Source organism: Flagellimonas chongwuensis (assembly GCF_013376415.1).
Taxonomy (GTDB): Bacteria; Bacteroidota; Bacteroidia; order Flavobacteriales; family Flavobacteriaceae; genus Flagellimonas; species Flagellimonas chongwuensis.
This window is the reverse complement of record NZ_WYET01000004.1, coordinates 230,686-692,058: the sequence shown is the minus strand read 5'-3', so window position 1 is coordinate 692,058 and position 461,373 is coordinate 230,686. Positions and strand designations below refer to the sequence as shown.

Here is a 461,373-nt window from a genome sequence, read left to right as displayed (position 1 = left end):
GATGGAGTTAAAAAACAAGTTCCTAACTTGGGCAATCTGGGGTATCCTATTGCAGAAATAAACAACGATGGTTTGTTCCATATTACCAAATTAAAGGATTCGGGTGGTATGGTGACACCTGCAACCTGTAAAGAACAATTGTTGTACGAGGTGCATGATCCTTCCGCATATTTGACGCCTGATGTGGTTGCGGATTTTTCCAATATAATATTAAAGGAGATAGAAAAGGACAAAGTTGAAGTTTACGGTGCTTCAGGAAAGGAACTGACCGGAAAGCTGAAAGTTTCGGTGGGGTATCACGATGGTTACATGGCTGATGCGCAAATAAGTTATGGCGGGAGCTATGCATTGGAAAGGGCCCAATTGGCCATTGAAATTGTCAAGGAGCGACTTAGAGCCAAGAATCTCGAAGTAGAAGATATTCTTTTTGATCTTATCGGAACCAATAGTCTTTTTAAAGAATATGTTTCGGACATCAACCCTCAAGAAGTACGGTTGCGTATAGCGGCCAAAACCAAAACCAAGGAAGCAGCCGTAAAACTGGTCAATGAAGTGGAAACCCTATATACCAACGGTCCGGCAGCCGGTGGCGGTATTTCCAAATTAGTTACGGAGGTTATAGCCATTCAATCCATTTTGATGGACAAAAAAAAGGTGGTGCCACAGGTTGAATATTATGAAACTTAAAGAGATAGCACATTCACGAACAGGAGATAAAGGAGATATGGTAAATATCTCTGTGATTGCCTTTGATGAGAAGGATTATCCCATAATTCAAAAAAAAGTGACCGTCGAAAAAGTCAAGCTGTTTTTAGGTGAAACGATTCAAGGCGAAATAATACGGTATGAGGTTACAACATTGGGCGCAATCAATTTTGTAATGCACAAAGCTCTTAGGGGAGGGGTAACCCGTTCGTTGCGATTGGACAAACATGGCAAGACATTATCCTCTATTCTGTTGGAAATGCCCATAAATACTAACGATTAAAAGCAAATTGATGAAAAAGTTTTTACACTTCACATTGTTGATTTTCGCCTTTCAGATAATACATGCGCAATCTGAAACGGGGAGTATTGTCATAGATTCCATTTATTCGAAGCATTTGGTGAATGATTTTGGAGAGAACCCTACTCGGAAAGTCGGGGTATATCTTCCACCTAACTATGGAACCGAAACCAAAAAATATCCGGTTATCTATTTTTTGCACGGATTTTATGGCGACCATACCCTATTGGAATCTATGAAGGAAATTTTGGACTTTGCCATAGCCACTAAACGTATTCGACCCTTTATTCTGGTGATACCCGACCAAAAAACAACTTATGAAGGTAGTTTCTATTCCAATTCAGGAATTTTTGGAAACTGGGAAGATTTCACGGTAGAGGATTTGGTTGCCTATATGGACAAGAATTATCGTACCATACCCAAAAAGGAAAGTCGTGGGATAACCGGGCATAGTATGGGCGGTTATGGAGCCTTGAATATTGCCATGAAACATCCTGATGTGTTCAATACAGTATACGCCATCAGTCCAGGAGCTCTGGCCATAGTTAGGGAATATGGCCCTAACAGCGACACCTTTAAAGAACTATCTGAAATCTCCACCTATGAAGGATTGGAAAAAACCTACTTTGGAAAAGTAATGGTAGCATTTGCACGCTCATGGTCTCCGAATTCCAACAATCCGCCTTTTTATTGCGATTTTCCATTTGGATACGAAGATGGGGAATTGGTCATACACCAAGAAATACTCAAAAAATGGCACGATAATATGCCGTTTTACAATCTTGAGAATTATATAGACAACTTGAAAAGTTTAAGGGCCATTAAAATGGATTGGGGGCGTAATGCAGGAGAACGCTTTACGCAACAATGTAAAATGTTCAGTATTAAATTGGAGAATCTGGGCATTGACCATTTTGCAGAAGAATACATTGGAACCCATGTGAACAATATATACACGAAAGATGGGCGTATTCCACAACAGGTGTTGCCCTTTTTTGAATATTATCTGGAATTTAGATAACGACAATAAGGCTGTAGGTCAAACTGGGATATCAATATTCTTTACACTTGAATGATTGAGTAATTCATCAAACGGATTTTTCCATAAAGTTATTTATCATCCATTTCTAAAATTATCTACGAAAACCATTTCGAAACGCAGATGAATAATTGGTTTTATTATAAATTATTGTAATACAGTAAGTTAATTGGTTTCTTTTGAACAGTTCAATTCGAACCTAAACAATCTTGCTTTGGATTGTTTTAACTTAAAGAACACTTTTGAACTGGGCATTTTTTATATTTAACCATATAGTTCAACAATTAACTTTCATGTATTATATAGGTATTGATTTGGGCAGTTCTTCAATAAAGATTGCACTGGTCGAAGCGTCCACAGGTAAAAAAGTAACGGTCGTACAGGAGCCGGAAGAAGAAATGTCCATGATGGCCACAAAACCAGGTTGGGCGGAACAAAGCCCTGAACTTTGGTGGGAATTGGTATGCAAGGGGATTAAAAGAATTTTAAAAGATCATAAGATATCGCCGGCCAATATTTCAGGGTTGGGAATTGCGTATCAAATGCATGGACTTGTTATTGTTGATACCGCCGGCATACCACTAAGAAATTCCATTATTTGGTGTGATAGTCGTGCCGTGGAAATTGGTAACCGCGCCTACAAGGAGATGGGCGAGGAAAAGTGTGATACCAGATTATTGAACGCCCCTGGAAATTTTACAGCATCCAAATTAGCCTGGGTCCGCGAAAATGAGCCCGAAGTGTTTGATAAAGTCTATAAGTTTATGCTGCCCGGCGATTATATAGGGTACAGACTGACCGGTAAAATAGCTTCAACCATATCAGGTTTATCAGAAGGTGTTTTTTGGGATTTTGTGGAGAACCGGGTTTCCAATGAAGTTCTTGAACATTATGGAATTCCAGAATCCATGGTTCCGGATACAGTGGATACTTTTGGGAACCAAGGAGAGGTGTCCAAAGAAGGTGCGCAACAAAGCGGTCTATTGGAAGGTACGCCTATTTTATATCGCTCAGGGGACCAGCCCAACAATGCACTGTCCCTTAACATTTTTGAACCGGGTGAAGTGGCTGCTACAGGCGGCACTTCGGGAGTAGTATATGCCATTACGGACAACCTTTCGGTTAAGGAAAGCTCTCGGGTCAATAATTTTGCTCATGTCAACTATCGTCCGGACACTCATACTAGAATAGGAAAGCTGCTATGTATCAATGGGTCCGGTATACAATATAGATGGCTTCTGAACAACCTGGATGTAGCCTCCTATGAAGAAATGAACGATTTGGCATCGAAAATAGAGATTGGTTCGGACGGACTCAGTATAATTCCCTTTGGTAACGGAGCTGAGCGTATGTTGAACAACCAAGATATCGGTACCCGCATTGTGAACCTTGACCTTAATAGACACTCAAAGGCACATCTCTGTAGGGCCGCATTGGAGGGAATTGCATTTTCATTTGTATACGGTATGGAAATTATGAGTTCAGACGGTGCTAGGGCAAAGGTGATACGGGCAGGCAACGATAATCTATTTAGGTCTGCCATATTTGCCGGTACCATTTCTACCCTAATTCAAGAAGAAATAGAAATATACAATACAACGGGCGCCATAGGTGCGGCCAGAGCATGTGCCATATATGAACATGGCCAAGAAAAGTTTACATCTTATATGAACAACGACCATGTGATGACTTATAGGCCGCTTGACAATAAGGAGCTCTATCAAAAGGCATATGAGAATTGGAAAAATGAACTACAACTAATATTAAAAACAAAAAAATAATGGCACATTTAGGCAACAAAGAATATTTCACCGGAATAGGTGATATTAAATTTGAAGGAAGGGAATCCGATAACCCTTTGGCATTTAAATTCTATAATCCGGACCAAGTGGTGGCGGGCAAAACCATGAGGGAACATTTTAAGTTTGCCATGGCTTATTGGCATACGCTATGTGGAACGGGGGGAGACCCTTTTGGCCCCGGTACCAAAAATTTTCCATGGTCTGTGGATAAAGACCCAATTAAGGCAGCAAAGGATAAGGCTGATGCCGCTTTCGAATTTGTGACGAAAATGGGATTCGATTATTATTGCTTCCATGATTTTGACCTAGTGGATGAGGCAGATTCTTTGGCCGAATCCGAAAAACGACTGTCTACCATAGTGGATTATTTGAAGGAAAAGCAATCTGCCTCTGGGGTAAAATTGCTCTGGGGCACCGCAAATTGCTTTTCAAACCCTCGTTACATGAACGGTGCAGCTTCCAATCCCAATTTTGATGTACTGGCCTACGCCGGTGCACAAGTAAAAATGGCTCTGGACGCTACTATTGCACTTGGCGGTGAAAATTATGTGTTTTGGGGAGGGCGTGAAGGATACATGTCTCTATTGAACACGGATATGAAACGGGAGCAGGACAATATAGGCCGATTTTTGGGCATGGCTCGGGATTATGCACGCAAGCAAGGTTTCAAAGGAACTTTCTTTATTGAGCCAAAACCGATGGAACCCACAAAACACCAATATGACTTTGATGCTGCTACCTCTATCAACTCTATACGGGAATACGGACTGGAGGATGATTTTAAGCTCAATATTGAAGTGAACCACGCCACCTTGGCACAACACACCTTTCAACACGAACTACAAGTCGCAGCCAATGCGGGGATGCTTGGAAGTATCGATGCCAACCGGGGCGACTATCAAAATGGTTGGGACACCGATCAGTTCCCCAATAATGTGCTAGAGGTAACTGAAGCCATGTTGGTCTTCCTCAAATCGGGTGGATTGCAAGGCGGAGGTGTCAATTTTGACGCCAAAACACGAAGAAACAGTACCGATTTGGAGGATATTTTCCATGCCCACATAGGAGGCGCGGACACCTTTGCCAGGGCACTTTTGGCCGCTAATGCAATCATTGAGGAATCTTCATACGAAGAACTTTTAAGTCAAAGGTATGCATCCTTTCAAGAGGGCAAAGGAGCTGAGTTCAGCTCAGGAAAATTGGAATTTTCCGATCTTTTTAAGCATGCTCTGGAAACAGGTGAGCCAAAACAGATCAGTGGCAAACAAGAGTTGTTCGAGAACATTGTTGGGAGATTTGTTTAGTACTCCAATAATTAACATTCACGTTTATACTGACCGCCCATTGGATTTTTGAAATTCTGAATGGGCGGTTTGCCATTAATTAAATTTCTTCTGGAATGCTCCTGCTCTAAAGATGGTTTCGATGATATTAAATTGCTATCTTTTAGAGCTATATTTACGGTATCCATGAACAAATTGACCCTAAAGACCATTGCTGCCCATTTTAATGTATCGGTATCCACGGTTTCTAAAGCTATAAACGATAGCCATGAAATTAGTGAGGAGCTTAAGGTCAAGATTAGGAAATTTGCCAAACAGAACCACTATAAGCCCAATCGTGTAGCCCTCAACCTTTTAAATAGGAATACCAAGACAATTGGTGTGGTAATCCCTAATATTTTGAACTATTTTTTTGTTCAAGTCCTATTTGGTATAGAACAGGTTGCCGATGAAAGGGGATATAGTATTATTACCTGCAGTACCAATGAATCTTTGGGAAAAGAGGTTAAGATCCTGGATTTCTTATGCTCAGGATCAGTGGACGGGGTTATTATTTCCACTGTTGCTGGAGAGGCTCAATTGTCCGAACACATTGCACATTTTGAGGAATTGTTACAAAAGCAGATTCCATTGGTCATGTTTGATAGGGTAACCGAAATGATCGAGTGTGACAAAGTGGTCGTGGACGATATTGAGGCCGGTTACAAGGCCACAAAACATTTTTTGGAAACAGGGTGTCGCTCTTTGGCCATCATAAACCCAATCCCCAATTCTTCAATAGGCCGGTTAAGGATTGAAGGTTTTAAAAGAGCATTGAAGGAACAAGGCATTCCTTTTGATTCAGATATGGTAGTATCGCTCGGAGTGGAGGATGATCTAGAACTTACTATTTCACTTTCTTTAAACTTGAAAGAACTAAATGGAATTTTGGTCTTTGATGAGATTACTACCGTTAAGGTAATGGACCTTTTGCGCTCCAAAGGTTTTTTAATACCAAAGGATATCTCTGTAATCGGGTTTACCAACGGAGAACTATCAAGATACGCCAGTCCACCAGTAACAATGATCAGTCAACATGGCCGTTTTATCGGAGAGACCTCTGCCAATAAATTGATTGATAGGATAGAGGGAAAGGACGATAAAGCGAAGTTTGAAACTAAGACTATAAAAACAAGTCTTGTGGTAAGGCAATCCACGCTTAGTATGGAACAACAAGATTTTTGAAGTATTAGCGAAGAATATTGGGGTGATGGAATTTGCAACGAGCCTGTTTAATCGGACAGATCAATTACCTTTTTGCTTTTGCCCATCTTACGGAACCCGGTAATGGATTTTATCGTGGAGCCTTGAATATGAATAATCTTGTTGGGGAATAATTGATTGCTCTTACTGTCATACAAAAGGCCGGCCTTGATGAAAACATCACTTTGTTGCCCAATTGATTTGGTGTGAGGGTATAAGAAAATCAGGAGGAAAATAACGAGTACTCTGGTCATGTCCAGCTCAATTTAAGAAATTTTTTACGGCCATGTTGAGTTTTTCCATATCACAGCCAAATGTATAATGTCCACATTTGGAATTTAAATCCAAAGATTGGGCATTTAATCCCTTTATAACCTCCAAATTGGCTGAGGGAGCTACCAAATGGTCCGTTCTTGAATATATGATAAACGCCTCGCCTTTGAACAGCTCGGATAGGGATTTAACCTTATGTTTGCTCAAATCTTGATCCAAACTATAATTGGAAATGGCCAGCATTTGACTGTGTAGGTCCCGAACATCATAATTTTTGGCCTCATCTCTGATTTTTCGCAAAACTTCATCAATGGATTCAGTACTGCCTTCATAGTATTGAGGCGTAAGTCCCAACGCGTACTCCAACATCAAAAAAGTTTCTTCCTTTGTGCCATGCTGTATCTCTTTGTTCAATATCTTCTTGAAGATTTCATAGTTCAGTTGGTCATAAACGGATAGTTTGGGCGAGCCCACAATTGGAATTGCCTTATCAAAAAAATCAGGGTAACTGGCCATCCATTGGTACGTTTGCATACCTCCCATGGAAATGCCGGTTATAGCATATAAATGGTCCAGGCCCAAAACCTCTTTGATCAGTTTATGCTCCAGGTCCACCATATCCCCAATTCCAAATTCCGGAAATTTGTCCCCGTCCTTTATATCTGTATTGGAAGGGGAGGAAGAAATCCCATTGCCCAACGCTTCCACAACCACAACATAGTACTTTGTAGTATCTATCATAGCTTCTTTGCCAATGTATGGGGTAAGACTTTTACCCGTTCCAGCATACCATGTAGGGAACAATATGGCATTTTTCTTATCAAGATTGAGGGAGCCATAGGTGCTGTAGCCTATACGTGCATTTTCCAATACTTCACCGTTTCTAAGAGTATGGTTGCCAAACTCTGCAAACTTTACCTGAGCGATTATATTGGAGAATTGTAATACCAGTAATAAAAGTATTAAGGTTGATTTTTTCATTTTTATATTATTTTTTTAGTTTTCATCAATCACATTTCCGCTTCCCAAGATATTTTTGGTTACGTGTGGATTTCCTTTGTAGAATACTTTGGCACTGCCATCGATTTTCACGTCAAGTTCGTCCGTACAGCTGATTTCTACATCTCCGGAACCCATGATGTCTATTGCAGACTTATCGGCTAAAAATGAAAATCCGGAAATTCTGCCACTTCCTTCGTTTTCTATACGTAATGTGTTTGATGTTCCCGAGAGGCTGATGTCGCCAGAACCCAAATTATCCAAATAAAACTCTGGACTTTCCACGTTGACAACTTTCAATGTGCCAGAACCTTTATTGGCAACACCGTTCAATGCTTTTGCCATAATTTCGAGGCTTACATCAATATTTTTATAGTTATGTCCCGAAGTCAGGTAAATTTCCAAGATACCGTCTTTGATTTCTGTTTTAACAAGGCCGATGATGTTGTCATCGGCCGTTATTTTCACACTTTGGGCATTACCTTGAACAATGTTCACATTTGTTATCCCATCTACTGAAACAGCAATGAATGCATTGAGTTCCCTGTTTTTCGTAGTGAGTACACCTGAGCCGGAGATATCATCCGATGTACATGATACAAGGGACATCACCACTAATACTATTCCAACAATACTATTCTTCATTTTCTATTTTGATTGATTTTCCTTGCTTATATCCTTGAAAAAAAGCATTTCCTTAATTCTTTTTGAAGCTCCATCATAGAATCCAGTTTCATGTGAATAACCCTTGGGGTTGTTGAAAGTACCAAAGATGATATCGAAAATGGGCAGGTCGGAATAATTGTACGCATGTATACCCTTGGCATGGTGTACGGTGTGACTTTCAGGTCGTTGGATGAGATATCCCAACCATTGCGGGGTAACAATATTACTGTGCTGAAAAATGCCCAAAAACACGGTTGTCAACAAGATAATGGTTGATGCTCCAGGAGTAAAGCCAGTAATTCCAACTAGGCAAAGACTTCCTAAAAGTGTAAAACCTGCCATGTCCATTGGGCTAAAGTAAAAGGCACCGTACGTATCTATACGTTCTGCACTATGGTGCATTTGATGGAAAACTTTCCATAGAAAATCGCTTTTATGAAGGCTGTAATGCCAAAGAAACAGACCAAATTCATAAATAAGTACACCTACTACCGCACCTCCTAGATCTCCCAAGAAGGACAAATCAAAAAGTTGGTATTTGGATATATAACCGTCCCAAATTAGAGGTAAATAACTGGACAGGTAAAAAAATACTGTGAAGGTGAGCAGTCCTCTCGTTTTCCAATTCTTGACCTTTGGTAGTTCCCTGGCAGGAAACAACGCCTCCCAAATCATTAAGCTCGCATAAATCCCCAGGACAACCAAGGAGATAGGATCCAATAAAATTTCTAACGGTGTGGGTAAATTTTGTAGTGTCTCCATGATTGTTAAATTTTAGATTTAAACTTAGCGTTGAACTCCATTTTCCTTCTCTTCTTAATGGCCCATAATCCTTCGTTGGATTGATAGGCCTCAATAAATAATTGTCGTTTCATTTTTAATTGATTTTTGAAATGATGAATAAACACGGGTGTATCCCGCTGATTTTGAGAGCGCAAACCTAGCGTGACAATTTTAAATCAAAAAAAAGAGGGAGGTATATGGAGTGTACAGCGTAAGAATAAGAAGTAGACTTGATCGCCTATCAGGTAGACATTAGGTAGACAAAATGTATTCCTAATATTGTAAAGTGTTGAAAACCAAAAAATTATTTTTTATTTAAAATTCAACAAAAAATCAAAAAGATCCTTTTCCGGAGGCAGGTTCAACTTCTTTCTGAGTCTGTAGCGAGCTGTTTTTGTACTCTCCGGGGAGATCCCGAGGATATTGGAAGCCTCTTTAATGGATAAATTGAGCCTGGTCAGTGCGGCAACTTTTAAGTCATTCGCACTTAAACCAGGGAATTGTTGCTTTAAATTGGTGAAAAATTCAGGATGTACATTTTCAAAATGTTGTTTAAAGTCTTCCCAATCCTTTTCCTTGCCTTGGTTTATTTTTATGGTTCTTTCCATATCGGTCATAATTTTGCTGACCTGATTTAATGTAGTTGCTTTTTTTGCCTCTTGTATTTTGTTCTGGAACTCATCCAATAACTGATTTTTTTGAACAAAGTTCATGGCATATGAAGTGAGTTCTCGGTTTTTGGCATTCAATTCACCCTCAAGGTCCATACCTTTGAGCTGTTGGTTTTCCAGTTCTTTTTGGGCAATAATGTTTTGTTGTTTCAGCAAATGCTTTTGGTTTTTTGAACGTTGCCTCATGCTTTTGATAAGGAAGAAAGATAATAGGGCAATAATCCAAATACCGCCGATCAGTATCCATTGTATGGTTTTGCTCAATTGCTGCCTTTTGGAAAGCTGTTCCAGTTCGTTTGTTTTTTGCTCTAGTTCGTTCCTGAATTCTAAACCGGCAATTTGATGGGATTTTTTAATAGTAAAGAGAGAATCCTTTAAATCTACATATCGGGAAAAATAGTAAAGGGCCGAGTCGTTTTGTTGGATCTGTCTTTTAAGATCGGCTAAATTTTTTAAAATTGACAATTGATAATTTTTCAGGTTCATTTCATTGGCCCTGCTCAGTGCTAGCTTAAAATGCATGTCGGCCAACTCATATTCTTTTTCCATGGTAAACATTCTGCCAAATTGAAGCAGGTTGCTCACCATACCATCTTTATCGTCTATTCTTCGCCCAAGAGTCAACGATTGCCTAAGATGGTAATTGGCCTGTTCGAGGTCGCCCTGTTCCAAATATACACGGCCCAACCGATTGTGAGCCTCTGCCATACCATATTGAAAATTGTTTTTGGTATGAATATTAAGTGCATTGCTGATATTGGTATGGGCTTTGTCCAACCGTCCGGTTTCCATTTGTAGAGTCCCCAGCTTGGTATACGCAGTGGCAACCCTGTTTTCCAAATTTAGCTGACTAAATCCATTGATGGCTTCGCGGTAATTTTTAAGGGCTAACGAATCTTCATCGATATCGGCATAAACCATGCCTATATTTAATTTTATGTTGGAGGCCCCCTCAAGGTCTTTTAAAGCTTCATACAGTTCCAGTCCTTCATACAGGTCAAAGAGAGCATTTTTTGACTCACCGAGGGTCCAATGTCCTACTCCTGACACCCTTTTGGCGAAAGCGGCACCCTTGGAATACTTTATTTCATCAGCCAATGCATAGGCTTGCTGGCCCAACTTCACTGACTCCGCGGGGTCTCTTATCCATAAATCATACCCCTGTTGGGCTATGCTATCGATTATTTTTGTCTCGGGACTTGTTTGTTGCTGGTTTGGTTTGTCTTGGGAAAAGATACTGAAGCTAAAAACAAGCCAAAACAACAATGTCCAGAAACAGTTTGTAATGCGAGGTTCCATTACTAGCTGATTTAGATAATATGGATTAAAAATTCTAAAATTAAAGAATTGTATTGAATTGAAAATCCTATTGTTATCAAATGGCAATAGTTTTTGTTATATCCTTTCTATTAAAACTAAGACTGTAAAAAAAAACGCTTGATAGATAATGTGGACATTCCGCTGCTCCCTAATTTGAAGCTACGCCTCCGACAAATAGCAGAATAAAGGCAATGACTCCCAATATGATCAAAACTGAAATAATCATTACCCAAGGAAACCTGTTTCTTTGGCTGTTTGTAGTTCTGTTTCTAAAATTGGCACCTTTTCTGCCTTTGGTTGGCATAGGGGCACTATCCTTTGCTTTCCAGTTTGTTTTTTCACCTTTTTTTTCCATGCTTCTCTTTTTTTAAATGAATATGCTGTCAGTGTTACTTTTTGATTTATAGTGTTTTAAATCGGTGACAACCCTTATGGTTTCTTAAAAATTAGGAGTGATCAATAGAAAACTTTGCTCTAATTGAAACGAAAATTGTCCCAATCACATCAAATCGGATTGGCTTTAAAAGGTTCACTGCAAAAGGAATGAGGCTAGGATGGTAATAGCTTAACGATTAAGATAATCGCAAATAGGAACAACACCAGATAAATTATCCAAAAATGTTGGAGTCTTGTTGGGTTTTTACCAAATAGTAATTTAGTGATCGTTAGCAGGGCAGAACGGTGATTTGAAACGAATCGATAAAAAAAATCACTGAAATCCCTAATCAAGAAGTTGTTTTTGTACCACGAAATAAGAAAGCTCCATGTTGAGGTTTTTTCCAAGATTTTATATGCCGCACCCGCACCGCTATAAATTTTACCATTTGTATCTATGAGACGTACAGCCTTTTTGAACGCATTTTTTGGAATCTCTTCGATGGCTTGATGAATTTGTTGGTAAGGGGTATACAGGACCGATTTTCCTGTTAATTGCTTAAGCCAAATCACCCAATATTTACAAAAACCACATTGTCCATCCCATATCAACAAAGGTGCAGTTGGCCTGTATCTGGTATGAGAGGGAAGTTGCATATCAAAGTGTTCTCTATTCTTTACAAAAGTGGGTTTGAATAAAAGGTATCGAAAAAATAGGGTATACTGGAAGATATTTTCGATAGGGTCAATATTTTAGTGGTTATGAGCAAGATTCAACCGCTGCCCTGATGGAGTTTCATAACTACTTCAATTGACTCTACTGTATTTGTTCAAGTATTCCAGAGGAGTGACCCTAGTATGTTTCTTAAAAACATCCCTAAAGGCCTTTGGGTCATTGTATCCCACATCATACATAACTTCATTGACGGTTTTTCTTCCTTTTTCCAGCTCCTTTTTTGCGGCCTCTACCTTAACCCGTTGCAAGTATTCGATGACCGTGTTCGAAGTTGCTTTTTTAAAACGTCTCTCAAAAGTGCGTCGACTCACGGCAACTTTTTCGGAAAGTTCATCCACGGTAATCTTATCCAAGTAATTTTTTTCTATAAACTCTTGGGCTTTCAAAACTTCTTTATCGTTGTGGGATTTTTGACCTTTAAAAATAATAAAGGGCGATTGGCTGGCACGGCTGATATCAATCTCAAAAATTTTTGATGATAAGACGGCCATTTCTCGGCCAGCAAATTTTTCGACCAAATAAAGATTCAGGTTTAAAGATGAATAGGCTCCTCCACTGGTATACAATCCATTTGAGTCGGTAATGATTTTGTCATCGATCAGGTTAACTTCTGGATACATGGCCCTAAATTCACTTGCAGCCAGCCAATGGGTAGCACAATCCCGTCCATCCAGCAAACCGGTGCCGGCCAATATAAACGCACCAATGCACAAACTGGCGACCTCGGCACCATTACCATACTGTTGTTTGATCCAAGGTATAAATGCCCCGTTTTTGGCAACCACCTCCTTGTAATCGCCATGTATGGCAGGGATTATGATCAAATCCGTTTTGTCTACCTCATCAATTGTGGTATTGGGTATAATGCTGAACATTCCATTACTCAACCTTGCTTTGTTATGGGTGCCCACAAGATGTGTAGAGAACAATGGAGCTTTACCAGCTTTTTTCAAGGCATCATTGGTCATATTGAACATTTTAAAGGTGGCCTCTAAATTGCTCAGGCTGGAATCGCCTTCGGGAACAAGTATCGAAATATGTTTCATATTACAAAATCAATGGATTGTGGTTGACTCAAAGGTAGATCAACATCTTGTCGTAATCAACCCGTGATATTGACGTAAATGTACCTCTAAAGTACGGATTGGTACCTGTATCTTTGGTAACCTGTTGAATATTAGATAAAAAATAAAGCGATGAGGCAAGTTGTATTATCAATGTTAATGTCCCTTGATGGTTATATTGAAGGTGTGAACAACAATATTGATTGGCACTTTTGGAACGATGAGATGCAGGCCTATATGATGGAGTTTTTAAAAACTGTGGATACTTTTATTTATGGTAGAAAATCGTATGAATTAATGCTTGATTATTGGCCCGGGCAAGAAGGTGAATTTGCCGATATTATGAATCAAACCCCTAAAATAGTTTGCTCCACTACATTGCAAGAGGCTAAGATGAATGCAAGAATATTGAAGAATAATCTCGTGGAAGAAATTACAAAGGAAAAAAATAAACAGGGAAAGAATATGGTACTATTTGCAGGAGCCGATTTGGCTTCATCGTTTATGGAGCATAACCTGATAGATGAGTATAGACTTATTGTAAATCCAGTAGCACTTGGTGAAGGAACTCCATTGTTCCAAACCAAGAAAGGTTATACACTCACTTTGGTTGAAACCAAACCTTTTGCATGTGGCAATATACTACTAACCTATAAACCTTAATAAAATGGATGACAGAGTAGTTTTAAAAGAATATGATACAACAACATCAAAACTTGTAGGATTGCTTTCCTCATTGACCAATGAGCAACTCAATTCAAGACCTGCAAATGGAAGCTGGACAGCGGGACAGATCGGTGATCATTTGGATAAATCTTATAATGTATCCAATATTTTGATGGGAACTACCGAGGAGACCAAGCGTGCCCCTGATCAAAAAATGAAAGAAATACGCGAACTGTTTTTAAACTTTGATATAAAAATGGACTCACCCAAAGCCGTGGAACCAACCGATGGACAAATTGACAAGAAAGACCTCCTGACCAGTTTGAAGAAGAAAATTGAATGGGTGAACCAAAACTGCAAGGATATGGACCTCTCAAAAACATGTTTGGATTTTGAAATCCCTGAATACGGTCCGTTCACCCGCCTGGAATGGATAGGTTTCAATACCGTACATACACAGCGCCATATCCATCAACTGGAACAAATCATTAAATACATTACAGCATGATACCTAAAAAAATCTGGGCAAACCTTGGCGTAGAAAATGTGGAACGGACACAGGAATTTTATCTGGCATTGGGAATTAAGCAAAATGGAATGCCTACAAATGATTTGGTAAGTTTTCTGTTTGGCGAGGATGATTTTGTGATTCACTTTTTTGAGAAGGAAAAATTGAAGACAAGTCTCGAGGGAGAAATGGCCGATCTGAGCCAGGGCAACGAAATTATGTTTACCCTTTCCGCAGAGGGGAAGGAAGAGATTCACGATTGGTTGGATACCGTAAAAAAGTTAGGAGGGAGCATTAGATATGATCCTAGAAAGGACAGCAAAAAGTTTTATGACGAAAATGGTTATTACGTTGGAGTTTTTGCCGATTTGGATGGGCATTTGTTCAATTTGTTTTGTAATTTGAATGGTTAACCCATTAAAATTCAATTAAATAATGATACTTCAGAAATTTAAAATAACAATTAAGGCTACACCCAAAAAAGTATGGCAAATACTTTGGAACGATAGCACCTATCGAAAATGGACAACTGTTTTTGCAGAAGGATCTTTCGCCGAAACCGATTGACAGGAAGGAAGCAAGGTTCTTTTTCTCGGCCCCGAAGGGAGAGGCATGGTAAGTCGAATCAAACGGAACATACCCAATGAACGAATGACCATAGAACATTTGGGAGTTGTTGAGGGAGGTATTGAAAACTTTGAAAGTAAGGAGGCCAATCAATGGGCAGGAGCAACAGAAGATTATACGCTAGAGTCGGTCGATGAAGGAACTCTATTACGGATAGAAATGGAGACAATCGAAGAGTACAAGAACTTTTTCGAGGAAACTTGGCCAAAAGCGCTGGAGAAAGTAAAGGAACTCGCAGAAAAGTCATTATAAACACATATATCACATTAATTTAAAAACCTTACACAATGAAACTAAGTCCTTATTTAAATTTTAACGGAAATGCCGAAGAAGCCTTTAATTTTTACAAGTCAGTATTTGGTGGAGATTTTACAGCAGTCATGAAAATGAGCGATGCCCCGGACAGCGATAAAATGCCAGAGGAGGAAAAGGACCGTATCATGCATATCTCGCTACCCATTTCCAAGGACATCACATTAATGGCGTCGGATATTTTACCTTCCATGGGCCATTCCCTGAACAATGGTAACAACGTTTACCTATCGTTACATCCCAACAGTAAAGAAGAAGCTGATCGTTTGTTCAATGGACTTTCTCAAAATGGTGATATAGAAATGCCCATGGCCGATCAATTTTGGGGAGATTACTTCGGAAGTTTCGTAGATCAGTTTGGTGTTCATTGGATGATCAACTACAACCCTGAATTTTAATAATCTTTCAAAAATTTACAGAAAAACGCTATGCACAGTAGTTTTATCGAGCAATCTACAAAAACAGTGGAGGTGTTTTCCACCTCTGTATCATCCATTGAACAAGCTGAATTCCTTTTGGATAAACTCCAAGAGGAATTCCCTTGCTATGAGATCAATTTTGATTTGGAGGATTGTGATAATATTCTCCGTGTAGAGAGTGTTGGTTCCGACGTAGATTCCAAAATGGTTATTTTGATTATGGAAAAGCATGGGACAGAAATCCAAATATTATAATTACTTAATGGGTACAATGGGTTGACCATATAAAGAAGATGTACACAGAGATAAAAGGAAAATAATATTGCATACATTTACACCTAAATAAGTTCTTTACTTAATTTCTTTATCAAAACGATAGGGGTTCCCGACAAGTCATTGTCGGGATTAAAAGGGAATCGTGTGTAAATCACGAGCTGACGCGCAACTGTAAGTCCGATTCCATTTTTGGGATAGCATGTTTTTGCCAATTAAGCCATTGTCCACCATATATAGTGGATGAGAAGGCGGCAGAAATCGAACAAGCCAGGATACCTGCCTATATCGTTCCTACTTTGTAGGATTTTGACGGTGCCTTCGCGTAAAGGGCAGGTCGAACGTTTGAAATTTACCCAGAACCTTGGGCCAATTCCATCTGCGTTCTTCTTGTTCAAGGCATTGCGAAGTTGAGCTAAGGAGCTTTTATCTAATTATTCAATTTTATAAAAGCTTTAGCAATGAAAACAAGCAATTTGGGCTACCCTAGAATTGGGGCCCACCGTGAGCTGAAAAGAGCTTGCGAAAAGTATTGGTCGAACAAAATCTCTTTGGAAGACCTTGTAGAAGTCGGTAAAAGTATACGTGCGGAAAACTGGAAGCTGCAAAAAGAGAGGGGAATCGACCTTGTTCCATCCAACGATTTCTCCTTTTACGATCAAGTTTTGGACACTACGTTAATGGTCGGAGCCATTCCTGATCGTTACAAAAACGCCAAAAAGTCAAGCAAAAATATTTTGGACCTTTATTTTGCAATGGCCAGGGGCTTACAAAAGGATGGAGTGGATGTTATCGCCATGGAAATGACCAAATGGTTCGATACCAATTACCATTACATTGTTCCAGAATTTACAAAAGACCAAGAATTTGAACTGGTTTCCCAAAAAATTGTAAAAGAGTTTCAGGAGGCCAAACATCTCGGGATACATACAAAACCTGTGCTTTTGGGTCCAGTGACTTATTTATTGTTGGGCAAGGAAAAGGAGGAAGACTTTCATCGTCTTGATCTTTTACCAAAACTGATTCCTGTCTATCATTCCATTTTGAAAATGCTGGCAGATGCCGGAGCAACGTGGATTCAATTTGATGAGCCCATGCTCTCTACAGATCTTTCAGAAAAAGAAAAAGAAGCAATCGGTAAAGTCTATAATGGAATTACAGAAGCATTTTCGAACCTAAAAATCCTATTGGCCGGTTATTTTGGTGATTATGGCAATAACCTTGATACTGTCCTAAACCTACCTGTTTGTGCCCTGCATTTGGATTTGAAGCGAGGACAAGGTCAGTTGGATCAAGTTTTGGAATCGGGAAAGCTAAAAGAAAACACGTCTTTGTCATTAGGTGTCATTGATGGGCGCAATGTTTGGAAAAATGATTTTGAATCCTCGTTGCGGCTTATTCAGAAAGCCAAAGAAAAATTAGGGGAAGAACGTATCATTATTTCACCGTCCTGTTCGTTGCTTCATGTTCCCAATGATTTAAATCTAGAGCAAAATGAAGGGCTTCTATCAACCGAAGTAAAGGACTGGATGGCGTTTGCCAAACAGAAATTGGAAGAGCTCCAAAGCTTGAAAATACTGGCGAGCAATCTTGACTACAAGTCCCAACAGCTATTTTTGGACAATGCAGCTTCCATGGAAAAAAGACGTAGTTCCAAATTGATCCATAAACCCAAGGTAAAACAACGTATGGAACAGTTGGAAGAAAGAGATTACTCTAGGGATTCTTCATTCGATCAACGAAAGGTTCTTCAGGAAGAGCATTTAAAATTACCACTGTTTCCTACCACAACCATTGGTTCTTTTCCGCAGACCCAAGAGGTAAGGCGAAATAGGTCCATGTTCAAAAAAGGAGCGCTTGAAGAGCAAGCCTACGTGAATTTTTTGATGGAAAAAACAACCGATGCCATTGGTTTACAGGAAGAAATCGGTCTAGATGTTCCCGTTCATGGAGAATTTGAACGCAACGATATGGTAGAGTACTTTGGAGAACAGTTGGAAGGTTTTACCTTTACCCAAAACGGTTGGGTGCAGAGTTACGGTTCGCGCTGTGTAAAGCCACCTATTGTTTACGGAGATGTTTCAAGGCCTGTTCCCATGACGGTTTTCTGGACATCCTTTGCACAATCATTGACCGACAAGCCGGTAAAGGGAATGCTCACTGGGCCGGTAACCATTTTGCAATGGTCCTTTGTCCGTGATGACCAGGCACGTTCCGTGACCTGCGAACAAATTGCATTGGCCATTTTGGACGAAGTACTTGATTTGGAAAAGGAGGGCATCAATATAATCCAAGTAGACGAACCAGCGATTCGCGAAGGTCTGCCCTTGCGTAAAAAGGACTGGGAAAAGTATTTGAACTGGGCGATAGGAGCCTTTAAACTGTCCACCAGCGGTGTGAAGGATTCCACCCAAATCCACACCCATATGTGTTATTCCGAGTTCAACGACATTATCCAGAGCATTGCGGATATGGATGCCGATGTGATAACCATAGAATGCTCCCGTTCCCAAATGGAACTGTTGGATGCCTTTTCAGAGTTTGATTATCCCAACGATATTGGTCCCGGGGTGTATGACATCCATTCCCCAAGGGTTCCGTCCAAGGAGGAAATCATCAAATTATTGCAAAAAGCAGAACATGTACTTCCAGCATCCAAATTGTGGGTGAATCCCGATTGCGGGCTAAAAACCAGAGGTTGGGAGGAAACCATCAGTGCCCTTAAAATAATGGTCTCTGCAGCGCAGCAGATGAGGGAAACTGTCGGCCAACCATCAAATTAAAATTAAAACTAATGGGGCCGATATGCGTATTGGCCCCTTAATCTATGAACCATGATAGACGACAGTAACATCCGTATTTCACCCCTGCTCAGTTTCGATTTTTATTTGGAAAGCTATCACAAGTTGATGCTGCAACTCAAAAAAGAAGTTGATTTGAAGCAGATCAAATCACTCTTGAGAAACGATATTGACCACAACATCCAACAGATCATAAAGGTAGAGGATTATGATGCCTTGGTGATTACCGATTTAAACCAAGCAATAGTCTGGGTAAACGAGGGTTTTTCAGAAATGACAGGCTACCATAAAAAATATGCATTGGGAAAAAAACCTAGTTTTCTGCAAGGAGCCGAAACATCAAAAATGATCAAAAGGCAGATTAAAGAGCAGCTTTTGTCCCATCATCGCTATAAAGGGGCCATAATAAATTATAGAAAGAATGGGGAAGCCTATCGTTGCCAAATTGACATCTTTCCAATCTATGGTTCCAAGGGAGCCCCGACCCATTTTATTGCATTGGAAAAGGAATTGTTGGCCGCTTAAAAAAGAAAATTAATTTGCATGATCTTCTTAAGATTGCAACTATCCTGTTTTATCTTTGCAATACCAAATAATCGTTTTCGTTGACGAACCGCAGTCTTCCCATAGTATTCACACTTTTATATATAATGGCCATGTTACGGCCTGTTATGCCCGTGTTCGAATATGTGGTGAACCAAGATTACATTGCGGAATACCTTTGTGTAAACAAGGACAAGCCCATGTTGAATTGTAACGGAAAGTGTTATTTGGCCAAAATGTTACAAGAGGAACAGGACGAGAAAAAGCAAAATTTGCCATCTATCAATCTAGAAGAATACCCCATTGGCTTTGTGGATATTCTTTTCTGTGATTTTGCTAAACATATTTTAAAAAGGAATGAGTTGCCTGAATTCAGCCCAAGAGACCCTCGGCAGTTCGCTCAATCTGTTTTTCACCCTCCCAACTGTTAATTCAAATTTTATTGGTTACACGGTTATTCCCCTAAGGGAATCATAGCCTTGTGCGCAATGGTTCTTGGTGATGCATATGTTGTACATCATCAGTTCCATGCATTTAATTTTTAGCAGGAAATCCAACTACCATAATGGATTTCCCAAAACCTTAATATTTGAATTTAAAATGAAATCATTATATAAATTATCCACCTTACTGTTCCTATTTGTTTCTGTAACCTCTTGTAGTGATGACGATTCGCCCGGAGATAATCTAACCGGAGAGGGAAGGGTTATAATTGAATTTGACAATAGTGTTGCAGGAGACGACCTTATTTTGGGTTCTTCGTACACCAACTCCCAAGCTGAGACCTTGACCATAAACCGCCTTAATTACATAGTGAGCAATTTTAGGCTTACCGATACCCAAGGTAATGTGTTTACTTACCCTAAAGAATATGGCTATTTCATAACAAGCGAAGAGACTGGAAATACCGAAGTGGTTTTGATGAACATTCCTGCCGGTAGGTATACCGCTATGACCTTTGGTATTGGAGTGGACCAAGAAAAATACCTTTTGGGGGCCGAAGGCCAGGGTGATTTATTGACTGAAGCTGAAAGTACTGACATGATGTGGTCTTGGCAAGCAGGATATAAGTTCCTAAATTTTGAAGGTACGTTCACCTCATCAACAGTACCAGAAAACACGTATTTTCAAATTCATATGGGAAGCCACGGCTCCAGCTTGGATAACTATAAGGAGACAACCTTGAGTTTGGGCACCGAAGCTTTGGTCAGCGATGAAATGACCCCAATTATTCATCTAGTGGTCAATGCAGGTAATATTCTGGACGGGGACAACAAAATATCACTGGCAGAACAGGCTGTGATCATGGTGAGCGAGGAAAAATCACCAAAGATTGCTGAAAATACCGCGAATATGTTCAGTGTGGACCATGTCCATAACGGAGATGGAAGCTCACATTAAAAGATACTTTGGGCTGTCCTTTTACGGACAGCCCTTAAATCAAAAACATGAAAACAAGGTATCTTTTTTTGGCGACCCTACTGATATTGTTGGGAGCCTGTGATGATAATGATGGAGAATATATCAACATAGAGGATAATGAACGTTTGTCCGTTACCATGCCCACCAATTTTCCACCCATGGTTTACAATGTGGAAGAAAATCCCCCGACCAAATACGGTTTTGAATTGGGCAAAAAGTTGTTCTACGATGGAAGACTATCTGCTAATGGGTTTATTTCATGTGGATTTTGTCATGAGCAGCGATTCTCTTTTACGCACCATGGCCATCAGTTTAGCCATGGAATAGACGACAAGCAAGGAACCCGTAACACCCCTTCTTTGGCCAATATGGCCTTTTTTCGAGAATTTGCTTGGGACGGGGCAACCAGTCATTTGGACCTATTCCCCATAATTCCTATAACAAACGAAGTTGAAATGGGTGAGACCATGACGAGTGTGTTGGAAAAATTAAAGGCCGATAGTCAGTACCAAAAAGAATTCGAGGCTGCCTTTGAAGAAGGGGGAGTCAACCACGAAAATTTTTTGAAGGCGATTGCCCAATTTATGGTGATGATGGTTTCCTATAATTCAAAATATGACAAATATGTGCGAAAAGAAGACGGTGTGGCCTTAACCAAGCAAGAACTCCAAGGGATGCATGTTTTTCAGGAAAAATGTGCAAGCTGCCATACTACGGACCTTTTTTCCGATGGAAGTTTTAGGAATAATGGACTTCCACCAAATCCAAATATAAATGATATTGGACGTGCCGAAGTGAGCGGGAGTGCCAACGATAACTATAAATTCAAGGTGCCCAGTCTAAGAAATGTGTCGCTCACCGCACCCTATATGCACGATGGCAGGTTCGGCAGTTTGGAATCCGTATTGAATTTTTATCAAAGCGGTGTAGAGGATTCACCTACTCTAGATCCCTTGCTCAAAACTGAAGAAGGTCTTGGAATCTCCCTTGACGATACCGAAAAACTGGCCTTGATCGCATTTTTGGGAACACTCACCGACGACGAATTTATTAATGTCGAACGTTTCGCCGAATACTAATTTTATGAAAACATATATAATAACAGCTTTACTGATTATAATGGGCATTTATGTAATGCAAGCAAGTGAAATGCCCGCAAGACCTTGTTACCGGACCATTTCGTCCTCTTTGATGGAATTTGACGATTTCTGTGATGTTTGCGGTTGTAGCGGCAATGGCGGAAGTATGGGGTTTGGCACCGGACTGAACAATAACTTTATAGGACTTCGGTACATTGGACAGCGCTATAGGTCACGGGATGGCATTTTCTCCAATTCTCCGTGGATCGATGAGAATTTCAATACCATCCAATTATGGACACAGATTCCGGTTGGAAGAAGGTTGATCATCAATGCGGTGATGCCGTATCAATTCCATTCCAGGGAGTTTGCCGATGATACGAAGCAGCATATCAACGGGCTGGGTGATGCCACGGTTCTCGGGTTTTATCAAATCCTAAAACAAACACCGGACAGTATCATTTCCATTAAGCCACAGCACACTTTACAATTGGGGGGCGGTGTAAAAATGCCCACAGGTAGGTTTGAGGAGGAAAACCTTGAAGGAAGTGTCAACCCAAGTTTTCAGCTGGGCACTGGTAGTTGGGACTATGTTTTGGGAGCCAATTACGGCGTTACCCATCGAAATTGGGGTCTTTCTGCCATGGTCAACTACACCATCAAAACCAAAAATGATAAAGAATATCGTTTCGGAAACCAGTTCAACTATGCCTTAAATGTCTATAAAACATATTATTTGGGAACCAATTTCGCGTTAACGCCCCAAGCTGGAATCGGCGGGGAACATTTTGAGAAAAATAAGGAATTTGGGTTCGAAGTACATGATACAGGCGGAAATGCCCTGTTCAGTAGGTTGGGGGTTGAGGTAAATTACAGGCAATATGCACTCGGCCTGTCCTCTATGTTGCCCGTTGCCCAAGATCTAAACAATGGCAAGGTTGAGGTGAAAAGCAGATTTTCGGTCTATCTGAATATCAATATTTAACACATGAAGAGTGCCGAGAAGCATTTTGTTTCTTGGTACTCTTTTAAAAGTATGGGTAATTAACATCCTTGGAAGTTTATGTGAATCTGCCTTGGAACATCCATTACTTTAAAGTATAATTTTTACCTTCGCCGAAGATGGGGGTGCCCTAAATGGGCTGAGATTATACCCGGAAGTCGAGTACTTCGCACCTGATCCAGATAATGCTGGCGTAGGGATTTAGGCAAATATTGCCCGTATTCCAATTTGGGTACCCCATGATTTTTTGAACGTTGGTTACTCAAAACAATGGAATATAGTACACAACTTGTAGTTCTACAATGGATCGGAACCCTTTTTGGAGTGGTTCAGGTTCTTTTGGCCAGACAGAACAATATCCACAACTATCTTTTCGGCATTATTGCCATTCTAATCAGTATTTGGGTGCTCTATCAATCCCAATTATATGCGGATATCTTGCTCAATATGTATTATTTGGTGATGAGCATTTACGGCTGGTTTTATTGGAAGATGGGAAAACAAAAACAGGAAGCGCCCATTTCGTATTCAACAGGAAAAGAGCACGGTATCGCCATCGGTATAGTAGTGGGGTGTTTTATTTTGATGGCCTATTGGCTCGGACAGCATACAGACTCCGACGTGCCGTATTGGGATGCCGTGGTCTGCGCCTTTGCATGGGCCGGTATGTGGTTGATGGCCAAACGAAAGATCGAAAATTGGGTCTATCTGAATATTAGCAACATCATGTCCATTCCGTTATTGATATATAAAGAGCTCTATATCTATGCTGGGTTGACCGCTTTTTTGTTCACCGTTGCAATTTCGGGATACATCAAATGGAAAAAAATCATTGATAAGAAAAACAACGAGACCTATGCAGGAGCTTGACACGTTGGATTTTAAAAAACCGATTTTTAGCGAAGAAGTGTTGGAGTGGATAGCCAACGAAAACCTTTGGAACCTATGGGTGCCCAAGTGTTATGGGGGTCTGGAAATGTCCTTGTCCGATGGTTTAAAAAAACTACGGTTGCTGGCCAAAGTGGATGGGAGCCTGGGCTGGACCGTTACCTTGTGCAGCGGGGCCAACTTTTTTGTAGGTAATTTACCGAAGGAAGTAGCCGAAGATGTTTTTATCGATTTTGAAAGACCCATATGTTTTGGAGGAAGTGGAGGGGTCTTTGGAACCGCTGAGAAAGATGGAGAAGGATATGTTATTTCAGGAACTTGGAAATATGCAACTGGGGCACCTTACCTTACCCACTTTACCTTGAATGCCAAGATTCAAGAAAATGGAGAAGATGTTATCCAAAAGGATGGCACTCCCATGATTCGTTCCTTTTTGCTCCATAGAAACCAAGTAGAAATCATAGAGGATTGGCAAACCATGGGCCTTAAGGCAACAGCCACCCATTCATTTAGGGTCGAAGAGCAATGGGTCCATGAAAAGTATAGTTTTGTGTACAATGAGGTACATCAGCCCCACCCAATTTTCAAGGTGCATTTTTCCTTGTTTGCTGACCTTACATTATGGGGCAATTATGTGGGGATGGCAGAACATTTTATGGAAGAGGCTACAATCCTAGGTGGCTCAACAGAAGATATCGATCAACTGAAAGTTTACATTGGAAAGTGTGATGCTCTTCTTTCTGATTTTGCAACTGAAATCGAAAGAAGCATAAAGCAGGGCCACACGTTTTCAGAAAAATACATCAATACTGTTCACCATGAAGCTTCCAAATCCGTACAATTTCTTTCACAGGGTATTTTGAACTTGTACCCAAGTCTGGGTATTTTGGCCAGTACTGAATGTCATGTGCTGAATCAGATTTTTAGGGACTATTTTACTGCGACCCAGCACCATATTTTTAGAAAGGGAACAACCGAATCAAGAATCTTCAAAGACTTGGAATAGAATATTGGATGACGCAACTTATTGAAATATTTACATCTTCTTCATAAAACGCATGTATGGAAAAGTTAATCTCGAGTTTGCTCGTCCTTGTATTGTTGAGCCAATTTTCGGCATGCAACAATGATGATACTGATACTCCAAACCCAACGAATACTTCCATTTTAGGGAAATGGAAATTGACTGCGGCATACATTAGCTCCGGTGGGCCACAATATTGGGTAGATATCGAAGATGGGGAAGAGATAGAATTCCTATCGGATGGAAGTTTCACTTCGACCAATTACCCAGAATGTAATGAAGACGGGTATACCCTTGATGGAGAAAACTTGGTACTGGATTATGATTGTGGAGATACGGAGCTGGTAGCCGAAAACGAAGAAGGCTTGATTACGTTCCATATCGAATTTGAAAATGACCATTTTCTTTTATCCCCAACCAGTGTTATTTGCATCGAAGGATGCAGCTACAAATATGAAAGGATGGATTAATGAGGGGCAAGAGTTATAAAATTCGCAAATAACCTCGTTGTCAATCATAAAGCCGTAATTCCTTTACCATACATTTAGATTTTCTAGGTATTTAGTAGATTTGGCAATAAACCAACTTCTAACTAACTCATGACCTTAAAACATCGTTCTTTTTATTTCCTATTTACATTTTTGTTGAGTTGTGCCACTTTTGCACAAGATTTTGAAGCCTTGGAATACCGTACCATAGGTCCTGCTAGGGGAGGTAGGGTAACCACCGTTACCGGAACAGCCATGTTGCCGGGTACTTTTTATTTTGGCGCTACTGGTGCCGGTGTCTGGAAAACCGAAGATTACGGAACCTCTTGGAACAATATTTCCGACGGATTTTTTAAAACGCCCTCAATCGGTGCCATTGAAGTTGCAGCTAACGACCCCAATATTCTTTATGTAGGTACGGGGTCCGATGGTATCCGTAGCAACATCATCGAAGGCAAGGGCATGTACAAATCCATTGATGCCGGAAAAACATGGGAACACATTGGTCTGGAAAATGCAGGTCAGATAGGTGCCGTGGAAATAGACCCTACCAACAGCAATATTGTTTGGGTAGCCGCCATCGGAAATGCATTTAAGTCCAATAAGGAAAGAGGAATATATAAAACCACTGATGGAGGTGCAACTTGGGAAAAAGTTTTGTTTGTTTCAGAAGAGACAGGTTTTGCCGATTTGGAATTGCTTCCCGGAAACCCAAATGTCATCTATGCCGCTGCATGGAAAGCAAGACGTACCCCTTGGACCATTGATTCAGGTGGGGAGAACAGTGAAGGTGGAATTTATAAATCCGTGAACGGTGGAAAAGATTGGGAGAAATTGGAGGACGGGCTTCCAACGGGACTTATCGGTAAGATTGATTTGGCCGTTTCTCCATCTGACTCCAGAATACTTTATGCAGTAATCGAGGCGCCCGGAGAGGATAGGGGATTGTACAAATCCGTAGACCAAGGTAAATCCTTTGAGCATGTTTCAGATGATGAAAGACTGGTCAACCGACCTTTTTATTACACCAATATTGAGTTGGACCCTACCAATCCAGATATTGTGTATTCCAATGCCAATCCTTTGATAAAATCCATCGATGGTGGTAAATCTTGGAGACGTATGAGTGTTCCCCATGGAGACAACCACGATATTTGGCTAAATCCGGATAATCCAGACCTGTTGATTCAATGTAATGATGGTGGGGCCAATATATCCCACAACGGAGGAAAAACATGGTCTACCCAATACAACCAGCCAACAGCAGAGATTTATCAAGTTGCTGTGGATGATCAATATCCTTACTGGGTCTATGGAGCACAGCAGGATAATACAACGATAGCCATTCCAAGTATGGCGCCTACGGCAACTTCTCCCGCCAATGGGAGTATAATGATGGATGTTGGAGGATGTGAAACTGGGCCTGTAATCCCGATGCCGGGCAATCATTATATCGTTTACAACAACTGTAAGGGACGCTTTAGCGTGTACAGTAAAAAAACAGGACAGAGCCGTGAATATTCCATCGGGGCATCCAACATTTATGGGCATAATCCTAAAGATTTAAAGTATAGGTTCCAACGTGTGGCACCTATCCATGTTTCCCCATTCGACCCTGAAGTGGTGTACATGGGCTCCCAATTTCTACATAAAACAAATGATGGAGGTAAAAACTGGGAAATCATATCTCCAGACCTAACAGAGAACGACCCTGATAAACAAGTGATTTCTGGTAACCCCATTACCAGGGATATTACCGGCGAAGAATATTACAGTACGCTTTATTCCATCAGGGAATCGAAAATTAGCAAAGGTGTGATATGGACAGGGTCCAACGATGGCGTTATTTCGGTCACGAAAGATGGCGGCGCCACTTGGAAGAAGGTTACACCTAAAAAGTTGCCAAAAGGCGGTAGAGTAGAGTCCGTGGAACCATCACAGTTTGACCCTGCAAAGGCTTACATCGCAGTAGACCGACATTTGTTGGGAGATACCACGCCTTATTTTTATAAAACTGATAATTACGGCGAAAGCTGGGAGCTGGTCAGTACTGAATCCAATGGTATACCATCGGACCATACGGCGAGGGTGTTGCGCGAGGACCCCGTACGTAAGGGACTTTTGTATGCCGGTACCGAGTACGGAATGTTTATTTCTTTTGATGATGGAGGAACATGGAAAAGCTTTCAACAAAATCTACCTGTGACACCGATTACCGATATCATTTTGTTCCGAGGAGACTTGATTTTAAGTACCATGGGTCGTGGTTTCTGGATTTTGGACAAGATTACTACCTTAAATGACGAAAACATCACGCAATTGGGAGAGACTCCAGTTCTGTTTAAACCTGATGACACCTATAGATACCAAACTCCATGGGGCGGTGCAGATTTCCCGCAATATCCATCAACCAGCGTAATTATTGATTACTACCTACCATCGGATATAGAGGAAGGGATTAGCCTACAGATTTTGGATGCCCAAGGAAAAGAGGTTTCGACCATTGTGAGCGATTCCACAAAATTGAAGGCGGCTACGGAGATGGTCGAGGACATGAGCCTCAGTATGACTTTTGTGTACATGAACGAGAAATTGGAAGCTAAAAAAGGACTCAATCGTTTTGAGTGGAACATGCAGCAGAAAGGAGCTTGGGACCAAAACAAAAGAAGAAGATTTGGAAATGGACCTACGGTATTGCCCGGCACGTATACTGCGAAACTCACCGTAGGTGAGCAATCACTCGAGAAAAGTTTTGAAGTGCTCATGGACCCGAAGCTTGAAGAAGACGGAATTTCTTTGGCTAAGATGAAAGAGCAACAAGAACTTCAGTTTAAGGTAATTGATTTATTATCGGAAGCACGACAATTTCAGGATAAGGTAGAAAAGAAGATTAAGGAGTTGGAAAAGTCAAATGCGAGTGAAGCCCAACTTCAGCCCTATAAAGATGTTTTAAAGGAGCTAAAAAACGATGAAGGAGCCTATCCTGAAGTGGTTATGGTAGCTCAAATTTCGTATTTGTACTACATTTTGAGCAGCGCGGACAAAGAACCAGGACAAGAGGAAAAAGACCGCTACCAAGAATTGTTGGTCCAATTCAACGAACTTAAGGGAAAAGTTAATCTATAATTTAAAAGCCCCTTTTAAAAGGGGCTTTTTGTTTACTGCTCAGTGCAATTCTTCACAATGAAAACCATTGTTTTGTAAGAGCGCGGAAATTATTGGGGCCTTCAGATTTTTGGTTTCGACTCTCAGGATATTGTCACAATCTTCGAGGTCAAAATTCCAGCAGCCATTGGTATCGACCAGCCTGTTCAGCCACGGACGAAGCTGTTTCACTTCTCCTTTTCGTTTTACGGATGTCTTAAAAACATGGACGGTCATCATAATTTAGCTTCGGTCATAAAAAAAAGGAGGTTCAATATCAAGGGCACGTAAATAAACATAACCTTGCGCACGGTGGTGAATCTCGTTATCCACGAAATACTGTATGCTGGATAACACGGTACCTTCATACTGCCCAAAAAGTTTTATCTCCTCTTGGAATCTCTCGATGCTTATTTGACTCCAAAGCTTATTGATTTCTTCGGTGTCCTGGTCCCATTTTTTTAAAAAATCGGCTTTGGTGCTACCGTAGTCACGATGTTCGTCAAATTCAACGGTTTTTCCTGATACGATTTCAGTAAGTCCAGGAACGGCAATGGCAAAAAGTTCTTTGGTCATTTCAGCAAAAGGACGCATCCCTCCAATACTGTAATTAAAAAACTCTTTTTCAGGAAAGGCCTCGATAACCCTTCGGGTAAGTCTTCTGTGTCCTTGGTATTGTTCCAAAAACTGTTCAGGTGTCATTACTTGTCTCGTTGTCTGTTCATTAATGGTGTTTTCCATGTAATTGTGATTTAAAGGTTTATTGTTTCTGAAAACAAAATTAGAAGGGGGGTGTGACAGCCCCGTGTCAGTAGTAAAAATTGAATTCAAAAAAAATACTGTTGACAAACTGCTGTCATATGTTCCAAATAATTTTGATGGAGACAATGCATATAAATGATATAATATGAGCAGGAAAACATCTTCCATCCACGGATTGAAATCCTATCTTTGGGAGATAGCTCACGCAATTATGGGAATGGATACCGTTAAACGTTTTGATAGGATAGTTGCTATTTTAATACAGTTGCAGACCAAGCGGATTGTAAAAGCGCAGGAACTTGCGGATCGCTTTGAGGTGAGCTTGCGCACCATTTATAGGGATGTCAGGACCCTTGAGGCCTCCGGGGTTCCCATTGTTAGTGAGGCCGGGGTAGGATATTCCATCATGGAGGGATATCGATTGCCTCCGGTAATGTTTACCCGCGAGGAGGCGGGAAGTTTTGTAGCGGCCGAAAAATTGATGCAGCAATTCACGGATAAGTCTCTTGGCGCTTATTACGAGTCTGCGATGTTTAAACTAAAATCGGTTCTGCGGGGCAAGGAAAAGGACTGGGTGGAAGCATTGGAATCCCAAGTGTCCATAGTGCCCGGGCAGGTTCTGTTCAACGATAAAGTGCCCAATGCCCTTGAGATTCTGTTCGAGAGCATTGCAGAACGGAAACAAGTATTTTTGAGATATGAATCATTACGGGAAGAAACACCATTGGAACGACACATTGAGCCCGTAGGGCTGTTTAATGAAAACGGATTTTGGTACATTTTGGGTTATTGCCATCTGCGTACCGATTATCGCCATTTTAGAACCGATAGAATCCATAAAATAGCAAGAACCTCGCTTGATTTTTTACTGGAGCATGGCACTATTGACGAGCACAGGAGCAAAAAAGAGGAGGTTTCAAAAACCAAAGTAAAAATATTGGTAGAGAAATCCGTGGCCAAGTATATTCAAGGACAGACCAAACATTATGGATTAGTTTCCATCGAGATAAAGGGAGAAGAAGTTGAAATGACGTTCATGACCACGGATTGGAAAAACGGATTTTCCCGTTGGTACCTCATGTTTGGTGACTATGCCAAAATAATCGAACCAGAGGCGCTAAGGGAGCGGGTGGTGGAGATATTGGCCAAAAGTCAAGAAAGGCTTTCCCATTAAGAAGGCCCAAATATAAAAGATGGATTTATTCACGAATCAGATAGACCCCAATCAAAATATATTGCCCAACGACGGAACCGTCAATTATTTTGGTCCTATTGTGGAGTTGGAAAAGGCCGATTTTTACTTTGAACGACTATTGAATACGATTTCTTGGGAGCACGATGAGATACATATGTTCGGCAAGCACATCACGACCAAACGAAAAGTAGGTTGGTATGGGGAGGAACCTTTTGAGTATACCTATTCCAATACTACTAAAAAGGCATTGTTCTGGACTCCCGAGCTAATGGAACTTAAAAACCTGACCGAAAGCCGAACAAATGAGACTTATAATTCCTGTTTGCTCAATTTATATCATTCAGGAGAAGAGGGGATGGGATGGCACACTGATGATGAAAGGGAACTTAAACCCAACGGTGCTATTGCTTCTTTAAGCTTTGGAGCAGAACGTAAATTCGCATTTAAACACAAAACAACCAAAGAAAAGGTAGAGTTATGGTTGGATCATGGAAGTTTGCTGGTAATGAAGGGTGAAACGCAAACACATTGGCTTCACCGTTTGCCGCCAACAAAAAAGATAGGCGCTCCAAGAATCAATTTAACATTTAGGACGATAAAATTGTAATATAGAGGTATTGTTTAGGTAAGCTATATTTCAAAGGGCAGTTTTGTAAATTCATTGTTTAGAAGGAACTTTACCAGATAAATTAACGAGAATGCCGATTATATTCAGGGTTACATCAATTGTGTTTCTATTGGTCTGTCTATCAGTCAGTGGACAACAGTTGTTGCCACCTATCCAAAATTATCAGTTACTGGATTATAAGGGAGGCACAAAAAATTGGGATGTTTCCATCAATGAAAATGGGGAGTTGTTCGTGGCGAACAACAAAGGGCTACTTCATTATAACGGTGAACAATGGACGTTGAACAAACTGCCCAACAATACCATAATCAGGTCGGTTAAAAGTATTGGGGACCGGGTGTACACGGGGTCTTACGAAGAATTTGGCTATTGGACCAAAAATGAGTTTGGTGAACTGGGTTATACTTCATTGACGCACCTTATTAAGGACCATACCTTTACAAGTGAAGAATTTTGGGAAATTTTCCCTTCTTCGGATGGCAGGGTAATGTTCCGTTCTTTTTCTGCAATTTATTCTTATTCACGAGATAAGATAACAGTTGTTGATCCTCCCTTTGTGGTTTCCGACCTTATCGAATTTAATGGAAAATTGATTGTGGCCGGTGGTTCCGTAGGACTTTTTGAAGTAAAAGGGGATTCGTATGAGCCATTGTCCGATCAAGATTTATTGGTGGGGAAAACCATTAACGACATAGCTATTTTTGAAGGTAACTTGCTGGTGGGCACCAAACTAAGCGGCTGTTTTTTGTATGATGGAACCACCTTGACTCCTTGGCAAACAGCTATAAATGAAGAGCTCAAGGATCACCAACTGAACAAAATAACCCTTTTGGGAGAAAACCTGCTAGGCTTTGGGACCATTAAAAACGGCATGTATCTCTACAGTTCCGAAACGGGCAAGTACAGTATTTTAAATCGTGAATCCGGTCTTCAGAACAACACGGTGCTTTCTTCATTATTGTACAAAGATTTACTCTGGTTGGGGTTGGACAATGGATTAGCTCGGGTGAGGCTTACCAATCCTATAACGTACTTTACAGATTATACAGGATTGTTAGGCATGGTCTACGATATCGCTTGGTACAATGGTAAATTATTTCTGGGAAGCAATACAGGGGTCTTTTATTTTGAGGGTAGTGAACTAAAGTTTGTTAATGGCTCCCAAGGACATGTGTGGGACCTAGATGTAATCGAGGGCGATTTGCTGTGTGGACATACAAGGGGAACATTCAAGGTGTCCGAGAACAGTTTTGAACTGATTAGCGAAGTTGCCGGTGGTTATCAGATGATAAAAGTACCGGATAGAAAATCTACCTATGTCCAAGGAACCTATAATGGTGTGGCCATGTTTACAAAACATGATGATGAAACTTGGGAAGTAGTTAAGATAGAAGGGATGGATGAACCAGTGAAGCAATTATGCTTTGAAACACCAAGCATACTTTGGACGGCGCATCCGTATAAAGGATTCTCTAGAATTCATTTTAATGAAGCCCAATACAATAAGGTAGATAGAATCCAGAAGTTCAACCAAGAAGAGGCCCCAAGCGAGTACAATGTAAAGCTCTATAATATAAAGAACCATATTGTACTTAATAGTGAAGGGAATTGGTATGCCTACAACCCGATTGGCGACAAAATTGAAAAATTTGAGGAATTCAAAGATTATAAAAACAAGGAACTGCTGTTTTTTGATCAAGAATATTTTTGGTTTGTGGACGATGATGAACAGAAAGCCATTATTTATACAGATTTGAAGGGAGACAGTCTAATGCTTACAGATTTGCCGCTGCGAGAGCGATTGGCACCTGATTCCCAAAATTTGGTAAAGGTGAATGACAGTACATCCTACATTACCCTTATAGACGGATTTGCCAAAATTAATGCACCAGGGTTAAAGGGAATATCCGGGCAAGAAGAGCTTCCGGTTCCGAGTTTTATAGTTTTAAAAGATCAAGAGAGCAAGCATTCGGTACAGGGGAACAGCATAGACATTCCTTTTAGAAATTCCCAATCCATAACCATCGAGGTAGCATCACCAGAATACATATATCCCCATTATTATTATAGGTTGGAAGGGCCAAAGGAATATTCGCAATACGTGGAGAGTGGGGCCATCAATTTTCAAAACCTGCCTTATGGTGAGTATACTTTCAAAATTGCCACTTCGGGTATGGATAATAGCATTTCTGAATACAAGCAATTGAATTTCACTATATCCCCACCTTGGTTTTTTTCGTGGTGGAGTCTTTTTCTTTATTTGGCATTGGCTGTTCTTGCAATTTATTTGGTGAGAAGATACAATAGGAGAAAATTGGAAAGAAAGCATAGGGAGTTGGAAGAACGTTTACATCACGAGCAGCAGGAGAGGATGGCCAAGATGGAAAAAGAAGAACTGGCCAAAGAAGTGAAGCAAAAGCAGAATGAATTGGCTAGCACCACATTGAACATTGCACGAAAAAATGAAATGATACTGGAATTGAAGAATATGCTTATTATGAACAAGGATAAGTTTTCCAATTCACAGCGATACCGAACATTTATCAAAAAACTGAACAGTTCCATAGAGGATACCGAAGATTGGAGACGGTTCGAGGTCAATTTTAAGGAATTGCACCAAGATTTTTTTGAGCGATTATTGAAGTCTTACCCCTCCTTGACCCCAAAAGACCTAAAGTTGTGTGCTTACCTAAAAATGAATCTTTCTACAAAGGAAATTGCACCGTTGATGGGCATAACGGTTAGAGGGGTAGAAATACATCGATACCGTCTCAGGAAAAAGCTAGATATGGATAGCTCGGACAACCTTTCCAACTTTCTTATCACTTTTTAAGAGTTTAAAAACGCTCCAAGAAGTTTATTAAAAGTTCTAAAGCAGATTACATCATTACTACATCACTATGTTAATATTTTTTACATCAAAACATGTGTTGGATACTGCAAACACTGTGAAACAAGGGTTTCAAAGCATTTTAAAAATGATGTATTTATTATGTATTCCAATCAGCCTGCTATCGGCACACTCTTTATTAATTTAGTAAAAATCTAACTCTATTTTTGCACAATTATGAAAATTAAAAGCAAACTTTTGCTAATGTCATTTTTATTGTTTCAGGCCGTCGTTTTGGCCCAAAACAATATAACGATTTCGGGAACGGTAACCGATGATCAAGGGCAACCATTGCCTGGGGCAAGTATAGTGCTTGAGGGTACTACAACAGGAATACAAACGGACTTTGATGGAAACTATACCTTGGACAACGTTCCGGGAGATGGTTCGTTGGTGTTTAGTTATGTAGGTTTTACTTCTCAAACCATACCTATTAATAATAGAACAACTATCGACTTGACGATGCAGGAAGACACACAAAGTCTAGATGAAGTTGTTGTGGTCGGCTATGGTACCCAGAAGAAGGCAGATTTAACAGGTTCCATTGCCACAGTGGATGCCGAGCAAATTGAAAAAACACCTTCCGCCAACCCCGTACAATCTTTACAGGGCAAGGTTGCAGGTGTACAAATTGTAACGCCAGGTTCCCCAGGAGCATCACCTACGGTTAGGATTCGAGGTCTGGGTACATATTCCGATGCTACCAGTCTTTTATATGTTGTTGATGGTATGTTCTACAACAATATAGACTTTTTGAACCCGAACGATATCAAGTCGATGAACGTTTTGAAAGATGCCTCTTCTTCTGCTATTTATGGGGTAAGGGCAGCGAACGGTGTAATCATCATCGAAACAAAATCTGGAGGAAAAAACAGGAAGCCTACTATAGAGTATAACGGTTATACAGGTATACAACGTGCGCAAAATGTGTTGCAAATGGCCAACGCCGAGCAATTTGTGACCATGGCCGTGGAATCTGGTTCATCAGCTGATGTTCAGTTTATCTTAAATGCAATGCAGCGTTATGGTAGAAGTAGGGTCAATCCAAACGTACCCAATGTAAATACAGATTGGTACGATGAGATTATCCGCGATGGACTTATTCAGAACCACAGTTTAAGTGTAACTGGTGGTACAGAAAATGTTTCCTATTCCTTGGGTACAAACTACTTTTCACAACAAGGTTTGTTGGATATGAACAACGAGTACGAGCGATTCAATATCCGTTCCAAGCTCGATGTGGATGTTACCGATAATTTAAAAGTAGGGGTGAATACTGTGTTCAGTAACGCAACACAGCAAAACGCTGAGGATGCTGCATGGTTCAAAGCTTATTTTGCCGTACCTATTTTACCAGTGTTTGATGATTTAAATACAGAAGCAACGCCTACGCGTTACGCAAATGCACAAGCATTCGGATATAGGAGCACACAGAATCCATTTCCCGATATGGTCTACAATGACGATAGGTTGAAAATACGTAAGTTGTTGGCTAACATATACTTGCAAACCGACCTTATAAAGGACAAGCTTACGTTTAAGACCACCTACAATGTGGATTTCTCCGCTTTGGAAGAAAGATATGTGAACCTACCTTATAATATGGGTTATGGTGACCAACGAATTTCTGATATAAACAGAAAGCAGAACAACTACTACAATCAAATTTGGGATAACGTGCTTACCTATACGGATACCTACGCAGAAGACCATAACGTAACGGTAATGGCGGGTACTTCCTTTAGGGACGAAGCATCAAACAGATTTGAAGCTACTGGTCGCGACATTGCGGGAATCAATTATGAAACATCATGGTTTCTGGATTTTGCCGATCCTTTATCCTTCAATAATAATGTAGAAGAAGACAACGGTAGAATCTATGGACAATCCTATTTTGGTAGAGTGTCGTACAACTTTAAGAACCGATATCTGCTTTATGGAACTTTCAGAGCGGACAGGTCATCTAAATTTACGCAAGAACAATGGGGTTATTTCCCTTCTGTAGGTGCTGGTTGGGTAGTGTCCCAGGAGCCATTTATGGAGAATGTAGGCTTCTTTGATTTCTTAAAGTTGAGGGCCGCATGGGGTAGATTGGGTAACGATAACGTTCCTGCAAGTGCCGGTGCCAATACTATTTCGAACGAAACTGTGGATTTGGGAGATACCCCAAATACCGGTATTACGGCAACAAGTACTTACACCGATCTAACATGGGAGGTAGTGGAAGAATTGGACTTTGGTTTCAATATGAATGTTTTAAATAATCGCTTGTCGTTAGAGGCGGACTATTACATCAGGGATACCGAAGATGCCATTATGCCCGTCTACATTCCAATAGCAGACAAGACAATCTCAAGAAACTCAGGTGTCATACGAAACTCTGGAGTAGAGGTGGCATTAAATTGGAGCGATGAAATTACATCCGATTTCACCTATACCGTAGGGGCCAACTTTACCACAGTAAAGAACGAGGCCATTCAAATTGAGGACGAAAAAGGGTATATCGATTCAGGTTCTGCTGAGTTCCGTCAAAGAACGTTGGTGGGCGAACCGCTTTATGCGTTCTACGGATACGAAACTACCGGTGTATACCAGAACCAGGCGCAGATTGATGCAGACCCTGTCGCACAAAATGCAATTGCCAACGGACAGGATATTCAGCCAGGTTACCTCATTTATAACGATGCAAACGGTGATGGAACCATTACCGATGAAGATAGAATGGTTCTAGGCTCCTTTTTGCCAAAATTCACTTACGGGGGTAACATAGGGCTTAATTATAAGGACTTTGGATTTACCATGAATTTCTACGGACAGAGCGGCAACAAGATCTTGAACAGAAAAAGAGGAGAGATTTTGTTTACCAATGATACCAATATGGATGCCGATTTGGCCAAGAATCGTTGGCATGGTGAGGGAACCAGTAATACTTATCCATCATCAGCAGGTTTAAGGGATGGCTGGAACCAGAGATTGAGCAATTTTTGGGTAGAGGATGGAGATTTCTTCAGAATCCAGAATATTCAATTGGCTTACACCTTAAGAGGCGATAAGCTAAAGGGCAACGCACCTGATATTAAATTCACATTAACCGCCGAGAGACCGTTGACATTGTTCAGCTACAACGGATTCAATCCAGAAGTATCGGATGGAGTGGATCGCCAAACATATCCAGTTCCAGCAATCTACACCTTTGGTGTTAATGTTAAACTATAAAAGAAATTGCAATGAAGAATTATAAAAACATAATATTAAAAGTAACATTTGTTTTGATTGCGATACTCTTTGTCCAATCATGCTCAGATAAATTTGAAGACAGGGAAGGTCAGCTCAATGCGGATGACCTGGACTACACCGATACCGAAGATATGATTCAGGCATTGGTAGGGTCATATCACGTAATGGCTACCCGTGGTTGGGAAGAGCCTATCCTATTATCTGTAAGGGGGGATGATGTTAATGCAGGTGGAGTAGGTGATGCACAAGATGGTTTAACCGATGCAGACCTTTTTATATATAACCAAGGTTATTGGATGTTCAATCAACTTTGGAATGCCCATTACGGGGACGTGGTATCACTTAATACTCAAATTGAATTGATTCAGAGCTTCAAGGAATTTGCAAGTGAAGAAAATCAAGTAACTGCTGATCAATATATCGCCGAGATAAAGGTGATGAGAGCTTGGTTGCACTTTAACCTGGCAAGGGTTTGGGAAAATGTTTTCATTATTGAGTCTACCCAGCCTGACGCAGAGATTATGGACGGTCCGGCATCCAAGAACGAAATGATGCAGTACATCGCCGATCAAATGGACGAGGCCATACCAATGCTGCCAAATTTGAGACCGAACGAGCGTACCGATGTTCCAGGAGGGGTAACACGCTATACAGCTTACGCCATTAAGGCCATGGCAATGATGGAGTTGGAAGATTATCAAGGAATGGCAGATGCATCTGCGGCCATTATCAACTCCAATAGATTTTCATTGTATCCAGATTTCTACAGTTTGTTCAAAAAACCAGGGGAGTTGAGCGATGAAAGCCTAATGGAATTTCAGTTTTCAGATTATGGTTCCAGTACCAGTGATGAGTTTTACCACTTATATGCACCATTCGGACCATCTGGTTGGACACCAGCTAGGGAAAATGCTTCCCCAGGTTGGGGCTTTTACGAGCCCAGCATCAAGTTCATCAAGTTTATGCTAGATCGCGAGGATTTTGAACGTTTGGAAACCAGCGTATTGTTCTCTCCAAGAGGCGTACAGGAAGTTGCTGAAGACCCGGCCTATACCAATTTGCCAGCTTTTATGGATATCCAAATAAGCGATGACCGTTCCTATATTACCACACGGGATGGTGATCAGATAAACGATTATTCACGGGCACGTTTTGCAAGTGGTAAACATTACCTTCCTTCCGTTCAATTAACGGATCAAAGAAATGATTATGGGGGAGGTAAAAACATGATCGTAATCCGTTATGCCGAAATCCTATTGATGTACGCGGAAGCATTGACCCGAGGTGCCAGTGGTTCTGGAATGACAGCTGATCAGGCCGTCAACATGGTACGTTCTAGAGCAGGATTGTCTTCATTGTCAGGCGTTACCTCTGATCAGGTTATGGACGAAAAGTTTGCCGAATTGGGAATGGAATGGGGAATTCGCTACTATGATATGGTCCGTTTGGAAAACTACTCCGAACTAAGCTATGACGGTAGAACATTTACAGCTGACAGAGCTTATTTGCCCTACCCACAAGAACAGGTGGATGCACTTCCAACACTTACAGGTAGTAACGGCAACGATTAAACAAACTAAATAAACAACACAAGATGAAACATATAGTTAAATCCATAATAATGTTACTGGCACTGCTCGTAGTGTCCTGTAATGAAGGAATTGACCCCATTACCGCTGTGGATGCCGGTGTAGATGAAACCGCACCGCAGGTAACCATAAGTGCTCCGGTGGCAGGAAGCGTAATTCAGGTGCCGGCCGAAACTACGGATGTGCCGATTTCCTTTCAGGTCACGGACGATATAGAAGTAGGCTCCATCAGCGTACAAATGAATGGAAGTACTATTGCTACCTATAATGGCGGGTTCGTGGATTATCGTAGGGTACTTGTAAACAATTTGGTATTTGAAGGTTTGGTTGATGGAGAGCATGAGCTGACCGTAACCGCAACGGATTTGGATGGAAAGTCTACTTCCGCTACGGTAAACTTTTCCAAGGAACCCCCATATTTGCCCAAATACGAGGGAGAGATACTGTATATGCCCTTCAATGGAGATTGGATAGATCTAATTTCTTTCCAAACCCCGACCGTAGTTGGTGACCCATCATTTGCAAGTGAAGAAGAAAGCCTAAATGGTTCTGGAGCTTATGCCGGAGCAGAAGGTGCTTATTTAACATTGCCAACAGATGGGTTGACAAACCCTGAGTTCAGTGCCATTTTCTGGGTGAAAATTAATGCCATACCGGATAGGGCTGGTATTTTGACCATGAGCCCACCAATGACCGATGGAACTACCAATGACCGTAATAAAGGTTTTGCTTTCTTCAGGGAAAACGCTGGTGGTGAGCAAAGATTCAAACTTACCGCAGGCTATGGTGAAGGAGCAGAATGGTTTGATGGTGGAGAAATGGCGGATGTAGATCCTTCTACCGGTGAGTGGGTCAATCTGGCATTCACTATTTCAGGTTCGGAAGCTGTTGTCTACATCAATGGACAAGTAGTGAGCCAAAACGCATTTCCAGGCATCGATTGGACTGATTGCAATGTACTGTCCATAATGTCCGGGGCACCCAACTTTACAGAGTGGAACCACCTATCCGACCAAAGTTTGATGGATGAGCTTAGAATCTTTAATCGGGCAATCACCCAAGAAGAAATTCAAACTATTATGGCCGATGATTCAGGAGAATTTGTTTCATCATACCCTCCAACTTTTGACGGTGAATTCTTCTATATGCCTTTTGATGGAGACTACATGGAAATGTTCAGGGAAACTGAGGCCACCGAAGTTGGAAACCCAGGGTTTGCGGGAGAAAGTGTAGAAGGCACAGATGCCTACGCCGGAGCTGTAGATTCGTATTTGACATTCCCTACACAGGGATTGACATCGGACAACTTCAGTGCCACCATGTGGTATAAAATGAATGTGACCGAAAATAACGCAGGTATTTTGATAACAGGACCCGAGGATACCGAAAATGCAGGCTATCCAGAAGTTCAGAACCTTAGAACCAGCGGGTTCCGTTTCTTTAGGGAGAATGTAGGCGGAATGCAACGCTTCAAGCTAAATGTAGGTGATGGCACGGCAGATGCATGGGTAGATGGTGGAGAAAACGCCGACGTTGACCCATTGGTTGCTACAGATTGGATACACTTGGCCATTACAATTTCCGGTTCAAATGCTGTGGTTTATATAGATGGTGAACCAGTGGGGCAAAATACCATATCAGGTATCGATTGGTCCGATTGTGATTTCTTCAGTATAGGTTCCGGAGCACCAACATTTACGGAGTGGGGCCATTTATCGGACGAAAGTCAGATAGATGAACTACGGTTCTATAATAAATCCCTTACCCAAGAAGAGGTACAGGAAGTCATGAACAATTAATGGGTTACTATATGTAGCGCATCAAAATATTTGATTAGTTAGTTTAGTTATTTTTATGAGGTTAATTGTATTACCATTGGCCATTGCCGCCCTTTTAGTAGGGTGCAATGGCCAAAAAACTAAGGAAAAAAGCAAAGAATCAACCCCTGAAAGCACCATCGATAGCCTTGCCTATACCGATGGAGCATTGCTGGACTCTGTGCAGTACCAGACCTTCAACTACTTTTGGGATGGAGCAGAACCGGTTTCTGGATTGGCCAGGGAACGTATCCACATGGATGACGTTTATCCAAACCATGATAAGAATATTATAACAACAGGTGGTTCAGGTTTTGGACTGATGGCCATTTTGGTGGGTGTAGAAAGAGATTTCATCTCTAGGGAACAGGCCTTGGAACGCTATGAAAAAATCGTTGACTTTTTGGAGAAGGCAGATCGTTTTCACGGAGCATGGCCACACTGGTTGTTGCCGTCTGGAAAAGTGACTCCCTTCAGCAAAAAGGATAACGGTGGTGACCTTGTAGAGACCGCTTTTTTGGTCCAAGGGTTGCTGACCGTTAAAGCCTATTTTAAGGATGGCAATGAACGTGAACAGCAATTGGCCCAAAAAATCCAAGAGCTATGGGAAGAAGTAGAGTGGGACTGGTACACCAAGAACGGTGAAGATGTGCTATATTGGCATTGGAGCCCCGAATACCAATGGGAAATGAACTTTCCCGTAGGCGGTTACAACGAAGCCTTGATCATGTATGTGTTGGCGGCAGCCTCTCCGACACACCCAATAAAAAAATCGGTTTATGAAAAAGGTTGGGGAGTAGATGGAGCTATTACCAAAGATACTACCTATTATGGTCTGGAAACGGAAATGAACCATTACGAACATAGTGATGCCCCCGTAGGACCCTTATTTTGGGCACATTATTCCTATTTGGGCCTAAATCCGAAAGGACTCAAAGACCAGTTTGGTGATTATTGGAAACTCAATAAAAACCACGCATTGATCCACTACAAATATTGCGTGGACAATCCGAAGAATTATGAAGGGTATGGAGAAGACTGTTGGGGCCTCACTTCCAGCTATTCCATTAATGGATATGCCGGCCATCGCCCGGGAGAAGACCTAGGAGTGATTTCCCCTACGGCAGCGCTGTCTTCAATGCCCTACACACCAGATGAAAGCCAAAGGTTTCTGAGATATATGTATAATGAGCAGGACAGTCTCATTGGAAAATACGGACCCTATGATGCTTTTAGCATGCAAGACGATTGGTACTTGCCAAGATACTTGGCCATAGATCAAGGTCCAATTCCTGTAATGATAGAAAACTATAGGAGCGGATTGTTCTGGAAGCTGTTCATGGCCAATGAAGATGTCCAGAAAGGATTGAAAAATTTGGGTTTTGAAAGTCCTGAGATTACAAATACAGATGATTAAGAAAACAATATACCTCTTGCTATTTTCCAGCCTGATGATTTCCTGTGGGGGAGGGGATGACTATACGTATATCCCAACAGAGCCGGAATTGCCAGGAAGTGGTTCCGAAGAGGAGGAGGAGCCTACCATCACCGATGAGGAATTACTTGATTTGACCCAAGAGGAAACTTTTAAATATTTCTGGGATTATGCCGACGCCAACTCCGGTGGGGCAAGGGAAAGATATCATCCCAACGACCCCGCAAATAGTGAGGGAGTGGTAACGGCAGGCGGCACTGGGTTTGGACTTATGGCTATCTTGGTGGGCATTGAAAGAGGATTTGTTTCTCGGGCTGAAGCCGTTGACCGTTTGAATACTTTATTAGATTTTCTTGAAAATGCAGACCGCTTTCATGGGGCTTGGCCACACTGGATGAACGGTGCTACAGGGTCCGTTATCCCATTTAGTGACTTGGATGATGGAGGTGATTTGGTAGAGACCGCCTTCTTAGCGCAGGGTCTGGTTTGTATAAAGGAATATTTCAAAAATGGGACGGACATAGAACAAGCACTGGCCCAACAGGCAGATGATTTGTGGAAAGGAGTCGAGTGGGATTGGTATACACAAAATCAAAATGTGTTGTATTGGCACTGGAGCCCGAATCATAACTTCGCTATCAATATGCCTCTAACAGGGTACAACGAGGTATTGATTACCTATATAATGGCCGCTGCTTCTGCGGATTTTACCATTGATAAAGAAGTATATACTAACGGTTGGGCATCAAACGGTGGAATCCAATCGGGAAACACACAGTACGGTTATCCACTTTTGGTGAGACATAATGGAGCGGAGCAGTTCGGCGGACCCTTATTTTGGGCGCACTACTCATATTTGGGATTAGATCCACGCAACCTCTCCGATGAGTATGTCAATTATTGGGATGTAAACGTAAATCACACCATGATCAATTATGAATATTGTGTGGCAAATCCCGGATTTCATCAAGATTACGGAGAAGATTGTTGGGGACTTACAGCGAGTTACTCAAGAAACAATGATGGAAGCATAGGATACAATGCCCATAGTCCCAATAACGATACAGGTGTTATCTCACCAACGGCAGCCATAAGCTCAATTCCTTACGCCCCGGACGAATCTCTTGCCGCAATGCATTATTTTTATAGAAATAGAGCAGATTTGTTTGGACCTGCCGGTTTTTACGATGCCTTTAGCCCAGAATATGATTGGGTGGCTGAAGCGTATTTGGCCATAGACCAAGGTCCGCAAATCATTATGATTGAAAACTATCGAACCGGATTGCTTTGGGATTTGTTCATGGGTAACGAAGACGTTCAAAATGGTTTGACCAAACTTGGATTTTGATATGACAAAACAATTATCATTTTTTCTGATGTTCCTTGCTTGTACTTTGGTTTCTGCACAATGGCAGTCCAAATATGAAGCGAAAATGTTGATTGATGGGAATGATACTTTAAGGTATCGCATTATGTATCCAAAGAATTTTAAAGAAGACGGGAATTATCCTGTTGTCCTTTTTCTTCATGGGGCCGGAGAGCGAGGTAACGATAATGAAAAGCAATTGTGGAACGGAGGCAAACTCTTCGCGACGGATTATTTACAGGAAAAATATCCAGCTGTGGTAATTTTTCCACAGTGCCCAACAGATAGTTATTGGGCAAGTGTAGATGTGGACAGAAGTTCATATCCCATCAACTTGGATTTTAAATATGGCGAAGGCCCTACTAAACCATTGGAAATGGTAATGGAGTTACTGGAAACAACGATTGCCGAACCATACACCAACGATAATCAAGTTTATTTGATGGGGCTGTCCATGGGAGGTATGGGAACCTTTGAATTATTGAGTAGAAAACCTCACACGTTCGCGGCGGCTATTCCTATTTGTGGCGGAGGTGAACCGGAATCCGTGTCCAATTATGCCCAAAATACCCCATTGTGGGTCTTTCACGGAGCTCAGGACAATGTGGTACATCCATTACAATCCCTGGAAATGGTCTCCGCACTTTTAAAAGCAGGGGTATATCCAAAATTCACCATGTACGATTTTGCCAATCATAATAGCTGGGACCCAGCATTTGCAGAACCTGATTTGTTGCCATGGTTGTTCTCACATCAGAAAAAGCATTAGCTAAAATGAATAAGATCTTGTCCATATGTCTGGGAGCCTTAACTGTACTGGGTTCAATACAGATGATATCGGCACAGCAAAAAACCTATTGCAACCCTATCAATATTGATTATGGGTATACGCCCATACCCAATTTTGCAACACAAGGTAAACATAGGGCAACGGCGGACCCCGTCATTGTAAACTTTAAAGAGAAATATTTTCTTTTTTCGACCAATCAATGGGGATATTGGTGGAGCGATGATATGTACGACTGGAAATTTATCCCGCGTAAATTCTTGAGGGAACGCAACAAGGTTTATGATGAATTATGTGCCCCTGCGGCTTTTGTGATGAAGGATGAACTTTATTTGATAGGCTCTACCCATGGTCCGGCATTCTCTCTTTGGAAAAGTAAGGACCCCACGAAGGATAACTGGGAAATTGCAGTCGATTCCCTAAAAGTTGGGGCATGGGACCCCGCATTTTTGTATGAGGAAGAAACCGACGATTTATACCTCTATTGGGGGTCCAGTAACCTTTATCCGCTTTTGGGAACCGAGATCAATACCAAAACCATGCAATCCGAAGGTTACGTAAAACCACTGATGCAATTGGCTCCCGAAGATCATGGCTGGGAGCGCTTTGGCGAACATAACGACAATACTTTTCTACAACCTTTTATGGAAGGTGCAAGGGTAACCAAACACAACGATAAATATTATTTGCAATATGGTGCTCCAGGAACCGAGTTTAGTGGTTACGCAGATGGAGTATATGTCAGTGACAACCCATTGGAGGGGTATGCCTATCAAAAACACAATCCGTTTTCCTATAAACCTGGTGGGTTCGCAAGGGGCGCTGGCCATGGAGCAACCTATCAGGACAATTTTGGCAATTGGTGGCATGTATCTACCATTATCTTGAACAATAAGAACAGTTTTGAGCGAAGACTGGGGATTTGGCCCGCCGGCTTTGATCAAGACGATGTGATGTACTGCAATACTGCCTACGGGGATTACCCCACTTATTTGCCAAAGAATGATGCCGACCATATAGAAGGACTATTTACGGGTTGGATGTTGCTGAATTATAATAAGCCCGTAACTGTTTCATCCACATTGGGCGGTTACAAGCCCAATAATGCAGTAGATGAAAATATGAGATCTTACTGGAGTGCTGAAACTGCTGATAAAGGAGAATATTTTCAAACAGATTTGGGTGAGATATCTACTATTAACGCCATACAAATCAATTATGCGGACCAAGATGCAGAGTTTTTGGAGAAATCAGAAGGCGTATACCATCAATACAAGATTTACGGCTCCAATGATGGCAAAAAATGGTCCGTTTTGGTCGATAAGAGCAATAACAAGACCGATGTGCCCCATGATTATATCGAATTTGAAAAACCGGCCAAGGCTCGATACCTGAAACTGGAAAATATTAAAATGCCAACCGGAAAATTTGCCTTGAGCGGTTTCCGAGTTTTTGGAAAAGGAAGTGGGGCAAAACCAGAACCTGTGGAACAATTTGTGGTCTTACGGGCACAACAGGAAAAGTTTGGTGAGCGTAGGAACTCATGGCTAAAATGGAAACGAAATGATTTAGCGGATGGTTACGTCATTTATTTTGGCAAAGATGAGGACAAGCTGTACGGAAGCATCATGATATATGGTACAAACGAGTATTATTTTTCAGGAATGGACCGTACCGATACCTATTATTTTCAAATCGAAGCATTCAACAACAATGGCATTTCCGAAAGGACTCCCATTGTAAAATCAGAATAAACAAAATCTCAAAACAACCTGATCATGTACTATAAAAATCTCCTATTCGCCCTAATCGGGCTTTCTTTTCTTGGCACCAGGGCACAAGAAAGAATCCCTAAAGTGGAAGAACTATTGGGCAAAATGACCATTGAAGAAAAAATAGGTCAGTTGAATCTATTAACGCCTGGGGGCGGTGTGGCCACTGGGGAAGTGGTCAGTAAAGATGTAGGTTCAAAAATAAAGTCCGGGCAAGTAGGAGGCCTTTTTGGTGTAGCAGGCCCGGATAGGGTTAGGAAAGCGCAGGAAATTGCGGTAAACGATAGCCGATTGGGCATACCACTGCTTATTGGGTCGGATGTTATCCATGGGTATAAGACCACATACCCAATTCCGTTGGGACTTTCTGCCAGTTGGGATATGGATTTGGTAAAACAAGCCGCTCAAATGGCTGCACGCGAGGCAACCGCAGATGGGATCAACTGGAATTTTTCCCCAATGGTCGACATTGCCCGTGATCCCCGCTGGGGGCGAATCTCCGAAGGGGCGGGAGAGGACCCATATCTTGGTTCAAAAATAGCTGTGGCCATGGTAACCGGATATCAAGGGGACGACCTTGCAGCGGCCCATACCATGTTGGCCTGTGTAAAGCACTTTGCGCTATACGGAGCTGTTGAGGCCGGAAGGGACTATCATTCAGTGGACATGAGCAAAATCAAAATGTTCAACCAATATATGCAGCCTTACAAGGCTGCCATCGATGCAGGGGCTGCCAGCGTGATGAGTTCTTTCAATGATGTGGACGGCGTACCCGCTACAGGGAACAAATGGCTATTGACCGATTTATTGCGGGACCAATGGGGATTTGAAGGGTTTGTAGTATCAGACTATACCTCTCTCAATGAAATGATTCCCCACGGATTGGGTGATTTGCAAGCAGTTTCCGCCTTAGCGTTAAAAGCAGGATTGGATATGGATATGGTAGGTGAAGGTTTTTTGACCACTTTGAAGAAATCCCTGGATGAAGGGAAAGTTACTGAACTAGATATTACCAATTCCTGTCGCAGGGTTTTGGAGGCCAAATACATTTCAGGATTGTTTGATGACCCCTACAAATATTTGGATGCCAAACGCCCTAAAAAGGATATATTGACAGAGGATAACCGGGCCTTGGCGCGTAAATTGGCTACCCGTTCCTTCGTATTGCTAAAAAATCACAACAATATTCTTCCCCTAAACAAACAAGGCAAGATCGCGTTGGTGGGACCTTTGGCCGATAGTAGGGAAAATATGCTCGGGACATGGGCTCCGACTGGGGATTTTAATCTGGCGGTGACCATTTTGGAAGGATTTAAGAACGTGGCATCAAACGCTATAATTGAGTATGCCAAGGGCGCCAATATTTCCGATGATGTGGATTTTGCCAAGAATGTGAATTCACTCGGGGAAAGAATCGTAATCGATACGCGTTCCCCTGAAGAAATGCTTCAAGAAGCTGTGGAATTGGCAAAAACTTCGGATGTGGTAGTTGCGGTCGTTGGTGAAGCCACAGAAATGAGCGGAGAATCATCCAGTCGGACCGATATTGCCATTCCAGATAGTCAAAAGAAATTGATAAATGCATTGGTGGACACAGGAAAGCCCGTAGCACTTGTCTTAATGAGCGGTAGACCGTTGACAATTCCCGAAGAATTGGATTTACCGGTTTCTATATTGCAGGTTTGGCACCCGGGTGTGGAAGCAGGAAACGCCATTGCCGATGTGGTTTTTGGGGATTACAATCCATCTGGAAAGTTGACCGCTACGTGGCCTGTAAATGTTGGACAGATTCCTGTGTATCATAGCGTAAAAGCTACCGGAAGACCTGCACCGGAAAGTGGCGAATTTCAAAAATTCCGCTCCAATTATCTGGATGCGCCCAATGCACCACTTTTACCTTTTGGGTATGGTTTGAGCTATACTACATTTGAGTACGGGAACCTCAAATTGAACAAAAAAGAAATAGCTCAGGGTGAATCAATCTCAGCTACGGTAACTGTAAAAAATACAGGAGATTTCGATGGGGAAGAAGTGGTTCAATTGTATTTGCGGGATGTGGTAAGAAGTATTACACCGCCAAAACGCCAGTTGAAGGGTTTTGAGAAAGTGATGCTTAAAAAAGGAGAGAGCAAGGAGGTATCCATTACACTTTCGGCAGACGATTTAAAATTCTACAACGCCCAGCTTGAATTTGTATCTGAGCCAGGTGAATTCGAAGTGTTTGTTGGAACCGATTCCGATGCTGATCTTTCGGAAACATTCACACTAAAATAAAATATCACAACATGCGTATTGGATTAACACTTCTTGGACTATTATTTGTTGTTTCTTGTAAGCAAAAAGACAAACCTGAAGAAGAAGTTGCTCAGGATCCACCGAACATCATTTTTATAATGTCGGATGATCATGCCTATCAGGCCATCAGTGCCTATAACCATGAATTGGGAAAATTGGCACCGACCCCGAATATTGACAGAATCGCCAAGAATGGGGCTATTTTTCAGAATAATTTTTGTACCAATTCCATTTGCGGGCCGAGTAGAGCGGTTATATTGACAGGAAAACATAGTCATATCAACGGGTTTCGAATGAACGGTGAACGGTTTGATAACAGTCAACCCACCTTACCAAAACATTTGAAAAAGCTAGGGTATGAGACCGCCATTGTTGGTAAATGGCACTTGCACGGAAAACCAACTGGGTTTGATTATTGGGATATTCTCAACGATCAAGGGAACTATTATAATCCTGAATTTATCCAAGGGGAAGACACTACCGTGGTCGAAGGCTATGCCACGGATTTGATTACTGATAAAAGTTTGGAGTGGCTCCAACAAAGAAAAGATGATAAAAAGCCGTTCTATTTGATGGTGCATCACAAAGCCCCTCACCGGAATTGGATGCCAGCCCTGCGCCATCTGAATGTTTACGATTCCATCACATTTCCCTTGCCCGACACCTATTTTCCTGAATTTGAAAACCAAAGGGCCGCTGCCGAGCAACAACAGACCATTTATAAGGATATGTATGAAGGGCATGACCTAAAAATGAGCGATGGTCCAGGAAGTACCAATTTGGCCCATAATCCATGGACAACCGATTTTGAGCGGATGACCCCAGAACAACGAAAAATTTGGGACGAAGCCTATCTACCGAAAAACAATGCCTTTTATGAAGCCGACCTTCATGGAAAGGAATTGGCGGAATGGAAGGGGCAACGGTACCTACATGAATATTTAGCCACCGTAAAATCGGTTGATGAGGGTATAGGACGGATTTTGGACTACTTGGAGGAAACCGGCTTGGACGAGAACACCTTGGTGGTATATACTTCTGATCAAGGGTTTTATTTGGGCGAACACGGTTGGTTCGATAAGCGGTTTATGTACGAAGAATCGATGAAAATGCCGTTGTTGATGCAGTTGCCTGGGGTTATCGAACCTGGGACTAATATCGAAGCATTGGTACAGAACTTAGATTTTGCCCCGACGTTTTTGGATTTGGCGGGCGGACAGGAATATGCCGTCAACATGCAGGGAGAATCATTTAGGGAACTATTGGATGGAACTCAAGATGATTTTAAGGATGCTGTTTATTATCATTATTACGATTTCCCTGCCTTTCATATGGTCAAAAGACAATATGGGGTTAGAACAGACAGGTACAAGCTTATCCATTTTTATGATGATATTGATGACTGGGAGTTCTACGATCTGGAGAAGGACCCTAAAGAATTACATAATGCCATCAATGACGAAGAATATAAAGAGGTGATTGTTGCCATGCATGATAAACTGGATAGTTTACAAGCATACTACAAGGTGACGGACAAAGAGTTTGAGACTACTCCAAAAGAAAAAGTGGACAAGACTTATGAAGCCTTTAAAAAATTAAGAGGAACACCGATAGAGTAAAATCAGATAGGAAAAGCCCGATTTATTGCAACCGGGCTTTTTTATATACCATGGTTAGTGTTTAGTATATCCTATTTTTTAAACTACTCGTCTGCACCATCTGCTTTTGCCCTGTCGATAGTGTACTGGGCTACTTCACGACCTTGGTCCGTTCCAACTGTGGCATCAAAACTCCAATGTATGCCGCCATACACACGTGAGATGGCCGCTTCTTCTGCCCAAGCTCTTACTGTGGCCGCTTCGTTGGGGAACACATAGGACAAAACCTCAGAGGCAGCAGCGGAAAATACGCTGTGGCCTGATGTGTAACTAGGGAAGTTGGGAGTTCCGGCGATAGTTTCAAAACCTTCGATCAATTGAATGGGTCTTGGGTAGTGGTAATAGTATTTTGCATCCCAACAGCTGATACCGGCGTCCATTATAGCCATATTCATATAGGCAAGTGTTCTAGTGGTTTGCAAGGGGTTGAGTTTGTATTCTACCATAAACTCGTTGGCAATACGGTTCCAATGCCCTGGAGGAGTGTAGGTGCCCAATCCATCTTGCCAAAAGTTGGCAATCCTTCTTTTTTCATCTGTCATGTTTTTGGCATGGTCCTTTAAAAGTTCCACATCGTCCAAAAATTCTTGTGAATCTAATTGTGGAGGTGGAATGGGGCGCACACTTTCCACATCATCAATGCTCCACATGGTTACTTGGCTAAACAAGGGGGTAAGCCCTACGGGTCGTACAGGTATTTCCAGATTGTCCCAGGCCCAACCAAACCGGTCATAGGCAGCTTGTTTAATGGAATCGGATACGGCCTTCGGTGTTTGTGCGTTTTTCATTCCATCGTTGGATGCCCTTGTCAACGCCGTTTCGGACACAGCATCACCTATTTCCAGCCCTGCCGTAATATCGCTCATAACATTGCCACCGGATAGCAATAGACTTTCAAGATGTTCCTCTTCCATTTTTTGAAGGTATTCCACTTCCAAAGGAAACATAGCAGAAAGAATATTTCTGGAAGCCCTTGCAACTACAGCTCCGTCGGAAGGGTAGGATGGAAGATTATTTTCTTCATAGGCATAATCAATGGTCTCATCCAGTTGAAATGGAGCTGGCCGATTGTATTCGTATTTGTAATGCCATGCAGATATAAGTCCATCAAACTGTGCAACGGACATATAGGCCAAGGCTCTACTGGCATATGGCGGATGGGCAAATGGAAAGGCAGGCGGACCTTCTGGATTGGATGGGTTTGGCAATGTGTAGGTGCCATCAGCATTGGGTCCGGGAATCAAATTGTATTTGGCAATGAGTTCCAGTGCTATTTCATTCCAACGAATCGCAGGGTTGTTTGTCCAATATTTTATAGCTTTTCTTTGATTGGAAGTCATGGTTGACATGGCCTCTTTCAATTCTTGAATTTCATTCAAATATTCCTGCGAATTAGTTGCCATGGGGGCTGCAATGTCTATCGCATCGCCGGAAGATTGGAGCACGGGAACCCAATCCCCGCCATTTGTATTAAGTTCGGCATAGGTGTATCCTTCATAGGGTAGGTATTGCGGGGTATCCTTTTCACAGGATGTTAAGCTGATGACCAATGCGGCCAAAAGCAGTATAGTTATATTATTGCGTATTTTCTTCATCAGTTTGTTTTTTGATTACGTTGAATTGATAGGTCAGTCCAAAGCCGGTATTGCTCATTTTTGGTGCGTTTCGTCCATCAATTACTCGATTGTGGTAGGCTACGACGCCCAATCCTTTAATGGACTTAAAATAGTATTGAGCCGAGAACCCCAATCTGTCAACTTCAACTTTGTTGGTAGGTTGTGCCGCGTTATAGGCTCTAATGTCGTCGCCACTGGTAGAGGTGAGGCTGGAGTAACTCAATTCCAGCTTCAAGGAGGTGTCGAACAACCACTTTCCCAGAATGGTTTCATAGGTCCATGCGTTGGGGACATCCATCCAAGCCGTGTAATAGCTCCCATCATTATAATAATAATCGCGCTCTGCCTCGGTATACCCTCTCCACAGGTGTGCTGCAGAAGCACGGAAATAAAGTTGATTTTTAAGTTCATATTGAGCTATTGCCCTCAGGGAAAACTCCGGCGCTCCTGCACCAATGCTATAGGGCCTGTAATCGGAAAGATAGTTGGTAAACGGAGTGCTGAACCCTGCAGTTCCCAAAAAGGAAATCTGCCCAGGCCCCCATTCCGTTCGAATTGGCCTGTATTTCAAGGCGAAACCAATGTCCTGAAACCCTCTGGCCCCGGTAAAAAAGCCTCCGTTAGGTTCTGAAGATTCGGTGCTGATAAAAGGTAGGCTGACATAAAAATTTAAGTTGTCCAAAATACCTATGGCAGCCATGGGAAGCACCATATTTCGGTCAACAGTAGCTATGGTCTCATTGGACCGTAGATAGGAACCTTCCCAATATCTATCAAAAGTGCCCATGTCATAAGAGAGAAGAACACAGATATTTTTGGAAGGCATCATAAGCCCATCGGAGGGAGTTTGTGCATGTAGGGCTTCGGATGTAATGATTGTTATCACTATCCCCAATAGCCGCATTGTCCTTCCTAATTTTTTATCCCAATCGGGAATTAAGGAATTTAATTGTTGGTGTAATATCATAATTTGAATTGGATGGATTGCCCGTTAGGCAATACTGGTTGTGATTGATAATGGTTTGTTTGTAAAAGATTTGCAGGCTAAAATAGACCTCTGGCCAGCTATCGAAGACTAAGGGATTACCAAAAGATATTATGAAAAAGGTAAGATGGTTGTTGAACGATTAATTTAGATTAAGGAAACATAAATTCCACTTTATTTTTCTGATAGTTATCATGTTATGGAGTGGAACAGACCTACGAAGCGTTAAAATAAAGATATGATAACATCTATACTACAGAAATTAGATAGCTTGCATATTATTTAATATAATTTGATGACCTTATACCAATGCAAAAATTAGTACTCTTTTTAGTTGCAATACTTTCTATTTCAATTGCTAAAAGTCAAACCATTGACATTATCTCCTACAATATCCGATACGATAATCCAGATGATGCTCCCAATAATTGGGACAACCGAAAAGACTTTCTCATTTCGCAACTCAATTTTTACAATCCTGATGTATTTGGTATACAAGAGGGATTGATTCATCAGGTTAAAGAAATTGATCAAGGATTGAAGCATTACGCTTATTTTGGTGTGGGACGCGACCACGGCGATGAAAGGGGGGAGCATACAGCTATTTTCTATAATATAGAAAGAGTCAAATTACTTGAAGAATCCACATTTTGGTTATCCTTAACTCCCGAAGAACCATCCAAAGGCTGGGATGCAGCCTTGCCAAGAACATGTACTTATGGGATTTTCCAGAATAAGGGAGATGGGACAAAGTTTATGGTATTCAACACCCATTTTGATCATGTGGGAGTAAAGGCGCGTGAAGAAAGTTCCAAGCTCATTCTTGCAAAAATAAAAGAATTGAACACGGAGCATTATCCGGTAGTGGTCACAGGAGATTTTAATCTGGAAAGTGACAGCCCAGGTGTTCAGGTTATCCTTACTGAAATGAAAGATACCCATTTGGCAGCAGGCGAAAATGCATTCGGGCCAGATGGAACCTTTAATGGTTTTGAATTTAACAAACCGGTTAAAAATAGAATTGACTACATCTTTGTCTCCGATGAATTTGAGGTTTTAAAAAGTGCCATTTTGAGTGATTCCAAGGATACACGATACCCATCCGACCATTTACCTGTTTTTGCCCGGTTGAAGTATTGAAATCAAGACTTTTAAATCATCTATCATTATCCGATTATTTGACTCTTGGAACCAATAATGCCGTCCAGTTATTTATATCCATTTTAAGTAAGCTCAAAAAACCCAAAAACAATGTTAATTTTTAGGGATGTTTTAAGGGAGCTTTCAAAAATGTTCGCAGAAATATTTAACTTCAAAGGAATTAATCAACTTTATGGCAACTTATACACTTAACATCAACGGAACAAAACAAGAGGTTGATGTGGATCCATCCACTCCAATGCTCTGGGTTTTACGAGATCACTTAAATTTAGTTGGGACAAAATACGGATGCGGAATCGCACAATGCGGTGCTTGTACAATTCATTTGAACGGCACGGCAACTCGAGCCTGTATGTTGACCGTCTCATCTGTAGGAGACCAAGAAATTACTACAATCGAGGGCTTATCGGAAGAGGGAGACCATCCTGTACAAAAAGCTTGGTTGGAAGTAGACGTGCCTCAATGCGGGTATTGTCAAGCAGGTCAAATTATGACAGCTTCTGCCTTCCTTGAAAAAAATCCAAATCCAACTGACGAAGAAATTGAAATGGCCATGAACGGTAATATCTGCCGCTGTGGAACTTACACAAGAATCAAAAAAGCCGTAAAACTAGCGGCTAAATCATAATCCATAAAACTAGTACAATGACACTTGTAAAGACTAAAATAGGACGACGTGCCTTTATTCGGAATACAGGATTAGCTAGTGGTGGGCTTGTGATAGGCTTCAGCTGGTTGGCTTCTTGTAAAATGACTCCCGAACAGGTAAATAATTTACCCAAAGAATGGTTCGACCTGAACGGTTTTCTAAAAGTAGGTGATAACGGTATGGTGACCATAATGTCGCCAAACCCTGAAATCGGCCAAAACGTTAAAACATCCATGCCTATGATTGTTGCCGAAGAGCTCGACATAGCTTGGAAAGATGTAATAGTAGAACAAGCGCCGCTCAATACGGACATCTTCACTCGCCAATTGGCGGGAGGAAGCCAATCTATCCGACAAGGGTGGGAAAGCCTGCGTATGGCCGGTGCCACCGCAAAGCAAATGTTGAAAGAGGCCGCCGCTCAAGCATGGAACGTTTCAGCAGATGAGATTACAACCAAAGATGGTGTCCTGACCCACGAAGCCAGTGGAAAATCTGCTGGTTACGGAGAAATGGCGTCAGCCGCTACAAGCATAGAAGTGCCTGAGGAAGTCCAATTGAAAGACAATGGAACGTTTTCCATAATTGGCACCGATAAGAAAAATGTGGATGGACCCAAAATAGTAACGGGGAAACCATTATTCGGTCTCGATGTTTACAAAGAAGGCATGTTAACGGCTATGATCGTGCACCCGCCAGCATTTGGTATGAAATATAAAGGAATGAATGCCGATGAGGTTAAGTCCATGCCCGGAATTAAGGATGTTTTCCATTTTGAAGTATATCCCGAAGGCATTGAAAAGCAATGGTCCGATCAAGGGGGTATTGCCGAATTGGTTGCCATTGTTGGGAACAGTACTTGGGAATGCATGCAGGCAAAAAAGGCTTTAGAAGTAGATTGGGAGCAAGATTCAACTGCCGAAAGTACTGCGTACCATGAAGAGGAATTGGCGGCATTGTTAGAAAAACCAACGGAAACACCCGCAAGAAAGGATGGCGATGTGGATGCAGCTTTTGCCACTGCCGCGAAAATTGTGGAGAGTACATATTCAGCACCTTATTTGGCACACAATACCATGGAGCCGATGAACTTCTTTGCGCATGTCACACCAGAGAAGGCCGAATTGCTGGGACCTATACAAACACCAGAGTTTACCGAGAAAACAGTAGCTGCACGTTTGGGAATGCCGGTAGAAAAAATAGATATTATGATGACCCGTATGGGAGGTGGTTTTGGTCGCCGACTCTATGGACCATTTGTGATAGAAGCATCCGTGATTTCCCAAAAAGTGAATGCTCCTGTTAAATTGGTGTATTCAAGGGAGGATGATATGACGCAAGGTACTTATAGGCCATCATACAAGGTTAAGTTCAAAGCAGGGCTCGATGATAAGGGCAATTTGATTGCCTGGCATGTCAGGGGAGCCGGTACCAACGATGATTTGATTTTTGAAAACCGATTCCCGGCAGGTGCAGTGGACAATTATCTGGCCGAAAAACATAGTTTACAGACCAATGTTACCACAGGTGCTTGGAGAGCGCCCCGTTCCAATTTTATTGCGGGGGCAGAACAAGCTTTTATTGATGAGGTGGCCGAAGCTGCGGGCAAAGACCCATTGGATTTCAGATTGGAACTATTTGATAGGGCCATAAACAATCCAGTTGGTGACCCGGAAAGCAACGATTACGACCCTGCACGATATGCTGGAGTACTTAAATTGGTCAAAGAAAAAGCCAATTGGGGAACCGATACTGGAAAAGCCAGAGGTGTGGCGGCTTACTATTGCCATAACTCTTATGTGGCTCAAGTAATAGAATTGGAAGATGGCGGAGATATACCTAGGGTAGATAATATTTGGTGTGCGGTGGATTGTGGAATCGTAATCAACCCATTGGCGGCCAAAAACCAGATAGAAGGTGGTATGATCGATGGAATAGGACACTCTACATACAGTGCCATGACATTTAAGGATGGTAAGCCAGAGCAGTCCAATTTTGATACCTATCGACTTATCCGTAATTCCGAAGCTCCAAAAAATATCGAGGTTCATTTTGTAGACAATGGAATTGACCCAACAGGTCTGGGAGAGCCATCCTTGCCGCCTGCAATTGCAGCGTTGTCCAATGCTTTGTATAAGGCTACAGGAAGGCGTTATTACAAGCAGCCGTTTATTAATGACAAACCACCATTAGTGGGTTGATATAGACAAGCATAAAATAATCTGTTTAAGATGGCCGGTAATTTCCAAATTACTGGCCATTTTTATTTTGAAATGATGTAAAATAAATTTTAAACACATATAAAACTCATGTAATCAAATAGTTATCGTAATTAAAAAAATATGCAAAAAAAGTTGCAGTATTGGATTTTTATTTATGTTTGCCCCCATAAAATGAATCCGAAGAATTAGGGTTCATTGCCTATAAGCTTTGAAGAATTTTTTCATGTTCGGGCTTTTGGGGATAAGAAAGTCTACCCAAAAAGCCGTCTTAAGATCAAGACACCGAATACACGGGCTGACTTTCGAAGAACTACATCATTATAACCGTGATTTTTCACGGAATCCCTATTTTGTACCATATACCGTATTTGAATTTCGTATCTGAGAAATTTTGATTTTTAGACTTCTATTTTTCTCATTATCTTTTAATACAATTACGAAATTTAAATGAAAACAAAATATATCGATCTTATCGAGCAGACCTACGATTTTCCACAAGAGGAATTTCAATTGGAGGACAACAAATTACAATTTCATGGTATAGACCTGTACGGACTTGCCCAAAAATACGGGACTCCCTTAAAGTTTACCTATCTACCCAAAATATCGGATAATATCCAAAGGGCGAAGGGATGGTTCAATTCGGCTATAAAAAAGCATAAATATGCTGGTAAATATCATTATTGCTATTGTACCAAGAGTTCGCACTTTGAGCATGTTTTGAATGAAGCGCTCAAAAATGATATCCATATCGAAACCTCTTCAGCTTTTGATATAAATATTGTGGAACATCTAAAAAAGACTGGAAAAATCACCAAGGACAATTATGTGATTTGCAATGGATTCAAAAGAGATCAGTACATTCAGAACATAGCTCGTCTAATTAACAATGGACACAAAAAATGTATTCCGATAATCGATAATTATGAGGAAATCAATCTCTTGAGCGAAGAAATCGATGGCAAGTTTCAAATTGGTGTCCGTATCGCCTCGGAAGAAGAACCAAAATTTGAGTTCTATACCTCAAGATTGGGGATAGGGTACAAGAACATAGTTCCATTCTTTAACCAATCTATAAAACCAAATGAGCAGGTGGAGCTGAAGATGCTCCATTTCTTTATCAATACCGGAATCCGTGATACTGCGTATTACTGGAACGAATTGATGAAATGCTTAAAGGTGTATATAAGCCTTAAAAAGGTCTGCCCAACATTGGATAGTCTTAATATTGGCGGTGGTTTCCCCATAAAAAATTCTTTGGCCTTTGAGTATGATTATGAGTATATGGTGGATGAGATCATTCACCAAATTGGTCAGGCCTGTGATGAGGCAGAAGTGGAAGTCCCCAATATTTTTACCGAGTTCGGAAGCTTTACCGTAGGTGAGAGTGGAGGAAATATTTATGAAGTGCTCTATCAAAAACAACAGAACGATAGGGAGAAATGGAATATGATCAATTCGTCCTTCATTACCACCATGCCCGATTCTTGGGCAATTAGTAAGCGTTTCATCATGTTGTCAATTAATAGGTGGAACGATGAATATGAGCGTATCCTATTAGGTGGCCTAACCTGCGACAGCGATGATTATTACAATTCGGAGCAGCACATGAACGCCATTTATTTGCCAAAATATAGAAAGGATAAACCACTGTACATAGGTTTTTTCAATACAGGGGCTTACCAAGAGACTATTGGAGGTTTTGGAGGCCTACAGCATTGCTTAATTCCACACCCTAAACATATTTTGATCAATAAGGATGAGGATGGCAACATAACTACATCGGTATTCGCCAAACAACAAACGGCAGGCGAGTTTTTGTCCATATTGGGCTATGAAAGCAAAAAAGATTCTGATGTATTGGTAGCGGCAGAAAACCTTCAGGAGCCAAGCAAAAATTGAAAAAGGAATTAAAAATAAAAATGAAAACAGAAAAAACTTATGCCGGAATTCCAAAGGAATACGGTTCGGCCGAAAAGGCTAAAGTGGTATTGTTGCCCGTTCCTTACGATGGTACCAGTACTTGGGGCAAAGGTTCGGACAAAGGTCCAGAAGCTTTCTTGGAAGCCTCCGAAAACATGGAGACTTATGATATCGAGACCGATAGCGAAGTGTACAAACAAGGAATTTATCTTGCAGATGCGATAACCGAGTTGGATTCCCCTGAAGAAATGGTAGAGGCTGTTCATACAACGGTCAAAGATTACATTAAACGCAATAAATTGGTTACCATGATAGGTGGTGAACATTCCATTTCCATAGGAGCTATAAGGGCGTTCAGTGAATGTTTCGAGGACTTAACTGTGCTTCAGCTAGATGCCCATACCGATCTTAGAAAGGAATATTTGGGATCCAAGTACAATCATGCCTGCGCAATGTACGAGGCCAAGGAAACCACAAATCTGGTTCAAGTTGGGATTCGTAGTATGGATTATACCGAAACCTTGGTAATGGACAGGGACAATGTCTTCTTTGCTCACGAAATGATTTCCGATGATTTTTGGATGGACTCTGCATTGGACCTAATGACAGATGATGTATATATAACATTTGACCTCGATGCACTAGATCCATCAATAATGCCATCAACGGGAACTCCGGAGCCAGGTGGACTTTTCTGGTACGAGACCCTTGACTTTTTAAAAAGAGTCTTTAAAGAAAAAAACGTGGTCGGTTTTGATATTGTGGAGTTATGCCCCAACAAAAATGATAAATCATCCGACTTTTTAGCAGCGAAACTGTATTACAAGATGTTGAGCTACAAATTTTCAAACAATAATGAATTCATGGATGAAAACTTTGAGGACGATGACGACTTCAAAAAATCCAAAAATAATTTAGAAGATTACGATGAGTAACAAAGGAGAAATATCACAATTTATACAAAAATACTTTCTGCACTTTAACTCGGCAGCCCTAGTGGATGCCGCCAAAGGGTATGAAGACCAATTGAACAAGGGTTCCAAAATGTTGGTGTCCCTTGCCGGAGCGATGAGTACCGCGGAACTAGGGAAGATATTTGCCGAAATGATCCGTACTGACAAGGTTCACATTATTTCGTGTACCGGGGCTAACCTTGAGGAGGATTTAATGAACCTTGTGGCACATTCCCATTACAAAAGAGTTCCAAACTATAGGGACCTTACACCACAGGAAGAGTGGGATTTGTTGGAAAACGGCCTTAACCGCGTAACCGATACCTGTATTCCGGAAGAAGAAGCTTTTAGAAGATTGCAGAAACATATTTATGATATATGGAAAGACGCCGAAGAAAAGGGTGAGCGCTATTTTCCACATGAATATATGTACAAGCTCTTGCTATCTGGTGTCTTGGAGCAGTATTATGAAATCGATATCAAGGATTCTTGGATGTATGCAGCTGCCGAAAAAAACTTGCCGATCGTAGTGCCAGGATGGGAAGACAGTACCATGGGCAACATCTTCGCCAGTTATGTGATCAAAGGCGAGTTGAAGGCAAGCACGATGAAATCAGGTATCGAGTATATGACCTTTTTGGCCGATTGGTACATGAACAATTCAGAAAAGGGCATTGGCTTCTTCCAAATAGGTGGGGGTATTGCCGGAGACTTTCCGATCTGTGTTGTGCCTATGCTATATCAGGATTTGGAACAGACTGAAACTCCGTTTTGGAGTTACTTTTGCCAAATCAGTGATTCCACCACAAGTTATGGATCATACTCAGGTGCGGTTCCCAACGAAAAAATCACTTGGGGCAAATTGGACATAGACACACCCAAATTTATTGTAGAATCAGATGCGACCATTGTGGCGCCTTTGATTTTTGCTTACTTATTAGACATGTAACCATGAGAAAAGGACAAACCCCCGTTTTAAAACGTGTAATCGTTGATTATAAAAAGTTGGATAATAACATACTCAACCTTCTTGTTGAGAAATTTCCCGATGGTTATGACGACGATGATATAGTAACATACAGAAACGCCAGCAACGAAGTAGTGGAATGTGTTGAAGTGAGAACAGAGGACACTGCTTATCTTATAAAAGTGAGCAAGCGTCTGGTAATGGCCATGGAGGATTTTGATGATTCGGACAATGACGACAGCGAAGATTCCGATTTGGATACCGATGAACTGGAAAGTTCCGAAGAAGAATAACCTTGTTGGTTAGACTAACTTATTAAAGATGGAATCAAAAGCAATGGCGCTTCACCTCGCTGCGAGCATCAACATACCTGCTTGCAGGAACGCCTTGAGCAAAGAACTGGTTTATGGAGATCGTGATGAACTTTTTTATTCCGATGCATCACGTTACCTTTATATTTTCAGATATGGTGTAGTTTCCTTTTTCGGATACGCTGAGAACGAAATATCAGAGATTTTGATGGAAATCAAGCCATTTTGTGAAGAATGGCGTCAATCGGATATTACGGAGACCATGGATATGGAACTCGTTTCTGATCGAGAAAAGGCAACAATAGATAATGATAAGGTTATACTGCCAAAATCTAATGTAGAAGGTATACGTTTGGCTTTGTTGCATCTATCCCAGTCAGTTGCCTTGGATTATTTTGCCGGCCTTTCGGAACAAGCCATGAAAGAGACTCGGCAGCACACCACCTATCTGGAACAAAATGGCAAATTGGACTTGGGAGGAAAGAAGTTGAAGCGCCACATTGCAAAAGTGTTGAACATCAACAACCAAATTTCCGAGAACCTCTATATTTTTGATTCACACGAAGTAGTGTGGGAAGATTTGGAACTGGACCGACTGGACAAGGGCCTAAAACAAATCTTTGACCTCAAGGAAAGGTACCGAAATATAAAGGAGCAAGGTATTGTAATCAAAGAGAACCTTAGTCTGTTCATGAATATTATGGATCATAGGGAAAGCAGTAGACTGGAATGGATCATTATTATTTTGATCTTGGTCGAGGTGGTTGACCTGTTTATAATGAGATTAATCAGTTAAATAAATAGTTGTTTTGGACGATTTAAAAATATTGGGTAGCGAAGAATGGTGTCGTTTTGATGATTTAGGGATTCCGGCCATAAAGGCAAGAGTGGATTCCGGCGCAAAAACATCATCGATTCAAGCCAGTAAAATAAAGGTTTTTAACAAAGGATTGGAAGAATGGGTCCGGTTCGAGGTGAATCCCGTTCAAGATAATAGAAGCATATCCATATTATGTCAGGCTAAATTGGTTGATGTCCGTAATGTAAAAAGTTCTCAGGGCATCGCGGAGGAGCGTCCCGTAATAAGAACGTCGGTCAACATTGCAGGAAAGAGTTATGAAATAGACCTGACCTTGGCCAATAGGGACACTATGGAGTACCGTATGTTGCTGGGACGTGAGGCTATGAACGATAGGTTTTTGGTGAATCCTTCCGAAAGCTTTATTCAGGGCGATATTACTGAGGAACAACTGGAACAAAAATACAAGCCCTATACCACCGAAAAAAAGGGGTTAAGAATCGGACTTTTGGCCAGTAATCCAAACCTTTACAGTAACAAAAGAATCATTGAGGCAGGCGAGATGCGCGGGCATAAAGTGGTTTTTTTGAACGTGGAGCATGTATATATGAAATTGGATGCATCCACACCCGAAATCAGATATCGTGGAGGAAATATTTTAGACAAGTTCGATGCTGTTATTCCAAGGATAAAACCTGCGGTTACCTTTTACGGCTGTGCTCTGTTACGTCAATTCGATACCCTCGGGGTTTATTGTTTAAACTCAGCGGATTCCATAGGTAGGTCGAGGGACAAGCTTTTTGCATCCCAATTGTTTTCCAAAAACGATATTCACATACCCACAACTGGTTTTGCCAAATCACCGATGGATACCAAAGACCTTATTCGCATGGTCAGTGGTGCCCCTTTGATTATTAAATTGTTGGAGAGTACTCAGGGCAAGGGCGTTGTGTTGGCCGAAACCAATAAGGCTGCCGAGAGTGTGATTAATGCCTTTAAAAGCGTACAGACCAATATCTTGGTTCAAGAATTTATTAAAGAAGCCAACGGACATGACATCCGTTGTTTTGTTGTTAATGGTAAGGTTGTGGCCTCCATGCAACGCACGGCGCAAAAAGGAGAGTTTAGGGCGAATATTCACCAAGGGGGAGCGGCATCTAAGGTCAAAATAACCCCCGAAGAGCGCAAACTGGCCATAAAATCTGCAAAAGTATTCAATTTGGACGTTGCCGGTGTGGACTTGATTAGATCCAATAAAGGACCTCTACTTTTGGAGGTGAACTCATCACCAGGATTGGAAGGTATCGAAAATACCACAGGAAAAGACATTGCCAATGTAATGATCGAAACCATCGAAAGAAAGTTAAAATATAAGCACTAAATAGCTTAATCAATTCAATTTGTTGAAAATCAACAGATTGTTGTTTTTGTAAATAACTTCCTACGCAGACCTCGAAAATCACGAATATAAATTGAAAAGGGGCATTCGTTAAACCAAATGCCCCATTCGTAAATTGTACCCATAAAAAATCACATAGCCGTTGTATGTTTGTCCCAGTTAACGCTAAGCTTTTAAGCTTTCGTTATAAACCTTAAATAGGATGGGGTGATTATGGGGTACTTTGTGTTCTTAACCTTAATATCTTATTTGCAAAAAGGTTTACGTTGCTCCAAGGGGTTTTTGAGGTTGAGCCCCTTGGTTGTAACGGTTTTCTAAGATCAAATATATGTTCCCATAAATTTGACCTACTTTTTCGGAAAAGAGCCGTTTTTACGGCTCTTTTTTATTTGGATGAGCTCAAAATGATAAACGCCTAACTTCTCATTCACAATTGTTCACATCTTTTTAGGAAGCGTAGAAAACCAAGGGTGTAAGTTTTTGTACAAAAAACCTACTTTTGTAATGTAACATTTCAGGAAGAAGATATATGTCAGAACAAGTGGAAAGAATCAAAACATTGATTATTGGATCGGGACCGGCAGGGTATACTGCAGCCATTTATGCCTCAAGGGCAGATTTAAAACCAGTAATGTATACAGGGCTGGAGCCCGGTGGGCAATTGACCACAACAACAGAAGTGGATAACTTTCCCGGATACCCAGAAGGGATTGATGGGCCTACCATGATGATGCAATTGCAGCAGCAGGCCGAACGTTTCGGTACCGAAGTAAGAATAGGAATGGTAACGGCAGTTGAATTAAGTGATGAAGTAGGGGGAATCCATAAAATTACGGTGGACGATTCTACGGAACTCGAAGCAGAAACGGTAATTATATCAACAGGGGCATCAGCAAAATATTTGAATTTGCCCAGCGAGCAACGCTTGCGAGGTGGAGGTGTATCTGCATGTGCCGTTTGTGATGGCTTTTTCTATAAAGGTCAAGAAGTGGCCATAGTCGGAGCAGGGGATACTGCTGCAGAGGAAGCGTCATACTTGGCGAATATATGCTCCAAAGTCACCATGTTGGTGCGTAAGGATCATATGAGAGCATCCAAAGCAATGCAACATAGGGTAAACAGTATCGATAATATTGAAATCCGTTACAACACGGAAGTAGATGAAGTTCTTGGAGACCAAGTTGTGGAAGGACTAAGAATTGTAAACAATGAAACGGGAGAGAAAGAAGAGATTTCTATCACAGGATTGTTTATAGCCATAGGGCATAAACCCAATACCGACGTGTTTAAAGGACAGTTGGACATGGATGAAACTGGCTATATTATTACCCAACCTAAATCTACTAAAACAAATAAGCCAGGTGTTTTTGCAAGTGGTGATGCACAGGACAAAATATACAGGCAAGCAGTAACAGCCGCTGGAACAGGCTGTATGGCCGCTTTGGATGCAGAGCGCTACTTGGCAGCTGTAGAGAGCAAGGAAGTGTTGGCCTCATAGCAAGTTGATTATATTAATGCTGGATATAAAAAAAGGCACTGAAATTTCAGTGCCTTTTTTCATGATTGTAATTGTGTTTAATCAATCCGCTTGTAATTTTCTGAAAATGTTCTGTTTCCGTCAGAATCAACTGTGATTTGGCTGAAGGTGTCTTCTTTGAGAATAAGTTCGAAGGTAAAGTTTCGCATGGTATCCAATGCTTTCATCATATCATCGTCACCATATTCGATTACTTCTATCAAAGAATTGTCCGTAACTCTATAAGATCCATAGCCAAACCTTCCATTAGGATCGTCCGGAACGTATCGGGTCCACATAATTTTTTCCTTGGAGTACATTTTAACCTGTCTGTATCCATCCGATTTTTCTATGGTATCTATAACGTTTTCCCCGTCATAGTTGTAAAAACTTTGAAGCTCCCATGTTCCTTCAATAGTTGGGTCCTTTGGTTCGTGCTCCGTGAAACTTCCTGCTATCACGAAAACGAAAACAAGAGTGAAAAGTAAAACTAATTTTTTCATAATGCCCTACTTTTAAGGTTTAATAAGTCTCTAAAAGATAGGAATAATTTTTGATAAAATTAAGTTTTTGGGCGCTTAACTTTAACATTTTCACAATATTCAAAAGACATCTCGTACAATGCAGAAACTAAAGAACAAGGTGTGTTATGATATATTTTCAGAAAATAGGGTTACTATTTGAAGATACTTGATTCAATGGTCTGAAATTATCAATAATCAAACATTTCTTTGTTAAAATGTTTGATTTGTAAAAAAAAATAACCACTTTTCGCCCTTATTCACTTAAACCTAACCTAATGAAAAGCATGTTTTTAACGTTTGCTGCAATGCTCTTATGCATTGTCGCATATGGTCAAACCATTACGGGTACCGTGTCCGATGTATCAGGGACACCATTACCAGGTGTGACCATAGTGGTGGGTGGTACAAATATTGGAACCACTACTGATTTTGATGGAAATTATTCCATAAATGCCTCTAGCGGGCAAGTATTACGATTTTCCTATATAGGGATGAAGGCAAAAGATGTTACCGTAGGTCCCGAAACCACAGTCAATGTTGTTTTGGAAGAAGATTCCACACAGTTGGATGAAGTTGTAGTAACCGCCTTGGGCATTTCAAGGGATAAAAAGTCGCTGGGTTATGCCACACAAGAGGTCGATGGAGATAATTTTAATTTGACCAATGAGCAAAATGTTTTGGGCTCCCTTTCCGGACGAGTTGCCGGTGTGCAGGTAACTGGAGCTTCCGGGGCTAGTATGGGAGGTACCCAGAAAATCAAAATTAGAGGTGTAAACTCCATTAGTGGAGGAGACCAACCGTTAATTGTTATTGATGGAACCCCAATTTCCAACGCTAATTTCTCTGGGAGTGATCAAGCGGATTATGGAAACCTTGCGCAGGACATCAACCCGGCAGATATTGAATCTGTCAATGTGCTGAAAGGACCGGCTGCATCCGCATTATATGGAATCAGGGGGCAGTTTGGAGTTATAATGATTACTACCAAAAAAGGCAAGAAGGGAGTCAAGGACGTTAATGTACAGATTTCATCTTCAGTTTCACTGGAATCCACTTATAATTTTATTCCCTTGCAAAATATGTACGGGGGCGGTTCCAGTCAGACTTTTAGAGAGCTGGATAATGGTCAACCTTATGTAGATATGAGTGTTGATGAAAGCTGGGGCCCTCTAATGGATGGTACTCCCGTTCGCCATGTCTTCAGTTTCTATCCGCAAGATCCTGAATATGGACAGCTTAGGCCTTTCGTACCGCAACCAAACAATGTCAAAGATTATTATAGGACAGGTGCCACCTACAACAATAGTGTGTCCGTTACCGGAGGTAATGAGAATACCTCTTTCCGCCTAAGCGCAAATGACACGCGTATTGAGGGAGTTGTTCCAAATACATACCTTAATAGAAATAACATTGGTTTGAGCGCAAGTTTAAACCTGAATGAAAAAGTTACTGTTTCCAGTAATATGAACTATGCCAGGAATGAAGGGCAGCGTCCGGGGCAAGGTTCGGAATATGGTGCAAGTTACATGGTACAATGGTTCCAGCGTAATTTGGATATGAACAGGTTGAGGGATTATCAATATGATGATGGCACATTTTTACATTGGAACCTGAGCCGCCCGGATTCAGAATCTGGCCAGATTTCTGATTTTGACCCGCTCTATTGGAACAATCCATATTTTGAGGTGTATGAAAACAACAGTAACGATAGACGGGATCGATTCTTTGGAGATATAGGAATTTCTTACAAAATTTTACCAGAATTGGAAGTGAGTGGATTTATCCGTTCGGATATGTATACCCAAAATATAGAAAATAGATCTGCCTTTGGAGGTAGAAGGGTACCTTCCTATTCCGTGGGGAAATATCAGAATAGGGAGTTCAACTACGAATTTTTGGCACAATACAAAAATTCTTGGGGAGATTTTTCCTTTGATGGTAGTATAGGTGGAAACATTTATGATAGGCGTTATTCCTATCTTTCAATGGGTACTGTCGGCGGACTTTCTACACCGGGCTTCTACAATATCGATGCATCCATAGATAGGCCGAATACCACATCCTACCTATTGGAAAAACAAATACGAAGCTTGTATAGTTTGGTATCGTTCGGATACGATGGAACCTACTTTATAGATGCATCCATACGAAATGATAATTCGTCGGCATTACCAGAGGATAATAATTCATATTGGTATCCTTCTTTATCGGGAAGTATTGTTTTTAGTGAATTGTTGAATTGGGAACCGTTGTCGTTCGGTAAGATCAGGGCCAGTTATGCGCAGGCAGGATCAGATTTGAACCCGTATCAGACCAGCACCGTTTATGGTGTGGGAACGGTTTATGATGGCATAAATACATTGTTTGTGCCGGATAATTTGAACAACCCCAACATTAAACCATCATTCTCTAATTCTTTTGAAGCTGGAATCGAATTGAATTTCTTCAAAAATCGATTGGGCTTTGACTTTACTTATTATGAGCAAAAGAACAAGGATCAGATTATCAGTTTGGATGTTTCTGGAACCAGTGGGTATAATTCCAGTATCATCAATGCAGGTTTGATCGAGAACAATGGTTTTGAGCTATCAGTGAATGCCAATCCCATTAGATCCAACTTCTTTTCATGGGACTTTACCTTTAACATCAATAAAAATGAAAGTGAAGTTGTGGAACTCGCACCGGGCATAGATGTTTATACCTACGATTCCACTACCTACTCGAGCGTTACAAGTTATTTGAACTCCTACGAAGGAAAGCCGTTTGGTAGTTTGGTGGGGCAAGCGTATGAAAGGGATGAGGCAACAGGAATGATGTTACTTGGTGATGATAACATGCCATTGTATACCGATGCCACCCATGATTTTGGTTCGGTATTGCCAGATTTTAACGGAGGAATTCAAAATAATTTCAGGATTGGCCAATTCAATATTGCAGCAATGATTGATTTCCAAGCTGGAGGACAGTTTTTCAGTAGATCAAAAATGTTGTCCGTAAGAACAGGACAAGATGCCTTGACAGTTGCCACAAATGATAACGGTATGAACGTAAGAGACGCCGTTGAAGATGGAGGCGGTGTTAAGGTCACCGGTATTTCTGAATCGACAGGTGAAGAGGTAACCGCATATGTGGACGCCCGTTCCTATTACAGAAATGTGGTCGGAAGAAGAATTTATGAAGAATGGTTGTATGATGCATCCTTTATAAAATTGAGGGAAGTAAGGGTTCAATATAACCTAGGTGATAAGATTATGAATAAATTACCTTTTAAAACAATGAGTCTTTCATTTATAGCGAGAAACCCCTATATGATTTGGCAAAAAGCTCCAAGGGGCATAAACCCATCAGAGATTTCAACAGGGGCCCAGTCCATAAGTTGGTACGAGTCAGGCCAATTACCTTCGGTAAGATCATATGGCCTTAACCTAAACCTAACATTTTAAAAGGATATAAGATGAAGAAGATATATATAATAGTTTTGTCAGCTTTTTTAGGGGTAAGTTGCAGCGATTTTGACGAAGATATCAACCAGAATCCCAACCTACCTAATCAAGCATCGGGAACGCAGCTTATTGCTCAGGCGCAACTTTCTTTGCCAGGTTTGAGCTCATCCCCACAAGGAGAATTTATGGCCCAATACTTAGCGGAGACCCAGTATGTGGGTGCATCGCTCTATCCTGAACAGAGTACCAGTTTTTATGGATGGTATTATGGTCCGTTGGCAGATTTGGAAGCGGTTTTGAATTCCGAGGAACTCAATGGAAACGATGGGCCCATAAACAATCAAATTGCGGTAGCCAAGATTCTAAAAGCTTATTATTTTTGGAATATAACCGACCGATGGGGAGATGTTCCCTACAACGAAGCATTACAGGGAGTCGATAATTTCACCCCAGTGTATGACTCACAGGAATCCATTTATGAAGATTTGTTTGCAGAACTAAAGGAAGCTGTGGATCTAATTGAAAGCGGTAACATAGCCAACGACATTATTTATAATGGAGACATGGGAAAATGGAGAAAACTGGCTAACTCCATTAGAATGCTTATGGCTCTCCGTCTTTCGGAAGTTGCACCCGCCGTTGCTGAAGCGGAGTTCAATGATGCTATGGAAGATGGCGTGTTGGAATCAAATGACGATAATCTTGTGTTCCAGCATTTGGCAGAAGCCAACAACCAAAATTATTGGTTCGGACAAATTGTAAACCAAAATAGGGAATGGTGGGCCCTCACGGAAAATCTGGTTGCAGAAATGCAGCCCGTTGACGATCCCAGACTTCCTGTTTATGGAAATCTGACGAGAAGCTCCGGGGAATATATTGGACTACTGTTCGGCGAAGAAGAGAATATTGGAACAGAAGAATATTCGTTGTTGGGAGATGCTATTTATGCGCAGGACGCTCCTGTTCAATTACTTACCTATGCCCAAATCCTTTTTGCACTGGCCGAAGCCGCTACTCCTGAAAGAAGTTGGATAGCAGGTGATGCCGCTTCCTACTATGAGATGGCAGTGGAACAATCCATATTGCAATGGACAGGAAGTACGGATGGTGCAGCCGAATTTTTGGCACAACCAGGGGTTACTTATGATGCTTCGATGGCCATAGAACAGATTTCCACTCAACGTTGGGTACATTTGTTTATGTTCGGGTATGAAGCTTGGTCCGAATGGAGAAGAACAGGCTATCCCGATATAATGGTTTCCCCAAATGGTGTTGAAGTACCTTTAAGACTAAGTTATCCGGATAACGAAGGCTTTAATAATGAAACCAATTATAATGATGCGGTCCAACGCCAATTTGGAGGGGACGATAGTATTCACGAATCACTTTGGTGGGATCAATAAATTAACACATTTATCGTGAAAATTAAAGGCCATCCGATCGGATGGTCTTTATATTTATAGGTTGACACTGTGTTAAAAAACATCCTCTTTGGTCAGGTACAATAGCCCTTCACCTGTTTCATTTAAAATCCGCTTGGTGCGCAGGTAACGATTATAATTGTACTCATCAAAATTATCAGAATCTTGGTCCATAGTGCTTATATGAACATTTCCTGCCGAGTGGATAAACTTATTGTCCCCAATCCACATTCCCACATGGATTACGCGTTCCGAAGTGGAATCAGTGGCTTTGCGTCCAAAGAACAAAAGGTCTCCGGCAATCAGTTTGTCAAAATCTTTTGAATCGTCAACCAAAGTTCCTTCATGAATCTGTTGTGAAGCATCTCGGGGGATGATCATTCCGTTCATTAAATAAACAGTTTTGGTAAAACCACTACAATCCACACCTTTGGTGGAAGTACCTCCCCATAAATAGGGTACACCGAGCATTGTTTTGGAGGTCTCGACCAAACTTTCCTTCGTAAATGCCAAGCCGGATTTCCATTCGTTAAAAGTGTTAGCTTCCTCTTTTGGCAGATATGCTTCCCGTCCATCCGGATATTTTATTTGATAAAAATTGCCGCTGTCGGTAATCAAACTGAAAATATTGCCAGCCACTACATCGGAAACGACTTCAGAACCAACATCAGCTGAGGTGTAAGACTTCCCATAAGTATTCGTATAAATTGCCTTGTCAGTTGCTTGCCAGGCATCAAAGTCCTCCTTGTTCATCAATTCAATACCGCCACCATCTACCCATCCAAGATAGTTGTCTGGAGTTTGTATAAGGTACCAGCTTCTCTCTTTTTGATATACGTTAAGGGGCATTCCCAAGGTACCCTGTGTGACCAATTCGGCAGAATGGGCAGGTTTTGACCTCAGGTTGGCAACGGAATTATTGATTACCCCGTAAATCATTCCCTCTAACTTTTGTGAGGGCAATACCTCAATACTGTCCGTGTATGCTATTTTTTGGGAATCCAACTCTTTTTTAAAAGCACTCAAGGCTTCTGGAAGGTTGGTTTTGCCCTTTATAACATAACCAGAAGAATTCTTCTCAGATTGAATATCAAAAAGAGCTACGCGCTTGTCTGGTGCATAGGTTTCTTTCACCGAGTTTATAATTGAATCAACTTTATTTGCTTCTTCGGCTTTCTCTTGTTGACATGATATACAAAGAAGGCTTGTCAATGCTAGGTGTAGCATTCCAGTTTTTAGGGAGTGGGTAAATTTCATTCTGTGAGTTAGTATTTAAAATGTGTTGGTATTCGCAAATTAATCAATAAAAGAGAAATGCTTCTCAACTAACATGCTCATTAACACTTCTAATCAATTTTTCAATGTCGTTTTTGTTATGATAGGCGCTAAGCACAATACGACTTACCAAAGGCCCATTTTCATCAGGATAATTGAAGTTGGTAAAAACAAACCCATCTTTGTTCAAGGCTGTTGCCATTCCGATATTCTGAAACTCAAAAGTAGGATGTCCCTCCATATGCGAGAAAAAAGAAGGGTTTTTCAGTAAACTTATAAAATACCTGTGGTTTTCCTCAAGTATTTGCAAGCGTTCGGAATATATTTGTTCGGCCCCCAACAGCGTTGCCATAAATGCTGGTGATGCAGGACTTGCCCCTCCATAAAAAGGAGTGTTTATGAGGTTTTCAATCGCGACTTTATCACCAAACACTGCTCCTGCCTGTATGCCAAGCGCTTTTCCTAAGGAACAGCATACAAAAAGATTCGCCGGCTTCAATTTCTTTAGGGTTTGATAACAACCATTCCCATGATTTCCAATAATGCCAATACCATGTGAATCATCGCCCACTAGAATTACCTTTTCCAAAGGCAGTTTTTGCAAATCCTGAAAATTAGGAAATTGTTTACCGGAAAAATCTATGGTGTCAAAAAGAACTACAGGCAATTTCTCGGAATCTGTTGCCGTTGACACAGCGTTTAAAAGCTGTTCAAAGTCCCTGGCTTGTTCCACACCATTTATTAATAGTGCGGTGTGGGCATTGGGAGCCGCAAATACGGGATGGCCCTGGCCCAATAGCTTGTGTACGACCAATTGCGCTCCCAAATAGCCGCTGGACATGGTCAAACAACGTTCACTGCCAACCCAGTTCGCTAAGTGATTTTCAGCTTCTTCGTAAATGTCCAATTGTACATTCGATTTTCTGGAAGCCCCATAATGCAGTCCGTATTTGGATACATTTTTTAAATACAATGTTTTGAACGGTTCATAGTTTTGCAAACCTAAATAGGAGGTACCCCCAAAATATAAATGGAGTTTTCCGTTCACTAGGATTTGTCTATCAGGTATGCTTTGAATGGGATAGGCCATTAGAGCAATTCTATGCCGCTACCGGGTAACTTGGGGAACACCACTTTTCCACCTTCTAAAATTTCAACACCTTTGGCGATATCACCTTTTAGGAGCATGGCACCATCCATATCCACATAATCCAACTGTGGCAATAGTTGTGCAATGGCAGAAATGCCTACTGTAGACTCTGTCATGCAGCCCACCATAAGTTGTAACCCAAGCTCTCGCCCTTTTTTGATCATGCGAAGGGCAGGGGTGAGCCCCCCGCATTTGGTCAATTTAATGTTAATACCGTGAAAATAACCTCCGCATTGTTCCACATCGCTCTCTATAATACAACTTTCGTCGGCGATGACCGGAAGAACGGATTGCTCCTTCACCAAGGACATTCCTTCCCAATCATTGGCCTTGAGTGGCTGTTCCAAAAACTCTACGCCAAGTTCCTTCAATAACGGCGCATTCTTAATGGTTTCCTCTGCGCTCCATGCGGTGTTGGCATCTATCCTGAAAATGCTATCGGTGTGTTTGCGCAATTCGCGAACTATGGCAACATCATCCGAAGTTCCCAACTTAATTTTATACAACGGCCATGGTTTCTCTTGGAGTTTGGCCACCATTTTATCGATGGTGTCTATTCCGATGGTATAGTTGGTCATTGGATACTTCTCGTTGGAAGTTCCCCAGATTTCGTAGAGCGGTTTGCCCTTTAGCTTGCCATAAAGATCGTTCGCGGCCAAATCCAAGGCACAAAGCGTAAATTTATGAAGGTCGAGTGACTCCAAAAACTCGTAAAAGTTTTCGGGAGAGTCAAATTCATAATTTTCAATTTGATCTTGGACCGCTTCTATTTCGGCCATCATCCCTTCAATGGTAATTTTATAATACGGATTGGAAGTGGCTTCCCCAAAACCCGTTTTTCCATCTAGAGAAAGACAAACGATCAAGGTGTCTTGCTCGTCCCGGGACTCTCTGGAAATGGTAAAGGTATGTGCTAGTTGAAGGATATATTTTTTGAGCTTTATCTGCATAGTTTTTTGGTATTGTAATCATGCTAAGATAGGGTTTCACACAAACATTATAAAAACAAAGGCCCACTGAAAAATCAATGGGCCTTTGCATATGTAAAGGGAATTGGATTAATATTTCCTTACACTGCCCGAAACGGATTTTTTGGTCTGAACGCTGGCATCACCAGTGTACTTGATATCCGCTCCACTGCTGGCATCGGCCACTAAGGATTCCGAAACATTCACGGAAATATCGGCTCCGCTACTGGCATCAGCGTTACATCTTTTTACAATTAGATCTTGCGCTTTAATATCAGAACCGCTACTTGCATCCGCAAAAAGGGCATCTGCCTGACCTGATACTCTAATATCGGCACCGCTACTGGCATCGGCGGAAACTTCGCCGGCCATAATCTCAACATGTAAATCGGCACCGCTGCTGGCATCCAGCTCAATGTTTTGGGCCTTGATTACGTTCTGAGCGATAAGGTCGGCGCCACTGGAGCTTTCCAAAGCAGTAATTTCCGGTAGGGTCACATATACATTTTTGGTCGCACGTCCGATATTTTCAATAGCATGGATTTTTAATCTACCATCTTTAATGTCGGTACCTATTAGGTCGATGATGTTCTCGTCGGCTTCGACGGTAATGTGAAAGTCAGAGCCTTGGGTCACGAATACATCGATTCCTTCTGATGCGGATACGATGTCGAAATCCTCTTTTACATCGCGGCTCTCTTCTACGACTTCGCCGTTACCTGTTTTTCCGTTGCCGAAGTTCATATCCATCATGCATGAGGATGCAAAGAGGGATAGGAGTGCGGCGATCGCTAATCTTGCTAGTGTTGTCATGATTGTTGTTTTAGTATTGATTGATTTTGAAAATGATTAATGTCTTCTGAAATAATTTCAGTGTAAATGTCCGTTTTTATGTATGCGTTTTAAATAATGATCTACTGAATTGACGAATTAAGTGACTCAATTGTTACTTTTTTCTTTGGCTTTAACATTTACCCCGTTTTCATCGATTTTTAACTGAACGGAATCTTCGGCATCCTCAATGTTGATATCAATACCATTTTCATTGATGATGATTTTGCCATTTCCATCAGAGTTATCATCGTTATCTTCAGGGCAATCCAAACACTGCAATTCCCCATCGCCATCCATCAACCAGTGCTGACCTGCCATGCCACTTCTGTAAAAACCTTGGTCATTATCAATTCCCCGGCCAATGTATCTGCTTGTGGAATCATCAAAATATACCGTCTTGTCCTCTGGTACATAAATTGTTACAGTTACCTCTTGATTCCTGGCCTTGTTCGATGTTTCCGTGGTCAAATATTTGTCCAACACAATTTCATTGCCGTCAACCGTGTAAGCGTACTCGATGTTTCTGGCACGGTCTCTGGCGGCCGGTGTTGAGTTTCCATCCGCATCTTTCCTGATATTTACCCTAATGGAATCGGTATCTGATTTTCTTATTTTGATTTCAACTTCGTCAGATATTAAGATACGGTTGTCGTTTTCGTCATAACCAAAGGTCATTCTACCAAAATGAATATCATCTCGGTTGTAATCCATATGACCATCTTTCATTGTGATGACCAAGGTATCGGAAGGAATTTCCAATGCGAGTTCTGTCCTGTCGTTTACGCTTCCCGTATACGAGAATTCAGCGGCCTGCCGTATGCCAAAGACAATCAACAGTCCTACGGAGATCAACCAAAGGCCCAACAAGGAGAATTTGGCAATGTTCCCGATCGATTTTAAGTTGTTCACCAATATCTTCAATCCTAAATAGAGTAGGAAGAAGAACGGAATTCCAATGGCAAAGAACAACAAGATGGATACTACCCATACAGGAGCTCCCGAAGTGTTCACGATTTCATAAAAATCTATGCCGGGTACATGTACGGCATCGAACATGCCTACGGTAAACAGTCCGAAAAACAACCCTACCAGGGTAGATGCCCCGATAATGATCAACAAAATGCCTATGAACTTACCGAATACCTTGAACAGGAACAAGATAATGTCCCCAATGGTATCAAAAAAGGTCTTGGAGCCGCTTTTGACCTTGTTGCCCACTTTTTCGTAGTCAACACTTTTTACTTTGTCGGCAACATCATCAAACCCCTCTTTAACTTTGCGTTCTATATTGCTGATGTTGACGGGCTCCCCCCGCATATCCAATTTTTGGGAGGTTGTGGCGGCCTCGGGCACCAAGATCCAAAGTAGGATGTAGGCAATGAGTCCAAAACCACTGGTAAATACGGCCAATAGGATAAATATGAGCCTTACCCAAAGGGCATCGATGCCCAAATAATGTTCCAAACCTGCGCACACACCGCCAATATATTTGTGGTCGATGTCCCTGTACAGTTTTTTTGCCCTGCCCGCAGAGGGTTCCGTGTGGCTCTTTTTGGGTTCATCCTCAAAAATATCCTCGTCCACCATGTAATCTTCGGGTTGTCCCATTACATCGATTACTTGATCTACCTCCTTGTGGGTGATCACTTGGCGTTCGTTCTCCATTTTTTCGAGAAAGAGCTCTGCGATACGGGCCTCGATATCGGCAATGATCTCGTCGCTTCCCTTGGTACCCGAAAAGGAGCGTTTTATGGATTCCAGGTACCGTCTCAGCTTGTTATACGCATCGTCGTCTATATGGAAGAGCGTATTTGCTAGATTTATATTTACTGTCTTGTTCATTTTTTGATTCTATTTTGTGTTGGTTACCAGATTGACTGCATTTCTTAGTTCGTCCCAGGTGCCGTTGAGTTCGTTAAGGAACAATTGGCCTGTTTCGGTGAGCGCGTAATATTTGCGGGGAGGTCCCGATGTGGATTCTTCCCAACGGTAATTGAGCAATCCCGCGTTCTTAAGCCTTGTGAGCAAAGGATATATGGTACCTTCCACTACTAACATCTTTGCGTCTTTCAAGGCTTCCAGAATTTCTGAAGCATACTTGTCGTCATCCCTAAGAATGGACAAAATGCAGTACTCCAGAACCCCCTTGCGCATTTGTGCTTTTGTGTTTTCTATGTTCATAATTTCATGGTTCTAAATTTATGCTGAACTGGGTTCGGCATCTGATTAACAGTTCGTTTTTTGTTCTCCCAAACTTTGTTTGGTTACGTTTCCACTCCAGTCCCCTGAATTGGACAGGGGAGTGGAAACGGTTCTTTGATTGATGATTGTTTTTTCGTTTTTTGATTGATGTTTAAACTCCTTTTCTTTGATTGATGATGAATATGTCGGAGGTGATTAGGCTCCTAATTTATGATTGATGATAATTTTTATTCTCGTTGTGCTTCGTCCACAACGGCATTGTTCTCTATAATCTGCATTTTTTCAATGTTTCCATTACCGGATGCTATAAATTTAAATTCAACCGCTCTCTCCTTCATAAAGAAGGTATTTTCTGTTTTTGGATAAAGCGTTGCCTGCATCTTTTCCGTTATCAACAGTAACTTTCCGTTGTCCTTTTTAATTTGAACTTCACCTGCTTGCAACGATTTATAGTTGCCTTCGTACTTGTCCAATATATTGTCCGATACAGGAATTTCCTGTGCTGAAGCTTCATTTTCCATTAAATGATGATTGTAGCTCAATTCCCTTTTTATTTTCCATGATCCATCGATCAGCATCCAAACATGGGTGAATTTTGCAACATCCCCTTTTTGGTATTCGTTCTTGTCATTTAAAAATTCGAACCTGTGCACACCATGTTGAACGGCCCCATAGATTTCCCCATCTTTTTTGAGCGGATACACTTCCAAACTACCATCGATCAATATTCTTTTGGAATACTGTGGTGCCGAAGTGTCTCTTTTTTCACAGTTTTCTCTGGTCGGTTTCAAAAAAGCTTCCCTTCCCTCTGTAAAACCACCTTTGTCATGATAGAACTCAAAATCCTCTGTGAACAACGACTCCATGGTATCCACATCACATTTATTAAAAGCCGCATCGAATAACAAACTGTCCTTGGATTTCAATAATAGGTAGAGTTCCGATGTTTCTGGTTCCTGCGCTTGTGCTGAGCCCACCATGCATAAGGTCAAAATTCCAAATATGTATTTAAAGCTCTTCATTACTTGATGAATTTAATGGTGAACGGATATTTGAAATATTCTCCCTCGTTGGTTCTAATGGTGGCCAAAATGGAGAAAACAATGTTTACCACTGCCAATGCCACTTGCAGAAATCCAGAGATACCTACTGGCCAGAGCAATCTTCCAAACCTAAAATCGTCGCTATCAATATGAATGTTCAAATTGTTAAGGTCGCTCAACCCATGGAACCCCAAAAAGTTCCAATCGAACAAGTCTGGCCAAAATCCAATAAAGAATGGGATAGTGACCAAACCTGCCACGATGGAATAAAGCAACATACTAATTTGAAAATTAAGAGCCTGTTTGCCGTTGTAATCTACAAATGCATGCTCTTTTTTGTTTGCGGTCCATAAGATCAACGGAAGTATAAAATTGCCGAAAGGAATAAAGTACTTCGAGAACATGGAGGCGTGGATGATCGCGGATAAATTTCGTTCGTGCTTGGTGATTGTAGTTGCCATTTTTTTGATTGATGTTTTTTGATTGTAAAATGGTAAACCTATTAGCTTACGATGCAAATATATATCCAAAAGATGGTACTATGCAAAACAAAGTACTATGATTTAACAAAAAATTAACAATAATTAATGTCATCTTTTTACCTATTTTTAAGCAGACTTAAATGAAAAATATGGCACTCACACCCAGTAAAATCAATATGTTCACTTTTATGAAACTCCCTTCTGCATGGTGGTGCGGGGTACGGCTCAAATATATTGATGAGAAAAAAGCGATAACCACGGTAAAACATAAATGGATGAATCAGAATCCATTTAAATCGATGTTTTGGGCCGTTCAGGGGATGGCCGCCGAGTTGAGTACAGGAGCTTTAGTGATGAACGAAATCCAAAAAAGTGGCAAAAAAGTGTCCATGTTAGTAGCGAACAATAAAGCCACCTTTACCAAAAAAGCTACGGGACGCATCAATTTCACCTGCGAGGATGGGGAACTGATTGCCGATGCGATAAAAAATACCGTGGAAACAGGAGAAGGGCAAACCTGTTGGATGAAAGCCGTAGGGGTCAACCAAGATGGGGTAGAAGTGTCCACTTTTCATTTCGAATGGACGGTTAAGGTGAAGAGATAATTGCAAGATAAATGGATTGGAAAACTCGTAGAATTATTTATAAGATTAGGTTTAATCAATTTTTTCGCAATCTTAAACTCAAAATAAAGTTTAAAATCAAGGGTTTGCCTAAATGTCAACGTGCAAATGTGGTTGAGTATCCTGATTGTTTTCTAGTTAGCACCATTTATACTTTAAAGAATGGTCCTGGAGTTCATACTGATATTATAAGTAAAGTTGAAAAGGAGAATTATAAGCAAAATGAACTAGCAAGAATTACTTCAGAGCATTTAGCAAAATCTAGATGGGGAGTAGATAACTATGAAAATTCAGAGGTATTTGATGTCATTACCAAACTTACTGGAAGAAAGTCAATTAAAAAGCAGATGCAAGATTCAAAAATGATTTCAATCTCTAGAAGTAAAAACCATATTGAAATTAGTCCCACAAAAAATGGAGGTTCAACAGGACCTAATCGGGGATATAATTTTGATTATGAATCAATTTTACTAGAATTACCTATTAATGAAGAAAATTTAGAAAAGGAGATTAAAAGGGCATTGGAAATGTGTAATTAAAAATTGTAACAAAACTCCCGATTCCCCAACATATAGATAGAAATCAAAAAACATCAATACAGAATGAACGCACACGAAATAGATTATCAGATTTACGGCGAGGAAATGCAATATGTGGAAATAGAACTTGACCCACAAGAAGCTGTTGTTGCTGAAGCAGGCAGTTTTATGATGATGGACTCCGATATTAAAATGGACACCATCTTTGGTGATGGTTCCAACCAAGATACTGGGGTTTTGGGCAAGTTGTTTTCCGCGGGCAAGCGTTTGTTAACCGGAGAGAGCCTTTTCATGACCGCTTTCCTGAATATTGGTCAAGGTAAAAAACAGGTAAGCTTTGCTTCACCGTATCCCGGTAAAATAGTTCCCATCGACCTATCTGAAAAAGGAGGAAAGTTCATCTGCCAGAAAGATGCATTCCTGTGCGCTGCCAAAGGTGTTTCCGTTGGTATTGAATTCTCCAAACGCTTGGGACGTGGTTTTTTTGGTGGCGAAGGTTTTATCATGCAAAAGTTGGAAGGCGATGGAATGGCCTTCGTACATGCCGGAGGCACCATGGCCAAAAAGGTATTGGCTCCTGGCGAGGTATTAAAAGTGGATACCGGTTGTATTGTCGGTTTTTCCCAGACCGTGGATTATAATATTGAGTTCATCGGGGGCATCCGAAACTCGGTGTTCGGTGGAGAAGGACTTTTCTTTGCTACGCTTCGCGGACCAGGAACCGTTTATATCCAATCCTTGCCATTTAGTAGGTTGGCTAGCCGTGTGTGGGCCGCTGCTCCTCGTGGTGGTGGAAAGGACAAGGGCGAAGGCAGCATCTTAGGTGGTCTTGGTGATTTGCTCGACGGCGATAACAGGTTTTAATTTTAGGAGTTAGGAATACGGTGTCTGAATTCCGATATCTGATTTCTGAAAAAATCACTTCTTTTGTGTCTATGAATTTCAACGACCTTTTCCATTTTCTGGAAGAATTGCAACAAAACAATACTAAGGAATGGATGGATGCGAACCGAAAATGGTACAAATCCCTCCGCAACGATTTCATCACTTGGTTGGATGATTTGGACATCACCATGGCCCAGCTCCATGATGATTATTACCCAACTCCCGGTAAAAAGGGCATCAATCGTATCAACAATAATTTGATGTTCCACCCGAACAAACCCATTTATAAAGATCATTTTGGGGCAGGATTGGACAAGGCACCCAGTTCCGCCGATTTTTATATAGAGATAGGTTTGAAAAATTGCTTGTTGGCCGGAGGTCGCTGGCGACCCGACTCCAAAACCCTTGGCAGTATCCGGGATGCCATTGATTATAATGGAGAGGAACTGCAAAAGATACTGGACAAACCTTCTTTCAAAAAGATGTTCGGTGGTCTGTATGAAGACGAAAAACTGGTGTCATCCCCTAAAGGATTTTCCAATGACCATCCACACATAGAATTATTGCGTAATAAAACCTTTGCCGTGGAATATAAATTGACCAAAAAGGATGTGCTCCGAGATGATTTCAAGGAAAAAATCATTGAGGTTTACAAGGAAATGCTATCCTTTCGTCAATATTTGAACCAAGCAGTTACTGTTTAGTCCAGCTTGTCCGAAGCTTCTATCAAACGGGCCGATAGGTCTGGGCGTTCCATATCCTTATCATAAGGGAACATAGGCCGAATGATTCTTTTGTGCCCCAAACGCTCTAAGTCTTGATCTACACCGCCGGGGGTCAACATCATGATCCAGTCGCCACGCATGTTGTAAAGTTCGGGAACCAAATAACCGATTTTCACCACGATGATATCTGTTTCACTTGGTGTAAGTCCCAAATTGATGAAATCTGATTTTCTGTGGTACGGTTTCCTCTTTTTTGTCACAATCACATGGGCATTGCCCACTTTTACCACGACCTCGGTCTCGGCATGAACATCACCCTGTTTTATGGCGGTTACTTCACCAATCAATTGTAATGGTGGGGCATACCTGTCGTCTATTTCAGCACCAACTGGGGCACTCACTTCTCCACCAACACCAACTTTTATGGCTTCCTCGACCAATTTAGGCCCAGGAATGGAGGCATAGATTAATGATTTGCCATCGGTTTTATGAAACTCTTCTCGTTTTAATAGTTCCGTCAAGGTCCAAGTAACATCCCCGGCACCACCTGCGGTGGGGTTATCGCCCATATCGCTTAACATAAAAGGTTTTTTGTCACTGGCAAGGGCAGTTTCCAAAGCTTCTTCATATGATTTTGTTGGAGCCACGAATTCAAACTCCTCTCGGACATCCCAAAAACTATTGGCCAATTTTTCCGCACCTTTGGTTACCTGTTCCTTATCATCGCCCGTTACCATGACCACAGCGTGGTTTCTTGGCTCATCGGCCCAAGCGTAGCCAATCCAAATGGCCGCATCGATAACACCTTCTTTTTGCTCTACTTCCGGTACTTTGTCGTACAGACTTTTCCCGGGCTCCACTCGAGTACTCGTTTTTTCTCCAGGTAACAAGATGGGAACGGGAACCCACGCTTTGTATTTTGGTTTGCCTTTGCCGTTCTCCAATCGAGATACCAAGTTTTCCACAGCTCTTTTACGCGATTCTGTGGCATCCTCATGAGGAGCCATGCGGTAACAGGTAATCAAATCAGAGTGTTGCGCCAGTCGTTTGGACACATTGCCGTGCAAGTCCATAGAAGTCGATATAAGAACGTCAGTGCCCACAACTTCACGGATTCTTTTAATGAGGTCGCCTTCAGGGTCGTCCAACCCTACAACACTCATCGCACCATGAATATCAAAGAAAAGACCATCATACGGCAAGTTTTCTTCTAACATGGAAAGAGTTTTCTCAACCAACGATTCGTAAGCTTCTCGGGTAACGGTACCTCCCGGCAACGATTTTCCCACTAAAGTGGGAACCCATTCGGCGCGTTGTCGTAATGAAGAATCAGCTTCCATAAATGGGTAGCGGTTAAATATGGAGTCCCCGATTTTAGGATGAAACGCTTCTTCGTGCGTTAGGGCAGGAGAAAACGTACTGGATTCAATCCCCAGGCCTGCAATGGCTATTCGGGGCAGTTTTTTCTCGGTGTTTTTCTCACAGCCAATCAAAATGGCAAAAAGGAATAGAAACAATAATGGGTTGCGCATGGTATTGAGTTTGGTCGGTTTTACTAAAGTATAAATATCGACATTATTGTGATGGTGTCAAAAGGAGAAGTGATTCATCTATATAAATGGATTAGCACTATATTTAGAAAAAACTTATTCATTTTGAAGAACGATAGAATCAGAAACATGCAGCGAGAGTTGCTTTCGGACAATTGGTATACCCTTGAGAAAATCACTTTTGAATATTTACGGGACGATGGCATTTGGGAAAAACAATCACGAGAAGCTTACGACCGCGGGAACGGTGCTGCGATTCTACTCTATAATGTTGAAAAGGGAAAAGTAGTGCTAACCAAGCAGTTTCGTATGCCCACTTTCGTCAACGGAAACGAGGATGGAATGATGATTGAGGCCTGCGCGGGACTTTTGGAAAAGGGAAATGCCGAACAGACCATAAAAATGGAGGTAGAGGAGGAGACCGGTTATAAAATTGATAAGGTGAAGAAAGTATTTGAAGCGTATATGTCTCCAGGCTCCGTTACCGAAATCCTTTATTTTTTTATTGGTGCTTATGAAGATGGTATGAAAATCAGTGAAGGCGGCGGTGCCGAGGACGAAACAGAGAATATCGAGGTTTTGGAAATTGATTTTAAAAAAGCTATTGGTATGATGGAGTCCGGAGAAATCAAGGATGCCAAAACAATCATGCTGCTACAATATGCTCAAATCCAAGGTATTTTTGATCAGTAGTTTTCATATAGACTTTTTAAAGTTTCGTACATGGTTTTCCTGATTTCTTTGGAGGGTAACCTAAAATGATTGTTCATAAAACTGAAAATGAGCAATTTGCCCGATTTCGTCTTTACATAACCGCTCAAATTATAATTGTTCCCCACCGAACCGGATTTAGCAAATAGAAAAGGTTCCGTGGTTGGGTCTTCCCAGTGCTCCACCGTATTATTTGGTCCCCACATGGGAAATAGCGCAAAGAGGCGCTCTTCCGGAATTTGGTTGTATAGTTTTTGAAGTATCTGAACAAACGACCTTGGTGTAAATAAATTATAGCGTGATAGTCCGGAACCATCCACCCAGCGTGGGCGATGCTCCAAATCTTTCAGTTGATTATCCAGTATATAATCTATGGCCCTTTTGGTGCTCAAGGTATCGGAAATCATCCCCGAAGCAGTAAGTAACAATTGCTCCGCCAAAAAGTTATCGCTCTTCAATAGCATCCGTTTGTATATGGAATCCGTCTCCATGCCATACAACATTTGTTTTTCTCCCTTGGGGAAATGTTGGGTCAAGAAAACCTCTTTTTCTGTGGCTATTTCCAATAATTGCTTCGTTAAACTATCACTGGTCATATAAGGGACTTCCAAAGTGTCCTGCTCCATTGGGGCAATAAAGAATTGGTTTTTGAACTCGATTCTTTTTATGGTTGTGTCCTTCACTACAGTTTGATTTTCAAAATAGTCAGGGGAAACCTCCAAATCACCGTTGTTTGAAATCGTAGTAACATTACCATAAAGGGGCATCGCGGATTTTTCGGGCGAAAAATAGGTGTCATAATCTTCCCAGGCCCAACCAGGCCCGTACCGTTGCTCATCATGGTTTTTGGTGTAAAGAGCAATAGTTCTTTGGTTTTTCAGCCAATTAATAGCCGTACTGTCCATAAAATAGGGGTGAAGCAAAGATGGGTCGCCGGTTCCTTCTACAAATACAGTGTCATTGGCAACCAAATATTTTAGGGCCGGGATATGTTTGGGAAGCAAATTAAGACCCGTGTAAAAAGTCACAATCTTAGTATTACTGGCCGGGGTAAAGTATTTATCGCCATTCAAATTATAGATTTCTTTACTACTATTTGCATCGATGACAACCAAGCCATGGAAGGAATTTTGAAGTTTGTCGTTCCCTATTTTTGAATTAAGTGTTTTTTTGACTGAACTGCAACTGGTCAATAAGGTGGCAATGATGAAATATCTGAAAATCAGTAGTTTGAATTGGTTTTTATATGTTTCGAGCATATGATTTTTAGGTGGAATTTAACAACAAGATATTCAATTTTTAACTGCAAGTTAGCTTTTTAAACCTCCTTTTTTAGTAATTTAGAACACAACCTTTTTACCCAATTTAATCAAATTGATATGCCTAGAGCTATGTTAGATTACACCAAAACAATCCTTCAAAAGGTGAGTTTTGATGCTAAACTCTTCACTAGGGAGCTTCAGAAAGCTATTTCTAGATTGTTGCCCAGTGAAGTAGAGGAATTGAAAATCTGGTTGCAATTTTATATTGTGGACAAACCAGAATTACATTCAACAATGTTATTATTAAAAACTTAAACACTACCAAGGGCCGCTGAAAAGCGGCTCTTTTAATTTTTGGACAACGGACTGATGATCTTCACGTCCTGAAAAGCAATTGCTCCGCGAACAATACTGGAGATAACTTCTCTTAATGCGTCCGTTATCTGTATTTTTAGTTCGCTTTTATGGTATATCATGCTTATTTCCCGGGCAGGGGAAGGAGTTTGGAAAGATTTAAGGTTTGCAGCTTTGTCTTTATCAAGGTGTAGAGTGTTCAAGTAGGGCAATAAGGTCATTCCCATACCTTCGTCCGCTAAGCTAACCAAAGTTTCAAAGCTTCCGCTCTCTATTTTAAAATGTTCCCCACGCAGGTTTTTGGAGGCTTTGCATAGGTTGATGACCCCTTCACGGAAACAATGCCCATCTTGTAATAAAAGTACGTCGTTTACATCCAAATCACTCGTGGTCAGTTCATTTTGGGGTGCCAAACGATGATTTTTCGGAACGTATCCCACAAAGGGCTCATAATATAAAGGGCGCTCTTTTATAAATTCAATTTCCAACGGTGTTGCAGCGATTCCGGCATCCAAATGTCCGTCCATAATATTTTTGATCATGGTTTGGGTGGATTGTTCCTTTATAATGAGGTTTACTTTTGGATATTTCCTAATGAACGAATTCAAAAACATTGGGAGTAATGTTGGCATTACCGTGGGTATAATTCCCAAGGTATAGTCCCCACCAATATAACCCTTATCTTGATCTACAATGTCTTTGATGCGCTCTGCCTCAGCAACAATGTTTTTAGCTTGGGCAACTATTTTTTTACCAACTTCTGTGATGGTTATAGGTTTTTTGCTTCTATCAAAAATGAGAACATCGAGTTCGTCCTCCAATTTTTGAACCTGCATACTCAATGTAGGTTGGGTTACAAAACTCTTTTCCGCGGCCAGGGTAAAGTTCTTGTGTTCAGCAACGGCCAGCACATATTGAAGTTGGGTAATGGTCATTCAATTATAAGTTTAGAGGATAAAAGTATGAAAAACCATCAGGTTAATCTATAGAAAAAGCGTAATCCTGTACCATTACTATACGCAAATAAAAAGCCTGCGCAATGGCAGGCTTTCTTTTGATTGATGATGTTTTTAGAGTTAGAATCGAATGGTAAACGCCATATCTTCCTCGCCAACGGTAAACTTGGCACTATTGAAGCTAGGTGGTCCCATGGTCATATCATTACCGGACATGCCATAGCTTTCTTTGGGCATTCCATTGGATTGATAATCCATTCGGTTGTTGTCATTGGCATCGTGTAGGGCCAAAATGGCGTAGTTGCCCGGTGCTACGTTGGCAAATGTTAGAATGACTTTCCCCTCTTTAATCTCACTTTGTAAATTTTGTACTCCGGGTCCTTTCATAAAAGTGTCTTCGGTGTGTAGCCCCGCGAGTACCTTGCCTTCGTTGTTAGTGATATTATCGATAGTGATGGTAATGTCCACGCCGGTTTTTTCTTGTGCCAGGCCAACGATGCTTACTAAAAATAGACTTAATGCTAGTGTTACAGTTTTCATAATGGTTGTTTTTGATGTTTTGTATACTCCAAAGTTTCAAAAGAAGTGACTCTTAAAAAATTTCAACCTACCGAAATGTCGATTTTTTGGAGTGAACTGCAATCGATAATCAGGAAATCAATTCGGAGGTAAAAATCTACAATTGAGCACTTCCTTTTGGTTTAAGAACCTGAGTGAAATCAATTCGGAGGTAAAAATCTACAATTGAGCACTTCCTTTTGGTTTAAGAACCTGAGTGAAAGCAATTTTGTGGCATCAATCTAAACAATCAGTCATGAAAACCTTTATCAAACTTGTTATTTTATTATTTTGTGCTGGAGCTGTTTTTGGCCAGCAGACCATTTCAGGAAAAATTACCGATACCAAAAACAACCCCATAGAAGGGGCCAACATTTATCTGGAGGGCACCTATGATGGAGCTTCCTCGGACAAGGACGGGAATTTTAGTTTTGAGACCACGGAGGAGGGTACTCAAATACTCATTGTTTCCATGTTATCTTATGAACCTCATTATGAGGCCGGTGATGTGTCCTATTTTCAAAATCTGCACATAAAATTGATGGAATCCGTTAACTCATTAACGGGAGTTACCTTGACCGCCGGTACATTTGAAGCCGGTAACAATTCCAAGGCATCCGTATTGAAACCACTCGATATTGTGACCACTGCGGGCGCTACTGGTGATTTTGTGGCCGCGTTACAGACCCTCCCGGGAACTACCACGGTTAATGAAGATGGTAGATTGTTTGTAAGGGGAGGCACAGCGGGCGAAACACAGGTCTTTATAGATGGACTTCGGGTTTTTCAACCATTCAATGCCACAGCGAACAATATGCCAACACGAGGTAGATTCTCCCCTTTCTTGTTCAAAGGTATTTCTTTCAGTACCGGAGGATATTCTGCTGAGTACGGTCAGGCCCTTTCTAGTGTATTATTGCTAAATACTACGGACGTTCCCTTGCAAGAGCAAACGGAAATCTCCATAATGAGCGTTGGTGGTGGCCTCGGGCATACCAAGATTTGGGGCGACCAATCGTTGAGCATCAACACCTCCTATATGAACCTTGCACCTTATGAAGCCTTGATTCCGTCTACTCAGGGCGTCCGTTGGAAAAGTCCGTATGAATCTATTTCCGGTGAAGCCGTTTTTAGGAGCAAAGGAGAAAAGAGCATGTTCAAATTATACACGGGTTTCAACCATTCCAATTTAGATATTGAACAGGAGGACATCAATTTTGATGACTTTGTGCGCTTTGGCCTGAAAAATAACAACCTATACTTTAATTCATCCTATAAGTACTATTTTGAGAATGACTGGAGCCTAACATCAGGCGCTTCCATTGCATGGGACACCAATAAAATTGGGATAGAAGACGACAAGGTGGACAATAAGGAAACCTCTTCGCACCTTAAGGTAAAGGCCCGTAAAAACTTTAGCAACCGATACGATTTGAGTTTTGGAACGGAATATTTCCATACCAATTATGATGAAACTTACACCGATGTAAATATTGATGAATTTGACAATAATTATACTGACGGACTTTGGGCCGGTTTTGCTGAATCCGATATCTATTTGAGCAATAAGTTTGCCATGAAACTGGGTGTTAGAGGCGCACACAGTAGCTTATTGGATGAGTTTAAACTGTCCCCAAGACTATCGCTGGCATACAAACCGGGAGAGAGCGGCCAGTTTTCTTTAGCCTACGGTGATTTTTACCAAAGACCGCTTTCAGATGTTCTCAAGTTTGATGAAAGCCTGTCCATGGAGAAAGCTTCTCACTACATCTTAAATTATCAATACATAAACAATGGAAAAACATTTAGAACAGAGGTCTACCATAAGGCGTATGGCCAATTGGTAAAATATGATTCTGAGATGCCACAGTTTGATTCCGCATATAGCAATTCAGGGGACGGATATGCCCAAGGTGTTGATGTATTTTGGAGAGATAGCAAGAGCATTGAAAACCTGGACTACTGGTTTTCCTATTCTTATTTGGATACCGAGCGAGACTACCAAAATTTTCCTGAACGGGCCACTCCCAACTTTGCACCAAAGCACAATGCTTCGCTCGTAACCAAATATTGGGTGGACAAGTTGCGCTCGCAAGTGGGGTTGTCATATTCTTACGGTTCGGGAAGGCCTTATCACAATCCCAACAACCCTGGTTTTATGCAAGAGAAAACCAAATCGTACAATAACTTGAGCTTTAACTGGGCCTATCTTATCGACCAACAAAAAATCCTATACTTCTCCGTAAGCAATCTGTTGAGCCTAAATAACGTGAGCAATTATCAGTATGCCAATACTCCAGATGTGGGAGGGGTTTATAATAGAAGGGCCATAACCCCTCCAGCGGACAGCTTTTTCTTCGTAGGTTTCTTCTGGACGATAAGTACCGATGGTAAAAGTAATCAGCTGGATAATCTATAGGCTACTGCTGCATTTTGAGGTAATAGTCGACAGAATGTCGACCTGAGCCATATACAATAAAGAATAAGGAAGTTATCAAAACAATAATGGCCAACATTAGATAGTTAGTGTTCATTACCCCTATAAAGTTGGTGAGGATAGCACCGAACAAAATCGGCAACTGTGCAATGGCGGCCCATCTGGTGAGTAAACCAACGGTAATCAAGATACCGCCAACAAAATGTGCGGGAATTAGATAATGAAGAAAAATCATTCCTCCGGGAACATCTTGGAACGGTTTTGCCAACCGCTCCATTTCCTCATAATTGGACATAAACTCGATTCCTTTGACAAAAAAAACGACACCGAGTAAAACTCTGATTAAATCGAGTAAAAGATAGGTATGGGCATTGGCCCACTTGTTGAGCTTTTTTATGAGACCCATGTGGTTGAAGTTTGTGGATTGCTTACATAAGGTACTCATTTTAAGTGGTATATTTAATTTTTTCACATAAATATTGATAATGATATTTGAATTTTAAGTGAAATCAATTAAAAATATCAACCATGTCATTAAACGAACTTATATCTGAAAGCAGTCACTCAAAGAACTACTTACTCCAAAATCAATTCCATCTGAATATCGCTGCGGGCATATGGAGATGCGACCTTGGCCATTTCCACGAAGCCGAGTTTTTTGTACAGTGCAAGGGCTGGAACCAATTTTCTATTGCTTTCCAAAAATAATTTTTTGGCGCCCAATTGTTTTGCTTTCTCAATAATATGCTGGCCCAATAGTTTGCCTATTCCTTTGCCTTGTGCAGTAGGAGAGACACCCATCTTGGAAAGTTCAAAATCGTACCCGTCATAAATACAAGGTATCAAGGAACAAACCCCTACCGGTTGCTCATTCAATAAGGCAACTGCAATATATCCGCCTTTGTCCAAAATGTAGCTTTTCGGATTGTGTAGAGCAAGACGGTCCATTTCCTCAATTTGAAAATATTTGACAATCCATTCCTCATTCAGGTCTCTGAATGCATCTTTATAAGCTTCGGAATAGGGGACAATGGTAAAAGAGGCATCCATTATGAGGTTATTTTTCGTTTTTGCCATTAAAAATAATTTGAATTTCAATTACATCCGTAAACTCAAAAGCACTTTTTATCGACAGAAACTGCTTATCTATCAATTCACTATGCTGTTCAACGAAAAAATTACCAGTTGGACGATAAAATATTTAGTTTTACATTAGATTAGTCATAAAATTCTTACAAGGTCCCAAATCTTGCGAATTACAAACTTAAAAACATATTGGCCTGTCCCAATCAGGCAACTTAACCTACAAATTCCAATCGGCTATGGAGATAAAACTACCCAAGTTTCCCCAAACTACATTCCCGTATCCATGTGAGCGTTATCTATTTGCGTTTCTGGTCATTATTTTTCTTGGTCTTCCATTGCAGGCCCAAGAGCAAAATGGTCCCAATGTAAGTTACGATGTACCGTTTCAAAATTTGTTGAAATTCAATCGATTTTTGATCAATCCCACTTTTTCATCCATTCGGGAGGATAAATCGTATATCAATTTTTTTCATCGAAGTCAAAGTGCAGATTTTACCAACAACCGTCAGAACTACTTTTTGAGTTATAGCGGCCGGCTGAACGATAGAATTGGCTTGGGCCTAAGCCTTTACAATCAGCGAGTTGGCATAATCTCCAATTTGGGCATAATGGCCAATTACTCCCATGGAATTCAGTTGGGGGAAGAGAGCAGCCTAACTTTTGGCGTGAATATTCCCTATTATGTGAGCAGTTATGACCCGAGTAGGGTGGTTGCCTTGGAAGAAGACCCTTTTTTGAACGAAGCTAGCGAAAGTTCCATTATCTCTTTTCAACCCGGGTTGAACCTTAGTTTGGGCAAGTTTGATTTTGGCGTTTTTGCCCAAAACTTGGTGGACTTTAATTTAAAATCCAGTGAATCGCTGACCCAGTTCAAACAAAAAACATTCTCTGGCCACATTCAGTATGTGCACCAATTGGAATATGGTAAGGGTATTTTTGAGGATGCGCGATTAATGCCCTTGGCAAGAGCTCGTTTTGAAGGCAGTGAAGATCCTGTTTTCGGCGGAGGGATTATTTTTGACCTTCCAAAACTGGGTTGGGTACAAGCTGGATATGATCAATTTTATGGTGCATCCGCAGGAACGGGGTTCAATTTAAACCAGCGGTTGTCCTTCGGCTATAATTTTGAGAAGAGCTTAGTGAATAGTATAGCCAATCTTGGTGTGACCCACGAAATTTCCATTGCATACTCTTTTGTGCCCAATCTTTCCAAAAATACATTCGTCTCCAATGATGAAGAAGATATAGAGAAAAAGAAAATTGAGAATACAGCTGTAGCGGCTGCAGGAGAGGAAACCAAAAAGACGGAACAAAGCAGTAAACTGGATGTTGAAACCACTTTGCGCCCCACCAATAAGGAAGAAAGAGCCTATTGGGAGGAAAGAGTAGCCGAATTACAAGAAAAGCAAGAAGACAGTTATGCCGTAATAGACGACTTACTTTATAAAGTGGATTCCATGAAACAGAGTCGGGAACAAGACATGGAAAAGCGTTTTGAGATGGTCATGCGCTTGGTAAAACGGCACAATGGTGACGAGATTCCGGATATCCAAGAAAAGGCACAAAAACTTTATATGGCAAATAGCAAGGACCTAGATTCCCTGTACAATGCTTTTGATGCTTCCACTGAAACGGCTTTGGCCATGAATTCCAAACCGCCACCAAAACAAGTTGAAAAGAAAAGCGAAGGGACCTTTAACGGCGGAGCGTTCAAGCCGATTGAAAAATATATCAATCTAGAAGGTGTAGGGCAAGGACATTACATTGTGGCAAATGTATTTAAAAATGAGACCTATCTGAAAAACTTCATGGAAGAATTGAAGAGCAAAGGGATACAGGCACAATACTTTAAGAACCCGGATAATGGTCTCAACTACGTCTATTTGGCAAAGTACGACCAAAATGAATTGGCTTACCAAGCGTACAACTCAAAAATGAAGGGTAAGTACCAAGACGAGATTTGGATCATGCACGTGGAAAATTCAAGGTATTCCAACTGGGCCGACGCTATTTTTCAGGATATCGAATAATCAATCAATAATTTTTAGTCCTCCATTAATCCTGCAATGCCCTGGCTCCCCGAGTCGGGGCGTTCTTTTAGTTCAGATATTATTTTTTGATGATCATCGGAACGGGTCTGCGACAATTTATATGTTGCCTGAATATCCGAAACCTTTATCTGAAATCCTACCACACCTTTTATCTGTCGAAGGGTTTTCGAGGACATGTTTTTAAGCGAAATCGGTTTTTTAGAATCTTTCTCATATTTGTCGACCAATCGGTGCATCGATGCCATGGTTTCCTCTTCAGAAAGAATGTTTAAGGTTCCGTATACGTGAACTGCAATGTAGTTCCACGTAGGTACTTCTTCCTCCTTGTACCACGATGATGATACATACGCATGAGGTCCATTGAAAATGCAAAGTACTTCGGATTCATCTTTAAAATGCTTCCATTGTGGATTGGCTTTGGCTATATGCCCCACCAAAACATCGTTTCCTTTCCCATCGGTTTCCAGTTCCAAAGGAATATGCGTGCCCCAAGGCTTATTATCAACTATGTTGATTAAAATCCCAAAACTGTTTTGCTTCAAAAAAGTTTTGATTTCCTCAATGTCATTATTGCTGTAATGGGGAGGGGTGTACATGGGCGTGCTTAAATTTTAAATGGAAAGCTAAAATATAAATTAAGTTGCGATGGACTACGGTTCATCCCCGAATGTTCACAGTTGGGTAAACCTTCTTTTAAAAAAAGTTCTGTTCAGAACATCTTTGTGGCATCAATAATCAAAAACAACAGTCATGAAAAAAATTATTTTAGTAATCATACTTATAGGGTCAACATTTGTGAACGCACAGGATCGCTATTCCAGCGGAATGGAAAAGGCCTTTGAATTATGGCAGAGCCAAAAAACAACAGAGGCATCCAACCTTTTTGAGCGTATTGCCACTGCAGAACCAGATAAATGGTTGCCTTATTACTACGTATCACAGATTAATACAGTAATTTCTTTTGGGGAGAAGGATGAGGAAAAATTGAGCAAACAATTGGAAAAAGCCAAAGAGTTTTTGGATGTGGCCAAGGCTATTTCTCCGGACAATCCAGAAATTTTGATTCAGGAAGCCCTGATCAATACGGCATGGATCGCTTTTGATGGTGCCACGTATGGAATGACACTTTCTCCTAAAAACGTACAATTGTATCAAAAAGCATTGGAAATAGCGCCCGACAATCCAAGGGTAGTACTTTCCAAAGCGGAATGGGACATGGGGTCGGCCCGTTATTTTGGAAAGGACATTACTCCCTATTGCAAAGATGTGGAAAGGGCCTTGGAACTTTTTGCTACCTTTAAATCCGAAACTCCGTTTTACCCTGCCTGGGGGAAGGAAAGGGCGGAAGAGGTGTTGAAAAGTTGCGGTAAATAGAAAAACATGAAACTCTTTATAAAAGAACTTGTAAAAGCATTTTTAGTGGGGATAGCTATTTTTATAGTTTTCCTCATTATTTTCTTTATCAAGGGATGGGAACTTACGTATCAGCAACTGTGGGAGGAGTTTTGGGAGAATATGATTTTTTCCGTTATAATCTACATGTTCAATGCGGCCTCCTTTATCTTTTTAATGCGCAAGTACGATAAGGAGCTCTTTACCAAAAAGTATGTTGGTTATGGCATTCTAGGGAATATTATAGCTTCCATACTTGGAATCATTGTTTCCAGATTTGTATTAATGGTTCTGGTATATGATAAATCCATAAACCAGTTTTTTGCTGAGGAACGTTCTGAATTCTATGTAAGCTCCTTTATCATTTCTATGGCGGTGGCATTGATGTTCTATGCTGCCTACTACTACAAATACTACAAGGAAAAACAGGTAAAGGAGCAAAAGATAATTGCCGGGTCGGCATCGGCGCGTTTCGATGCATTGAAAAATCAGTTGGATCCCCACTTTCTGTTCAATAGCCTTAATGTGTTGACCAGTTTGATAGATGAAGACCCACACCAGGCACAAAACTTCACCACATCGCTTTCCAAAGTATATCGATATGTACTGGAACAGAAAAACAAGGACTTGGTTACGGTTGATGATGAGTTGAAGTTTGCCCGAACCTATGTTAGACTTCTTAAGATGCGTTTTGAAGACAGTATTATTTTCGATATCCCGGATAATTCCTCCAAGCCTGAAGCAAAAATAGTGCCCCTGTCATTACAGCTTTTGTTGGAAAACGCAGTAAAGCACAATGTGGTTACCTCTTCCCGGCCATTGCATATCAAAGTATTTGAACAGAATGGCATGTTGGTGGTAAGCAACAACCTCCAAGAAAAACAGGTGGTTAAAAAGAGCAGCGGGGTAGGGCTCCAAAACATAAAACAACGGTACAATATCCTCACGGAACGTGAAGTAATCATTGAGAAAACGGAAAGTGATTTCATGGTTTTTATACCCATGCTCACCCAAAAATATACGGTTCTAGAGACACAGGAGAGCTATATTGAAGAGAAACGCTATGCCAACGCCAAGGAGCGGGTCAAGAATATTAAGGACTTCTACGGCAATCTTATGGCCTATTGTATCGTGATTCCCTTTTTATGGTGGCTCAATTTTCGTACTACTGAATTTTTATGGGCCTTTTTCCCTACGTTGGGTTGGGGATTTGGACTTACGGCTCACGGTATGGCGGCTTTTGGCTATAATCCATTATGGGGGAAACGTTGGGAGGAGCGCAAGATCAAGGAGTTAATGGAGAAGGACGATTTCTAGGAATTCATATTTCAGTTGTCAGATTTCAGAACTCTAATTTCCGTCTTCGAATTGTGTGGGTCAAATGAACTCAGCATATGGGTTGCAATCACGAAAATTTCACGAACTTCCCTCAACCCTCAACCCTCAACCCTCACGTAACCCCGTAACCTATAACCTGTAACCCCTGCAACTACAACTCATCCCATTAAAATTACAGTTCGGGAACTCACTTTTCTTTTTGCCCCAGGCTATTCTGATATTTGACCTGTAATCAATTAGTAAAACCGAACAGTCATGAAAAATGTAAACGAACATCGCTACACCAGAGCAAAAGAAAGGGTAGAGAACCTAAAATCTTTTTATCAAAGCTTAATTGCTTATTGCGTGGTAATTCCGGTTTTGATCTACATCAATCATAGGACCACAGATATTCCTTGGGCCATTTTTCCCGCCGTTGGATGGGGATTTGGTTTGTTCAGTCTTTGGATGACCGCTTATGGACACAATCCCATTTTTGGTAAAGATTGGGAAGAACGTAAGATTCAGGAATTTATGAACGATAAAGAATTTTAAGAATGAGTATTTTTAGCTACAACATCACATCAAACAACAATACCATGGAAACTATAGATAAAGAAAACAAATATGTAAGGGCACGTGAGCGTGTTCAGGAGCTCAAAAAGTTTTATGGGAATGTAACTTCCTATGTGTTTGTAATAGCCGGATTGGCAATTCTAAATTACTATACTACGGGCTTTGGCTATATGTGGTTCTTGTGGGCCGCTTTTGGTTGGGGAATCGGAATTGTTTTTCATGCGATTAAAACATTTGACCTTAATCCCTTTTTTGGTAAGCAATGGGAAAAACGCAAGTTAGAAGAGTTTATGCGTGAAGATGAACAGAACAATAAATGGAAATAGTCATGGAAAACATCAACAAAGAAAAGTACAACAGAGCCAAAAAGCGAGTGGATGAACTCAAGGGCTTTTATATCCATTTGGCCATTTATATGGTAATAAATGCCTTTATTTTGGTGAACCTGTACATAAGGAGCGACGACTTTTGGAGATGGGAGCATTTCTTTACTTTGATTGCCTGGGGAGTGGGAGTTCTCTTCCATGCATCAAAAACCTTTGGTTTCAACCCATTGTTGGGTAAAGACTGGGAAGAGCGCCAAATCCAAAAGTACATGGACGAGGACAAAGAAGAAATGAACAAATATAAATAGGGATGATGGTTGACAAGCATACAGTTAGGGAGAACGCCGAAAAGCGGGTCAAGGAGCTCAAAGGATACTATAGACACATTTTCATCTTTATTGTTGTTAACGGTTTCTTATACCTACTTAAGACCGGAGTATTAAACTCGTTGTTGCCAGAAACGTTTCCTAAAGAATCTTATTACTACGATTGGATCAATGCAAACATCTTGATTTGGGCCGTGATCTTGGTCGTACATACCTTGATTCTGCAAAGGCATAAATTAACGTTCTTTAAAAAATGGGAAGAACGGCAGATTCAAAAATACATGGATGAGGATAGGGGTAAGGTGGATAAATATAAATAACAATCTTGATGAGGAGTTTTGGAAATAGCGAGATTGAATATTTTAGTAGTTCCCATTGGATGCTATCCCATAGATTTTTTTAATGAGAAAAGAAGACAAAGGGTAGGATAAACCAAAAATGATAAAATAAAACGAACCATTACCAAACCACAAACCAAACCTATATGAATGTCCTGATTATTGAAGACGAAAAACCTGCAGCAAGAAGATTGTCCAGATTGCTCTCAGAATTGGAAATGGAGGTCTCAACCATGTTGCATTCCGTTGAAGAATCCATAGCATGGTTTCAGGAAAATCAACACCCCGATTTAATCTTTTTGGACATCCAACTATCCGATGGACTTTCCTTTGAAATCTTTGATGAAGTCGAGGTGAAAAGTGCTATCATTTTTACCACCGCTTATGATGAATATGCACTCCAAGCATTCAAGTTAAATAGCATTGATTATTTACTAAAACCCATAGACGAAGAAGAGCTGGAAAGTGCCGTTAAAAAGTACCGGAATTTTAAGCCGGAAAACCAAAAAATACCAATCGATTTTAACGACATAAAAAAGCTTTTGGTGAACCCCCTGGAACGCGAATTCAAGAAACGGTTTACAGCTAGGGTAGGGCAACATTTAAAAATTATTAACGCCGATGAAGTGGAGTGTTTTTATAGTGAGAACAAAGGTACTTATGCCGCTACTTCGGATGGGAGAAATTATTTATTGGACACTACCTTGGAACAGTTGGAAGAGGAGTTGGAACCACAGACATTTTTTAGGGTCAGTCGAAAATTTTACGTGAACATCAATCATATAGGTGACATCATTTCGTACACAAATTCAAGGCTCCAAATCAAATTAAAGCGCTTTGATGAGCATGAAATAATCGTGAGCAGGGAGCGAGTGAGAGACTTTAAGTTGTGGTTGGAATGAATCGGTTTAAAAAACTGATTATTAAATTTTTAATAAAATAAAAAACTTATCATAAGTTTTTCTTATAGTAAGTTTTTTAGGCTAAAAACCTACTTTTCTTCCACTCGGTTGTCGTCAAAGGCGGATGGGAGAAGTTTAGGAATCAATTTAATAAAAATAGGTAGAAGAATCGCTCCTCCAGGCAACATAAAAATGGCCAAGGAAGGAATGCTTTTAAAAATATCGAGCAATTGATTTTGTACTTTTTTCTTCTCTTCGTCACTCAAATCCTTAACCGTCGACTTGGACAAGAGCCCGACCAATTCCCTACTTTCGGTCAACTCTTTTTTTAATCTTTTGCTGTTTCTTAGAATTAATTTGCTCACGTTTTTGGACATTCCATCATAGAATTGAACGGCCAGATTTTTGTTGTCCAAGTAGGCAATTTTATCCTTGTTTTCCTCAAAGAAATTTTTGACAAATTCCAGCTCAAATTCCACCTCTTTTTTCGACTTTCCAAGGTCCTTTCCAAGACCGAAAATATAGTCTGTTTCGGAGTAGTCCAACAGCTTGTCTTCCCATATAGTCAAGCAGGCCATATCCAAGAAATAATCCTTCTCGTTTTTGGTGAATTTTTGGTTCAATAAATCGGCATATTCACCATCAAATTTTGCATTGTCCAGATCAACATAGGTCAAAGAGGATCCCAACAATTGAATTAATTTGGCATCCGATTCATGTGTTTCTTTGGAGTTGAGTGCATGGTACACAATATTAATGGTGACATACTCCAAAAGTTGTGCATGGCTCATCATGTCTTTATCGCTTCGGAGATAAATTATGAAGATGAGAATATCTACATAGAGTAACGAATTGGTCAAACTATTTCCGAGTGCCCTGCTAAAAGTATTGTCGCTTAAATAGATTCGAGAATCAATCAACTTTTCCAGTTGGGAAATTGTTTTTGAACCGCTCAATATCTTGCTCAAAAACGAAATCTTGCTCACATTCAAAGATTGATAATATTCGAATACTTTGTTTACGAAGGCCTCGAAATCGGTCTTTCCAACCTCAAATGTATAGGTGTAGTATAAAGCGGTCAGCAGATTGATCTTGGCAATCTCGTCCTCGCTCAGGGTGTGTTCCACTTCTATAAATGATGGAATGCTTAAATGGACGCCGTAAATGAAACCATTTGTTTTGAGTTCTCTGTACAAACTGTCAAAGTCTTCAAAACGGGAAGACTCTTGAGCTACTAGGTGACCAAACTTGTTGATCCAGCCAGAGGCGGAAGGGTTCATGGATATATTTTAACGCTTCAAAGTAAAACAATTTCTCTGACTTTGCTTTGGTACAGGCCGGTGTCTTCGATGAAATTTTAACATTTTAAAACCAAACCGCGTATTACGCAGTTCCGTAGGTAGGGTAGATACAAGCCCTAAAACAACAATCAAAATGAAGACAATAATACAATGTATTTGTTTGCTTCTAGCCTTAACGGTTCTGATTTCTTGCGTTCAAGAACCGGAAGTGTTCAAAACAAACAAATCGGACTATGATCACTTTTTGGTATCGGGTCCGTTAAAGACTATACCCGCTAATTTACAGTTTGAAGTAGAAGCCAATAGTGATAGCATGCAATTGCCAGATTTGTGGAACTTGACGGATGATAATATGCAAATTTTTAAGGAAACCGGTGATGTCAAATTCTTAAAAAATTCAGCGAAGACCTTAAAAAAGGCGATTGAGATGGCTACTATTGAAAAACCTGGATTTATAAGGGCTTTGTCCAATAATTACATGTTGCAGCACAGGTTCAAGGAGGCTTTGCTGTTGGCAGAAGAGGCAAGAGCTCTAGGTACCGATGTGGAGGCGACCCAGAGTTTGCTGTTTGATCTTCATATGGAATTGGGCAACTATGGGCTTGCAAACAAATACTTGGATAGCATCAAGGATGTATCAAGCTATGAGTATTTGGTCAGGTTGGCTAGGTGGAACGATTTCAAGGGTCATTCTGATTCCGCCATTAAGCTCATGGAAAAAGCGACAGAGAAGGCAGAGATTTCCCAAAATGAAGATTTGTTATTGTGTTCCTACGTCCATTTAGCGGATTATTATGGAGCTACGGGACATATAGAAAAAGCTTATAAACTATATCTCAAGGCGCTTCAAATATCGCCACAAGATGCAAATGCAAAAAAAGGAATCGCTTGGATCGTGTATTCCTACGAAAGAAATGGTATAGAGGCACTTCGGATTTTGGACTCCATTACACAAAAGAACAAATCTCCCGAATATTATTTGTTGAAAGCAGAGATCGCAGCTTTTATAGATGATGATATGTTAAGGGTTCAAGCATTGGATGATTATTATAAAATGGCAGGTAAAAACACGGATTATGGCGATATGTACAATGCACATAACGTGGATTTTTTGCTGAGTATGGATGTGGAACATCGAGCTTATGAACTGGCACAGGAAGAGGTGAGTATTAGACCTACACCCGAATCTTATGGGTGGTTGGCCTACAGTTTACTTCATTTGGGAGAAAAGGAAAAATCAATGAAGGTTATCGAAGAACACGTAATTGGTGTGACCCATGAGCCTGCTATTTTGCAACGCGCTGCCGAGATTTACAAAGCAAACGGAAAACAAGACAAGGTTAAAGCGCTAAAAGAAGAATTATTGGGGGCAACCTACGAGCTTGGCCCCATAAAGGAAGCAGAGGTTGCCAGTTTGTGAATTTCCCCCGCTAAAAGCAAGGTTGAAGACCGATAGGGTCTCGGCTTGGTTGTTGTTTTTAGGTACGCCATGGTATTTTTGCCATGGCGTTTTTTTAATCATCGGCAATAGCGTTTTGGGTCTCGCTTTCTTGCTCTTTCAAGATTTCAATACCTTTTTGTATGACCAGATTGGTAGGGATGGTAATTCGTTTGCCATCATCCGTGCGCATAAATAGATAAAATCCGCTGATGTCCTCAACTTTTCCGGTCCAGTCAAAATCCTTGTCCATCACCCTAATTCTGTCACCCAAACGTAAAGGATGGTTAAAAAAGAGGATAACACTTGCCGTAAGGTTGGAAAGGATGGACCATTGCGCTACGAAACCAACTCCCAATATGGCCAAAATAGAGGAAATAAATACTGAAAAATCTTCAAAATTAACACCCCATATCAAGGAAATGCCGATAAAGGCCAGCAGGTAGAACATCAAATTGCTCAAGTAAAAAATGATTTTTCTACTGTTCATATCAATGGAACTTGTTCTACCGAACCGCCGAATAGCCCTTTTGCTGAAAGAGTTGAGCGTAATGATAATGGTCAAAAGAATGATGGTGAACAAAATCTCGGATTTGAAGGACATAGTGTCAATCATGATGCTTCTTAGTAAATTTGATTTATATTGATAAGTCTAAACTACGAATAAACCCTTTCATATTTTTAAGCCATGAAAACAGATTTTGAAGAAAATTCGTGGGTAATCAACTACTCTCCCGAAAATTACTCTAATCACAAATTCTCATTGGAGAACGATTTATTGCTTTCAAAAGGCGACAAATCCATTACTTGGGTAAACACCTATGGTTTGGATTACATGGAAGAGTTTAGGCAAATGGTGAACGGCAATGACCTTGATGACTTTTTACTGCGTTTGCTCTTGAACCAAAAGATGGGAAACAAGGTAATAGTCCTGGAAGACCAGTTGTTCATTGCAGCCAGAATCCTTAAAACAGAACACGATACTATGGAGTCCGAGCAAATGTATTTTGTGGTCTCAAAGGATTTTAATTGGTGTATCCAAGAAAAGTGGGGGGATCATTTTGATTGGATTCGTCAGCGAATATTCGAAAACAAGGGTATCATCAGAAAAAAGCGAGCGGACTACTTATTGTTTTTTATTCTAGAGACCTTGATTACCAATTACAAAGATAAGTACGAGGAAACGGTAGTCATGGAAAATGCCTTGGATGCCATCGTAAAACGTGAACCAACCCCTGAGTTTATGTTCGAGGTAGAACAGAAAAAAGCGGTGATACAAGATTTTAAGAAAGCAGCACAAGGTCTTAGGGACATCATCATAAAGTTGGAACGAGTTCAGGTCAAAGGCTTTCAGACCAAATACTTTAGTGAACTTCGTGAACAGATAAATGGCCTTATTGCCGATATCGACTCTGATATTATGGAGCTCGAAAGCCAAATAAACCTCTTTTTCAGTGTCCAGGGCCACCGTTTGAACGAGGTAATGAAGACCCTGACCATCTTCTCAGTGGTTTTTATTCCCCTAACATTTCTGGCCGGCATTTATGGGATGAACTTCGAAAACATGCCCGAACTAAGGTCTCCCTACGGATATTTTATCCTCTTGGGCGTAATGCTTATTGTCACCATAATATCCATAGTCATTTTTAAACGGAAAAAATGGTTTTGATGAATCGGTATTTTTGATTTAGATGGCTTAGTGATTCCTCTTTTGCATCCAATGATAAACATCATATTCTTGAAAAACACAGCTCGGTAGATTTGTCTCATCATTTTAAATAATACACGATGAGAAAAAGAATACTTGTAGCGGTTATCGCTGTAATGGGACTGACAAACTTGGCAATGGCACAGGATGCCCCAGCGGACAATAGTGGAAAATGGCAATTTAGATTAAGGGGAATCGTGGTTGCCCCGGATGAAAGCGCGGATATTGAAGCTATTGGCGGGAATGTTGATATTTCCACCTCAATTGTCCCTGAATTTGACATTACCTACTTCTTTGATGATAATTGGTCCATGGAATTGATTCTAGGAACTACGAAACATGATGTAAAGGCAGTAGAGACCGCCGTGGGAGAAATCGATTTGGGACATGTTTGGTTGTTGCCCCCAACACTTACTGGTCAATACCATTTTACTGGCGGTAATTTGGTTCCCTATGTTGGGGCAGGGGTGAACCTTACTTTATTCTACGGTGTTGATGAAGGACCAACGGTTGATGATATCGACTATGATACGGCTGTTGGCTTTGCTCTTCAAGGTGGGTTTGATTATATGTTGAACGATAAATGGTTCCTGAACTTTGACGTAAAAAAAATGTTCTTGAATACCACCGCGACCGTGGATGCTACCACTGCTTTAGGAGCAACAGTAGGCGCAGACGTAGATATAAACCCATGGATTTTTGGATTCGGAGTGGGTATTAAACTTTAATATTTGATTGTTTTTTTAGGTAATCTAAGTTTTGAAGGTGGTTGGTTTGGCCGGCCACCTTCTTTTTCTTAGGAGCCTACGGCACCAAGGGTATACAATTGCTCCAATGTTGGTGTTTCGCTACCGCCTTCGGGTTCCAAAGTAATACCAAACGCTTCCGATTCATTCGCGTTTTCCAATGTAAATAGCTTCGTGTCCACCGATGCAAAATCATCCAACAATCCAATGCTGGTGGGGGTCAATGGGTCCAATTTTAGGGACCATACCTGATAAGTGAAGCCTTCCGGAGGTTCGGGAAGTCCCTTGGCATCAATAATCACTTTGCTTTCTTCTTTGTTCCAATAGGCTTTTGCATAAGAAGAAGGTGAGACCGTTTGTCCACCAAGTGCAATCACTGTAACGTTTTGGTCTCTTATATCTTCAAGGAGCGACTCTTTATAAGTAATTTCCTCTTGGGTATCCGATAGTATATCCTCCAAACTTTGTTTCTCTTTGTTGGTAAGCTCTATTTCGGATTGTAGCTTGGAATTCTCCGTATACATCCAGAACAATCCGACTGCCAATAGCACCGATGCTGCCCATCCCAAATAACTGCCCCAAGAGGTTCCTTTGCTGGAGGTACCTTCAGGTGTAAATGGAATAACATCATCTATCCGCGCTTTTATCTTGGTAAAACCATCCGAAGGCATCTTCGGTGACGCTGCTTCGGTAACTGCAAGAATAGCTTGCTCTATAGCCTCTATCTCATTCCTTATTTCAGGATATTGAATAGCATAATGTTGCACCTCCAAGTTTTCCTCTGTGGACAATGCTCCTGCAACATATAGTTCCAATTTTCCAGACGCTATGTATTCTTTCACATCCATGCTCATGCCATATTTTTTCTAATATTCGAAATACAGCTTCTTATTCTCGTTTTGATGGTGCCGACCGGTGTATCCAGTTCTTTGGCAGCTTCTTTTTGTGTATAGCCTTTAAAATAAAGCATATCAATTAGCAAAATGCACTTTTCCTTTAATCCTTTTAATAAAGACTGAAGCCCAATAGTGTCCATTCTACCATTAAGATCTTCGCCGTTTTCATAGATACCTACGAGAGAATCTACGGGGAGGTTCTTTTTTTGATTTTTATGGGTTTTTGAGCGCACTTCGTCGATTGCGGCGTTACGGGCTATGTTCAAAATCCATGTAAAAAAACGGCCTTTGGAAGTGTCGTACTGGTCCGATTTTTCCCAGATTTTCACGAATACATCTTGACAGATTTCTTGGGAACGCTCCGTATCCTTCACAATTACATTGATTACCCCACATATATTTTCAGCGTACATATTGTACAGGGTTTCAAAGGCAGCACTGTCCTTTTTCTGAAATTTTTCTATGAGGTTGTCCAATTGCATAACCGGTTGGTTAAAGATATAAAAAGTTGGCTGTGTTTTTACTATTCAATATTGATTCCCTTAAGCACCAATGTTTTCCATTCGGGATGTTCTTTCAGATATTTGGCAACAAAGGGACACAACGGTATGAGTGTCCAATCTTCCTTTTTGATATGTTCCAGACTTTGTTTGATAAGTTCAGAGCCTATGCCTTGGCCTTCGTGACCTGGGGGGACTTCGGTATGGGTAAGGTATATTTTTTCTTTGGCTTTGATATATTCAATTTTTGCTATATCGCCATTATCCAGTTCAAACTGGAACCTTTTGGCGGATTCGTTATCTACAAGTTGATATTGCTTTTCCACAAAATTTTAGTGATTGGTTATCGGTAGCTTAATGCGCCCGATGGACATTTTGAGATTTGTTCTTTCAATTGCTCGGCGGTCGCGTTTTCAGCTTTTATCCAAGGTTTTTCTTTGGGGTTATAGACCTTTGGTAACATTTTCACGCAAATTCCGGCATGTTGGCAAAGTTCGGGTTTCCATATCACGGCTATTTCCCCGTTAGAATATTCTTTCATAGCACAACAAATTGAAATAAAAAAAGAGCTGCCCGAAAGCAGCTCTGAATTGTTTTTACTGAATGATACCTGTACAAGCGATTCTTGCACCGGCAGCTCCGGATGGTTGGGAGGTGTAATCATCCACTCCTTGGTGAACGATTACTGCTTTGCCCAAAATGTTTTTCTTTTCGTCATCGCAACCAATGCACCATTCGTCCGTAGAAAAATCTACTGTAGCATTTCCATCTGCATCAGCGGTAAAGTTACCGATGTCACCTTTGTGATAACCATCTTCAGCTCCCCATTTACCATGTTTTTCAAAAGTTGGGTTCCAGTGTCCTCCTGTTGATTTTCCATCTGCGGAAGAACAATCTGCTTTTTCGTGAAGGTGGATGGCATGTTCGCCTTCATCAAGCCCTGTAAAGGTAGCTTTCATAACAACATTGCCATTGTCTTGGGTAAAAACAACCTCACCGTTCACATTACTGTCGCTTTTAGGTTCCATGCTAAATGTAATGGATTCGGGTTCAGTAGTTTCAGCCATTTGGTCCACGGTTTCTTCAACTTCCTCAGTTGCTTCTTCTGTCTCTTTTTTAGCTTGTTTGCAGCTAAAAGCCATTATAAATACTAGCGCTAAGGCTATTGCTTGTATACTTTTCATTAAAATGAGTTTTTAGATTAACCACTAAGTTAGGTATTATTTATGCCGCTGTCAACCATTCCCGTGCTCTATTGATCAGTTTTTTTGCCCTTAAACAATCCTCTTAAATCTGGATTGTAAAAAACGGCCAACTGTAACCTGTCATAAACAGCATTGGCAAACTGATTTCTCAAGTAACCTAACTGTACACTGGTGTTTTCGGTAACATTCACACCAACAGCACCATACAGCCTGTTTTGACCAAATAGGTCATCCTGTAGATTGATGAACAGTTCATCATAAAAATTGAGAAAAAAGGTGTTGGTAAGCGGTAAAGTCATTTGAATACGATAGCGCGCCCGATGTTGTGTATCGGTTGTTTCTCCGAAATCCAAAAACCGTTGTTCTAAACGGTAGCGATGTTCGAACAGAAACTCCCAAACCTTGTTTTTTAGAATAAATTGTTCAAAAATCCGATGCTCCTTGGAATTGACCTCGCCTTCAAACTCATAAAAATTATTATCGGTATCAATAAACGCATAACCTCCTGTTGCAATAGCATTTGAATCGATATGGTAATTAAGTCCCGTTCTCAACAACATTTGATTGAAGTTGCTAGCGGTCTCGTAAAACCTGAACTGAGCCTCCGTATGAATGCTGAATCGTTCCGAAATTTTGTTGCTACCGAAGTACATGTACCAAGCTCCCATTTCATCTTCGCCCGGTTGTTGTGCATGTATGGTTAATATTCCAAGTAGTGTAAATAGGCCTGTTAGTCTTTTGATCATTTATCTTCTTCTTTTATCGGCGTGCTTTTATCTTCTTTTAAGTACTCGTCCAAAAATTCCAAAATTTTACTGTATGCCGTAATTTGATTTTCTTTTTTCACGAATCCGTGACCTTCATCCTCAAACAGGACATACTCTACGGGCACACCATTTTTGCGGACTCCGGCAACAATTTCGTCCGACTCTGCCTGAAGCACCCTTGGGTCTTGCGAGCCTTGAAGGACAATCAAAGGTTTGGTGACTTTGTCGGTATGGAACAGTGGGGAAATCTCCTTTAGGCGAACGGAATCTGCGCTGTAAGGATCGCCCAACTCCTTGTAAAGAGCATCTTTAAAGGATTCCCACCATGGCGGGATGCTTTTAAGGGTTCTCATCCAATTGGTTACTCCAAAGAGATTGACCCCTACATCAAATTCTTCAGGGGTGTAGGTCAAAGCGGCCATGGTCATGTATCCGCCGTAGGATCCTCCAATAATTCCTATTTTCTCCCCATCTATCTCAGGTTGTTGGGCCAGCCAGTTTTTACCTTCTACGCAATCTTTAAGATCTTTATCGCCATGGTTCAAATCGTCCATTTGGTAAAAAGTTTTACCATAGCCGCTACTTCCTCGGTTGTTCACCGCCAAAACCGCATAACCATGGTTTACCAAATATTGAATAAAGGAGCTAAAGTTTTGACGTGATTGCCCGCCCGGACCACCGTGTACCCATACCAAAGCAGGAACGGGGTTTTCCTTGGTCGCTTGATGTGGCGTATAGTAAATGGCCGGGATTTCCACGCCATCAAAGGATTTATACCGGATAACTTCAGCCTTTACCAAGTCTTGGCCTTGGATTTCAGGATTTAGAACGTCCGTCAACTTTTTTTGTTCTTTGGTCTCAAGGTTATAAACGAAAAGATTAGATGGTGTGTGGGAGCCACCGGCATAAAAACGCATCATGCTTTCGTCATCAGAAAAACTTACGTTGGTGATTTCCATGTTTTCGATAGTGGGCAAATCAATGTTTTCGCCTGTTGCAACTTCCATAACCTCTATAGTGTTTTTGGCGTCTTCATTGATATATGTGACTTGATAGGTGCCATTATCCGTGAAATAGCTGCCCAAAATATCCCAGTCCCGTTCCAACGTCTTCTTGTAGGACGCGTCTGCCAATGTGTATTTCATCAAATATGAAAACTCGCTGCCATCATCGGTGGTGTAATAGAATGCAGAACCATCGGGTGAGAAATCCTGAGAAGAGTTTCCGCTTTGGTTTTTGTTGATTTTGATAAGTTCCTTCGACTCTAAATTATGAAGGAACAGGTCGCTATCGTTCGTATTGATGGATTTGCTCAAAGCAACATATTTTTCATCGGGCGAAACCACACCAACATCATAACCGTCATCATTTTGATAAACCAGTTCTGAAGTTAAACTTTCCAAATCCATTTTGTACAGGTCCATAAAACGTTTATCCCGTTTATTGGAGCCATAAAAGAATGCGCTTTTATCCTCGGACCATTGGTAGAAAAGGGAGCGTGCCCCTTCTTCTGGAGTAAGGTCCTTGTGGCTTCCATCTGTATCTCGTACAAAAATGTGATAGATCTCATCCCCATTGTTATCCATTCGGAACAACATCCGCTCATCTTTGGGGAAATAGGAAATAGAAAATACGGAGGAGCTATCCGACTGGGTAATCGGCGTCATTTCACCGCCCGCAGTGGGAATGGTGTACATATTGTAAATACCCGAACGATTGCTGGATACCAACAGTTTGGATTTGTCAGGTGAAAAACTTCCTCCCGCAACAGACTCATTATCCATCATTTGACCAATGGTGTAGGTCTTCATGGTTTCAGCTATGGTAGGCTCTTTTTTTTCTTCTTTACATGCCCAGATGCTGGTAACCAAGGCAATGGCCAATATTTTTTTCATTGTTCACTATTTAAGTTCAAAACTTTCGGTCTCCTTAAATGGAGATAGGTCCAATGATTCAATGGAGGTTCTGTACGATTTCCATTTATCATTAAAGAACGCATTGGTACTGTCCAACGCAGTCTTTAGTTCTTCTTCTGCAAAACGAATCATTCTTCGCTCGGTTTCGGTGATTCCAGATTTTCTTGTATTTACATAGTAAGATGCATTGCCCAATCTGGACATTACGTTAGGCTCCGGGTCATCGGTGATGCCTTGGCGTTTGTCATCTTTACCTAAATAAAGAGCAATAACAGAATCGATTTGCTTTGCTATTTCTTCGGAAGCCTTTATCTGCTCCTTAAACTTGACTTTGTCAAGGTCTTTAAGTTCCTTTTTGAACTTATTTGCCAAATCTTTGCTCTCTACCAATTGCTTTACTGCATCGGCGGCAGTCTGCGTGTAGGCTTCCAGTTTTTTACTGGTTTCGTACACTTCATTGATGGAAGCTAGATCAACGTTCAACCTTGGGTCTGTCTTGACCGTAACGGAAGTTGAATCGGATGCTTCACCATAAACTACTTTTACTTTGTAAGTTCCCGGTTTTACTTCAACGCCACCTCGCTCTCTATTGTTTTTGCTGATGGTTCTTGAAGGTCTATCTGGGCCTTTTTCATCCAAGTTCCAATAAACTCTATGGAAACCGGCCTTTTCAGGAGTTTTGTATTTCAATGTACGGATAAGTCTGTCACCATCGTAGAATTCAAAAAAGATGGAATCCTTTGTTTTTTCCTTGGGTTTTTCATCCTCAGTCTTATCATCTTCTCCGCTTTCTTCTTTTTTATCTTCCTTGGATTTATCTGCGCTTTCCTTTAAGTAGTAAGTGATCATTGCTCCAGATTCCCTATTCTCACCACTATAAATCGCATCTCCCCCAAATCTTCCACCTGTGGGCTGTTGGTAGGCGGCCAAGTAGGCATCAGGACTATCAAAAAGACTGATTTCCTTCTCCAAAACAGAAGTGTTGCCAGCCAGCTTCCTCAACGGACGAATGTCATCCACAACCCATGCTGCTCTACCAAAGGTTCCGATGACCAAATCCTGCTCCCTTGGGTGAATCGCCAAGTCCTTTGTGGAAACTGTTGGGAAATCTTTGTTCCATTTTTTCCAATTGTTACCCGCGTCCAAAGAAAGGTAGAGTCCGTCGTCCGTACCTAAAAACATCAAATTTGGGTTTTTCGGGTCTTCTATTATAGATAGTGTATAGCTTTCCACATCGTTTTCATCTACAATACGAGTCCACGTTTTACCATAATCTTTGGTGCGGTAAGCATAGGGCGCATAGTTAAATCGTCTGTAATCGTTAGCAATCAAGAGAGCTTCTCCCTTATTGTTCTGTGATGCTTTTATCTGTGGAATCCAACTTCCTGTGGGTAATCCTTTAATGTTTTTGGTAACATCGACCCAGGTCTCACCTGCATTTTGGGTGTAGTGTACGCGACCGTCATCGGTGCCTACCCACAGCATATTTTCTTCAACAGGTGATGGTTCTATCACAATAATGGTACAATGGTTTTCTGCTCCTGTTGCATCCATTGTCAGCCCACCGCTTTCGCTTTGCTTTTGCTTTTCCTTGTCGTTTGTTGTCAGGTCGGGGGAAATTACTTCCCAAGTCAAACCTTTGTCCGTTGATTTGTGCACGAACTGACTTCCAAAATACACCGTGCTATTATCGAATGGGTCTTGACCAATGGCAGCGTTCCAGTTAAATCGAAGTTGGGTCTCAGCATCCGGAGGAGTAGGGCGGACGATATAGCCATCGCCTGTCTTCCAATCGTATCGGCTCACATATCCTTGCTGGCTCATCGCATAACCATATTGACTATCATCCCTATCTGGAACTACGTCGAAACCGTCACCAAAGGCGATTTCCTGCCAATAGCTATTTCGGATACCCTGTGCCTTCCAAATATAGGCTGGCCCTCTCCATGAGCCGTTGTCCTGCATACCTCCATATACATTGTACGGGTACTCGTTGTCCGTACTGATGTGATAGAACTGTGCCACGGGCAAATTACCTATAAAACGCCATGTTTTACCTCCATTTTTAGTGATATTGAGGCCTCCGTCGTTTCCATCTAACATAAATTCACCGTTTTCAGGATGAATCCACCAGGCATGGTGGTCCGGATGCACCCCATTGTCGACCCCATAGGATGGCATTAACTGAGTAAAGTTTTTTCCTCCATCTTCGGAAACATTGATGTATGTGAAAACTGAATATACTCGATTTTCGTTTTGCGGATCTACGTAAATTTCGGAGTAGTAAAATGGACGGTTTCCGATATCGCTCTTATCATTGATTTTCTCCCATTTATAACCACCATCGGTAGATTTGTACAGTGCATTTTTCTTGGCCTCTACCAGTGCATAGATGATATTTGGTTTGTTGCGGGCTATGGCCACTCCAATTCTCCCTAAATCGCCTTTTGGAAGACCGTCTTCCGCGGTGATTTTTTTCCAGGTTTTACCACCATCATGAGTGATGTGCAACCCACTGCCTTCACCCCCAGAGTTAAAGAACCAAGGTTCTCTTTTGTGTTCCCACATGGCGGCAATTAATTTGTTAGGGTTTTTTGGGTCCATCACCAAATCGGCAATTCCTGTTTTATTGTTCACGAACAATACCTTTTCCCATGTTTCTCCACCGTCGGTAGTTTTAAAAACACCTCGTTCGGGATGTTCCCCCCACGGTGAACCTATGGCACCTACATACACTACATCTGGGTCGGTTGGGTCGATGATTACCCTATGGATGTGCCTTGTTTTTTCCAATCCCATGGATTTCCATGTTTTTCCGCCATCCAAAGATTTGTAAACACCGTAACCTCCATTTAAACTGTTCCTAGGGTTGCCTTCACCTGTTCCGACCCATATTACGGATGGATTGGATTGTTGAATGGCCACAGCTCCAATAGAGGCGGTGACCTCATTGTCGAAAACAGGTTCCCATTTGATGCCTCCGGAAGTAGATTTCCATAAACCACCTGAAGCGGTTCCCACAAACATTACGTCGGGGTTTGAGTGCACAACGTCAATTGATGTAACACGTCCGCTCATGCCGGCCGGACCGATGTTCCGGGGTTTTAGGTCTTGGAGTAGTTCTACGTTGAAATCTTGGGCTGTAATGCTGGCTGTAATCAACAATACGAAGTAGAGGATTAATTTTTTCATTAGTTGGATTATTGTTTTGAGTTTAGTTTAGACCTTTAAAAATCGTACCTAGGCGAGGTATTTTTAAGGTTGTTTAAATATACCAAAAACCTTCACCTCCTTTCTTAAAGGAATGTTAATGAGTCATTGTGGGGTGGAGAAGATTTAATGGTCCTTATACACAGTGCCATCCTTCATTACATAAGTTACATTCTTCATTAGGGAGATGTCCTCGATAGGATTTCCCTCAACAGCAATTATGTCCGCTAAGTATCCTTTTCGAATCATTCCCAATTTATCAAAATGAAGAATTTTTGCATTTACAGCTGTTGCAGCTTGTAAAGCTTTAATGGGCTCCATGCCATAGGCGACCATCAGTTCCAGCTCGCGATAGTTTTCTCCATGCGGAAACACACCCACATCGCCTCCAAAAACAATTTCGACCCCCGATTCCAAAGCTAGTTGAAAGGATTTTTTCTTTTTTGCCACTCGTTCTGGGTCTGGCTCGACCCTTTTTTTCCATCCTTGGTACTGGGATATGGCATCTCCTGCAGCGAGGGTAGGGCACAGGGCAACGCCTTTTTCCTTCATTAATGCAAAAATCTCTGCTGTGCCCCCATCACCATGTTCGATGGTTTCGACCCCGCCCAGGATGGCTCGCCGCATTCCTTCGGGAGTACTTGCATGAGCTACGACATATCTTCCGGCTGTAGTGGCTGTCTCAACCATAGCATTGATTTCTTCCTGTAAAAAAGTGGGTTGTGAGGGCTCGTCTTTGCCCCAGCGGTAGTCAGCATAAATTTTTATAAGATTGGCTCCTTGACCTAGTTGCGTCCTGACCTCCGAGATAACATTGTCCCTTCCACTTACAGGAACCGCGCCCAAAGGGACTTTGACCCCGTCGTGAAAACCCTTTGGTCCATAGGCCCCAGTGGCTACGATGGCTGGACCTGCCATTAGGGTACGAGGACCTGGAATTATACCCTTATCAATGGTTCTTTTAAGGTAGATATCCGTGTAACCGGCTCCTTCCGAACCTAGGTCACGCATGGAGGTAACGCCTGCCATCAACGATTTTTTTGCATGAACAACTCCTCGGACAGCCCGTTCTGTTGGAGATTCCACCAAAACTTGGTCGTTCCATTCCGTTTCGTTGTAGGGGTGCAACAATAAATGGGAATGCCCTTCAATGATACCGGGCATAAGCGTCATGCCCTTTAGTTCTTTTTTTGTGTAGTTATTTACTCTTTTCAAACCGCTCAAAGGACCGGCGTAGGTGATACGATTTTCGTCTACCGCAACTACCCAATCACTATGAAGCTGAACACCATCAAAAACCTGGCTGGGAACCAGAAGGGTCTGTGATTTTAGATTGTTCAGGAATAAAATCAGAATTACCGTAAATAACTGTTTTGATTGCATCCGGGTTTGTTTTGATATTAATCGATTATGGAATTCTTCAATAATTCTTGTAAATCTCTTTTAGAAAACACTTGGCTCCCCTTGATTACAGTGTAAATCTTCCGTGTATTTTCAATGTTTTCCAGAGGATTGGCGTCTAAAATCACTAAATCCGAAACTTTTCCTTTGGAAATACTTCCGTAATCTTCCGTTTGGTCCAGAAATATGGACCCATTCACGGTGGAGGTTCGTAGCGCATCGAGTGGAGAGATACCTTTTGCCACCATGGCCTGTAATTCCTTGTGTAACGAAATTCCCGGATACGCGTAGGAGTTGAACGCTCCACTGTCCGAACCGGCCAAAAGTTGAACCCCCGCAGAATCGAGGTCTTTTACCAACTCACCAAAAAAAGTATCCAATTCTTTTCTGTTTTTTCTCGCTTCTTCGGATGAATTTAAGAATGATTGTATTCTACCTTGGTAGGTTTGAATAATCCCATCTCCCATGTATTGAAGGTATTCATCGTTGGTGTGGTCAACTTCGTCCAAGTAGCTTAGCGTATTGCCAATATGCAGAGTGGGAACCACAAACACATCATTTTCTTTTAGCTTATTGAACGTTGCTTGTGCCGTGCTATCCGAATAACCTTCCATAAGAGCGGGCATTGCTCCCCAGAATCCGATAATACCATTTTGTAATTTTTCGGTGACTTCAATTTCGTTGCTGGCGCAGCCCTTCATAATATAGTAGAGGTGTTCGATACCATCCATCCCTGCATCGATGGTCTCATCCAGCGTAACGGTGAACGGCATGTGCCCAGAAACCGTAAAACCTCTCTTTTTTGCCTCTTCTATTGATTTTAGATAATTATCATGTGAAATTCTACTATCATAGATTTTTACAAAATCTACGTTTAAGGATTCCAGAGAATCCAATGCGTGGACAACATCTTCTTCGGTTTCTACTTCCAACGAACCGGCCCAACTACCATTAGGCCCATCTATTTTTGGCCCAGAGGTAAAAATGGTTGGCCCCACTAGTTTTTCAGAGGTAATTTGGCTTTTCCAGTCCATTACGGAATGGGTAAGGTCGCCCCCGGCATCCCGCACCGAGGTAATACCATTGGCAATAAATAACTTCAGGAAGTTTTTGTTGTTTTTAATCAACGAATCACCACCGCGCAGGTGTATATGGTTATCCCAAAACCCGGGCAAAATATATTTTCCAGAAGCATCAATAGTGGAGTCGGCCTTAAAATTGCTTGTACCTTCGGTTTCAATGGCCTCGATTTTACCATTGGACACCAAAATATGTTGAGTTTCAATTTTTCCAGTTTCCAGATGGATGACCTGTGCATTGGTAATTGCGAGATCGTAATGGTTGATAGTTTCCTTCTTACAACTAACGATGACGAGAAGGAGGGAGAACAAAAGTGGTCTGATCATTTTGGGTTGGTTTATTATGATCCTTAAAGATACCGGATTTTTTATTTCCCATCCCTTTGGCTTTTTCCAATTTTTTTGGTGATTTTTAACCAAATACAAGTTTTGAAGGAAACAAAACCAAGCTGGCTCTATTTATTATTATTGATTCTTTCGGGTGAAGCCATCTTTATCCTTCCTTTTGTGCTGCCACGTGTTTTTAGGCCTACAGTTCTGGATGTTTTGGAGTTGGACAATGTGGAATTGGGACTTTGCTTTTCGGTTTACGGCCTAGTTGCAATGGTTTCTTACATTTTGGGCGGTCCATTGGCCGACAAGTATCAGCCTAGAAAATTGATAGCCATTGCTTTGTGGATGACCGCATTGGGCGGTTTTTTGTTTGCTCAATATCCTGATTTGTGGATGCTTCAGGTTTTATACGGTTGGTGGGGATTTACCACTATTTTTCTTTTTTGGGCACCGATGATCAAGGCAACAAGAATTTGGGGCGGTGCCGATTCGCAAGGAAAGGCTTTTGGGTTTTTGGATGGTGGCCGTGGACTAACGGGGGCACTGTTTAGCTTACTGGGTGTGGTCGTATTTTCGTTTTTTTTGTCCGAGTCTTTGGATATGGCGAGTCTGGATAGCCGTAAAGAAGCATTTACCTATGTTCTTTATTTATCATCCCTGATCATTATTCTGGTAGGTATTTTGGTCTGGTTTTTTATGAAAACGGACAAAAGAGGTGAGAAAGTGACCTTGGAGCGTATTTCTTGGAATGAAATCAAGCAGGTCTTACAATTGCCATCGGTCTGGCTTTTGATGGTAATCATCCTTTGTGGCTATGTAGGGTACAAAATCACGGACATTATTTCCCAATATGCCGAAGAGGTGATGCTTTATAACCAAGTGGATTCTGCCAAAGTGGGCACTTTACTGCAATTCCTTCGTCCGGCCACTGGTATTTTGGTTGGTTTAATAGCCGATAAACTGAAGATTACCTGGCTTCTGTTCATGAGTTTTGTATTAACCTTGATTGGAGGTGTATTGTTTGCCAGCGGAGTAATTGCACCTACTACAACGCTTTTGTTCTTTATGTCGGTTGTTGTGATAGCGGCAGGTGTATACGCTATAAGAGCTTTATACTTTGGTGTAATGCAGGTAGGAAAAATTCCGATGACGTTAACGGGAACTGCGGTGGGTCTTATTTCATTGATTGGATACACTCCTGATGTGTTCGCTGGACCAGCTTATGGTATGCTATTGGATGCGCATCCCGGAGAAGAACTGGGTCACCAACATGTTTTTTGGATGTTGAGTGCCTTTGCTTTTGTTGGCGGTTTGGCCGCATGGGTCTATCAGGGAAAATATGGTAGATGATTTTCTAATTCCTGTATTTGATGTTTTTTTCTGAAAAGTAGATGATTTCCTTTATTCTTTTATTTCGTGTTTCTTCTCGCTTGGCCTGATTGAGCCACATGAGGTAGCCTTTTCGTTGCCCTACGGTGAAATTCTGAAAGTTAGTGTGGGCATTGGGCTTCTTTTTAAATGCCTTTTGTAAATCCTCGGGAACCACACCATTTTCAACATCATCTAATTCGGTCCATGAACCATTTTCCTTGGCAATTTCTATCGCTGCAAGACCACTTTGGTGCATCAACCCGCTGGATTTTAACTCCTTAATGTAATCTTTGTTCACCTTGCTCCAAGTACTTTTTGGTTTTCTCGGACAGAAGTATTGTTTACGCTTACCATCTCCAAGACTTCGAACGGTACTATCTATCCAACCATAGCATAGGGCGACCTTAACGGCCTCCTCCCAACGCATACTTTGTTTATGGTGCTCCACCTTGTAAAAGATAAGATGGACACCAGTGTAGGAGCTATGGTTTTGATGAAGCCAATCGCGCCACTCACCATCATTTTTAAAATAATGCTCCGGGTGCTTCTCCAAATCAGATTTTTTTGGTCTCTATGTAAAAGTTTTTATCAAAAACCACTTGGGTTCCATCCAATTTTTCGGTTTTCCATTCACTATTGGGGAACAACCACTTTTCGGAACCATCAATAAATACCCGAACAGGCATGTCAAAGTCTTGCACTACATCTGTGTATCGGAATTTAATTGTGTCTCCTTCCAACGTATACTCCAAAGTGGGAATCATTGTTGTTCGGAGGTATTGATTAAAGAATGCGGATAAATCTTTACCCGTATGTTTGCTGAGGTAGTCCTCGATTTCTTTAGTGGTCACTGTTTTGTGATAGAAATCTTTGTTCAATCCTCTTAAGATTTGACGCCATTTATCATCATCCTCAACCAATTGGCGAAGTGTATGTAACATGTTCGCGCCTTTGTAGTACATATCGCCCGAACCGGATTTGTTGACCCCGTAGGGCCCGATAATTGGGCTATCGTTCTGAATATTGCTTCGTGTTCCTACAACATAAGCTTCGGATGCCTTTGTGCCAAAATGATAGTCCAGATACAGGTTTTCCGAGTATGCGGTAAATCCTTCATGAATCCACATATCGGCAATGTCCTTATAGGTGATGTTGTTGGCAAACCATTCGTGCCCCGCTTCGTGGATTATAATAAAATCGAATTGTAAACCCCAGCCAGTTCCGGACAGGTCCCTTCCCAAATATCCGTTTTCGAACTTGTTTCCGTAGGTAACGGAACTTTGGTGTTCCATGCCCAAATAGGGAACTTCCACGAGTTTAAAACCATCCTCATAAAAGGGGTAGGGGCCAAACCAATGCTCAAAGGCCTGGAGCATCATCGGAGTCTGCACGAACTGCTTTTTGGCCTTCTCTAAATTTTCGGGAAGCACATAATAATCCAATTTTAATGGACCTTTTTCACCTTCGAAAACTTCATCAAAATGGACATAGTTTCCAACATTTACATTTACACCGTAATTGTTGATGGGGTTTTTTACTACCCAATTGTAGGTTTTGAGCTCACCTATTTCCTCAACGCTTTCCAGTTGTCCGTTGGAAACATCCATTAGGTCTTTGGGAACGGTAACGCTTATGCGCATACTGTCCACTTCGTCGTACATATGGTCTTTGTTGGGCCACCAAACACTTGCTCCCAAACCTTGGCAGGATGTAGCTACAAAAGGATTGCCATTTTTATCCTGTTTCCAAGAAAAGCCACCGTCCCAAGGTGCACGTACGGCCTCCCGTGGTTGCCCCGAATATGTGATTTTAACTTCGTTGAATTCTCCCGGAACTTGTTTTTTCTTGAGTTTGATGAAATGTGCATTGCCCTCAGAAGTGAACTTCAATTTTTTTCCATCTTGCTCAATGGACTCAATCTTCATGGGTTTTTGAAGATCAATTTGAAGTGTTTTGGCTTCTTCCAAAACTTTATACCTTACCACGTTATAGCCCGAAATAAACTTCTTTGAAGGCTCGACTTTAACGTTGAGGTTGTAGTGATTCAAGTCCCACCATGCCCTTTCAGGTGTAATGCTGCCCCTCAGGGTATCTTGCCTTGTAAGTTCTTGGGCGTCAATGGAGCATACCCCGAGTATGAGGACTAAAAGAATTAAACCTTGTTTCATGGGTTGTTTTGTTATCTGAATACTTTATTTGGAAAAACTACCGGACTTTCGTGACCATCTTTACCTATGGCCGCAACGCCAAAAAAGAAATTATCTATTACAACACCATCTAAAGTGTGTTCGGTTACATTGCCCACATATTTGTAATTGTCCCATGTAGGGGAGGTGGTATCCCTCCAGTAGATTTTATAGCCAATGGCGCCTTCTACCTCGCTCCAGCGCAGTTTGGCACTAGGCTCTACAATACCTCCGATTTCTACGGTTTCCGGTGCAGGGGGAGCCCAAGCAATGGAAGCTAGGTTAATAGCATTTACCGCAGTAAGTTTTTTGGCGTACCCAAAGTTTACGTGCTCCAAGACATCGCCGTAGTCAATACCGTTTTCCTCTCGTATATCTTGATGTTGCTGTGTGTAGTTCTCATGAGCTTCCATAATTCGGATTCCCGCGTATCCAGCGTCGTTGAACGGTCTATGGTGACCGCCTCTCCCGAACCTATCCAGCCGATAGATCATCATGGGGTTCATTTCTGGCATATAGGTTTTAGTGGTTTTGTAAACATAGCGTGCCAGCTGACGTGAAATACCATCAACCTCTCCACCATAAAAACGTCTGGCCTTTCTTTGTTCTTCTGTTTCGGTTGGGGGCACAGGTTCGGAGAATATTCTAAAATCCCGGTTGCTCACAACACCATCGACGCCTGTAATATTGCCGATCATATCGTTATTTAGTATACCTACAATATTCCATTCTTTTTCCTTGGCATACTCGGCGAGGCCTTTTCCTCCGTAAAGTCCTTGTTCCTCACCGGAGAGGCCTACGAAAATGATGCTGCTCTCGAACTTATATTTTGATAATACTCTGGCGGCCTCAATAGTCCCGGCCATTCCACTGGCATTATCGTTGGCTCCGGGGGAATCCGATGTGTAATTGGTAGGGTCACTTACACGGGAATCAATATCGCCGCTCATGATTATAAAGCGATTGGGAAACTTGGTTCCGCGTTGGATAGCCACCACGTTCACAATCTCAACATCTTTTACGATTCGGGCATTGTCTCCTTTTTCGATTAGATTTTTTTGATAAAAGACCTCCAAACAATCTCCACAATTGGAAGAAATTTTATCAAACTCGGACTTGATCCATCTTCTTGCAGCACCAATCCCTCTAGTTTGGGAAACCGTATCGCTCAAGGTATGTCTGGTTCCAAAATTGACAAGGGTGGTAACATCAGATTCGATGCGTTCCGACGAAACCGCGTTGATAATGTCATAAATTCTGGTATCGGTCTGCGCATAAATTGTTGTAGTGAAAACCACAAATAGCAAGGGGAATATTTTTCTCATATTAAAAAGCGTTGGTTTTTTTCTGAAAGTATGAAGCGTGAAAATAACAAAAAGGGCCCAAAAGTACATACACAATACCCGGGAGACCGTAATATAATCCCAATTGGAGCTTTGCAATTACGATGGAAACTAGGGCAACAAGTACAAATAACCCAAAATGTCGAGCATAAAAAAGATGTGTCATGTTGCTGTTGTTGGCTTTTTTGTAGACTCTTAAATACATAAGTGCATAGCAGGCGAAAATGAGAAGGAATCCAAGACTGTACAGTTGGAACAACGAAGAAAATTCATCTGCAGTGATCTGTAGTGCTCCAGTCCATGAATTTATCAAAGATTTTATAGGAAAGATGTAGTAGAGTATTAAAAACAGAAGAATTGCATTGAGTGCGATAATCCAATTATCCATGTAACTGGTCCTTCTGAAAAAGTTATAGTGCACCGACCATAATCCTACCAAGGCAAAAAAACTGACACCAAAACTCAAGAATACCATCCAGTCCACTTGAAGTACGGAACTTTCGGCCTGAGTACCCACCGAAACCACCAGCAATGTAGCGGCAAAAGCAAAAACCCCATCGCTAAAGGCTTCAATTCTGCTTCTATTGTGGGGTAGCTTCATTGGATTATTGAATAAAGGTGACCTTGGTAATTTCTCCGTCAACTACTTCGTAAATGGCTATGGCTTTAAAAACACTTCCATTTACGGTTACGGACTCGTGGTCAATAACTTTGTTGCCAATCACAATTCTGTTAACTATCTCGCCTTTTAAGTCCGGTGTGTTCTCGAAGAAAGTTCCATACTGCTGTTTCAGCTTTGCAATGCCCTTCACATTGAGCTTTTTTGGAAATTGATATAGTTCTACATCTTGGGTATAGGTTCCGGCAAAGGCGTCGATATCTCTTTCGTTGTAGGCGCCCAATTGTTCTTGAACCACACTTTCAGCATCTGTTAATGGGCCATCTGGAAAAATAAAGGTCATTGATGTGACCAGTCCATTTTCTACTGTGTATATGGCGACTTGGCGACCCTCTCTTCCGTCTACTTTGGCAACCTCTTCATCTATAACTGTATTGCCCAGAACGATTCGGTTAACGACTTCTACGCTCGAGGATTTGACATTCTCAAAAAAACGTTCATAGTTTTCCCTCATTTTGCTTCTCCCTTGATACATTCTCTCGTTTGGAAAACGTTGTACCACGACACCTTCCGCAAAACAGGAGACAAAGGCATCGAGGTTTTGATTGTTAAAAGACTCCACTTGTTTTTGAATGATCTTTGATGGTGAATCCTCGGCGACAAATGCCAATCGTTTGCCGTTCGGGCTAATTGCAATTCGACTAATGTTATTGATTTCTTCCTGTGGGAACGCTATAACGGTCTCCCACGTGGCATTTTCCGAATCAATGTTCAAGGTTAAAAGCTGTTTACCTGCACCAGTTATAATGGTATTTTTATTCAACCAACAAATGTCTTCTTCTTTGTTGTAGGTGTTCGTTATTTTTTTTGATTCCCCAGAGATTGGGTCAAGGGATAAAATTTCCCAGGCATTATTGTTTCTTTTTCCAATAAAGCTCACCAAATCTGAACCGGGAATTTTGTGTAAAGACCTCCCTACGTTTTGATAAACCGTTTTTTGGGTGTTGTCTTCCAGATTGATAATCTTTAGGTCCATTCGGTTTTCAACCAGTACTGTAGCAACCAAAATATGCTTGTTGTACCAAACGTGATAACCAATTTTTAAATCGGTTATAGGGATAGACTCACGTGATTTAAAGTCGTATTGGTATAACCGTTGTAGCCCATCGACATCCAGGCGAATAGCAGAAATTGCGTTTTCTCCGGGAATACGCAGAGGTGAATATTCGCTCCCTGCGGTGGTGTAGGTAAGCCAAGAGGATGTACTTCCTTCGTCAACATTAAATCGAAGAATGTCTGTTTGGTCCTTTCTGGTTGAAGCGAACAAAACACTACCGTTGTCCCAAAAAGAAGGCTGATTGTCGTAACCTGGGTTATTGGAAATATTTTTAGGATTGGTCAATATAGGCTTTCCGTTATTCATAGAAAGGTCAAAAAGATAAACCTCTGTTTCGGTTTGTGACCATCCATGGGCGCATACCAGTAAAAAACAAATAGCGAAAAGCGTTCGTGTCATGGTTTTGTAAAACGTTTTAAAAGCTGCCTTACCTTTGCGGTGTTTTCCACATGGTATTTGGCTTGGGTTTTTTTAAGTCCGACCTTAACGGTAATTGCCGAATCGGGTAGTTCCTGGAACATAAATTCATCTGTCCAATCGTCACCAATGGCAAAAACAAAGTCGTAATCATCTTCACTTAACATACGAGTGGCAGCTCTACCTTTGTTCACGTTGCTGCTTTTTATTTCCATTACCTTGTTTCCGTTCAGCACACTAATATCGTCATTGCCAATTAAACTACGCAACACAGTATTTAATTCTGTTGCCCTTTTTTCACCAAAATCGGGGTCGGTATTTCTGTAATGCCAAGCCAGGGAGTAGTTTTTTTCTTCGATAAATGAACCGGGCGTCCTGTCCACAAAGGATTCAAGAACTGGCCGTATTTTATTCATCCATTCTCCTTTTACTTGCTCCAATAACTTAAAATCTTCCCCGTACCTGGAAATCCATACGCCGTGTTCCACAATCATATTGTATTTTTTTGGCAAGAACCAGCGCGTAAAGGTTTGTTTATCCCGTCCGCTGATCAAAAATACGGTTGTGTTCTCCTGTTGGTTCAACTGGTCCAATAGTCCATACAGTTCTTCATCGGGAGAGGCTTGCTGTGGATCTTTATGAAAACCGGCCAAGGTACCGTCATAATCCAAGAAGAGCAGTCTTTTTTTAGATTTAGTGTACTCTTTTTCAATGGACAAAAGGATTTCTGGTGACATTTTTTCAGAAATAAATGCCTTGCCCAGTTCCCTTTTTTCCTTTAATGACCTCATAAACTCATTGGCCCAGACTTCCACATTGTAACGTTCCAATCTTTTTTGTAAAAAGGTGTTTCTGGACACTTGCTCGTCCAGCGGCATATTAAATGCTCTTTTTAACGTGTCCGCTTGTTGCTCAAAATTGTTGGGATTAATTAGTAGCGCTTCGTTCATTTCATAAGCGGAGCCCGCCATTTCACTCAAGATGAGTACTCCGGACTTGTCGGTGCGTGTGGCGATATATTCTTTGGCCACCAAATTCATTCCATCTCTAAGTGGTGTAAGCCATGCAATATCACTAGAAGTGTAGAGATCAATCAAGCTTTCGAAAGGCAGGGAACGATAGAAATACCAAATTGGCGTCCAGTTTACCGTGGACAACTCTCCGTTGATGCGTCCGACCAGTTCATCAACCTCTCTTTTTAGCAATTGATATTGTGGTACATTGGAGCGGGAGGGGACTGCAAGAATAATCAATCGAACCTTTTCCTTGTATTCGGGATATTTCTGAAGGAAATACTCAAAGGCATTGATGCGCTTTGCAATTCCTTTACTATAATCCAAACGGTCTATGGACAGTATGAGTTTACTGCCAGGAGAGGAGGCTTTATGGTTATCCAAGCGAATCTGCAGGTCGCTACGCTCTTCAGTATTTTTTGAATCGTGCTTTAAAGCTGCGTCCCTAAATTTCTTATAATCGATCCCCATAGGGAAAGAATCCACTTTGATGACCCTGTTGTCCAAATAAATCTCATTGAAGCTCACATCCAATCCAATAAGTCTACGAACGGAACTTAAAAAATGTCTTTCGTAGTCGTAGGTGTGAAAGCCAATAAGGTCCGAACCCAGTAATCCTTCCAAGATTTCTTCACGCCAAGGCAAGGTTCGGAAAATTTCGAAAGATGGGAAGGGGATGTGCAAAAAGAAACCAATGGTGGTATTTGGACGTTTTTCCCGCACCATCTGAGGTACGAGCATCAATTGGTAGTCATGCACCCAAATGGTATCATCTTCATCGGAATTCTCGATGATGGCATCTGCAAATTTTTGGTTTACGGCCTTGTAGGTGTCCCAATAATTCAATTCAAACTCGGAATACTTCAAAAAATAATGAAACAAAGGCCAAATGGTTCGGTTGCTGAAACCGTAATAAAAACCGTCAATTTCTTCAGAATTAAGCTTTACTTTGGCACAGCCATGCTCCTTTAGGGCCTTGTCAATATCATCCTCTAAATCTTCGGGGGTATCTTCATCTGTTAATCCGGACCAACCTATCCATAAACTTTCACCTCCACTATGCACGGATTTCATCCCCGTGGCCAAACCTCCAACGCTTGGTATTGCATTGAGTGTTCCATTGCTAATTTGTAACTGAACAGGTAATCGATTTGAGATTATGATAGTTTTGCCCATAAAAGGATAAGTTTTGACGTGTTTTAATTTTTTGTTTCTTTAAAAATCGGGAAATTCGAGCGTAAAACCAATTCATTCTAACCCTTTTGAGAATTTTTGAGCTATGGATAATTTGAATTACGGAATTATAGGAAATTGTAGGAGTGCAGCATTGATTTCCAAAGAAGGTTCTATTGACTGGTGCTGTCTGCCACAATTTGACTCTACATCGATATTTGCCAAACTTTTGGATGAGCAAAAAGGGGGTAGTTTTGAGATACACCCTACTGGGGATTATACTATTGAACAGGAATATTATCCCAATACCGCTATCCTGATTACGCGATTTACGGAAGGAAACAATGTTTTTGAACTTCATGACTTTATGCCCCGTCACCATAAAATGAACGGAAAATATAAGGCACAGCCCGAGATTATCCGTTATATAAAATATATCTCCGGAACACCAAAATTTGCCGTGAAATATGACCCTAAATTGGAGTATGGACTTGGGGAGACCAAGCACTTTGCAAAGGAGGATTTTATAGCTAGCCTTACGCATAAATTAAAATATGATACGCTTTTTCTGTACACTTCTTTTGACAAGGAGGGAGTTCTTAAAGGTGAAGAAATTACTCTTAAAGAAGATGGCTATTTCTTGATAAGGTACAATGAAAAAATATTGAAACCCACGACCGAAAAGATGGGATTGGAACTGGAACGTACCAAGGTATATTGGTTGGATTGGTCTGCAAAGACCCCTGATTATCAAAAATTCAAAGATGAGATAATCCGGAGCGCCATTACTCTTAAAATGTTGACTTACGATAAAACCGGAGCTGTACTTGCAGCTGCGACCACATCACTTCCCGAAACTATTGGAGAGGTCAGGAACTGGGATTATCGCTTTTGCTGGATTAGAGATGCGTCCATGGTGATTAAGGTAGTCTCCGAGCTTGGACACAAGAATTCGGCCAAACGTTACCTCCAATTTATTATTGACTTAATGCCCGACAAGGATGAAAAACTCCAAATTATGTACGGCATCAACAAGGAAAAAACATTAACGGAAAAGACTTTGGATCACTTTGATGGTTATAAGGGGTCTAAGCCTGTCCGTGTAGGCAATGCGGCCTATAAACAACGTCAGAATGATATTTACGGTATCTTGATGGATGTCATTTATGAACAGTTGAAAAACTTCAGCAACGATATTGAAAATGTAGAAGAGCTTTGGAGCATTACAAAAGGTATTGTGTGGATTGTAGGGAAACACTGGGAAGAACCTGACAAAGGTATTTGGGAGTTCCGGGGTGAGGACAAGCATTTCACATTCTCCAAAGTATTGTGCTGGGTAGCTTTGGACCGAGCCATTAAAGTGGCCAACATGTTCGGTAAAACAAGGAAACTGGAGCGTTGGACTGCGCTTGAACAAAAAATCAAAGAAGATATCCACGAGAATGCATGGAACAGTGACATTAATGCATTTGTGCAGAGTTATGGCTCGCGTCATTTGGATGCATCAGTTTTATTAATGGAACCCTACGGATTTATTCATCCGCGAGATCCTAAGTATGTGAGCACAGTAAAGGCAATAGAAGAAGGTTTGAGCAACGATGGTCTTTTGTACCGTTATAAAAATGAGGATGATTTTGGTTTGCCATCGTCATCGTTCACCATTTGTACGTTTTGGTTTATCAATGCATTGTTTAAAATAGGTGAAGAAGAGAAGGCGTTGGAACAGTTTGAAAAATTATTGGGGTATAGTAATCATTTGGGTCTTTTCAGTGAAGACATCGATTTTAAAACCAAAAGATTGCTCGGGAACTTTCCACAAGCATATTCACATTTGGCACTCATTGAGTGCGCCATCAATTTTTCTACCAAGCAAAAGGACGAGCGGATTTTGGAATCCATCAAGTAAACTGGTTAAAAAATAATTGTCACCTCGAGCGCAGTCGAGAGGTCTTAAGGAAAACGCAAGTTTGGTTTTGGTCTCGCCGCGCTCGACCTGACATAGGTACAATAAATAAAAAAACGCCCCGATCGGGGCGTTTTCAAATCCAAGTGGGTTTTCATCCCAACACTTATTTGAATTAGTCAAAGGTATACCCGTTATCTGCGGCAACTTTGTCTGCAATTTGCGTTCTAAGTGCCACAACATTGGGTTGGTTCGTATACTTGGTAAAGCGTTTTAGTCCCATCAACATCATGCGTTGTTCATCGCCCTCGGCAAATGAAACAATGCCTTCCTTGGCTTTTTGTTGAATAATGTCCACCGCTCTGTACAAATACAATTTGGACATCGCAATCTGGGTTGCTTGTGCTTCTTCACCAAAGCGTTTCGCATTCTTTTCTGTTCTTAGGATGGCAGATTCGGCCATATAAATTTGAATCAAAATGTCAGAAGCGGCCATCAATAGCATCTGGTGCTTCTCCAAATCCGGTCCAAATTTTTGAACTGCGCTACCGGCCACCATCAAGAATACTTTTTTCAATCTTGCCAGCAAATCTTTTTCTTCAGCAAGCAACTCCGAAAAATCAGGAGTGTCGAAAGATGGTATTCCCATCAATTCCTCGCCCACAGCTGTTGCAGGGCCTAAAAGGTCAACATGGCCTTTCATGGCTTTCTTCACCAACATGCCTACGGAGAGCATGCGGTTTATTTCGTTCGTTCCCTCGTAAATTCTGGAAATACGAGCGTCTCTCCACGCAGATTCCATTGGGGTATCGGCGCTAAAGCCCATTCCTCCGAACACTTGAATACCCTCATCGGTGGTGTGCTGAACGTGTTCCGATACGGCCACCTTTAAAATAGAACATTCAATGGCATATTCCTCAACACCTTTCAATTCTGCTTCTTGGTGGGAATTGCCGCTTGCTTCACGAATGGCAATTCTGTCCTCGATATTTTTAGCGGCACGATAACACGCTGCTTCATCCACATAAGCATTGGTGGCCATGTCTGCGATTTTAGCTTTAATGGCTCCAAAATTCATGATTGGAGTCTTAAATTGAATACGCTCGTTGGCGTATTTCGTCGCTTCGTTGATTACACGGCGCTGTGCTTCCAAACAAGCGGCTGCCAATTTGATTCTACCCACATTTAGAGCATTCATAGCGATTTTGAACCCGTTTCCTCTTTCAGAAAGCATATTTTCAACAGGAACTTTAGTGTCGTTGAAGAACACCTGACGGGTAGAGGAGGAGTGGATGCCCAATTTCTTTTCTTCATCACCGAAACTGATACCGTTTTCTGGGTCATTTTCAACGATAAAGCCTGTGATGTTCTTATCGTCTTCTATTCGAGCAAAGACAATGAACATATTGCAGAATCCAGCGTTCGAAATCCACATCTTTTGCCCTGTGATGCTGTAATATTTACCATCATCGGAAAGTACAGCTTTTGTTTTGCCGGAATTGGCATCGGAACCTGCTCCTGGCTCAGTTAAGCAATATGCGCCAAACCATTCCCCTGTGGCTAGTTTAGGGACATATTTTTGCTTTTGCTCTTCGGTCCCGTACAAAGTAATGGGCATTGTGCCGATTCCCGTGTGTGCACCGAATGCCGTGCTAAATGAACCAGTGGCTCCGGAAATATAGTCGCACACCAACATGGTGGACACAAATCCCATTCCCATACCTCCATACGCTTCTGGTACTGCTACGCTCAATAAGCCAAGTTCGCCGGCCTTTCGCATACATTCCTCGGTGTACGCATAGTCTTTTTTCTCGAAACGTTCCCAATGCGCCCAAAGTTCCCGGTCTACGAATTCCTTGGTACTTTCGCGCATCATTTTTTGTTCTTCGTTGAGGTCCTCAAGGGTGAATACGTCCTCACATTTGGTCTCCTTGACCAAGAATTGACCTCCTCTCAGTATGTCTTTTTCTGTTGTTTCCATTTTTGATAATGATTAAAGAAGATAGAAAATAGACGAAAGACTTATTTTAATCCGTTTTGAAAACCCATGGTCATCTTTTGCCATTCTTCTATTTTATCCTCAAGCTTGTTTAAATTTTCAGTGTTGATATAGTTTCTATGTTTAGCTATTAAAAGTTGTGTGCCGAGTTCAAAGGAAGACCCTAAAGCAACATCAATAAAATATTTGAAGGATTTATCTGTTCTCGAAGAACCTTCGGCAATATTGCTCGGCATTGAAACCGAACATCTGCTTATTTGAGAACTTAAATCGTATCGCTCATGATTGGGAAAGTTGAGCAGCAAATCAGAAATTTCATTTGCTATTTCCAATCCGAGTGACCAAATCTTCAAATTTTTATAATTATGCCTTTTCATCAGTAGGTTTCTCTTTTCTCAAATCTCTTTTCGAATATTAAGAAAGAAACTCAAATATACCTGCAGCACCTTGCCCAGTACCCACACACATGGTAACCATACCGTACTTGCCGGTCATGTCGCGCTTTCTCATTTCATCAAAAAGTTGGACGGACAATTTGGTCCCAGTACATCCCAATGGGTGGCCGAGTGCTATGGCTCCTCCATTCACGTTAACGATATCCTGATTCAATCCCAATTCCCGGATAACGGCCAAGGATTGCGATGCAAAGGCTTCGTTCAATTCAATAAGATCTATTTGGTCCTGTTTCATTCCAGCTTGCTTTAGGGCTTTTGGAATCGCTTTTACAGGTCCAATTCCCATAATTCTTGGTTCCACACCTACGGCGGCATAGTTTACCAGACGTGCAATGGGCTCCAGATTGAGTTCTTTCACCATATCCTCGCTCATTATCATGACAAACGCAGCGCCATCGCTCATTTGTGAAGAGTTACCTGCCGTTACGCTTCCACCTTCGGCAAAAACGGGTCTCAATTTGTTCAAAGTCGGGATGTTAGTTCCTTTTCTTGGACCTTCATCCTTGTTGACAGTATATGTTTTGGTCTCTTTTTTTCCAGCTTCGTTCACAAAAGTGTGTTCGACTTCAATGGGCACGATTTGATCTTGAAAACGACCTTCTTCCTGAGCTTTCAAAGCTTTCATGTGTGAATTGAAAGCAAATTCATCTTGATCCTCACGAGACACTTTGAATTGCTTGGCCACTGCTTCTGCCGTAAGTCCCATTCCCCAATAGTAATCTTCGTGACCTTCTTTGGCCGTAGCGTAATCAGGTGTCGGTTTGTAACCTCCCATTGGGATATAGCTCATGCTTTCGGCACCGCCTGCAATAATACAATCCGCCATTCCTGATTGTATTTTTGCTGTGGCAATTCCAATGGTTTCCAATCCTGAGGCGCAATACCGGTTCACCGTAACACCAGGAACGTCCTCGATGTTAAGACCCATTAAAGAGATGAGTCGTCCCATGTTAAGGCCTTGTTCGGCTTCTGGCATCGCATTACCCACAATAACGTCGTCGATACGTTTTTTGTCCAGTTGGGGAAGCTCTTTCATTAGATATTCTATGGTTTCTGCAGCCAGTTCGTCCGGACGCTTAAACCTGAACAGACCTTTGGGGGCTTTCCCTACGGCTGTTCTATATGCTTTTACTATATATGCTGTTTTCATTTAATAAGTATTGAGAATTGAGATGCTAGTATTGAGGTTAAAGCTTTTGTGCTAATGAATAAATCATTTTTTGTATTTCAATACAGTCATCTATAAGTGTTTGTACTTTCTGGTTTTCAGTCAAGTTTAATTCAATAATTAAAATCAATTGCGTTTGTAATTCGTATAGAGAACCGTTCGCAATGCCTAAAAAGTGCTTGAACTCTTTGTTTGAATTTCTTCCTGCCCCTTCGGCAATATTAGAAGGACCGAAACCGCACTTCTTTTAATTTGATTTATCAAACCAAATTTTTCGTCTTTTGGTAACTCAGGCATCAGTAGGTAAATGGACTTAGAAAGTTGAATCGACCTCTTCCAAATTTTTAAATCCTCTACCTTGTGCATATCTGATTACTCAATTCTAGTATCTCACTACTATCGCAACTAGTTACGAAGTGGTTTCCCTGTTTTCAACATGTGCTGTATGCGCTCCAATGTCTTTTTCTCCGTACAGAGCGACAAGAAGGCCTCTCTTTCCAGGTCTAATAGATATTGCTCACTGACAAGCGTTGCTTCAGAAAGGTCGCCACCTGCCATTACATAGGCCAATTTATCGGCAATCTTTTTGTCGTGTTCCGAAATGTAATGTCCAGCTTCCATAGAGTCCGTTCCTACCAAGAACATACCCAAGGCTTGTTTTCCGAGCACCTTCACATCTTTGCGTTTCACAGGTTTGGTATAGCCAGCATCAGCCATTAGTTTGGCGTGGGCTTTCGCTGTTGCTATTTGACGGTCTTTGTTGACTACGACCACATCTTTTCCTTTTTGAAGGATGCCCAAATCAAAGGCCTCATAAGCCGAAGTCGATACTTTTGCCATTCCGATGGTGAGGAAGTACTCTTGAAGCACGTTGAGCTCCACATCGTTTTTTCTAAAAGTATCGGAGGCTCGAAGTGCCATTTCCTTGGAACCACCTCCACCAGGAATTACACCTACGCCGAATTCCACCAAACCGATGTAGGTTTCAGCCGCAGCCACCACTTTATCAGCATGTAGCGAAAGTTCACATCCACCGCCCAGACACATGCCATGTGGGGCTGAGACAGTAGGAATTGACGAGTATCGCATCCGCATCATGGTGTCTTGGAACATTTTGATGGCCATGTTGAGCTCATCATATTCTTGTTCCACAGCCATCATAAAAATCATACCGATGTTGGCACCTACTGAGAAATTGGCCGCTTGGTTACCAACAACCAATCCGGCAAAATCCTTTTCGGCAAGGTCAACGGCCTTGTTCAAACCGGCCAATACATCGCCGCCAATGGTGTTCATTTTGGATTGAAACTCACAGTTAAGGATTCCATCACCCAAATCTTCGATAACAACTCCGCTGTTTTTAAAGACTTCCTTGGTTTTTCTAATATTGTCCAAAATGATGAACGCATCCTGACCCGGAACTTTCTCCATGGCCTTTTTTGGAATGTCGTAGAAGTAGGTGTTCCCTTCTTTTACCGTGTAGAAGGAATTGATTCCGGATTCTTTCATTTCAGACACCCATGGGGCGGCCTCCAGACCTTCAGCTTTTATGAATTCAAGACCTTTGTCGAGTCCTATTGCATCCCAAATTTGAAATGGTCCATGTTCCCAACCGAAGCCTGCCTTCATGGCATCATCAATTTTGTATAGTTCATCCGTGATTTCTGGAATACGGTGGGTTACGTAGGCGAAAAGTGCTCCAAAGCTCTTTCGGTAGAATTCACCTGCTTTGTCTTTTCCGTTTACCAAAACAGGGAAACGGTCAATGACCTTATCAATGGTCTTGGTAAGCTCCAAAGTGGCAAATTTCGCACTCTTTTTGGAACGATAATCCATAGTGTCCAAATCCAAGGTTAGGATTTCGCTCTTGCCATCGTCCCCTTTCACTTTTTTATAGAAACCTTGTCCGGTTTTGCTCCCCAACCATTTATTGTCCATCATGGTTTTGATAAAATCCGGCAGTTGGAAAAGTTCGTGACGTTCATCGTCCTTACAGTTTTCACTGATGCCATTGGCAACGTGAACCAAAGTGTCGAGTCCTACGACATCCACGGTTCGGAAAGTGGCGGATTTCGGTCTTCCGATAACTGGGCCGGTCAATTTATCCACTTCTTCCACGGTCATGCCCATTTCCTTAACGGCATGAAACAGGCTTTGAATACTGAATATTCCGATTCTGTTCCCGATAAATGCGGGAGTGTCCTTGGCGACCACAGAGGTCTTGCCCAAGTATTGTTCCCCATATCCATTAAGAAACTCAAGAACCTCAGGAGAGGTTTTTGGTCCGGGTATGATTTCGAATAGCTTTAAATAGCGCGCTGGGTTAAAAAAGTGCGTGCCACAAAAATGTTTTTGGAAATCGTCACTTCTACCTTCGCTCATAAATCGGATTGGAATTCCGGAAGTGTTAGAAGTAATGAGGGTGCCCGGTGTACGGTGTTTGTCCAGATTTTCGAATACCTGTTTTTTGATATCCAAACGTTCCACGACCACCTCGATGATCCAGTCTACATTGGCCACTTTGGAAATATCGTCCTCAAGATTGCCCGTTGTAATGCGATCAGCGAATTTTTTGTGGTAAATAGGAGAGGGTTTGGATTTAAGTGCAGCAGCCAGCGAATCGTTCACAATGCGGTTTCGAACCACTTTGTCCTGTAAGGTCAGCCCAGAAGCTTTTTCCTTATCGTTCAGTTCACGGGGAACTATATCCAATAATAGAACCTCAACTCCGATATTTGCAAAATGGCAGGCAATGCCACTTCCCATAATTCCGGAACCGATTACGGCAACTTTGTTTATATGCCTTTTCATGTGCGGGTTTGTAATTTAATTATTAGTTGTTTTTGTATAGATTTTTTTATCAGTAATAAGCTTATTGATGATGTCGATTATCTTAAAGAAACCCACCAAATCGTCTTGAGTGGTGTTCTCTTTGACTACTTCATTGAAACGCAGTACCACTGCTTTGGATTCTTCCCTTTTTTCCAGACCAAGTGGGGTCAAAAAGATTAGCACGCCTCTGCCATCCTTGGGGTTGCGCTTACGCTCTATGTATCCTCTTTCTTCAATATTCTTTAATATTCTGGACAAACTTGTTGCTTCCATTCCCATTTTAGGTCCCAAAGTGGTACTTGGTGTACCTCCTTTTGGGGCAATGCTCAATAAGGTAAATCCAATGGCCATTGTAAGCCCGTAGTTTTTTGCTTCCTCATTGTACATTTTGCTAACAGCTTGCCAGGTTGCCCTCAGGGCGTGATCAATGGTCAAATCTTTCATAGAACTTGTTTGGTATTCTCAAATATATAAAAATTTATTATGCATGCATAATAAATTTAGATTAATTAATTGCAAAAAAAAACCTGCAAGTAGCAGGCTTTTTAAAATTTACAATCTGTTGATTAATGCTCATAAATATCATTGTACAAATCAATGTACATTTCCTTAACGGGTTTGCGTTTTAGTTTCATGGTAGGGGTAAGGTGGCCTTCTTCTACACCCCACACATCTGGTGTTAACCTAAATTGTTTTACTTTTTCCCACTTGGCAAATTCTTGGTTGGCCCAATCCACTTCTTCCTGCATACGTGCGATTACCTTCTCGTTTTTGACCAATTCTTCATTGGAACCCAATTCAATATTATGTCGCTTGGCCCATTCCTTAACAAATTCGAAGTTGGGCTGGATAAGTGCAGCAGGCATTTTTTCACCTTCACCTATAACCATAATTTGTTCAATGAACCTTGATTGTTTAAAACGGTTTTCCAATAATTGCGGAGCCACATATTTTCCGCCGGAGGTCTTGAACATTTCTTTTTTACGATCGGTAATGCGCAAAAAGCCCTCTGCATCAATCTCACCAATATCTCCCGTATGGAAATAGGCGCCCGTCATCACTTCTGCAGTTTTCTCTGGGTTTTTGTAGTAGCCCATCATCACATTTGGACCTTTACAAAGAATCTCACCGTCTTCTGCAATTTTCACTTCGACATCATCAATCATTTTGCCTACAGTGCCGATTTTCCAACCTTTATTGCGTTGGTCGTTCACTGCGATCACGGGTGATGTCTCCGTAAGTCCGTACCCTTCCATCACAGGCATTTCAGCAGCGGCAAAAACTCTGGCAAGTCTGGGTTGCAAGGCTGCACTACCGGATACCATTACGGACAGGTTTCCGCCCAATCCTTCTCTCCATTTACTGAAAATCAATTTTCTGGCTATGCCAAGTTTGGTCTCGTACCACCAGCCGTTGGCCCCGTAAGGTTCAAATTTGAGTCCTACTTCCACGGCCCAGAAAAACAATTTCTTTTTAATACCGGAAAGCAATGCTCCTTTGGCAATAATGGCATCGTATACCTTTTCTAACAGTCGTGGAACCACGGTCATTACCGTAGGTTTCACTTCTTTCACGTTGTCGCTTATCTTGTCCAACCCTTCCGCAAAATGGATTTGAACGCCGCAATATTGGTACAAATACAATATCATGCGTTCAAAAATATGGCAGACGGGCAAAAAGCTCAATGCTACTCCATCTGTATCAAAGGGAACCCTTACTTTACTGGATACCACGTTGGAAACAATGTTGTTATGGGAGAGCATAACTCCTTTGGGACGACCAGTAGTACCCGAAGTGTAAATCAAGGTAGCTAGGTCATCCGGTTTTACACTTTTTTTAATTTCTTCGACCTGATCTTGGTTGGACGCATCAGCACCCAATTCTAATATTTCCGACCAGTTTTTACAGTTGTTGAGCTGGTCAAAAGAGTAGACATCTTTCAGGTTTTCCACTTTTGATTGTATTGCCTGGACTTTCTCCAGAACTTCATCACAGGAAACAAAACATAGTTTTGCCTCGGAGTGGTTCAGAATATATTCATAGTCTTCTTCCGCAATGGTCGGATAAATGGGTACATTCTGGGCTCCGACCTGTAGAATTCCTATATCAACTACGTTCCATTCGGTGCGATTCGTCATAGAGATTACCGCAATTTTGTCATTTGGCTTCACACCCATCCGAAGCAATGCTCTACTTATAGCATTGGCTTTGTCAATATACTCTTGGGTAGATGTGGCAATCCAAGTACCGTCACTTTTGGTGACCAATGATTTTTCTAAGGGGTATTTTTCAAGTTGATAGTATGGGAAATCAAATAATCGGGTAACAGTTTGCATAGTAAGTTATGTGTATAGCGAATGCAAATTAGGGAAAGAGAACCGTATTTTAAAACGAGTTATTCAAAAAAAAGCATAATTCTTTGGTAATTTTATTGAATATGCAATTTCATACCCTCGTGTGAATCTTGAAAACCTAGTGCTTTGTAAAACTTGAGGGCATCAGGTCTTTTTTTGTCGGTGGTCAATTGTACCACATGCGCACCTTTTTCTTTTGAACGTTCTATGGCCCACAGGAACAACTCTTTTCCAATGCCTTCGCCCCGATAATCTTCATGAACCCGTACAGCTTCAATTTGAGCGCGAATACCGCCTTGATAGGTGAGATATTGAATAAAACTAAGTTGAAGTGTTCCGATTACAAGTCCGGTATCCTCCATAACCACCAGTTCTTGATTTGGGTCCCCTTCAATATTATCAAATGCATCGTAGTATTTTTCCGGAAGCGGATTTTGAAAATCTTCCCGAAGTTTGCCCAATTCATCATTGGCAAGCATTTCCACGATAAGAGGTACATCTTCTATTTTAGCTTGCCTTATGATCATATTATTTGTTTTCCAACCAAACTCTTGCGTTCACAAAGGCTTGCAACCAAGGTGATACCGCATCTGTTCTATCCTTTGGATAGTGTGCCCAGTTCCAAGGGAATGTAGAGCGCTCAATGTGCGGCATGGTCACCAAATGCCTTCCCGTTTTGTCGCAGAGCATAGCTGTATTGTAATCACTTCCGTTTGGATTTGCAGGATAGCCTTCGTAGCCGTATTTGGCCACGATGTCGTATTGATTCTCAGCGTGAGGCAAACTGAACTTTCCTTCACCATGACTGATCCAAACACCCAATGTGCTGCCTGCTAGATTAGAAAGCATTACCGAGTTGTTTTCTTGAACTTTAACCGAGGTAAAATTACTTTCGTGTTTATGCGAGTCGTTATAGGTCATTCTGCCATGTGTTCCGTGTTCCGGGTTAATAAGGTCCAATTCCATGAACAACTGGCAACCGTTACAAATACCTACGGATAACGTATCAGGTCTGGCAAAGAAATCTTTTAGGGCCTTATTGGCCTTTTCGTTGTATTTAAAGGCGCCGGCCCAACCTTTGGCACTTCCCAAAACATCGGAGTTGGAGAATCCACCAACGGCACCGATAAATTGGATATCTTCCAAGGTTTCTCTTCCTGAGATGAGGTCTGTCATGTGAACGTCCTTCACATCAAAGCCGGCTAGGTACATAGCATTTGCCATTTCACGTTCCGAGTTGCTTCCTTTCTCCCGTAGGATGGCCGCTTTGGGTCTGTTTACTTTTGGGGTTTCTGGCAGAGCACCACTGAATTCTGATGGAAAACTGTATTCTAACGGCTGCTCTTTATAATTATCGTAACGGTCCTTGGCCAAACCATTGGCGGTCTGTTTGTTGTCCAACAAATAAGACGTTTTGAACCAAGTGTCTCGCAATGTGGCAATATTCAAGCCTATTTCAATGCCTTTATTTTTGATTTTCAATGTGCTTTCTGATGATGGAATACCGATTTTAGCAAATTCAACACCCGCAGATTTCAATTCATTTTCCACTGAATCATCTTTGGCTTGGAAAACAACACCTATATTTTCAGAGAACAATAGTTTGATGATATCCTGTTCGCCGATGTCGGACAAATCCAAATTGGCACCCAAATCATTATCAGCAAAGCAAAGCTCCAAGAGTGTAGTAATCAAACCTCCTGAAGCTACATCGTGACCAGCTAAAATTTGACCATCCTTGATTAAATTCTGTAAAGTATTGAAAGCAGTCTTTAAATAACCTGCATCCAATACAGAAGGAGCTTCATCACCAATACCGTTTAATATCTGTGCAAAGGAAGAGCCTCCCAATTTGTGATTGTCTTTAGATAAGTTGATGTAATAGATATCCCCACCACCTTTCTGTAAAACAGGCTCAACTACTTGGTTGATGTCGCTACAATTACCCGCGGCAGAAATAATCACCGTGCCGGGAGATAATACATCACCGTCCTTATATTTTTGTTTCATGGAAAGTGAATCCTTTCCGGTAGGCACATTAATGCCCAAATCAATTACAAACTCCGATAAAGACTCAACTGCCGAGTACAAACGGGCATCTTCCCCTTCGTTTCTACAGGGCCACATCCAGTTCGCTGATAGGGAAACAGACTTTAATCCGTCTTTCAAAGGTGCCCAAACAATATTGGTCAAAGATTCTGCAACACTATTTCGGCTTCCTGCGACAGGGTCAATCAAAGCTGAGACAGGGGAGTGCCCTATACTGGTGGCTAGACCTTCCTTGCCTTTAAAGTCGAGGGCCATCACACCACAGTTGTTTAAAGGTAACTGCAGTGGTCCTGCACATTGTTGCTTGGCTACGCGCCCTCCCACACAACGGTCCACTTTGTTGGTCAACCAATCTTTGCTGGCTACGGCCTCTAACTGAAGTACTTGCTCCAAATAATCGTGGAAGTGTTCCAAAGAATAGGAGAGTGCCGGATATTTTTGCTGTGCCGTTTTATCGGCCATTATGGTTTTTGGGGAGCTTCCGAACATATCGGAAAGTTCCAAGTTCATCGGAGTTTCACCGGTTTTACCTGAAGTGAATTTAAAAGTATGGTCACCGGTCACCTCGCCCACATTGTACATAGGCGCACGCTCACGGGCCGAGATTCGGTCCAATAGGTTCAAATCTTTTTCACCGATTACCAGTCCCATTCGTTCCTGGGATTCGTTCCCAATCAATTCTTTTTTTGACAGTGTTGGGTCACCAACGGGCAATTTATCTGTATCGATGGTTCCTCCTGTTTCTTCTACCAATTCCGACAGACAGTTCAAGTGTCCACCAGCACCGTGATCGTGAATGGAAACAATAGGGTTATCATGACTTTCAAACAATCCACGAACGGCATTTGAAGCTCTTTTTTGCATTTCGGGGTTGGAACGTTGCACCGCATTCAACTCAATGGCAGAGCTAAACTCCCCAGTATCCGCACTGGATACAGCAGCTCCTCCCATACCAATACGGTAGTTATCACCACCAAGAACAACTATTCTGTCCCCCTTGCTCGGCGTATCCTTTAGTGCCTGGTCAGTTTTACCATACCCGATACCCCCGGCCATCATGATTACTTTATCGAATCCTAATTTACGTGCTTCTTCTTGATGCTCAAACGTCAAAACAGAACCAGCGATCAAGGGTTGTCCGAATTTGTTCCCGAAGTCGGATGCGCCATTGGATGCTTTAATGAGAATGTCCATTGGGGTTTGGTACAACCAATCCCTTTCTTTCATTCCCTTTTCCCATGGACGATTTTCCTCCAAACGGGAGTAGGAAGTCATGTAAACCGCAGTTCCTGCCAAAGGCAGGGACCCTTTTCCTCCTGCTAAACGATCACGAATCTCTCCTCCTGAACCAGTGGCAGCTCCATTGAAAGGTTCCACAGTTGTTGGGAAGTTATGGGTTTCCGCTTTTAAGGATAGCACAGAATCAAATTCTTTTTCTTCGTAGAAATCAGGTTTGTCCGCACTTTTGGGTGCAAACTGTATTGCTTTTGGACCTTTGATGAAGGCCACATTATCTTTATAAGCCGAAACAATATCGTTTGGATGCGCTTCGGAGGTTTTTTTGATCAATTTGAATAGGGAAGAGGGCTTTTCTTCTCCATCAATCACAAAAGTTCCATTGAAAATTTTGTGCCTGCAGTGCTCAGAATTTACCTGACTGAACCCGAAGACTTCGGAATCCGTCAACTTGCGCCCCAATTTGGTGGCAAGTCCTTCGAGATAAGCAACCTCTTCTTTACTCAATGCCAATCCTTCTTTTTCATTATAAGAACCAATATCATCGATTTCTTTAATGGATTCTGGAACAATGTCAATGGTGAAAATATCCTGTCCGAGTGATGTATATTTCTGGGAAAGCATGGGGTCAAAGTCGGTATAATCTTTTTCAACCGCATGAAACTCTTCAATCCGAACAATTCCTTCAACCCCCATATTCTGGGTAATTTCAGTGGCGTTCGTACTCCAAGGAGTAACCATTGCAGCCCGTGGCCCAACAAAAAAGGCGTCTAGGGACGCCGCTTCAATCTTAGGCTGGTTGCCAAACAACCAAGTCAGTTTATTAGTGTCTTCCTGAGTGATTTCCTGAGCGGTTTGGACGGCAAAAACCTTGGTAGCCTTGTCCCCAAAAAAATGGATCATACAATCTTTGAGTTGAACGGTTTAAGAAAGTGCAAAAATACGATTTTGTGCCGTAATTCATCCTACTGCAGAGCTGTTTTGTTAACTAACCTATGTTGATAGCTTATTTGGTTGAAAAAATCGGAAGTATATTTTTATCAAATCCCCAAAAGTGTGACTATAGCGTCTTTTACACTAAACTCATTGAGGTAGTTTTCCTTATATTAGAAGAATAATAGCTAACTCAAAACCAACCTTATGAAAACAATCAAAATCCTGTTCTTCGGGATGATGCTGTTCGCGGGTGTATTCACATCATCAGCACAGAAAAAGTACTCCAAAAGTCAAATCAAAAAATTTAAGGCAGAAGTTGAAGCCCTAGTGGAAGCCAATAAAAAGCAAACGCAGGTAATGGTGGATAAAATCTTTAGTTTTGCCGAACTGGGATTTCAAGAAGAGGAAAGCTCAAAATACCTCACTGGAATTCTGGAAGAAAATGGTTTTACCATCGAACATTCCATTTCCAATATTCCCACAGCTTGGTTTGCCACGTGGAGCAATGGGGATGGTCCTGTTATAGCTTTGGGCAGTGATGTGGACTGTATACCGAAAGCATCGCAAACCCCTGGGGTAGCCTACCATAAACCCTTGGTTGAGGGCGCACCTGGACATGGCGAGGGACATAATGCAGGTATTCCCTTAAACATTACCTCGGCATTGGCCGTAAAAGAGGTGATGGAGAAAGAGGGAATCGGAGGCACTTTGATTTTATGGCCTGGCATTGCCGAAGAATTGGTAGCCGCGAAAGCATGGTATGTACGCGACGGACTTTTTGACAAAATAGATATGTGCATTTTTACCCACGTGAGCAGTAATTTGAGTGTATCCTGGGGACCCACCCGAGGGACTGGACTGATTTCCGTAGAATATATGTTCGAAGGTGAAGCCGCACATTCCGCAGGAGCTCCTTGGCGAGGTCGTAGCGCATTGGATGCTGCAGAGCTTATGAATGTGGGATGGAACTATAAAAGGGAGCATTTACATCCGTTGAAGCGTTCGCATTCTATCTTCACGGACGCTGGAGACCAGCCCAATGTAGTCCCTTCCAAAGCTGGAATCTGGTATTATTTTAGAGATGTTTCCTACGAAGGGATTATGGAGATGTATGCCGAGGCGAACGATATTGCCAAAGGCGCGGCCATGATGACGGGTACTACGATGACATCAAGAGTATTGGGTACGGCATGGCCAAGGCACTATAACAAAGTTATAGCCGAGACCATGTACGAAAATATCAAAAGCGTAGGGTTGCCTACTTGGACCGAAGCTGACCAAGAACTTGCGAAAGCCGTACAAACCGAAGTGAAATCACGTGAAATAGAAGGACTGCCCACGGAGCTTTCTGAAATTGGGTTACCTGTTACAGAACCTGTTAGCGGTGGGTCCGACGATATCGGTGATATTTCTTGGAAAGTACCTACGGTAACCATGCGCTTCCCGTCCAACATCCCTGGACTGCCTGGACATCACTGGGCCAATGCCATTGCCATGGCAACGCCGATTGCTCATAAAGGGGCAACTGCAGGAGCCAAAGCAGAGGCTATGACCATTATGGATTTCTTGCTGAAGCCAGAGCTGTTGACCCAAGCATGGGATTATTTCAACAATGAGCAGACCAAGGAAACCAAATATGAGCCTATGATTTCTGCGGATGATATGCCCCCGACCTTCTTAAACAAGGACAAGCAAGATATGTTCCGACCCGCTTTGGAGGAGTTCTACTACGATGAAACGAAATACGATAGCTATTTGGAGCAGTTGGGGGTAGAATATCCTATGGTGAAAGAATAATTAATTCTTTGTTAGTTCGAGCGGAGTCGAGAACCTAAAAACATCTCGACTGCGCTCGATGTGACAAATCCGGCAAATGGGACAAAATACAATCTTCAGTCTTTGCACTTCTTTATAATGACAGTTTAGAGCCATTAATTGATGTCATTCCTGCGAAAGGAGTTCAATACAAATTGTACAAATTTCTCGAACAGCATCCATTTTGGGGCAATTAATTGAACGAAGCCCTGAAAGCCATTGGGGATAGGTTGGTCTTTGTCTTGAAAAGTTTGCTGAAGGATTGTGAATGCTCAAATCCTAAAGTATAGGCTATCTCACCTATAGAAAGTTGTGTGGTAGATAATTTCTCTTTAGCTATCTCAATAAGTTTTTCGTGTATGTGTTGTTGGGTACTCAGGCCTGTTAGCACTTTTAGTAAGCTACTTAGGTAACTTGAAGAAACATGTAGGCTGTCGGCTATAAATTGGACGGACGGAATTCCTTTGTTGATGGCTTCTTCTCCGTTGAAATAGCTGTCGAGAAGATGCTCCAACCGAACCAAAATCTCGTGGTTATTGATTTTTCTGGTAAGAAATTGTCTTTGATAGTATCGTTCGGCATAATTGAGCAATAGTTCTATTTGTGCTATGATGATATTTTGACTGAACTTGTCGATATTGGACCTATACTCATGTTGAATATTTAGTAAAATGTCGGTTATGGTACGTTCTTCTTTGTCCGAAAGAAATAAGGCTTCGTTTATGGCATATCCAAAAAACTCATAGTTCTTAATGGTCTTGGCCAAGGGGGTGTTCCACAAAAAATCGGGATGAACCAACAATAGCCAACCTGAAGGCTTTTTCTCCGTCGGTAACATTTCAAACTGAAGAACCTGCCTTGGAGCTATAAAGGATAGCAGTCCCTCATCAAAATCAAACTCCTGCTGGCCGTATCTCACTTTGGCCTGTATATCACGTTTTAAACCAATGCTGTAAAAGCTTTGCATCCATGTAATTTGACTTTCTATGGTTTGATAATTAACCTGCCCATAGTCTATTAGGCTAATCAGAGGATGTTCTGGATTTGGAAGTGCACAAAACTTATGGAACTCGCTCAAGGTTTGAAATGTATTCATCTTCAATGCTAATTTAAGGGCAAGGCAGGACCTTGCCCGTTTTAAATTACAAACTAGTTTTTAAAATCGGTAGAATAGCTCAACTCTTTATTGGCTTCCAGTGCGTCTGCCAAGGTTTTCAACTTTTCATTTGCCATGCCATAAGCATCGCTCCCCAAAAACAAGTGTAAAGCTGGTTCTTCACTTTCTGCCATGGTTATTAGTGCTTCAGCAGCCTTTTCAGGATCTCCCAACTGGTTTCCGGCAATCTCTTCTTTGTGCATACGCTCAGATTCACGAGCTTGGGCATAAACGTCCATACGGTTACGTGCCAGTTTTAATGAATCGTCAGAAAGAAATTCAGTTCTAAAATAACCGGGATACACCAAAGTTGTTTTGATTCCGAACGGGCTTGCCTCCACCGATAAAGCCTCCGTAAGACCTACAACTGCAAATTTGGTCGCGCAATAGATACCAAAACCGGGAAAACTTCCTACGATTCCTGCGACGGATGCAATATTGAAAATATGCCCCGATCCTTGCGACCTAAGTTGTGGCATGGATTTACGGATAACATTTAAAAGACCAAACACATTCACATCGAAATTCTGTCGTGCTTCCTCGTCTGAAATTTCTTCCAGTGTACCATTCTGTCCGTAGCCTGCATTGTTTACAATAACATCAAGCTGGCCAAAAGTTTCAATTGCTTTGGAAATACCATCTTCCACACTTTCCTCGTTCATAAGGTCCATTTGGATAGGTAGGAATCTTTTCGAACTACCGACAGCTTCGCTAAGATTTGCTAAACTTCTAGAGGTAGCTGCAACCGAATAACCTTGATGTAATAAGGTTTTCACCAAAACAAGCCCTAGCCCTTTTGATGCACCAGTGACCAACCATACTTTTTTTGTGTCCATTTTCTTAGAATTTTTGTTGTTATGAATTGACACGGCAAAGTTGCCCTTAGTAGAGGGAAGTTATGTAGCCTAATCTATGATTGTTGTAGCCTAAATCTGGTTGGGGTTTAAAAAGTACACTTTTACTTCCTCTTTAAGAGTGCCATATAGAAGCCATCAAAACCAGTTTCCGAAGCAAAAACGTTTCTTTCCCTGACAAATTCAAACTCTTTGCCATTCTCTGATGACAAAAATGTTTTGACCTGTTCTGAATTTTCTTGTGGAAGAATGGAGCAGGTGGCGTAGACCATTTGCCCCCCTTTTTTGACCATTTTACTGTAGTTCTGAAGGATATCTTGCTGTACACCCATAATTCGGTCCACAAACTCAGGTTCCAGTTTCCATTTGGAATCGGGGTTTCTTTTGATGACGCCCAAACCGGAGCAGGGGGCATCCAATAAAACCCTATCGGCACTGTTATGGAGTTTTTTGATGACTTTGTTGGAGTCGATTACCCGGGTTTCCACATTATGCACGCCGTTTCTTCTGGCTCGCTTCTTAAGTTTTTTCAATTTACTTTCATAAATATCCAAAGCAATCAACTGCCCTTTGTTCTGCATTTGTGACGCTAAGTGAAGGGATTTTCCTCCCGCACCGGCACAGGCATCCACCACACGTTGTCCAGGTTCCACTTCTAAAAAAGGCGCTACCAATTGCGAAGAGGCATCTTGTACTTCAAACAGCCCATCTTTGAACGCTTCTGTTACGAAAACATTCTGGCGTTCCACTAGTTTTAGGGCATCGGGGTAGCCTTCAATAAATTCTGTGGCAATTTCCTCCTTGGCCAAAAAGGATTTTAATTGGGGTTTTGGGACCTTTAATGTATTGGTGCGTAAAATTACATCGGCCTGTTGATTTTGGGCGGCAAGCTCTTTGGTCCAAAGTTCGGCACCCAACGATTTTTCACCGAGTTCATCCATCCAATCCGGCACGGATTCCCTTATTTTTCGAATTTTAGAAAGTTCATCGAATCTACCTTTAATGCGGCGTTCTGGTGTGCCTTCCAATTGTTTCCAATCTGGAATGCGAATACCTCTAAGAACGCACCAAACACCAAAGAGTCGGAATAAATGTTCCCTGCTATACGGTTCGTGAACCTCAGTGATTTCTGAATAGAGGCGTTTCCATCGAACAATATCGTATGTGGTCTCGGCGATAAAGCCACGGTCTCGAGAGCCCCAACGCTTATCGTAGCGCAATACTTTTTCTATCACCTTATCGGCATATTCCCCTTCGTTAAAAATCATGTGAAGGGCATCAATTACGGCAAATACCAAGTTCCTGTGTAAACGCATCATATAAAATAAGGTTGCAAAGGTATGATTTCTCCGTACTTTTGAAGAAAATAAATACGATGAGGTCGATTCTTGCCCTTTTAACCATTTTGATTCTGGCGTCTTGCTCCCAAGAGCCTAAAAAACAAGTTTTTCAATCTGTAGACGTGACCCCCGTTTATAAAGATTCCGTAAGTGTACGTGCCATCACATTTTTAGATGGTAGAACATTGGCCTTTGCAGGTAGTAATGGAGTGTATGGAACGGTAGATGTGAATTCTGGACAAGTTAGAACCAGCACTAAATATCACGATTCCATTGCACCAAGTTTTAGGGCTGTAGGTGGAACTTCTGAAGATTTTTTTATGCTTTCCGTTGAAAGCCCTGCATTATTGTACAAGACCGGTGACAATGGACAAATGGAATTGGTTTATACAGAAGAGGGGGAAGGTGTTTTTTATGACAGTCTTGCCTTTTGGAACGATACCGAAGGTATTGCCGTGGGCGATACGGTAGATGGTTGTCTTTCTATCATAATTACAAGAGATGGGGGCGTTACTTGGACCAAATTGGCATGTTCCGATTTACCGGAAGGTATTGAAGGAGAAGGTGCTTTTGCTGCCAGTAATAGTAACATAGCTATACAAGGGGATAAGGTTTGGATTGGTACTACGGAAGGTAGAATTTATTTTTCTAGCGATAAGGGCACGACTTGGGAAATACAGGAGACCCCGATAATTTCGGGCGAACCTACCCAAGGCATTTATTCCATGGCCTTTTTTGATGAGAATACTGGTTTTGCCATAGGAGGCGATTATACAGCGCCAGAATCTAATAAGGGCAACAAGATAAAAACAACGGATGGTGGTAAAACATGGAAATTGGTTGCAGATGGTCAAGAACCGGGCTATAAAAGTTGTGTGCAATATGTGCCCAATTCAAACGGGGAAGCGTTGGTCGCGATTGGTTTTACCGGAATCTCATATTCTTCAGATGGAGGTGAGACCTGGAAGCAAATGAGCGAGGAACCTTTCTTTAGCATTCGCTTTTTAAACGATTCCACGGCGTTTGCAGCGGGAAGTAAACGGATAGCCAAATTGGATTTTAAATAAAAAAGCGGTGATGCACTCACCGCTTTCAAACTAACTAAAAACAAATCAATCAAAAACTATACGCTTACCACTATGTAGTGGTTGCCGCTTCTCTTGTACCAAGTACCTTGGTATTGGTACAACCTTCTTCCATTTCTATATACTATTTTACTACCTCGTGGCAAGGTTTTTACTCTAATCCCAAGTGGAGCGGCCGTAACTACATATCTTTTTCCACGGGCCTTGTACCAAACACCATCGGCGTAGTAAAAGCTGGTTTTCTTGTGAACAATAACTCTTGGGTTAGAAACCGTTCTAACCACGGTACCCTGTTTTGGATACACCCTTACTACAGTTCTTGTCTGCGATTGGGCGCCAAGTACAGTTCCCAAGAAGGCAGCGATAACCAAAAATGTTTTCATTTGTTTCATAACATTGGATTTTGATGGTTTCTAGTAATAAGACCACACCCAATTAAAAAGGTTTAATCAAAAAAAAGAAGCCCGAAGGCTTCCTATATTTTATACTTATTCATGTAATTAATCAATCTCTTCCGCGCCGTTTGCGGAACTGTTGAATCATCTGTCTTTTAAAGTCTTCCTCGGCCTTGACCAATAAAAGTACTTTTTTGGCGGGGATTACTGTTCGTAGTTTGGATAAAAACTCTTGTTCCGCCTTTTGTTTATTGAATTGTAGGGCGATAAGGTTGTCCAATAATTGTTCAGATTCGTTAGTGGAGAGTTCTTGTGCATTGGCAATATTGTTACGCAACTCTGCACGCTCTTTTCTACGGATATCCTCCATGATTTCTTCATGATCGTTATAGATGGGCCAAAATTCTTGGGCTTCCTTCGAGGTTAAACCTACGTGCTCCGTAATAAATGCCACTTTAAGGGTCTTAATGCGGTCTCGAACTGGTCCTTGTGCATGAGCCAAAAAGGTACCGAACAATAAAATATAAAGTGCAAGTGCTTTCTTATTCATAATCAGGGTATTCTAAATTTAATTCTTCAATGTCATCCACATACTCATCCAAATATTCCAGAATAATGTCATCTTCCAAGTCATCGACCAAAATATCGTTCAGTTCAACTTCTTCCAAAGAAACAACTGCGGCAATTTCGTAAGAGGTCATTTCAAATTCAGTATTTTCCAAATAAGCTTCTATCTCGGCATTGGCCAAATCATCAAACGTGATGGGTTCGGAGGTCGGGTTTCCAGTGATATTAAAAATCAATATAAAAATGGCAGCTATGGCGGCAACAGAATAATAAAAGTTTCTATTTGATATAAGCGGAATAACCTTGACTTCTTTTCGGGAAGTTTTGGAAAGGATACTAGATTCAACTTGGTCAAAATAGCCATCGGGAACTGCAAAACCATCAGTCTTTGGGATAATGCCACCATTTTCATGAGCTTCTTCCGCTTTGATTTTGTCCATCAGACGGTCATTAAAGCTCTCAAAGTAGCCTTCCGGAGTGTTAAAACTATTTTTTTTATCCTTTTTCATTACTGTGGTATGACTTCTAATTTAGCCAAAGGTTTAATTTTCTTTGAGGTACGTTTCTATTTTTTTTACTGCCAAGTGGTAAGACGCTTTTAAGGCACCTTCGGAGGTATCCAGGGCTACCGCAATATCCTTGTACTTCATTTCCTGAAAATACTTCATGGTGAATACTAACTTTTGTTTGTCCGGAAGCGTTGCCAGCGCCTTTTGTAATTTGAGTTGAATCTCGTCACCTTCAAAATATACATCGGCCTGAAGGTTTTCTACCATCCGCTCTTTTAGTTCTTGGTCGCTCAACCCCAATTTTTTCGATTTCTGTTTCAAAAATGTCAAAGATTCGTTGGTGGCAATCCGGTACATCCAAGAATAGAGTTTGCTGTCGCCTTTAAATTTGTCGATGTTTCTGTAAACTTTTATAAAGGTATTTTGAAGTACATCGTCCGTATCGTCGTGGTCTAGCACTATCCTTCGAATATGCCAATACAAGCGTTCTTTGTAAGTATTCACCAACACTTCAAATGCCTTTGCTCGACTTTCTTCTTTTTGTAGTTCTTGGACTAAGGTTTCCTCAGCAATCAATGTTCTTGTTGTTTGATGCTTAGACTAAGGTAAGGTGAAAAGGTTTAATTTTCAGTAAGCAGTAAGCCTGCACTTTATGAAGAAAAGGACTGCATCTCCACCAATTTTTTATAGTTTTTGGCTGACTTCATCAATTCGTCGTGAGTGCCCTGTTCTACAATTTCACCCTTGTTCATTACTACAATGGTATCGGCATTTTGGATAGTGGACAAACGGTGAGCTATAACAATGGAGGTTCTGTTCTTCATCATATTTTCCAACGCATCTTGTACCAATCGTTCGCTTTCGGTGTCAAGGGCAGAAGTGGCCTCGTCCAAAATCATAATGGGTGGATTTTTGAGTACCGCCCTAGCGATGGAAAGGCGTTGTTTTTGTCCGCCACTCAATTTGTTTCCGCTGTCACCAATATTGGTTTCGTAGCCATTGGGCAAATCCATGATAAAATCGTGTGCATTGGCTACTTTGGCGGCCTCCATAATTTCGTCCATCGAGGTGTTTTCCTTGCCTAGAGCTATGTTGTTCTTTACGGTGTCGTTAAAAAGAATGGAGTCTTGGGTGACCAATCCCATGAGTCCACGTAGTGATTTCTTCGTGATGTTTTTGATGTTGGTGCCATCAATCAGGATTTCCCCTTTGTTGACGTCGTAGAAACGAGTCACCAAATTGGCCACGGTACTTTTACCACTACCGGACTGGCCTACCAAGGCGATAGTTTTGCCCTTGTCAACCTTTAGGTTGAAGTCTTTCAGGACATAATCATTTTCGTATTTGAAGGATATGTTTTTGAGTTCTACGCCAGAGTTGAAATCCATTTTTTCATTGGCTCCATCAATATCCTTGATAGGATTTTCAGATTCAAGTATCTCAAGAACCCTTTCGGCGGCTGAATTCCCTTTTTTAACGGCATAAGATGCCTTGCTGATGGCTTTTGCAGGAGTCAAGATATTGAATGCTAATCCCATATAGGAAATAAATGATGCAGCATCCAAGCTTCCTTCTAAAAGTACCATTCGCCCTCCAAACCAGAGAAGGACTCCAAAGACCACAATTCCAAGGAATTCACTTGTTGGCGATGATAGGTTCTGGCGGTTCAATAAAGAATTTGAGAACCTAAAAAACCGAGATGTGGAATTCTTAAAAGTACCGTAGAACTTGGATTCCGCATTAAATGCCTTGATGACGCGAAGTCCGCCCAAAGTTTCTTCGACTATGGATAGAAATTCGCCTTGCTCTTTTTGTACCCTATCCGATTTTTTCTTCAGTGATTTTCCGATACGTGAAATGATCATTCCTGCAATTGGAATAAAAATGAACACAAAAATGGTGAGTTTCACACTGATGATGAACATCACTATAATTGTAAAAAGAATAGTCAGGGGCTCACGCACGATCAACTCTAGAATAGAGAGGAAGGAGTGCTGTATTTCCAGAACATCCGAGGTGATCCTTGCAATTACGTCTCCTTTCTTTTTCTCTGAAAAATAGGAGATAGGAAGGTCTACGATTTTTTGGTACATCTTGTTGCGGATATCCTTGAGCACACCATTGCGTAAAAAGGTGATAAAGTACATCGCCATATAATTGAAGATATTCTTAAAGAGAAACAAAAAAAGTATCAATCCCACCGCCAGCAAAAGCCCCTTCATGGGGTCTTCACCTGAAAGTTGAGTCACTTGATAGTTCATGTATCCTTCAAAATAATCCTTTAGCTTGCCAATGCCTTCGTACGTTGGAGGTTGATTTACTTGCTTGGTCTTATCAAAAAGAACATTGAGCATTGGAATAAGTGCAGCATAGGACAACGCACTGAACAATGCATATAGAATATTAAAGAAAATATTCAGAATACCGTATCTGCGATATGGTTTCGCAAACAGGAGAATCTTTTTAAAGTAGTTCATTCACTATAAATTCAGCTCAGATAGGATACCTTCTATTTTGGTTTCCAACTGCGAATTTACGGATTTATAATCCGCTGCCTTGTCCAATTTTGCATTTGTACTGATATAGAACTTCACCTTTGGTTCTGTTCCGCTGGGTCTAGCTGCAATTCGGGTCCCATCTTCTGTTTCGTAGATCAAAACGTTCGATTTAGGTAAATGAAGTGTGAACTCTTCACCGGTCTGTACATTTTTAACAATGGAAGTATTGTAATCTTCAATGTACAATAGTTTTGAGCCTTGAACGGTATCCACGGGGTTTTCTTTGAAGTCCTTCAACATCTGTTTGATTTCCTCCGCACCGCTCATTCCTTTTTTGGTGAGGGATATCAACTTTTCTTTGTAGAAACCGAAATCCACATAAGCATCAATCAAATCTTTGTAGAAAGAACTACCGTTTGCCTTTGCGTTTGCGGCGATTTCACAGGCCAATAGGGTAGAGGTCACTGCGTCTTTGTCGCGCACAAAATCCCCGACCATATATCCAAAACTTTCTTCTCCACCTCCAATAAAGGTAGAGTTAGGGAAGTCCTTGATCATTTTACCGATCCATTTAAACCCGGTCAATGCTGTTTTGAACTCAACCCCGTAGGATTTTGCCATTTGCTGCATCATGGGAGTAGAAACAATGGTTGTGGCAATAAATTCGTTACCCTTAAATCCTTTTTCCTTGTATTGATCCAACAAGAACTTCGTCATAAGTACCATGGTCTGATTCCCGTTCAAAAGCTCCATTTTGCCCTCGAGGTTACGAACAGCAATGCCCAAACGGTCGCTATCAGGGTCGGTGCCCACTACCATATCGGCACCAATTTCCTCCGCTTTGGCAATGGCCATGGACAAGGCTTCTGGCTCTTCGGGATTGGGTGATTCCACAGTTGGGAAGTCTCCGTTTGGCTTGGCCTGCTCCTCTATAATGGTAACATTTTTATAGCCGGCCCTCTTCAATACTTCTGGAATTGCAGTGATAGAGGTCCCGTGCAAGGAGGTGAAAACGATTTTAAAATCGTCTTTCCCCTTGGCATCAAAACTACCGTTCTTTACCGAAGCTTCAAAAAAGGCATCGTCCACATCCCTATCAATTGAGTGGATGAGACTTTCATTTTTATCAAATTTGATGTCCTCAAAAGAAAGGGAGTTGATTTCGGCAATAATCTCACCATCCTGCGGAGGCACAATCTGGCCGCCATCGGCCCAGTATACTTTGTAACCATTGTATTCTGGGGGATTATGGGATGCCGTCAATACGATTCCTGCGTGGCATCCAATATGCTTTACGGCAAAAGAAAGTTCTGGCGTAGTTCTTAAATCCGAAAACAAATAAACTCGAATTCCATTGGCGGAGAATACTTCTGCCACCGTTTTTGCCAAGGTTTTGGAGTTATGTCTGCAATCATAGGCAATGACAACCCTGATATCGTCGTCGGTGTACGATTTTTTAAGGTAATTACTGAGTCCTTGAGTGTTCTTTCCCAAGGTGTATTTATTGATCCTATTGGTTCCAACGCCCATAACACCGCGCATGCCACCGGTACCGAACTCCAAATCCTTATAAAAACGTTCTTTAAGTTCTTCGGTGTCATTGTCTATCAAATGCTTGATTTCCTTTTTGGTGTCTTCATCAAAAAAATCAGTCAACCAAGATTGCGCTGTTTTGGTAATGGAATCCATAGTGCTTATCGTTGTTTAGATGCTTAAAAATACAAACTTTAAAAGGTTTGTTGGTGCTTAAAGATTAATTTTGTCGGAGATATTGTATCGGGTGTCATTTTTTCGGGAACGTACCATGATTTCTCCAAGAAAACCCGCCAAGAACAATTGGGTTCCGATAATCATAGCGGTCAATGAAATATAGAATTGGGGACGTTGGGTTATCAAGCGACCCAAAGGGTTTAAAAAGAGCTTGTCTATACCTAAATAAAGGGCGAATCCGAACCCTACCATAAACATAAGAACACCCCAAGCGCCAAAGAGGTGCATGGGCCTTCGGCCGAATTTGGATACAAACCAAATGGTGATCAGGTCCAAAAATCCGTTGATGAAACGCTCTGCTCCGAATTTGGTGGAGCCATACTTTCTGGCTTGGTGCTGTACCACTTTTTCAGAAATATTGGAGAAACCTGCATTTTTGGCCAAAACGGGAATGTATCGGTGCATTTCACCCGAAACCTCGATGGTCTTTACTACTTTGTTGTCAAAAGCTTTTAGACCGCAATTAAAGTCGTGCAATTTTACCCCGGATGTTTTCCGAGCAGCCCAATTGAATAGCTTTGACGGTATATTTTTGGTGATGACGGAATCGTAGCGTTTCTTTTTCCAGCCTGATACTACATGGTGCCTTTCTTGTGCGATCATTCGATACAGTTCGGGAATCTCTTCGGGATTGTCCTGTAGATCGGCATCCATAGTAATTACTACCTCACCTTCGGCACTTTTAAAGCCGGCGTGGAGCGCTTGCGATTTTCCATAGTTCTTGAGGAAACGGATAGCTTTTACGTTTTTGTTGATATTGGATAGCTCCAAAATGGTTTCCCAAGATGTGTCGGTACTACCATCATCAATAAAAATAACCTCGTAAGAAAAATGATTGGATTGCATTACTTGTACAATCCAATCATGTAGTTCTTTAAGCGATTCTTGCTCGTTGAGTAAAGGAATTACAATGGAAATCTGCATTGTTCGATTCTGGAATTCCCTCCAAAAGTAGCATTTTTTGTTTTAGTATTCCGCTTTGGACTTTTTCAAGATCAAACCGGTAATCAAACCTAAAATCAGACCTAGTACCGTGTTCATTATCAAAATAACTGGATATTGGATCCAAGCAAAACCTTTTTGCATTTCCACGCCTTGTTCCCATTGCTCTTCGGTCATATTCGGGTTTTGCGCCATAGCTTTTGGTTTGGCAAGTTCCATGGCCTTGTCCATAAAGTCGGGCTCTATAAAGTTGGTGAGCACAAATTGATAGAGCAAAGTAATTATGGCGCCAACCAGGGCAACTCCCACGCCCACTTTTAAAGCTTCCGAAATTGTCAAATACCCACCATTTGCTTTTTTAAAGGCATTGACGGCGACAAAAATAATAGCGGCTAAGATGACAATAGAGATGACTACTACCGCCGCATTTGTCTCGTAGTGCATTTTTTGAGTGTAGAGCATTACGCCGAACACGACGGAAATTAGACCTAACAATAGTCCATAGTTCAGTGCAAATTTTCCAGTTTTTGGTTGTTGTTCTTCCATGATTTTTAAAATTAGTGTTGCTTATAGAAGGTTAGTTATAGATTGCTTATTTTTGTTACATATAAATTTAACTTTATTTTTTTAGTGATTTTAAGTTGGAGGTCTCAAAGAAATCATTAAATTTGCACCCTGAAAATTCTGAGATTAAGCATTTAAGACGATGAGAAAAGATATACACCCAGAAAACTATAGATTGGTTGCTTTTAAAGACATGTCCAACGATGATGTGTTCCTTACCAAGTCCACTGCCGAAGCAAAAGAGACCATCGAGGTTGATGGTGTTGAATACCCTTTGGTAAAATTGGAAATTTCAAGAACTTCTCACCCTTACTATACCGGTAAGACTAAATTGGTCGATACTGCTGGTAGAATTGACAAATTCAAGAACAAATACAAGAAGTTCAAGAAAGAAGATACGAAGGAGGCCGAGTAGGTCGTACTTTTTAACGAAATATATGGACGCTCTCGATGCTTTTCGAGGGCGTTTTTTATTTTTGGTACTCAAAGCAGAGCTATGAACTATATCCTTTCCGACGGCAATCACCGTGAAGACCTGTTCCCATTTACATTTACCCGCCCCGTGTCCGAGATTCGAGTAGGTATCTTGACAATTACCGAGAAATGGGAAAAATGGTTGAATGCATCTATGAGCCATCAAACGGAAGAATATCTTTCGAAAAAGTACCCTTTGACGGCTACTGCTGAAAACACTGTGGTCAACGGTAGTTATCTGCCCAATAAAAGTTTGGTAGAGGCCATCAAGGATTTAGAGATGGGTGAAGCTTTGATAGGAGAAGAGGGTTATATCGCATATGTAACTGAAAATCTGGAAACAGGTTTTGAAGAATCGGCATACACCGCTATTCCTTTTGATGATGAAGTACTGACCATAAAAAATACATGGGATATCTTTTCCAATAATGCAGCGGCACTTCAAGCTGATTTTGATTTGATTACCAAAGGGAGAAAAAGTCAACCCATACCCGATACGAATCAAGTAAAGAGCCCTGAAAACATTTTTATAGAGGAAGGAGCCACAGTGGAATTTTGCATTTTAAATGCCTCTACGGGTCCCATTTACATAGGTAAAAATGCCTTGATGATGGAAGGTTGTATGGTTCGTGGTGGATTGGCCCTTTGTGAAGGCGCTATTTTAAAAATGGGTGCCAAAATATACGGAGCGGTTACTGCAGGACCAGGGTGCAAGCTCGGAGGTGAGGTAAACAATGCTGTGCTCTTCGCCAACTCCAATAAAGGTCACGATGGTTTCTTGGGCAACTCCGTGTTAGGGGAGTGGTGCAATATTGGGGCGGACACCAATACCTCTAATTTAAAAAACAACTACGCCGAAGTTCGACTTTGGAACTACAAAACTGAGGGTTTTGCCAAAACAGGACTTCAATTTTGTGGGCTGATGATGGGAGATCACAGTAAATGTGGTATTAATGTCATGTTCAATACAGGTACGGTGGTTGGTGTTAGCGCCAATATTTTTGGAAGTGGATTCCCCAGAAACTTTATCCCTAGTTTTAGTTGGGGCGGTGCAACGGGCACCTATACCACTTTTAGAACTAATAAGGCATTTGAGGTTGCGGAGGCTATGATGAAGCGCCGCAACATGGAATTCAACGAAACCGAGGCCCAAATTTTGGAACATGTTTTTGAGGTCACCCAAAAGTGGCGGAATTTTTAAAGTTGTAACTGAAATAACATCTTCTGTTTGTTCTTTTATTTATGCTGCTTTGGTCGGAGGGGGCGGAGGTTCTTAAAGTAGTAGAGAAAGAGCTGCTGGGTTATTTGATTTATTAAATCTTATTGTACATTCTCATACATCTCACACTGTTCAATAATGGCCGTTAAGCGTGCTTTGGCTTCTTGGTAAAAACCTAACATAAATCCATTGATAAAAACACGGTTGGTAATGTAATTTTCGAACTCCGGTTTTAGCAACAGCTCCTCGTTGTTCCGTTCAAATTTGGAGGGGCTGAGTTGAAATGGGGCCCCGGCAAACAGGTTTCGATTCAGGGAGTTGTGCAACAGATAATCAAAATATGTGTTGCCCCTATTCACATAAAAGTCGCCCCAGTCCAATAGATTGGCGTAAAAGGTTTCCCATTCTATCAATAATACTTTCAGTTCCTCATTGGATAGGTTGGACAGCTTCCCGGTGTTTTTAATATTGCCCAAAGTATAAAGACTCGGGTCCCAAACGGACATTCGGGAGGTCACACTTACCAGACTGTCCACCGCTGGCAGGGCACCATACTCGTAATCCGGGCCTGTGTGTTCCAGTAAGCTATTACAAGCCTCGATAATGCCTTGTAAAGCGGTAATATCCCCATTAAGAGTGCCAAGATTTTTTTCGAACTCGAGCTTAAGGCTGGCAATGGTGGCTTTTTCTTCTTGGTACAGCTTCCTGTTTTCGTTCCAGTTGTTGATGCGAAGGGCAATCAATATCCCTATCACCACCAAAATGATTTCCCCTAGCGCATACAGCAGGTATTTACTGATTTTATTTTCGCCTAGCAAGCGTAATCGTATGGTACGGAAAAATCTAAACAAGACAAGAGAGGTTGGTTTCTCTAAAGATATGATTTTTATGTAATTAGGGAATAAAAAATGGTCAACGCATTTGCGTTGACCATTTGTGAATTATTTGGGAAGGCTTTTATTCTTTTACTTCTGGCTTTTCGGTAAATGGGGTTATACCGAATGCCGGATACACTTCGGATGGGAAATAGAACGTTCCACCACGTGAAACCATGGAAATGGTTTTTATGGCCTTAATATCTTCCACAGGATTCCCTGGTACCAGGAAGAAATCGGCCAATTTGCCTTCTTCAATGCTTCCCAAACTATCGTGCCCCAAGTACTCGGCCATATCGTAGCTGGCCAATTTTAATACTTCGGCAGGAGTGTAGCCCAATTGTTCAGTATACAATTCCAGTTCGCGGTGCAGGTTAAAGGCTCCGCCCAAATCGGTTCCGGGTACAATTAAGATGCCTTTGTCCTTCATCATTTTTAAGGTTTCAACGATTTTGTCATAGGCTTCACGGTATGCTTTGTCCTCTTCGTCATTCGCAATCTGGGCCAAAGCAACCTTTAGGCTACGTTGTTCGTTGGGCGGCATGTTGTCCACATAATCCAAGGCACCAAGGGTGACCTTACCGTTTCGGGAGAGCATCAAACGCTCATGAATGGCCAAGGTAGGGTCCATGGCAGTTTCGTTTGCCACGAACAAATCCATAGTCTCTTGTACCTTATCGCTGTTCAAATCCAGCCCTGGGAAACGTTTCATGGCCGTTAAGCGCAAAAGGGTACGGGTATCTTCGTCTGGTTCCAATACCCAGCCCAACATGGTCTGGTTAATGTGGGTCATTTCGTCAAACCCGGCGCGTAGCATGGCATTTGCATTGGAGAATGCAGGTACGTGGCCTGCCACGAACAGGCCTTGGTCGTGCGCCTTTTTTACGATGGCCGGCGCCCAATCCCCGTTCATACTGTTGTAGAGTTTTACGCCGTAAAAACCTAAGCTGTCATACTTGTCCACAGCTGCCAGAGCTTCTTCTTCGGAAGCGACCAAAATACCGTTATTGGCATTGTATTCACTTTTCCCCTCAATAAAGCCCATTCGGGTCACACGGGGGCCGGCAAGAACTCCGCTTTCAATTTTTTCAATCAATTTGGAGAGTACTTCATTGTTGTTCCCCATATCGCGGAACGAGGTAACACCTGCCAAAATATTCAATAGGGCACCGTTGTCGCCGGTATGTGCGTGCATTTCGTATAGGCCGGGCACCAAGGTTCCGCCATTGCCCTCGATAATGACTTCGTCTTCTCCGGTGGCATCGGCAGCTTCAATGGCCGTAATTTTTTCACCCTCCACAACTACGGATACAGCTTCGGTAAGGGATAGGTTCTTCGGGTCGAACACTTTTACATTTTTGATACGGACTTTTTTATCGTAGTTGTTGGCGTATTCTTTTTGAAGTTTCTCGTAGCGCTCCGCAGAATAGTTCTCCGCCAATTGGCGCAAGTCTTTTTCCTCGGCTTCGTAGCCGTCGCGCACCACAATGTAGCGTGGTGAGATATAGGCAAAGAAGCGGTCGCTGTCATCCATAATAAAGTAAGATGGATTCATTTCGGCACCAGAAAGTGCATAGGTGGTCAAGGCCAATTCGCCCTCCCCAGTTGAACTCGGCACGGTAAGGTCTTCCATTTTGGTCAATGTAAGGTTGCCAGCCGGAAGCACTGGCAGCGTGTTGTCCGGGGCATCCATCAATAAACGGGCAGCTAGCACAGCTGAGTAGGGACTGCCAAATTGGTTTACGTAAAGCTGCGCGGCATCCACGGAAGCATTTCCAGAGCCGGTGGCGTCCGTCCAAGAGGCTTCATTTCCTTCAAGGGAAAATTGCTCGTTTATCGCATTTCCAAAAGTGGTGTTACCGGTTACTTCCCAGCTTATCGGGTAGCCTTCGGCGTTGAGCACAATGGTTTCTTTCATGGTTGGACCACGGCCATTGTTTTTGTAATCGTAATCGATGTTGATGGTGTCACCAGAAGTTTCGGCTTTTAAATAGCCCACTTTGGCCTCGCCCATGATCACGGAATAGTTTTCTTCCCCTTGATAATCGGCCAAGGAAGAGGTTGGTTCTGTTTTACAGGAATAGCCGGCCAAAATTATAAGGCCAGCAAGAATTAATCGTAGTTTCATTGGGTTGGTTTAAGTTAGACGTTGAAGTTAACGAATTTTGATGGTTTATTTATTGAGAAGTTCTTGGTATTTAAAAACAGAAAACCCCCAGCGCCACTGGTACGTTGGCTAACTGGGGGCCCCATCATCAATCAAAGTAAAGAGGCAAATACTTTTAAGAGCTTATATCATATGATGGACTCTATTATTAAATCATTATTCAACTTTAAGCGAAAGCATCCCAATGGAACCTCCGACGGTTTTATCGTTGAACAGGTCTATTGACTCTTTTTTATCTTTCAGTCCCAATATATAGATCAAGGGTAAATAGTGTTCCGGCGTTGGAATGGACAAGGCAAAACTGGTGCCTTGTTTTCCATAGTCTATTAGTGCTTGATGATTTCCGTCGACTATGAAGGATTTTATTTTTTCATTGGTTTCTTCGGCCCAATCCCAAGCATAGGTATCGTTCAATTTATCCCATTTTACCTTGCGAAGGTTATGTACTATGTTACCACTTCCCACAATTAGAACTCCTTTATGTCTCAAGGTTTCCAGTTGTTGCGCCAATTCGTAATGATATCTGGGAGGCTTTGTGTAATCTAAGCTTAGCTGAATTACAGGTACATCTGCATTTGGATACATATGCTTGATGACGCTCCATGCACCATGATCCAAACCCCAGTGTGTATCTAGCTCCACATCTGTCTTGGTAATGATTTGTTTGGTAACTCTTGCCAATTCCGGACTTCCAGGTGCAGGATATTGCACATCGAAGAGTGCTTGCGGAAAACCACCAAAATCGTGGATTGTTGGAGGATTCTGCATGGCAGTTACCTTGGTACCCTTGGTTTCCCAATGTGCTGAAATACAAAGAATTATTTTGGGCTTGATTACTTCCTTTCCCAATTGTCTGAAACTTGCAACAAACTCATTCTCCTCAATGGCATTCATTGGGCTCCCATGCCCCAAAAACAAAACAGGCATTTTCTGCGTAAAAGGCAGACTCTGGTTAAGAGAGCGTAAAGTTTCTAAATCTGTCATTGGAGTATACCTGCATACCCTGTTTATATGGTATGTTTCTGTCACAAAGGTTGGATATATTTAGAGGTAGTGGGTAATACGTTTGGGAAGAAACGTTGTACTTTTAAGAAATGAGCTGTTTCATTTCTTTTCGGAAAACGGTTGGTGTGTAACCTGTTTTTCGTTTGAAGACCTTGGAAAAATAGGCTTTTTCGTTGTATCCGATCTCAAATCCGATTTCGGCAATTGTTTTATTACTGTTCACCAAAAGGTTTTTTGCCTCGTTCAACTTGCGGGTCTCAATAATTTCGCCTGCACTTTGTTGCATTACTTCTTGGCATACAATATTGAGGTTACGCTCGCTCATAAAAAGCTTTTCAGCATAGAATGAAATTTTAACGTTCCGTCGGAAGTTATCTTCCAAAATATGCAGAAAATGAGTATAGGTCTCTGAGGCGGAATTTGCAGAATCGGATTTAATATTCGTGGGCCTTTCATGGTTGATGATGGTAAGCAGCGTCATAAATAATTGCTTGATAACTATAAGACCGGGGTTGGGACGCTGAGTTTCATCAAACATCATTTGGCACAATGCCATAAGCCTGTCAAAACATTGGTCTCCGGGAAGCGTGACGTTGGCACGGTTGTGAAAATAGCCGTACATCTTAAAAATCACCTCGGACATAAACTCACTTCGGAAACGGATAACCCAAAGGTCACACTCCCCTTGATGTGTTTGCGGGAGCAACTGGTGAGGCTTTCCTTTGGTAACAAAACTAACAAACGGAGCATAGACCGTTTCGTCCTCAAAATCAATAAAATGCGAAATCTTGCCCTTGGCTCCAATGATCAACTCTTCAAAATCGTGGACATGCGTTTCTACTTGCTTGTTCTCTAAAGCTTTGGCATCTTCGGTAGTGTATCTAAATATTTTGAACAGTTGGTCCAAGGTTGAATTAATTTATCTTCGATAAAGAAAATAGCATCTAACGAAGTTACATCAAAATGAAACAATCTTGGCTTAATTTATTCGATATCGGTAGTTGATGTAGTGATTTTTGGGGTATGGTCAAACTTGATCAATTGTGAATTATAATCAATGGTTACTTTGAAGTGTTTTAACATGGAACCTCCTATGGCTCCTTTTACAATTTTGTCCATGGAATGTACCATACTTTCCGACCAAATTTCATCTTTTCTTCTGGCAAAGAGCACTGGACCTACTATATGGGTTCCCACTTTTACCTCGGGCACTTCGATGATATCCCTGTCCAAATCCGATGCAGGATAGATTTTCCAATCGGGATGTTGTTGTTTCCATTGGTCAAAAATAGAGGCGGCAATAAAAGAACCGCTCATGGTTTCCGACTGAGTGTTAAACTGTTTTTTACCTTGATCGGAGAGCACAAAACTGGCTCCGGTATCAAATAATACGTCAATCGGTTCCCCGGCCACCAGAATTTCCATGCTAGGGTGTCCAAAAACTACCGAACCTTGTTCGTTCTTTTTTAATCCTATTTTTTGCACATTCGGATTTGATATATCCTTTGCGCTTAATGGTGTGTTGGTCCATATCTCCTGATTTGGATAATCTAGGGTCCAGGACTTGCCCATAAAAAAGCCCTGTCCAAGAAAGGCATCCATTTGAGGCAGTTTTTCCGATACCATTTTTAGTTCACCATCCATTGGAGGAATTACTAGAAAGGGTTCTTTAACAGCGTTAAAAGGTGTTCGAATAACAAAATTCCGCATAGGATAGGGGCGAGGCAGGTCTGGGTTATCCACGATATCATTGAATAGGACATAATCAAAGGGCATCACCCCTTTTAAAAGGCCTGTTTTTACATGTGGTTCTATGTCTTCTTGCTCGGTGATTCGTGGCAGGACCATGGTAAACCCTCCTCCGGTATCGCAATAGGCTAATATAGAGTCTTTGGATATCAAAGGAATTTTGAGGAAAAATCTGGAACTGTCCAGAAAAACTGAAGGTAGTTTTTTGGGAATACCTTGATTCTCTGAGATTTCGGCAAAATGAGTTGCTTCCATGATTTTGCCATCCAATTTTTTAACCACCAGAAATTGTATAACGATGATCAACACTAGAAAACCTAGGGTGATTAGAATTAATTTGATGCCCCTTTTCATTTTAAATAAGTTTCTAAAAATTAAAATATATAGTAAACCCGTCAATCGGTTATATGCCGTGACGTATACACCCAAAATGGGTTAAAATGTAATGGGGTTACATTTGCGCAGAATCGTTGAAAATTATCAACGGCCACTAAATTAGGGAATTTAGTGATTCGGAGTGGTGTTTTTAGCTAAATTCGATGTAATGTCTTAAAAGTTAAAAAGTTGAATGTTTGTGTTGGTTAAAAGGGATACATGTCTTTTTGGGTAGACACTATTTTAATTTTTCGAAAATCAAGGGCATGCTCTCCAAATCAACAGCGCCCATGTCAATCAATTTTAAAGATTTTACCATTTCAGCTGTAGTGGTTTTATACTTTTTAAAATGTGGTGTTTCCAAATGGGCTTCATAAGCGTTCTTGTCCGCATATATCTCAACTATTGTAATTTTTGAGGGAGTTTCTTTATGGGACATCGGGAAAATGGAAATAACGCCACTTTCCTTTTCCATGGATGCCCTAGCTTCTATGTTGAGTTCGGTAAGGTAATTTTTAAGCTGCTCTTCCACAATTTCCAGCTCCGCAATCCTAACAATCATTTCGTTGTATTCCATGGTTGTATCTGCCTTCTCTTTGTTCTCACACGAAACAAGGGTTATGATGAGGGCCGATATAACACATAACTTCTTCATGGTAGCTATTATTTGATAGTCACTTCCAACACAAAATCTGCTTGGCCATAATCCCGTCCTTCAGGAAGCTGTACCAGCGTTCCGTAAGAATTGGTCTCAAATTTCAATTTCTTCTTTGTTTGAAAATCAAAAACAGATTTTAGCTCACCTTGAATTGTTGGGAAAAGGAAACTATCCGTTTTCCAATCCATAATGTGAACGTAGATTTTATCATCTTTTTGGGTAGATACCCCCCAACTCTGTGGCGAAATAGGGCCGCCTCGTGTCCCGTAAATGGTTTCACCGTAGGTATCTGTCCAATCTCCTATAACTTTTAAGGTCTTTACAAACTCAGGCTGAATCTTACCGTTTGGCATTGGGCCTACATTGAGCAAAAAGTTGGAATTGTATCCTGCTGCTTTCACCAAATACTGAATCAGTTCTTTGGATGACTTATATGCTTTGTCCTGTAAAGAAAAACCCCAACGGTGCGCCATGGTCTCTGCGGTTTCAAGGGGGAGCTTTCCAACGGTTGCTTCGGCACTATAACCACCTTTGTTTTCTCCGGGCAGGTCTTTTTCAAACATTTGAAAATCCTCCCCAGGGTTGGGTGCTTGGTGGTGGTTGCTCCCGATCATGGCCTGCGGTTGTAGCTGGTGGATAAGGTCGTAGGTTTTTCTGAGCTGCCAATCAGCCTCTTTTTTGTCCCACCAGCCATCAAACCAAATACCGCCTATTTCACCATAATTGGTCAATAGTTCTGTGAGCTGACCGTTCATGTAATCCAAATAGCTTTCCCAATTTCCCTGGTCTGGCCGTCCCGCTTTTTTTCCTGTGTCACCCCTTGGATAATAATCGTTATGGTGCCAGTCCAGTTGCGAGTAGTACAGAAATAACTTTATATCGTGCTTTTTACAGGCCTCGGCCATTTGTTTGATGACATCTTGTTGGTAAACGGTACGGTCCATAATGTCCCAATCCGATAATTTACTGTCGAACATGGCAAAGCCATCATGGTGCTTGGAAGTAATCGTGATGTACTTCATACCCGCTGATTTGGCCAGTAACACCCATTCTTCGGCATCGAATTCGGTCGGGTTGAAGAATGCGGGCAGTTTCTCATAGGTTTTTACGTCAATTGATTCAGTTTCCATCACCCATTCGTGTTGGCCCAAAACGGAATACACGCCCCAATGGATGAACATACCGAATTTGGCATCTTGGTACCATTCCCTATTTTCAAGATTTTCTTTGGTGGGCTGGTATTCTTGCGCAACAGATAGATTGGCGATTAGAACAAACAAGATGAGGAATGCGATTTTTTTCATTGTGTTGTTTTACGGTTGGTATGAACGAACAAGGTACTTAAAAGATGTCAGAATTCAGGAGTCAGTTGGCAGTTTACAATGAACAATAGACAATTAACAGTTATCAATGAGGAACATGCAATTAACGGTGGCTGTTAATCAGAAGGCAGTCAATAATCATCACTTGTCAGTTCGAGCGCAGTCGAGAACGCTTTGCCTTTTACCAAAAACCAATAACCATGTCCCTTCGACCCGGCTCAGGGTCCGGCATTCAGTTAGTGAGAATTCGTGGAATTCGTGTCAAGATGGTAACTAACAATCCAACCATCCAACCATCCAACCATCCAACAACCCTTCACCCTCCACCTTTTACCCTTTCACCCAAACCTCCATCAATCCAAACCCCTCATCCGTCAACTCAAATGGGGCATCCGTCAATTGGTGGCCCAAAACCTTGTGGAAACTCCCGAATTTGGCAAGAATATATAATCCATAAAACAAAAAAATTATGAAAAAGCTACTTTTTTCAATATTGGCCGTGGCCATGTTCTGGTCCTGCGGAAAGGACGATGGTCCGACCCCATCGGTGGACGAGAACAGCGTCCCGGTAATAGCCTCAAAGACCTTTACGGTTGCGGAGACCATTTCCGATACAGAGGTTATCGGTAAGGTAACGGCAACAGATGCCGATGACGATACATTGACTTTCACTATTGCCACCAACTCCGATGCCCTGTTTGAGATCACCGCAGCGGGCGACCTGAGCCTCGCAAGTGGTAAAACATTGGATGCAGCCACCAAGGAACAGCACGCCATTACGGTGAAGGTGGACGATGGCGAAGATTCGGCCAGTGCCACGATTACCATTAAGGTAACAAGCATTGCTCCCACCAACCAAGCCCCCGAAATGACAGATCAAAACTTTTCCATATTGGAGAACCATGTTGCTGGTGAAAGTATGGGGGCTATTGAGGCCACCGATGCGGATGGCGATGCCTTGACGTTTACAATGAAAGAAAACGACAACGACCTGTTCGCCGTTTCTGAAAGCGGTGTACTTACCTTGGCAGAGGGCAAAACGCTGGATTACGAGACCGCGACCTCCCACAGCATTACCGTAAGTGTTACCGATAGCGAGGAAACTGTAGAGGCCACTATAACCATTACCGTTGAAGATGTGGCCGAGGCTGACCCCAACGATAAAGCCGCTTTTGTGACCACATGGAAAACAGAAGTGGATGGGGAAGAAATTTCATTGTACCTATGGAATGAACACACGAATAATTTCATTATAAATTGGGGAGACGGTACTGTTGAACATATCGATGTTGTACCGGATGGTGAATTACTACCACATACATATGATACGGCAGGGACTTACTCCGTGTCCATTCAAGGTGAGTTACCATCGATTAGTATTGAAGTTAATAGTAGAAACAAACTGATGAGCATAGAGCAATGGGGTGCCATTTCTTGGAAATCGTTATTTGGTGCTTTCTCTGATTGTGAAAACATGATCTATAATGCCTCAGATGCCCCAGATCTTTCCAATGTAGAAGATATGTCGGAAATGTTTATCAATGCAACATCATTCAATGGAGATCTTAGTGGTTGGGACACTTCCAATATTACCAATATGTCATATATGTTCGAGGGAGCCACATTGTTTGACCAAGACTTGGGCGATTGGGATATTAGTAGTGTAGAATTTATGTCCGATATGTTCGATGCTAATGGAATGTCCGCACTTAATTTTTCCAACACGCTTATTGGCTGGGCGGGCCAAGAGGTACAACCCAATGTAACTTTAGGTGCTGAAGGTTTGCATGTATGCTTTAACGATGCCAGTGGACTTGCAGCTTTTACTACTTTATCAAGTGAGCCAAACAATTGGGAATTCGAATGGGATGGTTTAAAAAACTGTAATTAACACAAAAAGATATTTATAATGCAAAGACCGGGAGGGCCAAGTGCTTTTCCGGTTTTTGTTTTTTTAGAAGTCAGAAGTCAGAAGTCAGAAGTCAGAAGTCAGTTGGCAATGAACAATTAACAGTGAACAATGAACAAACGTTGCTTGTCAGTTCGAGCGCAGTCGAGAACGCTTTCCTAAAGACCAACCATCGAACCATCCAATAATCCAAAAATCGAGCAATCGAACAACCATGCCCCTTCGACTCCGCTCAGGGCCCGGCGCTCCATTGGTGAAAATTCGTGGAATTCGTGTCAAGAAGGCAACTGACCATCGAACCATTCAATAATCGAACCATTACTTTCGCTTAACCCTTAACCCTTAACCCTTAACCCTTAACCCTTAACCCGAATTCTTCGTCAATCCAAACGTATCATCCGTCAACTCAAATAGGGCATTGGTCAATTAGCAGTCAAGATTTCGATATAATTCCTGAATTTGCTTTAATTGTTAAAAAAGGCAATCATTGTAATGGAAGAAAAGGACACCACTTCATTTATAACCAAATGGGAGACCACCGCTCCCGAGGAGCCCATTTATATTGGGGCCAATTCCGATTATGACTATGACTTCACCATAGATTGGGGCGATGGTACCGTAGAGTGTATTGATCAGGTGCCTGATACCAATATGTTTGAGCACACTTATTCGGCTCCGGGCACCTACCGGGTTGTAATACAAGGGAGGTTCCCAGCATTTAATATGAACCCCGTTTTTGAGTTTTCAGATGATGAACCGAAGAAATTGGTAGGTATGGAACAATGGGGCAATATAGTATGGCAGGATTTATCCTATGCATTTATATGGTGCACCAAAATGTTGTACACCGCTACAGATGCCCCGGACCTTACCAATGTGACCAGTTTGGAAAAAACCTTTCATGGTGCGTGGCTCATAAGGGGCGACCTCAGTGGTTGGGACACTTCCACCATAACCAATATGGCCTATATGTTCTCATATGCCTTTACATTTAACGGGGAAATTGGCGGATGGGACACTTCCAATGTAACCAATATGACCGGTATGTTCCTTAGGGCGGGAGCCTTTAACAAGGACATTAGTGGTTGGGACACTTCGTCTGTAACGCGTATGGCTTATATGTTTGACGGAGCTATCTCTTTTAACGGTAAAATTGGCGGTTGGGATACTTCGTCTGTAGCAGAAATGGATTTTATGTTCTCTTCGGCCAGTTCTTTTGATCAAAACTTGGGCAGTTGGGACATCAGCAGTATCGACCCAATAAGAACAGATGGAATGATGCATATGTTGGATGACTGCGGAATGTCTGCCATTAACTTTTCCAAAACCCTCATTGGCTGGGCGTCACAAAAGGTTCAGCCCAAGGTAAAGCTCGGTGCGCAAGGACTACATCTATGTCTCAATGACAATGATGGTATTGCTGCGTACTCCACCCTTAAAAAATCACCTAACAATTGGACTATTAAAGGGGTTGATAAGAAAGCCTGCGATTAAGGAAGCGGAAAAATCAAGGATGGAAGTAAGCGGTGGGAAATAGCCAATACTTGAACAACAAACAACCAAAAATCAGTAGCTATTAAGTGGTAATGAGTTAACATATACTTATTGTCAGTTCGAGGGGAGTCGAGAACGCTTTGTTTTTTGCTACTCGGTCATCTTCAGGCCCATTTAAAGTAGTGCTTGTCATTTGGGGGGCAAAGTGACCAAGGAAGATGGATTTTTCACTGCCCTTCGACTTCACTCAGGGATTGGTTCCGAATGACAGCCTGAATAATCCTATGATTCCTTGATCCTTCATCTTTGACCTTTTTCCTTTCCACCTTCAACCTTCAACAAAAAACCGAACAACCCCAAACTCCAAAAAATCGAAGCATCCAACAATCCAATAATCAATAATCAATAATCAATAACCCCTCTACGATAACTCCCAACAAATCACTATCTTTGCGCCCCTTAATAACAAGGCAGTTATATGAGCAAAAAAGTCGCATTTTACACGCTGGGTTGTAAACTCAATTTCTCCGAAACTTCTACGATTGCCAGAGGTTTTGAAAAGGAGGAGTTTGAGCGTGTGGACTTTTCGGAAGAGGCGGATGTGTATGTGATCAATACCTGTTCGGTTACGGAGAATGCCGATAAGCGATTTAAGACCATCGTAAAACAGGCTCAAAAGGCAAATCCTGATGCTTTTGTGGCCGCAGTTGGTTGTTATGCGCAATTAAAACCGGAGGAACTGGCAGAAGTGGATGGTGTGGATTTGGTACTCGGAGCTACTGAAAAGTTCAAAATAACCGATTACCTGAACGATCTTACCAAAAATGATAAAGGTGAAGTACATTCCTGCGAAATCGAAGATGCCGATTTTTACGTGGGCAGTTATGCCATTGGCGACCGTACCCGTGCATTTTTAAAGGTTCAGGATGGCTGTGACTATAAGTGCACCTATTGCACCATTCCGCTGGCACGTGGTATTTCTCGCAGCGATACGTTGGAGAATGTGTTGAACAATGCTCGGGAAATTGCATCGCAGGATATCAAGGAGATTGTGTTGACGGGCGTCAATATTGGTGATTATGGAAAAGGAGAGTTCGGGAACAAGAAGCACGAACATACTTTTTTGGATTTGGTGAAGGCCTTGGATACCATTCAAGGAATCCACCGACTTCGTATTTCTTCCATTGAGCCCAACTTGTTAAAGAACGAGACCATAGATTTTGTGGCCCAGAGCAATTCTTTTGTGCCTCATTTTCATGTACCGTTACAGAGCGGTAGCGATGATATTTTAAAAAAGATGCGTCGTCGTTATTTGTCCAATTTGTATGTGGATAGGGTAAATCGCATCAAAAATGCGATGCCCCATGCATGTATTGGGGTAGATGTGATTGTTGGTTTCCCAGGTGAAACGGACGAGCATTTTTTGGAGACCTATCATTTCCTGAACGATTTGGATATTTCCTATTTACATGTGTTCACTTATTCTGAAAGGGATAATACCGTAGCAGCTGAAATGGGGGATGTGGTGCCCCAAAAAGTGCGTAGTAAACGCAGTAAAATGCTGAGGGGCTTATCCGCCAAAAAACGCAGGGCGTTCTACGAGAGTCAATTGGGCACTGTCCGGACCGTTTTGTTCGAAGGCGAAAACAAAAAGGGCTACATCCACGGATTTACTGAAAACTACGTAAAGGTAAAAGCACCTTGGGACCCTAATTTGGTGAATACCTTACATAAAGTGGAGCTTACCGATATTGATGCCGATGGTCTGGTACGGTTCGAGTTTGTATCCAATGAGGTAACTGCATAAAAAAACCTCCCGGTCGAGGAGGTTTACATGCTTTTCTGATGATTGGTTAGATCAAATTCGGATACCTACTGGTAACATTTCTTTGTATTGCCTGTTTTTTCTAAGAAAACCTGCAATCTGTGGGCTTGTGGGCACAACTCTAAGGTTGCTTTCTTGGATTTCGTTCAATACCGCTTTGATGAAATCTTCCTTAAAACCCTCTTTAGTAATTTCCTCTGGAATAACCAGTTTTGTCAAAAATACTTTGCGCTCCTGTGAAGAGTACTCAATTTTGGCTAAATGCCCATTGACCGTAGTTTCAAATTGACGCAAGAAACTATTGTCAGTGATTTCCAATGTTGTCATATAGTACTTGTTTTTTTAAATGACTTGTAGAAAAAACCCAAGGCGGGCATTTCTAAATTCCCCTAATTAAAAAAAATATGCTCGTTAAGCGGGGTTGGCTGCAAAAGGGATACAAAATTAGTCAAAATATTGCTAATTTCCTAGTGCTTAGCGATATTTGGTGTCATATGTCCGATAATAAAACCCATGTGTACCTTATGCCAGGAATGGCTGCCAACGTTTCCATCTTTGATGAGATCAAGCTACCGGAAAATCAATTTAGTGTACATAAACTGGAATGGTTTGTTCCCGAAAAGGGAATGAGCCTGATGGACTATGCCCAAAAGATGTGCGAAGAGATCAATGAGCCCAACCCTGTGTTGTTGGGGGTTTCGTTTGGCGGTATGTTGGTGCAGGAAATGGCCAAAATCATCCCGGTTAAAAAAGTAATCGTGGTGTCGTCTGTAAAAAGCAGGCATGAACTGCCCAAAAGAATGATTTTTGCCAAATACACCAAAGTTCACAAACTTTTGCCCACCAGTTTGGTCAACAATGTGGAATTATTGGCCAAATATGCCTTTGGCGAAACGGTGACCAAACGGCTTCATTTGTACGAGAAATATCTATCCATTCGCGACAAATCTTATATTGATTGGTGCATAGATCAAATTGTGAATTGGCAGCAAGAAGTCCCTCCTCCAAATGTAGTACATATCCAAGGGGAGCGTGATGCTGTTTTTCCTATGGTCAATATAAAGAAGTGTACCGTGGTAAAAAATGGTACACATACGATGATAATCCATCGAGCTAGATGGTTTAATGAGCATCTCCCCACAATTATTTTGGAATAATTTCGTCTTTATAATAGTATCTTTACACTTAATAAAAATTGCGACGACATGAAATACTTGAAAAATATATTGGCATTTATTGGATTAATAGCTGTAGTGAGCACTTTAATTTTTGCTGTGCAGTCTGATGGAGTAGAGGAGAAGCCTGAAACAAAAGTGGTAGAGCCGCAGGTTACGGACAAAAATGTGGCTGATACCTATCAAATTAGCGCCATTGAGATTCCCAAAGATTTGAATTTTGCAGGTGAAGCCGTACCTCAAGAAGATCCGGAGATTATGGAACGGGTCGATCGCGAGTTTTTGGTAAACACCTATTGGCAGTCAAATGCCCTTTTGTTGATGAAGCGGGCCAACAAATATTTTCCGATAATTGAACCCATTCTTAAAAAGAATGGAATCCCTGATGACTTTAAATATTTGGCCGTCGCCGAGAGCGGATTGGAAAATGTGGTTTCGCCTGCCGGTGCCACAGGTTTTTGGCAAATTATGAAAGGTACCGGAAGGGAGTATGGCCTTGAGGTGAACGATAATGTGGATGAGCGCTATCATGTAGAGAAAGCTACCCAAGTGGCCTGTGATTACTTGAACAAGTGGAAAGATCGCTTTGGAAGCTGGACTTTGACCGCGGCTGCTTACAATGCCGGACCTGCGGGAATTCAAAAATATATGGGCATTCAGCAGGTGGATGATTATTACGACTTGCTATTGGGGCAGGAGACAGGACGCTATGTGTTCCGTATTTTGGCCATCAAAGAGATTATTTCCAATCGTGACAAATATGGTTTTCAATTGGAAGAGGAAGATATGTACGAAAAAGTACCAACCTTTACTGTTGAGGTAGATACGGCCGTGGCAAATTGGGCGGATTTTGCTGAGCTTTACGAAATAAATTATAAAGTTTTGAAGCGACACAATCCATGGTTACGCGAACCGCATTTGAACAATGCTTCAAAAAAGAAGTACACTATTGAAATTCCGAACAAAGGGTATTACCGAGTGGGAAGTACGGGGAAGTAAGTTCTTGATTCACACTTTCTAGTATTTAAACAAAAAATAAGGCGAAGGGAAATACGTTTCCACTTTTGGCAGTAATTCGGGCGAAATTATCCCCAGTCCGAATAACCCTGGTCAATTGCTGCTTGGGTGAGAATTTGCAGGTGCACATGGCAAAACCAACCGCCGCTGTCACTTTCTTTGCCGATGTGCGCAAACTTTTGCCCAGTTCCGATTGTGTCACCAACATTGACCAAGTGGGGCGTTTTTAAGTGTCCGTACAGTGAATAAAAAACGGCACCAACAATATCATGTTTTAGGATAATGTAGCCCCCATAATTACCAATGGCGGTTTCTTTGCCTGTTTCATAAACCACGGCATTCAAAGGCGCATACATTGCCGTGTCGTATGGCACTATTATATCCAACCCAAGGTGGTAATACCGTTTTTCCTCTATAATGTTGGGGTAGGCGCGTAGGAGGGTTTTGCGTTCTTCCAAATATCTGCCAATGCCCCAATGATGCGAAGTGGTCTCCAATTCATCAAAAATAACTTCGTTGAATTCCTTAAAATCAAAAAGGTTGTATTCCAGTGTTTTTGGGTTTTTGGAAGAAAAATCAAAGATGTAAGGCGCACCTATCAAGAAATCACCAAATAGGGGGTAGATGTTAACGCCATTAAGGCAGATTGGATAGTACATAATTGAAAAATAGCATCAACGTGCAGACGAAATAGTTAAAGTGAAGGGCTCTGTAATTTATTTTTTTAGCTACCGGCCAATGGTGTTCCAAAAATGCCAACGGCAAGTTCTACCCAAACCAAAAGTAAGACCGCGAACAATGCAATGCCCAAGATAATGCGATAACGTAAGGTTTTGACCTTTCTCAAAATAAGTTCAAGCACCAGTCCTGCGCCAAACAATAGAACACCTATCAAGAGAAAGTCGAAAACTGACCAGTTAACTTCGTTGGTAAAACCCATAGCGATGAACGGGATAAGAAGAATGGACAAGGCAATGGCCAAAATAGTGATAAGTCGTTTGTTTTGATGTGTAAGTTCCATAGTATCTGTATGTGTTAAGTGATAAATATTTCCAATGATGGCTGGGCGAAATAGAAAAAGGACATCCTTTACAAAGAGTCTGTTTGCTTTGGCGTACCCATATTTTAAGCAATACCTATTGAAGCGCTCCATTAAATCCCCCTCAATTTCTTCTCGAAAATCGGGATGGCAGTACCAGTTAAAGAATGCCAATGCAATTCGTAGCGGCTTATGTTCTTTTGGGTTCATTGCTTAAAAATTGAATGATAGCTTGGGTATGGCATTCCAAAGGGAATTTCTTTGGGCTTTGTTGAGGTCCAGTAATTCTTGCCCTTCCGCGGTAATCTCGTAGAGTCGCTTGCGTTTTCCGCCTCTCTCGTTTGTGGCATCTCCCAAATCAGATGTCAGTAAACCTTTTTTCTCCAACCTTTTTAAAACGGTCTGTACGGCTCCCAAACTGACATTTCGGTCTAATCGCTCTTCAATTTCTGAAATAATGGTTACGCTGTAGGCATCACCGCTCAAAATGGCGACAATCAGTAAGACAATCTCCTCAAATTCTCCAAGAGTTGATTTGTTCATTTCAAATATATTTACCGTAAATGTAGTTAATAGTTTTTAATAAACTACATTGTAGTTAAAATATTTTATAAAGGGTTGTTGTGGGCAAATCAAGCACTTATACTACTATTGTAATACACCCATCAATATAAAAGAAAAGAAATAGGAGAGTGAGAGTGAAAAAGAAAACCTCTTAAATCTTCTTCATCTGTTGCTGCATCATCTTGATCTGGTCGGTAAGCATGTTGTTCTTGTCCAACTTCTTGGCCTCGTTCAACAACTGGGTTGCTTCACGCTTTCTTCGCTTTTGCATAGCAATACCTGCCAGGCTCAATTTGGCCATGGCCACGTCGTAATCCATGGTGAGACCAAACTTGAGGGCCTTTTTAAAGTACTTTTCTGCTTGGGTCAGGTTTTTTTGTGAGTAGATAATCCCGTGCAGGTAATTGTAATAACCTACTTGTTTTTTAATAAGGGCAGACTCAGGGTTCTTAATTTTATCAAGCCAGTTTTGCACTCCGTCCAGATCTTGCTTTCTCATTTTAAGAAAGGCCAAAAGAATAAATTCATTTCTAAAGTAAAGGAAGATGAAAACAAGGGAGAGCAAAATTAGTGCGATTCCATTGCCAATGTTGCCTTCCACAAACTGGTAAACGGCATAAGCAATGATAAGAACGGCAATAACAAGCTTAATATTTTTATTGAACATATCGTCTAGTAATTTTTACCTTTGGTTTAGCGCTGGCAAAAGTACTAAAAACTTAATTAAATATTTTAAGTTTGGGCTTGCCAAAGTAAAAAGTCTTTGTATATTTGCGCCCAGAATTTTTTAGGGAAACAGAATTCCCATCAACAAAATCCATAAAACAGTTCGGAAATGAAAAGAACGTATCAACCATCCAAAAGGAAGAGAAGAAACAAGCATGGTTTTAGGGAGCGCATGGCGACTGCCAATGGTAGAAAAGTTCTTGCGAGAAGAAGAGCCAAGGGAAGAAAAAGATTAACTGTTTCCTCTGAGCCAAGACATAAAAAATAATGATAGTATCTATTATTTAAATTAAAGGTGTTACTTTTCTAGGTAACACCTTTTTTTTGACATATAAGCAAATAACGAGAAACCCCTAAAGAAAATGCCAAAAAGAAAAGATTTAAATTCCATTTTGATTATTGGTTCTGGTCCGATCATTATCGGCCAGGCATGTGAGTTCGATTATTCTGGTTCCCAAGCACTTCGTTCCCTTCGGGAAGATGGTATCGAGACGATTTTGATAAACAGTAATCCCGCTACAATTATGACGGACCCCACTATGGCGGACCATGTTTATCTAAAACCGTTGACAACCAAATCGATCATAGAAATACTTCAAAAGCACCCAAATATTGATGCTGTATTGCCAACTATGGGGGGGCAAACCGCATTGAACCTATGTATCGAAGCTGATGAAAAGGGTATCTGGGAAGATTTTGGCGTGGAGATCATAGGTGTGGATATCGATGCCATCAACATTACCGAAGATCGTGAGAAATTTAGGGAACTCATGCTTAAAATAGGGGTGGGGATGCCACCACAGGCTTCCGCTACCTCATTCTTAAAAGGAAAGGAAATCGCCCAGGAATTTGGTTTCCCCTTGGTAATTCGAGCTTCGTTTACCCTTGGTGGGGCAGGAGCAGGTATCGTTTACGATCCGGAACATTTTGATGATATGTTGAGCCATGGATTGGAAGTTTCTCCCATCCACGAAGTAATGATTGATAAGGCCTTAATGGGCTGGAAAGAATACGAGTTGGAGCTGCTGCGTGACAAAAACGACAACGTAGTGATCATTTGTACCATTGAAAATATGGACCCAATGGGCATTCATACAGGGGATTCCATCACCGTTGCACCGGCTATGACCCTTTCGGACAGTACTTTCCAACGTATGAGGGATATGGCCATCCATATGATGCGCAGTATAGGGGACTTCGCCGGTGGATGTAATGTACAATTTGCCGTTAGTCCGGATGAAAAAGAGGATATTATAGCCATCGAGATCAACCCAAGGGTTTCCCGTTCGTCTGCATTGGCGTCCAAAGCCACTGGATACCCGATTGCAAAAATTGCCGCTAAACTGGCCATCGGTTATACCTTGGACGAGTTGGACAACCAGATTACCAAATCCACATCTGCTTTGTTTGAGCCGACTTTGGACTACGTAATCGTAAAAATACCACGTTGGAACTTCGATAAATTTGAAGGTTCTGACAGAACCCTTGGTCTACAGATGAAATCCGTAGGAGAGGTGATGGGAATCGGGCGTTCGTTCCAAGAAGCCTTACACAAAGCCACACAGTCCTTGGAAATCAAGCGAAATGGATTAGGTGCCGATGGTAAGGGTTATAAGGACTACGAAACTATTATCGAGAAATTAAGAGTGCCGAGCTGGGATAGGGTGTTTGTGATCTACGATGCCATCCAACTTGGGATTCCATTAAAGCGTATCCACGAAATCACCAAGATAGATATGTGGTTCCTTAAACAATATGAGGAATTGCACTATCTGGAGCAAGAAATATCAAAATATACCATAGAAAGCTTGCCAAAAGCCCTGTTGTTGGAAGCTAAACAAAAAGGTTTTGCGGACAGACAAATCGCTCACATGTTGGATTGTTGGGAGAGCGAAGTGCATACCAAGCGTATGGATTTGAACATCAACAGAGTGTATAAGTTGGTGGACACCTGTGCTGCAGAGTTCCAAGCTGTTACTCCGTATTACTATTCCACTTTTGAGGAAGAGATAGAAACACCAACTGGTGAGCGCTACGTGGCCAACGATAGTGTGGTCACTGACAAGAAAAAAGTAGTGGTTTTGGGTTCAGGGCCTAACCGAATCGGGCAGGGAATCGAGTTCGATTACTGTTGTGTACACGGGGTTTTGGCCGCTGCTGAATGCGGTTACGAGACCATCATGATCAACTGTAACCCAGAGACCGTTTCTACTGATTTTGATACTGCGGACAAGCTTTACTTTGAGCCCGTATTCTGGGAACACATATACGACATCATCCTACACGAAAAGCCGGAAGGTGTAATTGTACAGTTGGGAGGGCAAACCGCATTGAAGCTTGCCGAAAAACTGGATAAATACGGCATCAACATCATCGGAACCAGTTTCCAATCGTTGGATTTGGCAGAGGATAGGGGTAGTTTCTCCACTTTGTTAAAGAACAATGATATTCCTTACCCAAGATTTGGAGTCGCGGAAACAGCGGACGAAGCCTTGGATTTGGCTGATGAGCTAAAGTTCCCATTGTTGGTAAGACCATCCTATGTTTTAGGAGGTCAGGGTATGAAAATTGTAATCAACAAAGAGGAGCTGGAAGCCCATGTTGTGGATTTGTTGCGCAAAATACCGAACAACAAGTTGCTGTTGGATCATTATTTGGACGGAGCTATCGAAGCAGAGGCCGATGCCATTTGCGACGGGGAGGATGTGTACATTATCGGAATCATGGAGCACATCGAGCCTTGTGGAATCCACTCGGGAGACTCCAACGCCACATTGCCACCATTTAACTTGGGTGAATTTGTGTTGCAACAGATAAAAGACCATACCAAAAAAATTGCTTTGGCACTTAATACGGTAGGCTTGATCAATATTCAGTTTGCGGTTAAAGATGATATCGTATACATTATCGAGGCCAACCCAAGGGCATCGCGTACGGTTCCTTTTATAGCTAAGGCATACAAAGAACCTTATGTAAACTATGCCACCAAAGTAATGTTGGGCGAGAAAAAAGTCAAGGATTTTGACTTTAAGCCACATTTGGATGGATATGCCATCAAACAGCCCGTGTTCTCTTTCAATAAATTCCCTAATGTGAACAAAAACTTGGGGCCAGAGATGAAGAGTACCGGAGAGAGCATACTTTTTATTGATAGCCTAAAAGATGATGAGTTCTATAACTTGTATGCAAGAAGAAAGATGTATTTGAGCAAGTAATAGATTGTATCAACTACAGTATAAGCCTTTAAAGCGATTTCCTAATTAATAAGTTCAAAAGATTCGGCAATTGCTTTAAAGGTTTTTTTATGCTCCTCTTTTCTGTTTTTAAGTGTCCAAGCCATTATCATATAAACCTTTTCACCTCCATCAACAAAGGTTAGAAAATAGAAAATTTCATCGTCCACACCATTCACTTTGGCCTCGAGTTCCAAAAATTCTGCATCTAGTCCATTTATTTTAAAGGGTTTTGAATTGAATTTATTAATGATTTTCGTTGTTCTGGAAAGTATTTGAATACGGGCATCCCTATAGTTTTGTAATACGGAGAGCTTATCGTCATATTGCTCCAAATCACGGTATACCTGTTCAAAACCTAATTTAGGTTCATCAATTATAAGCAGGTAAGCCTCATGGCGCAAGCTTTGATACTGCAAAGATGCTTCTTCGTTCAAACCCGTAGTGCCATTCATAAAACGAGGAATTTCTATTTGATACTCGTTATTGACCCCAATGGTATTGAAATTTTCATCTTTTGGTTCGGAATCGTTTTCTTTTGCCTTGAAGTTTTTGCATGCTGAACAGAAAAGTATCGACAAAACAAATATGGAAGCAAATTTGGTTCTCATGTAATAGTTTTAGAGGTATTTAGGACACACTAATATAGGATATATTTGTTTGATATGTGCTAAACAAACAGAGGCCCACAATGGGGCCTCCTCAAGATTATTTGCCGAGAATACTTATTTCTGTATAGGTTTATGGGTGCTTATCGCAATACGGTTCCATGCATTTATGGTAACAATGGCCATTATAATTTGTGAAATGTAATTTTCATTGAACAGCTTGGTAGCTTTTTGATAGGTTTCGGTACTGAGCCCATTTTTATGCACTAGGGTAATTTCCTCTGTAGCTTTTAGGATTACCTGCTCTTCTTCAGAAAACAGATCGGTTTCCCACCATGCATCCAGCAAAAATATCCGTGTAGGGTCTTCGCCCAACTTTAGGGCATCTTTAGTGTGCATATCCAAACAAAAGGCACATCCGTTGAGTTGCGAAGCCCTGATTTTTATCAATTCATAATGAATTTTGTCGAGTGGACTCTGTTGTAGATATTTTTCAAGCCCGAACATCGCTTTAAAGGCCAAAGGTTCCACCGCATCAATTTGAATTCTTTTTTCCATAATAATATCTTTTAGAATGATGATGCTAAGGTATTCCAGTTGAAAGGCAGAAAACTTAAACGGGTTTAAGAACGGTTCTTGGCCCGTATCTCGCTTACATATTCCGGTGTCAATCCTAAAAAAGAAGCGATAAGATATTGTGGTACACGTTGGGCAAAATCTGGAAAATGCTCGGTGAAATGAAGGTAAATTTCCTCTTTGGACAAATCATAGAGATATTTGACCTTGATCAATGATGCTCCATAAGCAATTTGATAAATAATTCTAAAATAGTGCTCTAGCATTGGAAACTCCTCAAGTAATAGCTCTTGTTGTTCGCTGGAAATGGATAAAACCTGACTTTTTTCCACGGCTTGTATGTTGAAATCCGTACTGCTACGGTTTTGGAAAGCCAAAAAATCGGTCAGCCACCAACCCTCCAAGGCAAACTGAACAGTACGTTCCGTACCTTTTTCTGTAGTAAAATACATGTGTAAGCAACCCTTCATCACAAAGTAATTATGGTTGCAAGGATTGCCAGCTTGCATTGCTATTTCCTTTTTACCCAAAGTAAGTGTTTCAAAATAGGAAAGCATTTTTGAAAAATCGGCATCCTCGAAAGAAACATATTTTTTTAGATGGTGGTAAAAAGGGTGTTCGGTAGCTTTCAAAATGGAATGGTAACTTTTAAATGTAAATTAATGGAAAAGATTCAATCTGAGTGATTTTTCATTCAAATCATCAATAATAAAGTTGTCACCGTGAGGTAATTTAAAAATACAATTTACCTAATTCTGATTTTTTGCCATCGTTTACAAAATTTTCATCAAGAAAAATAGCCCACTAATCGATTTTAACCATAATTAACAACTACTATTTGCTCGAGAAGTCTGGGTAACATAGCTTTGTTCCCCGAAATGAAAAAGGCATTCGCAAAATATTTGTTTCCACTCTTTCTCCTATTGTTGGGGGGATTCATAAATTTATATGCCGATTCGCAACAATCTTCAGTTGCGGACAATGTCTGCTATCTTCAAAACTTAGAGAATCACCATTCCTCAGCTACCTTTAACCTATTGCAGCTAGGGCACGAAAAAAGACACTGTGCTGAAATAGATATAGAAGAAAAGGACGAACGTGAGGAAGAAGTATCATCACATAGTTTTTCTTTTGAGTATGGCAGTATTTTTACTGCCAATTTATTTTGCGCCTCTTGGGGGCAATTGTTTTTGGAATCTAACACAAGTTTTGGGCTCGAACATCCCAAATCCTCTTCATCCATAAAGAAGCACGTTAGATTTCAAGTTTTCCGAATTTAGACTTCCACTTTTTTGCATAAAGAGCCTTGTGTTCTTTTGTAATCTTCAGCATCCCTTTGGGTATCAATCAATAACCAAGGGTAGGTCCCTTTAAGTGGATTCGGACTTCCCTTGACCATTTCTAAACATTTTTTAAACCAGTAAAACTATGAGGAGATTTTCTATCTTCATCGGCTTGCTTATAGCGATGTGCTATGTGAGCTGCGAATCCAAACAACACGAAAACAAGGAAGAAACCAAATATCTCGTGTCCAGTCCAATACAAATGGACACATCCATCACCAAAGATTATGTATGTCAAATCCATTCCACTAGGCATATAGAGCTTAGGGCCTTGGAAAAAGGGTACCTACAGCACATTTATGTGGATGAGGGACAACATGTAAAAAAGGGGCAACGAATGTTCCATATTATGCCAAATGTATATCAGGCCGATTTACAGAAAGCCAAGGCCGAAGCAGAAGTGGCCGAAATAGAATACAAGAACACCAAGTTGTTGGCCGATGGCGACGTAGTATCCACTAACGAATTGGCAATGTCCAAAGCAGAGTTTGATAGGGCGAAGGCCGAAGTGAGTTTGGCCGAGACCCATTTGGGATTTACGGATATCCGCGCTCCATTTGACGGTATAATGGACCATCTGGAAGTTAGGGAAGGTAGTCTTTTGGATGAAGGGGAATTATTGACCAAACTGTCCGATAATTCCAAAATGTGGGTATATTTCAATGTGCCCGAAGCCGAGTACCTGGATTACATTACCAGTGCTAAGAAGAACGAGAAACAACAGGTGGAACTTTTAATGGCCAACAACAAAAAGTTCAACCAACCCGGAGTGGTCGAAACCATTGAGGGCGAGTTCAACAACGAAACAGGAAACATAGCCTTTAGGGCAACGTTTGCCAATCCTGATGGGATTTTAAGACATGGCGAAACAGGAAGTATCTTAATGAGGGTGCCATTGGCAAACGCTATGTTGATCCCCCAAAAAGCAACTTTTGAAGTTCTGGACAAAAAGTTTGTTTTTGTTCTTGATGAGAACGATGCCGTACAGCAACGTGAAATTATAGTTGGTGCCGAATTGCCACATCTTTTTGTGGTAGAAAAAGGACTTTCGTTGAAAGACAAGGTGCTCTTGGAGGGCATCCGTATGGTTAGAAACGGAGAAAAAATCCATTACGAGTTCGAAAAGCCGGAATCCATACTTTCTCATCTAGACCTTTATTCTGAGTAACAATCCCATAAATTTTAAACATGTTTAAAAGATTTATACACAGACCTGTATTGGCGATTGTGATCTCTGTCATAATTGTATTTACAGGACTGTTGGCCATAAAACAACTGCCCATTTCGCAGTTCCCACAAATCGCCCCTACCACGGTCAATATTTTTATTGCTTACCCTGGTTCAAGTGCCGATGTGTTGGTGAAATCAACCCTTATTCCTTTGGAAACCTCAATAAATGGGGTACAGGGCATGCGCTATATCGCTTCCGATGCCACCAGTGCGGGTGAGGGAACCTTAAGAGTGATTTTTGAACCGGGTACCGACCCCAACCAAGCCGTGGTTCGGGTAAAGACAAGGGTAGATCAAGTAATGCCGTTGCTGCCAGAACTGGTGCAACGTGAAGGAGTGATCATTACCCCCGTGCAACCCAGTATGCTGATGTATGTCAACCTGTACAGCGATGCCAAAAACAACGACGAAAAGTTCCTGTACAATTACGCATATACCAAAATGATTCCAGAAATACAGCGTATCAATGGGATAGCCAGTGCCCAAATCCTTGGTAGCCGAAAGTTTGCGATGCGGGTTTGGTTAAAACCAGACCGTATGCGAGCTTACAATGTGTCGGCCGAGGAAATCCTGAAGGCTATGGAGGAACAGAGTATCCTGGCAAGACCTGGCCGTCTGGGACGAAGTTCGGGAAAGCGAGCACAATCATTGGAGTACGTTTTGGTCTATCAGGACAGGTACAACGAACCAGATCAGTATAAGGACATCATCATAAAAGCCAATGAAGAGGGGGAGATGTTGAAGCTTGGCGATTTAGCTGATGTGGAACTAGGAAGCGAATTTTTTGATATTTATTCCAATCTTGATGGAAAACCATCCGCCTCTATTGTTTTGAAACAAACATTTGGCAGTAATGGTAGTGACGTCATTAAATCTGTTAAGGAAAAACTGACTGAGCTTGAAGCAGAAATGCCCCCTGGAATTGATTATAAAATCAGTTATGATGTGTCCAACTTTTTAGATGCCTCCATAGAACAGGTTTTGCATACGTTAAGAGATGCTTTCATTCTGGTCGCAGTAGTGGTATTCCTCTTTTTGGGGGATTGGCGGTCCACATTGATTCCGATTATCGCAGTGCCCGTATCCCTCATCGGTGCATTCTTTGTGATGCAGCTTTTTGGATTGTCCATTAACCTCATCACACTATTTGCCCTGGTTTTGGCCATCGGTATTGTGGTAGATGATGCCATTGTGGTGGTGGAGGCAGTCCATATGAAGATGGAAAAAGAGAACCTGACACCTTATAAGGCCGCTTATGAAGTATTGGGAGAAATAGGAGGGGCCATTATTGCCATTACAATGGTGATGGTGTCCGTATTTATACCCATTTCCTTTATGACGGGCCCGGTAGGGGTGTTCTACAGGCAGTTTTCCATAACCATGGCGGGATCTATTATAATTTCGGCTTTGGTAGCACTTACATTGACTCCCGTGCTTTGCGCTATGATGTTGAAGAACAATCACGGAAAACCCAGAAGAAAATCTCCCATAAATAGATTTATAGATTGGTTTAACCGAAGGTTCGAGAAACTAACAGGGAGGTATATCGGGATATTGAGCAAAATCGTTAACCGTAGAGTGGTCACTTTTGGTGTTTTGATTGCTTTTTGTGCCGGTATTTTCTTCACAAATCAAGTACTTCCGGGCGGATTTATTCCCAATGAGGACCAAGGAATGATCTATGCTATCATCCAGACACCCCCAGGAGCTACTTTGGAGAGAACCAATGAAGTTGCAAGAAAACTTCAGGCCATTTGCGAAGAAACAGAAGGTGTGGAATCCGTTTCTTCTTTGGCAGGTTATGAAATCATGACCGAAGGCCGGGGTTCCAATGCCGGTACTTGTTTGATCAACCTTAAACCATGGTCGCAAAGAGAACATTTTGTTCACGAGATCATGGAAGAATTGGAGGAAGAGACAAAGGACTTGGGCGCGGTTATCGAATATTTTGAGCCACCAGCGGTACCGGGTTTTGGTTCCTCCGGTGGATTTTCCATGCGCTTATTGGATAAAACAAACGGTACCGATTATCATGAGTTCGAACGTATCAACAACGAATTTATGGATGCCCTTCGTGAACGTGATGAATTGGCGGGCCTTTTCACTTTCTATGCGGCAAACTATCCACAGTATGAGTTGAAAATCAATAATAAGGCAGCTATGCAGAAGGGGGTGTCCATTGGCAAAGCAATGGAAAACCTGAACATTTTGATCGGTAGTACTTATGAACAGGGCTTTATCCGATTTGGAAGGTTCTTCAAGGTCTACACTCAAGCTGCTCCCGAATATCGGGGTATGCCATCAGACCTGGAAAAACTCTTTGTAAAAAGTGAAGAAGGGGAGATGGTTCCTTACTCAGCGTTTATGACCATGGAAAAGAAGTTGGGCCCCAATGAGATTACACGTTACAATTTGTATAACTCAGCGGCCATACGTGGTTTGCCCGCATCGGGCTTTACGAGCGGGGACGCTATCAAGGCCATTGAAGAGGTTGCAGAGCAAACCTTGCCAAGGGGTTATGATATTGCATGGGAAGGATTGAGCTATGATGAGGCCCAGCGAGGAAATGAATCGCTCTATATTTTTATAGTTGTACTCATTTTTGTGTATTTGGTATTAGCGGCCCAATACGAAAGCTTTTTACTGCCCCTGGCGGTTATCCTGTCGCTTCCCGTTGGTATTTTCGGTTCCTTTTTCCTTTTGAAGGCAATGGGACTGGCCAATGATGTCTATGCACAGATAGGTATTATAATGCTGGTGGGGCTTCTCGGTAAAAATGCTGTGTTGATTGTGGAATTTGCCGTACAAAAACGTCGCGAAGGTTCTACCATACTCGATGCCGCCATTGAAGGTGCCAGACAGCGTTTCCGACCTATTTTAATGACATCCTTTGCATTTATTGCCGGGTTGATCCCCTTGGTAATTGCAACAGGAGCAGGTGCCATAGGGAATAAGACCATTGGTGGTTCGGCAATGGGGGGTATGATTGTAGGAACGTTATTTGGGGTGTTATTGATTCCCGGCCTATACTTCATATTTGCAAAAATGGCGGATGGCAAGAGTTTGATCAAAGATCAGCATGATGAACCAATGTCGGAAGAGTTTTTTCATCGAAACGACACAGTTTTTAAATTGAAGGCCCGTCTGCGCTTGATGAATCAACGTTTGAAAAAAATGACGACCCAAAAAAATGGAAATAAAAACAAAAAAGGCAACCAAGATGAAGTTTAGTAAATCACTTTTAATGGGAGTTATAACGCTGATTGCTGTTTATTCCTGTGTACCCACTCGTGAGATAAGGGACGAGAACGTAGCGGTTCCAGAGGCCTATCAAAATCAATCCTCCGATACTACGAATACCGGTTTGATGGAATGGAGGTCTTTCTTTAAAGACCCAAACCTTATTGCCTTGATAGATTCGGCTTTGGTGAAGAACCAAGAGTTGAATATTATGTTGCAAGGGGTTGACATGGCCAAAAATAGGATTCAGGCCAAGAAAGGTGAGTATTTGCCATTTGTCAACCTTCAGGCTGGTGCCGAAGTTGAGAAAGTGGGAGAGTACACTCGAAATGGTGCGGTAGAAAAAAACCTTGAGGTGAAGGAAGGCGAAGAGTTCCCCGAACCCCTGACCAATTATATGGTCGGGGCCTTCGCCACTTGGGAACTCGATGTTTGGAAGAAACTTCGCAACGAGAAAAAAGCCGCGGTGTATGACTACTTGTCCAGCATAGAAGGTAAAAACTTTATGGTAACCAATCTGGTTGCGGAAATTGCCGATTCTTATTATGAATTGATGGCTTTGGACAACCAAATGTCCATCATAGACCAGAACTTGGAGATTCAACAGAACGCATTACGCATGGTAAAACTGCAAAAGCAGGCTGCCCGTGCTACCGAATTGGCGGTTAAGCGTTTTCAGGCTGAAGTCATGAAAAACCAAAGCCATAAGTATGAGATACAGCAGGAAATTGTGGAGGCGGAAAACCGATTGAACTTTTTGTTGGGACGCACGCCACAACATATTCAAAGGCCATCCGACAACTTTATTGATACGCCGATTGATACCATATATGCCGGCATACCTTCACAGTTGTTGCAGAACAGGCCCGATGTGCGTAGCGCAGAGTTTGAACTTGCTGCAGCAAAATTGGATACAAAAGCAGCCAAAGCCAATTTCTATCCGCAGTTTACCATAAAGGCAGGCTTAGGATTGGAAGCTTTTGATACCAAGTACCTGACCACTACACCGGAATCCGTATTGTATTCGGCCATTGGTGATATGGTAGCTCCCTTAATAAACAGAAATGCTCTCAAAGCGCAGTATAAAAATGCTACTGACAAACAGTTGCAAGCGGTTTTTGAATATGAAAAAGCCATTTTGAATGCCTATATCGAGGTGGCCAATCAGTTGTCCAATATTGATAACTTGAAAAAGAGTTATGAATTAAAGGATGGTCAAGTACAGGCCCTAACGGAATCCATTGACCTTTCCACACGTTTGTTCCAATCTGCAAGGGTAGAGTATATCGAAGTGCTTTTGGCGCAGCGGGAGGCCTTGGAATCCCGAATGGAACTGGTAGAGACCAAAAAAGACCAGTTGTTGGCCCAGGTAAATATGTACCGCGCCTTGGGCGGTGGCTGGAATTAAGTCCCAAATTGATAGTTTTACCTACAGCCTTGGCTATTGATTTACCCAAAATGAAGCCCGGTTTACATTTGTGAACCGGGCTTCTGATTTTTAAACGAAGGTGTTTAATTACTGGTTGCCAAATAGGTTATGACATCAAAAAGTATCGGGTTCTTGAAAATATTGTTCCAGTTGACGATGATGCGTTTACTATCTAAAAAGCGGAGTGCATAATTACTTCCCAAACCTGCTCCACCATGTCCCACTGCTCTAGCGGTTGTTTCGCCATCAAAAGGTAATTCCATTATACTAAAACCATATCCATAAGGATCTTGATGTGGCGGAGGCCAAGCATCTTCAGGAACTTCATTCGGAAAGGAGTGCGGGGTAAATGCTAACTCCCACATAGCTTTGGACAACAATGTATCAGAACCAAGGGCCATCATAAAAGTATACATATCGTCCATGGTGGAAACCTCTGCACCGTCACCTCCGTAGATGACCACATCGTCTTCTTGATAAATAGTGCCATCTTGTAAAAAGTACTGTGGCAATTCATCAAGATCATATGTATAAATCATGGAAGTGTTCCGCATTCCAAGTGGTTCAAAAATTCGCTCTTGCATAACTTCTTGCAGCGATTTCCCACGGTTATTTTCTATGATTGCACCTAAAAGCATATAGCCTGAATTACTGTAGTTGAATTTGGAACCGGGTTCAAACTTTAAATCCATTTTGCCAATTTCCGCTAACATTTGATCTCGTGTCAAATTATAGGGAAGTTGCCCTGCCATTTGTAATAATCCATAATCCCGTATTCCTGAGCGGTGTGCCAAAAGATGGTGCAGCGTAATGTCTTTGACTCTCTTGTGCTGAAATTCAGGGAGCATATCACTTAGTTTATCCTCAAAGTCTAGTTTTCCCTCTTCTACAAGCTGTAAAATAAGTATCGATGTAAACATTTTACCCATACTGTTGATGGTAAACTTCTCGTCAACGGTCAAAGCGGTGTGCTGGTCTATATTGGCCAGTCCCCAAGCATCTCGATAAAGGATATCTTGACCTTCCGCCACTAGAACCCCTCCATGCAGGGTGCCATTGACATATAACTTTCCAATGAGGTTGGAGAGTCCCTCTACTTTGTCTTTTTGTTGACCTATCGAATACTGAATGCAAATTATCGCAAAGTTCAAAAAGAGAATTATTGATGTTTTGGTTTTCATATATTGATTTCCTGTTGTTTGATGCCGTCCAAGGTATGGGGTTCTGAAATCCTATAATTGTAAAAATCCGAACTGTCTGATTTTAAACGTAAAAACTCAGAAGGGGAGATGCCCCCGAATTCTTTAAAATCCTTGATAAAGTGGGCCTGGTCAAAGTAACCACAGGTATATGAGATCTCTGTTAAAGAATTTTCGTAATCGTTCAGGAGTAACTGGGCCGCCTTATTAAAGCGAATAATTTTTCGGTAATAAACTGGACTCATCCCAATATGCTTTTTGAACAACTTTTGGAGACCTCTATTTGAAATGCAAAGGGATTGACTCAAAGCATCAATGGAAATGGAGTGTTCGGAATTCAAAAGTTGTAATGCGTAGGGGAGTCGGGGGTCTACTTCCGGCAGTCCTATTTTTCGGCTAACAAACCTCTCCAAAACAACAAACTTTTCTCCAATGGTTTCACATTCCTTCAACTGGGAGGAGATACGTTCGATATCACTTGTTGTGAATATAATGTCGAGATTGCTTAAGGTGTCCAATAGCTCGAAAGCGGGTATTTTTTTAAGATAGGAAAGTCCGAAACTGCTAAACTGAACCGTCATGAACTTCATCCCAACATAAGGTTTAAAAAATACCGTGGTACTGCAGGAGGTATAAATAGAATTGGAAGATGATGTTCGGTTAACGAGTATGTCCTCGTCCAAAGAGAATAGCATATTGGTAGTGGCGTTTGGAAATATAGCGGTTCTACCTTCCAATATGTCTTCTCGGGTCAACTTCACATAGGTCATAAACTGTACTACTTGCGAAAGTGCTGGGTTTTTGGGTATGTGTAACCGTTGGATCATTTAGGAGCGTGTTTTACTCAACAATGGTTGAGCCTGGAGCCTGACTTGGCATCGGAAGCTCGGTTACCGGGGCATCCCAGACCACTTTCCATTCTCCTTCCACTTTTTCCCAGAGCACCATATAGTTGCCCTTGTCCTCCATTGCGGGTATGGGAGAGGTCTCTTTTGGGGTAAATGTCATGGTGTATTTCCCGTATTCGGTGGCTAAGTCACCGCTGGCCTTTACCTCTTGGGTATTGAGGTCGAATTCCCATTTTCCAAATTGAATATTTTGCTTCCAAGCGGCCTTGTAGTTTTCAACTCCGACAACGGCTGGCTGATTGGGCATAAACTGAATGCTGTTATCGGCAAAATGCGCAGCAGCGGAGTCAATCATTCCAGAAGCATAGTACTCTTGGATTTTTTCATTTTTCTCCTCAATGATTTTTTGAATTTGTGCTGAATACTCTTTACCTGATTTGGCCTCAGGAGCAGGTTGCTCACAACTTGCTGCAAAAACAATGGTCAGTACTGCTATGATACTACGTACAAATTGATTTTTCATAATGATATAGTTGATGGGTTATTACGCATTTTTATGTGCGGGGGAACTATATCAAATACTTCTTAAAATTTACTCGTCCTCTTTATATTTATCAAACCAAGCCAATACAGCTGCAATTTTTGCAATCAAGTTACTGGGTTTATTGGCAATACCGTGTCCGGCACCAGGGATTCGGACCATGGCCGTTTCCACATTTTCCAACTTTAGGGCTGCGTAAAACTGTTCGGATTCCGCTATTGGGGTTCTGTAATCTTCTTCTCCCGTTAAAAGCATGGTGGGAGTGGTCACATTGCCAACATAGGTAAGGGGAGAGCGTCTCATGTAGTTTTCTGGGTCTTCCCATGGCTTTTTGCCGAACCAATATTTGGAGAAAAACTGAACTCCATCAGCATAGAGTACAAAGCTCGTCCAGTTAATTACGGGTTTGGCTACGACAGCCGCCTTAAATCGGTCTGTTTTGCCCACAATCCATGCAGTAAGCACACCGCCACCGGAACCACCGGTAACGAACAAGTTCTTTTCATCCACGTAGCCTTTTTCCAAAAGGGCGTCTACACCGGACATTAAATCTTCATAATCGTGGTTGGGGTAATCATGATGGATGAGATTTCCAAATTCCTCGCCATAACTGGTACTGCCACGAGGATTGGTGTAGAGTACCACGTAACCCTCGGCAGCGTATGCCTGTATTTCGGCCGAATAGACCGCACCGTAGCTGGTGAATGGTCCACCGTGGATTTCAAGAATCATTGGATATTTTTTTGATGGGTCGAAATCGGGTGGAGTTACGACCCAGCCTTGAATTTTCCGTTGGTCGTATGATGATTCCCACCACATTTCTTCCACATTGCCCAATTTTTTGAAAGAGAAAAGGTCTTCGTTGACGTTGGTCAGTCTTTTTGATGATTTTGTATCGGCCGCTGCCAAATCGGAAGGATGGCTGGTATCGCCGATGGTATAGGCAAATTTGTTATTGGTCGAAGCTGAAAAGCTAGCGCCGTTATAGGGTCTTCCTAACGAAAGTCCTCCTAATCCATCGGTAATTTCATCTACTTTTCCTGATAGGGACATGGTACCCAACTTGCCCATACCTTGGTCGGTATAGCTAAAATAAAGCCCATTGCCTTTGGAGTTCCAGGCCATGTCTTCTACATCGCGGTCAAAATTACCAGATATAAGTTGAGAATCCGAGCCATCGGTATTCATAACATACAAACGGGTAACTTGGTAGCCTTGCAGACGGTCGTCATAGCCGAGATATGCGATTTTGGAACCATCGGGGGATAAAACCGGACTCCCGTCAGGACCGTAACGGTCTGTGAGCGGAGTGGTTTCCCCTGTATTTACGTTAATCGAGTAGATTTCACTATCAGCAGGCTCAAATTCTTCATCTTTATGGAAGTTGGCACTAAAAAACAAATGGTTGCCATCTTTTGCCCAAATAGGCCCGCCGTGGTCAAACTCAGAGAAAGTGAGCTGTTTTGGAGTTCCTCCGCTTATGGGCAGGGTAAATAATTGGGAATTACCTCCTTTGTAATAGCCCGCGCCATCTCCGCGGTAGTTCATTTTGTCGATATACTTTGGTGGGTCGTTCCACTTGGCGCCTTCCGGTTTGCCCGGCATTTTTATGATGGATTTATTCGCTTCGGGCACAAACATGTTAAAGGCCAAGAATTTATCATCGTGCGACCATGAGACGGAGCCAGGTGACTGTGGTGTATTGGTGAGCGCCATAGTTTCCTTTGTATCCAACCACATGAGGTAGAGCTTCATTTTATCGTCCGCCATGTTGGATTTGAAAACAATCTTTTTGCCATCATGGGACCATTTTGGCGAAAAATCGTTGTGGTTCCCTGTGGTTAACGGCCGATTGTTGGAGCCATCAAAATTAATGATCCAGAGGTTGGACAGATTGCGGTCTGTCATCACATCCTTAAAGTTTCTAACATAGATGATTTTGGACCCATCCGGAGAAATCTGCGGGTCGGAAACGTATTCCATATTGAAAATATCCAATAGTTCCAGTTTGGATTGCACTTGACCAAACCCTAATGGGTTTATGGCCACAAACAAAAGTATGGTGGCGAGTAATTTTTTCATGAAGTTGGTTAATTAGTTCCTTAAAAATAAGCAAATTATCCCTAGTTGAAACATAACCCTCAAAAAGTAGTAAGATTCAATAGGTGGCGGTCATGTTCTGATCTACACAAATGATGAAGTCAGCAATATGATGATTCTCTTCTTGCAGCCTTTGCACATTTTCTTGCATAACCGTTGAGATGGTTCCGTAATTCAATTGGGGCCGTTGCAATTGTAAATACCAAAGAATGCCTTCATAATCGTTGGAATGGTAAGCGCCGTTGAAATGAAGGAATAGAGTTCCCTCTTTATAATTTTGAAGGATAAAATGGGCCATTGTGGCATCTTTAAGCGCTTGGGCCATAACTAGAGACGGAGTGGCGTGTGCGCCCATCATTTCCAGCATTTTTTTGTACCCTGGCAGTTCTGCGTCATACGCAATGGGTAGCGGGGCAATCCAAGCCTTTTCTGAATCGGAGATAGTATCCAACGCGTTAAAACCACCGCCCTTGTACACCAGGCTTGCATAACGTCTGGGGACATTGGTAGCCACGAAAACCAAATTATTGTCCTTGGCGAAATCGACCAACGGGGCATAATCGGTTTTGTGATTGTTCCAAAGTCGTGCAGTGGAATCCAATGCCTTGTAATCTATTTTGCCAGTAAGATAATCGTTAAGTTCCTTTTGGTTATCCGCCTCAATCATTTCGGCTCCAAGGATAAGCCGCCTCTTATCGTGGAAATCAGCCGTAAGCTCATATTGCAACCAATGGGCGATGGGGTTGTTGTGCAACTCCCCGAAGAGTACCATATCCTTTTTCTCTAAGGTCTTGAGCATTTTTTTGTACGAGACCTTCTTGCCTTTGGCGTTGTAAATCACGTAGGGTTCTTTTTGAGCCGTTATGGTAAAAAGGTTAAGGATAAAGGCTAAAATGAGGAGAGTTTTTTTCATTTCCACCATCCGTTTTGTTTTCTGATATACACAATTTGACCTGTATGATAACCTGTATGGGCGCTCATATTGGCGATTTCTTCTGCCCGGTCTTGAATTTTGACAAGGTCGGCGTGCTTTACGGCAGTTTTCCATTCCGTTTGAATGCTATCCAGTCGCTTCACAGTTATTGACCATTCATCTTTCTTTGGTACCTGGAAAGTTTCGTCATTCTTCACTGCTTTATCAGAAATTTCAAGATCATTGAAAGATTTTAGGTTCATCTCGTTCCAAAACACTATGTGGGTTGCCAGTTCTGCGATGGAATGATTAGCCGTACTATCTTGCCAAATGGCTTGTTCATAAGTTAACCCCTTAAGTGCAGTTTCCGTTGGCGCAAACCATTCTTGGGTATTGTGGGTGTTTTTCAACTGGGACAACAAGAGTTCCCTGATGTTTTCATCATTCTTATTTTGAGCACAGGAGATAAAAACGCCGATTACTAGTAGAAACACCCAACCTTTCATGGATATATTATGTTTTAGGGTTGAATTATTTCTCCCACTCCGTATGGAAAATACCTTCGCGGTCCAGACGCTCGTAGGTGTGAGACCCAAAGTAATCGCGTTGCGCCTGAATCAAGTTGAGAGGCAAGCGGCTACTGGTGTATGCATCAAAATAAGTGAGTGCATTGGAGAGACCGGGCAATGGAATACCGTTAGCGGCTCCATAACTGACCAATTCCCTGGCGGCATTCACCGTGCTTTTCACTTTTTCAACGAAAGAAGGGGACAGCAGCAGGTTTTGTAAATTCTCATCGGTTTGGTAGGCTTCGGTAATATCGGCCAACATCGCTGCACGGATAATACAGCCTGCACGCCATATTTTGGCTATTTCGCCCAGTTTCAGTTCATAACCGTACTCTTTTGAGGCATCGGCCAATTGGTGCATACCTTGTGCGTAGGTGATGATAAATGCAAAATAGAGCGCTTGCTCTGTCTTCGATGTAAAATCATTCTTGTCCACCGCTTTTGGAGAAGGACGGTCGTACAATTCATCCGCTTTGATTCGTTCATCTTTCAGGGCCGATATTTCCCGCATACTCACAGCTATGTCAATGGTAGGTACAGGAATCCCCAAATCCATCGCATTTTGGGAGGTCCATTTTCCGGTTCCCTTTTGTTTGGCCTTGTCCAAAATCATATCCACGAGGTAGCCATCGGTAAGGTCATCTTTTTGTTCAAAGATTTCGGAGGTGATTTCCACCAAAAAGGATTGCAATCGACCTTCATTCCAGTTGGAAAATGTTTTATGGAGCTCACCATTGGTAAGTCCACCAGCTTTTTTCAGGATGTCGTAAATCTCGGAAGTCAACTGCATCAAACCGTATTCGATGCCATTGTGCACCATTTTTACGTAATTTCCGGCAGATTTCGGTCCTAAATAGGCCACACAAGGTTCTCCTTTATATTTTGCGGATACCGCTTCGAATATAGGCTTCACATGCTGATAGGCCTCTTTTGAGCCACCCGGCATGATACTTGGTCCTTTTCTAGCCCCCTCGGCACCACCTGATACACCGGCTCCAAAAAAGTTGATGCCTTTTTCCTTTAAATAAGCTTCACGACGGTCCGTATCGGTGTAAAATGAATTTCCACCATCGATGATGATATCCCCCTTATCCAAATGCGGTAATAAGCCTTCGATGACGCTGTCCACAATTTTGCCCGCAGGTACCAACAGCATTATTTTTCGGGGAGTTGTTAACGACTGAACAAAGGTTTTAACATCGGAAGAGGCATTTACTTTGTCGGTATTGCCACCTTCTTTGATTAAAGCGTCCACTTTTTCTTCATCCAAATCGTTTCCGAATGCAGAAAATCCATTATCGGCTACATTCAAAATAAAATTACGTCCCATTACTCCAAGGCCCACAAGGCCAAAATCATACGTGTCTGCCATTCTATATTTTTTCTTCTTCTTAGGTGTTAAGACATCACTAAGGTTGATGTTTATTGAATTAGGAACCTAAAATAAACCTTATATTCGTCATGCTCAAAAATATTGACATCATATTAAAGTGAATTTGTCAACGAGAACAAAACTTGCCAGAAAAGAAAAAATACTATGAAAAAGACCGATAATCAAATGCTCGTGATTTTTGGGGCGTCGGGTGATTTGACTGCTAGAAAATTAATTCCTTCATTGTTTAACCTATACTTGGCCAATCAATTGCCAGAAAACTTTGCGGTGCTTGGTGTAAGTCGTAGCGATATGTCCGATGAGACATTTAGGGACAGGGTGGTGTACGAGAGCGAATATTTAACCAAAAAGATAAAGGACCTGGGCGAAGATAAGGTAAAAGGATTCGCCGAAAAGCTGTATTATGAGGACCTTGGGGATAGTTACGAGACCGATTATGGTCCGCTTAGGAAGCGTGTTGAAGCTCTAAAGGAAAAGCACAACACCTCTGGGAACATTATCTATTATTTGTCCACACCGCCTACATTGTACGAGACGGTATCGCAATGCTTGAGCGATGTCGGCATGAATACCCAAAACAATGGTTGGAAACGATTGATTGTTGAAAAACCATTCGGATATAGTTTGGAAACTGCCCAGGAATTGAACAAAGGTCTCCATAAATATTTTAAAGAACATCAAATCTATCGAATCGATCATTACTTGGGAAAAGAAACGGTACAGAACCTATTGGTGACCCGTTTTTCCAATAGTATTTTTGAACCGTTATGGAACCGAAACTATATTCAGCATGTAGAGATCACCAATGCCGAAAGTGTTGGTGTTGAAAAACGTGGCGGCTATTACGATAAATCCGGCGCGCTACGCGATATGTTCCAAAACCATTTGCTTCAGCTGGTTTCGTTGGTAGTAATGGAACCACCAATCGGAGCAGATGCAGAAGAAATCCGAAACGAAAAGGTAAAGGCTTTGAAGTCCCTTCGAATCATGACTGATGAAAAGGAACTTTTTGATAACACGATTCGTGCACAATATGTGGCATCCAAAGTGGATGGAAAAGATGTGAAAGGATATCGCGAGGAAGATGGGGTGGACCCTAATTCCACTACAGAAACTTACGCAGCCATCAAGTTTTTTGTAGACAACTGGCGCTGGCACGGGGTCCCATTTTATGTGCGAACTGCTAAGCGTATGCCTACCAAAGTGACCGAAATTGTGATTCACTTTAAAAAACCGCACCATCAAATTTTTAAGGGTTCAGAAATGCAGGAAATGGATAATAAATTGATTATCCGTATCCAACCTGATGAGGGAATCCTGATTAAGTTTGGGGTAAAAGTACCCGGGCAGGGCTTCAAGGTGGAGCGTGCCAATCTGGACTTTTATTACTCGAGTTTAGCCGAAACCTACGTGATGGAAGCCTACGAACGTTTGTTGTTGGACGCCATGCAAGGCGATGCAACGTTGTATGCACGTGCCGATGAGGTAGAAGCGGCCTGGGAATTTGTAGACCCCATCCTTAACTATTGGGAAAAAGGTAAGGACGTTAGAATGTACGGTTATGCCGCAGGTGCATGGGGACCCGAAAATGCAGACGACTTAATCGAAGAAGAGGGCTATTGGAGAAATCCTTCGGAGAACTTGGCGGATGATCCAGGGTATTGTGTGATTTGCTAGTTTTTAGGAGTTAGGAAAAAATATGTCAGTTCGAGCGCAGTCGAGAACAACTAATTAATTCAGAATGGATTTAAAAATATATAAGGATAAACAAGAGGTCGCCGAGCAATTTTCCAATTATTTGGTAGACCAGCTAAAAGATAAAGAAACATTCCACGTGGCCTTATCCGGAGGAAGCACCCCAAAAATTGTGTTTGATGTGCTGGCCGATAATTTTGCAGGCAAGGTGGATTGGAGCAAAGTGCATTTTTATTGGGGGGACGAACGTTGCGTTCCTCCCTCCGATGATGAAAGTAACTATAAGATGACGGTGGAGCACTTGTTTTCCAAAATTGACGTTCCCGAGGAAAACATACACCGCATTTTGGGAGAAAAGGACCCAGCGAACGAAGCGATGCGATATGCGAACCTATTGGAAATAAATTTAGATAGGATAGAAGGAGTGCCCCAATTTGATTTGGTGATATTGGGCATGGGGGACGATGGACATACGGCCTCCATATTTCCACACGAAATCGATTTGTGGGATGCCAAGGACCATTGTGTGGTGGCCACTCATCCGGACTCTGGTCAAAAAAGGGTATCCATAAATGGTAAAGTCATCAACACGGCTAAAGAAGTAGTTTTTTTGGTCACCGGCGCATCCAAAGCCGAAAAGGTAGAAGCTATTGTGGATAAAACCGAAGGTTCTGACGCGTACCCGGCATCTTTGGTGAATCCCGATTCAGGAAATCTCGTTTGGTTCTTGGATGAGGAGGCTGCAGCGAAGCTTAATCAAAATCCATCTTAACGTTTTCACCTTGTAAAAACTCTAGGTATTCGTTTACCTTAAAGTTATTAGATTCATATTTGCTGTCCCTTTTAAACGCAGATTGTTTGCGTTCTTTGCTGCGGGCAAACCTACGGATGTCCTGCTTGGTCTTTAAGACAAGCCCGGGAATTTTTTTGTTTTTTCCGTCTTTTCCCTTAGCAACCATAGTGAAATAGGAAGAGTTGCAATGTTTTACTTCTCCAGTGGTCACATTTTCGGATTCCACCCGAACACCAACCACCATGGAAGTTTTCCCCGTGTAATTGATGCTGGCCTTTAGTGTGGCCAATTCGCCCACCTCAATAGGATTTAGAAAATCAACCCGATTTACCGAAGCTGTCACACAATAGCTTTGGGAATGTTTAGAGGCGCACGCAAAGGCTATTTGGTCCATAAGATTGAGAATATGGCCGCCGTGCACCTTACCACCAAAATTGGAATGGGAGGGGAGCATTAGTTCGGTGATGGCAACCCTACTTTCTCTGGATGATTTAAATTTTTTCATATTAATTCCTAAAAATCGGTGATTTCTCTGATTTTACTTCTGTGATAAAATATTTGGTGTCGCCCAACCAAAAAAAGGTAGAGTAGCGTTCTTTATAGGTCACTTTGATGTACTGCCCTTGGAACTCTTTCATTTTTTCTATGATTTCCTGCTCACCATCTTCTACGGAGAATGAAAATACATTGGTACCCGATAATCCCTGACTGATTTGTCCTTCCCACGTTTTTACTATTACGCCTTTTCGACTGAACTTAATAAGTTCCCCGGAACGGTAACCTTCGCTATAGGGCACATAATAGATAAAGGCAAAATACCCCACAATGCCAACAACTACGGCAACTATAAAAATGGTCAGGAATTTTTTCATGGTAGCGTTTTTAGTTAAGTTCCTCAAGGTCATCATCCAATGCGCGCTTGAGCAGTTTATCGTCTATACTCTTACTGGCCTTGGCTCCCAAGGATTTTAATTTTTCCACCCGTTTGATGAGGTTGCCACGCCCTGTTAGCTTTTTCATTGTGCTCTGGTAGGTGTTTTGTACCGTTCCGATTTGATTACCGATCTTTAAAAGTTCATCGGTCAAATTGGTAAAAGAATCGTACAATTTGCCAGCTTCGGTGGCAATTTCAATGGCAAATCGCTTTTGTTTGTCGTTTTTCCAAAGGTTGTCCACCAACTTTAAGGCCGCCAACAGTGTGGATGGAGTCACGATGATCACATCCTTCACAAAGGCATCCTCGTACAGATTGGGTTCAAATGCCGAAGCAATCGCAAATGCAGGCTCTGTTGGAATGAACATAAAAACGGTATCCGGGCTTTCGTCTATCAAAAGCTGATAGTTTTTCTTGCTCAACTCTTCCACGTGCCTTTTTATGGAATCGATATGTTGCTTCAAGTAGATTTCCCGTTGCTTCTCGTCTTCTTCCGACACATATCTTTCAAAATGAACAATGGACACCTTGCTATCCACGATCATTTTCTTACCATCCGGTAAATGAATCAGCACATCGGTTTGGTATCGTTTTCCATCCTCGTCCTTAAAACTGTCCTGTAGCGTGTATTCTCTATCTTTGGTGAGTCCGGATTTCTCTAAAATGCGGGTCAAGATTACTTCGCCCCAATTCCCCTGCATTTTTGAGTCTCCTTTTAAGGCCTTGGTCAGGTTTTCGGCCTCTTGGGTAATTTTAAGGTTCTGGCTGCGTAAATCAAGTAATTGTTGTTTTAAGGCAGCGTGCAGACCAAAGTTTTCCTGTTGGGATTTCACCACTTTTTCCTCAAACTCTTTAATTTTTTTATTGAGGGGGTCCAGTATGTTGTCAATGTTTTCTTTGTTGCTTTTGGTGAACTTTTCACTCTTCTCGTCAAGAATCTTATTCGCTAGGTTCTCAAATTCTTTGGTGAACTTTTCCTGAAGTTTTTCCAGTTCTTGTTTTTGTTCCAGCAGTTTTTCTTCCAGATTGTCAGATTTGGATTCTTCACGGGCAAGGGCAACTTCCAGCTCTGATTTTTTAGCTTGAACCTCTCTTAACTCCTCCTTCAATGAAAATTCCACTTCTTTGGATTTGATTTCCCTGTCTTGCCAAACACTCTCGGTAGACTTGGTCTTCAGTTTTTGAATGTACATCCCTGCAAAGAGGCCAATGGCCAATGCGATAATGAATACAATTACATAGATAAGTTCCGTGCTCATGAAAAATTTTCTGAAGGATAAAGATAACGGATTCCGATTGATGCCGAAATGGAAAGTGTACTTACTTATTCACTTTAAAAGTTCCTGTTTTATTATCAAATTGTACCATTTCCGAAGGAAATAACGTATCAAAGTGTTTTTGTTCAATAAGTTGACAAGGGTCTCCGAAGGGATGGTCCTTTCCGTCCAAAATCAATATGCGGTCACATAATTGAATGGCCAATTCAATTTCGTGCGTGGTGAACAGAATGGTTTTTTGTTTGTGGTGCGCCAGTTCCTGAAGCATTTTTAAAATCTGCACTTTGTGATAAAGGTCCAAATGCGTGGTTGGCTCATCCAACAGAATCAATGAAGTGTCCTGTGCCATGGCTCGTGCCACCAAAACCCGTTGTAACTGTCCATCACTAAGTTCGTGGCATTTGTTGTTTCGGAGTTCATCCAACAAAAAGGCATCCAAGCTCGCCTGAATTTGTTTTTTGTCCTCTCTGTTCAGGGTACCCAACCAATTGGTATAAGGCTGACGACCCAAGGCGATCAATTCTTGCACCGTGAGATTTTTGGAAGCAGGGGGTTCTGTCAAAACCACACTGAGTTCTTTGGATAAGGTTGCCGAGGTATATTTTTCCAGTGGTTTGTCATTTAAGATTATATCTCCTGAAAGTTTGGTTTGGAATCCGCCCAATGTCCGGAGCAAGGTCGATTTCCCGATACCGTTAACCCCAACAACACCGCAGAGCATTCCAGCCTCCAAATCAAAATTGATGTTTTTTGCAACAGTTTTAGTACCGTAACCAATGGATACATCGCTAATGGACAATATGTTTTTTTCTGTTTTAGCCATTAGAACATCATTTTACGTTTACGGACCAAAAGCCATATCACCACTGGCGCCCCTACCAAGGAGGTAATGGCATTTATGGGCAAAACACTGGCAGAGTTGGGCAGTTGCGCCAAGGTATCGCACAATAACATCAAAATGGCCCCGTAGAGTATTACGGCAGGAATCAATACTTTATGTTCCATGGTATCAAAAATCTGTCTGGTCAAATGGGGTACGGCCAAACCTACAAAAGCAATGGGTCCAGCAAATGCCGTGATTCCGCCAGCCAATAACCCTGTTGCGATGATAATGGTCATTCTAGATTTTTTCAAGGAGATCCCCAAACTTCGTGCATAGTTTTCGCCCAAAAGGAAGGCGTTCAGCGATTTTATGGAGGCAATACTTAACAGGACTCCAAGGGTGACGATGCTTCCCAACAAAAGCAGTTGGTTTATGGATAGATTGCCCACGCTTCCGAAGGACCAAAAATTAAACCGTTGCAAATCCTCTGCGCTGGAAAAATAGGCCAGAACACTTACCATTGCTGAGGTAATACTTCCGAACATCAACCCAATAATAAGCAGGGCCATCGTGTCTTTTACTCGTTGGGCCACAATCATAACCGTCAAGAGCACCAAAAAACTACCTACGCTTGCAGCGATGGAAAGGGTGATGTCGCCCAAAAATGAAAGAGAGGCATACCCTGCAAAGATGGAGGTGCCCATCAAAATAATTGCGGCACCCAAACTTGCCCCCGAACTGATGCCGAGTACAAAAGGACCTGCTAAAGGGTTTCGGAACAAGGTTTGCATTAAAAGTCCGCTCAGTGAAAGTCCAGCTCCGACCAATATGGAGGTAAATGCCTTCGGTACCCGATAATCCCAGATGATGTATTCCCAAGAAGCAATTTCAGGAGTTTCTCCCAACAGCGTGGAAATTGTATCAGGAAAAGGTATGGTGACCGACCCAGAACTGATGTTCAAAAGCAACGAACATAGCAAGGCCAGCAACATCAGTATAAAAGAGAACCGATATGTTCGGGAACCTTGCATTTACGGTAACGGTTTAATGAATTGCAGTTCGTGTTCGGACAATACTTCCGGATGTAATATTTTGATAAGGTCTCTTAACACCAAATCGGGGCGGTGAGGAGCCAACTCGTAAAAAATGAGTCCTCCAGTTTCGCCTTTGTCAATGGCATTGGAGTAGACGCTTTTGTTTTTATAGGCATCGAACTCTTGGTGATGTGGATTGGCCTCGGCCAATTCGGTGTAAGTGGTCACTGCAGATGGATTGAACCAAAATTCAGCACCTTGCGCCTTCTCCAAAACCGATTCCAAACTGAGCCCTATGCTGCCCGTTTCAGTATTGTTGGCCCAGAGATAATCGGAATTGGCATCGTCTAAAAACTTGGCCATCCAACTTTTGCCACCAGCTACGTACCAAACATCTTTGTATAATCCGCCAGTTAAAACAGTTGGTTTGCTTTGTGCCTTTTGGGCGATTTCTTTGGCCTTTTGGTATGATGATGCAACGGATGCAAAAATACTATCGCCCAAGGCTTCTTTTTCAAAGAAAGGCGCGAAGAACCTTATCCATTCCGCTTTTCCCAGGGGGGTGTGTTCCACCCAGTCACCGTTGTAGACTACTGGTGTTCCCGATTTCTTGATGATTTCGTAGGCATTATTCTCATTATTGATGCTAAACCCTACGATGAGTTCCGGCTTCAAGGCGAGCACTATTTCGGTATTGAGCATATCGTTCATGCCCAAATTTTGGATTTGCCCACTTTCTACCAGTTCTCGAGCCTCCGGAGAAGAAATGTAATCCGTATTGGGAAAACCGACCACAGTGTTCAGTTCGCCGAGCTGTAACAATGGTTGAATATGAGTAGTGGAGGTGAGCACCACTTTTTCTATCGGTGTTCCGATAATGGCATCATAGGCATCTCTTGGAAAGGACATTGTCGCCAATCTTTCCTTTGGTACCAGTGCATATTTGAAACTGTCCGAACCTGGCCAAGCATTGGAGACTTCAATAATGGTGATATCACCTTCATGTTGTACGGTAAAACCGGTTGCATGTGCAATGCTTGAGGCCTGTTCTTGATTTTGGACAAGCTGCTTTTTTTCTACTTGTTTGCACCCCATCGAAACGACCAGAAAGAAGCTCAGGAATAAAATTGACCGCTGTTTTTTTGCCATGAGTCAAAAGTAAGATTATTTAATTTTTGCGGAAAAAGATTAAACAGATTGATTAGTTTTGACCCCGAATTTTGGTTCGCACGGAGTTTTCGTGGGATTAAAAGGGAATCCGGTGCAAAACCGGAGCTGTTCCCGCAACTGTAAATGTATGTGCCGAATGGGCACTGATGTTTTTTGAACATCAGTACGTAGTAGGCGATTGTCTCTTCTTCAAAGCCACTGCCCAATGGGTGGGAAGGTAGGAGACAAAGCACAAGCCAGGAGACCTGCCATATTCAAAACAATCAATGTTAAACTTTCGGGATAAAAGTTTACGTATGGGCATCATACTATTCTCCCGTTTATTCAATTAAACGAAATGAAAAAAAATCATTTATGGTTAATTACCGCTGTCTTGGCGGGGCAAGGAATTTTTGCGCAAAATGTACAGCAAGATTCACTTAGAATGCAGCAACTTGATGAGGTTGTGGTAAGCGATTCAAAATTTGAGTTGAAACGTGAAAACTCAGGAAAAACGGTCATCAAAATTACTGCAGAGGAAATGCAGCGTAACCAGGGCAGGACCGTTGCGGAAATCATCAATACCAAAAGCGGAATCGAGATTGCTGGGAGCCGTGGTAGGGACGGTGATGTTCTAGGGGTGTATGCCCGAGGTGGTCGTGGTCGTCAGGTTTTGATTATTATCGATGGTGTTCGTGTACAGGATCCATCTACATTTTCCGCAGAATATGACCTTCGATTGTTGTCACCAAACACTATCGAATCCATTGAAATTATTAAAGGAGCGGCAAGTACGCTTTATGGTACGAATGCGGTAACGGCTGTGATCAACATCACAACAAAAAAGAGCTCCGAAAAGAAGATTACAGGTAATTTTGAAACGAGTGTAGGGACCAATCAAACTGCCGATGACCAGAATTATAATATTGGAAGCATTCAAAATTCCGCGAATGTGAACGGAACTTTGGGCAAGTTCAATTATGGGGTCGATTTTTCCAACAGATACAAAAGTGGCCTCTCCGCTGCGGTGACCCCAGAAAATGAAGAGGATGTTTTTTCGCACTTCAGCACCAATGTGAAGCTGGGCTATCAGTTTTCTGAAAATTTTGGGGTGCAAGTGTACGGAAACCAAACCAAGTTTAGGAACGAGTATGATGCTACTATGGCCGAAGCTGACAATTTGGGGGAAAATGAGCAACAACGAGTCGGTTTGTCATCCGAATTTGGCTATGGAAAAGGTTCCATTCACTTGAATGCCGCTTATACGGATTATGGGTCCGTGGCCAATGACACCTTTGGTGAAAGTATCACCGAGGGAAGCAATTGGGTCTTGGATGTGTACAACAAATATGTTTTTGGAGAGCAGTTCCACACCATTTTAGGGTTGAACTATATTAAGGACGAGGCCATCTTTGCTGATGAAGTGGATTTTACTATTGTTGACCCTTATGCCAATGTGGTGTATGTTTCAGATTTTGGATTGAATTTGAACGCGGGTGCAAGACTGAACACTCACTCGGAATATGGAAATCATTTTGTGTACAACGTGAATCCATCTTTTGTGTTTGACACGGAAAACGGATATGTGAAATTGATGGGGTCTTATGCTACATCGTACATCACACCTAATTTAACACAGTTGTTCGGAGCCTTTGGAGGCAATCCCGACCTGGAGCCAGAAGAAAACTCTACCATTGAAGGGGGAATTGAATTTAAACTGGACAACACGTTCAGAATCAGCACGGTTTATTTTGATAGAAATGAAACGAATGCTATAGGGTACGATGCCAATTTTATGAGCATCAATGTAGCCGATGAAATTGATGCCAATGGGGTAGAGGTAGAAGCTACGTGGTTGCCCATGAATAATTTTAGTGTCAACGCCAACTATACTTTTACAGAAAGAAAAGGCGACAATGCCATTCGTATTCCTAAGCACAAGGCGAATGTATCTTTGTGGTACCAGTTTTGTGAATCTACTGATGCTTCTTTGACCTATGCGTATACGGGCGAGCGTTTTGATACGGATTTTGCAACGTATTCGGACATTGCTTTGGAATCATTTTCATTATTGAACTTTTCCATTAGGCACGAACTGATACAGAACAAACTCAATGTATTCTTGAATGCGGATAACTTGTTAAACGAAGATTACAGGGAGTTGCTTGGATTCACTACCCGAGGACGAAACTTTAGGGTGGGTCTCAACCTAAACCTTTAAAAAAGAAAAGCGGCCAATCGGCCGCTTTTTTAATTACTTGTTAAATTTCAATGGCTTGTCCAAATACATATTGTCTTTCATGGGAGTGTGCAACCTAGATGAGGTAAAAGACTCAGCAGGCATTTCCACAGTAAAGTCGATTTTCGCAGAACCACCAGAAATTTCTTGAAGGGCCCGGGCCAAAAGCGGTTCGTTTGCATCGCCTAAAATACCAAGATCGGTCAAATCTTCACTTAGGGCAATATCTGGGGCCAGACCGCTGGTGTAATCAGAAAATCCATCCGCATTTTCGTTTCTACCTACCAATGGCTGTAATCCCCAAGAGTTATTCGGGTTGATACGGTTTTCACGATTGCTGCTATAAACAAAAGAATTCCCAGGGTCGTCCACCAAAGTAATCGAGAATTCATTTTTACCACTGGTAACCTCTCCAATATGAATTACCTCCATGTATGGGTCAAGTCCGTTCATTACAAGCTCACTGGCAGATGCGGAATCGTTTGTGGCGAGTACAAAAACTCTGTTTAAATTCAGTGTGTTGATAGCTGATTCTCCAGTAGTATTGGCAAAGTAATCTGTTAGGAACTCTTCCTCCAATTGTGCTTGAACCTTGTCGTTCCAACGTTGCTTTACATATACATCGCTGGTATTGGTACCATATATCATGCTGGCCAAAAGGCGAGAAGTATTTACAGACCCACCGGAGTTGTAGCGAACGTCCAAAACAAGTTCAGTAGCTCCGTCAGCCTTAAATTTGGCAAAAGCAGCATTTAAATCTTCATCAAAGCTGCTCAAGAACCTGTTGTACATCAAATAGGCGACCTTAGTGCCATTAACGTCCAAAGTTTCAGCAACCAAGATAGGATTTTCTATTTGATTCTCTATTTTAGTAAGCGACACTTCTTTACTGCTATCGGAAATAACACCGTTTTCAACAGTGGCCATGCCAAGGGTATAGCTGCTATTTTCTCCATATAGTAAACTTATATAATTACTAACAGTAAGTTGAACACCATCAACCCGGGTAAAAAATTCGCCTCGGGATATATCCTTTGTGGATGCATCTGAATCGGGCCATATATACTGAACAAAACCAAAAACATCATTGGATTCGCCTATAATGCCTAAACCAAACTCCACTCCATTGCTTTGTGATATTCCAGAAAGGCTGTTCACCAATACGTTATAATCCTCATTTTCAAAACTAAAACGATCAATGGCAGCATCTTCCCCAACTATTCTTTCATGATCATTGCAAATACTGAAATAAAAATTTCTCGGATCGGGGTAAGATTCCAAAAAAGCTGTGTACTCGGCGTTCGATGCAAATCTGTCGTCAGCCAAGTCTGGAACATCGCCCTGCCAAAAATACCATAGGTTCATAGCTTGCCACATAAAGTTCTGAGCAGCAACATCTGCAGTTGGGTCCGGGTCGGGTGTAGGTCCGTTTTCGATTCCATCATCATCACTACATGACATAAGCAATACGGACAGTCCTAAAAATAGGAAGCAATACTTTTTCATAGCTTAAATTTTACTGAATTTACTCAAATTTTGTTCCAAATTGGTAGTTGGTGTAGGTTGATCGAGTAAAATTACATGGCGATACATATAAATTTGCCCTGCAAAATAGGCAGATTAGAACAGATGGCAAATTTTTTGTAACAAATTTCGATATGTATCGTCTGGATAGTGTAGGTCTGTATTAACGGCACAAAAAACAACTAAGACACAAATGAAACAAACAGAATTTTTAAATGTGGTATTGCCCTTTCAGGACAAACTGTACAGGCTCGCAAAGCGGCTGTTGGTTTCCAGGGAAGAAGCGGAAGACGCCACTCAAGAAATTTTGTTGAAGCTTTGGTCTAAGAACGAGTCCATGTCAAAGTACAAAAATGTAGAGGCCTTTGCCATGACGATGACCAAAAACTTTTGTTTGGACCGTTTAAAGTCCAAACAAGCGGGAAACCTAAAATTAGTTCACAGTAACTACAGCGATGAAAACACCTCCCTACAGAAACAATTGGAGGCCGAGGACAGCATAAGTTGGATGGAACGGATTATGAAAGGACTGCCAGAACAACAAAAAATGATATTGCAGCTACGGGATGTGGAGCAATATGAGTTCGACGAGATATGTGAACTCTTGGACATGAAACCCACAGCAGTGCGCGTGGCACTATCGAGGGCTAGAAAAACAGTAAGGGAGGAATTAATAAAAAAACACAGCTATGGAATTGGGTAACATAGAAAAAATATTGGAAAAGTATTTCGAGGCCACTGCGACAGTGGAGGAAGAAAGAACACTTAGGGAGTATTTTGCACAAGACGAGGTCGCACCTCACTTGGAACAGTACAGGCCCATGTTCAGTTACTTTTCCATGGCGAAGGAAGAAAAATACACCAAGCAGGTTCCATTAAAACCTAGAGTAAACTATTACAAGTGGCTATCCGTTGCGGCGGCAGTAGTTTTGACCTTCGGTATTTATTTTGGTAATCAGTACCAAGAAACAAAACGTTTGGAGGAACAAAAAGCGGAATACGCTTACCAAGAAACCAAAAAGGCTTTTGAACTCTTAGCGGAGAATTTTAACAAGGGCACAGAAAAGGTGGCCTATCTAAAAGAGTTTGAAGAAGCAAAAGAGAAAATTTACAACAACAATTAAAAAAACGAAACAAGATGAAGAAGTATATTTTAATCGCAGTAATGGCAGCTTTGCCTTTGACCGGGTTTTCACAATCCCTTTTTGACAAGTTCGAAGATTTGGATGAGGTCACATCCGTAGTGGTGAACAAAAGCATGTTCAATCTGCTCGCAAAAATCGATGTGGAGGTGGATGACCCCGAAGCACAGGACTTTATGGATATTGCAAGTAGCTTAAAAAGTTTGAAGGTGTTTACTACAGAGGACAAAAAAATAGGTAGTGACATGAAATCTTCTGTGGATAGTTATCTAAGGTCTTCTAAAATGGAAGAATTGATGCGAGTAAAGGACAAGGATGCCAATGTGAAATTCTACATTAAAGAAGGACGTGATGCCGATCATGTGAGCGAACTGCTTATGTTCGTGACCGGTTTGGGCGATGTTGAGGCTAACGGCAGAAAGTTCGAAACGGTGATTTTATCACTTACAGGGGATATTGACCTGAACAAAATTGGCTCATTGACCAAAAAGATGAACTTGCCCGAAGAGCTTAACGAAGCTGGCAAGAAGAATTAATCACACTTCGATTGGCAATAATCGGTAGGGAATTGTAACAAAACACAGAAACTCCCAACTTATTATTGTCAATCGATTTTTAGATTTCAGAATCAATCAAAAACATAGAAAAGATGAAACAGATCATTAAAACCATGTTGGTGGCCGGGGCGGTACTTTTCGCTTCATGTGCTTCTCAGCCAAGTTTACAGGAATATTATGTGGACAATTCGGAGAATCCTAACTTTCTTTCCATAGATGTTCCGGCAAGTATTTTAAAGCTTAACGAGGAGGAATTGAACCCAACGCAAAAGGAAGCTATCGAATCCCTCCGAAAGTTCAACCTATTGGCTTTTAAAAAGAATGCTGAGAACCAGGTCGAATATGAATCGGAAAAGAAAAAAGTGCGCGAGATACTCAAGGGAGGCGATTTTGTGGAGTTGATGAAAATCAATTCAAAATACGGCAAGGGAGTCATTAAGTATTTGGGTGATGAAGATGCCATTGATGAGGTAATCATCTATGGGGATAGTGAAGATAAAGGCTTTGCTCTGGTACGAGTGCTTGGCAAGAATATGAACCCAGCACACATTATCCAATTGATGCAGGCCATTCAAAAATCCGACTACAAAGGAGAAGGGCTCGGCGAAATAGGAGATTTTCTAAAAGGCTAGGATTTATCAAAATATAAAGTTTTGAAGGGCGACATTTGTCGCCCTTTTTGTTTATGGAATGTTTTGAACGAATAAACGAGTGACCTAGTTTAGTATCTTAGTGTCTCATTATAAGAAAACTAACAAAACCAAAACATCATGGAGAAAGCACAAGAATGGTTCGATTACGGAGTTGAGCTGGCAAAAGAATTTGGCCCTAAGCTCGTTACCGCGCTCATCATATATTTGGTGGGCATGTGGGCGGTAAATAAAATAATCAAGACGACCCGTAGGATAATGTCCAAAAGCAAGTACGATCAGTCCCTGCAAAAATTCCTGTTGAACCTGTTCTCTTGGGCGTTAAAGGTATTCTTGATCATCATCGTGATTTCACGTTTGGGTGTGGATGTCACTACGTTTGCCGCAGTAATAGCGGCCGCGGGCCTTGCCATTGGCCTTGCTTTGCAAGGTTCTCTCTCCAATTTTGCGGGAGGTGTGCTCATTATGATCTTTAAACCCTATAAAATCGGTGACCTCATCGAAGCACAAGATGTATTGGGCAAAGTAAAAGGTATTGAAATATTTACCACAAAATTGGTGACACCCCAAAACAGGTTAGCCATTGTTCCCAATGGAGCCATGGCCAATGGGAATATTATCAATTACACCGCGGAAGGTAAAATGCGGGTCGATACCGTAATAGGTGTGGGGTATGATGAGGATATTAAAAAAACAAAAGAGGTGTTGTTAAAGGTGTTGACCTCAAACGATAAAGTACTTAAAGACCCAGCGCCTTCCGTAAATGTCCTGGAATTGGCGGATAGCTCCGTGAACTTTGCTGTTCGTCCCTTCTGCAAGCCAGAAGATTACTGGGATGTCTACTTTACGACCTATGAAAACTGCAAGATTGCTCTGGACGAAGCGGGCATTGAAATTCCTTATCCGCATCAAGTGGAAATCCATAAACAAGGATAAATTTTGTGTCCATGGATTCGTTTCTGGTCTCACTAAATAAGAATTCCTGATTTTACAGGAACAAACAACAAAAACCTAAACCCCAGTATAATTCGCTGGGGTAATTTGTTTCAACTCAGTTTTAATATCACCGGAAACCTCCAAGGTTTCAATAAAATCGGCAATTGATTTTTGGTTGATTTTCTCGTTGGTACGTGTCAAACCTTTTAAAGCCTCATATGGGTTGGGATAGCCTTCCCTTCTTAAAATGGTCTGAATGGCTTCTGCAACTACGGCCCAGTTATCCTCTAAATCTTGTTCAAATTTAGCCTGGTTCAATACCAACTTGTTCAAACCTTTTAAAGTGGATTGAAACCCAACAATGGTATGGGCAAAAGGCACTCCAACATTACGAAGCACTGTACTGTCCGTAAGGTCTCGTTGCAATCTTGAGATGGGCAATTTTGCCGATAAATGCTCAAAAATTGCATTGGCCAGTCCAAGGTTACCTTCGGAATTTTCAAAATCGATAGGGTTTACCTTGTGCGGCATGGCTGATGAGCCGACTTCTCCCTTTTTGATTTTCTGTTTGAAGTAATCCATGGATATGTAGGTCCAAAAATCCCTGTCCAAATCAATCAAAATCGTGTTGATGCGCTTGAGGCAATCAAACAAAGCGGCCATATGGTCGTAATGTTCAATTTGCGTGGTTGGGAAGGAATGGTGCAATCCTAGTTTTTCCTGAACAAACTGTTTGCCAAATATCCTCCAATCGTTGTTGGGATAGGCAACTTTGTGTGCGTTGTAGTTTCCAGTGGCACCGCCAAATTTTGCGGCACTTGGTATGTCGTTCAATAAATTGAACTGTTCCTTGAAACGCTCCACAAAAACCTCGATTTCTTTGCCCAAACGGGTAGGGGAGGCAGGTTGACCATGCGTTCTGGCCAACATTGGGATGTTTTCCCATTCTGTGGCAAGTGCTTTCAATTTCTCAAATACATCCAGATAGGAGGGTATATATACATCGTTTATGGCCTCTTTTATGGATAGTGGAATGGCCGTATTGTTAATATCTTGCGATGTCAGTCCAAAGTGGATGAACTCCTTATATTTTTGAAGGTTTAAATCATCAAACTTTTGTTTGATGAAGTATTCCACCGCTTTGACATCGTGGTTGGTGGTTTTTTCTATATCCTTGATGGCCTGTGCATCTTCCGTAGAAAACTCTTGGTAGATTTTCTGTAGCTCCGGGAATAACGCCGTATTAAAATCAGCCAACTGTGGTAAAGGAATCTCGCAAAGCGCGATAAAATACTCAATCTCTACCAGTACACGGTATTTGATAAGGGCTTCTTCCGAAAAATAGTCTTTTAAGGCTTTGGTCTTGTTTCTATATCTACCGTCAATCGGCGAAATGGCGTTTAGTTGTGTCAGCGACATGGTCCAGAAAATTTTGAAAGGGTCAAAGATACTTAAACAATGCGGTTTAGACACCCAATTTGCCCAACTTATCCAGAGTTTTTTTTGCTCGGTTTTGGTATCCAATGGTTCCTGTAGCATAGCTTTCTTCCAGGACTAGTTTGAGTTCGGGGTGAATCCAATCAAATTTTAAACCCAGATAGAACAAGCTGGTCATGGAAAATACCTTGGGTGCCATGTTCGTGGGGCCAATAAGCCAATCAAAGCAAGCGGTCATTATTTTTTCCAAGTGGTCATTGGTCATATTTTGAACAAACTCTGGATTCTTTTTTTTGAAATAGGCCTCACATAACATTTCGCACACATGGGCGATGGATCGGATACAGGATTCGGATTTTAATTCTGAAAGGCCATTGACGAAGTCATCCATAAACGGAAGGATAAGGTTCAGTTTTTTTCGCATCAAGTGGTCAAAGGTCCAACTGGCATTGAACGTACCCTCTTTGTCCTCAATCAAAACCTTCTGATAAAGCACTTTGGCCAACAGGGGCTCATCTTCCAATTGAAGGACCAACCCATCAATTTGCTGTTTGGAAATTCTTCCTGAATTTAAAGCTATATGAAGCTGCTCCCGGGTCATGTATTGCGGTTAAGTTGGCTTACGAGCTCGGGAATTCCAGTGGAGGCTGTTTTCGGTATTACAGTAAGGTTATCAAAATCTACAGACCTGATATTGGGTTTGGGGTCAATAAAGTATATTGGTGTTTGTTTTGGCGCATAATGAATCAAACTTGCCGCAGGGTAGACCTGCATTGAAGTGCCCACGATAATCAAAACCTCTGCTTGTTGGGTAATCTCGGTAGCAGTTTCCAACATAGGGACCATTTCACCAAACCATACGATATGTGGTCGCAATTGATGGCCATTATCGTCCAAATCCCCCAAAATCAAATCTTTTTTCCAATCCAGAACATGGTTTTCATTCACTGTGCTTCGAACCTTGAACAATTCCCCGTGTAAGTGTACTACGTGGGAGCTACCAGCCTGTTCATGGAGGTTGTCCACATTTTGGGTAACGATGCTCACATCAAAACGTTGCTCCAGTTCTGCCAGGGATAAATGTCCCCTGTTCGGAGAAACATCCAATAATTGTCGTCTTCGTTGATTGTAAAATTCAAGAACGAGTTCCGGATTTTTGGCAAACCCTTGTGGAGAGGCAACCTCCATTACATCATGCCCTTCCCAAAGCCCGTTTTCATCACGAAAGGTCTTAAGCCCACTTTCGGCGCTCATTCCTGCTCCTGTGAGTACTACAATTTTTGGTTTGGACATATTTTTGGCTTTTTTTCAAAACTAGTCTTCTTTCCAGTTTTGAAGACGGTCCAAATATAAATAGCTTTCAACAAATGCCCGATGCTCATTACTAGTCATCGTTTCCAAAAGATTCAATGCCGATATATAACTGGCCAAATTACCATTGGAGGAGTAAAACTTACCATCTTTTACAAAAGTTACCAAACTATCGTTCTGAACTTTTAGGTTGGGATAATCCTTTTGAAGTTGTTCACCACCACCTATCCAAGTTACAATTTTCTTGCCGTCCGCAATTCCGGACTTGCCAATGAGCTGCGCCCCGGCACAATTACTTACGGTGTATTGGGTTTCTTCATTTTTTCTTTTGATGAATTCCACAATTTTTTCATTGTGTACTTGAGCATACATATCGTAGGCACTGGGAACAAACAATGCGGTCAATTTAGGACAATTGTCAAACGTATAATCCGGAACAAAATGCATACCCTCCTCGGTGGTTATCGGGTTTTCTGTCTCGGCTATTGTGATTACGTTAAAGAGTTGTTCTCCATCTGCTGTCGGTTTTGCAAATACGTCAGAGGTTGCTACAACTTCACTTTGAAGCACTCCGTTATACATTAAAAGTCCAATGGTGGGCAAGTCTTCTTTGAATGGTTTTAGGTGTTTGGTCAATGTATCCGATTGGATTGTGGTGGACTGATTTTCGGATTCTTCGCCATTAACTGAGTTTTTTGACTTATTGGTATTACAGCTAGAAAGTAAAACAGCGAGCAATAGAACCAGAGGAGTTTTCATATATCTATTTTGATTGGGTTTAATTTATCTGTCACAAAGCTACCTATCAAAACCTGAATAAAAATTAAACTGGTTTAAGAACATTTTAGAAAAGTATAAATTTTTTAAAATCTGCATGCGGTGTCCAAATAAGCTCCATCAAATTTTTGAATGATTTTCGTGGATTCAGGCTTTTTGTTGGATACATTTTGATTTGCATGAAGTTTCAGCCTTACCAAATCTACCAGCTTTTTATCCGTTATCTTCCGATTTTTGCATTTGAATCCATGCACTATGATTATTTGCAGCTTGTTCCGCCCACTGTGTGATTCGCGGCCCAAAACATTCCAGTATCGCATCCACACCAATAACAGTCCCTTTGGCCAACCGACCTAGTAACGCAATGGGCAAGGTGTTCTCGGAGGAGTCCAATACATACCCGTGATTATCCGTTACAACACCTAGTTCGTCATGAACCGCTTGTATCATCCCGTCCGAAAGCATATTTCTTACTAAGGAAGATGTTACTTCCTTAATTTTGGGCTGGTCCAGAACTGAGTCAACCATAATGTTGGCGGTTATTAACTTGTTGGAATTTGCTAATCTCCAACCTTCATTTACCATTTCAATTTTTGGATTGTTCACAAAATCCAAATTCAACACTCCGGCCTTATTTAAAGCAATCAATTGTTGAATAGCCTCCACAGGTGGTCCGTAGGAATACCTTTTTGTAGATTCATCCAACATTACAATCTCGGCAAACACATTGTCCGAGCATGCATTGTAAGAAAGTTGTTTGTACATCGAAGGTTGGCAATGCCGCCAAACCTGTCCAATGCAAAAATCCAAACTGATTGCTTGCTGGCCAGTGGCCATGTCCACAAATAGGTTCATCATGGAATCTACAGATTCGTTTTGGGACACAATAGCAGGGTCATTCAAAGTAGGATTTTGTAACCAATTTTTAATGATGCTTTCTATTCTGGGTTGTTCAAGTTGTTGTGGGTTGATACTCTTTGGCAGTTTCAAGAAAATCTCAGCAGCAATCGGGGCGAATGCATCAAGCAGAAAATCAATATTCTCAGCGGTTTTCTGTGTCTTTCTGTTTCCGATTAGGATTTCAAAATTTTCCAATTGAGTTGCCGAAGGTGCAAACCAATCGTCTATTTTTTTATTTAAGGGTTTTGGAACGGGAGGTAGGCCATCCAACGAAAAAGGAACCAATAGATTTTTAATCTTTTGGGTCGGAACATAGGTGCATTTCCGGGTTTTTTCGTTCTCGATTTGAAAATCGCCAAATTCTTTACCGATTCGCCTCCCCACATCAATCATGGTAAGGCCAAAACCTCTTATGGCGACAACACTTTTCGAATCAAGATGTTTACATGATAGGATATTAGAAAGAGGATAGGTGTCTTGGAAGAGACTGATTCCGTTGTGGTTGTCTACATGATCCTTCCATTCGGCAAGTTGTTCGGAAATTTTGGTGGGTTGATGCCCAATTGTTAGCAAAATTTCGTCAAAATCACTGTAGATATTATTGCTTGTACAAATGTTGATTTTATTGTTTTCTACGAATTGAAGCTCATGCACTTCTTCGATATGTAAGGTGGCGTATCCTTTTTCTACTAAGGGGTCAATTAGCGAGCAGAACCTTTGATTTAGATATTTACCGATTTTACGGCGAGGAGGATAGGCATCAACTTCCTTGGATATATTATGGTCTATCCAGTCATGATAGGAAGGGAACGCAGGAACGGACAATCCTTTTTCATTGATTTCTTTTCTTTCATCGAGTTCCAAGATGCGCTCGGTGATGTTTATCCAATTGGAACCGGATTGGGCGGTGTCGTACACATGACCATCACCAAAATTCCCGGAGGCCTCAAAGAGGGTAAAATTGAGGTTTTTAAAACTATTTTTCTTAATTAATTGAGCGACCAAGCACTCCAAGGCGTGTCCACCCCGTGGACCAACGCCTATTATTCCAAGGTTGCGTTTATCGGCCATTTAGTTTCTACCAACTTTTAGATATATTTTATATTAGTTGTTATTCATTTTCAAGGCGTTTGATCATCAATTTCATTTCCTTGATCTCTTTTCTTTGTGCTTCAATAATTTCTTGGGCCAATTGTTTTACTTCGGGGTTTTTGAGCTCAGCCCTGGTACTCGTCAAAATGGCTATGGAATGATGGGGAATCATAGCCTTCATCCACTTAACATCTTCAATGGGAACTTGTTTTCTTACCAAATATGTGGAAACAGACATCAGTATTAAGCTGCCCAGAACAATCGTTAGATTTTTCGTTTTGTTCGAATACATGTTTTTCATGAACAAGAACATAATAATGGCCATACCTCCTATACCAATAAAAGTCATGTACATTCTTGTCCAACTAAAAAAAACATGGCTCAGTTCATAGGTGTTGAAATACATGGTGATGTACATTGATATAGCCGAGCAGATAAGCATCAATGTAAATTTGGTATAATTTTTCATATCAATTTTATTGAGTTGTTTTACAATCCTTTCCTGTGAAAGATTTTACCTTTCCTCCACCAATAAAACTGATATTAACCAATTAGTTTGCCCCTATTCCCTCGAAAGTTATCTTAATCGGTTTTATAGTGCCATCTGGATTGAATTCCATTTTGTCCATACAGGTTACGCGATGGTCACGGTCTATGTTAGGAATGGGCCTGCGGTGATAGACTATGATCCATTCATCCGTTCCCGGTTTATTGATTACGGAATGGTGCCCTGCACCCGTGGCGATATCTCCTTCCTTTGTTTCCAAGACGGTGCCGATACGATTGTAGGGCCCCGTTGGCTTATCTGCCATAGCGTAGGCCACTTTGTAACTTCCATCGGTCCAGTTTCCTTCGGACCACATAAAATAATACATACCATTGCGCAGAAACATAAACGGACCTTCCACATAACCTTCTGGGGTGATTTCCTTGAACAAATTGCCATCTTCCCATGGCTCAAAGCCTGTGAAATCCTCGTTGAGTATTCCTAAGTTGCAATGGCTCCATCCACCGTAGAAGAAATAATGGGTGCCATCCACATCTTTAAAGACAAATTGGTCGATGGGTTGTGCATCGTTGTAAAAGTCAGAAATCAATGGCTCACCCAAATGATCTTCAAAAGGTCCGGCAGGGTTATCCGCAACGGCCACACCAATGCCTCCATAATGGTTGATGTCGTTATTGGGGTCGTAGGAGCTTCTTCCGGGCCGTTGAATGTCGTTGGCACCAAAGAACAGGTAGTACTTGCTATCTTTTTCAATGATTGAAGGAGCCCAAAGTGCCTGTCTCAACCATTTGATTTTGGTTGTGTCCAAAATACGTTCGTGCTTTTCCCAATTCACTAAATCTTTTGAGGAAAAGGCATCAAAATGAAGTTGCTTATCGTAATCATCCGAAAAGGTGGGGTAAACCCAGTAGGTATCCCCGAACACGATTCCTTCGGGGTCGGCATACCAGCCATCAAAAATTGGGTTGTTGCCTTTTTGTTCTTGATTTTGGGCTGTTATTGGAAAGGTTAATACAGCAAGGAGTGTGGTTAGAATAATTCTGAGGTGCATGGTTGTTTTTTAATATTTATAAGTACTACTAGTGATTTTCTTGTTTGTTGTTTGTCAACTGGGTCTTTAATGATTTTTCCACACGGGGAGTTTTATGTAACTATCATTATGCCAGTCTATTTGCAATGGTTCATGCGCATCTTTTATGGTTTCTTCCGAAACAGGTTTACCGGAACCGTAGTTTATAATCTCAAAAGGGTGTTTGTTAATATTAAGCAATATAACAAGTTGGCTGCCTTTACCAATTTTTTTACTTACAAATCGTGTATTGGCAAAAGCTATATTTTCTTTTTGATAGGGAACCAAAAGGTTCCTTTTTGTAGGGTCTTGAGAATAACTTGCCCTACCGACATAACGTGTAATAAAAAAGTAATTTCCATTTGGCATTAGCTCGTACAGGGCCAAAGAAACATCCATATCCTTTTTGTTTATGGTTACGGACAAGTTTCCGCTAAATGAGCCATTTATAGAAAATTCTGTTTCAAAAGGTAAGGTTTTGAAGATAAGTCCCCCGCTTGCATCAAGAGAATCAAAAATAATTTGAGGCGTGTAATAGTTATTTTGATTTTCTCTATCGGCAAAGTCCACGGTTTGTTTTTTGAATGACTTCTTCTGTGGTTTCTGGGTATTCAAAGAAGTATCATCCAAATAAAGTGTCAAGGTATCGTTGTTTATTTTTCCCAAGGAAGGCGCATGTTTCCAGAGATTGGTTTCCATTACCTGGTAGTTTATCCTGTCCTTTAAAATTTCTGGCTTGGTTTTGCCCTTTAAAATATAATCCAGCCAGCTATATGCCAATTCCATCATATTGATGTTGGCCACGCTATCGATTTTATAGCCCATCAGGTCTTGGGATGGTTTTCGTTGGGCGCCCCAATGATCATATGGGCCTATCACCAAATAGTGTTCAGGATTTATATTGTACTTATTATGATTTTTAAAGTACTGGAGAGCCCCGACTTGTGAGTCATCATAGTAGCCGGTTGTCGTTAAAATGGGTATGTCGATATTGGCATATTCTTCTGGTGTAGGTACCATGGATTGCCAGTACTCATCGTATGCTGGGTGTGATAACCACTTTTGAAAAATATGATTTTTATATCCGGCCAAGCTGTCTATGCTTTTAAAAGCAATGCCGCTTTCAAACCATTCAAAAGGCAGACTTCTTCTTATAGGCTCCTTTTTGTAGATATTGGCATGGGGCCAGTAGAGGCCTAGATTCATTTGTACGTTGTTTTCCATGGGAGTGTCGTACCCCGGCATCACAGCTACTTGTGGAACAATGGTTTTTAATGCAGGGTGGGGGCTCTTCATGGCTGCCCACTGCGAAAAACCGGTGTAGCTTCCGCCGTACATACCAACATCTCCATTGCACCACGGTTGCTTGCTTATCCATTCAATGATGTCATAAATATCTGTAGCTTCATGTTCATAAGGCGCATAATTCTTTACATCCGTCCTTATTCCACGTGCATAGGCAACCACACCAACATATTCCTTGTCCGCAGATAGTTTAGCAAAGTATTGGTCCGATTCCCCCTGGTGATAAGTGGTGTAAAATAGTATTGCGGGCAGAGGCGTCTTGTTCTTTTTGTTTTGGACTATTGTTGCAGAAATATCAATATAGTCACGGGTTGGTATGGATACGCTGTCCTGAATATTGTAAACATTGTTGTTTTGTATCGAATTTTGGGCAAATATTGCAGAGAAACCGCAAAGGAAAATCAGGATAAATATGAGTTTTCTCATTAAGTTTTTAATGCTTGTCAATTAATGGCAGAACCTAAGATAGCAATTCCATCTTTCAAGAAATAGAAATTCCAATTTTTCCTATCTTGGTTTTATGTTTGATGATGATTTGTTGACATATCTGGAAACTTACCTCACAGAAGAACGCAAACAACGTTTTTTGGATGTTCTTCAACAACGAACGCGACATATTACCATTGCAGTTGAAGATGTGTATCAACTACACAATACCAGTGCCATTCTACGCAGCTGTGATGCCTTTGGCGTGCAGGACCTTCATGTGGTAGAAAATCGTTTTGGCAAACGTTTGGACAAGAATATTGCCATGGGAGCCGAACAATGGGTGGATGTGTATCGTTATAAAACGGTTACGGATTGTATTTCTACATTGAGGGAAGATGGTTATCGAATTATCGCTACCACGCCCCACAACGATTCCACATTGCTTCCCGATTTTTTTCCGAAACAAAAATGCGCCATCTTTTTTGGAACTGAGAGAAAGGGATTGTCCGAAGAGGTTATGCAACAAGCAGATGGGTTTTTAAAAATCCCGATGGTGGGCTTTTCGGAGAGTTTGAATGTTTCCGTATCCGCAGCTATCATCATACAGCAACTGGCCCAAAAAGTGCGGAATTCCCATGTGGATTGGCAATTATCTGATATAGAGATGCTTGAAAAACGGTTGGATTGGACCAAAAAATCGATAAAGGACGTCAATGGTATCATAAAAAGATATCTGGTAGAGTAAATTATTTTTGTACTTTTAGTTGTTAATCAATCAATTACGTAATTATGTTAGTCCTTTATATTATCGTAGCGGTACTGGCCTTGGTACTTCTGCTGGCCGCCATTGCACCAAAAAACTATAATGTTTCCCGTTCCATCGAAATTAAACGGCCCAAAAATGTTGTTTTTGAATATCTCAAATCTTTAAAAAATCAGGATAAGTGGTCGCCATGGGGAAAACGTGACCCCAATATGCATCAGGAATTTACAGGAACAGATGGTCAAGTGGGTGCAATTAGCTATTGGAAAGGGAATAAAGAAGTAGGAGAAGGGGAGCAGGAAATAACCAAAATTGTTGAAGGCAAACGTATTGAAACCGAACTCAGGTTTTTAAAGCCGTTTAAATCCACATCGGATGCTTATATAGAAACCGTAGAGGTCGGCAGTGATAGAACCAAGGTTATCTGGGGTTTTTCAGGAAAGAATGTATTCCCAATGAGTATTATGATGCTGTTCATGAGCATGGATAAGGCCGTGGGAAAGGATTTTGAAGAAGGATTGGCAAGTTTGAAAGAAATTTTAGAAAGCAATTGAGTTATGGAATACAATATGGTTGGTTGGTTCGAGATTCCGGTTGCAGATATGGAACGAGCCAAAACGTTTTATGAAGCCGTTTTTAAGGTAGAGATAAGTTTACAGGATTTTGGGGGCACAAAAATGGGCTGGTTTCCTGCGGATCATGGAAAACCTGGGGCTGCAGGTTCGTTAATCCAAAACAAGGATTGGTACAAACCCAGTGATAGTGTGGGAACATTGATATACTTTAATAGCTTGGATGTTCAGAACGAACTTGACCGTATTGAACAGAACGGCGGAAAAATTGTTCAGTCCAAGACCCAAATAAACAAGGAAATAGGTTATATGGCCGTGTTTTTGGATTCAGAGGGCAATCGAATTGCACTTCATTCTAGACAATAAAGATCACTCAACCAGTTCCAGCAGGGCAATATCAAAATCATTTTCCAGAATAACCTTTCCATTGGTCACCGTTACTTCTGTGCCAGAGTAAGTGTCGAACAGTTTGGTACCATCGCCAAAGAACCCTTTGACCCATAGCGATTTTTTACCTTTAGGTAAATCCAACCCGACAACCACCTTATCGCGGTAATCTCCTTTTTCATATGTTCTGGAAAACACATAGGGTGCTTTGGCCAAACGTTTGTGCTTGCCGGCACCGATAGCGGGGTGATTGGCCCTAAACTGCCCCAATTTTTGCCAGTGTTTGTGTATTTTTTTGGTTTCGGGCATGCTGTCCAAATCCTGCCAGTTCATAAAGGAGCGTAGGGTAGCGTCTCCTTCTGCTCCCTCAATGGTCAAGCTGCGTGCGGTTTCATCACCATAGTATACCTGTGAAGCCCCGGGGGTCAACAGCAATACATTTGCCGAACGATAGGGTTTGGAACGATCTTTATCATAAGGGGAGCCATCATCATGTGAGGTCAAATAATTGAGTACACTTTTATCTTGGAGCTTTGTGTGCAGCAGTTTACTATATTTTTTGAAGATGGTCTCATAATCATTGTCCGCATCGTTCTTCAACTCAAAGTTGATGAGACTTTTGAACCCATAATCAAAGAAATCCACTTTTTTGTCCCCAAAATCAAAATCTCTTCCACTGGATATGCCATAATTGTAGACTTCCCCGACCAAGTAAAAAGGATTGTCGTCCAACACACTGTTTTCATGTTTCTTTTTCCACATTTCAAAAGTGTAGTCCGCTTCTTTATGGAGGTCGGCCCAAGCATTTTCGTTGACATGTTTTACGGTGTCAACTCGAAAGCCGTCAACCCCAAATTCGTTAATGTAATCTGTAAGCCATTTGATAATATAGTAGCGCGGGGCCCTTGGATAGCCTGTGCGCTCAAAAAACAGCTGGAGCTCATCGAGTTCCTTGCTCAAACGGCCTTCATCTTTCCATTTTGCCAAAAGTGCGTCTGGGAGTTCCACATCTTCATCCGATTCGGTAAGAATATCGGGTAAATTTGCTACAAGCGTACATTCCGTGGTGTTCTCATAGGTTGTAAATTCACAAGTGGGTCCGGTTCTTACCCAATCGTCTGGCCAAACAGGGTCTTTGTCCGTAACTGGACCCGTATGGTTGAGCACTACGTCCAAGATTATCCGAATACCTTTGCTATGGGCTGTTGCCACAAGTTTTGAAAGGTCGTTTTTGGTCCCAAAATTAGGATCGATAGCCGTCCAATCTTTGGTCCAATACCCATGATAACCATAGGTTTTTCCCGTCCCTTCATCGGTTCCTCCATGAATTTGCTCTACGATTGGGGTAAACCAAATGGCATTGATGCCCAGATCGGTAAAATATCCTTCTTCAATTTTTTTGATGATTCCTTGAATATCGCCACCTTCAAAACCTCTCAATACTGCGGTTTCTTCGGTTCGGTCAAAGTTGATATCGTTGTTGGGGTTTCCATTGTTGAAGCGATCGGTCAACAAGAAATAAATATTGGCACCTTCCCAAACAAAAGGCACCTCTTTTTTAGGGGTTTCCTCCACAACTACCTGTGTAATTTCCTGCTCTTTTTTAACTTTTTTGCAGCCAATAAATAAGGGTATCGAGAACAAAACAACAAGGAGTTTTTTCATGAATTGGGAATTTGTTTAAAGCTATAAAATGCCTTGGTAAATATAAAATTTATTTATATCCACTTTAAACAACCCGAGACTAATATTATCGTGGTGATTATTGAGTACGGTTAAGTACTTTATATTCTTCGTAGCAGCTCGAAATCGCATCTAAAATTTGAAGATCGTTCGCTGTTTTAATAAAGGATTTTGAATAGTTGCAGTTGTTGAGAATGTCCTCTATGTCCACTTTTTCCAATTGAAGCAGTTCGGTCAAGGTTTCCCTATCAAATTTTGAAGCCAAAAGGTCGCGAATATTGTCATCTTCCTTGATTTGGCGAAGCTTGCGCATCTGCCTTGGCTTTTTGCCAAAAAGGTTGCGCAACAAGTCGGCAGGGTTAAGAATAGCGCCCAGCACTTTGGTAACGGCACTGGGGCTTTTGTTACCGGCCTCGTAACTGGTGTTCAGTCCGGAAATACTGTATTGGTATGCATTGTTTACCGGAAGGTTCTTTACATCTATTTCCAAATACCCGGTAAGCTGATACGGGGTTACTACCACTTCTTCGAGTGCATAGGCCAGTTCGGTCAACGCAATTTCCGTATCTCCGAATCGAAACATGTCGTTGGTGACCCTTACTTTCTGGGTTTTAAAACCAAGATAGGAAAAGTACAATGTATCGTTTACCGCAGCAGGAATGGTAAATTTACCATCCTGATTGGTAATGGTTCCCTTAACTTGATTAAGGTTAACCACGTGCACACTTTCCAAGGGATATTCCGTTTGGGCATTGATTACCGTAGCGGTAAAATCCCTTACCTCCTGAGCTTCATCGCCTTCAATTTGCGATACACCAAGTAATGGAAATAGGGACAATAGTATAAGTAGTACTCTTCTCATGCAATCTTTGTAGGTATAAAAATACTAAACAAAGAAAAATAAATAGTAGGGACTTACCATTTAATATAGAATTAACTAATAAAAGCCCTGTTTTTTCTTACCTCCTTTTTTACCGTAGCCACCTTTTTTTCCTCCTTTATATGACTTGTTACCACCTCTTCGGTTACCGCCGCCACCGCCTTTACGACCACGACGTTTTTTGCCGCCTTTTCCACCTCCGCCAGCGCCTGGATTTTTGGAAACTTCCACATTTATGAAGCGTCCTTCCAGTTTAAAGTCGGTGAAGGTCTGAAGGATAAATTCAGTAAGCTGGGCATCTGTATTAAAAAAGGAGAAAGAATCCTTGGTATCCACATTGTAGACATCTTCTTTTTCCAAGTTTAAGGTATCACGAAGGAAATCTTTCAGGCTCATCCAATCGTAACCATCGCGCTCCCCAACATTGATAAAGTATCGAACGGAACCTTCCGTTGGTATATCACCTTTGGATGTACCATTTCCTCTATCGGCATCTTGACTATTAAGGTCTTTGGTCTTACTATAATAATTGTAGAATTGAGTGAATTCTACGGAGAATATTTTTTTGATAAGCTCTTCGCGATCAATACCTTCCAAAACATCGTTAATGGCAGGAAGGTAGCTGTCAATTTCTTGATTGACCTTGGTATCCTTGATCTTGTTGGCCAAGTGGTACAATTGGATTTCACAGATTTCAATACCATCAGGGATATTTTTCTTGATGAAATCCTGCTTGATTTTATTTTCAATGGCCTTGATTTTCCTCAATTCCGAACGAGTAATGATGACCATGGAAATTCCAGACTTCCCGGCACGTCCTGTACGTCCACTTCGGTGGGTGTAGGTTTCAATCTCGTCAGGTAATTGATAGTTGATTACGTGGGTTACATCATCCACATCGATACCTCGTGCAGCAACGTCCGTAGCAACTAACATCTGCACTTGCTTTTTACGGAAGGAGTTCATTACCAAATCACGCTGATTTTGGCTTAAATCACCATGCAAAGCACCGGCATTGTAACCATCTTCAATCAATTTTTCGGCAACACGTTGGGTGTCTCTTTTGGTTCTACAGAACACAACGGAGAAAATACCTGGATTGGCATCTGCCAAACGTTTAAGGGCAGCGTAGCGGTCACGGCCACCTACCACATAATACTCGTGTTGTACGGTTGAAGCACCTGCATTTACTGTTCCCACAGTAATTTCAACAGGCTTGTGCATAAACTTTTTAGCGATTGTGGCCACTTCCTTGGGCATGGTCGCTGAAAAAAGCCACGTAAATTTTTCTTGAGGAGTATTGGACAAAATGTCCTTGATATCTTCATAGAAGCCCATGTTCAACATTTCATCGGCCTCGTCCAATACGCAGTAGTCAATTTTGGAGATGTCCACCATGTTTCGGCCAATCATGTCTTTCATACGACCAGGGGTTGCCACAACAATTTGAGCCCCCCTTTTTATTTGTCTGGCCTGTTCCGTAATGCTGGCGCCACCATAAATAGCGACAACATTAAGTCCTTTTACGTATTTGGAATAAAGTTTTAGTTCGTTGGTAATCTGTAAACAGAGTTCTCTGGTAGGAGAGAGGATCAATCCTTGAGTGGTTCTGCTTTCCGATTGGATCTTTTGGATCATTGGAAATCCAAACGCAGCGGTTTTACCTGTTCCTGTTTGTGCCAAGGCAACCAAATCGGTTTCTTGATCTAATAGAATTGGGATTGATTTTTCTTGTACTTCAGAGGGGGATTCAAATCCAAGGTCGGAAATAGCATCCAATAGGGGTTTGTCCAACCCCAAGGCTTCAAATTTTGTCATAGCGGTGTAAATACCTTAAATCGCAAATATGTTTGTGTTGTATAGAGCGATTTTTAGTATTTCCCGTTCAAGCCCATCACAACACCTTGCCCATACCGGCGGCGTTAATAAAGCGGCAAAGGTACACTTATTTTGATCGGTGCAAGCTAAGTTGCCTTCTTTTTTAAGAACTCCACCAATTTTTGTACGGCCCTACCTCGGTGACTGATAGCGTTTTTGGTCTCGTGAGACAGTTCCCCAAAGGTTTTGTCGTAACCATCAGGTTTAAAAATGGGGTCGTAGCCAAAACCACCTTCTCCATACTGTTCCGAGGTAATTTGTCCTTCAACAATGCCATCAAATGTGAAACTTTCGCCTTTTAGGTTTAAATGAACCACGGTTTTAAAGTGTGCTGAGCGGTTGTTTTCACCTTCCAACTCGGATAATAACTTAGTCATATTATCCTCGGCATTCTTTTGTTCCCCTGCATATCTTGCGGAGTAGACTCCTGGAGCTCCATTCAAGGCATCGACCAACAAACCTGTGTCGTCCGAAAAGCAATCCAAACCATAGGTGCGGGTTACAAAATCCGCCTTGATTTTGGCGTTTTCCTCAAGGGTATCTCCGGTTTCTGGAATTTCGTCGAAGCACTCAATATCCTTTAAGGATAATAGTTCAATGGTTTTGGGAAGCAATTGTTGAACTTCCTTCAACTTATGGTCATTATGCGTGGCAAAAACTAATTTCAAATCAAAAAGGGTTCTATTTTGAGTTTCAAAAGTAGTAATTTCGAGTTTTAAGCAAGTTTCTATGAAAATGAAAGTGCCACCTGCTTTGGTGATGTTGATTTTTGGAGGTTTTATGTATGTTTTGGACAGATTCTTACCGGTTGGTGAGTTCGATTTTTTCGGGAAACACTGGCTTATGATGGTGCTTTTTGGTCTTGGTATAGCAGTAATTTTGATTTCCGTGATTCAGTTTGTAATAAAAAAAACTACGACGGACCCATTGAATCCAAGTAAAGCATCCGAATTGGTCACCAATGGCATCTATAATTTTACGCGTAACCCCATGTATTTGGGCATGTTGCTTTTTTTGTTGGCCTATGGTCTCCATCTGGGAAACGCGTTCAATACTTTGGTTGCAGCGGGTTTTGTTTCTTACATGAACCATTTTCAGATCAAACCCGAAGAAGAGGCTCTTAAAAAAGTCTTTGGTCAAGAATATAACATCTATTGCAAGCTCACAAGACGGTGGTTTTAAGAAAAGGAAATTGAAAAATTCACTTTTTTGGGTCTCATTTAAAACAAATCGTAATAGTTTTTTGATTTATCCGTAAATGTGTAAGGTTTTTAGCAACTTCCGATTCTAAGGATAGAATTAATGTTTAATTTTACACTTTAATTTTTTTTGAAACGACCCATGGTAGAGACAGGACGCAAATATGTGTTCGATTTTGATAGTACGCTCACACGTGTTGAGGCGTTGGATGTTTTGGCTGAAATGACCCTTCAAGGCAATCCAAAAAGAGATGAAATTGTGGCGGAGATACAGAAAATCACCAATTTAGGAATAGATGGGGATATTTCTTTCACGGAATCCTTGGAGCGAAGAATTCGGTTGTTGAGCGCCAATAAGAGTGATTTAGAGGACTTGGTAAAAGAGCTCCGGCAAAAAATCTCAAAATCGATAGAGTCGAACAAGCAGTTTTTTCATGAGTTTGCAGAAGACATCTATGTGATTTCTTGCGGCTTCAAGGAATTTATCGATCCCATTGTTGAAGAATACAACATTCCATCCGACAGGGTGTATGCCAACACATTTAAGTTTGATGCCGACGGAAATATTATCGGTTTTGACGAAACAAATGTTTTGGCCGCACACAACGGAAAAATAGAATGTTTAAAGAATTTGGGCTTGGAAGGCGAGGTCCAAGTAATTGGCGACGGCTACAGCGATTATGTAATGCGCGAGGCCGGAATTGCCCATAAGTTTTTCGCCTACACCGAAAACGTGCATCGCGAAAAGGCGGCCAACAATGCCGATCACGTGACACCGAATTTAGATGAATTTTTATATATAAACGATTTGCCAAGAAACTTATCATACCCCAAGAACAGAATCAAGATCCTTTTACTGGAAAATGTTCATACTGCAGCTTTTGACAATCTTTCGGAAGAAGGATTTTCAGTAGAGTTGATCAAAACCAGTCTTTCCGAAGATGAACTTATTGAGCGTATCAAAGGCGTACATGTGCTTGGAATCAGGTCCAAAACACAGGTGACCCAAAAAGTTTTGGATGCGGCCGATAAATTATTGGTGGTAGGTGCATTTTGCATCGGAACTACCCAAATAGACTTGGAATACAGTAAGAAAAAAGGGGTTGTGGTCTTCAATGCCCCATATAGCAACACCCGTTCCGTAGTGGAGCTTGCGATAGGGCAGATTATTATGTTGATGCGTAGTATTTTCCCAAGAAGCACGGAAATCCATAATGGAGAGTGGAACAAGACCGCTGCTGGATCGCAAGAGGTTCGCGGAAAAAACCTAGGTATTGTAGGTTATGGCAACATTGGTAAACAGATGTCCGTTTTGGCCGAGGCCATGGGGATGAAGGTGTATTATTACGATGTCGACGATCAGTTGGCCATTGGTAATGCCGTTAAATGCAATACATTGGAAGACTTGCTGAATGTTTCAGATGTGGTCACCTTACATGTTGATGACAATAAGGCCAATAAAAACTTTATTGGAGAGCGCGAGATCAACCAAATGAAGGATGGTGCAAAGCTCATTAACCTGTCTAGAGGTTTCGTTGTTGATATTGACGCTCTGGCATCTGCCTTAAAAAGCGGGAAATTGGGAGGAGCTGCTGTAGATGTTTATCCTTCCGAGCCACGTAGCAACGGAGAATTTCAAACCCCGTTACAAGGACTTTCCAATGTTATTCTTACACCGCATATTGGTGGTAGTACCGAGGAAGCTCAACGCGACATTGCGGATTTTGTGCCAAATAAGATCATGGATTATATCAATACGGGAAATACGGTGGATGCCGTTAACTTCCCGAATATACGTTTGCCTAAACAGAACAAAGCTCATCGTTTCTTGCACATTCATAGAAATGTTCCGGGAATCATGGCCAAGATCAATGAAATATTGGCACAATACGGGCTGAACATTTCTGGTCAGTACCTTTCTACCGATAGCGAAGTGGGTTATGTGATCACTGATTTGGACAAGGAATACGACAAGGATGTGATCAAGGCGCTCAAGAAAATTGAGAACACCATCAAGTTTAGGGTGCTTTACTAGTTTCTTAGGCATAAGACATAAGAGTCAAGATGTAATGATCAAATAATCAGGAAAAAGTCTTTTGTCTTGTCTCTTAAAGCGTAGCGGTCTTTTATCCAATTCATTGATGATGATACGGTTCGTTCCTGAGAATAGTAAACCCTCTATAAATCTGTTCCACTATGAACAATCGCACCATTTGGTGAGAGAAGGTCATTTTAGATAAACTTATCTTGCCAGAACTTTTTGCGTAAACGGCATCACTAAAACCGTAAGGGCCGCCGATTGCCAAAACTAGGTTTTTAATGCCGCTGTTCATTTTTTTCTGTAAAAACTGGGCAAAGTCCACAGAGGTATATTGCTTGCCCTTCTCGTCTAGAAGAATTAGGGTGTCCGTAGGTTGAAGCTGAGTTAGAATAAGTTCGCCCTCCTTATCCTTTTGCTGTGCTTCGGAGAGGTTTTTACGGTTTTTGATGTCCGGAATTACCTCCATCTGAAACTTGATGTAATGCTTTAGCCGTTTCTCGTAAATGGCTATAAGTTCTTCAAGTTCAGACTTGTCGGTTTTTCCAATGGCAATCAAAGTAATCTGCATGCCCAAAAATAAACGTTTCAGCTTAAATTATGGGCACATAAGTCATGGACAACGAACAATGTTTTTACTATTTTCGTTAAAAGCTCAATAGGATGATTTCCGAAGAACAATTTCAAAACGAACTGGATTTGATCATTGCCAATGCCGTAAGAGAGGACGTTGGTGATGGCGACCATAGCTCTTTATCCTGTATTCCTGCGTCAGCTCAAGGAAGAGCAAAACTTCTTGTAAAGGATGAGGGCATTATCGCAGGTGTTGCATTTGCCAAACAAGTATTCAATTATGTCGACCCAAACCTTACTATGGAAATTTTGATAGAGGACGGGGCCCAGGTTAAATATGGAGATATTGTTTTTTATGTAGAAGGCAGCTCCCAAAGTATTTTAAAGGCGGAACGGCTCGTGCTCAACGCTATGCAACGTATGAGCGCAATTGCCACCAAGACCCAAGATTTTGTGTCCCTTCTGGACGGTACCGATACCAAGATTTTGGATACCCGAAAAACAACTCCGGGCATACGTGCCCTGGAAAAATGGGCCGTTAAGATAGGAGGTGGCGAAAACCACAGGTTTGCCCTTTATGACATGGTCATGCTCAAGGACAATCATATTGATTTTGCAGGAGGAATCACAAAAGCCATTCAAAAAACACAGGATTATTTAGAGAAAAAGGGGAAAAACCTAAAAATTATAGTAGAAGCTAGAAATCTGGATGAAGTTGATGAAATATTGAAGTCCAATGGTGTTTACCGTATCCTTTTGGATAATTTTGATTATGACGAAACCCGAGAAGCCGTCAAAAGAATAGGGGATAGGTGCCTCACTGAATCTTCGGGGGGAATAACCGAGGACACGATTCGAAAATATGCCGAATGTGGCGTGGATTATATTTCCTCGGGTGCGCTCACCCATTCCGTTTATAATATGGATTTAAGCTTAAAAGCCGTTTAAATGTCAGCAGGCATCGAAGAGCAGTTAGAAAAAATACCTGTCATTAATTGGATTGTCCGATTGATGAAAAAAATAAGGCTCAAAGCTTTTGAAGGACTCTCTTTGTATGATTTGATTGAAATGTACTTACTAGGGATTGTTAAGGGGACTCTTTCATCCAGGGCCAGTTCCATAGCATTTAGCCTGTTTTTGGCTTTATTTCCACTACTCATTTTTTTGGTGACCTTGATTCCTTTTATAATTCCTTATGTAAGTGTCGGCAATGAGAATTTTGATGCCCAGTTTTTGGATTTCTTGGAATCCTTTCTCCCATCCGCGACTAGTGAATACTTTGGAGAGATTTATCAACAAATAAAGGACCAAAAACAGGGAGGATTGCTGTCATCCGCCTTTATTTTGTCCATTTTTTTGGTGGCCAATGGTGTAAACGCCATTTTTGGCGGGTTCGAGAACTCGTACCACGTAGAGCTTACGCGCAACTTTTTTCGTCAATACGCCTACGCACTCATGGTGGGTTTGATTCTTTCCGTTTTATTGATTGTTGGAGCCGTTGCCTTCGTGTATTTTGAGTTCTACATTGTGGAGTACACCAGCGAGTATTTGGGCAAGACCTTGGGTTACGATGTGGAAAAGGGGGATACGGTCGGAATACAACTGGCCAAAGTGATGTTTTTCTTGTTCCTCTCCTATTTGACCACCGCAATATTGTACTATTTTGGAACTGCAGAGGGAAGAAATGCCCGTTTTTTTTCAGCAGGAGCCTTGATGACAACTCTTTTGTTCCTCCTTACATCGTATCTTTTCGGTATCTACGTGGATAAATTTGCACGATATAATGAACTTTATGGTGCATTGGGCGGATTATTGATTTTAATGGTGTTTATTTGGTTAAATTCCAATATCTTATTATTGGGTTTTGAACTGAATGCAACCTTGAACTCACTAAAAAAGCGACATGAAAAGCAAAAGAATGAAGAGTAAATGGATATGCGGAGTGTGTTTTTTGCTCTGTCAGATAACATGGTCGCAAAGTGTTTTTGGTAAATGGAAGACTATTGATGACCGTAACGGTGTGGAAAAGGCCGTTATTGAAATTTACAAGGAAGACGGTATGTTGCACGCCAAAGTGATAGAAATCCTAGAGGACGGAAAAAAAGGGGCACTGTGCACCAAATGTGATGGCGACAAAAAGAACAAGCCCATTCTTGGTATGAAGATTATGGACGATTTCGAGGAACACAAAGACGGTGTTTACAAAGGCGATAGCTTGTTTGACCCCGAGCAAGCCATGACTTTTAGAGGAAAGGTCTGGCTGGACGAGGAGAATAAAAACCGATTGAAGGTCAGAGGATATTTAGCATTTCTGCACAGGACCCAAACATGGCATAGGGTAGAAGAGAATTAATGTATGGATTATTTTTTGGATGTTGTTCTTCCCATTCCTTTGGAAAGACTCTTCACGTATAAAATTTCGCAGGCCGAAGCAGATTTTATAGAAGAGGGAATGCGCGTTGCCGTTCCCTTTGGTAAATCAAAGATATATACTGCATTGGCCTATAGGGTGCACCAAAATGCTCCCGAGGCCTACGAACCCAAAGAAATTTATCAAATTCTTGATGAGCAACCTGTTGTGACCCAAATACAGTTGAAGCATTGGGAATGGGTGGCCAAATATTACATGTGTACTTTGGGAGAAGTCATCCGAAGTGCGCTGCCAAGTGTTTTTATGTTAGAAAGCGAAACGCTGGTTTTGCCCAACAAAAATACGGATGTAGACGAAGCAGAGCTTTCGGATGATGAGTTTTTGATATTTGAGGCATTGCAGCATCAATCCGCATTAAAAATTTCCGAGGTCAGTGACATTGTTGATAGGAAAAATGTATTGAAGCTTATCAATACGCTTGTCCATAAAGGAGTTGTGCTTCAAAAAGAAGAGCTGTACGAACAATACAAGCCCAAACTGGTCCGCTACGTTAAGCTATCCGACCAATATGAGGACGAGCAGCAACTGGCAGAATTGTTGAATGAACTTACCAGGGCACCCAAGCAAAGCCAAGTGGTGCTTTCCCTTTTTCAGCTGAAATCCAAAAAAAGCAACAAACCTATCGCTCTTTCCGAATTGGAAGAGGCGAGTGGAGCCTCACGTGCGGTGATAAAAGCACTTATAGATAAAAATATCTTGGAGGAATACCACATCCGAAAGGATAGGGTCGACTTTGATGAACGTTCCGAAGCATCCAAACATGTGGATTTAAATGAATATCAGCATCAGGCTTTGGGAGCTATCAATGATGGCTTTTCAGAGAAAAAACCTGTTTTGTTGCATGGAGTTACATCATCGGGAAAAACAGAAGTATATGTAAAACTCATTCAAAAATGCTTGGATGAAGGCAAACAAGCCTTGTATTTACTTCCGGAAATAGCATTGACCTCACAATTGATCAATAGACTGAGACATTACTTTGGTCATCAAGTGGCTGTTTATCATTCAAAATATAGTATTCACGAGAGGGTAGAGGTGTGGAACAACGTGTTGGCGAACGCTGAAAAGGCGCAGATTGTTATTGGTGCACGTTCATCTTTATTCCTTCCGTTTACCAAGTTGGGCCTAGTGGTCGTGGATGAAGAGCACGAAACTTCCTTTAAACAATTTGACCCTGCTCCTCGTTACCATGCCAGGGATGCCGCCGTGGTTTTGGCTTCATTGCACAAGGCTCATATAGTCTTGGGTTCTGCCACACCAAGTATTGAGAGTATGTACAACGCCAGAACAAAAAAGTACGGATATGCTTCCATTGTCCATAGGTTCGGCGATGTATTGATGCCGGATATCAACTTGGTGGATATTAAAGAAGCGACCCGCAAACGTAGAATGAAGGGGCATTTTTCGGAAATACTCATTAAAGCGATAACAGAAGCATTGGAAGAAGGGGAGCAGATTATTCTTTTTCAGAATAGGAGGGGTTTCGCTCCGGTTGTAGAATGCACTACCTGTGGCCATGTGGCACAATGTCCTAACTGTGATGTAAGTCTAACGTATCATCAACACAGAAATCAACTGCGTTGTCATTATTGTGGTTATCACATGGCCTTGCAACAGGCCTGTTTGGCCTGCGGGAGTCCTACTTTGGACAACAAGGGATTTGGTACGGAACAGATCCAACAGGAGTTAGAGCAGTTGTTTCCCGATGTTTCGGTGGGACGTATGGATTTGGACACCACACGTGGCAAATATGCTTATGAAAAAATAATTTCATCTTTTGAAAATCAAGAAATGGATATTTTGGTGGGCACGCAGATGGTAACCAAAGGATTGGATTTTAGAAATGTGAGCTTGGTAGGCATCATGAATGCGGATTCCATGCTCAATTTTCCTGATTATCGTGCGCATGAACGCAGTTTTCAAATGTTGACGCAGGTAGCCGGTAGGGCAGGGCGAACGAAGAAACGGGGAAAAGTACTAATACAAACGTACAATCCCTACCATCAAATATTGCAACAGGTGACCACGAACAATTACGATAAAATGTTTGAGGAACAGTTTTACGAGAGGGAGCAATTCAAATATCCGCCGTTGGTGAGGCTCATAAAAATTACTTTAAAGGACAAGGATTTCAATAAATTGAACGAGGCTTCGGATTGGTTGGCGGGTTCTTTGCGAAATGTGCTCGGCCGTAACATTCTTGGTCCAGAGTACCCTCCTGTGGCTCGAATCCGAAGGGATTATCTGAAAAATATAATGATCAAGATTCCTCAAAAACAGCCTTTGGCACAAACAAAAAATAGCATTAAAAGAATTGAGAAATCCTTTAATGCTATTTCCAAGTATAAAAGTGTAAGACTGGTCTACAATGTGGACCACATATAATTATACGTTTGCCAGGGCTTCCGCCAGTTCTGTCTTTTTGTTTCTACTTAAAGGAATCTGTCTGCCCCCTACCTCAACATTTTTGCTGTTGAATTTCTCGATTTTCTCCAGATTCACAATGTAAGATTTATGAATACGTAGAAATTTTTCGTCAGGCAATTGCTTTTCGAAAGATTTCATAGTGGAAAGGATTACAATATTGGCTTCATCGGTCACCAATTTGATGTAATCACCCAACGCTTCTATCCATTTAATATCGTTTAAGATAACCTTGCGTTTTTTCAGGTTACTCTTTACAAAGATGTGTTCCTCGTCTTCATCTACCCTGTTCATTTGCTCGTATTTGGCAACGGCTCTTTTTACGGAAGCTTCAAAACGGGCCAAGGTTATGGGTTTGTGAAGGTAATCGGTAACGTCGTAATCGAACGCTTTAAGTGCATAATCAGGTTTACCGGTAATAAGGATAACCTGTGGTGGGTTCTCTAGGGCCTCTAATAGGTCAAAACCACTGATAATCGGCATTTCAACATCTAAAAAGATAAGATCGATATCGTGGTTTTTTAGGCCATTTTTGGCTTCAATGGCATTGCTGTACTCAGCAACCAAAGCTAGGTGTGGGTGATTGTTGACCAATTTCGCAACGGCCATGCGCTGCATGGAAGAATCGTCTACAATTATACTTTTTAATTTCATGAATGGGGTGATTTGTAGGGTTTTAAATCATCGGCAAAGTACATAAAAAACACGGTTAAGAGCAACAAAAGATGTAAACATGGTCTATTTTGTTGTGTAAATTGCCATATGTGTTATTTAGGTTTAAAAGGTTTTTAATGTTGATAACTCATGTACTTAAACGAAGTTTTTTTACTTTTCTTGCAAGGAGAAAGAAATATTATTAATTTTGCGCTCCTTTAAAAATATATTATAATGAACCATTACGAAACTGTTTTCATTTTGAATCCCGTTCTGTCTGAAACACAGATAGAGGAAACAGTCAAGAAATTTGAGGATTTCTTGATTAAGAATGGTGCCAAAATGGTCTCCAAAGAAGATTGGGGACTTAAAAAATTGGCCTATCCCATTCAGCACAAGAAAAGTGGATTTTACCACTTGTTCGAATTCCAAGCTCCAGGTGAGGCCATCGGCCCTTACGAATTGGAATTTAGAAGAGATGAGCGCATTATGCGTTTTCTGACCGTTAAATTGGACAAGCATGCAATTGCTTGGGCGGAGAAAAGAAGAAACAAACTAAAAGCAAAGGCATAAGGGTATGGCATCTATTGAGCAACAAGCAAAAGCAAAAAAAGACGGGGAAATCAGGTATTTGACCCCGCTTAACATTGAGACCAACAAGCAAAAGAAGTATTGTAGGTTCAAAAAATCAGGCATCAAGTATATTGACTACAAAGATCCTGATTTCTTGATGAAGTTGGTGAACGAGCAAGGTAAATTGCTTCCAAGAAGACTAACAGGTACTTCTTTGAAATACCAGAGAAAAGTGGCACAGGCCGTTAAACGTGCCCGTCACCTAGCGTTAATGCCGTATGTTGGCGATATGTTGAAATAAAAAACACCAGAGAATGGAACTTATTCTAAAAGAAGATGTACAGGATTTGGGATTTAAGGATGATATCGTTACCGTAAAGAACGGTTACGGCAGAAACTTCCTTATCCCTCAAGGTTTGGCCGATTTGGCTACACCTTCAGCCAAAAAAGTTTTGGCTGAAAACCTTAAGCAAAGAGCTCACAAGGAGAAAAAGGTTATTGACGAGGCTACCAAAATTGCCGATGCGTTGAAGCAATTGGAGATTAAGATTGCCGCGAAGGCAGGTGCCGGAGATAAATTGTTCGGTTCTGTTACCAATATCGACCTTGCTGCTGCTTTGGACAAAGAAGGACAACAAATCGATAGGAAATTCATCAATATTAAAGGTGGAGCTATCAAAAGAACTGGTCCTTACGAGGCTATTATCAGATTGCACAGGGAAGTTGTAGTAGAATTCCCTTTTGAAGTAGTTGCGGAAGCTAACTAAACTTCGAAATAAATTGAATAAAAAAATCCCGAGCAATTTGCTCGGGATTTTTGTTTTTGGTCTATACGTTCCCTTATGCAATTCATCAATTTTATTGTTGATTTAAATATTTTTTAAATCATCCATCAATTCAAAAGGGGCAACCATTGGTTCAACAGGCCCATCCGTCAAACGGGTAAGAAATAGAACGATGTGAAATAGTATCATTGGGGAATTAACCGACCTAAATTGTACAGGCTTTTATTTCCTTTTTTTATGTGTGGTTTTCTTGGTCTTTCGCAAAGCATCGACCTGGACCGACTGGGCAAAGCAAAACTCTTTGATTACAGCGGAAGCTTATCGGCCAATGGTGTTTTTTATGAAGGTACTGTAGACCGTCAAGCATTCACCTATTTTCTGAATGGAAATCTGAACTTCAATATAGCGGAAGTTTATAATGTTCCGCTCTCTTTTGCCTATACCAATCAAAATTTTGATTTTTCGAGTCCTTTCAAGCTTAATCGGTTAAGTATTAGCCCCTCTTATAAGTGGATTACACTCCACATCGGTGATGCTGCCATGACTTTTTCGCCCTACACGCTCAGTGGCCACCAATTTACAGGGGTTGGAATCGACCTCGCTCCCACGGGACCATTTAAGGTCAGTGCCATGTGCGGCAGGTTTTTGAGAGCTGTGGAATACCATATTGATGAACCCAACCAACAAACAGTTTATTTGCGAAGAGGTTTTGGGCTAAAAACTTCCTACGCTTTTGATCAATTGGACGTGGGGTTGATTTTTTTCAAAGGATTTGATGATGAAAACTCACTTCAAGAGCCTTTTCCTACGGAATTGGGGCTGACACCCAAGAATAATATGGTGATTTCCCTTTTGACTGACTTCCAGCTCAAAGAAAGAATAAATATTAGAGTGGAATATGCTGTTTCGGGAATTACGGAAGATGTAAGGGTAACCGATGAAAGCGGGGACAAAGGGATCTTATCATTGTTCCTGAATGAAAATATCACTACTAATTATACCAATGCTTTGAATGCTTCCATTGATTATTCTGTGGGCAATGGAACTTTGGGCGGAGCTTACGAGCGGGTAGACCCGAATTACAGGACCTTTGGCGCTTATTATTTCAACAATGATCTTGAAAATATTACCGTAAATGCCTCACAGACCATTTTTGACAACAAACTCAATATTGGGGTAAATGCAGGGTTGCAACGAGACAATTTGGACGATTCCAAAGCCTCGGCGATGAAGCGACTGGTGAGTTCCATCAATCTGAACTACGCCCCAACGGAAAGGTTGGGCATCAACGGTTCCTTTTCCAATTTCCAATCCTATACCAACATCAGGGACCAGTTCGACTACATCAATCGGGTAAGCGAACTGGATAATCTGGACACCTTGAACTATCGGCAGATTTCCAAAAATGCCAATTTGGGCATCAACTATTTAATAAAACAGACCGAAACCCGAAATGACAGGGCCAATATCAATCTGGTGTATCAAGATTCCAACGAAGAACAGGAAGGTGCGGCCATTGAAAACAGCGGAACCCGATTTTATAACGGTTCTGCTTCATACGCCTTGGGCTATCCACAACAATCACTGGCCATCACCGTGGCGGCCAACACCTCGTACACCAAAGCAGGGGGTACGGATACAGGACTTACCGTGGGTCCAACCTTGGGGGTTGCCAAACAATTCTTTGATAAAAAGTTACGCAGCAATTTTTCAGCCTCCTACAATACATCCTTTGCGAATGGGGAGCAACAAAACCAATTCTACAACCTTCGTTTGGAAGGCAATTATGCTTGGAAAGAGGGACACAACTTCACACTGAACGTACTTTCACTTTTCCGAAATACCGTACAGAGCAACACCACTGATTTTACGACCACTTTTGGCTACGCCTATACCTTTGGACGAGGCAAACGAAAGAATAATGCACCGTCTTCCATGGGACAAAGCCCTCCACGGAACAATTTGCTGACTTTCCGCTATAGGGACGTAGTGTACAGCGGAACCCCTAAAGAGATTGTCCAACAATTACGAAATGTACTGCAGCAATCTCGCTACCAACAATTACCTCAGGAAAAACGAGATGAGCTCAACCAAATGTTGATGGATATGGAACAGTCTAAAAATACTAATCGATTAAAGGTCACAGCGATTGCTTTTTTAGAAGCGCTACATCGTTTTGAGGAAATGAACAAGATGAAAAAATAAATAAAGGCAGTGCCACCCCAAGCCTGCCGCCTAAAATACCTACTTATGAGAACATTGTTCACTAAAAACAAGACCGAAAAACAGTCTGCCGGACACTGCATACTGGCTTATCGATCATTATTGCCTGTCCAACTGCTCAACTGCCCACTGCTCAACCGCCTACTGAGATACTGCCCATTGCTATGCTGCCTACTGCTGTACTGCCACCTGTCCACCGCCCAATCCTTTCCAGTGCAAGTGATAGCACAGGCCATACCGCCCGCCCCCGCCAATTTTTCCGATTTTGCCAATGCAGCCGCACTGAACGGTCCGCTGCGGGTACAGATCGTGCTCAACGACTTCCAGATTTCCGATAGGCAGGTCCGCTTGCAGGTATCCTTCAACGGGAACGGTATCGGGTTTCAGAGTCGTGAAAATGTGATCGGGGCCACGCCGCTCTATTTGGAGGGCGGTATACCCACCGTGCTGGACCACATGCTGCTCGCACCGTACTTTGAGTTCGGCAACCTTGTGGGCATTACTCCCAATGTGTACGGCAGCCCCATCCCCGATGGTGTTTACCAAGTCTGTTTTCAGGTGTTCGATGTGCTCACGGGCAAACGGCTCTCCAACAATGCCTGCACCACCCTAAATGTGTTCAAGAACAGTCCGCCCTTTTTGGTGTTGCCCGAAAATGGGAGTGATATCGTGGAGCGTAGCCCCCAGAACATCGTGTTCCAGTGGACGCCACGGCACATCAACGTAAGCCAGGTAGAGTACGAGCTCAGTCTGGTGGAGATCTGGGACAACGCCATGGACCCACAGGCCGCTTTTCTGGGTTCCACGCCCTTGTTTACCACCGTTACCAGTGCCACTACCTACGTGTACGGCCCGGGCGAACCCATGCTGTTGCCCAACAGGACCTACGCTTGGCGTGTACAGGCTAGGACAAAACAAGGGGCAGAGGACATTGGTATATTCCAGAACCAAGGGTATAGCCAAATTTTTTCGTTCCAACATATGGAAGGCTGCTATGTGCCCAATGGCATACACCATGAAGTAAGGGGCGCCAACCAGGCCAATATTTTTTGGGAGGACAACAGCACCAGCGTACCCCAGTTTAAGATAAGGTACCGCGCCAAGGGCAACGATAATGCATGGTTCTACAACCAGACCACCGCCAACTGGACCACCCTGTGGGACCTACGGGCCAGCACCACCTACGAATACCAGATGCAAAAGACCTGTGCTGTGGGCGAGAGCAATTGGAGCCCCCTACGGCAGTTTACCACCAATTTGGAGACCGAGGAGGAAGACCTGTACCAGTGCGGGGTGTCGCCAAGTGTTGATATTGCCAACCAAGACCCCTTGCCCCAGTTGGGCGTGGGCGAGAGCTTTACCGCGGGCGACTTCCAGATGGTGGCCACCGAGGTGAACGGGGGCAACGGCTACTTTACGGGAAGGGGCTATACCCGCTTGCCCTATTTGGGCAATATAAAACTGGCGGTGCACTTTACCAATATATTGGTAAACACGGACAGGCAGCTTGCGCAGGGTACGGTAATCACCGAGTTTGACCCCACCATGGACAATATTGTGGACACAGGTGATGTGGTGGAGACGGTGGGTGAGCTAGGTGAGGCTGTTGGGGATTTATGGGATGAAATTTTTAAAGAGAAGGAAAAATTACTGGATGAACTGGCCGAGGCAGAAACGCTGGAAGAGCAGCAAGAGGTGATTACTAAGATAAATACCTATGAATTCTCGACCATAGCACAAGAGATAGACCAAATTGACGGCAAAGAAAATCTACCACCAGAGTTGCAAGAGGAGCTGGACGCTCTAAAAATGGAAGGCAGCTTGGTAACCACTCAAATGTTGTCCCCAAAGGAAATAGCAGACATTTCCACCGCAGATGCCAAACGTAGGGAACGGATCAAAGAGATTGATGCTATTGCGGAGAATTTAATTTCTGAAATACCCAAATATCAACTATTTGGAATTAGTATAACTGGCGATGTGATGAAACTAAGTTTTGAAACGGAAAGCTTCAATTATATAACTGGATATGGGGAGGACCCTACTGCACTTTATAAAATAAAATATAAAGCATTTTACTCGGCTTTTAAAATGTTGGGTAAAGCTAAACAATTGGAACTGCTGAAAAGATTGAAAATACCTGTTAAATTAGCTAACAAAATAGCTTCGCATCCCATATCTCCCGCAGCAGCTATAAGCAGTATGACTAGAGCTGAAATGGAAGGATTAAAAGCTCTTCCAATATTTGGAGACCTTGTGGAGATAATTTTCTCGGATTTTGAAAGTGATGGAAGGACTATTGATAATATGATAAAATGGGACAACGTAAGAGAAGATTTTTATACAATGATAAGTTCGGAGACTCTGGATGATGTTATTATGATTTATACTAACTTGAATCTCTATGAACAAACAACAATAAATACTTTAGAAACAGAAGTATCGGATTCTAGATTTCCATTATGGGATTATAAATATGTTTACTATGGCTCTCAATACGGAGAAACACTTCATATATTCGGTAGATATGACAATCCATTAAGACAATAAGAAGGGTATGAGCAAATCATTTAAAATAATTGTGTATGTGATATTTGTAATAGTTAGTTGTAATAATAATACTGATACGATAATTAAAAAATATTATCCTAACAATGTTTTAAAACGGAAATACACTGTCAGTTCAAATGGGGTAATGAATGGATTGGACTCTACCTTTCGCATAGATGGGACACTAAAAGAAGTATGCTTTTGGAAACAGGGTAAACTAAGCGATAACCTTGTGAAGTTTGATTATCAGGGTAATATTTCATCACTTGGAAAAATAAAGGATGAAACACTCATTTTTTATCGAATAGATGGAACAATTGAAAGTGAAGTCATGTTAGTGAATGGTTTAAAGAATGGATTGGAAGTTCATTATAATACTGATGGAAAAATTATAGGATTTAAAAGCTACAAGGACAATCTTGACCACGGGCTATTAATTCACTTTAATAAAGACCTGACTCCAAAATACATCAAGCAGTTAAGGAATGAAGAGACAGGAGAAATCTTGACAGGCCATTACAATAATGGGCTATTAAAAACATTTAGAATGTATGATAACGAGCATAATGGTTATAGAATCTTATTTCACCCAAATGGAGTTATTAAATCAATAACCCAAATTAAAAGAGGCAAATCACATGGGCTAAAATTCTCTTTTGCTGGTAATGGGCAGTTAATAAGTAGGGATAATTATGAGGATGGAGAAATAAAGCCTACTTCATAAAAAATAAGAAAGTGGAAGAAATTTTAAAAATCATTTTAGAGCTTCTATATGGTAACAAAAAGTTACTTGTTGTTTTGAGCATTGTAATGATTGTATTATTCATTATTTTTCGATTACTGTTAGACTAACTCCCCGCTTGCATAAGCGTCCCGCTCGTGCCATAGTAGTTAAAAGTTCTTTGACATAATTTAAGTTGACCAAGACCCCTTGCCCCAGTTGGGCGAGAGCTTTACCGCGGGCGACTTTCAGGTGGTGGCCACCGAGGTGCACGGCGGCAACGGTTACTTTACGGGAAGGGGCTACACTCGTTTGCCCTATTTGGGCAACATAAAACTGGCGGTGCACTTTACCAATATATTGGTGAACACGGACAGGCAGCTTGCGCAGGGCACTGTAATCACCGAGTTCGACCCCACCATGGACAATATTGTGGACACAGGTGATGTGGTGGAGAGGGTTGGGGAGCTTGCTTCGTCCATACGAGAGCTGCTCCAAAACTTTACGGGAACGCCAGAACAAATTGAGCAACTTGAAACTGAAAACGAGCAACAGGAAAGTTACGTAGATGAACTGTTGGCCGATGAATCCATTCCCCAAAATGTAAGGGACGAGCTGGCAGCCAATCATAATGCCTATAATGCTTCTAGCCAAGACTTGATAGATGAAGCCACTCAGGGAGGGCCCAACCCAGATGGTTATAACACAGCCAATCAGCTACAGGCGTACAACGACCTTGAAGAAAGTATACAAGAGGCGGAGAGTTTCCGAGATGCCTCATCCAGCACCAATGAAATTGCCTTTGACCCCGAAGATGCCCTTGCACTCGAAGGAACTACCGAAACAAACATTGTGGTCTATGTGTCACCGGCAGGGGTGCCCGTGGCGTTGCATGGAGATGTGCCTGTAAAATATTATACGGTCCAAAACGGGATTACTGCTTATGGCGCATTACAGAGTTTTACCATCGAGGATGGTCCCAATGCAGGCGAGTACAAAGCCCATAAAAAGGGTAATGAGTTTACGGGCTATAAAATAAATAAAGATTCAGAACCCTATGATTTTGGAGTACTGCCAGACCCGAACAACATCCGTTTTCGGTACATAAAAGAGGGAAAAACCTGCGCTCCCCTTTTGTACGAGGCACTATACCAACCCACCAATATCAACACAACCGGGGAGGGAGCTTTGGTAACGGATTTGGGTGGTACTCAATGGGACCTGCTCCCCATTGAAAAGCAGGGGTACACTACCTGTTTGCCAAGCTTGGACTACGATGGGTTTACCGAATACTTTATGGGAACCTATAACCTCTTTGGCTATGGCGGATTTTTGCGCAAAGTGGTGGCCGTGGACGGTGGCGTGGCCCATGTGTACTCCATTGCCGACCAAGAAAACGGTTGGATAATACATTACCAATACAACAGGGGCAATGGAAGATGGGAGCCCATTGCCGTGCCCGAATACGATGTGGACACCGCTGGGGGGCTCGATTATCTTTTTGGGCAAGTGTTTAGCTCGACGGCAGGACATTTGGTGTTGGATGCCGCGGGCATGGTGCCCGTGGCCGGAGAGGTTTTTGATGTGGCCAACGGCATATGGTATACCATAGAAGGAGACGGTACCAGTGCAGCCATCTCCTTTGCCTCCACCATACCCTTGGTATATGCCACTACGGTTAAGAATGCGGGCAGGGTAGTAAAGATTGTCGATGGTTCCTATCAAATCCTGAAATTATCGAGCCAACAGGCTGATGCATTTATAAACCAAATAAATAAACTTAATTTAGACGATGATGCCTTAAAGCTGCTCAACCAGGATTTGAACAACAAAGCCTTTGCCGAGGCTGTTGGGAAGAATCCAAAATTGCTGGTAAGTTGGAAAATAGTTAGTGAAGGTGGTATAGGTGATTTTATAAATCAGCCAGGTTATCTGGAAACACTTCAGAAAATTGCTAAATACCAAGATGAGCTGTTATCAGCATCCACGGAGAACGTTAAATATTATAGGGTACAAACCGAACATCCCTTGTCTAAAGCAATTTCTGTTGATAATACTAATTTAGTATTTCATGAATCGGACAAGTCCTTAAATATTAGTACAACTTCTAAAACTCATGCTATTTATTATGCAGGTAAGAAAATAGAACAAGGACATACTGTAGAGATAATTGAGTTTGAAGTTCCTAAATCAGTGGATACGCAGATGAAACAAGCTTCAGTTCCTCAATATAAGGCATCTCAAAATCTATTAAACTTAGATGGTAAAGCTCCCAAAATAGTAGATCCTACCCAACCAGGAGATCCTTTTGAGCTTTCCCCATATTGGCATCAAATTATTGAACAAAATTATATTAAAGGATCCGCTAAAATTGTGAATGAATGAGTTTGAATTTAAAAAACAGAAATGTATCAGGAGTTTTATTAGCCTATGTTAAAATGGGTTCCGAAAGTTTTTACTGTATGGCTGAAACAGAGTATTGGATTGGTGAATATTGGAATGGTTATATTGATTTAACTCTAGGTAATTTAGAATCACAATACTTTAAATTTCTTAAGAGGTTTAGATTGGATTATCGTGAGTTACGTATGGAATATAAGAAACTTGATTTAAATGATGTATTTGGACGTGAAGGAAATAAACCTTGTTTATATGTTGATTTTGACAACAAATATTTTGCATCATATTACCAGGAGCAAGAATTGGAAAGAAGGGTGCCAAAAAAATGGAAGGGTGAATACAGAAAAGTTACTGATTTAATTCCTGTGGAGTATAAATATTGGTAGTTCAAAAGCTAGGTGGGATAAAAGGGAAAAGTTAACCTGAAATTACAGGTATTTTAAAAATAGTATCAGGAAATCCATACTGTACCTTTTGCCAAGGGGTAATACAACAATTTAGTGAGATGTTCCCAAATATTGAAATAAAACTAATCGATGGAATCAGGTAAGGAATTAGAATTTAAGGTAATGGTCACCTTTCCATATTTATTGGAACAGGAAGTAAAAAACTTTAATAAATTTTATGGGACAGATTTTGAGATTGTAGAGACTACCTACGATGAAGTTCCTTTTTGCAAGTTGAAAGTTACAAAATTCGAACCTTCTCATGTATTTGATTTGGGTTACAGTTTAGCAGCTTTACAATATAAAATGCGAGAAGAAGGGGAGATTGATTGGTGATTTTAGAACTAAGGAGGTTCCTATCAAATCCTGAAATTTTCGAGTAAGGAGGCCGAATCTTTTATAAACCAAATAAATAAACTTAATTTAGACCCCGCTAGCGCGAGCGTCCCGCTCGTGCCGAGTATGAGTAAGAGATTGCCAATTATCATATCTAAAGTTCTTTGAGATACTTTAAAAATAAATAGATACGAGCGGGACGCTCGCACCAGCAGGGGAAGAGTATAATAGGTATAAAAACAAAGGCATATCGGATGGCGTAAATGATGAGGATTTCTACTACAATGCTCATGCAGCAAGTTTGGAGTCTTATAGCATTAATGAAGTTGATGCACCATTATATCACCCAAGAGATTAATTATGGAAGAGATAACGAACGAAATGATAGTAAAATGCCTTCAGTTTATACAAGATACGGGAGGAGAAGTGTCTCGCTACTCTTTTGATCGGTACATAACTAGAAATATTCGCATAAAAGAGAGTTTCAATATAGTGCCAAAGAAACTTGTAGATGAAGGTTTTATCAACATAACGAGGGAGGAGAAGGGAATTAAGATAACGTTAACACCACTAGGTGTGGATAAAATAACAAACTGACATATGATATAAACAGAACCAGCCTTAGTGCTGGTTTTTGTTTTATAGGCTAGCTAAATTTTTTTGGAAGAAGTCTTTGAACTTCTTTTGGTGAGAAAAGTATCGATCATTTTAAAGAGCATCATAAAGTTGCACCATACCCTTGGTATATGCCACTGCGGTTAAGAATGCGGGAAAAATTGTTAAATTAGCCAATGGCACCACCGTTTTGGTAAAGTTCTCCAAGGAGACGACCGAGCGGTTGGTGGACGTTCTTAAGAGATTGGACTTGGATGCCGCACAGCTAAAAAAGTTGAGCGATGACCTTACGGACAAGGAATTTGCCGAGGCGATTGCTGAGAATCCTGAGTTGGTGGATAGTTGGAAAATTTTGGATAATGCAGGGGTAGATGATGCGCTAAGAAAGAATGAAGATAACCTTACTGGCACTAAGAATTATCTCGACAATAACCCTTCGCGAGTTGATGAATTTAAGTCTCATCTTAGTACAGAAGCCTCTAAAAGAAGAGATGGGTTGTATCTGAAATCCCTACTCGAAAGAAAAGAATTTAAGGGTACTGTTTATAGAGGTGATAAGGCTTTAAAAACCCCTGCAGAAGTTTTCGAGAACGGATTCTCTTCTCTTGGTACTCATGATAATTTATTGAATCACATTGAGAGTAATACAACAAGAGGAGACTTTGTGTCAACAACTAAGGACATATCAATTGCAAATCAATTTACCTCTAAGAATGGATACATTTATGAGATAAGAAGTCAAAAAGGAGTTGATGTGAATTCTACTCTTGGAGATGATGCAGATGCTTTTTTCCTTGAACAAGTGGAAGTATCTATGCCTGGAGGTATTTACCATCAGATACAAAAGGGGCTTACCCTAAAGGGAAAGTTACACCTGAACATTTTATTCCTAACCCGAATTATGTAGAGTAATGAAATATAAAGTATTGGCTACAGATATAAAAGGAGAAGAGTTTGAAGGCTGGCTTGAACTAGAAGAACTTCAAAATACAGATGATGTCAGCCTGTCATTTTTGTATTCTGAAAAGAGCGTTAATCAAGTTGCTAGAGATTATTTTACAGCTTTATGTAGAATCAGAGAGGAACTAGAAAAGCAAGGTGTATCTGTAGTTTGTAATGGAGCAAGCAAGGATGTTTATCCATCTCCCATGATGAGAGATATGGGAGACGGAGACCAGGCGTATCGACTTAAAATTGGTGTCCCTGCCCAAATGACTGATGTAGTAAATATTTTTGAAGTCGATAAGGGTAATTTTATTCCCTCTACAGTTCTCGAACAGGAAGAATTTTATCAGGAATGGTTGAAAGTGAAGAAAAGCCCTGTGTCCTGATGAAATACGATTTAAACTGGCTTAAAAACTTGTATGGTGAAGGTGGAGCAATTAATTATATTTTCTTTTGGGGATATCAGCCTAAGAAGAATGGTAAAATAGGAAAAAGTTGTTTCAGTCAATGGTGGAAGTCTGATTTTACAAATAGTGAAGGGGTGGGTTTTTCCACTGCTGAGAAATGGATGATGTTTAAGAAAGCTGAATTATTTAAAGATCGCACCATATTGAATAAAATCCTAGCGCACAATGACCCCAAAGAAATTAAAAGCCTCGGCAGACAGATTAAAGGCTTTGATCAAAAAATTTGGGATCAAAAAAAATACGGGTTAGTTCTCGAAGGCAGCCTATTGAAGTTTGCTCAAAATGACACATTAAAAGAGTTCTTAATAAATACATCTGATAGTGTTATTGTTGAAGCAAGTCCATATGATAAAATTTGGGGTATAGGCATGAAATCAGATGAAGAAAATGTCAATAACCCTAATTATTGGAAGGGGGAAAACCTTTTAGGTTTTGCTTTAATGGAAGCAAGAGATATTATCATCGATCAATGTCAATCCTAGTTAGGATTGACCCCCGCTAGCGCGAACACTTGCGCTGAGCGGAGCCGAAGTGTCGCGCTGGTGCCGAATATGAGTGAGAGATTCCAATTATCAAATATAAAGTTCTTTGAGATACTTTAAAAATAAATAGATACGAGCGGGACACTCAAGCCAAGGGGAGCTCATTCCAAAACAAAATTCTTCCCTAAAAGCCATAGCCATTTGTTGGATAATCATTTTATGAACAAGAGTAAAATGACAACCAAAAGAAAGGCTGTTTTCAATATTCCGTTGCTTGATTTGGGGCATCCATCAATTCAAAAGGGGCATCCGTCAATCCACCGCTCCTTTTTTGTAAAGTATTTCCTTACTTACTCCTCCCTAGTCCGCTCGTTTTTAAAATGCTTCGGAAACAAGACTATATGAAAACCAACCTACTTGTTATATCACTGCTATGGTGTACTGCCACATGGGCAACACCCATGCCATTGGATTCGGTTACAAAGGGTAAGCAACATACATACCTTTCCAATACATTATTGAAAAGCAAACCTACCTCCCCTGTAACCGATTCGACCGATGTGGTAGCTTTGATGAACCGATGGCAGCAACAGAAATCCAAAAAAGAGGAATCCAAAAACAGATTTAGAAGTTTCCCGGAACTGGAACCGGCCCATATGGACCTTCCCTATGCCTTGCCCAACAATGTGGCAGAGTTTTCACCGGAATATGTGGCCCAGCAGTTCCATGTGGACGGTGAGACACAAAAAATATTGGATGATGCCCAAAAAGTTTTTCAGATCATAGAAAATGAACAGCGTTTTATCCAAATCATAGGAGGACAGCAGGCTGTAGAGCTGCCCGTTGGAATAAAGCAGAACATTACCCCCGATTCCGAAGATTCTTCCAACAAATCCAATTCGTACATTACCTTGGGCATCTTCCGGATGGAGTACCACCCCACCTATACCGAGGTTGATTTATTTGCAAAAGTAGAGCTTGGCGAGCTCAATACAGAGCTCATGTTCAGTGCCACTAATATACGCATGTCCAAAAACGGGGGCATATATGAGGAAGCTACACTTAATCTATTGACCGATGTTCCCGTGGGCATGGGAGGAGGACAGTGGCTGCTCACCTTTTTGGGGGGTATTGACCCTAATGGACAGGCCAACGGCCAAACCTACATTACCATTGACTGCGAGGGGAAAGTTAGGGAACTGGGCCTAAGTGCCGATGTTCGTATTGCCAAAACCGTGGCCATTCCACTTACCGAAAATGGCGACATCAAAAATCCGGACAAAACAGCACCTGGTAGTGGGGAACAAGTTGTTGGGAACGATAGCTATGTAGGGGCGGGATTCTCCATGCATACCAACAACATTAACGACCTATTGATTCAGGTCGACCTGCCGCCTTTCGAGCTAAGGGCTTTGCCCAATTGGGGCTTTAAAATGCAGAACACCGTGCTGGACTTGAGCGATACCACCAATGCTGCCAGTATCGACTTCCCAGAACTGTACACGGCACAAAACCTATTGGTGCCGGGCAACGAAAATTTATGGCGTGGGTTTTACGCTGAAGAAGTAAGTGTTTACCTGCCTCCGGAATTCAATAAAAATATTTCGGAGGAGCGGGTCACTGTTGGTGCCCAGCACTTATTGTTGGACAATTTTGGAGTGTCCGGGGATTTTTTTGCTACCAACATTATCGGTATCGATGAGGGAAATGCCAATAAATGGCAATACTCTTTGGACTCTTTGACCGTTGACCTAAAGGTGAACCGTTTTATGAAAGCCGGTTTTAGCGGAAGAATCGTCTTGCCCATAAGTGATTCGGAAAGTTCTGGTGGACAATTGGGTTACTCTGGAGTCATCTCTTCCAATCAGGATTATTTTGTCAAGGTTAAGGTGGAAGAAGACGTTCCTTTCAATATTTTCAGGTCAAAAGCCAGAATCTTTAAGGAGTCTTATATCAATTTGGAGGTGGAGGACAAGAAGTTTTATCCAGAGGCCAATCTTTCCGGGATAATGGCATTCGACCCAGAACAAAATGCCCAAATATCAGGTTCGGATGAAGAATTACTGACATTTTCAGGGCTTAAATTTCAAGATTTGCATATTCAGACCAAAGAGCGACCCTATTTGTCCATTGGATATGCTGGATATATGGACACTATTGCTCCTCCCGAAATTGCAGGATTTGAACTGGGAGTTTATGATGTTTCTATTGAAACCATTGGTAATGATGAAGCCAGATTGTCATTGAACAGTTACATCAATTTGGATAAATCTGGAATACATGGGGATGTAAGGGTCCATATTTTTGGCAAGTTGGAGGATGGTGATTATTTAAAATGGAAATATAATACCACCGAAGTTAGTGAGGTGCAGGTGGATGTGACCCGGAAAGGATTTGAGTTCAGTGGGCGTTTGGCATTTTTCAGGGAGAATGCCGTCTATGGAAAAGGTTTTGCCGGAGAGCTGGATCTTTATTCCGAAAGCTTGGGGATTCAGATTGGTGCACGTGGTCTGTTCGGTGCCACGGAAGGTTACAGATATTGGTATGTTGATGCGCATGGAAAACCTACCAACTCCAGCAACCCAAATTTTACCATATACGATATTGGGGGAGGGGTATACCACCATATGCGCAAATCCGGGCTAAACGACAATGCAGGCTCAATGTCCGGCATATATTATGCTCCTGATGATACCATTGAACTTGGATTCAAGGCATTGGCGGCTTTTGAAGTAAAAAAAGGAGTGGCTTTTACCGGATTGGCCGCTATAGAAATGAGTTTTAACTCAGCGGCGAACGGAGGCGGTGTAAGCAGATTGGGATTCTATGGTGCAGCAGCACTTATCCAAGGGGGAGGACAATCAAGAGATCCTTTTGGCTCGGTGGATGATATGCAACAAAATGTGGTAGATAAGGAACAATCGCTTTCCAATTTCCACGAACTTTCCATAGACCGTGAAGGCATTCAGTATTTTGCCGATCATGTGTTTCCCGAAGTACTTACAGGTAATGAACTCTTTGCCGCGCAAGTGGCCATCGATTTTGATTTCGAAAATCGCACCTACTGGGGCATGTTCGATGTTTTTTTGAATGCCGGTCCCATTAAGGGAGCAGGGCAGAAGAACAGATTGGGGTATTTGGAATTCTACAACGCTCCCGAAGATTGGTACATTTATGTGGGAACCCCTTACAAACGTTTTGGATTGCAGGGTATTCCCATTGGCCCTCTTACGGCAAAAGTGGACCTTTACTTTATGACAGGTACCGTTCTGCCCGACCCGGCAAGGCCGCCCCAAAATGTCATCGATATTCTGAATCTCAAGGGTGATGAGCTCATATTTGGCCGCAATTTCAATCAAAATTTGGCGGAAGGTGCAGGATATGCATTTGGTGCCTCCTTCTCAGTGGGCAAAGAAATTGATTGGGGCATTGTATATGCCAGTGTCCGGGCAGGAGTAGGTTTCGATTTGATGATGCGTGATTTTGGTGATGCACATTGTCGAGGAAAATCAGGGCCATTGGGTATGGACGGCTGGTATGCCACCGGTCAATTATATGCATTTCTACAAGGGGAAATAGGTGCCCAGATAAAACTATTCGGCATGCGTAAGCGTGTTAAAATATTAAAAGCTGGACTGGCGGTTTTGGCCCAGGCCCAATTGCCAAACCCATGGTTCATTAGAGGTTACGCGGGTATCGATGTCAGGGTGTTGGGAGTGGTCAGTATTCGAACACGTCTAAAGGTAATTATTGGTGAAGAATGTGAAATTGTAGGCAAGTCCGGTTTGCAGGACATTGTCATTATTTCGGATGTCATGCCCGGAAACGGCTATACCAATGTGGATGTTTTCGATGCCGTACAGGTAGCTTTTAATATCCCAATGGAAAGTGAACTCCAGATACAGGGTGACGAGGGCTGGAAAACCTACAGGGTACATTTGGAGGAATTTGTCATCACAAATCAAGGGAACCCTATTCAGGGAGAATCTGAATTTAATGCAGAACAAGACCTTTTGGTGTTCAAACCTTTTGAAACTCTTCCTCCAGAAGAAGAAATATATGTAAAGGTAAAAGTCGGTTTCCAACAGAAGACGGGCAGCAATTGGATAACGGTCCGGGAAAATGGCGACCCCATCTTTGAGGAGAAGGAAATCACATTTACCACGGGCACCGCTCCAACCTATATTCCCAGAAACAACATTGAGTATATGTATCCTGTGGTGGATCAAACCTACATGCTGCCCAGGGAGAGCAATCAGGGATATGTTCAGTTACATTCGGGGCAGGAGTACCTTTTTGGAAACGGATATAGGGATGAACTGTACTTTTTGGACGAATCCGGGAACAAGATCAAGGCGGATTTTCAATACATCGCCTCACAAAAAAGATTGAGTTTCTCCATTCCCGATTTAGATAATGAAACAACCTACACTTATGCACTCATCACCTTGAATCCGAGCGATGTGGAAGAAAACTTGGTCATGACCCAAGAAGAATTCCATCAAATTTCGGATGATTTGGAAATTTCCACCAATACCCTGGTCGGCAGTGCCAAGAGCGGGGCCTTTGTAAGTCGGTTGGATTTCTCATTTACGACAAGCCGGTACGATACATTTACCGAAAAGATGAGGTCCCTTAAAATCAATAGATTCACCACCTCTCTGGATAGCTATTCACAAGAAGACCGTGGAATTGCCAATGTTGGAAGAATACATCTTAGGATGGATGACTATGAACCTTTTGGTATTGTTGACTTGATTGGAAATCAATATACGGACAATGAGCCGTTAATACATCCAGAGGCTCTATCCAATAATAGATACTTTAGAGATGAGATCAATCCTTTATTATATGAGGAATACCCATTGGATGGGACGATTAGGGTAAATAGAAATGAAGCCATCTGGGGAGTACCGCCCAAAGGACCGATGATGGTAAGCAACACCTATCTAGCTTACACAATGGACAATATGTATCCAGACTACTTAAAAAGCAACTTTCCTTATATATGGAAGTTGCCAAAAGCATATTATTCCGACTATGCAAATCTTAGGATACAAATAGCATATAGATATACAATGCCCCAAATAAGGAATTTGGAAAAATATGAAAAGTATGATTATATCATTTGGGGAAAGTTCCCATTTATAAAACGGGAAAAGTATCAGGTGAGGTTTAAATACCTGCTGCCAAAAAAGACAGTAGGGAATTCATTTAAACTGGATTATGAAAATACCTTCTAGTAAATACAATATGAACTATTTCAGTTGTCTTTGTTTGATGGTTTTTGTGCTTTTTCAAGTTTCAGGCCAAAATCTGCCAACAGATACAATTCATTCCAAAATAGTGATCAGGCATAGGATGATTGAAGGCAGGGTACTTTTAAGATGGGGTGCTACGGACAAAATATCGTGGCAGTCGGGGATTGATCATGGATACATCTTGGAAAGACACACCATTGAACGAGATGGGAAGCCAGTATTAGGTGGTGAGGTAGAGATACTTTCGGGAGGTCCTATAAAACCAAAACCTTTATTGGAATGGAGAGGAATGGTTGAAAGTAATGATGTGGCTGCAATAACTGCTCAAGCTATTTATGGGGAAAGTTTTAATACAAACAGCAACGATGACAATTTACTTATGCAAGTAATCAACGAAAGCGAAGAATTAGACCAACGCTTTGCTTTTTCCATGTTTGCAGTTGATCAAGATTTTGAAGTAGCACAACATGCTGGAATGGGCTATGTTGACACAAACATTAAAACAAATGAAAAATACCTCTACAATATCAAATTGGCCAATGCGTCAGAAAATTTAAAAGGGAGGTACAATGGGGTACTAGTTGATCCTATAGAAGTACACAAGCTTCCGCAACCATTTGATTTTGCAGGATATTATTATAATAAAGCCTTTGTTTTGATCTGGGAATACGATTCATTACTGGATTATTATACCAGCTATGATTTAGAACGATCCAATGACGGCAAAACATTTAAAAAAATAAATGATGCCCCCATAACCAAATTGGCAGTCACTAAAGTTTCCGGTATTTCATATACGGATAGTATTCAAGAGTATGGCAAAAAGTTTTGGTATCGTGTACGGGGAAGAACTTTGTTCGATGAAACCGGCCCACCTTCCGATACAACATCGGTCATTGCCTTTGAAGAACTTTTGGCGGTTCCACAATTTACATCAAACAATATTATTTCAGAGAAAGAAGTGGAGTTGCAATGGGATTTTCCAAAAGATGAAGCATGGAAGTTAACCCAATTTGATGTGCTCAGAGCACCCAAGGCCATCGGCCCCTACAAAGCAGTGGCCACAGCGTTGGATAAGCAAGTAAGAAGCTTTAAATATAGTGAACCGGAGACCATCAATTACTTTAAGGTAAGGGCGTATGGGATTGCAGGAGACTACCAAGACTCTTCACCAGCGATGATTCAGCCTGTGGATTCAATTCCTCCTGATAAACCAATAGGACTTCAAGGTACCGTGGATACGCTTGGCGTGGTACAACTGGTTTGGGAACCCAATACGGAGATGGATTTGAAGGGGTACACGGTGTTGCGCGCTGACCGGAAAAACCAAGAATTCACCCGGCTGACCAAAAGAGAAGTACGGGAAACTCATTTTCAGGATACCGTCAATACCAAAACCTTTACGAGTAAAGTGTATTATCAAATCGTGGCATCCGACCTTCGTTACAATGAGTCCGAACCCTCGGACACCTTGGTCTTAGAGCGACCCAGTCGGGTGCCGCCCACTAGCCCTGTTTTTACAGCATATGAACTGTTGGGGGATACGATTCTTTTAAAGTGGACACCAAGTTCGTCTGACAAGATTGCCAAACAAATCATATACCGAAAACAGCTAGGGCTCCAAGATGGTATTTGGCAACCTATTTTGGAAACCGAAGAGACTTCGTTGACAGCGTTTAAGGACCTTGAAATAGAACCCAATACCCGATATGGCTATACCATTACGGCTATAAACACAGTTGGACTGGAAAGCAGGCCTTCTCCTTTGGTTGCCATTGCAACGCCGCAAACGTTGTTAAAGCCAAAAATTAAAGCACTCCATGCAGAAGTGGACCGGGAAAGCAAGCATATCATCTTGACTTGGCGATACAACGAACCCAATGTATTGGAAATACAATTGTATAAAAAGGAAAACAACGGTGAGTACACCTTATACAAAACTTTCTCCCCTAGAACTAGCGAGTTTTTGGACAGCAAACTGATTCCCAATTCCAAATACGAGTATGGATTGAAAGCGGTTTTTGTTGATGGAAGTATAAGTGAGTGGAGTGAAATTGAAGTTACCTATTGAATTATGAAAAGAAAAGTCTTCTTCATACTATTTGGTTTTTTATTTACGTTGAAAATTTGTGGTCAGGAAAATGCTCTATACACAATTCGACTGAATTATGAATTTAAGGAATGGGAAGATGGTTGTGAATCATGTTGGACTCTGTATAGATCTTTTCCTTACGTGGGATTGACCAGTAGTAATGGAGGAATAATAAACGACGCTTATACTACAAATGAAGTAAGCTTGGAACTCACCTATTATGAGACAAGATATTACGAATTGGACTGGCAAAATAATGGCCCACAGCCAGAGAGTTATTGTAATGCTGTTCATTATCTCACAGATGAATTCACCAATGACTGGATGACTGATTTCTGTGGTGCAAGAAAGAATCGGGATGACAGAATAATTGAATACGGAGAAGCAATCGAATACGGTAATGCAAACTCAGAGAGCTTGGACACTTATTCGTGGAGTCAAGCTAAAAGTTATGCCAAAAGCTGGTTATTGGCAAATGAACCGAGTACGGAACCGAATGAATCTATTTCAAGATACTATTCTGAATTATTGTTTGAAAGGGAAGGTGTACAGGTCCAAGATGGTTATTGGGAGTATTTGGTGCAGGGTAATCAAGACTGGAAGCCTATAAACAATCCACAAGTCAAAAGTCTGTTTCCCTTGAGCATCACAGCTGAAGAGCTGGATATTCTACTACCTGAAAATTTGAAAAATTCAGGAAACATTCTGTTAAGGTTTAGTATACATGCTGAGGGTTCAGGTCACTATATTAAGTTTTTTAATGCAATTCCAGCGGAAAGCGTACATTCGGAAAAACGGACAATAGGTTATTACTCTTTCGAAATAAGTCCAGAGCCACCAGGCCTTGACCAACAAATCATTCCCAACCCGGCACCTAGCCCAGTCACCTGCCCTGGAGGTTTGGACGGAGGCTTTACCATTACTTTTGACCGCGTATTGACTGATGAAGAAAAAATGGTAATACTTGTTTATCGAAAGACAGGTGTTAATACCTATGAGGAAGATCCTTGGGAACCAAGTGGTGAATTATTTGCAGAGGATTTCAATGACAAAACTTTCCTATTTGAAGGGGAACACTTGAAAGCCGGCATATATGGCATCAAATGGATGGTTGGGCCTAAGGATGAGGGTGAACTGGATGTTGTTGGTGGCGATTTTGTCGATATAACGATTAACGAACCCCCCTCCCTAAACGTAGAAGAAGATGGTATTGACAACGTCACCTGCCAAGGTGGCAATGATGGGGAGATTACTATAACGCCCTCTGGTGGCTCCCCACCCTATACATTTACTTGGAAAAGAAACGGAAACAATTTCGTCTTGCCACAAGGTTCCACCAATACCCATTTGGTCAATCTGCCAGAAGGGACATATACCTTAACCTTGACAGATAGTCACGATTGTGATTATGAGTCCCAAGAATTTGAAGTTGGTTTCGAAAATTCAAGCCCTCAACTGGATGCACATCAAGTATTCCAGCCGGGCACCCCCCCGAATTATCTGCCCACAGGGTCAATAATCATCGATAATATTATTGGGGACAGCGGAAATTATATCCTGCATTGGGAAAAAGATGGTAATCCATTTCAGCCGCAGAACCCATACCATTTAGACCAATTGGAATCGGGAAGCTATACGCTGACTATTGAAGATGCAGATTATGGTTGTATTACTGTGGTGGAACCACCAATGACCATTTTGGAACTTGACCCCTTATCCGTTGAAATAACCGAAACCTTGGAAATAACCTGTGAAGGAGATGTAGGAATTCTAGAGGCCAATCCAAGTGGTGGGACCAATGGAGGGTATCAATACCTCTGGTCCACCGGGGAAACCACCCAATCCATTCAAGTGGGACAGGGCGAATACTCCGTAAAGGTCACCGATAATGGCAACAGTGAAGTGCAAGAAGTCTATCTGTTCGATTACGTGAATCCTTTGCTCAGTGTTGAGGTCAGTACTATCGATGTGGTTTGTAAGGATGAGGCCACCGGAAGCATAGAACTTGATATTTCAGGAGGTACGGGCGGGCCATATACGGTCAGCTGGTTGGATACACAGCAAGACGGACCCATTAGAACCGATTTGGAAGCTGGCCAATACATCTATATTGTTTCAGATGGGCAATGCCAGGTTACCAATGAAAACCAACCCATTGTCATTCAAGAACCCGAAGGTTTCTTTACGGTGGAAATGATTTCCCAAACCAATGTCTCGTTAAACGGGGAGGAGGATGGAAGTTTTGAGATTTCTTTGGACAATGGTTCGCCACCGTACACATTCAATTGGACAAAAGATGGCGAACCTTATGAACCAAAACCTGAATCTACCAATACGAATCTGGTAGGGTTGGAAGCCGGAATCTATCAGGTAGTTGTTATCGATGCGTTGGGGTGTCAAGCTACCTTGGAAACACCAATACAAATAACCGAGCCCGACCCTCTTGCCATTATTGGAACCAATACGGTTCATGTAAATTGTAAGGGAGACTTCACGGGCTCCATTACCGCAAATGTGACAGGAATCCCTCCTTTTACCTACAAATGGAAAAAGCAAGGGGATGTCAGCTTTACCGCCCCTGACCAAAAAACAATCTCAGGACTTTCCGCCGGCACCTACATACTTTCAGTTTCCGATAACTCCATTGTTCCGAAAATAACAGATGTCATTGAAGTATCTGAACCGAGCGAAGTGTTGGAGGCCATTGCCATACCCAATATTACCGAATGCTTTCTTGGCAATGAAGGGAATATTCATGTAAGTGGCTCAGGAGGAACGCCTCCATATTTATATTCTATAAACAACGGCCTTGATTTTCAAGAAAATCCGTTTTTTGAAGCGTTGGAATCAGGAACCTATGAGGTAATGGTGAGGGATAAGAACCAATGTGAATACCAAACCTCTGTAATATTGGGTCAGCCAGACCAAACCAATGCAGAATTTGCGATGTCCAGTCAAGTTGTAGCGGGAGAAACCGTTTTGGCTGTAGACCTTAGTTATCCTATTCCAGATGAGTTGGAGTGGATAGTTCCGGATGAAGCAATCGTTCTGAGTAAGAATTCTGATGAATTGGAGCTAGTTTTTAATCAACCTGGTGAATATGAAGTGGGAATACAAGCTTATCGAGGTGATTGCTTATCAACAGAAACAAAGAAAATTTTGGTTTTGGAAGGCGATGGAATATCAGAAGAAGTACAAGACGAAGTCACCCTAAAAAAAATAGAATCCTTTATTATTTTTCCAAATCCAACCACAGGTAGATTTAATGTGGGTATTCAACTAGGCCAGCCGGGTGATGTAAGTTTAAAAATATTCGGATTGGCCAATAACAGTCTAATTGGTCAACAACAGGCATTTGGTAAAGATGAATACGAAATTCCAATGGATATCTCAGGTTTGCCATCAGGTTTGTATGTTGTTGTTTTGGAAACACAGTTTGGAATTTCAATTCAAAAGTTGATACTGAACTAAAACTTATTAGAATAAAAAAGCCCTCCGAATTTCGGAGGGCTTTTTTTGTCTTGTATAGTTGGATACTCCTATTGTTGCTGTTCCAAAGCAGCTCTTAACCGTCCTTGTAGTTCCGTATCGCTTTGCAATGCCATGGCAATGGTTTGATAGCGTTCCATGCTCAATCCCTCATTGCTGATGATTTCTTCGATTTGTTGGGTGAAACCCACTTGCATTTGCTGAATCTCGTTCATTAACTTGCCAAAACGTTCTTTCTCTTCGTCACTGGCATCAACTGTTTTTTCTGGAGAAGCCGCTGCTTGGTACATTTCATTGAACCTATTGGCCTCAAAACCACTTTCTTCAACAGTTTTCATTACCTTTTGCTGTGCTTCCATGTTCACTTTCTGGATATCTTGAAAAGCCGAAGCTATTTTATTCAATTCTGAATCGCTGACATCTACTTGTTCTTGTGCATTTATTTGGGAAAAAGCACTGGTGCTAACGGCCACGAAACAGACCATCAAGGTTTTAATTGATTTAAAAAATCTCATTCTATGTTCTTTTTAATACATGTTAATTTCCGAAACTAAGGTATTAAAAAGGGGAAGCCAAAGAATGGAGGTTAAGATAAACTTAAAGCTTAAGCATCAAACAAATAATTCTTGGTTATAAATTCGGTGCTTAAAACAAGCCTTTTTATTTTTGCAGGATGAAATACAAACGTTTGACAAAGGAACAATTGGAGGAACTCCACCCTGAATTCATTAACTTTTTGGCGACCCAATCCATCACCGCAGATGAATGGGATACCCTAAAAAAAGAAAAGCCAGGGGTGGCGGAGGATGAAATCGATGTTTTTAGTGATTTGATATGGGAAGGTGTATTGAACAAGGTCGAGTATCTTGAAAATGTGTCGGAAAAGCACATGCATCTTTTCCACCTTACGGAGAAGGAAATGAAGTTGCTCTCTGTCAAGATCTTAAACCCTGAAATCGATTTAAGGACCGAGATAGGTTTTGGCTGGTTCAAACGTAACTACCAATCCGATTTTGTGGAATACCTTACGGCCTCCAAGGCCTATGGAGAGGACAAGAACGTGGATAAGTTTGGGTTGATCAAACAAGGTGCCGTTATCACTAAAGGAGAACTGTATCAATGGTTTGAACAGATTGTGGAGTGATTTTTCTTATAATAAAGGGTTGATATATTTCTCAATCTAATCCAAAATATTTTATCATCTCATCGTAATTTTTAGTATCCACACCCTCATTTTTTAGTGAAGTTTTAAAATCTTCCGGTGTCTTACCTGTCAGGTTGGATATTTCAACAAAAAGAAGGTGTAATTCATTAATCCCAGCATTGGCAATCCAACCTTTTGTTAAATCCGAACCATCAAAATTGGAAACACCTATATAAATTTGAATATCGGTGTAATAAAATAGGAATTTTCGATCCAATTCTTTAACCGCTCCTGGAACAGGAACATAAACGGGTTCATTTACAGCTTTTAAATAAGCGAAAATATAATGGGTTTCTAAAGATAAATTGGTTGTTGGCAAATCCAAAATTATGTCCGTTGTACCTTCCGTAATATCCATAAGGCTTATGATGAAACGATGAACATTTGCATTTCCGGCCTCTCCTTGTTCACCTTCCGAACCATCTTCCCCTGGAGGGCCTTGTTCACCTTCCGAACCCTGCTCTCCTTGTGGCCCTTGTTCACCTTGCGGTCCCTGCAAACCTTGAATTCCTTGCTCGCCTTGAATCCCCTGTTCACCATTTTCACCCGAACAAGAAACCAAAGCTAAATTAATAACCAATCCCAGTAGTAATATCGTTTTTAGTTTCATAAAAAAGAAGAATTGAATAAACTTAAGATTTGTATTTCTATAATTTTTGGATGAATTGACGGATGCCCCTTTTGATCTGACGGATGACCAATTTGATTGGTGTATATTTGCACGAGAATTTAAAACCACATGGCGAACAAACCATCCATAGCTAAAGGAACCCGCGATTTTTCACCTGCAGAGGTGTCCAGACGTAACTATATCATCCAAATCATTAAAAAACACTTCGAAACCTATGGTTTTCAGCCGATAGAGACCCCATCTTTCGAGAACTCAGAAACCTTGATGGGCAAATATGGGGATGAGGGCGACCGCTTGATTTTCAAAATATTAAATTCTGGAGATTTTATTTCCAAAGTGGATGATGTGACCTACAGTTCAAAGAATTCATCCTCTTTAACTCCAAAAATTTCAGAAAAGGCACTGCGCTACGACCTTACCGTCCCATTTGCCCGCTATGTGGTCATGCACCAGAACGAGATAGATTTTCCGTTCAAGCGGTATCAGATTCAGCCTGTATGGCGTGCGGACCGTCCACAGAAAGGACGCTTCCGTGAGTTTTATCAGTGTGATGCCGATGTGGTCGGTGCGGACTCCCTGCTTCAAGAAGTTGAGTTTGTACAATTGTACGATGCCGTTTTTACTGATTTAGGTTTGAAAGGGGCTACCATAAAAATCAACAATAGAAAGATGCTATCGGGAATCGCAGAAGTAATCGGTGCCAAACATTTGTTGGTGGACTTTACCGTGGCCTTGGACAAATTGGACAAGATAGGCGAGGAGAAGGTGAAGAGCGAGATGATGGAAAAAGGTATTTCTGAAGCCGCCATTGCCAAGGCTCAGCCTCTTTTTGAGATGACGGGAACCGCGTTCGAACAATTGGAAAAACTGAAATCTATCCTTGCCGATTCCGAAATTGGAATGTTGGGTGTCTCCGAACTGGAAGAGATTATTTCCACCGTTGATATGGTTGGACTGCAATCGGCCAGCCTTACGTTGGATGTTACCCTTGCACGTGGTCTTAACTACTATACCGGTGCCATTTTTGAGGTAGTTGCTCCCGAAGGCGTACAAATGGGTTCCATTGGTGGTGGTGGCCGCTACGATGACCTTACGGGTATTTTTGGTCTGAAAGATGTGAGCGGGGTAGGCATCAGTTTTGGATTGGACCGTATTTATTTGGTTTTGGAAGAACTGAACCTGTTCCCTGAAAGTTTGGATTCATCTTTGGATGTGCTTTGTCTCAATTTTGGAAAGAAAGAGGGGAGAGCGGCCTTAAAACTGGTTTCAGGACTACGTAAAGAAGGGCTGAGAGCAGATTTGTACCCTATGGACACCAAAGTGCAGAAGCAGTTCAAGTATGCCGACAAAAGGGGAGTGCCCTATGTGATTCTTTTAGGGGACCAAGAGTTGACCGACGGTAAATTTGTGGTCAAAAATATGAAGACGGGTGACCAATTTGATTATCAGTTGGACTCGCTTCAAGCATTTACGGAAAAAGTCAAGTCCGACTTTTAATTTCCTTGATTATAGTTTTATAATAGGTCGGTCCGTGCGGTACGTACTTGCCGACACTGGCCAAGCCCCAGGTTTCCTCGGCGAACTTAAAAAGTGGTACAAGCGTCAAATCTTCGACCTCACTTTCTTGTTTGATTAGTTGGTTCAAGGGAACACTTAGCTGGCAAAGAAAGATATGGTGCAGTTCAGCATCAATAAAGTCCTCGGAAATTTTGTGAATGGCCTTGAAAGTGCCCAAAGGTTCCAAATCTGACTCCGAAATGGTAAGTCCAACTTCTTCCGCCACTTCACGAATGGCAGCAGCAACAATTTCTTCCCCGGCGGAAACATGCCCGGCCACAGAAACATCCCAAAGTAAAGGGTGTGTAGATTTATCTTTGCCACGTTGTTGAATTAAAACACGGCCATCTGAGGTGTACAGCCATATGTGAACGGTAGGGTGCAACAAACCTTTGCGGTGTGCTTCAGATTTTAAACAGGATTCCCCTGTTGGTTTTCCATGTTCGTCCAAAATGTCAACGTGCTCATCCATATCACATAAAGATAAAAAAAAGTCGCCCCGAAGAAGTTTCGAGGCAACAAATTTTAATATCCGTATGATGGATAATAATCAGTTAATCAAAATAACTGAAGGTTTCTCCCTCCTTAATATTCAACAATGTCTCATAAATCAAACGGATAACGTTCTCCACATCATCCTTATGTACAGTTTCTACCGTGGTATGCATGTAGCGCAACGGTAACGATATCAAAGCTGAGGCTACACCGCCGTTACTGTAGGCAAAAGCATCGGTATCCGTTCCTGTATAGCGAGATGATGCATTACGCTGGAATGGAATTTTATTTGATTCAGCTGTTTCCAAGATACGCTCACGTAATTTGTTCTGCACCGCAGGAGCATAGGAAATCACTGGTCCATCGCCAATTTTGGTCTCTCCCTCGGTCTTTTTGTTGATCATCGGGGTGGTGGTATCGTGACACACGTCGGTTACGATGGCCACATTGGGTTTAATGGTCTGCGTAATCATTTCAGCACCACGAAGCCCAATCTCTTCTTGGACCGAGTTGGTAATGTACAATCCAAAAGGAAGTTTCTTTTTGTTCTCCTTGAGCAGGCGCGCAACCTCGGCTATCATAAAACCTCCCATTCTGTTATCCAAGGCACGGCAAACAAATTTGTCCTTGTTCAAAATATGGAATTGGTCGGGGTAGGTAATTACACAACCCACATGAACGCCCATTTTTTCTACTTCTTCCTTATCCTTGGCACCTATATCGATAAAAATATTGTCCAATTTTGGAGACTCTTCTTTTTCCTTGTTCCTGGTGTGGATGGCCGGCCATCCGAAAACACCTTTCACAATGCCATTTTTGGTGTGGATGTCCACCCATTTTGATGGAGCAATTTGATGGTCGCTACCACCATTTCTGATTACATAAAGCAATCCTTCATCGGTAATATAGTTGACGTACCAAGAAATTTCATCGGAATGCCCTTCGATGACCACCCTGTATTTTGCATCTGGATTAATTACACCTACAGCAGTTCCATAAGTATCCGTGATAAATTCATCTACATACGGCTTTACGTAGTCCATCCAAATTTTCTGACCTTCCCATTCATATCCTGTTGGAGATGGATTGTTCAGGTATTTTTCCAAAAATTCAAGGGATTTTTCGTTAATGATTTTCTCTTTTGACATGTATCTGATTTAGAACACAAACTTAAGAATATTCACTTTTATTTAATAGCCAAATCATACCTTTATACTTACTTTTGGCAAGACTTTTGGCAAAGAAATATGATGCTACGTATCTGTTTTTTAGTTATTTTCTTAACGATTAATGGCTTCGGATGGGCCCAAGAATCGAAAGACTCTATCAAAACTCCGATGGACTCCATTGCCAATGATTCCATAGAGGACTACTATGTGAGGTTCGAAGGGGATTCCATTTTGATGAGCTCAATTGAGCTGGAAGAAGTATATATTTTCGGAAAACTTGACTTTGCCAGTCGAGAAGACAAATTACGTTACTACATTCTTAGAAGAAAAACCTTGAAGGTCTACCCATACGCCAAATTGGCTGCGGAACGATTGGTGGAACTTAACGATAGTCTCAAGCACATCAAAAAGCGTAGGCACCAACGGCGCTATACCAGAAAGGTGCAAAAATATATTGAAGGGGAATTCTCCGAAGAACTAAAAAAATTGACACGAACGGAAGGTCAGATTTTGGTAAAATTAATTCATCGTCAAACAGGAACCACAGCTTTTGATCTGGTCAAAGACCTAAGGAACGGGTGGCGTGCCTTTTGGTACAATACCACCGCTAGTTTGTTTAAAATCAGTTTAAAGGAGGAGTTTCGTCCGGAAGAGGTGCACGAGGATTATTTGATAGAGGATATTTTGCAGCGGGCCTTTGCAGCCAGTAGGTTGGAGCGGCAAAAATCTGTCTTGGACTACGACTATGCCCAACTTTCAAACAAATGGAAGAACCAACCGCCCAATACGGGCAATTAATCTTTTTGTTTTTTACCGAAAACAGCATCCATTACAATACCTACCGACCTAAATCCTAGGTAAATAGCCAAAATGGCGCAGATAATTCCTAAAATCAAAACGGGCCAGTAAAAGGGATGTCCTTCATTTTTGAATGCTTCATAAATCAAAAATGGCCCCATAAACATGGTAAGTACCGTGTAGCCAAATGATTTTACTCCTTTTACCAGAAGTTCTTTGTTGGTTCGCTTCATAAGGCCAAAGTAGGAATATTAGCTTATATTTAGAGGATATAGCACTAAAAATTGACCATGGAAATTCTTGTTCTTGGCGTTGTTGTCCTCTTTATTATTGTTGCCACTGTAAAATTTAAAATGCATCCCATTTTTTCACTGACCATTGCCGCTGTGGCTTCAGGTTTTCTGTTGGGAATTGCACCGGCAACTATCATGTCCACTATGGCAGAGGGCTTTGGAAGTACCCTCTCAGGCATTGGATTGGTCATTGCATTCGGGACGGTAATCGGTATTTACTTGGAAAAAACGGGAAGCACGCAGGTATTGGCCAATAGTATTTTAAAGCTTATCGGTTTAAGAAATTCTCCGTTGGCCGTCAATTTAGCTGGATTTGTGATTTCGATTCCCGTGTATTGCGATTCGGGGTACATTATACTTTCTTCAATAAATAAGGCCATCAGTAAAAAAACAGGGATTCCGGTACTTGTTTTTGCCATTGCCCTGGCCACAGGACTTTATTCGGCCCACGTGTTTGTGCCTCCTACACCGGGTCCTTTGGCCGCTGCTGCCATGCTAGATGCGGATTTGGGAATGGTATTGATCTTCGGACTCTTGGTAGCCATACCTGTTTCCATTTCTGGATATTTTTGGGCAAAATTTATAGGGAAATCTTTACAGGAAGAAGAAATGCTCGAAGAAAAGGAGGACTTGAAGGAGGTTACGTCCACCGTGAAACCTTTTCAAGCTTTTTTACCGTTGCTGGTTCCGATAGTTCTGATTGCGATGAAATCTGTTGTGGACTATCCGACCCATCCCTTTGGAGAAGGTACAGTCTTCTTAGTTTTCAACTTTTTGGGCAGTCCGGTAATCGCCTTGTTGATCGGGGTTTTCTTTGCTTTTGCGTTGGGCAGAAAGGTTCCTTCGGAAGAGAAAAAGGAATGGGTGCCCGAAGCGTTCAAGCAAGCAGGAGCCATTGTGCTTATAACCGGGGCAGGAGGAGCGTTTGGTGCTATTTTGAGAACTATGGATATTGCATCCATCATTAATTTGGAGTCCAGCACTGGAATTGGAGGGCTTTTAATAGCTTTCGCAATTTCAGCAGTGCTTAAAACGGCCCAAGGGTCATCAACCGTAGCTATTATTACCACATCTGCAATCATTGCACCACTGTTGGAAACTTTTGGTTTGGTTTCCATTACTGATAAGGCTTTGGCTGTTCTGGCAATTGGAGCAGGGGCCATGACGGTTTCACATATCAACGATAGTTATTTTTGGGTAGTTTCACAGTTCTCCCATATGAAGGTCAAAACAGCGCTGCGCGGCCACACCTTGGGTACCTTGGTTCAGGGTGTAGTCGGTATTTTGATGATTTTGATAATCTATGCGTTTGTCTAGAAGGCGCTATTCAATAATAAGGCTGCGTTTATATTCTTGCACTACGGCAAAGTAACCTAGGGCAAAATCATTGGGATTCTCCACATCATCAATTACGGTAACATTCTCCGCCCCTGTAATATCAAAAACATTGCCTCGAACCGTGGCCACAGGTGTCTGGAAAGGCCCTCCGCCATTTCCGGTTTGCCCAAGCACGAGGTCCATATAATTGTAAAAACCTTGTGTTGCTCCTAAAATACTGACCGTTACCTGGTCTCCGGGTTCGGTCTTATCATCATAGAAAAAGGAAAACTGGAATTGTTGTCCTTGAAAAAACTCGTCCTCTACCGTTTGGAATTCACCGAACATAAAATCGAATACATAAAAATTGTCCGTTTCGCCATCGTCCGTGAAGGTCACGATGATTTCAGTTTGATCTTCATCGAAAAAGACTTCGTCTCCTTGTTCCAGATTATCCAAAGGTACGGTCGGTACGTATTCTGTTTGCGCAAAGTAGTATCTATCCTGGTAATTGATCTCTAATATAAAAATGGTCCCCAGTTCCGCGGCCGAAGAGGGTATGCGTTGGTCCGTAGGCAAATTCGGGTCTGGAATATAAATTCCGGAGCCGGGTGTTTCTTCCACCAAGGATGATGTGGATAGACCATCAAAGGCACCTTCGCTGTTCAACTGGCCATACGATATCATCACGTTCTCAGCCTGCACGGGTTGATTTTCTTCGAAAAAAATACTACTGGCTTTTAGGCCTATACGCACATTGATGAATTCCTGTTCCTTGTCCACGCGCAAAAGCCCGTCCACCACCAACTTGGACTCCGTTTCAGATAAATCGACATCAACAACATCTTCACAGGAACCGAATATTAGCGCAATAAATAGATATGCCAATAACTTTTTCATGCCGTTAAAATTTAAAATTATAGGTTACGGAAGGGATGATTCCAAAAATAGATGTCCGAATGGCTTCGTTCCTGCCCGTGTCCTCATTTTCCCTAAAGTTTATCGATGCTGCATTTTTGCGGCTGTACGCATTGTAAATACTGAATACCCACTCGGATTGAACTTTTTTCCGCTTATTTCGTTTTGGGGTCAGAATGGCAGAAATATCCAATCTGTGGTAATCAGGCAAGCGTTCCTTGTTCCGTAGCCCGTAGTATGGCACGGTCATATCCTCAAATTCAAATTGACCAATTGGATAATTGGTCGGCTGTCCCGTCTGATAGATAAAATTAGCATTGAAGCTCCATTTTTCATTAAGCTCAAAACTGCCATAAACAGAAAGGTCGTGGGTTTTATCGTATGGGGTGTTATACCATTGTCCCATGTTGATTCCGGTTTCCAAAGTGGTTCTTCCGGGAGTTCTTTGCTCAGATTTCGATAGGGTATAGGCAAACCAGCCGGTAAATCGACCTTCATTTTTTCGAAGCAAAAGCTCCAAACCGTAAGCTCTGGCCTCGCCGTTCAATATAACTTGTTCTATTGCATCATTGGCAATAAGGTTGGCACCGTCGATATAATCTATTCTATTTTGGATGGTTTTGTAGAATGTTTCTGCTTCCAAACTATATGCACCTTCCTGGATATTCCTGAAATAACCAAAGGCATATTGGTCCAACAGTTGTGGCTCCACAAACGGGCCGCTGGGTGTCCATACATCTAAAGGGGTGGGGGAGTTTGTATTGGAAATTAGGTGTAAGTATTGTGCCAATCGGGTGTAACTTGCCTTTATCGAGTTATTTTCCTTAAACGTATAGGACATGGAAATCCTCGGCTCCAGATTAAAAAATGATTTCATGGTTTCGCTACGGCCAGGACTAATGGTGTCTATGGGGTTTGCTTCTCCATAGGTTTGGGTAAAAGGGTCAAAATCCACGGGATTGTCATCGGTATAAACAAAGAACTCGTCCTGCCCAAATCTGCTGAACTGACTTGCTCTTAGTCCATATTCTATGCTTAGGTTTTCCGTGATCTCATGTTCCACATCAATATAGGCGGCATTTTCGTTGGCGTATTTTTTGGTGAGTTGATCTTCAACGATACCGGAATCTGGACTGTTGGGCACTATTTTCCCTGGATTGAAGACATAATAGATACTGTTTATCCCGTAATTCAACTGGAGTTTATTGTTCAAGTAGTGTTTTAGGTCATACTTTAGGTTAAAGTTTTGGATACCAGAGTTCCACTCAAAGCCTACAAAATCAAGCTCTAGGCCATAATAGTAATCGGAATAAATAAGAGAAAGGTTGGAGAAAAGCTTATCTGAAAACAAGTGGTTCCATCTCAAATTACCCACTGCATTTCCATATTCGTTCACAAAACGGTCGCTGACGTTAAAAAGATCCCGACCAAAGTATCCAGAGAGAAAAACACTATTATTCTCATTGATCCTATGGGTAATTTTGGTGTTAAGATCATAGAAATAGGCCTTGTTGTCGATATCGAATAGAGGAAGAAACAAGTGCGCATAGGACGCCCTTCCGCCCGCTAGAAAAGAAGTTTTGTCCTTTTGAATGGGTCCCTCTATCAATAATCTGCTCGCGACCGCACCAATACCCCCGTTTACTTTGAATTCTTTGCTGTTCCCTTCTTTTTGAAAGATATCGAGCACTGATGATACCCGTCCACCATATCTTGCAGGGATTCCGCCCTTAAAAAGTTTTACATCCTTTATAGCGTCTGGATTGAATACGGAAAAGAAGCCAAAAAGGTGTGAGGAATTGAACACGGTTGCCTCATCCAGTAGGATAAGGTTTTGGTCCGCTGCGCCACCACGAACATTAAATCCAGAGGATGCCTCTCCTGCACTGGTGACTCCGGGGAGAAGCAGTAGCGATTTTATAACATCGGATTCACCGAGCACTACGGGAATCTCTTTTATGGTGTTGGATGTTAGCGAGGTAACGCTCATTTGGGGTTTGCGGATATCCAATTTTTCCACATTGTCCGTGACCACGACCTCTTGAAGTTCTTCTGTTTTTTCGGTCAAATTGAAGTCTAGCTTCACATTCTCGTTCAGGGTAATGGTCTGTACAATTTCCTGAAAACCGAGATAGCTCACTATAATTTGATATTCTCCCTCGGGAAGCGTTATGGAATAAAAACCATATTCGTTGGTCGTAGTCCCCGTTTTTAGTTCCGAAACGGCCACCGTAACACCTATCAACGATTCATTACTGGATGCTTCGAATACTGTACCGCTCAGGGTGTACTTCTCTTGGGCCTGGATTACAAAAAAATGCCCAAACAGGGCTAGCAAAAATGCAAGATAATGTCTGGGCATTCGATTGATTTTTTTAAAAGTACACATTTATCTAATGGTGAGAAAACGAATGTAGTTACGGAAGTTTATTTTAACATTGGTAAAGGGTAAAATAAAAGGCAGCCCATTCATGGCTGCCTTTTACTCTTAGGTATGTTTGTTTTGACTATCCAATGGAACTCAAAATAGTGTTCAGAGTTTCGCTGGGTCGCATAGCTTTTGATGCCATTTCTGGGTCTGGAAGATAATATCCTCCGATATCAACTGGCGAACCTTGTGCGTCTATCAGTTCTTGAGCGATTTTGTCCTCGTTGGAGGACATTGCATCGTACACTTTGCTGAATATGGTTTTTAGCTCCCCATCCTTGTCCTGTTTGGCTAATTGCTCCGCCCAGTACAATGCAAGGTAGAAGTGGCTTCCACGGGTATCTATTTCATTTACTTTTCTGGATGGTGACCTATCCTGGTTTAAGAATTCTTCGGTTGCTTTGTCCAGTGCATCGGCAAGCACCTGTGCCTTTTGGTTATTGTTCTTTTCTCCAAAGAATTCCAAAGAAACGGCCAAGGCCAAGAATTCACCAAGGGAATCCCATCTTAAGTGGCCTTCTTCCAAGAATTGCTCCACGTGTTTTGGGGCAGAACCACCGGCACCTGTTTCAAATAATCCACCACCGTTCATCAAAGGAACAATGGACAACATTTTTGCACTTGTTCCCACTTCCAAAATAGGGAAGAGGTCGGTCAAGTAATCCCTCAGCACGTTACCGGATACGGAAATGGTATCTTTCCCTTCCTTCATGCGCTTCAACGTAAACTTGGTGGCTTCGATAGGGGAAAGGATTCTGATATCCAATTCTTCTGTATCGTGGTCTTTAAGGTAAAGATTTACTTTTTTGATCAATTCAGCATCGTGGGCTCTGTTTTCATCCAACCAGAAAACAGCTGGTACACCTGTAGCACTTGCACGGGACACAGCTAATTTGACCCAATCTTGAACAGGGGCATCTTTTACCTGGCACATTCTCCAGATATCGCCTTCCTCAACAGCATGCTCTATCAATGTTACACCTGCTGCATTGACCACTTTTACGGTTCCAGCTTTTTCGATTTCGAAAGTTTTATCGTGAGAACCATACTCTTCGGCTTTTTGGGCCATCAAACCTACATTGGGCACTGTTCCCATGGTTGTTGGGTCGAAAGCACCGTGTTCTTTACAAAAATCAATGGTAGCTTGGTATACTCCAGAGTAGCTGCTATCCGGAATTATAGCTTTGGTGTCCTGAAGCTCTCCGTTCTTATCCCACATTTTACCAGAGTTCCTGATCATGGCGGGCATAGAGGCGTCGATGATGACATCACTGGGTACATGAAGATTGGTAATGCCCTTATCGGAATTTACCATGGCCAAATCAGGTCCGTTTTCAATACTGGCCTTAATGGCTCCTTCAATTTCTTTATGTTGGTCTTCCGGTAGTTTTCCAATTTTATCGAACAGGGTCTCCAATCCATCGTTAGGATTGATTCCCAATTTTTCGAAAGTGTCGCTATAGTCTTTGAACAGTTCAGAAAAATATACTTCCAAAGCATGTCCAAAAATGATGGGGTCGGAGACCTTCATCATGGTTGCTTTAAAGTGCAAAGAAAGTAGGATGCCTTTTTCCCTTGCGTCGGCGATTTCCTTGGTCAAGAATTCTACCAATGCTTTTTTGCTCATCACTGTGGCATCGATTACCTCACCTTTTAAAAGAGCCAGCTTGTCTTTTAGCACGGTTGTGCTGCCGTCTGTACCTACCAATTCGATACGGACTTCGTCCGCATTGGATAGCGTCAACGATTTTTCGTTCGATTTAAAGTCGCCATGGGACATGGTGGCCACATGGGTCTTGGAATCCGAAGACCATTCGCCCATCGTGTGCGGATGGGCCTTTGCGTAATTTTTTACTGCTTTTGGAGCACGTCTGTCCGAGTTTCCTTCACGGAGTACTGGGTTTACAGCGCTACCTTTTATTTTATCATATTTCGCCTTTATGGCTTTTTCCTCGTCGGTTTTAGGCTCGTCGGGGTAATTGGGCAGGTTGTAGCCTTTTTTTTGTAATTCCTCAATGGCTTCTTTCAACTGTGGTATGGAAGCACTGATATTCGGAAGTTTTATGATGTTGGCCTCAGGGGTCTTGGCAAGTTCGCCCAAAATGGACAAATCGTCTGGTATTTGCTGTTCCGTGGTCAATAATTCCGGAAACATAGCGGCGATTCTACCTGCCAAAGAAATGTCCTTGGTCTCTACTTCGATATCGGCTGTTTCGGTGAATGATTTTACAATGGGTAAGAAGGATAATGTTGCTAAGGCGGGTGCCTCGTCTGTTTTGGTATAATAAAGTTTAGCCATTTATATGTATTTGTTTGAGCGGTTGCAAATATACGATATATGGACGGTGAAGAACGAATGGAAGTGACTAAAAGTGTGGGTTTTTGGTAAGAATTTGTTAAAAAACAAAAGCCATTTCCTTGTTTTTACCAAGGAGATGGCTTTCAGAATGGACTCAAGATTTGTTTGGTGGTACCAAAACTGTAACCTATTTGATTACATCTTTTGCCCTTTCGACGTTTGCTTTGCAATGTTCTTAATTTTTCAACTAATCTACATTATGCAAAGTATACTGTTACATTCCTAAATTTTATCAAAATGGAAAATTGCTCTTCCATCCGCACATAAAATCTATTATTTCTCATTGGGTTTTGCCAAAGCACCTCCCAAGTCAAAATTCCTTTTGTGATCAGTAGTGTTACCAATTAAAAAGGGAATCCACAGTTTTAAAGAACGTCAACTTTAAATCGATATGTTCGTGATGGTATCACTATCATATCTTCGTCTAAAGTAGAACAGAAAATTAATTTTTGCAATTTTTCAAGCCATTAAAAATCAACACAATATGAACCGAGGTTATTAACAATTGTTCATAAAAAAAGCACCCATTTTGGGTGCTTTTCATGTTGTATAGGATATTGATTATCCTTTAACTTCTTTAATACGGGCCTTTTTACCGGTAAGACCTCTAAAGTAGAAGATTCTGGATCTACGTACCTTACCTTTTTTGTTTACTTCAACTCTTTGCAAAGCTGGCATGTTTACTGGGAAAATTCTTTCCACACCTACAGTACCGGACATTTTGCGGATAGTAAAAGTTTCTGTTGCACCGCTTCCTCTACGTTGTATCACTACACCTTTAAAGAACTGGGTACGAGTTTTTTCACCTTCCTTGATTTCGTAATACACAGTGATGGTGTCACCAGCTGAGAATTTTGGAAATTCTTTTTTTGGAACAAATTCGTCTTCAACAAATTTTATTAAGGATTCCATTTGTATGTTTTTTAATGTTTTTTGCAAGACCAACTTACACGGATTTCGTCAGAGGTTGATTTTGAGATTGCAAAAGTAATCTATTATTTAGAAATTACAAGCTGTTTTTTACCTTTTTGATTTATTTTTCCAAAAGGTCGGGTCTTCTTTTTTGAGTACGTTCCAAGGCTTGTTGCTCCCGCCATTTCTCAATTTTTGGAAAGTTGCCGCTCAACAGGATTTTTGGAACTTCCATTCCTTTATATTCCGCAGGTCGAGTATACACGGGCGGTGCCAATAGATTGTCCTGAAACGTATCGGTCAGGGCAGAGGTTTCATCGTTCAATACTCCTGGGAGCAATCGAATTACCGCATCGCACAAAATAGCAGCGGCGAGTTCACCACCAGAAAGCACATAGTCGCCAATGGAAATTTCACGGGTCACGAACATATCCCTTACCCGTTGGTCGACACCTTTATAATGTCCGCAGAGTACAATAATGTTCTTTTTCATGGAAATTTCATTGGCCATTCCCTGATTTAAGGTATTGCCATCGGGTGTCATATAAATGACTTCGTCATATTCCCTTTCCGCTTTTAATTGGGAAATGCATTTATCGATGGGTTCTATCATCATCACCATTCCGGCTCCACCACCAAATTGGTAGTCGTCCACCTGCTTATAATTTCCGGTGGTGTAATCCCTCAAATTATGAAGGTGCACCTCTACCAAACCCTTTTCTATGGCCCGTTTTAGTATTGATGCTTCGAAAGGGCTTTTTAGAAGTTCGGGAAGTACGGTGATAATGTCTATCCGCATGGACATTGGTGTTGTGTATTGTTTGCCGCAAAAATAGTGAATGCTGGTAATAACTGCTATATAAAAGAAAGGCTTCCCGAATGGAAGCCTTAATTCTTATTTTTTCTGCTTGTTCAGTTCGTCCTGTAACTGTCTACTTATTTTCTGCTCGCGTTCAAGAGCTCTTCTCCTGTGGTTTTGATACTCCTCCTCCAACTCGGCAAGTGCAGACTTGGCCTGCTGTGTCAAAAAGTTGCTATTTCTAAATCGATATATAAAGAACAAAAGGAGCAACAACAGTCCAAAAATAATGGACCACAATATAAAGTTGTAGGTTCCTTTGCTGATAAGTATACCGAAGAAAGAAATACTGTCTTTTTCCTCGGTAACACTGTTCAATTTATTGGTCGTTTCTTGCAGTTTGCCATTTAAGCTTTCTATTTCGGCATCATTGGCCGTGATGGTCGCAGATAAGTCCTTGATGGTCTTATTCGCTGTATCGATGGAATCAAAAACGTTATCTTTCGTTTTGTATAGGTCGGTTATCTTGACCACCTCATATTGGATACCATTGGCCCGATAATTGCCCGACTTACGTTCCAATTCTTCAAACTGCCCCCTAAGGGTGTTATCAGTTTCTTCGGTTGATTCATCTTCCTGTGCATGGACGGATAGGGCAGGAATTAGTAAGGCTAAGGCAAATAAAATGCGTAAATGCTTCATGTTCAATAATGTTCTCGTATTAAATTTAGATTAAGGGTGAGGCGAAATTACATCAATATACCTAATTTAAAAAAAGAAAATCAGTTCAAAGAACAATTCGTGCCCCGTTAATAATACGTATAACGCCTAACTTTTGCGATATATTTTGCCAATCGTACAACTTGATGCGAATAACCATACTCGTTATCGTACCAAATATACAATACCACATTTTTTCCGCCGGAAGCAACAATTGTGGCCTTGCTGTCATAAATTGATGGCGCCGTTGTCCCCACAATATCCGAAGATACCAATTCGTTGCTCAGCGCATACTTTATCTGCTCCACCAAATCACCTTCCAACGCATATTTTTTTATGATGGTATCAATGCCCTCTTTTGAGGTTTTGTTTTTGACCTCTAAGTTTAAGATGGCAAGTGACCCATTGGGTACGGGAACCCGTATGGCATTAGAGGTCAGTTTTCCCTTTAGGGATGGTAGTGCTTTTGCGACCGCAGAACCCGCGCCCGTTTCCGTAATTACCATATTAAGCGCTGCTGCACGGCCGCGACGGTATTTATTGTGCATATTGTCCACCAGATTTTGGTCATTGGTATAGGCGTGTATGGTTTCCAAATGCCCTTTTTTTATGCCCAAAGAATCCTCGATTACCTTTAGGATAGGGGTAATTGCGTTCGTAGTACAAGAGGCGGCAGAGTATATTTTTGTCTTGTCCGGGTCAAAATCTTTGTGGTTTACACCGTGGACGATATTGGGGACCTCTTTTCCGGGAGCGGTCAACAACACCTTGCTGGCACCTTTGGATTTTAGATGTCTAGCCAATTCTTTGTTATCCCTAAAGGCTCCTGTATTATCTATAATCAAAGCATCTGCAATGCCATATTTGGTATAATCGATATCTTCAGGTTGATTGGCGTTGATGATTTTCACCGTGGTACCATTAATGATGAGTGCTTGTTTTTCCACATCCACATCCACCGTTCCGGTAAATGGTCCGTGAACCGAATCGGTTTTAAGAAGGGCTGCTCTTTTTTCCAGAACTTCCCTGTTCATCTCACCCCGGACTACGATGGCACGTAACCGTAATTGACTGCCCCTGCCTGTTTTGGCCATAAGCTCACGTGCTACCAAACGGCCTATACGTCCAAATCCATAGAGTACCACATCTTTTGGTTCAATGGCTTTGGAGGTTTGAGCGCCTTTAAGTTTGTCAATCACAAAGGCCTTTACATTTAAATGGGCGTTTTGGTTGGAATTGTATTCGTAGGTCAGCTTGCCAATATCGAGTTTGGCCGGAGGGAGGTTAAGGTCGTTAATGGCCCGTAAGATTTCCACAGAATCAAAAATGGACATAGGTTTTTGGACAAACTCACCCGCATATTCGTGCAGGTTGATGATGTCGCTCACGTTCTTGTCTATAATTTGATTTTTGAAGAGAACCACCTCAATGGCCTTATCGTACCAAAGGTCGCTTATGATTTTTATAAATTCTGTAGTGGCTTTACGTCTATCTGCCTGAAAGGCAAGTTCTTTTTCGTAAGATAAATTGTCGTTCATGGATGATGGTTGCGGTTGTGATCATTAATTTCTTGGCTAAATTATATATTTCAAACGTTTTCGTAAAACATATTGGATATAAAAAAAAGCGTCCTTTTCAAGACGCTTTTAAGTGTTTTTTTAGCACTTTTTACTGAAGTATCATGTGTTCTTTTTCACCGTCTTCATTGATCATGGTGAAACTGGTTCGTCCATATCTTGATATTTGGCCAAATTGTTCTTTTGCATCATCAATATTCTCGATGGGTTCACCATCCAATTCAATAATAACCTTGTTGGTCAAACCATATCTAGAGTAGCCTTGGGGAACATCAATAATCTTAACACCTTTGGATACGCCAAATTTCTTTTTGTCTTCTTTGGTCAAGTTTTTTACCTTAAAAGAAGTCGCAGGAAGAATAACGCTGTTTTGTTTTTTTAACGTGACGTTTCTCACTAAACTTTCTCCACCTCGATCCAATGTAACTTTAACCACATCACCTGGTCTTTTGGCGGAAAGGTATCCTGTAAGTTCTGAGAATTTGCCAATACTGACGTTGTCCACTTTTTTAATAATGTCACCTTGCATTAAACCGGCTTCATCAGCACCAGAATCCTCTTCCACGCCTTCAACATAAACACCTTCTAGTTCATCAATCCCTTTCTCAATAGCCAATGGAGATCTTGCATTTAAAGCGGAAATTCCCAAAAGTCCTTTTTGGACATTGCCGAACTCCATAATATCCTCTACAACCTTTTTGGCAATATTACTCGGAACCGCAAAGGCATACCCAATATAGGAACCTGTCTGGGAAGTGATTGCCGTGTTGATACCAATAAGGTCGCCATTGGTGTTCACCAAAGCCCCACCACTGTTTCCGGGGTTAACGGCTGCATCAGTCTGTATAAAAGATTGAGCACCATTTGGGGAAAGCGATCTAGCCTTGGCACTTACGATACCCGCTGTTACGGTAGAGGTCAGGTTAAAGGGGTTACCAACGGCAAGTACCCACTCCCCAATTTTAGCATTGTCGGAATCTCCGAAAGCCAAGTAGGGCAATGCATCTTCGGCATCTATTTTTAAAAGGGCAATGTCAGAGTCTGCATCGGTTCCGATTACTTCCGCTTCATAGGATTTATTGTTGTTCAGGACAACTTCCAATTGGCTCGAGTTGGCTATTACGTGATTATTGGTCACAATGTAGCCATCAGGAGAAATGATTACTCCAGAACCGGTACCCAACTGTGGGGTTGATTTACGTTCATAACCATAAAAGAATTCGGCAATGCTTGAAGGACCACTTTTACTTAGGGTCATATTTTTAACGTGTACCACGGAATTTACCGTTTTTTCGGCAGCAGAGGTAAAATCAACCTCGTTGATTCCAGCTCCTTTCGCCGATGTATCCAGATTGCTCGTGGTCACAAAAGGTGTTTCCTCCTGCGCAGTGACCCATTTATAGCTTTCTTTCTCGAAAAATAATTTGTAAGCTCCCAGTGTAATTGCTCCCGCAAATACGGAAACAAGGAATAAACTAGCTATTTTCTTCATAATTCATTAACAATTTAACATTAAGCTTTATCAAAATTAAAAGTTTTCAATTTTTGGTTAGGTCGGTTTAACGCTGTTTTAACTACAAAAAAAACCTTAAAGAATCCCATATATTTGTTCCTTTGTAGATGCATATGGAACTACAGTTTTTTAAATATCAAGGAACGGGAAACGATTTTGTAATTATTGACAATCGTCAGGATATATTTCCCAAAAACAATACCAAACTTGTAGCGGAGCTTTGTGACCGAAGATTTGGCATTGGAGCGGACGGTTTGATTCTGCTCGAAAATGACAATGTGTCTGATTTTAAGATGGTTTACTATAACGCAGATGGAGCCGAAAGCACTATGTGCGGTAATGGAGGCCGCTGCTTGGTAGCGTTTGCCCATTATTTGGGAGTTATAGAAAGAAAGACCACTTTTAATGCAGTAGATGGGCTTCATGAAGCTACCGTGGAAGGTGACATCGTCAATTTAAAAATGATTGATGTGGATAAGATTCACGAGAAACAAAACCATAGTTTTTTGGATACCGGCTCCCCGCACCACGTACAATTGGTAAAAGAGCTGGAAAAGTTCGATGTACAAAAAGAAGGGAAGAAACTCCGTTATGGAATTTATGGTGAGTCCGGGAGCAACATCAATTTTGTGGAACAGACCAGCGACAATGCTTTTGATGTACGAACCTACGAGAGAGGAGTGGAAGGAGAGACCTTCTCATGTGGTACAGGGGTAACGGCCGTGGCCTTGGCCATGCACGAATCAGGTAAAACTGCAGCCAACGAAGTCCATATCCATACCATTGGAGGCGATTTGACCATTTCTTTTGAGAAGAAGGATGGGAAGTACAGCAATATCTTTTTAAAAGGCCCCGCCATACAAGTGTTTAAAGGAACCATCGAATGCTCAATCTAAAGGGAAAACAAGTCTATTTACGGGCATTGGAGCCCACTGACCTCGATTTTCTGTACAAATTGGAAAACGATACATCGGTCTGGGAGGTAAGCGGCACGCTAAAACCTTATTCCAAAACGGTGCTTCAATTGTATCTGGACAATGCCCACAGGGATATTTACGATGTGAAGCAATTGCGATTATGTATAAGCAATAAGCAAGATGAATGTATAGGGCTTATCGATTTGTTCGATTTTGATCCTAAACACAGACGGGCGGGAATCGGAATTATAATTGTAGAGCCCGGTGATAGAAACAGAGGTGCTGGCGCAGAAGCCTTGTCGCTTTTGTGCGATTATGCATTTTCAGCTTTTGACATGCATCAACTCTACGCCAATATTTTGGAGGATAATGAGGCGAGTATCCATTTGTTTCAAAAAATGGGGTTCGAAGAAATCGGCGTTAAAAAGGAATGGATAAGAACCAATCAAGGGTTCAAGAACGAAATAATGTATCAAAAGATCAATACAAATGAATCTTAAGAAAGTACTTTGGGCAACGGCCGTCCTCGGATTGTTGATCTGCGGTTTTATTGCTTATCAAATTTACAGTGCCATTTTTAGTCCCAATACACAGTTCAATAATGATGAAGCCTTTGTTTATATTGAAACGGATGCATCGTTCAATGATGTAAAAGCTTCATTGGAACCTTTGTTGCAGGATTTATCCACTTTTGAAGCTGTGGCCAAGCGTAAAGGGTATATCACCAATATCAAGGCAGGGAAGTATGCTCTCAAAAAGGGAATGAATAACAACGAGATTATCAACACCCTTCGTAGCGCCAATTTGCCCGTTCAAGTATCATTTAATAATCAAGAATCGCTGGCGTTGCTGGCCGGAAGAGTTTCTGAGCAGATAGAAGCCGATAGTTTAGAATTGCTTCAAACATTCAATGACCCTAACTTTTTGAAGGAAACAAAGTTTGATGAGGATACCAAACTGGCGATGTACATTCCAAATACCTATGAGTTTTTCTGGAATACTGACGCAACAAGTTTTAGGGATAGAATGCGGACGGAATACGAACGCTTTTGGAACAGTGACCGTTTGCAAAAAGCAAAAAACCTTGGATTGACTCCCAACCAGGTTACCGCTTTAGCGGCCATAGTTCAAAAGGAAACCGCTAAAGTGGATGAGCGCCCTCGGGTTGCAGGAGTATACTTGAACAGAATCAGAAGGGGAATGCTATTGCAGGCAGACCCAACGGTTATTTATGCCATTAAAAAGGAAACGGGCAATTACGATACCATTATAAAACGGGTACTTTTCCGTGATTTGGAAATGGATTCACCCTATAATACCTATAAATATGCGGGCGTTCCTCCTGGGCCTATAACCATGCCAGACATTACTTCCATAGATGCGGTTTTGAACCCCGAAAAACACGATTATCTCTATTTTGTGGCCGATGTTTACAACTTTGGCTACCACATGTTCGCCAAATCTTTGGCGCAACACAACCGGAATAAGGTACAGTACACCCGATGGTTGAATCAACAAAAAGTTTTGAGATAAGGTTCTTTATCGTTGATTTTCATCTCTTTAACGTATTTTAAGGCTGATTTAAGAAATCTTTATGAGCTTTAGGGTGCCCTTTAGCTTATCTCCATCTATATTTGCCGGCCAAATTGATTTTTGATACGTATATAGTATCGAGATCACAAATATGAACATTATGAAAAGATGGATAGGTTTTATTCTACATCTTGCCATGATCGTAGTTTTGACAAGTTTTGGTTCCTATACCGTAATGAAAAAGGAGACTGTTGAAATTCCCGATTCATTGAAGGTAACGGCCAATTTGGAAATCTTTGCACCGCAAGATTCCATTGAACTTCTTGACGAGGACGAGGTAACCCCTCCTTTTCTGGGAAAAGCCTATAATGGCTTTAAGGAAGCACTTGCTTTTAAAGAATCTCAGGGTAAATATCAAAGAGTGAACACATTAGGTTATTTGGGCAAGTACCAGTTTGGTAGCAGCACATTAAATTTGATGGGAGTTTACGACATGGATGAATTTTTGGACAACCCAAAACTTCAGGAAAAAGCCTTTGTGGCCAATATTGCCCGTAATAAGTGGATTTTGAGAAGGGATATCAAGCGCTTCAACGGGAAAACCATTGGAGGTATCAAAGTAACTGAATCCGGTATTTTGGCCGCGGCCCATTTGGCTGGAGCAGGCAACGTCAAAAAATATCTACGATCTTATGGACAAAATGATGTAACCGATGCGTACGGAAGTAGCATCTCGTATTACATGAAAAAATTTGCGGGTTATGATATTTCAAATATCAAACAGCAAAAAAATGCAAAAGTCTAATTGGTACAGATGAGTTAAATTAAAAAAAGCCCCGAAATCCGGGGCTTTTTTTATGCTTGGATTATATAGATTGTTGGCCTTTTGTCCAAGTCTATCTCAATTTCGCTCCATTCATGGGCACTTTTAGTGGAGATAAACTCTGTCGGCAACGTAATATCGCACGCAATGCAGAGTCGGGTAGACTTCTGTAAAGTTTTTACAAGTTCCTTCACCAATTTATTGTTACGGTAAGGCGTTTCCATAAAAATTTGGGACTGTCCCTTATCCTTGGATAATCGTTCCAAGCTCTTTACCATTTTTTTGCGCTCTGCATTGTCGATGGGCAAATACCCATTAAAAGCAAAGTTCTGACCGTTCATACCGCTGCTCATCATGGCCATCAAAATAGAGGAAGGGCCCACCAACGGTACCACTTGTATTCTTTTTTGATGTGCTACACGAACTACATCGGCTCCTGGGTCGGCGATGCCCGGACACCCAGCTTCGGACAAAATACCAATATCATGACCATGGATACAGGGATCCAAAAAACCGGGAATTTCCTCAGGGTTGGTGTATTTGTTCAACGATTGTAAATGAAGGTCCGGTTGAGATTTGCTCGGGCTTACCCGTTTTATAAAACGTCTGGCCGTTTTCTCGTTTTCCACAATATAGTGGTCAATACGTTCTATGGTCCCTTTTACCGAAATGGGCAGAACTTCTAAAGGAGCATTGTCTCCTAAAGTTGTGGGAATCAGATAGATTTTGCCCACTACTAAACCAGGTTTTACCTCTTCCATGGGTTTAATTTAGCTTTTTCGCAATTTCCTCACAAGCCCTGTCAATCATTTGGTAAACATTTTCAAAGCCATCCTCGCCACCGTAGTAGGGGTCTGGAACCTCTTTAATTCCCAGTTCAACCTCGCTCAGCAACAATTTTACTTTGTTGGCTTCCTCTTGGTTTGAAGCCAGAGCAGCCACATCGGAAAAATTACTACGGTCCATCACATAGATATAATCGAACCCTGAAAAATCGGCTTTCGAAAATTTTCTACACTTCTGATTGTTAATATCCAGTCCATATTTTTGGGCCACCGCAATGGAACGTTTATCAGGCGGATTACCAACATGATATCCTGCAGTGCCCGCGGAATCCACAAAAACGGAATCCGAATCGACTTTTGATTTTAAAATGCCTTCGGCCAAAGGTGACCTGCAAATGTTTCCCAAGCAGACCATCAAAACTTTGGTTTTCATAAATATCTTGTGAAAAATTAGGAGAACTTCTTGCTCAAATCCTCGATGTACTTTCTGAATTGTTTATCAGTCTCCGCAAGGTTGTCCACCGTTTTGCATGCATGGAGTACGGTTGCGTGATCACGTTTTCCGATTTGTGAACCGATGCTCGCCAAGGATGCCTTGGTGAATTTCTTTGCAAAGAACATGGCCAATTGTCTTGCTTGTACAATGTGGCGTTTTCTTGTTTTGGATTGAAGCGTGGCCACATCCATTTCGAAGTAATCCGACACTACTTTTTGAATGTAGTCGATGGATACTTCGCGCTTGGTGTTTTTGACAAACTTTTCCACTACCTGTTGTGCCAGTTCCAAAGTAACCTCACGCTTATTGAATGATGATTGCGCAATCAATGAAATAATGGCGCCTTCCAGTTCACGAATATTGGTCTTGATGTTCTTTGCCACGTGGTCGATGATATCTTCGGGCATCTCAACCCCATCTCGGTACAATTTGTTTTTTAAGATGGACACCCTGGTTTCGTAATCGGGACTCTGCAGTTCTGCGGACAGTCCCCATTTAAAACGGGAAAGCAAACGCTGCTCAATATCCTGCATATCCACAGGAGCTTTGTCCGATGTTAAAATTACCTGCTTGCCATTTTGGTGTAAATGGTTAAAAATATGGAAGAAAACATCCTGTGTTCCAGATTTACCGGATAGGAATTGCACGTCATCTATAATAAGTACGTCTATCAACTGGTAAAAATGGATAAAATCGTTTCGGGTATTCTTTTTTACGGACTCAATATATTGTTGGGTGAATTTCTCCGCCGAAATATAGAGTACGGTCTTTTCCGGGTACTTGTCTTTTATCTCAACTCCAATGGCATGGGCCAAGTGGGTCTTTCCCAAACCAACTCCACCAAAAACCAATAGTGGATTAAAAGATGTTCCTCCCGGTTTGTTGGCCACGGCCATACCGGCGGAACGAGCTAAACGGTTGGAATCACCTTCCAGAAAATTATCGAAATTATAATTTGGATTTAGCTGGGATTCGATTTTGATATTTCGGATTCCAGGAATCACAAATGGATTTTTAAGCTCGGGACTTTTGGAGGTAATCGGCACATCCAATTCCTGTGGTCCTACAGCGGTACGGTTAGAACTTGGAATCTGTTCTGTAAAAGGTTCCTTGTTACCGTACTTGTTTTCCATTTTTATAACGTAGATCAACTTAGCATTGCTTCCCAATTCACGGGTCATGGCAACTTTAAGGAGCTTTACATAATGTTCTTCGAGCCATTCGTAGAAAAACTTGCTGGGCACCTGAATGCTCAGCGCCTTATCTGTCAGTTTTATAGGCTTAATGGGTTCAAACCAAGTTTTGAATGCCTGCGGTTGGATGTTATCTTGGATAAAAGCCAAACAGTTGTTCCATACGGAATTAGCAGTAGCACTCATAGAAGTTTTTCCTTGTTTTAATGGTTAGCTTTAATACTTAAGAGCAAGCATCTAAAGGGTTACAAGATGCTCATTGGATGCGACAAATATGTGAACAATTCTTTTAAAAAAAAAATCAATTTACCATTGAAAGTTCTGTTTTTTTTTCGCATGTTGCCCTCAAAATAAGCAAGCCTCTAAATATATAATTTTTCAATTAAAAATGGGTCTAAATACGTATTCTTTTCGGGTCAGATATGCAGAAACTGACCAAATGGGGGTTGTTTACCATGGTAATTATGCCCAGTATTTTGAAATGGGCCGAGTGGAGTGGTTAAGGGCGATGGGAATCACTTACAAAAGCATGGAGGATAATGGTGTGATGTTACCCGTAATATCCTTACATATTGACTATAAAAAGTCTGCGCTTTATGATAATTTGTTGACCGTGCGTACCAAATTAAAGTCAAAACCCTTAGTTAAAATTGAATTTGATTATGACCTTTTGAACGAAGCAGGGGAGTTGTTGGCCACCGCAAACACGGTTTTAGCCTTTATGGACAAAAAAACGGGACGCCCCATAAAATGCCCAGATTATATCTTGGAAAAATTGGAGGATTGATTTTTTTTCAGAGTTCAGAAGTCTTTGTTCTTATGTCTAGCAGCGCAGCGGTCTTTTGTCCAATAGGAAAGTGGTCTTGTTTCAATCAATCCAACATAATTACATCGACACCATGCATTTCATCGAAAAGTTGAAAAATCTCTTCCGATTCGCTTAATCGAACCGAAATAATCAGCTCGCAATCCAATTCCATTTTCTGGGAAGCAATCTCCAAATCTTTCTGTTTGATGGTCCGCATCACTATATCCATGACTGGGTACTCAAATTGTAAACGCATTTGAGCTTTGATGATTTTCTTTACAATCTTCGCATTTTCGAGCGCCGTTTGGGCAGCAGCTTTGTAGGCCTGTATCAATCCGCCGACCCCAAGTTTGGTGCCACCAAAAATTCTGGTAATGGTAATCAGGACATTGGTCACATCAAACGATTGTATTTGCCCATAAATGGGCATTCCGGCCGAATTGTTCGGTTCGCCATCATCATTGGCTCTGTAAATCGGATTTTCGGTGCCCAATTGCCAGGCATAGCAAACATGGTTGGCCGTGTGGTATTTTTTTCGAAGTTCCTCTACAATCGGTTTTACATCATCTTCCGAAGCAATGGGGTGTACCTGAGCATAGAATTTGCTTTTTCGGTCCTTATATAAAATCTCGGGTGAGGTTTTGGTAACGGTCCTATAAACATCTTCTTTTTTATCCATCAGAACAAAGCTACCAATATTATGCTCAAAACCGCCAACGCAACACCGCTCCAGTTTTTAAGACTTAGCTTCTCTTTAAACAATAATATTCCGACGAGCGTGGAGACCATTACAATCGCAACGTTGTTTAAGGTAAAGATAGCGGCACTACTCAAAACTTCTGACCGCAGGGCACGAATCAAAAAATAGATGGAGAAATAATTGGGTACCCCTAGGGCAATTCCTCCTGCCATATTTTTTAAATTGATTTTCAATGGTGTTTTTACCGCCTTTATACCAATAAAAATAAACCCGGTAAAAGCTGCACAGCCAAAAATCATAGAGGAGAAGACCGGAATCTCTTGGTCTGTCAAATGGACTTCCTCAAAATACTGAATACTGGTGTCGATAATACCCGACCCTAAAAACACCAGCAAAGGCAGCATAAGTGCTTTTCGGTCAATTCGTATTTTCTTTTCTTTAATGGACGCCAAATACACCGCAACCAGTGCAAGGGCAATACCAACCACTTGTAGTGCGCTCAATCGTTCGCCGTACAACAACATCCCCATTACCACCGGAATCGCCAACGACATCTTGGTAGCCACCGAGGCTACCGAAACCCCAGAGACCTGGGCAGTACGGGCCATCAAATTAAAAATGACAATAAACAGTACACCTAATAATATAGGGCCAATAAGCCATGGTTTATTCGTAAAATCGCTTACGCCGACCGGACCATCATATAAAAAGAACCCAACAGTGCAGGCTACCACGTAATTGGTGATAATGGCGTAGAGCGTCTGTATTTTAAAAACATCGAACAGTTTAAAGACCACAAAAATCAAAGTCGAGCTCAGAACACTCAGAATTAGGTATAGCATTTATAATTTTGATTTTAGTTGGTTTACGTCTTCTTGGCCCACTTGGAGGTTCCATACTTTTATACCTAAACTAGCTGCGGAATCAGTATTTTCCTTTACGTCATCCACAAAAAAGGTTTCTTCCGCTGTAAGTTGGTTTTCTTGTAGCACAAAGTCAAAAATCTCGGTATCTGGTTTGCGCATTCCCATTTCGTAGCTTAGGTAGAATACATCAAAAGCATTTTTGAACCTATTGAACCGTTCCGCGCCCATTTGTTCCCTCACACGTTCCATATGTAGGTCGTTGGTATTGCTCAACAATATCATTTTATATTGATTCTCGGCAGCAAGCTGTTCAATAAATTGTAAACGTTCTTCGGGAAAATCCAACAAAATCGAATTCCAGGCTTGCGTCAAATAGTCCCTGTTTGCGTTAGGAAAGTGTTCAGACACCTCATCCAAAAAGCCTGTAGATGTGATAAGTCCCTTCTCATAATCCTGAAACAAGCTTTCCAAGTTAGGAGTAACTTCGGTAAACCCGTGCTGCACCATTGCCTTTGCCGTGGCAGGTTTGTCCAGGTTGATGAGGACGTCGCCAAAGTCGAGTATAATATTTTTAATCATTATGGTAAACGGATAAGGTGTCGGTCAATATTTGGGTCTGATGTTGTAAAGTACCCTGTATTTTAGGAGCAGGCAAACCATTTTCAAAAGAAACGGCACCTTTAAAAATACGAGCCTCGTCCCATAAATTTTCATCGATAAAAGTTTGAAGCGTTCTGGCGCCGCCTTCAATAATTACGCTTGTGATGTTATGTTGATGGAGCGCATCACAAATTTCCTGTGCCAAGTTTTTTGAAAAGTCGATGAGGGCATAATCAACACCTTCCTTATATTTTGATGCATCTTCAACCTCCGTCAAAACAATGGTCCGTACAGATGTATCGAAAACATGGTAGATCGAATCAATCTTCAAATCCTTGTCCAAAACCACCCGAATCGGGTCTTTTCCTGTCCAACTCCGTGTTGTTAGTTTGGGATTGTCCTCCAAAACCGTGTGGGTGCCGACCAAAATGGCCTGTTCTTGGCTTCGCCATTGGTGTACCAACTGTTTGGAATGGACATTGGTAATCCAGAAAGGTTCTGGATTTTTACTTCGTAAGGAGGTGTCGGGGGCCAAAAAGCCATCATTCGATTCCGCCCACTTTAAAATAATGTAGGGGCGTTTCTTTTCCTGAAACGTCAAAAAACGTTTGTGGTGTTCCCTGCATTCATCTTCAAGAATTCCCACCGTTACTTTGCAGCCCGCATCTTTCAATTTCTGGATGCCTTTACCGGCCACTTTATCGTGAGGGTCCTGTAACCCAATAAAAACCTCTTTGATTCGGTGTTTTGCAATCAAATCAGCACAAGGAGGTGTTTTTCCGTAATGCGAACAAGGTTCGAGGGTAACATATAAAGATGCTTCCTGCAATAAATCCTTATCCTTTACAGAATTAATGGCATTTACTTCGGCATGTGGGCCTCCGTAGGGGTCGGTAAACCCTTCTCCGATTATTTTATCGTTATGTACAATTACACATCCCACCATAGGGTTTGGAGCGGTTGTTCCCAGTCCCTTTTTGGCCAGCTCTATGCAGCGGAGGATGTATTTTTGATGTATATTCACACCGCAAAAATAGAACAATAAAAACACAAAAATGGGAGATACGGTGATTCGTGAAATTACCCCCGAAGACAATGTACAGGTGGCCCAAGTGATTCGAAAGGTTTTTGAGGATATGGGTGTTCCTAAAGTAGGTACCGCTTATGCAGATAAAGCTTTGGACGATATGTACTCTAATTATAATGTGCCCAAAGCTGCGTATTTTGTGGTGGAGCACGAAGGCGAAGTAATCGGCTGTGCCGGTGTCGCCAAGTTGGATAACTATGATGGTAATGTCTGCGAGCTTCAAAAAATGTACTTTTTGGAGGAAGCCAGGGGCAAGGGACTCGGTGCCAAAATGATTGGAGCTTGTTTGCAAAAAGCTAAAGAATTTGGGTTTGAGGCCTGCTATTTGGAAACCATGCCCTACATGGAAGCCGCCCAAAAGTTGTACAAGAAGAACGGTTTTGAGTACATCGACGCTCCCATGGGAAATACGGGCCATTATTCCTGCCCCGTTTGGATGCTTAAAAAATTGTAATGCTCCTCAAAGAAATCAAAGACATTTACCATAAAGAGTTGGGCACAATCTATCCCAAAGAGGAGATTGATTCCTTTTTTTATTCCTGTATTGAGCATTACCTTAATCTGCAACGATTCATTCTGGCCATTCAGCCTGGGATTGCATTGACCAAGGAAGAAGAGCAGCCTCTTTTTGAAGCACTGTCCGAACTCAAATTGGAAAAACCCCTTCAATATATTTTGGGAACTGCCCATTTTATGGATTTGGAGCTTTACGTAGATGAAAATGTGTTGATTCCCCGTCCTGAGACCGAAGAATTGGTGCAATGGATTTTGGATGATATTAGAAGTCAGAAGTCAGATGTCGGAAGTCAGAAGTTGCAAGTGGGAAACCCAGAATTGAAGGCTGAAGCCCCATGTAGCGAAGATGAATCTTTTCATCCTTTACCTTTTAGCGTCTTGGACATTGGAACAGGAAGCGGCTGTATCTCCATTGCTTTAGCAAAGCACCTGCTCAATGCCAAAGTGTTTGCTTTGGATGTGTCCGATGGCGCATTGGATGTGGCTCAGAAAAATGCAGTGTCAAATGGAGTGGATATCACATTTTTGCATGAAGATATTCTTAACACGGAACTTGAACTTGATTTTGATATCATCGTTTCTAATCCGCCTTATGTCAGAGAGTTGGAGAAGGGAGGAATTCAAAAAAATGTAAAGGATTTTGAACCCGGAACTGCATTGTTTGTTCCAGATGATGACCCTTTAGTTTTTTACAGGGTAATTATCGATTTCGCGGAAAAGCATCTTTCCGAAAAAGGAAAATTGTATTTTGAAATCAATCAATATTTGGGAAAGGAGACCCAAGCACTTTTCAATCATCGTAATTTTTCAGAAATTGAACTGCGAAAAGATATGTTTGGCAACGACAGAATGCTAAAAGCAATTAGAAAATGAGCATCCAAGATAAAATAACTTCCCTGCGCAATGAACTAAGGGAACACAACTATAAATATTACGTGCTTGATGAGCCGTCCATTTCCGACTATGAGTTTGATATGAAACTCAAGGAACTCCAAACATTGGAAGCCGAGCATCCTGAATTTCAGGACCCGACCTCCCCAACATTGCGTGTGGGAGGAATGGTAACCAAAAACTTTGAGACCGTGGCCCATGAGCATCGGATGTATTCCTTGGATAATTCGTATTCCAAGGAGGATTTGGAAGATTGGGAGAAACGCATACAACGTATTTTGGGGGATGCTGAGGTGGAATTTACCTGTGAGTTAAAGTATGATGGAGCTTCTATCAGTCTGACATATGAAGATGGGAAATTGGTAAAAGCAGTGACCCGTGGTGATGGCTTTCAAGGGGACGATGTCACCAATAACATTAAAACAATTAAGTCGGTTCCCCTGCAATTGAAAGGCGACTATCCACCTAAATTCGATATTAGAGGGGAAATTATCCTAACACTCGAGGGCTTTGCCAAAATGAACGCAGAACGTGTGGAAGCTGGCGAAGACCCTTATATGAATCCCCGAAATACAGCATCTGGGAGTTTAAAACTACAGGATAGCGCCTTGGTGGCACAGCGTCCATTGGAGTGTTTGTTGTACAGCATAGCCGGAGATAATTTAGGAATTTCATCTCAGTTTGAGGTGCTGGAAAAAGCACGTGCTTGGGGTTTTAAAGTCCCCAGCGTAGCCAAATTGTGCAAATCTACAGCTGAAGTTATGCAGTTCACAGACTATTGGGCCATCCACCGGCACGAATTGCCTTACGAAACTGATGGTGTGGTGGTTAAGGTGAACAGCATCCAACAGCAGGAAGAACTGGGCTACACTGCAAAATCTCCACGCTGGGCCATGGCCTATAAATTTAAGGCGGAGCAGGCTACTACAACCTTGAACAAAATAACCTATCAAGTTGGTAGAACCGGTGCAATTACCCCTGTGGCCAATCTGGAGCCTGTATTGTTGGCAGGTACCACGGTAAAACGGGCTTCTTTGCACAATGCCGACCAAATAGCTAAAATCGATGTACGCGAAGGCGATACGGTTTTTGTGGAAAAGGGAGGTGAAATCATCCCAAAAATCGTAGGGGTCGATTTTACCAAGCGGTCAATCGATTCAGAACCTACCAAATATATTGAAAATTGTCCCGAATGTGGTACGGAACTTATTAGAAAGGAAGGGGAGGCACAACACTTCTGTCCAAACGATATTGGTTGTCCACCTCAGATTACAGGTCGAATCCAACATTTTATTTCCAGAAAGGCCATGGATATTGAAGGTTTGGGCGGTGAAACGGTGGAATTGTTGTTCAAGGAGGGGTTGATAGGTAATTATGCCGACCTGTACATTTTGACCAAGGAACAAATCTTGCCGTTGGAACGAATGGCGGACAAATCCGCTGAAAACTTGGTGAACGGTGTTCAGGTATCTAAAGCGATTCCGTTTGAGCGAGTGCTTTTTGCCTTGGGGATACGATATGTTGGCGAGACGGTTGCCAAAAAACTGGCAAAAGCCTTCAAGAATATTGAGACATTAATGGCTGCTTCACAGGAGCAATTGGTGGCAGTGGACGAGATAGGGGAGCGGATTGCGGAGAGTGTGGTGAGTTTTTTCTCGGAACCCGCGAATGTGGCAATTATTGAGCGATTAAAATCATACGGACTGCAGTTTTCCTTGTCCGAGGAGCAGTTGGAAAATCAAACGGAACTCCTCAAGGGACAAACCTTTGTGATTTCCGGTGTGTTCGAAACCATCAGCCGTAATGATCTTAAGAAATTAATTGAGGACAATGGGGGAAAAGTATCTTCGTCCATTTCATCAAAAACCAGCTTTTTGGTCGCTGGTGACAATATAGGGCCAAGCAAACGGACAAAGGCAGAAGGTTTGGGTGTCCCAATAATTTCGGAACAGGAGTTTTTGCAAAAACTGGAATCATGATACCCAAAACTTACGAAGAATTTGAAGCTACTTTAGATCAATACGCACCTCCAGGCGAGTGGTCGGAACCCTTAAAATCCCTTTGGCACGATGCGAAGGGCGATTGGGAATCGTCTCACGACATTGCTCAAGAGCTAAACTCGCAAATGGGCAGTTGGATTCATGCGTACCTACACCGTAAAGAAGGTGATAAATGGAACGCCGGCTATTGGTACGGTAGGGCTGACAAACCTTTTCCAGACTTTAGTTTGGAGGACGAATTGAAAATATTGGTCGAGGCGAATCTTTAATCAATTGATTATCAATGAACAATAACCAATTTACAATTACCATTAATCAAACCAACAAATAACCGAATACCCCCAAACCAAGCGTGCGCCTGCCCATAGATTCTTCACTGCCCCCCGACTCCGCTCAGGGCCCGGTTTAGAATGACAATATTCAGTATGCAGTAAGCAGTTAACAATAAACAATAAACAATAAACAATTATTCAATTACCAACAATCCAATAATCGAATCATCCAGCAATCGTCCATCGTCAGTTCGAGCGCAGTCGAGAACCCTTCGCCAACCGCCCTTCGACTCCGCTCAGGGCCCGGCAGGCAGTCGAAAACCCTTTGCTCTTGACCATTGCCCTTGTCCCCTTCACCTTTAAACCTTCACCCAATAACCAAATAATCGAATCATCCAAAAATCCAGCCATCCCTTCATCTTCACCCCTTGACCTTTAACCTTTAACCCGTAACCCTTCCCCTAAAACCCTCCATCAACCCAAACCCCCCATCCGTCAACTCAAACGGGGCATTGGTAAATCGGGCGGAGAAAATCTTGTGTAAAAGAACCATCTTTCCAGAAAATACCATGTTATGACTATCAAATTTGAAAAGTTGTTCTTCCTGTTTTTGTTGGTATGTGCGCTACAATCTTGCGACAATGATTCTTTGGAAGATGTAAATGGGGCGCCTATCGCCCACGGGGATACTTTTTCCGTAAAGGAAGATGTGGATGAGCAGACCATTATCGGAACCATTGAGGCGACCGACCCGGATGATGATAAGTTGATCTTTGAGATTAGGAGTGGGGGCAACGATCTTTTTGAAATCAGTCCAGAAGGTGAAATCTCTTTGGCGCCCGGGAAATATCTGGATTACGAAACGGTGAAGGAACATTCATTGGTTGTTATGGTTTCAGATGGCATTATTGACAGGTTCAGAGGCGTAATGGTTAAGGTAGAAGATGTCGAGGAACCTATTGAGGACAATTCTAGGCCGTTTATAATCACATGGAAGACCAATATGGGCAACCAGACCCTCCACATTGGTGCGAACACAGATTACAGCTATGATTTCACTATCGATTGGGGAGATGGAACAATAGAGGAAATCGTAGAAATTGCTCCAGAGGCCTTTGAGCACACTTATGAGATAGCAGGAACTTATACCGTATCCATAAAAGGAGAATTTCCCAGCTTTTCATTTGAAGAGGATTATTCCTATGTGAAGAGCATTGATCAATGGGGCGATGTAGTATGGAAAGACCTCTCATTTGCTTTTGCACTTTGTGCAAACATGCAATATAACGCCTCTGACGTACCGGACCTTTCAAATGTTACAAGTTTAGAGGGTTTGTTTTATGGGGCCGGATTCTTCAATGCAGATTTAGGTGATTGGGATACTTCCAAAGTAACAAATATGGAAAGGACATTTTCGGGAAGCAAATCCTTTAATGGGGATATCAGTAGTTGGGATACTTCCAAAGTGACAAATATGAGCGAAATGTTTGCTGGAACGGATGTATTTAATGCTGACATCGGTAATTGGGATACCTCAAATGTATTAGATATGAGCGGAATGTTCTTTGGAGCCTATGCCTTTAACATAGATATCGGTAATTGGAACACTTCCAACGTAACGGATATGTCAAATATGTTTAGGACTGCTAATTCCTTTAATGGAAATATTAATGATTGGAAAACCTCCAGTGTAACCACGATGAGCGGAATGTTTGCACATGCAACTTCTTTTAATGGAGACCTTAGTGAGTGGAACACGACCAATGTAGTCAATATGCAAATGATGTTCAAAGGAGCCACCTCCTTTGATCAAGATTTGGGCGGTTGGGACATTGGTAGTTTAACAATGCTTGAGGATATGTTCATTGCTAGCGGTATTTCTGCGGTTAATTTGAGTAATACATTTATCGGATGGAGCAGCTATGCCGACCAAAATGGCGGCCCTTCCAATATTACAGTGGGATTGGATAATTTGAGTATTTGTTTGGGAGATGGGATAAATGCACTTCAGAACCTCTTTGACAATTACCAATGGGATTACACGGGCAATTTGAATTTGGTGGAATGTAATTGATAATTGAAATAGCAATTTTTCATACTATTTGTTTTTAGATTAGACCGGGAGGGCCAAGCGCTTTCTCGGTTTTTCTTTTTTAGAAGTCAGAAGCCAGAAGCCAGAAGTCAGAAGTCAGAAGCCAGAAGTCAGAAGTCAGAAGTCAGAAGCCAGAAGTCAGAAGTCAGAAGTCAGAAGTCAGAGGTCGGATATCTGATATCTGAACCCTTGACAATAAACAATAAACAATTGCCAACAATCCAACAATCCAAAAATCGAATCATCCAACAATAGACCCATCGTCAGTTCGAGCGCAGTCGAGAACCCTTCGCCCACCGCCCTTCGACTCCGCTCAGGGCCCGGCATTCAATTAGTGAAAATTCGTGGAATTCGTGTCAAGATGGCAACTGACCATCAAACCATCCAACAATCCAACAATCGCCCCATCCCTTCACCCTTCACCCGCAACCCTTCACCCGTAACCCTTAACCCTCAACCCTCAACCCTCAACCCTTCCCCTGAAAACCCTCCATCAACCCAAACCCCTCATCCGTCAACTCAAACGGGGCATTGGTCAATTGGGGGCCAAAAACCTCGGCAGAACCCCCGAAATTGTCGCGATTAACATAAAAATTATATTGCGATGAAATTAAAACACGCACTTTTATCCATTTTTACGATTGCCCTGATCTGGTCCTGTGGTAAGGACGATTCCCCGACCACGCCTCCGGTTACGGAAGAAGAAAACAGCGTTCCGGTAATAGCCGCAAAGACCTTTACCGTGGCGGAGACCATTTCCGATACCGAGGTGATCGGTACAGTAACCGCTACCGACAAAGATGAAGACGACACCCTTACCTTTACCATTGAAGCAAACAGCGACGCCCTGTTCGAGATTACCGCAACGGGCGACCTTAGCTTGGCAAGCGGTAAAACGTTGGATGCAGCCACCAAAGATCAGCACGCCATTACGGTGAAGGTGGACGATGGCGAGGACACCGCAAGCGCCACGATTACCATAAAAGTAACTTCCGAAGAGGTGACCGAGACCAACGAGGCACCCGAGATGCTCGACCAAGAATTTAAAGCGAACGAGGATATTGACAATGCTTATGAGATCGGCATACTTGTGGCTACCGATGCGGACGATGACACCCTTACCTTTGAACTAAAAGAGAACGACAACGACCTGTTTATGCTCTCTGAAAGCGGCATATTGACCCTTGCCGAAGGCAAAACGCTGGATTACGAGACCGCGACCTCACACAGCATAACCGTAAGCGTAACCGATGGAGAGGAAACCGTTGAAGCTATTGTTACCATAAACGTGGAAAACGTAGTTGAAAGCATGTTTGATGACCCTGCTTCTTTTATAGCCACTTGGAATATGCCGGGGGGAGGTGAGATTTTTGTGCTGCCGAGAAACAATAATTATAGTTATGATTTTACCATAGATTGGGGTGATGGTACTGTGGAGGATTTTACTAATAATGATATTCCGGAACACATATATGCAACAGCTGGCACCTATACCGTTGCCATACAGGGAGAGTTTCCAGCAATACAAGTTTCAGGTGGGGATGCTGCAGAACAGTTGTTAAGTGTTGACCAATGGGGGCACATTGAATGGGAAACATTTAGAGATGCATTTAAAGGTTGTACAAAATTAGAGTTTAATGCTTCGGACAAACCTGATCTTTCCAATGTTACGGATATGGTATATATGTTCCAAGATTCCAACTTTAATGGGGACATTAGTGGTTGGGATGTGAGTAACGTCACCAATATGAGCTTAATGTTTTTGGGGGCTTCCAATTTTGACCAAGATTTGGGGGGATGGGATATTGGTAATGTAGAAAATATGTCCAATATGTTCGATAGCAGTGGTATGTCCAAAGAAAACCTAAATGCCACATTCATTGGTTGGAGCAACTATGTGGACGATAATAATGGTCCAACGGGTATTACTGTCGGTATTCATAATCTGACGGTTTGTGGTGATGAGGCATTGGCTGCCGGCGATAACTTGATGTTGAATCATGATTGGGTGATTACCGGAACCGTAGAGTTTCTTGAAGAATGTAATTAATTATTGAAATAGCAATTTTTCATACTATTTGTTTTTAGAAGATACCGGGAGGGCCAAGTGCTTTCTCGGTTTTTCTTTTTTAGAAGTCAGAAGTCAGAAGTCAGAAGTCAGAAGTCAGAGGTCAGAGGTCGGAGGTCAGAGGTCGGAGGTCGGAGGTCGGAGGTCGGATATCTGAAATCAGTAAGCAGTGGGCAGTCCACAATAAACAATTACCCAATGACCAATAATCGAACAATCAAACAATCAAAAAATCCAACAATCGACCCATTGTCAGTTCGAGCACAGTCGAGAACCCTTTTAACCATTAACCATTAACCATTAACCATTAACCATCAACCATCAACCAAATCACATCCACCTAAACCGTAATGCTCACTCCGTTGGCCGATGCCTTTTTAGCAGTATCAAAATAGAAATCTATTCTACCTAGATTGATCCCGTAGCATCCCACTTGGTTCACCAGAACCGAATTGCCGTTTTGGTTGGTGCGCACATCGGGCTTGTCCAAAAAAGTATGGGTGTGTCCACCAATGATCAAATCCGTGTGGAACGTTTTTTGTGCCAATTGGGTATCAGAAGGCTTTTCAGGGTAATCGTAATCATAACCCAAATGCGATAGACAAACAATCAAATCGCATTGCTCTTCCTCTTTGAGTTGCTTTTCTATGTCCAGGGCAATCTCGTAGGGGTTCAAATACTGGGTTTCCTTGTAGAGTTTTTTGGTCACCAATCCGTCCAATTCAATACCAAGGCCATACACACCGATTTTAATGCCATCAACCGTATAGATTTTATAGGGTTTCACGTAGCCGTCCATCACCGTGTTGGTAAAATCGTAGTTGGCGTTGATCATTTCAAAAGTGGCATTGGGCATCTGCGCGAGCAGCCCCTCAATACCATTGTCAAAATCGTGGTTGCCTATGGTTGCCGCATCATATTTGAGCTTGCTCATCAGCTTAAATTCCAGTTCACCACCATAAAAATTAAAGTAGGGGGTTCCTTGGAAAATATCCCCGGCATCAAAAAGCAGGGTGTTCGGGTTTTCGTTACGGATTTGCTCCACCAAAGTAGCGCGCCTCGCCACCCCGCCCAAATTTGGGTGTCTGGAGTGGGTAGAGGGGAAGGTGTCGATATGGCTGTGCACATCGTTGGTGTGCAATATGGTAATCTGTTTTTTGCCCAAATTGGAACATGAGCTTAAACTGAGCCCGCCCAATCCAATTAAAGTGGATGCAGCGGTGGTATTGGTAATAAAGTCCCTTCTTTTCATTAATCCATTTGTTTTATACGGTCATCAGCAACCGCTTGTAGCGTATCCACCTTTTTAAAATAGTCTATCATTGCGTTCCGCAATAGGTAATCCGTTGGTGTTCTCGATACAATTTGGTCAAAAAAGCCAACGCTTGGCCCTCCGTTGATCAAATAATCGGAAGAGGCCACGTAGTAGTTTCGGCTTTCATCAAAAGGTTCCCCTTGAATGTTCACGGATTCCAGTGCACCGTTCTTGTCCGTAACAATCTCGATTCCGGCAACGGGGTGTCTTCTAGAAGCCTTTGCCACAAAATTGATGAGTTCACGGGTAGCGGAGCCGCTGAGTTCCACCACTTCAATATAATTTTCAAAAGGCATTACCTCGTAGGCGTTTCTGGCGCTTACATTGCCCTCGGAGATAATGGAGCGTACACCACCGGCGTTCAACACCACAAAATCCAAGGTGTTGTTGGTTCTTGATTTGAAAATAGGGGTGGTCTGCTCAAAAACAATGTCCGCCATTAAGTTCCCCATGGATGAGGTACGTTCGCCATCGTTCAATAACAATGGTTTTGGGGCATAGGCCAAGGTACTGTCCAGCACCTCGTTGATTCTTTTTCGGTACGGTTCCACAAAGGCTTCAATGGAATCGGTCTGGGTGATGGTAGAGTCGATAGGGACTTGCCTGCCCTGAATTTTCGTTAGTTTTCCGGTATCATTTTTACAGGACATCAAAAAACAAAAAGTTACAAATACAACAAATTGTTTAAATTTTAGATTGTTCACAGGCGTATCTTTGTTAAGTCGTCTTGGTAGATTATTTACCTTTGTAAAAATCATCAAAAATATGTTTTTGAAAGGACTCCAAGACAAATTTAAAGTTAAATCGGGGCATAAATATTTAAGGGAAGAACTGGAAAGGTCTCCCAAGACTGTTGCCAGAGATAAGGGGATTACCAGTGTGGGCTGTATTGTCGATGTTGATAATTTTCAGAAAGCAGAGGCCTTTTACGAACTTATTGAGGAGTTTTCGCTGAGACCGAATGCTATAAAAATTATCGGATACAAACGAGAGTTCGATAAAAACTCCCCTTACGCCATCCAAATGTTCTCGGATAAAGACCTTGGGTGGAAAGGAGAGATAGAAAACAGTTACGTTCTGGAATTTTTGAGCAGGGAGTACGATATGTTGATCAATTATTACGAAGATGATAATTTAATGATGAAGTTGTTATCTGTAAAAACTCCTGCACGTCTCAAAGTAGGTTTGGCGGCACAGGACCCCAAACTGAATGATTTAATCTTGAATACATCCTTGGGCGACTTTAAGTTGTTCAAAAGTGAACTGAAGAAATATTTAAAGGTCTTAAAAGAAATTTGAAGTGATGGAACAATTGATCGGAACAGGAGTAGCTTTGATAACCCCGTTCAGAGAAGATTTATCGGTAGATGTAGAAGCCTTGGAAAGAGTGGTGGAGCATAACATTCAAGGTGGTGTGGATTATTTGGTGGTGTTGGGAACAACGGCCGAATCGGCAACCCTTTCGCAGGCAGAAAAGCAGTTGGTGGTAGATGTGGTGGTGCGCGCCAATGCAGGGAGACTTCCTTTGGTACTAGGTGTAGGAGGCAACAATACGATGGCGGTGGTGAACGAGCTAAAAACATTGGATTTATCTGATTTTGATGCGATACTTTCCGTTTCACCTTATTATAACAAGCCTACACAAGAGGGCATATATCAACATTTTAAACTGATTTCAGAAGCGTCGCCCATTCCAATCGTGCTTTACAATGTACCCTCAAGAACAGGCAGCAATATGTTGCCGGCGACCACGTTGAGGTTGGCGCACGACTTCACCAATATTATTGCGATCAAAGAAGCTTGCGGCGATGCCGTTCAAATTGATAATATTATAAAAGGCAAACCAGAAGGCTTTTTGGTCATCTCTGGTGACGATTCAACGGCTTTGGCCACGGTGCTGTCAGGTGGGGCTGGTGTTATCTCGGTTTTGGGGCAGGGATTGCCATCTCTTTTTTCCGATATGATAAAATTTGGCTTGGAAGGCAATGTAAAGGAAGCTTACGCTATCCACCACAAACTATCTCCATTAATGTCCCAAATTTTTGAAGAAGGGAACCCGGCCGGTATAAAAAGCATCTTCCAGAGCAAAGGGATTTCACGGGCTACTGTGCGATTGCCATTAGTGGAAGCGACATCGGTTTTAAAGGATAAAATCGTAGCCTCTTTGGGTCAGTTGGACAAGGCCCATGTTTAAAATTCGTTAAATGTTGCCCAAATAATTGGGGATTGCCCTTGCTACCTTTTACATTTGAGTGGTAAAAAAATCTTTTTTATATCCGTTCAATATCACTAATTTTGCAAAATGTTTTTGAAAATGAGGTCAATACTCCTTTTTTGTTGTGCAGCAGTGCTTCTCGTATCCTGTAGTGAGTATCAAAAGGTACTTAAGGAAACCGATGTGAAGGCCAAATACGATATGGCCGAAAAGCTGTACGAGGAAGGTGATTATAAAAGAGCGGTTCGTTTGTTCGAGCAGATTGCGCCCCAATATGTTGGAAAACCACAAGGGGAACGCGTGATGTTCTTCTTTGCCGATAGCTACTTCAAAAATGGGGACTATTATTTGTCAGGATACCAGTTCGAGCGCTTTATAAAATCATATCCACGTAGTGATAAGATTCAGGAAGCCAGTTTTTTGGGAGCAAAAAGTTATTACATGCTTTCTCCAAAGTACTCCTTAGATCAAACAGAAACTGACAAGGCACTTTTGAAATTACAGACCTTTATCAATAATTATTCCGAGTCTGAGTTTTTTGAGGAAGCCAACACAATGGCCAGGGAGTTGACCACCAAAAAGGAGAAGAAAGAAATAGAGATAGCAAAGCAATTCAATAAGTTGGGAGAATTCAATTTGCCCGTTTTGATTTCTGCAATCACTGCTTTTGATAATTTCATTACAGACAATCCAGGTTCAGTCTATCGTGAAGAAGCCATGTTTTATAGAATAGAATCGGCCACGAGATTAGCCCTGAACAGTACATTGGACAAAAAACAAGAGCGATTGGAAGATGCACTTGAATCTTATAATACGTTGATGCGTTATTTTCCTGAAACGGAATTCAAGAAAAAGGCTGATGACTATGCCGAAACAATCCGTGAGGAGTTGAGTGCATACGACACTGCTTCTTTATCAAAATAAAAAATTAGCTTTTAAACCATTGCACATGCAAGATTTGAAAAACACCAAGGCCCCGGTATCCACAAAAACTCTTAATAGAAACGAGTTTGACGAAAAAACCGAAAACATTTACGAAGCTATCTCCATAGCTTCAAAAAGAGCTATCCAAATCAATTCTGAAATCAAAAAGGAATTGTTGGAAAAGCTAGAAGAGTTTGCTACCTATAGCGATAGTTTGGAAGAAGTGTTCGAGAACAAAGAACAGATAGAGGTTTCCAAATTCTACGAAAAATTGCCAAAACCACATGCTTTGGCAGTACAAGAGTGGTTGGAAGATAAAATCTACTACAGGAATACAGAGAAAGACGCATAAGAAATGCTCAGCGGTAAAAATATTCTTTTGGGAGTTTCCGGGGGAATTGCCGCCTACAAGACTACATTTCTTGTTCGTTTACTGATTAAAGCTGGCGCCCAGGTCAAAGTTGTAATGACCCAGAGCGCCAGCTCTTTTGTTTCTCCACTTACACTTTCCACACTTTCAAAAAATCCAGTGTTGATGGATTTTATCAACGAGGAAGATGGAAGCTTGTCCTGGAACAACCATGTTGAGCTCGGACTTTGGGCAGACGTGATGCTGATTGCTCCCGCTACAGCCAATACCTTGTCCAAGATGGCCAATGGGACATGCGACAACCTTCTTTTAGCGACCTATTTATCGGCAAAGTGTCCAGTGTATTTTGCACCTGCCATGGATTTGGATATGTACCAGCATCCATCCACCAAAAATTCACTTGATAAATTGGAATCTTTTGGAAACACTATCATTCCTGCCGAATCGGGAGAGCTGGCAAGTGGATTGCACGGCGAGGGACGTATGGCAGAGCCTGAGAACATAGTGGCCTTTATTCAAGAAGATTTAAAAAAAGGATTGCCACTTTCAGGGAAAAAAGTACTCATTACGGCCGGGCCTACGCAAGAGGCCATTGATCCCGTTCGTTTTTTGGGAAACCGTTCCACGGGCACCATGGGGTTTGAACTGGCCAAAAGGGCTGCAAATCTTGGCGCGAACGTAATTTTGGTCTCAGGCCCCACACATTTGGACATCGAACATAATGGCATCGAATTGATTCGGGTGACGTCGGCCCAAGACATGTACGAAGCCTGTCATGAACATTACGCGAACACCGATATCGCGATATGTGCGGCTGCGGTAGCAGATTATCGTCCTAAAATAATAGCTTCTGAAAAGGTGAAGAAGCAGGAAGGTGACATGAAGATTGAGCTGGAACGTACACCGGATATTTTAATGTCACTTGGTGAGGCCAAACAAAATCAATTCTTGGTCGGATTTGCCTTGGAAACCCAAAATGAACTGGAGAATGCCAAAGGCAAGCTCAAAAGAAAACATTTGGACGGGATTGTTCTTAATTCCTTAAAAGATGACGGCGCTGGGTTTGGCGGTAGCACAAATAAAATTACTTTCATAGATAAGAATTCAGAGATAAAAACGTTTGATTTGAAGACGAAGCCCGAAGTAGCTTCCGATATTTGGAAAGAAATCATCTCCAGGATTCATGCGTAACATAGTTTTTTCTGTTTTCTTATTGTTGTTGACCATCGGAACTTCTGCACAAGAGTTGAACTCTTCGGTGACTGTGAACTCCGACCAAGTAGGGCAGACCAATCAACAGATTTTTAGAACTTTGGAGCGTTCGCTGAACGATTTTGTGAACAAGACGAAATGGACCAACAGGACTTATCGTGAAAATGAGCGTGTCAATGCGCGGATGTTCATTACGGTAACCCAGTACGAATCGGACCGTTTTGAAGCCAATATTCAGATTCAATCCACACGACCGGTTTTTAATACCACATACGAAAGCCCTGTGTTCAACTACAAGGACAATTCATTTAACTTTCAATATCAGGAATTCCAACCTTTAGTGTACAATCCAAATAATTTTGATTCCAATTTGGTGGGGGTAATCTCTTACTACGTGTACATTATGTTGGGACTGGATGCCGATACATTTTCTTTGGAAGGAGGCAACGATTTTTACCGTCAGGCACAGAACATTGTGACCCAAGCTCAGAGTTCCGGTTATGCCGGTTGGAGCCAAGACACGGGGGACCGCAGCCGATTTGAGTTGGTGGACAACCTATTGAGCAACTCGTTCAGGGAATACCGGATTGCCATGTACAATTACCACAGAAAAGGGCTCGATATTTTGGCTGACAACAATAGCACGGGCAAGCAAATTATTGCAGGAAGCCTTCGTTTGTTCGAAACACTTATTAGCCGTAGGCCCAATGCCTTCTTGATCCAGACCTTTTTTGATGCCAAGTCCGAAGAAATCCAGAATATCTTCTCGGATGGTCCAAAGGTGGACATCGTAAAACTCAAGGAAACCCTTAATAAAGTGGCTCCATTTTATTCCAGTACATGGAATGAAATAAATTACTAGTGCAGTTCTATAAAGAAATTTATCTTTACGGGTAAATTCTTCAATATTGCTAGCAAATCTATCCATCCAAAATTATGCACTCATTGATGATGTAAGTGTGTCTTTTTCCAACGGATTCACTACCATTACAGGTGAAACCGGAGCCGGAAAATCCATACTCTTGGGAGGACTTTCCATGGTTTTGGGAAAGCGTGCCGATTTATCGTCTTTAAAGAATACAGCACAAAAATGTGTGATAGAGGCCGAGTTCGATATTTCCAAATATCAGCTCAGGCCGTTTTTTGAAGAAAACGAACTGGATTACGAGGACACTACTATTTTGCGGAGAGAGATATTGCCCAGCGGAAAGTCGAGGGCCTTTGTAAACGATTCCCCGGTCACTTTGGATGTAATGCGTGCTTTGGGCGACCAATTGGTGGATGTACACTCGCAGCATCAGACCATGCAGCTTACCGATAACGATTTTCAGATGAAAGTGTTGGATGCATTGGCCGATAACTCCGAAAATCTTACAGCATATATGGATGAGCTTGACAAGTTGCGGGCAGCGTCCAAAGAACTTCAAAAATTGGAGGATTTTCAGGCAGATGCCGATAAGGAACACGATTACAACAGTTTTTTATTGAAAGAACTCGAAGATGCCAAGCTCAAGGAAGGCATGCAGGAAGAACTCGAAGAAGAGTACGAGCAATTGAGCAACGTGGAGCAGATTATGGAACAGTTGTCCGCCGGGCATCAGTTGTTGAATGACGAGCAATTGGGCATTGTAGGCCGACTTACCGATTTAAAACGGGCATTCCAGGGCTTGACGGATTTTGGGTCGGACTATAAATCCTTGTACGATAGGATTCAATCTGTTTTGATTGAAACCGATGATATTGCCTCCGAACTGGAGCAAATGCAGGAAGGCGTAGAGGCCGACCCAGAGCGTTTGGAAGTGGTCAATGGCAAATTGCAACAACTTTACGACCTTCAAAAAAAGCACCATACGGATTCGGTAGCTGATTTAATAGCCATTCGGGAGGAATTGGCCCAAAAGGTGGATGCGGTTGCCAATATTGAATCCAAAATCAAAGAGAAGCAACAAGAGGTCGATGCCATCACCAAAACGGTAGACGCTTGGGCCAAAAAAATAAGTGAGGGAAGAAAGGCTGTCATCCCCAAATTGAACGAGAGGCTTCATACAAATCTAGCATCATTGGGAATGTCGGCAGCAACATTTAAGATTGAGGTGAATCCCTCCAAATCATTTAAAACCAATGGCAAAGATGATTTGATGTTCTTGTTTTCTGCCAACAAAGGCTCCAATTACGGAGAACTAAAAAAGGTGGCATCTGGAGGGGAACTATCCCGGATTATGCTGACGATAAAATCTATTTTGGCGGAGTATGAAAACCTGCCCACCATGATGTTCGATGAAATCGACACCGGGGTTTCAGGTGAAATATCCAACCGAATGGGAGAAATTATGCAGCAAATGAGCGGTACCATGCAGGTGTTTTCCATAACACATTTACCACAAGTGGCATCAAAAGGACAGTATCAGTTCAAGGTGTATAAAGAAGAAAGAATGGAAGGAACAAGCACTCACATTAAACAGCTGACTACGGACGAACGTGTACGGGAGTTGGCAGAAATGTTGGGTGGCAAGTCGTTGTCAGAATCCGCTTTGGCCCACGCCAAGGAACTACTGCAATAAAACCGTAAGGGTGTTTCCCAAACTTCAAATAGTTTAAATATCTTTGTGACACAATCAACAATAGCAATAAACTATGGCATACAATCTTTTAAAAGGTAAAAAAGGAATCATTTTTGGTGCATTGGATTCTAACTCCATTGCATGGAAAACCGCTGAACGCGTTCACGAAGAAGGTGGCGAGTTTGTTCTAACGAATGCACCCATCGCCATGCGAATGGGTCAAATCAATGAACTGGCGGAAAAGACCAATTCAGAAATTATTCCCGCAGATGCCACTAACGAAGAGGACTTGAAAAACTTGGTGGAGAAATCCATGGAGATTTTGGGAGGCAAGCTTGATTTTGTGCTTCATTCCATTGGAATGTCCGTCAATGTTAGAAAAGGAAGACATTACACAGATGAAAACTATAGCTTTACGGAAAAAGGCTGGGACGTATCGGCATTATCTTTCCATAAAGTTATGCAGTCACTTTATAAAGCTGAAGCGATGAACCAATGGGGAAGTATAGTTGCTTTGACCTATATGGCTGCGCAGAGAACATTCCCGGATTATAATGATATGGCGGACAACAAAGCTTATTTAGAGTCTGTGGCCAGAAGTTTTGGTTATTTCTTCGGAAAAGAACATAAGGTGCGAGTGAACACCATTTCACAATCGCCAACCCCTACCACTGCAGGGCAGGGGGTTAAAGGGTTTGATGGATTCATCAACTACGCGGAAAAAATGTCGCCATTGGGCAACGCCACCGCAGATGATTGCGCCAACTATACCGTGTCCCTTTTCTCCGATTTGACAAAAAAGGTGACCATGCAGAACTTGTTCCACGATGGTGGGTTCTCTAATACAGGTGTGAGTCAAGAAGTAATCGATGAGTTTTCGAAATAAACTTTAAAAAATATATGGGAAGCCACTCTTTTTAGGGTGGCTTTTCTGTTTGAGATGAATACATTTTTTTCCATAGTGGTACCGGTGTACAACCGGCCTGATGAAATTAGGGAACTCTTGGAAAGTCTCCAAAAACAAGACTTCCAGAAAGATTTTGAGGTGGTTATTGTTGAGGATGGGTCTTCACAAAGTTCGGAGGAAGTGGTAGATAGGTTTCAGGGTAAGTTGAATATTTCCTACTATTTCAAGAAAAATTCGGGACCTGGGGATTCCAGAAATTTTGGAATGCAACATGCCAAAGGAAATTATTTCATCATTCTGGATTCCGACTGCATCCTCCCTAAGCAATATTTGTCCGAAGTGGACAAAGAACTAACAAGGGAGTTTGTGCACTGTTTCGGTGGTCCGGATGCTGCGGACGATTCTTTCACCACCATTCAGAAAGCCATCAATTATGTAATGACGTCTTTTTTAACGACTGGAGGTATCCGTGGTGGTAAAAAGGGCATAGGTAAATTTCAGCCCCGTAGTTTTAATATGGGGATATCCAAAGAAGCATTTGAAAGGGTGGGAGGTTTCGGTCGTATACATCCTGGTGAAGACCCGGACCTGACTTTTCGTATTTGGAAGGCGGGGTTTGAAACTAGATTGTTCCCCGAGGCATTTGTGTATCATAAAAGACGTATCGACTGGAACAAATTTTATATTCAAGTCAATAAATTTGGGATGGTCCGTCCCATACTCAATAAATGGCACCCCGGAACGGCGAAGCCGACATACTGGTTTCCGACATTGTTTATGCTTGGATTGGTGGTGGCGATTCTCTTGGCCTTTGCAGGGCTTGGACTACCACTGATACTCTATATGTTCTATTTTTTGGTACTATTTTTGGATGCTTTGATAAAGAGTAAAAGTCTCATTGTCGCCTTGTTGTCCATTTTTGCCCTTATGATTCAATTTACAGGATATGGAATAGGTTTTTTCAAGTCCACAATGTTGCTTAACTTTAGTAATAAGAACCCAGAGGAGTTGTTCCCAAAACTATTTTTCAAGAAGAAGTAAAGTGTTTAAAAAGGTATTGCACGGTCTCAACCAAAGAAAGGCAAAAGTATTTTTGCTATTTCTGATATGCTCTTTTTTTGCATGGTTTATCAGCAATTTATCTGAAACATACGAATCCAGGGCTTATTTTACCTTAAATTACCGTAACCTTCCCGATTCTTTACTGTTGGGGGAGAATTCAAAAGACCAGATTGATGCAAAACTAAGAACAAGCGGGTTTCAATTTTTGTACTATAAGATTTTTAGAAGTCGAGTAGATATTGATGTATCCCAAGTAAAGTACCAAGATGGGAAATATGTTCTCGATGAGCAGGTCTTGATCAGACAAATGGACCAACAGCTGTCTCAAAATATATCTTTGTTGGATTTGGACCCGAATGTGTTAGATGTAGATTTATACAAGGTCGATTCCAAGAAGATACCTATTCAGGCGAACTTAAACCTTCGACTTCAACAAAATTATATATTGGACGGAAAGGTTAAGATATCTCCTGATTCAGTTGTTGTGAAAGGGCCAAAAAGTGAAATAGATACCATAAAGATTATTAAAACCTCACCTGTTCAACTTAGCAATGTGAACGAAGATTTTTCTAGCGATGTCACTTTGCTTTTCCCGAAAGGGCTGGACAATAGCATATTCTCAGTGGGGCGTGCAACGGTTTTTGGCAAGGTGTCCAAATTCTCGGAAAAAGTTTTTGAAGTTTCGGTTCAGGTGCGCAATATTCCTGAAGGTTATCAAGTAAAAACATTTCCCAACTCGGTTACCATTCTTTGCAAGGCCACGATAGAACGATTGAAAGAGATATCCGCGTCGGATTTTGAGGTTGTGGCGGATTATGGTCAGTTGGATGGCTCTGAGAGCAGCAAATTGTTTTTGGAAATCATAGAGAGCCCCCAAAAAGTGTACGACGTAAAGTTGGAAGAAAGGACCGTAAATTTTGTTTTGGAACAGCAATGATGATAGTTGGTCTTACAGGAGGAATTGGAAGTGGAAAAAGCACTGTTGCAAAGATGTTCTCGGACCTAGGAGTCCCGGTGTATGACTCTGACAAGGAGGCCAAGGACTTAATGGCAACATCCAAGGAGATTAAAAAGGCAATTATAAAATTGTTGGGGGACGGGGCTTACGGCGGAGAAGGTCTTAACAGGGCATACATAGCGGATAAAGTCTTTAAGGATTCCGATTTGCTCGAAAAGCTTAACGGAATTGTCCATCCAGCGGTCAGGGAGCACTTTTTAGAGTGGGCCAAAAGGCAAGGGTCACCTTACGTTATTCAAGAAACCGCACTGATTTTTGAGAACCAAGCACAGGATAAATACGATTGTACCATACTTGTAACTGCGCCAGAGGATATCAGGATACAAAGGGTTGTTCGGAGAGACAATACTAGCGAACAAGCGATAAAGAATCGCATCCATAATCAACTGGAAGATGGTCAGAAAAAGAAATTGGCCCATCACGTTATAGAAAACCTAGACTTGGACAAAACCAAAGAAAAGGTTAAAGAACTACACCTCAAACTATTAGCGATAGCACCTAAATTTTAACATTTATGTTAAGTTTTGGTTAAACGCTAAAATTACTAAATGTTAAATTTTTAATTTTACATCAATGAACAAGAAGCTATTCGTTCTTCTGGTTGTTCTTATGAGCTTATCTCTTTTGGGGATAATTTTTGTGCAGGTTTATTGGATCAGAACATCCGTAAACGACAAAGAAGAACAATTCTCGAGGACAGTTACGGACATTCTGGATAAAGTAGCGAGTAGGGTGGAGAAGCGCGAGATGAAGGAATATTCGGACCGTTTAGCATCTCTTGCGGATAGTATTGGCGAGCCCAAGAGCACGCAATACAAGAATTTTTTGTTCGTGGATCGGGATTTGAATTCCGATGAAATCCTATTTTATTCCCACGGAATTCTTGAAGAAGATTACAATATAACCTCTGCGTTCTTTGATATTAATACAGGTGGCAATGAAGATACGACCACAATTAAAAACTTCACCAGCAAGCGGACCAAGGCCGTATTCAAAGAAGAATATGGATTGGATGGGAAGAGTTATAGCTTGACCCCTATACAACGCGCGGAGAAAATTGGTGGATTGAGCAGTATTGACAAAGCGGCTTGGGAAGATGTTTTTATGGAGGCGGCCAAAGCAAAGCCAATTCACAAAAGGGTGTCCAAACAAGAACTGGAATTGTTGCTCAGTCAAGAGTTGAGTAACCGGAATATTGATACCGATTACGAATATGGAGTGTACAGTCAGGGTTACCCTACCAAGGTGCGTTCCAGAAAGTTCAAGTTTTCGGGTACCAAAATGTACAAGGCGCCTATTTTTAAGGATAGTGAAGGGAGTTCCAATTTCTCCCTGCTCCTTACATTTCCGAGCATGAAAAAATATATTTTCAGCTCAGTGATGGGAATGGCCCTATTGTCCTTGGTGTTTACTTTGGTAATTATGTTGGCCTATTCCAGTGCGATTTACCAGCTAATCAAGCAAAAACGTATTTCGGAAATCAAGTCAGATTTCATCAATAATATGACGCACGAGTTCAAAACGCCCATAGCGACCATTAATTTGGCAGTGGAAGCTATACGAAATCCGAAATCCATAGAGGATAAGGAAAAGGTGTTGCGTTATCTAGGCATGATTCGTGATGAAAATAAACGTATGCACGCGCAGGTGGAAAACGTACTGAGGATATCCAAATTGGAGAAAAATCAATTGGACATTAGTAAAGACCGTGTAAATATGCACGATATTATTACAGATGCCATTGCACATATAGAGCTTATTGTTCAGGATAGGGGCGGCTATGTAAATGCCCATCTTGATGCCGAACGCTCTGAAGTTTTGGCCAATGATATGCACATGACCAACGTGGTGGTAAATATTTTGGACAATGCCGTAAAGTATTCCCCAGAAACACCTAAAATAGATGTGTTTACCGAAGTGGTAAAAAATAGCATCATTATCAAAGTACAGGACCATGGTGCTGGAATGAGCAAAGCGGTCCTGAAAAAAGTATTTGAAAAATTTTACCGGGAACATACCGGAGACATACATAACGTTAAAGGCCATGGATTAGGATTGGCCTACGTAAAACGAATTATAGATGATCATCAGGGCGAGGTTTATGCAGAAAGCGAAAAGGGAAAAGGAAGTACCTTTTTTATAAAACTCCCTTTAATTTAAAAACGAACTATGGAAACAGAGAAAAAAAAGATACTATTGGTGGAGGACGATCCCAATTTTGGAATTGTTCTTAAGGATTATTTGACCATGAACGACTTTGATGTTGTTTTGGCCAAAAACGGAATGGAAGGTTTTGAAAAGTTCAAAAAGGACAATTATGATGTTTGTATTTTGGACGTAATGATGCCTTATAAGGATGGATTTACTTTGGCGAAGGAAATTCGAGAGAAAAATGAGAACGTGCCTATTATCTTTTTGACGGCCAAAACCATGAAGGAAGATGTACTAAAGGGATATAAAGCAGGTGCGGACGATTATTTGAACAAGCCATTTGATTCTGAAGTCCTTTTAATGAAACTGAAAGCGATTCTCCAGAGAAAAGCATCCAGTTCTTTGGCCGATAGCAAGCAGTTTGAGTTTGAGATTGGAAACTTCCATTTAAACTCAAAATTACGCTTCTTGAAATATAAGGAAGAAGAACCTATAAAACTGTCTCCAAAAGAAAACGAACTGTTACGTTTGTTGGCGCTTCATGAAAACGACTTGATGCCAAGAGAACTGGCATTGACCAAAATCTGGAGAGATGACAACTACTTTACTTCCAGAAGTATGGATGTTTATATCGCCAAACTAAGGAAGTATCTGAAAAAAGATGACCTAGTTGAAATATTGAATATACACGGGGAAGGATTTAGGCTTGTTGTAAAAGCTGAAAACGAGCAATAAACCAACACATCCCATATCATATAAAAAAGCCACCTTTAAAGGTGGCTTTTTTTCTGCCGAAAATTCGGGGGATTTTTAATCGTTTAGTTTTTTAATGATGCTTTTCACAACCTTGGCAGGAGTTTCATCTATGGAAACCGTTATCGCCTTGGAAGGAGGTTCCAGCGTGTCAAATTGGGATTTCAACAAGTTCAAGGGCATAAAATGTCCTTTCCTTTGTTCCAATCGCGACTTTATCAATTCAAAGGAACCATCTAAATATACAAATTCCATACAATTCCCCATCCCTGCCCTTAGAAGGCTTCTATAGTTCTTTCTTAAAGCAGAGCAGGCAATGATTGCACCTTTGTTCTTGTGTTCTATAGCCAATTTATTTAGGGCGACCAACCATCCTTTCCGGTCTTCATCATTCAACGGAGATCCAGCGCTCATTTTTTTAACGTTCGCTTCAGGGTGAAAGTCATCACCATCAAAAAAGGGTCTTGAGAGCTCTTTGGAAAGTCGTTTTCCAATTTCGGTCTTACCGGAACCACTCACTCCCATAACAATTAGTACAGTTTTACCGTTAGGCATAAAGGTTGGTTTTAAGTCGGTCTGTAACCATTCTAAGTACTTCTTCTGGTTCAGCATTATAAGGTACCCACAAAATGGTTTCGTTCTTTCGCAGCCAAGTCAGTTGCCGTTTTGCAAATCGTCTTGTATTTTTTTTGATTTCCGAAATGGCAAATTCCAAAGTGCAATTACCCTCAATATATTCAAAAAGTTCCTTGTAACCAACTGTTTGTAATGCGTTCAAGTCCTTGTTTGCATAAAGGTTTTCAGCTTCTTTCAAGAGACCGGCCTCCATCATAAGATCCACTCGCGTATTTATGCGTTCGTAGATGGTTTCCCTAGAAGCATCAATCCCTATATAAAAAGACTTGAATGGCCTTGCTGCCCTTGGTTTGTCCAGAAAGGAGGAAAACGGTTTGCCGGATGCTATGCAGACTTCCAAGGCCCTTATCAACCTATGGGGATTTTCCAGGTCCACACTTTTGTAATAGTCCGGGTCTTTTTGTTTTAATTCTTTTTGAAGACTTTGTAAGCCTTCATCTTCTAATTGTTGGTTTAATCTGGAGCGTATCTCGGGGTCAACCTCTGGGAATTCATCAAGGCCCGATATAACAGCGTCCACATATAGACCGCTACCGCCGACCATAACCACCATATCTTTTTTTTGGAACAAACCATCCAGCAGGGAAAGTGCTTCCTTCTCAAAGTCACCCACAGAATAAGACTCAAAAATACTTTTATGCTGAATAAAATGATGGGGAACGGCTTCTAACTCATCTTTTGAGGGAACCGCAGTTCCAATTTCCATTTCCTTGAAAAACTGTCGGGAATCTGCGGAAATAATCTCGGTGTTGAAGTGTTTCGCCAGTTGGATTCCCAGAGCGGTCTTTCCAATGCCCGTGGGGCCAACCACTGCAAGTAATATTTTTTCGCTCATAATGGGTGTCCGCAATTATAACAATGGGTGGCATCATCCCTGTGACCTTCGACCGAGCAGTTGGGACAGGATTGGGTGTTAACATGGACCACATATCCGTTGTCGTCTTCAACTTCACTATGCTTGTTCCTTGCAAATTCCGCCGTAACTATACCTGTAGGCACTGCTATTATTCCATAACCCAAGATCATGATCACGGTTGCCAAGAACTGTCCTAAATTACTCTGTGGAGCAATATCACCATAACCTACCGTGGTAAGCGTAACAATGGTCCAATAAATACTTTTTGGAATACTGGTAAACCCGGATTCGTCCCCTTCAACTATATACATTATGGTTCCAAGGATTACGGAAAGGATAAGAACCACGTAAATGAAAACCGCAATTTTGGTTCGACTTGCTTTTAGAGCAGATTGTAGTTGTGAGGCTTCGCCCATGAACTTTACAAGCTTTAAAATCCTAAAAATTCTTAGCAGACGAAACGCTCGTACAGCCAACAATACTTGAGATCCTGCTAAAATATAGGAGAGGTAGAGGGGAATGGTGGACAAGAAATCAATGATTCCATAAAAGCTAAACACATATTTTAATGGCTTTTTAATACTGATCAATCTCGCAATGTACTCCAAGGTAAAAAAGATGGTCACGATCCACTCTAGGGTAAGCAGTGTTTTATGGTAATGCTCATCAAAGCCATCGATACTTTCCAACATGACCAAAATAACACTGATGATGATCAGGATAAAAAGAACAATATCAAAAAACTTGCCCGATGGGGTGTCCGCTTCATAAATCACTTCATGAAGTTTACTTTTCCATTTGGCTTGTGGTTTGTATTCTTTCAATGATCAGGATGTTAATGGTATGGTTTTTAACCTATTGTTTTTTCTTAAAAATGTTTCAATGATAAAGGTTGTATTTTCGTCGCTCCGCATTGGGGTCATTATGGATTCTAAGATATGAATATTATTGATTTGATGGTTGAGTTCCACAAAGCCAAAACCCTGAAGCTTACCATTTTTTACTAAGATAAAACTGCGTTCTCCCGTTTGCCTGCCTTGATCTGTCAGGGCCACATTTTTCTCTTGTATACTGTACTTTTCAAAAGCAGAAAGCACTTTGTTGTTACAGTTTGATGCTTCCTCCGGCTCTTCAGGACCTAATCCCAAAGAGCATGGACAAAGTTCAAACTCTTCTGATATTTTGTCCAAGAAACTTTTAGCAGATTGCATTCCGTTAAAGGCCATTTTTTTGTATTCAAGTGTACGGTCCTTTTCAACCTTTAAAATGATATGGTCGCCCCCATTTTGATTAAAATCTATGGTATGGGTAAAGAGTTTCTTTTTGGAAATATGGTTATACCTTGGCTTGTTCTTTTTTTGTTCCACATATGCCTTTAAAATAGCGATAAGCTCGCTTCCTGTGGTCTGGTAGGTTACTTTCTTCGTTTCCTTTTGAAGTTTTCGTGCAATTTTACCAACGTTGGTAAAATGTTGGTTCACCCTCTTTCTGATATTCTTGGTCTTGCCCAAAAAGATGATTTCCCCGTCTTTGTCGTGCATGTAGTAAACACCTGTTTCCGAAGGTAGGTTAAAAACCATGTCTAACTGGTTCGGTGAGAGTTCTCCATGGGTCTCTTCACGGATGACTTCGGTAATAATTTTCTTGCCCGAGTCCTTGTCCAATAATAATTTAAAGAGTTTTAATGTCGCCAGTGCATCCCCATTGGCACGGTGCCTATCGCTCATGGGAATCCCCAATGAGCGCGCCAATTTTCCTAAACTATGCGATTCGGCCTCTGGAATCAATTGTTTGGACAAATCTACCGTACAAAGTGTCTTGCGTTGAAAATCATACCCTAAACGTCTAAACTCCGTTCTGAGAATTCTATAGTCGAATTGTGCATTGTGTGCTACCAAAACGGCACCTTCGGTAATTTCCACAATACGTTTGGCTACTTCATGAAATTTGGGTGCCGAACGCAACATTTTATTATTAATGCCCGTAAGTTTGGCTACAAAGGGTTGTATTTCCCGTTCTGGATTGATTAAACAGATGAATTTGTCTACCACCTGATGCCCATCAAACCTGTGGATGGCGATTTCGGTGATGCCTTCCTCATTGTATTTTCCTCCCGTGCTTTCAATGTCAAGTATCGCGTACATGGAAAATTACTGGTTATGTATAGTTTCTAGCCCCAAATATACTGCTTCCAATCCGGACCATGGTGCTACCTTCCTCAATGGCTAGCCTGTAATCGCCACTCATGCCCATGGAAAGGATGGTAATGTCGTTTAGTTTTGTTTTAAGGTCGTCGAACATGGATTTGAGTTGGGCAAATTCTCTGCGAACCTGGCTTTCATCATCTGTAAAAGTTGCCATGCCCATCAAACCTACAATTTTGATGTTCTCCATCGTCTTAAATGCATCAGACTCGATAAGTTCCTCCAGTTCTGCTTTATCCAGACCAAATTTGGTGTCCTCTTCGGCAATATGGATTTGAAGTAAACAGGGAATAACACGGTCGTGCTTTTTTGCCTGTTTGTTGATTTCTTTCAATAGGCGGGGACTATCCACCCCGTGAATCAAGGAAACAAATTCGGCCATGTATTTGACCTTGTTCCGTTGTACGTGGCCAATCATGTGCCATTCGATGTCTTTGGGCAAGTCTTCCCATTTTTGGACCATCTCCTGCACTTTATTTTCCCCAAATATGCGTTGCCCCACTTCGTAGGCTTCCAAAATATCCTTGTTGGGCTTGGTTTTGGAAACGGCGACCAAGGTAACTCCCTCGTGGAGTTCGGATTTTATTGTATTGAGATTATCTTTTATGGACATAGTGTTCTATAATTCATAAATAGCCAGCCCGCTACGGAGCTTAGGCTCAATATACGTGCTTTTTGGGGGCATTACCAAACCAGCGTCGGCAATTGCCTTGATTTCTTTAACTGTTGTCGGGACCAGGCTGAAACCCACCGCATAGCTTCCCGAATCCACCAAATCCTTCATTTGGATAAGGTTATTTTTGCCATAACCGTAGCAAATCCGCTTATCATTCCTCAGGTCTGTGATGCCCAAAATGGGCTCTAAAATGGTTTTGTACAGGATTTGGGTGTCCAACTTGCTCAAAGCATCCGTAAATTCATGGTTGGTTTGTCGGAAGTGCAAGGTGTAGAACTCTCCGCCCAAATACATGCTAAATTCATGTTTTTTGGATGGTTTGCAAAGTCCGTCCTCCCTTTTTTCTATTCTGAAATGCTCGTCCAACTGAATCAAAAACTCCTTTTTCGAATAGCCGTTCAAATCTTTGACCATTCGGTTGAACTCGAAGATTTTCATCTGTGATTCAGGAATCAAATAAGCCATAAAATAATTATAGGGCTCTTCTCCTGTGTGATTCTCATTTTCTGACATTTTTAGGTCTGCCAACAAGCTGGAAGATGCACTACGGTGATGTCCATCCGCAATATAGAGTGCATTAAGGTCTCCAAAGGCCTTTTCCAGTTTCTCAATCCCTTCGGGATAGGAGATTTTCCAAAGTTTATGGTTCACTCTGTCCGTAGTGGTGAAATCGTATTCGGGTGTCCGTTCGATTTTACGCTGAAAGATTTCATCCACCGTTTTATTATCCTCATAGGTCATTAAAACGGGCTCCGCATTAAAGCCAACGGTATGCAGGTAGTCGGCAAAAAGCTCTTCACGATCTTGAATGGTGTCCTCGTGTTTTTTGATGACATTCCTCCTGTAATCATCCACACTACAGGCGCAAAAGAAACCCAAGCTCTTAAAATCATCTTTTTCAATTTGATACAGGTAAAAGCTGGGCTCTTCGTCTTTTTGAAAGATGTTTTCCTCCAAAAACTCCAAATACCGATTGTGAACCAATCCAAACCGTTCCTTGCCCTTGATGTTCTTTTCGAACTTGAACCCAGGGTTGATGATATGCAAAAAAGAGAACGGGTTATACTGCAATACCGCTTTAAGCTCCTCTTTGGAATATTCCTCGTAGGATCTTGAAGCCACAAAAAAAGCTTTGTCCTTTGTGGGGCGAATGGCCTTAAAAGGCTTTACAATGGCCATGAAATTTGTTATCTAGTTAGTAGGGATACTTCCCTAATTATTTATTGTCGATATTTTATTTCCAAACACTTAGTATTCTTGGTCATTTCGAACGTAGTGAGAAATCTCATTTTAGATTTAAAATCATGAGATTCCTCATCGCTTCGCTCTGTCGGAACGACAACCAAGTTCTTTGAACCCTATTTGAATTGTGCGGAAACGTTTTCCGCTTTTCTGGATTCGGAATAATCGTAAAAACCTTCGCCCGATTTTACCCCCAATTTACCGGCCATAACCATGTTGACGAGTAGGGGGCAGGGAGCATATTTTGGGTTTTTGAATCCGTCGTACATCACGTTCAAAATGGAAAGGCATACATCCAGCCCAATAAAATCGGCCAACTGTAGCGGCCCCATGGGGTGCGCCATGCCCAATTTCATCACGGTGTCTATTTCTTCAACACCAGCCACGCCGTTGTACAAGGTTTCGATGGATTCGTTGATCATGGGCATCAAAATGCGATTGGCCACAAAACCGGGATAATCGTTTACTTCCGTTGGAGTTTTGCCCAATTTTTTGGATAGCTCCATTATGGTTTCCGTGACTTCATCAGAGGTACTGTATCCACGAATGATTTCTACCAACTTCATAATCGGGACTGGATTCATAAAGTGCATTCCAATTACTTTCTCTGGACGATTAGTGGCAGCACCGATTTGCGTAATGGAAATAGAGGAGGTGTTGGTCGCTAAAATGGTTTTGGCATCACAAACTTCATCCAAATCCTTGAAAATTTGGAGTTTGATGTCCAAGTTCTCTGTTGCGGCTTCAACTACTAAATCTGCGTCAGAAACACCTTCTTTGAGATTGGTATAAGTGGTAATATTGGAAAGAGTAGCTTCTTTTTTGGCCTCATCGATAACCTCTTTAGCAATCATTCGGTCCAAATTCTTGGTGATGGTAGCAACTCCTTTGTCCAAGGATGCCTGAGAAATATCCACTAAGTTGACCTTGTATCCGTTTTGGGCAAAAACATGGGCGATTCCGTTACCCATGGTTCCAGCACCGATTACTGTGATTTGTTCCATAGTATAGTATTTAAAACTGTTGTCAGTTCGAAAAAATTAGAGAAAGACAACGATTATTGATCAAAAGATTCTATTATCTGAAGTGCCACGCGTAGGGCGTTGGTACCTTGTTCCAAACTTACGATTGGAGTGGTATCGTTGTTGATGGCATCGGCAAACGTTTCCAACTCGTCCAAAATAGCATTGTTGACGTCTATTTCGGGGTTTTCAAAATAGATTTGCTTTTTCTCCCCTTCGGCATTTTGAAGGATCATATCAAAATCACCGGGACTTTCCGGAGCGTCCTTCATTTTCACCACTTCTACCTTTTTCTCCAAGAAATCCACCGAAATATAGGCATCACGCTGGAAGAAACGTGACTTTCGCATGTTTTTCAAAGAGATTCTGCTAGAGGTAAGGTTGGCCACACAGCCATTCTTAAACTGTATACGCGCATTGGCGATATCCGGTGATTGACTGATGACGGATACCCCGCTAGCATTGATTTTTTCTACTTCCGAAGGCACAACGCTCAAAATGGCATCAATGTCGTGTATCATCAAATCCAAGACTACAGGAACATCGGTTCCCCTCGGATTGAATTCCGCCAATCGGTGGGTCTCAATGAACATGGGGTTTTCGATTTTGTTTTTCACTGCCAAAAATGCAGGGTTAAAACGCTCCACATGCCCAACCTGACCTTTTACATTATGCTTTTCGGATAGTTCCAACAATTCTTCGGCTTCTTCGAGCGTGTTGGTGATGGGTTTTTCTATGAAGATATGCCTGCCTTTTTCAATGGCTTTTTTAGCACAATCAAAATGGGACAGGGTAGGTGTTACAATATCGACAACGTCCACGGCGTCTATCAAATTATTGATGTTGTCAAAATGGGTGTAGCCAAATTCGGCGGCTACTTTTTTGGCATTGATTTCATCTGGATCATAAAATCCGACAAGTTCATATTTATCGGACTGGTTTAAGAGCCTAAGGTGTATTTTCCCTAAATGTCCTGCTCCGAGGACACCAACTTTTAGCATAATACCTGTTTTGGTCAAAAATACGGATATGATGCCATTTTCCATAAATTTTTGAACGGAACTAAGGGGATATTTTTAGGGAACTTTTTAAATTCGTGCCACCAGACCAGAGACCATGAAGGATACGCTGAAACATAGGGGAATGCGCAAGAACTTGGCCGAGATTGTTGCAGCCAAGGGAGTTACGGACCAAAAGGTACTTGATGCCATAAAAACGATTCCAAGACACTTGTTTTTGGATAGTAGTTTTGAGGACCATGCGTATCAGGACAAGGCATTTCCCATTGGTGCCGACCAGACCATTTCACAACCTTATACCGTGGCTTTTCAAACAGAATTATTGGAGGTGAAGCCGAACGCCAAAATTTTGGAAATTGGCACGGGAAGTGGGTATCAAACTGCCGTTTTAATGCATTTAAAGGCGAAGGTTTACACTATAGAACGCCAGTTGGAGCTCTTCAAGACTACACGATTGTTCTTTAATAAAATGCATTATCGCCCCAAGAAAATGATTTTTGGAGACGGATATAAAGGCTTGCCGGAAGAGGCACCTTTTGATGGCATCATTGTAACCGCCGGGGCTCCGGAAGTACCAAGAGCCTTAATGGCTCAATTGAAAGTAGGGGGCAGGCTAGTGATTCCCGTGGGGACAGATGAACAGATTATGACGTTGTTCGTGAGAAAATCGGAAAAAGAGTTTGAGAAAAAAGAATTCGGTTCGTTCCGCTTTGTGCCCTTGTTGGAAGACAAAAACTAATTGTTGAAGCTCTTTTTGATCCTTGATAGGTTACGTTTGTTGTCCCTATCCTTGATGGTTTCCCGTTTATCGTACAATTTTTTACCCTTTGCCAGACCGATGTTCATTTTGGCGAGACCTCTATCATTTATAAAAACTTTGAGCGGAACAATGGTAAGTCCGGTTGTGGCCACCTCTTTTTGAAGTTTCTTTAACTCCCGTTTGTTGAGTAACAGTTTACGAACGGCTTTGGGTGCGTGGTTAAAGTGACTTGCGTGACTGTATTCATCAATCTGCATGTTCACAACAAATAGTTCCCCTTTGTCATTGAACTCACAAAAACTCTGGGAAATGGAAGCCTTGCCCAATCGTAGCGATTTTATTTCGGTACCTCCCAGAACAATGCCTGCGGTATAGGTGTCCAAAATTTCGTAATCGAATCGGGCTCTTTTATTTTTTATGTTGATATTTTGTTGCATCGGGCACAAAAATATAAACTCTTTGCCAAGAAAATTGTAATGTTATGCTAGATTTTACGAATAAGTACCAAAACCAACTCATGAAAAGATTTTTTATCCCCCTGATGCTCGTTTTCGCCTTCGCATGCAAACAAGAGCCTAAAAAAGAATTGACCGTACAAGAAATAGTGGATAATTCCATAGCTGATAGTGGAGGAAAACAGTTTAATGATCACAAAGTTTCTTTTGATTTTAGGGATATGAGTTATGCTTCCGATAATGTTGGGGGGCAGCGAGTATTCACGAGAATCTCAGCATTGGACTCAACAACTATTACAGATATCAAACGCGGCGAAGGGTTTGAACGCTATATCAACGATTCCTTGGTGATGGTTCACGATACCATGGCCGTGAAATATGCCAACTCCATCAATTCTGTGCATTATTTTGTGCGATTGCCTTTTGGGCTCAACGATGGAGCTGTGAATAAGGAGCTTTTGGGAAAGGAGACTATCAACAACAAAGAGTATTATAAAGTAAAAGTAACATTCGACCAGCAGGGTGGAGGGGATGATTTTGAAGACACCTATCTATATTGGTTTGATAAAGAGTCTTTTAAGCCCGATTACCTTGCCTATGACTTTCATGTGAACGGAGGTGGCCAACGTTTTAGAAAGGCGTATAACGAAAGATATGTTGGAGGCATTCGATTTGTAGATTACGAAAACTACAAGCCTAAAAATGAAGATACGTCCATTTTGGATATTGGAAAGTTATACAACGAAGGTGAGCTTGAACTCTTAAGTAAAATTGAGCTCAAAAATATTGTGGTAGAATAAACCTAGTCCATTTTTAGACGAATATCGGTCGGTACCCCATCAATGATTCGTACGATGAACAGACTGGCATTGTCAGAATCGTCCATTTGATCGTACTTTTCCATTCCAAGTACTTTGTTTACAAGCATTGGTGTAGTGTTGCTATGTCCTACGACCAAAACATTTTTACCATCATTGACCAATTTGAACTCTTCCACATCAAATGTGCTGGGATCATAGTATGTAATGTCAATATCTTTTTTTACAGAAGTTGGGGCGGCTGTCATTGAAGTGCGCTCGTAATTGGTGGAATAAATGACGTCCAAAGGAATGGCATCAAAAACTTCGGCCCAACGAATGGCCCTGTCCAACCCATCTTGATTGAGCTCTGGGTCAGCATTTTCCGGGTCGGTTCTATCTTTTTCTGCATGTCTAATAAAATAGAAGGTGGAAATAATAGGATCTTCCCCAATTTTCGTATCTTTTTTGCAGCTGACTATTCCAAAGAATATAAATGCAAGTATAATTAGAGGTTTGATGGTTCGCATGGTTCTATTCAAAGTTCACGAGTGTTTTTTAGATAATTAGCCTAAAAGTAACGTTTAATTTTCATTTTCTCGTATGCCAAAATATTTGGTTTGTTTGTTTGCAATGGCAATTTACATGACAAGCTGGGGGCAAGAGCCCGTTCTGCCATCTGATTTTAGACAACATTCGTTAACACAGTTCAATGCAAGTTTATTTAATCCTACCTATGCTTTGGATTGGAACAACCCGAACTCCTTTTCTGTTTGGACGCGCTGGCAATGGCAGACAATAGACGAAGACCCGACCACCATTTTTGCCAATTACACTCACCAGTTAAATGCCTCATCGGTAGCTTCTGCTGGGTTTTTACAGCACAACACGGGAGTTTTTCTATATACTGGAGGTAATTTGAATTTTGCCCAAGCTTTTGAATTAGGCGATGATATTCGTTTAATGGCCGGATTGAATATTTTCGCTTTTCAACAATCGGTAGCGGACGAACAGTTTTTTCAAGGGGACGAATTAGATCCAGTTTTTTTGGAGGATTACGAAGCTTTTAGGGTACAATTTTCGCCGGGATTACGATTAGTTGTAAACCAGTTCAGTATTGGAGTGGCGCTGGAAAATGCCGTTGGGTTCAATGTGTCAGGAAACAGCGAAAATATGGATAGCTTTCAGAGTGTTACAGGGACATTGAGCAACGATTTCCCTATTGCAATATCCAAAGGTCTTGGAAATAGTTTTGTGAGACCAGTTCTTTATATAAAAACCATTCCTAATGGGGATGCCCAGTACGGACTGAACGGTCTGTTTTCCACATCTAAGTTTTGGGTTCAAGGCGGCTACAATAATTTTTATGGTCCCTCGGGAGGACTGGGCATTACTATCTCAAAAGCTTTTTCAATTGGCGGACTGATGGAATTCGGAACAGATAGTTCCCTCTCCGAAGAAGAATCAACTATAGAGATTGTTGCATCTTATCAATTTGGAAGAACAAGATCAAGAGAAAAGGAGAAGGAAAATGAAGAATCCAATAGGCTTGAAGAAGATATTGAGAAACAAAGATTAGATAAAGAACAACGAGAACTGGAGGCAAGAAGGCGTATTGAACGTGAAAAAGATTCTTTGGCGGAAGTAAAACGTATCAAGGAACAATTGGAGCTTCAACAAGAAAAAGAGCGACTAGAGCTACAGCGCAAAAAAGATAGTATTGCACAATTACAGCACCAAAAAGTGGTTGTGCAGGCCAATGAACGTTATGAAGAGGTTGAAAACGAAGACGGGTTACAACCAGGATTTTACCTCATAGCCAATGTCTACGGCACCAAAAAGTACTTTGATAACTTCATGAAAACGCTAAGGGAGAAGGGTCTGGAGCCGAAATCCTTTTATAGGAGCTTCAACAAGTACAATTATGTGTATTTGGAACGCTACGACACCATGGAAGAGGCAAGAAAAGCTCGTGACAGTAAGTTTTTTGGCAAGTACGATGAAGAACTTTGGATTTTTAGGGTGAAAAGCAATTGATTCTTGGGGTATAATGTCATTTCGAACTTGGTGAGAAATCTCTTCTCAAATTCAATAATGCGAGACTCCTCGTCTCTTCACTCTGTCGGAATGGCAAACGGTTTCAATTTTATAATTCCTCAAATTTATTTGGCAAGGAGAATATTATGGGCTAAAGCTCGGCAAGTTTTCTTAGCTTCCCATAGTCCTTGTGCGCTTTCATGTGCTCAGTCTCCAAAAAATGTTCCATGTCTTCCTCCTTGTATCCACCCCATGAAGGATACCCGTATTTTTTTTTGGACTTTTCCAGTACATAAATGAAAAGTTCTGTAAAATCTTCCCGCGCAATGGCTTCCTTGGTCCAAAGTACTTCCATGCACAGGTCGATGGTGTGTATTTTGTTGTCGAGTATAATTTGTTGAAGTCCACTTTCTTCATTGTACCATTCATCACTGAAAACCTCTATTCTTTGAAAAAGATGTTCTTCGGATAGGTCAGCAAATGAAGGGCTTTGGTCCGCAAGTTTTTTTATGATTTTTCCCCATTCCTTTTTCTGGATGCTTTCAGGATTTTTGAGTACCCTTTTGGTCAGGTCAGCCAATGTTCTGCGACTCTTTGTGAAATGATTGCTGTTGTACAGAGGGTTTTCATCAATTATTCTTGAGACTTGTTCTACCCAATCCTCGCATTTTAAAAGTTGTTCCCATTTATCACTTTCTGTTTTATCTGAGTTCTCTTTTTCTTCAATGACTTCCATGCAGGACTGCCATAATTGAATCATTTCTGGCTCATCTTTGTCCCAATATTCCTTAAGTATTCCCAGTTCGGTAATGTATTTTTCTTGATACAGATGACTATGTTCACCGGTCAAAAGACTAATAATGTCATAATTTTTCTTTAATATGGATTGGGAATCATTTTTTAAATTCGGGTCAATGCCAAGTTCGAGTAAATATCGCAACAGTTCCTCGGACCTGTTTTCGACCATTTGTGTTCCATAATGCATTGCATTGCCATTTGAACCTACAAAATGTATTTCGGCCCCTGCATTAACCAAATATTTTACAATATCAAGAGAGATATCGCCTCTCCTGCAGCTTTCTACAGCTATTAAAAATGGTGTCTGGGTGCAATAGTTTGTAGCGTTTACATCAGCACCTTGTTCAACAAGATATCTAATCACTTCATGTTTTCCACTACTGCAAGCACGTATCAATGGAATGCTATATGGTGCTCCTTTAATGCAGCCGTTGGCACTGCCGATATATTTTTTAGCATGTTCTCCATTTAAGGGAACTCCAAGTTCCACAAGGTGTTTGATCTTCGGCAAATCTCCTTGATAAACGGCTTCGTCCAACTCTTCCGATAACCTTTCTATGTCGTCCATAAATAATTCAATTTCCTAAAAAGTAGTTTTTTGGAATATTCCTTGGTGAATTTAGAACAAGTAACCAATTATAATTTTGTTACTTTACAAATTGGTATTTTCATTTGATGAATGAGGTGTTTCAATTGACGGATGGAATCAGCATTCCCAAATATAGATTGGGTTTTTGGAAGAAAGAAGCAATCATAAAAACTGGCTTTACCTGAAGGAGTGCAGTTTTTTAATCTTATGAAAAGGTATGTTGTAAAGAAAAAGGTTTACTTTTTAAGCTCCTGTTTCACCAAATATTCTAAATAGTTAATGGTGTTGACCAAGTATTTTCGATCCTGTGTCATGGTGCTCATGGACACGGAACCCTGAACCATGGTAAACAGTTGCTTGGCAAATTGTAATGGAGGAACGGGAAGTTTGATTTCGTTTTGTTTGGCACCATTTTCAAGGACTAGGGCAATTTTGCCTTCAATTTCTTTGATGGTTTCCCTAACAGCAGCTGCTAAAAGTTTATTGTTTCCTTGGGCGTCCACTCCTACGTTCAATAATGGACAACCACCCATGGGAAGGGTGAAAACGTCGTACTGCTTATAAAAATTCAAAAGGGAATATAATTTGGCCAAGGCTTCATGTCCCGTTTCCAGTTTTTCATCAATGGCTTGCAGCAACATATTTCGATTGTGCTCAAAAGCGGACAGTGCCAGAGCTTCCTTGTTCTCAAAATTACCATAAATGGCCCCTTTGGTAAGCCCTGTCGCTTCAGTAAGGTCGCTCATGCTGGTACCTACATAACCATGCTTGTTAAAAATAGGAGCTACGGTTTCTATAATGTATGCGGTGGTCCTTTCTGCTTTCTTGGTCATTCTTAGGTTGCTGTTGGTCGAAACTAAGATATAAAAAATCAAATACTGTTTGGTATTTAAGCCGCCGAAAGCCTATATTTTAACATGTTTCTGGCTTTTTTGTGGTTGGGTCAATGTTTAAGACCAAACTTTTCTCAGGAAGTTGATGAAGTTCTGGTTCATAATTTTTTCAATATCCGAGCTTGTGTAACCTCTCTTCGTCAATAGATCTGGAATTTTTTGAAGGTCAGCTATGGTATCCAAATCCCACGGGCTCTGCTCTTTCCCGAAAGCACCGTCCAAATCGGTTCCAATACCAACATGGTTCGTGTTCCCTGCCAATTGGCAAATGTGATCCATATTATCCACGGCAATTTCCAGTGTTACGTTCATTTCTTTTGGGGTGGATCGCCCACGCACCCAGTAGGGAACCATCATCCATGCATCCAAAGCAATGCCGATTACAGCATCTCTGTTGATAAGTTCCTTAATCTGTTCATCAGAAAACTGGCGATTATGGTCCACCAACTTCCTGCAATTATTATGGCTGGCCCAAACAGGTCCATCGAAGACATCCATGGTCTCCCAAAAGCTTTTATCGCAAAGGTGGGTGGCATCCAAGATAATGTTGAGTTCCTCCACTTTCTTGAGTAAATCCCTTCCTTTTTGACCTATTCCTCCCACCGAATCCGTCCCATGAGCGTAAATTCCGGGGCCATAATGGGCAGGTCCGATGGCCCTGAGTCCTGATTCGTATGACTTTTCCAAATAATCCAGGTCTATTATGGAGTCTGCACCTTCCAAGCTTAAAATGTAACCAATTGGTTTATTGGGCTGATTACTTTTCCAAAGTTTGAGGTGGGATTCCAAGCTTTCAATGTCCTTTATTTGCACCATTTCGCCTGCCTCCTCCATGGTTTTGTACCATGCAAGTTGACCCTGTGTCTGCGCCCATGCCTGATGCTGGGAGTGCCAACCGGGAAGCGGACTGTCTTTTTCTACAAAGCGTGCGATTTGAGTGGCCATGCAGAGGCCAATATTCCCTTCTCGCATAGCAGGCAGAGATACTGTGTTATTGCCACGATCAGGCTTATCGGACATGCCTTGCTCGCGCTCTCTTATCTCGGAAACAGAAAGTCTAAGGTCTCTGTTCCATTCGAGGGCGTTCATAGCAAGGTCAAGATGGGCATCGAATATAAACATGAAAGGGTAGTGTTATTTGTGAAGTTCAAAAATGGCTTCAATCTCAACGGCAATATTTCCTGGAAGCATCATGCCAACGGCACTTCGTGCACCAATGCCATGCTCTTTCCCAAAAACATCTGCCATTAATTCACTAAAACCATTGATTACATACGGTTGCTTGCCAAAGTCCGGCGTGCAATTCACCATTCCCAAAACTTTTACCATTCTTTTGATTTTGTCCAAACTTCCATAATGAGTTGTGATAGTGGACAGCATGGTCAATCCTACCTGACGGGCCGCTAGTTTTGCTTGTTCCTCATCGATGTCGTCTCCGGCACGCCCCGTCATAAGGGAGCCATCTAAATTCACAGGTCCTTGACCGGATACGTATAAAAAGTTGTCGACAACCAAAACAGGTCGGTAAACGCCAGCAGGTGGTGGCGCAGGAGGTAATTGGAGGTTGAGTTCCTCCATTCGTTGTGATGGTGATTTTTCCATAAATTTTATTGCTAGATTATACTATTGATTGCTAAAACGCCTAATAATCCCATTACGCCGACCAAAGTTTCCATAACGGTCCATGAAGAAAGTGTTTCTTTCACTGAAAGGTTGAAATACTCCTTGAACATCCAAAATCCGGTATCGTTAACGTGGGAAAGCATTAAACTTCCCGAACCAATGGCCAAAACCATTAATTCTGGACTTGTCCCAGTACCCGAAGCCAGCGGAAGTACAATACCTGCAGCGGTAAGCCCGGCTACGGTTGCCGACCCCACACTAACACGGATGGCGGTAGCGATGAGCCAGGCCAGCACCAAAGGTGAGATACTGGAACCCTTTAAACTGTCAGCGATATAATCACTTACTTGACTGTCTATTAAAACCTCTTTTAATGCCCCTGCCCCTGCAATGATCAACAGAATCATGGTGATACTGGAAACGGAGGCGGACAAGGAATCCATAATTTTACTCATTTCTTTTCCTTTTGCTAATCCCAAGGAGTAGATGGCGATGAGCACAGAAATCAATAAAGCGATAACTGGGTTGCCAATGAAGCCTAGGATATTTCTGAGTACGCCATCCTCTAAAAATTGTTCGGCCGCGATGCCCACTCCAATAAAGATGATAGGGGAAAGGGCTGTCAAAATACTAACGGCTGTCGACGGCAGTTCTTCCTCGGGTATAGGTTCGGCATTGTAAAACTCCTTCAATGGCTTGGCTTCAATCTTTTTTAGGGTTCGAGCGAACAACGGTCCCGCAACAATAATGGCGGGAACGGCGACAATAAGGCCGTACATTAATGTTTTTCCAATGTCCGCGTTGAACATGGCGGCTATAGCCGTTGGAGCTGGATGGGGAGGAAGATATCCATGTGTCACAGATAAAGAGGTGAGCATGGGCAATCCCACATAAAGCAGGGGTAATCCCGTTGAAAAAGCCACAGTAAATACCAAGGGTATCAAAATAACAAAGCCCACGGAGTAGAACATCGGGATACCCACTATAAACCCTGTGACCACCATGGCCCATTGTACATGTTTTACACCAAATTTGGCCACCAATTGCGTGGTAATTTGTTGGGCGGCACCACTATCGGCCACCAATTTCCCCAACATGGCCCCAAGCCCCAAAATAAGGACCAGAAAACCTAATGTATTGCCAATTCCCCGTTGTATGGATTGGACTAAATTGCTCAATTCCATTCCTTGAAAAATACCTACGAACAGGCATACGATGATAAAGGAAAGAAAGGCGTTGAGTTTAAATTTTGCGATGAGCAAGAACAGTAGTAAGATACCTAGAACGGCAATAATCAGTGGCATATTTAGGATATGGTTTTGAGCTAAAATAAGGATTTAAATGTAATGGCATTCAAAAGTTGTAGATTTCTAAAATTTTGACAATAAAATATGATATAAATAAAAATCCCCTCCCGAGAAGTTAGGGGAGGGGATTTTCTGACTGAAACTTATTTGGAGAATTATTCTACCAATTCATCTTGATTTCTGAACACCAATTGATCGTCAAAGGAATCCAAAAGCACTATGCTGTCGGAAGTTATTTTTCCTGACAACAATTCCTTGGAAAGGTTGTTCAACACCTCTTTTTGAATCAATCGTTTTACAGGTCTTGCTCCATATTGCGGGTCGAAACCTTTTGCCGCCAAATATGCAATAGCTTCTTCGGTTGCATCAAGGGTGATGTTCTGCTTTGCCAACATTTTCTTCAAGTTTTCCAATTGCAATCCCACAATGTCCTTAATGTCCGATTTGCTCAATGGCGCAAACATGATGATGTCATCGATACGGTTGAGAAACTCCGGTCTTATGGTCTTGCGTAACAATCCCAAAACTTCTACCCGGGCTGCCTCTGAAGCACTTTCCACATCTACAGCATCTTCAAACTTCTCCTGAATGATGTGGCTTCCCATATTGCTCGTCATAATAATGATGGAGTTTTTGAAATCCGCCACGCGACCTTTGTTATCGGTCAATCTACCTTCGTCCAATACCTGTAACAGTATGTTGAAGGTATCGGGGTGCGCCTTTTCAATCTCATCCAGCAATATGACGGAATAAGGTTTACGCCTTACGGCTTCGGTCAACTGTCCGCCCTCATCATAACCCACATATCCTGGAGGTGCTCCTACCAATCGGCTCACCGAGTGACGCTCTTGGTATTCGCTCATATCAATCCGAGTGATGGCATTTTCATCATCGAACAGATAGGCGGCCAAAGTTTTTGCCAACTCGGTCTTACCTACACCTGTTGTGCCCAAGAATAGGAACGAACCGATAGGCTTCTTGGCATCTTGCAATCCGGCCCTGCTTCTTCGGATGGCGTCGGATACGGCAATAATCGCTTCATCTTGACCTACCACGCGTTTATGCAGCACATCTTCCAATTTCAAGAGCTTTTCGCGTTCGCTCTGCATCATCTTGTTCACGGGAATGCCTGTCCATTTGGCAACCACTTCGGCAATATCTTCATAAGTTACTTCCTCTTTGATCAACGTGCCCGCAGTTTGCTGCTCTGCCAACTCATCTTGGAGTTTTTCCAATCGTTCCTGAGCTTCTTTTATCTTTCCGTACCGCAATTCGGCCACTTTTCCATAATCACCGTTTCGTTCGGCGCGTTCGGCTTCAATCTTATAGTTTTCAATATCCTCTTTTGTTTTTTGGATATTGTCCACCACGGTCTTTTCGCTTTCCCATTTGGCAAAGATTTCGTTTCGTTCTTCCTTAAGGTTGGCCAAATCCAAGTTCAAGGTTTTTAATTTAGATGTATCGTTTTCCCTTTTGATGGCCTCCAACTCAATTTCCAATTGCATTATTCTACGGTCGAGCACATCCAATTCCTCGGGTTTGGAGTTGATTTCCATGCGAAGTTTGGAAGCGGCCTCGTCCATGAGGTCAATGGCCTTGTCTGGCAAGAATCTATTGGTAATATAGCGTTGTGATAACTCCACGGCACCAATTACAGCTTCGTCCTTGATTCGAACCTTGTGGTGTGCTTCATATTTTTCCTTGATTCCTCTAAGGATGGAAATGGCACTCTCGGTATCGGGTTCATCCACCATAACTTTTTGGAATCTGCGCTCCAAGGCTTTGTCCTTTTCAAAATACTTTTGATACTCATCCAAGGTCGTAGCTCCGATAGCTCTTAATTCACCACGGGCCAAGGCAGGCTTCAGAATATTTGCCGCGTCCATGGCGCCTTGTCCGCCACCGGCACCGACGAGCGTGTGAATCTCATCAATAAATAGAACAATGTTACCATCCGATGAGGTTACCTCTTTGATTACGGCTTTTAGACGCTCTTCGAACTCACCTTTATACTTGGCGCCCGCGATTAATGCGCCCATATCCAAAGAATAGATGACTTTGTCCTTCAGGTTTTCTGGAACGTCCCCTTGTATGATTCGATGTGCCAGACCTTCGGCAATGGCGGTTTTACCCACACCGGGCTCACCCACCAACATCGGGTTGTTTTTGGTGCGTCTGGACAAAATCTGCAATACCCTACGAATTTCCTCGTCACGCCCTATTACGGGGTCCAATTTGCCACTATCGGCCATTTGGTTAAGGTTGTTCGCATATTTATCCAAGGAGTTATAGGTTTCCTCTGCGCTTTGCGAAGTTACCTTACCGCCTTTGCGAAGTTCTTCGATGGCTGCTTTCAAATCTTTTTCAGTCGCACCCTGATCCTTTAGAATCTGGGCGATTTTACTCTTGGATTTGAAAATAGCGAGTAGCAAATGCTCAACGGAAACATACTCATCACCCATGTTTTTGGCCACGATGCTCGCTTCGTTGACCGTTTTTCCAGCTTCTCTGGAAAGCATGATGTCACCTCCAGATACTTTTGAAAAGCTCTGGAGTTCCTTGTCCAATATTTGGTTGAGGAGGTTGGTGTTGACGTTCAGTTTCTTCAATATGAAAGGCAACACGTTTTCATCGACCTCGGCAATAGCCTTGAACAAGTGTTCGTTCTCGATTTGTTGATGCCCAAATTCTTGGGCCATTTGTTGGGCCCGCTGAATGGCTTCCTGTGATTTTATGGTAAAATTATTAAAGTTCATTGTCGTTGTTTTTCTCTGATATGTCAACAACCTTACCAATAGATGTGTACCGTCAAAATGGCTGATAAAACCAGAAACAGCAAGACATTTAGTCAGATGTAAGCTTTTTGTTTGCTCACGACTTATCCTGTAAATTTGCACTATGGGAATATTTGACAGTGTTTTTGGAAAGAAGGAGGGAACAAAGAAAGAAAGGAAGGAGTTGCCGTGGATTCAATTGGAGTCCATAGCTCAATTGGAAACGATTGTGGAACGCTCAAAGTACAAACCTCAGGTAATTTATAAGCACTCTAGCACCTGCGGTATCAGTAGGATGGTATTGAATATGTTTACCGAATCTTATGATATGGATTTGGATATCGACCTCTATTTTTTAACGATACAGCATCATAGAGATGTGTCCAATACAATCGAAGATAAGTTTGAAGTTCGTCACGAATCACCACAATTGTTGGTGATTAAAAAAGGAGAAGTGGTCTTTCATACTTCGCATGGTGCCATTTCGGATACGGACTTTACGAAGTATTTATAGTAAAAGGAACGTATGTCAGTTCGAGCGCAGTCGAGAACTTAGGATATCTCGACTGCGCGCGGTGTGACACAATCTTTTAGTTGAATTGATATTTTGATACGATGCTTTTGAGTCGCAATTTAAGGTCTTCGCCTGCATCGTATACCATTTGTTCGTTGGAAGGAAAGGGAACTTCCCTTGCGTTCAAGTATAGCACTAAGTCATCTTCCAAAGCTCTTTTATCACCTTGATAGTTGGCGAAAATATGCTCGAACAGAAATTCGCTGGATAGGGGATAGGAGTTGATTACCTGTCCGTTTCGCAAGTCTGTAAAACTTATCTTGGCGCCAATCTGTGCGGTCTTTGTTTGTGTAAACTGGAACAATTTACAGGTAACCGTACGCATCTTGTCAATTTTTATCTTGTTTCCTAAGCTGTCTTTTACGACGTTGCCTTCGCGGCCCAAAAGATATTCCCAGCCATCTTTGATCTGTCTCTCTTTGATAACCTGTGTTTCGTTGATTCTCTCCGGAGATACGTTGATTTCCATAAAATCCAGATTCATGGCGTAATCATACTTAACATTGGCCAAAGGATTGGTATGGTATTGCAGCCAAAAGTTATCAATTCCAAAGGCATTAAAATCCAATAGTTCCGACTCCAAACGTTCTGGAATTATCTGTTGTGTTTGATTTGCAATATCAACCCTTACAAATTCAAGTCCTTTGTTGTAGGCCTCGTCCATTTTGGATACAGTTTCCCTGTAGCCTGGATTTATTTCTTGTAGATACTTAAGGTCTTCGTAAGCATTTCTGTAATCAGTTTTGTATTTCGCCGATGCCAAAAGGTTCAATGCATTTTGATATAAATGCTCTGAAAGATCGTCCTTGGTGTTCAAAATTTGATTGTCGTAGTTTACAAATTTGAAATTGGCCGTTCTGCCTTCATCATTAATATACAGAGGAAGCAAAGGTCTTATACGTTGCTGAATCTGTTTTAGCTGTAAATATTTGTTGTAGATGGTCTCCAAATTGGCCGGATTGCCATCGTTCTGAAGAAAGGAGATTTCCTGTTGCTCTCTTGCGGTATTCTTGGCAAAAGCCTCTTCTAGTAGCAATATGTATTCCTGATGTCCTTTTTTGGTCTTGTTTTCCGCAAGATTTTTAATGGCCTTGTTCATCGCCGCCCCATAGTTGCCCGTGTTTAGGGCCTCTTGGGTTTTCTTGACACCGCCACATGCGGCAAGAACTAAAACTGTGGTTAAGAGTAAAAGTTTTTTCATTAGGGTCAACTTTATGGTTGTTATGTGGAATTCAATAGCTGTGCCAAAAATCCTCTTCCTATAAACGAAAAAGGGGTGATTGTAGTATATTTTTAATAAAAACCCTTTTGAAATGGCGGACTGTACAAGATTTAACTTTTTCACAGAATTGTTAATTGTCGTTTAATAAAATAATGTTCCAGCACTATTTTTATAGATGGAAATCCCCTTTCAATTTGTAATTTTACGCCCTTAATTAAACAATGGGCAACATGCAACGAGACCAGAAGATTTTTGAACTTATAGCGCAAGAAAAAGAAAGACAGTTGGAGGGTATTGAACTAATAGCTTCCGAAAACTTTGTAAGTCCGCAAGTAATGGAGGCCGCAGGCTCCGTGCTTACGAACAAATATGCCGAAGGATATCCTGGAAAGCGCTATTATGGCGGTTGCGAAGTTGTTGACCAAGTGGAACAATTGGCCATTGATCGTGCCAAGGAGCTTTTTGGAGCTGAATATGCGAACGTGCAGCCGCATTCTGGCTCACAGGCCAATGCATCGGTTTACCACGCTTGTCTTAATGCAGGGGATAAAATTTTAGGTTTCGATTTGTCCCATGGAGGGCATTTGACCCATGGTTCGCCCGTGAATTTCTCAGGAAAATTGTACAACCCGGTTTTTTATGGGGTTGATGAAGAGACCGGTATGCTTAATTATGATAAAATTCAAGAGATTGCGGACAAGGAAAAGCCGAAATTGATCATTGCTGGTGCATCTGCCTACTCAAGGGATATGGATTTTAAAAGATTCCGTGAGATAGCTGATAGTGTAGGTGCTATTTTGTTGGCCGATATTTCACACCCTGCAGGTTTGATAGCCAAGGGTATTTTGAACGACCCTATCCCGTATTGCCACATTGTTACAACCACTACCCATAAAACCTTACGTGGCCCACGTGGAGGTCTTATTTTGATGGGAGAGAACTTCGATAATCCATTTGGCATCAAACTAAAGAACGGCAACTTGAGAAAAATGTCCGCTTTACTTGATTTGGCGGTGTTCCCAGGTAATCAAGGTGGTCCATTGGAGCATATTATCGCAGCCAAGGCCATTGCCTTTGGGGAAGCACTTACAGATGAATACTTGCACTACATGGTTCAGGTAAAGAAAAACGCCGCCGCTATGGCCAAAGCCTTTATGGGCAAGGATTATAAAGTGATTTCCGGGGGCACGGACAACCATATGATGTTGATAGATCTTCGCAACAAGGATATTTCTGGTAAGGAAGCGGAGGAAGTGTTGGTTAAAGCCGACATCACTGCAAACAAGAACATGGTGCCTTTTGATGATAAATCACCGTTCATTACCTCTGGAATACGTTTTGGTACTTCTGCCATTACCACTAGAGGTCTTAAGGAAGAGGATATGGAGACTGTTGTGGGCTTTATTGATGAAATCATCACCGATGCCAATAACGATAATAAGGTAGCCGAAATAAAACAAAAGGTCAACGACTTGATGAAGTCGCGACCTTTGTTCAGTGCTTAGTATTTGCTAAAAAATATTATTCGAAGAGGAATATGCTTTCCTCGTAAAATTTCTTTTGTTGAAGGGAGTAAATCAAAGCCTCGTGTTCTTGATTCCCTTTGTCAAAATAAAGTCCCCAGTAATTATTATAGTTGGTTTCCACATTTATTTTGGATCGGTGGCCCTGTAAGGATGTGTCCTCAAATATAGGTACGAAGACTTCATAGGGCATTTCCGTCAACCCTTTGGTAAAATACACAAAGTGTTTGCCGACTAATGTCAATATATTGCTTGCATGTTCGGGAATACTATGTCTGTACAATCTTGAAATGATTATTGAAGTATCTTTAAAATGCATCGAAAGCTCCATAATATCAGTTGGATAGGCACTCTTTTGGTTAAGCACTTGAAGTGCTTTGTTAAGAGAGGAAGATATGTCGGAGTGACTTTCCTCGGTAACGTTATTTCCGCCCCAATCACCATTGTTGAAGTGCCTGAGACATTCGGTAATCCCAAAATTATGGTACAAATCTATAATAAGATCTGTTCTATTGTTCAGGGAATCATGTTTGCACTTTACCTTTGCGGTCGCAAAAAAATACTTTTCTAGAACTCTAAGAAAATCGTCCAGTCCATCTGTGGCCTCATAGGTTTTTGGACCAGTGTATTTATAACCTCTTTTTGATCTTTTTGGTGATGACATGTGGTGTTGATTGAATTCTTACTATTCTTTCAACATAAAGTTAGGATGAATCTTTTGCATGGGATTGCAGATTATCCTTAAAAATTCTGGGGATTTCCCCTTGTTTGTAAGATTTTTTTGAAAAAAAAATTAAAAATAAACGACAAAATTGGGTTGCGGTCCCTTTTATGGAAAGTGATCACTAAATAAAACCTCTGTTTTTTGCGGCCAATATAAGGGCTAGGTCATTTTCGTTCTCTGTTCCGAATAGCGTCTTTAAATGGCGTTTTCTGTTCTCAATGGAAGAGGGGGAAAGCCGGATGAACTTCTCAAGATCTTTGTTCTTGGTTCCTTTGGACAAATGATACAATATCTGTTTATCCTTTTCATCAATTTCTATGTCATTGGCCATTTTCTTTCTAATGGCACCAAGAGCTTTTGAAGAATAATAAGGTGGGTCGAGCATTATGGTCTTGACCGCATCTTCAAGTGTTTTGGGGTCAATATCAGTCTTTACCAAATACCCGTCCGGATCAACTGATTTTAAGATACTGTTTATTCTAAAATTATCGCTAAAAGAGGACATGAAAACGATTTTGCTACTTGGCACTATCTTACGCGCCAAAATACCCAAATCTTCACCTGTGTAGGGTTGATCTTCGTTCGGGGCGAACAATTGTACATCCAAGAACAAAATATCATACTGAAAAGTATTCACGGAATCCTCGATAAGCTTTTTGCCAGCATGATAGGAAGTAGCCGTATCCACAATAATGTTGTAGCCGTCAAAATTAATGCTCTCCAGTATAAATTTATACCCGAGCATCGTCATTTCGTGGTCGTCTATAGCCAATATTCTCAGTGTTTTCATGGTAGGTTCTATTATTGTATCTGGGGAACTAAGCATTTATTAATTTAGGTTCTTCAGGTGTTTTTACATCCGTGTATTTCGCGGGGATTAAAATTTTAATAGAAGTTCCCTGGCCCCTTTTACTGTCAATATCCAGAGTTCCTTTTATTTTTTTGACCCTTGAAACAATATTTCTAAGGCCAATTCCTTTTTTCTTTTTGTTTACATCAAACCCAACACCATCATCTGTAATAATCAACCTTAACTTATCGTCCATAGCATGGAACGATATGGTAACATGTTGACTTTTGGCATGTTTGACACAGTTTTTCAGCGATTCTTGAATAATCCTGTAAGCATTGATCTTAATGTCCCCCAATAAATCGTCCCAATGTATTTCAGGGTCATAAGTAAAGGAACACGTAATGCCCGAAGATTTTTCAATCTCCACGATCATGTTTTCAAGAGATACAATAAAATTATGAAATTTTTTGTACGCTGCATGGTTCAGTTCGTGTGAAATGGTTCTGATTTCTTCCTCCAGCTCTTGCAGTTTTTCGATAAGACCAGCTCGCTGCTGTATGGAAGCCGGGTCATCACGTTCGTTGAGTCCACTTAAAATGAGGCGTATTCCCAGCATTTCACCCAATATCCCGTCGTGGAGTTCTTCGGAAATCCGTTTTTGCTCCAATTGCTTTCCTTCCTCGAACTTACCTTGTTGAGAAAGTAGGAGGTTGTAAATTTCTTGGTTGCTTTCCTGTTGTCTTTGTTTAAATTTTAATTGATTGTTGTTTACGTACAACGAAACCATGAGCATGAACCCTATCCCGAAGATAATCAGTAATATAGCGGAGTATACCCACACCTGCTTTTCTTTGGTCAGGATTTGGTTTTCCTCTATAATTTCGTCCGTTTCCAGTCGTATTCGTGCAAATTTGTCCCTTTTGGTACGCTCTTCCTCGCTTACGGTTTCATTTAATTGATAGTATTCTTCGGCATAGGCAGATGCTTTGGTGTTATCAAGCTTCGTCAGTAATTTTAGTGCATCCAACGAACGGTCGTTGTTGTAGGTTTCCCGCGCTATGGCGTAGGATTCATTGGCCTGTGCAATTGCCTGTGCTGTATCTCCTTTGGAAGCCAATACTTCAGCATAGTAGTAATGGAGCCTTGCCTTGTCATAGAGATCTCCAGTTTGCATGTTGATGTGGAAAGATTCTCTTAAAAGCTCCTCAGCTTGTTCAGTATCGTTGTCAACTTTAAGAAGGGAATAGGCTAAGCTTCCCAAGGCCTTTTCATAAATATCCGATGATTCTTCTTTTAAATTTTTATCAGTTATCAATTCCAGATAAGCTTGTTTTGCTTTCACATAATCGTCTGAATTGAGATATACGCTGGCAATATTGTTTTGAATTCTCCACAAAAGTTTATTCTTATCCGATTTATTGGATTTTATCAAATATTCCTTGGCTTTGTTATAGGATTCGATTGATTTTGCACTATTGCCCATCCCATTGGCTAGTACTCCTAACATATTATAGGCATTATATAGTCTATAATTGTCATCCAATTCATCAAATAATTTTATTGCAGTCGTAGCGTTAATTTCTCCGCCCAAATAATCTTTATAGGAATCCTGAACCCGTGCCATACCATAAAACATTCTCGCTTTAAGGGATTGTGAAGTGGAATCGGGTGGTAGTTTTTCAAAATTATCCAAAGCATTTTTGTAATGAAAAAAAGCGCTGTCCATGACTCCTTTACTTTCCATAAAAGTGGCAAGGTCCCAATAGGAGTACCCCAATATTTTGTTGGCCCCTGCTGCTTTGGACAATCTTAAAAGTTCCGCATTCGATTTTCTAAAGCCCAAAGAGTCTCTTAATTTCATATAGGCCAGCGAAACTTGCGAAAGCTGTTCCAATTTGGTGGTGTCCTTTGTCATTGCCAATACTTTGGCTTAGGCATCTCTTAAATATGCCTTCCGGTCTTCGAGGGACAATTCTTTGGAAGTTTTGGCAATACTCAACAATTCTTGGATGGTATCTACCTCGGGATTGGAGGTGACTTCCTCTTTTGGTTCTTGCTGGGAGCATCCCAAAAAGAGCATAACAAGTAGTATAAGGGTTCCGTTTTTCAAACTGATTTGGTTCGTTTATATATCCAAGGTAACAAAAAAAGCCCCAAATTTTTAAGGTTTGGGGCTGAGTTGTATGTTCAATATCAATTTAAAGTTCGCGACTATCGTTGATAGTTTGTTGTAATCTGATTGCGCTGTATTTTAAAAATCCGACATGCACCCGATTTTTAAGCAACTTTTTTTGATAACGCTTTAATTGATCATTCTTATGGGTGGGAGCAATCTTATTTTGTATTGAAGGTTCATCCTTTTGATAAAATAGCACCACTGACAGAATGGAGATTGAAACTATATTTTTTATTAAGCTGGTTATGGTATTTGAGAACATTATTTACTACTCATCATCACCACGTCCGTCAACAGCTACATCATCATCATCCGTTGCATTTTGATCTAATGTCAATTGTTCGAACATGGCTTCGGTTTCCTGTACATCTGTTTCGGCTTCACAAGAGTAAAATCCAACTGTTAAAAATGCCACTGCTAAAATGCTAAGTACTTTTCTCATAATGATAGGTTTTGGTATGAATATTAAGTTTATGCAGCTAAAGTACAGGGCATTTTAAGCCAAGGTGGTATATATCCAAAGGGAGTAGTATTCTAAGGAAGTCTGTTAGAATTATACGGTAATCTGCAAGAATTTTGCTAATTGAGGGCTTTTGTCACCGTTTTGGAGAGCATTTCTTTCAATTGGTCCACTTTGTCCTTATATGTTTTGGAAAAGGGAAGTTCCTCTTCTTCTCCATGATTTAGACTGCAAATGGACTTGCCATAATTGATACGGGAAACGTAGCGACTATTAAGAATATAGCTCTGGTGCACGCGGATAAAATCCTTGGGAAGTTTTCCCTCAAAGGATTTCAAGGTTTTAAAGGCACTTATGACGGTACCATCCTTCATGTAGAAATCCGTGGTGTTGTTGTCGGATTTAAGATAAAGGATGTTTTTGGTGTCCAAATACCTATAGTCCTTATATGATTTTAGACAAATGGTAGATGGGGTATCCTGTTGTGGGTGCAATTTTCTTAATCTGAGTATCGTCTTTCTTATATCGAACTCATTGTGTGGTAGAATCCAATAATCAAAAAAACCACCCTTAATGGCATTGTAAGCATATTGCTTGCTCTTTGCATACCCTATTATAATAGGAAGCGTTTGCATGTACTGGTTCAGCTCCGTTACCATCTGAAAGTAATCCATACCATCTTCACCAAGGTTGATGAGCACCAAGTCTGGATTATATTTTAAAATAGAATTGAGTCCAGCGGAAGCCGTGGTGTCCACACCTGCACATACCAAATCTTCGTACTCCTCCAAATAGAGTTGTAGTTGAAGCTTTGAGGTTGCATCGGAGTCGATTATGTTGTAGGTGTATTCCATGTGCAATTTGCTGATTGCAAGTTACTAACGCACAAAATAAACTCATTGCAGTTTTCCCTTAAAAAAACTATGGGTTTTACCTTAAAATGGGCTATTTTCCTACACTTTTCCCTAAAAAATCGTTAAAACAGGTTTAACTGTAATTTTTCATTTCATTTTTTTGAAAGGCTTGAACGTAAAAAATGCCTGTTTCAACAAGTATTGGGATTTAGGAAAGTAGGGAATGTAAAGATGGTCAAGGTTGCGTATAATAGGTTCAACAAATAGGTTTAGTTTATGTTTGGTTCACTACTATATTACGATTTGTTGCCCCGGTTACAAAATTTTTGACAAGGGTATTTTTGGATATAGGACTATATTTCGATGAAATACAGTGTTTTGCATAGTGTGAATGATTGTTAGTCTATAAAAAGTGCTTCAATTTCACTGGGAACCCGTTTGGGTCGGAAGGTTTTGGCGTCCAATAAGCACCATTCCGTAGCCGCTTTTACCAAGAGTTCACCTGTAGTTTTATTTTTGATTTCCACCACCCTCGTAGAAATAGGGCCTTTGTTGCTTTTGATATAAGTATTCAGTAGGATGGTATTTCCCAATACGGCCGATTTATGATAGGTAATGTTGTGGTTCCGAACCACCCAAATCATGGAATGTTGGATTTCTTCAGAGGTAACATGTTTCCAATGTTTTTTGGAAATATCCTGAATCCATTCCACATACCGAATATTGTTTACATGGTTCAGGTCGTCCAAATCGCTCGGGACTACATCAAAAACTTGGGAATAGGTCTTCATTACTCTTTTTTGCGAATTTTGACTTCGAACAGCTTGTCCCAGTTTTTACCGGTCACAAAAAAGGTTTCTCTTTCTGGATGATAGGCCACTCCGTTCAACACAGAATTGCCTTCGTCCCATTCCGGCCCCTTGTTTACCTTGTTTTTGAGCCCTCCAAAGTTAATAACGCCCTCAATGGCTCCTGAGGTGGCATCTATGATCATCATACTTTCCTTCTGGTACACGTTAGCATAGATTTTACCATCGACGTACTCCAACTCGTTGGCCATGTTAAAAATGGATTTGTTGGTGGCGGTTTCTATATAGCCTTGTTCTTCCATGGTTTCCGGGTCAAGAAACCAGATTTTTTCGGTACCGTCACTTTTGAAGATTTTGCTGCCATCGTTGCAAAGGCCCCATCCTTCACGACTTTTGCCGTAAACAAAATTTTTGATTTTCTCCAGATTGGAAATGTCGTAAACAAAACCCATCCCACTTTGCCAGGTAAGTTGGTACAGTTTATCATTCATAATAGTGATGCCTTCACCAAAAATGGTGTTGTCCATATCTATCTGCTGAAGAATCTCACCTGTTTCAAAATCTACTTTTCTAACGCTCGAGTTCCCTCTTTTTCCTGTGCTTTCATACAAAGTGCCATTGTAGAACTCCAATCCTTGCGTGTAGGCACCCGTATCGTGAGGATAGCTATTTACGATTTCATAAGTATACACCTCTGGGGCATCGGCGGCCAACAACCTCATATCCTTCTCAACTTCCACAGTTTTTTCCTCGATTTTGAACTTTGCGACCAAGGTTTTGTTTCCTAGGGTGGGGAGATCCAGAGTCAACTTTCCATTTTCAACAGGCAGTTCCTTTCCATCCATATAATAATGTAGGTCGGAAATTTCGATGTCCTTTTTGTTCTTTAGTGCAACACCTACTTGTTGGTTTTGCTGTATGGCTTTGTTTTCCAATTGAATGGAAAAGTGTTTGGCGGGATCGGCACTTCCTCCGCATGCCAGAAAGAAGAGCAATGCCCCGGATATGGAAAAAAGTTTACCCATTGTTCTTAATGCTTGTGTCATAAATCGTTAATCGTGAAACACCGAAATTAAGAATCAATTGGGATTGCCACAAATATAAAAGGTCGTATATTTGCAACCGGCAAGTCCTACACGACCAGCTCCTGCAGAATCCCTCAGGGCGGGAACGCAGCAAGGGTATGCGGTCGTAGCGGTGCGATGTAGGTAGCTTGCCTTTTTTTGTACCCAAAAATCAGATGATCATGGATAAAAAAGTTGTACTGATCACCGGCGGTTCTTCAGGTATTGGTAAATCCATCGGAACGTATTTGACCCAAAAAGGATTTACCGTTTACGGTACTACGCGAAATCCAAAAAACTACCCCGATTTTAAGGAATTTGAACTTGTTCAATTAAATGTTAAGGATGTGGAAAGCATTCAAAAGGCAGTATCGTATGTGATATCCAAAGAGAATAGACTCGATGTGTTGATCAACAATGCTGGCGTCGGTATCACCGGACCTATTGAAGAAACTCCACATGAAGAAATCCTTCATGTATTTGACACCAACTTTCATGGCCCGGTACATGTGATGAAGGCTGTTTTGCCACAAATGCGTAAACAGGGTAGTGGAGCCATTATCAATATAACATCCATTGCAGGATATATGGGGTTGCCCTTCAGGGGATTCTATTCCGCTACAAAAGGCGCTTTGGGGCTGATTACGGAAGCACTTCGAATGGAAACCAAGGATTTCGACATAACCATCACCAATGTGGCACCGGGTGATTTTGCTACCAATATAGCATCTGGGAGGTATCATTCCCCTGTGATCAAAGGTTCTGCCTACGAAGAAAAATATGGTCAAACCCTTAAAGGAATCGACGAGGATGTGGATAGTGGGGGTGACCCAATTCAGGTAGCCGAGGCCGTTTATAAAATTATCAACCAGAAAAAACCGAAGGTGCACAACCCCGTTGGAGCGTTTTTACAAAAGTTTTCCCTTAGATTAAAGAAGATTTTACCGGACAAAGTCTACGAAAAGTTACTCCTCAACCATTATAAGTTGTAATTTTACAGGTATTAGCGAACAAATTATAAATACTTAGAAATGAAGTTTTTTATTGATACTGCCAACCTTGACCAAATTAAGGAAGCACAAGAACTTGGTGTGTTGGATGGAGTTACCACCAACCCTTCCCTAATGGCGAAAGAAGGTATTACAGGAAAGGATAATATTTTAAAGCACTACGTGGACATCTGCAATATTGTGGATGGAGATGTTTCTGCGGAAGTAGTATCCACCGATTTTGACGGAATGATCAAAGAAGGGGAGGAGCTAGCCGAACTGCATGAGCAGATTGTAGTGAAAGTCCCCATGATCAAGGATGGTGTAAAGGCATTGAAATATTTTTCAGATAAAGGCATTCGCACTAACTGTACTTTGGTGTTTTCACCAGGTCAGGCTTTATTGGCTGCCAAAGCAGGAGCAACTTATGTTTCTCCGTTCTTGGGAAGGTTGGACGATATTTCAACGGACGGTCTTAACTTGATTGCTGAAATCCGTTTGATTTATGACAACTACGGTTTTGAAACTGAAATATTGGCCGCATCTATCCGTCACACCATGCACGTAATCGACTGTGCTAAATTGGGAGCCGATGTTATGACTGGACCATTATCTTCTATTGATGGATTGTTGAAACACCCATTGACCGATATTGGATTGGCCAAATTCTTGGAAGATTACAAAAAAGGAAATTCCTAATTAAGGAATCAAAATAAAAGTAAAGAAGCCCTGAACTAAAGTTTGGGGCTTTTTTATTTATAGGGAAGTGTAAAGATTGGCAAAGCCGTCCACCACAACGGTATCTTTAGTGATGACACATTTGTTGAGACCATCAATGATCATGGCCATTTGTAGCTCCTTAAAATTTTCTCCGTAGAATTGTTTCTCCTTGTCCAAATTGTTCTCGCTCATGAGTTGTTTCCACTGCGAGTGGCTGGTTCTTAGATTGATGCCCAAAAAGTTATGATTCGGATATTTTCCTTCTAGCTCAGCAATGTGTTTGCTTATATTTCTAAAGTGTCCTTTTTGCCCCGCTGTCCAGAAATAGAAGACGGTATTCTCTTTTTTGCTTGCTAAATCCTTTAATGATATTTTCTCGTCATTGAAATTTACAACGGCAATATCCGGGATGGTATTGTTGGGTTGAAGATTTTGTATTCCCTTGTATAAAAGTTCGATCTCTTGTTCGTGCTCTTCGTTTATAGATAGCGTCTTGAACTTATCTATAAAAGCCACGGATTCGTTGTCCGGATTATGTTCCCACTTTAAATAATCCACGGCAATATTACGGAAAAGGTTGTTTCTCAATTCCTTTTCAATAACAATGCTATCTACAATGGCAAGCTTGTGTTGATTGAAATGCAAGCGGTCGCTTACAGGTTTTTTATTACTGGAACAGTCATCCAGGCAAGTCATATAAGAAACGTTGCCTATATACCATTTCATGAAATCAAAATAAGGTTTTAAATAGGTTAAATCCTTATTGTTGAAATCTATCTCTTTTCGGTAACTGTAAAATTCGTTGCTGAGATCGTGTATGGTTTCTTCCCCTGTTTTCTTTTTATGATAGAAAGGATATTTTTCCTTGGTAATAAAAGTGTTGTAATACACGGAAGCCTTGCCCATGGCCAAAGCTTTGGGGGACAATTGGTCGTCAGAACTCAATTCGGTCAACAAGGCCAATTTATCCTTGTGTAGGGAGTCGATTTTATGGCTGAAAGCCTCCGGGTCAAGACTATAATAGTCTTTTATCAGTTCCTCGTCACTTTCATTTTGTAAAAAAATTTCAATCAGAAAGTTGTTGATTTCGCTTCCTTTTCCGGAAAACACAAGTGATTCATCAAACTCTACCGTATTGAGGCGCGCAACAAGACTGTCTCCCTTGCTCAAATACACATATTGAAGCTCAGGCGTATGGTCAAAATGATATAAGCCATCTTCTAAGGTATCGAGCTGAAAAGAAAAGTGATTTTTTTCATCGAGCTTTACGGAATCCACAAAGTTATCTTTGTGGTAAAGAACCACATAATCACTTGTAGGGTTTACAATTTCACCACCAAAAAACACAGTGGAATTGTTCTCAGGGGTATCTGAGCACGATACAATTGAAGAAATAAAAGTGAGGCTTAGTAAAAATCTTACCATATATAGATACCAATCTATTTGACTTTCAAATGTAAGCAACCCAAGAAGCTAAACTTGTTAAGGGGTAGTTAAAAGTTGTCAAACGGTGATTTTCCATCGTTTAAATATGCATTCCAAAATTAGAATTACCATTTGTATTTAGCTACTTTTGCAAAAAATCTAAAGATAGTTGCATGTTATCAGTATCGAATTTATCCGTACAGTTTGGCAAAAGAGTTTTGTTCGATGAGGTCAATGTAACCTTTACCGAAGGGAATTGTTACGGTATTATTGGTGCCAATGGCGCTGGAAAATCCACGTTTCTCAAAATATTATCGGGACAAATAGATCCTACTTCCGGTCATGTGCATTTGGAGCCTGGAAAACGTATGTCCATTCTGGAGCAGAACCACAATGCCTACGATGAGTACCCTGTATTGGAAACAGTGGTAATGGGAAACAAGCCATTGTTCGAGATAAAAAAGGAGATAGATGCACTATATGCGGACTATACGGATGAAAATGCCGAGAAAATAGGTGAGCTTCAGGTTACTTTTGAAGAAATGAATGGATGGAATGCCGATAGCAATGCTGCCGCCATGCTTTCCAACCTTGGTATTCCTGAAGACTTGCATTATACCAATATGGCCGATTTGGATTCCAAGCTCAAAGTTCGTGTGCTTTTGGCACAGGCGCTTTTTGGAAATCCCGATGTGCTGATCATGGATGAGCCTACCAACGACCTGGATTACGACACTATCAACTGGTTGGAAAACTTCTTGGCCAACTATGATAACACGGTAATCGTGGTTTCTCACGATAGACACTTCTTGGATGCTGTTTGTACCACCATCGCCGATATTGATTTCGGAAAGATCAACTTATTTTCCGGTAACTATACCTTCTGGTACGAGAGTAGCCAATTGGCCGCACGTCAGAGGGCCCAACAGAATAAAAAGGCCGAGGAAAAAGCAAAAGAACTTAATGAGTTTATTCAGCGATTTAGTGCCAACGTTGCCAAAAGCAAGCAGGCCACATCCCGTAAAAAGATGTTGGACAAGCTTAAGGTCGAGGATATTAAGCCTTCCAGTAGAAGATATCCGGCCATTATTTTTGATCGTGAGCGCGAAGCGGGGGATCAAATCTTGAATGTTGAAAAATTATCCGCTGCTTCAGAGGATGGTGATTTGTTGTTCAAAGATGTGAACATAAACTTGGCCAAAGGCGATAAAGTGGCCATTCTGTCCAAAGATTCACGTGCTACAACTGCATTCTATGATATTATAGCCAATAAGATCAAACCGGAAAGCGGTAAATTTCAGTGGGGGGTAACCACGACCCAATCCTATTTGCCTGCGGATAACTCCGATTTTTTCAAGGAGGACATCAATTTGGTGGATTGGTTGCGCCAATGGGCCAAGACCGAAGAGGAAAGAGAAGAGGTATATATCCGAGGTTTCTTGGGAAAGATGCTTTTTAGCGGAGAGGAAGCCCTTAAAAAATGTACCGTGCTTTCTGGTGGTGAAAAAGTGCGTTGTATGCTCAGCCGTATGATGATGCTCCGTGCCAACGTTCTTATGCTGGACGAACCGACCAATCACTTGGATTTGGAGAGTATCACGGCCTTCAACAACTCTTTGAAGAACTTTAAGGGAACTATTCTGTTGACTACCCATGACCACGAGTTTGTCAATACGGTGGCAAACAGAATCATTGAGTTGACGCCGAACGGTGCTATTGACCGTTACTTGAGCTTTGACGATTACATGTCCGATAAATCCATCAAAGAACAGCGCGATAAAATGTACGCCGTTACGGCCTAGGCATTAAAATATTTGCTTTTCCAGATAGCGGGATTAAAATTTTTGCCCAAAGCGAATCCGTAGAAAATTACTATGGATGCTATGCACTTGAACATAAAAAAGTAGATGATCCAAAACTCTGCCGTAGTGTTCTTTTTGGAAAAGAGCCCTTCAGGAACCAAAAGGGTTGCAAGGTAGCTGATAAGGAGCACCACCAATCCCAAGTTGGCAATGTTCTTAAAAGGCCATGCAAACAATTTGCGCAAGGGGTGGAGGTCGTTTCCCCACTTGTGAATTAGATAGTAATAATCGTTTCCGATAGGGGCAAAGAGCAATGGATCGTCCTTATCTTCCAATTTGAACAATTTGGAAGGGGCCATAATTTTAAAACCTTTTATTTTGGTATTATGGGCTGCTTCCAACTGTTTGATTTTGGAAATCGCTTCTTGTGGAATTTTACCTTTAAAATAAGAGCTGTTCAAAAATCGTAAACGGTAATCAATACAAATTTCCTTGATTTGGTCAATGTGGAATATTTTATCCGTTTCCAATAGGTCAAAATCAAAATCGTTTTCGCGAAAGTTGCTTTTTGAGCCCAATTGCTTACTTATCTGTTCGTCCTTGAGGGAATGTTTGTTCAGAATTTGTTGTACTTCGTCCAAAATATCCAAGCTACTCGCATTTTTATTTTTACTTTTTTGAAGCTTGTGTTCAATATTTGTTCCTCTCAAAATCATACAATTTTTTAGTAATCTACTCAAATTTAAGGAATTGAATTTTTGATTTGATGTGTTCCCCAAGGACATTGGCGTTAAGTTTCTGTTAAATGGAATTACGGGTGAAAATTAATTGAACCAAGTAAGCAAAAAAAGGTGTATCTTATCGACGTTTTTGGTAGTTAATCGTATAATCATACTAAGAGAAGCCCTATAATTTGACCAACCACATGAATACCCCCGCAACCAAATTCTTGCTAGGCCTTTGTCTGGCATTGTCATTTTACACCACTGCTCAAAACACATCCAATGCACTTTCGTATACGGGCAAAATGGATAATCATAAAATTTTATTGGCTGCAGTAAACGCAACTGAACTGGGCTCTTTGCTTCAAAAGTCAGGACCATTTACCATTTTTGCTCCGTCAGATGCTGCTTTCGAAAAGTTCTCCAACAATAAAATAGCCGAGTTGATCAAGGCGGAGGACAAAAGGGCCCTAAAGTCTTTGTTGTCCTATCATATTGTTGCAGGCCAACTTACTGCTTCCCGTATGTTGCGTGCAATAGGCAGGGGCAATGGTATGGCAAGTTTTACAACGGTGCAGGGTAAAAAGCTTATTGCGCACTTGGACGGCTATGACATTGTGCTTACCGACCCCATGGGAAATACAGCCAGGATTACAACTGCAGACTTAAATCTGGAAAATGAAGGTGTGGTCCATGAAATAGATAGCGTTATCCTCCCAGCTCAGATGTAATTTTAACGAAGTTCAGCTCCCAATTCCTTTTGATACTGGGCCAAAAGTTTACCCATGATCTTGTCGATTTGTTTGTCGGTCAACGTTTTCTTTTCATCCATCAATGTAAAGCTCACAGCGTAGGATTTTTTGCCTTTGGGCAAGTTTTTTCCAGTGTACACATCGAACAGGTTTACTTTTCTAAGCAACTTTTTCTCTGTATTCCAAGCAATATCGTATACCTTTTGAAAAGAGATGGATTCGTCCAACAGTAGTGCAAAATCTCGGGTCACCTCTGGGAACTTTGGAATTTCTTTGAAAGAAACATTTTGCGTGCTTACGGATTCCAGAATGGCATCCCAATCCAAGTCCGCAAAGAACACTTCCTGTTTAATGTCAAACTTTTTGATGTCCGCCTTGCCCACTAAACCAAGCGATACCAAGACCTTGTCGTTCTTCATATAAGATATCCCCTCAGCATAACCTGATTCGGTCAATGGTTTTGTATCGATGTCTCTTAACCCTAAACGCTCTAAAACATTGTCAACAATACCTTTCAGATAGAAAAACTCTGATTTTTTAGAGGCCACCGACCAACTGTTCTGGCTGCGGTCGCCTGAGATAAAGATTGCCAAATGTTGTTTCTCCGTATGCTTCCCATCCAATTTGTGATAGGTTTTTCCGAACTCGAACAACTTAAGGTCAGTTTTTTGCCTATTGTGGTTATAACTTACCGTTTGAAGTCCGGAATGAAGCATGGAGGTGCGTAGCACCGATAAGTCGGAACTTAATGGATTCAACATCTCAACAGCACTGTTGTCATCTGTGGTAAGTTCAGACGAAACCAAGCTATTGGTCATTATTTCATAAAAACCTTTTGCAGCAAGCATGTTTCCTACCACATCTTGGATTCTGTAGTTTTCAAAACGAGATGTTTTGGCAATGGATGCGTTCAATTTCTCCTTGAAGTCAATGTTGTTATAGCCATAAACCCTTAGGATTTCCTCGATAACATCAACCTCCCTTGTTACATCCACCCTATAGGTTGGGATGGTTAATCCAAGCCCCGATTCGGTTACATTGTTGATGCGGATTTCCAGAGAGGAAAGAATAGATTTGATAGTGTCCTGAGGAATTTCCTGGCCAATCAATGAGTGAATTTTATTGAAGGTCAAGAATACTTGTCTATCCTGTGGCTTTTTGGGGAATAAGTCAACAATTTCCGAAGTGATATATCCGCCGGCGATTTCTCTTATCAATAAGGCGGCTCTTTTCAAGGCATATTTGGTCAAATTGATATCGATGCCCCTTTCAAACCTAAATGAAGCATCCGTGTTTAGACCGTGTCTTTTGGCCGTCTTTCTAATCGAAACAGAGTCAAAGTAGGCACTTTCCAAAAATATGGAAGTAGTGTGTTCCGTAACCCCGGAGTGAAGTCCACCAAAAACACCAGCAATGCACATTGGGGTTCCCGCATCACAAATCATAAGGTCGTCTTCGTGCAATTCGCGTTCAACACCATCCAAAGTGGTGAATTTGGTGCCACTTGGCAAAGTTTTTACCTCTACTTTGTTACCTTTTATTTTAAATGCATCAAAGGCATGCAATGGCTGGCCCAGTTCGTGAAGCACATAATTGGTGACGTCCACAACATTGTTTATTGGGGCCAATCCAATGGATTTTAGCCTGTTTTTTAACCAATCTGGAGAATCCTGTACTACTAGATTACTTATGGTTACACCGCAATATCTTGGAGCAAGGTTGCTTTCCATAACCTCTACGTCTACCTTTAAAGAGCGGTTGTCAATAGAAAAGTTACTTACGGAAGGGGTAACGAGTTCTTTTTGGATTTCTTTTTGCTCCAAACCAGCCTTAAGGTCACGCGCCACTCCAAAATGACTCATGGCATCGGCCCGGTTAGGGGTAAGGCCTATTTCAAAAACCTCGTCATTTTCAATATCAAAAACTTTGGAACAAGGGGTGCCAGAGATTAATTCCTCATTGAGTACCATAATTCCATCATGGCTTTCACCAACACCTATTTCGTCTTCGGCACAGATCATACCCTCACTTACCTCACCACGAATTTTCCCTTTCTTGATGACCCAAGCTTCACCTTCTGGGGTGTAGAGCGTAGTTCCAACAGTGGCAACAGGTACTTTTTGTCCGGCGGCTACGTTGGGGGCGCCACAAACAATCTGCAACGGTGCCTCTTGGCCTATATCTACTGTAGTTAGTTTTAGCTTATCTGCATTTGGGTGCTTTTCACAAGTAAGAACATGTCCTACTACAATACCTTTCAATCCACCCTTAACTGATTCAAATTGAGATATGCCCTCAACCTCAAGTCCGAGATCAGTTAACAGTTCGCCTGTTTTTTGAGCGTCCCAATCAATTTGTAAAAATTGTTTTAACCAGTTATAAGAAATCTTCATAGCCCATTTTTAGAGGGCACAAATATATAACAATAGGGGAACAGATTCAACGATAATAATAACCATAAACCTATAGAAATGCTCTGTTTTAAAATGTATTCCCTACATTTAGGTAAAATCTTTCATTTTATGAGAAGAATCAGGTTGGCAATGTTGGGGCTTTTGATTCTTATGGCCTCTTGCAAAAAAGAAGGGAAAGGAAATCTTAAAATTGGTCATTGGCTGGGAACTATGGAAGTTTCGGAGTCGCAAAAGCTGCCATTTGAGTTTACAGTTTCCCAAAACGATGAAGGTGGATATGTAATGAAAGTATATAATGCCGAAGAGGTGGTAGAGATTGATGAGTTTACCTTTGATGGTGACTCCATCGATATCCGTATGCCCATTTTTGAAGGTCATATAGTAGGAAGGTACACTGCTACCGAAATCACAGGGGAATTTGTTGAGGAAAGTAAGGAACGTAGTGTTCCCTTTAAGGCTGTACATGGTCCGCAAGACCGTTTTGATGTGGAGAAACCAGCTGATGTGAACATTTCAGGTATTTGGGAAACCTATTTTAAAGTAAACACGGAGGATGAATACCCTGCCAAGGGTATTTTTATGCAGAACGGCAATGAGGTAAAGGGAACTTTTAGAACAAACACAGGAGATTATCGCTATTTGGAAGGAGTGGTGACAGGGGATAGTATGAAACTGTCCGCTTTTGATGGTTCCCACGTATTTCTTTTTTTGGCCCAAGTAACCGATAGTACTTTGGACGGAAAGTTTTACTCCGGACAACATTCCATTCAGGAGTTTCTAGGGGCTAGAAATGAAGCCTTTGAACTTCCTGATTCAAATGAACTCACCTATTTACGTGAAGGTTATGATAAATTTGACTTCACTTTCCCGAATAGTGACGGACAAATGATAGGTTTAGATGATTCTATGTTCCAAGGAAAGCCGGTTCTTGTACAGATTATGGGCACGTGGTGCACCAATTGCTTGGATGAGACCCGCTTTTATGTGGATTTTATTAAGAACCATCCGGATTTGGATGTGCAATTTGTGGGACTGGCATTTGAATATTCCAAAACCGAGGAAAAAGCTTTTGAGGGAATAAACCGATTAAAGGAACGAGAAGAGGTGCCTTATCCTATTCTATTGGCGCAGTACGGGACATCGAACAAACAAAAGGCCAACGAGAAGTTGCCGATGTTGAACCATATTCTGTCATATCCTACTACCATTTATATTGATAAATTCGGAAACGTCAAGAAGATTCACACAGGTTTTAATGGACCGGCGACTGGTGAAAAGTTTATCGAATTCAAAGAGGAGTTCAATAAAACCATTCAAGAGCTGACATCCTCAAAGGAGACTGAAGAAAATAGCGAAACTATATAATGGTCGATTTGCCCAAATCGATATTTTCATCGTTCATAAGGGTGTCATCTTCAATATCTACAATATTGTGTGCAATAAAATCACCAACTTGATTGGTGCCGTATTGGCTGTTTTCCTTTAAATCCGGAGTTACAATTCCTTTTTTTAGTGATTTGTCCACTGCTTTTTTGATGGCCCAGGCCTCTTCGGCCAGTCCAAAATGCTCCAAAAGCATTGCAGCTGCTAGAATAGAGGCAATGGGGTTGGCAATGTCCTTGCCCTTGGCTTGTGGGTATGAGCCGTGTATAGGCTCGAACAAAGCATTTTCTTCACCTATAGATGCCGAGGCCAACAAACCTATGGAACCACCGATAACGCTGCCCTCATCAGAAATAATGTCCCCGAACATGTTTTCAGTTAAAATAACATCAAACTGTTTAGGGTTAAGTATAATTTGCATTGCAGCATTGTCAACAAACAAAAAATCCAATGCCACTTCGGGGTAACTTTCCCCAATTCGTGTCACAACTTTGCGCCACAACCTGGAAGATTCCAATACATTGGCTTTGTCCACTAAGGTGAGCTTCTTTTTTCTTCCTTTTGCGGCTTTAAAGGCCAAATGGGCAATACGGCTTATTTCCTTTTCTGTATACTCGCAAAGGTCGGAGGCTTTGGTGCCTTCTTCGTTCAGTTTTTTTTCTCCAAAATAAATCCCTCCCGTAAGTTCACGGTAGATTACAAAATCGGTGCCGTTGATCACTTTCTTTTTTAGGGGTGATTTGTCCAACAAAGTCGGGTGTGACAATACAGGTCTGATATTGGCGAAAAGGCCTAGTTCTTTTCGTAATTGGAGCAAGCCCTGTTCGGGTCGCACTTTGGCATCTGGGTCGTTATCGTATTTAGGGTCGCCAATGGCGCCAAAAAGCACGGCATCCGACTCTTTGCAAAGCTTTAGGGTGGTATCGGGTAGGGGAGTTCCTTTTTTGTCGATAGCGATGGCACCAACAAGGGCTTCTTTAAATATAAATCGTTGATTAAAGGTTTCTTCAACAGCTTCTAGGCATTTGACAGCCTGGGCCAGCACTTCGGGGCCCACACCATCTCCAGGGAGCAATGCAATTTTCAATGTCATACGATACGTGTGTTACGCCAAACTTTTCATTCCAACATTGCTGGTTTCAACAATCTCGTGGATATCTTCATCCAAAATCTCCTTCTTCACGTCCGCGTATTTCAAGAAGTTTTCATACACAGTGTCCAATTGAAGCTTAGTAAGTTCATAACCTACCTTTTTAGCTCTGTAGGCCAAGGCAGCACGCCCACTTCTAGCAGTCAAAACAATAGAGGATTCACTCACACCGACATCCTTAGGGTCGATGATTTCGTAAGTTTCCCTACGTTTGATTACACCGTCTTGGTGGATTCCAGAGCTATGGGCAAAGGCATTGGAGCCCACAATAGCTTTATTGGGCTGTACTGGCATTCCCATTTTTTGGGAAACCATGGTGCTAGTGTCCCACAACAATTGACTGTTGATGTTGGTATCCAAATTTAAATGTGGATGTTGTCTCATAATCATTACCACCTCTTCCAAAGAAGTATTGCCGGCTCTCTCACCGATACCGTTGATGGTACATTCAATTTGTCTGGCACCGTTGATTACCCCTGCAATGGAGTTGGCCGTGGCCAAACCAAGATCGTTGTGACAGTGGCAAGAAAGAATGGCTTTATCAATACCGGTCACATTTTCTTTTAAGTATTTCATTTTAGCGCCATATTCCTCTGGAAGGCAATATCCTGTTGTATCAGGGATGTTAAGTACGGTTGCCCCAGCTTTTATGACAGCTTCACAAATTCGAGCTAAAAATTCGTTGTCGGTTCGTCCAGCGTCTTCAGCATAGAATTCCACATCTTCCACAAAAGTCTTGGCATAGGCTACCGCATCAACGGCACGCTCAATAATCTTATCTTGTGTTGAGTTGAATTTGTATTTGATGTGGGATTCGGAAGTTCCGATTCCGGTATGTATTCTTGGTCTTTTAGCGTCTTTGATGGCTTCAGCAGCCACTTCAATATCTTTTTTTACGGCGCGGGTCAATCCACATACGGTAGCATTTTTGACCAGTTTTGCAATCTCGTTCACTGATTTGAAATCACCAGGGCTGGATATGGGGAAACCTGCTTCGATCACATCAACTCCGAGTTCATCCAGTCGTTTGGCAATGATCAATTTTTGTTCAGTATCCAGTTTACACCCTGGAACTTGTTCTCCATCTCTTAGTGTTGTGTCAAAAATTTCTACCTTATCTTTACCCATGATATCAACCTGATTTTTTCTATGACTAACGAAATTAGTAAAGCAAGGTTGAAGATGAAAAGTGGCTCAGTTTGTGTTACAACGTTAAACTGCTTTTTGTTGCATTTAATTAACTGAAAAACAACATTTTAAATATTATTTTTTACGATGACAAATGCCCATCAGGATGCTCTGTTTGTGCTAGTAAAATCGCTTTCCAAATCCGAAAAACGCCAATTCAAACTGTATGTTGGGCGATTGGGGGTGAACACGGATGCCAAGTTTTTGGCGCTTTTTAACCTCTTGGATAAGATGCGAAAGTACGATGAGAAGCAAATTTTGGACAGCGGCATTGTCAAAAAATCACAGCTCTCAAACCTTAAAGCGCATTTGTATAAGCAAATTTTGGTGAGTTTGCGTTTGAACCCCGTGAACCAAAATGTTCGCATCCAGATTCGCGAACAACTGGATTTTGCCACTATTCTGTATCAAAAGGGGCTGTACAAGCAAAGCTTGAAGATTTTAGAGAAGGCCAAAAGTTTCGCTATTGAAAATGAGGAAAAGAATGTGGCCTACGAGATTGTGGAGCTCGAAAAAGTAATCGAAACGCAATACATTACCCGCAGTATACCCGATAGAGCTGACGAACTTGCCGTAGAGGCCAAGGAACTTTCCGCACAAAATGTGATGACGAGCAAACTTTCCAATCTTTCTTTGCAGTTGTACGGAATGATGCTGAAAGTGGGATATGTGCGCAGCGATGAGGACCTTCAAAAAGTAAAGGGTTACTTTGACGAGCATTTGCCCAAATATGATATTGAAAAGTTGGGTTTCCGAGAAAAATTATGGCTGTACAAAGCACATCTATGGTATAGTCTTTTAATTCAGGACTTTTTGTCAGCCTACAAATACGCAAGCAAATGGGTGGACCTTTTCTACGAAAACGAACATATGATTCCGTTGAATCCCGTGTTCTTTTTAAAAGGGAACCATTATTTATTGGAGTCCTTGTTCTTTGTGAAATATGCATCACAGTTCAGACAAACTTTGGAGCGCTTGGAAGAGCAAGTTCAAGATTCCAGTTTTCCAAAAAATGATAATATTAGTTCCCTAGCCTTTTTGTACATCAACACGAACAAATTGAACCTTCATTTTTTGGAGGGGACCTTTGATAAGGGTATTTATTTGGTGAACATTATCGAGTACGGTATCAAAAAACACAGACAGCAAATAGATGAACATCACATTATGTTACTTTATTACAAAATTGCTTGTCTGTACTTTGGAAATGGAGATAACAAGAATTGTATTGCCTACCTCAAAAAAATCATTTCCAACAAAAAGCTGAAAATGCGAGAAGATTTGATGTGCTTTGCAAGGGTATTGAGCCTAGTGGCACATTATGAAGCGGGGATGGACTACCATTTGGAAGTGCAGCTTAAAAGTACGTACAAGTTCTTGCTGAAAATGAACGATTTGCACGAGGTGCAAAAGGAAATGATCAAATTCTTGCGAAATCTTGGGGATATCTACCCGACCGATTTAAAAGGAGAATTCCAAAAGTTGTACAACGAGTTGAAGAAGTACGAAAACCATCCCTACGAAAAAAGGGCGTTCTTGTATCTGGATATTCTTTCGTGGTTGGAAAGCCACTTGCAGAACAAGCCTGTTTCCGAGATTATTAGGGAAAAAGCCTTGGCATTTACCCGTTAAGACAGGCGTTCCAAATGGGGTCTTCTGGTGGAGGGGCCAAAAAAGATATATGTTCTTTTTGAACGGGGTGCAATAAGACCAAGTTTCTGGAGTGAAGGTGTATGCCACCATCCTTATTACTGCGATCCGCACCATATTTTAAATCCCCTTTTATGGTGCAGCCTATTGCTGCCAGCTGCGCCCGGATTTGATGATGACGACCGGTTTTCAAATCAATTTCCAGCAAGAAGTAATTATCGAGCTTCTTTAGGATTTTATAGTCCAAAACAGCTTTTTTGCTATCGGGAACCTCCTTTTCGTGCGCGTACGATTTATTCTGTTTAGGATTGCGTACCAGCCAATGGGTCAAAGTTCCACTTTCTTGTGGAGGAGAATTTTTTACAACAGCCCAATATACCTTTTTTGTTTCCCCTTGTGCGAACATCTTATTTAGGCGTGGCAATGCTTTGGAGGTTTTGGAAAATAGTACAATGCCCGAAGTTGGTCTGTCCAATCTATGCACTACGCCCAAATACACATTGCCGGGCTTGTTGTATTTATCTTTGAGGTATTGCTTTACCACTTCGCTTAGCGGGGCATCGCCTGTTTTATCTCCTTGTACAATATCGCCGACCCGCTTATTGATTACAATTAAGTGGTTGTCTTCAAATAGTACTTGAAGGTTGGAGGGGGTGGAGTGTTGGGTATTGTTAATTGTCAACTGTTTACTGAGATTTAGTATGATTCATCATCATTGGGGAAATCCTGGCTTTTTACATCATTAACGTACTGAGACACTGCTTCGCTCATTTCATCATAGAGATTCAAGTACCTTCTCAAGAATCTTGGATGGAACTCATGCGTCATCCCCAACATATCGTGAACCACTAAAACCTGACCATCCACATGGTTACCTGCACCTATGCCGATAATTGGAATGGAGACGCTTTCCGCAACATCTTTGGCCAATTTTGCAGGTATTTTCTCCAGAACAATGGCAAAACAGCCCAATTCTTCCAACAATTTAGCATCAGACTTCAACTTTTCGGCTTCCTCTTCTTCTTTGGCACGCACGGTATAGGTGCCAAATTTATAAATGGATTGGGGCGTTAGTCCCAAGTGCCCCATCACAGGGATGCCCGCTTCCAATATACGGCTGATGGATATCTTTATTTCTTCACCGCCTTCGACTTTTACAGCATGGGCGCCGCTTTCTTTCATGATTCGTATAGCGGAGCGTAAAGCTTCTTTGGAGTCTCCTTGATAGCTTCCAAAAGGAATATCAACCACAACAAGTGCCCTTTTGGCCGCCCTAACAACGGAGCTGGCATGGTAAATCATTTGGTCCAGGGTTATGGGCAACGTGGTTTCGTGGCCCGCCATGACGTTGCTGGCGGAATCCCCCACTAAAATAGCGTCCACATTGGCACCATCCACGATTTTGGCCATGGAGTAATCGTAAGAGGTGAGCATACTGATTTTCTCACCGGTCTTTTTCATATCCACCAACGATTTTACGGTTACTCTCTTGTATTCTTTTTTAGCTGTAGACATCGTAATTCTATTTGATGGTTAAAAGTAAGGAGATTTGTTTAATTTAGGCTTCAATCAAAAAACTAATCAAATGAGAAAACTGTTCAGTTGTGTAGTATTATTTGCTTTGGGTGCGTTCGTATATGCCCAAGGTCCGAATCCATCGAATGAAGAAGCTGAAGCCCATATAAAACAAGTTATAGAAACTTTCTTTGAAGGTTTCCATGAACAAGATTCGACGATTATTAAAAGTACGGTGGCCGATGAAATTGTGCTTCAGACTACAGGAAGAAATCCAGAGGGAAAAACCCTTTTTAGGACCGAAGAATTCTCGAAATTTTTAAAATCCATTGTGGGCATTCCGGAAACCGTGAAGTTTGAGGAAAAGCTTACTTCTTTTTCCATTCAGGTCGATAGAACCATGGCCAACGCTTGGGTGGGTTACGAATTTTGGCTAAACGGGGAATTTAGCCATTGCGGCATCAACTCCTTTCAACTTATCAATTTTGATGGCGAATGGAAGATTATTTATTTAATCGATACACGGGGTAAGGAGGGGTGTATGATAGAGTGATTTTATTTGCCCCCGTATAATTTATACACCTCTGAACCTGCACTGAGAAAGGCTCCTGCGCCGTACACTTCGGTTTTGTCTGGCCATGCTTTTCCAGGAGCGGCACCAATAGGTTGAACATATCCCAACATTCCCTCTTCGTTGACGTAGCTAACCAATGCATTCCATGCTTTTTCAACAGCTGGCCCATAGGTTTCTTTATCCAAAATACCAGTATTAATGCCCCAAGCAAGGCCATATACATTAAACGAAGTGCCACTTGTTTCTGGAGTAGGGTAAAATTTCTGTGCCAGTAAACTCATTGCCCAATGGCCATCAGGGGTCTGTATCTTCAACAGTTTGGCGGCCATTTTTTCAAATATGCCCTTAAAATAAAGATATTCGGAACTCTCTGGTTCCAGTTCGCCCATAATGTTTGCCAAGCCAGCAAAAACCCAACCATTGCCCCTTGACCAAAATATTTTGGCTCCATTATCAAGTTTACCCATGTAACTTTCGTCACGATAATATAAACTCTCTTTCTCATCAAATAGAAAATCGGTAGTAGCCTTGAATTCATCCATCATAAAATCAAGGTATTTCCTCTCTTCTGTGATGTTGTATAATTTTGCCCAAACAGGTGGGGACATGAAGAGTGCATCACACCAATTCCAACGAGATTGATGGTATGGGCTTCGCCAATTCAATGAAGTTTTGGCCGGATGGAACATAATAAAATCGAACTGCTCTTTTGTGGGGTCCAACATTTTTTTATCATTATACTTTTTATATAGTTCCAAATAAAATTGTCCTACAGTATGGTCATCTGCATGGTAGATTCGGTCGTTTAGCTTCCAATCGTTCAATTCACCTATGGTTTTTAGCCATACATAGTATTTGTCATTTTCCGCCATTGCAGCCCACTTTACCATACCAACGTAGAGAGCGCCATTTGTCCAATTTAGAGGATGGTGAGGTTTGTCGTAAGTATAAGCGTCCCGATAATGGTCAATTTGCCAATCTGCAACTTTCCTCATTGTGGCCTTAACCTCTTCTGGTTTGATTTTTTGTGAAAAAGATAAATTTGAAATGAGCAGGACGCATCCTAATGTGATATTTTTAAGGTTGATCATTTTATATCATTTTATGTTAATGGTTGTATATTCATTTTAACAATCACTCAAGAATACACCTACCGCAAGTCCTCCTTCAGAAGTCTCCTTGTATTTGGAGCTCATATCTTTTGCTGTTTCCCACATGGTATTTACTACTTTATCCAAAGGTACTTTCACCTCGCTTGGGTCCGTATCCAGTGCCAATTCCGCTGCATTGATAGCTTTAATGGCCCCCATGGCATTACGTTCTATACAAGGTACTTGTACCAGGCCACCGATGGGGTCGCAGGTAAGACCCAAATGATGCTCCATAGCGATTTCAGCAGCAATCAATACCTGTTCGGGAGTGCCGCCCATCAACTCTGTTAATCCCGCTGCCGCCATGGCGGAAGAAACCCCTATTTCTGCTTGGCAACCACCCATGGCTGCAGAGATAGTGGCACCTTTTTTAAAAATGCTTCCCACTTCGCTCGCCACTAATAAAAATTGTTTTACATCATCAAAATTGGCATCGTGGTTTTCTATGACCATGTAGTACATTAATACAGCTGGGATTACACCGGCACTTCCATTGGTCGGGGCAGTGACCACTCGTCCCAAGGAGGCATTCACCTCGTTGACGCTGAGGGCAAAACAGCTCACCCATTTAATGATCTGTCGGAATTTAACCTCTGTATCCCGAATACTTTCCAACCACTCCTGCGGATTGGAGTAGGATACATTGCCCTTAAGTTTTTGATGCATCTCGTAAGCACGTCGTTTCACGTTCAACCCACCGGGGAGTTTACCTTCGGTATGGCAGCCCACGTACATGCTTTCCAACATGGTGTTCCAGATTTGTTTGATTCCCTTATCAATTTCATCCTCGGTCCTTAGTGATAGTTCGTTTTCCATCACAATGGTGGAGATGGATTTATCTTGTGCATTGCAATGTTGTAGCAATTCATCCCCAGTCTTAACGGGATGAGGAAATGTTTTAAAGGTTTCTTTGTTCTCCTTTGCATGAATGCGCTCTTCCTTTACCACAAAACCTCCGCCTATGGAATAGTAGGTTTCGGAAGTTGTTTCCTTTCCGGTCAATTCAGCTTCAAACTTAATGGCGTTGGCATGGAAGGGAAGGAACTCTTTCTTGAAAATGATGTCATCTGTAAAACTGAACGGTATTGTTCGTTTATTGCCAAAGTTGAGTTTGTTTTCGGCTTTAATTCTGTCAATACTTCCTGAAATACTGTCAATATCAATGGTTACAGGGTCTGTTCCCAATAACCCCATCACTACGGCAATATCTGTTGCATGCCCTTTTCCGGTGAGGCAAAGTGAGCCGTACAAGTATATCTTAATGGATTGTACATGATTAAAAACTTGCTCTTCTTCAAGCTCGGCAATCCAACGTTCTGCGGCACGCCACGGTCCAAGGGTATGGGAACTGGAAGGGCCAACGCCGATTTTAAGCATATCAAACACACTAATGCACTCCATAAACTCAATTTATGGTTTCAAATATAGGAAGCTAAAAGGGATTAAAATGCGAATATTTAAATATAGGGGGCGGGTTTTTAATATTGATTATGGTATCCTCAACGGAATCAAGGTATGTAGAGGTTTTGGCAATAATATGACACCTTGTCAGATTCTCTGTCGTGGCATAATCATTGACATTTTAAGAGCGAAACAAAATAGAATTTTTAAACAGATATAACTTTTAGATACGATGAGCAAGATTATAGGTATAGACTTAGGTACGACCAACTCCTGCGTCTCTGTAATGGAAGGTAACGAGCCTGTAGTAATTCCAAATGCTGAAGGTAAACGAACCACTCCATCGATGATCGCATTTGTTGATGGTGGGGAAATCAAGGTTGGAGATCCTGCAAAAAGACAGGCCGTGACCAACCCTCACAAAACAATTTATTCCATTAAGCGATTTATGGGTAATAAATACTCAGAATCCAGCAAGGAGGCCACAAGGGTTCCTTATAAAGTAGTAAAGGGTGACAATGACACGCCACGTGTGGACGTGGACGGTCGTTTGTACACTCCACAGGAATTGTCTGCCATGATTCTTCAAAAAATGAAGAAGACCGCAGAGGATTACTTGGGACAAGATGTAACCAGAGCGGTAATTACCGTTCCTGCATATTTTAACGATTCACAAAGACAGGCTACCAAAGAAGCAGGTGAAATTGCAGGCCTTACCGTGGAACGTATTATCAACGAACCAACTGCCGCATCTTTGGCATACGGACTTGATAAAAAGGATACTGAACAAAAGATTGTAGTATTCGACTTTGGTGGCGGTACACATGACGTTTCCATTTTGGAATTGGGTGACGGAGTATTCGAAGTTTTGGCTACGGATGGTGATACTCACTTGGGTGGTGACGACGTTGACCAAAAAATCATTGATTGGTTGGCGGAAGAGTTCAAGAAGGATGAGGATATGGACCTTCGTGAAGACCCAATGGCATTGCAACGTTTGAGGGAAGCTGCTGAAAAGGCAAAAATCGAGTTGTCTTCTTCTGCACAGACAGAAATCAACTTGCCTTATGTTACAGCTACTGCTTCAGGACCAAAGCACTTGGTAAGAACATTGTCGCGCTCCAAATTTGAGCAATTAATCGCCGATTTGGTGAAAAGAACAATCGACCCGTGCGAAAAAGCATTGAAGGCTGCAGGATTGTCCAAAAGCGATATTGATGAGATTATCTTGGTAGGTGGTTCTACCCGTATCCCTGCGGTACAGGAAGCCGTTGAGAAGTTCTTCGGTAAAAAACCATCCAAAGGTGTAAACCCAGATGAGGTTGTTGCCATTGGTGCCGCTATTCAAGGTGGTGTATTGACAGGGGATGTAAAAGACGTACTCTTGTTGGATGTAACCCCACTTTCTTTGGGTATCGAAACCATGGGAAGCGTGTTTACCAAGTTGATTGAGGCAAACACAACCATTCCGACCAAGAAATCACAGGTATTCTCTACAGCTGCGGATAATCAACCTTCGGTTGAAATCCACGTACTGCAAGGGGAAAGGCCTATGGCGGCTGATAACAAAACTATTGGAAGGTTCCATTTGGACGGTATTCCACCAGCGCCAAGAGGTACACCTCAAATTGAAGTGACCTTTGATATTGATGCCAACGGTATCATTAAGGTTTCTGCAACAGATAAAGCTACTGGCAAATCGCAAGATATCCGAATCGAAGCTTCTTCTGGTCTCACCGAGGAAGAAATCCAAAAGATGAAGGCCGAGGCCGAGGCAAATGCCGAATCAGATAAAAAAGCGAAGGAAACAGCTGATAAGTTGAACGAGGCTGATGCAATGATTTTCCAAACAGAAAAGCAATTGAGCGAGTTTGGGGATAAATTGTCCGATGACAAGAAAAAGCCAATCGAAGATGCTTTGGAAGAGTTGAAGAAAGCTTATGAAAGCAAGGATTTAGCGGTGATTACACCAGCTTTGGATAAAATCAACGAAGCTTGGAAAGTTGCTTCCGAAGAAATGTACAAAGCGCAAGCTGAAGCACAGGGTGGTGCTGCGGGTGCTACGGGAGATACAGCTAGTGGTGATGGTGCTGCCAACGGTGAATCCGAAGGTGATAACGTAGAGGATGTTGACTTCGAAGAAGTGAAATAATTTATATTACTTTAAATAGATAAAAAAACCCTGACCATTTGGTCAGGGTTTTTTGTTTAGTGGAATCTTCAACTTATGCCGCGTTCAACTGTTGCATTTCCATTTCTTTGAGCTTCCGTAAAGCTTCTGATTTTGAATTTACGTTCAGTTTAACATAAATGTTCTGAATGTGAAAATTGACCGCGCTGGGCGTAACAAAAAGCTTGTCCGCAATCATTTTATAGGTGAATCCTTGGGTAAGGAGCTCTATGATTTCGTTCTCCTTTTTGGAAAAAGCCTCAAAAGATTTTGATTGGAACGAGTCGATGATTTTTTTCGCTACATCCAGTTCCAAAGCAATTCCATGCTGGTCAAGTGCCTCCAAAGCATTGAACAATCTATCCTTGGTTATCGGTTTGATAAGGTAGCCACTCGCTCCTTTTTTAAAAGCCTCTTTGATGAGTTTGAAATCGTTCATTTTACTCATCATCAATACCTTAAGGTCTTTGTTTTTTCGGTAAAAATAATCAAGGCCATCTATGCCTGAAATACCGTTTAGCATTGCTTCACAGATTATAATATCTGGATGGCTACGTCCAAAATTGGATAAGAGCTCGTGTACGGAACTGTAGGTTCCATGGAGTTCGTACTGATTGTTTTCTTCAAAGTATTGATTGTAAATGCCGCCGATAGTACCATCATTGTCGATGATGGCAATTTTTAATGGTTTTTTTTCCATGATAAGAAAGATTTGGGGATTAATACTGTTACATCATTTGTTCTGTAGGTTAAGTTTTTGGACATGGGAGTCCTTCTCCGCATAGTTGAAGTTGGGATAAACTAATATTGAAACTAACCGTATTGCCTTTGGGAAAAGCTATACCAATCAATGTTCCATTTAAGTTTACTTCAAAAATGGGTACAATCCCTTATGGGATTGGTTGCTAAAATTTGTGTTGAGTTGAGGTTTTACCTCATCAAAAAAGTAAGGTGAAAAGAGGTTTTGGGACGCCTTTTTTTCTTGTGTTGTAGTTCTTGTTCATGACTTAATAGATTTGGGATTGTATTATTTCAATAGTGAATTTAGAATTTTTTAACTATTGAGCAGAATTTTTGTAGTGGTTTTCGTTCAAATGCACTTTTGTCGAAACCTTTTAATTCAGAATAGTAGGATAAGGGGTAGTGTGATTTGCTCTCAATTAATTGTATATCAGAATTTTAAACAAAAAAATAGGATGCCGTCCCATCAGCATCCTATTCTTGGTGTAAATCGGTCAGATTGAAATAATACAACCCGCTTTCTATGATAGTCTGTCAGTTTCCCCCTGTCTTTCTTATCATGGTCATGAGTGTCTCAAAATTCGGCTATGAAACAGCATCACAAGACACTTCAGGTTTATTGACCGATTCAATAAGTATTTTATTTTAATGTATTCTATTCTTCGTCTTGGAAAGATGCACCTGCATATTCGTTGGTGTCATCGTTCATAACAGTTTGGAGTCCTGTATCTCCATCAGCAACATCGTTGTACTGATCCCGATTACTTGAACGTCCATATGCCACAGTATATTGTGATACAGTATTGTTGAATCCTCTATTGGATACTACAAACCCCATTTTCTTCTCTGGGCTCAATTGAATGGCGTAGTCGTCACTGTTGCTGTTAATGTGGGCACCCAAGTTTACGGATGTGGTAAGCGTGTTCTTTACCACCTGTGAGGCATAAAGGTCCAATCCACCGTAACCATCTCTCCCTTCAGAAGCGAAGAACAACAAGGTTTCGTTGTAAATGCTTGGGTAAAGCTCATCTTCTTTGGTATTTACCTTTGGGCCAAGATTTTTGGAAACACCAGGGGTTCCATCTGCAGCAATATCAGCTACATAAATGTCATATTTACCATAGCTACCTTTCATATTGGAGGCAAAGAACAAGCGAGATCCATCGGCTGTAACCGTAGGGTGTTTGGCGGAATAGTGTTTAGGACATACCTCTAGTTGAGTTACATTGGTCCATTCGCCGTTAACTTTCTCGGCACGATAAACATGATAAATCAATTCTTTTTTAGAAAACACACCGTAAAGTGGTTTTTCGTAGGTACCCTTGCTAAAGTAGGCCGTTTTGCCATCTTTGGTAACAGACATGGAAGGTACGTATCCATCAATGGTGGAAACACTACCATCCATAGTCTCGTTGATCATTTTTTCGTCTGCCTGGGCAAATGTAGTTTGACCGGCTAATATTGTAACTGAAACAATTAGGCTGTAAAAAGTTGAACGTGTCATGATGTATAGATTTGGGGGTTAATACATAGCAAAGATCAAAAAGATTGATGGCGAATACTTATCAATTTTTCATAGGTTTTTACTTTTAACGACTAAAAAGTGCATTTCATCGAATATTTTTTAGATGATTAACATGTGGTGAACGTCAAAAATGCAGTTAAACGGTCTTTTTTGTGTTTTAATCGGCCTATTTTATTTTCTGTAAATCAGGTTCAATTTGGTCAAAATCAATATCAATTACATTCATTCTGATGGTAATCGTAGTGTCTTACATCTTCACATATCGGACAAATTGAGTTAACTTCGCTTTTTGAAAGATGTATCTATATTATAAGGAGCTATCCTTCAAATATTTTATAATAATTACCTCAAACTAGAAAGCCTGCCTAAAATGAATATCACTATTGAAAATATCATCTTAATAGGTTCGGTACTTCTTCTGATCAGTATTTTGGCGGGCAAAACAAGCTACCGTTTTGGTATTCCTACCTTATTATTGTTTTTGACCATTGGTATGTTGGCCGGCTCGGATGGTATTGGAGGTATTTATTTTGATAATCCAAAGATTGCCCAGTTCGTTGGGGTGGTTTCATTGAACTTTATTCTTTTCTCAGGTGGTCTCGATACCAACTGGCAATCCGTAAAGCCTGTACTTAAAGAAGGCATAGTACTTTCAACTATTGGGGTTTTACTAACTGCCGTAGGTTTGGGATATTTTGTGTATTTGATTACTGACTTCAGTATTTACGAAAGTTTATTGTTGGGCGCCATTGTCTCCTCTACCGATGCCGCTGCAGTTTTCTCTATACTCCGGGGCAAGAATCTGGCATTAAAAAAGAACCTTAGGCCTACGTTGGAGCTGGAAAGTGGTAGTAACGACCCCATGGCCTACGTGCTTACCATTGCATTTTTGACCCTAGTGCAGTTTCCGGAAAGGAATATTTTGTCGGTATTGCCCATGTTTTTTCTACAAATGGCATTGGGCGGCGCGGCCGGTTTCCTGTTTGGCAAATTGAGCAAGATAATCATCAACAGAATACAGTTGGATTTTGAAGGGCTTTATCCAGTATTGACCATAGCGTTGATGTTCATTACCTTTTCGGCAACGGATTTTATTGGAGGAAATGGATTTTTGGCCATCTACATATGTTCCGTCTATTTGGGCAACCAAAACCTGATTCATAAAAAAACCATTATGCGAATGTTCGATGGGCTGGCATGGCTCATGCAAATCGTATTGTTCCTTACATTGGGGCTATTGGTATTTCCAACCCAGATTGTTCCGTTTATTGGAATAGGGCTGTTAATTTCGCTTTTCTTGATTTTTGTTGCACGCCCCTTGGCGGTAATGCTTTCTTTGCTGCCATTTCGAATGAAGTTAAGACGAAGGTTTTACATTTCTTGGGTGGGATTAAGAGGGGCTGTGCCCATTGTGTTTGCTACGTATCCGTTGTTGGCGGGCATCGACAAGGCAAGTATCATATTCAATATTGTTTTCTTTGTTTCGATAACCTCTGTATTGATTCAGGGGAGTACCTTGTCCATTGTGGCCAAATGGTTGCATGTGGGATTGCCCGAGAGTGCCAAACCACTTTCTCCTACGGATGAACTCTTGTCGGAACATCCAAAAGCAATTATGAAAGAGATAACCATCAGTGGGGCTTGTCCTGCCACTGGGGAAAAAATCGTAAACTTGGATTTTCCCAAAAAGGCCATTATCGCCATGATTCAACGCAATGGTAACTATCTTACACCAAATGGCTCTACCATTATCGAAGCTGATGATACGTTGGTGGTGCTTACGGACAAACCCGAAATTTTGGATAAAGTTTACGCCTCCCTTTCCATGTCCAAAACCGCGGAGAAGAAGGAAGAATTAGCAGAATAAAATCTTATCCGATTCGGGTGCCGTTTTCAATATTTCGTTCCGGTTGTAGGAGGGTTATTTCTTTGTTTTTTCCGATACCACCAAGAACCAAACATTCGCTCATCATATTGGCAATTTGTTTTGGTGGAAAGTTGACCACAGCAACCACCTGTTTCCCTACAAGTTCGTTGGTAGTATATAGATCTGTGATTTGGGCAGAGGTTTTTCTTTTTCCGATAGTTCCAAAGTCTATGATCATTTTATATGCAGGATTTCTAGCTTCTTCAAACACTTCGGCTTCCAATATGGTTCCAACCCGCATCTCTACTTTAGTAAAATCGCTCCAAGATAATTCGTTGGATGCTTTCTTCTCGTCCATTTTCAAAATTTAAAGTAAAAATAGGGCCGTATCGGACAAGGATGGACTTAATTCAGAACAAATTTTTGATAAATGGTATGTTGTAACGTCGTTGCCAAGCTAAAACTAGGCAGAATAGTAAGGTAACCAGGGCTAAAATAAAAAGAGTGCCGCCATCATCTTGGACCACTACACCTAATTTGGTCAGATGCGAAAATAGGGCACCGAGCATAATACCAATGCCCAACAAAGCCCCAAGGCAAGTTGTTTTGGGAATTAATATGAGAACCGCTACAATCAATTCAATTATTCCGAGGCCTATTCTTCCCCAAGGCTCCAGATTTAGTTGCTCGAATATGTAGACGGATTCTGGTGCTGCTGAAAATTTAAAGAACAATGTCTGCAATAAAATTACGGCCGGGATAATTTTGAGTAGTGCATTTACAATTGATTTTGTTTTCATTTTTTAACTGATTGAATTTGACATTGGTTTGGTCGGGCTATTCTATGGTAACTAACTGAATGGCAACAATTAAATGCATATTGATATGTAGCCTAATTTTTAAGGTTGACCAAAGTCATCATATCAAATGGGGAATTGGTTAATTTTACTGACATGAAAAATTTACTCAAATTCTCTTTGCTTTTCCTGTTTTTGATGCAATCCTGTTCCAAGGAAGCATGGTTGTCCGGGACCATAGATTTGGAGGGTGGTGAAGATTGGAAACCTATGGTATACCTGGTTGTTCCCGAAAAATTTGATGCTGTGGCCCAAAGTTTTGTTGGTAAGGTATTGGATTCGGCCCAAATTGATGAGAGTGGAAGCTTTGAGTTTACAAATCCACCTGAAATGAAAGCTCCTGTATTGCTGGAGATAGTGGTTCAGAGGAGCGGAGAAAAATATGCAAATAAATTATTGAACGAAAATCCAGAAACGGATAATTACTTTCCGTTGGTGTATGAATCGGAAAAAAGCATCAAGGTGAATGCCAAGATATCCCAATTTCAGGCCTCTTTTTCGTTGGAGGAGCCTTCGCTTATCAATGGTAAAATGATTGAATTGAGGGATTTACGTTTGAAAGCCTATCAAAAACAGTTGAAAAATCAGTCAATAGAAGAAGCTTCGGATGAAGGTTTACTGGAACGTGAAAAGAGGCTTGTTGAATACCAAAAGCAATTGATGGACTTTGCAGATGACACTGATGAATTCTTCCCTGCAATGGTCGCTCTTCGCTGGGCCAGCCCGGAAGGAAACTACGAGCGAATTGCCGAATTGCTGTACGATCAATCCGAAAAATGGAGGAAATTGTATCCGGAGCATCCTTGGACTAAAGAGTTGGGTTCGATGGCCGACAAGGAAAATTTACCCATTTTGATAGGAGATCAAGTTCCTGATTTACTCCTTCCTATGGAAAATGGGCGAGAGGTACGGTTACAGTCCTTGATTGAGAATCAAAGATTGGTGTTGCTGGATGTTTGGGCATCATGGTGTGCGCCGTGTAGGATGGAAAATAGAAAGGTGCTACTTCCTTTATGGGAGAAATACAATGCAGCTGGTTTTCAGATTGTGGCATATGGTTTGGAAAGCAGTGAAAAGGCGTGGAACAATGCCGTAAAAAAAGATGGAGCCTACCGCTGGTTACATGCTTCACACTTATTGGGAGACCAAAACCCCTTGATGGATGCCTTTCGCTTAAAAACTATTCCGGCCAATTTCTTACTGAATGAGGAGGGTAGGGTACTAGCAAAAAACTTACATGGAGAGGATTTAATCGAATTTGTCGATAATTACATGAAAGAAAGATGATTTCTAATAAAAAAAGCCAGGATATATCCTGGCTTTTTCTTCTTTAATTTGTTTGTGTTCGGGAATGTTAATTTCCGCCTTCTGTTGTTTCTTCTTCAGTAGCTGCATCTGGATCTACTTCAAGAATAAAATCTTGGGTCGTAACGTTCGCAGCATTTATTTGTACTTCTATGGTATCACTTGCAATAAAGCCATCAAACTCGGAAACTACTTCGTAAGTACCGGCTTCCAGACCTAGAATGGCATAATTACCATCTGGATCGGTAAATGAAGTCGTGTTGAGCGTATCCGCTGCAAATACAGAAACTTGTGCACCAAAAAGGCCAATTTGAGTTTCCTCTTCAACAGTGCTAACATTTCCTGAAAGTGTACCGGCAGTGGAAAGATTACTGGCCTTGATTACAGGTTTGAAATTGAACCCGCTTATTTCTGCGGCTGTGCTAATATTGCCTTTTGCCACAAATGAGCGACTTACATCGAAATCCAGTAATAAATCGGAAGATAAACCGCCTACTACAGTAATTCCTGGGTCTATAAATACTTTAATTCCGGATGAGTCACCACTGGGAACCTTTAGCTCATAAACCGTTCCATCGGTTAAAACTACATTTACGCCCTTAACGTATACGCGAACCTGATCATAAGTCCCAACAGGAACCTCAATTTCTGCCAATTGAAGAGTCAATCCATTGGTCAGTTCCAATAGGTTTGTTTCTATTTCTTCTTCCATCAAGGTTATGTACGGGCTTGTAGTAAGGGCATCATCATCATCGTCTTCGGAAACGCGACGAGCCTCTACTTTATACACGGTAACGTTTGCTTCTGCAATTAATTCATAAGGAAAAGGAGCGTCGGTCATTTGCACAGAAAGCGTGCCTGTTCCTTGTGGATTTCCTCCGTTTCCTTCATCATCGGAGCAGCTTACAAAAAATAAGGTCATTACGGCAAATAAACTGCTAAAAATCTTTGTTCTCATAGTATGGGGTTTTTAAAATTTTTCAGGGCAGAATTATCCCTGTGCGATTTCTACCAAATAAACAAGTTAGGTGGAATAAACCCTACCCCAATGACAAGAAAAATTGATTTTATAGATAAAAAGCACTTGTGTAACCTACAATTTAATCTTTGTAGATAAAGTTCGGAGCTTGTTGATACTTGAAGGTATCGTCGGTCAAGATTTTCATTTCCTTGGTGTCCCAATTCATCAAGCCAATATGAAATTGTGTTTGTTCATCGTCGAAAAGTTCAATGGCCAACCACTTGCCATCGGGACTCCAATCATGCCAACCCTCGTTTTGAGCATTTTCTGTCAACTTCCATGTTTTGCTCCCATCCAAACTAACGGCATATAAACTATACTTGCCATTTTGCTTACTTTGATATGTAACAAAGTTTTCGGTTGGGTGTAGTCTTGGGGCACCGGCCCTATACTCATACTTTCCAGCGGTAGAGTCTTTTTCGGGATAATGAGTAAGTTGCTTTCGATTTTTTCCATCCACATCAATAATGTAAAGCTCTTCATTAAAACCGTTAATCTCTTTGCGAACTGTTTTTCCGCCTCTAAAAACGACTTGTTTTCCATTATTTACAAACAAGGGATCAGCAGCAAAAGCTAGTTTTGTGTCCAATCGATCTATGATCTCTCCATTTTGGTTTAGAATGTAAAATGTAGATTCTGTTATCAGCTTGGGCTTTACGATAAGTTCGGTGCCATTCTTTCTGCTGCTCATCCAGCTATCAGCCAACTCCAGATCACTAACTTTTTGAACGTTTTCTCCATTAAAGTTGCTTTTGTACAAAAAATAACAACGTTTGCACGCTCCTCTATCAGAAATAAAATACAAGGTATCTTCATAAGAATAATAGGTCCAATCCACAGGGTACAGGTCGGTAATGTTTTTTTTGTTGGACCCATCGAGGTTCATTGAAAAAATCTCATAGTTCTCAATGTCAAAATCCCTTAAAACATTGTAAACCAAGCCAAGTTCACGTTGGGTATTGTCCTTTTTTGAATTGCAGGACAGTAGTAATGCCAATAATCCAAGAAAAGCTATTGTTTTAGTCATAATGAGTTTAGTTTGTTTGAAATTTTAGTGTAGTCGAATTTACTAAACTCCATGAATTTTTAAAATGGTGATTTAACCTTGGACTTCTACTTTTTTAGGTGTGAAATATTTTTTCTTTAGCCAGAATGAAACTTTTACCAATAAAATCAATGCTGGTACTTCTACCAATGGCCCAATTACCCCTGTAAATGCCTGTCCGGAATTCAAACCAAAAACAGCAATGGCAACGGCAATGGCCAGCTCAAAGTTGTTTCCCGCGGCCGTGAAGGCGACTGCAGCAGTTTTGTCGTATTCGGCCCCCATGGCTTTTGTGGTGAAAAAACCAATAATAAACATCAAAGCAAAATAGATCAACAATGGAACTGCAATGATCAATACATCCAAAGGAATCTCCACAATCAATTCACCTTTTAAGGAAAACATGATCACAATGGTAAACAAAAGAGCAATCAAGGTTATGGGAGAAATAGCAGGAATAAACTTTTTGGTGTACCAAGTCTCGCCCTTAGATTTCACCAGGATTTGACGACTCAAAATTCCCATTAAAAAAGGGATCCCTAGGTAAATGGCCACACTCTCTGCGATAGTGCCAATGGATATGTCAACAATAGCACCTTCAAACCCAAAATAGGGTGGGAGTACGGTGATGAAGATCCAAGCATAAAAACTATAGGCAAAAACCTGAAAAATACTGTTCAGTGCCACCAAACCGGCACCATATTCGCTGCTTCCTTCGGCCAGATCGTTCCACACCAACACCATGGCAATGCAACGAGCCAACCCAATTAAAATAAGCCCGACCATATATTCGGGATAATCCCTCAAAAAAATAATTGCCAATGCAAACATTAAAATTGGGCCAACAATCCAATTTAAGAACAGGGATATGGAAAGGATCTTGGTGTTTTGAAAAACCTTGGGTAGCAAGGAATATTTTACCTTGGCCAAGGGAGGGTACATCATTAAAATCAATCCAATGGCAATGGGGATATTGGTTGTGCCACTACTGAATTCGTTGACGAAATCGGGGAAGCTTGGAAAAAAATAACCGATTCCGACTCCTACCGCCATGGCGACAAAAATCCAAAGGGTAAGGTTTTTATCTAAAAAGCTTAATTTTTTAATCGCCATTATTTCTGAATTTGGGAAAAGACATAAAACATTTCAGTTGCGATTTGTAAGCTTCGCTCCTTATATTTTTCGGCTTGTTCCGGTGTGCCATCAAATGCTTTGGGTTCGTCGTAGGTGATAGGTATGCGTTTTTCTGCACCGGGAACGAACGGACAGCCCTCATCAGCTTGGGAACAGGTCATAATGGCCGCAAAATCTGATTTTGGGTTGAAATCATCATCCATTCGTTTGGAAAAACAGATGACAGGGTATTCGTTTTCGGAAAACTTGATGCCATACACAGGGTTTTTTCCTTCGGAGAGCATGTTTATTTCAAACCCAGCGCTTGCTAAAGTTGAAGCCACCATCGGAAATAGGGCAGTGGCTTCTGTTCCCCCAGAATAACAGTTCACATTATTAATCCCAAAATGATGCGCCATGGTCTGCGCCCAAACTTGTGATAAATGACTTCTTCGCGAGTTATGTGTGCAGATTAAATTCAGTCGGATGGATTGGTCCTTATCCAATTTTTCCTGAATATACTCCACAAGTGGTGATAAGGTAAGTTTTCTTTCCGCAGCAATGGATGTTGTATCCAAATCGGAAACAAATTGGTTTAAATTTTCAAAAAGTGCCATAGGTAGGGTTTTAGCAGCATCCACTTCCAGGAGCGCAGGTTGGAGTGTTTTGTAATTCGGATAATTTTACTTTGGGCTTTTCGGCTGGGATGCCACAATTGTCTTTGGCCAAACAATCCGTTTGTTTGGTGGTCAATAGAAAGTTGGTTCCGTCAAAATCAAGGTCAAATTTTTCAATGGTCTGCCCTTGGTATTCCACTTCTACGTCTAGATTGCCGAAGCCCAACGTTTTTTGGGACAATTCTATAATATGGACCAATTTCTCTGGATGAAGTCTATGGTCGTAATCATCGGCGTTCCAAAGTTGAAAGTTGACCACCTCCTCGTTTCGAACTGTTCCACCGCAGTCAATAAAATGCTTGGTGATTTTACCTACTTCGGTCACATGAAAATGATTGGGAACCAAATCCCCATTCGGTAATTGAAACGCTATGGTGTCCAATTGGGTCAATACTGATTTAACTTCTTCTAATTTCATATCCCTATATTTATTGCAATATTACGATTAATGATATTAAATTTTTTTAACAACAATCCTTTTGGTTGAGATCTTGATTCAAGAAATCTGACATTACGTTTTTCATTTTCTTCCAATTATCAACATCAATACAGTAACAAACGCTGGTTCCTTCAACATTTCCCTTGATGAGGCCTAAGTTTTTTAACTCCTTTAAATGTTGAGAAATAGTGGGTTGCGCCAAACCAATTTCATCTACCAAATCACCGCAAACACATGCGTTCAGCTTGTACAAATACTGAAGAATGGCGACACGGGCAGGGTGTCCGAACACCTTCGCGTATTGTGCAATCTCGTTTTGTTTGTCCGTAAATATTTCTGTTTTGGCTAAGCCCATTGTCTTATTTGTATATTGCAATATTACGATTAATAATAAATGTGTCAAAAATTTTATTTGATTTTATTTCTTAATGGTTTGAAAAACATAAGTGAAAGCTAGATGATTCTTATTAAATTGCGTTATGCATATCAAAACATAACGATTATAATTTGTCTCTTACTAAAAAAATATATTTGGATTATAATGCGACCACACCCACCGACACAAAGGTAGTGGAGGCCATGCTGCCGTATTTTACCCAAAATTTTGGCAATGCGAACAGCGACCATTCTTTTGGTTGGCATGCTGAAGACGCAGTAGCAACTGCTAGAAATCAAGTTGCCAAACTGGTGAATTGTAGGGCAACCGAAATAACGTTTACATCGGGAGCTACGGAAGCCGCCAATCTGGCCTTGTTCGGATTTTGTAAAAGAAATAGCGATAAAGGGAATCATATAATTTCCTGCAAAACAGAGCATAAAGCAGTCTTAGATACTTTGGAAGCATTGGAATCAGATGGTTTTGAAGTTACCTATTTGGATGTGGACAGGCAAGGAAATATTGACTTGATTGAATTGGAAGCGGCCATAAAACCCTCCACGATTTTGGTTTGCATGATGCTGGCGAACAACGAAACCGGGTTGATTCATCCGATAAAAACCATAACTGAAATAGTGCATGCCAAGAGTATTTCTGTGATGTCCGACATTACACAGGCAGTGGGCAAAATTCCAGTGGATTTACAGGATTTGGGGATGGATATGGCTATTTTTTCTTCACACAAATTGTATGGCCCCAAAGGTCTTGGTGCGTTATACTTAAATAAAAGCAATAATATTTCCATCGATAAACATCTTTTCGGTGGCAGCCACGAAAAAGGAGTCAGACCAGGAACTTTGAATGTTCCTGGAATTGTTGGTTTTGGTGCAGCTTGTGAAATTGCGAATCAAAGCTTGGTAGAGAATCAGCAAAGATTCAAAAGTCTTCAAAACAAATTGGAGGAGGGGTTGTTGACCATAGACGGAGCAACCATTAATTGCCGGGATGAAGAACGGTTATCCAATACCACAAATGTGTCGTTTAAAGCAATTGATGGCACCAAGCTACTTCGGTATTTGAACACCTTGGCCGTTTCTCGGGGTTCCGCGTGCACTTCAAATCAAGTAAATCCGTCCCACGTGCTTAAAGCGATGGGAATTGAAGATGATACAGCCTTGGCCAGTCTTCGTATCAGTACAGGGCGAAGCACCTCTTCGGAAGACATTGAAAAAGCCTTGTCTGAAATCAAAAAAGCCGTCAACCAACTAAAAACGATTACCGTATGAGAGAGTTGGATGTCATCATTGCACAGTATCAAGAATTAAAATCACAGGGTATTCGCTGTGTTTTAGCTACTGTTGTCCATGTTGATGGTTCATCCTACCGTAGGGCAGGCGCTCGCATGTTGGTGGACGAGTTTGGAACCATTATCGGCGCTATTAGTGGAGGTTGTTTGGAAGGTGATGCGCTCAGAAAAGCACTTTTTGCATTGGACCTACAGGAAAACAAATTGGTCACCTACGATACCAGCGATGAGGATGATGCGGTAATCGGTGCACAATTGGGCTGTAACGGTATTATTCAAGTCTTGTTCGAGCCCATTAATTATACCGATAGGCATAATCCCTGTGAGCTATTGAGAACTGTTGCCGAACAGGAAGTTCCAATGGCGGTGTCTGTTGTTTTTAATTTGGATAAATCCCAACAACAACTGGGAACCAGTTTGGTTACGGATGAAAATCAGGCAGTTTCAGTGGAGCAGCTTCCCGATGATTTACAACAAGCTTTGCTTGTTAAAAGTAGAGAGGTCATCAATCAAAATGCATCTTGTTTTGCAGAGCTCACAACGGAAGAGAAAACAGATTTTGTGTTCATCCAAATCCATCAACCTCCTGTAAAATTGATTTTGGTGGGAGCGGGGAATGATGCACAGATATTGGCGCAACAAGCTGATTTGTTGGGATGGAAAGTAACCGTTACCGATGGCAGACCAACACACGCCAACAAAAAACGTTTTGTAGGGTCATGTGAAGTAATTGTAACTAAACCAGAAGAAACACTAAAAAACATCAATATAGATCAACGCACTTGTTTCGTGTTGATGAGCCATAATTATAATTATGACCTAGCGGTACTCAAGTTATTGCTTGGAAATGCAGAGACACCTTATATCGGCATCCTTGGACCGTTAAAAAAGTACAATCGTATGCTTAACGAGCTTGCGGATGAAGATATTGAAGTGTTAAAGGAAGATCTAGCCAAAATCCATGCGCCCGTAGGGTTGGAAATAGGTGCAGAGACCCCAGCAGAAATCGGATTATCCATTTTGGCCGAAATCCAAAGTGTGTTGACCAAAAAAGAAGCTCGACCTTTAAAGCAGAAAACCGAGCCGATTCATGATGTCACTGAAAATCAATTTCAAAAAATAACCCTATGAGTTCAGAAGAAAACATAGCAGTGGTTGTTTTGGCCGCAGGTGGCTCTACCCGTTTAGGTCGACCAAAGCAGTTGGTTGAATTCAAAGGGAAAACACTTTTGGAGCACACAATGCAAGAAGTTGTTGGGTTGGGTTTTCAAACCAAGATTTTGGTTTTGGGGTCTAAGAATGAAGAAATTCAGGCTAAAATCGATTCGAACGGCTTTAAAGTGGTCATTAACACCGATTGGGAGGAAGGAATGGCGTCTAGTATCAAGCTTGGATTAGAGGCTGTGATTGCGGAAGAAGATAGATTGGACCATGTGTTGTTTCTGGTGTCCGACCAACCCTTTTTGGAACGCGCTAACCTAATTAAACTGGTGCAAGCTCAACTCACCAAGAAACCAAAAGCGACCTACTCCAAATACGGTGATAATATTGGAGTACCCGCTATTTTTAACAAGGACGCATTTCCATTGTTGATGGAATTGGAAGGAGACGAAGGAGCGAAAAAGTTGATTTACGCAAAAGAATTCGACTATGGTACTGAAACCTTTAACAAAGGCGGGTTTGATGTGGATACGGAAGAGGATGTTCGACAATTAAAGAAAATGGAAGCATGAAAGTGACCGTAAAATATTTTGGTTTGGTGGCGGAAGCCGCTGCAAAGTCGGAAGAAGTCATGGAACTAGACGAAACCCTTACCGCTTCGGAGCTGAAAGTACAATGTTTGATCGGATTGGCTATAGCGGACAAAGATTCGGTACAGATAGCCGTGAACCAAAATTTGGATGAAACCATAACAATTAATGATGGAGACGAAGTGGCACTGTTGCCACCGTTCGCTGGAGGATGAGCAGATATGATAGACAAATAAAACTCACGGAAGTTGGCCTGGAAGGGCAGCAAAAACTTCGCAATGCCAAAGTGTTGCTTGTTGGTGTTGGGGGATTGGGTTGTCCTGCTGCGATGTATTTGGTGGGTGCAGGTGTCGGTAAAATTGGTTTGATGGACCATGACAAGGTCGATATGTCCAACCTGCATAGGCAAGTTTTGTTTCAAGAGTCGGATGTAGGAAGGTCAAAGGCTACTGTCGCCTTGGAACGACTGGAAAAACAAAACAGTGAGGTAGAGTATGAGGTGTACGAAGAGCCATTGACAATCGAGAACGCAGAGAACATCATCAACCAATACGATGTTGTATTGGATGGTACAGACAATTTTGAAACCAAGTACCTCATCAACGATTCCTGTATATTGACTGATAAACCTTGGGTTTTTGCATCCATTTATAAAAATGAAGGGCAATTGTCGGTCTTCAATTTCAAGAATGGGCCAACGTATCGCTGCGTGTTCCCGAAAAGCACACGACAGAACATCAGTTGTGAGGCAACGGGAGTATTGGGAGTGTTGCCGGGTATCTTGGGAACACTGCAGGCTGCGGAAGTACTTAAAATTATTTTGGGGGCGGGTGAGGTGCTATCAGGTAAGCTAAAGCTCATCAACATGATGCAGGCAAGCGAGCAGACCATTAACATAAACAAGCGCCCCGAAGAAGTGGAAAAAATCCGCAAGAACGGGATAGCCCCTGTTTATATTGATTGCGATTTAAAAAATAAAGAACAGTGGTACCTCGATGTGCGTGAAGTGTTCGAACAGCCCAAGCCAAAAGGGAAAAAAGTGCTGAGCATTCCCATGGGTGATTTAACATTGCGATACCAAGAAATACCCAATAATCAGGAGGTTTTTGTGTTCTGTCAATCAGGAAAGCGAAGCAAGAACGCCATAGAAATCCTTAAAAATGAATTTGGCTTTCATAATTTGAAAAACGTGGAAGGTGGCATAGAAACAATTATTGATGGATAAAAAGAAACCAAAAAAAGTATTTGTACAAGGAGCGATTCCTCCCGAAAAAATAGCGACTTCGGTGGCCAACCACCAAAGTAAGACCAATATTGGCGCACACAGTATTTTTTTGGGACAAATCAGGGCAGACGAAGTGGAGGGCAAAACCGTCACCGCTATTGATTACACTGCCTATGAGGAAATGGCGGAAAATGTGTTCCATGAAATACGCGAAGCAACCTTTACTAAGTTCGATATTACCTGTGCCCATGTGTATCACAGTTTGGGTAAAGTAAATGTTGGAGAGTTGTGTCTGTTCGTGTTCACATCATCGGCGCATAGAAAGATAGCCATAGAGGCCACCAACTTTTTGGTAGAGGAAATCAAAGCGAAAGTACCCGTTTTTGGCAAAGAGATTTTTGAGGACGAAACCCATCAATGGAAAGTAAATAAGTAAATGGTAGACATTACACATAAAGTGACCACTTTGCGGGAAGCTACCGCAGAAGCTATAGTAAAAACAAGTAGCCAAGCTACAATTGATGCTATCAAAAACAACGAAGTTCCCAAAGGGAATGTGTTTGAAATGGCCAAGGCAGCCGGCTTGTTTGGCGTCAAAAAAACGCCGGACCTATTGCCCGATTGTCATCCGTTACCCATTGAATATACGGGCATCGATTATGAAATTGACGGTTTGGACATTACCATTTCCATGACGGTAAAGACCATTTACAAAACAGGGGTAGAGGTAGAGGCGATGCACGGAGCAAGTGTTGTGGCCCTTACCATGTACGATATGCTAAAACCGATTGACAAAAATGTGGAAATCGGCATTATTCGCCTTAAATCCAAAAAAGGAGGGAAATCTTCCTATAAAATCAATTCGGAAGGGTTGACTGCCGATGTTGTTGTTTGTTCCGATACCATTTCCAAAGGAAAAGGCGAGGATAGGGCAGGAGAGGCTATCATTGAGAAATTGAAGTCTCTGGGTGTGCCATCCCAAAAAAGCATCATTCCCGATGAGGCAGAGGAAATCATCAAAAAAGTGGAAAACACCACTGCAGACCTACTGATTTTTACGGGAGGAACGGGTGTGGGGCCACGAGATGTCACCCCACAGACCTTGGAGCCCTTGTTGGACATCAAACTTAAAGGAGTAGAAGAACAAATGCGTAGCTATGGGCAAAATCGGATGCCGTATGCGATGTTCTCGCGTTCCATCGCGGGCATCAAGGACGGTAAATTGATATTGGCACTGCCGGGCTCTACTAAAGGAGCAGCGGAATCCATGGATGCGATTTTCCCGCACGTGCTGCATGCATTCAAAGTGATAGAAGGAAAAAGACATGATTGACAAAAAACCACAAGTAATAGACAATTTCGGTAGGCCACATACCTATCTGCGTATTTCATTGACGGACCGATGCAACCTGCGGTGCTTTTACTGCATGCCCGAAGAAGGTATTGAGTTGATGGAAAAGCCGAGTATCATGACGCTGGAGGAAATCATTGAAATGACACGGACGTTTCGGGATTTGGGCGTGGATACGGTACGGTTGACGGGCGGCGAACCTTTGGTTCGGAAGAATTTCGGTTTTTTGGTCGAAGAGCTGGCCAAATTGGGCGTGACCCTAAAATTGACCACCAACGGAATTGTACTTGACAAATATCTAGACCTGTTCGACAAAATTGGGCTGCGCAAAATCAATTTTAGTTTGGATACCTTGGACAAGGCCAAATCCATTTTCATCACCAAGCGGGATTATTATGAGCGCATTATGCGAAACTTGAATATGGCCTTGGACATGGATATGGACATCAAGCTCAATATTGTGCTGATCAAAGGTGTGAACGACAAGGAAATCAATGATTTTATTGCCTTGACCAAGGATAAAAATATTACCCCCAAGTTTATAGAGTTTATGCCATTTAAGGGCAACAAATGGGACTGGAGCAAGGTAGTTTCCAAAGAAGAAATATTAAAGACCGTTGGCGATAAATTTGGGGAAATCGAAACACTTGACACTCCAATGCACAGTACCTCCACCAATTTTAGAGTGAAGGGCCACAAGGGCAGTTTTGGCATTGTAAGTACGATTACCAACCCGTTTTGTGATGAGTGCAACCGTATTCGTTTAACTGCTGATGGTAAGATGAAAAACTGTCTGTTTGCCACCTCAGAAACCGATTTGTTGACCCCACTTCGCAATGGAGAACAAATTGAAAACACCATTTTGGAGGCGATAAAATCCAAAAAGCATTCCCGTGATGGCATGGATGTTAAAATGGACGCCGACCACTACGAGCAAAACCGTTCAATGATTTCAATAGGAGGCTAATGGTTACAATTGAAGAAGCACTTCGAAGCATTCAGGATCAAAAAATCAGTTTAAAAAGTGAATCAAAACCTCTAAATGAGGCATTGGGTTATGCACTTTCAACAAATACGACAGCTCCTTTTGATGTGCCCGAGTTTGATAATTCCGCGATGGACGGTTATGCGCTTTGCGGACTTTATCAGGAATACCGATTAGTAGGTGAGGTCGCTGCTGGCGATTCCAAGGAAGTTTCATTGCAAGATGGCGAAGCGGTTCGGATTTTTACGGGTGCCAAGGTACCCCAAAACACTACTGCTGTAATGATGCAGGAGAAAACATCTGCCAAAGACAAGACGTTACTTCTTGATGAAATGCCCAAAACTGGTCAGAACATTCGAAAAAAAGGCGGTCAGTTGACCGAAGGGCAAGCCGTATTTGAAAAACGACACGTTTTGAATCCACCATCATTAGCTTTGATGGGCAGTTTGGGATTATCGCAATTGGACGTTTTTTCTAAACCACAAGTCAATATAATCACCACGGGAAATGAACTCGTAAAACCGGGAGAACCCAAAACCGAAGGACAGATATACGAATCCAACAGCTACGCGATTTCTGGGGCACTTCAGCAATTTGGGTTTCAGCATCATCAAAAAACTCAGATACAAGATGATTTTGAGGCCACAAAAGCAGGCATCAAAACGGCATTGGACTCTTGTGATGTATTGATTATTTCTGGAGGAATATCGGTTGGGGATTACGATTTTGTAAAACAATCCCTCGAAGAAAATGGAGTTAACGAATTGTTTTACAAGGTCTTTCAAAAACCAGGTAAGCCATTATATTTTGGGAGGAAAGGTAATCAGTTTGTGTTTGCCTTGCCCGGGAATCCAGCATCTTCATTGACCTGTTTTTATGTGTACGTGCTTCCGTTGCTCCAAAAGTTATCGGGATATGAGAACGTAGGTTTGACTACTTATCAATTCCCAATAAAACATGGGTATGAAAACCGTTTTGGGCGACCATCCTTTCTAAAAGCTGCTATCGTTGAAGGAAAAGTAGAGATTCTTGATGGACAGGGGTCTTCCATGATTCAATCCATGGCCAAAGGCAACGCACTTGCTTTTGTGGATGATGGCGAGGTATTGAAAGAAGGTGATTTGGTAAGGTGTAAACTAATTTAATAATTGATGACAGTTGAATATTTACCCATAGTCTTCTTTTTGATTGCGCTGTTCTATAGCTCTGTTGGATTTGGTGGCGGCTCCAGTTATTTGGCCATTTTAAGCCTTTTCCTGACCGATTTTTATGAAATCCGTTCCACAGCCCTCATTTTAAATATTTGCGTGGTGACCATAGGCACTATAGTTTTTATTCGGAACCGGGTGTTTGATATGAAGTTATTCTGGCCGTTTTTGGTGGTGAGTATCCCATTTGCTTATCTAGGTGCACAAATCCGCTTATCGCAAACCGTATTTTTTCTGGTATTAGGAAGCGCATTGATTTTAGCAGGAGTTTTTATGTTGCTTCGCTTTGCGAAGAAAAAATTGGACTCAAAGAAATTTTCTAATCCGAAAAAATCACTGCTTGGTGGTGGTATCGGCTTGCTTTCTGGAATTTCTGGAATAGGTGGAGGCATCTTTTTGTCGCCAGTCCTTAATCTATTGAAGTGGGAAAATCCGAGAGTAGTGGCCTCGCTGGCCTCTGTTTTTATTTTGGTGAATTCTATTTCTGGGCTTATAGGTCTCAACGTGGCAGGCACCTTTAAACTGAACAATGAATTGATGCTACAGCTTATTGTTGCCGTGGTAATAGGAGGGAGTATCGGTTCTTATCTATCAAACAAGAAGTTCAACCTGAAGTTTTTGGGTGTGCTTACCAGTATTTTGGTACTCTACGTGGGTTTCCGTCTGATTTTACTTCACGGTTTTGATATCAAGATTTAAATCATCCCCAACATTTCATCCGTATGCTGCTGAACGGTTTCAGTGATTTTATCATTCATTTTTTGAAAGGTGGAAAGTGCTTTTTTGCCAGCCTCGGTTAATTCCGCACCACCACCTTGTATGCCGCCTTTGTGGAGTTCTACATAGGGTTGTCGACCTCGTTGGTTCATGTCTTCGACCATTGCCCATGCTTTACGATAGGACATTCCCATTTCCTTGGCCGCTTTGGACAGGGAACCGTTTTTGTCAATCATTATTAATAGTTGGGCTCGCCCAGGGCCAAAAAACTTTTTGCCGTCAATATCTATCCAGCATCTTATTTTAAGTTCTTTTTCACTTTTCATCACGGTTAAATTTAAGCATCTATGCGGTAAATTGAATATTCACCCCAAATAAAAAATATAGGATAATATTGTTCTTATTTAAACAAAACGTATTGCATAATTCTTTTCCGAATGATGTTTAACTGTTTGGTATCCAGCGGTAATGTCTTACCTTTATTTACAGTGTACCGTATTCAAAACATAGTTATATCCCTTCTCTTTTTTATTCTGTCAATTGTTGCCCTTGCACAGGAACGGGCAGTCAAAGGGACGGAAGGTCTGCATTTACTTGAAAATATCCACCTACAATTGAATAAAACGGTCTTTTTAAAGGGAGAGCACATATGGTTCAAGGCATATGTTCAAAATCAGAATCAACATTTACCATCCTTGGCCACGAAAAACCTACATGTAGGAATTTTTTCAAAAGATGGAAGCATGCTAACAAAAAAGATGTTTTTAGTACGCAATGGTGTTTCTTTTGGTGATTTTAAAGTTGATTCAACTTTTGTTAAGGATTCATATACCATAATGGCCTGGACCAACTATATGAAGAATTTTGAGTTTACTGCTCCTTTTCTTCAAAATATAGAAATCATTGGAGTAGCGGAACAATCAGAATCAAAGAACAAAGGTGGCATTACTGTTTTAGTTTATCCCGAAGGGCAACAAATTGTAGCGAACACATTCAATAATGTCGGCTTCAAGATTTTTAACCAAACCTTACCACCAATAAAGACCAATGAAATAGAGCTGATTACGGGAAAAGGTGAACGAATACAATCTAACATTCAAACAAACCAATTAGGGCAAGGAAGATTTGGTTTTTTTGCCAACTCAACCGAAACCTATTTTTTGAAATTACAACATCCAAACGGTCTTAGGACCACCAAGGAGCTGGAAGTTAAACTACACCATGGAGTAGGAATAAGCATCGATAATACAGCGAAGGATGTTGTTGTACTAAACTCCAAACGGTCTAAATCTATTTTAAATAACGAGAAATTTTCTATGGCTATTTATAACCATGTCAACGGAAATTATGTTTATCGTTATGAGCTTGATGGAGATAGCAGACCCATTTCCGTAAATCGCAATCAAATCCCCGGCGGAATCAATACAGCGGTGATTTTGGATGAAACTATGAAACCCATTTCACAACGTATTTTTTTTAATAGACAGAATTTGAAGGAAAGGGTAGGTTCTGTAGATGTAAGCTATTGTTTAAACAAAGCTCAAGATTCCTTACAGATAGATATGATACTTCCTCAGGGACATCAAATGGCCAATTTAAGTTTGTCGGTTTTACCTGCTGAATCAAATGCATATTTCCCTGATAATTCTATAGCCTCTTCTTTTTTGATTCAGCCTTATCTCCATAAACGTATTGAAGGCCGCTATTTTTTTGATGACAATAAACGTTCAAGGGATTATCAAATGGACACCAGATTACTTATGGAAGGGACCGAAATGTTTGACCAGTATATCAGAGCAGGAAATGCTAAAAATAGCACTTACAAACATGAAGAGGACATTGCTTTCAACGGTAAGATTTTGGATGCCGACCTCGAAAACGAAAAACAAGTTTCGTTGTTTTCCCAAGCATTGGGTACAGTCAATTTTTTTGAGCTCTCAACCAACAAGAATTTTGAAGGAAGCCTGCCTTTGTTTGAGGGGGATTCCATAATGATCAGCGTACTGAACCACAAAGGAAAACTTAGAAAACCAAAAGCGGAACTCTATTTTTATGATAACAATGCAGATACTTTTGATTATACCAAATGGTTGAGCAAAGCGGACCGGTTTAAATCAGGGGTTTCGCAATTAAGAGTGAATGAGAGTTTTGATCTTACGGATGGAATCATATCTCTGGATGAAGTGGTGGTTTCGGAAAGGGCAAAGGAAACTACAAAGTTTCAAATAACTCCAGAAATTGAAATGAGACTAATTGATAAAGCAACCGTGAACCGTTATCCAAGTCTTATAAACTACATTCGGAAATTGGGATTTCAAACACGTCTCAATAGAAAAATTGGAGGTATTGGTGTTTATGTTCCCGATCCTCCTTATCTAGCCCCAGTACCTGTTTTAATCGAAGGACTTCCGGTTGATTCGGGACAACTTATGTCCATGCCCCTTTCCATGGTAAAATCGATGGTTTATAATAGGTATGTAGCTCCTCATCAAGGACCATTTATTTCCCTGTCGTTACGGTCTGATTATGATGGATTATACGGAAGGAACCGGTTCACAAGCATTACTGTGCCAAAAGGATTCAGTAGGGCACAAGCCTATTTTGCTCCAAATTATCCAGATTATGATTCGTTGTTATATCAAAAATATGGTGCCATTTGGTGGGAAAGTCAATTTGAGATAAACTCAGACGTCCCATATTCAATTACAGTTCCTTTAAATGAACAACGAGAGGTAAAGATTATAATTGAAGGAATGTCCTCCAATGGTTTTTTATATTACACCGAACAAATTTGTAGTCCTTTTGAAACCAACCATTCCTCCAATCAACAAGAATAATTCAGTTATTGCTATCATTAAAAACAAAAACCCGCAACAAATGTTGCGGGTTTTTTGCGGAGGAAGAGGGATTCGAACCCCCGGAGGTGTGACCCTCAACAGTTTTCAAGACTGCCGCATTCGACCACTCTGCCATTCCTCCTAAGCGGGTGCAAATATATAAAGCTTTTTCTTATCCCAAAAGACCTTTTTGGTTTATTGTTGTATAAAAATAAAAATCCGATGTACCTGTTGGAGCACATCGGATAGTGTTTTAAGGATAGGTGGGTTTTAATTAATGTCAAACTCTAATCCTAAGGAGATAATGTCCCAACTGCCTCCATCTAGGGCTACCCTCTGTAAGCTAGCACAATGTCCATCATCTCGGTTATGGAATATGCGGCTCTTGGTGCATAATAAAATCCACCATCGTTGCCATCACTTATTCCAAGGGCATAGCCAAGGTCTGCGCCTAGCGAGAATTCATCGGAAACACTAAAACGACCTGCCGCGGCAATGGGTAGGAACTGGACGTCATCAACATCGATGGTTCCAAAACCAGTGTCTATTTCGTCACCGAAAGAATGTGAATAACCCAAAGTCGGGCCAGCTTGGAACTCATCGGATACATCGAACAAGTAGCCTAATTCCACGGCAATTGCAAATGTCGATAAGTCTCCGGCATCCCCGATGGGAAGACCTGCATGGATTCCTGCTTTAAAATCACCTTGTGCTTGTACACAGGTTAATCCAAAAAATACGGCTAGTGTAAATAATGCGATTTTTTTCATGAGATTGTATTTAAGGTTAAATCAAATGTAATGATTTTTAAAAAATTAACATTTTGAAGGCTATTAAATTATGTTTTCGGCAAATTAAAAGCATTCTTTATTGCCTGTTTTTGATGATTCTCAATTTTACTAAAGTTCACCAATTCTATATGCCGTTCAAAACAATGGTCATACCTTTGTTTTTATGCTCGAGTGGTACCATTATTTCTTATTGATTGCTGTTGGTTTTGCCGTAGGGTTCATTAACACCGTAGCAGGGGGTGGGTCGCTACTGTCACTGCCCACTTTAATCTTTTTGGGTCTACCGCCGGCAGTTGCCAACGGTACCAATAGGGTGGCCATTGTCATTCAAACAGCGATGGGTACAGCAGGCTTCAAGAGCAAAGGAATCTCTACATATCCTTTTAATATTTATTTGGGGATATCGGCTTTTTTGGGAGCTATAATAGGTGCATACATTGCGGTGGACATAGATGGGGAAACCTTTAATAGAATTTTGGCCATAGTGATGATTGCCGTAGTACTTATCATCATTTTTAAGCCCAAAATGAGGGTGGACGAGATGCAAGAACGACTGACGGGCAAATATCTTTGGATAGCTCTTGTGGTATTCTTCTTTTTTGGTATCTATGGGGGCTTTATCAATGCGGGTCTTGGATTTTTAATGATGCTGTTTTTGCATTATTTTAATCAAATGAATCTAGTAAGGTCCAATGCTACCAAAGTGGCCGTGGTTTTTGTTTATATGTTGGCCGCATTGGTGGTTTTTGTTTTGAACGATAAAGTGGATTGGAAAATGGGCCTTGTTCTTGCTATTGGAAATGGGTCGGGAGCATGGTTTGCCAGTAGGTTTTCCGTGAAAAAGGGAGATGGATTTATAAAAACATTTTTAGTGATCGCCGTAGTTTTGATGGCCATCAAACTATGGTTCTTTTAAATTAAGATTTACTATGCCAGGATTTGAACTCTTTGGAGATAAGGAAAGAAAAGAAGTACAAGATGTAATGGACTCCGGGGTGCTCATGCGCTACGGGTTTGATGGTATGCGCAACGGATATTGGAAAACCAAAGAACTCGAAACAGGTCTGTCCCAACGCATGCAATCCAAGTATGTCCATGCAGTAAGTAGCGGAACTGCCGCATTGACAGTGGCTTTGGCCAGTGCAGGTATTGGAGCTGGGGATGAAGTGATTATGCCCACCTTTACCTTTGTAGCTAGTTTTGAGTCCATTCTCACTTTGGGAGCAGTACCTATTTTGGTCGATATTGATGACACCCTTACCTTGAAACCCGAAGCGGTAGAAAAAGCCATTACATCCAGGACCAAAGTGGTGATGCCCGTACATATGTGCGGCTCTATGGCCGATTTGGATGCATTAAAAGCCATTTGTGACAATCATGGCCTGTTGTTGCTGGAAGATGCCTGTCAGGCCATAGGAGGCACCTACAATGGAAAACCATTGGGAAGCATTGGTGGTTTGGGCTGTTTTTCTTTTGACTATGTAAAAACCATTACTTGTGGAGAAGGTGGAGCCATAATCACGGACAACAAGGGTTATTACGAAAATGCCCATCAATACTCGGACCATGGCCATGACCATATTGGCAACAATAGAGGGGCCGAGGAACACCCGTTTTTAGGATATAATTTTAGAATCTCCGAAATGAATGCCGCTGTCGGCGTTGCCCAATTAGCTCGTTTGGATGAGTTTTTGGCCATTCAAAAGCGGAATTATACCATTTTAAGAGATGCTTTATCCGATATTTCCGAGGTTGTTTTTAGGACTGTTCCAGATGGGGGAGAGGAGAACTATTCATTTCTAAACTTTTTCATGCCTACAGAAGAATTGGCCCAAGTGACTCATCAAGAATTGATTGAATCTGGAGTGGATGGTTGTTTTTATTGGTACGACAATAACTGGCATTATTATAAAAAATGGGAGCATTTGACCCAGAAAAAGTCTTTGGGAAAATTACCGAAAGATGTGCTTGAAGCCTTGCCCGATTATAGCAAAGCCGATTTTTTGGAATCCGACAAATGGATGTCCAGAAATATTTCTTGCCTTATCAAACTGGGATGGTCCGAGGAGGAAGTGGCCGAGCGAGCCAAAAAAATGGTGGACGCGATAAAATCATCTATCTGATATCATCAGAGAGACCGTTTTGTCAATAGTTTACGTATTCCACAATTTCAAGACCGTAGCCAACCATGCCCACACGCTTTGTTTGGCCGGAGTTCGTCAATAATCTAATTTTGGAGATATTGATATCGTGCAGAATTTGGGCCCCAATTCCGAAGTCCTTATTGTCCATTTCAATTTTAGGAGCTTTGGTGATGCCGTCGCCCTGTAGCTTTTTAAATTCCGATAGCCTGTTCAATAAGTTCATGGATTGATTTCCCTGATTAATGAAAATCATGGCACTCTTTTCCTCTTTGTTCAGTGCATCGAACATCTGTTGAAGCGTCTCGTCCGGATTATTGGTCAGGGTGCCAAGAATGTCATTGTTCACCAAGGTTGAGTTGATACGCGTCAACACAGGTTCCCCTGTTTTCCAGTTTCCCTTTAACAGTGCAATATGGACTTGATCGTTCGTAGTTTGTTTGTAAGCTCGCAAGCGGAATTCACCAAACCTCGTTTGTATGGTAAAAGCTTCTTTAAGTTCAATCAAGCTATCGTGTTCCATTCGATATGCAATTAAATCCTCAATGGAAACAATTTTAAGGTCAAACTTTTCAGCCACTTTCAGCAGTTGCGGCAAACGGGCCATTGTTCCGTCCTCATTCAATATTTCTACCAAGATACCCGCAGGCTCCAATCCTGCCAAACGAGCAAAATCAATTGCAGCTTCAGTATGGCCGGAACGGCGTAGAACACCTCCATTTTTGGCCCTTAACGGAAAAATATGCCCTGGTTTCCCCAGTTCATGGGGTTTGATGTCCTTATTTACCAGAGCAGCTATAGTCTTAGATCGATCGTGCACGGAAATCCCGGTGGTGCAACCGTAGCCCAATAAGTCAACGGATACGGTAAACTGGGTTTGATGAAGTACGGTATTGTTCTGCACCATCATGTTCAATTCCAGTTCTTCACACCTGTCCTCCGTAAGTGGTGCGCAGATAAGACCACGGCCATGCATAGCCATAAAATTGATCATTTCGGGGGTTACCTTCTCGGCTGCGGCAATAAAATCACCTTCGTTCTCCCTGTTCTCATCATCCACTACTATAATTACCTTACCGTCTCTAATATCGGCAATGGCTTCTTCTATGGCGTTCAGTTGTACTTTCTTATCCTTAGCAATCATTGGTCTTCAGCTTCTTTTTCTTTCCTTTTGAATAATGATTTGATACGGTCTATAAAATGACCAAACCCTACTAATCCTTTGTCTGCTGTGGCCCTTCTGGTCAGCGAAATGCCCAACGGCAGCATGATCATAGTGGGCAGCCAAGCTCCAATAGCTGGGTGAATGTTTCCTTCCTTGGCATAATTACCGGCAAATACGCCAATAAAGTAATAGGTCAAAAATAAGATAATTGCCACTACCATGGGCAGCCCCAATCCGCCTTTACGGATGATGGCTCCCAAAGGTGCCCCCACAAAAAATAGGATAATGCACGAAAGTGCAAGCGCGTATTTTTGATGCAACGACAATATATGGCTGTTGTAAAATTTATATCGGTTCTGGAGTTCATCTTTTTTGGAATCTACCGTATTTATGATACTGGAAACCTCGTTCAGAGCTTTTTTCATGACTTGAATCTGCTCCCACTGTTCCAAATTGGAGACAAATTGGTCAATACTTTTAATGGAATCCCTTTGAATGGTGTCCTTTGCCTTTAAAAGTTCTAGCTTCTGGGTTGTAGTGTCTATGGGTGCCTTAACAGGAAAGGCTCCCATGCGGTTCACCACGTTTTTGGAAAACGCCGTTACTTTTTCCAGATTGTTTTCCCGTAGGGAATCGATGTCCTTGATCAGGCGGCCAACATTTTTCATTTTATTGGTGGTGATATTCTGATCCTCTTCCAAGTCCTGATCGTTGAGTTCCGAAATATCAATATTGATGGTGTAGGTATCAAAATTGGACTTTGCAAAGGGCTGTTTTCGCTTTTCCCTTGAGTCCTTTTTTACGATTTCTTCGTAATAGTTACCGTCTTTGAGAACCAATTGGATAATGTCGGATTCCTCGCTACTGATCAGTTCGCCGGCTTTGGCTTTAATAACCGTATTATTGATGTTCTGGTCTGTCTTCTTGTGGATGATTACATTGTCCAAAAAACGATCCTGTTCGCCATACTTTTTGTCCACTTTGATGTTCATTCCCTGTCCGGTCCCTTCAAAATCGCTAAAAACCCCCTCGGTAATTGCTGCGGCTGGCTTTACCTTGGCAATGTTCCGTCTAAGGTTGAACATTTTTTGTTCGGATTTAGGGATGACATCATTTGCAAAAAAGAAAGTTACCAATCCAAGGAACAATACAAATACGATTAGGCTACGCATTCCCCTTTGTAGGGATATCCCAGATGCTTTCATGGCGGCGAACTCATAGTTTTCCGCAAAAGTACCAAAGGTAAGGATTGAGGAGAGCAGTACCGTAAGTGGTAAAACCTTGTCCACCAAGGTGGGAATAAAGTAGAAAATAAACTTGCCAATAATTACCATGCCCAGTCCCTTTCCCGCCAAATCATCAATGAACAGCCATATTCCCTGAAAGATGAATATAACAATCAGTATGAAAAAGGAACTGAAGAAGTTGTAAAGAAATCTTCTTAGTATATACTGGTCAAGTATTTTCAATGCCTAGTTTCTTATGATATAGTACCCTTTGTCCTCGTACTTTTTCTCGTCAAAGGTAAAGAGAGTACTCGATATGGGCTGATTGGTTTTGAAAGAATTAACGGTAATTGTGGTTTTGGTGCCATTGCTTCCTGTTTGGATCAGCTTGTAGATGTGTTTTGTTTGTGTATCGATACCCAATAAAACGGATTTGATTTCCGTATTGGAATCAATAGGGATCAATTTCACATATTGAATTTTTCTACCGCCCACATTTTGAAGAATGTCCCATTCGTAATTGTGACCCGTTTTGTAGAAGGTCAGCATTTTGGATGGACTTACGTTGTCGTTGTCCTCATTAATATCTTCAATGGTAACCTCTTCGTTTTCGGGAACTACGGTATATACTTTTTTGCCGTCGTACAATTGTTTTGCACCGAAATAGTTCAACAGATATTTTTCTCCATCCAAGGTTACGTTCCCGTTGGTTTCCTGTTTTAGGTTTGCTTCTGTATTCTCAAGGGTGGACTGGAAATCTATATAAATATTGTCGTAGCTCTGCACTTTATTGTACACCTCGTCCAAAAGCGCTTTGGCCTTTCCTGAGTTTTGCCCGTAGGAAGATAATCCAACGGCAAACAATGCTATTAAAAGAATACTTTTCTTGATCATGGTCTTATTTTGCTTCATTTTCTAATAACTGATCTAAGGCGTACATATCAGGCACCAAAACCTGTCGGGCTTTACTGCCCTCAAACGGCCCCACGATTCCGGCAGCTTCCAACTGATCTATTATTCTACCGGCACGATTGTACCCCAATTTTAACTTACGTTGGATCAGAGAGGCGGAACCTTGCTGTGCGGTCACGATAACCTCGGCAGCTTCCCGGAACATTGCATCCCTGTCCTCGATATCATTATCAAGACTTGTGCCAGATTCTTCTCCTACATATTCTGGCAGTAAATGGGCTTCAGGGTAGGCACGTTGTGACCCAATGTAGTCGGTAATTTTAGAAACTTCAGGGGTGTCAACAAAGGCACATTGCAATCGGGTGACATCGTTTCCTTGAGTATAAAGCATGTCTCCTCGACCAATGAGCTGGTCGGCCCCTTGGGCATCTAAAATGGTTCTGGAGTCGATTTTTGAAGTTACCCTAAAAGCAATCCGTGCAGGGAAGTTGGCTTTTATGATACCTGTAATTACATTCACCGACGGTCTTTGCGTGGCTATGATCAAGTGTATGCCAATGGCACGTGCCAATTGTGCCAATCTGGCAATGGGTGTTTCCACTTCTTTACCAGCTGTCATGATCAAATCGGCAAACTCATCGATTACCAACACGATGTATGGCAAGAATTTATGACCGTCGTTCGGGTTCAGTTTTCTGGCCTTGAACTTGGCATTGTATTCTTTGATATTACGAACCATCGCCGTTTTGAGTAGTTCATAACGGTTATCCATCTCGATACAGAGTGAGTTCAAAGTATTGATTACTTTAGTGTTGTCTGTTATGATAGCCTCATCCGAATCTGGTAATTTTGCCAAGAAATGACGTTCAATTTTGTTGTAGAGGGTCAATTCCACCTTTTTAGGGTCTACAAAAATAAATTTCACCTCGGCAGGGTGCTTTTTGTAGAGTAGGGAGGTAATTACTGCATTAAGACCAACTGATTTACCCTGACCGGTGGCACCTGCCATAAGCAGGTGGGGCATTTTTGCCAAGTCCACCACAAAAGTTTCGTTGCTAATGGTCTTTCCAAAAGCGATGGGCAGTTCCATTTCCGCTTTTTGGAATTTATTGGAAGCAATTACCGAACGCATGGAAACTATGGTCGCGTTCTTGTTGGGTACCTCGATACCAACAGTTCCTTTTCCGGGAATCGGTGCGATGATACGGATTCCCAGTGCGGCAAGCGACAAAGCAATGTCGTCCTCTAAGTTTTTAATCTTGGAGATACGGATTCCGGCTTCTGGAACAATTTCGTAAAGCGTAACGGTTGGCCCTATGGTCGCCTTGATCTGGGCAATCCCGATCTTATAGTTTTTGAGGGTGCTAACGATTCGGTTCTTATTTTCCTCAAGCTCCTCTTGATTGATGGTAATCCCGCCCGAAGCGCCGTGCGCTTCCAATAGGTCCATAGTAGGGAATTTGTAGTTGCCCAATTCCAGTTTGGGGTCGAACTCTCCAAAATCCTCTACGAGCTTGGCTGCCTTTATATCGGTTTCTTCTTCTTCAACGGGCGTTTCCTCAACTTTTAGGTCGATATCGGACTCCTCTTCTTCGGGAATATTAACGTCGAGTCCAGCTTCATCCAGAGGTGGAATATCTTTTTTGTGGGTATAGGTGTCCACTTTTTCGGGAACCGTATCTTCTGTGGTCAATATCAGACCATCTTCGTCATCTTCTTGAACTGGGGCATCCTTGGTGTGGACAGTTGGTTCTTCCTTAAAATCTGATTTTATCTTTTGTTTTTGTCGTTTGAAGAAGTTGGCGAATCCTTCGGGGGTAAAATTAAACAATCGCACCAAGATTACCATCAAAACAAATATCAGAATCAAGAACACACCAATTTTACCAGTGTAATCTTGAAGAAAATCGTTCATCTCATAACCTATCAATCCGCCTAAAAGAGGATAATCGGCCGCAAAAAAGCCAAGTGCAATGGATCCCCAGATGACTCCGACCAACCCCCAAATCCACTTGAAAATCAATCTCTTTCCATCTAGGCCTAGGAATAAGTAAAGTCCGGTAACGGCCAATAAAAATGGGAATACAAAAGAGGCAAGGCCAAATCCCCGGTACATGAAAAAATGGCTTACGTTGGCACCAAATTTATTGAGCAGATTACTGGCTTCGACATTGCGGTCCGCAAATTGGGACAACATGCTCTGATCTTCTTGCCATGTAAAATAGAATGACATGAAGGAGAAGAAAAGTGCTATGCTGAGAACTATCAAAAGACTACCGAAAATAATCTTGTTCTGCTTGGAAGGCTTAAAAGAGACCTTCTTTTTGGCAGTTGTGGTAGTTTTTTTTGATCTTGATTTTGTTCTTTTTTTGGCCATCAATCGTTTTTAAGCGGGGCTAAGTTACAAATTTACGTTGCTACTCTCGGTCTTGGATTTTACTAAAAAATCTTGGGCACATAAATGATCAGACCAACAATACTTGCCAATACCGATACTATCATAACGGCCCCTGCGGAAATATCTTTTATAAAACCAATTTTAGGGTCCAAATTGGGCTGGATATAGTCGCAGATTTTTTCAATAGCCGTGTTTACACCTTCTATGCCCATCACTATCCCTATTGCCAAAACCTGAACTATCCATTCGGTGGAAGAGATTTCAAAGTAGAAGCCGAAAGCCGTAACGATCAATGCGATAAAGAACTGGATCTTGATGCTGGGTTCTGTCCGTAACAACAGAAACATGCCCTTTAGGGCAAAGCCAACACTTTTGATCCTGTTCCGTAAAAAAGATTCTTTAGGCATCCATCAACGCTTCGAGGGCGGCTTTATAATTGGGCTCGTCCGCAGTTTCCGATACTTGTTCGGAGTAAATTACCTCACCATTTTCATTGACCACTACAACGGAGCGAGATAACAGCCCTTGTAATGGACCATCGGTGAATTCCACATGGTAGGATTTCCCGAAGCTGCCATCCCTAAAGTCGGAGAGGGTCTCAACTTTATCAATGCCCTCGGCACCACAAAAACGTGCTTGAGCAAAAGGCAAATCCTTGGAGATGCACAATATTGCAGTGTTTTTCAACTCAGCAGCTTCTTGGTTGAACTGGCGCACAGATTGCGCACATGTACCGGTATCTATACTTGGGAATATGTTGAGAACAACCTTTTTGCCTTTGTAGTCGGATAGGCTAGCGGACGAAAGGTCGGTTTTTACTAAAGTAAAGCTTGGGGCTTGGGAACCATTTTCTGGAAGGTTGCCAAGTGTGTGAATTTCATTTCCTTTAAGTGTTACAGTTGCCATAGTAGTATTTTTGATTCGGAACCAAAAATACTAAAAAAACCTTCCCGAAGTCTGTTCCGGGAAGGTTCTTATGATAATGTTTGTGACAATGTCCGTTACTTGTCTATAGAGCCAAGCACCCTCGACATAAAACCATTGAGGGCTTCCTTTTTAGGGGTTCCGTTCTTGATTTCGTTGGATACTTCCAGGGCTCCGTAAATATTGGAGATCAATTCCCCGATCATATCCAGTTCGTCATCTTTTAAACTGGAAACTTCGCAAACACTTTCGAGGGTATCCGCAGTTTCCTGAAGGTAATCCTCGTCGTGCTCCTCGGCAAAATTGACCAACTGCTTAATTATGGGCAACTTCATTGATCAAGTCTTTTAAAACATCATACTTATTGGTCTGCACCTGATTCTTCAAAGATCCTTTGGAAAAAGCGGCGAAGGTGGGCAAATTGTCCACGTTGGCCAGTTTTCTGGATTCCGGGAATTTTTCGGCATCGACCATTACAAATTTTATGTTCTCGTTCAAAGAGGCTTCCTTTTTGAACTTTGGCTTCATAATCCTACAGTTGCCGCACCAAGATGCGCTGTACTGCACCACTACGTTGTCATTGTTGGCAATGACTTCGCTTAAATTGTCTTTGTCCAGTTCTACAACCATAGCGTCCTTAGTTTACGTGGTTGGCCAAATAATCGGAAACACCAGCTCTGTCTGCGTTCATGGCTTGTTTTCCTTCTTCCCAGTTAGCTGGACAAACTTCACCTTTTTCCTGAACATGGGTGTAGGCATCTACCAAACGCAAAAATTCTTTCACGTTTCTTCCCAGTGGCATGTGGTTTATGCTTTCGTGGAATACAGTTCCTTCTTCATCAATCAAATAAGTGGCTCTGTAGGTCACGTTGTCACCTTCCACCACAACAGAGTTTGTCTCTTCGTTATAGTCTTCTTTCATGATGTCCAAGATTCCCAAGGCAGAAGCCAAGTTTCTATTGCTGTCAGAAACGATAGGGTAGGTTACACCTTCGATACCTCCGTTGTCCTTTTCGGTGTTCAACCATGCAAAATGTACTTCGGCAGTATCACAAGAAGCTCCGATAACAATGGTATTCCTTTTTTCAAACTCACTTAGGTTTTGTTGAAAGGCAAAAAGCTCGGTCGGACAAACAAAAGTGAAATCTTTTGGATACCAGAATAACAAGACTTTCTTGTTTTCTGCTTTGGCTTTCTCTAAAATGTTGATTTTGAATGTGTCGCCCAATTCGTCGATGGCGTTTACTTCAATGTTTGGAAATTTTCTTCCTACTAAAGTCATTTATTGGATGTTTTTTAAATTTTCGAGTAGCAAAAATAGGGTGGTTTTACGGCTTTTACCAGCTTAAAAATTAGTATTTCTTATGGTTGGATAAGGCGTGACTATGCCATAAAAAAGCATCATCAATATTGAGGTTGTGGCAAAATTGCACATCAATTTTTGATGACTTCTCAAAGAAGTCGATGTATTGAAAAAGTTGAAATAAAATTTATTCAGCGGCCGTGGTGGTAAGTTGCTTGATCTTGATTCGGAAAGCGGCAAAAAGCAACGTCATTATCGGGCTCAACCAATTGAAAATTGCATACAGGAAGTACTCACCGACACCAACGCCCAAAACACTGCTGTGATAGGCGCCACAGGTGTTCCAAGGTACAAGAACGGAGGTGACTGTACCGGAATCTTCCAAGGAGCGGCTCAAGTTTTCGGGTGCAAGACCACGCTCTTTATAAGCTTTGGAGAACATTTTACCGGGCACTACAATGGCCAAATATTGGTCAGATGCGGTCACGTTCAACGCCAAACAGCTTCCCACGGTGCTTGCGAACAGTCCAAAAGTGGTCTTGGCCAATTTTAGAAGGGATTCCGTGATTCGCTCCAAAGCCCCGATACCATCCATAATTCCACCAAATACCATGGCGCAGACTATCAACCAAATGGTGCCGAGCATACCGGACATGCCACCAGAAGAGAACAAATCGTTCAAGGCTGGATCATTGGTGGCAATTTCAGTATCAACCGTGATGGCATTCATAATTCCTTTGTAGCCCGTTTCAAAATTCAATGCGGTGCCTCCACCTATATTGGCAACAATGTCAGGTTGAAAAATTAGTGCAAACACACCGCCCAATAATGTCCCGACCAAAAGGGCCATCAACGGAGGGGCCTTTTTAAGGATTAATCCGATAACGACTAAGGGCACGATAAACAGCCAGCCATTAATATTAAATGTAGATCCGATATTGGTGAGTAGTGAACTTGTGTCAGCTACTCCGGATGTATCAATTGTAAAACCAAGAATGATAAACACAATCAAGGTTACCACTATAGTAGGCACCGTGGTGAGGGTCATGTATCGAATGTGGGAGAACAAATCCCCTCCGGCCATGGCAGGTGCCAGGTTGGTGGTATCGCTCAAGGGGGACATTTTATCCCCGAAGTAAGCACCGGAAAGCACGGCTCCGGCCGTCATTCCCAACGATATACCCAAGGCCTCACCTATACCAATCAAGGCAATACCTACGGTCGCCGCTGTTGTCCAGCTACTTCCTGTGGCAATTGAAATAATGGCACAGATAACCACACAAGCGGCCAAAAATATGGTGGGATTCAAAATTTGAAGTCCGTAATAGATCATCGCGGGAATAATTCCGCTTACAAGCCAAGTCCCGGACAACGCACCTACCATTAAAAGGATAAGCAAGGCACCTGTGGTTGACCGAACATTCTCGGCGACCTCATCAATCATTTGGTCATAGGATACCTTGTTGAAAAAACCAACTATGGCTGCAACGGCGCCGCCCATCAAGAGTATAAACTGGTTGGAACCGCTCAGGGCGTCATCACCAAACACAAAAACATTGTAGGCCAGCATGGCAACAAGGGCAAAAACGGGTATCAATGCTTCCCAAATACTTAATTCCTTGTTTTCTACGATATGTTCGTCTTCCCTGAATTTTGGATTCTCCTCTGTGTTCGGCATTTGGTCTGAGTTTGTTAAGAGGTAATATTACGATTTTGCACCTTGTTGTGCAAACTCCCTCTTATTTACGAATTAGGTCAAACTGGTATCCGGCGATAGAATATCCAGTTTTTCCATACAGCTTCGCATTGTGGTGTAGGTTTTCTGGATATCGTTGTCCAGACCAATGGAAAAACGGATAAGTCCTTGGGATAGACCCAATTCTTTTTGCTCTTCTTCGGGTATTTCGGAAGATGTGGATGTTCCCGAAGCGCTGAACAGGGTTTTGTAAAAGCCCAAACTCACGGCCAGATACCCCAATTTTTCGGTCTGCATCAGTTCCATCAATGCGTTGGCACGTTCCACGGAACCAACATCGAGTGTTAACATGCCTCCAAAGCCATACTCGTGGTTCATTTGGGATTTCATCAAACGATGCCCGGAATGACTTTCCAAGCCGGGATACACCACTTTTAGACCATCTTTTTCAAACTTTTCGGCGAGATAATGGGCGTTTTCACTATGTTTTTTGATGCGGATGTGCAGCGTTCGCATATTCTTCAAAATGGAAGCGGCACGTAAGCTATCCAACGTGCTTCCCAAGAGCATTCCCGCTCCGTTGTTTACATCTTTCAAGCTCAAACAGAAATCGGTGGAGGCACAAACAGCGCCCGCAACACAATCACTGGTGCCATTGATGAATTTGGTAAGGCTGTGCACCACAATATCGGCCCCCAGCTTTGCTGCGTTGATGGTAAGCGGCGAAAATGTATTGTCCACCACCAAGGGCATATCATTTTTCTTGGCGATTTTGGACAACGATGGAATATCGGCAATTTCCAACAATGGATTGCTTACCGCCTCGCAATAAATCATCTTGGTTTTTGGTGTGATGGAGTTCGCTACGGTTTCCAAGTCGGTAATGTCCACAAAAGAGACATCCATATTGAACTTCTTTACAAAATTCTTTAGGAAAGCGTAGGTTCCACCATAAATGGTTCGGCTACAAACGATGTGGTCACCTGCATCACATAATTGAAGGATTACCGCGGTAATGGCTCCCATTCCGCTGGCATACACATTGGCCGATTCAGTTCCTTCCAATTGCGCCATGGCTTCGCCCAAATATAGGTTGGAAGGGGAGGAGTGACGACTGTACAAATAGCAGCCTTCCGTGTTCCCTTCAAATGTATCGAACATGGTTTTTGCTGATAGAAATGTATAGGTTGAAGAATCTGATATGGAGGGATTTACACCTCCGAATTCACCAAAATATTGAAGGTCTTGAATGTGTTCCGATGCTTTGTAGTCCATAATGAGCTGATTTTTAGTAAAATTAAAAATATATAGACCTAAAATCAATGGTTTATGGTAAATGATGATGATTTGACTGTTTTGATGAAATAATTAGGAAATTATTCCGTAAAATTGGATTTTAGCGATTGCCATTAGAAAAATCGTCGGTATGAAACTGGATAATGTGGATATTGAGTTGATCAGATTGCTGCAAAACGACAGCAAAAAAACCACCAAACAATATGCGGATGCTCTGCATTTGTCCAAGACTGCCGTTTACGAGCGCATCCGCCGTTTGGAACGCAACGGGGTGATCACGCAGTACACCGCCTTGGTGGACAAGCTGAAGGTGGGCCGTGATTTTATGGTGCTTTGCCAAATACGTTTGGTACAGCACACCAAGGAGAATGTTATCAAATTTGAGCGGGAGGTGCTACAACTTAAAGAAGTATCAGAATGTTTCCATGTGGGCGGGGATTACGATTATATTTTAAAGATTTTCGTGAAGGATATGAAGAGCTATCGCGAATTTATGCTCACCAAACTAACGGCAATTGCGAATATCGGCAATACCCAAAGCTCTTTTGTGATCAAGGAGGTGAAGAATAGTCCAAATGTGCATATTTAGGTTTAGAGGTCAGTCAGCAGAGGGCGGTTTACAATTACCAGATGTCAGTAGTTTAGAAATCAGATGTAAGATTCAAGAACCAAGACAAAAGATATAAAAGTGTAAGCTGGGAGTCTGGCAGCAGGCAGTCAATAATTATGACTTGTCAGTTCGAGCGCAGTCGAGAACGCTGTCCTAAAGACCAACCATCGAACCATCCAACAATCCAACAAGAATCTCCCTTCGACTCCGCTCAGGGTCCCAGTTCAGAATATAACAATCAGCATGCAGTAGGCAGTTAACAATTAATAGTGGCCGATAATCGAACTTTCTAGCCATCTAATAATCCAACTATTATTTTCCCTTAACCCTTAACCCTTAACCCTTAACCCTTAACCCTTAACTCATAACTCTTAACCCATAACCCTTAACTCATAACTCTTAACCCATAACCCTTAACTCATAACTCTTAACCCATAACCCTTAACTCATAACTCTTAACTCTTAACCCTTAACCCTTAACCCTTAACTCTTAACCCTTAACCCTTAACCCTCCATCAATCCAAACCCATCATCCGTCAACTCAAAAGGGGCATACGTCAATTGGTGGCCCAAAACCTTGTTGAAACTCCCGAATTTGCCGTGAATTTTAAACCTTAAAAAAGAAATTATTATGAAAAAACTGCTTTTTACCTTAGCAATTATGGCCATAATATCGTCCTGTGCAAAGGATGATAGTCCAGGTGCGCCACCACCATCCAGTAAACCAACGATAACCGATTTTACACCTAAATCGGGTACAGTGGACACCGAAGTCACGATTACGGGAACCAACTTCTCCGTCACTGCCGCGGACAACGAGGTAATGTTCGGTACGGTAGCTGCCAATGTCAGCAACGCTACGCCCACCAAAATTGTGGTACATGTACCGGCAGGAGCTATCACTTCCAAGATTACCGTGACCGTCGATGATGAAACCGCTACCAGCACCGATACCTTTACGGTAAATACGGAAACCTTGGAAATGGCCGACCAAGAATTTACGGCCTCCGAGGATTTTACCGATTCCGATGAGATAGGCCAAGTAACGATAACGGGAGCAGGTGGCAACACCTTGACCTTTAGCATTACAGACAGCGAACTGTTTGCCATCTCCAATACGGGAATGCTTACTTTGGCCCAAGGCAAACTGCTGGATTTTGAAACAGCGACCTCACACATTATTACCGTAAGCGTTACCAATGGCGAGGATACCGTGGATGCCACCATTACCATAACCGTTGAGGATGTTGCAGAAGCCGACCCCAAAGATAAAGCTGCTTTTGTGACCACTTGGAAAACAGAGAATGATGAGGAAGATGTAAGCTTTTACTTATCAGATGATTACGCCTATAATTTTGTTGTAAACTGGGGCGATGGTACCGTTGAGACTATTAATACAGCAGATGCGTTTCCAGCAAATGGAGAGGTAATCCATACGTACAGTAGTGCAGGAGCTTATTCTGTAGCCATATATGGGGAAATGCCTTGGTTCGTAGTTGGGCCGGAGAACCAGAATGCTTTAAAGCTATCCAGTATGGACCAATGGGGAAATAATGTATGGCAAGATTTATCTTATGCCTTTGCCTCATGTGCCAATATGGTTTACAATGCCACCGATATGCCAGACCTTTCCGAGGTGACCAATTTGTCCCATATGTTCGCAGAAGCTACTAGCTTTAATGGCGACATTAGCGATTGGATTACTAGCAACGTTACGAACATGTCCTATATGTTTGCCGTGGCGACTTCGTTCAATGGGGACCTGAGTGAATGGGATACTTCAAATGTAACGGATATGTTGGCAATGTTTTATGAGGCAGAATTGTTCAACAACGATATAAGTGGTTGGGATACAAGTAATGTAACCACTATGGAAGGTATGTTTGGAGGAGCATTATCTTTTAACCAAAACCTTGGAAGCTGGGATATAAGTAATGTAGAACAGATGGGATTGATGTTGACCAATAGCGGAATGAGTACTGTTAACTATGAAAATACGTTGCTGGGATGGAGCGTATTGGATGAAGGTGAAACACAAGTTCCGTTAAACATTACCTTGGGAGCAACAGGTTTGACATATTGTACCTCCGCTGGTAAAACTGTATTGGTTGACGATTTTTCATGGACCATTAATGATGATGGTTTTGACCCTAATTGCCTTTAATTTATCAATTATTTTTTTGTAAAAGCATCGGAAGCCAATTGGTTTCCGGTGCTTTTTGTTTTTGGGAATGATAGATCAGTCTAAAATTAACAATAAACAGTTGTCAATTGTCAGTTCGAGCGCAGTCGAGAATCTATTATCTCTATCAATATATATTGATCACTGCCCTTCGACTCTGCTCAGGGCCCGGTTCAGAATACAATAATCAGTAGGCAGTTAACAGTTGTCAATTGTCAGTTCGAGCGCAGTCGAGAACCCATTAACCTTCGCACTCACGGAATAACGACCACCATGTCCCTTCGACTCAGCTCAGGGTCCAGTTCAGAATATAATCAGTAGGCAGTACACAGTCAACAATCAAATAATCGAACAATCCAATAATCCTTTTAACCCTTCACACTTTCCCCTTTGTTCATATCACTGACAATCCTACATAATTCCTTGGTACTGTCCCAAAAAACATTCGTATTTTTACACTTGTTTTTACAAAAACACAGTTTTTTAGCAATTATCCTTACAATTATTATAATATGAATCAATATGATGTAGCCATTATCGGCTCTGGACCAGGAGGCTATGTGGCGGCCATTCGATGTGCCCAATTGGGAATGAAAACCGCAATTATAGAAAAGTATGCCACCCTTGGCGGAACTTGCCTTAACGTAGGCTGTATCCCATCTAAGGCGCTTTTGGACTCATCACACCACTATGAGGATGCCGTAAAGCACTTTGAGGAACACGGTATCGATATTCCAGGTGAAATAAAAGTAAACTTGGAGCAAATGATAGCCCGCAAGCAAGGCGTTGTGGACCAGACTACCAAGGGCATCGAGTTTTTGATGGACAAGAACAAAATAGATGTATACCACGGTATCGGTAGTTTTAAGGATGCCACGCATATCAACATTGCAAAAGAAAATGGCGAAGAGACCATTGAAGCAAAAAATACCATTATTGCCACAGGTTCCAAACCATCATCTTTGCCATTTATAAAAATTGATAAGGAGCGTGTAATCACGTCCACGGAAGCCTTAAAATTGAAGGAAATTCCAAAACACTTGATTGTTATCGGAGGTGGTGTAATCGGATTGGAATTGGGCCAAGTTTATAAAAGACTAGGTGCCGATGTTACCGTAGTGGAGTTCATGGACCGAATTATTCCAGGAATGGACGGAGCATTGTCCAAAGAGCTTACTAAAGTGATGAAAAAGCAAAAGGTGAAGTTCAACCTTTCCCATAAGGTAAAGTCCGTAGAGCGTAAAGGCGATGAGGTCATCGTAAAAGCCGACGATAAAAAAGGAGAAGAGGTCACCATTAAAGGAGATTATTGCTTGGTAAGCGTTGGCCGGAAACCTTACACCGATGGATTGAAAGCCGAAGCCGCCGGGGTAAAATTGGATGATAGGGGCAGAGTAGAGGTGAACGAACACCTACAGACCAATGTATCCAACATTTACGCCATAGGTGATGTGGTAAAAGGAGCCATGTTGGCCCACAAAGCTGAGGAAGAAGGTACCATGGTGGCGGAACTGTTGGCAGGTCAGAAACCACACATCGATTATAATTTGATTCCGGGTGTTGTTTACACTTGGCCGGAAGTTGCCGCTGTGGGCAAAACGGAGGAGCAATTGAAGGAAGAAGGCGTGGAATACAAATCAGGTCAGTTCCCCATGAGAGCGTTGGGAAGATCCCGAGCCAGTATGGATTTGGATGGCTTTGTGAAAATCTTGGCCGACAAAAACACCGATGAGGTATTGGGTATCCACATGATCGGCGCCCGTTGTGCCGATTTGATCGCCGAAGGCGTTACCGCGATGGAATTCAGGGCATCTGCAGAGGATATTTCCCGAATGAGCCATGCGCACCCGACCTTTGCCGAAGCCGTTAAGGAAGCTGCATTAGCCGCTACGGATGATAGGGCATTGCATGTGTAAATAGAAAAGCAAAATGATGTATAGCAAAGCATTCAATCTGCGGATTGGATGCTTTTTTTAGCTCCGAACGGTTCGAAAAACGCGTCTTAGGAAAAGACGAATACGGATAAAAACTTCACGAAGTACTGGTATGGATAATTCTTTAAGTTCGATTGCCTGGGTTTTGATGAACGCAAGACCTGAAGAAATTTGTGTTTTGATGCCCAATTCGTACTTGTTGTATTGAAGGGCCAACCAAGTACAAACAATCATAAATGCCAATGCTCCTGGAATCACAATGGCAGGGGATAGCGAGTGGTTAAAGAACCGATATAGCCCCAACCCTGTAAAACTGCCGTAAAGGATAACAAAGTGAATCACGTAGATGGATAAAGTGCTTGCCCCGATTTTTAATACCGTTTTGTTAGTCATTAGCTGACGGAGTATCATAAATACGGCAAAAACAACAAAAACATTGCCCAGTCGAATAAATAGGTAGTTATTGGTAAGGAGCAGTCCAAGAAAGTTCAATCCGGTACTTTCGTAAACGAACTCAAAGAAATTGGACGATTGATAAATCAAAAGGTAACCAACGGCCAAGGCAATGGAAATGGCTGCAGGATACAAATACCTATAATTTTTGAACCTAGTAAAGAGCACGGATATAAATGCCCCAATCGTCGTGTAGCCAAACCACGGGATTATGGTAAATACAGATCCGTTGGCCTTCGTCAAATAGTTCGCCAAAAAGTCGGGCAAAAAGGGATAGGACCAATCTTTATAAACTCTTTCAAAAAGGAAAAGCACCAAAGTGATGAGGACAAGAACAGTCGGGAAAACATAGGCTTTCTTTTTGGCAGTCAGCACATAGATGCCGATTAGGCCCAAAATAGATAGCCCAATACAATGGAGCACATCCACTAAATAAAACGAATCGTAAATTTCGCCTTTGAACAGCCCGCCAAGGTTCATCCGTAGTAAATATCCAATGAGTAATAGCTGTAAACCGCGTCGGATTCCTTTGGAAATCCTTGGGTTTTCTATGCCGTTTTGCGGAACGCGAATCAGTAAGTAGGTGAAAATAAAACCGGAAACCGTAAAGAACACGGGAGCCGTAATTCCCCTAAAATACAACCAGATGTCGTAGGCTGTGTTGCTGGTATCTCTAAAAACGGGGTCCAACAGACCATCTATAAAATGCCCTTGCAGCATCATCAAAATAGCCCATGCACGCATGGCGTCCACAAAAAATAGTCTGTTTGTCTTTACCGTCATTTTAGAATCGATTCACCCTATATACTTGTTTAGCAGGTACTTTGGATGTTGGTCGCACCAAAAATATGCAAAATAGTCGCATCTAACTTCCAATTACGGTATTTTAGCGAAACAATCAACAATTCCATTGTATGGCTGCAATTTTGGCATTTGCGGGGAGCAATTCTTCCACTTCTATCAATTTTAAACTGGTAAAATATACCACTTCCTTTGTTCAACAGCATGATATTCAACTTATAAACTTGGCCAAAAAGCCATTTCCCATGTTTAGCGAAGACTTGGAAAAAGCAGAAGGCTATTCAGAAGACTTGATGAAGTTGAAGGCGGAAATCAACAGTGCGGATGGATTAATTTTGTCCGTGAACGAGCATAACGGAAACCCATCGGCATATTTTAAGAATGTACTGGATTGGCTATCCCGAATGGACCGGAATTTTTTGGAAGGCACCAAAGTGTTTTTGATGTCCACATCGGGCGGCAGGCGTGGTGCAAAAGGTTCTTTTACTGTGATTGATGGCATGTTGACAAGATTTGGTGCGGAAATAACGGCAAGCTTTTCATTGCCATCCTTTTATGAAAATTTTGGTGATGAGGGCATTTTGGATGAAACCCTTCGAATGGAACACCAACAGGCGCTGAGTACATTTTTGGATTCGTTAAACTCATAACCATTGCGGACGCATCGCTTTTTTAGGATAAAATCCCTTTTACAAAGTAAAGAGGCACTTTTTTGGTGGTCCAAACAATTTGATACGGCCGTTTGGCTGGACAGCAATTCCCATCAGGACCAATATTCCAGTTTTGAAGCTTGTTTAGCGGTTGGCGTATCTCAAAAATTTGAAACCACTAAAAAGCTCCGCACTTATTTAGAAAATGAAAAAGATTGGTTATTCGGTTACTTTTCCTATGATGTAAAGAACGAGCTGGAGGATTTGTCCTCAAATAATTTTGACGGTCTCGAATTTCCGGAAGTACAGTTTTTTCAACCGGTAAAAGTTATCCAGATAAAGGATGATGAACTCCATTTCAGTTACTTGAATGGAGTGTCTCAGGAAATTGAAGAGGATTATATAGAAATCAGCAGTTTTACTGCTGCACCAACCCCATCTGAACCGCAAGACCCTATCAAAATAAAAATGAGGATTCACAAGGATGCGTATTTTGATAAGGCCCATCGGTTTTTGGAGCATATTCACCGTGGCGATATTTATGAAGCCAATTTTTGTCAAGAGTTTTATGCCGAAGATGCTACCATAGACCCATGGGAAACCTACCAAAAGTTGAATGACATATCGGAACCACCGTTTGCCGCTTTTGTACGCTTCAATGATAACTATCTGATGTGTGCCTCACCAGAACGGTATTTAAAAAAGCAGGGGCAAAAGGTAATTTCGCAACCTATAAAAGGAACTGCAAGGAGAGGTTCCAATGAGTGGGAAGATGAAAAAATCAAACAAGAACTGTCCGAAGATGAAAAAGAGCGGTCAGAAAATATTATGATTACCGATTTGGTCCGTAATGATTTGTCCAAGAGTGCAATAAAGGGTTCGGTAAGCGTAGATGAACTTTGTAAGTTATACACCTTTAAGCAGGTACATCAACTTATTTCCACAATAGTTTCAAAAGTTGCAATGGACAAAAATTCTTTGGGATTAATCAAGGAAACCTTTCCTATGGGCAGTATGACCGGAGCCCCAAAAATTTCCGCGATGAAAATCATCGAGGAATTGGAGGAAACCAAACGAGGTCTGTACAGCGGGGCCGTAGGTTATTTTTCACCAAATGGTGATTTTGATTTCAATGTGGTAATTCGCAGTATTTTGTACAATGCAAGCAAAAGGTATGTTTCCTTTTCCGTTGGTAGTGCCATTACCGCTAAATCCGATCCAGGAAAGGAGTATGAGGAATGTCTGTTGAAAGCCAAAGCTATGCGGATGGTTTTAGAGACAGACTAAGGTTTATTCGTAAATTCGCATCATGGTCCAAAAATTCAAACAGCACATTGCGAGTTCTCTTTGTTTTCTTCAGGGAAAAAAGTTGTTGTTGGCATGCAGTGGTGGCCTTGATAGCGTAGTATTGGCACATTTGTGCGACGCTTCGGATTTGGATTTTGCGTTGGCCCATTGCAATTTTTCTTTGCGGGGCAGCGAAAGTGATGACGATGAGCATTTTGTACGTGAGTTGGCCTCTACATTTGAGGTCGGGATTTTTATAAAACAGTTTGATACCGAGCAGTATGCAAAGGAGCAAAGGTTATCCGTGCAAATGGCGGCTCGTGAACTACGATACAAATGGTTTGAGGAACTGTTACAGGCCATAGAGTACGATTATGTACTGACTGCCCACCATGCAGATGACAGTTTGGAGACTTTTCTCATCAACCTTTCCCGGGGAACCGGAATAGAAGGACTTTCAGGCATTCCTGAAGTAAATGGGAATATTGTTCGACCGTTGTTGCCCTTTTCCAGGAACGAGATTATGGAATATGCAAAGTCAGAAAGTATTCAATGGAGGGAGGACAGCAGTAACGCGAGTACGAAATACCTTCGTAATAAAATACGCCATAACGTTGTTCCCATTTTAAAGGGATTGTCTCCGTCTTTTTTACAAAATTTTCTCAACACACAACATCATTTGGGTCAAACCAATGATTTGGCAAACAACCATTTAAATGAGTTGAAGTCAAGATTGTTTCAACAAAGAAATGATGATATAGAAATCAAAATTTCCGAGCTGCAAAAACTGCAGCCTTTGGATGCTTATTTGTATGGATTATTGAATGGGTATGGGTTTATTGAATGGAACGACGTTAAGGATTTATTGACCGCAGAGAGTGGCAAACAGGTTTTTTCCAATACACATCGACTGCTTAAAGATAGAGATTATTTGATTCTTGCCGAAATCGCACCTGAAATTAAAGGAACGTATTACATTCATTTGAATAAAGCTTCAGGTGAATTGCCCATTAAAATACAGTTAGAAGAGGTGGAATCCTTTGAAAAACAGGGACAAAATGTCGTATTTTTGGATAAGGAAAAGTTAAACTTTCCGTTGGTGTTAAGAAACTGGGAAAAAGGCGACTATTTTTATCCATTTGGAATGCAGGGCAAGAAAAAGCTCTCCAAATTTTTTAAGGATGAAAAGATGGACCTGATTTCCAAGGAAAAGCAATGGTTGCTCTGCTCCGGCAATGATATAGTCTGGATTGTGGGCAGAAGAGCCGATGAACGATTCAAGGTTGAGGAATCGACCAGAAAAATAGTAAAGATTACATGGCTAACATAAAATTATCGCTTCTCTTTTTAGGATTATTGGTGTTTAATCTGGGTGTATTTGCCCAAACGGACAAGAATCCTGCCGTTTGGAGCCATGAGGTAAATAAGCTGTCCGACACCGAATACGAATTGGTGTTCAAGGCCAAAATTATGGACGGCTGGCATGTCTATTCCCAGTATACGGATGAAAACGGTTCTTTGCCCAGTGAGTTTACCTTTGAAAAAGCAGGTGATGATTACGAACTCATTGGTAAAACAGAGGAGAGCGAGACCCTAAAAGAATATAGCGATATTTTTGAGGTGGACGAGACTTTCTTTAAGAAAGAGGCCATATTCACTCAAAAAATCAAATTATTAAACCCTGAAGTCAACCAGATTTCAGTGAACTTGTTCTACCAAATTTGCAAGGAGGTTTGCATCCCTGTTGACGAACTATTCCAAATTTCTTTGGACGGAACAGGGTTTGTGGCTGAAGAGGCAAATCTGGACGAACGCAGTGTTGCCTTGGGAAAATCACTAAAGGTAGATTTTAAGAACAAAAACCTTTTAAATCAAAATGGAGTTACGGATTCTGAAGGAAAATCTAACCTATGGATGATTTTTGGATTAGGTTTTATCGGTGGTTTGATAGCATTGTTGACACCATGCGTTTTTCCTATGATTCCGTTGACGGTGTCTTTTTTCACCAAGCAGACCCAAAATAAATCCAAGGGAATAGCAAACGCCTTGCTCTACGGTTTCTTTATCGTTTTGATTTATTTCTTGTTGAGTTTACCCTTCCATTTGTTCAATTCGGTAGACTCACAAATTTTGAACACCATTGCGACCAATATCTGGTTGAACGTGTTCTTCTTTATCATTTTTGTATTCTTTGCCTTTTCATTCTTCGGTTATTATGAACTGACATTGCCCAGTTCTTGGGCCAATAAAATGGATTCAGCTTCTTCCAAAGTAGGAGGGGGATTGGGCATCTTTTTTATGGCCTTGACATTGGCAATCGTATCATTTTCCTGCACAGGCCCTATTTTGGGCGGGCTTTTAGGAAGTACAACATTGGCAGAGGGTAATGTGGCTACCAATCTAACCTCCGGAATGGTAGGTTTTGGTCTGGCTTTGGCGCTTCCATTCGCCTTGTTCGCCATGTTTCCGGCTTGGTTGAACTCATTGCCGAAATCTGGCGGATGGATGACGACCGTAAAAGTGGTGCTTGGGTTCTTGGAACTGGCTTTGGCCTTCAAATTCCTGTCCAACGCAGATCTGGTCGGAAATTGGGGTATTTTTAAACGAGAAATCTTTGTGGGCATCTGGGTAGTGCTATTTGTTTTGATGACGCTTTACCTGTTCGGGATCTTTAGGTTCCCACATGATGGACCCAAAAAGAACCTGACTTCGGCAAGAAAAGCAATAGGTGTCCTCAGTTTTGCCTTTACCGTTTATTTGGTTCTTGGACTTTTTAATGTCAGTAATCTAAAATTATTAAGCGGTTTCCCTCCCCCTAGTTTTTACAGCGTAGTGGAAACAGAAAGTGATTGTCCGCTTGGATTGGATTGCTATAAGGATTTTGAAGAAGGTGTGTCATATGCACAAGAGGTCAACAAGCCCATTTTGCTTGATTTTACAGGCTGGGCCTGTGTGAATTGCAGAAAAATGGAGGAAAATGTATGGAGCGACTCCAGTATCTATCCCATTTTGAAAGAAGATTATGTGTTAATCTCACTTTATGTGGATGATAGAAAAGAGCTGCCTGAATCCGAGCAGTTCGATTTTAAGTACGACTCTGGACGGGTGAAATCCATCCAGACGATTGGCCAAAAATGGGGGACGTTTCAAACAATCAACTTTAATGCAGCATCCCAACCCTATTATGTATTGCTTTCCCCGAATCTTGAAATTCTCAATGAAGCAGTCCAATATGTTGATGTTGAAACGTATGAGAAATGGTTGAAGTCAGGCTTGGAAAAGCACCATTTATCTATGAACAAGTAGTTGATATTTGTCAACATCTTTTTTAAGTCATCTAAGAAATTAATTATACCTTAGGGTACTAATTGACTTAACCCATCTTCGTGAAAAAGTACAAAAAGATTCTTCTTGCAATTGCAGGATTCCTTCTACTTGTAATTATTGGTATTGCTATATTCTTAAATTCCCTAAAACCGGATTATAGCGGTGAAAAAAAACTGCCCGGTATCTCCAATGAAGTAATCACATATTTTGACTCCTACGGGATTCCACATATTTATGCCGAGAACGAGGCTGATGCCCTGAGAGCATTGGGTTATGTGCATGCTCAGGACAGATTATGGCAGATGGAATTGCTTCGAAGAGTGGCCAAAGGCAGGCTTTCGGAGGTTTTTGGAAAAGATATGATAGGAACTGATAAGTTTTTTCTATCGTTGGGAATTGCGGACCATACAAAGGAAACTGTTGCCGGTCTTGATACTGATAGCGAAACCATTGTGCTTGCGCAGGCTTATCTGGATGGGATTAATGAATTCATAAAACAAGGACCAACCCCTATTGAATTTTATTTGACCGGGATAGACAAGGAACCTTTCACTATTGAGGATGTATATAATGCCGTAGGATACATGGCATTTAGCTTTGCCATGGCCCACAAAACGGACCCTTTGTTGACTAGTATGCGAAATAAGCTCGGAGAAGAGTATATGCAAGACTTGGCGATTGATTCAGATACCTCTACCGTATGGATAAAAAACTACAAAGGAGAGGTTACCGATACTTTGGGGACCAATATTACTGCAAGTGTGACCGCTGCTCTTAGCAAACTGCCCATTCCACAATTCGAGGGTAGCAATAGCTGGGTAGTTGCCCCACAAAAAACAAAAAAGGGCAAGGTAATTTTGGCCAACGACCCACATATAGGATTTGCTCAACCTTCGGTATGGTATGAGGCCCATGTGAGTACTCCCATCTACGAAAAATATGGATATCATTTGGCAGGAGTTCCGTTTCCATTGTTAGGTCACGATAGAAATCTGGCATATGGCCTTACCATGTTCGAGAACGATGACATCGATTTTTATTATGAAGAAACCCATCCATCCGATAGTACCAAATACAAAACAGCAGAAGGATGGAAGGACTATGAATTTGTAAATAAAACCATTAAAGTAAAAGATGGTGAGAATGTATCGTTTACTTACAAGAAAACACACCACGGACCTGTCTTAAACAATATTGCTGACCAAATTTCGGAGGAAAAACCAGTTGCCATGTCTTGGATATATACCAAACCCAAGAATATGGTGATACATGCCTTGTATGGGTTGAGTCATGCCACCAACATGGAAGAGTTTAAAAGCGCTTTGCCCAATATCCATGCGCCAGGACTCAATGTAATGTATGGTGATGCCCAAGGAAATGTAGCATGGTGGGCAACCGCCAAGCTTTACGAGATGCCGGACAGTTTGTCCACCAAGTTTATTTTGGATGGCACATCAGGCAAAGAGGAGCCATTGCGCTATTTGGACTTTTCGGAAAATCCCATGGCCGAGAATCCACCATGGAACTATGTGTATTCTGCCAACAACCAGCCCGATTCCATTGCCGGAATGCTCTATCCCGGTTATTATTTGCCTGAAAACCGTGCCAAGCGGATTGTGCAGTTATTGGAAGCCAAAGATGATTGGGACAGGGAATCCATTTCTGAGATGATATTGGATGTTACCTCTCCAGTGAACACGGAGGTGGTAACCGAGTTGATTAAATTGTTCGATGTTTCAAGCTTGAACAATGAGCAATTGGTGCTTTTGGACTCTATGAAAAATTGGAACGGGGAATATAAGCTCAAATCCATTAGCCCGGTGATATACCACAGGACGCTATATTTTATGGTGAAGAACACCATGGAAGACGAATTGGGCCCAGAAATGTTCAAACAATTCTTGTCCACGCATCTATTTAAGAGACAGATAGCTTGGGGCTCCAGCATGAAATCCGGAAAATGGTGGGACAACGTCAACACTCCAGATGTAGTGGAAACAAGGCAGGATATCGTGTTGATGTCGTTCGCTCAGACATGGGAATCATTGATTAAAGACTTTGGAGAGGATACTAGCCAGTGGACTTGGGACAAGGTACATACTTTGGAACATGGGCACCCCTTTGGCCAAGTGGCATCCTTGAGAAAATACTTCAATGTGGGACCATTCCCTGTAGAAGGTACACGTGAGGTAATAAACAACCTTGCTTTTCCTTACGACAGCACCGGTTTCTATAAGGTGAATTCAGGACCTTCGACCCGTAGAATCATAGATTTCTCTGATATTGAGAACAGTATCAGTATTTTGCCGACCGGGCAATCCGGTAACCCCCTGAGCAAACATTACGATGATCAAGCACAGATGTATGTCAACGGAGAGTTCCGTAAAATGATGATGAACAAGCAGGAAATTGAAGAAACTGCTGCATCTGTTTTGATCTTTCGTTAATTCAAAAGGGGCATTCGTCAATTCAAATTAGGGTATCCGTCAAACCATTGATTTTTTTGATTGGAGATTGGCTATTTTTTCAGTCTTTTTTCAATTAAGAAAGGTTATATGCTTATAAAAGTTTACGGAAGTGCCGTTTTTGGAATCGAAGCAACAACAATTGTTGTAGAGGTAAATATAGATAAAGGCATTGGTTATCATTTGGTTGGATTACCGGATAACGCTATTAAAGAAAGCAATTTTAGGATAGCTGCGGCTCTTCAGAATAACGGGTACCGTATTCCCGGAAAAAAAATCACCATCAATATGGCGCCTGCCGACCTACGAAAGGAAGGGTCTGCCTACGACCTTACTTTGGCGATTGGTATTTTGGCCGCCTCGGACCAAATCCGGTCAGAAAACATTCAAAAATACTTAATAATGGGAGAACTTTCCCTCGATGGAAGTGTACAACCCATAAAAGGTGCTCTGCCCATTGCCATCAAAGCAAAAGAGGAAGGTTTTGAGGGGTTTATACTGCCCAAAGAAAACGCGAATGAAGCAGCGGTGGTAAATGGACTGAAAGTATATGGGGTCGAGAACATAAAAGAGGTTATCGGTTTTTTTGACGAGGACAAACCGCTTCAGCAAACAGAAATAGATACAAGACAGGAATTTTATGACCATTTACATTTACCCGAATTTGATTTTGCGGACGTAAAAGGTCAAGAGAGTATAAAACGCTGTATGGAAATTGCTGCTGCGGGCGGACACAATATTATTCTGATTGGCCCGCCGGGAGCAGGAAAGACCATGCTTGCCAAAAGATTGCCTTCAATTTTGCCTCCAATGACGCTTCATGAAGCGCTGGAAACCACCAAAATCCACAGCGTGGTAGGCAAGGTGAAGAACAAGGGGCTGATGAGCCAACGGCCATTTCGAAATCCCCATCATACCATAAGTTCCGCAGCATTGGTAGGAGGGGGAAGCTATCCCCAGCCCGGGGAAATATCGTTATCGCACAATGGCGTATTGTTCTTGGACGAACTTCCCGAATTTGAACGAAGGGTTTTGGAGGTGATGAGGCAACCCATGGAAGATAGGGAAGTGACCATCGCCCGGGCACAGTTTACCGTGACCTACCCCAGTAGTTTTATGTTGGTGGCCAGTATGAACCCAAGTCCGGGCGGTTATTTTAACGATCCTGATGCCCCAGTGACATCTTCGCCTGCGGAAATGCAACGCTATCTAGGAAAAATTTCTGGACCTTTATTGGATAGAATCGATATTCATATTGAGGTGACTCCCGTGCCTTTTGATAAACTATCGGAAGAACGTAAAGGAGAGAGCAGTGTTGTAATCAGGGAAAGGGTAGAAGCAGCGCGCCAATTACAGACCCGTAGGTTTGAACATGTTGAAGGCATTCATTACAACGCACAAATGGGAACCAAGCACATTCGAGAGTTTTGCCGATTGAACGAATCTTCCAAAAACCTATTAAAAGAAGCGATGCAACGGCTGAATCTTTCGGCTAGGGCTTATGATAGAATTTTAAAGGTTTCTCGTACCATTGCTGATTTGGAACAGTCGGAACAAGTAGTTGAGTCGCACATTGCGGAGGCCATTCAGTACCGGAGTCTGGACAGAGAAGGCTGGTTGGGATGATACAAGGCTATTTTTCTTTTCTGTGCTAAAATAACACCCAGATACAATTTAGTAGAGATTTCAAGATTATTCCAATAAGTTCCACTCTTCTTCAGTTGCTTTGGATTTTTGATATTCCATTACCAACAACCAAGCTTGATCACGTTTTATGAGCAAGGCATCAAAATGTACGAATTGTTTTTGACTGGCTTTACCAGCCCCATTATTGGATTGGTAAGCAAAAATTCCTGTTTCATGTGCGGTAGTTTCGTCACCTATTCGCTGTGAAAAACGGAATTCCACACTATTCTGCGTTTTTCCTGTCTTGGTATCCATGAAACCTTGCTTCCAGTGCTGCAATGCCTCTGCAATTGATACAGATGTTTTGTTTTCCCCAGTTGTAAATATAACGACCGCATCTTCATGGTAAGTAGCTTTATAGCCTTCAAAGTCTCCCTCATTTACCGTTCTCGAAACTTCGGACCAAAAATTATTTAGTTCTGCTAGTCTTAACGAATCATTTGGATTTTCAATTTTACCCTTTGTATTGTTTTTAGGGTAACCCGCATTAGCGATTGCAACGCTTAGTGTTAGTATCAACGTAATAACGATTCTAGTGTTTTTCATAGGTAAATTTGATTTTAGTCGAACCTTTTGATTAGATTATAGCAAAACACTATCATTTCCTTGTAGTTCTCTTTGCCAATTTTTTCATCAATTCCATGGAATCTTGTCATACTGTCCGGACCTATTCGAATAGGGTAGAACCTGTATACATCATCAGAAACATCATAAAAATATCTGGCATCCGTACCGCCACCTATCAAGCCCGGCACCACAACGGCTTCGGGAAACACAGATCTAATGGTTTTTTCTAAGTTTTTAAACGCATCTGAATCTATTCCAGAGGCAGGGGATGGGTTGGTGGCAAAGCCACTGAGTTCAACATCTATTCCATCTCCAATCGTCTTCTTGATATGTTCTTTAACAGATTCAATGGTTTCGCCGGGCAATATCCTAAAATTAATGGTGGCTTTGCCCACCGTGGGAATAACATTGTCCTTAACCCCGCCCTCCACTATGGTAGGTGCTGTTGTGGTATGAGCATTTAGGGCTTTGAGTACAGGTCCTTTAAAAAGCCAAGGGTTGGCAAAAGCCATTTTTTTGAAGAAGGGCATTTCCGCACCCATGTACTCAAATTGATAATCCAAGGGTTTTACCAATTTATAGGGCAGTTGATTGTTCTCCAAGTCTACAATGGCTTGGGCAAGCATTCCGAGTGTGTTGTCTTCAGGAGGGGCAGAACTATGGCCCCCACTGGTCTTCACAATCAGGTTAAAAGATGCGTATCCTTTTTCTGCCAAGTTCACCATGGCAACAGTTTTCTCAAAATCAGGAATCATTTTTTGGGCCAAAAAGCCACCTTCGTCCAATGTCATTGCAGCACGTACTCCGCGTTCTTTCAAATGGGAAGCAATGGCTTTGGCACCATTCTTTCCCCCAAGTTCCTCATCGTGCCCGAACGCCAGATAAATGGTCTGTTTGGGGGTAAAAGATTCTTTTAATAAAGTTTCAACCGACTCCATCAGTGCCATCAAGGAACTCTTGTCATCCAATGTTCCCCTTCCAATGACATGACTGTCCGTAATCTTTCCTTCAAAGGGGCCAGCTTCCCATTCTGATAATGTGGGTTGGTCTACAGGGACCACATCTTGATGGGAAAGCAAGACAATTGGTTTTTGCGACGGGTCGGAACCTTGCCATTTGTACAGTAGACTGTATCCGTTTATTTTTTCCAATTCTAAAGTTTGATGCAAAAGAGGGTAGGCTTCACTTAAAAACCGATGAAACCCGTTGAAAGCAGTAGAATCTGGAATGGCATCTTCACTAAAGGAAATAGTCTTGTATTGTACGGCCTTGGATAAATTTATAAATGCGTTGTCAGGAAAATCCATCGCCTCCAAAGATTCTGGTTCAACCTGTTTGGAGGTTAGCGACATCGTATTGAAGATTAAAATTGCAGCAAGGATCACAAATAGACCCAAAATGGCAAGAAGAACTTTTTTCATGGTTGGTTTTGGTTGTTGGCTCCAAATTAGATAAAAATCGATAAGTAATCAATCATAAAAAAATAATTTAAATACCTGTAATTGAGTAAATTCACAATAAAACCAATATAATCGATGAAAAATGCAACTAATTCGTTAAATGTGGTATAACATTCTGTTTTAAAGTGTTTTATGGTTTATTTTTGCACGATTTTAGAAAACAGAGAACATGCAGTTTGTGGAGTTGAACCCAGTGGGCAATTTTGACCCTTGGGAGCAGGAGAAGATTGATGAGTTGCTACATCAACAAATTAAGGAGTCGTTAAGCAATAGGTTGATATTTGAGGACGAGAGCATCAAGCTCTGGGATCTACGTTTACTTCCCGGCGAACGACTCAATTTTAGGAGACACAATACCAATTATGGCTGGGTTTGTACAACAGGGGGACTGCTGATCACTAGATACGGTAACGGTAAAATAGATATGATCAAGTTAAATCCAGGGGACACCGAATACTTCGAAAACATAGGCAAAAACTACGTCAACGATTTAGAAAACATTGGAGAGGATTTGGTGGTCATCAACATTCTGGAATATAAACAGACCAAAAAAGAGAATACCCTATCCTTCAGTAATTAAATTGCCTTGATGTTGGCCTTTAACCCGGAGATGATCCCAAGAACATTCTCAACGGTTTCATCCAAATAATATTTAATGGCCAAATGCGGTATCCTAATGGTCGTAAAGCCATTTTTAAAGGAATGCATGGCATCTTCAAGGTCGTTTATGGCCTGTTCATGCGTAATCATGTTGTAGTTCTGGTCAATCTCAATGTTGAGTTTAACTCGGGAGATAGCAATGTCTACGGATTTTTTGCCGTCCCACCACTCCAGCATGGGATGCACACCAGCGTCTCTTAGGGCATAAAAAAGGTGAATGGCTTCAATAGGAGTGTCGTTATCGAGAATTACCTTTTTAATAAGTTTTGTATGTCGTTCGCAAAGCGTAACACCTAAAGATTCTTTTGATGCGATATACTGTCGGGGGTTTATGCTTTTTCCGCAATCCTTACATGTCATAAGTTGTTTTCAAGGTTTAAGTCTTAGTACGATTTGGGACTATTATAACTTTAACATTTTCGAATTAGTATAAAAAATCGACGTACGGCAATCCACTTTTAGACGAAATACACTTTTTCGGATGAAATGCATGATTTGTCCATTTATACCTTTACTTTAATCCTTCAAAACCAACGAGCAATGTTTAAAAAAATAGGACCGGGCGTTCTTGTTGCGGCAGCTTTTGTAGGACCGGGCACTATAACCATGTGCACACTTGCCGGAGCGCAATTCGGATATGACCTTATATGGGCACTGTTGGTTTCCATAATGGCAACCATTGTATTGCAGGCCATGACAGGTAGAATAGGTCTTGTTACGCAAAGTGGACTGGTGGATGTGGTACGAACGGAACTCAAAATCCAGTGGGTCAAAAACATGGTGATAGCTATAGTTCTAGGAGCTATTCTTATTGGTAATGCGGCCTACGAAGCAGGGAATATTGGCGGGGCCACTTTGGGGCTTGAACAATTGGTGCCCCAGCAACAATTGAGACCTTTTTTGCCGGTAATTATAGGTGGTATCATCTTTTTGTTATTGTGGTTCAGTAGCTATAAGATTTTGGAAAAAATATTTGTGGGACTTGTCGGGATCATGGGTGTCAGTTTTATTATTTGTGCCGTTATCACTCAACCATCGATTTCTGAAATATTAAAAGGAATGTTGATTCCAAAGTTACCCGAAAACGGATTGCTTACTGTTGTCGCCTTGGTCGGAACCACAGTAGTTCCCTATAACCTGTTTTTGCATGCATCTTTGGTGAAAGAGAAGTGGAGTTCCAAAAGTGACCTAAAAGCAGTGAATTGGGATACCATTGTTTCCATAGGTCTTGGAGGATTGGTTTCCATGGCTATATTGATCACTGCTTCCGCTGCGCCCATTTCGGAAATAAACAATGCTTTGGATATGGCAATGGCATTGGAACCTTTGTTTGGCAAAATGGCTTTCCTGTTTATGGCAATCGGACTTTTGGCTGCTGGAATCACATCGGCAATAACGGCACCACTGGCAGCAGCCTATGTGGCAAGTAGTTGCTTTGGTTGGGAAGGTGGTATGCAGGACAAAAAATTTAAGATGGTCTGGGCCATTGTGCTCTTATGTGGCGTGGTGTTTCTTTCTTTTGATATAAAACCTATCGAAGTGATTCAATTTGCTCAAGTGGCCAACGGAATTTTACTTCCCGTAATGGCTTCATTGTTATTATGGGTGGTAAACAAAAAATCGGTAATGGGTGAAAATAAAAATAGTCTGCTGCAAAATGTATTCGGAATCACCATTGTGGTATTTGCCATATTTCTAGGGACAAAAAGTATATTTAAGGTAATCGGATTGTTTTGATGAGTCAGTTTAAGATAGATATTAATTGTGATGTTGGTGAAGGAATTGGCAACGAGACCGATATTTTCCCATTTATAAGTTCCTGTAATATTGCCTGTGGCGGTCATGCAGGTGATAAGAAAACCATGTTGAAGGTCGCTTCACTTGCCAAGAAATCCAATATTAAAGTAGGTTCCCATCCATCATACCCCGATAAAGCCAATTTTGGCAGGGAGGTGATGGATATTTCAAACAAAGACTTAATACAAAATATTAAACAACAATTGATGGACTTTGATGAGGTTTTGAAGCAGGTAGGAATTCCATTGCACCATATCAAGGCCCATGGGGCACTGTATAACCAGACGGCAAAGGACGAGCATTTGGCAAAGGTATATTTGGAAGCTATTGCAGATTACAAAGAAAAGGCAGTTTTATACCTTCCTTTTGGCTCAGAGATATCAAGAATGGCCAAAGGACAAGGTTTTAAAGTTTGGTTTGAAGCCTTTGCGGACAGAAACTACAATTCTGACCGATCCTTGGTCTCCAGAAAACAAGAAAATGCCCTGATAGAAGAACCTAAAGCAGTGCTACACCACATTTTGCCCATCATTAAAGATAGTAAGGTTATGACCGCGAACGGTGTATGGTGCAAAATACAAGCAGATACCCTATGTATACATGGCGATACAATTTCTGCCTTAAAAATATTAATGTATCTTTCTACAACATTAGCTGAGAACCAGGTGCACATACAAAAATGAAAAGTTACCCCATTAGCATCAAACCCTTTGGAGAACGAGCTGTTTTAGTAGAATGGCCGGACAAGGTGAGTGAGTCCATTTTGGCAGACATCCTCGATTTTATGGACGCATTTAAGGAGTTGGAAATCCCTGGTTGGGAAATGTCCGTTGCCTATAATTCCTTGACGATGGTCTACAATCAAGATCACATAGATTTTGAGGAGACCAAAAACATGATTTTGGAGTGCCAAGAAAAGCAGGCCAAATCCAAAATGGAACGTGTCCAACACCTATGGACATTGCCCGTGTGCTACGACCTTGAATTTGGAATGGATATCGAAGAGGTTTCCAATACATTGGATATTTCTGTGGAAGAACTAATTAAACAGCATACATCGCATCAATATGTGGTGTACGGCATCGGTTTTTTGCCTGGCTTTATGTATTTGGGCGGACTTCCTCCAACTTTGGAAATTCCACGTAGATCGGAACCAAGATTAAAAGTGCAAAAAGGTTCTGTTGGGTTGGCCAGCAAACAAACGGGTATTTATCCGCAAGATTCGCCAGGTGGGTGGAATATTATCGGCAATTGCCCCGTTGATTTGTTCGATCCTTCGAAGGAAAATGAGCCCTGTTTTGTAAAAGTAGGGGACAAGATACAGTTCGAAAGTATATCCAAAGCAGAATACGAGCTTCATAAAATTGAAGGCGAGGTAGGTATTTACGAACCCGAAAAAGTTGTTCTGAATGCTTAAAGTATTGAAACCCGGACTTTATTTGACAGTTCAAGACCTAGGGCGGTTCGGACATCGGTATGTTGGTGTGCCGATTGCCGGTGCCATGGATGTTGAATCGGTAAAAAAAGGCAATCTTTTATTGGAGAATGATGAGAATGATGCTGTTCTGGAAATCACCATGACAGGTCCTACGCTTCAGTTTGATACTGATACGTATATAAGTTTGTCCGGAGCCCATATCGTGGCTACGCTGAACAATGAGCCCATTGATAATTACTCGGTCATTAAAATCGGAAAAGGAGATATTCTATCCTATGGTCGACTTGAGAAAGGATTTAGGGGGTATTTGGCCATCAAAGGAGGGTTTCAATCGAAAAAGGTCCTAGGTAGCCGCTCTCAGTTTTATCCGGTAACCAAATCGGCACGACTTAAAGACGGGGATGAGATACCTTACAATAAGACCGAAAATTACAAGCCCAAAATATCAGAGGTGAAAATTGAGGAGCACTTTGAAGAAAAAACCTTGAAAGTCTACAAAGGCCCAGAGTTTTCATTGTTGTCCGATGGTCAGCTTACGGAGATTTTTGCAAAGACCTATACCGTTTCCAAAGAAAACAACCGAATGGCCTACCAGCTTTCAGAGTTGATAGCGGGACATTCACATTCCATGTTGACATCGGGTACGCTGCCGGGTACTATTCAGTTAACTCCTGCAGGCCGCATGATCATTCTCATGAAAGATGGCCAGACCACAGGGGGTTATCCTCGCATACTTCAATTGAGCGAAGAGTCCATATCTGTTTTAGCGCAGAAAAAATATGGGGATGAGTTAAAGTTTAAGTTGGTCTAAAAGAAATCTTTTCTAGAATTGAAGTTTTTTTTGCAAAAAATTTGTACCATTGCTGTATGAATACAAATAAACAAGTCATTATCGAGGTCGTAATTATTCCAGAAATGGAGTGATACAGACTTTACTATTGACTAAAAAAGGCCTGTATCGTCATGATACAGGCCTTTTTTATTTGTAATAAAATTAATTGAATATTGGAATTTTAATTGGTCTAAAAGTTTGAATAACAGTGGTTTATTCATATTATGTTTCCAGTGGATTTAAACAGCCAAGAACTGTTAAAAATCTAGGGCTTTTTAAACATATATCTTTGAATTACGATATATATTCAGAAGAATACTGCATTTGAATGAAATTTGATAATGGAATTGAACAAGTTTAGTAAAAAAGTAACACAAGATCCAACGCTGCCCGCCGCACAGGCCATGTTGCATGCGATTGGACTAACAGACGAAGATCTGCAAAAACCTTTAATCGGAATAGCAAGCACAGGGTACGAGGGCAATCCCTGTAACATGCACCTGAACGATTTGGCCCTCGATGTAAAAAAAGGAGTGGAGTCATCCAATTTGGTAGGGCTCATCTTCAACACCATTGGAGTAAGCGATGGAATTTCCAATGGGACGCCAGGAATGCGTTACTCCTTACCTTCGAGAGATATAATTGCGGATTCCATTGAAACGGTGATTCATGCCATGAGTTATGATGGTTTGGTCACCGTGGTAGGTTGTGATAAGAACATGCCCGGTGCCCTAATGGCCCAATTACGATTGAATCGCCCCTCCATCTTGGTGTATGGGGGAACCATTGCACCGGGGTGCCACAACAATAAAAAATTGGATATTATCTCCGCTTTTGAAGCCTACGGGCAAAAAGTGGCAGGTGCCATAGATGAGACCGAATATAAAGAAGTCATTCACAAAGCATGTCCGGGTGCGGGGGCCTGTGGAGGTATGTACACAGCCAATACCATGGCATCTGCCATTGAAGCTATGGGCATGTCCATGCCTTTCAACTCCTCGATTCCTGCGGTGAACGATAAAAAACAAGCGGATTGCGAAGCATCTGGCGCTGCATTGTACCATTTATTGAAAGAAGACATCAAGCCAAGGGACATTGTTACCAAAAAGGCCTTGGAAAATGCGTTTAGGTTGGTGACGGTTCTTGGTGGTTCAACAAATGCCGTACTTCATTTTATGGCAATCGCACATGCTGCCGAGGTTGATTTTACTTTGGAGGACATCACTCGAATCAGTGAGTCCACACCTTTATTGGCCGATTTAAAACCAAGTGGAAAATATTTGATGGAAGACCTTCATAAAGTTGGGGGAGTTCCTGCGGTATTGAAGTATATGCTGAAAGAAGGCATGCTTCATGGTGATTGCATGACCGTTACAGGAAAAACCTTGGCCGAAAACTTATTGGATGCCCCGGATTTGGACGAAGGTCAGGACATCATCAGAAAGAAGGAACAACCAATCAAACAAACCGGACACATCCGAATTTTATACGGAAACTTGGCTTCCGAAGGAGCTGTGGCAAAAATCACAGGCAAGGAAGGACTCGAATTTACAGGGACAGCTCGCGTTTTTGACAGTGAAGCTGCCGTTAACGAGGGGATCCATAATGGAAAGGTCCAAAAGGGTGATGTGGTGGTCATTCGCTACGAAGGCCCAAAAGGGGCGCCTGGAATGCCCGAAATGTTGAAACCCACTTCCGCCATTATGGGAGCTGGTCTTGGAAAAGATGTTGCATTGATTACTGATGGAAGATTTTCTGGCGGGTCCCACGGATTTGTAGTAGGTCACGTTTCCCCCGAAGCACAAGTTGGCGGTGGAATCGCCTTGGTGAAAAATGGCGATGAAATTACAATAGATGCCGTTAACAACACCATCAATATCAACATTTCGGACGAAGAGTTCGAACAACGAAGAAAAGAATGGAAGCAACCTGAATTAAAAATAAAGTCGGGAAGCTTGTACAAATACGCCAAAACGGTATCATCGGCAGCCAAAGGTTGCGTTACCGATTTGTTTTAACAATCATGATAGGGGTATCTCCCTAAATATAGGCTTATGGAGACATTAAAAGCACAAAAAAAAGATAGTAAAAGTCAAAAAGCCATCAGAATTACTGGTGCAGAGGCGATTATCCATTGTTTGCTCGCAGAGGGAGTGGATTTGATATATGGTTATCCAGGAGGTGCCATTATGCCGGTTTATGATGAATTATACAAGTTTCAGGACAAACTGACCCATATTTTGACGCGACACGAGCAAGGTGCTACACATGCCGCACAAGGCTATGCCAGGGTTACAGGTAGAGTAGGGGTCGCAATGGCAACTTCCGGACCCGGGGCTACCAATTTAGTAACGGGGATCGCCGATGCGCAGATAGATTCCACCCCAATGGTTTGTATTACTGGGCAGGTAACGAGAAGTCTTTTAGGTTCGGATGCGTTCCAAGAAACCGATATTGTTGGTATTTCCACTCCTGTAACGAAGTGGAACTACCAGATAACCAGGGTGGAGGAGATTCCCGAGATAATGGCAAAGGCGTTTTATATTGCCAAATCCGGACGACCGGGCCCCGTATTGATAGATATTACCAAAAACGCTCAGTTTGACGAGCTTGATTTTGTATACGAAAAATGCACGAAGGTCAGAAGTTATAAGCCGGTTCCTAAACCTGAAACAGGTAGTTTGGAGAAAGCTGCCGAATTGATAAACAGTGCCAAAAAACCATTTATCGTTTTTGGACAAGGTGTGATTTTAGGTGAAGCTGAAGCTGAACTCAAAGCATTTGTTGAAAAAACCGGAATACCTGCCGCATGGACCATTCTCGGTCTTTCCGCCATGGATACGGACCATCCGCTGAATGTTGGAATGGTGGGAATGCACGGGAACTATGGGCCCAATATGCTGACCAACGAGTGCGATGTGCTCATTGCTATAGGCATGCGTTTCGATGATCGTGTAACAGGTGACTTGAACACCTATGCAAAGCAGGCCAAAATTGTTCATTTTGAAATAGATCCTGCCGAGGTAAATAAAAATGTGAAGGTAGATGTTGCCGTTTTGGGCAATTCCAAAGAAACCTTGAACGCCATTTTGCCTTTGGTGGACAAAAAGGAACATAAGGATTGGAAGGGCGAGTTTGATAAAATGTATCAAATCGAATACGATACTTTGATCAAAAACGATATTCACCCGACCAAAGAAGGGTTGACCATGGGGGAGGTAATCGAACAAATCAATGTGGCTTCTGGTCATAGAGCTGTGATGGTCTCAGATGTGGGACAACACCAGATGATTGCCTGTCGCTACGCCAAGTTCAAGCAGTCCAAGAGCAATATTACCTCAGGAGGTCTTGGAACCATGGGATTTGGTCTTCCTGCGGCCATTGGAGCCAAAATGGGGGCCATGGACCGCGAAGTGGTCGCAATTATCGGTGATGGCGGGTATCAGATGACCATTCAAGAGTTAGGTGTTATTTTCCAGCACAATGTCCCCGTGAAAATTGTGGTATTGAACAACGATCACTTGGGGATGGTGCGTCAATGGCAAGAACTTTTCTTTGACAGGAGATATGCATCAACTGTGATGACGAATCCTGATTTTGTAAAGATTGCCGAAGGATATCATATCAAATCAAGAAGGGTGTCCGGAAGAACTGACCTTCAAGAGGCCGTACAAGAAATGATGGCGTCCAAAGACCCTTACTTTTTGGAAGTGAAAGTGGAAAAAGAGGACAACGTATTCCCTATGATTCCATCAGGAGCATCCGTATCAGACATCAGATTGAAATGATGGACCAATCCTTGATCATAGAACGGCCAAAACAATATCAAAATTTGCTTGAGAAGAGCAAAGAGATGGGGTTTACGATGCCTTCCGATATTTATATTGGCACACTCTTGAAGACATTGGCAGCATCAAAACCTGCTGGCAATTTCTTAGAGTTGGGTACGGGAATCGGTTTGTCCTTGGCTTGGATGATTCAGGGAATGGACGAGGATTCAAGAATATTAAGCGTTGACAATGATTCGGAGCTTATTGAAGTGGCCCAACTGTTTTTTGAAGACGAAGATAGATTGGAGCTAATTTGCACCGATGGCGGAAAATGGCTGAAGGAGTATCAAGGCGAATCCTTCGATTTGATATTTGCAGATGCATGGCCTGGAAAATATAGCCATTTGGATACTGCTTTGGCATTATTAAAAAAAGGCGGTTACTATGTAATCGACGATATGAAGAAGCAGTCCAATTGGCCAGAAGACCATGAAGAAAAGGCAAACGAATTGATCAAAACAATTGAAAAAAGAAAAGACATTACAATAACAAAGATGGACTGGTCCACAGGACTTATAGTTGCAGTAAAAAAATAAAAAACATGGGAAAACAATGGTATACCATCTCGGTGTATTCCGAAAATCATGTGGGATTGCTCAATAGGATATCAGGGATATTCTTAAAGCGACATATTAATATTGAAAGTTTAAATGTTTCAAAATCAGAGATTGAAGGTGTTTCCAAATTCACGATTGTAGTCTTTACCACCGAAGATTGGACGCGTAAGATCGTTGGTCAGATAGAGAAACAAATAGAGGTCATCAAAGCATACTATCATACTGATGATGAAACCATTTATCAGGAATCGGCACTGTTCAAAATAGCTTCGCATTTGTTGTTCGATGAACGTCAGATTCAAAATATCATCAAAGAAAGCAATGCCCAGATTGTAACTGTCAACCGTGAGTTTTTTGCATTGGCCAAAACAGGTCGTAGGCATGAAATAGACGAAATGCACGATGCACTTTTGCCATATGGCATTATGCAGTTTGTGCGATCGGGACGAATCGCAGTTACCAAGGCAACAATGCCCATAAGCGAAATATTACAGGAATTTCAAGAAAACTAAATAGCGTAAAATCAAATATTAAAAATGGCAAATTACTTTAACACACTATCACTTCGCGAACAACTGACACAGTTGGGAAAATGTAGATTTATGGATTCCAGCGAGTTCGCTGATGGTGTTACCGCACTAAAAGGAAAAAAAATTGTAATTGTTGGGTGTGGTGCCCAAGGGTTGAACCAAGGGTTGAACATGCGCGATTCTGGATTGGATATTTCGTATGCCCTTCGTCCAGCAGCAATCAAGGAGGAAAGACAATCCTTTAAAAACGCCAAGGAGAACAACTTTGTGGTGGGAACTTACGAGGAATTGATTCCAGATGCTGATTTGGTCATCAATCTTACTCCGGACAAACAGCACACCAATGTGGTAAGCACAGTAATGCCTTTGATGAAAAAAGGGGCAACCCTATCATACTCCCACGGATTCAATATTGTGGAAGAAGGAATGCAGGTGCGTGAGGACCTTACAGTGATCATGGTGGCGCCAAAAAGTCCAGGTTCCGAAGTGCGTGAAGAATACAAAAGAGGTTTCGGTGTGCCAACTTTGATTGCCGTACACCCAGAAAACGATCCGGAAGGAAAAGGTTTGGAACAAGCCAAGGCCTATGCTGCAGGAACAGGTGGGGATAAAGCGGGCGTGCTGGAATCATCATTTGTGGCGGAAGTAAAGTCGGATTTGATGGGAGAGCAGACCATTCTTTGTGGTTTGTTGCAAACGGGATCTATTCTTTCCTTCAACAAAATGGTTGAAAAAGGGGTTGATAAAGCCTATGCTTCCAAATTGATCCAATACGGATGGGAAACCATTACCGAAGGTTTGAAGCAAGGTGGCATTACCAATATGATGGACCGTTTATCCAATCCGGCCAAAATAAAAGCGTTTGATTTGGCTGAAGAACTAAAAGTTATCATGCGTCCGTTGTTCCAAAAACATATGGATGACATCATGAGCGGACATTTCTCCAAAACCATGATGGAAGACTGGGACAATGGCGATAAAAACCTATTGGACTGGAGGTCTGCCACAGGGGAGACCGCTTTCGAAAAGACTCCGGCAGGTGATATGGAAATCTCTGAGCAAGAATACTACGATAATGGTGTTTTGATGGTCGCTTTTGTGAAATCCGGGGTGGAATTGGCTTATGAGACCATGACCGAATCCGGAATCATCGGTGAGTCTGCTTACTACGAATCATTGCATGAGACACCTTTGATTGCAAACACCATTGCAAGAAAGAAATTGTTCGAAATGAACCGTGTGATCTCCGATACGGCAGAATACGGTTGTTATTTGTTCGACCATGCGTGTAAGCCACTTTTGACTGAATTTATGAAAACCGTGGAAATCGACATCATTGGTAAACATTTTGGCGAAGGTAAAGACACAGGTGTGGACAACGTAAAGTTGATTGCTGTGAACAAGGCCATCCGTGAACACGATGTAGAGGTGGTCGGTGCCAGATTGCGTGCATCAATGACGGCCATGAAGCCAATCGGATAATACAAAACCATTGGCCCTATGAGTGAAACTGTGGAAACATATTTTCCGCAAATAGCGGATATTTATCAAGCAGCAAAAATTATTGCCCAAGTGGCAGAGGTTACACCTTTGCAGCAAAGTATCCGCTATTCCAAAACCCATGGGGCCAATATTCTTCTTAAAAGGGAAGACCTTCACAGGGTGCGTAGTTATAAAATACGTGGTGCGTACAACAAGATAAGCTCTCTTAGTAAAAAACAACTGGATAGCGGTGTGGTTTGTGCCAGTGCCGGGAACCATGCGCAGGGCGTTGCTTTTGCATGCAGTCATTTGCAGGTAAAAGGAACCATTTACATGCCCGTGGTCACCCCAAAACAGAAAATAGACCAGACCAATATGTTTGGAGGGGAATGGGTGGATGTAGTTTTGGAAGGAGATACGTTTGACGATTCCAAAAAGGCCGCCGAATTGTTCTGTGAGCAGGAAGGTAAAACCTTTGTCCATCCGTTTGATGATGAAAAAACCATTGAAGGTCAAGCAACCGTTGGTTTGGAGATACTGCAGCAATCCAGCGAGCCCATCGATTATGTGTTTGTGGCCGTTGGTGGTGGTGGATTGGCTTCGGGGCTTTGTGGTACGTTCCAAGCTTTATCGCCCAAGACCAAAATAATAGGAGTGGAGCCGGAGGGAGCGCCATCCATGCTAAAATCCATTGAGCAAGGGGAATTGGTGGAACTGGAAAACATCGATAAGTTTATTGATGGAGCCGCGGTTCAGAAAGTGGGGGCGTTGACCTATCCCATTTGCAAGGAATACCTTCACAAAATGCTAACCGTTCCCGAAGGGAAAGTGTGCCAGACGATTTTGGATCTCTACAATAGGGATGCCATTGTAGTGGAGCCCGCAGGTGCTTTGACGATTGCGGCCTTAGACTATTTTAAGGAAGAAGTCAAAGGCAAGAATGTGGTATGCGTGGTCAGTGGAAGTAACAACGATATTACCCGTACGGCTGAAATCAAGGAAAGGGCCTTGTTATATGCCCAGTTGAAGCACTATTTTATTGTGAGATTTCCACAGCGTCCAGGTGCACTAAAGGAATTTGTGGCAGATATTTTGGGGCCCAATGATGATATCACGCATTTTGAATATTCCAAGAAATCGAGCAGGGAAAATGCCCCTGCCATTGTCGGTGTGGAACTAAAATCGCCCAATGATCTAGGACCTTTGATCCAACGGATGAAGGACAATAATTTCTTTGGTGATTATCTGAACAATAAACCCGATTTGTTTCAGTATTTGGTGTGATGCCACCAACAATTTTAAGCATCCTTATTATAAAGTTTGGTTTTCAATCTACACGAAAGCGTTTGCGTAAAAACAACATGATTTTCAGTGGTTTTTATGTTAGCTTTGTGTGGGATGGGCGACCATTTATCAACACTAATCGCTTAAAAACAACAACTAATGGCAACAACTAAAACAGCAATACCGGAAGCTTTTCAAGTTACGGAAGAACTTCATCAAAAAACATATTTGGTCAACGGGGAATTACGAAAATGGGATGGTGATACCAGTCCTGTAATCTCCACCATATCTTCCACTAAGGAATATGCTCCGACAACTTTGGGAAGTGTGCCCGATATGGGGGAGACCGAAGCCCTGGATGCCCTGGATGCAGCGCTAAAAGCGTATGATAGAGGGCAGGGCTTGTGGCCCACTATGAAGGTAAAAGACCGTATCGAGTGTATGGAAGCGTTTGTGAAGAAGATGGAGCAAAAGCGCGAACAAGTAGTTAAGCTTTTGATGTGGGAGATAGGTAAGTCCAAACCGGATTCGTACAAGGAGTTTGACCGTACCGTTGAGTATATTTATGACACCATTGAAGAGTATAAGCAATTGGACCGCAATAATGCCAAGTTTGAAAAGCAAGATGGTGTTTATGCCCACATCCGAAGAGGACCGCTTGGGGTAGTGTTGTGCCTTGGGCCATATAACTACCCATTGAATGAAACTTTTGCCTTGTTGATTCCAGCCATCATCATGGGCAATACAACCATTTTTAAGCCTGCCAAGCACGGAGTTTTGTTGATTACTCCACTTTTGGAGGCTTTTCAGAGCAGTTTCCCCAAAGGAGTGGTAAATATACTTTTTGGCCGAGGAAGAGCTGTAGCGGCGCCAATAATGCAAACAGGTAAGGTAGATGTGCTGGCCTTGATAGGAAACAGTAAATCGGCGAACGCCTTACAGGAACAGCACCCAAAAAGTAACAGATTACGTTTGGTTTTGGGGTTGGAGGCCAAAAACCCCGCCATTGTACTACCGGATGCTGAATTGGATTTGACCATTAATGAATGTATTTCCGGCACTCTATCCTTTAACGGGCAGCGCTGTACCGCTTTAAAGGTGGTTTATGTGCACGACGAAGTAAAAGATGATTTCCTGAAACGCTTTGCCGAGAAAGTGGATGGATTAAAATTCGGTAATCCATGGGATGACGGTGTTAGTTTAACACCACTTCCTGAGCCGGATAAACCAGCTTACATCCAAGAGTTGTTGGATGACGCGTTGTCGAAAGGTGCAAAAATCATCAATAAAAAAGGAGGGAAGCATTTTGATAATTATATCTGGCCAGCGGTATTGTACCCGGTAACTAAGGATATGCGGGTGTATCAAGAAGAGCAATTCGGACCAATAATTCCAGTGCTCTCTTTTCAGGATATTGAAGAGCCCTTGGATGATATGGCAGAATCCAACTACGGACAGCAGGTAAGTTTGTTCGGCAAGGATGTGTATACACTATCTCCGCTCATCGACACGTTAGCGAACTTGGTATGCCGAGTGAATCTGAACAGCTCGTGCCAGCGTGGGCCGGATGTGTATCCATTTACAGGAAGAAAAGATTCGGCACAATCCACCTTAAGTGTTCACGATGCGTTGCGTTCCTTCTCCATCAGGACCTTTGTGGCGTTCAAAGACAACAACTTGAACGTTCAAACGGTGGAACAACTAATGGAGGCAAAAGTGAGCAACTTTTTGAGTACTGACTATATATTGTAAGCTCAAAAACTTTTAAAAAATAAAAAGCCCCGAACATCGGGGCTTTCTTTTTGGTTTTTATGTGGGGTTGATTAAATATGTTCAGCCAACCAGGTCCCGACCTCGCTGGTCTTGTATGCTTTTCCGCCATCGGCAAGATCTTCGGTCACAACGCCTTCCGCCAATGATTTGTTCACTACCTCGCGGATAGCTTCAGCTTCGTCTTTTAAACCAAATGCTGTTTCAAACATCATGGCAGCAGAGAGTACGGTAGCCAATGGATTGGCAATATCTTTCCCTGCAGCTTGTGGGTAAGAACCGTGGATGGGTTCGAACAACGATGTCTTTTCACCCAATGAAGCGGATGGCATCAATCCCATCGATCCAGAAATCACGGAGGCTTCATCTGTTAGGATATCTCCGAACAGGTTTTCCGTAATCAAAACATCATAGGAGCTCGGCCATTGCACCAATCGCATGGCTACGGCGTCTACAAATTCATAGGATACTTCCACTTCAGGATAGTCTTTTTCCAATTTCTGAACGGTTTCTCTCCATAAACGTGAAGTTTCCAAAACGTTGGCCTTATCTACGCAGCAAAGTTTTTTATTTCGTTGCATGGCCATTTCAAAACCTTTTTTTGCCAGACGTTCTACTTCCTCTCGAGTGTAGGTACAAGTGTCGTAAGCGGTGTTGTCGTTGTCCTCGCGTCCACGTTTCCCGAAATAGATGCCTCCTGTCAATTCGCGAAGAAATACTAAATCAGTTCCTTCAATACGCTCTCGTTTCAAAGGGGACTTATCTATCAAGGATGGAAAAGTAAATGTTGGTCTAACATTGGCGAACAATCCCAATTTTTGACGCATTTTCAACAAACCTTGCTCGGGACGTACCTTGGCGGAAGGGTCGTTATCAAATCGTGGATGGCCAATAGCGCCAAAAAGAACGGCATCGGCAGCAACACAGGCTTCGTGGGTTTCGTCCGGGTAAGGTTCCCCAACCGCATCAATCGCTGCAGCACCGGTTAGGGCAGGGGTCCAGCTAATTTCATGACCGAACTTCGCAGCTACGGCATCGGATACTTTTACGGCTTGGTCAATTACTTCGGGGCCAATTCCATCTCCGGCCAAGAGCGCTATGTTTAGTTTCATTCTATTAATTATCTGTTATACTAAATTCAACATTTTCTCCGTGGCCTTGATTGCGGATACCGTTTGGTCTGAATCGAGCCCACGAGTAGTGAAATCTTTTTCCTTGGTTTGCCATGTGATGACGGTCTCACAAAGTGCATCGGAATTGCTGCCAGGAGGTATGCGCACGGCATAATCCACCAATTTGGGTAATTCCCGACCTTCTTTTTTGTACACTTTTTTCAACGCATTGATAAAAGCATCGAACTGTCCATCGCCTTGAGCGTTTTCCTCGTAGGTCTTTCCTTCAATTTCGATGGAAAGGGTGGTGGAGGGTTTTAATCCTTTAGAGTGGGTAAGCACATATGATTTTACAAAAACCTTTTGCTGATGAAGGTTGCTGTCCAGTACATCTGAAATGATGTAAGGCAGGTCATCCTTTGTAACGCGTTCTTTCTTGTCGCCAAGCTCAATGATTCGCTCTGTGACTTTTTTTAATTCGTCATCGTTCAAGGTTAATCCAAGCTCCTGAAGGTTCTTCTGGATATTGGCTTTTCCGGAGGTTTTGCCTAACGCGTATTTACGTTTTCTTCCGAATCGCTCTGGTAATAAGTCATTAAAGTAAAGATTCTTTTTACTGTCTCCATCCGCATGTATACCAGCTGTTTGAGTGAAAACGTTATCGCCAACAATGGGTTTATTGTCAGGTATGCCAAAACCTGTAAAAGCTGACACCAATTTACTCACTTTATAGAGCGATGATTCCTTTACGCCAATCTTGATTTCCGGTAAAAAATCGTTGATTACGGCCACTGCACTGGCCAAAGGAGCATTACCTGCACGTTCGCCCATCCCGTTTACGGTAAGGTGTAATCCGTGAGCACCAGCTTTCAGCGCTTCCATTACGTTGGCTACGCTCAAATCGTAATCGTTGTGCCCGTGAAAATCGAAATGCGTACTTGGATATCTTTCAATGATTTCCTTAAAAAACGCTCCTGTTTCTGTATGGGTCAGTACGCCCAAGGTATCTGGAAGCAGAATTCGTTTAACGGGTTGTTGAGTTAAAAAATCCAAAAACTGGAAAACATAGTCTTTGGAATTGCGCATTCCATTGCTCCAATCCTCTAGGTAGACATTTGTTTCAATGCCGAGCTTTTGAGCTTCGGAAACTACATTTTTAATTTCTGCAAAATGCTGTTCTGGAGTCTTTTTGAGTTGATGAGTTAAATGGTTTAATGAACCCTTTGTCAGCAAGTTCTGAACTTTTGCCCCGGCTTCTCTCATCCATTTTAGAGATACTCCGTTATCCACAAAGGTCAATACTTCTACCTTTGAAATCAAGCCTTCCGCTTCAGCCCATTCGGTAATGTTTTTAACTGCTTGCAGTTCTCCTTCCGAAACACGGGCAGAGGCCACCTCAATACGGTCCACCTTGAGTTCTTCCAGCAGGAGTTTGGCCAAGGTGAGTTTTTCCGAGGCGGAAAAGGAAACCCCAGAGGTTTGTTCACCATCCCGTAGGGTGGTGTCCATAATTTCTATGGTGCGTGTTTTCATTCTTTAATGCCGTAGTGTTCCAGACGATGGATTATAAAGGCGTGCTTTCAGCGTATTTCTCAATATCTTTTTGGATGTTCAACAAGTAGTCGATATCATCAAAACCATTGAGCATATTACCTTTTTTGTAATCGTTGATGTCAAAGCTTTCACTCTCACCCGTAGCTAAAATGGTAATTTTTTGCTCCGGAAGGTTGATTTCCAACTCGGTTTTTGGGTCGGCTTCAATTGCCTTAAAGATTTTGTCCAAAAATTCAGGGCTCACCTGAACCGGAAGAACACCGATGTTCAAACAGTTACCTCTAAAAATATCTGCAAAAAAGCTAGAAACTACACAACGAAAGCCGTAGTCATATACCGCCCAAGCTGCGTGTTCCCTTGAAGAACCGGAACCAAAGTTTTTTCCTCCTACCAAGATTTTACCGGAGTAGATAGGATTGTTGAGTACAAATTGCTCTTTGGGTGTGTCGTCAGAGTTATATCTCCAATCACGGAACAAATTGTCCCCGAATCCTTTACGTTCCGTAGCTTTTAGGAATCGCGCTGGGATGATTTGGTCGGTATCCACATTCTCAATAGGCAATGGTACCGCTGAACTTGTTAGTATGTTGAATTTATCGTAAGCCATTTTTCTTTCAATTATCAGTTTTCAATTAACAATTAACAATGGATTCTGTATTGCTAATTGCGCATTGTTTATTGTTTAAGCTAAAACTTCTTCTTGCATTAATTCCCGTGGGTCGGTTACTTTTCCGGTAACAGCGGCTGCAGCGGCCACTAATGGACTAGCCAATAGCGTACGTGCTCCAGGTCCTTGTCGTCCCTCAAAGTTTCTGTTAGAAGTACTTACTGCATATTTCCCTGCAGGAATCTTATCATCGTTCATGGCCAAACAAGCAGAACAACCTGGCTCTCTCAATTCAAAACCAGCTTCGGTCAAAATATCCAAGATGCCTTCTTCTCTGATAGCTGCTTCTACCTTGTGGGAACCGGGAACCAACCAAGCGGTCACGTTGTCCGCTTTTTTCCTTCCTTTAATTATTGAAGCAAAGGCCCTGAAATCTTCAATTCTACCATTGGTACAGCTTCCTAGGAACACAAAATCGATAGGTTTGCCTACCATGGCCTCGCCTTCGCTGTAGTCCATATATTCCAAGGATTTCTTGTAAGTAGCAGGAGAACCATCAATAGTTTCAGCCAAAGGAATATCCTTGCTGATACCGATACCCATACCAGGGTTGGTACCGAAAGTAATCATAGGTTCTATCTCGCTAGCATCAAAAGTCACTTCTTTGTCAAACTCAGCATCATCATCAGAATAAAGAGTGCTCCAGTATTCCATGGCAGCATCCCAATCCTTACCTTTTGGCGTGTATTCCCTTCCTTTAATGTATTCAAATGTGGTTTCATCGGGAGCAATCATACCGCCACGGGCACCCATTTCAATACTAAGGTTACAAACCGTCATACGGCCTTCCATGGACATATTTTTGAAGACATCGCCTGCATATTCAGCAAAATAGCCTGTTGCACCGGAAGTGGACAATTTGGAAATGATGAAGAGTGCTACATCCTTCGGTGTAACGGCTTCGCTTAATTCCCCATTCACATTAATGCGCAAACTTTTGGGTTTGGGCTGCATGATGCATTGTGTGGAAAGCACCATTTCCACTTCACTGGTTCCGATACCAAAAGCGATAGCACCAAAGGCTCCGTGCGTGGAAGTATGTGAATCTCCACAAACAATAGTGGCTCCAGGTACGGTAATTCCGTTTTCCGGGCCAATTACGTGTACAATTCCGTTTTTCTTATGTCCAAGTCCCCAATAAGGTATGTTGTGGGCATTGGCGTTTTCTTCCAAAGCCTTTAACTGATTTGCGGACAAGGGGTCCTTTACCGGCAAGTGTTGATTTCTGGTTGGGGTATTGTGGTCGGCGGTCGCAAAGGTGCGTTCTGGATACAATACTTTTATACCTCTGTTCTTTAATCCTAAAAAAGCTACGGGACTCGTTACTTCGTGGACCAAATGCCTGTCAATAAAAAGTACATCCGGACCGTTTTCAATATGCTTCACCACGTGTGAATCCCAAACTTTATCAAAAAGTGTCTTGCTCATTGTGTCTTCAATAATTTGTAAGCCTACAAAGTTAAAATTTGTGTGTTAAACCGATTTTCGGTTCTGGTAAAATTACGACGTTCAACCGCAATTTCAATGGGTTGTTTTTAAAGTTAACAAATCTTAAGGGTTGATTTTCAATTTGTAACAAGGAAGTGTAGAGAATTGCATCATCTTCCAATTACAAACCTAATCGATGTTAACTAATATAATTCCATATGGTTTTGTTGGCCATCATTTTGGAATAGGCATTTAAAATAGGTGCATTCTCCGCTTTTTCCAGTCTTGGGTCGTCTTTCAGCAATTGGATGGCATGGTAACGAGCTGTTTTCAGGATTTGGTTATCCTTTACAATATCAGCAATCTTAAGATTCAACATACCACTTTGTTGCGTGCCCATCAAATCGCCTGGACCGCGAAGTTTAAGGTCGACCTCCGCAATCTCAAAACCATCGTTGGTGCGCACCATTGTTTGTAATCGGGTTTTGGAATCCTCGGAAAGCTTGTGGCCTGTCATTAAAATACAAAAGCTTTGTTCCGCGCCTCGGCCCACACGACCACGAAGCTGATGCAATTGGGAAAGACCGAAGCGCTCGGCACTCTCAATGATCATCACGGAGGCATTGGGTACGTTTACGCCAACCTCGATTACCGTAGTGGCAATCATGATTTGGGTTTCACCTTTAACAAAGCGTTCCATTTCGTAGTCTTTGTCGGCAGGCTTCATTTTGCCATGAACAATTGAAATCTGATACTCGGGCTGCGGAAAATCACGTACAATGCTTTCATAGCCATCCATCAAGTCTTTGTAATCCAAAGCTTCGGATTCTTGAATCAGTGGATATACAATATAAATCTGACGTCCTTTTTTGATTTCATCTTTGATGAAACCAAACACCTTTAATCGGTTACTGTCAAAACGATGTACTGTTTTGATTGGTTTTCGGCCTGGCGGTAGTTCATCTATAACGGAGATATCCAAATCCCCGTACAGGCTCATAGCTAAAGTTCTGGGAATGGGAGTTGCCGTCATCACCAAAATATGGGGAGGCGTGTTGTTTTTATGCCACAATTTAGATCGCTGCGCTACACCAAAACGGTGTTGTTCATCCACTATGGCCAAACCAAGGTTTTTAAACCGGACTTTGTCCTCCAAAACGGCATGGGTACCCACCAGTATATTCAGATTTCCATTTTCCAATTGATTGTGGAGCAAGGTGCGTTCGGATTTTTTTGTAGACCCTGTCAAGAGAGCAATTTTAACGTCCATGTTCTCCAATAGCTCTTTGAGTCCGTTGTAGTGCTGGGTCGCCAAAATTTCGGTTGGAGCCATCAAACAGGTCTGGAAGCCGTTATCAATCGCCAAAAGCATACACATTAAAGCTACAATAGTCTTTCCAGAACCTACATCACCCTGCAAAAGTCGGTTCATTTGGGCGTTGCTCCCTAAATCGTTTCGGATTTCCTTGATGACCCTTTTTTGTGCATCGGTCAATTCAAAAGGCAGGTGGTTTTCAAAGAATTCGGTAAACTTTTTGCCTACGGCCGTAAAGGGCATTCCTTTGATTTTTTGCTTCCGTTGTAAATTTTGGGATATCAATCGCAATTGCACAAAAAACAACTCCTCAAACTTTAATCGGAACTGGGCTCTCGCCAACAACTCTTGATTCTTCGGAAAATGAATGTTGAAAAGTGCTGCACTTTTCGAAATCAATTTTAATTCTTCCAAAATGTGTGTGGACAACGATTCGGGAAATTTGCCCTTGCATTCCAAGAACAATTGTTGGATCATTTTACCCAGTACTCTGTTGGTAATTCCAAAATTCGCCAATTTTTCGGTGGAAGGGTAGATGGGCTGCATCACCATTTTTAATCCTTGCTGATGCTTTTGCAAGGTCTCCATTTCGGGGTGGGGCATAGAAAAGGTGCTTCCGTATTTGTTGACCCGTCCAAAAACTACGTAGGGTTCGTTCAATTTTAGATTTTCCCTGATCCATTTATGTCCTCGGAACCAAACCAAGTCCATTTGTCCTGTTTCATCCACAAAAGTGGCCACCAAACGCTTGCCCCGTTTTTGCTCCACCATTTTGATATGGACAATTTTGCCCACCACCTGTACATCGGCTCCACTTGGTTGTAGTTGATTTATCTTATAGTAACTCGTCCTGTCCAAATAGCGGTTAGGGAATAGATGGAGCAGGTCCCTAAAGGTCTCAATGCCCAATTCGGCCTTTAGAATATCGGCCCGGTTGGGGCCAACGCCTTTTAAATATGCTATGGGAGTTTGTAGAAAATTGGGATTCATCGAACTAAAATATGTAATTTGGAAGGACTTTTGATAAGATGATGGTATGAAGCTGAGCCCCGCACTTATATTTTTCTTATTTGTACAGTTCCTGTCCGCTCAAATCCAGGATAAAGTGGATTTTATCCATGCAGATGTTTTGATTGAACCTACACCTATTGAAAATCGCATCAATGGTAGCGTTTCGTATCAATTTAATGTAATCGACGATGTGGATTCCATTTTTTTGGATGCCGTGAACCTTAAGTTTTCCAATCTTACTTTGGATGGTGAAAATTTGGATTATGACTACAATGGCAAGAGAATTATCATCAAAAATGCGATGAAAGCAGGGGAGAATCATATCGTTTCAATGGAATATGTGGCAAAACCAAAACAAACGGTATATTTTTTAGGATGGGATGATGCCGTCAGGAACAATGAACAGGTATGGACCCAAGGTCAGGGAAAATATACCAGTCATTGGTTGCCCAGTTTTGATGATATGACCGAAAAGGTGGAGTTTGATATCCAAATACAGCTCAAAGAGAATTATACCGTAATCGCCAACGGGAAACTCATCAAAAAAGAAAGTTTGCCTGACTCAAATGGTCATTTGTGGCAGTTTGATATGGAAAAACCAATGAGCAGTTATTTGGTTGGTTTTGCTATTGGGGACTACAATAAAAAATCCATAATCTCATCTTCGGGAATTCCCATTGAACTGTATTACGAACCAACGGATTTTACCAAAGTAGAACCAACATATCGATACACTAAACACATTTTTGATTTTTTAGAAACTGAAATTGAGGTTGCATATCCTTGGCAGAACTATAAACAGGTTCCTGTTCAGGATTTTCTTTACGCTGGGATGGAGAACACGACCTGTACCATATTTTCCAATCAATATGTGATAGATTCCACGGCTTTTGTGGACAAAAACTATGTGAATGTCAATGCGCATGAATTGGCGCATCAATGGTTTGGCAATCTAGTCACTGAAACCAGCAGCGAACACCACTGGTTGCATGAGGGTTTTGCCACATTTTATGCGTACTTGGCCGAAAAGGACATTTTTGGAGAAGATTACTTTTACTGGCATTTGTTGAAGACTGCGCAAGCCTTGCGGAATTTCTCAGAGGATGATCAGGGCGAAGCATTACGAAACTCGGGGGCGGGTAGCCTTACCTTTTATGAGAAAGGTGCTTGGGCCTTGGTAATGCTACAAGATAGAGTAGGAGAGGAAGCCTTTAAAAAAGGGGTTCGAAACTATTTGAACAAATACGCTTTTAAAAATGTGACCATACCCAATTTAATGGTAGAACTTGAGGAGATTTCGAACACTGATCTTAGTGATTTTGAGAAATTGTGGTTGCAGAACCCAGATTTTCCCTATAATCAGGTGGTTTCTTTTTTGCGGAAGAAAAACGCATCAATAAAAACCTATTTTGAGATAAAAAACCAGATAAAGGAGATTGGTCAAGCCGAAGCTGTTTTAAAACGTAGGTGGAAAAAAATAAAATCAAGTCAATTAAAGGAAAATCTGGTTTTAGATTATGGTATCAAATTATCACCTGAATTTTTAGGCTCCGTTCTCCAATCGGGAGATGTAAAAACTAGACAGGCCGTAATCTTGTCTCAGAACAAAATACCATCTGAACTTAGAATCGCTGCGGAGAATCTGTTAAAGGATAAAAGTTATACTACCATTGAAGCTGCCTTATATCGATTGTGGACGGATTTCCCCAAAAACAGGAGTAAATACCTAAGTGAGACCGAAAACATTACTGGGTTCCCCAATAAGAACATCCGATTACTTTGGTTAACATTAGCTTTGGTGACTCCCGAGTATAATCCGGATTCAAAAGCAACTTATTTTGATGAATTGAGTGGATATACCAGTTCCGAGCATCATTTTGAGACTCGTTTGATTGCATTTCAATATTTGAAGAGCATCGGGGGCTTTACGGATACGGTTCTCAAAAACTTGGTCGAGTCCTGTAGTCATCATGTGTGGCATTTTAAAAAATCAGCTAGGACCATATTGAGCGACTTCTTGAAGTCTGAAGATAATACCGCACGTATTAAGGGACTTTACCCTTTGTTAAGTCAAGAAGAAAAGCAATATTTGGAGAAAACTTTAGGTGAATGAGGGCATTGGTGATTTCGGGAGGAGGAAGTAAGGGCGCCTTTGCGGGCGGCGTTGCCCAATTTTTGATTCAAGAAGCCAAACACGACTACGATCTTTTTGTGGGTACCTCAACGGGCAGCCTGTTAATTTCCCATTTGGCCCTCAACAAACTGGACAAGATCAAGAATATCTATTCAAACGTCAATCAAGATAGTATCTTCAACAATTGCCCTTTCATCATCAAAAAGAAACATGGAGTTGAGACCATTGCTATCAACCACTGGAACGTTATCAAAAACTTCATCAAGGGTAAAAAGACCTTTGGGGAAAGTGAGAACCTTAGAACATTGATTCGTAGTTCCATTACCGTCCAAGAGTTCAATAAGCTTAAAAAAAGTAAGATGGATGTGGTGGTTACCGTCTCAAATCTATCATTGAACCAGGTGGAATATAAATCCATTAATGACTGCACCTACGATGAGTTCTGTGATTGGATTTGGATTTCCTCCAATTACACCCCTTTTATGAGCTTGGTCAAAAAGGATGGGTGTGAATATGCAGATGGCGGACTTGGCACTTTAGTTCCGATAGAGGAGGCTTTGTTACGTGGTGCGACCGAGGTGGATGTTATTGTCCTTCATACCGAGGTAAACCACTTGAACCGTATGTCCTCTAAAAACCCTTTTGATTTGATAACAACCATTTTTGGTTTTATGCTGGATCGTATCGAGAACCAAAATGTGCGTATCGGGAAGTTGGTGGCCAATCAGAAGGATGCCATCATCAATTTTTATTATACACCAACGGTTCTCACCACAAACTCATTGATATTCAATAAGGAGCGTATGACCTTGTGGTGGAAGCGCGGTTATTTGTATGCCAAGAACAAGAATGAGGAAACAAGTCCTATAGAACCTGAAAAACAGGAATGATTAAGACCAAAGGTCGCTAACCTCTTTTTTAACGTAAGCCAAGGCTGCATTCGATGGTGATTCCTTTTCCATGGTCTGGTTCAAGATATCTTCTCGTAATTTATCCGGTGAATCCGTTGCGCTCATTCCAGCTGAACGGATTATCTGTATAGTAGTGTTCTTTGCGGTTTTGATAATATTCCAACAAGCATCCGACATGTAAATTTGCTGGGAGAGGTTATGTTCGAACTCAGTTTCAATCTGTTTTATGAGCAAGTTTTCGTAATCACCTTTATTTTTGCTGGTCGGCGCAACACGAACCACTAAGCTGTTTAGAGCAATACGCTCCAAAAATAGGGCCATGCGCTCATAGGCCTGTAAACGAATTGGCAAAGTGTCCTTTTGGGAATCTTTGTGCAATAAAAATCGTCTGCGCCCATCTTCGTTGCGGGTATGCAATCTAAAAAAGTAGAAGGCCACGGCACCGGTTACAACGGCCGGCATTAAATAAGCGAATAACTGAAGGATTTGATCTCCACTCATAAGGTAGTCTGGTTTTTTATTGATTTTACACTACCAAGAACGCATCAAAATTATAAAAAGTATTTTTGAACAAAGGTTATTGGGTCGCCTTGGCACTTTCTTTGGCCTTTGCGTAAAAACCTTTGTAATCGGGTTGCAATTTAATATTGATCCCTTCTTTAAAATTGCCATCCTTGGCCGAAATGCCAATGTTTTCGGCGGGCACTTCCAAACTGGTCACCAATTCAGAAGCCACAGAAGCCACTTGGCCATAGGTAGGTCCAAATTCACCAGTAATGTTCAATCCCTCGACCTCGGCCTTAAAATTTGGATTCGATTTGATGATGTTTGCAACCCCGGCCAGCCATGTTTTTCCTTCTTCCGTCAATTTGTCGGAGGTATCCGAACCAAAAAGCGTATTCAAACTATTACTGATGACCACTACGCCAGCTTCAACACTTACTTTGGCATTTTCTCCCAAGGTCTGTTTTATTCGTGTGAGAGAAACAATAGCGGTAGAGTCGTTCGCTGAAATCATATCGTTTATTCCGCTCAACTGTCTTTCTTTTCTGGCAAGAGCGGCCATCGCACGGTCTACATTGTCCGAGTTTTGTTTAGACAGCTGTGAAAAATTGCTCATGTTGCCCAGTAGGGTCGCATTTGCATCACGAAGCGTTAAGTTTTCCGATTTCAAGGCCTCAGCTTCTGCGTTACTGGATGATATTTCCCTTTTTGCAACAGCGAGTTCTTGTTCCACTTCGGATATTTTTGATTTTAGATTGTCTATTTCAGCAATCAAATCACTTTTTCTCTGCGAATAAACACTTGTGGTTATAATAAGAAGCGCAATGACGAGTAGATTGTTTTTCATAAGTAGTACAATTATTTGGGTCTAAGTTATAATGTTTTTAATTAAGTTGTTTTCTTGCCTCCAAGATGCTCACAATTATAGAGATCCTGCATGGAGGTGAAGGGCACTTTCTCTTTTTGGTACTTGTAGACCCTTCTAATATCGCTGCTAAGATAATCATCATCCACATTCACTTGTATATCCTCCATATGAAATTGGCAGGGATGTTCATAACCCGCAGCATGGGTGATTTCCAAGAACTCCTTTTTAAAGGTGTTGAAGTATTGCGCCAACCTGTCGGATTTTAACGGAACGTTGATTCCACTTTGACGCCATTTGTTCTGCGTAGCAACACCGGCAGGACATCTATTGGTGTGGCAAACTTGTGCTTGAATGCACCCGATGCTCATCATAGCTTCCCTGGCCACGTTGATGCAGTCTACACCCATAGCAAATGCCATGGCGGCCTTCCCGGGAAAACCTAACTTTCCGCTTCCAATAAAAACAATTCTGTCCGTAAGTCCGTGGTCTAGGAATATCTTGTAGACCGAAGAAAATCCATAAGTCCAAGGTAAGGAAACATGATCGGCAAAACTCGGAGGCGCTGCCCCCGTTCCTCCTTCACCACCATCAATGGTAATAAAGTCTGGTCCTTTTCCTGTTTTCTTCATGATATCGGCAAGTTCTTGCCATTGGTCAATTTTTCCGATGGCTCCCTTTATACCTACTGGGAGTCCAGTCTCTTCTGCAATGGATTCAATGAAATCCATAAGCTCCGGAATAGTAGAAAATGCTTTGTGGGTAGGAGGGGAGATGACATCTTTACCAACTTCCACGCCACGTATTTCAGCAAGCTCATGGGTGATTTTTGAACCAGGAAGCACTCCGCCCTTACCAGGTTTCGCCCCTTGTGAAAGCTTGATTTCAATCGCTTTGACACATGGATTTTCATCCACCAAAACCTTTAATTTGTCCATGGAAAAACCACCATCTCTTGAACGGACTCCAAAATATCCAGTTCCAAAATGAAAAATCACGTCTCCACCTTGTTTATGATAGGGGGAAAGACCACCTTCCCCTGTATTATGATAGGCACCGCACTTTTCAACACCTTTGTTCAACGATTCGATGGCAGCTGCGGAAAGCGAGCCAAAACTCATGGCAGAGACATTTATGATGGATGCCGGGCGATACGGTTTTCTTCGTTTATTATGGGCCCCCATTACCTTGGCGCACGGTACAAAATAAGGATGTTCAATGTTTGGATGCTTTTCTGGGACCTGAAACCCTATCATGGCATTTTTTATAAAAAGATGTTGGTGCTTGTAAATGTCCCTGTCAGTACCAAAACCTTCGTAATTGTTTTCTTTTTTTGCCGAAGCGTATATCCAGCTTCGCTCTATTCTGTTAAAAGGAAGTTCCTCTCGATTGTTGGCCACAAAATATTGACGCATTTCCGGTCCTATACTTTCCAGCCAGTACCTTAAGTGTCCCACCACCGGATAGTTGTGGCTAATGGTATGGGCCTTTTGAAAAAAGATATCACGTACGGCCACTAGTGCCAAAAAAATCAAAACCCATGTCCACCAAGGGATGTCGCCTAAAAAGTCAAGGAATTCTTCCATTTATTCAATTTGATGTAGTAACTACAAATATCAAGCCCCAACATCCAAATTCCAAATATTGGAGGACATTGGGGCTTAAAGTTTTTTATTTTTTAATGAAACCTATTTACTTCTATCCAAGTAATCCAAAGCGATTTCCGTCATGGCTTTCACACCCAATTGTAATCCGCTATCATCAATTTTAAAATCGGGAGTGTGATGGGGAAAGTGCTCATCAGGACCTGCATTGGGGTCTTTTCCTCCCAAAACATAAAAGAAACCAGGTATATTTTCTTGGTAGAACGAAAAATCTTCGGCCCCTGTAATGGCTTTGATCAAGTGTACATTTTCTGCTCCTGCCACTTCTTGAAGACTGGGCAATGATGTTGCTGTTAAATCAGGGTCGTTGTAAGTGATTGGAACCCCTTTGGCAATTTCCACAGTTGCTTCGGCGCGGTAGGCTTTGGCAATGTTTTCTGCCATTTCTTTCATTCTATCGTTAACTTGTTTTTGCATGTCATAATCCAACGTACGGATGGTTCCGATAAGTTCAGCACTTTCCGGGATGATATTGTTGCGTACCCCACCACTGATCTTACCAACGGTAATTACTGCAGCTTCCTTGGTCAATTCCAGTTCTCGGCTGATGATGGACTGGTATCCATCCACAATCTTGGATGCTACAAAAATGGGGTCGATACCGCCCCAAGGCTGTGAACCATGGGATTGTTTTCCTTTAACGGTCACAACAAAACGTTGGGCTGCGGCCATAGCACCGCCCGGTTTGTAGGCAATATGACCCACTGGCAAGTAAGAACCTATGTGAAGTCCGTAAATCGCATCCACTTTGGGATTGTCAAGAACACCCTCTTTGACCATAAGCTCTGCTCCACCTTCTTCTCCAGGAGGTGCTCCTTCTTCCGCAGGTTGGAATATGAATTTTACGGTACCGTGGATTTTGTCCTTATTCTTGGCCAAGATTTCGGCAGTTCCCATCATGATTGCGATGTGAGTGTCATGTCCACAAGCGTGCATCACTCCGACTTCTTCGCCCAAATACTCGGATTTTGCTTCTGATTTAAATGGTAGGTCGTTTCTTTCTGTCACTGGTAGGGCATCAATATCCGCTCGCAAAGCGACCACTTTTCCGGGATGGTCCCCTTTTAAAAGTCCCACAACGCCGGTATGTGCAACACCTGTCTGCACTTCGATGCCGAGGGATTTTAGGTGGGCAGCAATCTTTTCCGCAGTTTTAAACTCTCGATTGCTCAGTTCGGGATGTTGGTGCATGTCGCGGCGCCATTCAATCACTTTGGACTCAACGGCGGCGATGTCCTTTTCCAGTCCATGGTCTTGGGCATAAATGGATAAACTTGCGGTACAAAGTGCAAGTGCTAAAATGTGCTTCATAATATAATTGTGTTGAGTTAGTTTATAGTTTAATCGGGCGGTAGCCTTGGTTTTGCAATTGAATATTGGCCGTCATTGCGGAGAGCGCGATTTTTACGCCGGGAATCAAATCTTCCTTTGGGAGGTCCCTTGTTTTGGACGATTGTCCGCACATAATTATTTCCACACCGGCCTCCAAGAGTTTTTCTACCAGTTCTCGATTTGGATTTTCTATTTTATATCGGGCTTTATGTGCATCATCGGACAGTAAATTCCTTGCTGCTGTGCCATGTACTATCAATGCCGCCTTTATTTGTGAGGAGGGAATCCCACTTTGGGCATGCATATTTAAAAAACGGGCAACGGTATTGATGTTCCTGTTGATTTCGGTATCGGACTCGGGTCCATCCTTAACATCGAAAACGACTTTGAACTCTTGTGATTTGTCAGTTTCAAAATCAGGATTGTTGATTTCCCATACGGCACCATAACCGTCGATTACAGGACCTGTTTTTGTGGTTTGGGAAAATCCATAAAAAGAAAGAAAAACTAGAAGAAATTGGGATAAACGTTGAAAATTCATCAGCTAATAGGGTTGAGGGTCTAAATATATTTAAAATTCAATCCAAATCCGAAAACGATGTTTATAAAAATTGACAGCTTGATTTTAGCAAAAGATCATTATTGGCTAATTTCACGCCTACTTTTAAAAGCTTCTGGCCCTTGAGTAATTTTATAGATGAATTGAATGATGCGCAGCGCGCTCCCGTGTTGCACAAGGATGGACCTCTAATGGTAATTGCCGGTGCCGGCTCTGGAAAGACCCGTGTGCTTACGTACAGAATCGCCCATTTGATGGAACAGGGCGTGGATTCCTTTAATATTCTGGCGTTGACCTTTACCAATAAAGCGGCACGTGAGATGAAGAAGCGTATTGCCACCATCGTTGGAAATTCGGAGGCCAAAAACCTATGGATGGGTACGTTCCACTCCGTTTTCGCCAAATTGCTCCGTTTTGATGGTGACAAACTGGGCTACCCAAGCAATTTTACCATTTACGACACCCAAGATTCCCAACGTTTGATCGCGGCCATTATCAAAGAAATGGGTCTTGATAAAGATGTCTACAAGTACAAGCAGGTACAGAACCGTATATCGTCCTATAAGAATAGCTTGATTACGGTGAAAGCTTACTTTCAAAATCCTGAATTGATGGAAGCCGATGCCATGGCAAAGCGTCCACGTTTGGGAGAAATTTATCAGAATTATGTGGACAGATGCTTTAAGGCGGGTGCCATGGATTTTGATGACTTGTTGTTGCGTACCAATGAGTTGTTGACCCGTTTCCCGGAAGTGTTGATGAAATACCAAGATCGTTTCCGATATATCTTGGTGGATGAGTATCAAGATACCAACCATTCCCAATATTTGATAGTGAAGGCTTTGTCGGACCGTTATCAGAATATTTGTGTGGTGGGGGACGATGCCCAAAGTATTTATTCGTTCCGAGGGGCAAATATCAGTAATATCCTCAATTTTCAACGGGATTATGACGATGTGGCCGTGTATCGATTGGAACAGAATTACCGTTCCACAAAAAATATTGTAAATGCCGCTAACTCCATCATTGCCAACAATAAAAACCAGTTGGAAAAAAATGTTTGGACTTCCAACGATGATGGTGGATTGATTAAAATTCACAGGAGCGTCACCGACGCGGAAGAGGGCCGATATGTGGCAGGTTCCATTTTTGAGAACAAGATGCAACAACAGATGCAGAACGGAGAGTTTGCTGTTTTGTACCGTACCAACTCACAATCCCGCGCCATTGAAGATGCGCTCCGTAAACGGGATATTCCTTATCGGATTTATGGAGGATTGTCCTTCTATCAACGGAAAGAAATTAAGGATGTACTCGCTTATCTGAGGTTGGTCATCAATCCAAAAGATGAGGAGGCCTTGAAACGGGTTATCAACTTCCCCACACGTGGAATAGGACAGACCACAATAGACAAACTAGTGGTCGCAGCCAATCATTATGGACGTTCCATTTATGAGGTGATGGACAATTTGGACCGATTGAATCTAAACATCAATGCAGGTACCAAACGTAAATTGGTGGATTTTGTCACTATGATCAAGAGCTTTCAAATTATGAACGAAGGCTCCGATGCCTTTGTATTGGCCGAGCATGTGGCCAAAAAAACGGGTCTCCTGCTGGAATTCAAAAAAGATGGCACTCCAGAGGGAATCGCCAAAATGGAGAATATCGAGGAGCTTTTGAACGGTATCAAGGATTTTGTGGAGGGCCAAAAAGAAATTGCAGATGCCACAGGAAGTTTGACCGAATTTTTGGAGGATGTAGCCCTTGCCACCGATATGGACAAGGATATTGAGGATGACGACAGAGTGGCCCTTATGACCATTCACCTAGCCAAAGGTTTGGAGTTCCCTTATGTCTATATCGTAGGAATGGAGGAGGACCTGTTTCCATCTGCCATGAGTATGAATACCAGAAGCGAACTGGAAGAAGAACGAAGATTGTTCTACGTTGCTCTTACCCGCGCGGAAAAACAGGCATTTCTTACCTATACCCAAAACCGTTATCGTTGGGGAAAATTGATCGATGCCGAACCTAGTCGTTTTTTGGAAGAAATTGAGGAAAAGTATGTCGAGAACCTAACGCCTGTCAATGATGGTTACCGATATAAATCAACAATAGATAAGAATATTTTCGGTGAGGTGGACAAGAGCAAGCTGCGTCAGGTAAAACCATCGAACGGAACGCCTCCCAGTGTTCAAGGCCCAAATGAAAACCAATTGCGCAAGCTGCGCAAACTAAAACCTGAGATATCTTCTCCGGCCCAAGCGCAGGACCTGGACCCTGGTTTGGTAACGGGAGCACGCGTTAACCATACCCGTTTTGGCCGTGGAAAAATCTTAAATATTGAAGGAGTCGGCAACGATAGAAAAGCGGAAATACATTTTGACCAGGGTGGCATAAAAAAACTATTGCTGCGCTTTGCCAAACTTGAGGTTTTGGACAATGCCTAATACAAATTTTCACTTTCTCACAATTTAACCTTAGCTGGTTTAGTTATTTTCTAATTAATTTTTGGGAGTAGGCTGCAATGGGTAAAAATGCTTAAATTCAGAGCTAGTATTTTGAATTCTAAGACCAAACCAACCAACCTCCCCCTATGAAGAATCTCTTTCTTAAACCTGTTTTTTTAGCAGTCGCCATTCTTGTTGTCACGATTTTTGGAGTGGCCGGCTATCACTACGCAATTGGATACCCCGCATGGGTGACCATGGCTGCCGGAATACTGATAGGCATAGTACTGATTATTGTATTAAAATTATTGCTCACTTTGCTTTTTCCACTGGGCAGGAAAATCCCATTGCCCATTGCAACTACAATCTTGGGAGGGTTTTTGGCACTCTACATTATGCGGATGTATGCTTTCAGGTGGCCATCCGTATTGTTTTATACGCTCGCTTTATTCGGTTTTATCTGCTTGGTATTGATTGTTTTCGGTATTTGGCAAATCTTGAAAAATAAAAATACCGCAAGGGGAGGTGTTCTAATACTTATTGGTATTGTGCTGATTGTCCTTGGGCTATATGGATTCAATGCCCTGGATGGCGACCCATATTTGGAAGAATCAACATCCGAAGAGAACATATCCGTAACTACTTTGGGCAAATTGGGTATTGCAGACCCTTCTGAAAAGGGAAATTTTGATATTGAAGTTTTTACCTATGGTAGCGGAACCGACGATAAAAGAACGGAATACGCCGAAGGTGTTAGGATTAAAACACCAACTGTTGATGCATCACTATTACTACCGGAATGGAAGGGCAAAAAGAAAAAATGGCGAGAAAAATACTGGGGCTTTGGAGTGGATAGTTTTCCTTTGAATGCCCGTGTGTATATGCCCAAGGGCAATGGGCCCTTTCCAATGGTGATGATGGTACATGGCAACCACAGTATGCTCGATTATTCCGATGGGGGTTATGCCTATCTCGGAGAGCTTTTGGCCAGCCGAGGTATTATTGGGGTCTCAGTGGATGAAAACTTCATCAACGGACATTGGTCCGGTGATTTTATGGGCAAGGAGATGCCAACTCGTGGTTGGTTGCTGCTCAAACATCTGGAACAATGGAGAAATTGGAACAATGATGAGAGTTCTGAATTGGCGGGAAAGGCAGATTTGGAAAATGTAATCTTAATGGGGCATTCCAGAGGAGGTGAAGCGGTATCCATTGCGGCAGCTTTTAATAAATTAGAGAGGTTTCCCGATAATGGTAATGAAAAGTTCGACTTTGATTTTGGGATTAAAGGTATTATCACAGTAGCACCCACAGATTATAGGTACAATCGTGAGATTAGTTTAAAAGATATCAACTATTTGAGCATTCAAGGAGCATCAGATGCTGATGAAACAAGTTTTTGGGGAATGCGTCCGTATCACAGATTAACGTTCTCCGATGGTTTTGATGGCTTTAAAACTGGCTTATATATGAACCATGCCAATCATGGTCAATTTAATTCATCGTGGGGCCGTTCGGATTTTGGCGCTCCAATGAAATGGTTGCTCAATCTTGAGCCGTTGGTCACAGGAGAGGAGCAACGGCAGGTGGCCAAGGTTTATGTGAGTGCATTTGCAGAGAGTGTGTTCAAAAAGGATAAGGATTATCTGCCTATATTCAAGAACGTGGATTTGGCGCATGATTGGTTGCCCAAAGAAACTTATAGAAGTCAATATAGCGATGCAAGCAAGCAAGTATTGGTTGATTTTGAAGGAGATTTGGATTTGACCAGTGCGTCTAACAGTATAACATTGGCTGCCAAAAACTTCAAAATCTGGAGAGAAACCGAATTGATGTCCAGAGACGGCGGGAGCCAGCAAAACAATACTTTGGTCTTGGGTTGGCAGCATGGTAAGAACGTACAAAAGGACTCCCTTCCGATATACAGTATTATGTTGCCCGATACTTTGAGGAATTTCAGTATAGCCGATACTTTGGCTTTATCCATGGCCATGGGCGATATTTCCGAATTGGACCTAAAAAAGGACGACAAGAAAATGGAGGAGCCAAAGTTTGGTTTCAATTTTAGTGTAATGCTTAAAGATAGCACTGGAAACACCGCATCGGTGGCGATATCGGATTACAATGCTTTGCCCGGAATTATCAAGACCAAGTTTACCAAGTTTGATTTTCTGGATAAAAACATGATTGGAAAAAACTCGGAAGACCAATTAAAAAGCTGCTATCTGCCTATTTCATCTTTTTTGAAAAAGAATGATAGCCTAAATCTGGATAAAATTAAAAGCATTCATATGGTTTTTGATAAGGACACTTTGGGCGTGGTTATTTTGGATGATATAGGGTTCTATCTTGACAAGTAGGTTTTACGGTACGCTATAAATAGACTTCAATTTGCTGAATATGTAGATTGATGGTGGCCATCAATCTATGTACCATCCTCACGTTCAATAAGTATTATCTTTGTAGTTGTTCTTTTGAAATGGGTATAACTTTTTTTGATGACTTATGGCAGAATTGATAAAATTATATGAGGAAAATCCTAATCCAAAGCAGGTTCAACAGGTAGTTGACGTGCTTAGGGAAGGTGGCCTGGTAATTTATCCCACCGATACCGTATATGGTCTTGGGTGCGATATTACCAATTCAAAAGCATTGCAACGCATTGCCCGTATAAAGGGAGTTAAGTTGGAAAAGGCCAATTGGTCGTTTATCTGTGCCGATTTGAGCAATCTTTCGGATTATGTTCGCCAAATAGATAGCCCTACATTCAAGATTCTTAAAAGAACCTTGCCAGGCCCCTATACTTTTATCCTGCCGGGGAATAATAATTTACCAAAGGACTTTAAGAAAAAGAAAACGGTGGGTATTCGTGTGCCCGATAATTCGATTGCCCGTGCCTTAGTAACAGGATTGGGACACCCTATTGTTTCTACATCTATCCGTGATGAAGATGATATTTTGGAATACACCACCGACCCTGAACTAATTTTTGAAAAATGGGAGAACTTGGTGGATATTGTAATCGATGGGGGGTATGGGGATAATGTCGCTTCCACCGTAATAGACTTATCGGGTGATGAACCGATAGTGATTCGGGAAGGCAAGGGAAGCCTTGAGATATATTAATAAAAAAAGCGGCCTATTTGGCCGCTTTCTTATTCTATAAGCTAAAGCTTATTTCTTATTTTCCAGAACCACCGATTGCTGGGTCTTTCATTCCTTCTTCGATCATGCTATAGAACTGATCGATTTTTGGAAGTACAACAATTCGTGTTCTTCTGTTTTTAGCTCTGTTTGCAGAAGTATCGTTACCTACTAGTGGTACGTAGTAGCTACGTCCGGCAGCGGTCATTCTTGCAGGGTCTACACCAAAATCATCTTGTAGTATTCTAACAACGGATGTTGCTCTTTTAGCACTCAAATCCCAGTTGTCAAGTAGAACACCGCTTCTATAAGGTACATTATCAGTGTGACCTTCTACCATAAATTCAAAATCAGGCTTGTTGTTCACTACTTTGGCTACTTTACCAAGTACTTCCTTAGCAGCGTTGGTTACGTTGTAGCTACCACTTCTAAACAATAGTTTGTCAGAGATAGAAACGAATACAACACCTTTTTCAACACTGATTTCGATATCTTCATCGTCCAAGTTGCCCAACACACCTTTTAGGCTCTGTACCAAAGAAAGGTTTACAGAATCTCTACGTGTAACGGCATCTTGAAGTTTTCTAATAGTAAGATCTTTTTCTTTAAGGCTTTCCAAAGACTTTTCAAGGTTTTCGGCACCTTTAGTGGTAAGCGTTGTCAAGTTGCCCATGTTGTTGATAAGCTCTTGGTTGTTCGCTTTAAGGAATGCATTTTGATCTTCGAGAGTTTTCAACCTAGAGTCAGCGGTTGCTTTATCTTCCAAACAATCGTTCAATTTAACGGTTGCGGAATTTAATAGGTCTTGCGTTTCTTTGTGCTTGGCCTCCAATTCGGCATATTTCTTTTGCGATACGCAAGAGGATAATAGAATCGTCATTGCCAATGTTCCTAGAAAAACTTTTTTCATAGTTCAGATTATAATTTAAGGATTGTTAGATATATCAAATGTTAAAAAACTACACCAAAATTAGATAAAAAGCAAGGTACCTATATTTCGGCTTCGTTAATCTTTTACTAAAATGTTAAAATTCTCTACTTGATGTACGAAGTAGGACCATACTATGGATGTCGTAATATGGTATTTTAATATAAAATTAGCTTTTTCGCGCTTTCTGTACATTTTTATAAAGTTAGCATAAAAGCTAAGATGAGCCCTCAAGATAGCGAAGCAGTGGTCGAATTTTAATTGGAAAACAAAACGTAATGCTGCCAAGGCGTCTAAGGCCAATCGCGCAAATACCAGCGGGATTGCTTTTTTTCTGGGAAGATTTTTTGTGATGGAGTACAGCGAGTTCCTAAAGTTGAGAAATGTTTTCTTCGGGTTCATATTGGAAAGGGTGCTACCGCCCAAGTGATACACGCTACTATGGCCTACATAATATACTTTATGACCAGCATTTTTTGCGCGCCAACATAAATCTATCTCTTCTTGGTGGGCAAAGTAGTCCTCGTCAAACCCTCTTAATTTCTGAAACACGTCACTTTTAATGAACATACAGGCACCAGTGGCCCAAAATACTTCTCTAATATCGTTGTACTGTCCTTCGTCTTTTTCGATGGTCTGAAAAATGCGCCCCCTGCAAAAAGGGTATCCAAACATATCAATGAATCCACCTGCTGCGCCAGCATATTCAAAATGGTCTTTTTGGATTAGGTCCAAAATTTTTGGTTGAATAATGGATGCTTCTGGTATCGACTTAAAAGCATTTTTGACAGGCTCCAACCAATTGGGAGTTACTTCCACATCGGAGTTTAGTAAGCAGAATATATCTGCTTTAATGTGTTCAAGGCCATCGTTGTATCCTTTGGCAAAACCACCATTAGAGCTGTTCTGAACTATTCCGATGCCAGGGTAGTATTGTTTTAAAAAATCAACAGACCCGTCCGTGCTAGCATTGTCCACCACATATATATCGGCTCCATCCGAATGCTTCATAACAGAAGGCAGGAACCTTTCGAGCAAGGCTTCTCCATTCCAGTTGAGTATGACGACGGCGATTTTCAAAACGGAGGCAAATTAACGGCTAAAATCAGGAATATCCTTCAAAAACGCATACTTTTCATTCTCATGATCCATTTTGCAATAATAATGATCTAGACCGTTGGTCACCATTAAGTATTCAGCCTTTAACTCGTAGTTGTAACGGGCTATTTGGTCAAAAGTATCTTGAGTGATTTTTACATCGGGACCTTTGCACTCGATTAGAAGATAGATTGAGCCATCAGGTTTAAATACGACAACATCGTATCGTTTTTTTAAATTGTTGACCGTCAACTGTTTTTCAACATTGATCAAGCTTTTAGGATAATTTTTGGTAAAGACCAAATATCTGAGCACATGCTGGCGAACCCATTCTTCCGGTTGGAGGACTACAAATTTTTTACGTAGCCCATCAAAAATGTACTGCCTATTTTGGCTATTTTTGATTCGAAACGAATAGGTTGGAAAATTCAAATCTTGCATTCTACAAAACTGGTGATATAATTTGAATGGACAAAGTAAAGGAGATTGTATCGGAAATCAACAAGGGAAATCCAAAACCTATATATTTTTTAATGGGGGAGGAGCCCTATTATATTGATAGGATTTCTCAATATATTGCCGAAAATGTACTTACGGAAGATGAAAAAGGCTTTAATCAGATGGTACTTTATGGAAAGGATACCACTGTTGATGATATAGTTGCCAATGCCAAGAGATTTCCTATGATGGCTCAGTACCAAGTGGTTATCGTGAAAGAGGCGCAACATTTGTCAAGAACTATCGAAAACCTTGTTCCGTACGCCGAAAACCCACAACCGACCACAATTTTGGTACTTTGTTATAAGTACAAGAAGCTTGATAAGCGTAAAAAACTATATAAGGCCGTCAACAAAAGTGGTGAGTTGTTCGAAAGTAAAAAACTGTATGATAATCAAGTGGCAGATTGGATTCGAAGGACCTTGGCGAGTAAAAAGTACAAAATTTCCCCCAAATCTTGTATCATGTTGGTGGAGTATCTTGGAACCGATTTGAGCAAAATCAGCAACGAACTTGATAAATTGACATTGATTGTCTCACCTACCACGGAAATAACCCCCGAACTGATCGAAGAGCATATCGGTATAAGCAAAGACTTCAATAATTTTGAGCTGAAAAAGGCAATAGGGGAGCGGGACGTTAAAAAGGCATCACGAATCATCGATTATTTCGCACAGAACCCAAAAGACAATCCCTTTGTGGTTACGGTTACTCTTCTGAACACCTTTTTTACCCAACTTTTACAGTATCATGGACTCAAGGACCATTCTCCGGGAAATGTGGCCAAGGTACTTGGAGTCAACCCCTATTTTGTAAACGAGTATGTAGTGGCCGCAAAAAATTATCCCATGAAAAGAGTGAGCGGCATTATTTCCAGCTTAAGGAATTTAGATCTAAAGGGAAAAGGAGTAGGTGCCAGCAATATGGGACAGGCTGATTTGCTGAAAGAACTACTCTCCGAAATAATCTAAAGGTTATTTTTTATCCACACTGTACTTGCCCGGGCCCAATAGCATTATAATTACAAAAAAGGCAAGATAAAGCAATGGTAACTCTTTTCTTCCAAAAGGATCAGCACCATGGGCGATAAAAGCTGCAACGAACATAGTAATGGCTGCAGGTATTGCGGCCCAACGGGTTTTAAACCCGATAATCATTAATAGGGGGCAGATAAATTCACCAACAACGGCTAAAAACAATGAGGGAGCTTGGCCTATCCCAAAAGGATCAGCAAATTCCGTGTTGCCATTGATAAGTTTCATAAGTTTTGGATAACCATGAGTAAGCATAAATGCTGATGGAACTATCCTTAATAATGCCAGACCCAGGTGTATCAAAGTATTGTTTTTCATGTGGGGAAAATTAATGCACGTGAAAATATAAATTATGTTTTAAAAAACGTAACATTAATTGACGAAAAGTGCTTTTGAATTGACTTATGAGAAATACTAACGTAAAGATGGATATGATTTTGGGTCCGATTCGTGCATAATCTGATATACCTTCTCAAAAATATCTTCGGCATTGGGCTTGGAAAAATAGTCCCCATCAGAAGCATAAGCCGGCCTATGCTCCTTGGCCGATAAAGTTTGGGGTGCACTGTCCAAATATTTATAGCCACCTTGCTTTTCGACCACTTCTTGCATCAAATAGGCCGAACACCCTCCTGGAACATCTTCATCAATCACCAAAAAGCGATTGGTTTTCTGAAGACTTTTCACCACGTCATGGTCTAAATCAAATGGTAGAAGTGACTGTGCGTCGATAACCTCTGCATCAATGCCTACTTCCAATAAATCGTTTGCTACTTTTTCCACAATACGAAGTGTGGAACCGTATGATAGGAGTGTAATATCCGTTCCTTCTTTAAGGGTTTCTACCTTGCCAATTGGTGTGCAGAACTCTCCTAGATTAGCGGGTTTTTGTTCTTTTAGGCGATACCCGTTAAGGCTTTCTATGACCAAAGCGGGCTCGTCACTTTTCATAAGTGTATTGTAAAAACCTGCTGCTTGAGTCATATTTCTGGGTACTAAAATGTACATTCCTCTTAATAAATGCACCAATCCTCCCATAGGGGATCCAGAGTGCCATATTCCTTCCAAACGGTGCCCGCGTGTACGGACGATGAGCGGAGCCTTTTGTTTACCCACGGTCCGGTACATCAAAGTGGCCAAATCATCACTCAATGTTTGGATGGCATAAAGGATATAATCCAGATATTGTATTTCAGCAATGGGCCTTAAACCACGGAGGGCCATACCGATTCCTTGACCTATGATAGATGTTTCACGAATTCCTGTATCGGCAATCCTTAGTTCGCCATACTTCTTTTGAAGGCCCTCAAGTCCTTGGTTAACATCACCAATATTTCCAGTGTCCTCACCAAAAATAAGTGCCTCAGGATATTTGGAGAAAAGAGCGTCAAAATTGTCCCTCAAAATGATTCTTCCGTCGACTTCCTCGGTTTTTTCAGGATAAGAAGGTGCTACGGACTCTATTTTTGTGGCCTTATTTTCTAGTTCGTTATAAAGGTGCGAACTGTAATGGGGTTCGTTGGATTTTAAAAAATTATCTATCCACTGCTGGAGCTGTTTTTTTTCCGGGGTGGATTCACCTAAAAGGTAACGAAGTGCTTGTCTGGATTTTGATGCTAAATCTTTCTTTAGAGGTTCTTCAGTAGCAATTAGATCATTTTTTAATTTATTGATGAACGCTTTGTTGGGACTTTGTGCGGACACTTTTTCCAATAGTTGCACCAATTCCTTTTTCGCACTCAACTGAGGTTTCAAAAATTCAGACCAAGCTTCTTTTTTAGCGGAACGTACTTTGTGCTTTATCTCGCGTTCTACCTTTTTAAGCTCTTCTTCTGTGCTTATGCCATTTTCTATGATCCACTCTCTAAAACGTTTGTTGCAATCATTTTTGCGTTCCCATTCCAGCCTTTCTGTGGATTTGTACCTTTCGTGCGATCCGGATGTCGAGTGACCTTGAGGCTGGGTCAATTCTGTTACATGGACCAATACGGGCACATGGCCTTCGCGTGCAATGTCAGATGCATTTTCAAAGGCATGTATCAGCGCTGTATAATCCCATCCCTTTACTTTTAAGATTTCAAAGCCATCATGTGTTTCATCCCGTTGTAATCCGCTCAACGCTTTGGAGATATCACCTTTGGTGGTATGGAATTCGGAGGGTACCGAGATTCCATATTCGTCATCCCAGATGCTTATTACCATGGGTACCTGCATTACCCCGGCTGCATTCAGGGTTTCAAAAAAATGACCTTCGCTTGTGCTTGCGTTGCCAATGGTCCCCCATGCTACTTCGTTCCCGTTTTTGGAAAAATTGGATTGGTCGATTCCCTCGACATGTCTATATATTTTTGAGGCTTGTGCCAAACCGAGCAAACGGGGCATTTGGCCTGCGGTGCAGGAAATATCGGCACTACTGTTCTTTTGTTCGGTCAGGTTTTTCCATGTTCCATCTTCATTTAGGCTGTGGGTCACAAAATGACCGCCCATTTGCCTTCCGGCACTCATGGGTTCCTTCTCCAAGTCCGTTGTGGCATAAAGTCCATGAAAAAATGCTTTGGGGCTTAAGTAACCCAACGCCATCATAAAGGTTTGATCACGATAGTAACCGCTTCTAAAATCACCATCCTGGAATGCTCTTGCCATAGCAAGTTGAGGAAGCTCTTTACCGTCTCCGAATATTCCAAACTTGGCTTTTCCCGAAAGTACTTCGCGACGTCCCAATAGACTACATTCCCTACTCATAACGGCGGTCTCGTAATCTTGAAGAATTTGAGATTTGAAATCGTCAAAAGAGATGTCGTTACTTGTACTAGGTTTAGGTTTCATGGATGTTTGAAGATTTATGCAAAACTATTAAAAATACATCAAAATAGCAACATCAAACCTTGTTAATAAAATGAGAATTTATTAAAATAAACCATTAAAAAATAAATATATATTAATTTATATTGATTTATTGGATATTAAATTATTGATTTGATAATCAAAACCACTTTCGAGTAAACAAACCTGTCAAGGTCCTAGGACTAATAGTGACTATAAAGCGAATACGCTCTCCATAGTTGTCTTGAGCTATTTCCCACCCTCGATTGGAGTATACGGGAAAGTAGAGTTCAAAATAGTCCGTCACCAAATTTAAGCGGATACCGGAATCGTATACAAAACGAGGGTCATTGCCTTTGTTTCTTATGAACCCCAAGTCACCATATGCCTCGACCCATCGCCAAATATTGGTACTGGCGTTAGTGGTGGCGATCCAATCGTTTGCAAAGGGGTTTTCCAATTTTGACTTAAATCCTCCTTCGGCAATGATGACCTGTTGACTGTACAAGCCGGAATCCTCGGATCTTCCCAGATAGGCAAGGTCGAACATATAATCGGTGGGCCTGTCCAAAGCGAAACTGAAGAAATTGGATTCCGTGTCGTTTCTTAGAAATTTACCTGCATAAAAGCGTAGATTGAACTGCCTGTTGCTCTGGAAAAGCTTTCGGTATTCGAACTCAAAGGCAAGCTTAGTGAATTCACTGGAGTGTTGGGCATCTACAGACCAAAGAGAGTAGTTAAGAATGTTGTTGTCCACATCTGTATATCGCGCATTAAGGACCCCGTAGTCTGGGTCGGTATCCAACTCCCCAACAAGGCTCTCGTCTATGTTCCGGTAAACACTGCGATAACGAAAAAGAAGGTTTTGTCTCCGGTTGGAACGTAGGTCATTGGGGCGCCACCCAAAACTTACTGCCGGCGTAATCGTGGTAAATCGAGAGTTTTCCTGAAAGTGCGAGGTGGAGGCTGAAAACGAATAATTGGTGACGTAAAGCCCAGTTTTCTTGTGGTATTTTCTATACCTGAAACCAACTTTTCCTACCATTGTTTTCTCCAAAAAGGAATAGGTAGGGGAGATATCGTATTGGAATTGGCGCTCCAAGAAAGTTTTGTTGTACAATCGTAAACCAGGCGTAATACCATCATAAAGGTTAAAATTTGCAATAGGGACATAAAACACCTGATTATAATAGGGATCCTCGGTATCCTTAAAGAATTGAAATTTTAATTTTTTATTGCTGGACAGCCACCCGTTCAAGGTCTTCCAATTATCACGTTGATTAAACTCAGGGATTTTTTGATCATAGTTGAGCACTAGTCGGTCCTCAGTTTGGCGGGGAATGGTAATGCTTTTGGTGCTGTCTATGTCCGAAAACCAATATTGGGAAACCACGGAATCATTTTCCAGTCCAAAAACCGAAATGGGAACGTTGGTGCCTCTTTTATTTTTCAAAGTAAAGGTGATGGAGTCTTCCGTTTTCTGGATTTTTTTGATCTTGAAATCTATTTTCTTGTCAGTGGATACATATTCATCAAAAAACCAATCAACATCTTTGTCAGCATATTTTTCAATAGTTGCTCTAAAATCAGTGGCGCTGACCTGTTGCTTCTGCTTGTAATTTTTATAGAAGTCAAGCACGGTGCTATCGATCTCCTTTTTACCCAAATAAGCGGATAAATATGACATTCCAAGCCCAGCTTTATAGCCGTTGGCGATTTTTTCGTTGAACTTGATCAATGAATCGTTGGAGGTGGTCAGTGCTTGGTCAATGTTTTTTCGAGCGGACAGCATACTGAACAGTGAGTACTGTTCATTAAAGTCCATTTGTGCCAAATGGAAGTTTTTAAGGCCCCAAATTCTTGAAAGTTTTCCAATCAATTTTTGATCAGGGTAGTGTTCCTCCACAAATTTTATCATGAGGTAATACCCGATGGCATCGTTTACCCATCGTTCTTTTCTTGGGTTCAGATATAATGATTCCTTCAAGTAATTTCGGATGGCCGTTTTTAGGAATTTCATTTCAAATTGAAATTGCTCTTCGTATGGCCTGATAAAAGATGGAAGTTGACTGATTCCGTAGAGTGGAGACCTATTGTAGTCAAATTCACTTACCAAAAGATTATCGTGCGGGTATTCACCCATATTCTCATAAAGAAACTGTGAAATCTTGTTTATGGATATGCCCTGGGCTATTTCCTCATATTTATTGGATTCAATATCTGTGGTTATGGTAACGTAGCTGGTTATGTGCTTGGTGAATCTTTCGTCAATAGTAAGTATGATTTCACAACTTTTTCGTTTGTCGCCAATGAGTTGCACGTGTTGTCCTTCTGGAAAATTGGAAATACTGGACATACGATAATTGGAGGCAACATATAGCAGGTTCGGAAAAGTAAAGTTGATACGGGTATCGGTGAGGTCGGTGTACAGATCGTCAAGGTTCATATTATCGTACAGCTCCCAGTCTCCATTTGTAAAAACCGCAGGGGTAAGGTACCAATCCTTTAAATTATACCCGTTGCCCGTATGCCCATATCCAGTAAACTTGGCTTCCGGCAATTTAATGGTGTAGGTGAAAAACAGCTTAACAGACTCTCCGGGTTTAAGAATTTCATTCAGGTTAACGGCAATGATATCCGTATTGCCGCGCCGTTTCCAGTCCAAACCTGCGTAGTTGTTGTCCACAATGGACTTAATCGTGGTTTGTCCTCGCTCCCTGTCCTTTGCCAAGTGCAGGCTCCTATTGAATTCTTCACCAAACCTTTTGGCCAAGGCAGTATTTTTATTAGAGTAGGCATGGTTCCAATCGTTGAAATACAATGTGGAAAGACCTCTTTTGGATTGGTTTACGTATGTGAAATGCTGTCGTATACGAATTTGATTGGTGGGCCCATCGAGTGTAGCCACAATCTCATTTCGGTGTTGCGACCAAAGTTTGGGGCACACCAGAATGATAAGCAGCGAAGCGCTAAGTAAAACTCGATGGATAATCAATGTAGTAGGATTAAAAATTTGGACTCAATGTTCTGCCCTTATAAAAGGCGTCTATAATCTCAACAACTTCATCTTCGGTGTCCACCAATTTGATCAAATCAAGGTCTTTTGGACTAATGTTACCGGCTTCGACCAAAGTATTTTTGATCCAATCCATCAATCCCTTCCAGAATTCGGTACCAACAAGTATAATAGGAAATGTATGTATTTTATGAGTTTGAATCAAGGTGAGCGCCTCAAAGAACTCATCCAATGTTCCGAATCCTCCAGGCATTACCACAAAACCTTGAGAATACTTCACAAACATTACTTTTCGTACAAAAAAGTAATCGAAATCAAGACTTTTATCATCGTCAATATAAGGATTGTCATGCTGCTCAAATGGCAGGTCTATGTTCAATCCAACAGAGGTTCCACCAGCTAAACTAGCTCCTTTGTTACCGGCTTCCATGATTCCGGGACCTCCACCGGTAATGACACCATAACCGGCCTCGGCGATTTTTTGAGATATTCTAACCGCTAAATCATAATATTGATGGCCTTCGCGAACCCGTGCCGACCCAAAAATGGAGACACATGGTCCTATTCTGCTCATTTTTTCAAATCCATTGACAAACTCGCCCATAATTTTGAATATGGCCCATGAATCGTTTGTCTTTATTTCATTCCATCCCTTGGAATGTTGCTCTCTTCGCATATGCATAACTTTTATCTAAACTGCGCGTGCAATTTTTTGTTTAGTATTTTCCAATTCTTTCTTTAAAAACTTGGCGGTAAAGCTTTTTTTGTCCTTGGCGACTTCTTCCGGGGTACCGGTAGCAACAACTGTTCCACCACCTCTTCCTCCTTCATAACCTATGTCTATAATGTGGTCCATCATTTTGATTACATCCATGTTGTGCTCTATTACCAAAATGGTGTTGCCCTTGTCCACCAAACGGTCGAGTACGTCCATAAGTACTCTAATGTCTTCAAAATGCAAGCCTGTTGTTGGTTCGTCGAGGATATAAAAGGTGTTTCCAGTGTCCCTTTTGGAAAGTTCCGTAGCTAACTTTACCCTTTGGGCTTCACCACCGGATAAGGTAGTGGACTGTTGACCCAATGAAATATAACCCAAACCTACATCTTTTATTGTCTTAAGTTTACGATGAATTTTTGGAATATTCTCAAAGAAATCTACAGCTTCGTTGATGGTCATTTCCAAAACATCGGCTATCGATTTGCCTTTATATCGGATTTCCAAGGTTTCCCGGTTAAATCGTTTGCCATTACAGGTTTCACATTCTACGTATACATCGGGCAAAAAGTTCATTTCAATCACTTTTAGGCCGCCCCCTTGACAGGTTTCACATCTTCCTCCGGCCACATTGAAACTAAAACGCCCCGGTTTATATCCGCGTATGGTAGCCTCCGTGGTTTTGGCGAAAAGCGAGCGTATTTCACTAAAAACCCCAGTGTAGGTGGCTGGGTTTGATCGTGGAGTACGGCCAATGGGAGACTGGTTGATATCGATGACCTTGTCGATATGTTCCAAACCCTTGATTTTTTTATACGGCATTGGTTTTTTAACGCCATTAAAATAGTGGGCGTTCATAATAGGGTAGAGGGTTTCGTTAACCAAAGTGGATTTGCCACTCCCGGAGACCCCGGTGACCCCTATCAGTTTCCCCAATGGGAAATCCACGGTCACATTTTTAAGGTTATTGCCGGTACAACCCGAAAGAGTAATCTTTTTGCCGGTTCCCTTACGTCTTTCTGCTGGTACTGGAATTTCCAGTTCCCCTGTAATGTATTGTGCGGTCAATGTTTGCTGGTTGACCAAATCCTTTGGACTTCCTTCTGAAATGATTTCTCCGCCGTGCTTGCCGGCCTTTGGGCCTATATCGATAACATGGTCTGCACATTCGATCATGTCGCGGTCGTGCTCCACTACAATTACTGAGTTTCCGATATCCCGTAAGGCTTCCAAAGAATGAATCAGGCGTTCATTGTCCCTCTGGTGCAAACCGATACTAGGTTCGTCCAAAATGTAGAGTACGCCCACCAATTGTGAGCCAATTTGCGTGGCCAAACGAATACGTTGCGCTTCACCACCTGACAATGACTTGGAACTGCGGTTCAATGATAGGTAATCCAACCCTACATCCAATAAGAACCCGACACGTGCTTTGATTTCCTTGATGATTTCCTCGGCAATTTTCTTTTGGTTGCCTTCCAAGGTATCTTCTAGATTGTGGAAGAAATTGTTCAGCTCTACAATGTCCATTTGGGCCAATTCGGCAATATTTTTACCATCTACTTTAAAATAGAGAGATTCTTTCCGCAAGCGGGAGCCTTCACATTCTGGACATTTCACCTTGTCCATGTAATCTTTGGCCCATCGTTTTATGGATGTTGAGTTAGCTTCTTCATACTGGGTCTTTATGAAGTTGGAAATACCTTCATAATCAATTTTGTACTGTCTCTTGACCCCTAAGCTTTTGGAGTCTACCTCAAAACTTTCCTTGCCACCCTTCAAAATAACGTTCATGGCTTCTTCCGGAATCTTTTCAATGGCATCTGTCAAATCAAAATTATACCGCTGCGCAATGGTTTCCAGTTGTTTGAAGGCCCAAGATTTTTTGTATTCGCCCAAAGGGGCAAGTCCACCAGATTTAATGGATATTTTTTTGTTGGGAATGATTTTATTCTCGTTAACCTGGAACACGTGGCCCAATCCACTACATTCCGGACACATTCCTTTCGGAGAGTTAAAGGAAAACGTATTTGGCTCTGGTGTGGGATAGGAGATGCCCGATGATGGACACATTAAATCCCTGCTGAAATACCGGGGCACGGTTTCGCCTTCTTCCAGTACCATCAAAACATTTTCTCCACTGTACATGGCCGTATTGATGGTTTCGCTCAAACGTTTATGGAAATCTTCGTTGTCACCGACTTTTAAACGATCGATTACGATTTCGATATCGTGGGTTTTGTATCGGTCCACTTTCATTCCCTTGGTGATGTCGGTAATCTCACCATCTACCCGAACTTTTACAAACCCTTGCTTGGCAATTTGTTCAAACAGTTCACGGTAATGTCCTTTACGTGATTTGATGACAGGCGCCAGCACATTTATTTTTTTGTCTTTGTAAGATTCAATGATTAAATCCTTGATCTGCTCATCGCTATAGCTTACCATTTTTTCGCCCGTATTGTAACTGTAGGCATCGCCGGCGCGGGCAAAAAGAAGACGAAGAAAATCGTAAACCTCTGTGATGGTACCGACCGTGGAGCGCGGAGATTTTGATGTGGTCTTTTGTTCAATGGCGATTACTGGGGAAAGTCCATCGATTTTATCTACATCGGGACGTTCCAAACCGCCCAAAAATTGTCGGGCATAGGCTGAGAAGGTTTCAATATATCTTCTTTGACCTTCGGCGTAAATGGTGTCAAAGGCCAAGGAGGATTTTCCGCTGCCGGAAAGTCCAGTAATCACCACCAGTTTTTCACGGGGTATGGTGACATCTATATTTTTCAGATTATGGACTCTTGCGCCCTTAACCTCAATATGTTCTTCGTAATTGATCATAAATCATAGCAAACCTCAAAAATAGCGATTTGGTATGTAAAAATGAAGTGGCCTTTTGGTTTCGTTTTTGTTAACGATGGAATGTTTAAAGTACCATGCTTTCCATCAAATGATGAGGCGGACGCCTCCGAGCTCTTGCAAAGGGTATGGGAATTTATCGCTAGGGCTTCCAATAAACATAAAATTGATGGGAATATTCCATTTTTCGGAGAGTTCTTTTATTTTTTTGGGTGTAAATTCTCCTTTCAATTGAATGTATTCGATTTTAATTTCTGGATATTCCCTATCCAGTACTTTTAAATCAGATATAAAGCTGTCGGTGGCCTGTTCTCCTTCGGAAAAAATAGATACGATTTTTAATTTGCGGGTATGCTCGTTGTTTCGGATGTACAGCAGCACTTTATTGAGAGCGGCCACATCATCTTTCTTGGTAAAATAGACAAACTCTTGGTCGTTGATGTGGTCGATTACCCGATTGATACCTCGATAGGATTTCACCAAAAATCGGTTGATGGGGTCCAGAAAATACCGAATCAAACGTAATAACAATTTTAACAGGGCGGTCCTATTGAGCATTACCAAAACCAGTGCTATGGTCGGAACAAAATATTCCATAAAAACAACCAAATAGTCAGGGTTCAAAAGAATATTTCCCACCAAAGCTGTAATTACCGAAGCAATGGCAACAAGTAAGGACAACCAACCAGAACGTTCAGGCCGTGGTAGGTTTTTTCGCCTTACTTTAAGCAAAATATTACCAATGCCAAAAAGTGCCATTACGGACAAAAAGGCTATGGTATACACACCGGCCAAAGCTTCCAAGTCACCTTCGGTAATCAATAGAATGGAAACACAAAGCATAAAAAACACGATGGCAATCCGGTAGGTGCTTCCGTTCTTGTTACGTTTTAATAAAAATGGGGGCAGGATTCTATCCAAAGTGATACGTTCCACCAGACCGGATACACCCACGAAGGAGGTAAGTACGGCCCCGCTCAAAACCAGTACGGCATCCACAGAAACCAAGAAGGATAACCACGAACCACTTACTTGGTTGCCCATTATGGATAGCAATGCTTCACTATTGGACTCTATATCTGAAATAGGTAAAACGGCCAGCGCCAAAAAGGCAATTAAGGGATTAAAAATGGTGACCACCACCCACATATTGCGCAAGGTTTTGGGAAACACGCCTTTTTTCTGCTCTTCAACGAAGTTGGCGGAGCTTTCGAATCCGCTTATACCCAACATGGCCGCAGAAAATCCAAAGAACAGGGCCATGGGCAACGCACCGTGCTTTACGGGCAATGCGTTGTTGTCGGCAAACACATCCAAGCCATGTTCGAAAAGATAGATGCCTGCGAAAGAGGATAATAAAATCAAGGAAGCCAAATGGAAAATAAAAATGACAATGGCCACTTTGGAAGATTCGCCAATACCGATGATAACCAGCCCCATAAATATGGACAATAGGCCTATAGTGGCCAAAATCACGGGCAGTTGTGGCACAATGTTCTTTAAATAGGCCATGGCTTCATTGGCGGAGATTACCGCGGTCGCCATATACGATAATAAGGTCAGAGACGCAGCTAAAGATGCCATTCCCTTGCTGGTGGTGTTCAACAGGGCGTTGTAGGCTCCTCCGTTCATGGGCAGTGCCCCGACTACTTCACCGTAAATTTTCCGAAATAAAAAGAGAACAACACCGACAATCAACAATGAAATCCATGCATATTGGCCTGCATGTAAAACGGCCAAAGCGGATACGTACAGACAAGAAGAACTGATATCGTTACCACTGATTGAAGTTGAAGCCAACTCCCCGAGCTTTGCTCTTATTTTTCGTGGTTCCATGAATACTGGTTAAAAAACCGACAACGAAGTTAGGGCTTACAACCAAAAAATCTAAATTTGAGAACAGAAAATAAATACAATTATGAAAATATTAGGCATAGGCTCAAGAATAGATCATCCGGAATATGGCAAAGGTGTGGTCACCAACGTATCATCCAAACATTATTGGGTTACTTTTTTGGAAAATGGATTGGAAACCATTGATCTTGATGCTGATTTTGAGGTAATCGAAAGCGTAGAGGACGAGGTGGACAGCGTAAGCTTTTTTGACGTAGAACGCTCGCTGGTAAAAATACTGGAAAAATGGAGCGACACGCACGAAAAAGTTGCCATGGCCGATAAATGGAAAGGAGGTAAATTGGTTTTGGAATCCGGTGATGGTACGGCCAACAAGGATATGCCCATTGAAACCTTTTTCCATAAAATTGTGATGGTGCGCGACCGTATCCGCGTGATGGAACAAAAGATAAACAGCAGTAAAAACTTGGACGACCAAGAAAAAGTGGACCTACAGCAGTATATTACACGCGTTTATGGCAGTTTGACCAGTTTTAATGTGCTGTTCAAGACCAAAAGCGACCATTTTGTAGGGGAGAAGAGTAAGGGATAATCAAACCGCTTCCTTTTTCTCGCTCAAATACTTCCAATAGCGTTTAGGTACGTGTTGTTTATGCAGTTTAGGGTTAATGCGAGATGCGATATTGGTCCTTTTAAAATAATCGTTCCAAAGCGTTTGGCATTCATATTCTTCGGAGGCAAAGGAATCACTTTTTACTGTTTTATTATGGTGAATATCTTTTAAATTGAGGGATACCATCTCCACATGGTCCAAATCGTAATAAATACCATACTTGCGCTTTACATCATAAATTAACCATTTTTGGTCGGCGTAACGGTCGCGAAAATGTTTGGAGATTAGAGGTAGAATATCAAAATCAGGTTCTATGTTGGCAAAGAAGATTTCATCCTTGGTCAATTGAAATCGTACAAAGGCTTCCATACGATGTTTCTCGCGCCCCACTTTTTTGGCCAATTGGGCAATGTAAAGCACGGTACTGTCCGAATAGTCCAAATTTTTACCACTTTTGGCACGCATCAATTTTTGAATGTAGCTGTAGAGCATCATTTCGACGCCTTCGGCTTCGCTCAAAAAAGCAAAGTACACATTGGAAATGGCGTTATGGCTCTTGTTGCGGATTCCGTTCCAAACCCGTTTTGCTTTTTCAACATTCGTGAAAACAGTTTCGGTTTCAGAAAACAATCCGTTTTGGGATTGATTGTTCTTTTGAATGTCTGCCACGTTGATTTTCTCATCAAAGGCGACGAAGACGGAAGTCAAGAAACCATTAAAACTGCCGTCGTAAACTAAGGTTGTTGAAGTATTCATAATGTTTGCTTTTTAGTTTCGTTAATGTCATTTCGAAGGAGTTTACGACTGAGAAATCTAGATTTCTACCCTTCGGTCGAAATGACTTACTTGTCAATTGCCTGTTGCTAATTGAACAAGGACAATTGTGCACTGTACTGATCTCGAAACTTTCCAGAGGACTGTTGCAAAATCATACCTTTAATTTTATCCGCATCCATATCGCGACGTTCCCATAGCCGGGAATCGCAGACCATAAAATATTGGGCACGGTTGAGGGCCACCCCGATTTTTTTAAGGTGGTCCCAGTTCAATTTTCTAAATTTTCTTGCTTGTAAAATTTTATGCACCGATTGCATTCCTATTCCCGGAATTCGAGCCAACAATTGTTTGTCAGCTGTATTCACATTTACGGGAAAGTGATGTAGGTTTCGTAAGGCCCATGAGAGTTTGGGGTCCACATCCATATCTAAGTTGGGAAATTGATTGTTTAAGATTTCGCCGATGGAAAAACCATAAAAGCGTAAAAGCCAATCCGTCTGATACAAACGGTTTTCTCTTAGCATAGGCACCTGGGAGCCAATGGCTGGCAAACGGGAATCGTGGGTCACCGGAACATAACCGGAATAATACACTCGCTTCATATTATACGTTTTGTAATAATAAGTGGCTGAATACATGATATCCTTATCCGATTCTCCCGAAGCGCCTACAATCATCTGGGTGCTTTGTCCCGCCGGGGCATATTTCGGTGTATTTTTAATGACCTTCCGCTCTGATTGGTAGCGCACAATTTCATTCTTTACCTTTTCCATAGGTTTGGTGAAATCTTCATGTTTTTTGTCAGGGGCTAAAAGTTTTAAACCTGATATGGTCGGAACCTCTATATTTACGGAAAGTCGGTCGGCGTAAAGACCTGCTTCGTACATTAACTCATCACTTGCACCAGGAATTGACTTTAAATGGATGTAACCATTGAAATTTTCCTCGTCACGCAGTTTTTTAGCTACCGCTATCAAGCGTTCCATAGTGTGGTCGGGGCTTTTGAATATGCCAGAACTCAGAAAAAGCCCCTCGATATAATTTCTACGATAAAAATTGATGGTGAGGTCCACCACTTCCTGTACTTTAAAAGCAGCCCTTGGTACATCGTTGCTTTTTCGGGTCACACAATAAGCGCAATCAAAAATGCAGTGGTTGGTCAAAAGAATTTTTAATAATGATACACATCGACCATCTGCCGTGTAGGTATGGCAAATACCCATTTTGGAGGCATTACCCAACCCTTTGTTTTTGTTGGAGCGGTCACTGCCACTGCTTGCACAGGAGACATCGTATTTAGCGGCATCGGCCAATATGTTCAGTTTTTCTCGTATCCTATCAAAATTCATAACTTGGAAATATTCCAATCAAAAATATGGAATTATTCCAATAAGTGGAAATAATCCATGAATATTTTTGGAAATAATCCAAAACGTTTATATTTGGTATGGATTGTCACTTCGACTTGCTCGGCCTGACACTATCAACAGGAAGATGGAAAATGAAATAACCTTAAAAAGATTTACCGATTTACGAAGGGAACTTGGTTTTACTCAAACTGAATTTGCCGATTTACTCGGTGTTAAGAATACAACAGCGGATATAGAGCGGGGGAGGACCAAACTTTCGGGGAAAGTGGTGACCGAACTTTTAAAGCAATTTAAAATCAATCCTCTTTGGTTGTTTGGGGAAAGTGACCAGAAACATCTGGATACCTCCAAAACTAGCGTAATCCCAAAAGTCGTAACGGTTGATAATTCAGATAACGATAACATGGTGATGGTAAATGCCAAGGCCGCTGCGGGCTATCCGCAGAATATTTCCGATACGAGTTGGTACAGACAATTGCCTGCTTTTGACATGCCCATTCCAGAGTTCCGGAATGCAACGTATAGGGGGTTTCAAGTAGAAGGGGACAGTATGTTGCCGAATCTAAGACCTAATGACTGGGTCTTGGCCCGTGCCATCGAACATATCGATTATGTGAGCCCAAATAAAATGTATGTGGTGGTCCTTCAGGACTCTGTTATGGTAAAGAAGATTGAGCGAAAGCCAAACTCCAACAATATTACCTTGGTTTCTTTAAACGAAACCTACCCGCCATACGAAATAAAGCCCTTTCAAATACAGGAGATTTGGGAAGTGAGCAGTAAATTGACTTTCAATGTGGACGCCACAACTGAAACTGGACTTTTAAGGCAGTTACAGGAATCGATGGAGGAGCTGAAAAAGCAAATAGCAGGAAGTTAGTATAGGCTTTTAGAATCCCAGACCCTTTGATTTTGTTTGGATTCTCATAAGATAATTATGAGCAGTCATGTACAGGACTGAACCATCATTGCCCCATGCACAATTCGCTGTTCGCTGTCCGGTTTCAATTCGTCCCAACAACTTTCCTTTTGGAGTGATGACTAAAACTCCACTTGGTCCAGTGGAAAATATAGTTCCGTCCGCAGCTACTTTAAGACCGTCCAAGGAACCTACAAATCCTTCTTTCAATAACTGAGAGGCATCAAAAAAGATACGGCCTTCATCCAAAGTGCCGTTGTTTTTTATTTGGTAAACCATGATGTATGACTCGTCCGAATCGGATTGGTTTACATAAAGTAATTTTTCATCTGGAGAAAGGGCCACCCCGTTGGGTCTTTTGAGGTTGCTGACCACCATTTCGACCTTGCCTTCGGAATCAATTTTATAGACTCCGAACGCATCAATTTCCCGGGAGTGTGAATCTTGTTGCTCGGGCAAACCGTAAGGTGGGTCGGTAAAGTAATAGGTGCTATTGGAGGTTTGAACAATATCGTTTGGACTGTTGAAGCGTTTGCCTTTCCAATTATCCGCAATGGTGACTTTGCCTCCATTTGCCAATGGCATTTTTGAAATCCTACGGTCGCCATGTTCGCAGAAAACCAGTTCTCCT

412 protein-coding genes, 1 tRNA gene, 1 other RNA gene, 1 pseudogene and 2 riboswitches (2 of these 417 cut by a window edge) are annotated in these 461,373 nt (G+C 41.6%); of the genes and pseudogenes, 199 read left to right on the top strand and 216 right to left on the bottom strand.

The window, feature by feature from the left end; genetic code table 11:
• The 6 genes from GUA46_RS10230 to GUA46_RS10205 form a co-directional block, all read left to right on the top strand.
• On the top strand, positions 1–687 hold the 3' portion of the coding sequence (locus tag GUA46_RS10230) for an acyclic terpene utilization AtuA family protein (RefSeq protein WP_176620402.1). 657 nt of this gene lie to the left of the window's left edge; the window shows 687 of its 1,344 coding nt (coding positions 658–1,344); the start codon falls outside the window, past its left edge; the stop codon is at positions 685–687.
• The gene (locus tag GUA46_RS10225; RefSeq protein WP_176620401.1) at positions 677–988 is read left to right on the top strand and encodes an AtuA-related protein; all 312 of its coding nucleotides are present in this window, start codon (positions 677–679) and stop codon (positions 986–988) included. The genes GUA46_RS10230 and GUA46_RS10225 overlap by 11 nt, the downstream gene beginning before the upstream one ends.
• 10 nt (positions 989–998) lie before the next feature.
• Positions 999–2,027: an alpha/beta hydrolase gene (locus GUA46_RS10220; protein ID WP_176620400.1), complete on the top strand. Its 1,029-nt coding sequence runs from the start codon at positions 999–1,001 to the stop codon at positions 2,025–2,027.
• Positions 2,028–2,338: 311 nt separating this feature from the next.
• Positions 2,339–3,826 (top strand): xylulokinase, encoded by a 1,488-nt coding sequence (locus GUA46_RS10215; RefSeq protein WP_176620399.1) that lies wholly within the window; start codon positions 2,339–2,341, stop codon positions 3,824–3,826.
• Positions 3,826–5,151 (top strand): xylose isomerase, encoded by a 1,326-nt coding sequence (gene xylA / locus GUA46_RS10210; RefSeq protein ID WP_108244495.1) that lies wholly within the window; start codon positions 3,826–3,828, stop codon positions 5,149–5,151. The genes GUA46_RS10215 and xylA overlap by 1 nt, the downstream gene beginning before the upstream one ends.
• 165 nt (positions 5,152–5,316) lie before the next feature.
• Positions 5,317–6,354, top strand: a complete 1,038-nt coding sequence (locus tag GUA46_RS10205) for a LacI family DNA-binding transcriptional regulator (protein ID WP_159075740.1) — start codon at positions 5,317–5,319, stop codon at positions 6,352–6,354.
• 47 nt (positions 6,355–6,401) lie between these two features.
• On the opposite strand, the gene GUA46_RS10200 is transcribed toward GUA46_RS10205, so the two are convergent.
• The 8 genes from GUA46_RS10200 to GUA46_RS10165 form a co-directional block, all read right to left on the bottom strand.
• Positions 6,402–6,626, bottom strand: coding sequence for a hypothetical protein (locus tag GUA46_RS10200; RefSeq protein ID WP_176620398.1), 225 nt, complete (start codon positions 6,624–6,626; stop codon positions 6,402–6,404).
• A 7-nt stretch (positions 6,627–6,633) separates the two neighbouring features.
• The gene (locus GUA46_RS10195) at positions 6,634–7,626 is read right to left on the bottom strand and encodes an alpha/beta fold hydrolase (protein ID WP_176620397.1); all 993 of its coding nucleotides are present in this window, start codon (positions 7,624–7,626) and stop codon (positions 6,634–6,636) included.
• A 15-nt stretch (positions 7,627–7,641) separates the two neighbouring features.
• On the bottom strand, positions 7,642–8,289 hold the full coding sequence (locus GUA46_RS10190; RefSeq protein ID WP_176620396.1) for a GIN domain-containing protein: 648 nt from the start codon (positions 8,287–8,289) through the stop codon (positions 7,642–7,644).
• A 3-nt stretch (positions 8,290–8,292) separates the two neighbouring features.
• Entirely contained in the window at positions 8,293–9,072 is a 780-nt protein-coding gene (locus GUA46_RS10185; RefSeq protein ID WP_176620395.1) for a sterol desaturase family protein, read from the bottom strand.
• A 332-nt stretch (positions 9,073–9,404) separates the two neighbouring features.
• Positions 9,405–11,063 (bottom strand): tetratricopeptide repeat protein, encoded by a 1,659-nt coding sequence (locus GUA46_RS10180; RefSeq protein ID WP_176620394.1) that lies wholly within the window; start codon positions 11,061–11,063, stop codon positions 9,405–9,407.
• A gap of 169 nt (positions 11,064–11,232) precedes the next feature.
• Entirely contained in the window at positions 11,233–11,439 is a 207-nt protein-coding gene (locus GUA46_RS10175) for a hypothetical protein (RefSeq protein WP_176620393.1), read from the bottom strand.
• A gap of 194 nt (positions 11,440–11,633) precedes the next feature.
• Positions 11,634–12,074, bottom strand: a complete 441-nt coding sequence (locus GUA46_RS10170) for a thiol-disulfide oxidoreductase DCC family protein (RefSeq protein ID WP_176620392.1) — start codon at positions 12,072–12,074, stop codon at positions 11,634–11,636.
• Between the two features lie 192 nt (positions 12,075–12,266).
• The gene (locus GUA46_RS10165; RefSeq protein WP_108244503.1) at positions 12,267–13,241 is read right to left on the bottom strand and encodes a GlxA family transcriptional regulator; all 975 of its coding nucleotides are present in this window, start codon (positions 13,239–13,241) and stop codon (positions 12,267–12,269) included.
• 150 nt (positions 13,242–13,391) lie between these two features.
• Here GUA46_RS10165 and GUA46_RS10160 point away from each other — a divergent pair, with 150 nt between their 5' ends.
• The 16 genes from GUA46_RS10160 to GUA46_RS10085 all read left to right on the top strand — a co-directional run bounded on the left by GUA46_RS10160 (position 13,392) and on the right by GUA46_RS10085 (position 28,438).
• On the top strand, positions 13,392–13,922 hold the full coding sequence (locus tag GUA46_RS10160; RefSeq protein WP_176620391.1) for a dihydrofolate reductase family protein: 531 nt from the start codon (positions 13,392–13,394) through the stop codon (positions 13,920–13,922).
• A gap of 4 nt (positions 13,923–13,926) precedes the next feature.
• Complete coding sequence (locus tag GUA46_RS10155; RefSeq protein WP_108244505.1) at positions 13,927–14,433, top strand: DinB family protein; 507 nt, start codon at positions 13,927–13,929, stop codon at positions 14,431–14,433.
• Positions 14,430–14,846 carry a VOC family protein gene (locus GUA46_RS10150; RefSeq protein WP_108244506.1) on the top strand — a complete coding sequence of 139 codons (417 nt, stop codon included), beginning with the start codon at positions 14,430–14,432 and terminating at the stop codon, positions 14,844–14,846. Before GUA46_RS10155 ends, GUA46_RS10150 begins: the two co-directional genes overlap by 4 nt.
• A gap of 238 nt (positions 14,847–15,084) precedes the next feature.
• Entirely contained in the window at positions 15,085–15,312 is a 228-nt protein-coding gene (locus GUA46_RS16830; RefSeq protein ID WP_229418484.1) for a hypothetical protein, read from the top strand.
• 35 nt (positions 15,313–15,347) lie between these two features.
• Complete coding sequence (locus tag GUA46_RS10140; RefSeq protein WP_176620390.1) at positions 15,348–15,770, top strand: VOC family protein; 423 nt, start codon at positions 15,348–15,350, stop codon at positions 15,768–15,770.
• A gap of 30 nt (positions 15,771–15,800) precedes the next feature.
• A complete protein-coding gene (locus GUA46_RS10135; RefSeq protein ID WP_176620389.1) occupies positions 15,801–16,046 on the top strand; it encodes a hypothetical protein in 246 nt (81 codons plus the stop codon).
• 107 nt (positions 16,047–16,153) lie between these two features.
• Positions 16,154–16,365: riboswitch (cobalamin riboswitch) on the top strand.
• 160 nt (positions 16,366–16,525) lie between these two features.
• A complete protein-coding gene (metE, locus tag GUA46_RS10130; protein ID WP_176620388.1) occupies positions 16,526–18,847 on the top strand; it encodes a 5-methyltetrahydropteroyltriglutamate--homocysteine S-methyltransferase in 2,322 nt (773 codons plus the stop codon).
• Between the two features lie 51 nt (positions 18,848–18,898).
• Positions 18,899–19,390 carry a PAS domain-containing protein gene (locus GUA46_RS10125; protein WP_176620387.1) on the top strand — a complete coding sequence of 164 codons (492 nt, stop codon included), beginning with the start codon at positions 18,899–18,901 and terminating at the stop codon, positions 19,388–19,390.
• A 125-nt stretch (positions 19,391–19,515) separates the two neighbouring features.
• On the top strand, positions 19,516–19,839 hold the full coding sequence (locus tag GUA46_RS10120) for a hypothetical protein (protein WP_229418483.1): 324 nt from the start codon (positions 19,516–19,518) through the stop codon (positions 19,837–19,839).
• A gap of 169 nt (positions 19,840–20,008) precedes the next feature.
• Positions 20,009–20,809, top strand: a complete 801-nt coding sequence (locus tag GUA46_RS10115; RefSeq protein ID WP_176620386.1) for an MbnP family protein — start codon at positions 20,009–20,011, stop codon at positions 20,807–20,809.
• 47 nt (positions 20,810–20,856) lie between these two features.
• Positions 20,857–21,909, top strand: coding sequence for a cytochrome-c peroxidase (locus GUA46_RS10110; RefSeq protein WP_176620385.1), 1,053 nt, complete (start codon positions 20,857–20,859; stop codon positions 21,907–21,909).
• 4 nt (positions 21,910–21,913) lie between these two features.
• Positions 21,914–22,894 carry a transporter gene (locus GUA46_RS10105; protein ID WP_176620384.1) on the top strand — a complete coding sequence of 327 codons (981 nt, stop codon included), beginning with the start codon at positions 21,914–21,916 and terminating at the stop codon, positions 22,892–22,894.
• Between the two features lie 288 nt (positions 22,895–23,182).
• The gene (pnuC, locus tag GUA46_RS10100) at positions 23,183–23,782 is read left to right on the top strand and encodes a nicotinamide riboside transporter PnuC (protein WP_176620383.1); all 600 of its coding nucleotides are present in this window, start codon (positions 23,183–23,185) and stop codon (positions 23,780–23,782) included.
• Positions 23,769–24,806 carry an acyl-CoA dehydrogenase family protein gene (locus tag GUA46_RS10095; RefSeq protein ID WP_176620382.1) on the top strand — a complete coding sequence of 346 codons (1,038 nt, stop codon included), beginning with the start codon at positions 23,769–23,771 and terminating at the stop codon, positions 24,804–24,806. Before pnuC ends, GUA46_RS10095 begins: the two co-directional genes overlap by 14 nt.
• 56 nt (positions 24,807–24,862) lie before the next feature.
• A complete protein-coding gene (locus GUA46_RS10090) occupies positions 24,863–25,294 on the top strand; it encodes a hypothetical protein (protein ID WP_176620381.1) in 432 nt (143 codons plus the stop codon).
• Between the two features lie 129 nt (positions 25,295–25,423).
• Positions 25,424–28,438, top strand: coding sequence for a VPS10 domain-containing protein (locus GUA46_RS10085; RefSeq protein ID WP_176620380.1), 3,015 nt, complete (start codon positions 25,424–25,426; stop codon positions 28,436–28,438).
• A 39-nt stretch (positions 28,439–28,477) separates the two neighbouring features.
• On the opposite strand, the gene GUA46_RS10080 is transcribed toward GUA46_RS10085, so the two are convergent.
• Together GUA46_RS10080 and GUA46_RS10075 are read right to left on the bottom strand one after the other, a co-directional pair.
• A complete protein-coding gene (locus GUA46_RS10080; RefSeq protein WP_176620379.1) occupies positions 28,478–28,696 on the bottom strand; it encodes a hypothetical protein in 219 nt (72 codons plus the stop codon).
• A 3-nt stretch (positions 28,697–28,699) separates the two neighbouring features.
• Positions 28,700–29,197: a DinB family protein gene (locus tag GUA46_RS10075; RefSeq protein WP_176620378.1), complete on the bottom strand. Its 498-nt coding sequence runs from the start codon at positions 29,195–29,197 to the stop codon at positions 28,700–28,702.
• Between the two features lie 232 nt (positions 29,198–29,429).
• Between GUA46_RS10075 and GUA46_RS10070 the strand changes: the two genes are divergently transcribed.
• The 12 genes from GUA46_RS10070 (at position 29,430) to GUA46_RS10015 (ending at position 49,848) form a co-directional block, all read left to right on the top strand.
• Positions 29,430–30,392, top strand: coding sequence for a helix-turn-helix transcriptional regulator (locus GUA46_RS10070; RefSeq protein WP_229418498.1), 963 nt, complete (start codon positions 29,430–29,432; stop codon positions 30,390–30,392).
• 19 nt (positions 30,393–30,411) lie between these two features.
• Complete coding sequence (locus GUA46_RS10065; RefSeq protein ID WP_176620376.1) at positions 30,412–31,020, top strand: alpha-ketoglutarate-dependent dioxygenase AlkB family protein; 609 nt, start codon at positions 30,412–30,414, stop codon at positions 31,018–31,020.
• Positions 31,021–31,111: 91 nt separating this feature from the next.
• Positions 31,112–33,874 (top strand): helix-turn-helix and ligand-binding sensor domain-containing protein, encoded by a 2,763-nt coding sequence (locus tag GUA46_RS10060; RefSeq protein WP_218109539.1) that lies wholly within the window; start codon positions 31,112–31,114, stop codon positions 33,872–33,874.
• A 261-nt stretch (positions 33,875–34,135) separates the two neighbouring features.
• Positions 34,136–37,147, top strand: coding sequence for a SusC/RagA family TonB-linked outer membrane protein (locus GUA46_RS10055; protein ID WP_417942838.1), 3,012 nt, complete (start codon positions 34,136–34,138; stop codon positions 37,145–37,147).
• A gap of 11 nt (positions 37,148–37,158) precedes the next feature.
• The gene (locus GUA46_RS10050) at positions 37,159–38,739 is read left to right on the top strand and encodes a RagB/SusD family nutrient uptake outer membrane protein (protein WP_108244523.1); all 1,581 of its coding nucleotides are present in this window, start codon (positions 37,159–37,161) and stop codon (positions 38,737–38,739) included.
• A gap of 23 nt (positions 38,740–38,762) precedes the next feature.
• A complete protein-coding gene (locus tag GUA46_RS10045) occupies positions 38,763–40,556 on the top strand; it encodes a LamG-like jellyroll fold domain-containing protein (RefSeq protein WP_176620374.1) in 1,794 nt (597 codons plus the stop codon).
• Positions 40,557–40,611: 55 nt separating this feature from the next.
• Positions 40,612–41,991 carry a glucoamylase family protein gene (locus tag GUA46_RS10040; protein ID WP_176620373.1) on the top strand — a complete coding sequence of 460 codons (1,380 nt, stop codon included), beginning with the start codon at positions 40,612–40,614 and terminating at the stop codon, positions 41,989–41,991.
• Positions 41,984–43,357 carry a glucoamylase family protein gene (locus GUA46_RS10035; protein ID WP_176620372.1) on the top strand — a complete coding sequence of 458 codons (1,374 nt, stop codon included), beginning with the start codon at positions 41,984–41,986 and terminating at the stop codon, positions 43,355–43,357. Before GUA46_RS10040 ends, GUA46_RS10035 begins: the two co-directional genes overlap by 8 nt.
• 1 nt (position 43,358) lies before the next feature.
• Positions 43,359–44,144 (top strand): carboxylesterase family protein, encoded by a 786-nt coding sequence (locus GUA46_RS10030; RefSeq protein WP_176620371.1) that lies wholly within the window; start codon positions 43,359–43,361, stop codon positions 44,142–44,144.
• A gap of 5 nt (positions 44,145–44,149) precedes the next feature.
• Positions 44,150–45,916: a discoidin domain-containing protein gene (locus GUA46_RS10025; RefSeq protein ID WP_176620370.1), complete on the top strand. Its 1,767-nt coding sequence runs from the start codon at positions 44,150–44,152 to the stop codon at positions 45,914–45,916.
• A gap of 24 nt (positions 45,917–45,940) precedes the next feature.
• On the top strand, positions 45,941–48,208 hold the full coding sequence (gene bglX, locus GUA46_RS10020) for a beta-glucosidase BglX (RefSeq protein WP_176620369.1): 2,268 nt from the start codon (positions 45,941–45,943) through the stop codon (positions 48,206–48,208).
• Positions 48,209–48,219: 11 nt separating this feature from the next.
• Positions 48,220–49,848: a sulfatase family protein gene (locus GUA46_RS10015; RefSeq protein WP_176620368.1), complete on the top strand. Its 1,629-nt coding sequence runs from the start codon at positions 48,220–48,222 to the stop codon at positions 49,846–49,848.
• A gap of 83 nt (positions 49,849–49,931) precedes the next feature.
• Here GUA46_RS10015 and GUA46_RS10010 read toward each other — a convergent pair whose 3' ends face one another.
• Positions 49,932–51,482, bottom strand: a complete 1,551-nt coding sequence (locus tag GUA46_RS10010; protein WP_176620367.1) for a vanadium-dependent haloperoxidase — start codon at positions 51,480–51,482, stop codon at positions 49,932–49,934.
• Positions 51,463–52,470 (bottom strand): transporter, encoded by a 1,008-nt coding sequence (locus GUA46_RS10005; RefSeq protein ID WP_218109538.1) that lies wholly within the window; start codon positions 52,468–52,470, stop codon positions 51,463–51,465. The genes GUA46_RS10010 and GUA46_RS10005 overlap by 20 nt, the downstream gene beginning before the upstream one ends.
• 327 nt (positions 52,471–52,797) lie before the next feature.
• Here GUA46_RS10005 and GUA46_RS10000 point away from each other — a divergent pair, with 327 nt between their 5' ends.
• The 10 genes from GUA46_RS10000 (at position 52,798) to trxB (ending at position 64,367) form a co-directional block, all read left to right on the top strand.
• Positions 52,798–53,628, top strand: coding sequence for an endonuclease/exonuclease/phosphatase family protein (locus GUA46_RS10000; protein ID WP_176620366.1), 831 nt, complete (start codon positions 52,798–52,800; stop codon positions 53,626–53,628).
• Between the two features lie 193 nt (positions 53,629–53,821).
• Positions 53,822–54,277 carry a (2Fe-2S)-binding protein gene (locus tag GUA46_RS09995; RefSeq protein ID WP_108244531.1) on the top strand — a complete coding sequence of 152 codons (456 nt, stop codon included), beginning with the start codon at positions 53,822–53,824 and terminating at the stop codon, positions 54,275–54,277.
• A gap of 17 nt (positions 54,278–54,294) precedes the next feature.
• Positions 54,295–56,496, top strand: coding sequence for a xanthine dehydrogenase family protein molybdopterin-binding subunit (locus GUA46_RS09990; RefSeq protein ID WP_176620365.1), 2,202 nt, complete (start codon positions 54,295–54,297; stop codon positions 56,494–56,496).
• 468 nt (positions 56,497–56,964) lie between these two features.
• A complete protein-coding gene (locus GUA46_RS09985; RefSeq protein ID WP_176620364.1) occupies positions 56,965–58,419 on the top strand; it encodes an arginine decarboxylase in 1,455 nt (484 codons plus the stop codon).
• A 20-nt stretch (positions 58,420–58,439) separates the two neighbouring features.
• Positions 58,440–59,375: an agmatinase gene (gene speB, locus GUA46_RS09980; protein WP_108244717.1), complete on the top strand. Its 936-nt coding sequence runs from the start codon at positions 58,440–58,442 to the stop codon at positions 59,373–59,375.
• On the top strand, positions 59,368–60,342 hold the full coding sequence (locus GUA46_RS09975) for a deoxyhypusine synthase family protein (RefSeq protein ID WP_176620363.1): 975 nt from the start codon (positions 59,368–59,370) through the stop codon (positions 60,340–60,342). Before speB ends, GUA46_RS09975 begins: the two co-directional genes overlap by 8 nt.
• Before the next feature lie 2 nt (positions 60,343–60,344).
• A complete protein-coding gene (locus tag GUA46_RS09970) occupies positions 60,345–60,653 on the top strand; it encodes a hypothetical protein (protein ID WP_108244535.1) in 309 nt (102 codons plus the stop codon).
• A gap of 28 nt (positions 60,654–60,681) precedes the next feature.
• Positions 60,682–61,467 (top strand): RMD1 family protein, encoded by a 786-nt coding sequence (locus GUA46_RS09965; protein WP_108244536.1) that lies wholly within the window; start codon positions 60,682–60,684, stop codon positions 61,465–61,467.
• 13 nt (positions 61,468–61,480) lie between these two features.
• Positions 61,481–62,851 carry a 30S ribosomal protein S6--L-glutamate ligase gene (gene rimK / locus GUA46_RS09960; protein WP_108244537.1) on the top strand — a complete coding sequence of 457 codons (1,371 nt, stop codon included), beginning with the start codon at positions 61,481–61,483 and terminating at the stop codon, positions 62,849–62,851.
• 547 nt (positions 62,852–63,398) lie between these two features.
• A complete protein-coding gene (gene trxB, locus GUA46_RS09955; RefSeq protein WP_176620362.1) occupies positions 63,399–64,367 on the top strand; it encodes a thioredoxin-disulfide reductase in 969 nt (322 codons plus the stop codon).
• A 77-nt stretch (positions 64,368–64,444) separates the two neighbouring features.
• On the opposite strand, the gene GUA46_RS09950 is transcribed toward trxB, so the two are convergent.
• Entirely contained in the window at positions 64,445–64,888 is a 444-nt protein-coding gene (locus GUA46_RS09950) for a hypothetical protein (RefSeq protein WP_108244539.1), read from the bottom strand.
• Between the two features lie 296 nt (positions 64,889–65,184).
• Here GUA46_RS09950 and GUA46_RS09945 point away from each other — a divergent pair, with 296 nt between their 5' ends.
• Entirely contained in the window at positions 65,185–68,352 is a 3,168-nt protein-coding gene (locus GUA46_RS09945; RefSeq protein WP_176620361.1) for a SusC/RagA family TonB-linked outer membrane protein, read from the top strand.
• Positions 68,353–68,363: 11 nt separating this feature from the next.
• Positions 68,364–69,755 carry a SusD/RagB family nutrient-binding outer membrane lipoprotein gene (locus GUA46_RS09940; RefSeq protein WP_176620360.1) on the top strand — a complete coding sequence of 464 codons (1,392 nt, stop codon included), beginning with the start codon at positions 68,364–68,366 and terminating at the stop codon, positions 69,753–69,755.
• A 72-nt stretch (positions 69,756–69,827) separates the two neighbouring features.
• Here the strand turns inward: GUA46_RS09940 and GUA46_RS09935 are convergent, their stop codons facing one another.
• From GUA46_RS09935 to GUA46_RS09900, 8 genes are all read right to left on the bottom strand, one after another.
• Positions 69,828–71,030, bottom strand: coding sequence for a C40 family peptidase (locus GUA46_RS09935; protein WP_176620359.1), 1,203 nt, complete (start codon positions 71,028–71,030; stop codon positions 69,828–69,830).
• Between the two features lie 64 nt (positions 71,031–71,094).
• The gene (locus tag GUA46_RS09930; RefSeq protein WP_176620358.1) at positions 71,095–72,138 is read right to left on the bottom strand and encodes an aminotransferase class I/II-fold pyridoxal phosphate-dependent enzyme; all 1,044 of its coding nucleotides are present in this window, start codon (positions 72,136–72,138) and stop codon (positions 71,095–71,097) included.
• Positions 72,138–73,148, bottom strand: a complete 1,011-nt coding sequence (locus GUA46_RS09925) for a dipeptide epimerase (protein ID WP_176620357.1) — start codon at positions 73,146–73,148, stop codon at positions 72,138–72,140. Before GUA46_RS09925 ends, GUA46_RS09930 begins: the two co-directional genes overlap by 1 nt.
• Before the next feature lie 108 nt (positions 73,149–73,256).
• Positions 73,257–73,979 (bottom strand): head GIN domain-containing protein, encoded by a 723-nt coding sequence (locus GUA46_RS09920; RefSeq protein WP_176620356.1) that lies wholly within the window; start codon positions 73,977–73,979, stop codon positions 73,257–73,259.
• Between the two features lie 126 nt (positions 73,980–74,105).
• The gene (locus GUA46_RS09915; protein ID WP_176620355.1) at positions 74,106–75,842 is read right to left on the bottom strand and encodes a PspC domain-containing protein; all 1,737 of its coding nucleotides are present in this window, start codon (positions 75,840–75,842) and stop codon (positions 74,106–74,108) included.
• 9 nt (positions 75,843–75,851) lie between these two features.
• Complete coding sequence (locus GUA46_RS09910) at positions 75,852–76,181, bottom strand: PadR family transcriptional regulator (protein WP_176620354.1); 330 nt, start codon at positions 76,179–76,181, stop codon at positions 75,852–75,854.
• Between the two features lie 248 nt (positions 76,182–76,429).
• Positions 76,430–77,224, bottom strand: a complete 795-nt coding sequence (locus GUA46_RS09905; RefSeq protein ID WP_176620353.1) for a YybH family protein — start codon at positions 77,222–77,224, stop codon at positions 76,430–76,432.
• Positions 77,224–77,706, bottom strand: a complete 483-nt coding sequence (locus GUA46_RS09900) for a DUF4870 domain-containing protein (protein WP_176620352.1) — start codon at positions 77,704–77,706, stop codon at positions 77,224–77,226. Before GUA46_RS09900 ends, GUA46_RS09905 begins: the two co-directional genes overlap by 1 nt.
• A 170-nt stretch (positions 77,707–77,876) precedes the next feature.
• Here GUA46_RS09900 and GUA46_RS09895 point away from each other — a divergent pair, with 170 nt between their 5' ends.
• The 4 genes from GUA46_RS09895 (at position 77,877) to GUA46_RS09880 (ending at position 80,478) form a co-directional block, all read left to right on the top strand.
• Positions 77,877–78,332 (top strand): DUF4442 domain-containing protein, encoded by a 456-nt coding sequence (locus GUA46_RS09895; RefSeq protein ID WP_176620351.1) that lies wholly within the window; start codon positions 77,877–77,879, stop codon positions 78,330–78,332.
• A gap of 11 nt (positions 78,333–78,343) precedes the next feature.
• Positions 78,344–78,889 (top strand): hypothetical protein, encoded by a 546-nt coding sequence (locus tag GUA46_RS09890; RefSeq protein ID WP_176620350.1) that lies wholly within the window; start codon positions 78,344–78,346, stop codon positions 78,887–78,889.
• Positions 78,890–78,952: 63 nt separating this feature from the next.
• Positions 78,953–79,753: a TIGR00266 family protein gene (locus tag GUA46_RS09885; protein ID WP_108244552.1), complete on the top strand. Its 801-nt coding sequence runs from the start codon at positions 78,953–78,955 to the stop codon at positions 79,751–79,753.
• A 71-nt stretch (positions 79,754–79,824) separates the two neighbouring features.
• A complete protein-coding gene (locus GUA46_RS09880; protein ID WP_176620738.1) occupies positions 79,825–80,478 on the top strand; it encodes a DUF2461 domain-containing protein in 654 nt (217 codons plus the stop codon).
• Here GUA46_RS09880 and GUA46_RS09875 read toward each other — a convergent pair.
• The gene (locus GUA46_RS09875) at positions 80,475–82,031 is read right to left on the bottom strand and encodes a M81 family metallopeptidase (protein ID WP_176620349.1); all 1,557 of its coding nucleotides are present in this window, start codon (positions 82,029–82,031) and stop codon (positions 80,475–80,477) included. The two genes, GUA46_RS09880 and GUA46_RS09875, sit on opposite strands and share 4 nt — an antisense overlap.
• 147 nt (positions 82,032–82,178) lie before the next feature.
• On the opposite strand from GUA46_RS09875, the gene GUA46_RS09870 reads away from it, so the two are divergent.
• Entirely contained in the window at positions 82,179–82,742 is a 564-nt protein-coding gene (locus GUA46_RS09870) for an NUDIX domain-containing protein (RefSeq protein ID WP_218109550.1), read from the top strand.
• On the opposite strand, the gene GUA46_RS09865 is transcribed toward GUA46_RS09870, so the two are convergent.
• Positions 82,736–84,019 carry a D-alanyl-D-alanine carboxypeptidase gene (locus GUA46_RS09865; protein ID WP_176620347.1) on the bottom strand — a complete coding sequence of 428 codons (1,284 nt, stop codon included), beginning with the start codon at positions 84,017–84,019 and terminating at the stop codon, positions 82,736–82,738. The two genes, GUA46_RS09870 and GUA46_RS09865, sit on opposite strands and share 7 nt — an antisense overlap.
• Positions 84,020–84,139: 120 nt before the next feature.
• On the opposite strand from GUA46_RS09865, the gene GUA46_RS09860 reads away from it, so the two are divergent.
• A complete protein-coding gene (locus tag GUA46_RS09860; protein ID WP_176620346.1) occupies positions 84,140–84,337 on the top strand; it encodes a hypothetical protein in 198 nt (65 codons plus the stop codon).
• Positions 84,338–84,369: 32 nt separating this feature from the next.
• Here the strand turns inward: GUA46_RS09860 and GUA46_RS09855 are convergent, their stop codons facing one another.
• Both GUA46_RS09855 and GUA46_RS09850 read right to left on the bottom strand, forming a co-directional pair.
• Positions 84,370–85,311, bottom strand: a complete 942-nt coding sequence (locus GUA46_RS09855) for a LysR substrate-binding domain-containing protein (RefSeq protein WP_176620345.1) — start codon at positions 85,309–85,311, stop codon at positions 84,370–84,372.
• Positions 85,312–85,452: 141 nt separating this feature from the next.
• On the bottom strand, positions 85,453–85,872 hold the full coding sequence (locus GUA46_RS09850; RefSeq protein WP_176620344.1) for a DUF2141 domain-containing protein: 420 nt from the start codon (positions 85,870–85,872) through the stop codon (positions 85,453–85,455).
• A gap of 274 nt (positions 85,873–86,146) precedes the next feature.
• Here GUA46_RS09850 and GUA46_RS09845 point away from each other — a divergent pair, with 274 nt between their 5' ends.
• Positions 86,147–88,309, top strand: a complete 2,163-nt coding sequence (locus GUA46_RS09845; RefSeq protein ID WP_176620343.1) for a TonB-dependent receptor — start codon at positions 86,147–86,149, stop codon at positions 88,307–88,309.
• 1 nt (position 88,310) lies between these two features.
• On the opposite strand, the gene GUA46_RS09840 is transcribed toward GUA46_RS09845, so the two are convergent.
• Complete coding sequence (locus GUA46_RS09840) at positions 88,311–88,733, bottom strand: DoxX family protein (RefSeq protein WP_108244718.1); 423 nt, start codon at positions 88,731–88,733, stop codon at positions 88,311–88,313.
• A gap of 170 nt (positions 88,734–88,903) precedes the next feature.
• Positions 88,904–89,404, bottom strand: coding sequence for a GNAT family N-acetyltransferase (locus GUA46_RS09835; protein ID WP_229418481.1), 501 nt, complete (start codon positions 89,402–89,404; stop codon positions 88,904–88,906).
• A 245-nt stretch (positions 89,405–89,649) separates the two neighbouring features.
• Here GUA46_RS09835 and GUA46_RS09830 point away from each other — a divergent pair, with 245 nt between their 5' ends.
• Positions 89,650–91,443, top strand: coding sequence for a PorP/SprF family type IX secretion system membrane protein (locus GUA46_RS09830; RefSeq protein ID WP_176620342.1), 1,794 nt, complete (start codon positions 89,650–89,652; stop codon positions 91,441–91,443).
• Between the two features lie 14 nt (positions 91,444–91,457).
• On the opposite strand, the gene GUA46_RS09825 is transcribed toward GUA46_RS09830, so the two are convergent.
• Complete coding sequence (locus tag GUA46_RS09825) at positions 91,458–92,060, bottom strand: FMN-binding negative transcriptional regulator (RefSeq protein ID WP_176620341.1); 603 nt, start codon at positions 92,058–92,060, stop codon at positions 91,458–91,460.
• Positions 92,061–92,214: 154 nt separating this feature from the next.
• Between GUA46_RS09825 and GUA46_RS09820 the strand changes: the two genes are divergently transcribed.
• From GUA46_RS09820 to GUA46_RS09790, 7 genes are all read left to right on the top strand, one after another.
• Positions 92,215–92,838 carry a tetratricopeptide repeat protein gene (locus tag GUA46_RS09820; protein WP_176620340.1) on the top strand — a complete coding sequence of 208 codons (624 nt, stop codon included), beginning with the start codon at positions 92,215–92,217 and terminating at the stop codon, positions 92,836–92,838.
• Positions 92,839–92,844: 6 nt separating this feature from the next.
• The gene (locus GUA46_RS09815) at positions 92,845–94,173 is read left to right on the top strand and encodes a 2TM domain-containing protein (RefSeq protein ID WP_176620339.1); all 1,329 of its coding nucleotides are present in this window, start codon (positions 92,845–92,847) and stop codon (positions 94,171–94,173) included.
• Between the two features lie 276 nt (positions 94,174–94,449).
• Positions 94,450–94,728 (top strand): 2TM domain-containing protein, encoded by a 279-nt coding sequence (locus tag GUA46_RS09810; protein WP_176620338.1) that lies wholly within the window; start codon positions 94,450–94,452, stop codon positions 94,726–94,728.
• Positions 94,729–94,730: 2 nt separating this feature from the next.
• Positions 94,731–95,075 (top strand): 2TM domain-containing protein, encoded by a 345-nt coding sequence (locus tag GUA46_RS09805; protein ID WP_108244566.1) that lies wholly within the window; start codon positions 94,731–94,733, stop codon positions 95,073–95,075.
• Positions 95,076–95,077: 2 nt separating this feature from the next.
• Positions 95,078–95,383: a 2TM domain-containing protein gene (locus GUA46_RS09800; RefSeq protein ID WP_176620337.1), complete on the top strand. Its 306-nt coding sequence runs from the start codon at positions 95,078–95,080 to the stop codon at positions 95,381–95,383.
• Between the two features lie 2 nt (positions 95,384–95,385).
• Positions 95,386–95,721 (top strand): 2TM domain-containing protein, encoded by a 336-nt coding sequence (locus tag GUA46_RS09795; protein WP_176620336.1) that lies wholly within the window; start codon positions 95,386–95,388, stop codon positions 95,719–95,721.
• Positions 95,722–95,885: 164 nt separating this feature from the next.
• Positions 95,886–96,641, top strand: coding sequence for a LytR/AlgR family response regulator transcription factor (locus GUA46_RS09790; protein WP_176620335.1), 756 nt, complete (start codon positions 95,886–95,888; stop codon positions 96,639–96,641).
• A gap of 89 nt (positions 96,642–96,730) precedes the next feature.
• Here the strand turns inward: GUA46_RS09790 and GUA46_RS09785 are convergent, their stop codons facing one another.
• Positions 96,731–97,921, bottom strand: coding sequence for an LETM1-related biofilm-associated protein (locus GUA46_RS09785; protein WP_176620334.1), 1,191 nt, complete (start codon positions 97,919–97,921; stop codon positions 96,731–96,733).
• A gap of 154 nt (positions 97,922–98,075) precedes the next feature.
• On the opposite strand from GUA46_RS09785, the gene GUA46_RS09780 reads away from it, so the two are divergent.
• Positions 98,076–99,362 (top strand): tetratricopeptide repeat protein, encoded by a 1,287-nt coding sequence (locus GUA46_RS09780; RefSeq protein ID WP_176620333.1) that lies wholly within the window; start codon positions 98,076–98,078, stop codon positions 99,360–99,362.
• 94 nt (positions 99,363–99,456) lie between these two features.
• On the opposite strand, the gene GUA46_RS09775 is transcribed toward GUA46_RS09780, so the two are convergent.
• Positions 99,457–99,996, bottom strand: a complete 540-nt coding sequence (locus GUA46_RS09775; RefSeq protein ID WP_108244571.1) for a mechanosensitive ion channel domain-containing protein — start codon at positions 99,994–99,996, stop codon at positions 99,457–99,459.
• A gap of 72 nt (positions 99,997–100,068) precedes the next feature.
• Here GUA46_RS09775 and GUA46_RS09770 point away from each other — a divergent pair, with 72 nt between their 5' ends.
• Both GUA46_RS09770 and GUA46_RS09765 read left to right on the top strand, forming a co-directional pair.
• Positions 100,069–101,049: a CorA family divalent cation transporter gene (locus GUA46_RS09770; protein ID WP_176620332.1), complete on the top strand. Its 981-nt coding sequence runs from the start codon at positions 100,069–100,071 to the stop codon at positions 101,047–101,049.
• 119 nt (positions 101,050–101,168) lie between these two features.
• Positions 101,169–101,816, top strand: a complete 648-nt coding sequence (locus tag GUA46_RS09765; protein ID WP_176620331.1) for an OmpW/AlkL family protein — start codon at positions 101,169–101,171, stop codon at positions 101,814–101,816.
• 68 nt (positions 101,817–101,884) lie between these two features.
• Here GUA46_RS09765 and GUA46_RS09760 read toward each other — a convergent pair whose 3' ends face one another.
• The 10 genes from GUA46_RS09760 to GUA46_RS09715 form a co-directional block, all read right to left on the bottom strand.
• Positions 101,885–102,682 (bottom strand): anti-sigma factor, encoded by a 798-nt coding sequence (locus GUA46_RS09760; protein ID WP_176620736.1) that lies wholly within the window; start codon positions 102,680–102,682, stop codon positions 101,885–101,887.
• A gap of 2 nt (positions 102,683–102,684) precedes the next feature.
• The gene (locus tag GUA46_RS09755; protein ID WP_176620330.1) at positions 102,685–103,212 is read right to left on the bottom strand and encodes an RNA polymerase sigma factor; all 528 of its coding nucleotides are present in this window, start codon (positions 103,210–103,212) and stop codon (positions 102,685–102,687) included.
• 41 nt (positions 103,213–103,253) lie between these two features.
• Positions 103,254–103,556, bottom strand: coding sequence for a GNAT family N-acetyltransferase (locus GUA46_RS09750; protein WP_108244575.1), 303 nt, complete (start codon positions 103,554–103,556; stop codon positions 103,254–103,256).
• A 17-nt stretch (positions 103,557–103,573) separates the two neighbouring features.
• Entirely contained in the window at positions 103,574–103,771 is a 198-nt protein-coding gene (locus GUA46_RS09745; protein WP_108244576.1) for a (4Fe-4S)-binding protein, read from the bottom strand.
• Positions 103,772–103,826: 55 nt separating this feature from the next.
• A complete protein-coding gene (locus GUA46_RS09740) occupies positions 103,827–104,414 on the bottom strand; it encodes a superoxide dismutase family protein (RefSeq protein ID WP_176620329.1) in 588 nt (195 codons plus the stop codon).
• 68 nt (positions 104,415–104,482) lie between these two features.
• Positions 104,483–105,181: a DUF2490 domain-containing protein gene (locus GUA46_RS09735; protein WP_176620328.1), complete on the bottom strand. Its 699-nt coding sequence runs from the start codon at positions 105,179–105,181 to the stop codon at positions 104,483–104,485.
• Entirely contained in the window at positions 105,178–107,097 is a 1,920-nt protein-coding gene (locus GUA46_RS09730; protein ID WP_176620327.1) for a S9 family peptidase, read from the bottom strand. Before GUA46_RS09730 ends, GUA46_RS09735 begins: the two co-directional genes overlap by 4 nt.
• A 6-nt stretch (positions 107,098–107,103) precedes the next feature.
• A complete protein-coding gene (locus GUA46_RS09725; RefSeq protein WP_176620326.1) occupies positions 107,104–110,310 on the bottom strand; it encodes a WD40/YVTN/BNR-like repeat-containing protein in 3,207 nt (1,068 codons plus the stop codon).
• Between the two features lie 144 nt (positions 110,311–110,454).
• Entirely contained in the window at positions 110,455–111,711 is a 1,257-nt protein-coding gene (locus GUA46_RS09720) for a metal-dependent hydrolase family protein (RefSeq protein WP_176620325.1), read from the bottom strand.
• Between the two features lie 17 nt (positions 111,712–111,728).
• Positions 111,729–113,135, bottom strand: a complete 1,407-nt coding sequence (locus GUA46_RS09715; protein ID WP_176620324.1) for an amidohydrolase family protein — start codon at positions 113,133–113,135, stop codon at positions 111,729–111,731.
• 102 nt (positions 113,136–113,237) lie between these two features.
• On the opposite strand from GUA46_RS09715, the gene GUA46_RS09710 reads away from it, so the two are divergent.
• On the top strand, positions 113,238–114,491 hold the full coding sequence (locus tag GUA46_RS09710; RefSeq protein WP_176620323.1) for an MFS transporter: 1,254 nt from the start codon (positions 113,238–113,240) through the stop codon (positions 114,489–114,491).
• Positions 114,492–114,495: 4 nt separating this feature from the next.
• Here the strand turns inward: GUA46_RS09710 and GUA46_RS09705 are convergent, their stop codons facing one another.
• The 6 genes from GUA46_RS09705 to GUA46_RS09680 are packed head-to-tail and all read right to left on the bottom strand — an operon-like array spanning position 114,496 to position 122,383.
• The gene (locus tag GUA46_RS09705) at positions 114,496–115,065 is read right to left on the bottom strand and encodes a YdeI/OmpD-associated family protein (RefSeq protein WP_176620322.1); all 570 of its coding nucleotides are present in this window, start codon (positions 115,063–115,065) and stop codon (positions 114,496–114,498) included.
• Between the two features lies 1 nt (position 115,066).
• A complete protein-coding gene (locus GUA46_RS09700) occupies positions 115,067–116,680 on the bottom strand; it encodes a M1 family metallopeptidase (RefSeq protein WP_176620321.1) in 1,614 nt (537 codons plus the stop codon).
• Positions 116,681–116,691: 11 nt separating this feature from the next.
• Positions 116,692–118,023, bottom strand: a complete 1,332-nt coding sequence (locus GUA46_RS09695) for a M28 family metallopeptidase (RefSeq protein ID WP_176620320.1) — start codon at positions 118,021–118,023, stop codon at positions 116,692–116,694.
• A gap of 1 nt (position 118,024) precedes the next feature.
• Positions 118,025–118,642, bottom strand: coding sequence for a TMEM175 family protein (locus tag GUA46_RS09690; RefSeq protein WP_176620319.1), 618 nt, complete (start codon positions 118,640–118,642; stop codon positions 118,025–118,027).
• Positions 118,643–118,646: 4 nt separating this feature from the next.
• Positions 118,647–120,176: a nuclear transport factor 2 family protein gene (locus GUA46_RS09685; protein WP_176620318.1), complete on the bottom strand. Its 1,530-nt coding sequence runs from the start codon at positions 120,174–120,176 to the stop codon at positions 118,647–118,649.
• Positions 120,173–122,383 (bottom strand): bifunctional alpha,alpha-trehalose-phosphate synthase (UDP-forming)/trehalose-phosphatase, encoded by a 2,211-nt coding sequence (locus tag GUA46_RS09680; RefSeq protein ID WP_176620317.1) that lies wholly within the window; start codon positions 122,381–122,383, stop codon positions 120,173–120,175. Before GUA46_RS09680 ends, GUA46_RS09685 begins: the two co-directional genes overlap by 4 nt.
• A gap of 103 nt (positions 122,384–122,486) precedes the next feature.
• Here GUA46_RS09680 and GUA46_RS09675 point away from each other — a divergent pair, with 103 nt between their 5' ends.
• Positions 122,487–124,286: a glycoside hydrolase family 15 protein gene (locus tag GUA46_RS09675; RefSeq protein ID WP_176620316.1), complete on the top strand. Its 1,800-nt coding sequence runs from the start codon at positions 122,487–122,489 to the stop codon at positions 124,284–124,286.
• A 172-nt stretch (positions 124,287–124,458) separates the two neighbouring features.
• Here the strand turns inward: GUA46_RS09675 and GUA46_RS09670 are convergent, their stop codons facing one another.
• From GUA46_RS09670 to purL, 9 genes and pseudogenes are all read right to left on the bottom strand, one after another.
• Positions 124,459–126,264: an acyl-CoA dehydrogenase family protein gene (locus tag GUA46_RS09670; RefSeq protein ID WP_176620315.1), complete on the bottom strand. Its 1,806-nt coding sequence runs from the start codon at positions 126,262–126,264 to the stop codon at positions 124,459–124,461.
• A gap of 41 nt (positions 126,265–126,305) precedes the next feature.
• On the bottom strand, positions 126,306–126,659 hold the full coding sequence (locus tag GUA46_RS09665) for a four helix bundle protein (RefSeq protein WP_176620314.1): 354 nt from the start codon (positions 126,657–126,659) through the stop codon (positions 126,306–126,308).
• A gap of 37 nt (positions 126,660–126,696) precedes the next feature.
• Positions 126,697–127,887, bottom strand: coding sequence for an acetyl-CoA C-acyltransferase (locus GUA46_RS09660; RefSeq protein WP_176620313.1), 1,191 nt, complete (start codon positions 127,885–127,887; stop codon positions 126,697–126,699).
• 37 nt (positions 127,888–127,924) lie between these two features.
• Positions 127,925–128,271 (bottom strand): annotated as a pseudogene (locus GUA46_RS09655) (four helix bundle protein).
• Positions 128,272–128,310: 39 nt separating this feature from the next.
• Entirely contained in the window at positions 128,311–130,716 is a 2,406-nt protein-coding gene (locus GUA46_RS09650; RefSeq protein ID WP_176620312.1) for a 3-hydroxyacyl-CoA dehydrogenase/enoyl-CoA hydratase family protein, read from the bottom strand.
• A 15-nt stretch (positions 130,717–130,731) separates the two neighbouring features.
• Positions 130,732–131,181 (bottom strand): MarR family winged helix-turn-helix transcriptional regulator, encoded by a 450-nt coding sequence (locus tag GUA46_RS09645; RefSeq protein WP_176620311.1) that lies wholly within the window; start codon positions 131,179–131,181, stop codon positions 130,732–130,734.
• 122 nt (positions 131,182–131,303) lie between these two features.
• Positions 131,304–133,073, bottom strand: coding sequence for an AMP-dependent synthetase/ligase (locus GUA46_RS09640; RefSeq protein WP_176620310.1), 1,770 nt, complete (start codon positions 133,071–133,073; stop codon positions 131,304–131,306).
• A gap of 92 nt (positions 133,074–133,165) precedes the next feature.
• On the bottom strand, positions 133,166–133,618 hold the full coding sequence (locus GUA46_RS09635) for a GNAT family N-acetyltransferase (protein WP_176620309.1): 453 nt from the start codon (positions 133,616–133,618) through the stop codon (positions 133,166–133,168).
• A gap of 1 nt (position 133,619) precedes the next feature.
• The gene (purL, locus tag GUA46_RS09630) at positions 133,620–137,279 is read right to left on the bottom strand and encodes a phosphoribosylformylglycinamidine synthase (RefSeq protein ID WP_176620308.1); all 3,660 of its coding nucleotides are present in this window, start codon (positions 137,277–137,279) and stop codon (positions 133,620–133,622) included.
• 237 nt (positions 137,280–137,516) lie between these two features.
• Between purL and GUA46_RS09625 the strand changes: the two genes are divergently transcribed.
• Positions 137,517–139,109, top strand: coding sequence for an amidohydrolase (locus GUA46_RS09625; RefSeq protein WP_176620307.1), 1,593 nt, complete (start codon positions 137,517–137,519; stop codon positions 139,107–139,109).
• A gap of 211 nt (positions 139,110–139,320) precedes the next feature.
• Here GUA46_RS09625 and GUA46_RS09620 read toward each other — a convergent pair whose 3' ends face one another.
• From GUA46_RS09620 to GUA46_RS09610, 3 genes are all read right to left on the bottom strand, one after another.
• Positions 139,321–140,223, bottom strand: a complete 903-nt coding sequence (locus GUA46_RS09620; protein ID WP_176620306.1) for a helix-turn-helix domain-containing protein — start codon at positions 140,221–140,223, stop codon at positions 139,321–139,323.
• A 53-nt stretch (positions 140,224–140,276) separates the two neighbouring features.
• Positions 140,277–141,119 carry an SDR family NAD(P)-dependent oxidoreductase gene (locus tag GUA46_RS09615; protein WP_176620305.1) on the bottom strand — a complete coding sequence of 281 codons (843 nt, stop codon included), beginning with the start codon at positions 141,117–141,119 and terminating at the stop codon, positions 140,277–140,279.
• Between the two features lie 122 nt (positions 141,120–141,241).
• On the bottom strand, positions 141,242–142,453 hold the full coding sequence (locus GUA46_RS09610) for an RsmB/NOP family class I SAM-dependent RNA methyltransferase (protein WP_176620735.1): 1,212 nt from the start codon (positions 142,451–142,453) through the stop codon (positions 141,242–141,244).
• 59 nt (positions 142,454–142,512) lie between these two features.
• On the opposite strand from GUA46_RS09610, the gene GUA46_RS09605 reads away from it, so the two are divergent.
• Complete coding sequence (locus GUA46_RS09605; RefSeq protein ID WP_176620304.1) at positions 142,513–143,544, top strand: WD40/YVTN/BNR-like repeat-containing protein; 1,032 nt, start codon at positions 142,513–142,515, stop codon at positions 143,542–143,544.
• 56 nt (positions 143,545–143,600) lie between these two features.
• Here the strand turns inward: GUA46_RS09605 and GUA46_RS09600 are convergent, their stop codons facing one another.
• The 8 genes from GUA46_RS09600 to GUA46_RS09565 form a co-directional block, all read right to left on the bottom strand.
• Positions 143,601–143,954: a DUF6515 family protein gene (locus tag GUA46_RS09600; RefSeq protein WP_176620303.1), complete on the bottom strand. Its 354-nt coding sequence runs from the start codon at positions 143,952–143,954 to the stop codon at positions 143,601–143,603.
• A 112-nt stretch (positions 143,955–144,066) separates the two neighbouring features.
• The gene (locus tag GUA46_RS09595; protein ID WP_108244604.1) at positions 144,067–144,507 is read right to left on the bottom strand and encodes a hypothetical protein; all 441 of its coding nucleotides are present in this window, start codon (positions 144,505–144,507) and stop codon (positions 144,067–144,069) included.
• Entirely contained in the window at positions 144,500–145,033 is a 534-nt protein-coding gene (locus tag GUA46_RS09590) for a hypothetical protein (RefSeq protein ID WP_176620302.1), read from the bottom strand. The genes GUA46_RS09595 and GUA46_RS09590 overlap by 8 nt, the downstream gene beginning before the upstream one ends.
• A 33-nt stretch (positions 145,034–145,066) precedes the next feature.
• A complete protein-coding gene (locus GUA46_RS09585; protein ID WP_108244606.1) occupies positions 145,067–145,609 on the bottom strand; it encodes an RNA polymerase sigma factor in 543 nt (180 codons plus the stop codon).
• Between the two features lie 74 nt (positions 145,610–145,683).
• The gene (locus GUA46_RS09580) at positions 145,684–147,510 is read right to left on the bottom strand and encodes an ABC transporter ATP-binding protein (protein WP_176620301.1); all 1,827 of its coding nucleotides are present in this window, start codon (positions 147,508–147,510) and stop codon (positions 145,684–145,686) included.
• A gap of 3 nt (positions 147,511–147,513) precedes the next feature.
• Positions 147,514–149,220: a phospho-sugar mutase gene (locus tag GUA46_RS09575; protein WP_176620300.1), complete on the bottom strand. Its 1,707-nt coding sequence runs from the start codon at positions 149,218–149,220 to the stop codon at positions 147,514–147,516.
• A gap of 57 nt (positions 149,221–149,277) precedes the next feature.
• Positions 149,278–150,225 carry a glycosyltransferase family 2 protein gene (locus GUA46_RS09570; protein WP_108244609.1) on the bottom strand — a complete coding sequence of 316 codons (948 nt, stop codon included), beginning with the start codon at positions 150,223–150,225 and terminating at the stop codon, positions 149,278–149,280.
• Positions 150,226–150,267: 42 nt separating this feature from the next.
• Positions 150,268–150,789: a DUF4199 domain-containing protein gene (locus tag GUA46_RS09565; protein WP_176620299.1), complete on the bottom strand. Its 522-nt coding sequence runs from the start codon at positions 150,787–150,789 to the stop codon at positions 150,268–150,270.
• A 160-nt stretch (positions 150,790–150,949) separates the two neighbouring features.
• On the opposite strand from GUA46_RS09565, the gene GUA46_RS09560 reads away from it, so the two are divergent.
• Both GUA46_RS09560 and GUA46_RS09555 read left to right on the top strand, forming a co-directional pair.
• Complete coding sequence (locus tag GUA46_RS09560; protein WP_176620298.1) at positions 150,950–151,222, top strand: type B 50S ribosomal protein L31; 273 nt, start codon at positions 150,950–150,952, stop codon at positions 151,220–151,222.
• 81 nt (positions 151,223–151,303) lie between these two features.
• Positions 151,304–152,482, top strand: a complete 1,179-nt coding sequence (locus GUA46_RS09555) for a GlmU family protein (RefSeq protein ID WP_176620297.1) — start codon at positions 151,304–151,306, stop codon at positions 152,480–152,482.
• A 119-nt stretch (positions 152,483–152,601) separates the two neighbouring features.
• Here the strand turns inward: GUA46_RS09555 and GUA46_RS09550 are convergent, their stop codons facing one another.
• From GUA46_RS09550 to GUA46_RS09520, 7 genes are all read right to left on the bottom strand, one after another.
• Positions 152,602–153,351 (bottom strand): DUF6090 family protein, encoded by a 750-nt coding sequence (locus tag GUA46_RS09550; RefSeq protein ID WP_176620296.1) that lies wholly within the window; start codon positions 153,349–153,351, stop codon positions 152,602–152,604.
• Between the two features lie 106 nt (positions 153,352–153,457).
• Positions 153,458–155,503, bottom strand: a complete 2,046-nt coding sequence (locus GUA46_RS09545) for an amidohydrolase family protein (RefSeq protein WP_176620295.1) — start codon at positions 155,501–155,503, stop codon at positions 153,458–153,460.
• 195 nt (positions 155,504–155,698) lie between these two features.
• Positions 155,699–156,526: a 4,5-DOPA-extradiol-dioxygenase gene (gene ygiD / locus GUA46_RS09540; protein WP_108244617.1), complete on the bottom strand. Its 828-nt coding sequence runs from the start codon at positions 156,524–156,526 to the stop codon at positions 155,699–155,701.
• A 103-nt stretch (positions 156,527–156,629) separates the two neighbouring features.
• Complete coding sequence (locus tag GUA46_RS09535) at positions 156,630–157,454, bottom strand: helix-turn-helix domain-containing protein (RefSeq protein WP_176620294.1); 825 nt, start codon at positions 157,452–157,454, stop codon at positions 156,630–156,632.
• A 77-nt stretch (positions 157,455–157,531) separates the two neighbouring features.
• The gene (locus GUA46_RS09530) at positions 157,532–158,551 is read right to left on the bottom strand and encodes a hypothetical protein (RefSeq protein WP_176620293.1); all 1,020 of its coding nucleotides are present in this window, start codon (positions 158,549–158,551) and stop codon (positions 157,532–157,534) included.
• Positions 158,552–158,909: 358 nt separating this feature from the next.
• Positions 158,910–159,326 (bottom strand): putative quinol monooxygenase, encoded by a 417-nt coding sequence (locus GUA46_RS09525; protein ID WP_218109537.1) that lies wholly within the window; start codon positions 159,324–159,326, stop codon positions 158,910–158,912.
• Positions 159,327–159,334: 8 nt separating this feature from the next.
• The gene (locus tag GUA46_RS09520) at positions 159,335–160,633 is read right to left on the bottom strand and encodes an alpha-L-fucosidase (protein WP_176620292.1); all 1,299 of its coding nucleotides are present in this window, start codon (positions 160,631–160,633) and stop codon (positions 159,335–159,337) included.
• A gap of 487 nt (positions 160,634–161,120) precedes the next feature.
• Here GUA46_RS09520 and GUA46_RS09515 point away from each other — a divergent pair, with 487 nt between their 5' ends.
• From GUA46_RS09515 to mtaB, 3 genes are all read left to right on the top strand, one after another.
• Positions 161,121–162,542: a BspA family leucine-rich repeat surface protein gene (locus GUA46_RS09515; protein ID WP_176620291.1), complete on the top strand. Its 1,422-nt coding sequence runs from the start codon at positions 161,121–161,123 to the stop codon at positions 162,540–162,542.
• Positions 162,543–163,052: 510 nt separating this feature from the next.
• A complete protein-coding gene (locus GUA46_RS09510; RefSeq protein WP_176620290.1) occupies positions 163,053–164,054 on the top strand; it encodes a BspA family leucine-rich repeat surface protein in 1,002 nt (333 codons plus the stop codon).
• 478 nt (positions 164,055–164,532) lie between these two features.
• Positions 164,533–165,861: a tRNA (N(6)-L-threonylcarbamoyladenosine(37)-C(2))-methylthiotransferase MtaB gene (gene mtaB / locus GUA46_RS09505; RefSeq protein WP_176620289.1), complete on the top strand. Its 1,329-nt coding sequence runs from the start codon at positions 164,533–164,535 to the stop codon at positions 165,859–165,861.
• Positions 165,862–165,912: 51 nt separating this feature from the next.
• On the opposite strand, the gene GUA46_RS09500 is transcribed toward mtaB, so the two are convergent.
• Positions 165,913–166,206 (bottom strand): GNAT family N-acetyltransferase, encoded by a 294-nt coding sequence (locus GUA46_RS09500; protein WP_176620288.1) that lies wholly within the window; start codon positions 166,204–166,206, stop codon positions 165,913–165,915.
• Positions 166,207–166,373: 167 nt separating this feature from the next.
• On the opposite strand from GUA46_RS09500, the gene GUA46_RS09495 reads away from it, so the two are divergent.
• Positions 166,374–167,036, top strand: coding sequence for an alpha/beta hydrolase (locus tag GUA46_RS09495; protein ID WP_176620287.1), 663 nt, complete (start codon positions 166,374–166,376; stop codon positions 167,034–167,036).
• Between the two features lie 48 nt (positions 167,037–167,084).
• On the top strand, positions 167,085–168,053 hold the full coding sequence (locus GUA46_RS09490) for a lytic transglycosylase domain-containing protein (protein WP_176620286.1): 969 nt from the start codon (positions 167,085–167,087) through the stop codon (positions 168,051–168,053).
• 86 nt (positions 168,054–168,139) lie between these two features.
• On the opposite strand, the gene GUA46_RS09485 is transcribed toward GUA46_RS09490, so the two are convergent.
• The 4 genes from GUA46_RS09485 to GUA46_RS09470 all read right to left on the bottom strand — a co-directional run bounded on the left by GUA46_RS09485 (position 168,140) and on the right by GUA46_RS09470 (position 170,341).
• Positions 168,140–168,730: a peptidoglycan DD-metalloendopeptidase family protein gene (locus GUA46_RS09485; RefSeq protein WP_176620285.1), complete on the bottom strand. Its 591-nt coding sequence runs from the start codon at positions 168,728–168,730 to the stop codon at positions 168,140–168,142.
• Positions 168,731–168,795: 65 nt separating this feature from the next.
• Positions 168,796–169,320: a permease prefix domain 2-containing transporter gene (locus GUA46_RS16775; RefSeq protein ID WP_218109536.1), complete on the bottom strand. Its 525-nt coding sequence runs from the start codon at positions 169,318–169,320 to the stop codon at positions 168,796–168,798.
• 3 nt (positions 169,321–169,323) lie between these two features.
• A complete protein-coding gene (locus GUA46_RS09475) occupies positions 169,324–169,653 on the bottom strand; it encodes a PadR family transcriptional regulator (RefSeq protein WP_176620284.1) in 330 nt (109 codons plus the stop codon).
• A gap of 172 nt (positions 169,654–169,825) precedes the next feature.
• On the bottom strand, positions 169,826–170,341 hold the full coding sequence (locus GUA46_RS09470; protein WP_176620283.1) for a DUF2892 domain-containing protein: 516 nt from the start codon (positions 170,339–170,341) through the stop codon (positions 169,826–169,828).
• 168 nt (positions 170,342–170,509) lie between these two features.
• On the opposite strand from GUA46_RS09470, the gene rpmH reads away from it, so the two are divergent.
• Positions 170,510–170,668, top strand: a complete 159-nt coding sequence (rpmH, locus tag GUA46_RS09465) for a 50S ribosomal protein L34 (RefSeq protein ID WP_072882462.1) — start codon at positions 170,510–170,512, stop codon at positions 170,666–170,668.
• 94 nt (positions 170,669–170,762) lie between these two features.
• A complete protein-coding gene (gene carB / locus GUA46_RS09460; RefSeq protein ID WP_176620282.1) occupies positions 170,763–173,615 on the top strand; it encodes a carbamoyl-phosphate synthase large subunit in 2,853 nt (950 codons plus the stop codon).
• A 41-nt stretch (positions 173,616–173,656) separates the two neighbouring features.
• Here carB and GUA46_RS09455 read toward each other — a convergent pair whose 3' ends face one another.
• From GUA46_RS09455 to GUA46_RS09445, 3 genes are all read right to left on the bottom strand, one after another.
• Positions 173,657–174,244, bottom strand: coding sequence for a hypothetical protein (locus GUA46_RS09455; protein ID WP_176620281.1), 588 nt, complete (start codon positions 174,242–174,244; stop codon positions 173,657–173,659).
• Positions 174,245–174,358: 114 nt separating this feature from the next.
• On the bottom strand, positions 174,359–174,799 hold the full coding sequence (locus GUA46_RS09450) for a carboxymuconolactone decarboxylase family protein (protein WP_176620280.1): 441 nt from the start codon (positions 174,797–174,799) through the stop codon (positions 174,359–174,361).
• A gap of 65 nt (positions 174,800–174,864) precedes the next feature.
• Positions 174,865–175,449 carry a Crp/Fnr family transcriptional regulator gene (locus GUA46_RS09445; RefSeq protein ID WP_229418480.1) on the bottom strand — a complete coding sequence of 195 codons (585 nt, stop codon included), beginning with the start codon at positions 175,447–175,449 and terminating at the stop codon, positions 174,865–174,867.
• A 246-nt stretch (positions 175,450–175,695) separates the two neighbouring features.
• Here GUA46_RS09445 and GUA46_RS09440 point away from each other — a divergent pair, with 246 nt between their 5' ends.
• From GUA46_RS09440 to GUA46_RS09425, 4 genes are all read left to right on the top strand, one after another.
• Entirely contained in the window at positions 175,696–176,097 is a 402-nt protein-coding gene (locus tag GUA46_RS09440) for a hypothetical protein (protein ID WP_108244632.1), read from the top strand.
• A gap of 148 nt (positions 176,098–176,245) precedes the next feature.
• Entirely contained in the window at positions 176,246–177,328 is a 1,083-nt protein-coding gene (locus GUA46_RS09435; protein WP_176620279.1) for an efflux RND transporter periplasmic adaptor subunit, read from the top strand.
• Between the two features lie 20 nt (positions 177,329–177,348).
• Entirely contained in the window at positions 177,349–180,621 is a 3,273-nt protein-coding gene (locus tag GUA46_RS09430; protein WP_176620278.1) for an efflux RND transporter permease subunit, read from the top strand.
• A gap of 13 nt (positions 180,622–180,634) precedes the next feature.
• A complete protein-coding gene (locus tag GUA46_RS09425) occupies positions 180,635–182,038 on the top strand; it encodes a TolC family protein (RefSeq protein ID WP_229418479.1) in 1,404 nt (467 codons plus the stop codon).
• A 104-nt stretch (positions 182,039–182,142) separates the two neighbouring features.
• Here the strand turns inward: GUA46_RS09425 and GUA46_RS09420 are convergent, their stop codons facing one another.
• From GUA46_RS09420 to gndA, 7 genes are all read right to left on the bottom strand, one after another.
• Positions 182,143–183,240, bottom strand: a complete 1,098-nt coding sequence (locus GUA46_RS09420) for a serine hydrolase domain-containing protein (RefSeq protein WP_176620276.1) — start codon at positions 183,238–183,240, stop codon at positions 182,143–182,145.
• The gene (locus GUA46_RS09415; RefSeq protein ID WP_176620275.1) at positions 183,237–184,085 is read right to left on the bottom strand and encodes a helix-turn-helix domain-containing protein; all 849 of its coding nucleotides are present in this window, start codon (positions 184,083–184,085) and stop codon (positions 183,237–183,239) included. Before GUA46_RS09415 ends, GUA46_RS09420 begins: the two co-directional genes overlap by 4 nt.
• Positions 184,086–184,098: 13 nt before the next feature.
• On the bottom strand, positions 184,099–184,629 hold the full coding sequence (locus GUA46_RS09410; protein WP_176620274.1) for a YybH family protein: 531 nt from the start codon (positions 184,627–184,629) through the stop codon (positions 184,099–184,101).
• A 69-nt stretch (positions 184,630–184,698) separates the two neighbouring features.
• The gene (locus GUA46_RS09405) at positions 184,699–186,729 is read right to left on the bottom strand and encodes a S9 family peptidase (RefSeq protein ID WP_176620273.1); all 2,031 of its coding nucleotides are present in this window, start codon (positions 186,727–186,729) and stop codon (positions 184,699–184,701) included.
• A gap of 76 nt (positions 186,730–186,805) precedes the next feature.
• Positions 186,806–187,660, bottom strand: coding sequence for a ChaN family lipoprotein (locus tag GUA46_RS09400; RefSeq protein ID WP_176620272.1), 855 nt, complete (start codon positions 187,658–187,660; stop codon positions 186,806–186,808).
• Positions 187,657–188,166, bottom strand: coding sequence for a DinB family protein (locus GUA46_RS09395; protein WP_176620271.1), 510 nt, complete (start codon positions 188,164–188,166; stop codon positions 187,657–187,659). The genes GUA46_RS09400 and GUA46_RS09395 overlap by 4 nt, the downstream gene beginning before the upstream one ends.
• A 25-nt stretch (positions 188,167–188,191) precedes the next feature.
• Positions 188,192–189,601, bottom strand: a complete 1,410-nt coding sequence (gene gndA / locus GUA46_RS09390) for an NADP-dependent phosphogluconate dehydrogenase (RefSeq protein ID WP_176620270.1) — start codon at positions 189,599–189,601, stop codon at positions 188,192–188,194.
• 165 nt (positions 189,602–189,766) lie between these two features.
• Here gndA and zwf point away from each other — a divergent pair, with 165 nt between their 5' ends.
• Both zwf and pgl read left to right on the top strand, forming a co-directional pair.
• A complete protein-coding gene (zwf, locus tag GUA46_RS09385) occupies positions 189,767–191,299 on the top strand; it encodes a glucose-6-phosphate dehydrogenase (protein WP_176620269.1) in 1,533 nt (510 codons plus the stop codon).
• A gap of 64 nt (positions 191,300–191,363) precedes the next feature.
• Positions 191,364–192,089 (top strand): 6-phosphogluconolactonase, encoded by a 726-nt coding sequence (gene pgl / locus GUA46_RS09380; protein WP_176620268.1) that lies wholly within the window; start codon positions 191,364–191,366, stop codon positions 192,087–192,089.
• Here the strand turns inward: pgl and GUA46_RS09375 are convergent.
• The 6 genes from GUA46_RS09375 to GUA46_RS09350 form a co-directional block, all read right to left on the bottom strand.
• A complete protein-coding gene (locus GUA46_RS09375) occupies positions 192,070–192,615 on the bottom strand; it encodes an acyl-CoA thioesterase (protein WP_176620267.1) in 546 nt (181 codons plus the stop codon). The genes pgl and GUA46_RS09375 overlap by 20 nt on opposite strands.
• Before the next feature lies 1 nt (position 192,616).
• A complete protein-coding gene (locus tag GUA46_RS09370) occupies positions 192,617–192,982 on the bottom strand; it encodes a 6-phosphogluconate dehydrogenase (protein ID WP_108244728.1) in 366 nt (121 codons plus the stop codon).
• A gap of 10 nt (positions 192,983–192,992) precedes the next feature.
• Positions 192,993–194,303 carry a DNA recombination protein RmuC gene (locus GUA46_RS09365; RefSeq protein ID WP_176620266.1) on the bottom strand — a complete coding sequence of 437 codons (1,311 nt, stop codon included), beginning with the start codon at positions 194,301–194,303 and terminating at the stop codon, positions 192,993–192,995.
• 61 nt (positions 194,304–194,364) lie between these two features.
• A complete protein-coding gene (locus GUA46_RS09360) occupies positions 194,365–195,144 on the bottom strand; it encodes an ABC transporter ATP-binding protein (protein WP_176620265.1) in 780 nt (259 codons plus the stop codon).
• Positions 195,144–196,175: a FecCD family ABC transporter permease gene (locus GUA46_RS09355; RefSeq protein ID WP_176620264.1), complete on the bottom strand. Its 1,032-nt coding sequence runs from the start codon at positions 196,173–196,175 to the stop codon at positions 195,144–195,146. Before GUA46_RS09355 ends, GUA46_RS09360 begins: the two co-directional genes overlap by 1 nt.
• Positions 196,176–197,327: an ABC transporter substrate-binding protein gene (locus GUA46_RS09350; RefSeq protein WP_176620263.1), complete on the bottom strand. Its 1,152-nt coding sequence runs from the start codon at positions 197,325–197,327 to the stop codon at positions 196,176–196,178.
• Between the two features lie 55 nt (positions 197,328–197,382).
• Positions 197,383–197,615, top strand: a riboswitch (cobalamin riboswitch).
• Positions 197,616–197,685: 70 nt separating this feature from the next.
• On the opposite strand from GUA46_RS09350, the gene GUA46_RS09345 reads away from it, so the two are divergent.
• Positions 197,686–199,548, top strand: a complete 1,863-nt coding sequence (locus GUA46_RS09345) for a TonB-dependent receptor plug domain-containing protein (RefSeq protein ID WP_176620262.1) — start codon at positions 197,686–197,688, stop codon at positions 199,546–199,548.
• A gap of 33 nt (positions 199,549–199,581) precedes the next feature.
• Here GUA46_RS09345 and GUA46_RS09340 read toward each other — a convergent pair whose 3' ends face one another.
• The gene (locus tag GUA46_RS09340; RefSeq protein WP_176620261.1) at positions 199,582–201,072 is read right to left on the bottom strand and encodes a S41 family peptidase; all 1,491 of its coding nucleotides are present in this window, start codon (positions 201,070–201,072) and stop codon (positions 199,582–199,584) included.
• 211 nt (positions 201,073–201,283) lie between these two features.
• Between GUA46_RS09340 and GUA46_RS09335 the strand changes: the two genes are divergently transcribed.
• The 5 genes from GUA46_RS09335 to GUA46_RS09315 all read left to right on the top strand — a co-directional run bounded on the left by GUA46_RS09335 (position 201,284) and on the right by GUA46_RS09315 (position 204,375).
• Positions 201,284–201,793, top strand: a complete 510-nt coding sequence (locus GUA46_RS09335) for an RNA polymerase sigma factor (RefSeq protein WP_176620260.1) — start codon at positions 201,284–201,286, stop codon at positions 201,791–201,793.
• Positions 201,780–202,214, top strand: a complete 435-nt coding sequence (locus GUA46_RS09330) for a hypothetical protein (protein WP_176620259.1) — start codon at positions 201,780–201,782, stop codon at positions 202,212–202,214. The genes GUA46_RS09335 and GUA46_RS09330 overlap by 14 nt, the downstream gene beginning before the upstream one ends.
• Positions 202,215–202,228: 14 nt before the next feature.
• A complete protein-coding gene (locus GUA46_RS09325) occupies positions 202,229–202,768 on the top strand; it encodes a DUF4252 domain-containing protein (RefSeq protein ID WP_108244653.1) in 540 nt (179 codons plus the stop codon).
• A 113-nt stretch (positions 202,769–202,881) separates the two neighbouring features.
• Complete coding sequence (locus GUA46_RS09320; RefSeq protein WP_176620258.1) at positions 202,882–203,421, top strand: DUF4252 domain-containing protein; 540 nt, start codon at positions 202,882–202,884, stop codon at positions 203,419–203,421.
• Positions 203,422–203,559: 138 nt separating this feature from the next.
• Complete coding sequence (locus GUA46_RS09315) at positions 203,560–204,375, top strand: mechanosensitive ion channel family protein (protein WP_176620257.1); 816 nt, start codon at positions 203,560–203,562, stop codon at positions 204,373–204,375.
• 75 nt (positions 204,376–204,450) lie between these two features.
• Here GUA46_RS09315 and purB read toward each other — a convergent pair whose 3' ends face one another.
• The 8 genes from purB to GUA46_RS09275 all read right to left on the bottom strand — a co-directional run bounded on the left by purB (position 204,451) and on the right by GUA46_RS09275 (position 213,200).
• Positions 204,451–205,794 carry an adenylosuccinate lyase gene (gene purB / locus GUA46_RS09310; RefSeq protein ID WP_176620256.1) on the bottom strand — a complete coding sequence of 448 codons (1,344 nt, stop codon included), beginning with the start codon at positions 205,792–205,794 and terminating at the stop codon, positions 204,451–204,453.
• Between the two features lie 46 nt (positions 205,795–205,840).
• A complete protein-coding gene (locus GUA46_RS09305) occupies positions 205,841–206,413 on the bottom strand; it encodes an adenylosuccinate lyase (RefSeq protein ID WP_176620255.1) in 573 nt (190 codons plus the stop codon).
• On the bottom strand, positions 206,410–207,105 hold the full coding sequence (locus GUA46_RS09300) for an SIR2 family NAD-dependent protein deacylase (RefSeq protein WP_176620254.1): 696 nt from the start codon (positions 207,103–207,105) through the stop codon (positions 206,410–206,412). The genes GUA46_RS09305 and GUA46_RS09300 overlap by 4 nt, the downstream gene beginning before the upstream one ends.
• Before the next feature lie 21 nt (positions 207,106–207,126).
• Complete coding sequence (locus GUA46_RS09295) at positions 207,127–207,882, bottom strand: DJ-1/PfpI family protein (protein ID WP_176620253.1); 756 nt, start codon at positions 207,880–207,882, stop codon at positions 207,127–207,129.
• Positions 207,883–208,113: 231 nt separating this feature from the next.
• Positions 208,114–209,871 carry an FAD/NAD(P)-binding protein gene (locus GUA46_RS09290; RefSeq protein ID WP_176620252.1) on the bottom strand — a complete coding sequence of 586 codons (1,758 nt, stop codon included), beginning with the start codon at positions 209,869–209,871 and terminating at the stop codon, positions 208,114–208,116.
• 40 nt (positions 209,872–209,911) lie between these two features.
• Entirely contained in the window at positions 209,912–210,361 is a 450-nt protein-coding gene (locus tag GUA46_RS09285) for a DUF305 domain-containing protein (protein ID WP_218109535.1), read from the bottom strand.
• Between the two features lie 82 nt (positions 210,362–210,443).
• Entirely contained in the window at positions 210,444–211,451 is a 1,008-nt protein-coding gene (locus tag GUA46_RS09280) for a glycoside hydrolase family 43 protein (protein WP_176620251.1), read from the bottom strand.
• A gap of 66 nt (positions 211,452–211,517) precedes the next feature.
• Positions 211,518–213,200 (bottom strand): CocE/NonD family hydrolase, encoded by a 1,683-nt coding sequence (locus GUA46_RS09275; RefSeq protein ID WP_176620250.1) that lies wholly within the window; start codon positions 213,198–213,200, stop codon positions 211,518–211,520.
• A gap of 94 nt (positions 213,201–213,294) precedes the next feature.
• Between GUA46_RS09275 and GUA46_RS09270 the strand changes: the two genes are divergently transcribed.
• Genes GUA46_RS09270 through GUA46_RS09260 form a run of 3 tightly spaced genes read left to right on the top strand, consistent with a single transcriptional unit; the run spans position 213,295 to position 214,904 of the window.
• Positions 213,295–213,948, top strand: a complete 654-nt coding sequence (locus GUA46_RS09270; RefSeq protein ID WP_108244664.1) for a TrmH family RNA methyltransferase — start codon at positions 213,295–213,297, stop codon at positions 213,946–213,948.
• 44 nt (positions 213,949–213,992) lie between these two features.
• A complete protein-coding gene (locus GUA46_RS09265) occupies positions 213,993–214,520 on the top strand; it encodes an SRPBCC family protein (protein ID WP_108244665.1) in 528 nt (175 codons plus the stop codon).
• Positions 214,521–214,523: 3 nt separating this feature from the next.
• Positions 214,524–214,904, top strand: coding sequence for a VOC family protein (locus GUA46_RS09260; RefSeq protein ID WP_176620249.1), 381 nt, complete (start codon positions 214,524–214,526; stop codon positions 214,902–214,904).
• A gap of 3 nt (positions 214,905–214,907) precedes the next feature.
• Here GUA46_RS09260 and GUA46_RS09255 read toward each other — a convergent pair whose 3' ends face one another.
• From GUA46_RS09255 to GUA46_RS09240, 4 genes are all read right to left on the bottom strand, one after another.
• Positions 214,908–216,590 carry an alpha-amylase family glycosyl hydrolase gene (locus GUA46_RS09255; RefSeq protein ID WP_176620248.1) on the bottom strand — a complete coding sequence of 561 codons (1,683 nt, stop codon included), beginning with the start codon at positions 216,588–216,590 and terminating at the stop codon, positions 214,908–214,910.
• Between the two features lie 97 nt (positions 216,591–216,687).
• Complete coding sequence (locus tag GUA46_RS09250) at positions 216,688–217,470, bottom strand: carboxypeptidase-like regulatory domain-containing protein (protein ID WP_108244667.1); 783 nt, start codon at positions 217,468–217,470, stop codon at positions 216,688–216,690.
• A gap of 75 nt (positions 217,471–217,545) precedes the next feature.
• Entirely contained in the window at positions 217,546–219,306 is a 1,761-nt protein-coding gene (locus GUA46_RS09245) for a DEAD/DEAH box helicase (protein ID WP_176620247.1), read from the bottom strand.
• Between the two features lie 146 nt (positions 219,307–219,452).
• The gene (locus GUA46_RS09240) at positions 219,453–220,034 is read right to left on the bottom strand and encodes a non-canonical purine NTP diphosphatase (protein WP_176620246.1); all 582 of its coding nucleotides are present in this window, start codon (positions 220,032–220,034) and stop codon (positions 219,453–219,455) included.
• 61 nt (positions 220,035–220,095) lie between these two features.
• Between GUA46_RS09240 and GUA46_RS09235 the strand changes: the two genes are divergently transcribed.
• Together GUA46_RS09235 and serA are read left to right on the top strand one after the other, a co-directional pair.
• On the top strand, positions 220,096–220,548 hold the full coding sequence (locus GUA46_RS09235; protein ID WP_108244670.1) for a methyltransferase family protein: 453 nt from the start codon (positions 220,096–220,098) through the stop codon (positions 220,546–220,548).
• A 159-nt stretch (positions 220,549–220,707) separates the two neighbouring features.
• Entirely contained in the window at positions 220,708–222,600 is a 1,893-nt protein-coding gene (serA, locus tag GUA46_RS09230) for a phosphoglycerate dehydrogenase (RefSeq protein WP_176620245.1), read from the top strand.
• A gap of 100 nt (positions 222,601–222,700) precedes the next feature.
• Here the strand turns inward: serA and rlmH are convergent, their stop codons facing one another.
• Positions 222,701–223,174 carry a 23S rRNA (pseudouridine(1915)-N(3))-methyltransferase RlmH gene (rlmH, locus tag GUA46_RS09225; RefSeq protein ID WP_176620244.1) on the bottom strand — a complete coding sequence of 158 codons (474 nt, stop codon included), beginning with the start codon at positions 223,172–223,174 and terminating at the stop codon, positions 222,701–222,703.
• Positions 223,175–223,266: 92 nt separating this feature from the next.
• On the opposite strand from rlmH, the gene nadC reads away from it, so the two are divergent.
• The 4 genes from nadC to priA are packed head-to-tail and all read left to right on the top strand — an operon-like array spanning position 223,267 to position 227,992.
• Positions 223,267–224,124, top strand: a complete 858-nt coding sequence (nadC, locus tag GUA46_RS09220; RefSeq protein WP_176620243.1) for a carboxylating nicotinate-nucleotide diphosphorylase — start codon at positions 223,267–223,269, stop codon at positions 224,122–224,124.
• The gene (locus tag GUA46_RS09215) at positions 224,125–225,105 is read left to right on the top strand and encodes a YihY/virulence factor BrkB family protein (protein ID WP_176620242.1); all 981 of its coding nucleotides are present in this window, start codon (positions 224,125–224,127) and stop codon (positions 225,103–225,105) included. It abuts the gene before it with no gap.
• Entirely contained in the window at positions 225,080–225,529 is a 450-nt protein-coding gene (locus GUA46_RS09210) for a DUF2147 domain-containing protein (protein ID WP_176620241.1), read from the top strand. Before GUA46_RS09215 ends, GUA46_RS09210 begins: the two co-directional genes overlap by 26 nt.
• A 3-nt stretch (positions 225,530–225,532) precedes the next feature.
• Positions 225,533–227,992, top strand: a complete 2,460-nt coding sequence (gene priA, locus GUA46_RS09205) for a replication restart helicase PriA (protein ID WP_176620240.1) — start codon at positions 225,533–225,535, stop codon at positions 227,990–227,992.
• Here priA and GUA46_RS09200 read toward each other — a convergent pair whose 3' ends face one another.
• Positions 227,993–228,685, bottom strand: coding sequence for a LytR/AlgR family response regulator transcription factor (locus GUA46_RS09200; protein WP_108244677.1), 693 nt, complete (start codon positions 228,683–228,685; stop codon positions 227,993–227,995).
• A gap of 234 nt (positions 228,686–228,919) precedes the next feature.
• On the opposite strand from GUA46_RS09200, the gene rpsF reads away from it, so the two are divergent.
• The 9 genes from rpsF (at position 228,920) to GUA46_RS09155 (ending at position 238,719) form a co-directional block, all read left to right on the top strand.
• Positions 228,920–229,258: a 30S ribosomal protein S6 gene (gene rpsF, locus GUA46_RS09195; protein WP_014031369.1), complete on the top strand. Its 339-nt coding sequence runs from the start codon at positions 228,920–228,922 to the stop codon at positions 229,256–229,258.
• A 4-nt stretch (positions 229,259–229,262) separates the two neighbouring features.
• Positions 229,263–229,559 carry a 30S ribosomal protein S18 gene (gene rpsR, locus GUA46_RS09190; protein ID WP_106145737.1) on the top strand — a complete coding sequence of 99 codons (297 nt, stop codon included), beginning with the start codon at positions 229,263–229,265 and terminating at the stop codon, positions 229,557–229,559.
• Between the two features lie 13 nt (positions 229,560–229,572).
• Positions 229,573–230,025, top strand: a complete 453-nt coding sequence (gene rplI / locus GUA46_RS09185; protein ID WP_108244678.1) for a 50S ribosomal protein L9 — start codon at positions 229,573–229,575, stop codon at positions 230,023–230,025.
• A gap of 255 nt (positions 230,026–230,280) precedes the next feature.
• A complete protein-coding gene (locus GUA46_RS09180; RefSeq protein WP_176620239.1) occupies positions 230,281–232,248 on the top strand; it encodes a hypothetical protein in 1,968 nt (655 codons plus the stop codon).
• A 45-nt stretch (positions 232,249–232,293) separates the two neighbouring features.
• Positions 232,294–234,816: a fibronectin type III domain-containing protein gene (locus GUA46_RS09175; protein ID WP_176620238.1), complete on the top strand. Its 2,523-nt coding sequence runs from the start codon at positions 232,294–232,296 to the stop codon at positions 234,814–234,816.
• 7 nt (positions 234,817–234,823) lie between these two features.
• Positions 234,824–235,540, top strand: coding sequence for a toxin-antitoxin system YwqK family antitoxin (locus tag GUA46_RS09170; RefSeq protein WP_176620237.1), 717 nt, complete (start codon positions 234,824–234,826; stop codon positions 235,538–235,540).
• 216 nt (positions 235,541–235,756) lie between these two features.
• Positions 235,757–237,922 (top strand): hypothetical protein, encoded by a 2,166-nt coding sequence (locus GUA46_RS09165; protein WP_176620236.1) that lies wholly within the window; start codon positions 235,757–235,759, stop codon positions 237,920–237,922.
• Complete coding sequence (locus GUA46_RS09160; RefSeq protein ID WP_176620235.1) at positions 237,919–238,323, top strand: hypothetical protein; 405 nt, start codon at positions 237,919–237,921, stop codon at positions 238,321–238,323. Before GUA46_RS09165 ends, GUA46_RS09160 begins: the two co-directional genes overlap by 4 nt.
• Before the next feature lie 150 nt (positions 238,324–238,473).
• A complete protein-coding gene (locus tag GUA46_RS09155; protein WP_176620234.1) occupies positions 238,474–238,719 on the top strand; it encodes a hypothetical protein in 246 nt (81 codons plus the stop codon).
• 154 nt (positions 238,720–238,873) lie between these two features.
• Here the strand turns inward: GUA46_RS09155 and GUA46_RS09150 are convergent, their stop codons facing one another.
• On the bottom strand, positions 238,874–239,011 hold the full coding sequence (locus tag GUA46_RS09150; RefSeq protein ID WP_176620233.1) for a hypothetical protein: 138 nt from the start codon (positions 239,009–239,011) through the stop codon (positions 238,874–238,876).
• A gap of 447 nt (positions 239,012–239,458) precedes the next feature.
• On the opposite strand from GUA46_RS09150, the gene GUA46_RS09145 reads away from it, so the two are divergent.
• From GUA46_RS09145 to GUA46_RS09120, 6 genes are all read left to right on the top strand, one after another.
• Entirely contained in the window at positions 239,459–240,241 is a 783-nt protein-coding gene (locus GUA46_RS09145; protein WP_176620232.1) for a scabin-related ADP-ribosyltransferase, read from the top strand.
• A 4-nt stretch (positions 240,242–240,245) separates the two neighbouring features.
• A complete protein-coding gene (locus GUA46_RS09140; protein ID WP_176620231.1) occupies positions 240,246–240,665 on the top strand; it encodes a nucleotidyltransferase family protein in 420 nt (139 codons plus the stop codon).
• Complete coding sequence (locus GUA46_RS09135; RefSeq protein WP_176620230.1) at positions 240,665–241,228, top strand: NADAR family protein; 564 nt, start codon at positions 240,665–240,667, stop codon at positions 241,226–241,228. The genes GUA46_RS09140 and GUA46_RS09135 overlap by 1 nt, the downstream gene beginning before the upstream one ends.
• A gap of 401 nt (positions 241,229–241,629) precedes the next feature.
• Positions 241,630–246,471: a hypothetical protein gene (locus GUA46_RS09130; protein ID WP_176620229.1), complete on the top strand. Its 4,842-nt coding sequence runs from the start codon at positions 241,630–241,632 to the stop codon at positions 246,469–246,471.
• On the top strand, positions 246,455–248,560 hold the full coding sequence (locus GUA46_RS09125; RefSeq protein WP_176620228.1) for a fibronectin type III domain-containing protein: 2,106 nt from the start codon (positions 246,455–246,457) through the stop codon (positions 248,558–248,560). The genes GUA46_RS09130 and GUA46_RS09125 overlap by 17 nt, the downstream gene beginning before the upstream one ends.
• A 3-nt stretch (positions 248,561–248,563) precedes the next feature.
• The gene (locus GUA46_RS09120) at positions 248,564–252,052 is read left to right on the top strand and encodes a T9SS type A sorting domain-containing protein (protein WP_176620227.1); all 3,489 of its coding nucleotides are present in this window, start codon (positions 248,564–248,566) and stop codon (positions 252,050–252,052) included.
• A 68-nt stretch (positions 252,053–252,120) separates the two neighbouring features.
• Here GUA46_RS09120 and GUA46_RS09115 read toward each other — a convergent pair whose 3' ends face one another.
• The gene (locus GUA46_RS09115; protein ID WP_176620226.1) at positions 252,121–252,585 is read right to left on the bottom strand and encodes a DUF4168 domain-containing protein; all 465 of its coding nucleotides are present in this window, start codon (positions 252,583–252,585) and stop codon (positions 252,121–252,123) included.
• 158 nt (positions 252,586–252,743) lie between these two features.
• Here GUA46_RS09115 and GUA46_RS09110 point away from each other — a divergent pair, with 158 nt between their 5' ends.
• The gene (locus tag GUA46_RS09110; RefSeq protein ID WP_176620225.1) at positions 252,744–253,214 is read left to right on the top strand and encodes a DUF6495 family protein; all 471 of its coding nucleotides are present in this window, start codon (positions 252,744–252,746) and stop codon (positions 253,212–253,214) included.
• A gap of 31 nt (positions 253,215–253,245) precedes the next feature.
• On the opposite strand, the gene GUA46_RS09105 is transcribed toward GUA46_RS09110, so the two are convergent.
• Positions 253,246–253,884: a collagen-like protein gene (locus GUA46_RS09105; RefSeq protein ID WP_176620224.1), complete on the bottom strand. Its 639-nt coding sequence runs from the start codon at positions 253,882–253,884 to the stop codon at positions 253,246–253,248.
• Between the two features lie 129 nt (positions 253,885–254,013).
• Here GUA46_RS09105 and hisS point away from each other — a divergent pair, with 129 nt between their 5' ends.
• The gene (gene hisS / locus GUA46_RS09100; RefSeq protein ID WP_176620223.1) at positions 254,014–255,402 is read left to right on the top strand and encodes a histidine--tRNA ligase; all 1,389 of its coding nucleotides are present in this window, start codon (positions 254,014–254,016) and stop codon (positions 255,400–255,402) included.
• On the opposite strand, the gene GUA46_RS09095 is transcribed toward hisS, so the two are convergent.
• Both GUA46_RS09095 and GUA46_RS09090 read right to left on the bottom strand, forming a co-directional pair.
• Positions 255,386–255,934 carry an NUDIX hydrolase gene (locus tag GUA46_RS09095; protein WP_176620222.1) on the bottom strand — a complete coding sequence of 183 codons (549 nt, stop codon included), beginning with the start codon at positions 255,932–255,934 and terminating at the stop codon, positions 255,386–255,388. The two genes, hisS and GUA46_RS09095, sit on opposite strands and share 17 nt — an antisense overlap.
• Before the next feature lie 82 nt (positions 255,935–256,016).
• Positions 256,017–257,105 (bottom strand): M42 family metallopeptidase, encoded by a 1,089-nt coding sequence (locus GUA46_RS09090; protein WP_176620221.1) that lies wholly within the window; start codon positions 257,103–257,105, stop codon positions 256,017–256,019.
• Positions 257,106–257,207: 102 nt separating this feature from the next.
• Here GUA46_RS09090 and GUA46_RS09085 point away from each other — a divergent pair, with 102 nt between their 5' ends.
• The gene (locus GUA46_RS09085; protein WP_176620730.1) at positions 257,208–257,924 is read left to right on the top strand and encodes a DUF4294 domain-containing protein; all 717 of its coding nucleotides are present in this window, start codon (positions 257,208–257,210) and stop codon (positions 257,922–257,924) included.
• Here the strand turns inward: GUA46_RS09085 and GUA46_RS09080 are convergent.
• A complete protein-coding gene (locus GUA46_RS09080; RefSeq protein WP_176620220.1) occupies positions 257,921–258,157 on the bottom strand; it encodes a DUF6095 family protein in 237 nt (78 codons plus the stop codon). The two genes, GUA46_RS09085 and GUA46_RS09080, sit on opposite strands and share 4 nt — an antisense overlap.
• A 57-nt stretch (positions 258,158–258,214) precedes the next feature.
• Between GUA46_RS09080 and GUA46_RS09075 the strand changes: the two genes are divergently transcribed.
• Positions 258,215–259,534: a GntP family permease gene (locus GUA46_RS09075; RefSeq protein ID WP_176620219.1), complete on the top strand. Its 1,320-nt coding sequence runs from the start codon at positions 258,215–258,217 to the stop codon at positions 259,532–259,534.
• A 6-nt stretch (positions 259,535–259,540) separates the two neighbouring features.
• Here GUA46_RS09075 and GUA46_RS09070 read toward each other — a convergent pair whose 3' ends face one another.
• The 8 genes from GUA46_RS09070 to GUA46_RS09035 all read right to left on the bottom strand — a co-directional run bounded on the left by GUA46_RS09070 (position 259,541) and on the right by GUA46_RS09035 (position 270,739).
• Positions 259,541–260,434, bottom strand: coding sequence for a DUF4249 family protein (locus tag GUA46_RS09070; protein WP_176620218.1), 894 nt, complete (start codon positions 260,432–260,434; stop codon positions 259,541–259,543).
• 4 nt (positions 260,435–260,438) lie between these two features.
• On the bottom strand, positions 260,439–262,814 hold the full coding sequence (locus GUA46_RS09065) for a TonB-dependent receptor (RefSeq protein WP_176620217.1): 2,376 nt from the start codon (positions 262,812–262,814) through the stop codon (positions 260,439–260,441).
• Between the two features lie 145 nt (positions 262,815–262,959).
• Positions 262,960–265,179 carry an NADP-dependent isocitrate dehydrogenase gene (locus GUA46_RS09060; protein ID WP_176620216.1) on the bottom strand — a complete coding sequence of 740 codons (2,220 nt, stop codon included), beginning with the start codon at positions 265,177–265,179 and terminating at the stop codon, positions 262,960–262,962.
• 621 nt (positions 265,180–265,800) lie between these two features.
• A complete protein-coding gene (gene rplS / locus GUA46_RS09055) occupies positions 265,801–266,151 on the bottom strand; it encodes a 50S ribosomal protein L19 (protein ID WP_014031354.1) in 351 nt (116 codons plus the stop codon).
• Positions 266,152–266,272: 121 nt separating this feature from the next.
• Positions 266,273–266,950, bottom strand: coding sequence for a tRNA (guanosine(37)-N1)-methyltransferase TrmD (gene trmD, locus GUA46_RS09050; RefSeq protein WP_176620215.1), 678 nt, complete (start codon positions 266,948–266,950; stop codon positions 266,273–266,275).
• 96 nt (positions 266,951–267,046) lie between these two features.
• A complete protein-coding gene (locus GUA46_RS09045) occupies positions 267,047–267,652 on the bottom strand; it encodes a tRNA (guanine-N1)-methyltransferase (RefSeq protein ID WP_176620214.1) in 606 nt (201 codons plus the stop codon).
• 107 nt (positions 267,653–267,759) lie between these two features.
• Positions 267,760–269,208 carry a glyceraldehyde-3-phosphate dehydrogenase gene (locus GUA46_RS09040; protein WP_176620213.1) on the bottom strand — a complete coding sequence of 483 codons (1,449 nt, stop codon included), beginning with the start codon at positions 269,206–269,208 and terminating at the stop codon, positions 267,760–267,762.
• A 130-nt stretch (positions 269,209–269,338) separates the two neighbouring features.
• The gene (locus tag GUA46_RS09035; protein ID WP_176620212.1) at positions 269,339–270,739 is read right to left on the bottom strand and encodes a S1C family serine protease; all 1,401 of its coding nucleotides are present in this window, start codon (positions 270,737–270,739) and stop codon (positions 269,339–269,341) included.
• A gap of 134 nt (positions 270,740–270,873) precedes the next feature.
• On the opposite strand from GUA46_RS09035, the gene dapF reads away from it, so the two are divergent.
• The 4 genes from dapF (at position 270,874) to GUA46_RS09015 (ending at position 274,015) form a co-directional block, all read left to right on the top strand.
• The gene (gene dapF, locus GUA46_RS09030; protein ID WP_176620211.1) at positions 270,874–271,656 is read left to right on the top strand and encodes a diaminopimelate epimerase; all 783 of its coding nucleotides are present in this window, start codon (positions 270,874–270,876) and stop codon (positions 271,654–271,656) included.
• Positions 271,644–272,177, top strand: coding sequence for a GNAT family N-acetyltransferase (locus GUA46_RS09025; RefSeq protein WP_176620210.1), 534 nt, complete (start codon positions 271,644–271,646; stop codon positions 272,175–272,177). Before dapF ends, GUA46_RS09025 begins: the two co-directional genes overlap by 13 nt.
• Positions 272,167–273,210 (top strand): endolytic transglycosylase MltG, encoded by a 1,044-nt coding sequence (mltG, locus tag GUA46_RS09020; protein WP_176620209.1) that lies wholly within the window; start codon positions 272,167–272,169, stop codon positions 273,208–273,210. The genes GUA46_RS09025 and mltG overlap by 11 nt, the downstream gene beginning before the upstream one ends.
• Positions 273,211–273,370: 160 nt before the next feature.
• Entirely contained in the window at positions 273,371–274,015 is a 645-nt protein-coding gene (locus tag GUA46_RS09015) for a hypothetical protein (RefSeq protein ID WP_176620208.1), read from the top strand.
• Positions 274,016–274,065: 50 nt separating this feature from the next.
• On the opposite strand, the gene GUA46_RS09010 is transcribed toward GUA46_RS09015, so the two are convergent.
• Genes GUA46_RS09010 through dnaA form a run of 3 tightly spaced genes read right to left on the bottom strand, consistent with a single transcriptional unit; the run spans position 274,066 to position 276,693 of the window.
• On the bottom strand, positions 274,066–274,794 hold the full coding sequence (locus GUA46_RS09010) for an SAM-dependent methyltransferase (protein ID WP_108244694.1): 729 nt from the start codon (positions 274,792–274,794) through the stop codon (positions 274,066–274,068).
• A 4-nt stretch (positions 274,795–274,798) separates the two neighbouring features.
• Entirely contained in the window at positions 274,799–275,251 is a 453-nt protein-coding gene (locus GUA46_RS09005; RefSeq protein ID WP_176620207.1) for a low molecular weight protein-tyrosine-phosphatase, read from the bottom strand.
• A 17-nt stretch (positions 275,252–275,268) separates the two neighbouring features.
• On the bottom strand, positions 275,269–276,693 hold the full coding sequence (gene dnaA / locus GUA46_RS09000) for a chromosomal replication initiator protein DnaA (protein ID WP_108244696.1): 1,425 nt from the start codon (positions 276,691–276,693) through the stop codon (positions 275,269–275,271).
• Between the two features lie 202 nt (positions 276,694–276,895).
• Between dnaA and GUA46_RS08995 the strand changes: the two genes are divergently transcribed.
• Positions 276,896–277,294 carry an acyl-CoA thioesterase gene (locus tag GUA46_RS08995; RefSeq protein ID WP_176620206.1) on the top strand — a complete coding sequence of 133 codons (399 nt, stop codon included), beginning with the start codon at positions 276,896–276,898 and terminating at the stop codon, positions 277,292–277,294.
• An 85-nt stretch (positions 277,295–277,379) separates the two neighbouring features.
• On the opposite strand, the gene GUA46_RS08990 is transcribed toward GUA46_RS08995, so the two are convergent.
• From GUA46_RS08990 to ribD, 4 genes are read right to left on the bottom strand one after another with little or no spacing between them, the layout of a single operon-like run.
• Complete coding sequence (locus GUA46_RS08990) at positions 277,380–277,994, bottom strand: IMPACT family protein (RefSeq protein ID WP_176620205.1); 615 nt, start codon at positions 277,992–277,994, stop codon at positions 277,380–277,382.
• A complete protein-coding gene (locus GUA46_RS08985; RefSeq protein WP_176620204.1) occupies positions 277,994–278,857 on the bottom strand; it encodes a DMT family transporter in 864 nt (287 codons plus the stop codon). Before GUA46_RS08985 ends, GUA46_RS08990 begins: the two co-directional genes overlap by 1 nt.
• Positions 278,858–279,460 carry an HAD family hydrolase gene (locus tag GUA46_RS08980; RefSeq protein WP_176620203.1) on the bottom strand — a complete coding sequence of 201 codons (603 nt, stop codon included), beginning with the start codon at positions 279,458–279,460 and terminating at the stop codon, positions 278,858–278,860.
• Positions 279,453–280,505 carry a bifunctional diaminohydroxyphosphoribosylaminopyrimidine deaminase/5-amino-6-(5-phosphoribosylamino)uracil reductase RibD gene (ribD, locus tag GUA46_RS08975; RefSeq protein ID WP_176620202.1) on the bottom strand — a complete coding sequence of 351 codons (1,053 nt, stop codon included), beginning with the start codon at positions 280,503–280,505 and terminating at the stop codon, positions 279,453–279,455. The genes GUA46_RS08980 and ribD overlap by 8 nt, the downstream gene beginning before the upstream one ends.
• Positions 280,506–280,536: 31 nt before the next feature.
• On the opposite strand from ribD, the gene GUA46_RS08970 reads away from it, so the two are divergent.
• The 6 genes from GUA46_RS08970 (at position 280,537) to GUA46_RS08945 (ending at position 288,389) form a co-directional block, all read left to right on the top strand.
• Entirely contained in the window at positions 280,537–281,022 is a 486-nt protein-coding gene (locus tag GUA46_RS08970; RefSeq protein WP_108244702.1) for a GNAT family N-acetyltransferase, read from the top strand.
• On the top strand, positions 281,022–281,957 hold the full coding sequence (prmC, locus tag GUA46_RS08965; protein ID WP_176620201.1) for a peptide chain release factor N(5)-glutamine methyltransferase: 936 nt from the start codon (positions 281,022–281,024) through the stop codon (positions 281,955–281,957). The genes GUA46_RS08970 and prmC overlap by 1 nt, the downstream gene beginning before the upstream one ends.
• Positions 281,954–283,954 (top strand): NAD-dependent DNA ligase LigA, encoded by a 2,001-nt coding sequence (gene ligA, locus GUA46_RS08960; RefSeq protein WP_176620200.1) that lies wholly within the window; start codon positions 281,954–281,956, stop codon positions 283,952–283,954. Before prmC ends, ligA begins: the two co-directional genes overlap by 4 nt.
• Positions 283,951–284,244 (top strand): hypothetical protein, encoded by a 294-nt coding sequence (locus GUA46_RS08955; protein ID WP_176620199.1) that lies wholly within the window; start codon positions 283,951–283,953, stop codon positions 284,242–284,244. Before ligA ends, GUA46_RS08955 begins: the two co-directional genes overlap by 4 nt.
• Before the next feature lie 577 nt (positions 284,245–284,821).
• The gene (locus tag GUA46_RS08950; RefSeq protein WP_176620198.1) at positions 284,822–286,321 is read left to right on the top strand and encodes a BspA family leucine-rich repeat surface protein; all 1,500 of its coding nucleotides are present in this window, start codon (positions 284,822–284,824) and stop codon (positions 286,319–286,321) included.
• A gap of 622 nt (positions 286,322–286,943) precedes the next feature.
• On the top strand, positions 286,944–288,389 hold the full coding sequence (locus GUA46_RS08945; RefSeq protein ID WP_176620197.1) for a BspA family leucine-rich repeat surface protein: 1,446 nt from the start codon (positions 286,944–286,946) through the stop codon (positions 288,387–288,389).
• Positions 288,390–288,747: 358 nt separating this feature from the next.
• On the opposite strand, the gene GUA46_RS08940 is transcribed toward GUA46_RS08945, so the two are convergent.
• Both GUA46_RS08940 and GUA46_RS08935 read right to left on the bottom strand, forming a co-directional pair.
• Positions 288,748–289,659, bottom strand: a complete 912-nt coding sequence (locus GUA46_RS08940; protein WP_176620196.1) for a metallophosphatase — start codon at positions 289,657–289,659, stop codon at positions 288,748–288,750.
• Positions 289,659–290,372 carry a 5'-nucleotidase C-terminal domain-containing protein gene (locus GUA46_RS08935; protein WP_229418477.1) on the bottom strand — a complete coding sequence of 238 codons (714 nt, stop codon included), beginning with the start codon at positions 290,370–290,372 and terminating at the stop codon, positions 289,659–289,661. Before GUA46_RS08935 ends, GUA46_RS08940 begins: the two co-directional genes overlap by 1 nt.
• Before the next feature lie 115 nt (positions 290,373–290,487).
• On the opposite strand from GUA46_RS08935, the gene GUA46_RS08930 reads away from it, so the two are divergent.
• From GUA46_RS08930 to GUA46_RS08870, 13 genes are all read left to right on the top strand, one after another.
• The gene (locus GUA46_RS08930; protein WP_176620194.1) at positions 290,488–291,021 is read left to right on the top strand and encodes a DUF6913 domain-containing protein; all 534 of its coding nucleotides are present in this window, start codon (positions 290,488–290,490) and stop codon (positions 291,019–291,021) included.
• A gap of 4 nt (positions 291,022–291,025) precedes the next feature.
• Positions 291,026–291,916: a 4-hydroxy-tetrahydrodipicolinate synthase gene (gene dapA / locus GUA46_RS08925; protein ID WP_176620193.1), complete on the top strand. Its 891-nt coding sequence runs from the start codon at positions 291,026–291,028 to the stop codon at positions 291,914–291,916.
• Positions 291,917–292,024: 108 nt separating this feature from the next.
• Positions 292,025–292,861: an outer membrane protein assembly factor BamD gene (locus tag GUA46_RS08920; protein ID WP_176620192.1), complete on the top strand. Its 837-nt coding sequence runs from the start codon at positions 292,025–292,027 to the stop codon at positions 292,859–292,861.
• Between the two features lie 25 nt (positions 292,862–292,886).
• On the top strand, positions 292,887–293,213 hold the full coding sequence (locus tag GUA46_RS08915) for a DNA-directed RNA polymerase subunit omega (RefSeq protein ID WP_108246241.1): 327 nt from the start codon (positions 292,887–292,889) through the stop codon (positions 293,211–293,213).
• 3 nt (positions 293,214–293,216) lie between these two features.
• The gene (gene coaBC / locus GUA46_RS08910; protein ID WP_176620191.1) at positions 293,217–294,422 is read left to right on the top strand and encodes a bifunctional phosphopantothenoylcysteine decarboxylase/phosphopantothenate--cysteine ligase CoaBC; all 1,206 of its coding nucleotides are present in this window, start codon (positions 293,217–293,219) and stop codon (positions 294,420–294,422) included.
• Positions 294,415–295,305, top strand: a complete 891-nt coding sequence (porD, locus tag GUA46_RS08905; protein WP_176620190.1) for a type IX secretion system protein PorD — start codon at positions 294,415–294,417, stop codon at positions 295,303–295,305. The genes coaBC and porD overlap by 8 nt, the downstream gene beginning before the upstream one ends.
• A gap of 46 nt (positions 295,306–295,351) precedes the next feature.
• Positions 295,352–297,004 (top strand): DNA repair protein RecN, encoded by a 1,653-nt coding sequence (gene recN, locus GUA46_RS08900; protein WP_176620189.1) that lies wholly within the window; start codon positions 295,352–295,354, stop codon positions 297,002–297,004.
• Positions 297,005–297,077: 73 nt separating this feature from the next.
• A complete protein-coding gene (locus GUA46_RS08895) occupies positions 297,078–297,890 on the top strand; it encodes an enoyl-ACP reductase FabI (protein ID WP_176620188.1) in 813 nt (270 codons plus the stop codon).
• A 54-nt stretch (positions 297,891–297,944) separates the two neighbouring features.
• Positions 297,945–298,952 carry a glycosyltransferase family 2 protein gene (locus GUA46_RS08890; protein ID WP_176620187.1) on the top strand — a complete coding sequence of 336 codons (1,008 nt, stop codon included), beginning with the start codon at positions 297,945–297,947 and terminating at the stop codon, positions 298,950–298,952.
• 1 nt (position 298,953) lies between these two features.
• Positions 298,954–299,910, top strand: coding sequence for a CdaR family protein (locus tag GUA46_RS08885; RefSeq protein WP_176620186.1), 957 nt, complete (start codon positions 298,954–298,956; stop codon positions 299,908–299,910).
• Positions 299,907–300,500: a dephospho-CoA kinase gene (gene coaE / locus GUA46_RS08880; protein WP_176620185.1), complete on the top strand. Its 594-nt coding sequence runs from the start codon at positions 299,907–299,909 to the stop codon at positions 300,498–300,500. The genes GUA46_RS08885 and coaE overlap by 4 nt, the downstream gene beginning before the upstream one ends.
• Before the next feature lie 64 nt (positions 300,501–300,564).
• Positions 300,565–302,151, top strand: coding sequence for a sensor histidine kinase (locus GUA46_RS08875; protein WP_108246233.1), 1,587 nt, complete (start codon positions 300,565–300,567; stop codon positions 302,149–302,151).
• A 9-nt stretch (positions 302,152–302,160) separates the two neighbouring features.
• Complete coding sequence (locus GUA46_RS08870; protein WP_108246232.1) at positions 302,161–302,877, top strand: response regulator transcription factor; 717 nt, start codon at positions 302,161–302,163, stop codon at positions 302,875–302,877.
• 75 nt (positions 302,878–302,952) lie between these two features.
• On the opposite strand, the gene GUA46_RS08865 is transcribed toward GUA46_RS08870, so the two are convergent.
• The 8 genes from GUA46_RS08865 to GUA46_RS08830 form a co-directional block, all read right to left on the bottom strand.
• Complete coding sequence (locus GUA46_RS08865; protein WP_108246231.1) at positions 302,953–303,450, bottom strand: gluconokinase; 498 nt, start codon at positions 303,448–303,450, stop codon at positions 302,953–302,955.
• A complete protein-coding gene (gene miaA / locus GUA46_RS08860; protein WP_176620184.1) occupies positions 303,443–304,366 on the bottom strand; it encodes a tRNA (adenosine(37)-N6)-dimethylallyltransferase MiaA in 924 nt (307 codons plus the stop codon). The genes GUA46_RS08865 and miaA overlap by 8 nt, the downstream gene beginning before the upstream one ends.
• Positions 304,363–305,211, bottom strand: a complete 849-nt coding sequence (locus GUA46_RS08855) for an ion transporter (RefSeq protein WP_108246229.1) — start codon at positions 305,209–305,211, stop codon at positions 304,363–304,365. Before GUA46_RS08855 ends, miaA begins: the two co-directional genes overlap by 4 nt.
• Before the next feature lie 3 nt (positions 305,212–305,214).
• A complete protein-coding gene (locus tag GUA46_RS08850) occupies positions 305,215–306,531 on the bottom strand; it encodes an exonuclease domain-containing protein (protein ID WP_108246228.1) in 1,317 nt (438 codons plus the stop codon).
• A 13-nt stretch (positions 306,532–306,544) separates the two neighbouring features.
• Positions 306,545–307,204 (bottom strand): YggS family pyridoxal phosphate-dependent enzyme, encoded by a 660-nt coding sequence (locus GUA46_RS08845; RefSeq protein ID WP_176620183.1) that lies wholly within the window; start codon positions 307,202–307,204, stop codon positions 306,545–306,547.
• Positions 307,205–307,210: 6 nt separating this feature from the next.
• Positions 307,211–308,446: a DUF1015 domain-containing protein gene (locus GUA46_RS08840; protein ID WP_176620182.1), complete on the bottom strand. Its 1,236-nt coding sequence runs from the start codon at positions 308,444–308,446 to the stop codon at positions 307,211–307,213.
• A gap of 179 nt (positions 308,447–308,625) precedes the next feature.
• Complete coding sequence (locus GUA46_RS08835; RefSeq protein ID WP_176620181.1) at positions 308,626–309,513, bottom strand: 3-hydroxyacyl-CoA dehydrogenase family protein; 888 nt, start codon at positions 309,511–309,513, stop codon at positions 308,626–308,628.
• A 53-nt stretch (positions 309,514–309,566) separates the two neighbouring features.
• Complete coding sequence (locus tag GUA46_RS08830) at positions 309,567–310,532, bottom strand: Gfo/Idh/MocA family protein (RefSeq protein ID WP_176620729.1); 966 nt, start codon at positions 310,530–310,532, stop codon at positions 309,567–309,569.
• A gap of 115 nt (positions 310,533–310,647) precedes the next feature.
• Between GUA46_RS08830 and GUA46_RS08825 the strand changes: the two genes are divergently transcribed.
• Positions 310,648–311,289, top strand: coding sequence for a protein-L-isoaspartate(D-aspartate) O-methyltransferase (locus GUA46_RS08825; protein WP_176620180.1), 642 nt, complete (start codon positions 310,648–310,650; stop codon positions 311,287–311,289).
• Here the strand turns inward: GUA46_RS08825 and smpB are convergent.
• Complete coding sequence (smpB, locus tag GUA46_RS08820; RefSeq protein ID WP_119608211.1) at positions 311,286–311,747, bottom strand: SsrA-binding protein SmpB; 462 nt, start codon at positions 311,745–311,747, stop codon at positions 311,286–311,288. The genes GUA46_RS08825 and smpB overlap by 4 nt on opposite strands.
• 80 nt (positions 311,748–311,827) lie before the next feature.
• On the opposite strand from smpB, the gene GUA46_RS08815 reads away from it, so the two are divergent.
• The gene (locus tag GUA46_RS08815; RefSeq protein WP_229418476.1) at positions 311,828–312,565 is read left to right on the top strand and encodes a DUF6503 family protein; all 738 of its coding nucleotides are present in this window, start codon (positions 311,828–311,830) and stop codon (positions 312,563–312,565) included.
• Positions 312,566–312,567: 2 nt separating this feature from the next.
• Here the strand turns inward: GUA46_RS08815 and GUA46_RS08810 are convergent, their stop codons facing one another.
• On the bottom strand, positions 312,568–313,092 hold the full coding sequence (locus GUA46_RS08810; RefSeq protein WP_108246221.1) for a SixA phosphatase family protein: 525 nt from the start codon (positions 313,090–313,092) through the stop codon (positions 312,568–312,570).
• Positions 313,093–313,165: 73 nt separating this feature from the next.
• On the opposite strand from GUA46_RS08810, the gene GUA46_RS08805 reads away from it, so the two are divergent.
• The gene (locus GUA46_RS08805) at positions 313,166–314,599 is read left to right on the top strand and encodes a PorP/SprF family type IX secretion system membrane protein (protein ID WP_176620178.1); all 1,434 of its coding nucleotides are present in this window, start codon (positions 313,166–313,168) and stop codon (positions 314,597–314,599) included.
• Positions 314,600–314,750: 151 nt separating this feature from the next.
• Here the strand turns inward: GUA46_RS08805 and GUA46_RS08800 are convergent, their stop codons facing one another.
• The 6 genes from GUA46_RS08800 to clpB all read right to left on the bottom strand — a co-directional run bounded on the left by GUA46_RS08800 (position 314,751) and on the right by clpB (position 322,565).
• The gene (locus tag GUA46_RS08800) at positions 314,751–315,965 is read right to left on the bottom strand and encodes an ankyrin repeat domain-containing protein (RefSeq protein ID WP_176620177.1); all 1,215 of its coding nucleotides are present in this window, start codon (positions 315,963–315,965) and stop codon (positions 314,751–314,753) included.
• 257 nt (positions 315,966–316,222) lie between these two features.
• On the bottom strand, positions 316,223–316,819 hold the full coding sequence (locus GUA46_RS08795; RefSeq protein ID WP_176620176.1) for a TetR/AcrR family transcriptional regulator: 597 nt from the start codon (positions 316,817–316,819) through the stop codon (positions 316,223–316,225).
• 117 nt (positions 316,820–316,936) lie between these two features.
• A complete protein-coding gene (locus GUA46_RS08790) occupies positions 316,937–318,001 on the bottom strand; it encodes a dipeptidase (protein WP_176620175.1) in 1,065 nt (354 codons plus the stop codon).
• Positions 318,002–318,013: 12 nt separating this feature from the next.
• The gene (locus GUA46_RS08785) at positions 318,014–318,481 is read right to left on the bottom strand and encodes a RidA family protein (protein ID WP_108246214.1); all 468 of its coding nucleotides are present in this window, start codon (positions 318,479–318,481) and stop codon (positions 318,014–318,016) included.
• Positions 318,482–318,492: 11 nt separating this feature from the next.
• A complete protein-coding gene (locus tag GUA46_RS08780) occupies positions 318,493–319,806 on the bottom strand; it encodes a gluconate:H+ symporter (RefSeq protein WP_176620174.1) in 1,314 nt (437 codons plus the stop codon).
• A 158-nt stretch (positions 319,807–319,964) separates the two neighbouring features.
• Positions 319,965–322,565, bottom strand: coding sequence for an ATP-dependent chaperone ClpB (gene clpB, locus GUA46_RS08775; protein ID WP_176620173.1), 2,601 nt, complete (start codon positions 322,563–322,565; stop codon positions 319,965–319,967).
• 142 nt (positions 322,566–322,707) lie between these two features.
• Between clpB and ytxJ the strand changes: the two genes are divergently transcribed.
• Positions 322,708–323,097 (top strand): bacillithiol system redox-active protein YtxJ, encoded by a 390-nt coding sequence (gene ytxJ, locus GUA46_RS08770; protein WP_176620172.1) that lies wholly within the window; start codon positions 322,708–322,710, stop codon positions 323,095–323,097.
• Between the two features lie 76 nt (positions 323,098–323,173).
• Here ytxJ and GUA46_RS08765 read toward each other — a convergent pair whose 3' ends face one another.
• Complete coding sequence (locus GUA46_RS08765; protein ID WP_176620171.1) at positions 323,174–324,358, bottom strand: hypothetical protein; 1,185 nt, start codon at positions 324,356–324,358, stop codon at positions 323,174–323,176.
• Between the two features lie 251 nt (positions 324,359–324,609).
• Here GUA46_RS08765 and glyA point away from each other — a divergent pair, with 251 nt between their 5' ends.
• Positions 324,610–325,884 (top strand): serine hydroxymethyltransferase, encoded by a 1,275-nt coding sequence (gene glyA, locus GUA46_RS08760; protein ID WP_176620170.1) that lies wholly within the window; start codon positions 324,610–324,612, stop codon positions 325,882–325,884.
• 16 nt (positions 325,885–325,900) lie between these two features.
• Here glyA and GUA46_RS08755 read toward each other — a convergent pair whose 3' ends face one another.
• The 8 genes from GUA46_RS08755 to GUA46_RS08720 all read right to left on the bottom strand — a co-directional run bounded on the left by GUA46_RS08755 (position 325,901) and on the right by GUA46_RS08720 (position 332,743).
• Positions 325,901–326,566 carry a hypothetical protein gene (locus GUA46_RS08755; protein WP_176620169.1) on the bottom strand — a complete coding sequence of 222 codons (666 nt, stop codon included), beginning with the start codon at positions 326,564–326,566 and terminating at the stop codon, positions 325,901–325,903.
• Positions 326,567–326,747: 181 nt separating this feature from the next.
• Entirely contained in the window at positions 326,748–327,416 is a 669-nt protein-coding gene (locus GUA46_RS08750; protein ID WP_108246254.1) for a response regulator, read from the bottom strand.
• A 28-nt stretch (positions 327,417–327,444) separates the two neighbouring features.
• Complete coding sequence (locus tag GUA46_RS08745; RefSeq protein WP_176620168.1) at positions 327,445–329,334, bottom strand: tetratricopeptide repeat-containing sensor histidine kinase; 1,890 nt, start codon at positions 329,332–329,334, stop codon at positions 327,445–327,447.
• 15 nt (positions 329,335–329,349) lie between these two features.
• A complete protein-coding gene (locus GUA46_RS08740; protein ID WP_176620167.1) occupies positions 329,350–329,529 on the bottom strand; it encodes a hypothetical protein in 180 nt (59 codons plus the stop codon).
• Between the two features lie 334 nt (positions 329,530–329,863).
• Positions 329,864–330,037 (bottom strand): hypothetical protein, encoded by a 174-nt coding sequence (locus GUA46_RS08735; RefSeq protein WP_176620166.1) that lies wholly within the window; start codon positions 330,035–330,037, stop codon positions 329,864–329,866.
• Positions 330,038–330,174: 137 nt separating this feature from the next.
• Positions 330,175–330,909, bottom strand: a complete 735-nt coding sequence (locus GUA46_RS08730; protein ID WP_176620165.1) for a LytR/AlgR family response regulator transcription factor — start codon at positions 330,907–330,909, stop codon at positions 330,175–330,177.
• A gap of 398 nt (positions 330,910–331,307) precedes the next feature.
• Positions 331,308–331,700 carry an acyl-CoA thioesterase gene (locus tag GUA46_RS08725; protein ID WP_176620164.1) on the bottom strand — a complete coding sequence of 131 codons (393 nt, stop codon included), beginning with the start codon at positions 331,698–331,700 and terminating at the stop codon, positions 331,308–331,310.
• Positions 331,700–332,743, bottom strand: coding sequence for a glutaminyl-peptide cyclotransferase (locus GUA46_RS08720; protein ID WP_176620163.1), 1,044 nt, complete (start codon positions 332,741–332,743; stop codon positions 331,700–331,702). The genes GUA46_RS08725 and GUA46_RS08720 overlap by 1 nt, the downstream gene beginning before the upstream one ends.
• A gap of 98 nt (positions 332,744–332,841) precedes the next feature.
• Between GUA46_RS08720 and ffs the strand changes: the two genes are divergently transcribed.
• The 3 genes from ffs (at position 332,842) to fsa (ending at position 334,470) form a co-directional block, all read left to right on the top strand.
• Positions 332,842–332,940, top strand: an RNA gene (ffs, locus tag GUA46_RS08715) — signal recognition particle sRNA small type.
• A gap of 24 nt (positions 332,941–332,964) precedes the next feature.
• Positions 332,965–333,774, top strand: a complete 810-nt coding sequence (locus GUA46_RS08710) for an SDR family oxidoreductase (RefSeq protein WP_176620162.1) — start codon at positions 332,965–332,967, stop codon at positions 333,772–333,774.
• Between the two features lie 39 nt (positions 333,775–333,813).
• Entirely contained in the window at positions 333,814–334,470 is a 657-nt protein-coding gene (fsa, locus tag GUA46_RS08705; protein WP_108246205.1) for a fructose-6-phosphate aldolase, read from the top strand.
• Between the two features lie 57 nt (positions 334,471–334,527).
• Here fsa and GUA46_RS08700 read toward each other — a convergent pair whose 3' ends face one another.
• On the bottom strand, positions 334,528–335,916 hold the full coding sequence (locus tag GUA46_RS08700; protein ID WP_218109534.1) for a TlpA family protein disulfide reductase: 1,389 nt from the start codon (positions 335,914–335,916) through the stop codon (positions 334,528–334,530).
• 173 nt (positions 335,917–336,089) lie between these two features.
• Here GUA46_RS08700 and GUA46_RS08695 point away from each other — a divergent pair, with 173 nt between their 5' ends.
• On the top strand, positions 336,090–337,718 hold the full coding sequence (locus tag GUA46_RS08695) for an ABC-F family ATP-binding cassette domain-containing protein (protein WP_176620161.1): 1,629 nt from the start codon (positions 336,090–336,092) through the stop codon (positions 337,716–337,718).
• Here the strand turns inward: GUA46_RS08695 and GUA46_RS08690 are convergent.
• Positions 337,715–338,434 (bottom strand): hypothetical protein, encoded by a 720-nt coding sequence (locus GUA46_RS08690; protein ID WP_176620160.1) that lies wholly within the window; start codon positions 338,432–338,434, stop codon positions 337,715–337,717. The two genes, GUA46_RS08695 and GUA46_RS08690, sit on opposite strands and share 4 nt — an antisense overlap.
• 209 nt (positions 338,435–338,643) lie before the next feature.
• Here GUA46_RS08690 and GUA46_RS08685 point away from each other — a divergent pair, with 209 nt between their 5' ends.
• On the top strand, positions 338,644–339,171 hold the full coding sequence (locus tag GUA46_RS08685) for a fasciclin domain-containing protein (RefSeq protein ID WP_108246203.1): 528 nt from the start codon (positions 338,644–338,646) through the stop codon (positions 339,169–339,171).
• Positions 339,172–339,173: 2 nt separating this feature from the next.
• Here GUA46_RS08685 and pheT read toward each other — a convergent pair whose 3' ends face one another.
• Positions 339,174–341,585, bottom strand: a complete 2,412-nt coding sequence (gene pheT, locus GUA46_RS08680; RefSeq protein WP_176620159.1) for a phenylalanine--tRNA ligase subunit beta — start codon at positions 341,583–341,585, stop codon at positions 339,174–339,176.
• Positions 341,586–341,714: 129 nt separating this feature from the next.
• Here pheT and GUA46_RS08675 point away from each other — a divergent pair, with 129 nt between their 5' ends.
• Entirely contained in the window at positions 341,715–342,971 is a 1,257-nt protein-coding gene (locus tag GUA46_RS08675) for a peroxiredoxin family protein (protein WP_176620158.1), read from the top strand.
• Here GUA46_RS08675 and leuB (GUA46_RS08670) read toward each other — a convergent pair.
• Positions 342,964–344,082 (bottom strand): 3-isopropylmalate dehydrogenase, encoded by a 1,119-nt coding sequence (leuB, locus tag GUA46_RS08670; protein WP_176620157.1) that lies wholly within the window; start codon positions 344,080–344,082, stop codon positions 342,964–342,966. The two genes, GUA46_RS08675 and leuB (GUA46_RS08670), sit on opposite strands and share 8 nt — an antisense overlap.
• Before the next feature lie 12 nt (positions 344,083–344,094).
• Positions 344,095–345,267, bottom strand: a complete 1,173-nt coding sequence (locus GUA46_RS08665; RefSeq protein ID WP_108246199.1) for a 2-isopropylmalate synthase — start codon at positions 345,265–345,267, stop codon at positions 344,095–344,097.
• Positions 345,268–345,414: 147 nt separating this feature from the next.
• On the opposite strand from GUA46_RS08665, the gene GUA46_RS08660 reads away from it, so the two are divergent.
• Complete coding sequence (locus GUA46_RS08660; RefSeq protein WP_176620156.1) at positions 345,415–346,959, top strand: hypothetical protein; 1,545 nt, start codon at positions 345,415–345,417, stop codon at positions 346,957–346,959.
• Here GUA46_RS08660 and GUA46_RS08655 read toward each other — a convergent pair.
• Both GUA46_RS08655 and panB read right to left on the bottom strand, forming a co-directional pair.
• Positions 346,949–347,653, bottom strand: a complete 705-nt coding sequence (locus tag GUA46_RS08655) for an RluA family pseudouridine synthase (protein ID WP_176620727.1) — start codon at positions 347,651–347,653, stop codon at positions 346,949–346,951. The two genes, GUA46_RS08660 and GUA46_RS08655, sit on opposite strands and share 11 nt — an antisense overlap.
• 20 nt (positions 347,654–347,673) lie before the next feature.
• Positions 347,674–348,492, bottom strand: coding sequence for a 3-methyl-2-oxobutanoate hydroxymethyltransferase (panB, locus tag GUA46_RS08650; RefSeq protein ID WP_176620155.1), 819 nt, complete (start codon positions 348,490–348,492; stop codon positions 347,674–347,676).
• Between the two features lie 70 nt (positions 348,493–348,562).
• On the opposite strand from panB, the gene GUA46_RS08645 reads away from it, so the two are divergent.
• Positions 348,563–349,045: a nuclear transport factor 2 family protein gene (locus GUA46_RS08645; protein WP_176620154.1), complete on the top strand. Its 483-nt coding sequence runs from the start codon at positions 348,563–348,565 to the stop codon at positions 349,043–349,045.
• A gap of 2 nt (positions 349,046–349,047) precedes the next feature.
• On the opposite strand, the gene GUA46_RS08640 is transcribed toward GUA46_RS08645, so the two are convergent.
• Together GUA46_RS08640 and GUA46_RS08635 are read right to left on the bottom strand one after the other, a co-directional pair.
• Complete coding sequence (locus GUA46_RS08640; protein ID WP_176620153.1) at positions 349,048–350,157, bottom strand: glycoside hydrolase family 88/105 protein; 1,110 nt, start codon at positions 350,155–350,157, stop codon at positions 349,048–349,050.
• 36 nt (positions 350,158–350,193) lie between these two features.
• Positions 350,194–351,618, bottom strand: a complete 1,425-nt coding sequence (locus GUA46_RS08635) for an L-serine ammonia-lyase (RefSeq protein ID WP_176620152.1) — start codon at positions 351,616–351,618, stop codon at positions 350,194–350,196.
• A 232-nt stretch (positions 351,619–351,850) separates the two neighbouring features.
• On the opposite strand from GUA46_RS08635, the gene dnaK reads away from it, so the two are divergent.
• A complete protein-coding gene (dnaK, locus tag GUA46_RS08630; RefSeq protein ID WP_176620151.1) occupies positions 351,851–353,770 on the top strand; it encodes a molecular chaperone DnaK in 1,920 nt (639 codons plus the stop codon).
• A 73-nt stretch (positions 353,771–353,843) separates the two neighbouring features.
• Here the strand turns inward: dnaK and GUA46_RS08625 are convergent, their stop codons facing one another.
• Positions 353,844–354,488: a response regulator transcription factor gene (locus GUA46_RS08625; protein ID WP_108246249.1), complete on the bottom strand. Its 645-nt coding sequence runs from the start codon at positions 354,486–354,488 to the stop codon at positions 353,844–353,846.
• Between the two features lie 696 nt (positions 354,489–355,184).
• Entirely contained in the window at positions 355,185–356,033 is an 849-nt protein-coding gene (locus GUA46_RS08620) for a TolB-like translocation protein (protein WP_176620150.1), read from the bottom strand.
• Between the two features lie 391 nt (positions 356,034–356,424).
• Between GUA46_RS08620 and GUA46_RS08615 the strand changes: the two genes are divergently transcribed.
• Positions 356,425–357,921 (top strand): potassium/proton antiporter, encoded by a 1,497-nt coding sequence (locus tag GUA46_RS08615; RefSeq protein WP_176620149.1) that lies wholly within the window; start codon positions 356,425–356,427, stop codon positions 357,919–357,921.
• 4 nt (positions 357,922–357,925) lie between these two features.
• Here GUA46_RS08615 and GUA46_RS08610 read toward each other — a convergent pair whose 3' ends face one another.
• The gene (locus tag GUA46_RS08610) at positions 357,926–358,279 is read right to left on the bottom strand and encodes a tRNA-binding protein (RefSeq protein WP_176620148.1); all 354 of its coding nucleotides are present in this window, start codon (positions 358,277–358,279) and stop codon (positions 357,926–357,928) included.
• Positions 358,280–358,331: 52 nt separating this feature from the next.
• Positions 358,332–358,721: a DoxX family protein gene (locus GUA46_RS08605; RefSeq protein ID WP_176620147.1), complete on the bottom strand. Its 390-nt coding sequence runs from the start codon at positions 358,719–358,721 to the stop codon at positions 358,332–358,334.
• Positions 358,722–358,874: 153 nt separating this feature from the next.
• Here GUA46_RS08605 and GUA46_RS08600 point away from each other — a divergent pair, with 153 nt between their 5' ends.
• Positions 358,875–360,065: a TlpA family protein disulfide reductase gene (locus tag GUA46_RS08600; protein WP_176620146.1), complete on the top strand. Its 1,191-nt coding sequence runs from the start codon at positions 358,875–358,877 to the stop codon at positions 360,063–360,065.
• A gap of 67 nt (positions 360,066–360,132) precedes the next feature.
• On the opposite strand, the gene GUA46_RS08595 is transcribed toward GUA46_RS08600, so the two are convergent.
• The 6 genes from GUA46_RS08595 to GUA46_RS08570 all read right to left on the bottom strand — a co-directional run bounded on the left by GUA46_RS08595 (position 360,133) and on the right by GUA46_RS08570 (position 364,733).
• Positions 360,133–361,041 carry a DUF4382 domain-containing protein gene (locus tag GUA46_RS08595; protein ID WP_176620145.1) on the bottom strand — a complete coding sequence of 303 codons (909 nt, stop codon included), beginning with the start codon at positions 361,039–361,041 and terminating at the stop codon, positions 360,133–360,135.
• 142 nt (positions 361,042–361,183) lie between these two features.
• Positions 361,184–362,131 (bottom strand): TolB family protein, encoded by a 948-nt coding sequence (locus tag GUA46_RS08590; protein WP_108246186.1) that lies wholly within the window; start codon positions 362,129–362,131, stop codon positions 361,184–361,186.
• A 72-nt stretch (positions 362,132–362,203) separates the two neighbouring features.
• A complete protein-coding gene (gene arsB, locus GUA46_RS08585) occupies positions 362,204–363,262 on the bottom strand; it encodes an ACR3 family arsenite efflux transporter (RefSeq protein WP_218109532.1) in 1,059 nt (352 codons plus the stop codon).
• A complete protein-coding gene (locus GUA46_RS08580; protein WP_176620144.1) occupies positions 363,262–363,879 on the bottom strand; it encodes an arsenate-mycothiol transferase ArsC in 618 nt (205 codons plus the stop codon). Before GUA46_RS08580 ends, arsB begins: the two co-directional genes overlap by 1 nt.
• Before the next feature lie 10 nt (positions 363,880–363,889).
• The gene (locus GUA46_RS08575) at positions 363,890–364,357 is read right to left on the bottom strand and encodes a DUF6428 family protein (RefSeq protein WP_176620143.1); all 468 of its coding nucleotides are present in this window, start codon (positions 364,355–364,357) and stop codon (positions 363,890–363,892) included.
• A gap of 46 nt (positions 364,358–364,403) precedes the next feature.
• Entirely contained in the window at positions 364,404–364,733 is a 330-nt protein-coding gene (locus GUA46_RS08570) for an ArsR/SmtB family transcription factor (protein WP_108246182.1), read from the bottom strand.
• A gap of 176 nt (positions 364,734–364,909) precedes the next feature.
• Between GUA46_RS08570 and GUA46_RS08565 the strand changes: the two genes are divergently transcribed.
• From GUA46_RS08565 to GUA46_RS08520, 10 genes are read left to right on the top strand one after another with little or no spacing between them, the layout of a single operon-like run.
• Complete coding sequence (locus GUA46_RS08565; protein ID WP_229418474.1) at positions 364,910–366,040, top strand: cysteine desulfurase family protein; 1,131 nt, start codon at positions 364,910–364,912, stop codon at positions 366,038–366,040.
• Positions 366,037–367,191 (top strand): XdhC family protein, encoded by a 1,155-nt coding sequence (locus GUA46_RS08560; RefSeq protein ID WP_176620141.1) that lies wholly within the window; start codon positions 366,037–366,039, stop codon positions 367,189–367,191. Before GUA46_RS08565 ends, GUA46_RS08560 begins: the two co-directional genes overlap by 4 nt.
• On the top strand, positions 367,188–367,793 hold the full coding sequence (locus GUA46_RS08555) for a nucleotidyltransferase family protein (protein WP_176620140.1): 606 nt from the start codon (positions 367,188–367,190) through the stop codon (positions 367,791–367,793). Before GUA46_RS08560 ends, GUA46_RS08555 begins: the two co-directional genes overlap by 4 nt.
• Complete coding sequence (locus GUA46_RS08550; protein WP_176620139.1) at positions 367,790–368,026, top strand: MoaD/ThiS family protein; 237 nt, start codon at positions 367,790–367,792, stop codon at positions 368,024–368,026. The genes GUA46_RS08555 and GUA46_RS08550 overlap by 4 nt, the downstream gene beginning before the upstream one ends.
• The gene (locus GUA46_RS08545) at positions 368,023–369,036 is read left to right on the top strand and encodes a HesA/MoeB/ThiF family protein (protein ID WP_176620138.1); all 1,014 of its coding nucleotides are present in this window, start codon (positions 368,023–368,025) and stop codon (positions 369,034–369,036) included. Before GUA46_RS08550 ends, GUA46_RS08545 begins: the two co-directional genes overlap by 4 nt.
• Positions 369,029–369,472 carry a molybdenum cofactor biosynthesis protein MoaE gene (locus tag GUA46_RS08540; RefSeq protein ID WP_176620137.1) on the top strand — a complete coding sequence of 148 codons (444 nt, stop codon included), beginning with the start codon at positions 369,029–369,031 and terminating at the stop codon, positions 369,470–369,472. Before GUA46_RS08545 ends, GUA46_RS08540 begins: the two co-directional genes overlap by 8 nt.
• Positions 369,473–370,369 (top strand): bifunctional molybdenum cofactor biosynthesis protein MoaC/MoaB, encoded by an 897-nt coding sequence (gene moaCB, locus GUA46_RS08535; protein ID WP_176620136.1) that lies wholly within the window; start codon positions 369,473–369,475, stop codon positions 370,367–370,369.
• Positions 370,362–371,354, top strand: a complete 993-nt coding sequence (gene moaA / locus GUA46_RS08530) for a GTP 3',8-cyclase MoaA (RefSeq protein ID WP_176620135.1) — start codon at positions 370,362–370,364, stop codon at positions 371,352–371,354. Before moaCB ends, moaA begins: the two co-directional genes overlap by 8 nt.
• Positions 371,354–372,517 carry a molybdopterin molybdotransferase MoeA gene (locus GUA46_RS08525; RefSeq protein ID WP_176620134.1) on the top strand — a complete coding sequence of 388 codons (1,164 nt, stop codon included), beginning with the start codon at positions 371,354–371,356 and terminating at the stop codon, positions 372,515–372,517. Before moaA ends, GUA46_RS08525 begins: the two co-directional genes overlap by 1 nt.
• A gap of 6 nt (positions 372,518–372,523) precedes the next feature.
• Positions 372,524–373,279: a sulfite exporter TauE/SafE family protein gene (locus GUA46_RS08520; RefSeq protein WP_176620133.1), complete on the top strand. Its 756-nt coding sequence runs from the start codon at positions 372,524–372,526 to the stop codon at positions 373,277–373,279.
• On the opposite strand, the gene GUA46_RS08515 is transcribed toward GUA46_RS08520, so the two are convergent.
• Complete coding sequence (locus GUA46_RS08515; RefSeq protein WP_229418473.1) at positions 373,276–373,533, bottom strand: winged helix-turn-helix domain-containing protein; 258 nt, start codon at positions 373,531–373,533, stop codon at positions 373,276–373,278. The genes GUA46_RS08520 and GUA46_RS08515 overlap by 4 nt on opposite strands.
• Positions 373,534–374,040: 507 nt before the next feature.
• On the opposite strand from GUA46_RS08515, the gene GUA46_RS08510 reads away from it, so the two are divergent.
• The gene (locus GUA46_RS08510) at positions 374,041–376,134 is read left to right on the top strand and encodes a hypothetical protein (protein ID WP_176620132.1); all 2,094 of its coding nucleotides are present in this window, start codon (positions 374,041–374,043) and stop codon (positions 376,132–376,134) included.
• Between the two features lie 57 nt (positions 376,135–376,191).
• Here the strand turns inward: GUA46_RS08510 and GUA46_RS08505 are convergent.
• Positions 376,192–376,276, bottom strand: a tRNA-Ser gene (locus GUA46_RS08505).
• 187 nt (positions 376,277–376,463) lie between these two features.
• Positions 376,464–376,904 carry an outer membrane beta-barrel protein gene (locus GUA46_RS08500; RefSeq protein WP_176620131.1) on the bottom strand — a complete coding sequence of 147 codons (441 nt, stop codon included), beginning with the start codon at positions 376,902–376,904 and terminating at the stop codon, positions 376,464–376,466.
• Between the two features lie 184 nt (positions 376,905–377,088).
• On the opposite strand from GUA46_RS08500, the gene GUA46_RS08495 reads away from it, so the two are divergent.
• Positions 377,089–377,841 carry a sulfite exporter TauE/SafE family protein gene (locus tag GUA46_RS08495; RefSeq protein WP_176620130.1) on the top strand — a complete coding sequence of 251 codons (753 nt, stop codon included), beginning with the start codon at positions 377,089–377,091 and terminating at the stop codon, positions 377,839–377,841.
• Positions 377,842–377,854: 13 nt separating this feature from the next.
• The gene (locus GUA46_RS08490) at positions 377,855–379,048 is read left to right on the top strand and encodes a DegT/DnrJ/EryC1/StrS family aminotransferase (RefSeq protein ID WP_176620129.1); all 1,194 of its coding nucleotides are present in this window, start codon (positions 377,855–377,857) and stop codon (positions 379,046–379,048) included.
• A 22-nt stretch (positions 379,049–379,070) separates the two neighbouring features.
• Here GUA46_RS08490 and ribB read toward each other — a convergent pair whose 3' ends face one another.
• The 11 genes from ribB to GUA46_RS08435 form a co-directional block, all read right to left on the bottom strand.
• Positions 379,071–380,210: a 3,4-dihydroxy-2-butanone-4-phosphate synthase gene (gene ribB, locus GUA46_RS08485; RefSeq protein ID WP_176620128.1), complete on the bottom strand. Its 1,140-nt coding sequence runs from the start codon at positions 380,208–380,210 to the stop codon at positions 379,071–379,073.
• A complete protein-coding gene (locus GUA46_RS08480) occupies positions 380,207–381,700 on the bottom strand; it encodes an LptF/LptG family permease (RefSeq protein ID WP_176620127.1) in 1,494 nt (497 codons plus the stop codon). Before GUA46_RS08480 ends, ribB begins: the two co-directional genes overlap by 4 nt.
• A 3-nt stretch (positions 381,701–381,703) precedes the next feature.
• Positions 381,704–382,351: an outer membrane lipoprotein periplasmic chaperone LolA1 gene (gene lolA1, locus GUA46_RS08475; protein WP_176620725.1), complete on the bottom strand. Its 648-nt coding sequence runs from the start codon at positions 382,349–382,351 to the stop codon at positions 381,704–381,706.
• A gap of 4 nt (positions 382,352–382,355) precedes the next feature.
• Complete coding sequence (locus GUA46_RS08470; RefSeq protein ID WP_176620126.1) at positions 382,356–384,746, bottom strand: DNA translocase FtsK; 2,391 nt, start codon at positions 384,744–384,746, stop codon at positions 382,356–382,358.
• Between the two features lie 62 nt (positions 384,747–384,808).
• Entirely contained in the window at positions 384,809–385,174 is a 366-nt protein-coding gene (locus GUA46_RS08465) for a diacylglycerol kinase family protein (RefSeq protein WP_108247234.1), read from the bottom strand.
• Positions 385,167–385,673 (bottom strand): thiol peroxidase, encoded by a 507-nt coding sequence (tpx, locus tag GUA46_RS08460; protein ID WP_108247235.1) that lies wholly within the window; start codon positions 385,671–385,673, stop codon positions 385,167–385,169. The genes GUA46_RS08465 and tpx overlap by 8 nt, the downstream gene beginning before the upstream one ends.
• A gap of 95 nt (positions 385,674–385,768) precedes the next feature.
• On the bottom strand, positions 385,769–386,026 hold the full coding sequence (locus tag GUA46_RS08455; protein WP_108247236.1) for a DUF6952 family protein: 258 nt from the start codon (positions 386,024–386,026) through the stop codon (positions 385,769–385,771).
• Complete coding sequence (locus GUA46_RS08450) at positions 386,007–386,321, bottom strand: thioredoxin family protein (RefSeq protein WP_176620125.1); 315 nt, start codon at positions 386,319–386,321, stop codon at positions 386,007–386,009. Before GUA46_RS08450 ends, GUA46_RS08455 begins: the two co-directional genes overlap by 20 nt.
• A 7-nt stretch (positions 386,322–386,328) precedes the next feature.
• A complete protein-coding gene (locus GUA46_RS08445; RefSeq protein ID WP_108247238.1) occupies positions 386,329–386,973 on the bottom strand; it encodes a peroxiredoxin in 645 nt (214 codons plus the stop codon).
• 208 nt (positions 386,974–387,181) lie between these two features.
• A complete protein-coding gene (gene nhaC / locus GUA46_RS08440) occupies positions 387,182–388,672 on the bottom strand; it encodes a Na+/H+ antiporter NhaC (RefSeq protein WP_176620124.1) in 1,491 nt (496 codons plus the stop codon).
• Between the two features lie 72 nt (positions 388,673–388,744).
• Complete coding sequence (locus tag GUA46_RS08435; RefSeq protein ID WP_176620123.1) at positions 388,745–389,965, bottom strand: aminotransferase class I/II-fold pyridoxal phosphate-dependent enzyme; 1,221 nt, start codon at positions 389,963–389,965, stop codon at positions 388,745–388,747.
• A gap of 151 nt (positions 389,966–390,116) precedes the next feature.
• Here GUA46_RS08435 and GUA46_RS08430 point away from each other — a divergent pair, with 151 nt between their 5' ends.
• The 3 genes from GUA46_RS08430 (at position 390,117) to lpdA (ending at position 394,694) form a co-directional block, all read left to right on the top strand.
• Positions 390,117–390,575, top strand: a complete 459-nt coding sequence (locus GUA46_RS08430; protein ID WP_176620122.1) for an Lrp/AsnC family transcriptional regulator — start codon at positions 390,117–390,119, stop codon at positions 390,573–390,575.
• Between the two features lie 652 nt (positions 390,576–391,227).
• Positions 391,228–392,760: a BspA family leucine-rich repeat surface protein gene (locus tag GUA46_RS08425; RefSeq protein ID WP_176620121.1), complete on the top strand. Its 1,533-nt coding sequence runs from the start codon at positions 391,228–391,230 to the stop codon at positions 392,758–392,760.
• A gap of 530 nt (positions 392,761–393,290) precedes the next feature.
• Positions 393,291–394,694 carry a dihydrolipoyl dehydrogenase gene (gene lpdA / locus GUA46_RS08420; protein ID WP_176620120.1) on the top strand — a complete coding sequence of 468 codons (1,404 nt, stop codon included), beginning with the start codon at positions 393,291–393,293 and terminating at the stop codon, positions 394,692–394,694.
• 57 nt (positions 394,695–394,751) lie between these two features.
• Here lpdA and GUA46_RS08415 read toward each other — a convergent pair whose 3' ends face one another.
• The gene (locus tag GUA46_RS08415; protein ID WP_176620119.1) at positions 394,752–395,948 is read right to left on the bottom strand and encodes a heparan-alpha-glucosaminide N-acetyltransferase domain-containing protein; all 1,197 of its coding nucleotides are present in this window, start codon (positions 395,946–395,948) and stop codon (positions 394,752–394,754) included.
• A 131-nt stretch (positions 395,949–396,079) separates the two neighbouring features.
• Here GUA46_RS08415 and GUA46_RS08410 point away from each other — a divergent pair, with 131 nt between their 5' ends.
• The 6 genes from GUA46_RS08410 (at position 396,080) to GUA46_RS08385 (ending at position 405,321) form a co-directional block, all read left to right on the top strand.
• Positions 396,080–396,616: an NADPH-dependent FMN reductase gene (locus GUA46_RS08410; protein WP_176620118.1), complete on the top strand. Its 537-nt coding sequence runs from the start codon at positions 396,080–396,082 to the stop codon at positions 396,614–396,616.
• 3 nt (positions 396,617–396,619) lie between these two features.
• Positions 396,620–397,903: a chorismate-binding protein gene (locus GUA46_RS08405; RefSeq protein ID WP_176620117.1), complete on the top strand. Its 1,284-nt coding sequence runs from the start codon at positions 396,620–396,622 to the stop codon at positions 397,901–397,903.
• A gap of 22 nt (positions 397,904–397,925) precedes the next feature.
• Positions 397,926–399,233: a tRNA lysidine(34) synthetase TilS gene (gene tilS, locus GUA46_RS08400; protein WP_176620116.1), complete on the top strand. Its 1,308-nt coding sequence runs from the start codon at positions 397,926–397,928 to the stop codon at positions 399,231–399,233.
• Positions 399,221–401,209 (top strand): protein-disulfide reductase DsbD family protein, encoded by a 1,989-nt coding sequence (locus GUA46_RS08395; RefSeq protein WP_218109531.1) that lies wholly within the window; start codon positions 399,221–399,223, stop codon positions 401,207–401,209. Before tilS ends, GUA46_RS08395 begins: the two co-directional genes overlap by 13 nt.
• Positions 401,210–401,289: 80 nt before the next feature.
• Entirely contained in the window at positions 401,290–403,677 is a 2,388-nt protein-coding gene (locus GUA46_RS08390) for a penicillin acylase family protein (RefSeq protein ID WP_176620115.1), read from the top strand.
• Between the two features lie 108 nt (positions 403,678–403,785).
• Positions 403,786–405,321, top strand: coding sequence for a YifB family Mg chelatase-like AAA ATPase (locus GUA46_RS08385; protein ID WP_176620114.1), 1,536 nt, complete (start codon positions 403,786–403,788; stop codon positions 405,319–405,321).
• A 66-nt stretch (positions 405,322–405,387) separates the two neighbouring features.
• Here GUA46_RS08385 and GUA46_RS08380 read toward each other — a convergent pair whose 3' ends face one another.
• Together GUA46_RS08380 and GUA46_RS08375 are read right to left on the bottom strand one after the other, a co-directional pair.
• Positions 405,388–405,927, bottom strand: coding sequence for a DUF4440 domain-containing protein (locus GUA46_RS08380; RefSeq protein WP_176620113.1), 540 nt, complete (start codon positions 405,925–405,927; stop codon positions 405,388–405,390).
• Positions 405,928–405,941: 14 nt separating this feature from the next.
• Complete coding sequence (locus GUA46_RS08375) at positions 405,942–407,369, bottom strand: M20 family peptidase (RefSeq protein WP_176620112.1); 1,428 nt, start codon at positions 407,367–407,369, stop codon at positions 405,942–405,944.
• Between the two features lie 208 nt (positions 407,370–407,577).
• Here GUA46_RS08375 and GUA46_RS08370 point away from each other — a divergent pair, with 208 nt between their 5' ends.
• Positions 407,578–407,988, top strand: a complete 411-nt coding sequence (locus GUA46_RS08370; protein ID WP_176620111.1) for a hypothetical protein — start codon at positions 407,578–407,580, stop codon at positions 407,986–407,988.
• Here the strand turns inward: GUA46_RS08370 and GUA46_RS08365 are convergent.
• Complete coding sequence (locus GUA46_RS08365) at positions 407,985–408,428, bottom strand: hypothetical protein (RefSeq protein ID WP_176620110.1); 444 nt, start codon at positions 408,426–408,428, stop codon at positions 407,985–407,987. The genes GUA46_RS08370 and GUA46_RS08365 overlap by 4 nt on opposite strands.
• Before the next feature lie 180 nt (positions 408,429–408,608).
• Between GUA46_RS08365 and GUA46_RS08360 the strand changes: the two genes are divergently transcribed.
• The 11 genes from GUA46_RS08360 to GUA46_RS08310 all read left to right on the top strand — a co-directional run bounded on the left by GUA46_RS08360 (position 408,609) and on the right by GUA46_RS08310 (position 421,570).
• A complete protein-coding gene (locus GUA46_RS08360; RefSeq protein ID WP_176620109.1) occupies positions 408,609–409,805 on the top strand; it encodes an Nramp family divalent metal transporter in 1,197 nt (398 codons plus the stop codon).
• Positions 409,805–410,548: a 5-oxoprolinase subunit PxpA gene (gene pxpA, locus GUA46_RS08355; RefSeq protein ID WP_176620108.1), complete on the top strand. Its 744-nt coding sequence runs from the start codon at positions 409,805–409,807 to the stop codon at positions 410,546–410,548. The genes GUA46_RS08360 and pxpA overlap by 1 nt, the downstream gene beginning before the upstream one ends.
• A complete protein-coding gene (gene pxpB, locus GUA46_RS08350) occupies positions 410,545–411,282 on the top strand; it encodes a 5-oxoprolinase subunit PxpB (RefSeq protein ID WP_176620107.1) in 738 nt (245 codons plus the stop codon). The genes pxpA and pxpB overlap by 4 nt, the downstream gene beginning before the upstream one ends.
• Positions 411,275–412,114, top strand: a complete 840-nt coding sequence (locus tag GUA46_RS08345; RefSeq protein WP_176620106.1) for a 5-oxoprolinase subunit C family protein — start codon at positions 411,275–411,277, stop codon at positions 412,112–412,114. The genes pxpB and GUA46_RS08345 overlap by 8 nt, the downstream gene beginning before the upstream one ends.
• Positions 412,115–412,476: 362 nt before the next feature.
• Positions 412,477–414,153: a dihydroxy-acid dehydratase gene (gene ilvD / locus GUA46_RS08340; protein WP_176620105.1), complete on the top strand. Its 1,677-nt coding sequence runs from the start codon at positions 412,477–412,479 to the stop codon at positions 414,151–414,153.
• A gap of 36 nt (positions 414,154–414,189) precedes the next feature.
• Positions 414,190–415,923 carry a biosynthetic-type acetolactate synthase large subunit gene (gene ilvB, locus GUA46_RS08335; RefSeq protein ID WP_176620104.1) on the top strand — a complete coding sequence of 578 codons (1,734 nt, stop codon included), beginning with the start codon at positions 414,190–414,192 and terminating at the stop codon, positions 415,921–415,923.
• On the top strand, positions 415,920–416,501 hold the full coding sequence (locus tag GUA46_RS08330; protein WP_229418472.1) for an O-methyltransferase: 582 nt from the start codon (positions 415,920–415,922) through the stop codon (positions 416,499–416,501). The genes ilvB and GUA46_RS08330 overlap by 4 nt, the downstream gene beginning before the upstream one ends.
• Positions 416,502–416,506: 5 nt before the next feature.
• Positions 416,507–417,034 (top strand): acetolactate synthase small subunit, encoded by a 528-nt coding sequence (gene ilvN, locus GUA46_RS08325; RefSeq protein WP_176620103.1) that lies wholly within the window; start codon positions 416,507–416,509, stop codon positions 417,032–417,034.
• A 24-nt stretch (positions 417,035–417,058) separates the two neighbouring features.
• Positions 417,059–418,534 carry a ketol-acid reductoisomerase gene (gene ilvC / locus GUA46_RS08320; protein WP_176620102.1) on the top strand — a complete coding sequence of 492 codons (1,476 nt, stop codon included), beginning with the start codon at positions 417,059–417,061 and terminating at the stop codon, positions 418,532–418,534.
• A gap of 18 nt (positions 418,535–418,552) precedes the next feature.
• Positions 418,553–419,818: a threonine ammonia-lyase gene (ilvA, locus tag GUA46_RS08315; RefSeq protein ID WP_176620101.1), complete on the top strand. Its 1,266-nt coding sequence runs from the start codon at positions 418,553–418,555 to the stop codon at positions 419,816–419,818.
• A 159-nt stretch (positions 419,819–419,977) separates the two neighbouring features.
• The gene (locus tag GUA46_RS08310) at positions 419,978–421,570 is read left to right on the top strand and encodes an NADP-dependent glyceraldehyde-3-phosphate dehydrogenase (RefSeq protein WP_176620100.1); all 1,593 of its coding nucleotides are present in this window, start codon (positions 419,978–419,980) and stop codon (positions 421,568–421,570) included.
• 71 nt (positions 421,571–421,641) lie between these two features.
• Here the strand turns inward: GUA46_RS08310 and leuB (GUA46_RS08305) are convergent, their stop codons facing one another.
• The 5 genes from leuB (GUA46_RS08305) to recG form a co-directional block, all read right to left on the bottom strand.
• Positions 421,642–422,700, bottom strand: coding sequence for a 3-isopropylmalate dehydrogenase (gene leuB, locus GUA46_RS08305; RefSeq protein WP_176620099.1), 1,059 nt, complete (start codon positions 422,698–422,700; stop codon positions 421,642–421,644).
• A gap of 15 nt (positions 422,701–422,715) precedes the next feature.
• Positions 422,716–424,233, bottom strand: a complete 1,518-nt coding sequence (locus GUA46_RS08300) for an alpha-isopropylmalate synthase regulatory domain-containing protein (protein ID WP_176620098.1) — start codon at positions 424,231–424,233, stop codon at positions 422,716–422,718.
• Between the two features lie 31 nt (positions 424,234–424,264).
• A complete protein-coding gene (leuD, locus tag GUA46_RS08295) occupies positions 424,265–424,861 on the bottom strand; it encodes a 3-isopropylmalate dehydratase small subunit (protein ID WP_176620097.1) in 597 nt (198 codons plus the stop codon).
• Positions 424,862–424,936: 75 nt separating this feature from the next.
• A complete protein-coding gene (leuC, locus tag GUA46_RS08290; RefSeq protein WP_176620096.1) occupies positions 424,937–426,349 on the bottom strand; it encodes a 3-isopropylmalate dehydratase large subunit in 1,413 nt (470 codons plus the stop codon).
• Positions 426,350–426,548: 199 nt separating this feature from the next.
• Positions 426,549–428,654, bottom strand: coding sequence for an ATP-dependent DNA helicase RecG (recG, locus tag GUA46_RS08285; protein WP_176620095.1), 2,106 nt, complete (start codon positions 428,652–428,654; stop codon positions 426,549–426,551).
• A 46-nt stretch (positions 428,655–428,700) separates the two neighbouring features.
• Here recG and GUA46_RS08280 point away from each other — a divergent pair, with 46 nt between their 5' ends.
• The gene (locus tag GUA46_RS08280; protein WP_176620094.1) at positions 428,701–430,788 is read left to right on the top strand and encodes a M1 family metallopeptidase; all 2,088 of its coding nucleotides are present in this window, start codon (positions 428,701–428,703) and stop codon (positions 430,786–430,788) included.
• A complete protein-coding gene (locus tag GUA46_RS08275) occupies positions 430,785–431,699 on the top strand; it encodes a patatin-like phospholipase family protein (protein ID WP_176620093.1) in 915 nt (304 codons plus the stop codon). Before GUA46_RS08280 ends, GUA46_RS08275 begins: the two co-directional genes overlap by 4 nt.
• On the opposite strand, the gene GUA46_RS08270 is transcribed toward GUA46_RS08275, so the two are convergent.
• From GUA46_RS08270 to GUA46_RS08250, 5 genes are all read right to left on the bottom strand, one after another.
• Positions 431,700–432,221, bottom strand: a complete 522-nt coding sequence (locus tag GUA46_RS08270; protein WP_176620092.1) for a DUF7935 family protein — start codon at positions 432,219–432,221, stop codon at positions 431,700–431,702.
• A 76-nt stretch (positions 432,222–432,297) separates the two neighbouring features.
• The gene (locus GUA46_RS08265) at positions 432,298–433,071 is read right to left on the bottom strand and encodes a coiled-coil domain-containing protein (protein WP_176620091.1); all 774 of its coding nucleotides are present in this window, start codon (positions 433,069–433,071) and stop codon (positions 432,298–432,300) included.
• 41 nt (positions 433,072–433,112) lie between these two features.
• Entirely contained in the window at positions 433,113–434,675 is a 1,563-nt protein-coding gene (locus GUA46_RS08260; protein ID WP_176620090.1) for an FMN-binding glutamate synthase family protein, read from the bottom strand.
• 102 nt (positions 434,676–434,777) lie between these two features.
• Positions 434,778–436,064: an amidohydrolase gene (locus GUA46_RS08255; RefSeq protein WP_176620089.1), complete on the bottom strand. Its 1,287-nt coding sequence runs from the start codon at positions 436,062–436,064 to the stop codon at positions 434,778–434,780.
• A 22-nt stretch (positions 436,065–436,086) separates the two neighbouring features.
• Entirely contained in the window at positions 436,087–436,626 is a 540-nt protein-coding gene (locus GUA46_RS08250) for a DsrE family protein (RefSeq protein ID WP_176620088.1), read from the bottom strand.
• Positions 436,627–436,766: 140 nt separating this feature from the next.
• On the opposite strand from GUA46_RS08250, the gene GUA46_RS08245 reads away from it, so the two are divergent.
• The 3 genes from GUA46_RS08245 (at position 436,767) to GUA46_RS08235 (ending at position 442,223) form a co-directional block, all read left to right on the top strand.
• Positions 436,767–439,097, top strand: a complete 2,331-nt coding sequence (locus GUA46_RS08245) for an ATP-dependent helicase (RefSeq protein WP_176620087.1) — start codon at positions 436,767–436,769, stop codon at positions 439,095–439,097.
• A gap of 146 nt (positions 439,098–439,243) precedes the next feature.
• A complete protein-coding gene (locus GUA46_RS08240; protein ID WP_176620086.1) occupies positions 439,244–441,457 on the top strand; it encodes an alpha/beta hydrolase in 2,214 nt (737 codons plus the stop codon).
• Positions 441,458–441,602: 145 nt separating this feature from the next.
• Positions 441,603–442,223 (top strand): L-threonylcarbamoyladenylate synthase, encoded by a 621-nt coding sequence (locus GUA46_RS08235; protein ID WP_176620085.1) that lies wholly within the window; start codon positions 441,603–441,605, stop codon positions 442,221–442,223.
• A 55-nt stretch (positions 442,224–442,278) separates the two neighbouring features.
• On the opposite strand, the gene GUA46_RS08230 is transcribed toward GUA46_RS08235, so the two are convergent.
• From GUA46_RS08230 to GUA46_RS08220, 3 genes are all read right to left on the bottom strand, one after another.
• Positions 442,279–443,151, bottom strand: coding sequence for an OmpA family protein (locus GUA46_RS08230; RefSeq protein WP_108247019.1), 873 nt, complete (start codon positions 443,149–443,151; stop codon positions 442,279–442,281).
• Between the two features lie 96 nt (positions 443,152–443,247).
• Positions 443,248–444,249 carry a glycosyltransferase family 2 protein gene (locus tag GUA46_RS08225; RefSeq protein ID WP_176620084.1) on the bottom strand — a complete coding sequence of 334 codons (1,002 nt, stop codon included), beginning with the start codon at positions 444,247–444,249 and terminating at the stop codon, positions 443,248–443,250.
• 12 nt (positions 444,250–444,261) lie between these two features.
• A complete protein-coding gene (locus GUA46_RS08220) occupies positions 444,262–444,708 on the bottom strand; it encodes a type I restriction enzyme HsdR N-terminal domain-containing protein (RefSeq protein WP_176620083.1) in 447 nt (148 codons plus the stop codon).
• Positions 444,709–444,734: 26 nt separating this feature from the next.
• On the opposite strand from GUA46_RS08220, the gene holA reads away from it, so the two are divergent.
• On the top strand, positions 444,735–445,736 hold the full coding sequence (gene holA / locus GUA46_RS08215; RefSeq protein ID WP_176620082.1) for a DNA polymerase III subunit delta: 1,002 nt from the start codon (positions 444,735–444,737) through the stop codon (positions 445,734–445,736).
• 3 nt (positions 445,737–445,739) lie between these two features.
• Here holA and GUA46_RS08210 read toward each other — a convergent pair whose 3' ends face one another.
• The 6 genes from GUA46_RS08210 to GUA46_RS08185 all read right to left on the bottom strand — a co-directional run bounded on the left by GUA46_RS08210 (position 445,740) and on the right by GUA46_RS08185 (position 457,045).
• Positions 445,740–446,117, bottom strand: coding sequence for a DoxX family protein (locus GUA46_RS08210; RefSeq protein ID WP_108247023.1), 378 nt, complete (start codon positions 446,115–446,117; stop codon positions 445,740–445,742).
• 96 nt (positions 446,118–446,213) lie between these two features.
• Complete coding sequence (locus GUA46_RS08205) at positions 446,214–448,625, bottom strand: alpha-ketoacid dehydrogenase subunit alpha/beta (RefSeq protein ID WP_176620081.1); 2,412 nt, start codon at positions 448,623–448,625, stop codon at positions 446,214–446,216.
• 157 nt (positions 448,626–448,782) lie between these two features.
• Entirely contained in the window at positions 448,783–451,530 is a 2,748-nt protein-coding gene (locus GUA46_RS08200; RefSeq protein ID WP_313790862.1) for a gluzincin family metallopeptidase, read from the bottom strand.
• 97 nt (positions 451,531–451,627) lie between these two features.
• Positions 451,628–452,314 (bottom strand): LOG family protein, encoded by a 687-nt coding sequence (locus tag GUA46_RS08195; protein WP_176620080.1) that lies wholly within the window; start codon positions 452,312–452,314, stop codon positions 451,628–451,630.
• Positions 452,315–452,329: 15 nt separating this feature from the next.
• On the bottom strand, positions 452,330–455,191 hold the full coding sequence (gene uvrA, locus GUA46_RS08190) for an excinuclease ABC subunit UvrA (protein WP_176620079.1): 2,862 nt from the start codon (positions 455,189–455,191) through the stop codon (positions 452,330–452,332).
• Between the two features lie 105 nt (positions 455,192–455,296).
• Complete coding sequence (locus GUA46_RS08185; protein ID WP_176620078.1) at positions 455,297–457,045, bottom strand: APC family permease; 1,749 nt, start codon at positions 457,043–457,045, stop codon at positions 455,297–455,299.
• 82 nt (positions 457,046–457,127) lie between these two features.
• Between GUA46_RS08185 and GUA46_RS08180 the strand changes: the two genes are divergently transcribed.
• Positions 457,128–457,655, top strand: a complete 528-nt coding sequence (locus GUA46_RS08180) for a hypothetical protein (protein ID WP_176620077.1) — start codon at positions 457,128–457,130, stop codon at positions 457,653–457,655.
• Here GUA46_RS08180 and GUA46_RS08175 read toward each other — a convergent pair whose 3' ends face one another.
• Together GUA46_RS08175 and GUA46_RS08170 are read right to left on the bottom strand one after the other, a co-directional pair.
• The gene (locus GUA46_RS08175; RefSeq protein WP_176620076.1) at positions 457,656–458,432 is read right to left on the bottom strand and encodes a TIGR03915 family putative DNA repair protein; all 777 of its coding nucleotides are present in this window, start codon (positions 458,430–458,432) and stop codon (positions 457,656–457,658) included.
• Positions 458,433–458,539: 107 nt separating this feature from the next.
• Positions 458,540–459,802, bottom strand: coding sequence for a putative DNA modification/repair radical SAM protein (locus tag GUA46_RS08170; protein WP_176620075.1), 1,263 nt, complete (start codon positions 459,800–459,802; stop codon positions 458,540–458,542).
• 145 nt (positions 459,803–459,947) lie between these two features.
• Here GUA46_RS08170 and GUA46_RS08165 point away from each other — a divergent pair, with 145 nt between their 5' ends.
• The gene (locus GUA46_RS08165; protein WP_108247047.1) at positions 459,948–460,703 is read left to right on the top strand and encodes an XRE family transcriptional regulator; all 756 of its coding nucleotides are present in this window, start codon (positions 459,948–459,950) and stop codon (positions 460,701–460,703) included.
• 9 nt (positions 460,704–460,712) lie between these two features.
• Here the strand turns inward: GUA46_RS08165 and GUA46_RS08160 are convergent, their stop codons facing one another.
• Positions 460,713–461,373: the 3' portion of an SMP-30/gluconolactonase/LRE family protein gene (locus tag GUA46_RS08160; RefSeq protein ID WP_176620074.1), read on the bottom strand. Its footprint extends 329 nt past the window's final position; only the last 661 of its 990 coding nucleotides appear in the window; the start codon falls outside the window, past its right edge — the gene reads right to left on this strand; the stop codon is at positions 460,713–460,715.

What these genes read in the sequence shown, in the direction of transcription:
- GUA46_RS10140 (WP_176620390.1), top strand. Translation starts at nt 15,348, where the DNA reads ATGAAACTAAGTCCTTATTTAAATTTTAACGGAAATGCCGAAGAAGCC.
- GUA46_RS09315 (WP_176620257.1), top strand. Translation starts at nt 203,560, where the DNA reads ATGGAGAAAGCACAAGAATGGTTCGATTACGGAGTTGAGCTGGCAAAA.
- GUA46_RS08375 (WP_176620112.1), bottom strand. Translation starts at nt 407,369, where the DNA reads ATGAAAAAAGTTCTTCTTGCCATTTTGGGTCTATTTGTGATCCTTGCT.
- GUA46_RS16830 (WP_229418484.1), top strand. Translation starts at nt 15,085, where the DNA reads ATGACCATAGAACATTTGGGAGTTGTTGAGGGAGGTATTGAAAACTTT.
- GUA46_RS09895 (WP_176620351.1), top strand. Translation starts at nt 77,877, where the DNA reads ATGGCACTCACACCCAGTAAAATCAATATGTTCACTTTTATGAAACTC.
- GUA46_RS09740 (WP_176620329.1), bottom strand. Translation starts at nt 104,414, where the DNA reads ATGAAAAGTATACAAGCAATAGCCTTAGCGCTAGTATTTATAATGGCT.
- GUA46_RS09235 (WP_108244670.1), top strand. Translation starts at nt 220,096, where the DNA reads ATGAAAATGAAAGTGCCACCTGCTTTGGTGATGTTGATTTTTGGAGGT.
- GUA46_RS10095 (WP_176620382.1), top strand. Translation starts at nt 23,769, where the DNA reads ATGCAGGAGCTTGACACGTTGGATTTTAAAAAACCGATTTTTAGCGAA.
- GUA46_RS10105 (WP_176620384.1), top strand. Translation starts at nt 21,914, where the DNA reads ATGAAAACATATATAATAACAGCTTTACTGATTATAATGGGCATTTAT.
- rplS (WP_014031354.1), bottom strand. Translation starts at nt 266,151, where the DNA reads ATGGAATCCTTAATAAAATTTGTTGAAGACGAATTTGTTCCAAAAAAA.
- GUA46_RS08725 (WP_176620164.1), bottom strand. Translation starts at nt 331,700, where the DNA reads ATGAAGACCTATTCCCAAGTTTTTGATGTAGTCCCGAGCGATTTGGAC.
- GUA46_RS08660 (WP_176620156.1), top strand. Translation starts at nt 345,415, where the DNA reads ATGACAAATGCCCATCAGGATGCTCTGTTTGTGCTAGTAAAATCGCTT.
- clpB (WP_176620173.1), bottom strand. Translation starts at nt 322,565, where the DNA reads ATGAACTTTAATAATTTTACCATAAAATCACAGGAAGCCATTCAGCGG.
- GUA46_RS08210 (WP_108247023.1), bottom strand. Translation starts at nt 446,117, where the DNA reads ATGAAAAACAATACTTTGATACACCTGGGTCTGGCATTATTAAGGATA.
- GUA46_RS08950 (WP_176620198.1), top strand. Translation starts at nt 284,822, where the DNA reads ATGACTATCAAATTTGAAAAGTTGTTCTTCCTGTTTTTGTTGGTATGT.
- GUA46_RS08595 (WP_176620145.1), bottom strand. Translation starts at nt 361,041, where the DNA reads ATGAGAACAAAGATTTTTAGCAGTTTATTTGCCGTAATGACCTTATTT.
- GUA46_RS08170 (WP_176620075.1), bottom strand. Translation starts at nt 459,802, where the DNA reads ATGAATTTTGATAGGATACGAGAAAAACTGAACATATTGGCCGATGCC.
- GUA46_RS09015 (WP_176620208.1), top strand. Translation starts at nt 273,371, where the DNA reads ATGAAAAGATGGATAGGTTTTATTCTACATCTTGCCATGATCGTAGTT.
- GUA46_RS09880 (WP_176620738.1), top strand. Translation starts at nt 79,825, where the DNA reads ATGAATTTCAACGACCTTTTCCATTTTCTGGAAGAATTGCAACAAAAC.
- GUA46_RS09075 (WP_176620219.1), top strand. Translation starts at nt 258,215, where the DNA reads ATGGAAATTCTTGTTCTTGGCGTTGTTGTCCTCTTTATTATTGTTGCC.
- GUA46_RS08455 (WP_108247236.1), bottom strand. Translation starts at nt 386,026, where the DNA reads ATGAAGTTGCCCATAATTAAGCAGTTGGTCAATTTTGCCGAGGAGCAC.
- GUA46_RS09700 (WP_176620321.1), bottom strand. Translation starts at nt 116,680, where the DNA reads ATGAAACAAGGTTTAATTCTTTTAGTCCTCATACTCGGGGTATGCTCC.
- GUA46_RS10125 (WP_176620387.1), top strand. Translation starts at nt 18,899, where the DNA reads ATGATAGACGACAGTAACATCCGTATTTCACCCCTGCTCAGTTTCGAT.
- GUA46_RS09065 (WP_176620217.1), bottom strand. Translation starts at nt 262,814, where the DNA reads ATGCCCAGACATTATCTTGCATTTTTGCTAGCCCTGTTTGGGCATTTT.
- prmC (WP_176620201.1), top strand. Translation starts at nt 281,022, where the DNA reads ATGCTCCTCAAAGAAATCAAAGACATTTACCATAAAGAGTTGGGCACA.
- GUA46_RS09940 (WP_176620360.1), top strand. Translation starts at nt 68,364, where the DNA reads ATGAAGAAGATATATATAATAGTTTTGTCAGCTTTTTTAGGGGTAAGT.
- GUA46_RS09270 (WP_108244664.1), top strand. Translation starts at nt 213,295, where the DNA reads ATGTTTGATGATGATTTGTTGACATATCTGGAAACTTACCTCACAGAA.
- GUA46_RS08980 (WP_176620203.1), bottom strand. Translation starts at nt 279,460, where the DNA reads ATGATTAAAAATATTATACTCGACTTTGGCGACGTCCTCATCAACCTG.
- GUA46_RS09995 (WP_108244531.1), top strand. Translation starts at nt 53,822, where the DNA reads ATGGCAACTTATACACTTAACATCAACGGAACAAAACAAGAGGTTGAT.
- GUA46_RS09605 (WP_176620304.1), top strand. Translation starts at nt 142,513, where the DNA reads ATGAGGTCGATTCTTGCCCTTTTAACCATTTTGATTCTGGCGTCTTGC.
- GUA46_RS08795 (WP_176620176.1), bottom strand. Translation starts at nt 316,819, where the DNA reads ATGACCAAGAAAGCAGAAAGGACCACCGCATACATTATAGAAACCGTA.
- recG (WP_176620095.1), bottom strand. Translation starts at nt 428,654, where the DNA reads ATGAATCCCAATTTTCTACAAACTCCCATAGCATATTTAAAAGGCGTT.
- GUA46_RS10090 (WP_176620381.1), top strand. Translation starts at nt 24,863, where the DNA reads ATGGAAAAGTTAATCTCGAGTTTGCTCGTCCTTGTATTGTTGAGCCAA.
- GUA46_RS09490 (WP_176620286.1), top strand. Translation starts at nt 167,085, where the DNA reads ATGAAATACTTGAAAAATATATTGGCATTTATTGGATTAATAGCTGTA.
- GUA46_RS09855 (WP_176620345.1), bottom strand. Translation starts at nt 85,311, where the DNA reads ATGACCATTACCCAACTTCAATATGTGCTGGCCGTTGCTGAACACAAG.
- GUA46_RS09965 (WP_108244536.1), top strand. Translation starts at nt 60,682, where the DNA reads ATGGAATCAAAAGCAATGGCGCTTCACCTCGCTGCGAGCATCAACATA.
- GUA46_RS10205 (WP_159075740.1), top strand. Translation starts at nt 5,317, where the DNA reads ATGAACAAATTGACCCTAAAGACCATTGCTGCCCATTTTAATGTATCG.
- lolA1 (WP_176620725.1), bottom strand. Translation starts at nt 382,351, where the DNA reads ATGATCAAGAAAAGTATTCTTTTAATAGCATTGTTTGCCGTTGGATTA.
- GUA46_RS08520 (WP_176620133.1), top strand. Translation starts at nt 372,524, where the DNA reads ATGACAGTTGAATATTTACCCATAGTCTTCTTTTTGATTGCGCTGTTC.
- GUA46_RS09990 (WP_176620365.1), top strand. Translation starts at nt 54,295, where the DNA reads ATGACACTTGTAAAGACTAAAATAGGACGACGTGCCTTTATTCGGAAT.
- GUA46_RS09105 (WP_176620224.1), bottom strand. Translation starts at nt 253,884, where the DNA reads ATGAAACTAAAAACGATATTACTACTGGGATTGGTTATTAATTTAGCT.
- GUA46_RS09915 (WP_176620355.1), bottom strand. Translation starts at nt 75,842, where the DNA reads ATGAACAAGACAGTAAATATAAATCTAGCAAATACGCTCTTCCATATA.
- GUA46_RS08250 (WP_176620088.1), bottom strand. Translation starts at nt 436,626, where the DNA reads ATGAATTTTCAACGTTTATCCCAATTTCTTCTAGTTTTTCTTTCTTTT.
- moaA (WP_176620135.1), top strand. Translation starts at nt 370,362, where the DNA reads ATGATTGACAAAAAACCACAAGTAATAGACAATTTCGGTAGGCCACAT.
- GUA46_RS10055 (WP_417942838.1), top strand. Translation starts at nt 34,136, where the DNA reads ATGTCATTTTTATTGTTTCAGGCCGTCGTTTTGGCCCAAAACAATATA.
- GUA46_RS09035 (WP_176620212.1), bottom strand. Translation starts at nt 270,739, where the DNA reads ATGAAGAAAATAGCTAGTTTATTCCTTGTTTCCGTATTTGCGGGAGCA.
- GUA46_RS09485 (WP_176620285.1), bottom strand. Translation starts at nt 168,730, where the DNA reads ATGTACTATCCAATCTGCCTTAATGGCGTTAACATCTACCCCCTATTT.
- GUA46_RS08495 (WP_176620130.1), top strand. Translation starts at nt 377,089, where the DNA reads ATGCTCGAGTGGTACCATTATTTCTTATTGATTGCTGTTGGTTTTGCC.
- GUA46_RS08430 (WP_176620122.1), top strand. Translation starts at nt 390,117, where the DNA reads ATGAAACTGGATAATGTGGATATTGAGTTGATCAGATTGCTGCAAAAC.
- GUA46_RS09850 (WP_176620344.1), bottom strand. Translation starts at nt 85,872, where the DNA reads ATGAAAACTGTAACACTAGCATTAAGTCTATTTTTAGTAAGCATCGTT.
- carB (WP_176620282.1), top strand. Translation starts at nt 170,763, where the DNA reads ATGCCAAAAAGAAAAGATTTAAATTCCATTTTGATTATTGGTTCTGGT.
- GUA46_RS09720 (WP_176620325.1), bottom strand. Translation starts at nt 111,711, where the DNA reads ATGCAATCAAAACAGTTATTTACGGTAATTCTGATTTTATTCCTGAAC.
- GUA46_RS10015 (WP_176620368.1), top strand. Translation starts at nt 48,220, where the DNA reads ATGCGTATTGGATTAACACTTCTTGGACTATTATTTGTTGTTTCTTGT.
- GUA46_RS09115 (WP_176620226.1), bottom strand. Translation starts at nt 252,585, where the DNA reads ATGAGATTTTTTAAATCAATTAAAACCTTGATGGTCTGTTTCGTGGCC.
- GUA46_RS10010 (WP_176620367.1), bottom strand. Translation starts at nt 51,482, where the DNA reads ATGAAGAAAATACGCAATAATATAACTATACTGCTTTTGGCCGCATTG.
- GUA46_RS09440 (WP_108244632.1), top strand. Translation starts at nt 175,696, where the DNA reads ATGAAAAAGGCATTCGCAAAATATTTGTTTCCACTCTTTCTCCTATTG.
- GUA46_RS09920 (WP_176620356.1), bottom strand. Translation starts at nt 73,979, where the DNA reads ATGACAACACTAGCAAGATTAGCGATCGCCGCACTCCTATCCCTCTTT.
- GUA46_RS09815 (WP_176620339.1), top strand. Translation starts at nt 92,845, where the DNA reads ATGAAACTCTTTATAAAAGAACTTGTAAAAGCATTTTTAGTGGGGATA.
- pxpA (WP_176620108.1), top strand. Translation starts at nt 409,805, where the DNA reads ATGAGTCAGTTTAAGATAGATATTAATTGTGATGTTGGTGAAGGAATT.
- GUA46_RS08450 (WP_176620125.1), bottom strand. Translation starts at nt 386,321, where the DNA reads ATGGTTGTAGAACTGGACAAAGACAATTTAAGCGAAGTCATTGCCAAC.
- ribB (WP_176620128.1), bottom strand. Translation starts at nt 380,210, where the DNA reads ATGATTGCTAAGGATAAGAAAGTACAACTGAACGCCATAGAAGAAGCC.
- GUA46_RS09935 (WP_176620359.1), bottom strand. Translation starts at nt 71,030, where the DNA reads ATGAAATTTACCCACTCCCTAAAAACTGGAATGCTACACCTAGCATTG.
- GUA46_RS10075 (WP_176620378.1), bottom strand. Translation starts at nt 29,197, where the DNA reads ATGGAAAACACCATTAATGAACAGACAACGAGACAAGTAATGACACCT.
- GUA46_RS10030 (WP_176620371.1), top strand. Translation starts at nt 43,359, where the DNA reads ATGACAAAACAATTATCATTTTTTCTGATGTTCCTTGCTTGTACTTTG.
- GUA46_RS08700 (WP_218109534.1), bottom strand. Translation starts at nt 335,916, where the DNA reads ATGGTAAGATTTTTACTAAGCCTCACTTTTATTTCTTCAATTGTATCG.
- leuB (WP_176620157.1), bottom strand. Translation starts at nt 344,082, where the DNA reads ATGACATTGAAAATTGCATTGCTCCCTGGAGATGGTGTGGGCCCCGAA.
- GUA46_RS09275 (WP_176620250.1), bottom strand. Translation starts at nt 213,200, where the DNA reads ATGAGAAAACTCATATTTATCCTGATTTTCCTTTGCGGTTTCTCTGCA.
- GUA46_RS09080 (WP_176620220.1), bottom strand. Translation starts at nt 258,157, where the DNA reads ATGAAGCGAACCAACAAAGAACTTCTGGTAAAAGGAGTAAAATCATTT.
- GUA46_RS08985 (WP_176620204.1), bottom strand. Translation starts at nt 278,857, where the DNA reads ATGCTATACCTAATTCTGAGTGTTCTGAGCTCGACTTTGATTTTTGTG.
- GUA46_RS10110 (WP_176620385.1), top strand. Translation starts at nt 20,857, where the DNA reads ATGAAAACAAGGTATCTTTTTTTGGCGACCCTACTGATATTGTTGGGA.
- GUA46_RS08385 (WP_176620114.1), top strand. Translation starts at nt 403,786, where the DNA reads ATGCTTATAAAAGTTTACGGAAGTGCCGTTTTTGGAATCGAAGCAACA.
- GUA46_RS08575 (WP_176620143.1), bottom strand. Translation starts at nt 364,357, where the DNA reads ATGAAATTAGAAGAAGTTAAATCAGTATTGACCCAATTGGACACCATA.
- mltG (WP_176620209.1), top strand. Translation starts at nt 272,167, where the DNA reads ATGAATCTTAAGAAAGTACTTTGGGCAACGGCCGTCCTCGGATTGTTG.
- GUA46_RS08645 (WP_176620154.1), top strand. Translation starts at nt 348,563, where the DNA reads ATGAGAAAACTGTTCAGTTGTGTAGTATTATTTGCTTTGGGTGCGTTC.
- GUA46_RS08540 (WP_176620137.1), top strand. Translation starts at nt 369,029, where the DNA reads ATGGATAAAAAGAAACCAAAAAAAGTATTTGTACAAGGAGCGATTCCT.
- GUA46_RS16775 (WP_218109536.1), bottom strand. Translation starts at nt 169,320, where the DNA reads ATGAACCCAAAAGAACATAAGCCGCTACGAATTGCATTGGCATTCTTT.
- GUA46_RS08895 (WP_176620188.1), top strand. Translation starts at nt 297,078, where the DNA reads ATGGCATACAATCTTTTAAAAGGTAAAAAAGGAATCATTTTTGGTGCA.
- GUA46_RS09780 (WP_176620333.1), top strand. Translation starts at nt 98,076, where the DNA reads ATGAAGACAATAATACAATGTATTTGTTTGCTTCTAGCCTTAACGGTT.
- GUA46_RS08510 (WP_176620132.1), top strand. Translation starts at nt 374,041, where the DNA reads ATGCTAACAAAAAAGATGTTTTTAGTACGCAATGGTGTTTCTTTTGGT.
- GUA46_RS08755 (WP_176620169.1), bottom strand. Translation starts at nt 326,566, where the DNA reads ATGTCATCACCAAAAAGATCAAAAAGAGGTTATAAATACACTGGTCCA.
- miaA (WP_176620184.1), bottom strand. Translation starts at nt 304,366, where the DNA reads ATGAGCGAAAAAATATTACTTGCAGTGGTTGGCCCCACGGGCATTGGA.
- GUA46_RS10045 (WP_176620374.1), top strand. Translation starts at nt 38,763, where the DNA reads ATGAAACATATAGTTAAATCCATAATAATGTTACTGGCACTGCTCGTA.
- GUA46_RS09010 (WP_108244694.1), bottom strand. Translation starts at nt 274,794, where the DNA reads ATGGAAGAGGTAAAACCTGGTTTAGTAGTGGGCAAAATCTATCTGATT.
- GUA46_RS09885 (WP_108244552.1), top strand. Translation starts at nt 78,953, where the DNA reads ATGAACGCACACGAAATAGATTATCAGATTTACGGCGAGGAAATGCAA.
- GUA46_RS08220 (WP_176620083.1), bottom strand. Translation starts at nt 444,708, where the DNA reads ATGCAAGATTTGAATTTTCCAACCTATTCGTTTCGAATCAAAAATAGC.
- GUA46_RS08920 (WP_176620192.1), top strand. Translation starts at nt 292,025, where the DNA reads ATGTTTTTGAAAATGAGGTCAATACTCCTTTTTTGTTGTGCAGCAGTG.
- GUA46_RS09600 (WP_176620303.1), bottom strand. Translation starts at nt 143,954, where the DNA reads ATGAAACAAATGAAAACATTTTTGGTTATCGCTGCCTTCTTGGGAACT.
- GUA46_RS10005 (WP_218109538.1), bottom strand. Translation starts at nt 52,470, where the DNA reads ATGATATTACACCAACAATTAAATTCCTTAATTCCCGATTGGGATAAA.
- GUA46_RS08260 (WP_176620090.1), bottom strand. Translation starts at nt 434,675, where the DNA reads ATGGAAGAATTCCTTGACTTTTTAGGCGACATCCCTTGGTGGACATGG.
- GUA46_RS08255 (WP_176620089.1), bottom strand. Translation starts at nt 436,064, where the DNA reads ATGAAGCACATTTTAGCACTTGCACTTTGTACCGCAAGTTTATCCATT.
- GUA46_RS10000 (WP_176620366.1), top strand. Translation starts at nt 52,798, where the DNA reads ATGCAAAAATTAGTACTCTTTTTAGTTGCAATACTTTCTATTTCAATT.
- fsa (WP_108246205.1), top strand. Translation starts at nt 333,814, where the DNA reads ATGAAGTTTTTTATTGATACTGCCAACCTTGACCAAATTAAGGAAGCA.
- speB (WP_108244717.1), top strand. Translation starts at nt 58,440, where the DNA reads ATGAAAACAGAAAAAACTTATGCCGGAATTCCAAAGGAATACGGTTCG.
- GUA46_RS09775 (WP_108244571.1), bottom strand. Translation starts at nt 99,996, where the DNA reads ATGATTGACACTATGTCCTTCAAATCCGAGATTTTGTTCACCATCATT.
- GUA46_RS08180 (WP_176620077.1), top strand. Translation starts at nt 457,128, where the DNA reads ATGAAAATATTAGGCATAGGCTCAAGAATAGATCATCCGGAATATGGC.
- GUA46_RS09625 (WP_176620307.1), top strand. Translation starts at nt 137,517, where the DNA reads ATGAAAACAATCAAAATCCTGTTCTTCGGGATGATGCTGTTCGCGGGT.
- bglX (WP_176620369.1), top strand. Translation starts at nt 45,941, where the DNA reads ATGTACTATAAAAATCTCCTATTCGCCCTAATCGGGCTTTCTTTTCTT.
- leuC (WP_176620096.1), bottom strand. Translation starts at nt 426,349, where the DNA reads ATGAGCAAGACACTTTTTGATAAAGTTTGGGATTCACACGTGGTGAAG.
- rlmH (WP_176620244.1), bottom strand. Translation starts at nt 223,174, where the DNA reads ATGCAGATTACTTTGATTGCCATTGGAAAAACCGACAAGTCTGAACTT.
- GUA46_RS08830 (WP_176620729.1), bottom strand. Translation starts at nt 310,532, where the DNA reads ATGCTAAAAGTTGGTGTCCTCGGAGCAGGACATTTAGGGAAAATACAC.
- GUA46_RS09765 (WP_176620331.1), top strand. Translation starts at nt 101,169, where the DNA reads ATGAGAAAAAGAATACTTGTAGCGGTTATCGCTGTAATGGGACTGACA.
- GUA46_RS09420 (WP_176620276.1), bottom strand. Translation starts at nt 183,240, where the DNA reads ATGAAAACCAAAACATCAATAATTCTCTTTTTGAACTTTGCGATAATT.
- GUA46_RS09595 (WP_108244604.1), bottom strand. Translation starts at nt 144,507, where the DNA reads ATGAATAAGAAAGCACTTGCACTTTATATTTTATTGTTCGGTACCTTT.
- GUA46_RS08235 (WP_176620085.1), top strand. Translation starts at nt 441,603, where the DNA reads ATGGCAGAATTGATAAAATTATATGAGGAAAATCCTAATCCAAAGCAG.
- dapA (WP_176620193.1), top strand. Translation starts at nt 291,026, where the DNA reads ATGGAACAATTGATCGGAACAGGAGTAGCTTTGATAACCCCGTTCAGA.
- GUA46_RS08995 (WP_176620206.1), top strand. Translation starts at nt 276,896, where the DNA reads ATGGGTCTAAATACGTATTCTTTTCGGGTCAGATATGCAGAAACTGAC.
- GUA46_RS09475 (WP_176620284.1), bottom strand. Translation starts at nt 169,653, where the DNA reads ATGAACAAATCAACTCTTGGAGAATTTGAGGAGATTGTCTTACTGATT.
- GUA46_RS08955 (WP_176620199.1), top strand. Translation starts at nt 283,951, where the DNA reads ATGATACCCAAAACTTACGAAGAATTTGAAGCTACTTTAGATCAATAC.
- GUA46_RS09260 (WP_176620249.1), top strand. Translation starts at nt 214,524, where the DNA reads ATGGAATACAATATGGTTGGTTGGTTCGAGATTCCGGTTGCAGATATG.
- GUA46_RS09430 (WP_176620278.1), top strand. Translation starts at nt 177,349, where the DNA reads ATGTTTAAAAGATTTATACACAGACCTGTATTGGCGATTGTGATCTCT.
- dapF (WP_176620211.1), top strand. Translation starts at nt 270,874, where the DNA reads ATGGAACTACAGTTTTTTAAATATCAAGGAACGGGAAACGATTTTGTA.
- GUA46_RS10160 (WP_176620391.1), top strand. Translation starts at nt 13,392, where the DNA reads ATGAGGCAAGTTGTATTATCAATGTTAATGTCCCTTGATGGTTATATT.
- pheT (WP_176620159.1), bottom strand. Translation starts at nt 341,585, where the DNA reads ATGAAGATTTCTTATAACTGGTTAAAACAATTTTTACAAATTGATTGG.
- GUA46_RS09565 (WP_176620299.1), bottom strand. Translation starts at nt 150,789, where the DNA reads ATGGAAGAACAACAACCAAAAACTGGAAAATTTGCACTGAACTATGGA.
- GUA46_RS10115 (WP_176620386.1), top strand. Translation starts at nt 20,009, where the DNA reads ATGAAATCATTATATAAATTATCCACCTTACTGTTCCTATTTGTTTCT.
- mtaB (WP_176620289.1), top strand. Translation starts at nt 164,533, where the DNA reads ATGAGCAAAAAAGTCGCATTTTACACGCTGGGTTGTAAACTCAATTTC.
- rplI (WP_108244678.1), top strand. Translation starts at nt 229,573, where the DNA reads ATGGAACTTATTCTAAAAGAAGATGTACAGGATTTGGGATTTAAGGAT.
- GUA46_RS09890 (WP_176620350.1), top strand. Translation starts at nt 78,344, where the DNA reads ATGGATTGGAAAACTCGTAGAATTATTTATAAGATTAGGTTTAATCAA.
- GUA46_RS09515 (WP_176620291.1), top strand. Translation starts at nt 161,121, where the DNA reads ATGAAAAAGCTACTTTTTTCAATATTGGCCGTGGCCATGTTCTGGTCC.
- GUA46_RS09770 (WP_176620332.1), top strand. Translation starts at nt 100,069, where the DNA reads ATGAAAACAGATTTTGAAGAAAATTCGTGGGTAATCAACTACTCTCCC.
- GUA46_RS08580 (WP_176620144.1), bottom strand. Translation starts at nt 363,879, where the DNA reads ATGGCACTTTTTGAAAATTTAAACCAATTTGTTTCCGATTTGGATACA.
- GUA46_RS08815 (WP_229418476.1), top strand. Translation starts at nt 311,828, where the DNA reads ATGAAAAGATTTTTTATCCCCCTGATGCTCGTTTTCGCCTTCGCATGC.
- GUA46_RS08380 (WP_176620113.1), bottom strand. Translation starts at nt 405,927, where the DNA reads ATGAAAAACACTAGAATCGTTATTACGTTGATACTAACACTAAGCGTT.
- coaE (WP_176620185.1), top strand. Translation starts at nt 299,907, where the DNA reads ATGATGATAGTTGGTCTTACAGGAGGAATTGGAAGTGGAAAAAGCACT.
- GUA46_RS08425 (WP_176620121.1), top strand. Translation starts at nt 391,228, where the DNA reads ATGAAAAAACTGCTTTTTACCTTAGCAATTATGGCCATAATATCGTCC.
- GUA46_RS09255 (WP_176620248.1), bottom strand. Translation starts at nt 216,590, where the DNA reads ATGAAAAAACTCCTTGTTGTTTTGTTCTCGATACCCTTATTTATTGGC.
- GUA46_RS09950 (WP_108244539.1), bottom strand. Translation starts at nt 64,888, where the DNA reads ATGAAAAAATTAGTTTTACTTTTCACTCTTGTTTTCGTTTTCGTGATA.
- purL (WP_176620308.1), bottom strand. Translation starts at nt 137,279, where the DNA reads ATGATCCATTTTTTTGGGGACAAGGCTACCAAGGTTTTTGCCGTCCAA.
- GUA46_RS08525 (WP_176620134.1), top strand. Translation starts at nt 371,354, where the DNA reads ATGGTTACAATTGAAGAAGCACTTCGAAGCATTCAGGATCAAAAAATC.
- GUA46_RS09635 (WP_176620309.1), bottom strand. Translation starts at nt 133,618, where the DNA reads ATGATCATAAGGCAAGCTAAAATAGAAGATGTACCTCTTATCGTGGAA.
- GUA46_RS08765 (WP_176620171.1), bottom strand. Translation starts at nt 324,358, where the DNA reads ATGAAAAAACTTTTACTCTTAACCACAGTTTTAGTTCTTGCCGCATGT.
- GUA46_RS08675 (WP_176620158.1), top strand. Translation starts at nt 341,715, where the DNA reads ATGAGAAGAATCAGGTTGGCAATGTTGGGGCTTTTGATTCTTATGGCC.
- GUA46_RS08845 (WP_176620183.1), bottom strand. Translation starts at nt 307,204, where the DNA reads ATGTCCATAAAAGATAATCTCAATACAATAAAATCCGAACTCCACGAG.
- GUA46_RS09040 (WP_176620213.1), bottom strand. Translation starts at nt 269,208, where the DNA reads ATGAACGACAATTTATCTTACGAAAAAGAACTTGCCTTTCAGGCAGAT.
- GUA46_RS09715 (WP_176620324.1), bottom strand. Translation starts at nt 113,135, where the DNA reads ATGATCAGACCACTTTTGTTCTCCCTCCTTCTCGTCATCGTTAGTTGT.
- GUA46_RS09325 (WP_108244653.1), top strand. Translation starts at nt 202,229, where the DNA reads ATGAAGAAGTATATTTTAATCGCAGTAATGGCAGCTTTGCCTTTGACC.
- GUA46_RS08300 (WP_176620098.1), bottom strand. Translation starts at nt 424,233, where the DNA reads ATGAAAACACGCACCATAGAAATTATGGACACCACCCTACGGGATGGT.
- dnaA (WP_108244696.1), bottom strand. Translation starts at nt 276,693, where the DNA reads ATGAGTGCTACTGCTAATTCCGTATGGAACAACTGTTTGGCTTTTATC.
- GUA46_RS08230 (WP_108247019.1), bottom strand. Translation starts at nt 443,151, where the DNA reads ATGAAAAAAGTTTTTCTAGGAACATTGGCAATGACGATTCTATTATCC.
- GUA46_RS09820 (WP_176620340.1), top strand. Translation starts at nt 92,215, where the DNA reads ATGAAAAAAATTATTTTAGTAATCATACTTATAGGGTCAACATTTGTG.
- GUA46_RS08640 (WP_176620153.1), bottom strand. Translation starts at nt 350,157, where the DNA reads ATGATCAACCTTAAAAATATCACATTAGGATGCGTCCTGCTCATTTCA.
- GUA46_RS09555 (WP_176620297.1), top strand. Translation starts at nt 151,304, where the DNA reads ATGAACTATATCCTTTCCGACGGCAATCACCGTGAAGACCTGTTCCCA.
- GUA46_RS09130 (WP_176620229.1), top strand. Translation starts at nt 241,630, where the DNA reads ATGAAAACCAACCTACTTGTTATATCACTGCTATGGTGTACTGCCACA.
- GUA46_RS09210 (WP_176620241.1), top strand. Translation starts at nt 225,080, where the DNA reads ATGAAAAGCAAAAGAATGAAGAGTAAATGGATATGCGGAGTGTGTTTT.
- GUA46_RS08410 (WP_176620118.1), top strand. Translation starts at nt 396,080, where the DNA reads ATGGCTGCAATTTTGGCATTTGCGGGGAGCAATTCTTCCACTTCTATC.
- GUA46_RS09375 (WP_176620267.1), bottom strand. Translation starts at nt 192,615, where the DNA reads ATGAAAAAATTTAAATCATCCAGAGAAAGTAGGGTTGCCATCACCGAA.
- rpsR (WP_106145737.1), top strand. Translation starts at nt 229,263, where the DNA reads ATGGCATCTATTGAGCAACAAGCAAAAGCAAAAAAAGACGGGGAAATC.
- GUA46_RS09045 (WP_176620214.1), bottom strand. Translation starts at nt 267,652, where the DNA reads ATGAAGCATTTACGCATTTTATTTGCCTTAGCCTTACTAATTCCTGCC.
- GUA46_RS08345 (WP_176620106.1), top strand. Translation starts at nt 411,275, where the DNA reads ATGCTTAAAGTATTGAAACCCGGACTTTATTTGACAGTTCAAGACCTA.
- GUA46_RS09900 (WP_176620352.1), bottom strand. Translation starts at nt 77,706, where the DNA reads ATGGCAACTACAATCACCAAGCACGAACGAAATTTATCCGCGATCATC.
- GUA46_RS08635 (WP_176620152.1), bottom strand. Translation starts at nt 351,618, where the DNA reads ATGGAGTGCATTAGTGTGTTTGATATGCTTAAAATCGGCGTTGGCCCT.
- GUA46_RS10195 (WP_176620397.1), bottom strand. Translation starts at nt 7,626, where the DNA reads ATGAAAAAATCAACCTTAATACTTTTATTACTGGTATTACAATTCTCC.
- GUA46_RS09860 (WP_176620346.1), top strand. Translation starts at nt 84,140, where the DNA reads ATGCCTAGAGCTATGTTAGATTACACCAAAACAATCCTTCAAAAGGTG.
- GUA46_RS09730 (WP_176620327.1), bottom strand. Translation starts at nt 107,097, where the DNA reads ATGAAAAAAATATTGGCCATTGCCTTGGTTACCAGCATCTGGGCATGT.
- GUA46_RS08435 (WP_176620123.1), bottom strand. Translation starts at nt 389,965, where the DNA reads ATGGACTACAAAGCATCGGAACACATTCAAGACCTTCAATATTTTGGT.
- GUA46_RS08730 (WP_176620165.1), bottom strand. Translation starts at nt 330,909, where the DNA reads ATGGAATACACCTACAACATAATCGACTCCGATGCAACCTCAAAGCTT.
- GUA46_RS09500 (WP_176620288.1), bottom strand. Translation starts at nt 166,206, where the DNA reads ATGACAACATTGGAAATCACTGACAATAGTTTCTTGCGTCAATTTGAA.
- GUA46_RS09660 (WP_176620313.1), bottom strand. Translation starts at nt 127,887, where the DNA reads ATGAAAACAGCATATATAGTAAAAGCATATAGAACAGCCGTAGGGAAA.
- hisS (WP_176620223.1), top strand. Translation starts at nt 254,014, where the DNA reads ATGGCGAACAAACCATCCATAGCTAAAGGAACCCGCGATTTTTCACCT.
- GUA46_RS09250 (WP_108244667.1), bottom strand. Translation starts at nt 217,470, where the DNA reads ATGAGAAGAGTACTACTTATACTATTGTCCCTATTTCCATTACTTGGT.
- rpsF (WP_014031369.1), top strand. Translation starts at nt 228,920, where the DNA reads ATGAACCATTACGAAACTGTTTTCATTTTGAATCCCGTTCTGTCTGAA.
- GUA46_RS10190 (WP_176620396.1), bottom strand. Translation starts at nt 8,289, where the DNA reads ATGAAGAATAGTATTGTTGGAATAGTATTAGTGGTGATGTCCCTTGTA.
- GUA46_RS09405 (WP_176620273.1), bottom strand. Translation starts at nt 186,729, where the DNA reads ATGAAAAAATTACTCGCCACCATACTTTTGTTTGTGGCCATAAACCCA.
- GUA46_RS09400 (WP_176620272.1), bottom strand. Translation starts at nt 187,660, where the DNA reads ATGAAAAAAACTCTCCTCATTTTAGCCTTTATCCTTAACCTTTTTACC.
- GUA46_RS08695 (WP_176620161.1), top strand. Translation starts at nt 336,090, where the DNA reads ATGTTATCAGTATCGAATTTATCCGTACAGTTTGGCAAAAGAGTTTTG.
- GUA46_RS08735 (WP_176620166.1), bottom strand. Translation starts at nt 330,037, where the DNA reads ATGAGAAAAGTACTTAGCATTTTAGCAGTGGCATTTTTAACAGTTGGA.
- GUA46_RS08550 (WP_176620139.1), top strand. Translation starts at nt 367,790, where the DNA reads ATGAAAGTGACCGTAAAATATTTTGGTTTGGTGGCGGAAGCCGCTGCA.
- GUA46_RS09215 (WP_176620242.1), top strand. Translation starts at nt 224,125, where the DNA reads ATGTCAGCAGGCATCGAAGAGCAGTTAGAAAAAATACCTGTCATTAAT.
- GUA46_RS09160 (WP_176620235.1), top strand. Translation starts at nt 237,919, where the DNA reads ATGAGTTTGAATTTAAAAAACAGAAATGTATCAGGAGTTTTATTAGCC.
- GUA46_RS08360 (WP_176620109.1), top strand. Translation starts at nt 408,609, where the DNA reads ATGTTTAAAAAAATAGGACCGGGCGTTCTTGTTGCGGCAGCTTTTGTA.
- GUA46_RS09070 (WP_176620218.1), bottom strand. Translation starts at nt 260,434, where the DNA reads ATGAAAAAGTTATTGGCATATCTATTTATTGCGCTAATATTCGGTTCC.
- GUA46_RS09120 (WP_176620227.1), top strand. Translation starts at nt 248,564, where the DNA reads ATGAAAAGAAAAGTCTTCTTCATACTATTTGGTTTTTTATTTACGTTG.
- GUA46_RS08610 (WP_176620148.1), bottom strand. Translation starts at nt 358,279, where the DNA reads ATGGACGAGAAGAAAGCATCCAACGAATTATCTTGGAGCGATTTTACT.
- GUA46_RS09095 (WP_176620222.1), bottom strand. Translation starts at nt 255,934, where the DNA reads ATGGATGAGCACGTTGACATTTTGGACGAACATGGAAAACCAACAGGG.
- GUA46_RS09675 (WP_176620316.1), top strand. Translation starts at nt 122,487, where the DNA reads ATGGATAATTTGAATTACGGAATTATAGGAAATTGTAGGAGTGCAGCA.
- GUA46_RS08710 (WP_176620162.1), top strand. Translation starts at nt 332,965, where the DNA reads ATGGATAAAAAAGTTGTACTGATCACCGGCGGTTCTTCAGGTATTGGT.
- GUA46_RS09455 (WP_176620281.1), bottom strand. Translation starts at nt 174,244, where the DNA reads ATGAGAACCAAATTTGCTTCCATATTTGTTTTGTCGATACTTTTCTGT.
- ytxJ (WP_176620172.1), top strand. Translation starts at nt 322,708, where the DNA reads ATGGGAATATTTGACAGTGTTTTTGGAAAGAAGGAGGGAACAAAGAAA.
- GUA46_RS10220 (WP_176620400.1), top strand. Translation starts at nt 999, where the DNA reads ATGAAAAAGTTTTTACACTTCACATTGTTGATTTTCGCCTTTCAGATA.
- GUA46_RS09125 (WP_176620228.1), top strand. Translation starts at nt 246,455, where the DNA reads ATGAAAATACCTTCTAGTAAATACAATATGAACTATTTCAGTTGTCTT.
- GUA46_RS09170 (WP_176620237.1), top strand. Translation starts at nt 234,824, where the DNA reads ATGAGCAAATCATTTAAAATAATTGTGTATGTGATATTTGTAATAGTT.
- GUA46_RS10180 (WP_176620394.1), bottom strand. Translation starts at nt 11,063, where the DNA reads ATGGAACCTCGCATTACAAACTGTTTCTGGACATTGTTGTTTTGGCTT.
- ygiD (WP_108244617.1), bottom strand. Translation starts at nt 156,526, where the DNA reads ATGACAGATTTAGAAACTTTACGCTCTCTTAACCAGAGTCTGCCTTTT.
- GUA46_RS08970 (WP_108244702.1), top strand. Translation starts at nt 280,537, where the DNA reads ATGGGAGATACGGTGATTCGTGAAATTACCCCCGAAGACAATGTACAG.
- rpmH (WP_072882462.1), top strand. Translation starts at nt 170,510, where the DNA reads ATGAAAAGAACGTATCAACCATCCAAAAGGAAGAGAAGAAACAAGCAT.
- GUA46_RS09365 (WP_176620266.1), bottom strand. Translation starts at nt 194,303, where the DNA reads ATGAGCACGGAACTTATCTATGTAATTGTATTCATTATCGCATTGGCC.
- GUA46_RS09330 (WP_176620259.1), top strand. Translation starts at nt 201,780, where the DNA reads ATGGAATTGGGTAACATAGAAAAAATATTGGAAAAGTATTTCGAGGCC.
- GUA46_RS10165 (WP_108244503.1), bottom strand. Translation starts at nt 13,241, where the DNA reads ATGAAACATATTTCGATACTTGTTCCCGAAGGCGATTCCAGCCTGAGC.
- GUA46_RS09290 (WP_176620252.1), bottom strand. Translation starts at nt 209,871, where the DNA reads ATGGCCGATAAACGCAACCTTGGAATAATAGGCGTTGGTCCACGGGGT.
- GUA46_RS10175 (WP_176620393.1), bottom strand. Translation starts at nt 11,439, where the DNA reads ATGGAAAAAAAAGGTGAAAAAACAAACTGGAAAGCAAAGGATAGTGCC.
- dnaK (WP_176620151.1), top strand. Translation starts at nt 351,851, where the DNA reads ATGAGCAAGATTATAGGTATAGACTTAGGTACGACCAACTCCTGCGTC.
- GUA46_RS08780 (WP_176620174.1), bottom strand. Translation starts at nt 319,806, where the DNA reads ATGCCACTGATTATTGCCGTTCTAGGTATCTTACTACTGTTCTTGCTC.
- GUA46_RS08940 (WP_176620196.1), bottom strand. Translation starts at nt 289,659, where the DNA reads ATGAAAAGAAGGGACTTTATTACCAATACCACCGCTGCATCCACTTTA.
- GUA46_RS10040 (WP_176620373.1), top strand. Translation starts at nt 40,612, where the DNA reads ATGAGGTTAATTGTATTACCATTGGCCATTGCCGCCCTTTTAGTAGGG.
- GUA46_RS09800 (WP_176620337.1), top strand. Translation starts at nt 95,078, where the DNA reads ATGGAAAACATCAACAAAGAAAAGTACAACAGAGCCAAAAAGCGAGTG.
- GUA46_RS08990 (WP_176620205.1), bottom strand. Translation starts at nt 277,994, where the DNA reads ATGGATAAAAAAGAAGATGTTTATAGGACCGTTACCAAAACCTCACCC.
- GUA46_RS09975 (WP_176620363.1), top strand. Translation starts at nt 59,368, where the DNA reads ATGAGTAACAAAGGAGAAATATCACAATTTATACAAAAATACTTTCTG.
- GUA46_RS09305 (WP_176620255.1), bottom strand. Translation starts at nt 206,413, where the DNA reads ATGACCCGGGAGCAGCTTCATATAGCTTTAAATTCAGGAAGAATTTCC.
- ilvA (WP_176620101.1), top strand. Translation starts at nt 418,553, where the DNA reads ATGAGTGAAACTGTGGAAACATATTTTCCGCAAATAGCGGATATTTAT.
- GUA46_RS09265 (WP_108244665.1), top strand. Translation starts at nt 213,993, where the DNA reads ATGTTAGTCCTTTATATTATCGTAGCGGTACTGGCCTTGGTACTTCTG.
- GUA46_RS09910 (WP_176620354.1), bottom strand. Translation starts at nt 76,181, where the DNA reads ATGAACATAGAAAACACAAAAGCACAAATGCGCAAGGGGGTTCTGGAG.
- holA (WP_176620082.1), top strand. Translation starts at nt 444,735, where the DNA reads ATGGACAAAGTAAAGGAGATTGTATCGGAAATCAACAAGGGAAATCCA.
- nhaC (WP_176620124.1), bottom strand. Translation starts at nt 388,672, where the DNA reads ATGCCGAACACAGAGGAGAATCCAAAATTCAGGGAAGACGAACATATC.
- GUA46_RS09725 (WP_176620326.1), bottom strand. Translation starts at nt 110,310, where the DNA reads ATGAAAAAATTAATCCTCTACTTCGTATTGTTGATTACAGCCAGCATT.
- GUA46_RS09930 (WP_176620358.1), bottom strand. Translation starts at nt 72,138, where the DNA reads ATGGCCTATCCCATTCAAAGCATACCTGATAGACAAATCCTAGTGAAC.
- GUA46_RS08615 (WP_176620149.1), top strand. Translation starts at nt 356,425, where the DNA reads ATGAATATCACTATTGAAAATATCATCTTAATAGGTTCGGTACTTCTT.
- GUA46_RS09640 (WP_176620310.1), bottom strand. Translation starts at nt 133,073, where the DNA reads ATGCAAACTGTTACCCGATTATTTGATTTCCCATACTATCAACTTGAA.
- GUA46_RS09350 (WP_176620263.1), bottom strand. Translation starts at nt 197,327, where the DNA reads ATGGCAAAAAAACAGCGGTCAATTTTATTCCTGAGCTTCTTTCTGGTC.
- GUA46_RS09320 (WP_176620258.1), top strand. Translation starts at nt 202,882, where the DNA reads ATGAAACAGATCATTAAAACCATGTTGGTGGCCGGGGCGGTACTTTTC.
- GUA46_RS09645 (WP_176620311.1), bottom strand. Translation starts at nt 131,181, where the DNA reads ATGAAAGATTTGACCATTGATCACGCCCTGAGGGCAACCTGGCAAGCT.
- GUA46_RS08935 (WP_229418477.1), bottom strand. Translation starts at nt 290,372, where the DNA reads ATGTCCTGTAAAAATGATACCGGAAAACTAACGAAAATTCAGGGCAGG.
- GUA46_RS08310 (WP_176620100.1), top strand. Translation starts at nt 419,978, where the DNA reads ATGGCAACAACTAAAACAGCAATACCGGAAGCTTTTCAAGTTACGGAA.
- pnuC (WP_176620383.1), top strand. Translation starts at nt 23,183, where the DNA reads ATGGAATATAGTACACAACTTGTAGTTCTACAATGGATCGGAACCCTT.
- GUA46_RS08890 (WP_176620187.1), top strand. Translation starts at nt 297,945, where the DNA reads ATGAATACATTTTTTTCCATAGTGGTACCGGTGTACAACCGGCCTGAT.
- GUA46_RS09790 (WP_176620335.1), top strand. Translation starts at nt 95,886, where the DNA reads ATGAATGTCCTGATTATTGAAGACGAAAAACCTGCAGCAAGAAGATTG.
- lpdA (WP_176620120.1), top strand. Translation starts at nt 393,291, where the DNA reads ATGAATCAATATGATGTAGCCATTATCGGCTCTGGACCAGGAGGCTAT.
- GUA46_RS09345 (WP_176620262.1), top strand. Translation starts at nt 197,686, where the DNA reads ATGAAAAAAAATCATTTATGGTTAATTACCGCTGTCTTGGCGGGGCAA.
- GUA46_RS09335 (WP_176620260.1), top strand. Translation starts at nt 201,284, where the DNA reads ATGAAACAAACAGAATTTTTAAATGTGGTATTGCCCTTTCAGGACAAA.
- GUA46_RS08620 (WP_176620150.1), bottom strand. Translation starts at nt 356,033, where the DNA reads ATGACACGTTCAACTTTTTACAGCCTAATTGTTTCAGTTACAATATTA.
- GUA46_RS09760 (WP_176620736.1), bottom strand. Translation starts at nt 102,682, where the DNA reads ATGGATGTGAAAGAATACATAGCGTCTGGAAAATTGGAACTATATGTT.
- ilvD (WP_176620105.1), top strand. Translation starts at nt 412,477, where the DNA reads ATGGAATTGAACAAGTTTAGTAAAAAAGTAACACAAGATCCAACGCTG.
- GUA46_RS09690 (WP_176620319.1), bottom strand. Translation starts at nt 118,642, where the DNA reads ATGAAGCTACCCCACAATAGAAGCAGAATTGAAGCCTTTAGCGATGGG.
- GUA46_RS09560 (WP_176620298.1), top strand. Translation starts at nt 150,950, where the DNA reads ATGAGAAAAGATATACACCCAGAAAACTATAGATTGGTTGCTTTTAAA.
- GUA46_RS10035 (WP_176620372.1), top strand. Translation starts at nt 41,984, where the DNA reads ATGATTAAGAAAACAATATACCTCTTGCTATTTTCCAGCCTGATGATT.
- GUA46_RS08930 (WP_176620194.1), top strand. Translation starts at nt 290,488, where the DNA reads ATGTTTTTGAAAGGACTCCAAGACAAATTTAAAGTTAAATCGGGGCAT.
- GUA46_RS08600 (WP_176620146.1), top strand. Translation starts at nt 358,875, where the DNA reads ATGAAAAATTTACTCAAATTCTCTTTGCTTTTCCTGTTTTTGATGCAA.
- GUA46_RS09470 (WP_176620283.1), bottom strand. Translation starts at nt 170,341, where the DNA reads ATGTTCAATAAAAATATTAAGCTTGTTATTGCCGTTCTTATCATTGCT.
- leuB (WP_176620099.1), bottom strand. Translation starts at nt 422,700, where the DNA reads ATGAAACTAAACATAGCGCTCTTGGCCGGAGATGGAATTGGCCCCGAA.
- GUA46_RS09970 (WP_108244535.1), top strand. Translation starts at nt 60,345, where the DNA reads ATGAGAAAAGGACAAACCCCCGTTTTAAAACGTGTAATCGTTGATTAT.
- GUA46_RS09520 (WP_176620292.1), bottom strand. Translation starts at nt 160,633, where the DNA reads ATGAAAAAAATCGCATTCCTCATCTTGTTTGTTCTAATCGCCAATCTA.
- GUA46_RS08240 (WP_176620086.1), top strand. Translation starts at nt 439,244, where the DNA reads ATGAAGAATCTCTTTCTTAAACCTGTTTTTTTAGCAGTCGCCATTCTT.
- GUA46_RS09830 (WP_176620342.1), top strand. Translation starts at nt 89,650, where the DNA reads ATGGAGATAAAACTACCCAAGTTTCCCCAAACTACATTCCCGTATCCA.
- GUA46_RS10135 (WP_176620389.1), top strand. Translation starts at nt 15,801, where the DNA reads ATGCACAGTAGTTTTATCGAGCAATCTACAAAAACAGTGGAGGTGTTT.
- GUA46_RS10120 (WP_229418483.1), top strand. Translation starts at nt 19,516, where the DNA reads ATGGCCATGTTACGGCCTGTTATGCCCGTGTTCGAATATGTGGTGAAC.
- GUA46_RS09140 (WP_176620231.1), top strand. Translation starts at nt 240,246, where the DNA reads ATGAAATATAAAGTATTGGCTACAGATATAAAAGGAGAAGAGTTTGAA.
- GUA46_RS09180 (WP_176620239.1), top strand. Translation starts at nt 230,281, where the DNA reads ATGTGTGGTTTTCTTGGTCTTTCGCAAAGCATCGACCTGGACCGACTG.
- GUA46_RS08205 (WP_176620081.1), bottom strand. Translation starts at nt 448,625, where the DNA reads ATGAAACCTAAACCTAGTACAAGTAACGACATCTCTTTTGACGATTTC.
- GUA46_RS08750 (WP_108246254.1), bottom strand. Translation starts at nt 327,416, where the DNA reads ATGAAAACACTGAGAATATTGGCTATAGACGACCACGAAATGACGATG.
- GUA46_RS08790 (WP_176620175.1), bottom strand. Translation starts at nt 318,001, where the DNA reads ATGTTTATATTCGATGCCCATCTTGACCTTGCTATGAACGCCCTCGAA.
- GUA46_RS09795 (WP_176620336.1), top strand. Translation starts at nt 95,386, where the DNA reads ATGATGGTTGACAAGCATACAGTTAGGGAGAACGCCGAAAAGCGGGTC.
- GUA46_RS10155 (WP_108244505.1), top strand. Translation starts at nt 13,927, where the DNA reads ATGGATGACAGAGTAGTTTTAAAAGAATATGATACAACAACATCAAAA.
- GUA46_RS09870 (WP_218109550.1), top strand. Translation starts at nt 82,179, where the DNA reads ATGCAGCGAGAGTTGCTTTCGGACAATTGGTATACCCTTGAGAAAATC.
- porD (WP_176620190.1), top strand. Translation starts at nt 294,415, where the DNA reads ATGCGTAACATAGTTTTTTCTGTTTTCTTATTGTTGTTGACCATCGGA.
- GUA46_RS09745 (WP_108244576.1), bottom strand. Translation starts at nt 103,771, where the DNA reads ATGAAAGAATATTCTAACGGGGAAATAGCCGTGATATGGAAACCCGAA.
- gndA (WP_176620270.1), bottom strand. Translation starts at nt 189,601, where the DNA reads ATGGCAGACACGTATGATTTTGGCCTTGTGGGCCTTGGAGTAATGGGA.
- GUA46_RS08280 (WP_176620094.1), top strand. Translation starts at nt 428,701, where the DNA reads ATGAAGCTGAGCCCCGCACTTATATTTTTCTTATTTGTACAGTTCCTG.
- GUA46_RS09395 (WP_176620271.1), bottom strand. Translation starts at nt 188,166, where the DNA reads ATGAAAGGTTGGGTGTTTCTACTAGTAATCGGCGTTTTTATCTCCTGT.
- GUA46_RS09355 (WP_176620264.1), bottom strand. Translation starts at nt 196,175, where the DNA reads ATGCAAGGTTCCCGAACATATCGGTTCTCTTTTATACTGATGTTGCTG.
- GUA46_RS09865 (WP_176620347.1), bottom strand. Translation starts at nt 84,019, where the DNA reads ATGCTCGAAACATATAAAAACCAATTCAAACTACTGATTTTCAGATAT.
- GUA46_RS09410 (WP_176620274.1), bottom strand. Translation starts at nt 184,629, where the DNA reads ATGAAAAATCAATTTGTACGTAGTATCATAGCAGTACTGACCATTGTT.
- GUA46_RS09415 (WP_176620275.1), bottom strand. Translation starts at nt 184,085, where the DNA reads ATGATCCAACGGTTACACATACCCAAAAACCCAGCACTTTCGCAAGTA.
- GUA46_RS09840 (WP_108244718.1), bottom strand. Translation starts at nt 88,733, where the DNA reads ATGGGTCTCATAAAAAAGCTCAACAAGTGGGCCAATGCCCATACCTAT.
- GUA46_RS08560 (WP_176620141.1), top strand. Translation starts at nt 366,037, where the DNA reads ATGAGAGAGTTGGATGTCATCATTGCACAGTATCAAGAATTAAAATCA.
- GUA46_RS09300 (WP_176620254.1), bottom strand. Translation starts at nt 207,105, where the DNA reads ATGTCCAAACCAAAAATTGTAGTACTCACAGGAGCAGGAATGAGCGCC.
- arsB (WP_218109532.1), bottom strand. Translation starts at nt 363,262, where the DNA reads ATGGCGATTAAAAAATTAAGCTTTTTAGATAAAAACCTTACCCTTTGG.
- GUA46_RS08785 (WP_108246214.1), bottom strand. Translation starts at nt 318,481, where the DNA reads ATGGAAAAATCACCATCACAACGAATGGAGGAACTCAACCTCCAATTA.
- GUA46_RS09945 (WP_176620361.1), top strand. Translation starts at nt 65,185, where the DNA reads ATGAAAAGCATGTTTTTAACGTTTGCTGCAATGCTCTTATGCATTGTC.
- GUA46_RS09155 (WP_176620234.1), top strand. Translation starts at nt 238,474, where the DNA reads ATGGAATCAGGTAAGGAATTAGAATTTAAGGTAATGGTCACCTTTCCA.
- GUA46_RS09425 (WP_229418479.1), top strand. Translation starts at nt 180,635, where the DNA reads ATGGGAGTTATAACGCTGATTGCTGTTTATTCCTGTGTACCCACTCGT.
- GUA46_RS08445 (WP_108247238.1), bottom strand. Translation starts at nt 386,973, where the DNA reads ATGACTTTAGTAGGAAGAAAATTTCCAAACATTGAAGTAAACGCCATC.
- GUA46_RS09845 (WP_176620343.1), top strand. Translation starts at nt 86,147, where the DNA reads ATGAAAACCTTTATCAAACTTGTTATTTTATTATTTTGTGCTGGAGCT.
- panB (WP_176620155.1), bottom strand. Translation starts at nt 348,492, where the DNA reads ATGTCTACAGCTAAAAAAGAATACAAGAGAGTAACCGTAAAATCGTTG.
- GUA46_RS08175 (WP_176620076.1), bottom strand. Translation starts at nt 458,432, where the DNA reads ATGAATACTTCAACAACCTTAGTTTACGACGGCAGTTTTAATGGTTTC.
- serA (WP_176620245.1), top strand. Translation starts at nt 220,708, where the DNA reads ATGGTAGAGACAGGACGCAAATATGTGTTCGATTTTGATAGTACGCTC.
- smpB (WP_119608211.1), bottom strand. Translation starts at nt 311,747, where the DNA reads ATGCAACAAAATATCAACATAAAAAATAAAAGAGCCCGATTCGATTAC.
- GUA46_RS10225 (WP_176620401.1), top strand. Translation starts at nt 677, where the DNA reads ATGAAACTTAAAGAGATAGCACATTCACGAACAGGAGATAAAGGAGAT.
- GUA46_RS09615 (WP_176620305.1), bottom strand. Translation starts at nt 141,119, where the DNA reads ATGGACACAAAAAAAGTATGGTTGGTCACTGGTGCATCAAAAGGGCTA.
- GUA46_RS09575 (WP_176620300.1), bottom strand. Translation starts at nt 149,220, where the DNA reads ATGGATTCCATTACCAAAACAGCGCAATCTTGGTTGACTGATTTTTTT.
- GUA46_RS08875 (WP_108246233.1), top strand. Translation starts at nt 300,565, where the DNA reads ATGAACAAGAAGCTATTCGTTCTTCTGGTTGTTCTTATGAGCTTATCT.
- GUA46_RS09755 (WP_176620330.1), bottom strand. Translation starts at nt 103,212, where the DNA reads ATGCAATTGGACAACCTCATAGAAAAATTTCAGAAAAAGGACAGTGCT.
- GUA46_RS10200 (WP_176620398.1), bottom strand. Translation starts at nt 6,626, where the DNA reads ATGACCAGAGTACTCGTTATTTTCCTCCTGATTTTCTTATACCCTCAC.
- GUA46_RS09650 (WP_176620312.1), bottom strand. Translation starts at nt 130,716, where the DNA reads ATGAAAAGGCATATAAACAAAGTTGCCGTAATCGGTTCCGGAATTATG.
- GUA46_RS08870 (WP_108246232.1), top strand. Translation starts at nt 302,161, where the DNA reads ATGGAAACAGAGAAAAAAAAGATACTATTGGTGGAGGACGATCCCAAT.
- GUA46_RS08370 (WP_176620111.1), top strand. Translation starts at nt 407,578, where the DNA reads ATGCAGTTTGTGGAGTTGAACCCAGTGGGCAATTTTGACCCTTGGGAG.
- GUA46_RS09360 (WP_176620265.1), bottom strand. Translation starts at nt 195,144, where the DNA reads ATGGCTAAAACAGAAAAAAACATATTGTCCATTAGCGATGTATCCATT.
- GUA46_RS08185 (WP_176620078.1), bottom strand. Translation starts at nt 457,045, where the DNA reads ATGGAACCACGAAAAATAAGAGCAAAGCTCGGGGAGTTGGCTTCAACT.
- GUA46_RS08605 (WP_176620147.1), bottom strand. Translation starts at nt 358,721, where the DNA reads ATGAAAACAAAATCAATTGTAAATGCACTACTCAAAATTATCCCGGCC.
- ilvC (WP_176620102.1), top strand. Translation starts at nt 417,059, where the DNA reads ATGGCAAATTACTTTAACACACTATCACTTCGCGAACAACTGACACAG.
- trxB (WP_176620362.1), top strand. Translation starts at nt 63,399, where the DNA reads ATGTCAGAACAAGTGGAAAGAATCAAAACATTGATTATTGGATCGGGA.
- GUA46_RS09670 (WP_176620315.1), bottom strand. Translation starts at nt 126,264, where the DNA reads ATGGAAACAACAGAAAAAGACATACTGAGAGGAGGTCAATTCTTGGTC.
- pgl (WP_176620268.1), top strand. Translation starts at nt 191,364, where the DNA reads ATGGATTTAAAAATATATAAGGATAAACAAGAGGTCGCCGAGCAATTT.
- GUA46_RS08515 (WP_229418473.1), bottom strand. Translation starts at nt 373,533, where the DNA reads ATGATTGACAAAAACGGTTCCCTGTCCAAAGCGGCCAAGGAAATGGGA.
- GUA46_RS09370 (WP_108244728.1), bottom strand. Translation starts at nt 192,982, where the DNA reads ATGAAAAAATTCCTGACCATTTTTATAGTTGCCGTAGTTGTTGGCATT.
- GUA46_RS10065 (WP_176620376.1), top strand. Translation starts at nt 30,412, where the DNA reads ATGGATTTATTCACGAATCAGATAGACCCCAATCAAAATATATTGCCC.
- GUA46_RS09295 (WP_176620253.1), bottom strand. Translation starts at nt 207,882, where the DNA reads ATGAAAACTCCTCTGGTTCTATTGCTCGCTGTTTTACTTTCTAGCTGT.
- GUA46_RS09785 (WP_176620334.1), bottom strand. Translation starts at nt 97,921, where the DNA reads ATGAACCCTTCCGCCTCTGGCTGGATCAACAAGTTTGGTCACCTAGTA.
- GUA46_RS09025 (WP_176620210.1), top strand. Translation starts at nt 271,644, where the DNA reads ATGCTCAATCTAAAGGGAAAACAAGTCTATTTACGGGCATTGGAGCCC.
- GUA46_RS09735 (WP_176620328.1), bottom strand. Translation starts at nt 105,181, where the DNA reads ATGATCAAAAGACTAACAGGCCTATTTACACTACTTGGAATATTAACC.
- GUA46_RS08835 (WP_176620181.1), bottom strand. Translation starts at nt 309,513, where the DNA reads ATGGAACAAATCACAGTAATCGGTGCTGGAACCATGGGTAACGGAATC.
- GUA46_RS09530 (WP_176620293.1), bottom strand. Translation starts at nt 158,551, where the DNA reads ATGGAAGCAACTCATTTTGCCGAAATCTCAGAGAATCAAGGTATTCCC.
- GUA46_RS08945 (WP_176620197.1), top strand. Translation starts at nt 286,944, where the DNA reads ATGAAATTAAAACACGCACTTTTATCCATTTTTACGATTGCCCTGATC.
- GUA46_RS09090 (WP_176620221.1), bottom strand. Translation starts at nt 257,105, where the DNA reads ATGTCAAAAGAGAAAATCATTAACGAAAAATCCCTTGAATTTTTGGAA.
- GUA46_RS09085 (WP_176620730.1), top strand. Translation starts at nt 257,208, where the DNA reads ATGCTACGTATCTGTTTTTTAGTTATTTTCTTAACGATTAATGGCTTC.
- GUA46_RS09825 (WP_176620341.1), bottom strand. Translation starts at nt 92,060, where the DNA reads ATGTACACCCCTCCCCATTACAGCAATAATGACATTGAGGAAATCAAA.
- uvrA (WP_176620079.1), bottom strand. Translation starts at nt 455,191, where the DNA reads ATGATCAATTACGAAGAACATATTGAGGTTAAGGGCGCAAGAGTCCAT.
- GUA46_RS09835 (WP_229418481.1), bottom strand. Translation starts at nt 89,404, where the DNA reads ATGGCAAAAACGAAAAATAACCTCATAATGGATGCCTCTTTTACCATT.
- GUA46_RS08690 (WP_176620160.1), bottom strand. Translation starts at nt 338,434, where the DNA reads ATGATTTTGAGAGGAACAAATATTGAACACAAGCTTCAAAAAAGTAAA.
- GUA46_RS08265 (WP_176620091.1), bottom strand. Translation starts at nt 433,071, where the DNA reads ATGAAAAACAATCTACTCGTCATTGCGCTTCTTATTATAACCACAAGT.
- GUA46_RS08165 (WP_108247047.1), top strand. Translation starts at nt 459,948, where the DNA reads ATGGAAAATGAAATAACCTTAAAAAGATTTACCGATTTACGAAGGGAA.
- GUA46_RS09280 (WP_176620251.1), bottom strand. Translation starts at nt 211,451, where the DNA reads ATGCACCTCAGAATTATTCTAACCACACTCCTTGCTGTATTAACCTTT.
- GUA46_RS09610 (WP_176620735.1), bottom strand. Translation starts at nt 142,453, where the DNA reads ATGCGTTTACACAGGAACTTGGTATTTGCCGTAATTGATGCCCTTCAC.
- nadC (WP_176620243.1), top strand. Translation starts at nt 223,267, where the DNA reads ATGATTTCCGAAGAACAATTTCAAAACGAACTGGATTTGATCATTGCC.
- GUA46_RS09580 (WP_176620301.1), bottom strand. Translation starts at nt 147,510, where the DNA reads ATGAACTACTTTAAAAAGATTCTCCTGTTTGCGAAACCATATCGCAGA.
- GUA46_RS08685 (WP_108246203.1), top strand. Translation starts at nt 338,644, where the DNA reads ATGAATACCCCCGCAACCAAATTCTTGCTAGGCCTTTGTCTGGCATTG.
- GUA46_RS08865 (WP_108246231.1), bottom strand. Translation starts at nt 303,450, where the DNA reads ATGCCTAACGGTAAAACTGTACTAATTGTTATGGGAGTGAGTGGTTCC.
- GUA46_RS08810 (WP_108246221.1), bottom strand. Translation starts at nt 313,092, where the DNA reads ATGCGAACCATCAAACCTCTAATTATACTTGCATTTATATTCTTTGGA.
- tpx (WP_108247235.1), bottom strand. Translation starts at nt 385,673, where the DNA reads ATGGCAACTGTAACACTTAAAGGAAATGAAATTCACACACTTGGCAAC.
- GUA46_RS08805 (WP_176620178.1), top strand. Translation starts at nt 313,166, where the DNA reads ATGCCAAAATATTTGGTTTGTTTGTTTGCAATGGCAATTTACATGACA.
- moaCB (WP_176620136.1), top strand. Translation starts at nt 369,473, where the DNA reads ATGGTAGACATTACACATAAAGTGACCACTTTGCGGGAAGCTACCGCA.
- GUA46_RS08745 (WP_176620168.1), bottom strand. Translation starts at nt 329,334, where the DNA reads ATGACAAAGGACACCACCAAATTGGAACAGCTTTCGCAAGTTTCGCTG.
- GUA46_RS09200 (WP_108244677.1), bottom strand. Translation starts at nt 228,685, where the DNA reads ATGAAATTAAAAAGTATAATTGTAGACGATTCTTCCATGCAGCGCATG.
- GUA46_RS09590 (WP_176620302.1), bottom strand. Translation starts at nt 145,033, where the DNA reads ATGAAAAAGGATAAAAAAAATAGTTTTAACACTCCGGAAGGCTACTTT.
- GUA46_RS09175 (WP_176620238.1), top strand. Translation starts at nt 232,294, where the DNA reads ATGAGAACATTGTTCACTAAAAACAAGACCGAAAAACAGTCTGCCGGA.
- GUA46_RS10060 (WP_218109539.1), top strand. Translation starts at nt 31,112, where the DNA reads ATGCCGATTATATTCAGGGTTACATCAATTGTGTTTCTATTGGTCTGT.
- GUA46_RS09695 (WP_176620320.1), bottom strand. Translation starts at nt 118,023, where the DNA reads ATGAGAAAAATATTCCCCTTGCTATTTGTGGTTTTCACTACAACAATT.
- GUA46_RS08545 (WP_176620138.1), top strand. Translation starts at nt 368,023, where the DNA reads ATGAGCAGATATGATAGACAAATAAAACTCACGGAAGTTGGCCTGGAA.
- zwf (WP_176620269.1), top strand. Translation starts at nt 189,767, where the DNA reads ATGAAAAAGACCGATAATCAAATGCTCGTGATTTTTGGGGCGTCGGGT.
- ilvB (WP_176620104.1), top strand. Translation starts at nt 414,190, where the DNA reads ATGGAGACATTAAAAGCACAAAAAAAAGATAGTAAAAGTCAAAAAGCC.
- GUA46_RS09245 (WP_176620247.1), bottom strand. Translation starts at nt 219,306, where the DNA reads ATGACAAAATTTGAAGCCTTGGGGTTGGACAAACCCCTATTGGATGCT.
- GUA46_RS09545 (WP_176620295.1), bottom strand. Translation starts at nt 155,503, where the DNA reads ATGAAACTACGATTAATTCTTGCTGGCCTTATAATTTTGGCCGGCTAT.
- GUA46_RS08590 (WP_108246186.1), bottom strand. Translation starts at nt 362,131, where the DNA reads ATGACTAAAACAATAGCTTTTCTTGGATTATTGGCATTACTACTGTCC.
- glyA (WP_176620170.1), top strand. Translation starts at nt 324,610, where the DNA reads ATGCAACGAGACCAGAAGATTTTTGAACTTATAGCGCAAGAAAAAGAA.
- GUA46_RS10050 (WP_108244523.1), top strand. Translation starts at nt 37,159, where the DNA reads ATGAAGAATTATAAAAACATAATATTAAAAGTAACATTTGTTTTGATT.
- GUA46_RS09570 (WP_108244609.1), bottom strand. Translation starts at nt 150,225, where the DNA reads ATGCAGATTTCCATTGTAATTCCTTTACTCAACGAGCAAGAATCGCTT.
- GUA46_RS10185 (WP_176620395.1), bottom strand. Translation starts at nt 9,072, where the DNA reads ATGGAGACACTACAAAATTTACCCACACCGTTAGAAATTTTATTGGAT.
- trmD (WP_176620215.1), bottom strand. Translation starts at nt 266,950, where the DNA reads ATGCGGATAGACATTATCACCGTACTTCCCGAACTTCTAAAAAGCCCT.
- GUA46_RS08270 (WP_176620092.1), bottom strand. Translation starts at nt 432,221, where the DNA reads ATGAGTGGAGATCAAATCCTTCAGTTATTCGCTTATTTAATGCCGGCC.
- GUA46_RS09450 (WP_176620280.1), bottom strand. Translation starts at nt 174,799, where the DNA reads ATGGAAAAAAGAATTCAAATTGATGCGGTGGAACCTTTGGCCTTTAAA.
- GUA46_RS09435 (WP_176620279.1), top strand. Translation starts at nt 176,246, where the DNA reads ATGAGGAGATTTTCTATCTTCATCGGCTTGCTTATAGCGATGTGCTAT.
- GUA46_RS08195 (WP_176620080.1), bottom strand. Translation starts at nt 452,314, where the DNA reads ATGCGAAGAGAGCAACATTCCAAGGGATGGAATGAAATAAAGACAAAC.
- GUA46_RS09135 (WP_176620230.1), top strand. Translation starts at nt 240,665, where the DNA reads ATGAAATACGATTTAAACTGGCTTAAAAACTTGTATGGTGAAGGTGGA.
- GUA46_RS09985 (WP_176620364.1), top strand. Translation starts at nt 56,965, where the DNA reads ATGAAAACAAAATATATCGATCTTATCGAGCAGACCTACGATTTTCCA.
- GUA46_RS09875 (WP_176620349.1), bottom strand. Translation starts at nt 82,031, where the DNA reads ATGCGCAACCCATTATTGTTTCTATTCCTTTTTGCCATTTTGATTGGC.
- GUA46_RS09620 (WP_176620306.1), bottom strand. Translation starts at nt 140,223, where the DNA reads ATGAATACATTTCAAACCTTGAGCGAGTTCCATAAGTTTTGTGCACTT.
- GUA46_RS10070 (WP_229418498.1), top strand. Translation starts at nt 29,430, where the DNA reads ATGGGAATGGATACCGTTAAACGTTTTGATAGGATAGTTGCTATTTTA.
- pxpB (WP_176620107.1), top strand. Translation starts at nt 410,545, where the DNA reads ATGAAAAGTTACCCCATTAGCATCAAACCCTTTGGAGAACGAGCTGTT.
- GUA46_RS09510 (WP_176620290.1), top strand. Translation starts at nt 163,053, where the DNA reads ATGGAAGAAAAGGACACCACTTCATTTATAACCAAATGGGAGACCACC.
- GUA46_RS08490 (WP_176620129.1), top strand. Translation starts at nt 377,855, where the DNA reads ATGCCAGGATTTGAACTCTTTGGAGATAAGGAAAGAAAAGAAGTACAA.
- GUA46_RS08465 (WP_108247234.1), bottom strand. Translation starts at nt 385,174, where the DNA reads ATGCCTAAAGAATCTTTTTTACGGAACAGGATCAAAAGTGTTGGCTTT.
- GUA46_RS09905 (WP_176620353.1), bottom strand. Translation starts at nt 77,224, where the DNA reads ATGAAGAGCTTTAAATACATATTTGGAATTTTGACCTTATGCATGGTG.
- GUA46_RS09110 (WP_176620225.1), top strand. Translation starts at nt 252,744, where the DNA reads ATGAAATACAAACGTTTGACAAAGGAACAATTGGAGGAACTCCACCCT.
- GUA46_RS08555 (WP_176620140.1), top strand. Translation starts at nt 367,188, where the DNA reads ATGAGTTCAGAAGAAAACATAGCAGTGGTTGTTTTGGCCGCAGGTGGC.
- GUA46_RS09285 (WP_218109535.1), bottom strand. Translation starts at nt 210,361, where the DNA reads ATGAAAAATTATACCAAATTTACATTGATGCTTATCTGCTCGGCTATA.
- GUA46_RS08470 (WP_176620126.1), bottom strand. Translation starts at nt 384,746, where the DNA reads ATGGCCAAAAAAAGAACAAAATCAAGATCAAAAAAAACTACCACAACT.
- GUA46_RS08850 (WP_108246228.1), bottom strand. Translation starts at nt 306,531, where the DNA reads ATGTACGCGATACTTGACATTGAAAGCACGGGAGGAAAATACAATGAG.
- GUA46_RS08395 (WP_218109531.1), top strand. Translation starts at nt 399,221, where the DNA reads ATGGCTAACATAAAATTATCGCTTCTCTTTTTAGGATTATTGGTGTTT.
- GUA46_RS09060 (WP_176620216.1), bottom strand. Translation starts at nt 265,179, where the DNA reads ATGGCTAAACTTTATTATACCAAAACAGACGAGGCACCCGCCTTAGCA.
- GUA46_RS09150 (WP_176620233.1), bottom strand. Translation starts at nt 239,011, where the DNA reads ATGAGCATTGTAGTAGAAATCCTCATCATTTACGCCATCCGATATGCC.
- GUA46_RS08570 (WP_108246182.1), bottom strand. Translation starts at nt 364,733, where the DNA reads ATGGGCTTAGCCAAAACAGAAATATTTACGGACAAACAAAACGAGATT.
- GUA46_RS08665 (WP_108246199.1), bottom strand. Translation starts at nt 345,267, where the DNA reads ATGGGTAAAGATAAGGTAGAAATTTTTGACACAACACTAAGAGATGGA.
- GUA46_RS09805 (WP_108244566.1), top strand. Translation starts at nt 94,731, where the DNA reads ATGAGTATTTTTAGCTACAACATCACATCAAACAACAATACCATGGAA.
- GUA46_RS10080 (WP_176620379.1), bottom strand. Translation starts at nt 28,696, where the DNA reads ATGATGACCGTCCATGTTTTTAAGACATCCGTAAAACGAAAAGGAGAA.
- GUA46_RS10025 (WP_176620370.1), top strand. Translation starts at nt 44,150, where the DNA reads ATGAATAAGATCTTGTCCATATGTCTGGGAGCCTTAACTGTACTGGGT.
- GUA46_RS09680 (WP_176620317.1), bottom strand. Translation starts at nt 122,383, where the DNA reads ATGGGCAAAACTATCATAATCTCAAATCGATTACCTGTTCAGTTACAA.
- GUA46_RS10215 (WP_176620399.1), top strand. Translation starts at nt 2,339, where the DNA reads ATGTATTATATAGGTATTGATTTGGGCAGTTCTTCAATAAAGATTGCA.
- GUA46_RS08625 (WP_108246249.1), bottom strand. Translation starts at nt 354,488, where the DNA reads ATGGAAAAAAAACCATTAAAAATTGCCATCATCGACAATGATGGTACT.
- GUA46_RS08840 (WP_176620182.1), bottom strand. Translation starts at nt 308,446, where the DNA reads ATGGCCATTGTAAAGCCTTTTAAGGCCATTCGCCCCACAAAGGACAAA.
- GUA46_RS08915 (WP_108246241.1), top strand. Translation starts at nt 292,887, where the DNA reads ATGCAAGATTTGAAAAACACCAAGGCCCCGGTATCCACAAAAACTCTT.
- GUA46_RS09685 (WP_176620318.1), bottom strand. Translation starts at nt 120,176, where the DNA reads ATGACACGAACGCTTTTCGCTATTTGTTTTTTACTGGTATGCGCCCAT.
- GUA46_RS08365 (WP_176620110.1), bottom strand. Translation starts at nt 408,428, where the DNA reads ATGACATGTAAGGATTGCGGAAAAAGCATAAACCCCCGACAGTATATC.
- GUA46_RS08800 (WP_176620177.1), bottom strand. Translation starts at nt 315,965, where the DNA reads ATGGACGACATAGAAAGGTTATCGGAAGAGTTGGACGAAGCCGTTTAT.
- GUA46_RS08720 (WP_176620163.1), bottom strand. Translation starts at nt 332,743, where the DNA reads ATGGGTAAACTTTTTTCCATATCCGGGGCATTGCTCTTCTTTCTGGCA.
- metE (WP_176620388.1), top strand. Translation starts at nt 16,526, where the DNA reads ATGAAAACAAGCAATTTGGGCTACCCTAGAATTGGGGCCCACCGTGAG.
- GUA46_RS08415 (WP_176620119.1), bottom strand. Translation starts at nt 395,948, where the DNA reads ATGACGGTAAAGACAAACAGACTATTTTTTGTGGACGCCATGCGTGCA.
- GUA46_RS09005 (WP_176620207.1), bottom strand. Translation starts at nt 275,251, where the DNA reads ATGAAAACCAAAGTTTTGATGGTCTGCTTGGGAAACATTTGCAGGTCA.
- GUA46_RS08330 (WP_229418472.1), top strand. Translation starts at nt 415,920, where the DNA reads ATGATGGACCAATCCTTGATCATAGAACGGCCAAAACAATATCAAAAT.
- GUA46_RS08275 (WP_176620093.1), top strand. Translation starts at nt 430,785, where the DNA reads ATGAGGGCATTGGTGATTTCGGGAGGAGGAAGTAAGGGCGCCTTTGCG.
- GUA46_RS09495 (WP_176620287.1), top strand. Translation starts at nt 166,374, where the DNA reads ATGTCCGATAATAAAACCCATGTGTACCTTATGCCAGGAATGGCTGCC.
- purB (WP_176620256.1), bottom strand. Translation starts at nt 205,794, where the DNA reads ATGTCGCTGACACAACTAAACGCCATTTCGCCGATTGACGGTAGATAT.
- GUA46_RS09340 (WP_176620261.1), bottom strand. Translation starts at nt 201,072, where the DNA reads ATGAAAAAGTATTGCTTCCTATTTTTAGGACTGTCCGTATTGCTTATG.
- GUA46_RS09925 (WP_176620357.1), bottom strand. Translation starts at nt 73,148, where the DNA reads ATGCAGATAAAGCTCAAAAAATATATCCTTCAACTAGCACATACCTTT.
- tilS (WP_176620116.1), top strand. Translation starts at nt 397,926, where the DNA reads ATGGTCCAAAAATTCAAACAGCACATTGCGAGTTCTCTTTGTTTTCTT.
- xylA (WP_108244495.1), top strand. Translation starts at nt 3,826, where the DNA reads ATGGCACATTTAGGCAACAAAGAATATTTCACCGGAATAGGTGATATT.
- coaBC (WP_176620191.1), top strand. Translation starts at nt 293,217, where the DNA reads ATGCTCAGCGGTAAAAATATTCTTTTGGGAGTTTCCGGGGGAATTGCC.
- leuD (WP_176620097.1), bottom strand. Translation starts at nt 424,861, where the DNA reads ATGGCTTACGATAAATTCAACATACTAACAAGTTCAGCGGTACCATTG.
- GUA46_RS10150 (WP_108244506.1), top strand. Translation starts at nt 14,430, where the DNA reads ATGATACCTAAAAAAATCTGGGCAAACCTTGGCGTAGAAAATGTGGAA.
- ilvN (WP_176620103.1), top strand. Translation starts at nt 416,507, where the DNA reads ATGGGAAAACAATGGTATACCATCTCGGTGTATTCCGAAAATCATGTG.
- GUA46_RS08500 (WP_176620131.1), bottom strand. Translation starts at nt 376,904, where the DNA reads ATGAAAAAAATCGCATTATTTACACTAGCCGTATTTTTTGGATTAACC.
- GUA46_RS09810 (WP_176620338.1), top strand. Translation starts at nt 94,450, where the DNA reads ATGAAAAATGTAAACGAACATCGCTACACCAGAGCAAAAGAAAGGGTA.
- priA (WP_176620240.1), top strand. Translation starts at nt 225,533, where the DNA reads ATGGATTATTTTTTGGATGTTGTTCTTCCCATTCCTTTGGAAAGACTC.
- GUA46_RS10085 (WP_176620380.1), top strand. Translation starts at nt 25,424, where the DNA reads ATGACCTTAAAACATCGTTCTTTTTATTTCCTATTTACATTTTTGTTG.
- GUA46_RS09525 (WP_218109537.1), bottom strand. Translation starts at nt 159,326, where the DNA reads ATGAAGAAGTTATGTGTTATATCGGCCCTCATCATAACCCTTGTTTCG.
- GUA46_RS08825 (WP_176620180.1), top strand. Translation starts at nt 310,648, where the DNA reads ATGAAGGATACGCTGAAACATAGGGGAATGCGCAAGAACTTGGCCGAG.
- ligA (WP_176620200.1), top strand. Translation starts at nt 281,954, where the DNA reads ATGAGCATCCAAGATAAAATAACTTCCCTGCGCAATGAACTAAGGGAA.
- GUA46_RS09665 (WP_176620314.1), bottom strand. Translation starts at nt 126,659, where the DNA reads ATGAAAAGGCATAATTATAAAAATTTGAAGATTTGGTCACTCGGATTG.